Consider the following 461,373-nt stretch of genomic DNA (forward strand, 5'->3'; position numbering starts at 1 on the left):
GAGATGAGGCGCGAACTGTTGAATAAATTCGTACATGAAACCACGCAGGAAAATACCCTTGCGGAACCCAATTTTGGTCACACTGGATTCGAACAGCTCACTTGCATCCAGGGCCACCAGATCGCTGTCTTCTTCTTCCACCGCCGCCATATCGGCGACGATGCCAATGCCGAGCCCCAGACGCACATAGGTTTTGATGACGTCTGAATCCGATGCGGTGAATACGACCTTGGGCGAAAGCCCCTTTTCCAGAAATGCCTCATCGAGCTTGGAGCGCCCGGTAAAACCGAACACATAGGTGACGATGGGGTATTTGGCGACGTCTTCCAGGGTTAACTTGGAGACCTGACACAATTCGTGCCCCTTCGGCACCAGCACACAGCGGTTCCACCGGTACACCGGCATCATCACCAGGTCACTGAATAACTCCAGTGCCTCGGTGGCGATGGCAAAGTCGGCAGTACCATCCGCGGCCATTTCGGAAATCTGCATTGGAGTGCCCTGGTGCATATGCAGGGACACTTCAGGATAGCGGGCGATAAAAGACTTGATCACGGCGGGCAGCGCATAGCGTGCCTGGGTATGGGTGGTGGCGATGGCGAGGCTGCCGCGCCTGTCATTACTGAACTCCTGCGCGACCTGCTTGATGTTTTCCACCTTGCGCATGATCTCGCCGGCGGTTTTGAGGATGGCTTCGCCGGCCGGGGTCACACGCGTAAGGTGTTTGCCGCTGCGGGCGAAAATCTCCACGCCCAGCTCGTCCTCCAGCAGCCGGATCTGTTTACTGATCCCCGGCTGCGAGGTAAACAGGCTCTGTGCGGTGGCAGAAACATTGAGATCGTGGTGTGCCACCTCCCAGATATAACGCAACTGCTGAAGCTTCATCGCCTCTCCCTGTCAACCACGCGGCGCGAGCCTGCACGCGTCGTGCAGCGCTCAAATTTACGCCAGCTATTGGTTATAAAAACTAAGCAAGTATATGCGGGAAAAGCATAGCAGCGAATACGCTAGCGAGCCAATAGCACACATTCCAAAGAGGTCAAAAAACGAGGAAAAGGTCACCGAATGTGGCGACCTTTGGAGAGAAACACGCAAGGGGACCAGAAATTACAGGAAATTATTCCGCAGTAATCCGCTACAACCCACAGATCTGATTGCGCGCTAGCTATCCAGGTTGGCAATGCCGTGGGGAACATGGCCGGTAGCTACGTGGGCGCCGGCAGAGGCGCAGTGGTTGGGCTGATCATCAAAGAATACATCGGCACCAAAGGCCCGCAGGAACTCCCCTTTGGGCAAACCGCCAAGGAAGATGGATTCGTCGATACGGATATTCCAGGCCCTCAGGGTACGGATAACCCGCTCGTGCGCCGGTGCGGAGCGCGCGGTGACCAGGGCCGTACGGATCGGGCAGGATTCCGGATTGAATTCTGCCTGCAAGTGCTGCAATGCCTCGAGAAAACCCTTGAAGGGCCCTCCCTGCAGTGGCTGCCTGGCGGAAGCACGCTCGGCTGAGGTGAAGGCGGCGAGACCCTCGCGCTTGAAGATCTGCTCGGCCTCGTCGGAAAAAATTACCGCATCGCCATCAAAGGCAAAGCGCAATGTGTCGTCGCCTCGCTGGCGCGCACCGCCGGGAATCAACGTGGCAGCGGCCACTCCCTGCTCCAGTGCGCGGCGCACGTCGCCGCCATCGGTAGAGAGGAAAAGATGGCAGCCAAAAGGCGCGATGTAGCGATACGGGCTTCCGCCATTGCAGAACGCAGCGCGGCTGATCTGGAGCCCGTAGTGTTCGATGGAATTGAACACCCGCAGTCCGGTATCGGCACTGTTACGCGACAGCAGGATGACCTCAACCCTGGGCTCCCCATCGAGGCGCTCGTTGATCTGCAGGAATTTCTCCACCAGGGAAAACGCCTCGCCCTTTGGCAACACGTCGTTTTCCCGCTCGATCTGATACGAAGAAAACGCATCCACTCCCTGCTCCTCGTAGATCTGGTGGCTTTCGCGCAGATCAAACAGGGCCCGGGAAGAGATGGCGATGGTGAGCTTATTACCCCTGGGGGATTTCGGTGCGTTGCTCATGGTCACTCAGCGCTCACGGCGCCTCCACATCATCAAGCCCGGAGGGCTTTAATTCGTCGCGGTGCGGCTCCAGCAACACCATCAACATATTGAGCAGGTCCTCTCGGGTGCGCCGCGAGCGCTCGCCCTGCTGGTTTACGATAACCAGCAGCATGGCATGACATGTCTCCAGCGTGGCGCGGGCGAGACGGTTGGTCTCGTTGGGGGGACAACGAAAGCCCAGGCGCCGGAACATATCCACCAGATGGTTGATGACCATTTCATCGTGCCGCTCATCCAGCTGATGCAGTTCCGGGATACCCCACATCGCCTGCACCAGGGGCAGCAGTCCGCGCTGCTCGCGGTAGACGGAGAGCCAGCGGCTCAACAGGTCATCGAGAAAAGAGCGCAGGTCCAGATTCTCCAGCTCGCCCGCGGCCATATCGTCGAGGCGCTCGCTGAGGCTCGCCAACCACTGCTCGCCCATGGCGTAGAGGATCGCGTGCTTGTTCGGGAAGTAGTGATACACGGAGCCGACGGACACACCGAGCTCCTTGGCAATCAGGATGGTGGTGAGGTCGTTCAGCCCGACCTGCTCCAGCAGGCGGCCGGTGGTATCCAGTATCTGACGGGCGCGCTCGCGGGCGCGGGCCTGAACCGGCTCCCGTCGCGGCGACAACTGATTTCTGCGGCGATTCTGTTCTGCGGTCGACACTTCGTGATCCTTTCTACTGAAGTGCCATTTTTAACACAAATGAGGGACCTGATTAACAAAAAAGCCGGCAATGGTTGCCGGCCTTTTTGCTCATCCTGCGAGATGAAGGGAGAAACGGAAGGTGGGGATCAGAAACGGTAGTCGAGGCTGATTCCCGCCACACGTCCGCGAGACGGGTCGGTCTGGGTGGCCGGCAGGTTGTAATCTGCTGCCGCGTAGCCCCAGTGGTAATACTCCTCACCGGTCAGGTTTTCCACGTAAACACCGGCGGTCCAGTTTTCGCTGGGCGCGGTGAGCGAAGCACGCAGATTAACCAGTCCGCGGCTCGCCAGCTTCACCTCTTCGGTGTTTTCCAGGTCGGCGAACTGCTCACCGGTATAGGTGTACTCACCGGAAAGGGCCAGGCTGCCGAAGCCCACATCGGTGGTGTAGGTCAGCACGGTTGCCGAGGAAAACTCCGGAGAGAATGCCATCTGGTTGCCGTCGCACTCCTCGCACAACTCTTCCGGCGCACCGGTGAACTCGGTATCGAGCCAGGCGAGCCCCATGTACAGATCCAGATTGTCGGTAATCAGCCAGCGGGCATCCACTTCTAGACCCTGCCCTTCACTTTCACCCACGTTGCGGGTTACCGCCGCGGCGCCAATGAAGAAGGCCTGCTGCAGGTCGTCGTAGGTGTACTGGAATGCGGCCGCGTTGATGTGCAGGCGGTTGTCCAGCAGACGGGCCTTCACACCCAGCTCATAGGACAGAACCTGCTCTTCATCAAAGCTGTTGGGCTCACCGGTGGAGCTGTCGACGGTCCACTCATACTCTTCCAGCCAGGCATCCGGATCTTCGGCATAGGCCGCATCATTGATGCGGTAGGTCAGGTAATCGAAACCGCCGGACTTGTAACCGGTAGCCACACTGGCGTAAGCGGTAACGGAATCGGAGAAATCGTGGTTCAGCGTGGCGCGACCGGAAATGTTGCTCCAGGTCTTGTCGCCGGTAATCGGACCATCGGTAAACATGGCCTGGTAGTTCCAGCCCGCGGTCCAGGTGTCCGGCCACGGGGAGTCCACGGTGTATTTCTTCTGGTCTTCGGTATAGCGCACACCGAGGCCGAGGCTGGTGGACTCGGTCAGGTCAAAGGTGGTGTTCGCAAATACGCCCCAGCCGCTGAATTCACCGCGGGTGTATGCCTCCTCTACAGACATGCCGTCGGGCACTACCACGCCACCGGGAATGGCCATGCCCGCAGTGGGCGCGTATTCCCAGGTTTCGCCACCGGTCCAGAAGGCATCATCCATCTCATCGGGGAATACTATGGCGAGCTCGTCACAGGTCATGGACGAGTTCACGCCGAGCTCGTAGTCCACTTCCATGGCACCGGCGCAGATGAAGTCCTCGGAGTCGACACCGGCAAAGTATGCGTCCAGATCTTCCTGGTAGTAGCTGGCACCCAGCACCCAGTTGAACGGGCCGGAATTGTTGGAGGTCAGGCGGAATTCCTGGCTGAAGAACTCCCCGGACTGATCCCGCACAAAGGTGTCGATGGACTGCCCAGTGCCGTCGAAATCTTCTACATAGGTGTAATTATGGGTCTTGTAACCGGTGATCGAGCTGAAGGTCACATCACCCATCTCGCGCTCGATGTTGAGAATCGCATCGGCGATTTCAGCTTGGTCGGTACCCTGCTGATCGTTGTAGACCTGATCGTAATCGCCCTCGGTGCCGAGAGCGCGGTAGATGGTACCGTCGCTGATGCGGTCTTCGTACTGTGCCAACAGGGTGATAGTGGTGCCTTCAATACCCTCGTACACACCGGTAAAGCGCATGGCATCTGCCTCGCTGGCACCCAGGTTGCGACCGCCAGCGAGGTTTTTCACATGACCGTCTTCTTCCTGGTGAATACCAGAAATACGCACTGCAAAATCTTCGCTTACCGGCATATCCACCGCGCCTTCGACGTTCAGGCGGCCGTATTCACCGGCATTTACCGAGATCTCGCTGCCAAATACATCCCCGGGCTTGCGGGAAGTCATGGAAATTGCACCGGAGGCGGTATTGCGGCCAAACAGGGTACCCTGCGGCCCTTTTACGATTTCCACACGATCCATGTCGAACATGGTCGGGGTGGCGCCAGTGCGGCTCTGGTAAACGCCATCGAGGAACACGCCCAGCGCCGGGTCACTGCCGGTACCGAAGCTGTTGTTGTTCACACCGCGTACGGACACGGAATCGAAGAAGGAATCCGTGGTATCGCCGGAAATACCGGGGGTGATCGCGAACAGGTCCTTGAAGTCGCTGAGGTTGGAATTTTTGAGGGTCTCGCCAGAAAAGGCACTGACGGACATCGGCACATCTTTCAGGGACTCGGCACGCATCTGCGCGGTGACGGTCACCTCTTCGATCTCCGGAGCAGCGATGGCGCCGCTCGTGATAGTAAATACAACGGCACCAATGGTAGAGGCCAGGATATGTTTTTTGCCTGCAAACGGTTGATCTGACTGCGTCATCGTTACTCCCCGTGGGTTATTTTTGTTCGGGTTTCTGCCCATTCATTACCACTTAGGACGGACCCGGAGATTGAACTGACCGGCCTGTTATCCCACAAACCGAACAAATATTCAATTTTTGGCCCCACTAAAAAACCTTCAGTCGAAGACGCAGCAGTTTCATAGCGGAAGCCACCAATTACCGGCCCAGCTTGTCCTTCAAGCTGTAATAGAGCATTCCCGCTACCAGCCCAGGCCAACGCAACAGTGTTCCACCGGGGAAGCTGGGCGTTGGAATGCGCGCCAATATATCAAACCTTTCCTCGGTGCCGGCAAGCACTTCTGCGAGTATTTTCCCGGCGAAGGTAGCCGTCGGAACGCCGTGCCCCGAATAGCCCTGGCTGTAGTACACATTCGGCTCAAGCCGGCCGATGCTGGGCATTCTGTTCAGGGTGATGGCGAGCGTGCCCCCCCAGCCAAAATCGATGCGGGTATCTGCGAGTTGCGGATAGATTTCCAGCATGTACTTGCGCACGAAAGCGCGAATGTCCTGAGGGAATCGGGAGGAGTAATTCTCTCCCCCACCGAAGACCAAGCGGTTGTCACCGGAGAGTTTCCAGTAATTGATGACAAACAGCGTGTCCTGGAGCGCGTAGTCGTTTGCGATCAGCTCCCGCGCAAGCTCCTGCGGAAGCGGCTCGGTCGCCAGCACAAAGTTATTGATAGGCATGATGCGCCCCGCCATCCTCGGTTCCAGGCCGCCGAGATAGCCATTACAGGCAAGCACTACATTGCGGGCGCGCACACTGCCCCTCGCGGTATTCACAATACAGGGATTGCCACCGTGATAGCTGGTGACCCGACTGTGTTCAAAAAACTGCACCCCGGCTTTTTCTGCCGCTGCGGCGAGCCCCAGCGCGTAATTGAGTGGATGCAGATGCAGAGACCCGCTATCCACCTGACCACCGTAAAATCGCTCGGAGCCCACCAGTGACCGCACCTCGTCGCGCTCGGCATAGCGCATTTTGTCGTAGCCGTAGCGCTGGTTCAGCACTTCCACTTCTTCCTTCAGCCAGGCGTCGTGACTGGGCTTTGCCGCCAGGTGCATGATGCCGCGCTTGAGATCGCACTGGATGTTGTGCTTGTGGATCAGATCCTCTACCAGCTGCACCGCTTCAAGCCCCATATCCCAAAGGACTTTGGCGGTATCGACGCCGAGCATTTTCTCCAGGTCTTCCTGGCCTTTGCGCTGGCCCACGCCAACGTGGCCGCCGTTGCGGCCAGAAGCGCCCCAGGCGATGCGCTCAGCCTCAAGCACTACCACCTTGAAACCGCGCTCGGCGAGATGCAGCGCGGTCGAGAGCCCGGTATAACCCGCACCAATAACGCACACGTCAGCCTCAACCACTCCCTCGAGTGCGTCGTATGCCGGCGTATCATTGGCGCTTGCGGCGTAATAGGAATCGGTGTGGCCGAGCAGCTTGGTAACAGTTCCACTGACTGGCATGTTTGAATCTCCGAAAACAGGCTGGTCCGCTCCGGTTTTGCATCCGGAATCTATAGAGCGCCCGAAACAAAACCGAATCATTATTCAAAATTTATTGAATGATAATTCGGTTTTTTGCCATAATCAAAGCCCACGTGCCGGAATACCGACAATCTTCACGAGCCGTGGCCCCGCCCTGCACCTGCCTGGGTCGCCGAGGCGGGATATATACTAATGAACCCCAATCGGGGAAAAGCCTTTCATCATCAAGGTGTAACATGGACAAGATTACCCAGTGGCTCGCAGAACACTCAATTTCCGAGGTCGAGTGCCTGGTACCGGACATGGCCGGAAACGCGCGGGGTAAATTTACCCCCACCTCCAAATTTCTCACCCAGGACAGCCGACTGCCGGAGAGTATCCTGGTGCAGACTGTTACCGGCGACTACGTCGACGAACACAATGAACTGGTGGACCCGGCAGATACCGACATGCTGCTGGAACCAGACCCCGGAACCATCCGGCTGAACCCTTGGGCCAACGAGCCCACTGCGCAGATCATTCACGACTGCTACACCCGCGACGGCAAGCTCCACCCTATTGCCACCCGCAATATTCTCAGGTTCGTACTCGACAAATACGCCGAACAGGGCTGGCAACCGGTGGTTGCCCCGGAAGTGGAGTTCTACCTGGTCAAACGCAATCTCGACCCGGATGAAAAACTTTCCGCTCCGGTCGGCCGCTCCGGGCGCACCGAGAAAACCCGGCAGTCCTACAGCATCGACGCCGCCAACGAGTACGAGGCGATCATCGAGGACATGTACGATTTCTGTGAAGCCCAGGGGCTCGATGTGGACACCCTGATTCATGAATCCGGCACCGCGCAGATGGAAATCAACTTCCTGCACGGGGATCCCCTGAATCTCGCCGACCAGGTGTTTACCTTCAAGCGCACCGTGCGCGAAACCGCGCTGCGCCACGGCATTTACGCCACCTTTATGGCAAAGCCGATGGAAGACGAACCCGGTAGCGCACTGCACCTGCACCAGAGCGTTCTGGACATCAAAACCGGCAAGAATATCTTTGTCGATGACGATGGCAATGAGACCGAACTGTTCAAGCACTTTATCGGCGGCACACAGGAATTTACCCCGGGCTTTATCACCTTTTTCGCCCCCAACGTGAATTCCTATCGTCGATTCACCCCGGAGATGGCGGCACCGACCAGCCTGCACTGGGGCTACGAGAATCGCACCACCGGCCTGCGCGTTCCCGACAGTGCCCCCCAGGCAAAACGTCTGGAAAACCGCTTCCCCGGTGCCGACTGCAACCCGTATCTGGCGATTGCCGCATCCCTCGCCTGCGGTTTTCTCGGCATGATGAAAAAGGTCAAACCGAGCGAACCCTACCAGGGCAGCTGCGCGTCCGAACCCATCACCCTGCCCCGCACCCAGGAACACGCACTGAACCTGCTGGCCGAGTGCCCCGAGGCGGCGGAAATGTTTGGCGAAAAGTTCGTGCGCGCCTGGGCGGCGATCAAACGCGACGAGTACGAAGAGTTCAACCGTGTAATCAGCTCATGGGAGCGGGAATATTTGCTGCTGAACGTATAAGTACCACCAAGTAATAAAAAACCCGGCATTGCCGGGTTTTTTATTGGGTTCAATTCCGCGGATTACTTGTGGCTGGGATCTTTCCAGTAATCCTTCACGGTCTCTTTCATTTCTCTTGCCAGCACCGAGATACCGAACAGGTTCGGCAGTGTCATGAGCACGATCGCCACCGCCGACAGGTTCCAGATGATGGTAGTGTCTTCAATGGCAGCCCAGAAAAAGGCCACGACATACACCAACCGATACGGCATTACCGATTTCGGGCCGAACAGGTAAATCATCGAGCGGTCGCCGTAGTAAGACCAGGCGATCGCGGTGGAAAAGGCGAACAGCAAAATACCCAAAGTAACGATGTAACTGCCGTACTCGCCGAAGAAACCCTTCTGGAAGGCCCGGTTGGTCAGCGCCACGGAGTGCAGCAGGGAGTTACCCCAGACTTCCACATTCGGGTTCACCAGACGACCACCATTCACGTTCAGCACACCAGAGAAGTTGTCGTTACCTACCCGGAACTCTACATCTTCCGCCACAGAGCGGGAGTTGATCACGGTGTATTCACTGCTGTTCAGTGGGCGGCCATCAGCAACCACGATGGTACCGGTATAGGGGCGAACCTCACTGCTGCGGCCACTCAGGAATCCGAACAACTCCTTAACGTGCGCCTCTTCCTTATCCGAGTAAGTGCCAGCAACCACCATCATGTCCGCGCGCTCGAAGCGATTCATGAACTTCTCGGTCCACACACCGGAAGACAGGATCACAAGACCGGTGAGAGTACAGATAATCAGCGTGTCGATGAAAGGCTCGAGCAGGGAAACCATGCCCTCGGAAACCGGCTCATCCGCGCGCGCCGCGGCGTGCGCAATCGGGGCGGAGCCCTGCCCTGCTTCGTTGGAGAACAGGCCGCGGTTTACCCCGCGGTTGAACGCGTAGGCGAAACTTGCACCGAGGAAGCCGCCCATTGCTGCGCTGCCATTAAACGCGCCGGAAAACACCTCAACAAAGGATGGAATGATGTTCTCGTAGTTGTAGAGGATAACCCCCAGTGCGCCGACGATGTACAGCACCGCCATTACCGGCACAATGGTAGAAGTTACCTTGGCGATACGGGTAATACCGCCAATGATCACCAGGCCGAGAAGAATGGCGAGTACACCACCGGTCAGCATTTTGCTGAGGCCAAAGGTGTCGTACATGGCCTGGGCGATATTGTTCACCTGCGGGAGGCTACCGGTACCGAACGAACTGATGACCGTGGCAATGGCAAAGATTACCGCCAGCCACTTCATGTTCAGGCGGCGCTCCATGTAAAACATCGGGCCACCAGCATAGAAGCCATCGGCAGCCTTGATGCGGTATTTATGCGAGAGAGTTACCTCGACGAACTTGGTCGTCATACCCAGGAATGCAGTCACCCACATCCAAAAGAGTGCGGCCGGACCGCCGAGGAAAATAGCGAGACCAACGCCGCCGATGTTACCGGTACCTACAGTACCGGAAAGCGCGGTGGCAAGTGCCTGGAAGTGGGAAGTATCACCAGGGTCACCTGGCTTGTCGTATTTACCACGCACAATCTTGATGGCGTGGCCGAAATAGCGGATCTGCGGAAACCCTAGGTAAAGGGTAAAGAAGAAGCCGACCGCCAACAATACATAAGGGAACCAGAACGCCGAACCCAGAAAGCCATCCAGCGTTAACAACAATTGATTGAACGATTCCAAACCAACCCCCACAACCTAATTATTTTGATTGATTTACCAACAAAACGGCAAAAAAACAGGCAATCCCACTTAACAAAAAAAACGGACGCCTCTCAAGTGCCGGGCAGAGTAGCAGTTTCGTCCGCGCGAGAACAGTAATCCGCCAATCAACAGCAGCATAGTCGTTGTTTCTGCCAAAAATTCAACAAATCGCTAATTTTCTCACCAATATCGACAATTCTGTCGTATATCCCTACCACCTGCCGATGGTGCAAATACCCGCAGATAAGGTCAGCGGCGCAAGCCGCTCACCCATCCGCCCAGCAGGCACTGAAACCCGCCCGCTGGGGAAAAACCCCAAATTGCCCACCGGTATGGACAAATACAATGTGCCTGCAACCGGCGTAATGCCCCTGCTCGATATCCTTCAGCAACCCGTGAAACGCTTTCCCCGTATACACCGGATCCAGCAAGATTCCTTCCAATTGCGCAGCAAGCGCGATGGTCTGGTATATCTCTTCGGTGGCGATGCCGTAACCGGGGCCGATATACTTGTCGTTCACATGAATACGCCGCGAGTCGAATGGAAATTCCTGAGCATAGGCCTCAGCCCACTGCCGCACATCCTCCTGTATCTTGTCGATGAAATAGGCTTCATTGTCAGACACGGCATAACCGGTAACCCCTGTGTCCGCGCCTAACATCTGGCAACCCAGCGTCAATCCCGCCTGAGTGCCGCCGCTGCCGCTGGCACACACCAGCCGGTCGGGCTGAAACCCCACTCGCCGACAGTCTTCGAGCAACTCTTCTGCACACTGCAAATAACCCCAGATTCCAAGCCCGTCGCTACCTCCAGTGGGGATACACAGCGCACGATTTCCCTGATTCTGGTAAAAGCTCGCCCATTCCTCAAACAGCTCAGGCAATCGACTCACGTATTCCCTCAGTGGATAGACGGAAACACGGGCGCCGGCGAGATAGTCCACCAGCAGGTTGCCGTCGGGTATATTCCCGCTAGTCAGTTCGGCCGCACCACGAAGAATCAAGTGAGCTTTCATTCCGCACTTGGCCGCGGCAAGCGCCGTGGCCCGGCAATGATTCGACTGCTCACCACCACAGGTAATCAGGGTATTGCACCCCCGCACCTTTGCCTCGGCAATAATGTATTCGAGCTTGCGCACCTTGTTGCCGGACATGGCACTCTCGGTGAGGTCATCCCGCTTGATCCAGACCTGAGGTCCACCGAATGGTGTTGAATAAAGCTCGGTGATCTTGTGTAGCGGTTGCAATGGCGTCGGCAGGTTCGCCAGGTGTTCGCGGGCGGGATATTGGATGCTCACGGTCTACTTCCTCTCCTAAGCAATCGGTCCATATTCTGGGCACAAAAAAACCCGGTGGGAAACCGGGTTTTTACTTTTCGCTCTAAATTCCCCAGCAAGTCACTGATACATGACATGGACGGGATCGGGCGATCAGATATTTTTGATGGTGCCTTTCGGCAGTACCGCGTGTACCGCAACTTTCTGGAACTTCAGCTTCATATTGTCAGCCACTTCCAGAATCAGGTAATCGTCGTCTACTTTTTCAACGCGACCCAGCATACCGCTGGTCATTACCACTTCATCGCCCTTCTTGAGCGCGCCGACCAGTTCCTGGTGTTCTTTCTGACGCTTGCGCTGCGGACGAATAATAAACAACCACATGAACACAAACAGACCAGCAAACATCAGCAGGGTTACCAGTGGGTTACCCTGAGGAGCCGGTGCGGCCTCTTGCGCCATAGCGGCAGGAATAAAGAAATCCATGTTCCAAACCTCGATAGAGTCAGTCTTAAATTCTGGGGGCCAACTCTAACGGCTTTGTCAAAATGAGGCAATCCAGAGCACCGGCGACAAACCGGAGCACTGGATTACGTGATGCGAGGTTTCTGTAGAAATTTCTCAGAATCTTTGACGAACCTGACGGCGATACCCCGTGGGGGACATCCCGGTCCAGCGCTTGAAAGCACTGGTAAAACTGGTTCTGTCGGAGAAATCGAGAATGCGCGAAATACCATCCACGCTCAGTGCGGTATCCTTCAGGAAGTGCACCGCATGACGGAAACGCACGTGATCACGCAGAGAGGCGAAACTCAGGTTATGCTCCTGCAAACGACGTTGCAGGGTCCGGGTAGACATACTGAGGTCAGAAGCTACGGGTCGAATTGCCAGAGATGCCTTTCCAATCCGTTGTTCAAGCACGTCGATTACTCGGGCGGCGATACCGAAGCTGGTAGCTTCCGGCGGCGCCAGCAACTGGTCAAGAATGTTCGGGTCACCGGACAGTCTTGCCTGCTGCAAGGGTTTGTCTTCTGAGAGCGAAGCTTGGTCTGGCTGAATATGGTTCATTGAGCTGCTCCTTGTTGGGTTCCTTGAGCCGCGGTTATTGTTCTAAGCCCGCTTCCTGCGAGTCCCTATTTACCACTGCCAGCAATATGAATACCGCCACTGCTGACTACTACCTGGGTGCGGGGGCGCACCTGAAAACAAGCATCGAAGCCTACCCAGAGTGAGTGTTTTTTGTACTACTTCCTCGCACCACACCCAATCGCTCTGGGCCAGACGGTTGAGCGGCGCTCCTTTACACAAGCCAGTATAGACCATTTGATGAGAATGCAAGGGACGACAGTGATTTTTTTTTAATTGGCGCACAAAACCTTGCTTCTGCCGGCCCCTGTAACCAGACGCCTGAGCCTCAAAAGACTCAGGCGAGGTTTTCGTCAATCCACTGCAGTACATCGTCGTGGTGCGTCTTGGTTTTCACCTTGTCGATGACATGCCGCAGGCGACCGTCCTTGTCGATGATGAAGGTGGTGCGCAGCAGCCCCATATATTCACGGCCCATGAATTTCTTCAGGCCCCAGCAGCCGTACTTGTCGGCAACCTGGTGATCCTCGTCGGCAAGCAGGTCAAAGTTGAGCGCATATTTTTCGATAAACTTCTGCAGTTTGGCTTCCGGGTCGGGGCTCAAGCCAAAGACCACCGTATCTCTGCTCAAAAATTCTCCAGCGCTGTCCCGAATACCACAGGCTTGGGTCGTACAGCCAGGGGTCAGCGCTTTCGGGTAAAAGTACAGCACCACATTTTTTTTACCCTTGAAATCTTTCAGGGAAACCTTGTTGCCGTTTTGATTATTCAGCGTGAATGCCGGCGCCAGATTGCCGACTTTGGGAAATGCCATATCCCCTCCCCTACGGTACATGTATCGGATAATTGAATGACGCACGTTTCGCGTCGTGAAACGCGCGGATTATATCCAATAGACACCCGGGCTGCAGACAGCGGCTCTTAGCTTCAAAAGTCCTGCAGGCGGAAACACTGTTCGCGGCGCGCGCGCAGCCCACAACTGCCCAGTTTTTCCACAAGCGCTGCCTTTTCCGCATCGGTGAGAAACTCACCCACTTCCAGGCAACCTTCCGGACCGGTAAAGGTCACCGCCGCGGGCTCCGCCGGCGTGGTGCCCATACGTACCAGTACCGCCAGGCTGTTGCGGTCAAATTCGGTGTGGTAAACCGGGCGCTTGAGGCTGCCGCGGCTGGTATCCAGTATCACACGATCATCACTGATGCGAATCACTTCGCGCCGTGTACCCTCTATATATACGTACCCGAACAGCACCGCCAGCAACAGGATTTCCAGTCCTGCGAAGGGAATGACCATCCAGGCCCCCGCCAGCGCAAACGCGATGCTGATACCCAGAGATACGGCCACCAGCGAGATAAACACCCAGAGATTACCTTCCAGCGACAGGGATTGATTGGGCGCGAGGAGAATGCAGGTCCGGCGCCCGCGCGCGCCACCGACTTCTTTGACCATGGGTACTGCTTCCATCTCTGTGACGATTTCAGTGTAGGACAGCGGTTTTTCGAACCAAGGGTCACGACACGCAGCCAGGCCCAGACACGCACCCTGCCCACGTCCTCGACTGAACTACACTCTCCCGGAGTTGCGTACCAGCAAGTCAGTTTATCTGCCGTGTGCTGCCACATTGCTCCGGGGCTGGATTTTCGCGCGGTCAGGGGGCAAGATGCCGGCGTCATTCGCCTGCGCGACCACAAGCCGCGCATATAAAGCCGCGTCATTGCCCTCCGCGGGCATGCCCATCAGCAAACGCGAACAACAAGAGCACCATCATGCAAGTTGAATCCATTGATAAGCTTCTAAAATCCAGCCAGCGCGAAGGCCAGACCGTGCGCATTCAGGGCTGGATTCGCACCCGCCGCGATTCCAAGGCCGGCCTGTCCTTTCTCGCCGTGCACGACGGCAGCTGCTTCGACCCGATTCAGGTGGTCGTAGAGTCCAGCATCAACAACTACCAGTCCGAAGTTCTGCGCCTGACCACTGGCTGTGCGGTAGATATTGAGGGCACGATCAAGCCTTCCGAGGGTCAGGGCCAGGCAATCGAGCTGCTGGCGACCAGCGTTACCGTGGTGGGCTGGGTAGAAAACCCGGACACCTACCCCATGTCTCCCAAGCGTCACACCATGGAACACCTGCGCGAGCACGCCCATCTGCGCCCGCGCACCAATGTGAGCGGCGCGGTGGCGCGGGTGCGCAACTGCATTGCCCAGGCAATTCACCGCTTCTTCCACGAGCGCGGCTTCAACTACGTACACACGCCCATCATTACCGCCTCCGACTGCGAAGGTGCCGGTGAGATGTTCCGTGTGAGCACCCTGGACCAGAACAACCTGCCCCTGACCGACAAGGGCGAAGTGGACTATTCCCAGGACTTTTTCGGCGAGGAAACCTTCCTTACCGTATCCGGCCAGCTGAACGTGGAGAGCTACTGCCTGGCGCTGTCCAAGGTGTACACCTTCGGCCCCACCTTCCGCGCGGAAAATTCCAACACCACCCGCCACCTGGCGGAGTTCTGGATGGTGGAACCGGAAATTGCCTTCGCCGATCTGGCGGACTGCGCGAATCTCGCAGAAGAGATGCTGAAATACGTGTTCAAGGCGGTGCTGTCAGAGCGCCCCGATGATATGGCGTTCTTCGCCGAGCGCATCGACAAGGAAGCCATCAGCCGCCTTGAGAACATCATCGACAACGACTTCGCCCGCATCAATTACTGCGAAGCCATCGAGATTCTCGAGAAGTGTGGCGAGAAATTCGAGTTCCCGGTTTCCTGGGGCATCGATCTCGCTTCTGAACACGAGCGCTACCTCGCAGAGAAGCATTTCGGCAAGCCGGTCATCGTGCTGAATTATCCGAAGGACATCAAAGCCTTCTATATGCGCATGAACGACGACGGCAAAACCGTGGCGGCGATGGATATTCTCGCTCCCGGCATTGGCGAAATTATCGGCGGCTCCCAGCGTGAAGAACGCCTGGACAAGCTGGACGCGCGCATGGATGAAATGGACATTCCCAAGGATCACCTGGACTGGTACCGCGACCTGCGCCGCTACGGCACGGTGCCCCACGGCGGTTTCGGCCTCGGCTTCGATCGTATCGTTTCCTACGTGACCGGCATGGGCAACATCCGCGATGTGATCCCGTTCCCGCGCACCCCGCGCAATGTGAAATTCTGATCCGGTTTTTCACGAGCATAAAAAAACCCGCACATTGTGCGGGTTTTTTGTTTTCACAAATCGGGATTCGTGAAATTAGGGCAGCAGGTGCGCAACTGCGTCACGCTCTTCAGCCAGCTCTTGCTCGGTCGCAGTCATCTTCTCGCGAGAGAATTCGTTGATGTCCACGCCCTGAACGATTTCCCAGTCACCGTTTTTACAAGTTACCGGGAAGGAGTAGATCAGGCCTTCCTGGATACCGTAGGAACCGTCGCTGTACACAGCCATGCTGGTCCAGTCGCCCTCTGCGGTGCCCAGTGCCCAATCGCGCATGTGGTCGATCGCAGCGTTGGCCGCGGAAGCCGCGGAAGAAGCGCCACGCGCCTTGATGATGGCGGCACCGCGCTGCTGCACAGTCGGGATGAAGTCAGTCTCGTACCACTCCTGCTCCACTTTACCCATGGCGTCTTCGCCTTTTACCTTGGCCTGGTGCAGGTCAGGGTACTGGGTCGCAGAGTGGTTGCCCCAGATGGTCATGTGGGTGATGTCGTTCACGGTGGAACCGGTCTTGTTCGCCAGCTGGCTCAGGGCACGGTTGTGATCCAGGCGAGTCATGGCGGTGAAGTTGCGCGGATCCAGGTCCGGCGCGTTGCGCTGGGCGATCAGGGCGTTGGTGTTGGCGGGGTTGCCCACTACCAGCACTTTTACGTTGCGCGCAGCGACTTCGTTCAGAGCTTTGCCCTGAGCGGAGAAGATGGCAGCGTTGGCTTCCAGCAGGTCCTTGCGCTCCATACCCGGGCCGCGCGGACGAGCACCAACCAGCAGTGCGTATTCAATGTCTTTGAAGGCAACGGTAGCGTCGTCGGACTGTACGATACCAGCCAGCAGCGGGAACGCGCAGTCTTCCAGCTCCATAGCTACGCCTTTCAGGGCTTCCAGTGCAGGAGTAATTTCCAGCAGCTGAAGAATGACCGGTTGATCCTTACCGAGCATCTCACCGGAAGCGATGCGAAACAGCAGCGAGTAGCTGATCTGACCGGCGGCGCCGGTAACTGCGACACGAACAGGTGCTTTCACGATTAATCTCCGTTGTTTTCAGGCGCCCGCATTATAGGGCCTCGTCAATAAATTTCATTAGCCTTTGGTCGGAACCAGGCCAAATTTGTCAGGCCAAATCCTTCGCAGAGCCGGGATAGCGCGCTTTTAATGCTGTGTACAGCTGATTGCTGAAATCTTCCGCTGAAGCGTCTAAAGATTGTGCAACGTCCGCCAGATGCTCGTTGTCTTCTCGCCCGGCCCAGAGTTTCAGATAAGAACCGTCTTTGTAACCGTGGTCCTGGCGGAAACGGTTCAGGACATTTTTTCCCACATAGCGGCGATAGAGATCATCAAACGCAAGCTCGACATCGGCCATCATTTGCGCAAAGCCCACAAGGTCGAACTGTTTGGTGGTCAGGGTTTTCAGGGTGAAGGCCTCGAGATTCTCGCGGAAATCACCGGCATTGGGAGCCTCTTCAGAAAGTTGCTGCTGCATTTTTTCTGCGACCTGCTCAGGCGTGCCCTGCTGCAACTCCAGGCTCAGGCCGAAGTGCCAGATATCCACCAGCTCAAGTTTCACCTGCTCCATTTCAGGCTGTTGTTTTTTCCACCACTTCCAGCCGTAGTGATCCAGCAGCTCGGCGCTTTCCACCCAGATGGCGCGGTACCAGGCAAAATTTTGTGCACGCCAGTTTTCGTTCACCAGTGTGTTGATGTCGTCCTGCAGTGCCAGCATGGTCTGCAATTGCTGTTGCAACATAAGCAATTCCCGATAATTGAGTGGTCGCGCTCAGGCGGCGCGAAGAAAAAGTCGATGGAAGTTTTCTGTAGTGGCTTCGGCCAGCGCCTCATAGCGGATACCGCGCTGTTCCGCGATAAACTCGGCTACCTCGCGCACGTACGCCGGAATGTTTGGCTTGCCGCGATACGGCACCGGCGCCAGATAGGGTGAATCGGTTTCCACCAGCAGCCGGTCCAGCGGTACCTGCCTGGCAACGTCGCGCAACTCTTCCGCATTCTTGAAGGTGACGATGCCGGACAGGGAAATGTAATAGTTAAGATCCAGCGCGGCCTTCGCCATGTCCCAGCTCTCGGTAAAACAGTGCAGCACACCGGCGTGCTCACGACTGCCGTGGGCGCGAATCAGCTCGATGGTATCTTCACGCGCGTCGCGTGTATGGACGATGACTGGCAGCCCCACCTCGCCTGCGGCCTGCAGATGGGCGATAAAACTCTGCTGCTGCACCTCTTTGGTTTCGGTGCTGTAGTAATAGTCGAGGCCGGTTTCCCCCAGCGCCACCACCTTGGGCTGCGCCGCGAGCGCCTTCAACTTTTCCACGCACGCGAGTCCGGAGTCCACGTCCAGCGGGTGCACACCCACAGAGCAGACGACGTCTTCGTAGCGATTGGCGATACTCACCACATCGTCCACATTGTCGAGACTGATACCCACACACAAGAATTTGCCGACACCGCGACTGCGTGCCAGCGCCAGCACCGCGTCGAGGTCGCCGTCGAACTTGTCCAATTTGAGCCTGTCGAGATGACAGTGCGAATCTACCAGCATGGAACCTGTCCCGTTGGTTACTGACCGCCCGCGACGGGGCGATTGTAATGAAGAAAGCCAGGAATTATACAGATTGGCGCCCCGGCGCGCTCGTCATGGCGCCGGGGATATTCGCTGAAAAGATGAATTTAGAGCGTGTGGGTAGGGCGACTGGATTCGAGGGATCCGGCCAGCAGTGTTTCAATCTTGCTCTGTGCAGTGTGTTCCTTATCGCTGAACTGGATGCCGATGCCCGGCGTACGATTGCCTTGAGCGCCGTTAGGAGTAATCCATACCACCTTTCCCGCAACCGGCAGCTTTTCCGGCTCATCCATCAGGCTGAGAAGCAGGAAAACTTCATCACCAAGGTTGTAGCTCTTATCGGTATTGATGAACAGGCCACCATTTTTTACAAATGGCATATAGGCCGCATACAGCACGGATTTGTCCTGAATCTTCAGCGACAGGATGCCGTTGCGGGCACCGCCCCCCATACCTTTCATACTCAACCCCACTCCGTTGGCCGCATAGCCTCTGCGCCCTGAAACTTTCGTGTTTAGCTCTTTTTATTCCCGCGATCCCGCTGCGGGCATTCACTGTAACTTACCCCGCGCGGGCGCACCGTGTCTACAGGCCCAGCGCATCGCATCCGGGCACTCAGCGGAATAGTGCCGCCCAGCGGATCATGAGCTCTTCCAGTAACAGGCGCTTGTTCGGGTTGCTGTTCCCGCTGAGCAATCCGCGCGCCTTCAGCAACTGGTCGTAAAAGCCGAACAGCCGCCGCATACCCTCCGGCCCACCGCCGGGCAATCGCTGCAAAAGCGCCATGATGGTGCGCTCACCGGCACTATCAGTGCTGCGCGCGCGCAGCATCTGCCCCACCCAGCTCTGCCAGCATTGCAGCAGCAGGCTGAGGTCGCCCCCTTCCCCTGGTGACTCCCAGCGCCCGGCCAGCGTGACCGGACTTTCATCCCCGCGGGTCAGCGCAGTGATATCCGCCAGAAACTGCTCCCGCAGCTCGCGGGATTCCGGCTCCATCAAACTGACCGCCAGTAACGGCGCGCCGCCGGCGAGCGCCAGTGCGCCGATGGCAACCTCGCCCTCCACCCCGCTGTCATTCAGCCAGCGCAGCGCAGACTGTTGCGGCGGCACCGGGAAGGCAATGGTCTGGCAGCGGCTGCGGATAGTCGGCAGCAGACCGGAGGGATTGTCGCTAATCAAAAGAAAGACGACCGAACCAGAGGGCTCCTCCAGATTCTTGAGTAGTGCGTTGGCTGCGTTGATGTTCATAGACTCCGCCGGCGCCAGCCACACTACGCGGGCGCCCCCGCGGGCACTGGTGCGACCGACAAACTCACCGAGCTGCCGTATCTGTTCGACTTTCAGCGGACCCTGCGCTTTTTCTGGCACCACGCGGATAAGGTCCGGGTGAGAACCGGCAATACGCAGCTGGCAGCCACGGCACTCACCGCAGGCGAGTCCGTGCCGGGGCTGATCACACAGCAGCAGCGCGGCGAAGGCATCGGCAAACCGCCGCTTGCCGAGACCCGGCTGGCCACTGATGAGCAGCGCGTGGGGACAACGGCCCGCCGCCCACTGGGCGCCGAGGCGCTGCCACTGAGCCGCCTGCCAGGGCAAGGGGGACGGGATGGCGGGCTGCCTTTCAACGATTATGTCTTCGCTCACGGAATCACTTTTCATGGACATTTCATCCGTGAGCAGCGGCAATGGCTTCTAGCACCTGCGCCAGTTGCTGCTGCACTTCCGGCAGTGACTTGGCGGCGTCGATGACGGCATAGCGAGAAGGTGCCGCCTCTGCACGCTCGCGGTATGCCGCACGCACTTTCTCGAAAAACACCTGCTGCTCACTTTCAAAGCGGTCCGCTTCCCCGGTAGACGCCGCCCGTTGCAGCCCGATTACCGGGTCGAGATCCAGTAGCAATACTCGGTCGGGACGCAGGTCACCCTGTACCGTCTGTTCGAGCTCACCGATCAGGGCGCGATCCAGCCCGCGACCACCACCCTGATAGGCGTAGGTCGCATCGGTAAAGCGATCACACACCACCCACTTACCTGCCGCCAGCGCGGGCAGAATAACGCGACTAAGATGCTGTGCTCGCGCGGCGAACACCATCAGTAGCTCCGCAGTGGGATCGACCGCTTCATCGCGCTTTTCCAGCAACAGCGTACGCAGCTGTTCTGCCAGCGGCGTGCCACCGGGTTCACGGGTCTGCACAAAGTCGATGCCGCGCGCATCGAGCCACTGGGTAATAAACCGAAGGTTGGTGGACTTGCCTACGCCCTCCCCGCCTTCCAGCGTGATGAATTTGCCTCTGGGTAAATCTGTCATGAATTCGCTAGTGAGCCTGTTGTGCATATGCACGGCATTGTTTTGTTGTTGAAATTGTTAACGCGTATAGATCATTCGCGGTTTTTCGCTTCCACCGGTGCAGAACGGTAATCGGAACGGCGCTTCAGCTGGAATTCCTGCACTGCACGATTGTGTTCCGAAAGCGTCGCGGAAAAATGGTGCGAGCCGTCACCCTTGGCGACAAAATAAAGCGATTCGCCGGCCTTGGGGTGCATTGCCGCACGTATCGCCTCCCGCCCGGGTAACGCGATTGGAGTCGGCGGCATACCGCTGATCACATAGGTGTTGTAAGGGGTGGCTGCGCGCAGATGCGAGCGTCGCAGATTGCCATCGTAGCTATCACCAAGACCATAAATCACAGTGGGATCGGTCTGTAGACGCATGCCCTTGCCCAGTCGACGTACAAATACGCCGGCGATTTCATCCCGCTCCCAGGGAACACCAGTTTCCTTTTCGACGATGGATGCCATGATGAGCGCTTCGTAGGGATTGTTATAGGGCAGACCCTCCGCACGCTGCTGCCACTCTTCCGCCAGCACATTTTCCATGCGCTCGTGCGCCTGACGCAGAAGGTCCAGATCCGAAGAGCCGGAGCGGTACACATAGGTATCGGGGAAAATGCGGCCTTCAGGGTTGCCATCAATACCGAGCGCCGCTGCGGCGCTCGCCACTGTTTCACCGTCCTGCGTGGACTTGATCCGCTTGGCGTTGCGAATCTGCGCCAGCGCCTGCTGGAATGTCCAGCCTTCCACCAGGGTGACACGGTAGCGGGTAACATCGCCGCGATGAAGTCGCGCCACAAGGTCCATGGCATTGCTACCTGCAGGAATCATATATTCACCCGGGTGAATACTGCCCTGCTCTTTTACCCGGGCGTACACCCGCACCCACAATGGTGAGCGAACCACACCCTGCTCCTGCAGCCGGGTGAGAACCCGGGAGAGATTACTGCCGGGCTCCACATCCATGCGCAACCCGTTCAGCGGCAGTGACAACGGTTTCACCAGCGCATGCTGCGCGGACCAGAACGTGGCTGCAGCACCTGCAACTGCGAGAAAAAACAACAGCAGAAATCCGCGCAGCCAAGAATTCAATCCGCGCCCGCCCGCGCCACTGGCCTTCGCTTTCGGTGTTTTTTTCTTTTTCGCTACCACTTTGCCTCTACCATAATTTTTCAGCGACCAGCTGCTGCAGTGCGCTTGTCGCGGGACCAGCGGGCATGGGCCGCGACCGCTCGATCGCCGGGCACTGAATGCCCACCACCGGTACCACACCGCGCACACCGTTGCACACCGCCAGCTCGTCCGCGTTCAACACATCGTCAAGGTTCAGGTGATGTTCGCCGATTTCCGCATGACCTGCCAGCCACTCGAGCATCACCCCCCTGACCCCGCAGCGGGAGAGATCCGGCGTCAACCAGCGGCCGCCCTTGCGCAGCAGAAGATTGCAGCGCAGCGCCTCAATAACGTAACCCTGGCTATCGAACAGCAAGCCCTCGGCAAGCGTCCCCGCGTGAGAACCTTGTGACAATTCCGCCGCGGCACGCTCATACAGGCTGCGCTGCAGTAATTTACAACCAGCAGCCGACACTGGCGCGCAACCACTTCTCGTTTCTGTCGCCAATGAAGATGCAAACGGCGAAATGGCGGCTTCAGGCTCGAGCACGGTTTCGCAGCAGATCAGGTTAACCCCGAGATCCCAGGGTGACTCCGATTCGAGCGGCACAGCGGCAAAATCCCAGTAGGCTTCCCCCTGCCGAAAGCCGTAGCGGAAACGCACTCTCCCACCGTAACGCCAGCAGGCGGTATTGCGACCAATACTTTCTGCCGCAGCTTGGACCTGCGAAAGTAAAAAAGAATCCGCATGTGCGCAGCGCGCAAATCGAGCGAGGTGCAGAAATAGCAGAGGAATAGCGCCATTTACAGCGCGCATGGTCTCCAGCAGGCCGCTGGAGAACTCGCCATCGTCGGGAAGGGATTGCTGACTGCCCGAGGAGGAATAGAACTGCGGGGCTGACTGCGTCACAAAGAAAGGACAGCTGAGCGGATGCGACCCGAATTAGTCGCATCCGCCGCTTTTAACAATGTCAGGTCAGACATCAGACCCGCTGAAAAATCAGCGAGCCATTGGTACCGCCGAACCCGAAGGAGTTGGACAGCACCGCATCGATTTTCATTTCCTGCGCGGTGTGAGGCACCAGGTTTACACCCATGCAGTTCTCATCCACGTTGTCCAGGTTGATGGTGGGCGGAGCCACCTGATCCTGCAGCGCCATCACCGAAAAAATTGCCTCAATGGCACCGGCGGCCCCCAGCAGGTGACCGGTCATGGATTTGGTGGAGCTGACCGCGAGCTGGTCCAGACAACCTTCAAACACCGAGCGCACTGCGGCAATCTCCGCCTTGTCACCCAGGGGGGTGGAAGTGCCGTGGGCGTTGATGTACTGAATCGCTGAGGCATCGAGGCCGGCATCTTTCAGTGCATTGGCCATCGACAGTGCAGCACCGGCACCATCTTCGGGCGGAGATGTCATGTGGTGCGCATCGCCGCTCATGCCGAAGCCGCTCAGCTCTGCATATATTTTCGCACCGCGAGCCTTTGCATGTTCGTACTCTTCGAGTACCAGCACACCAGCACCCTCGCCCAACACGAAACCATCGCGATCCCTATCCCAGGGGCGACTGGCCGCCTGCGGATTGTCATTGCGGGTGGACAGCGCGCGCGCCGCACAGAAGCCGCCGAGACCAACCGGAGTGGTCACCATCTCGGCACCGCCGCACACCATCACGTCGGCATCGCCGTATTGAATAGTGCGCAAACCGAGACCGATGGCATGGGTGCCGGTGGTACAGGCAGTGGTGGTCGAAAGGTTCGGACCTTTCATACCGTATTTAATCGACAGGTTACCGGACACCATGTTGATGATGGCCCCGGGAACAAAGAACGGAGAAACCCGGCGCGGGCCCTTCTCCGCAATCAGCATGGCATTGTTTTCAATAGCCGCAATACCACCCATACCGGAACCGATACAGGCACCTACGCGCGGAGCGTTGGCTTCGGTTACTTGCAGACCGGAATCTTCAACGGCCTGCACCGCGGCGCTCAGGCCAAACTGCAGAAACAAATCCATTTTGCGCGCTTCTTTCAGCGCGACGTGAGGCTCGGGGTTAAAGTCTTTTACCATCGCGGCAAACTGGGTGCTGAACGCTGATACATCAAAGGTATCAATCGGCACTGCGCCGCTGGTACCAGCCAGCAAGGCGGACCAGGTATCTTCAAGGGTATTTCCCAGCGGGCTTACTGCGCCCATTCCGGTGATAACAACTCTTCTACGCGACACTTGCGCCTCCCCCGAAATCAATCAAACAAACCGGAAACTTAAATACTAAATCCGGTCGCTTTTTTACAAGGTTCAAATAGACGGAGAGCCGCGCTATGCAACATAGAACGGCTCTCACAATACTTCAGTAACGGGTAGGACTACCCTTTACTTGAGCTATCCAGCTGGAATCAACCGAGGTTCTGGTTGATGTAATCGATGGCCAGCTGAACAGTGGTGATTTTTTCTGCTTCTTCGTCAGGAATCTCAGTTTCGAATTCCTCTTCCAAAGCCATTACCAGCTCAACTGTGTCGAGGGAGTCAGCGCCCAGATCTTCAACAAAGGATGCTTCAGGTTTTACATCTTCTTCCTTCACGCCCAGTTGTTCAGCAACGATCTTTTTTACGCGCTCTTCAATGCTGCTCATGATTCAATTTAACTCCTAGTGGATAAAAATCTGATTTGGTCGCTGTTTAAAAGTTGCCCACATCATGTGGTTATTCAGCAACCGGCTAACACAGCTTATGGTTAATGCGAGGCGGCATTGTACCCTGATTTTTTCGGGATGTAATGCACCGCCTCCCAGCAACCCTTGAATGATAAATATTTCTTTATCAATCAATCACTTATGGCGATTTTCTCAAGAGAAAATCAGCCCATATACATGCCGCCATTCACGTGAATGGTCTCTCCGGTCACATAACCACCAGCATCGCTGGCCAAAAATGCGACAACGGATGCAATCTCTTCCGGTGCACCAAGTCGGCCCAGGGGAATTTTACTCATTAGCACTTCGCGCTGAGCTTCCGGCAGCACCTTGGTCATATCGGTATCAATAAAACCCGGTGCAACAGTATTAACGGTAATTCCGCGAGAGCCCACTTCCGCCGCCAGTGCGCGCGCGAAGCCCGCTACACCGGCCTTGGTAGCAGCGTAGTTGCTCTGGCCCGGATTGCCCATGCTACCGACAACGGAACTGATATTGATGATGCGACCCCAGCGCGCCTTGGTCATATCCCGCAGGCAGCTTTTGGTCACGCGGTAAACCGCAGTGAGGTTGGTATTCAGTACGGAATCCCACTCGTTGTCTTTCATGCGCATCAACAGGTTGTCTTGAGTAATGCCAGCGTTGTTAACGAGAATCGTGGGCGCACCGAATTCAGCTTTTACTGAATCCAGAACAGAACTAACGCTTTCCGGGTTGGTTACATCCAGCTCTTTACCGGCGCCTTTTACACCTTTCTCTGCAAAGCGCGCAGAGATTTTTTCAGCACCGGCAGCGCTGGTAGCAGTACCAATCACGATTGCACCCTGCGCACCTAGCAGGTCCGCAATTGCAGCGCCAATACCGCGGCTGGCACCAGTTACCAGAGCCACCTTGCCTTCGAGCGAAGTTGAAAAAGTCATAATTTTTCCCGTTTGCCAGAGTGCAGCACCCGCCGTCTTGCGGCAGCGGTGCAAGCAATCGGCTTTGTTTATCTTATTGTGCGGTGGATTTTACGGCTTCCGACAACTGTGCCGGCGTTTCGATATTGTGTGCGACGAGATTGCGATCGATTCGTTTCGCCAGTCCTGCAAGAACCTTGCCCGGACCACACTCAACCAGCTGCCCAATACCTGCAGCAGCCATTGCCTCTACACACGCGGTCCAGCGCACCGGGCTGTAAATCTGCTCCACCATCAGCGACTTGATCGCGGATGGGTCAGATTCCGTTTTTGCATGCACATTGTGGATGACCGGTGTTTGCGGTGCGAGGAATGTGGTCGCCTCGATCTGCGGTGCAAGCCTGTCTGCCGCCGGACGCATCAACTCGGTATGGAAAGGTGCGCTGACCGGCAGTGGCATGGCGCGCTTGGCGCCGGCAGCCTTGCACGCCTCAATAGCGCGCTCAACCGCTGCAGAGCTGCCGGCAATTACCACCTGACCCGGAGAGTTATAGTTCACCGCGGCCACTATCGCCCCCTGGGCAGCGTCCGCACAGGCGTTTTCTACCGCCTGATCATCAAGACCGATAACCGCGGCCATAGCGCCCTCGCCAGGAGGCACCGCCTCCTGCATGAGGCGGCCGCGCTCGCGCACCAGACGCACCGCGTCCTCAAAGGCCAGCACACCGGCACAGACCAGTGCAGACCACTCGCCGAGGCTGTGACCTGCCATCAATGCGGGTCTTGCGCCGCCCTGTGACAGCCACGCACGGTAGAGTGCCACACTCGCGGTGAGCAGAAGCGGCTGGGTGCGTTCAGTGAGATTGATGTCTTCCTGAGATCCGTTCTGGCACAGATCCCACAGATCGTAGCCGAGAACAGAGGAAGCTTCGGAAAAGGTTGCGTTGATTTCAGGGAAGGCCGCGGCCGCTTCCGCCAGCATACCGATCTGCTGGGAACCCTGACCGGGAAATACAAACGCCAAAACTGGATTGGTCATGGAACATCCTTCAACCAAATAAGTGGAGCCTTAACTGGGAGGGTCCGGAAGCGACACCACTGACCAGAGGTACGAATCAATCACACCCGGTGTGGCGCTGGTTCTGCAGAGCCATAGCTCTACCCAATTGTTGCGCCAGATCCGACTCAGCGCACTCTTTCGCCGTAAGCATGGCGCGGTAAAACGCCTCACTACTGGCACCGCCATGACTTTTAATGACGTTGCCTTCCAGCCCCAAAAAGCTGGCGCCATTATAGCGACCGGGTTCTAGCTGTGCGCGCCATTTTCGCAACAAATTTATGGCTAATTGGCCAAAAAACCGCTTGATCGGCGCTTTTTTGTCAATGGTAAACGTCTTTTGACCAATTAGTCGTATGACGCCCTCGGCAGCTTTCATGGCCACATTACCCATGAGGCCATTGCACACCACCACATCGACAATACCGGTAAAAATATCGTGGCCTTCGACAAATCCCACATAGTTGATATCGGGAGCCGCCTGGAGCAGCTGTCCCGCCCGGCGAATCTCCTCGGTACCCTTGTGCTCTTCGGCACCGATATTCAGCAGCGCAACAGTAAGGTCAGACTTCCCCGAAAACACCCGCTGAGCCTCCAAACCCATGCGCGCGAACTGCACCAGGTCCTCGGCACTGCAGTCGATATTGGCACCGAGATCGAGCAGAAAGCAGGTGCCATCTTCTGTGGGCAGGGATTTGCCAAGCGCCGGGCGGCGCACACCCTCTACCGTGCCGACAATGCTGCGTCCGAGCGCCAACAATGCCCCGGTATTTCCGGCGGTCACCATGGCACCGCAATCGCCACCCGCCACTGCTTCCAGCGCCTTGGCCATCGAGGATTCACGCTTGTGCCGCAGAGCCTGCACCGGATTGCAACCCTGAGTAATCACCTGGGCGCAGTCAATTACCTCGAGGCGTTCGCGCACCGAGGGGGGCTCTTTAATAAGGAGGGTTTGCAGCTGGGAACGGGGGCCGAACAGTTTCAGTTCCGCCTGGGGGAAGCGAATGAGGAATCTTGAGCAGGCCGGAACGACAGAGCGGGGACCTAAGTCCCCGCCCATCGCATCCACGGCCAATCGCAATTGGCTGGACAAAGCTTACTCTTCTTCGGAAGAGCCGCCGACGTCGATCACTTTGCGACCACGGTAGAAACCGTCTTTGGTCACGTGGTGACGGTGATGCTTTTCACCGGTAGTCGGATCTACGGACAGAGTCGGTCCGCTCAGCGCATCGTGAGAACGACGCATGCCGCGACGGGAACGGGTTTTTTTGTTCTGCTGAACAGCCATTTGGTGCTCCTTAACATAACTAACAGTTAACACCGGAACCGGGGCGCCTACCGGCGAGCCCAAACCCTTCAAACAACTCTCAAGACTTGTTTGACGAACCCTTCAACTGTTCCAGTACTTTAAAGGGGTTTTCTTGTTGCCCTACCGCTTCCGGCGCCTTGCCACCACTGTGGAACCCATCCCGTGGGACGCACTCCTCGTCGTGATAGGCAACCATCGGCAGGTTGAGCAAAATTTCATCTTCCAATGCCTGATACAGATCCAGCTCATCACCTTCCTGTATCACCGGGTCCAGAGATCGGGGCAGATTTTTGCCCTGCTCTTCAGACCACACAAAGCCCCAAGCGATATCTGCTTCAATCTGCTCCCGAACCGGCTGCAAGCAGCGCTGACAGGTCAGCTCCACTTGCAACTCGACATGCCCGGTAGCAACCTGATTACGCTGCAGATCCCTGGCAAAGCTCAGGGTGACCGCAACGTCGCCAACAACAGCTTCCGTCGAGGAAACCAGCCGTAGCAATGCATCGCACGGTACAATGCCGTCCAGATGCTGCTCGCGCTGCACCAGTTTTCGGGCATCTATGCGGCGCGGAAGCGCAGTTTTCTGGGGGGGTATCGACATAAGCGCGCAATTCTATGGACTCACCTGAGCCTTGTCAAAACAAATCAACCACCGCATGATCAGCGCCCGAAACCTAGCGGCAACCCGACCACACGCCGGGCTTTCGCACCACAAACGAATCGGCAACTAAATTCATGCGCCAACTGATTTTAGCCTCAAGCTCCCCCTATCGCCGCGCCCTGCTCGAAAAGCTGGGCATCCCCTTCGAGTGCCACGCTCCCTATATAAAGGAAGAAGCATTTGAAGGAGAGTCGGCAGACGAGCTTGCCAGCCGCCTGGCAACGGAAAAGGCACTAGCACTGGCCAGCCAGTTTCCCGATGCCCTGATCATCGGCTCAGACCAGGTCGCGGAATGCCGCGGGCGCCTGCTAGGCAAACCCGGCAACACCGAAAACGCCGTGGAACAGCTGCAGTTCTGCTCCGGCCACCCGGTCAATTTCCACACCGGCCTATGCCTCGCGGATACAAAGATGGGCAGCCACACCACGCTATGCGAAACATTCACCGTGCATTTTCGCAATCTCAGCCCAGTTGAAATCCAGCGCTATGTTGAGCGCGATCAACCGCTCGATTGCGCAGGCTCCTTCAAAGCCGAAGGGTTGGGCATCTCTCTATTCGAAAAAATGGAAGGAAATGACCCAAATACCCTGATCGGACTCCCACTAATTCGACTGATTGACCTACTCAAGCTGTATCAGCTGGACCCTCTCGGCCACCCGGGCAGCTGAGCAGGCCGCCACTCAAGCCACCAGAGGCGGCCAATGCAACAGCTCCGCGAAGTGGTCGATGATCCAGCGGGGCGCACACGCATTGAGCCGCTCCCGACTATGCACCCCATAACTCACACCGATGGCAGCCATATTGATGGCCGACGCCATCCTGAGGTCGTACTCCGTATCTCCCACCATAACCGCCTCATGCACCTCCCGCGCCGTCTCCTGCAGAATCTCCCGCAGCATAAGCGGGTCCGGCTTTGATGCAGTTTCATCGGCACAGCGACTGGCAACAAACAGATGTCCGATACCGTGCTCTTCGAATTCACGACTGAGCCCTCTGCGACTCTTCCCAGTGGCCACCGCCAGCTGATGTCCCGCTTCCAGCAACCCCTCCAGGGTTGCCCACACACCATCGAAAAGCGGGAGAGGCTCACCGCGCGCAGCCAACCATTCCTCGGCGTAGTATTCACGCAAACCGTTGCACTGTTCCTGACCCGCAGCGGGAAACAGGATACCAATGGCCTCCGGCAACCCGAGACCGATGATATTGCCGATCACCTCCGGTGCCAGCACCGGCAGCCCTGCCCTACCTGACGCGCGCTGCATACAGGCAACAATGCGCGCCTCGGAATTGCACACGGTGCCATCCCAATCAAGAATCACCAGCATCAGGCCCTTCCCCCACGCAAAACCATCAATACCGACACCGACATGACCGAATCATCAGTCCCGGCGCAGATTCGCAAGCACCGCCTCCAGCTCTGGCGGCAGCGGCGCTTTAACATCCACTTTACGACCATCCGGTAAAGTGCACCGCACACCCGCGGAGTGCAGGAAAAGCCGCTTCAACCCCTGGTCACGGAAGGCGCTATTGATTTCGTCCGGCGTGTACTTGGCATCCCCGGCCAGCGGGCAACCCACAAACTGAGCGTGCACACGGATCTGATGGGTGCGCCCGGTGACCGGCTCGGCAGACATCAGGGTTGCACCATTGAATCGCTCCTCCACCTGAAAGCGGGTCGTAGACGGCTTGCCTTCGCCATCCACCACCACCATGCGCTCACCACTCTTCAGGGTGTTTTTCTTCAGTGGCGCTTCGACAATCTTGCGCCCGCGCGGCCACTTGCCGGCCGCCAGCGCCAGATAGGACTTGCCGAGCTTGCCCGCGCGCAGTTCAGACTGGATATGCAGCAAAACCGCGCGCTTGCGCGCCACCAGAATGGCGCCACTGGTATCCCTATCAAGGCGGTGCACCAGCTCCATGAACGGGCTCTCCGGATACATTTGCCGCAGGGCCTCAATCAACCCCAGGCGCACACCGCTCCCACCGTGAACAGCCAGTCCTGCGGGCTTGTTCACCACCAGCAGACCGCCTTCGTCATACAGGATCGCGGATTCCAGCGCCTTGCGCAGGGAATCACCAGCCACCGCCGGGGCTGACTCCTCAGCCATGCGGATTGGCGGCACCCTAACCAGGTCACCACCCTGCAAGCGATACTCGGCTTTAACCCTTCCTTTATTTACCCGCACCTCGCCCTTGCGAAGAATCCGGTAAATCCGCGAACGCGGCACCCCTTTGAGACGGGCCAGCAGGAAGTTGTCGATGCGCTGCCCCGCCAACTCTTCGGGAACGGTAAAAAATTGCACGCCGGAGCCCTGGGGCGATGGCGACTGATCAGTACTCATGGAGAAATGCACGACCTGGGAAGTGAATACGGGAGGGTTACTGCTTACCGCGCGCATGATAGCCCCATGCCCTGCCCATTTAAAGCGCCGCAATTGATGCTAAAAATATGCCGTGGTATATTCGACCGGCCTGTATTGGGGCTGGTTTTCGGCGGTGCACGGTTTTTCTGCTATACAAAAACTCAGGTGCCGTTCTTGAGAAAATACCGCCAGTCGGGCCGGTGCGCGGAAAACCGCGTTATCAACAAAACTCTGTCGGTAAGACACTTCGAGAGCGCGTCGAAAGGCATATCGAAAGATAGCGCCCTAGGGAACCAGGCTAGAGTAGCCACTCCCGAAGCTCTCGCCGACCTGACCCCGTAGAAACGGGATTTTTGCGAAGGTAAGACGGGCTGACGCCCGCAGCGCTTGGAACAAACTCGATTCGTTACATCTCGCTCCGAGAACGATCCGCCAGCGACCGAACTGGCCCCCGGCCCCAACAGCGATGCCCAATGCCATCCCTGCGCCGCCGGTAAAAACTAGACAAGACTGCAAAGGGCCCAGCCACGAGCCGGCCCCGGAGCCAGAAGCGATGTAACCCATGCCTGCCCTACCCGGCAGGCAGCCAGGACCCGCCCGAGAACTATGCGAGGCCGGCCTGGCAGGAAACGGATGCCACACGAGAACAGGTATCCGGAGTTAACAAGGTATGACGCCCGCAGGCGCCCTTTGAGGCGGCCAGGTCCGGAGCGCATACACACTGCCGTGAACCGCGGGGTTTCCCCCTTTTCACCGCCGTAACCACCAATGCCTGCGAGCTTCAGCGGTGTTTTCCCTTCGCGCAACGCAAGGAAAATACGAACGCATGAAGAGAATGCTGATCAACGCAACCCAGCCGGAAGAGCTGCGCGTTGCTCTGGTCGACGGCCAGTGGCTGTACGACCTGGATATCGAAAACCGCACCCGCGAACAGAAAAAAGCCAATATCTACAAGGGTAAAATTACCCGCGTTGAGCCCTCCCTCGAAGCCGCCTTCGTCGACTACGGTGCCGAGCGCCACGGCTTCCTGCCGCTGAAAGAAATCTCCCGCGAATACTTCAACAAACAGCCCAAAGAAATCGAGGGCCGCATCAAGATCAAGGATGTGGTCAAAGAGGGCATGGAAGTTATTGTCCAGGTGGACAAGGAAGAGCGCGGTAACAAGGGCGCAGCCCTGACCACTTTCATCAGTCTCGCCGGTCGCTATCTGGTGCTGATGCCCAACAACCCGCGTGCCGGCGGCATCTCCCGCCGTATCGAAGGCGAAGAGCGCAGCGACCTGCGCGACGCGCTCTCCGATGTTGAAGTGCCCTCCGGTATGGGCATTATCGTGCGCACCGCCGGCGTTGGCCGCAGCGGCGAGGAACTGCAGTGGGACCTCAACTACCTGCTGCAGCTGTGGACCGCGATCAAGAAAGAAGCCGACGACTCCAAGGCGCCCCACTTCCTGTTCCAGGAAAGCAACGTCATCATCCGCGCCATCCGTGATTACATGCGTGACGATATCGGCGAAGTTATCGTCGACGAAGAAGGTGCCTACCAGCTGGCTGCAGAGTTCGCCCGTCAGGTGATGCCGAACTACGCCAACAAGGTGAAGTACTACGAAGACAATATCCCGCTGTTCAATCGCTACCAGATTGAAAGCCAGATCGAGACTGCGTTTGAGCGCGAAGTGAAACTGCCTTCCGGCGGCTCTATCGTTATCGACGTCACCGAAGCCCTGGTCTCTATCGACATCAACTCCTCCCGCGCTACCAAAGGTGGCGACATCGAGGAAACCGCGCGCACCATCAACCTGGAAGCCGCGGACGAGATCGCCCGCCAGCTGCGTCTGCGCGACATGGGTGGTTTGGTGGTCATCGACTTCATCGACATGCAGAACAAGTCGAACCAGCGCGAAGTTGAAAAGCGTATGGAAAAGGCCCTGGGCATGGACCGCGCCCGGGTACAGGTAGGCCGCATCTCCCGTTTCGGCCTGCTGGAAATGTCCCGCCAGCGCCTGCGTCCGTCCCTGGGTGAAACCACCTTCCGCGTCTGCCCCCGCTGTAGCGGCCAGGGCACTATTCGCGGCACCAAGTCCCTCGCCCTCTCCATCCTGCGACTGGTGGAAGAGGAAGCCAAGAAAGAGCGCAGCGCAGAGATTCGCGCGATCACCCCGGTGAACGTGGCGACCTACCTGCTCAACGAGAAGCGCAAGACCATTTCCAATATCGAAGCGCGCAACCGCACCCGCGTAGTGGTGGTGCCTAACGCCGATCTGGAAACCCCGCACTTCGAAGTGCTGCGCCTGCGTGATGACGACTCCGCTACCGTCGAGACCTCCTACAAGATCTCCGGCACCATTGAGGAAACCGTCAACAAGAACCGGGAAGAAGAGCCGCTGCGCGCACCGACTGCGGCTCAGCCCGCGGTACAGCAGATCGCGCACACCGCCCCGGCACCGACCCCGGTGGCCAAACCAAAGCCGAAAAACGAAGCTGTTTCGAAGCCCGGACTGTTCAGCCGCCTGATCGGCGCCATCGCCGCCCTGTTCACTGGCGGCGAAGAGGAGAAATCCGAAGGCAAGCACAAGAAAACCAAAGGTCGTGGCAAAGACTACCAGCAGCAGCGCAACCGCAATAACCAGCGTGGCGGTCGTGGACGTGGTCGTGGCAATCGCGGCGGCCGCCGCGACGAGCAGGCCGGTGATGAGCGTGAAGAACGCAAGGCCGACAGCCGCTCTCGCCGCGGTGAGCGAAGCCGCGACGACAGAAGCCGTGACGAAAACGCTCCCGCCGAGCGCCGTCAGGAGAGCGCGGAAACTGCGCGCGACAGCAGCCAGGAAGGCCGCGAAGGTCAGCGCGACGGTCAGCGTCGCAACCGCAGACGCCGCGGCGGTGAACGTGGCGATCGCCGCGAGCAACAGCCCACTGCAGTGGAAGTCGAAAGCACTAACCTCGATAGCGAAGCACAGGCCGTTGAGTCCGATGACGACCAGCAGCGCCCCGCGCGCCGCCCGAGCAATGTGCGCGGACGCCCGCAGCCCCGCCGTCGCGGCCGCCGCGGTGAAACTGGTGACGCCAGCGACACTGCGGATAGCGAACAGCAAGAGCTGAACCGTGAAGTTAATGAAGCCATTGACTCCGCGGAACGCGAAACTGCCGCCAAGCCGGTACGCGCGGAACAGCCTGCGGCCGACCGCCCTGCAGCGGACAAAGAACCACAGCGCAAACGCGACCCGTGGGCTGATAGCAAACCGCAGGTAGCCGCACCGGCTGCAGCGGAAGTGCCTGCAGCAAAAACCTCTGAAGAGAAATCCGAAGAGAAGCCCGCGGTGAAACCGGTCGAGCGCCCTGCAAAAGTCGAAGCTGCGGCCCCCGCTGCAGAGACCCCTGAAGTTACTGCAGCGCAAGAGCCTGTCGCCGCTGAAGAAGCCACTCCGAAAGCGATTGCGCCGGAAGCTGCACCTGTAGCTGATACCTCTTCCGAGGTTGAACAGCCAGCAGTAACCGCGGGCATCGAAGCTGCTGAAGAAGTGGTCAAGACTGAGGGCGTGGTTGCTAGCGAGGAAGTGTTTGAAGAAGTGGCCGAGAAAGCTGCTGCAGAGACCACTGCCGAAGTCGCGCAGGTTGAAATCAAGACCGAAGCTGCTGAAGAAGTTAAAGCAGAAGCGGTTGCAGAACAGCCCAAAGCCGTGGAAACCGCCAGTGCACCGGCTGCGGTCGAACGCCAGCCTGGCCGCGCTGGCAACGACCCGCGCATCAACCCCAAACCGCTGGTTGATTTCACCGTGGTTACCGCGCGTCCGGAAATTGGCGAACTGCGCCCGCTGGACACCGCCCAGCCGGCAAACATCGCCCACAACCCGCGCCCACTGCAGCGCCCCGCCAATGACCCTCGTGTCAAACGCGATGCGGCAGAGGAAACTGGTTCCGACTCTGCGGAAGCCGGCTGAAGGGTATAACGGGAAATCCGGTGGGTTAGCTGATTAAAAATGCAGCTAACCCATTGAACTTCCTAAAAAAAATTGTCCGCGTACTTGTACCGCAATAACAGCTCGGTATAATGCGCCAACAGTTTGGAGGGGTGGCTGAGTGGCCTAAAGCACCGGTCTTGAAAACCGGCGAGTGTAACAGCTCCGTGGGTTCAAATCCCACCCCCTCCGCCATATTGAAAAGCCCGGCAATCGCCGGGCTTTTTTTTTGCGCTCATTTCACCGCCGCACCCAATTTCAAAATCTCTGCACACTTATAGCGATTTGAAATATTTTCCTGTCATTCCAACACCACAGCCCCCTTTTCCCCAGCCTCTTGCCTACCTGACGCCTGCCGATTGGCTAGTCTAAAGTGAGGCGCCAAAACTCTTTGGCACGCTCAGACAATTGTGGATAGGAACCGCGTGAAATTTTCCCCTATCTGGCTGCTCCTTATCAGTGTCACGACGGTCGCTGTGGTGCTGGCAATCCTGCATTACTTTGATCTGGATGACCGCCTGATCGAGCTGATGCAGTGGATGGATTCCCTCGGCTGGCAGGCGAGTATCTGGTTCATACTGGTCATCGCCATCGCCATCATATTCCTGTTCCCGGGGGTAATTTTCACCATGGGCGCGGGTTTCGTGTTTGGCGTGATCAAGGGGACTATTTACGTGGTACTCGGAACAACGCTAGGCGCGGCGATTGCGTTCCTGATCGCCCGCTACCTGTTCGGAAAACGCACTTCAGCCTGGGTGATGTCGAAAATCAAACCGGACAACCTCGGTGAGATCGTGCGTGATGAAGGCTGGCGCATGATCATGCTCACACGCATGGTGCCGCTTTTTCCGTTCAAGCTGACGAACTATTTCTTCGGACTGACACCGTTGAAATTCCGCGACTTCGTCATCGGTACCTTTATCGGCGTGATACCCATCACCGTAAACAATGTATATGTGGGTTCCATCGCCGCAGATCTCGCGAGCATAGGCAGCGAGCGCGCAGAGCGTACACCGATGGAGTGGACCCTGTACGGACTCGGCTTTGTATTCGCGGTTATCGCAATCGTCGGTCTTACCCGCATGGCGCGCCGTGCCCTTAAGAAAAAAATTGACCAAGGAGAGCTCTGATGCCCTGGATGAAATGGCTTCCCTGGCGGTTCTTCGTACGCAAGTTCGCCACTGCCCACGGTTTTCTCGACCCCCTCGCGGTAATGGCCCGGCTGCAACGCTTTGCCGAGCCCTCTGAAGTCAGCGAGCCCATCGAACTGCTGCGTGCCGGGGTGATATTCCACGCGCGCGCGCTGATGAACAGTAAAGTGATCCAGCACAACCTCGACTGGGTGTGGCCCTACTGGATCGAGCGGCAGTTCGACCCGGCGGATGTGTCGTTCATTCCCCGCGCCTTTTCCATTACCCACTGCAATCTGAGCCACCGCAACTGGACCGCGGTGGGTGTTCCGGGCAGCGAAGAGATGCCCATCGTCGATCCCCGGGGGCTGCTCACGCCCCACTACGACGGTTGGTCCATCGACAGCTGGATCATCGGCGATAACGGCGACGACCTGTTTCCTTCCCAGCACAAGCAGGTTACCCAGGAACTGGACCTGACAGGCGGCGTGGCGGTGGTGACCGAAGCGCAATCGGACGATGCCACGCTCACCAGCCGCGTGTGGGCCGAACTAGATGAGAGCAACAACAATTGCCTGCTGCGATTGCAGGCGCAGCACAACACCGGCGGCTGGCTGGTAGTGGCACTCAGGCCCTGCAATCCGGAAGGCGTTGCTTTTATTAACAAGGTCACACTCGCCAACGATCGTCACCACTGGCTGATAGATGGCAAGGACCGAATCTATTTCGACCGCCCGGTGGAGCGCCACCACGCATCCGACTACCGCAAGGGCGACATCGCCCTCTACCTGCGCGGCGAGGGCAACGAAAATCACGCGGAATGTGACGTGGGCATGGCCACCGCCGCCGCACTGTTCCGGCTGGAACCGGGTATACCTGTCGATACCCAGGTAAAAATCCCCCAGCACTGCAAACTCACCGCAAAAAATGCACCCGCGGGCTGGGCGCAAAACCTTGAAGAGCACTGCGCCATGTCGGTTCCGGACCCGCAGATGCAGTTTCTGTATGACGCCGCGGTGCGCACCCTGATCCTCCACTCCCCCTACGACGTCTATCCGGGCCCCTATACCTACAAGCGTTTCTGGTTCCGTGATGCGGCGTTCATGATCCAGTCGCTACTGCACGCGGGACTTCTGGATCGGGCCGAACGCGCACTGGAGCGCTTCCCCTCTCGGCAGAAGCGCGATGGCTACTTCCACTCCCAGGACGGCGAGTGGGATTCCAACGGCGAAGCGCTGTGGATCATTGACCAGTACTGCCGCATCACCAACAGCAAACTGAAGCCGGAGTGGACGGATCCGGTACTGCGCGGCGCCCAGTGGATTCACAACAAGCGTATGGAGAAAGACGGGAGTCTCACCGGTGGCCTGTTGCCCGCGGGCTTCAGCGCCGAGCACCTGGGCCCCAACGACTGTTATTTCTGGGACGATTTCTGGGGTATCGGTGGACAGCTTTCGGCAGTGGCCATCTGTCAGCGCGAAGGGCACGTTGTGGATGCAGACAGATTCCAGCATCACGCGGACGATTTTATGCTCACGGTGGATGACGCGCTGCAGAAATGTGCCGAGCGCCTGAAGCGGCCGGCGATGCCCGCCTCCCCGAAGCGGCGGCTCGACGCCGGTGCCATCGGCTCCATTGCCGCAGGCTATCCGCTCAAGCTTTATCCGGAAAACGACCCGCGCCTGCTGGATCTCGCCGAGTTCCTGCAGGAAAAATGTTTTGTATCCGGCGGCTTCTTCCAGGACATGATCCACTCCGGTATCAATGCCTATCTCACCATTCATGTGGCACAGGTGCTGCTGCGCGCCGGCGATCCGCGTTGTATCGAACTGATGCGCAATGTCGCCAACCTCGCCTCGCCCACCGGGCAGTGGCCGGAAGCCATTCACCCGCATTCCTTCGGCGGCTGTATGGGCGACGGCCAACACGCCTGGGCCGCCGCCGAGTGGGTTACCATGCAGCGTAACTGTTTTGTGCGCGAGGAAGGCGACAGCCTGATACTCGCCTCCGGGTTGCCACCGGAGTGGCTTGGCGATCAGAATGCCGAGAGGCCAATTCGTTTCGGACCGGCGCCCACCCATTTCGGGACTGTCTGGCTGGAGATCATCCCGGGAGACAGGCCGAAAATTTCCTGGCGAGGAAAATGGCACGACAAGTCGCCGCGCATTGAAGTGCGCGCATTTGGTTATCAGTGGGAAGTTGCCGAATCGCGTGTGAAAACGATGGAGCTGCAGCCCAATTGAACATCGTCATGCTCACCAATACCTACCTGCCCCATGTTGGCGGTGTGGCGCGTTCGGTCGATGCGTTCTGCCGGGAGTATCGCAAACTCGGCCATAAGGTTCTGGTGGTGGCGCCGGAGTTTGCGGAAAAAATAGACCATGAACTCGATGTGGTGCGTATCCCCGCCATCCAGAATTTCAATGGCAGTGATTTTTCCGTCGCCCTGCCCCTTTCCGGCGAGCTGACGGAAAGGCTCGATTTTTTCGAGCCGGACCTGGTGCACTCCCATCACCCGTTTCTGCTTGGCATGACGGCGCTGCGCATCGCGCGCAGTCGCGAGCTGCCACTGATTTTTACCCACCACACCCTCTACGAGCGCTACACCCACTATGTGCCCGCAGACTCGGAAACCCTGAAGCGCTTCGTGATCGAACTCGCGACCCGCTACGGTAATCTTGCGAGTATGGTGTTTGCCCCCAGCGCGAGTGTCGCAGATCTGTTGCGCGAACGCGGGGTAAAGAAGCCTGTCGTTGTGGTTCCCACCGGCGTACAGTTGGAAAACTACTGCAACGGTGATGGTGCCGCGGCACGCCGCCAGTACGGCATTCCGGAATCCGCGTTTGTGGTCGGCCATCTGGGGCGCCTGGCGGAAGAGAAGAATCTGGAATTTTTGTCCGAGGCGGTGCTTGAGTTGATGCTCCGCAATGAAGACATCCACTTCCTGGTGGTGGGCTCCGGCCCCTTGCAGCAGCGGATTCAAAATCTGTTCGATGCACAAAATCTGTCGGCGCGACTGCACCTTACCGGAACATTGCAGGGCGAGGCACAGCGCGATGCGTACAGCGCGATGAATATATTTGGGTTTTCCTCCACCAGTGAAACCCAGGGCATGGTGCTCACTGAAGCCATGGCCGCGGGCGTGCCGGTGGTGGCACTGGATGCCTGCGGATGCAGGGAAGTTGTGGATGATCACATTAACGGCCGGCTGGTGCTCAAGCACTGCTCGAGGGAATTCATCGCCGCACTGCAATGGGTACACGATCTCGACCCAGAGGAATACCAGCGCCTGCACCGCGCCGCGCTGCTAACCGCAGAGCGTTTCTCCATGGAAAACTGTGCGGCAACCGCACTGCACCACTATCAGTCGCTGGTACACCAGCACTGGCCGCTGGACGATTCCCTCTACGCGCAGTGGATGCGCCTACGCAATACCATTGGCGCCCAGTGGGAGATTCTCGAAGGAGTTACCAGCGCCGCCACCGCGGCACTGGACCCGGATCACGCGCTGAAAAAGTAACGGATAAACAACGCCGGTAGGCGGAGACATACACACAGCCCCATGATAACCAACATCGAGGCCACCCTGCGCCGCTGGCGCCGCCGGATCAGCCGCAGCGAGTGGCTGGCGCGGATGCTGAAGCTACAGATCAATGAGCGCGACCCCGACGCGCCAGCGCTGGTGTTGATCCAGATCGACGGCCTCGCTCGCCCACAGTTCGACCGCGCGCTGGCGGAAGGCAAGATGCCTTTCCTGAAGCGCCTGATCAAGCGGGAGCACTACCATCTGGACCATATGTACTCCGGCGTGCCTGCTACCACTCCGGCGGTCCAGGCGGAAATTTTTTACGGCGTAAAAGCGGCGGTGCCTGCATTCGGCTTCATGTCCACCGACTCCCAGGAAATGCTGCGGATGTACGAATCCAACGCAGCCACCAAGGTGGAAAAAAAGCTGGCGGATACCGGCCACGAACCGCTGCTACAGCATGGCAGCTGTTACGTCAGCGTATTCCGCGCCGGTGCGGACAACGACGAGGCACATTTTTGCCCAGCCGCGCAGGGCTGGGGTCCGACACTCAAGAAAGCCGGCCCGCTGGCACTGCTGGTATTGCTGCTGACCAATATCTGGAGTCTGATTCGCACCGGTGCCCTGCTGTTGCTGGAACTGGTGCTTTCAATAGGGGATTTTCTCCGCGGCCTCACCGACGGCCAGGACTTCCTGCGCGAATTGATGTTCATCCCAACGCGCATCGGCATCACTATCCTGCTGCGCGAGCTTTCCACCGTGGGTGTGAAGATCGACATCGCCCGCGGCCTGCCGGTGATCTACATCAACTTCCTCGGTTACGACGAACAGGCCCATCGCCGCGGCCCCAGCTCCAAATTCGCGCACTGGACCCTGAAAGGTATCGACGACGCCATCGGCCGTATCTGGCGCGCGGCGCATCGCTCCTCCCGTCGCCATTACGATGTGTGGATCTACTCCGACCACGGTCAGGAAGACAGCACCCCCTACGAAACCCTGCACGGGCGAAGCCTTGCCGACGCCGTGAGCGAGGCGCTGTCAGAGTTACCGCAAAAGCCCAGCGGCCATCTCGCCAATGGCGATCACGGCATACAATTGCAGCGAATCCGGCTGTTTGGCGGCCAATGGGTGCAGAAACTTATTCCGGTCAACGCCCGGGAAAGTCACCGCGAAGGCGAAGCGCCCATGGCGCTCTCTGCCATGGGGCCGATCGCACTGCTCTACAACATCCACTGCAAGGACACTCCCCCGCAAGAAATCGCCCGCCTGATCGTGGAGAAGACAAAAGCGCCGATGGTACTCTATGAAGATGTCTCCAGCACGGAAACAGGCCCTGACGGCGAAGTGTTAACCAAGGTCCGCGGCTGGTGGCGCGACGGCGCGTTCTCCTTACCGGAAGACGGCCATCTTGTATTTGGCGACGAGCACCGGTTTGCGGATGAGGCCATCGAGGACCTGGCCAACCTGTGCCGCCATCCGGACGCCGGCGACTTTGTCATCAGTGGCTGGTGTGCGGGGCACGAGAGCATCTCCTTTGCGATCGAATGCGGCAGCCACGGTGGCGCAGGCCCCAACGAGACCCACGCGTTTGCATTGATGCCCGGCGACATTCCATCCCCGGCCAGCGGCAAGGGGCACTGGCGCCCGAAAGATATCCGCGATGCCGCGCTGCAATTCCTAAACGCGCAACCGGCGCGCAAACTGAAATCCCCGCCGGCAGTAACGGTCGTGCCTGCCGCGGGCGACAAACACTCCCGGCTGGATCAAAATTTGGCGATGGAAGCGGCTGGTTCCCAGGAGGGCAGCAGCAACACCAAGACCCTGCGGGTAATGACCTACAACGTGCATATCTGCAAGGGCACCGACGACAAGCTGTCGCCGGAGCGCATTGCCCGGGTAATCGCGCGCTATGCCCCCGATATCGTCGCCCTGCAGGAAGTGGATGTGCGGCGCCAGCGCACCGGAGGTATCGACCAGGCTCACCAGATTTCCAGGTTGCTGGCCATGGACTGCCACTTCCAGCCGGCCATGCATCTCGAAGACGAGAAGTACGGCGACGCCATCATGTCCCGCTACCCGGTGCGCCTCATCAAAAAAGGCATTCTTCCCGGCCCGCCAAAGATTTCGCGGCTTCCCGGGTTCGCCGAGCCGCGCGGCGCGCTGTGGATCGAAGTGGACTTCCACGGTACCAGGGTGCAGGTGTTCAACACCCACCTAGGGCTCAGCAAGGCGGAACGCCTGCGCCAGATAGAAGCACTGACAGGCGAGGAATGGATGGGCAGCACACAGTGCCCGCGGCCGCGGATACTGGTGGGAGACTTCAATGCCCTTCCCGGCTCACAGGAAGTTAAGCGAGTGATGGAAGTACTCGACGACACCCAGCTGAAACTGCCCGGCCACAAGCCCAAGGGGACATTTTTCAGCCGGCTGCCCAAGGCGCGCATTGATTATGTCTTTGTCGACCACGAGCTGGAGGTAAACGACATTCATGTGCCCCGCAGCGAGCTCACCCGCCAGGCTTCTGATCACCTGCCGTTGATTGTCGACCTAAGAATCCCCGTTCCGGCGCGAGATGGCGGCGACGACCAGGATCAAGAGCAGCAGGCCGGCTGATCCTGCGCGGTAAACAGCGCCCGCACCTGTTCCTCACGGGAGGCGCGCATACCCGCGGTACGCCCCTCATCAATGGCGATCTCCAGGGGAATACCCTTTTTCGCGCGGTAGATGGCCCACGCCGTGCCCACCCGGTTGCCAGACGCACAATGGAGCAGCACCGGGCCGGCGGAGGCGTCCTCCAGGATCGCCCCCAGCTCCGCAATCAGCGCATCAGAGGGCACACCGCCTGAAACCGGCAGATTCACATAGCGCATTCCCGCCGCTTCCACCGCGGCCTTCTCTTCCGCAGTACCCTCTTCCGGCGTTCGCAGGTCCACGATGGTACGGAATCCCTTTTCTTTCAGCGACGCGACCTGGCTGAGATCTATACTGCCCCCGGTGGCCAACTGCGGGCGCAGGCGATTGTAATTCGCGACTTCCGCCCCCATCTTGTCACCGAAGGGTACTTCAGCGCCCTGAGCCGCAGACTCTGCGGCCACAGCGGTGGTTGTAAGCAAAGTGAAAGCACAGAGAAGCCATACTGGCAGTCGTTTCGAAAATTTCATTTCCAGCCCTCGATGTTTCGCGCTATTTTGCCCCAAGCTTTATAAGATCGTCGAACCAGCCGTCCACTTGAAGGTCCAATAGGCTGGTTATATGATCCCGACAGATTTTACGTTCACTAGCAGGAGACGCTAATGCAGCCGCAAGTTTATTCACAGTCCGGAGCACTGGAACGCTCGGAAGCCGCCAAGGTATTGCGTAACACCTACGCACTACTGGCAATGACTGTCCTCTTCAGCGCAGTCACTGCCGGTGTATCCATGGCCATCGGCATGGGTCGTGGCATGAGCCTGGTCTGCTCCCTGGGCGCACTGGCCCTGATCTGGTTCGTACTGCCCCGCACCGCCAACTCCGCCTCCGGCGTGGGCGTGGTGTTTGCCTTCACCGGCCTGCTGGGCGCCTCTCTCGGCCCGATGCTGAACCACTACCTGGGTCTCGCTGGCGGCGGCCAGATCGTCATGCAGGCGCTGGGCACCACTGCGCTGATCTTCTTCGCGCTGTCCGCCTACGTGCTAACTACCCGTAAAGACTTCAGCTTCATGGGCGGTTTCCTGTTTGTCGGCCTGATTGCGGTACTGGTTTGCGCCATCGGCATGATGATCGCAGGCTTCTTCGGCGTGCACATGCCGCTGGCCAGCGTTGCCCTGAGCGGTGTGATCGCCCTGCTGATGTCCGGTTTCATCCTGTTCGATACCAGCCGTATCGTGAACGGTGGTGAGACCAACTACATCATGGCGACCACCTCCATGTACCTGAACATCCTGAACCTGTTCACCAGCCTGCTGCACATCTTCGGATTCGCTTCCGACGACTGATCGGCACGCATTGCAGGATCACACAGTGCCCCGCTCTGCGGGGCATTTTTTTATTTAGCAGAAGAAACTTCCACGCCATGCAATTCACCCTCGTCGTTTACGGCGCGCCCCACGCCAGTGAAGGTGCCGCGACCGCACTGCGCTTCGCCCGTGCGGTACTGCAGGCCGGTCACGGTATCTACCGGGTGTTTTTCTATGGCGATGGCATCCACAACGGCAGCGCCCTGGCCGCGCCACCGCAGGATGAACAGGACCTGCTGGCCCAGTGGCAGGAACTACAGCAGGCCCACAACTTCGACCTCACCCTGTGCATCGCCGCCGCCCAGCGCCGCGGCGTGCTGAGCGGCAGTGAGGCCAAACGCCTGGAGAAACCTGGCTCAAATATGGCTGCCGGGTTTGAACTGGCGGGCCTCGGACAGCTGGCGGAAGCCGCGGCGCTCAGCGACCGCGTCGTGACTTTTGGAGGCTGACCGTATGTCCCAAAATAAATCGATTCTCGCCATCTGCCGCCATGCACCCTACGGCAACAGCCTCGCCCGCGAAGGGCTGGAGGCGGTACTCGCCTGCGCGGCCATGGACCAGATTCCCGAAGTACTGTTGATCAACGACGGCGTATTCCTGCTGCTGGAGCAGGATGCCCAACAGATCGGCGAAAAGAACCTGCGCAGAAACCTGACCGCACTGCCCATGTTCGGTGTGGAAACCCTGCACCTGTGCGAGCGCAGCCTGCAGCAGCGCGGCATAGACCCGGCGCAGCTGAGCCTCCCCGGCGCGGAACTGAAACTGTTGCAGAACACCGGCGCGTTTATTGCCGGGTTCGACCAGGTACTGAGTTTTTGAAATGACCCTGCATATCGTCAACCAGTCCCCGTTCGCTGGCAGCGCCCTGAGTGATTGCCTGAATGCCTTCAATCCCGGCGACGCACTGCTGCTGATCGAAGACGGCATCTATGGCGCCAATGACCAGCGCCTGGTAAATCTCCCCGCTGGTACCGCGTATTGCCTGGCTGCCGATGCACTAGCGCGCGGTATAAACACACCGGCAACGGTCACCAGCATTGATGATGCACGCTGGGTGGCGCTTTGTACCGAGCACAACCCCATCGTCAGCTGGGTCAGGTAAGGCGCAATGGAAAATCTGGTGATCGACGGACGCGAAATCCCGTTGGATAAAGAAGGTTTCCTCCGTAACCTGGACGACTGGAGCCCGCAAGTGGCAGAGGCATTGGCCGCGCAGGAAAATATCGCACTGACCGAAGATCATTGGGATGTGATCCGCCTGCTGCAGGATTTTTACCGGGAGTTTGAACTCTCCCCGGCAATGCGCCCGCTGGTCAAATATGTGGGCCAGCACCTGGGCACGGACAAAGGTCGCAGCATTTTCCTGATGCAGCTGTTTCCGCCGAGCCCGGCCAAAATCGGCAGCAAGATTGCGGGCCTGCCCAAGCCCACCAATTGCCTGTAACTCCCCGGTAACCGGTCGATCAGCTGCTCACATGGGCGATCACCCGGCGCTTGCCGCGGTGGTGACGGTGTTCCCACAGGTAGATGCCCTGCCATGTCCCCAGCATCAACTGCCCGCCTTTGACCGGGATGGAAAGGCTGCTGGCAGTAAGCGCGGCCTTGATGTGCGCGGGCATATCGTCCGCCCCTTCCATGGTGTGTGTGTACAGCGGGTCATTCTCAGGAACCAGTCGGTTCAACCAGTTCTCAAGATCCACCCGTGCGCTGGGATCCGCGTTTTCCTGAATCAGCAGGCTGGCGGAAGTGTGCTGGATAAACAGCGTGCACAGACCGTCGCCGGAAAAAATCTGACCCCGCAGCCAGTGTTCCACTGCATCGGTAAACTCGTGCAGTCCCTGGCCCTGCACTACAATTTCCAGCTGCCCGATCGCCATAAATCCACTCCTTTCTCACCTTAAGGGATTGCTTCCGCTATAATCCGCGCCCCGATTTACTTGGCTTAATGTACGGTTTCGAATATGGCACTCCACCGCGTAAACACCGATGACTACCAGCAACAACTGGACCAGAAGGTGGCCCGTCTGCGGGAGGCGTACGCCTCGTACACCAATCTGGAACCGGAAGTTTTCCCCTCCCCGCCCAGCCACTACCGCCTGCGCGCGGAATTCAAGATGTGGCAGGAAGGCGGACGCGTGGACTACGCCATGTACAAACAGGGCGAGTACAAAAAACCATTCGTGATCGAAGAGTTTACCGTCGGTTCCGAACGGATCAACGAACTGATGCCGCTGTTGTTGGAAGCCATCAATAACAGCGAAATCCTGCGCAAGCGCCTGTTCTGCACCGAATTTCTCACCACCCTCGGCGGCGATGCACTGATCACACTGATCTACCACAAGCAGCTGGATGAAATTTGGGAAGCGGAAGCCCGCGCACTGCAGGAGCAACTCGGTGTCCCCGTACTCGGCCGCTCGCGCAAACAGAAGATCGTACTCGACCGCGACTACGTGATTGAAAAACTGGACATCGACGGCCGTACATATGAGTACAAACAGGTGGAAGGTAGCTTCACCCAGCCCAACGGCGAAATCTGCCGCTCCATGATTCAGTGGGCCAGAAGCTGTTGCGAAGGCAGCAAGGAAACTGATCTGCTGGAGCTCTACTGCGGTAACGGCAACTTCACCATCCCGCTGGCGGAGAAATTCCGCAACGTACTGGCCACAGAAATTTCCAAGGTTTCGGTGAATGCCGCACAGGAAAATATCGCCGCGAATGGCGTGGAGAACTTGCATATCCTGCGTCTGTCCGCCGAGGAATTCACCCAGGCCATCGACAAGGTCCGCCCCTTCCGCCGCCTGAAAGACTTCGATCTAGACAGCTACGACTTCTCAACCATACTGGTAGACCCGCCCCGGGCCGGCCTAGATACCGACACCTGCGCAATGATCGCGCGCTTCCCGCGCATCCTGTACATCTCCTGCAACCCGGAGACCCAGCTGGAAAATCTCGCCGAGCTGACCAAGACCCACAAGGTCGAACGCTTTGCGATCTTCGACCAGTTCCCATACACCGACCATACTGAGTCCGGTGTACTGCTGGTTAAGAAATAACTCGCATTAAACTTTAGAATTTGCGGCCAAGAATCCGCTTGGCCGCATCCAGCGCAAAATCGCGGTACTCCGCTTCCACCCGCACCATCTCCTTCTCGAACGCAAACTTCTCCTTGCGGGAGAGCTTCTTCCAGTCCTGCAGAATTGGAATATGGCTGGTCTGGTCGGCGACCTTGTAGAAGGCCACAAACTCCTCCTTCACGGAATTCTCTACCTGCAGCGAATCCAGCAGCACGCGAATCCGCAGCGAAGCTTCGGTCAGGCCGACGCCCTCATCCAGCAGTGTCTTGGCAATAATCTGGATACTGGTATTCACCCGATCCCGCTGCGCATCCGCCGCTGCTTCAAGTTCTGCCTGCTGTAGTGCCTGACGCTTGCGTGCCTTGCGCAATTCCAGGCAGTAGTAAGTCGCAATGGCAGACAAGGTAAAAATAATCAGTCCGGCAATAACCAGGATCCAAACCGGCACTTCGGTCATGAGAGAGTCACCTTCAACAGCGCCAGCCCCAGGCTGGCAGTAACAATGGATAACAGGGTGCTGATCGCAATGATGTTGGCCGCCAGCTGGCTGTTGCCACCGAGCGCGCGGGCCATGATGAACGACGCCGACGCCGTTGGGGACGCGGCCAGCAGAAACAGAATCGCCATCGCCTGCCCGTCCAGCTGGAACAGGAAACCAAACGCGAGCAACACCAGCGGCACGATCAACAGCTTGAAGCCGCTCGCGGCAAAGGCCCCAAAGGAGCTGCGCTTCAGCATACTCAGGTCGAGACTGGCCCCGATACACAGCAGCGCCAGCGGCAGCGTCACCGACGCCAGATAATCTCCCGTCTGCACCAGCATCGCCGGCAGCTTGAGGCCGATGGCCTTGGCAATCAGCGCGGCCACAATCGCGAGGATCAGCGGATTGCGCGCGATGTCCTTGCCGAGTTTGACCCAGCTGAATTTCGCTTTCTGGCTGTACACCGCGAACAGCGCCACCGCGGCGATGTTGTAGAAAATGGTGATCACCGCCATCAGCATCGCCGCCTGCGCGAGACCGTGCGGGCCGTAGGCATTGGCCGCCCAGGCGAGGCCGATAATACCCAGGTTGCCGCGGAAGGCACCCTGGATAAACGCACTGCGATCACCGAATTCAAACGGACGCGCGGCGAGCCACGCGAGCGGCACCGTGAGTACGGTGCCGATCAGGCCCGCCAGCAACAGTGGCCACTCATCACCGAGGCGCGCGTCCGAGCCGAAAATATTGAAAAACAGCAGCGCAGGCAGCGTAACCAGAAACACCAGTTTCGAAGCATCATCGACAAAGCTTTCGCTCAGCAGGCCCACGCGGGCGAGCCCGTACCCGATCAGCAGGGTCAGGAAAATCGGCGCAGTGACCGAGAGCGCAAAGGAAAAGGTTTCCAGAAAAGGTTCCAAGATTTATTCCGTATCGAGTTCGCTGATCAATTCTTCGTCGAGTTGATCGTCTTCCGTGGATGCGTGCTCCAGTGCCGGCAGCTTGTGCGCGTCCTCCGCTTTTTCCCGCAGGTCGGCAGCGATCTGCTTGCGAGTTTTCGCCCCCAGCTTGCGCAGGCTGTCGATACGTTTCACCGCATTGCCGCGACCGGTGGCCAGGCGCTTGTAGGTTTCCTGATAGGCCTCGTCCGCCTGACGAATGCGGCTGCCGAGAATATCCAGGGATTCCAGCACCAGGGCAAACTGGTCGTGCAGTTTGCCCGCTTCAGCGGCAATTTTCTCCGCATTCTTGTTCTGTTTTTCGTAGCGCCAGATATTTTCCACCGTGCGCAGGGTTGCCATCAGACTCGTGGGACTTACCAGTACGATCTGCTTTTCATAGGCAAAGCGGAACAGCTCCGGGTCCGCCTGCATCGCCAGCATGTACGCCGCTTCGATGGGTACGAAAATGAATACGAAATCCAGGGTGCGCACGCCTTCCAGCTGCTCGTAGGCCTTTTTATTCAGGCCAGTGATGTGTGCGCGCAGGGAGTTCACGTGCTGCTTCAGCGCCTGGGTGCGCTCCTCGTCGGTTTCCGCCGAGGTATAGCGCTCGTAGTCCACCAGCGAGACCTTGGAATCGATAATGAGGTCCTTGCCTTCCGGCAGGCGCACGATCACGTCCGGCTGGCGGCGGCGCCCCTCCTCGTTGCTGTCTTTGAGGGTAACCTGGGTTTCGTACTCGCGGCCCTTCTGCAGGCCGGACTCCTCCAGCAACCGCTCCAGCACTACCTCACCCCAGTTGCCCTGGATCTTGCGGTCGCCCTTGAGCGCTGAGGTGAGGTTCAGGGCCTCGTCGCTGATACGCTGGGTCTGCTCCCTGAGCGCCTTGATCTGGCCAAGCAGGCTGTTGCGCTCCGCGTTCTCGCGGTCGTAGACGTGCTCCACCCGCTTGCGGAAGTCACCCAGCTGACGCTCCAACGGGTCGAGGCTCTTGCGAAGGCTGTCTTCACTGCGACGCACAAAGGCCTGCTGCTTCTCTTCAAAAATACGGTTGGCAAGGTTTTCGAACTGCTGGGTCATGGAAACGCGGGTCTGCTCCAGCTGCTGCTTCTGCTCCGCCAGCGCCGCCTCACCTTTCTCCACCAGCACCTGGAATCGGGCCACCTGCTGGGACTTGCTGGACAGTTCCGCCCGCAGTTGCTGGATCTCTACATCCATCCGGGTCTCGCGCTCAAGAGCGGTCGTCAGTTGCGCGGCGCTGATCTGGCGCTCCGCCTCCAGTGACTGCACCTGGCGAGCCAGACGCGCCCTGCCCGCCCACGCCGCCAGCACCATGACAATCAGCACTGCCACGGCGGCCAGAATGGCCTGTTCCAGGGATACTTGGACGGGAAACCAGGTCATAAAAATTCACTTAAACTTATTACAAAACGCAGGCTGAGTTATCCTTGCGCCCGCACTCATCCGTTACGGGAGACAGGTTTTCATATGCCAACAGGAAGCGGCCATTCTACCAAGGCCCCCAGTGCATTGATATTCGATTCCGGCGTCGGAGCCATCAGTATTGCCCGCGAGGTGCGCCGGCAGATCCCGGGGCTCACCTTGCACTTCGGCATCGACAACGGCTTCTATCCTTACGGTACCAAGTCCGAAGACGTGCTGCGCCCGCGCATTGTGGATATAGCCTCCAGCATGATGGCCGCCTGCGGTGCCGATATTCTCGTGGTCGGTTGCAATACCGCCAGTACCCTGGCCCTGCCCCAGCTGCGGGAAGTGCTGCCCCAGCCGGTGGTCGGCGTGGTGCCTGCGATCAAACCCGCCGCGGCTGCCAGTGCCACCGGCACCATTGCCCTGATCGCTACCGAGGGCACGGTCAACCGCCGCTACACCCGTGAGCTGATCGAACAATTTGCCCACGGCATCCAGGTAATCAACGTGCCGGCTCCAGAACTGGTGAGCCTCGCGGAAGCAAAGTTGCGCGGGGAAACCGTCACCAGCGCAGACCTGGTGCCGGTAATCGAGCGGATTTTTTCTGTGCCCAACGGCAACTTGGTGGATACCGCGGTCCTCGCCTGCACCCATTTCCCACTGCTGAAAGAAGAGCTGGCGAAGGCCGCGCCGCGCCCGGTGAACTGGCTCGACTCCGGCGACGCCATCGCCCGACGCGTGCGCTGGTTGCTCGATGAGTTGAAACTGGAGCTGCCGAAAGCCCCGGGCACCAGCCTGCTGCTCACCAGCAGCGACGATAACCGCGAGCAGATCGAGCGCGCCTTCGCCGAGTTTTCCCCCAGCTACCTCGGCGCCAGCATCCCAATCAAAGCCTGAGCCGGTTAGACTGTATCCCGCTTTGCCGCGCCGCCCGCAGACCCGGGCCGCACGGCCACCTCACGGATAAATACAACTAGAGTTCCTACAGAACCCATGCTGCAACCCGCATTTCCGTTCAAGCAGATCCTCGACCAGCTCCCCGAGGGCGGCCTGCTGTTGACCCCCACCAACCGCCTGCGCAACCGCTGCCAGCAGGCGTACGGCACCTGGCAACAGGCCAGTAAAAACTGGGCACCGCCCGCGGTGGAATCCCTGCAGGGATGGCTCGACAAACTCTGGTTCCAGTTGCAGCAACAACAGTGGCAACCGGCCATGCGACGGATTCTTAACCGGGAACAGCGCCAGCTGCTGTGGCAGCGCTGTGTGGAAGAGAGCCTGGACAAGGGACTGATCAACACCCAGCAGCTCGCCGCCAACTGCGATACCGCGCTGTCACAGCTGATCCAGTGGCGCTTGCTGGAAAACCTGGACGAGGCTGAAAGTGCCCTCGCCCACCACTGGGAAAAAACCGGCCTGCAGCCGTCGGACTATCCGCTGTTCGCAATCCTGCCGAAATTCCACCAGCAACTGCGCGCACACAACGCCATCACCCAGGACCAGCGCGACCTGCTGATCGCGCGCGCGTTTGCCGAGGGCGTGCTGCCGAAAATGCCGCAATTGTCCCTCGCCGGCTTCGTACAGAATTCACCGCTGATCGAACATATTTTCGCCTGCGCTGCAGAGTCGATTGAATACTTCGCAGTACCGGACAAAGCGCACAGCGCATTACAAATCGCCCGCTGCCACAACCTGGAAGACGAGCTCACCCAGGCCGCGCGCTGGGCCGCGGAAAAGCTGCAGCAGAATCCCGACACCAGTATCGGCATCGTGGTGAACAACCTCGGCCAGTGCCGCCCGCAGGTGGAGCAGATATTCGCCCGTGTGCTGGAACCGCAGTGGCTCGATCCCGCACAGGCCGCCTACACATTGCCGTTCAACTTCTCCGCCGGTACGCCGCTGGCGAAAACTGCTGTAGGTTCCGCCACCCTGCAATTGCTGGAGATGCTGCGGGACAAGTTCGATTACAGCCAGCTGCGCAACGTGCTGTTCTCGCCGTTCTGGGGCGACAGCAGTGCGCAGGAGCAACACCTGCGCAGCGCCCTGTTCCGCCGCCTGCAAAAACTCGAACTACAGGAAATTCCCGGCAATATCGTGCGCAACTGGGCCGAAAAGCTCGCGCAGGAACTCGCACCGGAGAGCCCGCTGCCCGCGCAACTGAATCAACTGGGAGACTGGGCACGCCGCTGGCAGCGCGCGCCCGCGGAAAAATGGGCGGAGCGTTTTTCCGAACTACTGAACAAACTCGACTGGCCCGGCCAGCGCAACCCGGACAGCCAGGAATACCAGCAGCTAATGCTGTGGGAACAGGCCCTGGAAAATTTTGCCGGTCTCAGCGAGTTCACCGGCGCGCAGCCGCTCAACAAGGCGCTGCAACAGCTGCGACAGATCGCCAGCCGCACCCCGTTCCAGGCGGAAACCCGCGATGGCCCGCTGCAGATCCTCGGTGTACTGGAAGCCGGCGGTATCGCCTTCGAGCATATCCGCCTGGTGGGCTTCGGCCAGCAACAGTGGCCCACGCCACCGTCGCCCAACCCCATGCTGCCGGTGCTGTGGCAGAAAGAATGGAAGATGCCGCGCGCCAGTGCCGAGCGCGAACTGGAACTGGCCCGCCAGCTCACCCGCGACCTGCTGAATGCCAGTGACGATATCGTGGTCAGCTATACCTGCGAGGAAGACGGTGTGGGCCAGCTGCTGAGTGCGCTGTTTGTCAGCGACTTAGACGCGCAAACAAAGGACGGCGACGCGCTCTCCAACCTATACCAGACCCTCACCGACGCCCCAGAACTGGAGCGTATCAGCGACGCAATCGTGCCACCACTCAGCCCCGAGGACTGCGCCAAGGTGCGCGGCGGTGCCGGTGTGCTCAAGGCCCAGGCCCTGTGCCCGCAGAACGCCCAGCTGCGCTATCGACTGGGTGCCGAGACCTTTGCCGAGCCCGCCCTCGGCCTCAGCGCCGCCGAGCGCGGCAACCTGATCCACGAAATGCTCGCCGCCTTCTGGCAGCAGTGCACAAGCTCAGACCAGCTCGCCGCAATGGCAACCGAGCATCTCGACCTGCAAATCCGCTCCGCAATCGACACCGCCATCGCCAAGCTCAAGCGCAAACACCCGGAACTGCCGGAAGCCTTCTGGCAGCTGGAACAGATCCGCCTGCGCGACATATTCGAACAGTGGCTGCCACTGGAACAGGATCGCCCCGCGTTTACCGTCTCCCAGGTGGAATCCGAGCTCACGGTCACTCTGCAGGGCCTCACCTTCACCCTGCGCCTCGACCGCATGGATACCCTGGCGGAGGGCGAGGAACTGGTGATTGACTACAAAACCGGGCAGACCTCGGTGGCCGACTGGCTGCAGCAGCGCGTGCGCGAACCACAATTGCCGCTCTACGCCCTGTTCCTGCCCCAGACCAAAGCCATCGCCTTCGGCGCGGTCAAAAATGGCGACTGCAAATACCAGGGCTGCGGTGAACTGAGCCAGCCGATCAACGGCATCAAAACAGTGGCTGACAGCCAGAAGGACAAAGAGCCTGAAATCATCCAGTGGGACCAGCTGAAGCAACACTGGCAACAGGCACTGGAAGGACTCGCGGAAGAATACAAAACCGGCCACGCCGCCTTAGCGTTCGATCGCCCGGCGGACAATGAAAACCAGAAAGCGCTCTGGCCCCTGAACCGCTGGCCGGAGAGGCAGTAACACCATGACCACGCATATCCCCGTAGACGCCAGCGAACGCGAACAGGCGCTGGATATCCAACAGAGCTTCGCGGTTTCCGCCCCCGCCGGTTCCGGTAAAACCGGCCTGCTCACCCAGCGCCTGCTGAAGCTGCTGGCGGCGTGCCAGCAGCCGGAAGAAGTGCTCGCGATTACCTTCACCCGCAAGGCCGCCGGTGAAATGCGCGAGCGCCTGCTGCACGCGCTGCTCGATGCCCGCGACAATCCCGAGCCGGAAAACCCCCACGCAAAAATTACCTGGCAGCTGGCCAGCAACCTGCTCGCCCACGACGAAAAGCACCAGTGGCACCTGCTGCAGAGCCCGCAGCGTTTGCGCATCCAGACCATCGACGGCCTGTGCCGCAATATCGCCAGCCAGTTGCCCATCGACAGCGGCCTCGGCGCGCCCGGTGAACCGCTGGAGCAGCCCGCCATCGCCTACCAGATGGCGATCGCCAACCTGCTGAAGAAACTGGAAAAGGAACAACCGGACCAGGACCTGAGCCTCCTGCTACTGCACCTGGACAACAACCTGCCGGAAGTCACGGACCTGCTGCAGACCCTGCTGGAAAAACGCGAGCAGTGGCTGGAGCCGCTGCTGTCGGTACACCGCGAGGAAGCGGAAGACTATTTCACCTTCGTGATCCGCGAGCTGATCGAGCAACAGCTCGGCGAATTCAAAAAAGCGCTCGGCACCTTTGCCGGTGAACTGCTGGACCTGGCGGACTACGCTGGCACCAACCTGCAGCAAGAAAACCCCGGCCACCTCATCAGCAGCCTCGCCGGTATCGAAGCACTGCCATCCTGCAGCGACCAGGGCCTGCCCCAGTGGCTGGCGCTGGCGGACCTGCTGGTGACGGGCACCGGCACCTGGCGCAAGTCCGTTACCAAAACCACCGGCTTCCCCGCCGCGGATAAAAAATCCCCGGACCCGGAGCGCGCCAAGGCACAGAAGGAGCGCATCACCGCACTGCTGGAAGCGCTGGCAGACAACGACGAACTGCTGAACATCATTGCAGAAGTGCGCACCCTGCCCGCGGGCATTGACGAGAACCAGTGGCGGATTCTGCGGGCGATGGCGCGCGTGCTGCCGCTGCTGGTGGCGGAACTGAAACTGGTGTTCCAGCAGCTGGGCAGCACCGACTTTACCGAAGTGGCCCAGGCCGCACTGGTGGCACTGGGAGACAGCGACTCCCCCACGGATGTAGCACTGAAACTGGACGTGCAGATCCGCCACATTCTCGTCGACGAATTCCAGGATACCTCGCAGCTGCAGCTGGAACTGCTGCAGAAACTCACCGCCGGCTGGGAGCCTGAAGACGGCCGCAGCCTGTTTATCGTCGGCGACGGCATGCAGTCCTGTTACGGATTCCGCAACGCCAACGTGGGTATTTTCCTCGACGCCCGCGACGAGGGCATTGGCGAACTGCCGCTCACGCCACTCAACCTGCAGGTGAACTTCCGCTCCAGCAATGCGGTGGTGGATTGGGTCAACCGCACCTTCGTCAAAGCCTTCCCGCCCCGCGACAACATCAGCCGCGGCGCCGTGCGCTATCTGGATTCCGTCGCGTTCAAACCGCAACAATGGGAAGGCGCACCGGTGTCGTTTTACGGCTGCGTGGACGACGAGGAGCGCTTGAATGAAGCCGAGCAGTGCGTGGAGATTATCCAGCAACTGCAGGCGAAGGCGCCGGAAGACAACATCGCGATCCTGGTGCGCAACAAGAAGCACCTGCAGCAGGTACTGCCCGCCCTCACCCGCGCCGGCATCGCCTACCAGGCCCAGGACCTGGCGCCGCTCGCCAGCAAAATGGTGGTGCTGGATCTGCTCAGCCTCACCCGCGCACTGCAGGACCCGAGCGACCGTATCAGCTGGCTCGCGGCACTGCGCGCGCCCTGGTGCGGGCTGACGCTGCCGGACCTCTATGCGGTGGCCAACCACAATCCCGGCGAACACGGCCCGCGCGATCCACGTGTGCCGCCGATCCTGAATACCCTCGAAGCGCTGGATGACATCGCCGGCCTCAGCGACGACGGTCGTAGCCGACTGCAAAGTACCGCCGCGCTGATCCTGCAGAGCTGGCAACAGCGCGGCCGCAAACCGCTGCGGGTATGGGTCGAAGGCCTGTGGCTTGCGCTCGGCGGCCCCGCCACCGTGGCGGACAAACGGGAACTCAGCAACGCCGCGGACTTTTTCCAGCTGCTGGAAAAATACGACGGCGGCGGCAGCATCACCGACTGGCCGGCGTTCGAGCTGGCGCTGCAGCAGCTGTTCGCCCGCCCAGCCCAGGAAGCGCGCGTACAGGTGATGACCATCCACAAATCCAAGGGCCTGGAATTCGAGCATGTGCTGATCCCCGGGCTGGATAAATCCGGCGGCGCCGGCGGCAGCGACCAGCTGCTGCGCTGGTGCACCTGGCTCAACAGCGATGTGGAAACCCGCTTCCTGCTCGCGCCGAAAAGCCCGCGCAGCGGCAAGGACCCGCTCTACGCCTACGTGAAACACGACAACAGCGAACGCGAGCGCCTCGAAGGCACGCGCCTGCTGTATGTGGGCTGCACCCGCGCCATCCACAGCCTGCACCTGCTGGCCTGCGTGAAGTCATCGGACAAAAAGAACGAGGACCACAAGGCCCCGGCCAGCGCCTCGCTGCTCGCGAGCATCTGGCCGGCGCTCTCAACCGATGCGGATTGGTGCCACTGGCTCAGCGCCGAAGAAACCCTGCGCAAGTCCGAATACACCGACCAGAGCTATCTGTTGCGCACCCCGGAAGCCTGGCAGGCTCCAGCGCTGCCGCGCGAGGACTATCTCGCCCGCTATCGCATGGGAGATTTCGAGCGCAAGGCGGAAGAGGAAATCAACCTGCCGGAATTGGGCCTGGTTACCCAGCGCTGGTTCCGCCACGCCGGTACCGTCGCCCACGAAACGCTAGCCACCCTCACCGAAAACCCCGAGCGCCTGACCACCACGCCCGAGCAGCTGATCGAAGAACTGCGCCCGCTGTGGCAACTGCGCCTCGCCCAGTCCGGCCTCAACGGCAGCAGCCTAGAAAAGGCACAGGAAAAGGTGGAACAGGCAGTGCTGCGCACCCTGCACTGCCAAACCGGCCGCTGGCTGCTGGACGCCAGCCATCGAGATTCCGCCGCGGAACTGGAACTGCACAGCGGCGGGCGCGAACTGCGGCGCAACATCGTCGACCGCACGTTTATCGATAGCGACGGCAGCCGCTGGATCATCGACTACAAAACCGCGGAACCTGCTAGTGGTGAAACCGCGGAAGTGTTTATCGACAGCCAGCTGGAGAAATACCGCAAGCAGCTCGACGGCTACCGCCGCCTGTTCTACCAGCGCGGCGAACGCAACGTGCGCTGCGCGCTGTATTTCCCCCTGCTCCAGCAGCTCGCCGAACTGCCGGCGGAGTAACAAACCCGTCGCAATCCGGGATGGGGCGCCGCGTGCGCCTCATCCTATAGATCACCCCGCAGTCCTATCACCAAGCAAAAGTATCCGCCCATCCCACAAAAACGCCGGACACCCGTCACGCCAACAGTCGCCGAAAGTGACAGTTAAAACTGTTTCAAATGAAACCCTAGCCCCGCCACCGGTGTCTGGTTAGGATGACAGCCCGCGGTGCGCATGCCGCGGCAAGGAAGACGATCAAATTCAGCAAGTAGTGACAGAAATACCATGACCACGCAGCAGTTCGACGACTTAAATGTCCTCTCCCAAGAAGTCCTCATCACCCCGCAGGCACTGAAAGCGGAACTGCCCGTCAGCGATGCCGCCGAAACCACGGTAGCCGCCGGCCGCGCCGCAGTACGCAATATTCTCGACCGCAAAGACCACCGCTTGATGGTCGTTATCGGTCCCTGCTCCGTTCACGATGTCGACGCCGCCATGGATTATGCTCACCGCCTGAAGGCGGTAGCAGACCAGGTTTCCGACACCCTGCTGATCGTCATGCGCGTGTATTTTGAAAAGCCCCGCACTACCGTGGGCTGGAAAGGCCTGATCAACGACCCGCACCTGGACGACTCGTTCAAGATCGAGGAAGGTCTGCACATCGGCCGCAAACTGCTGCTGGATATCTCCGAACTGGGCCTGCCAACCTCCACCGAGGCGCTGGACCCCATTTCTCCGCAGTACCTGCAGGACCTGATCTCCTGGTCCGCCATCGGTGCGCGCACCACCGAATCCCAGACCCACCGCGAAATGGCCAGCGGCCTCTCCTCCGCCGTGGGCTTTAAGAACGGCACCGACGGCAGCCTGGAAGTGGCCATCAACGCCCTCCAGTCTACCGCCAACCCGCACCGCTTCCTCGGTATCAACAAGGAAGGCCAGGTGGCCATCATCCACACTGCCGGCAACAAGTACGGCCACGTGGTACTGCGCGGCGGCAACGACAAGCCGAACTACGACTCCGTCAGCGTTGCGGTGTGTGAAAAAGAACTGGAGAAAGCCGGCCTCGTCCCCAACATCATGGTTGACTGCAGCCACGCCAACTCCAACAAAAACCACGAGCTGCAGCCGCTGGTCGTCGACAACGTCACCCACCAGATCCTGGATGGCAACAAGTCCATCATCGGCATTATGGTCGAGAGCAACATCAAGGCCGGCAACCAGAAGATCAATGCCGACCGCAGCAAGATGGAATACGGCGTGTCCGTAACCGATAAATGCATCGATTGGGAAACTACCGAATCCCTGCTGCTGAACATGGCCGAGCAACTGCGCAGAACTTTGAAAACGCGCAACGGCTGACACCAGCCCTGCCAGTCCCATTGAAAAAGCCGGCATCGCCGGCTTTTTTGTAGGTAAAATTCGCGCTTCAACTGCGGTTAAAGCAGACGAGCACAACGAGGTAATGCCCATGGACAACAACGCAACATTCACCCGAGTCGAAGACAGCGGCAACGTGTGGCTGGCTCAAACCACCGCGCAAGACTTTGAGCTGACCGATCACGGTATCACCCCAACCGTACTCGACAGCGAGGCGGAAGTCGGCCAGGCCATGTTGAACGAACTGTTCGAAACCGCCAAAGCGAAAGACGGCGATATCAATATCGCCCTGCTCGGTGGCCGCGGGGCCCAGGCCCTGCACCGGCTGCTGGGAGAACTGGCAAAATCCTCGGACCACGATGCACTGCTCGGCCGCCTGAACGTATTCACCCAGGACGCCCTCGCACCCATGGGTATGGGCAACTGCTTTAGCTTCGTGCGGGATTTCGAGCGCATCCTGGGCCCGGATTTTTTCCTAAAGATCAAAAGCTTTACCCCAATGCAGACGGATACCGCCGACCTGGAAGCCGGGCTGATCGCGTACCTGAACAAGCTGGAAGCGCTGGGCGGCCTGGATATCTTCTTCATCGGCCACGGCCCGGAAGCCAACCAGGCCTCCCACCTCGCCTACATCAAGCCCTTCTCCGGTGCCAAGAGCAACCATGTGGCCGGGGTAATCCCGATTTCCAGCAGCATCCTCGAGCACCATATCAGCAAGTTCAAAGCAGGCGGCAGCGCGGTCAATGAACAGGATGAAGCCGAATGCTGCGCAGCCCAGTCCATCCTCACCTTGGGTCCTGCGGCGATATTGCAGGCCAAAAAAGTTGTGCAATCCGTAGTCGATGCCGATACCGCACCGGCCAAGGTGCAGACCTATGCGAACGTGCTGAACACGCGCTTGAGCTCAATCAGAGAGGAAGCCTTGCAGCAATTGAATGCGAACCCGGGGTTGTGGATCAGGCTGCACCCTAATACCAAGTCTTTTGTGCTGCCGAATTTGGGACTGTGAAAATTACGGAATGTGGTATTTATTCCACATAAGGGCTAATTGAAATTTGAGCAAACTCATCAAATTTCACACAAATTAAAAGGGTCGGCATTGCCGGCCCTTTTTTATTTCCCATTAAACAGAATAAACGCACTTACAAGCTGACACCGAATACCAAACGAGGCTATAAATACAGCGGAAAACCGATCCCCCTGACCACGATCTCGCGCGAATCTAATGGGAAGGGAAATTTTGACGGAAAAACAATCAGTCATGCCAAACGCAAACTGGGGAGATATAAGGCATGGCGACCACTTTGCAGAGCAAACGCAAGTGGCGCAGGTCCATGATCGCCCGACCGCTATGGGCTTAAGCCAAATTCGACCAGTGTTCTACAGAATGATAGTGATCGTGAGAAGTTCAATCAAAAACAGCACTATGTAGCTTTTATATTTTAATCAACCCTAGGAGTAGATAAATGAAGAAAACAATAAATATTGTAGCGGTGTTGTGTGTTTCTATTCTAACTGGCTGTGCTGGTACGAACTTCAAAAGGCTGACAAATGATCAATTAAGCTATGGAATTGATACCAGTGAGATTATCAGGCAAAAGCTTGGCAAGCCTTACAGCGAAGGTGTCATTACTAAAAACGATAAACAATTTAAAACAATGTCATATGCATATGCAAGCGCGGGCGGCGACGCAGCTCAAGAGGGTGTGACAGCAGCGAGAAGCCAAGGTTTATATTTTTATGAAAATAAACTGGTCGGTGATGAATTTACTAGCTCTTGGGCAGTGGATTCAACGGATTTTGATGAATCAAAAATATCTCAGATAAAAAAAGGTAGCACAACCATCAGTGAGGTGGAATCACTATTAGGAGCTCCTAGCGGGCAATATTTATACCCACTCGTAACTAACGAAAATGAAAAAGCAAAAATCTATATGTACAGTCAAACTAAGGGTTCTGCATTTAATCTTAAATTTTACCAAAAGCTATTAGTTTTAAGTTATGACGCGTCGGGTGTTGTTACAAATATTGAGTACACCGAACAGGGAAGCAAGGAAAAAATATAATTAGGCCGGGAAGTTTACTCCAGACCTTCGACCCTCCGCGGGACACTTAACCTTGAGCGCGTTTTTTTGCAGGTCGATACACTCCCAATTTCGCGCAAAACGCGCACAAGGTAAGCTGCCCCTGCCGGCAGCGTTAAGCTAATAAGGAGAATTCAGTGAGACTTTTTCTTTTAATAATTTTCTTATTAAGTGCTGTGCCGACCGCAATGGCTGGCGATGCTCTACCTGAGTCTATTCTGAAAGAAAAGACTGAAGCATTCATGCGGGCAAAAAACGCGAGGCAACAGCCCGGTACAACAGAGAAAGATATTGACCATTTTATTTCATTTTTGGCTGACCAATTCGTAGATGAACATGTGAAGTTTGAGGTCACTGTTACAGATAACGACGAACTCCGGAAAGGCATGACCCTCAAATTGAAAGACAAAGTATTCTTTTCAAATATCAAAATTGAGGAAATGATGTTTGGGAAAAACGTCGTTTTTGTAAAATATACTGAGCATGCGAAGGTCAAGCCCAGTCATATGGACAAGGTGGTTGAATATACTAGCACCAATATCATGTCGCTGGAGTTTAATAAAGACGGGCTCATTAAACACATTCGAAGGCATCACGGCTAGATTCGGGCTTAACCAGGCGAAGCATTTCGCTCCGGCCTTACGCAACTCTACCGGACAGCTTGCCTTTTCGCCCACCGGAAGTTCTAGAAGCGGCGCTCCGTGGGCATAGAACCATAAAATAGGATGTTTTGAAATGAAAAGACGATATTTACTATTTTTCACACTACTAACGCTTAGTGTTCACATCAACGCAAAGGAGCTTGATGGTTCACAACCGCCATCACTAGAAGACTATAAGATTGGTGAGAAATGGGTATGGAAATACAAGGGTGTAACAACCTCAGGTGAGGTGCGAGCTGAAGGCAAGGACACGAAAAAAATAGTGAGCCACAATGGCGTGCTCAGCATGGCAACTCAGCATGCGGTAATTCCCGTAGCAGATATTGTCAAACCAGTGGAAAGTAAAACCGCTCGGTACAATTGGCCATTGCAGGTCGGCAAAAAATGGAAATTTGAGGAAAGATGGACGAGCGAGGACGGGACTAAAGGAGCAACCATACAAGATGCTGAAGTCTTATCCTTCAAGGAAGAAACTGTTGAGGCTGGTACATTCATGGCTTACACCATTAGGTATAACGGTACGATATCAAACTCAAGAGGATATAGCGCTGACACTGAAGATATTCGCGTATATGCCGCCAGATTAAAGACGTTTATTAAACTTACACAGTTACAAGGTGACTATTCATACACAGAAGAACTCATTGAATATGCACCCGAATAGAGTCTAAAAAATTTTCAAAATGACATTTTTTACATAGACGTTATTTATCATCAGAAATAGGAAATAATGAGTGTCTGCCATAGAAATTCGACAAGCAACCATTGAAGATTCGGCCCTGATTCTCAGGTTTGTCACAGAACTTGCTATCTATGAGAAAGCAGAACATGAAGTGTTGGCTACAGAACCTGATATTAGAGAATCGCTATTCGGACCTGATTCGACTACCTATGCGGTTATTTGCAATATAGATAACAAACCGGTTGGTTTTGCCGTTTACTTTTTTAACTACTCTACTTGGCTCGGCAAGCATGGTCTCTACCTGGAGGATTTATATGTTTCCCCAGAATACAGAGGCGCTGGTGCAGGCAAGGCTCTTTTGAAACACTTGGCAAAAATAGCTGTATCCAGGAACTGCGGTCGCTTCGAATGGAGTGTTCTTGACTGGAATGAACCCGCAATACGATTCTATCAATCCATTGGCGCAAAATCTCAGGACGAATGGGTAGGTTACCGCTTAGCTGGAAACGCCCTGGAAGAGTTTGCAAATTGCTAGAAACATATAACAAAGCCGCCAACTAACAGCCCAGCTATGCTGGGTTTGTGCCCTTCTCCCACCTTGGGTCTTGTGCACAGCGAATACCTTCAGCCTAAATCTGTCTCGCGGAAGGAATCCCCGCAAAAATACTATCCGATATCCAACTCTGGATATTGCGCGTGAGCGCTGATGGCCCCACCAGTTTCATGCGGTTGTCCGCGATGGCCTCGCGGTAGCTCTCATCCCCCATCCAGCAATTCACCATGGTGCGCAGGTCTGTGGTCAGGTACACATCGACTTCCTGCCCGGGGTCTTCCAGGCAGATATCCACGTTGCTGCCTTTCACCATCAGCCACCAGCTGTTGAGCTTGTCCAGATCAGTGAAGCGGAACTGGATGACGGACTGATCACCCGGCAACATGTCGGTCTTGATGCTGCGCTGCAGGTACAGCATCAGCAGTTCTACATCCAGATCGCTATCGCGGATGTCGCCGCGGGCCCAGCGCATGCCCCACTCCCCCACCAGCTGCAGCATCGGCAGCGTTTCCTTGCCGGCCTGGGTCAGGAAGTATTCATTGCCCCGCTGCCCGGGGATTTTTTTGCGCAGGATAAGCTCTGCGTCGGCGAGTTCTTTGAGGCGCTTGGTGAGGATGGTGGGGGAAATTAGCGGCAGGCCGCGCTGCATTTCGCTGAATCGCGTGCCGCCCATATGCAGTTCACGCAGGATCAGCATTGTCCAGCGCTCCCCAAGCAGATCCATCGCTTTGGCTATTGGGCAGAATTGACCGTATTCCATGGTTCTCTCCGTTGCAGCAGGCTTTGTACAAAGTAGTTGGTAATTTGTAGTTGGTTACTACGGAAAACGTAGTTGGATGCTACATCCCGCAAAGCATCCCAAACAGGCCGGCCTCAGTAATCTACTCCCATCAGAGCACGGTGTTCTGATTACTTATCAAACACGGATTTAGGAGAACTATCATGCCGTTGATTACTGTAAACCTGATCGAAAACGTCTTCAGCCAGGAAGAGAAAGCCGAAATCATCACCCGCCTGACCGACACCATGGTCGCCATCGAGGGCGAGCACATGCGTTCGGTCACCTGGGTAAAGATTGAAGAAGTGCCGGAAGGCCTGTGGGGTATCGGGGGTATGGCACTGACCGCCCCGATGGTGCACAAGCTGCAACGGGATGGCGCACTGTAAGCCATTCTGGCCACAGGAACGCCGGCCCCCGCCGGCTTTCCTGACTCCGTACCAACCACCCTCCTCTTCCCTGCTCGCCCGCCCTGTACGTCTTGCGATAAACCGAACGCCAAACTGCGAACCACCCGACATTTCAGGCGCCGTTCTACAACCTTGGTCTAGTGGCCGTCATCTGGCCCGCGCATAAGCTGAGAGGGCAAACGTCGTCTGCGCGATTTGCTTGCTGCCTAGCGCTTATATCGTTTGTGCAGTCAAACATAATTCAAATAATGAAGGTACTAGCGATGAACGATAAACGACCGCCCCACAAGGGCGTGCTTAGCCTATTCCTGTTATTTCTATCCGGGCTGTTTGCCACTGCTGCAAGCGCGGGCAGCTGGCAGCAGAGCCAGTCCATCGGCGGTTTCAGCTCCGTGCATGTGTATACCCCGGACTCGGTATCACCCATCGGCAGCGGCAAGGCGCTGATGATCGTGTTGCACGGCTGCTCCCAGCCCACCAGCAATTACCTCACCGCCAATCTGGAAGATGCGGCGGAGCAGTACGGCATGGTGATCGCGGTGCCGGATGCCATGAACAAGGCCGGCTATAGCTGCTGGTCCTACTGGCAGGGCACCAAGTCGCGTACCGCCGGCGACTACAAGAACCTGATTACCCTGGCCAACACCATGAGCGGCGACGCCAGCCGCAATATCGACCCGGACCAGGTGTATATCGCCGGCCTGTCTTCCGGTGCGGCCTTTGCCAACACCACCGCCTGCCTGGCACCGGACGTGTTTGCGGGTATGGGTGTGGCCGCTGGCCCCAGCATCGGCACCAGTTCCAACGGTGCCCTCGGTCCGTGTGAATCCGCGGATGTGGCCACGCGCTGCAACACCTATGCGGGCAGCTACAAAAGCCACTTCGCCACCCAGATCGCGTCCATCGCCCAGGGTGATGCGGATACCACGGTGAACCAGTGCTACAACGCACAGAACTCCGACGGTATGGCCGGGGTTTACGGCGTAACCAAGCTCTCCGGCACCAACACCATTAGCGAGGGCAGCACCCGCACCGCGGACGAAACCCTGTGGCAGGACGGCCGCGTTTCCATGCTGTGGCTGAACGATGTGCCCCACGCCTGGTCCGGCGGTGAAGGCGCCTCCGGCAGTTACATTTCCGCGAAGAGCATCAACTACGCCTCCTACCTCGGCCAGTACTTCGCCGCCAACAACAAGCGCGTCGACCGCAACAGCGGGCCGGCTATCTCCAATCTTGCCGCCAGCGAAAGCAGCAGCCTGCTGACCATCAGCGGCAATGCGGTGGATGCCGAGGGCAGCGTGGCCGCTGTAGCCATCACCATCAGCAATATCGACAGCGGCACTCCGGTAGTGGTGGAAACCCTGAACCTGGCCTCGGTGGATTCCACGGGCTTCTTCAGCGCGACCAGTTCGACTCTTGCCGATGGTCTGTATCAGGTGAGCGCGGTGGCCACCGACAATGAAGGCGCGGAAGGCGATGCAGCCAGCGTCACCACCCGCGTTGGCCCGGAGCCGGCGGCGACCGCGCCGGTACTGAGCGATACCGCGGCCAGTGTCAGTGGCCAGTGCGCCACCGTGACTGGCACCGTGGTGGATGCGAACCAGAACCTGGCATCCGTGGTGGTGGGGTTTGCCAGCGGCAATGTAACCGCAAGCATTGCCGGTAACGGCTACTCCGCCCAGGGCTGCAATCTACCGGGTGGAGAAAACACCGCAACCATTACCGCCACCGACGACACCCAGCTCGCGAGCCAGGCCAGCGTCACCTTCACTATCGATGCCGGCCAGACCGGTGATTACAACTTCCATATCAGCGCCGGCCATATCACCTGGGGCGTGGGCTACTCGGCCTGCTACCTGGCATTCGGCACCAGCCAGTTCACCATGCGCGAGTATCCGTCTGGCAGCGACTGCAAGTGGATTGCCGATGGCGACAGCAGCTGTGCCGGCCCGGTTCAGGCCTGCGCCACCAGCAGTGGCGGCGGCGAGCAGCCCACCGACACCGATGGCGACGGCGCGGAAGACGCGCTGGATAACTGCCCGAATACGGCCAATGCGAGCCAGGCAGACAACGATGGCGACGGTATCGGCAATGCGTGCGACAGCACCCCGGACGGTGAGCCGGTGGACAGCGATAGCGACGGCGTGAACGACAGCGTCGACAACTGCCCTAATACCGCCAACGCGGGTCAGGAAGACAACGATGGCGATGGCATCGGCAACGCCTGTGACAGCACCCCAGACGGTGATGTGACTTGTACCGAGTACACCGCCAACAACTACAGCCACGTGCAGGCCGGCCGCGCCACCACCAACGGCAGCTACGCCTACGCCGTCGGCTCCGGTGATAACCTGGGTCTGTACAACCTGTTCGTGACCAGCACACTGGCGGAAACTGCCGCTGGTTACTATGTGAAGGGCAATTGTCCCTGATCCGATTGCAATCGCCCTGTTTAAAAGGGCAGTAAAACGGAAAAGGAACTAGGCAGTTGGCCGCCCAACTCCTCGCGTTATGCGGGGGGTTCGGCGGCCAATTTCATGAATGGATAACCCAAAATACGGGAAAGTAATGCGCTCTATTGTCGAGCACTGCGGGCTAACAGACGTTCCCCCCACAATTTTTCAGGCTCCTTCCTCGACTGGCCGAGAAACAGCAAGCGCAACAGATTGAAGCCGCCCAGAACCATTTCTACGACGATCGGCCCTGCGATCCCCATCACCATGGAAGTCACGAATACGATATTGGTATCCTCAACGCCCAGTTGGTAAAGCAGGATGCGCGTGGCAGCGGTAAAAAACACGTGGAACAGGTAAATCGAGTAAGAGTAACCGCCGATGGTCGCCGAGACGTTTACTCTCAAACTGGAGTAATACAGCGCAAGGCATGAAATAGCCCCAAGCAGCAGTCCCATATCGGTGCGACCCGCACCATCCAACTTTCCAGAAATATGTAACGCGGTAAATGCCCCTAGCGCCATCAGGCACAGCACTGCACTTAACACCTTTGCCTGGGCAGCGCCCCATTTAAAGCGACTCACGCCCATCCCTAAAAGGAAGAAGGGAAATAAATAAATGGCTCCAGAAATGGAAAAATACTGGGTATCAATATCTGAAAAATACAGCAGGATCGCGCCGGACAGGACGACAAAAAAACGACCAGCCCGGTCAAATGCGCCCAGTTTTTCCAGCGGAACCATAACCATAAAAATCAGGAATTGCGCGCTGAGAAACCAGTAGTGAGCCACCGGAATAATATGCAGGGTAAACCAGTTCCCTATATCCCCATTTGCCCCGGGGGTTAAGGATTTCAGGATGGCAAAGAGGGTTCCCACCACGAGCATCGGAATGAGCAGCCGCCGGGACTTGCCCTGCAGGAAGTTGATAAATCCCTCGCGGAAGGGACGGTACGCATAAACGACCCCAGACAGGAAGGTAAACAAGGGCATGCGGACATAAGCCAGCAGATCACTCAGCTCACGATAGATGCCGCTGTCTATCCCGAGGCCATTGGTGGCGCCCGTCCCTACCACATGGTAGGCGACCAGAAAAACGCAGGCCAAGCCCCGCAAGGTATCGATATGGCTATCACGCTGCATCGCATTAACTTCCTTGTTGATGCCAAAAACTGAGCCTAACCCAGCCGTCATGCCTTTATTCCGAGCGTATTGCCGCCACGCGATCCCCCTCTCCCAAGGAGATTGACTGAGGCAAACATGGCCATAGAACAAGCAAAATGATCGCTAATTGATCAAGATCAATTCATGTTAGCGGCTTTTCGGACGAGCGCCATTTTACGGACGGCTCCGGTGACAACTTTGGCCTGTACGCGGGCATGGAAGGCATGAAAAGATGGCAACAATGCAAAAAAAGCTAATTTCGTACCATCAATGCTGCCGGCAAGGACACCCGATGCTCAAATTTCTGCTCTGGCTCATTCTTTTCGTATTCTGCTGGCCGCTCGCACTGCTGGCGCTGCTGATCTGGCCTCTCGTGTGGCTGCTGTCGCTGCCGTTTCGTCTTATTGGCATCACCTTCGAGGCGCTGTTTGCCTTCCTGCGTGCGGTACTTATGCTGCCAGCGCGCTTACTGGGCCATAACCCAGCAGCGTGAAATGCCTCTCGTGAACCTGGCCGGTGCAAACCGGTATCCTCGCAAGATTTTCTTGCAGGTCACAGGGCTCATAAAAAATTAAGGCGACATTCGACGAAATTTTAAGCCGTGTCTGATTTCGGCAATATCAATAAACCCACTTTTTGGGAGAATTCTTGTGCGATTGATATCAATACTCATTGGCCTGGCAATCATCGCGTTTATGGTCAATAAGCAGCTGAACACAACCTCGGTCCCAACAGATACCGAAGTCGATGTCGGTGGTGGAAACAATGACACCCCGAAAGTACCGACGTCCCCTGAAGGGGTGAAGCAGTTTGAAGCTGATATGGACAAGTTTATGCAGGACACCGAGGCGCAAAGAAACAAGAAGCTCGAAGAGACTTTGAGCGAATAGCGGACGTGTAGCCGGCATTATCGCAACCCCAATTCACGCCGTGGCTCAATAAAGCACTGCGACTTGGATGCAGAGAAAATACCAATGAAACCATTCGGCAGTTGCCACTGCGGAAACATCCGCCTGGAGGTCGCCACACTCCCCACGGAAGCCACCAGCTGCAACTGCTCCCTGTGCCGGCGGTATATGGGGTTGTGGGCCTACTACGAACCCGGTGAAGTCGCCATCCACTACCAGAACCGCATCAAGAGCTTCTACATCTGGGGCGACCGGGATATCGAACATCACCGCTGCCACAATTGCGGTTGCGTGACGCACTACATCACCACGGAAAAATGCCCGGTGAAACGCGTTGCGGTGAATGCGCGCATGGCGAACCCGGAGCTGCTGGCGAGGTTGAAAATCCGGCATGTGGATGGCGCATCGTTCTAGGCTGGTTCAAAATTCCAGCCAGCATGAATAAGGAGATAATTTGATGTCCGACGCACAACTCACCCAGATCGTCTGCCCCTCCTGCACGACCCCGAACCGTGTTCCGCAACAGCGACTGGGCGATCGCCCCCTGTGCGGCAAGTGTCGCGCGCCACTGATCGGCGGCCACCCGATCAACGGCACCGAAGCTAATTTCCGCCGCTTTATCGACAAGAGCGACCTGCCGGTGGTGGTGGATTTCTGGGCCACCTGGTGCGGTCCCTGCCAGCAGTTCGCTCCGGTGTTCAGCCAGGTTGCCGGTGAAATGGCGACCCAGGCGGTGTTTGTGAAACTGGATACAGAGGCCAACCAGCAGACGTCCGGCGCCTTCCAGATTCGCTCTATTCCTACCCTGATGATTTTCCATCGTGGCCGCGAAATTGCGCGCATGTCGGGCGCCCTGCCCAAGCCGCAGTTTGTGCAGTGGGTAAGCCAGCAGCTGGCATCCATTCCGGGCTGACGCAGGGCGGTTGAGCGCGACGGGATGGATTTGAGGCCGCATTCGAAACGCCCGTTTGCGATTCGCGTTCTCGCCTCTTAGACTTTTGGTGTATCGCTCGACGCGGTACACCAAGTATCAACAGACAGCCAGCATCGACTGGTTTCACTTTGTACGATTATCTTGCCAGCCTGCTCGAGGATCTCGACGGCATCCAGCAACACCCCAAGTACCACCCGGAGGGTGACGCCCTCTTCCATTCACTCCAGGTTTTCCAGCTCGCGCGCCAGGCCACCGACGATCCGGTGATATGGGCCGCGGCACTGTTTCACGATGTGGGTAAAGCCGTCGATAGTCCGCGCCACGCGGAACTCGGGGCGGAGATGCTCACCGGTGTGCTTAACCCGCGTATTGTGTGGCTGGTGGAACACCACCTGGACCTGATGCAGTTCCCGCATCGTACACGCAATAAATACGCCGGGCAGAATCGGCTGCAGCAGCTGCAACTGTTGCGCCGCGTGGATGTGGGCGGCCGCGACCCCATGGCGAGTGTCATGGATTTACAGGACGCCATCCAGCTGTTGAAACCCCACCACGCACTGATCGCGGCCTGAAGCCGCCCAGTCCTTATGAATAAACAGGAAAGAATCCGTCACCTGATCACCCGGGAGGCCGCACGTTTGATGTACGAGGAAGGCGTCGGCCAGTATTTCGATGCCAAACGCATGGCGGCGAAGCGCCTCATCGGCAAGCAGTACCGGTTCCACCCAAAGTACCTGCCCTCCAATGGCGAAATCTCGGACGCCCTGTACGAACTCAGCCAACTCAAAGATCCCGCCACCCATGAGGAGCGCCTGTACCACATGCGCTGTCGTGCGCTGGAAGTAATGGAACAGTTGGCGCCCTTCTCCCCGAGACTGATTGGCTCGGTGAGCACCGGACGCATCCGCGAGGGCAGCGATATCGACCTGCACGTGTTCACCGATGAAATCGAGGAACTGGAGCACTACCTCGATACCCTAGGCTGGCGCCACGAACGCAAGACCACCACCATCAACGTGAACGGGCGCTTTGTGGAGCACCAGCACATTTACCTGAATTTCGATTATCCGGTGGAGCTTTCGGTGTACCCGCTGCGCGAACTGCGTGTGGTCGGGCGCTCCAGTACCGATCACAAACCGATCCGGCGCCTCTCCGCCGCCAAACTTCAGCAATTGATCACCGATGAGCACTGGTCGCTGCATATCAAATCCGGTTAGGGGTTGAGGGTCTCGCCCCTCGCCAATCCGGCCTTGTTCCGTTACATTGCGCCGCTCTGGTTGCCACGCAGCATCCGAACCCTCATGCAGTAAGGAATCCCGATGCACCCACCCTCTTCCACCACCGCGGTTGCCGCGGCAGGTGCGCCCACGCATTCCCGGCTCGCAGAATTTGCCCTGGCCCTGGGTGGCTTTGGTATCGGGACCGGCGAGTTCGTGATCATGGGGCTGATGAACCGGGTGGCGACCGACCTTGGGGTCAGCGCACCGGAGGTGGGTTACGCCATCAGCAGCTATGCCCTCGGCGTGGTGGTGGGAGCCCCGATCATTGCCCTGCTGGCGGCGCGGGCGCCGCGGCGGGCGATGCTGATTACGCTGATGCTGGTGTTTGCCGTGGGCAATATTGCCAGTGCCGTCGCGCCGGGCTTCTGGTCGTTCATCGGCCTGCGCTTTATGGCCGGCCTGCCCCACGGTGCCTATTTCGGTGTGGCCTCACTGGTGGCTGCCGCGGCGGTGCCACCCAACCAAAGGGCGCGCGCGGTGGCGCGAGTGATGTCGGGACTCACGGTGGCAATTCTGGTCGGTGCGCCACTGGCCACCTGGGCCGGCAATTTGTTCGGCTGGCAAATAGCGTTTGCGGGCGTGGGTGTCGTTGCCCTGCTTACGGCGCTGATGGTATGGCGCTGTGTACCTGTGCAGCCAGAAGACCCGGACGCGAGCCCGGCGCGGGAGCTGTCTGCGCTGGTCAAACACCGGGTGCTGTTTACGCTGGGAATCGCCGCCATCGGCTTTGGCGGTATGTTCTCGGTGTTCAGCTATGTGATGCCGACGCTGACCCTGCAGGCGGGCATGGCCGAATCTCTCGGGCCGGTTGTACTGGTGCTATTCGGTCTCGGTGCCATCGCCGGCAACCTGCTCGGCGCACGGGTGGCAGACTGGAATGTACTGCGTGCTTTCCCGCTGATTCTGGGCTGGTGTGCCCTGGTGCAGGCGGGATTCTATTTCGCGGCAAATTACGTGTGGCCGGGCATTATTTTTGTCGGCCTGGTCGGCACCGCCATGGCGCTGGGACCTGCCATCCAGACTCGCCTGATGGACGTGGCCGAGGGCGGCCAGACGATGGCGGCTTCACTCAATCACGCGGCGTTCAACCTGGCCAATGCCCTCGGCGCCTGGCTCGCGGGGATAGCGATCAACGCGGGATTTGGCTGGTCGATCACCGGCCCGGTAGGTGCGGTGCTGGCCGTTAGCGGAATACTGGTATTTTATGCCGGGCGCTTGCTGGAGAAGCGCGGTGCCTCAGGGGAAGCCATGCCGAGCCCCGTATGACTGGGGACGGATTGCTGAGCTTGGCGAGCATCACTACGCTTTTCCCAAAGGCTCAGTAAATCAGACACCCAAGGATCCGGGTATGAAAGCGCCGGAGAAGAAAGACAGCGACAGCAAGTGGTCCCAGCGGGTCACCGAAACCAGCGATGCCCTGGACCTGGAAGGTGGTGTATTCACGCTTCATGACCCCAGAGAAATTGCGCTGTCCCTGAAAAAATCGGCGGAACAGAGCCACAGGCGCAAGGCAGAGCCTTTCCGGTCAGCGATGTCGATGCTCACCTTCTACATCAACCGTGCGGGGGACAACCTTCCCGAGGAAAGAAAAAAGGTTCTGGAACAGGCGAAGGATGAATTGCGGGTTTTATTCGGCCGCCCCAGAAAACCCAGCCCCCAGCAAAAATAACCCACCAGAAATAACCCACCCGCATCTCCACTACTGCAGGCTCCGGTTAGCGGCCCTTTTGCGCATGCGCCTTGATCATTTGGGTAATCTGCTTTGCCAGGTCGTTCGGTATCGGGAAATGTAAATTGTACTGGGCGATTTTCCACTCCCCGTTTTCCCTGACCAGCACACCGCTGCCGCGGCACTCGCCGTAAGCTTCGTTATCCAGCAGTTCATCAAACCATGCCACATCGCCGTGAACCACGATCGTGCGATCTCTCGGCACATAGGTCCAACCCTTGCCCTGGCTGAAATAGGGTTTCACAAATTCCTTGAAGGTATCGACGGTCCAGCGCTCGCTGGCGTCGGTGCCAATAAACACGCCGTCTTTGCTGAAGAGATCGAAGTACGCGTCGAAATCCGCATTGGCGGCGGCCTTGTGGAAGTCGTCCAGTTGCGTGGCTATAGCGGCCTCCTGGTTCCCGGTCGGATATTTGGCTTGCAGGAAACCCTGCGGCCGGTCGCTATGGCCACTGTAGCCCTCGCCATGCGCCGAAGTTACGTCGGACGACGACCGCTCCGGCTTGCCGCTGGAATCCGCCATACAAGTGGCGGCGAGCAGCCAGCTAAATATCAGATACAAGCAGCGGGACGCTGAATTGACTGGGGTATTTATCACGATATATCCCTCTGTTTATTGGTATTGGAGATTAGGGGCTTAGTGTGCCACGGCTGGGGGACAAATTTTGGATTAAGCACCTTATCGCGCAAATTTTCCTAGCCCATTTGCCATATCACACATCGATAAACGGATTTTCTGTCGGGTCAATTATTTCCACCAAAGTCTAATCGATGAATTCCGGGCACTGGGTTAGAGTCGGCAGCAACCGGCAGAATAAATGGAAAGACTCCCCATGCACCGTGATCCCCGGCAGCCGGAAATCCTGGCAGTGGCCGATTTTCTAGAAGCCTGCGTGCCGTTCAATCTGCTACCCGAAGATACCCTCCAGGCGGCAGCCCGGCAGATCGAAGTGGCTTATTTGCGCCGGGGCAGCCGGATCACTGCCGAGGACGACTATGCCCTGCGCATCCTGCGCAGCGGCGCGGTGGAAATCCGCAGCAGCCAGGGCCAGTTGCTGGACAAGCTGGAACAGGGAGACAGCTTCAATATTCACGGCCTGGACGTCGGCGATGAAGGCGTCAGCGCATTGGTGATCGAAGACGGCCTGCTCTACCAGTTGCCTCGGGTCCACTACGAGGCGTTGCGGGACCAGTTCCGGAACTTTGACCGCCATTTCCATTCCCAGCGCAGCCGGCGCCTGCGTCGCGCCGCCCGCTATCAACCCGACACCAACATAATGATGCTGCCGATCGCCTCCCTGATCAGCCGCAATCCGCTGGCACTAGCGCCTACCGCCACCCTGCAGCACACTGCCCAGGCCATGTCGGAACTGCGGGTGTCGTCGGTGCTGATCATGGAGGGGGAACGCCTTCTGGGCATCGTCACCGACCGCGACCTGCGCACCCGGGCGCTGGCGCAGGGTCTGGCGAGCGACACGCCCATTGGCGACATCATGACCCCGGACCCGCTGCCAATCGACCACGGAGCCACCCTCTTCGACGCCATTCTGCAGATGACCCAAAGCGGTGTGCACCACCTGCCGGTACTGCACAACCAGAGAGTGGTTGGCATCATCACCTCGTCGGATCTGATGCTCGCCCGGCGCGACGACCCGGTGTATCTGGTGCAGCATATTTCCCGCCAGCAGGATACCGCGGGTATGAAGGCCATCCTGGATGCCCTGCCCGTGCTGCTCGCGGAAGTGGTGAAGGGCGGCATGCGCGCCCACCAGGTGAGCCATGTGCTCACTGCCATTAGTGACGCGGTCACCCATCGCCTGATTCAACTCGCCATCGCCGAGATTGGCCCGCCGCCGGTGCCCTTCTGCTGGCTGGGTTTCGGTTCCCAGGCCCGCGACGAACAGTTGCTGGGTGCCGACCAGGACAATGGCCTGCTGATCGACGACCGCGCCAGTGACGAGGATATGGCCTGGTTTGCGCAACTGGCTGAGCGGGTATGTGATGGTCTCAATGCCTGCGGCTACGTGTATTGTCCCGGCAAGGTGATGGCGACCACCCGCGAGTGGCGGCAGCGCCTGCGGGACTGGCGCAATGCCGTGGACAACTGGACCCGCACACCGACACCACACGCCGTTTTGCGGGTGAGTATTTTCTTCGATCTGCGTGCCGTGTACGGTGATGCATCGCTGTGTGAGCAATTGCAGCGACACATGTTGCAACGCACGCAAACCGACACGATTTTTCTGGCGGCCCTGGCGGCCAACGTGCTGGAACAGACGCCACCGCTGGGTATCTTTCGCCGCTTTCTGGTGGAGCGGAATGGCGAACACCGGGACGAATTCAACCTGAAAAAACGCGGCGTCATGCCGATTGTGGAGCTGGTGCGTATCAAAGCCCTGGCCCACGGCATCCGTGCGGTGAACACCCGCGATCGCATCGGACAGTTACTGGCGGAAAAAATCGTCACCACCAGCGACGGCCGAAATCTGCTGGATGCCTTCGATTACATCCAGCAATTGCGTATCCAGAATCACAGCCAGCAGATTGCCCGGGGTGAACAGCCGAGCAACTACTGCAACCCGAAAGATCTGCCGGATCTGGCGCGCAAGCATCTGCGCGATGCCTTCACCGTGGTGCACGATTCCCAGGAAGCCCTGCAGCAAACCTATCGACGCGGATTGTGAGCGATGCTGTGGCTGCGTCTCAAACGTTGGTTTTGGCGGCGCAAGGCCAGTGAACCCCTGCTGCAGGCATTGCTGCGGCAATCACTGGCCTTCACCCGCCTGCCGTTTGCGCGCCAGCGTTTTCTGGTACTTGACCTGGAGACCACCGCGCTCAATCCGCGCCAGGGGGAAATCGTCAGCATCGGCTGGGTGGTGATTGAAAGCGGCCGAATTCTCCTGAATCAGTCGCGTTTGTTTCACCTCACGCCAGAGCATGGCGTGGGTCAGAGTGCCATATTCCATCAGCTTACCGACAGCGAGCTGCAAGCCGGTGAACATTTTGCAGCGGTGGCGCCCCATCTACTGGCGGCGGCCATCAACAGCACACTGGTATTCCACAACGCCACTCTGGATATGGGGTTTCTCAACCACTATCTGCGCCGCCAGTATGGTGCGCCGCTGTTGGCTCCGGTGCAGGACACGCTGCAACTGGAATACCGGCGCCAACTTAGGCGAAAACACGCCTTGCAACCCGGTGAACTGAGACTGGGCGCCTGCCGCGAGCGATATGGGCTGCCGGAACTGGCGGCCCACGATGCGCTCACCGACGCGCTGGCTACCGCGGAACTGTTTCTGGCGATCAATAGCGCGTGATTTTCCAGAAAATTCGATCACGCAGTTACTTGGGCATATATTCTTATTTCGACCTTCAACCCACATAAATATTGCAGAGCTTGGACATGGATAAGAGTCAGGGAAAGATGGGTGGCAAGTGCCCCGTTATGCACGGCGGCGCCACCACCACCGGCATGTCAAATATGGAATGGTGGCCAGAGGCGCTGAACCTCGACATTTTGAGCCAGCACGACAGCAAGACCAATCCACTGGGCGCGGAGTTCAACTATCGCGAAGAACTCAAGAAGCTGGATGTGGATGCACTAAAGAATGACTTACACGCATTAATGACCGATAGCCAGAAGTGGTGGCCAGCGGACTGGGGTCACTATGGCGGCCTGATGATCCGCTTGTCCTGGCATGCCGCGGGCAGCTACCGCATCGCCGACGGCCGCGGCGGCGGTGGCACCGGCAACCAGCGCTTCGCACCGCTCAATTCCTGGCCCGACAACGTCAGCCTCGACAAGGCGCGCCGCCTGCTGTGGCCGATCAAGAAAAAGTACGGCAACAAGATCAGCTGGGCGGACCTGATTGTGCTCGCCGGCACCATCGCCTATGAATCCCTGGGCCTGAAAACCTTTGGCTTCGGCTTTGGGCGCGAGGATATCTGGGGCCCGGAAAAAGACACCTACTGGGGCTCGGAAAAGGAATGGCTGGCGCCAACTGACAACCCGAACAGCCGCTACTCCGGCGAGCGCGACCTGGAAAACCCGCTGGCGGCGGTGATGATGGGGCTGATCTACGTGAACCCGGAAGGTGTCGACGGCAAGCCCGACCCGCTCAAGACCGCCAAGGATGTGCGCGTGACCTTCGCACGCATGGCGATGAATGACGAGGAAACCGTCGCGCTGACCGCCGGCGGCCACACCATCGGCAAATGCCACGGCAATGGCGACGCGGCGCTGCTGGGCCCCGATCCCGAAGGCGCCGATGTGGAAGAGCAAGGCATGGGCTGGCGCAACCCAACGCGCACCGGTTGTGGCCCCGACGCTATCACCAGTGGTATCGAGGGCGCCTGGACGACCCATCCCACCCAGTGGGACAACGGCTATTTCGAGATGCTGTTCAACCACGAGTGGGAATCGAGAAAGAGCCCCGCCGGTGCCTCCCAGTGGGAGCCGGTGAGCATCAAGGAAGAGGACAAGCCCGTCGATGTGGCAAACCCCTCAATCCGTTACAACCCGATCATGACCGACGCCGACATGGCGATGATCAAGGATCCGATCTATCGCCAGATCTCCGAGCGCTTCCACAAGGATCACGCGCTGCTCTCAGAAACCTTCGCGCGCGCCTGGTTCAAGTTGACCCACCGCGACATGGGACCAAAGGCGCGCTATTTCGGCCCCGACGTACCGAACGAAGACCTGATCTGGCAGGACCCGGTACCTGCAGGCGCCAACGGTTACGACGTCGATGCGGTGAAGGCGAAAATAAAACGTAGCGGACTCAGCAATAGCGAAATGATCACCACCGCCTGGGACAGCGCGCGCACGTTCCGCGGCTCCGATATGCGCGGCGGGGCCAATGGTGCGCGCATTCGCCTGGCGCCACAGAAGGACTGGCCGGGCAATGAACCGGAGCGGCTCGCCAAGGTGCTCAAGGTGCTGGAAGGCATTGCCGCCGAGACTGGTGCCAGCGTGGCCGATGTGATCGTGCTTGCGGGCAATGTCGGTGTCGAGGCCGCCGCCAAGGCCGCGGGCTTCGATATCTCCGTCCCCTTTACCCCTGGGCGCGGCGATGCCACCCAGGAAATGACAGATGTCGATTCCTTCGAACCGCTGGAACCCCTGCACGACGGCTATCGCAACTGGCTCAAGAAAGACTATGCGGTAAAACCCGAAGAGTTGATGCTCGATCGCACCCAGTTGATGGGACTCACCGCCCCCGAAATGACAGCCCTTGTGGGCGGCATGCGGGTGCTGGGCACCAACCATGGCGGCAGCAAACACGGTGTATTTACCAATCGCGAAGGTGCGCTGACCAATGACTTCTTCGTGAATCTGACCGATATGGCCAATGTGTGGAAGCCCGCGGGCGACGGCCTCTATGAAGTGCGCGACCGCAACACCGACGCACTCAAGTGGACCGCGACGAGGCTGGACCTAGTGTTCGGATCGAACTCTATCTTGCGCGCCTACGCCGAGGTCTACGCCCAGGATGACAGCAAGGAGAAGTTCGCCAGGGACTTTGTTGCCGCCTGGACAAAGGTGATGAATGCCGATCGCTTTGACGTGACTTCCGCGTAAAAAAACCGTGTGTGGCACCCGCTAGCGGGTGCCGCGATTTATTCTGCGCGCTCTACCAACCAGACCTTTTCCAGGGCCTCGCAGCGGCCCTTCAATCCCCCCGGCACCTCAACGGCATCAATCAACGTCAGTCGGTAATTGTCGCCGTACAGCTGCGCGACTTCGTCATCGCTCACACAGAAAGGCGGGCCGGGCAACTGCGTCTGATCGTAATCAAACGTGATCAGTAATTGCGGTGCATTGCCGGTCAGATGCTGCAGGTGCTGCGCATATTCCCGGCGCATCGATTCCGGCAGTGCCACCAGCGCGGCCCGGTCATAAATGCCATCGACCTCACTGAGCAGTTCCCGCTGCAGCTGAAAAATATCCCCTGCATAAATATCGATATCCTGGGCGCGGTATCGCTTCAGTTCACCGTGTTCGCTGATTTCCGGCGCAACACTCAGCTGCTCGAACAACTGCTCCACCGCCATTTCAGAAAGCTCGGCGCCGACAACGCGGTACCCCTGCCCCAGCAGCCAGCCGATATCCAGGGTCTTGCCACACAGTGGCAGGAACAGGCGCGCACCCGGCTCTAACCCGAGCTTGGGAAAGTGTTTAACCAGCAGCGGATGCGCCTGCGGATTGTGAAAGCCGATTTCATTGCGCTGCCATTTGTCCAGCCAGAATGATTTTTCCATATCGTCTTACTTGCCTATTAACTGTACCGAATGCGCCCTTAATAACGTGATTGGGCGATAACCATGACGCACCGGCGGGCGAACGCCGGCATAGGTTCCCCAAAATATACCGGCTCCCACTGCCTCTCAGCCACCCTCCCTAGCCGCATGGTTACCGCTATAATCGCCGCCATGTCAGATTTACCCATTTATGAGGTGCTGCCGGCCCTGCTGGACACGCTCAACACCCACAACAATGCCGTACTGCAGGCGCCTCCCGGCGCCGGCAAGACCACCGCCGTGCCATTGGCGCTGCTCCAATCCCCCTGGCTTGAGGGGCGCAAGATCATCATGCTGGAACCCCGTCGTCTGGCCGCCCGCTCGGCAGCGGCGCGCATGGCGGAACTGCTGGGGGAGCCGGTGGGTAAGACCATCGGCTATCAGATCCGCGCGGAGCGCAAATCCAGCGGGGATACCCGGGTTCTTGTAGTGACAGAGGGCATCCTCACCCGCCTGCTGCAATCTGACCCGGAGCTTACCGATACCGCACTGGTCATCTTCGATGAATTCCATGAGCGCAACCTGCAAGGCGACCTGGCGCTGGCGCTGTGCCTGCAGTCGCAGGAGGTGTTGCGGGACGACCTGAAGCTGCTGGTGATGTCCGCCACCCTGGATGCGGAAGCGGTGTCTGGCCTCCTGGGCGATGCACCGGTGATTACCAGTGAGGGGCGTGCCTATCCGGTGGATGTGGAGTATCTCCCGCACCAGCAGGTGCCGGATGACCCGCGCCAGCTGCCCGCGCTGATGGGACGCAAAATCCGCGACCTGATCGAACAGCAGGAAGGCAGCCTGCTGGCCTTTCTTCCCGGCGTGGGTGAGATCCGCCAGGTGGAAAGCGATCTGCGCGACGCGCTCGGCCAACGCCGTGATGTGTTAATCGCCCCGCTCTATGGCGACCTGAAAAAAGAACAGCAGGACGCGGCCATTACCCCCTGCCCCGAGGGCCGGCGCAAAATCGTGCTGGCCACCAATGTTGCGGAAACCTCGCTCACCATCGAGGGCATACGCCTGGTGGTGGATTCCGGACTGATGCGGGAATCCCGCTTCGATCCCAATACCGGCATGAACCGGCTGGTGACCACGCAGATCTCCCAGGCGTCCGCGACCCAGCGCACCGGCCGCGCCGGGCGCCTGAGTGCGGGCCACTGCCTGCGCCTGTGGAGTGAATCCACCCAGCGGGGAATGGCGAAGAAAACCTCCGCGGAAATTCTGCTGAGTGATCTGGCACCGGTCATGCTGGAACTGGCGCAGTGGGGTGTAAGCGATGTGCGTGAACTGCGCTGGCTGGACCTGCCACCGCCCGGGCCAACAGCCCAGGCCCAGGAACTGCTGATAGAACTTGGGGCACTGGACCGCGAACTGCGGATTACCGAGCACGGTAAGAAGATGCTCAGCCTCGGCACCCACCCGCGCCTCGCGCATATGATGCTGAAAAGTGCCGAATTCGGTCTCGAGGAGCAGGCTTGCTTACTTGCGGCGCTGCTCTCCGAGCGGGATATCTTCCGCGGTGAACAGCGCTGGAACCGGGACATTCACAAACGCATGGAGGTGCTGAGCGGCACTTCCAAAAACAACAGCGCGGATTTCGCGGCCATTCAACGTATTCGCCAGCAGGCAAAAATCTGGCGCGCGCAGTTAACCGGCAGCCCGCAACCGAAAACTCAGGCTCCGGACCAGTTTGATACCACCGGTGTGCTGCTGGGCTTTGCCTATCCAGACCGGATCGCGAAAAGCCGCCACGACCGCGAGCGTCGTTTCCTACTGTCCGGCGGACGCGGTGCCCATTTTTCCCACGACGACGAACTGGCGCTGCAGGATTACATCGTCATCGCCGATCTCGACGGACACGGGCGCGACGCGCGCATCCAACTGGCCGCCCGTATCAGCCGCGAAGCGCTCGATGAATATTTTTCCGATCTGATCGAGACCGAAGAATCGGTACGCTGGGACAGCAGCGCCGGACGTGCGATTGCCAGTATTCAGACAAGGCTTGGCAAGCTGGTGCTGGAAGATAAGCCGGCGCAGGATGTTTCCCCGGAACTGTTGAGCCGCGCCCTGCTGGATGCAATCCGCCAAAGTGGCCTGCGTGTACTGCCGTGGAGTACAGAATCCGAAAACCTGCTGGAGCGCGTACGTTTTTTACAGAGCCAACGTGAGAATTTCAGCGATCTACTGGACAGCCTGGCGCTACCCGACTGGACTGAAGCTGCCCTGTTGGAATCGATGGATGACTGGCTTCTGCCGCACCTGAGCGGCTTCAGTAAACTGGATCACCTGAAGCAGCTGGACCTTAAAAATATCCTGCTGACGCAACTGGAGTGGTCTAGCCAGCAACGCCTGGACGAACTGGCCCCCAGCCATATCCAGGTGCCCAGCGGCTCACGCATTGCCATCCAGTACGGCGAAACACCGCCGGTGCTCGCGGTACGCCTACAGGAAATGTTCGGACTCGAACAAACCCCGACCATTCTCAATGGCCGCTACCCCCTGATGATCCACCTGCTCTCCCCCGCACAACGCCCGGTCCAGGTCACGCGGGATCTGACGAGTTTCTGGAAAAATACCTATCAGGAAGTAAAAAAAGAACTTCGGATCAAATACCAGAAACACTTCTGGCCGGATGACCCCACTACCGCGCAGGCGACGAACAAAACAAAAAAGCGGATGTAGTACAGTGGCGTGGCCTTCATAGCGAGAACCACTATTTCTTGACGAGATACCCCATGGCGCACCGGCGCCATAGGGTATGTGAGATTGGTGGGAATCAGTGTTTGGTGAGTTTATCCAGATAGCCCATCAGGAAGGCGGAAAGCACAAAGGTCAGATGTATGATCACGTACCACATTAGCTTGGTATCGTCCGTTCTTTCCACCGCCATGAAGATTTTCAGCAGATGAATCGATGAAATGGCCACGATGCTGGCGGCAATTTTTGCCTTCAGCGACGAGGAATCCATTTTGCCGAGCCAGTTCAGCTTTTCCTCGTCGTCACCAATGTCCAACTGGGACACAAAATTTTCATAGCCACTCATCATCACCATGACCAACAGGCCGCCCACCATGGCGATGTCAATCAGGCTCAGCACCACCAACACCATATCGGCTTCTTTGATGGTGAAAATATGCGCGAGCAGGTGAAAGGTTTCCTTAAAAAACATTATGGCCAGTGCCACCACAGCCAGGCTCAACCCAAGATAGATGGGGGCCAGCAGCCAGCGGGAGCGGTACATGGTTTGTTCGATCAGCTTTTCCAAATTTACCTCAGAGCTGTTTTTTCATTCGCGTTGATAAGGGATTAGTAACAAAAAAATCGCGGCCTGGCCGCGATTTTTTTTATAACTCAGTAATTTTTTAACTCAGTAATACGCCTGAGACTTGTCCGTGTGATCGGTGATGTCTTTCACCCCCGCCAGCTCCGGGATCTTCTCTTTCAGGGTTTTTTCGACGCCCTCTTTCAGGGTCATGTCCACCATCCCGCAGCCCTGGCAGCCACCGCCGAATTTCAATACCGCGTACATATCTTCAGTAACTTCCACCAGGCTCACCTGGCCGCCGTGGGAGGCCAGGCCCGGGTTTACGTCGCTGTAGAGGACGTAGTTGATACGGTCTTCGATGGGGCTGTCGTCGGTCACCTTCGGCATGCGCGAATTGGGCGCACGGATGGTGAGCTGGCCACCCATTTTGTCGGAGGAGTAATCCACCCGGGCTTCGTCCAAGTAGGGAATGCTGCGCCCTTCAAAATAGGCTTTGAGACCGTCCAGCTCCATGGCCACATCACCTTCCTTCTCCTCGCCGGGACGGCAGTAGGCAATACAGGTTTCCGCGTTAGGGGTACCCGGATTGGATACGAACATGCGGATGGCGATACCTTCACAGTCCTGCTTGGCGAGCAGGTCGCGCAGGTACTCCTGAGCGGAATCGGTGATCGTGACGTTCAATTCTGACGGCTGTTCTGACATAGACCTTCTCAAATTACCGGACTTCCTGAAACCGAACCGAACGGGAATAACCAAGCTCGGCGGTCGGGTATTCTACGCCCATCCGCGCCGGAGTGAAACCGGGCCACAGATCCTGCCGGATCAAGCTATGGGGAACGGGTTACCCCGCCTGGGACAGGGTCCACAGAAGAGCGCGCGCGGTGCCCTCAGACGACGCCGGATTCTGCCCGGTTACCAACAGGCCGTCGATACAGACATGGCTCTGCCAGTCCTCAGCCTTGGAATAGTTCGACCCACGCTCCTTGAGCATGTCCTCCACCAGGAAAGGCACCACGTCGGTCAGACCTACGCCATCTTCTTCACTGTTGCTGAAGCCGGTCATTTTTTTGCCGCGGACAAGCGGTTCACCTTGCTCGTCCACGGTGTGACGAAATACCGCCGGCGCATGGCAAACCGCGCCCACCGGTTTGCCCGCGCGGTAGAAGCCGTGAATGATGACCACCGAACGCTGGTCTTCCGCCAGGTCCCACAGTGGGCCGTGGCCGCCGGGGTAAAACAGCGCATCAAAATCGTCAGTATCCACTTCATCCAGTTTTGCGGTGTGCGCCAGGGCCTGTTGAGCGGCTGGATCGTCACGAAAGCGCCGGGTGGCGGGCGTCTGGGCATCCGGGGCGTCACTTTTGGGGTCCAGCGGCGGTTGCCCGCCCTTGGGAGATGCGAGGGTCACATCGGCTCCCGCATCCACGAACACGTAGTAAGGCGCAGCAAATTCCTCCAGCCAGAAGCCGGTTTTCTTGCCGGTATCCCCCAACTCGTCGTGAGACGTAAGCACCATCAGGATTTTCATGGCTTCCTCCCCTGTCGTCAGTCCACCGAGTGTAGTGTGAGGATCGGTTAAATCGCGGCTAGAACCGTTGGTTACAAGGTTATGAATACTCGGTCTTGATACCTGGCTACGGCGCCGAAGAACCCGGCCAACTGTGCTAAGATTGCCGCCCTTTTTGATACCTTGGTTTAAGGAAGTTTCCATGTCCCAGCAGTCCCGCGATCAACGCCTGAAACAGCTGTACGCCGCCCTGGGCGAGCGCATCCTGATTCTGGACGGCGCCATGGGAACCATGATCCAGCGGGAGAAGCTGGGAGAGGCAGATTACCGCGGTGCCCGATTTGCGGACTATCCCTCCGACATCAAGGGCAACAACGACCTGCTGGTGCTTACCCAGCCGGACCTGATCGAGCGGATTCACCGGGACTATCTCGAAGCCGGTGCCGACATCATCGAGACCAACACCTTCAACGCCACCCGCCTTTCCCAGTCTGACTACAACATGGAAGACCTGGTACCGGAGCTTAACCGGGTGGCCGCAGAAGTGGCTCGCCGCGCCGCGGATGCCCTCTCCACCTCGGAAAAGCCCCGCTTCGTGGCCGGGGTGCTGGGCCCAACCTCGCGTACCGCGAGTATTTCCCCGGACGTAAATGACCCCGGTGCGCGCAATGTGACCTTCGAAAAGCTGGTGGAAAACTACATCGAATCCACCCATGCGCTGATCGACGGCGGCTCTGACATCATCCTGATCGAGACCATCTTCGACACCCTGAATGCCAAGGCGGCGATCTATGCGGTACAGGAGGTGTTTGAGCAGCGCGGCTTCGAGCTGCCGATCATGATTTCCGGCACCATCACCGATGCCTCCGGCCGCACCCTATCCGGGCAGACTACCGAGGCCTTCTACTACTCCGTTGCCCACGCCAAGCCGTTGTCCGTAGGCCTGAACTGTGCCCTCGGCGCCACCGAGCTGCGCCCCTATATTGAGGCGCTTTCCGGCGTGTGTGCGGAACATGTCTCCGCTCACCCCAATGCGGGCCTGCCGAATGAGTTCGGTGAATACGATGAGACGCCGCAGGAAACCGCAGCGATTGTGGCGGAATTCGCCCAGAGTGGCTTCATTAATATTCTCGGCGGTTGCTGCGGTACCACGCCGGAACATATCCGCGCGATTGCCGAAGCGGTGGTGGACATCGCTCCCCGCAAGCGCCCGAAAATCAAACCGGCCCTGCGCCTGTCCGGCCTTGAGCCCTACGTGGCCGATGAAACTGCCCTGTTCGTGAACGTGGGTGAGCGCTGCAACGTGACCGGTTCAGCCGCGTTCAAGCGCATGATCATGAACGAGGACTATGACACCGCGTTGCAGGTGGCTGCTGCACAGGTGGAAGACGGGGCCCAGGTCATCGACTTCAACATGGACGAGGCGATGCTGGATTCTGTCGCCGCCATGCGCCGCTTCCTCAACCTGTGCGCCACTGAGCCGGACATCGCCAAGGTGCCGTTCATGGTGGACTCGTCCAAGTGGGAGGTGATCGAGGCGGGCCTGCAGTGCATCCAGGGCAAACCCATCGTCAACTCCATCAGCCTGAAAGAAGGCGAAGAAGAATTTGTCGAAAAGGCCCGCCTGTGCCTGCGCTACGGCGCGGCCGTGGTGGTGATGGCATTTGACGAAACCGGTCAGGCGGATACCTTCCAGCGCAAGATTGAAATCTGCAAGCGCAGCTACGACATCCTCGTGGACAAGGTAGGCTTCAACCCGTCCGATATCATCTTCGACCCGAATATTTTTGCGGTGGCCACCGGTATCGAGGAACACAATAACTACGCGGTGGACTTTATCGAGGCCACCCGCTGGATTCGCAAAAACTTGCCGGGAGCGAATGTCTCCGGTGGCGTTTCCAATGTGTCGTTCTCCTTCCGCGGCAACAACCCGGTGCGCGAGGCGATCCACTCCGTATTCCTCTACCACGCCATCAAGGCGGGTTTGAATATGGGTATCGTCAATGCCGGCATGCTCGAGGTCTACGACGAGCTTCCTGCGGAACTGCGTGACAAAGTCGAAGATGTAATCCTGAACCGCAATGACGATGCCACCGAAGCGCTGCTGGACATTGCGGAAAAATACCGTGGCGACGGTGCGACCGCCGAGCGCAAGGAAGATCTCGCCTGGCGCCAGTGGCCGGTGAAAAAACGCCTGGAACACGCGTTGGTCAAGGGCATCAACAACTACATCGAACAGGACACCGAGGAAGCCCGCCAGCAATCCAGCCGCCCGCTGGATGTGATCGAAGGCCCCCTGATGGACGGCATGAATGTGGTCGGCGACCTGTTCGGCGAAGGCAAGATGTTCCTGCCACAGGTAGTGAAGTCCGCACGCGTAATGAAACAGGCGGTGGCCTACCTGCAGCCCTATATCGAGGAGGAAAAGACCGAGGACAGCAAACCCAACGGCCGTATTCTGATGGCCACCGTAAAGGGTGATGTGCACGATATCGGCAAGAACATCGTCGGCGTGGTACTGGCATGTAACAACTTCGAGGTCATCGACCTCGGCGTGATGGTGCCGGCGGAAACCATTCTGCAGACCGCAAAAGAAAAGCAATGTGACATCATCGGCCTCTCCGGCCTGATCACCCCGTCTCTTGACGAGATGGTGCATGTGGCCGCAGAAATGGAACGCCAGGGCTTTGATCTTCCGCTGTTGATCGGCGGCGCCACCACGTCCAAGGCGCATACCGCAGTGAAAATCGAGCCCCAGTTCAAACGCAACCAGGTGGTGTATGTGGCAGACGCCTCGCGCGCCGTGGGGGTTGCCAGCAGCCTGCTCTCCGACGAGCTGCGCCCGAACTTCGTCAAAGGTGTGCAGGAAGAGTACGTGAAGGTGCGCGAGCGCACCGCGAACCGCAAGCGCAACGATCCGCGCCTGAGCTATGCAGACGCACTGAAAGCCGGCCCGCAGTTCGATTGGGCCAAGTTCAAGCCAGCAGTGCCGAACAAACCGGGTCTGACGGTACTGGACGACTTCCCTCTGGAAAAGCTGGTCGACACCATCGACTGGACACCTTTCTTCATTTCCTGGGATCTCGCCGGAAAATTCCCGGCGATCCTGAACGACGAAGTGGTGGGCGAAGCGGCCACCGATCTGTTCAAGAACGCCCAGATCATGCTCGCCGACATCATCGACAACAAGCGCCTGAAAGCCCGTGCGGTGTTCGGCTTGTGGCCGGCGAATTCTGACGGTGACGACATCGTGGTCTACACCGACGAGAGCCGCAGCGAAGAGCGCGCACGCCTCCACCAGATGCGCCAGCAGGTGCAGAAACGCGGCGGTGACGGCTACTGCCGCTCCCTGGCAGACTTCATCGCACCGGTCGGCTCGGGCGTGGCAGATTACGTGGGCGGTTTTGCGGTGACTACCGGCATCGGCGCCGACGCGCTGGCCGCGGAATACGAGGCCAGGCACGACGATTACAGTGCAATCATGGTCAAAGCGCTGGCAGACCGCCTGGCGGAGTCCCTTGCGGAATACCTGCACCGCGAAGTGCGCAAGCATTACTGGGGTTACCAGGCCGAGGAGACACTCAGCAATGAGGAGCTGATCAAGGAGTCCTACTCCGGTATCCGCCCAGCCCCCGGCTACCCCGCCTGCCCGGACCACACCGAAAAGGCCACCCTGTTCAGGCTGCTGAATGCGGAGGAAAATGCCGGTATCGAACTGACTTCGAGCTTCGCCATGATGCCCGCTGCCGCTGTCAGCGGCTGGTACTTCGCCCACCCGGAGTCAAAGTACTTCAACGTGGGCAAGATCGCACGGGACCAGCTGGAAAGCCTGGCCGAACGCAAAGGTATGAGCGTGGATGAACTGGAGCGCTGGGTGCGACCGAATCTGGAGGACTGATTCGGTCGGAACACTGCAACGTAAAATAATGCGCGGGAAGGAGACCTACATGACAGACAACAATAAAGACCAGAAACCGTCCTTCGGCCAGGTGGTGCTCAGCACCCTGGCCGCCGCCATCGGCGTACAGTCCAACAAAAATAGGGAAAGGGATTTCAAGGGCGGCAGTATCAAGGCCTACATTGCCGCAGGAGTAATCTTCACCACACTCTTCGTGATCGCACTGATCCTGGTGGTGAAGACGGTTTTAAGCAATATGGGATAAGCCCCCAGAACCAACGCCGGGAGCCAGATCCACGGCGTGAAACTCTATCCTTGGGATGCCACCCAAAAGATACAAGTTCCTACAAAGATGGCGACTAACGCGACCGCCGCAAGGGCGTCTACCAGGTTATCGCTATCGTCGGATACAACTACTACTTCTCGGGCTGCTTGATCGCTCATCGCAATACTCCGTCACTCAAGAACTCATTATTGTTTTTAAAGGTAGCAGTACCGCGGAAAAACGGCGGTTGTCCAAGTAGACCAAATCCCCGCAGGACGTGCAACCGCGCGGTTTTACCGCATTTTCGCCAGGACCTGTTGCTTATAACCATCAGTTACTAATTTAGCGGAAAATATTGTTATTTTTTGTATAAGGCGGCTGGTATGTTAACCGCCATCTCAGGGTGGCTGATAGCCTCAAGAAGTCCCGTTGGGAATTGGCTGGGCAGAGACCTGGCACTGCGAGTTGGCGCAAAAAAGCAATGGAATCAAGCTCTTATGTATCAATACGACGAACAGGACCACAAGCTGATCCGGGAACGCGTGGCCCAGTTTCGCGGCCAGACCGAGCGCTATCTCGCCGGTGAGCTGAGTGAGGAACAATTTCTGCCCCTGCGCCTGCAGAATGGCCTGTATATCCAGCGACTGGCGCCGATGCTCCGCATCGCGGTGCCCTACGGCCTCCTTAACAGCACCCAGGTGCGCCGCCTCGCACATATCACCCGCAAATACGACAAGGGGTACGCGCACTTCACCACCCGCCAGAATGTTCAGCTCAATTGGCCGAACCTGGAGGATGTCCCGGATATCCTCGCGGAACTCGCCGAAGTGGAAATGCATGCGGTGCAAACCAGCGGTAACTGTATCCGCAACACCACCACCGACCAGTTCGCCGGCGTTGCCCGCGACGAATTGGTAGACCCCCGCCCCTACTGCGAGCTGATTCGCCAGTGGTCCACCTTTCACCCGGAGTTCGCGTTCCTGCCGCGCAAATTCAAGATCGCCGTATGTGGTGCGGCGGAAGACCGCGCGGCCATACGCGCCCATGATATCGGCGTGCAAATCGTGCAGAACCGTCAGGGTGAAACCGGCTTCCAGGTGTTTGTCGGCGGCGGTCTCGGCCGCACCCCGATCATCGGCGTCGCCATCCGCGATTTCCTGCCGGAGGTGCACCTGCTCTCTTACCTCGAAGCCATTGTGCGCGTGTACAACCAGCTGGGCCGCCGCGACAACAAGTTCAAGGCGCGCATCAAGATTCTGGTGAAAGCGCTCGGCGCGGAAGAGTTTGCCCGCCGCGTGGAAGCGGAGTGGGAACAGATCAAGGACGGCGCCGATGAACTGCCGCCGGAGGCTATCGAATGGTCCAAGCGTTTCTTCCCGCAGCCTGCATATAAATCCGTCAACGGCGGCCATGCCGAGGCAGTCCTGCGCGACCAGGCGGGGTCCGACAAGGCGTTCTCCCGCTGGCTGGAGCGCAACACCTTCCCGCACCGGATCCCCGGTTACCAGGCGGTGACCCTCAGCACCAAGCCCACTGGCATTCCCCCGGGCGACGTTACCGATCGCCAGCTGGAAGCCATTGCCTATCTCGCCGACGAATTCAGCTTCGGCGAAGTGCGGGTTACCCACGAACAGAACGTGGTACTGGCAGATGTGGAACAGGAACGCCTGTATGAACTTTGGCAAGCCGCGCGCAAACACGGCTTCGCCACCCCGAACATCGGCACTCTGACCGACATGATCTGCTGCCCCGGCGGCGACTACTGTTCGCTGGCCAATGCCAAGTCTATCCCGGTGGCGGAAGCGATCCAGCGCAAGTTCGACGACCTGGATTATCTCTACGACCTAGGCGACCTGCACCTGAATATCTCCGGCTGCATGAATGCGTGTGGCCACCACCACATTGGTCACATCGGCATCCTCGGCGTGGACAAGAAGGGCGAGGAGTTTTACCAGATACAACTCGGCGGCAGCGCCAACGAGAAAGCGAGCCTCGGCACCGTGCTGGGCCCCAGCTTCTCCCGCGACCAGATGCCGGACACCATCGGCAAGATCCTCGACGTGTTCGTGGAAAACCGTCAGCCAGAAGAGCTGTTTATTGACACCTACAACCGTATCGGGCTGCAGCCATTCAAGGAGCGTGTGTATGCCAAAGCCAGCTAAGAAACCTGTAGGTGCGCAACCGGAAAACCCGGCACGCCTGATCGTCGACGGTGCCGTGGTGGCAAATCAGTGGAACCTGTTGTCGCTGGACGAGGAAGCCGAAATTTCCGCAGCGAGCCTGGCCCCGGGCAAGGTCATTCTGCCACTCAGTGTCTGGCTAGAACTGCGCAACGAACTGCAAGCACGTAGAGGCGAAATCGGCGTGTGGCTGGACAGTGATGAGACTGCAGACCTGATCGGCGACTACGCCGGCGAGCTGCCGTTGATCGCCGCGCATTTCCCACTGTTTACCGATGGCCGCGCCTTCACCGCCGGCCGCCTGCTGCGTAGCCGCTACGGATTTACCGGCGAGTTGCGGGCGGTTGGCAGCTTCATGCGCGACCAGCTGACCTACCTGAAACGCTGCGGATTCAATGCCTTTGCCTACCAGGGTGAACAGGGCCTGGAAGGCCTGCTGGATTCTCTGCAGGACTTTACCGACAGTTATCAATCTGCAGTAGATCAACCACTGCCGATCTACCGCCGCCGGTCCCTGGCCGGCTGACATCCTCAGGCAGCCGGCACTTACGGGGCCGGCTGCAGCATCCCGCCGCGTGCGTCATGTCCCTACGCACTCACAACATCAGATTTCAGGTTCACGTTCCAGGTTCAGGCCCAGTGAAGCGCCGCAAACCGCGCATCTGCGCTATGATTCGGTCTCGTACGCTCATGGAATTTGGCCTGTATGAATACTTCCCTGCCGGCAACATCAGTGGCCACCCCGGCCGACTGGTGGCCACAACAATTACAACCGGCCAGCGCACTGTTTGCGGAACACCCGCTGCTGGGCGCCATTGCCATATTCGCCGGTGCACTGGTAGTCGCCGTGCTTTGTCGCATGGTGGTATTTAACCAGCTGAAACGCTGGCTCCCCCAAGATGCTTTAGGCCCCGGCTCGCGGCTGCTTGCGCAACTGCAGCGACCGGTGTTCACCACGATTATCTGTGTCGGGCTGATTATTGCGTGCCGTCTGGCGATACCGGACAACAGCCGCATTTTAACCAGCCTGTTAACCACCGTCGTACTGGCGAGCTGGGTTCGCACCTTGTTCCTCCACTGCGGCACATTACTGGAGGTAATCAGTTCCCAGTCGGCACGACTTGCACTGATCGACCAGCGCGCCATCCCCCTCCTCGACCTGACCTGCAAGATGCTGGTCATTCTGTTCGGCAGTTATCTCCTGCTGCTCGTTTGGGGGATCAACCCATTGGGATGGCTTGCGTCCGCCGGTGTGATCGGCATTGCGGTGGGTTTTGCGGCAAAGGACACGTTGGCTAACCTTTTTTCGGGCTTTTTTATTCTCGTCGACGCGCCTTACAAGGTGGGAGATTTTGTGAATCTCGACAGTGGCGAGCGCGGCCGTGTTACCCAAATAGGCCTGCGCAGCACCCGGATACTGACGCGTGGCGACGTGGAAATCACACTGCCCAATTCATTGATCGCGAGCGGCAAGATTGTGAATGAGAGTGGCGGCCCCAGCCCATCCATTCGCGTCACCATCCCCGTGGGCGTGGCCTATGGGTCGGACGCCGAGCAGGTCTGCAAGATTTTGCTGGATGTTGCACTGCAACACCCCGATCTCGCCACCACGCCCGAACCGCGGGTGCGCATGCGACAATTTGGCGCATCCAGTCTCGACTTCGATCTACTCGTCTGGATTTCACTGCCGGAAGAGCGCGGACGCATCCGCCACGAGCTGCTGATAGGCATTTACAAGGCCTTGACGGTACATAAGGTAGAAATTCCGTACACCAAATCGGATATCTACATCAAAGAGTGGCCGCGGGCAGCCGGTGCAGCACCGCAACAGGCAGAGATGGCAGTTCGCACTCACGCATCCGGCCAATTGGCAGAGAACACCTCTGAACCCAACTGAGTAATTATTGGCAACAAGTAAGCCGCTCCAAACACTAGAGCGGCTGATCTGCCACAGCTGCCGATTGCGCGACAACCTCTTTCGCCAGCCAGTCGAGCCCTGCCCGGCCCTGCAACGTTCGCCCGGTCATCAGCAACTGCAACTGTGGCAGGTGCGCGAATTCTGCAGTTACTTTCGCCAGCACTTGCTGCTGCAGCGCCCATGCGCCCCGCAGAAACTCCACCTCTTCCGCCTCCTCAGGCAACAATCGGTTTAATACCAGCCCGGCAATCGGGATGTTCGCCTCACTGAGTGCTGCTGCCGCACGCAGGGTTTCTTCCAGGGGAAGGGATTCTGCCGTCATTACAAACAGAAAGCCGGTGGCACCCGGGTCGCACAATACCTGCGCGGATTCGCGAAAGCGCTGCTGGCGCTCAAGCAATGGTGCGAGAACTGGCGGTAAATTGTTGCGGGGTTTCTCCCGTTCTGGCGAAGACGTGCGCGGGATGCGGAGAGAGCCAATCACATCACGAAAGCGCTCAGCGCGTTTTTTCTGCGACACCAGCCCATCCACCCAGGTGCACATCACCGCAGGTAGCGACAACAAGCGCAAAGTGTGCCCGGTGGGGGCGGTATCGAAAATAATCAGGTCGTACTCGTGCCGACGCTGGATCACGCGGGTAATTTCATCCAGCAGTGCAGCTTCTTCCGCACCCGGGGAGTGGCGCGTGAGTTGCAGTTGCTTTTCTAGCTGGGGGCGCAAGTTGATGGCTACATGGGGCAACATCTGGCTGCGCACCGATTCCAGATACGCATCCAGCGCCGCGTGTGGGTTCAACTCCTGAGCAAACAAACCACTACCCGCCCAGGGGATCTGCTGGGGGCCCTTGGTTCCGAGAATACATTCGAACAAGTCACTGAGATTGTGTGCGGGGTCGGTGGATATCAGCAGGGTTTTGCGACCGCGGTTTGCCGCAGCCACCGCGAGGCTCGCTGCCACCGTGCTTTTGCCTACGCCGCCCTTGCCGCCCACCATCAACAGCCGGCGCTGTAACAGCTGATCGAGATTGAGCGATGTTGCCGCAGGATTATCGGGCATCAGCAGCAGCGCAATTCGTCGAGGGGGGATCGCTCCATACCCATGCGCCGGTGCCATTCGTGAAAGCGCTCCAGCATCAGCGGCTGTAATTCCAGCGTATACAGGCTCACCGGATTGGGAATACCGAGGGACTCCGCATATACCAGCAGCATGAACAGGTCCTCTTCGTCCCTCTCGGCACGGGCCAGAGCACTGCGATAGGGGCCGTTGTAATAGGCCTCCAGTTGTTCGCCGATTCTGCGAAATACCAGCTTCAGATTCTTCGGCAATCCAGGTTTTTGCGGTGTATCCATCACCTCACCCTCTTCCGCTTGGAATTGAACGCTTTACGCAATCCTTATTTCATCAATCCAGATTCATTTACTTACTCAGGACTCGCCGCTGACGGAGTCCCGTGCAGGTCTTTTAAACGCAGACGCGCACTCCAGGGTCACCAGAATCGCCGCCACTAACACCACCACATCAAGCCCCAACAGAAACCAGTCTCTTTTCTGATAGAACTCGTTCAACTGGATCACCAGCGCCGCCAACGTCATCACCAGCAGGAACACCAGCGGGATCAAGGTGATCCACATGGGGCGCTTGAGCCGCACCAGCATCACCGTGACCACCAACAACGTGAGCCCGGCGAGCAACTGGTTGGTGGTACCGAACAGCGGCCAGATCAGCAGTCCACCGGAACCCTCAGCACCGCCAGCGCCAAACGCCAGCAGAATGCAGCAGCCCACCGCCATAAGCGTCGCCGGCAGCGGCCTGCCGAGCCAGTGAATGCGGTAGATCTCACCGAACTCCTGAAAAATATAGCGCTGCAGGCGCAATCCGGTATCCATGGTGGTGCCGGCAAACAGCGCGGCCATCACCGTCAGGATGGTGGCGGACACTTCCGTATCGATGCCCACCCCGTTATGCAGAATGGTGGCCCCGCCGTCTACAAACGCCTGCACCCCACCCTGGCCGAACGCGCTATACACCCCCTGCCATTCGCCGAGTGTCGCGAATCCCGCGGAGACAGCAATGATCGCCGCCAGCGCCAGTGCACCCTCACCCACCGAGCCGAAATAGCCCACGAAGCGAGCATCGGGCTCCTTGTCCAACTGCTTTGATGTGGTGCCCGAAGCCACCAGGCCATGGAAGCCGGAAATCGCCCCGCAGGCGATGGTCACAAACAACAGGGGAATCAACGGCGGTGCCCCCGCCGGCACATTGTGGTTGATCATCGGCGCCACGACCTCAGGGCTCGCGATCAGCACAGCACCGTACAGCAGGATCAACCCCACAAACAGTTGCAACCCGTTGATATAGTCCCGCGGCTGTAACAGCACCCACACCGGCAGCAGCGAGGCGATGGCCGCATAGGCGAACAGAATCAGAATCCACGCCGCACCATCGGACAAACCGAAAACCCGCTCCGGCAGTACAACAGGTATATCCGGACCGATATAGATCAGGGTGTACAGCGCAACGACGCCCAGCAGGGAAACCAGTGCGAGATTTAACTTGAACCGGTAAATCGCCTGACCAATCACCAGCGCCACCGCAATCGCACCCCAGATCGGCACTACCGAGGCGGGATTCTTGATCAGAAGGCCGGCGATCACTACGCCAAATACGGCGTTGACCATCAGCAACACCAGGAAAATCACGATCATGAAAATGGTACGGGCCCGCTTGCCCACCACCTGACCGGTGAGCGAGCCTACGGAAAGTGCGCGATTGCGCACACTGGCCCAGATGGCACCACTGTCGTGTACCCCGGCAAAAAAGATGGTGCCGAGCACCACCCACAGAAATGCGGGCAGCCAGCCCCAGATTACTGCGATCGCAGGCCCCACAATGGGCGCGGCACCGGCTACGGAAGTAAAGTGATGTCCCCACAGCACAAATTTATTGGTGGGCACAAAATCCACACCATCTTCATATTCGTGGGCAGGGGTGATGAAGTCCGGATCAAAACGATAAATGCGATCGGCAATAAAGCGAGAATAAAAGAGGTAGCCCGCGGCCATGCCGCCAAGCCCAAGCAACATCAGCAAAATTGCGCTCATGCAAACTATCCCTGTTGTGCATTATTTTCCGCGCAGAGCCTCTCACGGCCTCGCTGCCATCACGATTTCACTGACTCGTGAATTCACTGAATAGTAGCGCAGTCGCCGTTTACCACACGACTATTGGCGCCTAATTGCCTTTATTTGGCGCCTGAAAAGACAATTGCACGCTCAGCGTTCCACCTTGCAATACATCTCCGGTGCGCCGTAGCCCCACACGATGGTGGCTTCCCCCTGGTGCTCCCAGATGCTTTCGTTACGCCCGACATAGTGGCTGCCACTGCCACTGCGCGTAACGCGCATAATCGACTCACCCCCTTTGTAGCGGGCGAGCAGCGCGGGCGGCTCTGTCGCGAAGTAGGTGACGGTTACCACGAGGCCGTCACAAAGATAGGTGGCAGACCCCGTGGTGGGGACCAGCCTGTATTGAATTTGCAGCTCAGATATACGCTGCTGGTAACTGGCGGCCACGCACTGATGCTTGTCCTCCGCCTTCCAGCAATCGTTGCGCCCTTTGATCCAACCCCGCTGGCTGGCTTTGAAATATTTATCCTGCTGCGCTGTCTGCGTATTGCTGGCTGCCGCGAAAACCTCTGCCATTTGACGGTCGAGTGCGGCGAGAGTTTTATCACTGCAGATCAGCTCTTCGATGGAGCTGTCCAGCTGTGCGCTGCAATCGTAGGAGGGTTTGGCATCCCTTGGCACCGGGGCTTTGGCAAAGTTGTCTTCCGCGGCCTGTACCGCCAGTGAGAATTCCCCCCCACTGGGTGCCGCCTCCAAACTTATTGGCGCGTTCCGCTCACAGGCGGCCAATGTCGCTACCGCGACCAGCCCCAGGAAAATCGCAATCCCGCCTTTTCGTCCTGAAAATGAATACGGCATACGCCCTCCTCTCTGCCATCACCGGCAGGAGCCTCTAGATCACGCCCTGCTCACGCAGGTGTCCAATTTCCTCATCCTTCATGGACAACAGAGAATGTAAAAGTTCTTCCGTATGCTGCCCGAGTACCGGTGGCGCCTGCTCGTATTGCAGGGGTGAAGCGGAAAATCCGAGCGGATTGCGCACAGTTTTGACCTTGCCGGCTACCGGATGGTGCTGCTCGACCACCATGCCCCGCGCCAGTACCTGGGGATCTGCAAACACCTGCGCCAGATTATTAATAGGCCCACAGGGCACATGGGCGTCGCTCAGCTTTTCCAGCCACCAAGCCGCGGGCCGTTGACGGGTCGCCTGCTCGATCACGGGTACCAGTTCAGCGCGCGCCTGCACCCGTGCGGTATTACTGGCATACGCGGGGTTTTGCGCGATCTCATCCAGCTCGGCAATGGCACAGAACTTCTGGAACTGGGCATCATTGCCCACCGCCAACATGAAATAGCCATCACTCGCCGGCACCGCCTGATAGGGAACGATATTAGGGTGTGCCGTACCCTGCCGTTCGGGGCTTTTACCGGTAGTGAGATAATTCTGGGCCTGGTTGGCAAGCCAGGCCACCTGGGTATCCAGCAGTGCCAGGTCAATCTGCTGACCCTCCCCGGTTCTGTCGCGGTGAATTACCGCGGCGAGAATTCCTGAAACCGCATACATACCGGTCATCAGGTCCGCCACCGCAACCCCCACTTTTTGCGGGCCAGCGCCGGGCTGTCCCTCGGGCACACCGGTCAGGCTCATCAGCCCCCCCATGCCCTGGATCATGGCGTCGTAGCCGGCGCGATTGGCATAGGGGCCAGTCTGGCCGAAGCCGGTAATCGAGCAGTAGATGATCTTGGGGTTTACCGCGCGGACGGCGTCGTAATCGAGCCCGTACTTTTCAAGGCCGCCCACCTTGTAGTTTTCCAGCAATACATCGCACTGCTTCGCCAGTGCGAGAATCAGCTGCTGCCCCTCGGCACTGGTGATGTCGACGGTGATGGATTTCTTGCCGCGGTTGGCGCACAGGTAGTAGGCCGCCTCATTGGTATCCTCACCGGCCACATTCTTCAGATAGGGAGGTCCCCAATGTCGGGTGTCGTCGCCCTTATGCGGACGCTCGACCTTGATGACTTCTGCCCCGAAATCCGCCAGTACCTGGCCGGCCCAGGGGCCCGCCAGAATACGACTGAGATCGAGAACCTTGAGATGCGCCAGCGGACCGGCCATAACTACCGCCTCATTCTAAAAAGTGATCACAAATACAGATGCGTACAGTACCAGCACCGCGGCAATAAAACAGGTACCAATTGGTCTAAAACTGGAACGGCCGTACACTCACGGCAACGCAAACCGCAAAACGAATCCCAAATAATCGATAACAGGATAGCGAGATGGTCGAGACCGCAATGAACAAGCAGCAACAGCCGCGCGCTGGAAAAGCACCTGAATTTCGCAGTTTTCGCGACTTCTACCCCTACTACCTGAAAGAACACAGCAACCTGACCTGTCGCCGGTTGCACTTCGTCGGCACCAGTCTGGTGATCGCCCTGCTGGCGACGGCGCTGATCACCGGCCAGTGGTGGTATTTCGCGGCGCTGCCCTTTGCCGGATATGGCTTTGCCTGGATCGGGCATTTCTTTTTCGAACACAACCGCCCCGCTACCTTCAAGCATCCGCTCTACTCCCTGTGGGGTGATTTCGTGATGTACAAGGATATGTGGCTGGGCAATATCGAGCGCTAAGACAGCTAGGAAAGTCCGTATTTACGCAACTTATTGGCGACGGCGGTGTGGGAAATACCCAGCCGTCGTGCCAGCTCCCGGCTGGAATGCTGTGCGGGCGGTGTTTCCGCCAGCAACTCCGCAAGGATTGCGCGCTCCACCTTTTCCATCTGTTCCGTCAAGCTCAATCCCCGCCCCCAGTCTCGCCAAGGTAATTGCTCCACCGCCGGTTCATCGGGAAAGTCCTCTGGGGCCAGCACACTGCCGCCCCGCCCCCGCAAGTGAGCAAAAGCTGCCTGCAGATATTGAGAGAGTTCGGTCAGGTTGATCGGCCAGTCTCGCAGTTTGAGCATGTGTACAACATCATCCGCCAACGGGCCATCGACCTCGCCAAGCTCCTGCAGAATCAGGGAAGAAAGGCGTCCGATCACCGGCCGCATTACGCGTAGCGGTGGCAGATTAATCTGGTTCGCGGCGAACAATTGCTGCAGGGGACGCTGCAGGCTGTCGAGAGATCGGGCCGAAGCAATCAGCCGTGGGCGAAATCGGCCGTGAAGGATCATTTCCGCGAGACCGAGCTGCACCGCCTCCGGTGCAAGATCCAGATCATCCACCAACGCAATTGCGGTCTCCGCCTGCACTGCGGCGGCCGCCAGCGCCGAAGACGTAAAGGTCGCGCCCCGAAATTGCTGTAGTTGCCCGTATTCCGCCAGCGGACTGAGATAGTAGGCCGCATCGAGAAAGGTACTTTTGCCAGTGCCACGCTCGCCGCTGAGTAGCAGCGCTTCCCGCAATGGTGCGAGCTGTTGCAGGCGCAAACAGCACTCGCGGCGCTTATCGAGATCCCACAATACCCGCGGTGTGGGCGGCTCCATGGAGGCATCCTTGTCCCGCGCGTGTTCCTGCACCTGAAGAGTCAACACCGCACCTGCCAGTGAAGTGACTTGCCCCGGATCATCCGCCAGCGCAATGGGCGACCAGTCCAGCAGGTAATCGCGGCCGCGCACCGTTACCGGAAAACCGTATCGCGGCGCAGTGATCCCCCGCAGCAGCTCTTCCAGCTGCAAACGGGGCATGAAGCGCTGCAAATGCATACCGGGCACCTGACCCAGGCTCACGCCGAAGGCACGCGCCGCCGCGAGATTGGCGGCGACAATCTGCCCCTCCCGGTCGACGGAAAGTACCGGGAAGCCCACGTGGCGCAGCAGGGTATCCAGTTCGAAGTGCCGGCGCTCGGAGGGAATCAGGGCAATGCGGCGCACTTTCTGCACCCCGGGGACCCGCTGCAGCGCCCTTTCGATGGATTGAAATTGGGCGACCAGCAGTCCGGGGGCAGACAGGTAGACCTTGTCACCACTGTCACCGCCGATCTCACCGGTACGCACGTTGACCCGGAAATCGGCAAAGATCGCCATAATTTCCTGAAGGATACCTACGCGATCACTACAGGTTATTTCAATTCTCACGGCACACCTGTAAACAATTATTTACAGGAAGTGTAGCCAGTTGCTGACTGTAGCTTCAAGTTCACTCCGGCAACCCCTGCCGAACCCGCGTCCGGGTGTCTAAAAATAGAGAGTACGAATAACAACAGATGAGGCGGCACACCCTGACCGCCCACAGAGGTAACAGCCCATGAGCGCTACGAAAAAACCCAGCAAATATGTCGCGCGCGAGCCCGACGCCAGCGGCTTCATCGAATACACCGAACTCGAACACCAGACCTGGCAGCAGCTGATCGAGCGCCAGCTACAGGTCATACCCGGTCGCGCCTGCGACGAATACCTGCACGGCCTTGAACTACTCGACCTGCCCCGCGACCGCATCCCGCAACTGGAAGAGGTAAGCGCCGTGTTGCGCCGCGAAACCGGCTGGGAGTGCGCGCGTGTACCTGCGCTGATCGGTTTCGAAACCTTTTTCCGACTGTTGTCTGAGCGCAAATTCCCGGTGGCAACGTTTATCCGCACCCCGGAAGAATTCGACTACCTGCAGGAACCGGACATCTTTCACGAGATCTTTGGCCACTGCGCCATGCTCACCAACCCGGCCTTTGCCAATTTCACGCAGAATTACGGCGAGCTGGGGCTGAACGCCTCCCCCAAAGAGCGCGCCTATCTTGCACGCCTCTACTGGTTCACCGTGGAGTTCGGCCTATTGAACACCAAAGATGGGCTGCGCATTTACGGCGGCGGCATTCTGTCCTCACCGAAAGAAACGCTATATGCACTCAGTGATGAGCCGGTACGCGCAGAGTTTGACGTGGTGGACGCGCTGCGAACTCCCTACCGCATCGACATAGTGCAACCCATCTATTACGTCCTCCGCGACCTCGAGAACCTGCAGCAGCTCACCGAGATCGACCTGATGGCACGCGTGCGCGAAGCCATGGCCGCAGGCCTGTACGAACCGATGTTCCCACCGAAGGAAGCCGCCTGATTCCTCAGGACAATTTTCCAACATCTCCCTGTTGACTGGCCGGGCATCGCCCGGCCTTTTTTGTTGCCGGCATAGCGCAGAGAAAATTCCACTACTGACACCCCGGAACTGAGATTATCGTTACCAGCAAGACACGGGGCACAGCAAAGGATTCTTCCGAGGCTCACCAAAGTCGGATCTCGCTGCGCCCTCCAAAATTACTGGGGTATTTTGTTGCTAGGGATAGCGAATTGGATACGCTTTATGGAACCGATCCCCGCGTTTTCGGGAGATATGTAGAACTATGTCCTCACTCGACGCGATTGATCGACAACTTCTTGCCATCCTCCAATCTGATGTTAGTCTCTCCATCGAAGAGCTGGCCGAGCGCGTGGGTCTTACCAAAACCCCCTGCTGGCGCCGGATACAGAAATTGGAGAAAAGCGGCATCATTCGCCGCAAGGTCGCACTGCTGGACGCGGAAGTCCTGGGACTGCCGGTGTCGGTGTTTGCCCAGGTAAAAACCAACCAGCACAGCGCGGAATGGGCGGAGTCCTTTTCCAGTGCCATGGCCGATCTGCCAGAGGTAGTGGACTGCTACCGCATGGCGGGCGACTACGACTACATACTTCGCGTCGTGGTCAGCGACGTGGCCGCCTACGACCGCTTCTACAAAAGGTTGATCGCCCACTCGGGCATCTCCGATGTAGCGTCCAATTTCGCCATGGAGCAGATCAAAAGCACAACCGAACTGCCCATACCGCCGGGAGAATAACCCCAGCTCAAATACTGATAAATTTGCCCGCGGAAGATCCCCGCGGGCGCAGTCATTTGAGGTTGTCATGTCCGCAAACGGTTCACCAGAAATCAATAACAAAACCGAATCCTTGCTTCAGCGTATTCGCGACAATGTCATCGGCGAACGCATGCCGATGCAGACCCCGTTCGGGCAACGGCCGCTGATTTACGCCGATTACACCGCATCAGGCCGAGCACTGACCTTTATCGAGGATGCGATTCGCAACCGGGTACTCCCCTGGTACGCCAATACCCACACCGAGACCTCGGCCACCGGACGCCAGACCACGGCCTTCCGCGAACAGGCACGCGCGGCCATTCGCAAATCCGTGAATGCCAGTGATGAGCACGCAATTATTTTTTGTGGCGCCGGTGCCACTGCGGCAGTCAACCGCTTGGTGGACTCCCTCGGCCTGCGCGCGGACTGCTACAGCAGATTCGGCGGCAGCGCCGGACAGATTCCGGAGAACAAACGCCCGGTGGTTTTCATCGGTCCCTACGAACACCACTCCAACGATCTGCCCTGGCGCGAGTCCATCGCCGACGTCGTCACCATCCCGCTGAACGCAGCTGGCGGTGTCGACCTCGAAGCCCTGCAAAACGCCCTCGACCAGTACGCCGAGCGCCCGCTGAAGATTGGCAGCTTCTCCGCCGCCTCCAACGTCACCGGCATCCGCACCGACGTCGATGCCGTTACCCGCTTGCTGCACAAAAACGGCGCCCTCTCTTTCTGGGACTATGCCGCCGCCGCACCTTACGTGGGCATTGATGTTAAAGGCGAAGACGAACTCAGCAGCAAGGACGCCCTGTTCATCTCCCCGCATAAATTCGTCGGCGGCCCAGGCACCCCCGGCCTGCTGATCGTGCGCCGCTCACTGCTGCCGCAAAGCCAGCCCTCCGTCACCGGCGGCGGCACCGTGTCCTGGGTGAGCCCCGGTCGACACACCTACCTGCCCGCCGGCGAACGCCGTGAAGAAGCCGGCACCCCGGCCATCGTGGAATCCGTGCGCGCCGGTATGGCATTTGCTCTGAAAGACCAGGTCGGCGCCGATGTCATCGAAGCCCGCGAAGCCCACTGGCTCGCCCGCGCCTTCGCGCGCTGGAGCGGCAAAGAGAACATCCAGATCCTAGGTGGCACCGAAGCCGAGCGCGTCAGCATCGTCTCCCTGCACCTGCTGCACGACGGCAAACCTCTGCATCACGGATTCGTCGTCGCCCTGCTGAACGACCTGTTCGGTATCCAGGTCCGCGGCGGCTGCTCCTGCGCCGGCCCCTACGGCCACCACCTGTTGCACCTCACCGACGAACAGAGCACCGCCATCGAACAACTGGTGAGCGAAGGCGAGAGCATTCTCAAGCCGGGCTGGGTGCGACTGAACTTCAACTATTTCCTCGATGAAGAGACCGTTGACTACCTGATCGACGCCATCGAACTCATCGCCGAATTTGGCCACCGCATGCTGCCCTACTACCAGTACGACACTGCACACGGGGTATGGCGCTACCAGGGCGAGAAGGCGAGCGATCCGTTCGCACTCGAATTTGCAACCGACATTTCGGCGCCGACCAAGGTCGACACCCCGCTGGCGCAATTTATTCAGCAGGCGCGTCCGATTCTGGAAAACCCACCGGGGGAAATTTGTGAGCAGCCAATTCTGTCTGAGAAAGGAGAGAGCTTGCGCTGGTTCAAGCTTTGAAAATTTTCAAATGCTAACGAAGAGCCAAAACACGAATTGAAGGACGAGTGCCGGGTATCTGTTTTCAAAAGCGTCGGCAACAGGGATGTATTGAAGGGGGGCGCCTAGCCCGGTTTTGAAAACAGATACCCGATGCTCGGCCGCCACAAAACTGGACCAAAGCACCCAAACAAACAATCGCACCATTGAAAACCGACACAATCCCCACCCATAATGCCTGAACAACGAATTTCTCCAGTCTGCTACAAGGATGCGCAGTGCCCGAGACCTCCCTGTTCCAGTCGTTTTTCCTGATCTTCACCGGCGCCGCCATCGTCGCCTCGCTCGCCCTATGGGGCCGCCAACCCCTGCTTGTCGCCTATATCGCCCTCGGCGTACTGCTCGGCCCCTCCGCTCTTGGCATCATCGACAACGTCGAACTCATGGCCGAAATGTCCAACATCGGCATTATCTTCCTGCTGTTCCTGCTCGGCCTCGACATGCAGCCCAAGGCACTCATTTCCGTGCTGCGCAAAGCCACCTTCGTCGGCCTGATAAGCTCCGCTATATTCCTCGGCCTGGGCTACGCCATCGGCAGATTGTTCGGTTTCACCAGTACCGAATCCTGGGTAATCGGCATGGCCATGATGTTCTCCAGCACCATCATCGGCATCAAACTCCTGCCCACCACCGTACTGCACCACAAACACCTGGGTGAAATGATGGTCGGCCTGCTGCTGTTCCAGGATTTCGTCGCCATCACCTGCCTGATGATTTTATTGAGCGGCAGCACCGGCTCCGTGGATTTCACCCGTCTCGGTATCTCCTTCGCGGCGCTGCCCCTGCTAATCGCCCTGGCCTGGGGCGCCGTGCGCTATGTGTTGCAGCCGCTGCTGGCAAAATTCGACCGCTTCCACGAATACGTGTTTCTGCTGGCGCTGGGCTGGTGTATGGGACTTGCGGAACTGGCGGAAATCATGGGTCTGTCGCGGGAAATCGGCGCCTTTATCGCCGGCATCACCCTCGCCACCAGCCCAATTTCCCAGTACATCGCACTCAGCCTTAAGCCTTTGCGCGACTTCTTCCTGATCCTGTTCTTCTTCAGCCTCGGCGCGCAGTTCCATCTGGAAATGGTCCCCCAAATCGCCCTGCCCGCGCTGGTGACGGCCATCGCTGTACTGGTGATAAAACCGGTGGTATTCCGCTACCTCCTTGGGCAACAGAGTGAGCGGACCATACTCGCGTGGGATATCGGCTTCCGCCTCGGGCAGATCAGCGAGTTCTCACTGTTGATTGCGTACCTGGCCATGAGCCAGCAATTGATAGGCAGCGCCGCTTCACACCTGATTCAGGCAACGGCGATTCTTACCTTCCTAGTTTCTTCTTATATTGTGGTTTTGAACTTCCCCAATCCTATTGCGATCAAGGACCATTTGCGCAGGGATTAGAGATTTTTTATTGGTGGTCTTAAAGCTTGCGCGGTGGCGGCGGATCACTGGATGGCTGCTTTCAGGACCGAGCTAGGCGCCCCCCTTCAATACATCCCTGTTTGCGACAGTCCTGAAAGCAGCCACCCAGCGCCCCACCTTCAATTCAAACTCCTGCAATCCAAAAGAATATGCGCTTACGAAGTCATTAACTTTGAATTGAAGGGAAAGTGCTGGGGATGGGTTTTCGAAAGCGTCGGCGACATGGACGTCGCCGACGCAGCGTACAGGGATGTATTCACAGCGGTTTCGAAAACCCATCCCCAGTGCTTTGCCGCTACCGCACCACCCTCAAAGCACGGAGGGATATGGCGCGATCGTATTAAAGCCCGCACTAAGACGAAGAATTCGCAAGAGCCCGGCCTTTCAAAAGGCCAAACAACACCGGAATATCACGGGAAAACATCAGATACAGGCACGGCACCAGCAACAGGGAAATGGTGGTAGCCGCAAGGATTCCGTAACCCAGGGAAATCGCCATCGGAATCATGAATTTCGCCTGTACCGAAGTTTCAAAAATCATCGGCATCAGACCACAGAAAGTAGTAACCGTGGTCAGGATAATCGGACGGAATCGGCGGGAAGCCGCGGCCTTGATGGCGTCGGTGATTGGCATGCCTTCCGCCCGCAACCGGTTACCGTACTCGATCATCACCAGCGTATCGTTGATAACAACCCCCGCCAGCGCCACCATCCCCAGAATACTCACCATACTGAGCCCGTAGCCCATCACCAGATGGCCCAGCAGAGCACCGATCACCCCGAATGGAATTGCCACCATCACCGTGAGCGGCTGGATGTAGCTCTTCAGAGGGATTGCCAGCAGGAAATACAAGATCGCCAGCGTCAGAGAAAACGTCACCGCCAGCGAAGAAAGCCCCTCCCGCTCTTGCGCCTGGCGCCCCTCATAGGAAATCGACAAGCCCGGATACTGCGCCCGCAACTGTGGCATCACACTCAGGTTTAACTCGTTGATCACCAGTGCCGCCTGATCTGCGGGGTCCACGTTGGCGGTTACCGTCATCACCCGCCGTCCCTCACGACGATTGATGGTCGCATAGGCGCGCCCCTGTTCGATCTGCACCAGATCCGGCAGTGGCAACCACAGGCCGTTGCCGGCACGGATCATGATGTTGTTGACATCATCCAGCGTCACCCGCTCCGCTTCCGGCAAGCGCACCATCACCTTCACCTGGTCCCGCCCGCGCTGCTGGCGGAAGGCTTCGGCCCCATACAGCGATGCGCGCAGCTGACGACCGATGTCCTCGGCGGTGAGGCCAAGGCTCTTGGCGGTGTCGGTGAGAGTGAGGTCCAGCTGGCGCTTGCCCTGGGAAACACCCGCATCGATATCCCCCACTGACGGGAAGCCTTTCAGGGCTTCCGCCAGCTGCGTTGCCGCCTGCTCGAGCAGATCCGTATCTGTATGCCGCAGCTCCACCGTCAACGCCGGCCCGGCACCGGGGCCGCCGCGATCACTGGCAAAGCTGGAGCTGAGAGACCCCGGCACCGGCCCCACCGCGCGGCGCCAGCGCATGACGAATTCGCCGGTAGAAATGGTGCGCTGATCACCCGGGGTGAGATAGACATCCACCTGTACCGAGTCGTTGCGAATCAATCCGCGCATGCCGATAAACACACCTTCGCGACCAGTTTCCTCCAGAATCTGGTCCGCCGCACTCATGATCTGCTTGCGCGCACGATCCAACTGGACCTCCGCGGTACCCGGCGGAAAGGTAACCTCCACACGACCGGAATCCCGCTCCACCTTCGGCATCAGGGTAAAGCCCATGCGCCCACTGGCTGCGTATCCCGTCATTACAATCAGGATTGCAATGGATATCGCGATCGTGATGTATCGGTGCCGCACGCACAGGTCCAGTGTCGGCTTGAAGCGTTTTTCCACAAAACGATCGAGGCTGCGCGCAATCATTTTCTGGCGAGCGGCGAAGCGACGCGCTGCACGGCTCTTGTGGCCGCGCTTCGAGTACGCCAGGTGCGCCGGCAGGATAAACAAGGCTTCCACCCAGGAGATCGCAAACACCGTCCCCACCACAAACGGGATCACACCGAAAATCTTGCCCATAAAACCGGGCAATTCGGTGAGCGGCAGAAACGCAACGATATTGGTGAGGATGGCAAACGTCAGCGGTACCGCTACCTGCCTTGCTCCGGCGATTGCGGCTTCGAAGTTGTTGTAGCCCTGCTGGCGCCACTCGTGAATGTTTTCACCTGCGATGATCGCATCATCCACCACGATACCGAGGGCGATGATGAATGCGAACATGCTCACCATATTGATGGAAATATCCATCGCCGGCAGGAACAGCAGCGCGCCCAGGAAACTGGTTGGAATACCCAGGGTTACCCAGAATGCGAGTCGCAATTCAAGAAATGCGCCGAGCACCACGAACACCAGCAACAGCCCGAGGAACCCGTTTTTCAGCAGCAGCGCCAGGCGCTCCTTGAAAATCTCCGAGTCGTCGTCGCGCACACTGACATGAATGCCCGGCGGCAGGTTTTCGCGCAGTTCCGCCAGTACCTCATGGGTGGCATCACTGACGCTCATCGGTGTCTGGTCGCCGATGCGGAACACATTGATGCCCGCTGCCGGCTCGCCGTTGAACACCATGTTGCGCGGTTCGTCCACCAGCGCGTCGCGAATGGTGGCAACGTCCCGCAGGCGTACGGTACCGCCACCTTCACTGCGGGCCACGGCGATATCGCCGAACTGGCGCGCCCAGTCCTTGCGCTCGGTCACCCGCACCAGGATCTCACCCGATTCGGATTTCACCCCGCCTGCCGGCACATCCACCGCGGCATTGCGCACCAGCTGCGCGATATCCGGCAGCGACAGGTTATAGCGGCGCAGGTCGTCGCGGTCGACCTCGATCGCAATTTCGTAATCCTTGACCCCGTAAGCCTCGACCTGGGTGATGTCGGGATGAGCTTCCAGCTTGTCATACACCTGCATGACGAATTCCCGCAGGGTACGCTCGTCCATGTTGCCGTAGATGACCACATCGAGCACATCCCGCTTACGCTCCGCCAGGCTGACCTGTGGGCGCTCGATATCAGACGGGAAAGTACTTACCCGATCGATCGCGGCCTGAACATCCTGGAACACCTTGTTGCCATCGGCATCTTCATCGAGTTCCAGGGTAAGACTTGCACTGCCCTCACCCGCGCTGCCGCGCAGCTCCTTGACACCTTCAAGCCCGGTGATTGCCTGCTCTGCGGGCACCAGCACACCGCGCTCCACCTCTTCCGGGCTGGCGCCGGGATAGGAAATATTCACCGTCACCATATCGAGGCTGAATTCGGGGAAGACCTCCTTCTTGATGGCAAAGGAGAAAAACAAGCCGCCGATCAGCAGCACCAGCATCAACAGGTTGGCGGTGACATGGTTGTGCGTCATCCACGCGATCGGGCCGTGTTTGGTATCCACGGGAGGGCGATGGCGCTTATCGCTGAATTGATGGTTACTGCTCATCCGCGTTCACCGTCAGTGCCCGCCCTGCGGCTTTTTTCACCCGGTTCCGGCAATTCCGGTGGGGGGCTATTTTTGCCCGGGCCAGCGGGTGCTGGTTTTGTCGCCTCAGGGCGCGACGGTCGCGCGTCCCCGGAACTGCGTGCCTCATCCACGGTGCGAACCGGCATGCTTTCGGTCACACTGGTGAGACGTGTGGTCACCAGCGTTTCCCCACCGTTCAGGCCACTGGCGAGAATCGCAGACTCGTTGTCGAAGTGGGAAACCGCTACCGGCTGGATATGAATTTTCCCGTCCTGCACCACCCACACCTGATTGCCATCCTGCAACGCGGTCAGCGGAATACGGACCTGCTGACCTTCGGCGCGACCGGTGATTTCCACCCGCGCAAGATCGTTCAGCAGAAGCTGCGGATTGGCTGGGTTTTCAATGCCCAGCGGATCGTCGAGTTCCACCAGCACGCGCGCCAACCGGCCCTGCTCTTCCAACACCGGGATCACCCGCACAAAACGCCCCTCGCGGTATACACCCTGCGGCCACTGGCTGCCGCGAATGCGCACCATAGCCTTCGGCGTATTCAATTGCGGCAGCTGGCTCGCCGGCACCTCCACCTCAATCTGGAAACGGTCCGCGCCCGCCAGGGTGTACATCACCGTGCCGGGGGCGACACGATCGCCGATATCCACACTGCGGGAGACCAGTAACGCATTGAACGGTGCGGCAAGGCTGGTGAGCCGCAAATCGCGCTCCGCCAGTTTGAGCTGGGCCTGCGCGGAATCGACGCGGGCGCGTGCGGCGGCCAGCTGCGGTTCGCGCAGCACCAGCGACCGGTCTGCGTCCGGCAGCGTGTCGCCCAACAAGTCAAACTCTTCCTGCGCGACCTGGCGCTGGCCCTGCTCCTGCTGCAGTTCCGCGCGGCGCTCGGCCAGGGTACTGCGTGCGGTCTGCAGTGCGAGCTGGTAGGGCTCCTGCTCGATGCGCAGCAGGACTTCACCTTTATTCAGGGTGGAACCGGGGCCGAGATCGTAATTCAGCCATTCCACCCGACCATCCACCTGCGGCTGCAATTCCACCAGCTCCCGCGCCGTCACTTTTCCAAGCGCGCGGATAGTGAGCGGGAATTGCCCGTACTCGGCGCTGGCGACATCGACCGTCAGTGGCGGTGCCTTGCGCTCGCCCCGCTGCATGGTCGGTTTCTCCCGCAGCAGCCAGTTGGACATCAGCGATGCCAGCACGATCAGCAGCACCGGAACGGCAATACTCCAGTTGATCTTTTTCAGTAACGCATGCTGTGCCATTAATTATTCTCCACCCGGTAAACTTCCAGCTCTACCGCCGAGGGCTCAGGCAGATCGACTGCCGGCAGTCCCCCAGAAAGCGCACGGTACAGTGTTACCCGGTTCTCCAGCAGTTCGCGGCGCGCCGTCAGCAGCTGCCGCTCAAGTGATTGTTGATTGTTGGTCGCCGACAGCACGTTGAGAAAATCCACTGTGCCACGGCCATAGGCCCGCCGCTGGCGCACAGTAATCTGGTCCGCCAGTTGCGATCGTGTTTCGAGATGCTGCAGACGCTCGCGAATGGCCTGTTCATTGATCAGCGCCTGCTCCACTTCCGACAGCGACTGCATTACCACGGTGCGAAACGCCGCCCAGCGCTCCTGTTCCACCGCTCGCTGTTGGCGCTCCGCAGCGGCGAGGTTGCCACCGTCGAAGATCACCCCGTCTAGCGCGGCGCTGAAATTCAGCAGCCAGTCCTCGGTGATATCCGCAAGCGAGCGGCCGCCGCCACTGAAAAACAGGCTGAGAGTCAGTGCCGGCAGGCGCTCTGCCCAGGCTTGATCCGCCAGATAGTGCCCCTGCAGCAGTTCGCGCTGAGCGCGGCGCACATCCGGCCGGCGCAACAGCAGTTCCGAAGGCAAGCCGGTAGCGGGCAGTACCGGCAGGGCCGGCAACGATTCACCCCGCTGCACAAAAGCCGGCAGTCCTTCACTGCTGGTGCCGAGAAGCGCCGCCAGCTGAGTCAGAAGAATCTGCGTATCCGCACGGCTTTGATCCAGTTCCTGCAGCGACTGCTGCACCAGTTGCCGCTGCTGCAAAACGTCCGCGGCGGCACCCACACCGCCGCCAAAGCGCAGCTCCAGTGCGCGCAGGGTTTTGCGGTTGATCTCCAGCTGCTGCTCCAGCAACTGCTGCTGCCCCCTCGATTCCTGTAGTTGCAGCCACAGGCCACTCACTTCCGCCACCAGGGTGAGCGCCGCGATCTGCAGGTTATCTTCCTGAGCCAGGCGTCCGGCCTCCGCCGCACGCGCGCCACTGCGCACCCGCCCCCAGAGATCGACCTCATAGCCGGCGGCGAGACTCCCGCTCCAGCTATTGCCCTCGTTCTCGCCACCGGAAAAATCAAAGCCGTCGGCAGAAGAGCGCCGCTGTTCGGTGTTGTCCAGGGATCCGGTGAGCCGCGGCCAGAATCCGCTGCGAGCCTGCGCGGCCACCGCATCCGCCTGCTGCAGGCGCCAGTAGGTAGCCTGCAGATCGGGGTTGGCGGCAAGGGCAATGCTCACCAGCTGGTCGAGTTCGCTGTCGCCAAAGCTCTGCCACCAGCGCTGATCCTGGGCAAGTGAGCCGGATGCGGTAAACTGCCCCGGCAGTCCAAGGGTCTGTTGCGGCAGGTCTGGTGGCAGCGACTGCGTGCTGCATCCCGCCAGGGACAGTGCGCACGCAATCCCCCCGCATACGGCCAATTTCGGCAAAATGCCCATAGTTTTAATTCGATATAACTGCATTTTTCTCATTATCGAAATTTCACCGGGAGCGCCAACACGTTTTACGTTTGTTTACCTGCCGGCCGAAAAGTACCCACCGCTGAAAAAGCGGTGATTCGCACCCACAAAAAAGTGATCACATTCTCGATGTCGTCGACCATGTCGGTTATGATGACCCGGTATTCAAGCGGCTTCGATGTCCCCACCCACGGGACGGTGGCAGTTTGCCACCGCGCAAGGTGAGGAGTCGCCGGCCATTTGCCTAAGATTGCAAGAAGAGAGATGGGCTGCCGGAAATTCACGGTGAACGCCCGAAATCCGAAAACAACCAAACCGCACGGACCCGAACCATGAGTAAGAATCAGCCTTTGGCGCACTGGGACGACATTCTCCTGCTGGATCGACAGCTGAGCGATGAAGAACGCATGATCCGCGACACCGCCCGCGAATACTGCCAGTCAAAACTGATGCCGCGGGTGCTTGAAGCCAACCGCCACGAGATTTTCCACCGCGAAATCATGAATGAGATGGGTGAACTGGGCCTGCTGGGCTCCACCATCGAGGGTTACGGCTGTGCCGGCCTCAACTATGTGTCTTACGGCCTGGTGGCTCGGGAGGTTGAGCGCGTGGACTCCGGCTACCGCTCCGCCATGAGCGTGCAGTCGAGCCTCGTCATGCACCCCATTTATGCCTACGGTAGCGAGGCCCAGAAAGAAAAATACCTGCCCAAGCTTGCCACCGGCGAGTGGGTTGGCTGCTTTGGCCTCACCGAACCGGATGCCGGTTCCGACCCCGCCGGCATGAAGACCCGCGCGAAAAAGGTCGATGGCGGCTATCGCCTCACTGGCGCCAAGATGTGGATCACCAACAGCCCCATCGCCGATGTCTTTGTGGTGTGGGCGAAGGACGACGAAGGCGATATCCGCGGCTTCGTGCTGGAGAAAGGCATGGAAGGCCTGAGCGCGCCGAAAATCGAAGGCAAGTTCTCCCTGCGCGCCTCCATCACCGGTGAAATCGTGATGGATAACGTCTTCGTCCCCGAAGACAACCGTTTCCCGGACATCAAGGGCCTGGGTGGCCCCTTCGGCTGCCTGAACCGCGCCCGCTACGGCATTTCCTGGGGTGCCCTGGGGGCTGCCGAATTCTGCTGGCATGCCGCGCGCCAGTATGGCCTCGACCGCAAGCAGTTCGACAAGCCGCTGGCCCAGACTCAGCTGTTCCAGAAAAAGCTCGCGGATATGCAGACCGAAATTGCTCTGGGCCTGCAGGGCTCACTGCGCGTCGGCCGTTTGATGGACGAACAGAAATCCAGCTTTGACCCGACGATGATTTCCCTGGTGAAACGCAACAACTGCGGCAAGGCCCTGGACATCGCCCGCGTCGCCCGCGACATGCACGGCGGCAACGGTATCTCCGACGAATTCCACGTGATCCGCCACGCGATGAACCTGGAAGCGGTGAATACCTACGAGGGAACCCACGATGTGCACGCCTTGATTCTTGGGCGAGCGCAGACCGGGCTGCAGGCGTTTTTCTGAGAACCTGTACCGAAGACCTCTACGACTCCATAATCCTCTGTTAGAGGTGGCAGCTCACAAATTGTACCCGGTGGCGGAGGCGCTACCGGGTACAGCCTTGTGAGACACGCCGTGAACCCATCCATGGGGGCTCTTCCGCGAGGTGGCCCGGCCGCTGCATGTATTCGCGGCGCCTTCGGCCCCTCTCGCGGAAGGTCTCACAAGGCTGTACCCGGCATCACCTCCTTCTCCCCCTAATTCCGCTGCCAATAACAGCGAATTTAGAACCTAGAATTTCTTTGCGGGCCGGAGTCCATGGAACAACTGCTTTACTGGTGCGACCTGATCGGCATCGTCGTTTTCGCCTTTACCGGCGTACTGGCCGCCGGCCATAAGCAGATGGACCTGTTCGGCGCGGTGGTGCTCGCCTGTGTGACCGCCGTCGGTGGCGGCACCACCCGCGACATGATCCTGAACGTGCCGGTATTCTGGCTCGCCGACAGCTACTACCTGTGGATTGCCGTCGCCACCGGTGTCATCAGCTTCTACCTCATCCGCTACCTGCAGGTCCCCATGCGCCTGTTGATGATCGCCGACGCCGCCGGACTGGCCGTGTTTGTGGTAATCGGTACCCAGAAAGTACTCGACCTCGGCCACTCCCCCGCCATCGCCATCGTTATGGGCGTGATAACCGGCACCTTTGGCGGTCTGATCCGGGACATACTGTGCGGTGACATCCCCCTGCTGCTGCGACGTGAAATTTATGCCACCGCGGCCTTGAGTGGCGCCACCGCTCTGGTGATACTGGACGACATCGAAGTGCTGCCCGGCAAGGCCGTGGTGGCGATTGCGGTGCTGGTTACCCTGTGCATCCGCCTTGCGGCGCTGCGCTGGAACCTGTCAGCACCCATTGCCCGTATCGGTCCGAAACCCGGCGTTTAGGCCCAGACACCCTGTAGTCAGGGAATAATCCGCCCGCGTAACCCCGGCACTGCCTGACCGGCGATCCATCAATCCAGATTTTCCAGATTATGTCCGCACGTTTCTCCCCCGCCACCCTGCTTCTCTCTTTGACCCTGCTGCTTGCGGCCGGCTGTGCGCCGGAAGAACAGGCGCAGGTGGCAAACCCAAACCGGCTGATTCCCAAACCCTGCTGGTTTGAGACCGAGAACAACTGGCCGACCACCCAGTGCTACATGATGGAAGTACCGGAGAACCATGCCAAACCCGCGGGACGCAAGATCCAGTTCCCGGTGGTGCGTTTCTTCGCCACTATCACCGATCCGGACAAGGAACCACTGCTCCACCTGGGGGCCGGCGGCCCGGGCGCCAGCATGGGGCTTGAGCCGGAAAACGCCAGCGACTGGCTGTGGGTCAACTATGCCGGCATGAGCATAGAAGACGGCCGCGACCTGATCGTTATCGACCCCCGCGGTACCGGCATGGCCACACCAAAACTCGCCTGCGACGAATTCGTCAAGGATGCCGACCTCGCCTTCACCCGCAACCTGAGCACCGATGAAGAGTCCCGGGTATTCACCTACAGCATGGAGCGCTGCTACAGCCGCCTGAGTGAAATAGCCGACCTCGCCCAGTACAACAGCGCCGCCGTCGCCAGGGATGTGGAGGCGCTGCGCCAGGCACTGGGGGTCCCCAAGCTGAATCTTTACGGTGTCTCTTACGCCAGCCGCTATGCCCTCACTTTCGCGCGGGATTTTCCCGACTCTGTGCGCGCGATGGTGCTGAACAGCGCCGTCTTCCCCAACATCATTTACACCCAGCAACTGCCGCAGGATGTCATCGCCGCCTATCAGCGCGGCATCGACTACTGCGGCAAAAATGCCGAGTGCAACAAGCGCTACCCGGACCTCAAACGCCGCCTGGAGGCACTGGTACAGCAGCTGGATGAATCACCGCTCACCGTGGACACCAGCAACATTCACCCCGGCAAACAATATCCCTTTGTGCTCAGCGGTCAGCGGCTGCTGCGGGTGCTGTTCCAAGCGCTGTACAACGAAAATTTCTATAAGGAATTGCCGGCGATCATTGAAGAACTGGAAGCCGAACAGGCAGAGCTGTTAAAGCCATCCATTGCCAGTTTTATGGGGCTGGTACTCGACCCCAACTTTGGCGACGCCGCCGGCATCAGCCACTTCTGTTACGAGGAGGCGCCGTTCGTGGACTTTGAGCTGGCCCGCCAGTCCGCCGCCACCAGCGGTATCCTCGGCGGCTCGGTGCGCTCGGACATCGACATGTTGCAGATCCAGTGCCGTATCTGGGCCATCCCCTCCGCCCCGCTAATGGAATCCCGTGCCATCAAAACTGAAATCCCGGCCTTGGTAATGCACGGTGCGCTGGACCCGGTGCTCTCCGCGGATGACGCCAATACCGCGCGCAAAAAACTCCCGAATCACCAGTGGCTACTGTTTCCCCAGCTGGCCCATGACGTGATCTCCGCGAGCGATTGCGCAGAACAGGCCGCAGCCTCCTTCCTCGATGCCCCCGATCAGTCGGTGGTGGAAACCGCAGCCAGCTGCCGCAGTGACGAGCTCGCGCGCCAGGCGGAGCTGGAACAAAAAATCGCCGAAATGGAAGCCGAGCGCGCGCGGGAGGAATCCCAGCCTGCTACCAAGGAAGGCGACCAATCGGCAAAGACAGATTCCGGGGTTTTGCCTGCAGAAAAAGAGCAGACAGAAAGCGAACCGCTCCGCCATCAGTCGCCGACAGGCAGCCGATATTCAGAAGCACACTGAGGCTGGACAAATTCATTGCTGCGGCTTAATTTGGCCCCACAACGACGATAAAAAGCAGTAGCTATGAACTATCAGGGTGTCATTGACGTTTCCGAACTGGTCGAATGCATTCGCCAGCAGAACCGGAATCCGGAGCAACCAAGCGGCGGCCAGCTGGTTATTCTCGACTGTCGCTACGATCTGGCGGATACCAGCGCCGGAGAAAACGCTTTCCTCGAAGGACATATTCCGGGTGCACGCTATGCCAGCCTGCACCGGGATCTGTCTGCACCCTGTGCCCGCTACGGCGGCCGCCACCCCTTCCCCCACGCCCACCAGTTTGCCGAATTCGCGCGCGCTGTTGGCATTTCCAGCGATACCCAGGTAGTGGTGTACGACGACCAGCGCTTCGCCTTTGCCGCGCGCGCCTGGTGGCTGCTGAAGCACTTCGGCCATCAGCGGGTTGCGATGCTAAACGGCGGCTTCCGCGCGTGGAAAAATGCGGGACAGGAAATAGTAGAAGGGGCTGCGGACACACCGAAAAGCGGCGATTTCACGGCCGCGGCAAACGCTGGCGAACTGCTGCACTACGAAGACATCTATTCACACCTGGACAATCTGCCCTGGCAATTAGTGGATGCCCGGGACTACAAGCGTTTCCAGGGGGTAGAAGAGCCGATCGATCCCATCGCCGGGCATATTCCAGGCGCCGTCAACAAGCCCTGGCAGGCCATTACCAACGACGAAGGTTTTCTCAGGCCCCTGGCGGAATTACGCGAACACTGGCAGAGCATCCCCGCGGACGATGAAATCGTGTGTTACTGCGGCTCGGGGGTGACGGCCTGTGTGAATCTCTTTTCCCTCAACCTGATCGGTCGCGAGGCCCGGCTCTACCCGGGCAGCTGGAGTGACTGGTGCGCGCATATCCTGTACCCGCGCACCGAATCGGCGAATGCCTGATCAGCGCAGCAGGCAGGCGCCGGTGCCGGCGAGACCACAGTAACCATCGGGGTTTTTCGCCAGATACTGTTGGTGGTCTTCTTCCGCGTAGAAAAATTCCGGCGCGGGGCAAATCTCGGTGGTAATGGCGCCAAAGTCTTTTTCCGCCAGCGCCTGCTGGAACACCGCTTCTGATTCGCGGGCCAAGGCCAGCTGCTCATCACCATAGGTGTAGATACAGGAGCGGTACTGGGTGCCCAGATCATTACCCTGGCGCATCCCCTGGGTCGGATCATGTTCTTCCCAGAAGTGGCGCAGCAGCTCCTCGTAACTCACCTTGGCAGGATCAAACACCACCAGCACGACTTCCGCATGGCCGGTGCCGCCGCTGCACACTTCGCGGTAATTCGGATTCGGGGTATGCCCGCCCGCATAACCAACGGCAGTGACGTAAACGCCGTCCACTTCCCAGAACAACCGCTCCACGCCCCAGAAGCAGCCCATACCGAAAACCGCCTGCTGCAAACCCTGCGGAAACGGAGGCTTCATCGGGTGGCCGGAAACAAAATGCACGCCGCTAATAGGCATGGCATCCGCACGCCCAGGCAGGGCTTCGGCGGCGGCCGGAATACTGGTTTTGTCGTAATGCATCGCGAACCTCAAAAATACTGTTGTGGGGACCACTGAAAAACGTAGCGAGCGAGCGGCTGGCGCTCCAGCACCGCCGGACGCCGCCAGGCGCTTGCGCAGTAGTTTTTCGGTAGTACCTTAGGCGCAGGCGTGCAGGATACAGCCCTTGGCTTTGATCGGGCGCTGAGTCTGCCACTCGAAATAACCGGCGTCGAGCTTTTCCACCGCCCGCTCGGCCAGCTGCCGGAAAGGTGGCCGCCCGGGATCAACCAGAACTATGCGGTCAACACCCGCACGCAGTGCGCGGCGTGTCAGATTGAAAAGCGGCGCTTCTAGCTTGTCCCAGAAGCAGATATCGGTTCCGATGACCGCGTCAAACTCCCTCAGGGCTTCCTCTGTCACTTTTTCATAGCGGCATTGCCAGGTCTGGATCTCCACACCGTTGAGTTCAGCGTGATACTGCGCAAACGGAAACACCGACGGGTCCGCGTCCAGTGAGGTCACCCTGGCATCAAAGGCCTTGGCACAGAAAATCCCACCCAGTCCCCAGCCACACCCGAGGTCCAGAACCCGCGCACCTTTAATCAATGGATTCTTCGTCAGGTAGTCCATGGTCAGGCAGGAGCTTTTCCAGAATTTATTGCCGTGCAGGCTCGCGTCCCCCGCTTCCCGCCGCAACCGGCGCATATCCGGGTGCGCGTTTTTACGCACGGTCAGGCCGAACATCTGTCGACTGAGAGAATTGTTGTCTGCCAACGCAGTCGCCTCCTCGGCGTCATCGATTTATAACTGTTAATTTGGCGCATCATAACGACATTTCAAGCCAACGCACCGGCGAATCTTGAATTCACTTCATCCGCGGAATATTCGACCAAAAAAATGCACTCACTGCCAATTATGTGCAGTGCATCGTTTTCCTCACCACCTGGCTACCCGTTGTTCTATTTTTGCAAGTGAAGAAAATTCTGTGCAGCAACGCTGCCCGACTTAATGCGACGCACGCAAGCAAGAGACCAGGGCATGAATAAAAATACCCGCCGGCAACTTCTGGCAGCGGCAATATTTGCGGCTACTTCCTCGGCCCATGCGGTACCCATTTACCAATCCAATCAGGTCACCCTGTATATGGAGGGGTATTTTACTGCACATATGGTAAACAGCTTTGGCGATACCCAGATGCAGGACGGCGCCTCACGCATTCGCATTGGCCTGCATGTGCCAGCCTACGATGAGTGGGATACCGGCTTCAACGTCGAATGGGGTATCAGGGCCATCAACTCCGGGCGCAATGTGGTGATCCAGGGTGACCAGCAGGTGGCGCCCGGCGACGAGAGGCAGTCACTCTACCTGCGCCAGGGACACGGATTTTTCAAACACCCCAAATGGGGTGAATTCTCCCTGGGCAAGCAGTGGGGTGTGTATTACGAAGTGACCTATATCACCGACTGGTACAACGTCTCCGGTGGTCTCGCCAGCGGCACCTATTCACTGGGGACGGACGGCGGTGTCACCGGTTCCGGTCGCGCCGACAGTGCAATCGCCTGGCGCAAGACCTGGGATTTTGAATCGGGCGAGTTCAAGATCGGCATGCAGTACGCCGCCCACGTGGCCGACCTGGAAATCAGCGTCGATGATATCGCAGGGCCCGACACTGTGCTGGAATGCCCACTGGGCGATTGTGAATACGGTATCAGCCACGGCATTGCCGCCATTTACCGGGCCAATGTCGGCAAGGGATTGTTTTTCGGCGCAGCCTATAACCGGGTCAAACTGGATATCGCCAGCCAGAACGGGCTCATCTTCGACACCTCCAGCGGCGAGCCAGTGCTGATCGACGACAGTTATGCCTTCAACGCCAGCAGCAACACCTGGACCACCGCGCTCGGCATCTACTACGGCGGAGAGGCGTATTCCAAGGGCTTTTACGGCGCGGTTGTACTACAGCGCTCGCAAAACAATGAACTCGCACCACAGGGCTCGGTGGAAGGGATAACCAACTTTTTCGATGCCAAGGGTGTGGAAACGTTCTTCAGTTACACCTGGGGTGCGGATAACTGTTACACAGCCTATGGCGGCAACAACTACCTGGTTTCCGATGATCCGGAATTCGATGCCGCCCTGGTGGTGGGTAATAAATACAAACTGTCCCAGCTCTATTTCGGTTTCCAGTACCGCTGGAATGAGCGGGTGCGGCTCTACTTCGAAAACGCCATCGATGGCAGCAATCAGGTAGCAGCACCGGTTAGCAGTAATTTCAGTGCCATCGGTTTTCGCGTCGACATCTGATACGCTTGCGGCCTGACGATTCAACTCTACCGGGGAGCAGCACACCTTGGGCCGCATGATCCTGCTGATTGCCGTCGGCATTTTTGCCTGGCTGGCAATCCAGAAGTTCAAATACAGTCCGCCGGAGCAGCGGCGCAAACTAATTTTCCAGTGGGTGCTGATTGCCCTGGCCCTGGGCGCGGTATTACTGGCGGTTACCGGCCGCCTGCACTGGGTGGGCGCCGCAATTGCCGTGGTACTGCCACTGCTCAACCGGTTGTGGCGTACGTTCGGGCGGCACCTGCCATGGATAGCCCCGCTGATCGCCAAGCATGCGCAGGCAAGAGCTGAGAAACAGAAAGCGGCCAATGGCGAGTCGCAAAAGGAAAGCGAATCGCGCGGAGGTCACGGTGCAGCCAATGGCCGCGAGCCCGAACTTACCGTGGAAGAAGCCCGCAAGATTCTCGCTGTATCTGCCCACGCGAGTCGCGAGGAAATCATCGGCGCGCACCGCAAGCTGATCCAGAAATTTCACCCGGATCGCGGCGGCAATGACTACCTCGCCTCCCGTATCAATGCGGCAAAAACTTTGCTGCTAAAGCAACTGGACCGCTGATCCAGGTTCACCGAACCCTGTCAGGTTCGCCGGCAAAGTAAGTGAACATAGCGAGCCAGCTGCCTATAGGGATCGATACGGGAATAGAGCAGTTCCTTTTCCACAATGGCCGCCGGCGGCAACTTGTCGCGCATTTCCGGTGTCATGAAATCGTGGAAACAGCGGATACCGCTGTGCGCCACCAGCGCCAACCCCGCCTGCTCCACCCAGTCCATCACCATTTCCGGCAACAGCGGATTCTTGGGAGTGAGACTGCCGGGATGTCCACCCCAGTCACCACTTTCGCGGTTGCGGTCCAGCTGACGCAGACTGCCGCGTTGCAACAGACGGAATTCCAGTGCGCGACGGTTATAAAACGTGAGCGACAGGTAGCCACCGGGTTTCAGGCATTCCGCCAGCTGCACCAGTGCCGGCTGTGGCTGTTCCAGCCACTCCAGTACCGCATGACACAACAGCAGGTCCACATCGGGAATACGCTCGTCACCGCTTAATGCCTGCAGCGGCAGCTGCAAGGTCTGCACTCGCGCCGCCAGATCCCTTGCGACAACCTGCTCCCGCGCCAGCGCCAGCATCTCGCTGGAGATATCAGTGATCCATACGCGGTGCCCGCGCGCAGCCAGATCCAGTGCAAACTGTCCCTGGCCACCACCGGCATCCACAATGCTCAGCTCTGTCGCCGCCTGAGCGGAGGATGACTCGCCGAGCAGTGCTGCCAGATCTCGGTACAGCACCGCGAGGCGAATATCGCCCTTGAGCCCGCCATAAATTCGTTTTTTGAACCGTTGGGCGAGGTCGTCGAAATTGCGGTCACTCACGGTGCTGCAATCCGCGTCAAAGATTGGCTGTGCATTATTTATCCCGCTGCTGGTCCAGGGCGCGCCCCTCGGCGGCGAGAATCGCCTGCAGGGTTCTGGAGTGGAATTCGCGCATGTACAGTACCCACACCACCGTCACGAAGCCGGCGATAAACAGCACCGGATGCACAAACCATCCCATCACCGCCATCGAGAAGTAGTAACAGCGCAGCCCGTAGTTGTAGCTGTGCCCCGCCTGGTCAATCACCTTGGCGGCACTGATGGCGTAGCGGCGACGCTCCTCACGGGTGACTTCGCCCTCCTCAGCCAGCGGTGCCGCCCCGAGCAGAACGTTGGCAAACGAGTACTGGCGCAGGGACCAGGTGAAATTGAAGAAGGCGAAGATGTAGATCATGATCAGCACCAGCACTTTCAGCTCAAACTGCTGCACCGTGGTGGTCTGGGCGAACGGCAGGCTACTGAGCACCTCCACCGCAGCGCTGTTGGCGGACAAGGCGGTCACCAGACCGGCGAGGATCAGAATACTGGTGGAGGCGAAGAAACCGATGACCCGCTCCAGGTTGCCGAGAATGGCTGCGTCAGGCATGCGCATGTCGCGCTCCAGCATGCGCAGCATCCACTCGACGCGATACCACTGCATGGACGACGCCAGGCACCAGGCGGTTTTTGCCTTTTTACGGGCAAATAAGGTGTAGCCTGCCCACGTCAGGCAGAACCCCGCCAGGCTTGCATAGTCCATCCAGTTCAACGCGCTTCCCCCTATCAACTACATTTATGGCGTCATTGCGGTAGCGGTGAAATCTGAAGCGTGACAGTTTCACCACTACCTGAATATTAAAGCCGGAAGTTTCGCACCGGCGGCGCAGGAGTCAACTCCCTCCTGTCAACCCTGTCATTTCGCCGCCCCGGAGCGCTAAAATGGCCGCCGTTTTTGCCAGCGCCGGTTCTCCCGGTGCCACCGGCAACCGCAATTTACCCAATGGAGCCGTCATTTGAGCAACGTACACCCCGCATTCGAGCCGATTACCAGTGCCGAGATCGAATCCCTCGGTGTCCGCGTGGAAGAGTACCGTCACCGCCGCACCGGCGCCCAGCACCTGCACATTGCCGCGGACAACCCGGAAAACGTGTTCCTGGTGGCGCTGCGCACGGTACCGGAAGATTCCACCGGCGTCGCGCATATTCTCGAGCACACGGCACTGTGCGGCAGTGACAAGTACCCGGTGCGCGATCCGTTCTTCATGATGATACGGCGCTCCCTGAACACCTTTATGAACGCCTTCACCAGTTCCGACTGGACGGCGTACCCGTTTGCCAGCCAGAACCGCAAGGATTTCGACAACCTGCTGGATGTGTACCTGGACGCGGTGTTCTTCGCGCGCCTGGACCCGCTGGACTTCGCCCAGGAAGGTCACCGCCTGGAGTTCGCAGAAACCGAAAACCCCGACAGCGATCTGGTGTTCAAGGGTGTGGTGTTCAATGAAATGAAGGGCGCCATGAGCTCGGTGACCTCCCAGCTGTGGCAGAAGCTGAGCAAGTACCTCTTTCCCACCACCACCTACCACTTCAATTCCGGTGGCGAGCCTGCGGACATCCCGGACCTCAGCTATGAAGAGCTGGTGAACTTCTATCGCACCCACTACCACCCGAGCAACGCCATCTTCATGACCTTCGGCAATATTGAGGCAGCGGAACACCAGGCGGTATTTGAAGAAAAAGCCCTGCATAAATTCGACCAACTCCACAAAACCATCGAAGTGGGCCGGGAGAAGCTGTACATGGCACCGGTGCGGGTGGAAGAAAAATTCCCGCTTTCCGGCGAGGAAGGCCTCGAAGAAAAAACCCACATCGTGCTCGGCTGGCTGCTCGGTGATGTGACCGATCTGGAAGAGGCGCTGACCGCGCACCTGCTTGCGGGGGTGCTGCTGGACAACAGCGCCTCGCCACTGATGCACCTGCTGGAAACCACCGAACTCGGCCAGGCGCCCTCCCCCCTCTGCGGCCTCGACGACTCCCAGCGCGAACTGGTATTCGTGTGCGGCATCGAGGGCAGCGAGCGCGAGCGCGCCGACGAGCTGGAGCAGCAGGTACTCAAGGTGCTCGAAGATGTGGCGGAAAACGGCGTGCCCTACGAGCAGGTCGCCGCGGCCCTGCATCAGCTCGAGCTGCAACAGCGCGAGATCGGCGGCGACGGCTACCCCTACGGCCTGCAGCTGATTCTCACCGCGCTGACCGGTGCCACCCACCGCGGCGACGCCATCGGCCTACTCAATATCGACGCGACCCTGGAAAAACTGCGCGAGCAGATCAAGGATCCAAAATTCATCGCCGATGCCGCGCGCAAGCTGCTGCTGGAAAACCAGCACCGGGTGCGCCTGGTGCTGTCGCCGGATCCGGACATGGCGGGCCGCGCCGAACTGGCCGAAAAAGCCCGCCTGGCGCAGATCAAGGCCGGCCTCGACGACGGTGAAAAACAGCAGATCATCCAGACCGCCAAGGCGCTGGCCGAGCGCCAGCAGCGCAAGGACGATGAATCCATCCTGCCCAAGGTAGGCGTGGAAGATATCCCGCCGGAGCTGCCGAAGGTCGAGGGCGAAGAGCTGCAGCTGAATGGCGCCAAGGTCAGCCGCTACAGTGCCGGCACCAATGGCCTGGTGTACCAGCAGCTGGTTGCCACCCTGCCGGAATTCACCGACGAGGAGCGCATCCTGCTGCCCTATTACTGCCAGGCCCTGAGTGAGCTGGGACTCGGCGACAAGAGCTACCTCGAGGTACAGCAGTGGCAGGCCGCCGTGGCGGGCTCCCTGCACGGTTTCACCAGCCACCGCACCGCCCTCGACAATCTCGACAGTCAGTCCGGCCACTTCATTCTGTCCGGCAAGGCGCTGGCGGCGAACCAGGCCGCACTCACCGAACTGATGCAGGCCACCATCGAGCAGGTGCGTTTCGACGAGCTGCCGCGCATCAAGGAACTGCTGCTGCAGACCCTCGCCCGTCGCGAGCAGTCTGTGGTGGGCAATGGCCACGCCCTCGCCATGGCGGCCGCCAGTGCCGGTTTCAACCGCGCTGCGGCGGACGGCCACGAGTCTGGTGGCCTGCTCGGTCTGCGCCAGCTCAAGGCGCTGGTGAAATCCCTGGACTCCAGCGCAGGACTGGAAACCCTGGCTGGCAAATTCAGCGCAATTCACCAGAAGATCGCCGGCGCCAAGCGCCAGTTTCTGTTGATTGGCGAGGATGACAAGCTCGCAGGCTTTACCGACGCCCTAAGCCCGCTGGCAAACAGCGGCACCGACAACGGTGCCGAAGAGAATGCGCCGTTCAGCCCGCACAAGGTCCAAGAAGTCTGGGTTGCCAACAGCCAGGTAAACTTCTGTGCCAAGGCCTACCCCACCGTGCCCATGTCCCACGCAGACGCCCCGGCTCTGGCAGTGCTGGGCGGTTTCCTGCGCAATGGTTACCTGCACCGCACCATCCGCGAACAGGGCGGTGCCTACGGCGGCGGCGCCAGCCACGATGTAAACATCGGCGCCTTCCGTTTCTACTCCTACCGCGATCCGCGCATGGCGGAAACCCTGAAGGACTTCGATGCGTCGGTCGATTGGCTGCTGAATGAATCCCACGAAGATTCACAAGTCGAAGAAGCCATCCTCGGAGTGGTGGGCGGCATGGACAAACCCGGCTCCCCTGCCGGTGAAGCCAAGAAGGCGTTCCACTCCAACCTGTATGGCCGCACCCACGCCGTGCGCCAGGCGTTCCGTCGCAAGGTTACCGAGGTCACTCTGCAAGACCTGCAGCGGGTCGGCAGAACCTACCTGCAACCGGAGAAAGCCAGCACTGCGGTGGTAACCGGCAGCCAGGGCCGCGAAGCGGGGCTGGCGCTGGATCTGCACGAAGAGAAGCTTTGATCGAGTTCATGAGCGTTACCCTGTGAGCAAGAAAGACGATATTTTTGCGAAACCTCTGGGGCAGGTCGCCGGTTTCAGTTTCGACCAGTCCGTGGTGGAAGTTTTTCCGGACATGATCCAGCGTTCGGTGCCGGGCTACACCACCATCGTGGCCATGATCGGCACCCTCGCCGAGCGCTACGCCCAGGCCGGCAGCCGCTGTTACGACCTTGGCAGTTCCCTGTGCGCGGCCACTCTCGCCATGCGCCACCGGATTCCGGCGGCGGATTGCGAAATCATCGCGGTGGACAATTCCCCCGCGATGATCGAGCGCGCGCGCACGGTACTGGCGGCGGACAGCGGCCAGATCCCGGTGCAGCTGGTGTGCGACGACCTGCAGAATGTGGCCATCGAAAACGCCTCGGTGGTGGTACTGAACTTCACCCTGCAGTTCATTCCCACCAGTGAGCGCGAGGCGATCCTGCAAAAAATCTACGACGGCCTGCGCCCGGGCGGCGTGCTGATCCTGTCGGAAAAAGTCGCCTTCTCCGATGCCGATCACCACGAGCTGATGATTGACCTTCACCACTCGTTCAAGGCTGCCAACGGCTACAGTGCGCTGGAAATCGCGCAGAAACGCAGCGCCCTGGAAAACGTGCTGATCCCGGAAACCCTGTACGACCACCGCACCCGCCTGAAAAATGTCGGGTTCAACAGCGTCGACGTATGGTTCCAGTGTTTCAACTTCGCCTCGCTGATTGCCATCAAGCAACGCGACGGCTGACGGTTTTTCAGTTTCATGATCGACTACACCCAGCTCTACGCCGGCCTGCAGCATATTCCCGCCCTGCGCCCCTGGCTTGCCACCCTGCCGCAACAGATCGCCGAGGGCTTGAGCCCCGCGCGCTGGGGCGATCTGCCGGACTGGCAGGCGGTGCTACAGGCACTGCCGGACATTGCGCCCTCCTCCCTGGAAATTGCCTCCGAGGTACGTATCGGCAGTGGCGCCGATGCCACCGGCGAGCAGCGGCTGCAACTGGAAGCCCAGCTGCGCAAACTGCACCCCTGGCGCAAGGGCCCCTGGACCCTGTTTGATATTTTTATCGACACCGAGTGGCGTTCGGACTGGAAGTGGGACCGCGTCGCCCCACATCTCGACGACCTGAACGATCGCCTGGTGCTGGATGTGGGCTGCGGCAGCGGTTACCACTGCTGGCGGCAGTATGGCGCCGGCGCGCGGCGGGTCATCGGCATCGACCCCTCCGCCAAATTCGTCGCGCAGTTTTACGCGCTGAAAAAATATCTGGGGCTGGACAAGCCGGTGGACGTGTTGCCCGTCGGTATCGAAGCCCTGCCCGCAAACCTGCAGGCCTTCGACACCACCCTGTCCATGGGGGTGCTGTACCACCGCCGCTCGCCACTCGACCATTTGCGCGAACTCAGGGAAACCCTGCGCCCGGGGGGACAGCTGCTGCTGGAAACTCTGGTGATTGAAGGGAAGCTTGGCGACTGCCTGGTGCCGGAAGATCGCTACGCAAAAATGCGCAATGTGTTTTTCTTCCCCAGTACTGCGACGCTGGAAAGCTGGTTGCGCAAAACCGGTTTTGTGGATGTGCGCACCGTCGATCTGGATCGCACCAGCCTCGAGGAGCAGCGCAGTACCGACTGGATGCGTTTCGAATCCCTGGCCGATTTCCTCGATCCCGGGGATCACCGCAGGACCGTCGAGGGGCATCCCGCACCGCTGCGGGCGACACTCACTGCAACGGCTCCCTGATCTGCACCACTAGACCAACTTTCCCGCCATATTCACAAAATTCCATGCGGCTGCGTGCGACAAATTAGCCATTTGTTGCACGCCCTCCCCCCGCCGGCCAAATAAAGTATTGAATTCCTCACCCCGTATTGCGCCGTGCCGGGGCTTCAGCGAACGTGTACGCCGTTTGCCATAGGCCTACCGGCCCGATAACTACACTTACATATTCGCCGGCGCATATTTCCGGCACGCGACGAGAGACACCCCGAACACATGAGTATCAGTGTTTTTGAACTGTTCAAAATTGGCGTGGGCCCTTCCAGCTCCCACACCGTCGGCCCCATGGTGGCGGCAAAGCAGTTTGTCTGCGATCTGGAAGCGCGCAATGAGCTGGTAAAAACCGAGCGCGTCGAAGTACATCTGTACGGCTCCCTGGCATTGACCGGCATCGGCCACGGCACGGACATGGCCGTACTGATGGGACTCGAAGGCGAAGCCCCCGACACCATCGATGTGGACCGCATCGACGCCCGCTTGGCGGCCATCGACGAACATCAGCAGCTGATCCTGAACGGTACCCGCGCGATTCACTTTGAAAAGGCGCGCGACCTGCAATTCCACAAGGAAGTCTTCCTGCCCCAGCACTCCAACGGTATGACCTGCAAGGCGTTCGCCGGCGGTGAGTTGCTGTTCCAGCGCAGCTATTTTTCCATCGGCGGCGGCTTTGTACTGTCGGAAGAGGATTTCCAGCACAAGGACCAGATTGCCACCCTGCTGCCCTACGACTTCAGCTCCGCTCACGAAATGATGGAGATCTGTGAACGCCACGGCTGGAGCATTGCCGAGCTGGCGATGGAAAACGAGAAGGCGTTCCGCAGCGAGCAGGAAGTGAAGGACGGCCTGTGGCGCATCTGGGAAGTGATGGATGCCTCCATCCAGCGCGGCTGCCACCAGAAAGGCATATTGCCCGGCGGCCTCGGCGTGCGCCGGCGTGCGGCGGAACACTATCGCGAACTGTCCAAACAGACCGACGAAGAACGCCGTCAGGGACTTTCCATCCTCGACTGGGTGAGCCTGTTCGCACTCGCCGTGAACGAGGAAAACGCAGCGCGCGGTCGTATTGTCACCGCCCCCACCAACGGCGCCGCCGGTGTGATTCCGGCGACCATTGCGTATTACGTGCAGTTTGTGCACGAACCGGAAAAACACGGGGACCTGAAAGATCAGGTGGTGGAGTTCATGCTCACCGCAGGTGCGGTCGGCATGCTGTTCAAGAAAAACGCCTCCATTTCCGCGGCGGAAGTAGGCTGCCAGGGTGAAATCGGTGTCGCCTGCTCGATGGCCTCCGCCGGCCTCGCGTCCGTCCAGGGCGGCACCAATCAGCAGATCGAAAATGCCGCGGAGATCGGCATGGAGCACAACCTGGGCCTGACCTGCGATCCTATCGGCGGACTGGTACAGGTACCCTGTATCGAGCGCAACACCATGGGCGCCGTAAAGGCGATCAACGCCGCACGTCTCGCCCTGCGCGGCGACGGCGCGCACATCGTGCCGCTCGACAGCGTGATCGAAACCATGCGCCAGACCGGCATCGACATGCAGAGCAAGTACAAGGAAACCTCGCTCGGCGGCCTCGCGGTAAACGAGGTCAACTGTTAAAAGACCTCCTCTGCCATTACCTCAACCCGGCACCCCGTGCCGGGTATAGAGGTCAAAACGGCCAGACTTCCCCTCAAACCGCAGATTCGGCTTTTCGCCGTTCAGATCCGGCGCGAGCCGCGGCCGTTTCACCACGGTGCGGTAATAACAGGCGGCGTAGGCCGGCGCCAACAGTGCATCCGCATCTTCGTCGCAACCCACGATTTCGTGAAACGCGGCCATGTCCTTTTTCACCTTGGCACTTTTCTCACGGCTGGGAAACATCGGGTCGAGGTAAACCACCGGAATGGACTCCGCAGGCTGCGCCTGCAGCCAGGCCGCTGCACTCTCCACCCGGGGTTCCAGCAGCATGCGCTCGGCAATGGGCGCCAGCTCCAGATCCCGCTCTGCCGCCTCGCGCAGCCGCCTGACGCCGTCGGCCAACAGGGCATGTACCACCGGGTTGCGCTCGAGCATTCGCACCTCGCACCCCACAGAGGCCAACACAAATGCATCGCGGCCGAGACCCGCGGTGGCATCCACCACCTGCGGATAAAACCCGCTGCGCACCCCGACCGCCTTGGCAATCTGTTGCCCCTTGCCACCACCGAATTTGCGCCGGTGTGCGGCGGCGCCGCTGACAAAGTCGACCGCAATCGGACCCGGCGCCTTGCGACCGGTAGCGCACAGCTGCAGGCTGTCTCCACAACTCAGCACGAAAGGCCGGTCTTCAATGGTCTTTTCATCCACCTGCCCGAGAAACGGCAGCTGTAACTGCGCCGCCAGTGCCTCGGCCTGTTCAAGATAAAGCTGCTCCGCGGCGGTGATAGCCAACTGCATGATATGGGCTCTTCCTTCGCTCAAAGCGGGGAATTTAACCGGGATGGAGCAGCCATTCCAGCGCGAATTCGCTGTCTTTTGCGGGAAACGGACGCACTTCTGCGGCGACAAAATGGTTCAGGATCTGCGGCATAAAACCGAGCAGAGTGCTGTCGGAGAGCACCGCGATGCGGTGCAGGTGGCGATGCTGGTTGCGGGTAAAAACGCAGTGTGAAACCAGTGCAGCGAAATTCTGCCAGCCGTGAACGTGGCGCGCGTCGATCAGCATGCCCTGCAGGTAACCGTGCTGGCAGATAACCGGATCCACCTGCGCAGCAAGTGCACGAAACTCGGCGGGTTTCAATTCCGCGACCGGTCGTATTTCCAGAATATCGTGGTCGTGATGCCAGCTGTGCTCGATCATCGGCGCTCAGGATTTCGTTACTACTCCCTCAAGCCTAGAAAAGAATGGCGGGCGCGGAAAGAAAAAGGCCGCGAGCAAATCGCGGCCTTTTCGATTTTCAGCAGTGGTTGCGGCCCGCTACACATTTATCGCGCCGGCCACGGAGAGGATTTCGCGTTTACTGCTGGGGCTCCTCCTCGGTTTTGTCTTCACCGCGGAGCTTGTCCATGGCGTCTTCGGCGGCGTCTTTGGTCGCTTCACCAGCATCCTTGATCGCTTCACCGGCATCCTCGGCGGCACCCTTGATGACGTCACCGGTATCTTCCGCAGCATCTTTGATTACTTCTCCCGCTTTCTCGGCTTCGTTTCTCAAACTGTCGGAAGTCTGCGGTTCGTCGGTGATGGGCGCCACATCGTCATCATCCTGTGGCATGGTGGGCTCGGTATCCATTGTCGGCGGCGTTGAGGAGTCCGGCATCGGTGTGGTGCTTTCAGCCGGGGGCTTTTCCAGTTTGTCGTAGTCGCCGTCTACGGTGTGGTCCGATTTCTTCGCCATGAAATAGCCGATGATCAGCAGCAGAATAATCAGTGGTAGCAGTAGTCTTTTCATATACCCAATGACCCCTGGTCGGTTGTGCAGGATTCAGAACGAGTTGGGCAAACACATACCCTTTGCGTCGAATAACGCGATACCACTTTGCCCTGTCGTTACCGATCGGCGCCACAACGGAATTCGCAGAATACGCGATAGCGGAAGAAGTCGACGCCAATACTGGTAAGAATAATCTTCAATTGCTGCACTTCAAGGAACATTGTTCCCGGAAATAAGTATTAATTGCTATTAAGCGCTATGGGGTTATTTGGGACTGATCTATCCGAAACCGGGATCCCTTGTGCGGGCTGTGGGCTGGGCCGCGCAGATTGCAGCATTACCCCTGCCCGTAGCGATCCAGCTGCACCAGCAAATTGCCCGCCTCGGCACCGGCAACCGCCGCCTCACAGCTCGCCAGTTGCAAGCGCCCCTCGGCATCGGTTTGCGCAAAAATCAGGTACTGCTCACCCTGGTGGAGCTTTTCATCACAGGCATCCAGGGTCAGCCGGAACGCCAGCAGCCTGGCGGACTCCCCCTTCCACACTTTTTCCGCCACGCCGGAATAGACATAGCCGAGTATCGCCATCATCCCCGGCTCTGACAGAGCATGGTCGATCATCCGGTGCACACCGGTGATGCGGACTTTCGCCACCAGCTCGGCCTCGGCAATTCGCAGGGACAGGGCTTCATCCAGCGCCAGGGTGTCGCCGCTGTCCTGCGGTGCTTCGATCGCGGCGGCGCGGACTTCGGGATTGCCCGTTTGCAGCGCGGCGTCGGAAATACGCTCGCCGACACAGCCGGTGGCGATCATCGCAACCGCCAGAAAGGTGGACCCGCGCGCTGCGCAGGTGAGTGAATTTCTGACTGGATCGTTCAACGCGCGTCCCTCTTCTCGATCTCTTTCGTCTTCCCTGACGCAAAAATCAACAATAAAAAAGGGCGCCGAAGCGCCCTCTTTTGTCTCTGTTACTGCAGCGGGAGCAGTTCCAGTTCCACGCGACGGTTGGCCTGGCGGCCAGCGTCGTTGTCGTTGCTCGCGATCGGGTAGCGCTCGCCATAGCCAACGGCCTGCACGCGACCGGCGGCGACACCGCGGGTGCTGAAGAAGTTGGCAACGGACTGGGCGCGACGCTCGCTCAGGGTCTGGTTGGTTACGTCAGAACCAGTGCTGTCGGTGTGGCCACTGACGCGGATTGCGGTCTTGTCGAACTCGTTCAGTACCAGAACCACGGAATCCAGAGTGTCGTAGAAATCGGTGCGGATGTCGTAGCCACTGGTCGGGAAGGTGATGTTACCCGGCATGATCAGGCGGATATTGTCGCCTTCACGCTGAACACGTACACCAGTGCCTTCCAGCTTCTGGCGCAGTGCCATTTCCTGGCGATCCATGTAGTAACCGACACCGCCGCCGATGGCTGCGCCACCGAGGGCACCGGTGATAGCGCCTTTCTTGCGATCGCTCTTGCTGGCAGTGGCTGCACCAATGATGGCACCGGCTACCGCACCAGCACCTGCGCCTTTGGCGGCATTGCTGGTTTTACTTTCCTGAGTGTAAGGATCCAGAGTGGTACAACCTACCAGTGAACCCAGGGCAAGAATTGCTACCCATTTTTTCATTTAAGCTTCTCCTAACGCTTTTACTGATCTCGGGTGAGAATACGGCTGTTGGATGCAGTATCGCTTCGGTTATCTGACTGGAAGCTGAACCACATTCGCCTTGGGCACGAAGACTATGCGCAAAGTCCCTTTAGGTCTACTGCACAGATCTCAAATTTGACGTCTTCGAGATTCCATTCCGCCCCGTCGCTCACAAACATGGTTTTCGTTTCCCCGGGAAACAATCGGCGGCGGTTAATCCGGTCGGCCGGTAATTTTCGTGTAATTTCGCGTAATGGGTTCTTCCACAGGATCTGTGGATAACTCTGTGCATGAAGCGGCAAAAGTAGACCCTGACCGGCGCCGTCTCTCGCCCCCAGCGATTTGCGCACTTTTTGGCCCCACGCTTTTACCCCTTAAAAATCAGTACTTTACGATAGATTCGACTTTTTCCGTACCAACTTGGCAGCTGGATACACGGCTACCCACAGGCTGTACCCACATGTGGAAAAAAACTTGTCAAGGCTTGACTGGGAGATAAGAACGTGAATTTTGAGAATTTCCAGAAACTCACGTGGAAAAACGCGCTGCGTGGCAAGGATACCCACCCGGGGTGACAATCTGGTGATGGCGGGCGTAATGGTGACCGGCAATCTGCCCGCCACCTTTGGGTGAAATGGCGGATAACGGTGGGGAGAGGTACAAGCCACTGCTCAATAATGAGGCGGTTTTTCCTCGCCCGGCTTCAGTCCCTTTTGCATCTCATAGCTGAGGTCCTGGTACTTTTCAGCCATATCCGAAAACCGCCCCACCAGCGCGCGCAGCTGCGCATCCTGTGCGGCGATCACATCATTGAGCTGGGTCAGGGTATCCTCCTGGAATGCCAGCCGGGTTTCCAGTTCGTCCACCCTCGCATTGAGGCGCGCTATTTCTTCGCTCATGCTCGCTATCTCTTTCCGATCATTCGGCATTTACAGCAAACGGTAGAGGCATTGCATCAGCCCCACCGCACGCTGGTCCATAAACAGGCTCTGCCCCATACGCGACGTGACATAACCGAAACCCAACTCCTGCTGCGGATCGGCAAATCCGATGCTGCCGCCGGCACCGGGGTGCCCGAAACCTGCGGGGCTGCCGAAGTACAGATCCTGCGCCTCGGCAGATTTGATAAAGCCACAGGCAAAGGCCACCTCGGCCTGCAGGATCGCGTCCTGACCGCGGCTCTGCTCCGCGGTAGAGGCCCGCAGCACGTCTGCCGGCAGCAGCGTCGGCTCCTCGCTCGCCAGGTCGCCATAGATAGTCGCCAGGTCCCGCGCGCTGAAGTGCCCGTTGGCGGCCGGGATTAGCGCACCGCGCCACTGATCACCGTTAGTGCCCATCATCAGGGTGACGGGATTGGTAAATGCCGTGGCCACCGGGCCCTGGCGGTCCTCCTTAATGGAGCGGCCGATGGCGTTGTCACGCAGTTCAGGTAGCGGCTTTTTCAGCGGGCCCACATCGGCAATGCTCGCGGAGCGGTGGCCCACCGCTCCGAAGCCGCCGTCCAGTGCCAGCGGTTGCGCCACACCCTGGCGGTACAGTGACATGAGCGACTGGCCGCTGGCCTTTTCGATCAGGCCACCCAGGGTCCAGCCGTACAGGAACGGTGCATAGCCCTGGCGCGATCCCGGTGTCCACCAGGGCTCGGTGACCGCCACCTGCTGCAATGCGGCATCCCAATCGTAGATCAGGTTGTCGGCGACCCTTTCCCGAAACGCGATCAGCCCGGAACGGTGGCACAGCAGCTGGCGGCCGGTAATTTCGCCCTTGCCCGCTGCGGCAAATTCCGGCCAATAGTGGGCCACCGGCAGGTCGAGGTCGAGCTTGCCCGCGGCAACCTGTTGCAGGGCTACCAGGGCGAGCACACCTTTAGAGCAGGAAAAAACGTTGGCGAGGGTGTCCTCCTCGAACGCCCGCGTACCATCGCGGTCCGCACTGCCGGCCCACAGGGAGGCAATAATCTCGCCCCGCTGTACCGCACAGAACGACGCCCCCACATCCCCGTGCTCGAGAAAGTTGCTGGCAAAGGCGTCGTACAGGGCTTCGAAGCCCGGTGCGCAGTATCCCTGAATATCCATAGGGCTAGGTCCGGTATCTGAGAGGTGGAGGCACACCGGGGGTAGCGCCCGCGGTGCTGCCGGTAAAACGGGGCGCAAGGATAGCGGATCACCGGGGGGCTGTTAAGGAACGTTTTTTGGCGGCCAGGTACAGGTGTAGCCAGCCAGGCGCGGGCAGTCAGTCGCCGTGGGTGGGTTCAAAATCCTCGAGTTTGTAGCCACAGTGCTTGCAGTACTCCGAGTCCGCATCATGACCGGCGCGGCCACAGTTGTGGCAGCGGGCCAGCTGCTTCTCCCGCCCCAGTTCATGGGCCAGCTCCGCAGTGACTATCCCGGTAGGCACGGCAATGATGGAGTAACCGATCAGCATGGTCATGGAGGCGATGGTCTGCCCCCACGCCGTATGTGGGGTGATATCGCCAAAGCCCACCGTGGTGATGGTGACAATGGTCCAGTAGATACTTTTGGGAATACTGGTGAAGCCGTTTTTGGGTCCCTCGACAACAAACATCACGCTGCCAAAGATGATACACAGCACCAGTACACTGGCGTAGAACACCAGAATCCGCCGCCGCGCCTGCCACAGGGAACGCACCAGCAGGTTGGCATCGCTCAGGTAACGCACCAGTTTCAGGATCCGGAAGATGCGCAGCACCCGCAGCAACCGGATCACCATCAGGTAACTGGCGCCGGTGTAAATCAGCGCAAGGTAGCTCGGCAGGATCGCCAGCAGGTCGACAATGCCGTAAAAACTGAATATGTAGGAACGCCGATCCTGCGCGCAGTAAATGCGCGTCAGATACTCCACGGTAAACAGCGCGGTAAAAAACCATTCGAGGGCGAAGAAGATATCGCCGTAACGCACCCACCAGCTCTGCACCGATGCCAGCAGCACCAGGGCGACACTGAGCAGGATTGTCCAGATCAGCACAACGTCAAAATATTTACCCGCGGGGGTATCGGTTCCGAAGATGACTTCGTTCAGCCACTTGCGGGTTCCTGTCAGCGCCATTCCCTCGTTTCCTTATTGGCGGTAGCAAACGATGACATTCTAGCCGAACCAGCCCCTACTCTCTCAACCTTGTATACATGGGCCCTCTTTATCCAGCTCCCCCGCTTCGCTATCCTTGCCCGCCAATTATCGAAGTACGACCAACCCCCATGAACGACAAAAACCGACTTGTCTATTCCACCGATCGCGGCCGCATCAAAGAGGAGCCGCAGGCTGAGACGCGCCATCAGGGCGACGGCATTGTGCGCGTGCAGCGGGAAACCAAGGGCCGCAAGGGTAAAGGGGTGACCTGCGTGCGGGGCGTGGACGGTACCGACAGTGAACTCAAGCTACTGCTGGCAGAACTGAAGAAGCGCTGTGGCTGTGGCGGTGCGCTGAAGGATGGCGTGATCGAAATCCAGGGGGACAAGCGCGACGAGATCAAGGCGCTGCTTGAAGCCAAAAACTACAAGGTCAAACTGGCCGGGGGCTGAACCCCGGCCACAATAAAACTCAGATAACCGCGGCGAGGCGCAGCGGTTTGATCTGCTGGCGCTTTTCTTGTGCCAGGCACAAGCTCAACAGGCGTGCCAGCTCCAGCTGATAACCCTCGTGCACCACCGCGCTCGCGTGCTTGCAACGCAGTTCAAGCGCCTGCAGCTGACTGATGAGTTCACCGGAGCGGTTGTTCGCGGCAATGGCCACTTCTCCTTCCCCGCACGCGGCCAGCTTCTCCAGTAGATCATCGGCCAGCAGGCCGGCTTTGCCCGCGGCAACCTGGTGCACCTGGCGGATTTGCTGCACCGCCAGCTGCGGATACTTCTGCAAAAGCGCCATCGGCAGCTCGCCGCTTGAGAGCTGTTCGATCATTTCACAGGCCAGGTCGCCGGAACGCTCCAGCCCGTTGAGCGGCTCGCGCAATTGCTCGTACTCGGCGAGCCGGGACAACAGCGCCAGAGCCGCGGAACGCTCGGAAGCATCCATTCCCGCGACGGTTTTGCGGATACGCTGGAAGAACATCGCGTGCATCTGCCGGCGCTGTTGCTGGCACTCCTGGATACGTACCCGGTTGTCCTTGCGGGATTCCTCCGCCGCAGAAGGCGTGGTGCCGACCAGGTGGTAACGGCGCGGGTCGATGCGTACATTGGCCCGCACCAGTGCCACACCCAACTGGATACGGGCGCCGCGCAACTGCAGCTGCGCGAGGCGCTGCTCCAGATCCTGTAGATCCACCAGGCGGTTACGCAGCCAGTCGATGGTCTGCTGCAAATCCAACTCCGCCAGCTCCACATTGGCCGGTTCGATATTTGGCAGGAACTCCCGTGGAATCACCCGGTTGAAATACTCCGTCAGAGTCAGCTGGGCCTCCTCTGTCTCGCGGCTGGCGGTGAGCAGCAGGTGATTTTCCACCGCTCGGCAGCTGTCGTCGATACCCAGGCGGCTGGCGCTGATACACAGAGCATCGAAATCCACGAACAGTTTCTGCAAGGAAAAGTCCCCGCGCTGCAACAGCGGGTTGAGAGTGCGGCCCTCGATCGCGGCAATCCGCTCGTGCCCGGCCGGTTCCGATGGATTCCAGCAGTCAGTCACCTCTCCCATCGCCATATCAATACTGGTGCGGGTTTGCTCATCCAGATTATTGCGCAGCCAGCGCACTGCCTGCGGCACGTTGGCGAGCCTTTTGCCAACCAGCTGCGCTTCACGATTGATCTCACCGCACACCAGATCCGCGTGCACCAACTGGTTCCAGCGCTCGGCAAAAGCGGCGAACACCTCGCTGCCAACAATCTGAGCGGCGGCGCGATCTGCGCGGGCCTCCAACTGCCTGGCAAGTGGCGCACTGGCGGCACGGTGTAATCTGAGTAAACGCTCGGCGACTGGCGCCAGTGCCAACCCGCACATGGCCAGCAGCCGGTGCAGGGGCTGCAACATTTTTGCCGGCTCACCACTGGCACTGACCAGGGTCACTTCCTGCTCCATGGCGTCCTGCATCTGCTGTAGTCGCTGCGCGGGCGTCAGCGCCAGCGCGGTGGCCAGTTTGAGCCAGCGCCCCTGAAAGCCCGACATGGCTCTGGCGATCAGCGCCAGCACATCGCCGCCGTTCAGGCTGGCCACTGCAGCGAGCCCCAGAGACAGCTTCAGCTGTCCGGTTCCGCCTTTTTGCACCAGCACTTCGGCACCCGGTACCACTTCCACCAGCGTCCCGGTGCTGGCACTGGCCGCGGACAGGTTGCGTGGGCCCGCCAGCTTGGCGGCGATCCCCAGGCCCGTTTTTTGCTGCAGCACCTCGAGTAACAGAAACAGTCCCGGAGCATCCTGCTTGCGCAGGCGCTCGCCAGCGACCCCGCCAATTACCGAAGATTTTTGCGGAAAGAAATAGGGAACGAGCACCAACGCGGCAACGATGCCGAGTATCGACAGCTTAACCAGCATGCCAACAACGGTGGAGATACCAAAAGTCCCCGCGATAAAGGCTGCAGGCAGCGCCCACAGTGCCAATCCCGCCTGATACAAAAAGAACAGCAGCAACAGGCTAAAAAGTGCTGGCACCAGCGCACCGCTGAGCATAACCGGCAGCATGGCCAGGCGACCAAAGGCACCGTCGAACGCCGGCTTTTCCCCCGGATGAAACAGCGCCTCCAGTTGGGCGCGTGCACCAGATGCCGCATTCACTTCCCGGGACTGTGCCGATTCGTTGTGACTTTTCTTGTGAGAATTTTCCTGGTGGCGATTGTCAGGCAGGTCTTGTGCAGTGAAGCTGGCCTTCGTAGTTTGCCGGTCCGGTGTTGTGGCTACCGTCGGCTTCGGTTGCGGGCTTCTTGTCTGTTGACCTTTTGTTGCTAGACCTGTGGTTTGCGCGGCAGCAACTTGCGGGGTCGCCGCCGCTGCAGGATTCATCTTCGCCTTGCGCTGACGGGCGAACTGAATCCGCGCGAGGATGGCGCGGTTATCGAATTTGCCGGCGGGATGGACTTCAACCTTCAGCCCGATCTGCTGCAACTGGGTGCGGTACTGCACTACTTGCCCAGGCGATAACTGGTCCTTGATCACCCAGCCTTTCACGAACAGCTTTCGCGCCTGTTCGGCGGGAATGGAAAACGCTCTGGCGATAGCTACAAGCACTTCACCCGGCTTTTTCGCCTGTAGGACTTTGCCTGCCGACACAATCTGAAACTTATCCTGCCCCGCCACGTCTGCTCTCTCCCCAATAAAACACCGGCACAATGCCAGCCTGACTCCCTGTACTGACCCAGTTGGCACATTGCGCCTGTTCTTCTAGTGGATAGCGCAAACGGGGCGTTCAAGCCCGGGCCACATTGGGAGTTCACAGAATTTGCGAGAGAGTAAAAGAATCCTTGCCGGTTAATTGCGCACTAGTTCTCAGGCGATCGTGCAGGTAATCACACCTTCCGCAAACGCGACCGGATTCACACTGCGCGCCAGTACCGCATCGCAAACCCTCAGTGATGGGAGTTTGGCCAGACAGTCAGAAGTGCCTGCTCTGCAAGCATTTTCATCGTCAGGCCACGGCCGCGTGGCTTGAACCAGCTGTGGGTGTGGGAAAGCGCGCCCAGCAGCAGCCTCCGGGCCAGCTGGGGGTCCGCAACACCACAGTCGGGCGGTCGCTGCCCCAACTCCTGCAGCCAGATGGATTCATACTGCTCCCGCTCGGCCAAAACTTTCGCCTGGTTCTCCGCAGAAAGGCATCGCCACTCGGTCACCAGTATCGGGAAACCCGGTACCGCCAGGCCATGGATAGCCTCCAGCTCACAAGTGATACACGCGAGCAGGCGATCTCGTGGATGCGTCTGCTGTTCAATCGCTGCGGTCATCCGCGCCTTCGCCAGACGGGTTACCTCCAGCATGATGGCGCACAGGAGCTCCTCCTTGTTTTTGACGTGATGAAAAATACTGCCGGATAAAATACCCACCTCGGCGGCAATATCACGCACGGTGGTAAGGGCAAACCCCTTGTCCTGAAACAGCCGGGCGGCCGCGCCGATCAAGCGCCCCCTCGGGCTACTGGGATCACTGATGCTCCCGGAGGAAACCAGCTCGCGGACCAATCTGGCCTCATCCGCGGATTTTAACTGCCCAACACCAACCATGCCGCGGACCACCCTTCCCTTCTGCTGCTGTTTACTGTTATTCACACCAGTATCTTTCTCTTCAATTGCATCCGCATTCACCGGATGATCACCCGATTCCAGCTATCGATGCATAGCGACTTGCGGACACTCCCCCGAGAGCGTTTCTTGTAAGTACCTCGCGATAGTGCCACGACACATCGTTCGCGCGCCACCCATTGATAACCAAGCGCTTGCTTGGTAACGTTGAATGCACCAAGCAAGTGGCGTGAAGCGAGTAAAGCGAGAAAGACGCGACCGCTTCCGGCCCTAATTGCATCAGCATCGACAACTCCAGCATCGAGGCCCTTTCCGTGCAGCCCATTTGCTCAGAAATCAACGCAAAGACGGAAGAATTTGACAACAACCGACGTGCCATGGAGCTCGCGTTCGCGGCCTACCGGACTGCGCAACAACGTATCGTTGATACGGAAAGCAGCAAAGCCGAACGCTACCACCAGCGGGGCTTGCTCATGCCTCGGGAACGCCTCAGCCATCTCCTGGACCCGGGAGCGCCGTTCATCGAGCTTTGTGCGCTGGCGGGCTACAAACTCTACGACGACAGTGACGGAACCGGCGCCGGTGGCGGTGCGATCTGTGGAATCGGCACGGTAAGCGGAAGGCGCTGCCTGGTGCGCGTGGATAATTACGCGGTAAAAGGTGGAACGATTTCGCCGGCGGGTATGGATAAGGCACTGCGTGTACAGCAGATCGCACTGGAAAACAGGTTACCGCTCATCACCCTGGCACAAAGCGGTGGCGCCAACCTGATGTACGCCAATGAAACCTTCGCTCCCGGCGGCCGCGGCTTTGCCAATCAGGCCCGCCTCTCCGCAGCGGGTATCCCCCAGATCACGGTCGTTCACGGCAATGCCACCGCGGGAGGTGCGTACCAGCCCGGGCTTTCCGATTACGTGATCATGGTGCGCAATCAGTCCGGCATGTTTCTCGCCGGCCCGCCGCTGCTCAAGGCCGCGACCGGGGAAGTCGCCACCGAAGAGGAGCTGGGCGGTGCGGAACTGCATTGCAATGTGGCGGGCACCGGGGATTACCTGGCGGAAGATGACCGCGACGGCATCCGGGTTGCGCGGGAAATAGTGGCGGCACTGCCGCAAACCCAAGCTGTAAAACCGTCGCCCCATTGGCGCGAGCCCCGCTATCCAGCCGAGGAGCTGATGGGGGTAGTACCCGCAGACAGTCGCAAACCCTATCGGGTGGAGGAAATCCTCGCGCGGATTGCGGACGACTCCGCGGCGCTGGCGTTCAAACCGGAATTTGATCAGCAGACCTACTGCGGCCATATTCGAATCCTGGGCCACGCTGTTGGGGTCATTGGCAACAATGGACCCATCACCCCGAATGGCGCCAACAAGGCCGCTCAATTTATCCAGCTGTGCGAACAGAGCGGTACTCCATTATTGTTTTTGCATAACACTACCGGCTTTATGGTCGGCACCAGAGTGGAGCAGAACGGCATCATCAAGCACGGTGCGAAAATGATTCAGGCTGTGGCCAATGCCCAGGTGCCCAAACTGAGCATCGTGATTGGCGGTTCCTACGGTGCCGGTAACTACGCGATGTGCGGACGGGGTTTCGACCCGCGCTTTATTTTCGCCTGGCCGAATTCCCGCACCGCGGTCATGGGTGCCGCCCAGGCCGGCAAAGTGATGCGAATTGTCACCGAACAAAAGATGCGCCAATCCAATCGGCTGGACGAAGTTACGCTCGACAAGATCGAACGGGATACCGCCCAGTTTATGGAGGCGGGCTCCGACGCGCTGTCCTGCACCGCGCGACTGTGGGACGACGGCATCATCGATCCGCGCGATACCCGCACCCTGCTCGGACAGCTGCTCGACATCTGTGTCGAAGCGGATCAGATAACACTGCGGCGCAATAGCTTTGGCGTAGCCAGGTTCTAGCACCACAACCCTCAGGAAGACGGCCATGATACTGACTGACCAGCACCGCGAGTTGCAGCGCACCGTACGCAACTTCGTCGAGCAGGAACTTAATCCCTACGTCGAAGAATGGGAAGCCGCCGGAAGTTTCCCGATCAAGGACGTTTTCCGACGTCTCGGAGAACTCGGTCTACTGGGGATCAGCAAACCCGAATCGCTGGGCGGAATGGGGCTGGACTTCAGCTACGAAGCCATATTCCTGGAAGAGCTGGGCGCGGCCCACTGTGGCGGTGTGCCCCTTTCCATCTCGGTACAGACATCCATGGCAACACCGGCGCTGGCCCGCTTTGCGGACAAGGTGCTGCAGGAGGAATTTCTCAGTGCAGCCATCCGCGGCGACGCCATTGCCTCGATCGCGGTATCCGAACCGGGGGCCGGCTCTGATGTTTCGGCGATCACCACCACGGCAGTAGCCGACGGTGACGACTACATCGTCAATGGCAGCAAGATGTGGATCACCAACGCCCCCCGCGCGGATTTTTTCTGCACCCTGGTAAACACCGGCGGGGAAAAGGCCCACAGCAACAAGTCGCTACTGATTATTCCGGCCAATTCACCCGGCGTTCGCGTCGGCAGCGCCCTGCACAAGATGGGGATGCGCGCCTCGGAAACCGCACCGGTATTTTTCGACAGCGTGCGGGTTCCCAAACGCTACCGTATTGGCGAGGAAGGCAGCGGCTTCCTGTTGCAGATGCTGCAATTTCAGGAAGAGCGTTTGGCAGGTGCGGCGCTCACCCTGAAAGGCCTGGAAAACTGCGTTTCCTCGACGATTGACTATGTGCGCGAACGCCAGGCATTCGGGGCGCCGCTGCTCAACAACCAGAGCGTACATTTTGCCCTGGCAGAAATGCAGACCGAAGTGGAGTGCCTGCGCTCATTGACGTATCGCGCCGTCGAAGCCTATGTCAATGGCGAAGACGTCACCACCCTCGCCTCCATGGCCAAACTCAAGTCTGGTCGCCTGACCCGCACCATCCCCGACCAGTGCCTGCAATACTGGGGCGGCATGGGGTACATGGAAGAAACCGCGATAAATCGCGCATACCGAGATCTGCGCCTGACCGCCATCGGTGGCGGCGCCGATGAAGTGATGCTCGGCATCATCTGCAAGTTGATGGGAATTCTGCCCTCGCGAAAAAAACAATAAGCAATAAGAGCCCGAGGAAAAACAAATGCCCACGCTCCTGGTCGCCAACCGCGGCGAAATAGCCCTGCGAATCATGCGTACCGCCAGACAGGAGGGGTACTGCACGGTAGCCATTTACAGCGATGCGGACCGAGATGCGGCCCATGTAGTGGCAGCGGACCTCGCAGTGCCGATTGGCGGTAACACGCCGCAGGAATCCTATCTGGATATCGGCAAGATACTGGACGCCGCCCAACGCACCGGAGCCGACTGCATCCACCCAGGCTATGGATTTCTTTCCGAGAACGCGCAGTTTGCACGGGCATGCGAGGAGGCCGGACTGAGTTTTATCGGCCCCTCTGCCGATGTGATCGAGCTGATGGGTAACAAGCGCCAGGCAAAAACCTTTGCCCTTGCCGCCGGCGTTCCCTGTATTCCAGGGTATGAGGGCGCACAGGACCTCGCCGAACTACAGCGCCAGGCTGCGCGGATCGGCTATCCGGTAATGCTGAAAGCGGCCGCCGGCGGCGGCGGGCGCGGAATGCGCGTGGTGCAGGACGAAAGCGACTTTAGCGCGCAATTAATGTCGGCCCGAAAAGAAGCCCTGTCCGCATTCGGCAACGACGAAATCATCCTGGAAAAAGCCCTGTCCGAAGTCCGCCATATCGAAATCCAAATTTTTGCGGACACGCAGGGAAACTGTATACATCTTGGCGAAAGAGACTGCTCCATCCAGCGCAGACACCAGAAGGTCGTCGAAGAGGCGCCCTCTCCGATCCTCACTCCCGCACTGCGACAAACCATGGGCAAGGCCGCTACCGCCCTCGCGCAGGCCTGCGGATACACCAATGCCGGAACCGTGGAGTTTCTGTTAGACAGTGACGGGCAATTTTATTTTCTGGAAATGAACACCCGCCTTCAGGTCGAACACGGCGTAACCGAACTCATCACCGGGACAGATTTGGTAGCCTGGCAGCTCGCGATAGCGCGCGGAGAATCATTACCAATCTGCCAAGATGATGTTGCTCTTCACGGCCACGCCATCGAAGTGCGCCTGTACGCCGAGGATCCGGAGCGCGACTTCCTGCCCCAGAGTGGAAAAATACTCTACTGGCAGCACAGTTTTGCAGAAGATCAAGTGGTGGGAAGTACATCACCCGCGATCCGATTCGATCACGCCCTTGCCACAGGGATAACGATTTCCCCTTATTACGACCCTATGCTGGGCAAGTTGATGGCCTGGGGCAAGGACCGCAACGAGGCGCGCCGGCGACTGTCGCACGCCCTGCAGGCGTTAAAGCTGTTGGGACCGCAAAACAATCGTGCCTACTTAAAGCAAATTATCGACCATCCGGTTTTCGCTGCAGGCAGTGCCCACACCGGCTTTCTGGAGCAACAATTCTCTCCCGCTGTCGCAGGCAGCGAATCTGTAAGCCGGGCCCACGCCCTCGCCTGTGCGCTGCTCCACCACGCGCGGATCCCTGCGATGCATTTCACTAGCGGTGCTGCCAACTGGCAGTCAGGGCACCTTCCGTTAAGCAGGGAATACCGGCTGAGCGATGGCATCCACTCCTTTGCCGTGACCCTCTGTGCAACGTCAACACATCACTACACGGTGACGTTGACAGCGGAAATACGCCACACCATTACACTTACTTCGATCGCGAATGCCATCTCCTCCTCCGGCGAGCTCGCCGTCAGTATTGATGACGTAATCCACCCTGTGCTTTTCCACATCGGCGACAAGCAGCTGTCGATGCTGTTCGAGCAAAGGTTGTGGTCATTTACCGATGAGACCTATATGCCGGTTCAACCGGTGAGTCATTCCGGCACCGGCCTTATCCTGGCGCCTATGGACGGATGTATCACCCAGATCTGCATCGAGCCGGGCGCCACCGTGGAAAGCGGTTCCCTATTGGCAACGATGGAAGCCATGAAAATGGAACACGCGCTGCGCGCCGATGGTGGCGGCATTGTGACCCGGGTAAATGCGTATGCCGGTGATCAGGTGCACAGCGGACAACTGATCATCGAAATCGAACAGGCGGGCTGAGACGCTCACCGGCGTTTCCGGGAGACCACCTGATCGGCATGCTCCCCTGGGGTGTGGGGGCCGCCGCTCCACACTTCGGGTTCGATACCGGGGATATGGAGCCGGCGCGAATCAAATACCGGCTCCCTGATTCCCTGCCGAAGTTGTTCCTCGTAATCCGCGAACACCCGCAGGGCCACCCCGGAAAGCAACAGAATGGCTAGCAGGTTGGCAGACGCCATAAAGCCCATGGACATATCCGCCATATCCCAAAGTAACTTGAAGTGGTCCTCACTGCCGCTCGACGCCACCCAGGCACCGAACAGAATAAACACGATATACAGGGCTCTGTAGCAAAAAATGGAAAGGCGGGTATGCCACAGATAGAAGATATTGGTTTCCGCGTAGTAGTAGTTGGCAATGATTGAGGTAAAGGCAAAGAACAGCAGCGCCAGTGCCACAAAACTGTTTCCCCAGCTACCCACCTGGCTGGAAAGCGCGGATTGCGTCAGCGTTACCCCCTCCACCATGCCGCTCAGTTCCACATCGCTGAGTAATATGATGGCGGCGGTCGCGGTGCAGATCATCATGGTATCGAGAAACACCGACGCCATCTGCACGTACCCCTGCACCACAGGATGCTTTACATCCGCGGCGGCGCCGACGTTCGGGGAAGATCCCATACCCGCTTCATTGGAAAACAGGCCGCGCTTGATACCGTTGGCGACCACTGCCCCAAAGGCACCCGCGCCCGCCTCCTGCACCCCAAATGCGCTGTTGAAAATCAGCCCAAATACCTCCGGCAGCTTCGCTATATTGGCGAAGATCACAAACAGTGCGATTGCGATATAGCCGAGCGCCATAATCGGCACAACAATTCCGGCGAATCGACCAATTGACTTGATACCGCCAAACACAATGACCGCGGCCAATACGGAAATCAGCACACCGATCAACAGCGGATTGAATCCCCAGGCCGCATGTATGGCCTCCGCCATCGCATTGGCCTGCACGGCGTTAAAGAAAAACCCAAAACAGATAATCAGGAATACGGAAAACACCACGGAAAGCCACTTCCAGTTTTTTCCCAACCCCTTGTTGATGTAGTAGGCCGGCCCGCCGCGGAAGGTGCCCGGGACTTCACCCTGCTCCTTGAACACCTGCGCCAGGGTGTTTTCGATCAGGCTGGTCGCCATCCCCAGAACCGCAACCACCCACATCCAGAACACCGCCCCCGGGCCACCGGCGGTGATGGCCACGGCGACACCGGCAATATTCCCGGTGCCCACCCGTGCCGCGGCACTGGTGGCGAATGCCTGGAACGAGGAGACCGAGTCAGCGTGTTCCTTGTGGAAGCTGTGAAACATGACACGCAACATCTGGCGGAAGCCGCGAACCTGCACAAAACGGGTGCGCACGGTGAAGTAGACGCCCGCGGGTAGCAAGGCGGCAATAAGAATACCCATCCACCAGATACCGCCGATGCCGCCCCAGGTCAGATTGTTCCCCCAGGCGATCACTGACCCAAGGACATCCAGGATTGCTTCCATGGGCAACTCCACTAGCGCGTATCTGGAAGAAAGTTTTCAGATTTGGCATTTCAATAGACGCATAACCCAAGACTAGCAGCCCACGGGAAATTTGCCGCCAATGTCCCAGGTCCCCCCGACAACTGAAAACTAACCCGTTACCTAAAGGAAGATTTCTCGCGCGCGCTGCGGCGACACCACCTTGCGGCCCGCCTCCTCGGCAACCTGTACCAGCGCCTCGATCAGCTGCCCGTTCCCCGAGGTCCGGGTGCCATCGGCGAGATAAAAAGTGTCTTCCATCCCGGTGCGCAAGTGGCCGCCCAGTTCCGCGGTTTTGCGGTGGACCGGCCAGATTTCCTCACGGCCAATCACGGTGGTTTGCCACAGGGCTCCGGGTTTCATATAGCGCGGCAGAATCCCCAGCAGATCACAGTCCGCCGGCATACCGGAAGCCACACCCATCACCAGGTTGTAATTGGGCTCTGCCACCATGCCCACTTCCGAAAACATGCCGACGGAACGCAAGATACCCACATCAAAACATTCAAACTCCGGGCGGATCCCCAGCTCGCGGCATACCGCCAGCAGTTCTTCAACCTTTTCCACGGTATTTTCAAACAGCATGGGTGGCCAGGCCCACTCACCATTCGAGCGCACCTTGAGGTAATTCAGGCTTCCCGCATTACACGCTGCAATCTCCGGCCGGCCGGCACGCAAGCAATCGAGCGCGCCCTGCTGATCGCGGCCGATGGTACCGGTGGTGAAATTGAGAATGACGCCGGGACAGGACTGGCGGATAGCTTCCGCTATGGACAGTGCCACCTGCGGATCCCAACTCGGCAAATGCCCCCTGCCCTCACCCTGAGAACGGAAGTGAACATGCATCACCGAAGCCCCGGCGTCGTACGCTTCCCGGGCCGATGCCGCCATCTGCTCAGGCGTGACCGGCACCGGATGCTGTAGTGGATTGGTCAGCACCCCGGTCAACGCACAGGTAATCAAAACTTCATCGGAAACTGGCACATTCGCAGACACTGGACTCTCCCGGAAAAGTTTAATTTTTATAGCTATTTTAAATTGTTGGTGCTTAGCCGATTACAACGGATACCGCTTCGGCTGTGCGCACCCAACCAAGCAATTGCTTGGTTTTGAACACACCCACGAGCCTATGGCTTAACCGACCTAAATGCAATTTTTCGCGGCGCAAACAAGCAAGAAATGCGCATTGGTAACGCCGCTTGTACCAGATCGGCACCGTCGTACAATGCCCCACTCGCCATTCGTCTGTCAGCTACCAGGAGAAACGCTCGCTCATGCCACAAGTAACCCCGCCGAAAACTATCGCCCCATTTGGCAGCTGGGCATCAAAAATCAAAGCGGAGTTACTCACTAGCGGCAATGTACGCCTCAGCGAAGCGCGCCTGTTCGACGGCAAAGCCTACTGGCTGGAATCGCGCCCGGCGGAAAAAGGGCGCTCGGTATTGATGGAGTGTGATCTGGGCGATGATCGCCCCGCCCGCCGCGACCTGATTCCCGCACCACTGAGTGTGCGCTCCAAGGCGCACGAATATGGCGGCGGTGTGTATACGGTTGGCAGTGGCTACGTTTACTTTGTACTCGCTGCCGACCAGCGCATCTACCGCATCGCCCAGGGCGGCGCGGTTCCTGAACCGGTTACCCCGGAGGGGCCCTGGCATTATGCCGACCTGCAACTGGATATCCGCAGAAACCGGCTGATTTGCGTGCAGGAGGACGAGAGCGATAGCGAACGCGAAGCCGTTGCCCGACTTGTCGCCATAGACCTGAACCCGGGGAGCAACTTTGGAAATGTCACCGCGCTTGTCGAAGGTGCAGATTTCTATTCCAACCCGGCCGTGAGTCCGGATGGAAAACAACTGAGTTTCCTGCAGTGGCATCATCCGGATATGCCGTGGGACGCCACCGAATTGATGCTGGCTGAACTGGATGAAACCGGTGAGGTTACGCAAGTCCGGCGTGTTGCGGGGGGCAACCGGGAATCCATTTTTCAACCACAATGGTCACCATCCGGCCGGTTGTACTATGTCTCTGACAAAAACAACTGGTGGAATATCTATCGCGCGGGAAGCAACAAGCCACTGTGGGAAGTGGAAGCGGAATTCGCCACTCCGCAATGGGTATTCGGCATGTCCACTTACGGCTTTCTGGGTGAAGAGCGCATCTTCTGCACTTTCACCAGAGATGGCCGCTGGCAGCTGGCGCTACTGGATCTCAACACCGGCAAACCGCAACTGCTGCAGCACCGTGGCTGCGACTTTGAAAGCATTAGTTGTGCCGGCAACCTGGCGGTGTTCATCACAAGTGGTCCCGCAGATTTTCCCATGGTAGCCATGTACCAGGCCGACACCGGCGGTTTCACGACCATCGCCAGCAGCAGTGCGGCCCCGGTCGACTCTGCCTGGTTCTCCCGCGCACAACCCGTTTCCTTCCGGGAAAGCGATCGCGTGGTACACGCGTTCTACTACCCGCCGTGCAACCCGCGATACACAGCGCCCGCGGGAGAAAAGCCTCCGCTGATCGTGTTCGGTCACGGTGGACCAACAGGGTCCACCTCAGCCGGTCTCAACCTGAAGGTGCAGTACTGGACCAGCCGCGGCTTCGCCATCCTTGACGTGAATTACTCCGGCAGCACCGGTTACGGGCGCGAATACCGCGACCGCCTGCAGGACAACTGGGGCATTCTCGATGTGGAAGACGTGTGCGCGGGCGCCGAATATCTGGTGCAGCAGGGTCTCGCCGACCCCGAGCGTTTATTGATCAAGGGCGGCAGCGCGGGCGGCTATACCGTGCTGGCAGCGCTGACCTTCCACGATACCTTTTCCGCTGGTGCCAGCCACTATGGTATCGGTGACCTTACTACCCTCGCCCGCGATACCCACAAATTCGAGTCCCGCTACCTGGACAAACTGGTCGGCCCCTGGCCCGAAGCGGCGGAGGTGTATCAGGAACGCTCGCCGATCAATCACATCGAGCAGCTGGATTGTCCGGTGATTTTCTTTCAGGGACTGGAAGACAGGGTGGTGCCGCCAAACCAGGCGGAAACCATGGTGGCGGCCCTGCGCGAGCGCGGCATTCCGGTGGCTTACATTACGTTTGAGGACGAGGGACACGGCTTCCGCACGGCAAGCAGTATTCGCATGGCGCTGGAAGGCGAACTGGAGTTTTACAGTCGCATTTTCGAATTTTCCCTACCCGAGCCGGGCCCGGGTATTCACATCGACAATTTACCGTAAAACCCAGGCACATTGCCGTGCCGCCCGCGACGGGTTTTCCCGATTAATCTGGCAAGCGATAAAGCCCTTTGGCGTAGGCGAGGTTACTCCACAGGGCGTTGCCACGGGCATGTACTATTTCTTCGGAATAGCCCCCGGCATCCAGTTCGCTCAGCAGATGGCTGCCGTCATGGGTGTACACCTTGGGCGGCAGTTGCGGCCGTAAAATGACCGCGTGATCCACACCCAACCACGAAAAGTTTTCACCGTACTGCAACATCGCCCTTTGTTTATTCGCGGCGACCTCCTTGGTCAGGTCAAATCCAATCAGTGGATGTTTTCCGCTAACCCCGGCAAGCGACAGTATTGTGGTAGGAAAATCAATCTGCGAAACCAGGCGGTTATCGGTTTTCGCTTCAATACCGCCACCCAGGATAAGCGCGGGAATCCGGAAGCGATCGATTGGCACGAGATTGGAGCCTGTCACGCGGGAATCGTGATCGGCAATGATCAAGAAAACCGTGTCTTTCCAGTAATCCGATTTTTCCGCTTTGCGGATAAACTCCCCCAGCGCGCAGTCGGCGTAGCGCACGGCATTTTCGCGACTCGCCCGGTCGCCGGTGAAACTCGCGGGGCAGCTATCCGGAAATTCCCAGGGGCTGTGGTTGGAGGTGGAAAATACCAGGCTGAAAAAAGGCTGCGAACGTTTGTTCAGTGCCAGAAACTGTTTATGAGCCTCCTCGTACAGATCCTGGTCAGATGCCCCCCAGGAGCCCACAAACTTGGGATTGGTAAACTTGGTCAGGTCCTGGATATCCTCAACCCCATTCCCGAGAAAAAAACTCTTCATATTGTCAAAGTGACTTTCTCCGCCGTAAATAAACTGCGTGGAATAGTCATGCTTTTCCAGGAAGGAAGCGAGCGTAAAGAAGTCCGACTGGCTTTTGTCCAGCTTTACCACGGAACGCGACGGCCCCGGGGAAAAGCCGGTAAATACGGCCTCGATACCGCGCACAGACCGGGTTCCGGTCGCATAGGCGTTGGTGAACCGCCACCCTTTTTCCATTAAGGCATCCAGATTCGGGGTCAGATTTTCACCACCCAGGCTGCCGACGTAGCGCGCACCGAGGCTTTCCTGCAACAGGATGACAATATTTTTCGCCTTGCCCTGATACGACGCCTGGTGTGTACGCAAGGTGGGTATTTCATCGGATTCAAAAGGCACACCCGATTGATCCGCACCGTCTCTTACACTGGCGATCACCGCGTCATCGCGCATCCGGCCATAGAGATCAGACGCCTGCGCCTCCGAAGAGGTGTTATAGGCGGCGTACAGCACGGAATAGCCGGAATTCAGTACAAATGAATTCACAAGGTTGTCATTGCTGAAATACACCATCGATGGGTTGAACGGACGGTGCTGTAAGCTGGATCTGGTCACCAGTGCACAGACCAGAATCATCAAAATCGTGAACCCGACCTTTGTTCCGGTCGCACCAGCATTGGAAGACAGCACGCCGCCAGACAGCAGTTTTTTTGCCAGGAAAGATGCCAGGGCAATGCCACAAGCCGCACACAAAATAGCAAGCTTGTACCCCTGCCATAACATACTGAAGACTTCTTGGGGATAGATAAGGTAATCAATAAACAGGCGGTTGGGGCGGGTGTCATACTCCAGAATGAACTCCGGAGTGACCACTTCCATATAGACCACCAGGACCAGCGCCAGCACCAGCCAGGCCATCAATATCCGACTGAAAAACCGCGAGAATTTTCCATTGGAAATCCAGATACCCACGAGCAGCGGCACAGTATACAGATACCCGATCAGCACCAGGTCGACGCGAATGCCTTTGAGAAGAATGTTAACGACATCTGCGAATGAACCAATCCGGTCGAAATAGGTTATGCAGAGATACAACCGGGATGCCGCTAGAACCAGAAGGGTACAAATGATGAATCTGGCTACAACCGTAAGGGCCCTGTAACGATACATAAATGGAACTTCGCCGTTAACAAATTGACTTCACTGTCAGGAATCTAACAGTCCAACTGTCAAAAAATTGTCAACGAAACGGCGGGGCTCGCTCAGGGAGATTGGAGCGTATTTGCAACAGTTCCAGCCGGCAACCGGCCGTACAGGCGAAAAACAGCCATGGCGACCAGTACCGATACAATCCATGCGAGGCACATGGTCACCAGGGTGTGACTCAAAAAATGGTCGCCGATGGCCATTTTGTAGACACCCAGGGTCCACCCAAGTGCCATGCCAATACCAAAGCCTATCCAGCGGTTCTTCCGGCTGCGAAACAGGAACGCCAGGGATAGCAATGCAAATCCGCCACTCGCATGCCCGGCGGGAAAACAGCGGGCCCGCGCCGCTTGCTCGGGAGATAAGAGATGCGCCCAGAAAGTACTGTACGGATAACTTCCATCATACAGAGTCAATTGACTCGGACACGGCACATGGGTCGCCCCTTTTAGAAGCCCCACAAGGGTCACCGTCACCACCGTGGATAGCAAAACGATCAACATTCCCTGTTTACGGTTGTGAACCCAGGGGATTTTCCTGGAAAAAATCACTGCCACCAGGGCCAGCCCGGCCAGTATCTTCAGCGCGGCTTTGGGGCCGGTGTAGAAAAATACCCGCAAAAGCTCATCGTGCTTACCAATAACCCAGCCCGCAGCGCCGGAGATATAGAATTTGTCCTGGACCCACAAATCAATCCTGCTCAGCTCACACAGCAGAAGCGTTACTCCCAGCAGGAAAAATCCCGCGGCGAGCTGAACGAGCAGGCTGCGATTGGTCATGACGAAAATATGTCCATGGCCGGCTGGTAAACACTGGTCTTCACATCCATAAGCCCCAGCAGTGTATGGAACAGATTGTCCTGGCTGAATTCACGATGGCTAAAGCCCTGCTCGTTCAGTTTGTGTTGTGCCTGCGCAAACTCCTGCCCCGACCAGAAAATCATCGGCACATGCTTCTGCGACTCCGGAGCCAGCGCGTAGGGAAAGCCATGCAGGAAAATACCTTTCTCACCCAGGGATTCCCCGTGATCGCTGATATACAACATCGCTGGAGAGAAGTCGGAAGACACAGACCGCAGGTAGTCAATTACCTGCCCCAGGAAGAAATCCGTATACAGAATCGAGTTGTCGTACGCGTTGTCAATTTCTTCCTGGCTACATTGTTCCAGCAAGTTACTGGAACAACTTGGCTTGAATTTTTCAAAGGATTTCGGGTAGCGCTTGGCATATTCCGGGCCATGGCTGCCCATCTGGTGCAGTACCACCAGAATGTCGCCAGACGGGGTGCTGGAAACAAGTTTCTGGACACCCTCGAGCATACCGATATCCCGACACTCGTCGTCACATTGTTTATTGATTTCTGGGTTGCGGTAATTGGTATAGGGAACTCTCAGTGCCACACCTTTGGAATCTGAGTTGTTATCCATCCAGGCGACGGTAATGCCCGCACGCTGCGCAATATCCAGCACATTGTCGGTGGCCTTGGCCTGCTTCTCGCTGTAGTGATCCCGATCCAGAATTGAGAACATACAGGGAACAGAAACCGCCGTAGCAGTACCGCAGGAGGATACATGGTCAAAACTGACCACATTGCGTTTTGCCAGCGCGGGGTTCGTGGCTTTCCCATACCCGTTCAGCGAGAAATGATCCCAGCGAGCGGTTTCTCCCACCACCAGCACGATCAGTCGTCGTTTGCCTTGCGCCGGCTGCTGCTTGGCATCGAGACCAATTTTTTGGTACGCGATACTCTCAGCGACATCCAGTTTCTGTTTGACGTATTTAATCGCGGTATATATCGGCGTTTCCGGATTTGTATAGAAACGAACGGATTTATGTTCGCGAAAGAAGGATGCATAGCTACTGTTGAATAGCAAAAGCATGGCGACAATGGCGACTGAGGAGATGGCCATCAATTTCCCGCGGGACAACAAACTGCGCAATACACCCTGTTTTTTGACGGGCAAAACCCACACCAGCAAGCCTGGAAGTACACCGCCAAATACCAGATACATAAACAGCCGGGCGTTTAGCAAACCCAGTGATTCAGAAGCATCGGTTTGCAGTGCACTTTCCAGCACTTCACTGCTGATAATGACGTTATACGCATCCATAAAGTATGCGGATGCCGCCGAAATCAGCAGAATCGACACAAGAAAAGGTTTAAACAACCGCCCAACGGCAAAGGGCGACACCAGGATATTGGTCACCGCAACCAGCAACACTGCCAGGGAGCCGATGAAACCTATGTTCCCCCAGGAAACTGGATATATGTCGAGCAAATTGGAAAAAAATGAATAGTTGCCGGCAAGCGTCACCCAAAGCGATATAGCGACGATTACCAGAAGTGCGGGAATTTGACGTTGTTTCAGCACAGACACCTCAAACCTAGCCTTTCGCGGGTGGACTCACCGGCAGACTAGGCTTGAGGAGGTCAATAGCGCGTTAACGCGATGTCAAAATTTTGTCAAAAGAAGGCGCGATGACATGAAAATCAGGTCTCTTGGGGAAATGTGAGCCACTAGTCAGTCTTTAGTTTCACACAGAACACGCAACCCTGAGGCTGTAACTGGCTGACACTGACGGTCCACCCCTGATATTCACAGATGCGCTTCACCAGCGACAGGCCGAGACCAAGCCCCTCCCCCCGGGCGTGAGCACCGCGCTGGAATGGCTCGAACAGGCGGGATTGCTGCTCTGGCGCAATGCCAGGACCGGTATCCTCTACGCGGAACCCGCCCTCGAACAACTGCAACTCAACCTTGCCCCGTTCCGTGTAGTGGAGGGCATTGCGCAACAAGTTGGACATCACCGTCCGCAGAAAAATTGCCTGGTACTGGCCGTGATCCGGCTCTTCGACGGTACAGAGATAATCGATACCACGCGCGGCAAACTGCGCGCCCCAGGTTTCCCCCTGCTCTTTAGCCGCCTCACTGAGGGAAACCAAACTCGCACTTTGGGTCATTGCTCCCTTTTCCCGCGCGAGCAGCAACAGGGTTTCCACCAATTCAAGCATTTCCGCACTGGCACGGTGGATACGGTCGACCTGTTTGATCTGCTTCTCGCTAAGTCCTGTCGAATGGGATAACAGTTCGCACGAGGTACCAATGACCATCAGCGGGGTGCGCAGCTCGTGGCTCACATCACTGGTGAAAAGTTTCTCCCGCTCCAATGAGCGCCGCAACTGCTCGAAGGTTTTATCAAATACCTCCGCCAGCCGTCCCACCTCATCATCTGCGTAGTTTTTCGCAAGCAGCTCACTGCCTCTGAAGCGTGCGCCCGAACGGACGTCGCTGGCGAGCTGGGCAACTGGCTGCAACACTCGATTCGCCAGCAGAGACCCCAATCCCCAGGCAATCAGCAAGCTGACCAGAAAACAGGCCAGCACCGCCTGGTAGATCAGTCGTTCACGCGCTTCAAATTCCTGCTGGTCCTGCACCAGGATGTAAACATCTTCGTCGCGCTGCAGCTTGAAGGCATAATAGGCCTGCTCACCGGCGACTACTTCAGAAAACCCCGGTTTCAGGGAGAGAAATGCAGGTGGCGGGTAAAACTGCTGCGCGGCGGTGGTGTAAAGCTTTTCGCTCTTGTCCAGCTGAACTGCCCGTCCGGTGCCGAGGGCATCCATGGCCACTTCGAGATCCGAGCGCATTCCCGTGGATACCAGGCGCTCTTCGACATGGTGGACAATTTCGACAATCCCGAATGAGAAGGCGCCACTGGTCAACAGCGTCATCAACACGAACGCCAATACAATCCGCTGTTTAAGCGGCTGCCGTGCATTCACGATTCTGTCTCTGCCAGGCGATAGCCAACGCCATGCACCGTATGAATGAGTGGTTTAGCGAAAGGTTTATCGACAACCTGGCGCAGCTGATGGATGTGGCTGCGCAAACTGTCGCGGTCGGGGATATCCTCACCCCAGATTTCCATTTCCATTACTTCGCGCTTCACCACGGCCGGACTCTTGCGCATGAGCAGCACCAGCAGCTTGACACCCATGGGATTCAGTTTCAGAGGCTGCCCGGCCCGGGTTGCGAGGTGGGTCGACTGATCGAACACCAGATCGGCTACCCGCAGCTCGGTCATACCGACACCCCTGCTGCGCCGCGTAATCGCTTCGATCCTCGCCACCAGCTCGGCAAGTGAAAAAGGTTTGATCAGATAATCGTCGGCGCCTGCCCGCAATCCTTTCAACCGATCCTCCAGGGCATCCCGGGCGGTCAGCATAAGAATCGGGGTATCCCTGCGGGCATCCTCCCGCAGCCGCTGGCAAAACTGGTAGCCGTCGAGACCCGGAAGCATGATATCGAGCACGATCAGGTCGTAATGATTCGTCGCGGCGAGATGCAGCCCACTGAGACCATCCTGCGCGCAATCGACACTGAAACCCTGTAGTTCCAGGTAATCCAGTACATTGGCGAGAATATCGACATTATCCTCCACCACCAGTATCCGCATAGCCCCACTCCAGTTGCAGCCGCTTGGGGGTAAAATTTTGGGTGCTTGCCCAGTGACTAGCAAGGCAATTTTGCAATTTAATGCACAGGCTGCCGGCCAGATCGTACATTGGACCAATGCCCATCCACACAGGTTGATGTGGAAGCGATGCATCTGGTTTCTGGCCACTTACTTTCCATATATGATGCCGTCCCGCTGATTGCCCCAGCCGCTCGGCACCGGCCATCTTTGACGCACAGGAAATTTTCGAATGGGACGCTGGAGACCACCCCGCCCACGGGGTTCGCGCTACATTACTCCGGAAGGCGCACGCCGCATGCGCGCGGAAGTGAAACAACTCTGGGAAATCGAACGCCCCCGGGTGACGCAGGCAGTGAGCGACGCCGCCAAGCTCGGCGACCGCAGTGAGAACGCGGATTACATCTACGGCAAGAAGCGGTTGCGGGAAATTGACAGCCGAGTGCGCTTTCTCACCAAGCGACTGGAAGAAATTACCGTGGTAGACAGGGTTCCGGACGAGCGCGATAAAATTTTCTTCGGTGCCTGGGTAACGCTGGAAGACGAAAGCGGCAAGGAAGTGAGATACCGTATCGTCGGGCCGGACGAATTCAATGTGAAGGAAGGCCTGATTTCCATGGACTCCCCTGTCGCCCGCGCCCTGCTGGGTAAACGGCTCGATGACGAGGTGGAAATCCAGCAGATGGAGCGATGGGTCACCTACTACATCTGTGAAATCGAATACTCGGAAATATCCGCAGAAGATTAACAGGCCGCGACAGCGACAGGTTGTCGCGGCCCTCCCCTACCTCAGCGCACGCCTTCCAGCAGGTGGCGCGCGATAATCAGACGCTGGATCTCGCTGGTACCTTCGTAGATGGTGGTGATGCGTACATCCCGCGCCATACGCTCCAGCGGGAACTCTTTGGTATAACCCACACCACCGTGCATCTGCAACGCAACGTAGCAGGCTTCATTGGCTTTCTCGGAGGCATAGAGCTTGGCCATCGACGCAGCGGGACCAAATGGCTGGCCGGCATCTTTCTGCCACGCGGCCTGCAGCAACAACAGACGCGCAGCCTCCATCTCTGTGTACTTGTCCGCAAGCTGCCACTGCAAGCCCTGGAATTGTGCCAGTGGCTTGCCAAACTGCTCGCGCTCCTGCAGATAGGTGCGCGCGCAATCCAGCGCCTCCAGGCCAATACCCAGCGCCAGTGAACCGATGCCAATGCGACCGCCCGCCAGCTCGCCGGCAGCGATGCGGAAACCGCGATTCTCCTCCCCCAGCATGTTGGTGGCGGGAATGCGGCAATTCTCGAAGGCCACTTCGTTGGTAACAGAAGCCTTCTGCCCCATTTTTTCTTCCGCCTTGCCGATCACCAGACCAGGGGTGCCCGCTTCCACCAGGAAGCAGGATATGCCCTTGCCCTTTTCTGCGGACGCATCGGTAACCGCCCACACCACAAATACACCGGCAAACTCGGCGCTACTGATAAACAGCTTGCTGCCGTTCAGCACATAGTCATCGCCGTCTTTCAACGCACGGGTGCGCATCGCGGCGGCATCGGAGCCGGAACTCGGCTCCGTCAGACAGAAGGAACCCGCGGCGTATTCACCGCTGCAGATTTTCGGCAGGAAGTAATTTTTCTGCTCGTCGGTGCCCATCGCCTGAATAACTTCCGCGACCATGTTGGTTACCGAAGTCGTCGTCGCGGTAGAGGCGCAGCCGCGGGCGATTTCCGTGATGGCAAGACTGAAGGCGATGGTGGCGGCGCCGGTGCCGCCGTATTCGGGGTCAATATTGATGCCCATAAATCCGAGTTCCGCCAGCTGCTTCAGCTTTTCCAGAAACAGCGGGCGATTGCCGGTCTTGTCCAGGTCCGCGGCGATAGGCTTCAGCTCGCTTTCGGCAAACTGGCGCGCGGCTTCCTGGATCATCTGTTGTTCTTCGGACAGTGAAAAATTCATGGAGTGTTCTCGCTCAATTTCGCTCGCTGCACTAGGCAATACGCTGTGCAGCCTGGTTATTGTTGTCTCTGTTTATTGTTGTCTCAATACGATCGATTTCGTAAAAGAAATCGCCGCAGCGCGCCCTGCTGGATGGCCACACCCAGAAGAATCAACCCAAGGCCTGCGATGGTCGCCATGTGTATTTGCTCACCTACAAGCAGTGCAATCAGCAGCAGCGATAGCGGCGGCGACAGATAGATAAAGTTGCTGATGCGCGCGGTATTGTCACAACTCATGAGCGCACCTTGCCACAGCAGAAACGCGATGCCCATTTCAAACAGCCCCACATAGACGGCACCCAGCCAGCCGGCCAGCGGTGGCCACTGCCAACCGCCCTGCCACCATATCGCCAGCATCAACCACGGCAGCCCACAGCAGAATGTCAGTAGCAGGTTCACCGCGGCATTGCCGCCGATGCGGGTATTCAACAGCCAATAGCAGGACCAGATCACTGTACTGAGCAGCGCCAGAGCAACGCCGACTGGTTGATCAAACTGAAGAGAGAAAACATCCCCCCGGGTCGCAATCACCAGTACACCGGTGTAACACACGAGGCCCGCCAGCAGATCCTGGCGACGCAATTTCTGCTTCAGCAACGGCACGGACAACAGTGCCAGCACCACACCCCAGGTATAGTTCAGGGGTTGCGCCTGCTGCGCGGGCAACAGGGCGTAGGCGTTGAACAGGATCAGGTAATAGAGGAACGGATTGCAGAACCCTAGGGCGAGATACCACTTGTAGTTGGCTCGCCAGCTGGTGGCAAGCTCGGGCAGCCGGCGCTGCCAGCAGATCGCACCAAACATGAATATCGCCGATACCACCGAGGCGATGGTCACCAATTGCAGGGGCGAGAGATATTGCAACGACAACTTGAACGCACTGGCCACGGTGGACCAGCAGAGCACTGCCGCCAACACCAGCACCGTCGCACGACGATTGCCCTGTATCACGGAAACTGATTGTTCAGTCATTTTTTTGACACCGACTGACAGAACCGATGAGTCATACGGTTTTATTTATTCGACTAAAAATTTTTTATCGCTACAAACAAAGATGGCAGGCGCCAGGCGCCTGCCATCTTTACCGGACGCTAGCGAATCAGCGCTTGCCGCTTTTGGGCTCTGGATCGGGAACCGCAACCGAAGTATCGGTTTTCACTTCCTCTATAACCACATAGGTGTGGGTTTCGCGTACACCGGGTACGGAAGCCAGCTTTTCGCCAAGGAATTGGCGGTAACCGAGCATATCCTTGATGCGGATTTTTACCAGGTAGTCGAAACCACCGGCAACCATATGACATTCCTGAACCTCGTCGAGGCCGGACACATGTTTATTGAAGGCTTCCAGTGCTTCGGTCGCGGTATCCGTCAGGGATACCTGGATATAGACGACCAGGCCCGCATGTACCTTCAGCGGATCGAGCAGCGCCACATAGTCCTTGATGAACCCCTCGCGCTCGAGCCGCTTCACCCGCTCAAGGCAGGGTGTGGGGCTCAAATTGACGCGACGGGCCAGCTCCACATTGGGAAGGCGGCCTGCACGCTGCAGAATCCGCAGAATCTGACGGTCAATACGATCCAGATCTTCCAACTTACGAGACATGACAAAATACCCTACTGGTGATCAAGCTAATACGCCCTATATTTAACCACACTCTTTTCTAAAATGGCGATTAATTCTGGGACACTTACCACATAATCCGGGTTTTTATCCTGCACCCATTTGTACCAGGGAGTTTCGAGGGAAAATCTATGCCAACACACTTCGCCGGGGATCTGAAGAACGCGCGCCAGAAGGCCCGTGAATACCTGCATGCCGACGAAAACCAGTGCGTCAGCGAACTGCTGGCCGCCCCGCGCCCGGGCGAGGCCCTGCGCGAGAAGATCCTCGCCACTGCCAGCCAGCTGGTGGTGAAATCCCGCGAGCAGCGCAGCAAGCGCGGCACGCTGGACGCCTTCCTGCAGCAATTTGGCCTTTCCAATAAGGAAGGTGTAGCCCTGATGTGTCTGGCGGAGTCCCTGTTGCGGGTACCGGATGCCGATACTGCAGACAAGCTGATTGCGGAAAAGGTTCACTCCGGGGACTGGTCCAGCCACCGCGGCCAGTCTGATTCCCTGTTCGTGAATGCCTCCACCTGGGGCCTGATGCTCACCGGCAGCATCGTCGAGCTGGATCCGGATATTACCGAAAAACCGTCCACCTGGATGAAGAGACTCGTCAGTCGCATGGGCGAGCCCATGGTCCGCACCTCCATGATGCAGGCCATGAAGATCATGGGTGGCCAGTACGTCCTCGGTCGCACCATCAAGGAAGCCCTGAAGCGCGGCCCGGCGGAGAACAAGCCCGGCACCCGCTTCTCTTTCGACATGCTGGGCGAAGGCGCCCGCACCATGGCAGACGCCAAGCGCTACTTCGACTCCTACATGATGGCCATCGAAGCCATCGGTGCCGACAACACCAAGCGCGATGTAGTGGAAGCCAACGGCATCTCCATCAAGCTCTCCGCCCTGCACCCGCGCTACAGCGAACTGCAGCGCGAGCGCGTAATGACCGAGCTCCTGCCGCAGGTAAAAGCCCTGTGTGCCGCCGCCGCCAAATACCAGATGGGCCTCAACATCGACGCCGAGGAAGCGGACCGCCTGGATATCTCCCTGGATATTTTCGAAGCCCTGGCCCGCGATCCGGAACTGAGCGACTGGCAGGGTCTCGGCTTTGTACTGCAGGCCTACCAGAAGCGCGCGCCCCACGTGGCGGACTGGCTGATCGCGCTGGGCCGCGACAGCGGCCGCAAGCTGATGGTGCGACTGGTAAAAGGTGCCTACTGGGACAGCGAGATCAAACACGCCCAGCAGATGGGCCTGAGCGACTACCCGGTATACACCCGCAAATGCCACACCGACCTCTCCTACCAGGTGTGTGCGCGCAAACTGCTGGATGCCAACGATGCGATCTACCCGCAGTTTGCCACCCACAACGCCTACACCGTGGGCCTGATCCTGGAAATGGCCGGCAACCGCAGCGACTTTGAATTCCAGCGCCTGCACGGTATGGGCCACCTGCTGTACGACCAGATCGAAGCGGTACACGGCAAGCGCGTGCCGGTACGCGTTTACGCCCCGGTGGGCGCACACCGCGACCTGCTGCCCTACCTGGTGCGCCGCCTGCTGGAAAACGGGGCCAACAGCTCGTTCGTAAACCGTTTTATGGATGAGAACACCCCGGTCAACGTACTGGTGCAGGACACCCTGAAACTGAGCGAAGCCTGCAACCCCTACCGCCACCCGGAAATTCCGGTGCCGGGCGATATCTATATCGGCCACGAGGTTCTGCCGCGGAAAAATTCCCATGGCTTCGAGCTCACCGACCCCATCGCTTTTGCTCCCCTGAAGCAGGCCGTGGAAGCCTCTGCAGGCAAGACCTGGACCGGTGGCCCGATTGTCGACGGTATTGCCGGCAAAGCCGATCTGGCGGTAGTCAACCCCGCTACCGGTGAAGTGGTTGGCCACACCGCCAATACCGACGCAGCGCTGATCGACCAGGCATTTACTTCTGCCGCCGAACACCAGCGCGCGTGGAACCGTATTGGCGGTGAAGCCCGTGCAAATATTCTCGACAAGGTTGCCGATCTGTACGAGCAGCATATCGACGAACTGGTGGCGATGATCTGCCGCGAAGCCGGCCGCACCCTGAACGACGGCATCAGTGAAGTGCGTGAGGCAGTGGACTTCTGCCGCTACTACGCCAACGGCGCGCGCCAGCACTTCAGCAAGCCTACCGTTCTGCCCGGGCCCACCGGCGAGAGCAACGAGCTGAGCCTGTGTGGACGCGGTGTGTTCGTGTGTATCAGCCCGTGGAACTTCCCACTGGCGATCTTCACCGGTCAGGTGGTTGCGGCGCTGGCCGCAGGTAACGCGGTAATGGCGAAGCCTGCGGAACAGACCCCGCTGATCGCTGCCCGCGCCGTGCAGCTGATGCATGAAGCCGGCATCCCGAAGAAGATTCTGCACCTGATCACCGGCACCGGCGCCGCCATCGGCAAACCGCTACTGGATCACCCGCGCGTTGCCGGCGTGGCCTTTACCGGCTCCACCGAAACCGCCAAGCACATCAACATGCAACTGGCGGCCAAAGACGGTCCCATCGTGCCGTTGATCGCCGAAACCGGCGGCCAGAACGTGATGATCGTGGATTCCACCGCACTGCCCGAGCAGGTAGTGGACGACGTCATCAACTCCGCATTCCTGAGTGCCGGTCAGCGCTGTTCTGCACTGCGCATCCTGTGTGTACAGGACGTGATCGCAGACAACCTGCTGAACATGCTGAAAGGTGCGTGTGAGGAGCTGGTACTGGGCGATCCATCCAAACTGGAAACCGATATCGGCCCGGTGATCGACGAGAAAGCCCTCGGCATGCTGGAAAGACACCGCGAACTGATGAATGTGGAAGGCAAAACCCTGTTTGCGTTTGACGAAAGCAAGCGCCCGCAGAGCGGCACCTTCTTCGGTCCGCAGGTGGTAGAGATCAAGGACATCAATCTGCTGAAACGCGAAGTCTTCGGTCCCTTCCTGCACGTAGTGCGCTTCAAGGCCGAGGAACTGGAAGAGGTGATCCGTCGTATCAATGCCACCGGCTACGGCCTGACCTTTGGCCTGCACTCCCGCATCGAAGGCCGCGCCGGCGCCATCTTCAAGCGCATTGACGCGGGCAACTGCTACATCAACCGCGACATGGTTGGTGCGGTTGTGGGCGTGAACCCCTTCGGCGGCATGGGCCTCTCCGGCACCGGCCCCAAAGCGGGCGGCCCACACTACCTGTTCCGCTTTGCCAACGAGAAGACCAAGACGGTCAACACCGTGGCGACTGGTGGCAACACACAGCTGTTCACCCTCGGTCAGTAATTTTTCAAAGTTACAAACCGATAGTTACAGACCACAAAGCCCGCATGGAAACATGCGGGCTTTTTTGTTTACGAAAAAAAAGGCCGGAGGAATCCTCCGGCCAAGCCAAGTCCTGTGAGTTGCCGAATAGTACTTGGAGTAAATCCAGTGCCCGTCTAGTTCAATACGCGATAACCGCGACCGCGCAGGCAGTTGCGGGTGATGTAATTCGCCTCTACGTTCGAACTGCCGACACCACTGACACCGCCGAGCAGCGCACCGGCGCCGGCACCGGCCGCTGCGGCGCTACTGGTATCGCCGATAATTGCCCCGAGGGCGCCTCCAAGAAGCGCCCCGCCAACGGCTCTCGTAACACCACGACGTCCAGCGTCATTGCGTGCAGCCGTGGACAGGCCCCTGCAGTCCGCCAGGTCGAGCTGGTACTGGCGCATGTTGACGCCGTAGGTGTCGATCACGATATTGCCGGCACCGGGTACCTGCTCCTGTTGGTAGGCGCATCCCAAAAGAGTTGCTGCGCTAAGGCCCACAGCGGCCAAGATCTTGATCTTCATTGGCGCTCCTCACCACACTTGTCGCCTGTTTCTTCTGTAGGTTTAGACGACATTGCGACGGTGTGCCAGCAACCAGAGAAATTTAGCGGTGGGAAAGCAAGACGGTGACCATTGATCCGGAATTGTGCCAACCGACGAAAGGGCTAACGGTAGAAATAGCGGATAGAAAGCTTCTGGGCCTTCCCCCGCTCGTCATGCAGATTAACGATCCCTCGAAAATACTGAAGACGTCGATCTCGCGAGGAGTAAGTTAGGAGCAGGTCACCGGCGAGCCAGCGCAACCAGGGTTGGGCGAGATCTACGTTTAGACAAACATGGTCTGATGCCGTCATGCTGCCATCGCAGACAACCGCTCTAGCGCGCAGACGGACCGACTGACCGTGCACTGGTGAAACAAAATCAAACTCCACCGTCTCGCCAGATGTGAGCCGCCCCCAGTGCTCTCGAACGAAAGCATCGAAACCCGCATCGACCACATCCACATTGACATCGGGCACCACAGAATCCTGCCAGCGGCCCTGGGCGCTATTGCGGTAACGGATTCGCCAATTATCGCCCTCTCGACTCACCTCGCGGATTTCACCGCGGCGAAAATCCTCCTGAATGACTTCGGGGCGCACCTCTCCCGCCATCGAATTCGATGAACTATCTTGCGGCAATGACAATCGCTTTTCGGCAATTTTTTGCCCCACAGGGTCGTAATAAAGCACCCGAACATTCCCGCTGTCATCGACCAGGAAGTATTCGCAGTAGCGCAGTTCGCCGCTGCTGCCGCTCGTAGAGTGCGTAGTTTGGGCCACCCCTGTGACTACCGCCGTCGTTACAACCTCTTCCGGTGCCGAGCAACTGGAAATTGAGATGGCTGCCGCCGCGATCCAGGACATCATGTTCAGTATCTGAAACTGGATTGCCGCGCCAACTTCATGGCACCGGCAAGGAAAACGGCCCACAGTAACGACAACAGTAACAAGGTTGCCCAAAGTGGCTCAGACAGTGCCACCGATCCGCCAATGGCGGCACCGAAAAAATAGCTGAGCGGCCCACCAACGCCACCAAACAAGGCGGCAATGATAAGATTCCGCTGCAGAAAGACAAACGCAAAACGCAGCGCGAGCGCAAAGTTCACCCACAGGCATGCTAGCCACAACGGCACCAGAACAAAACGCTCGCTTTCAGGCGTTGGGAAAAAAATGCCAGCCTTGAATAGCAGCGAATCCATACAGATACCGGTGATCGCAATCAGCCCGACCCAGGCACAGCATCGAACAAGTGGACCAGGGTAATCCCTGCGACGCTTTTGGTCATCGCCGTCAGCGGGCAAACGACAGAACAGGAAAAAATGCAGTGCAACATTGGCTGCGGTAATACCTACAACGAAGGCATTACCGGGATTTACCACACACAGCAACCAGACGAACTCAAAGGTAACGCCAGCGATCAGCAAGTGAACCATCGGTGGTGGGGTTCCACCGGCTTTGCTGATATTCACTTCACTGACCGCCCCGACAGGGCCTCTCGCTTTCAAGGAATCGTTACCTACCCATCAAGCCAAGCGAGGTAAATGCCGGCAGCGGGGCTTGGCAAATGTGAACTGAGCGGTGCTGATGGCGCGCTCCAGGAAACCGCCCTCGCAATAGCAGAAATAGAAATCCCACATATTGATAAAACGTTGGTCAAAGCCCTGATTGCGGATTTCTTCAATGTTTGCAAAGAAAGCATCCCGCCACGCCGCCAGAGTTTTCGCGTAATCGAAGGTAATATCATCCAGTCCCACGATCTGCATATCCGTATCCTCGGAGATATGCTTGGCAATAATCTGGTTGGATGGCAGGCAACCGCCGGGAAAGATATAGCGCTGGATAAAATCGACACTATTTTTGTAGCTGTCAAAGCGCTGGTCCTGAATCGTGATCGCCTGCATGACCATAATGCCGTCCGGCTTCAACAGGCGACTGCAACGGGAGAAAAACTCGCGGTAGTACTCGTGCCCTACGGCTTCGATCATCTCGATGGAGACCAGCTTGTCAAAATGACCTTCAAATTGACCATCCAGCTCACGATAATCCCGTAACAACAGAGTAATACGGTCTTCGAGACCCTCGCGTTTTACCCACGCTTGCGCATGTTCAAACTGCTCTTTGGATATGGTGATGCTGGTGACCCGGCAACCGTGATGCTTGGCGGCATAGATCGCCATTCCGCCCCAGCCGGTACCGATTTCCAGCAGATGATCGGAAGGCTGCAGGCGCAACTTGCGGCAGATGCGCGCCAGTTTGAACTGCGAGGCCTCTGCAAGGTTTGCGTTAGTATTGGGAAACACCGCAGAGGAATACAGCATGCTCTTGTCGAGAAACAGCTGGAAAAAATCATTACCCAAATCGTAATGGGCGGAAATGTTTTTGCGCGAGCCGTTAATGGAGTTCGCGTTCAGGCGATGCAGACCCCTCAGGAGTAGCTTGGAAACAAAACTCCAACGCGAATCCAATTGTTCCAGCACCGCCATATTGGCCACAAACAAACGGATTACCTGCACCAGGTCCGGTGAATGCCAGGCGCCATCCATATATGCCTCGCCGGAACCGATGGATCCGCTCAGTAAAACCTGGGTATAGGTGGATAGATCGCTTATGTAAATATGCGCTTCGATCTCCGAGCTCCCCGGCGCCTGCCCGAACTGATACATCACCGGATCAGGCTCGGCCTGCTCGCCCTGCCCTGGCACCAGATTTTCATGCACGAACAGGGTACCAACAGATATGTCCGCCATGCGCTGCAATACCAGCTTGCGCGCCAATCGGTCAAACCAATTCGCCGTAGCCTTGCCCCCCAGTGAGTTCGGTACTTTTGTCACTACAGGTTGCAAATTCACGGCATCCATTGATGCGGACTGGGAAGCGGTCATAGAGACCTGAACTGCAGACTTCATATCCTGTTGACTCCGTCTTCTGATTGCTTTTTATGCGAGCGGTTTGGTTGTTCGGATACCGCCCTGCCCGGATGGGTAAACAGCGGTACGCGTTTAACAAGCAGTTTCAGTGCCTGCCAATAGATAGCACCGATGACTTTTACGGTATACAGGGGAAACTGGATCAGTTTCTTGCGCAGTACCGCCGGCGATATCTCCTCCCGCACGAGACTCATGCAGGCATCGAATACGCATTCACCCGCGTCCAGCGAGCGAATACTGACGGTCAGGCGATCACCCGGGGTGGTGCTGCGCCATTGGTACACTTGGTCCAGAGGCATGAAAGGCGATACATGCAGGGTCTTTTGAAAACAGGCCTTGTGAACGCGACCGCGCTTCCTTTCCGCGCCTTCCGTATCACGCTGCTCGCCCACAGCATCCGCAATGGACAAGACATATCCATGTCGCTCGTTCCATGGGGTATTGTGAACATCGAGCAGTAGTGCCTGCACTTCCGTAGCGGAAGAATCAAAACAGTAATAGACGCTGATCGGATTCATGTTGTAACCGAAATAGCGCCAGTTGGCGAGGAAGGCGATGGGGCCCTGCGGACGATAGCCGCACTCCGCTTCCACCCGATCACGCACCGCCTGATCCAGTGGCACCGCCGGGTCGCCGTAAAAATCCTCGCGGCGATATTGTGCCGGCGCCCAGCCGCCCACCGACCAGAGTGGCGTTTGTGCAAGGATTTCCGGCAGCTCATCCAGAAACGCATACACCATAAAGCCGCGGTAGCGGAAGCTGTGGTCCCGCGGCTGGTAACGTCTGTGCTGAATCCAGCCAGTATAAATACCACTGCGCACTAGAATTCGACCCCAAGGCCGCGCGCCACACGTATTGCGCTTACCACCCCATCTTCATGAAAGCCATTGGCCCAGTAAGCACCGCAATACCAGGTCCTGTTTACGCCATTGACTTCGCCCCAGCGTCCCTGTGCCTTGTTGCCCTCCGCGGAGAATTGCGGGTGGTCGTACTCAAAGCGTTGCAGGATCTTCTGCGGGTCGATGGCACTGTCGGCATTCAGGGTGACGCAATAGGTGTGCTGACTGTTGAGGCGCTGCAAGATATTCATGTTGTAAGTCAGCACCGGCAGGCTGTCATGGGCGCCCTGCAGCCGGTAATTCCAACTCGCCCAGGCGCTCTTGCGCTGGGGCAACAGGCTGGTATCGGTGTGCAATACCACCGAATTTTTCTCGTAGGGTATCTGGCCGAGGATTTCCGCCTCCGCCTCACTGGGGTCCTGCAGCATCTTCAACGCCTGGTCGGAATGGCAGCCCAGCACCACTTCATCAAAGGTTTCCGTGCCCTCGTTACCCTCCGCATCCCGAAAGGTCAGCTCCACGCCCTGCTCCAGACGCCGAACCCCTGTCACCGGGGTGGAGAGTCGGATTTGATCGCGAAATCCTTCCGTCAATGGGCCGATATAGCTGCGGGAGCCGCCCTTGATCACCCGCCACTGGGGTCGGTTGAACAGGTTGAGCAGTCCGTGGTTGTAGAAGAAGCGGATAAAAAAGTGCACGGAAAAATCCAGCATCCGCGTCATGCTCGCGGACCAGATCGCCGACCCCATGGGCACCAGATAGCGGTAGGCAAATTCACTGGAATATTGATTGCTGGTCAGGTAGCTCCCCAGTGTCATCTCCTCATCCAGTACTCCCCCCTTCCAGTCCGCCACCGCATCCCGGTTGAATCGCACAATATCCTTGAGCATACGCCAGTGGCCGCCATCCAGAAGATTGCGACGCTGCGCAAACAGTGAATTGACACTGTTGCCCGCGTACTCAAAGTTATCCTGCGGCGAGGTAACGCTGAAGCCCATATCGGTGGGCTGCGACGGGACACCAAGGCGCCCCATCAGCTTGATGAAATTGGGGTATGTCCAGTCGTTGAACACGATAAACCCCGTATCGACCGCCAGCTTGTCGTTCCCATGCTCCACGTCAACCGTGGCGGTGTGCCCACCGAGCCTTTCCCCCGCTTCAAACAGGGTGATCTCATGTTTTTGCTGCAGCAGATAGGCGGTGGTGAGGCCGGAAATCCCGCTTCCGACAATGGCGATACGCATCAGTTATTCCTCAACTTTCTAATTCTTGTTATGCGCGGCGCGCACAATTTGTGCCAGACCGGCCGCAGCACCGCGAGCATTCGCAGTGACCAGCTCAGGCGGCGTGGAAAATCGATGATAGAGCGGCTTCCGGAAAGGCCGCGCAGAATGCGATGTGCCGCCTGCTCTGGGCTCATCATCAGCGGCATGGCAAAGTCATTGCCCTTTGTCAGCGGCGTATCGATAAACCCGGGGCGAATAAGCACCGTGCGCAGACGGACCCGCGATGTATCTGCACGCACCGATTCCATGAAATAACTGACAGCAGCCTTGGAGGCTCCGTAGGCCTCAGCCCTCGGGAAGCCCACGATGGAAGACAGGCTACCTACTGCGGCAAATACAGGCGAACGGCTGTTCGCCAGCAGCGGGAGCGCCTGGTGCAGGGTATTCACCACACCAAAGAAATTGGCATCGAAGACCCGCCGATAGCGCTTCACGTCCAGTTCCAGATTGTCTTCATACTCACAAACACCCGCGCAGGCGATCACCAGATCAAGCTGGTCGGTAATCTCCGCAAGTGCACGGCCAGCTTCCGCCATGGATGCATCATCGCCAACATCACAGGCGAGCACCTTGATGAGCTTCGGCGAAGGTTGCTGGATTTTTAGTAGTGTGTCTCGGTTGCGACCGCTGACAATCACAAAATGCCCCTCGGCGACGAGCTTGCGCACCAGTGCCGCCCCGATTCCCGAGCTAGCACCGGTAATCCAGACTATCTTTTTGCCGGAGCACTCACCATCACCCGGGTGCTTGTCGCGAGCCGCTTGCCAGTTCATCCCGGCTCCCCTACATGCGCGGCACCAGCGTGACTCTTCTGGTGGTTCCCCTGTGCCAGCTTGGACTTGACGATTTTCACGACCGAGCCAAGAACCGGTATCTGCTCATACACCATGGCCCCCAGATCGTAGATATCCTCGTGCACCGTTACTCTGTCCGCTCCAGGATCGATTTCGAGCAGTGACGCACCGCGAAGTGTCAGCGGCTTGCCGCCAGCGAGCTTCGGGTGGCGATAGTGCATGGTCCACCACAGGCTGATCCGGTCGCCATCTATCAACGACTGGTCAAATTCAAAGCGACATTCGCGCAGGTTCTCCGCCATACCGGAAAAATACCCCAGCACCGCGGGCAAGCCACGCAACTCATGCACCGGGTCGCGAAAAATTACACTTTGAGCGTAAACGTCGCCGATCATTCGTGGATCAGCAGCCAAAAAATCCGCATAGAGATGCTCAAGCCGCTGTAGTAATGGCACCATTTCAGGCTCCCTCCTATATAACTTGCCAACTAAGTCGCAAACATCACAAACGCTGTTACGCCCCTTGCTACGCTGATGTCCGGGCATTGGATTACACGACAAGTCACTCTTGTACAGGACGCGCCGCCCCGGTCACGGATTTAAATTTGCGCCGTACAGGTGATCCAAATTCCTGACAGCAGCGTAAAGCAGGCCAGGAAACGCGAGACTGGGCGAAAACAGGGACGAAATCGTATTACCATGGCGGCAATGGAACCCTTAAAAGGTGGCTTGAAGGCAATGCAGTCTTCCCCGCAGACAAGAGACGACGAGTGGAGCACCCTTCTGGTCAAGGTGGGTGCGTCTCAGGATCGCATGGCGTTTGAACGACTCTTTGGCCACTTCGCACCGCTGATAAAGGGATTTCACCTCAGTCGCGGCGGGCAAAGCTCCGCGCCCGAAGCCGCCGATGAACTGGTACAGGAGGTGATGCTCAAGGTCTGGCGCAAGGCGCCGAGCTTCGACCCGAGCAAGTCCTCCGCCAGTACCTGGGTGTTCACCATCATGCGTAACTGTCGTATTGACGCGCTGCGCCGCAGCAGCAGGCAGCCGGATACCGACGACACCCTGGAGGTTGAAGATATCTGGGATGAAAGCTTCGACAACCAGCCCCTGGTCTATCTGCAGCAGTCCCGCAGCCAGTCCACGGTGGAGGCAGGCCTCAGCAGCCTGCCCCCGGAACAGAGCCACGTCATTGAAAAAGCATTTCTGGAGGGAAAATCTCACAGTGAGATCTCTGAAGAGTTGGGCCTGCCCCTGGGAACCGTCAAATCCCGGGTGCGCCTGGCATTGAAAAAATTACAGAGCACACTTGTCCGGTAGGTAATCATGATTAAACACCATCCCGACAATAACATGCTGCTGGAGCACGCCAGCGGCAGCCTGAACTGGGCCCACAGTCTGGCCGTATCCGCCCATCTGCAGCTATGCCCCAAGTGCGCAGCACAGATGAAGTTGCTCAATCGCATTGGCGGCGCCTTGCTGGAATCGGTGGAACCGGTATCGACAAACGCCCCTACTGATGACGCCGACCAGGCGTTTGCGCGCCTGATGGGCAGAATCGATACAGATGCAGATCAGGCGGAGGAAACAGCCGGCGAGAAAGTCATAGCCACGGTTGAAAAGCCGTTCATATCGCGGGACCCTGTCTTTGCAAACTTGCCGCCAGTGGTGGAGAAGTTGATGCACGGCAACCCGGCACTGAAATGGCGCCGATTATCCAAAGGGCTGCGGGAGGCACGGCTGAAGACGGGGCAAACCCAACACGAGGTGGCTTTCCACCGCATCGCTGCCGGCAACAAAGTGGCTGAGCACGATCACCGCGGCAAGGAAATCACCATGGTGCTGTACGGCAGCTTTTCAGATGCTGACGGCATCTATTCGCGGGGCGATTTCCTGGTCAGAGAGCCCGGTGAGGTCCACCGCCCAACAGCCACCCAGGATCAGGAGTGTCTGTGTTTTTCTGTGGTGGAGGCGCCGGTGGCACTTACAGGATTCGTGGGCAAACTGGTGAACCCGTTTCTGTCCATCAAGCCACAATAACTGCCGCCCAACCATCGAAAGATATATTGTGCGCATAGCAAAAAGCCCGGAAATTTCCGGGCTTTTTGTATTTTCTTACTTTGCTTTCGGGCGAGGAATCAGCGTGCCGTGGCGATAATATCCCCACCGACATAGGGTGTGCCGCCACGGGTAAAGCGATTTTTGAGCGCCTCCCAGCGATCCCCGATTGCCGCCATCTTTTTTGACCGCACATGGCCGTAACCGCGAACCTGCTGCGGCAACGCGAGCAATTCTTCTGCCTGCTCGATATTGGCAACGCTCAGGTTTTTCGCAACCAGACTTACCGCGTCACGGACTTCACGTGCCCAGCGCCGCTCCTCGCGACGCTCCGCGGTATAGCCGAACACATCAAAGATGCTTCCGCGCAAAATTTTGCCCTTGGCCAGAAACGGTAGCGCTTTCGCCAGCCAGGGTCCCAGCGAAATCTTGCGGATCCTGCCACTGGCATCCGGACGGGCAAGCAGCGGCGGTGCCATCAGGAAGCGGATCTTGTAATCACCGGCGAATGTGTCGCGCAACTGCTGTTTAAACGATTCCCCGCTATACAGACGTGCCACCTCGTATTCGTCCTTGTAGGCCATGGCTTTGAACAGGCTTCTCGCCGCCACACGGGTGAGATTGCCACGGCTTTCCGGCAGGCGATCTTCCGCCTGCTGAAGCTCCGCCATTGCCGCGGTAAATTGACGCGCGTAACCCGCCCCCTGGTATTCGGTTAGCTCTTTGGCCAGCCGGGCGACCATTTGCTCGGTGGTTTCCAGCGGCTGCACCACATGCACCGCCTGTGCCGGGTTCACCAGCTGATCGACGGCCCGCGGATCGACCGCGAGCAGGCGCCCTGCGCGGAAAGCCCGCAGGTTGTTTTCTACCGCAACCCCGTTTAATTCCACCGCGCGCTCAACCGCACTCTGGGAGACGGGCAGCAGCCCCTTCTGGCAGGCGTAACCCAGCATCATCAGGTTTGCAGCGACGGAATCACCAAACAGTGCTTCCGCGTAGCGATTGGCATCAAAGGCAAAGTAGCCACCGGCCACAGATTGGATGCTTTCCGCCGTCGCATCCGCAGGGAACGCAAGATCGTTATTGCGCACAAAGGCCGCCACCGGCACTTCCGCGGTATTCACCAGCGCCTGCATTTTCCCAGCGGCAAACTTGTTGCGCTGGCCGGCGGCCGTCACCATATCGCAGCCCAGCAAAAGATCCGCAGAACCATCGCGGATACGCGCGGTGGTTATGTCTTCCGGCGTGTTGCCCACTTTCACGTGGGCCACAACGGCGCCATTTTTTTGGGACAGGCCGGTGAAATACAGGGTGGTACTGCCCTTGTCCTCGAGGTGTGCCGCCATACCGAGTAACGCGGCAACGGTCAGTACGCCGCTGCCACCAATACCGGCCACTAGAATATTCAGCGGCTGCTGCAGTTGCGGCTTGGGCGCATCCTGCAGGTTTTTGCTGGCGTGGTCGATGGCCTGGGCCAGCGTGCTCAGCTCCGGCTTTTTCAGCTCACCGCCTTCCACACTGACAAAGCTCGGACAGAAACCATCCGCACAGCGCATGTCCTTGTTACAGCTCGACTGGTTAATCTGGCGTTTGCGGCCGAAGCCCGTTTCCAGGGGTTCCACCGCAATACAGCTCGACTGCACGCTGCAGTCGCCACAGCCCTCACACACCCGGTGATTGATCAACAGGCGCTTTGCCGGATCGGCCATCTGCCCCTTCTTACGGCGGCGACGTTTTTCCGCAGCGCAGACCTGCTCGTAAATAATCGCAGTAACGCCGGCAGTATCGCGCAACTGACGCTGGACCTGATCCAGTTCATCGCGGTGGAAAATTTGCAGGTCTGCAGGCAGCAGATGGCGGTGCTCCCGCCAGTGATCCGGATTTTCGCTGACCAGACACACCTGCCCTACCCCTTCCGCCAGCAACTGCCGGGACAGGGTCGGCACCGTTACCTCACCGTCTGCGGGCTGGCCGCCGGTCATGGCCACGGCATCGTTCAGCAGGATTTTGTAGGTGATGTTGATTTTGCTCGCCACCGCCTGGCGAATGGCCAGCAGGCCGGAATGATTGTAAGTGCCGTCGCCCATATTCTGGAAAATATGCTTGTCGCTGGAGAAGCGATGCAGCCCCACCCAGTGCGCACCCTCGCCACCCATATGGGAATAGGTGTCGGTGCGCAGCCCTTTGCCGAGCGCCATGATGTGACAGCCGATACCGGCACTGCCGGTACTGCCCTCGGGCAATTTGGTGGAGCTGTTGTGGGGACAACCGGCGCAGAAAATCGGCTCCCGCGCGAGCAGTCCACTGGCCTTTTGCGGCACGCCCTGGCCCAGCCGTTCGGCCAGCGGCACCAGTCGCACGGCGAGCTCGGTATCCGCCAGCCAGCGCGCGATCGCCTTCGCCACCTGATCCGGGCCAAAGCCCCAGATGGCGGGTAGCAGGTCGTTGCCGTCGAGGTCTTTTTTGCCCACCACTTTCGGGCGCTGCTGGTCCGGCCAGCCGTAGAACAGATTCTTCATCTGGTCTTCTACCAGCGGGCGCTTCTCCTCTACCACCAGAATCCGCTCCATACCGCGGGCAAACTCGCTCATGCCGCGGGGTTCCAGCGGCCAGCTCATGGCGACCTTGTGGATGGAGATACCGTATTCGAGAAGATCCTGCTCCGTCAGCTCCAGCAGCTTGAGCGCCTCCAGCAGGTCGCCATGAGCCTTGCCGACGGTGACAATGCCGAAACGTTTTTGCGGCGCGTCGACGATGGTGCGGTCGAGCTTGTTGGCATAGGCAAAGGCCTGCGCCGCCGGCAGTCTCTCCTCCAGCATCCGGCGCTCGTATTCGAGACGTTCGGCAGGCCAGTTCAGGTGCGGATCATAATTGAGACCGTGGGCCGGGATCGGGAAAGACTCGGGGATCACAAAACGCGGCAGCTCCGGCACCAGTATGGAAGCACCGGATTCTACGGTTTCGGTAATTGTCTTGAAGCCGACCCACAGGCCGGAGAAACGGGAAAGCGCGATCCCCGCCAGGCCCAGGGTGAGGTATTCGTCGATGGTGGCCGGGAACAGCAGCGGCATCATCACCGATTCGAAAATCTGGTCGGTGTTGTGGGAGAACATGGAGGACTCCGCGGTGTGGTCGTCACCGCACAGCGCCAGCACGCCGCCGAGCTTGGAGGTACCCTGGATATTCGCCTGGCGGAACACGTCCGCGCTGCGATCCACTCCGTGACCCTTGCCGTACCAGATGGAGAAAACGCCATCGCGGGTAGCCTGCTGGCGGTAATGGTCCAGCAACTGGGTACCCCAGATATTGGTAGCCCCCAGATCCTCGTTGATGCCCGGCTCGAAATGAATGTCCCGCTCGGCCAGCAGTTTCTTGTGGCGCCACAGGGCCTGGTCGTAACCGCCCAGGGGGGAGCCGCGATAACCAGAGATGAAACCGGCGGTATTCAGGCCGGCCAGTTCGTCCAGTTGCTTCTGCATAATCGGCAGACGCACCAGGGCGTCAATGCCAGTGAGGAATACACGGCCGGAATCCCGGGTAAACGCCGCCTTGAGGGAATACTCCCGGTCAAAGCCCAGTTCCTGATCAGTTTCGACCATCGCCATGGTGGGGACCTTCTCGCAATGTTGCACCCGGCAGGCTGCCCAGTGGCAACGGACCTGCACGGTTTGATGTTATTTTGATGTGGCCCGTAAGCTATCACCGGCCAGTCGGGCAGGTCATACCAAATTCACCTTAAAACGCGAGGGACAAGGAAAGAATTCGCCACTTGAAGCACCTTTTCTGCAATAATCAATAAGCAAACGCGATGAGTTGAGAATCTTTATCAAATCCTGCCCGCCCGTATAGCGACGGGAACTCACAGGACTGAGGTTGTGGCAGAAATCAGGCTGAACCAATGAGAGAATCCGGTCACAAGAGCAATGCCGGCGGCCCAGAGACCCCGGGTAAAGCAGTGCCCCGGTAACCCAGGCCGATTCATCGCCCTAGCCATCCAATTGGCACTCCGAATACAACAAGCAGAAACACCAGGTAACCCTATGGCCTATATGCTGGACGCCATCGACAAGCACATTCTGGAAATTCTTCAGCAGGACGCGACCATTCCCAATATCGAGCTGGCGGAAAAAGTCTGCCTGTCTCCCTCTCCCTGCTCGCGCCGGGTGAAAAACCTGCACGAACAGGGGTTTATCAAGAGGGCGGTGACCCTGCTGGAACCGGATATGGTTGGCCTGCCGGTCAGCGTGTTCATTCAGGTAACCCTGAACCACCAGGTAAAAAAAGAGCTGCAGCACTTCGAATCCACCATCGCACAGTGGCCGGAGGTGATGGAGTGCTATTTGATGACCGGGGATTTTGACTATCTGCTGCGGGTGGTGGTGCCGAATCTGCACGCCTATCAGGAGTTTCTCGACAAGAAACTGACGGAGCTGCCGGGCATCGACCATATCAAGAGCAGCTTTTCACTCAAGCAGGTGCGCTACCGCACCGAGCTGCCGCTGGACCAGCTGCTGGAAAAATAACTCAGCGACGGAAAAAACTCAGGATGACGCTCAGCACCACGCTGAGGATGACCATGGATGTGATCGGAAAATAGACCTTGCTGCGCTCGGATTCGATACGGATATCGCCGGGCAATCGACCAAACCAGTTAAACAGCCATGGCGCGAAGTGCATCGCCACGCCCACCAGGGTCAGGATCACTCCCACAAGTATCAACCAGCGCGCCATAGCCTCTACCCTCTCGCAATCTACACATTTCGCCCACATGCGGCCCTCTCTTTCCAGTGTAAGTCCTGGCTGAGGGAAAGTTACGGCACCGCTTCATTGGCAGTCACTTTATGCGCTGATACCATCGAAGTGACTCTCCGACAGACGCTATAACAAGGCTAACAATTATGCGCCTCATTCATATCCTCGTTGGTTTGTGCGCCGTACTCGCATCGTGGAATCTTCAGGCAGCGACGCTGGTACACAATTTCTCTGGATACCAGGCAACCGAACAAAACCTGCAACAGTTCAATACGCTGGTATTCGACCAGGGCAAGGTACTGGCCACCGGCGATTACGCCACCCTCAGCCAAAGCTACCCCAAAGCAACGAAAATCGACGCCGGTGGCAAGACGCTGCTGCCAGGGCTGATCGACGCCCACGGCCATGTCCTTGGCCTCGGCAGGTTGCAGCAACAGCTGGATCTGCGTGATCTCGATTTACCACAGACACTGAAGGCCATCGAACAGTTTTCCCAGAAGGTGCCTGCGGGCGACTGGCTGATCGGGCGCGGCTGGAACCAGGTTCTGTGGGCCGGCAAGGAATTCCCAACGCGACAGCAACTGGACGCACTGGATATCGATCAGCCGATTTGGCTGCGCCGTATCGATGGACACGCCGGATGGGCCAACAGTGCAGCCATGAAACTCGCCGGAATCACCCGCGAAACTCGCGCACCGGCCGGGGGTGAAATCATTCGCGACCGCAGTGGCGAACCGAGCGGCGTCCTCGTGGACAACGCAATGGCACTACTGGAAAGCGTGATCCCACAGCCCACCCTGCAGGAGGAGAAAGCGGCACTCAAGACGGCCTTTGACCTGGCGCTCTCTCTGGGTCTCACCGGTCTGCACGACGCCGGCATCTCGGGACAGACATTGGAGGCCTATCGCCAACTGGCATCGGAGAAGGTCATACCGCTGCATGCCTACCCGATGATCTCGATCGATGACAAGAATCTGCCGCAACTACTCGCTGCTGGTTATGTCGGCGCCCCGGATGAAAGGCTCTATGTACGCAGCGTCAAGGTGTATGTCGACGGCGCCCTCGGCAGCCGCGGTGCCGCCCTGCTGGAGCCCTACCACGACCGCCCCGGTGAAAAGGGGCTGCTCATCGCCACCGAGAGCGAATTGTTACAGCAGATAAAACTGGCTACGGACAACAAGTTCCAGGTAAACACCCACGCAATTGGTGACCGTGCGAACCACATCGTGCTGGACATATTGCAATCGCTAAACAAGGACCACGACCAGAAACCATCCCGCCATCGGATCGAACACGCCCAGGTCCTGACGATCGATGATATCGAGCGCTTTCCGTCACTGAACCTGATCGCCTCGATGCAGCCGGTACACGCCACCAGCGACAAGAACATGGCCGGCGACCGCCTCGGCGAAAAACGACTTGCACGCGCTTACGCGTGGCGAAAATTCCTCGAGCAAGGCACCAGAATAGCGTCCGGTTCCGACTTCCCGGTAGAGCCAGTCAATCCGTTATTCGGCATTCACGCAGCGGTCACCCGCCGCGACCGGCAAGGAGACCCGGAACAGGGATGGCACATGGAAGAAGCAATGAACATGGAAGAGGCGCTGCGCTCTTTCACCCTGGACGCCGCCTATGCCAGCCACCAGGAACAGGTCATCGGCAGCCTGGAGCCGGGCAAGTTCGCGGACTTTATCCTGCTCGACCGCAATATTTTCACCACTGATCCGCAGGAAATCTGGCAGGCAAAAGTCTTGGAAACCTGGGTGGAAGGAGAAAAAGTTTACACACGCAGTGAATAACGGCTAAGTAGAATCCACAACACTACCGCTCAGTATAAAAAAAGCCGCAACAATATCTGTTGCGGCTTTTTTATGTTTATCAAGATTGAATGTGGCGGACCGAGCGGCCCGCCGGAATAATTCAGTTCTTGACGGCAACCGTGGTCGCTTTTTCACCTGCCTCCCCAGGAACCGGGAATCCGCGATCACGCATCAGCGGCTCGATGCCCGCATCGCGGCCACGGAACAGACGGTAGGCCTCTGCCGGATCGATGGCGTTGCGCGGAGCGAACAGGTATTTCACCAGCTTGGCTGCCACTTCCTTATCGTAGAAGCCATCTTTCGCCTCGGCGAAGGCCTCAGAGGCGTCAGAGGTCAGCACATCCGCCCACATGTAACCGTAGTAACCAGCGGAATAACCCTCGCCAGAGAAGATGTGGCCGAACTGCGGCGTGCGGTGGCGCATAACCAGCTCGCTGGGCATACCCAGCGCATCCAGGGTTTCACGTTCGAACTTGTCGGGGTCAATCCCCTCCGGATCGGTCGTGTGCAGCTTCATGTCAACCAGCGCGGATGCCAGGTACTCGGTGGTGGAGAAGCCTTGGTTGAAGTTGGCCGCCTTCTTGATCTTGGCTACCAACTCCGCAGGAATCGGCTCACCGGTTTTGTAGTGAACCAGGAACTGATCGATTACCGGATCAGTGCTCAACCAGCGCTCCAGCAACTGAGACTGGAACTCTGTGTAATCGCGCACACCGCTGTTCAATGTCGGGTAAGCGACGTTGGACGCGAGGAAGTGCAGCGCGTGGCCAAATTCGTGGAAGAAGGTGGTCGCATCGTCCCAGCTCACCAGTACAGGTTCGCCCGGCGCACCTTTGATGAAGTTGGAGTTATTGGAAGCGAGTACGGTCTTCTTGCCATCAAAAGTGCTGTGATCGCGGTACATGCTGGCCCAGGCACCGGAGCGTTTGCCAGCGCGCGCGAACGGATCCAGGTACCACAGACCGATGTGCGCACCGGAAGTCTTGTCTTTGACTTCCCACACTTTTACGTCTTCGTGGTAGACAGGCACACTGCCAGCCTTAACCGGCGTGAAGCTGAAATTGAACAGTTCACCGGCAACGTAGAACATGCCTTCACGCAGATTGTCCAGCTGCAGATACTGTTTCACTTCGTCGGAATTCAGATCGTATTTTGCCGCGCGCACTTTTTCCGCGTAGAAGCGGTAATCCCAGGGCTCGATCTTGATGCCGGCTTTTTCTGCATCGGCAACCGCCTGCATATCCGCCACTTCTTCGTGTACCCGGGCAACGGCCGCCGGCCACACCGCTTCCATCAGTTCGATAGCATTTTCCGGAGTTTTCGCCATGCGGTTCTGCAGCCGCCACTGGGCGTAGTTGTCAAAGCCCAGCAGGCCTACACGCTCATCGCGCAACTGCAGAATCTCGGCGATGATCGCGTTGTTGTCGTGCTCGCCGCCGTTGTCACCACGGCTGTAGTAGTTGCGCCAAACCTGCTCGCGCAGCGCACGATCTTCTGAATAGGTCAGGAACGGATCCATGGAAGAGCGCGTATTGGTGATCGCGTAATTGCCCTTCTGCCCTTTTTCCTCCGCCAGCGCGGCCGCCGCCTTGACGAAGGATTCCGGCAGGCCCTTCAGCTGATCGCTGCGCAGGAAGATATCGTAGCCCTCTTCGTCCGCCAGTACGTTGTTGGCGAATTTGGTGTGCAGCTCCGCAAGGCGCTCGTTGATTTCCGCATAGCGCGACTTGGCTTCACCGGTCAGGGTGGCGCCATTGGTGGCAAACTGGTCGTAGGTCAGTTCCACAACGCGCTTTTGTTCCGCTGTCAGATCCGAATCATTGCGCGCATCAAACACCGCTTTTACACGCTGAAACAGCTTGTCATTCTGGATGATCTTGGTGTTGAACGCAGCGAGCTGAGGAGCCATCTCTGCCTGCACGGCACGGAATTCTGGAGATGACATATTGCCGCTCCAGATGCCCCAGTATGTAAATACCTGATTCAGCGCCTTGCCGCTGCGCTCCATCTGTTCAATGGTATTGGCGAACGTGGGCGCTTCAGGGTTGTTGGCAATACGATCGATCTCGATCAGATTCTGCGCCATGCCGAACTCAAGGGCCGGCTTCACGTCTTCAACCTTCATTTTGTCAAACGCGGGCACACCGCCATAGGGACCGGTCCACTCGGCCAGCAGTGGGTTGGTACTGGCAACGTCTGCCACAATCGCCGCGGACGCGACGGCCTGTTCGGCGGGCTTGGCGACCTGTGCCTGTTCGGAATCTTTACCGCATCCACCCAGGGTTGCGAGGGCTGCAGCAATGGACATCGCGATCAATGTTTGACGCATCGACTCGATCCTCTTGTATCTATGTTTATATGAGTGATTCTATGATTATTAAAATCCTGACCGCCCGGAGTGTACCCCGGGTCGATGGATGTAGCCATGACGCGCCGACCAGCCCACAATTTTATACGGCGAAGTGCCTTTCTGGCCGAACACCCCTCTTCCCGTGGCTAACTTTGCGGAGGAAAGTCTGTGCGATAGATAGGGAACGCCATTTGATAACGGCGTATTAAGTGGGTTAATTTTAGGCTAGCAAAAATAGCCGGGGCCACCCCCGGCATCTCACAAATACCGGGTCAGCCCCGGCGATCTTCCACAATGGTTCCGAACATCTCGAGTTCCGCATCGTGAGCGCTCTCGCGCCAAACCTCACGCAGCGCATCGGCAATCCAGTCCTGCATGCCCGGCAACGCCAGAATCCGCTCGCAATAGCCCATGGCCTCTTCGCCAAGCGAAAGCTGGTATCCGCGCAGGCGAATGGTTACCGGTGCAAAGAACGCGTCCACTGCGGTAAATGCTGATCCCGCAAGATAAGGGCCGCCGAAGCGCTTAAGCCCCTGCAGCCACAACTCCTCAACCCGGTCGAGATCCTTCTGCAGCGCCGCATCGACCTCACGCAATGCCACGGTGACGCCACAGTTCATACTGCACTGGTTGCGCAGCGCAAAAAAGCCCGAGTGCATTTCCGCCGCGGCGCTACGCGCCCACGCCCTCGCCTGCCGATCCTGCGGCCACACCGATGGGAAGGATTCGTAGAGATATTCAGCAATGGCAAGGGAATCCCATACGGTGGTCTCCCCGTCGACCAGGCAAGGCACCAGACCTGTGGGAGAAAACTTGCGGAATATATTCCAGCTGCCACCCTCGTCAAACGGTACGAGCTGCTCTTCGAAGGGAATATTCAGCTGCGTGGCCAGTAGCCAGGGGCGCAGAGACCACGAGGAATAATTTTTATTGCCGATAAATAACTGATACATCGCGATCTCCCTCGCTAATGGATTTGTCTGCTTTGGCGTCTGGGGTTGCCGTATCAGGCGCCGCCGTTGCGGCCCTCGCGCAGCAATTCCGAAATGCAGAATGCGAGTTCGAGCACCTGATCTGCATTCAGGCGAGGGTCGCACTGGGTGCGATAACAGCTGGCGAGATCCGCATCGGAAATTTTCCAGGCTCCCCCGGTACACTCGGTCACATGCTGCCCGGTCATCTCCAGATGGATGCCACCCGGGTGGCTGCCCTCGGCACGGTGAACCGCAAAGAAATCGCGAATTTCCCGCAGGATATTGTCGAAGTTCCGCGTCTTGTAACCGCTTGAGGCCTTCTCAGTGTTGCCGTGCATGGGGTCGGTACTCCACACCACCGAACGCCCTTCCCTCTCCACCGCCCGCACCAGCGCCGGCAACTTCTCGCCCAGGGTATCCGCCCCCATGCGGGTGATCAGTGTCAGGCGCCCCGGCTCGTTGTTCGGGTTCAGGCGATCGATCAGTCGGATCAGCTCATCGGTGGCCATACCCGGCCCGACTTTCACACCGATGGGGTTCCACACACCTGCAAGGAATTCCACATGGGCAGCGTCCAGCTGGCGGGTGCGCTCGCCAATCCACAGCATATGTGCCGAACAGTCATACCATTTACCGGTGAGACTATCGGTGCGAGTCAGCGCTTGCTCGTAATTCAGCAACAGCGCCTCGTGCGATGTGTACAAGGTAGTTTCGCGAATAGCCGGCGTATTGCTGGAGTTAACCCCACACACCGCCATAAATTCCAGCGCATCCTGCAGACGCTCCGCCAATTGCAGGTAGCGATCACGCTGCGGATTATTTTCCAGGTAACTCAGGTTCCAAGCATGCACCTGGTGCAGGTCGGCGAGACCGCCCTGGGCAAAGGCGCGTAGCAGGTTCAGCGTGGCCGCGGACTGGTTATAGGCCGTCAGCATCCGCCGGGGATCCGGTACCCGCGCCTCCGCGGTGAAGTCAATGCCGTTGATAATGTCGCCGCGATAGCTGGGCAGTTCCACACCGCCGATATTCTCCATATCCGCGGAACGGGGCTTGGCATACTGCCCTGCCATACGCGCTACCTTTACCACCGGCAGGTTGCCGGCAAAGGTCAGTACCACCGCCATCTGCAGCAGGACCTTGAACGTATCGCGAATACGGTTGGCATTGAAATCGGCAAACGATTCGGCGCAATCGCCGCCCTGCAACAGAAACGCCTTGCCCTGCGCAACATCCGCCAGCTGCCTGCGCAGCTCGCGTGCCTCGGCGGCAAAAACCAGCGGCGGATAGCCAGCGAGCTCACGCTCGACCGCTTCCACATCGGAAATTGACTGGTATTTGGGCTGCTGGTGGGCCGTGAGCTTGCGCCAGCTCGCCGGATCCCAGGGTTTGACTAAAGGCTCGGACACGGGGGTATCTACCTCAACTTCCATTTTCGGTTTCACTGCAGATAACTACAGACGGCGCGCCGCCAAATTGCCGCACGCCAGCCTGTCAGGGAGAGCAGGAATATTCAGGCCGCGCCCAGTGCGCGACCTATGCCCTGCATCAGGATTCCAGAACTTCAGCCACGGACTGGCAGAAGTAGGCCATGTTGCTCTCACTCAGACCGGCGATGCTGATACGGCTGGAATCTACCATATAAATGGAATAGTCCCGCTGCAGTTTATGAACCTGCTCCGGGGTAATGCCGAGGAATGAGAACATTCCCTTCTGTCTTTCGATAAAGCTGAAGTCACCAGCAGCACCCGCGATCTTAAGGCTTTCCACCAGACCGGAACGCAAGCCGTTGATGCGCTCACGCATTTCGGTGAGTTCCGCTTCCCAGTTTGCGCGCAATCCGGCATCGGTCAGAATGGACTCAACGATGGCCCCGCCATGGCTGGGCGGCATCGAGTAGTTGCCGCGCACCACGTTCAGCAGCTGGCTCTGTCCGCGATCCGCCGCCGCGGCATCGCTGTAAATCACCATAGCCAAGCCGACGCGCTCGCGGTAGAGACCAAAGTTTTTCGAACAAGAAGCGGCCACCAGCATTTCCGGCACAGATTCCGCCATCAGGCGCAGGCCATAGGCATCGGCATCGAGGCTTTCGCCGAAGCCCTGATAGGCCATATCCACAAACGGGGTAAAGCCCTGCTTCTGGGCCATTTCCGCCAACACCTTCCACTGCTCGCGAGACAAATCCGCACCGCAGGGGTTGTGGCAGCAGGCATGGAACAGCACCAGGTCGCCCTCACCCACCTGCTTCAGCGCTTCCACCATGGCATCAAATTGCAGGCTGCTGGTGGCGCGGTCGTAATAGGGGTAACTCTTGATCTGCAGACCGGCGTTGCCGAGCAGCGGAACGTGGTTGGCCCAGGTCGGATCGCTGACCCAGATGGTAGCGCCGGCTTTGGCACGGTTGGTAAATTCGGCGAGCACGCGCAGCGCACCACAACCGCCCGGGGTCTGCGCAGAGCGCACCCGATTACCCACCAGTGCCGGATGCCCCGCACCCAACACCAGTTCCTGCATGGCGCTGTTGAACCCGGGGGTACCTGCAGGACCGATATAGGATTTAGTTTCTTCACTCTGCAGCAGGCGGGTTTCCGCCTCTTTCACGGCCTGCAAAACTGGCGTGTGGCCCGCCTCGTCTTTATAAACACCCACCCCCAAGTCGATCTTGCTGGGGTTTTCGTCGGTGCGGTAGGTGGCCAGCAGGCCGAGGATCGGGTCAGCCGGAAGGCTTTTCAGGTGGTCGAACATGGTAACTCCTGATGATTCATGCCCGCGCACTCGCGGGGTGCGCAGGCTGGTGATTTTGGCATGTATCTAGCGCGGTCAAATGCCCAGGTTTCAGTCGATGAGGCCGCGGTTGGCCCAATCCTGCGCGCGAGCCATGAGTTTTTCGATAATGCTGTCGAGCTGACGGCGCTCGTCGGTGGAGAGTGAACCCATCAGGTCATTCTCGTACTGTTGCGCCAGAGGTACGATGCGCTCGTACACGTCGCGGCCTAGCTCCGACAGATTCAGTACCTGGCGACGGCGGTCGGCGAGGTCTTCACTACGGGTGATGTAGTCATTCTTGATAAGGATCGACACGGCGCGACTGATCGCCACCTTATCCATCGCCGTCTGCTCTACCAGATCCGCGGCGGAGAGATTGGGGAAGCGGCCGAGAATCGCCATGACGCGCCAAGCCGGAATAGTGAGGTCAAAGCGCGCGCTGTAGGCATCCGCAATGGCATTACTCACACGGTTGGAGAGTACCGACAGCCGATACGGCAGAAACTTCTCCAAACGCAGGTCGTCGGGGCGCACCGCTTCACTGGGGCTTGCCAGATCCGAGGTTTCGCTTCGTGTGTTATCTGTTGTCATTGCGGTTCATTCACCTGCTGAGGATCGGGTTGTACCAGGTTTCAAATGTAACTAAGATTGGTTTCAATTGTAACCACTGCCGCAGGAATTTTTGCCCGTGACAGATTGCCGGCAGCCGCCGACTAGGCCGTTTTGAACGCAAGCACTCGATCCGAGAACCCGGAAAGTGGGGAATCCAGAGCAACGGACCCTGACGAATATTTCGACGCTCGGGCACGCCAGTACAGCATCTGAAGAAATCGGCCGCGCATTATACGGGCTTTGACGCCATTTTTGTCAGCCAACTCCTTGTTTCGCGCAAACTATTTGCGCGGGCGTGCAACGGCGGCAATTCTCCACGGAACATTATTCAAGGCCAGGCGCGTACCACCCGCAACCACCAATAACCATTCGCCATACAGACAGGAACGCCAACTATGGAACTGCACGGCTACTTTCGCTCTTCCGCCAGCTACCGGGTGCGCATTGCCCTCAACCTCAAGGGACTCGAATACGATTACCATCCGGTAAACCTGTTGAAAGGAGAACAACGAGAGCCCTCCTATCGCAGCCTCAACCCACAGGGGCTGGTGCCGGCCCTGATCGACGCAGGTCATGTGTTTACCCAGTCTCTTGCCATTCTCGAATGGCTGGATGAGCAGCACCCGGAGCCGGCGCTGCTGCCACAAGATCCCCTGGCCCGCGCCAGAGTGCGTGCGCTCGCGTATAACATCGCCTGCGATATTCAGCCCCTGCAAAATCTTCGGGTGCTCAAGTACCTGCAGGCGGAACTGGGCGTGGAAGAAGAGCAGAAAATTGCGTGGATTCGCCACTGGATTGATGACGGTTTCAAGGCACTGGAAAGCCAGCTGAACACCGGGGCGGAGCAATTTGTTGGCGGCGACAAGCCGGGGCTATTTGAATGCTGCCTCATGCCACAAATCTACAATGCGGAGCGTTTCGGCATGGACATGACGCACTACCCGCACATTTCCCGAATCGCCAACGCCTGCGCCACCCTGCCCGCCTTCGACAAGGCGAGACCGGAAAACCAGCCAGACAGCACCCTGTAATAGGCCATCATCGGGCCGAGGATTATTACTGTGCCGCTCCGCCATCGGAGGCTTGATCACCCCGCAGCGCGAGCGGCTGGCTAAAGGTAAGGGAGCGATAGGGAAATGGAATTTCCATGCCCGCCTTATCCAGCGCCCTTTTGACTGCGCTGACCACCTCTCCCTGGGACTTACGCTCATCCAGTGGCGTGGAGCCCGCCCACCAGGTGACCTCAATTTCGATACTGCTATCGGCAAATGCGTGCGGAAAAATCTGGATCGGCTCATCGTCGCGCACAGACTTGCAGGAGGCCACCGCCTGCTCGATGACCTTCACCGCCTCGAGCAGATCCACGCCGTAGCCAACGCCGACAATGATGGTAAAACGACGTTTATTGCGGTTTGTCAGAATTTCCACGGGATTTTTGAACAGGAACAGATTCGGCACGATCACCAGTTCCCCGGTGGTACGACGGATGGCCGTATTCCGCACGTCTACTCGCTCTACCCGCCCCTGTACATTCTCGCACTTGATCACGTCGCCGGCTTCAAAGGGGAAATTCCACAGAATCAGAATGCCGGCAAAAAAATTCTCAAATACATCTTTGAAGGCCAGCCCCACCGCCACGGAGAGCAACCCCAGACCACCGAGCGCCTTGGCAGGCGTCAGCCCCGGGAACAACACCATGGCACTAAACGTTACCCCGATTACCCAAATGACAATCTTGGCGAGGCGTACCAGAAGATGTTGTAAGGAGGGGCGTCGCCCGGTTCTTTTGGCGAAGCGGAACACAAAGCGTCCGATTACTTTCGCCATCAACCAGGTCACAACCAGTATCAACAGGCTGGCGACAAAAAACGGGATATGACCGAGGAACCCCTCCCAGATATTGAGAATGGAGGCGGTCACCGCATCCAGAATTTCGGGAAATGACGACGGTGCTGCCTTGGCGAGCTCCAGCGATTCAGCGAGTTCCTCTGCATTGCCTACCCCCGGGGGACTAGTTTGCGCCTGCCCCATCACTCGCTCCAACCGGCGAACTCACCAAGCCGCAGCCACTTGCTGGCGATCCACTTTTCTCCTTGCAACACCGGGCTGCCACCGTGCAACGTCAGGTAATCCAGATCGCCTTCATCGTTGGCGTATGAGAAAAACAGGCCACAGCCCTTTTTCGGCAGAATATCCAGCCCCAACTTCGGGAAAATCGTCGAGCCCCCGGCATCCACATCATTCAGATACATGATCATGGTACCCACACGCTGGCCGCCCATGGCCAGCACCTCACGATTACCGGGGCGCTCAGGGTCAAAAAAATCGTAATGGGGTCGATATTCCGCACCGGCCTGATAGTTAAGAATCTGCAGAGGCTCGCCTCGCTCTTCAGGCACGCCCAGCAATTGGGCGATACGGGACTCTACGGCGGCAATCAGCGGTGTTTCCCGCTTGCGGAAATGGGTTCCAGAGCTGGTGCGTACGTCTTCCAGATCAAAGGTGCCAATTTCAGAATTGACGACACGGGACCGCGCCATATGCGGGCGCGACATTTCAATGAGGGCATCGCACTCCCAGTGCGACAACAGATTGCCGAACAAAATGACGTTGGGTTGCCGCATCGCCAGCAGCACATCCACCTGTCGGTCACCCAGTGCAACCTGATTTGAAGATGCTTCAAAAATGCGAAAGCGAGCACCGTCGTCGGGCATATGCCCGCCCGGATTCCCACATTCCGGATTGCGAACCCGCTGCTGCTGATCCGGCTGAAGTTCCGTAAACTCCACGAGACACTCCTTTGTCCTCTGCCAAAACGGCACCTGTCTGTTCAGCACCGTATTGCGGATAGAGTATAGCCCCGCCAACTGCCTCCCATGCAACCCCCTGCGCCCCAGGCAAGGCGGCCAGCTACGGTGACGCTGAACCCTGCGCGGCGGATAATGTCCTAGGTGATATTTACCGATCCTGTAGGGGGAACCATGAACAAGCACGGACCAACATTTAGCGCGCTGCACAGGACCGCAAGCAGAGTCGTTCTGCTGGCGCTGGTAGTGCCATTGATGATCTTGCAGGGCTGCGCCACCCTGTCGCCCGATTTCGAAACCCCAGAAGTGCAGGTAACCGCGCTAGAGCCGCTGCCAAACAACCAAAGTGGCGACCTACGCTTTCGCATCCATCTTCGGGTCTTCAACCCCAACGACACAGACCTGGCGCTTTCCGGTCTTTACTACACGCTCAAGCTGGCGGGTCACAAGGTAATCACAGGCACCTCCAGCAACCTGCCGGTGATACCGGCTTACGGGCAGAATGCGATTGTCGTGGACGCCTCGGCCAACCTGATGGGGTCATTTATGGCAGCCGCGCAACTACTGCAGATGCAGGGCAATACCGTGCCCTATGAGCTGGAGGCCAAACTCGGGCTTCAGCGCTCCATCCTGCCCGCTATCCGGGTGACCAAACGGGGAGACATTCCCCTGGGCCAGTACCAACGCTGAGCCTCAGGACTTCCACTTTGGCTTTGGAGAGAAAGGAAGATTCGAAGGGGATATGAGGAAGGAAGGCCGGAGGAGTACACCTCCGGCCAGATCGGATCCGGGCGCGAGTAAAATCAGCGCCGCGCCGCGAGAATACCGCCAGTCATGGCAGCCATGGAGCTGAGAATCCCCAACCCGACCAGGCTGTACAGACTGATGCTCTGTTCCGCCAGGGACGCCAGCACCTGATCCAGGGGAAACTGCCAGCAGACGATGGCTGAAGCGGCCACTACCGCGGCGTACTGGTAACGGGTCGCACGACGCTCGGCGCGTTTTGCCGGCACCGCTGGCAACTCTGCCATTACGCGCTCGCAAAAACCGTCGTCGTCCACATGGGGCTCGCTAAATTGCAGCTGTTGCGACAGCCAGGTGTCGAAATCCGGCTCGCTGCCTTGCGCAAACTGAGCGGACTGAACCACACCGTCTCTGATCACCATACCTGTAGAACCACCTGTCGTGTTCTCAAATTCATTCTTGAGTTCCGTAGACTGCTGTTTGAAATCAGCCACTGACTACCTCCTCTCGCCAGGCCTGCAGTAATGTCTGCAATTTGGCCCGCGCGCGATTGACATGGGATTTTACCGTGCCCAGCGGCAACTTCATAATACTCGCGGCTTCTTCGTGTGAAAAACCGCGCTGCATACACAGATGTACTGCCTGACGCTGGACGTCACTCAATTCCCCCATGGCCGAGTTCAGATCTCTGGCCATCCCCAGTTGCAGCGCTTCTTCGACGCTCTCATTGGCCTGGGCTCGATCAACCGCATCCTGGTCCACGTCCGGCGCATTCTTGCGCTTATAGCTCATGACCAGATTGTAGGCAATGCGATACAGCCAGGTGCTGAATCTTGCATCCCCACGGAAAGCAGGCAGCGCCTTGTAGGCCTTGATAAAGGCCTCCTGCGCCATGTCGTCGGCAAGAGCCTGGTCGCCATCGCACAGCTGACGGAGCGAGAATCGCAGCTGTGACTGATAGCGACGAACCAGCTGGGCATAGGCCCGCTGGTCCCCGTCTTCGACGACGCGCCTTATCAGATCCTCATCATCGAGGCTCATGGATGGCCGTCCTTAACCTACTTGCTGCTGTTGATCGAGTTTCCAGTTGATAAAGCGGGCCACACCGATAAACAGCGGGATCAGGCCCAGACTGCCGGCACCCAGACCACCGGCCGCGGTCAGCCAGATGAAGATCGCTGCGCCCACGGCAATCAGGGTGAAGCCCCGATCCTTGACGTTGGCACTCCTCTCCCCTTCCATCGCATCCAGCAGCTCCGGCGGAATATCGCGGCCTTCCGACACCATACGGTTGATGTTTTCCATCAACAGCTGCTTCTTGCGGTAGCTATTGCGGGTCACCAGCCACACGATCAGAATCGGCGTGCCGAACACCGCCAGTATGGCAATGATGCCGATCAGCCACTCCATATCCCGTGGGCGGTACTGTTCGATTTCGTGCACGTGCATATCGCGTTCCGCACGCTCGCGAGCACTTTCCATGCGGTCCCGCGCACTTTCCACCCGTTCCCGGGCGCGTTCAGCCCGCTCCCGCGCACGCTCCGCGCGCTCCATCTCGGCCTTGATACCGATTTCGATATTGCGCGGCACAGATTCCAGTGCCTCATCCACCACCAGGCCCCTGTCGTCGAGAATGCCCTTCTCTTCGAGCTTCTCGTAGATTCGGCGGGTTACCGCTCCACCGAATTCCTCACCAAGGTTGATTTCCACATTGGCGCTTTCACCGTTTTCATCGCGGGCGTGGATGCGCAGGGTGCCGTCTTCCTGGCGCACAATCCGCACCTGTTTGGTGACCTTTTCCTCCGGCGCCGGCGCAACCCTGGGCACTGGCGGCACTGGTGGCACGGGCGGTACCGGTGCCACCGCCTCTCCGGACTCCTGGGCTACCAGGGCTCCTGACATCCCCATGGCCAGGGACGCAGCTACCGCAAAAGCCCAGACCGGTGACCGGCGCTGTACGTTTGAATGACTCGCTCTCATTGGTGTTTTCTCGCTCTTGCTCAAATTGGCCCCGGAATCAGACCCGGCTACAGACACCCGGGACACGGTTCCTCTGGGGAAGGCGCCCCTCTGGCGCCAGATTGTACCTTTATTGACCACCCCGTATCAGTGGCAATCGTCATCAATTCGCAATCCGGCCTTCTGGCCGGCTGCCGGGGTCGGTTCAGCCTTACCCGTTCAGCAGATGGACGCGGGAGAATTCCCGTTTGGATGCATCAAGCGCGAAAATTTCTGCTGATGCCTATCTGGCGAAAATCCGACCAGCAGGCAGAGATCGGTCTAAATCACAGTTGACACTGGATACCCATACAGTTACCTTGCTGGCGTACAAGTCAATAACAACTCGGCTAAATGTCCGGGAAAGGGTTTGTCCGGGAAGAGCTGCCCGGAACACAGTCGATAACAGCGACTGCGCTTATCAACAATTAGCCAAGACAACAGGAGGCCCTTATGGCGGTAGTAGCAGTTTGGAAATGCGATAGAGACGGAGCCATGTTCGACAACAAGAAAGACGCCGAAGAACACGACAAGATGCTGGAACTGGCCGCAAACATCACCGCGCTGATCGAGCGCCATGTTGCGGGCGTTTCCGAGGAGGCGAGCGAAGAGATCGGCCTGATGCTGGCGAAGCGTCGCGAGGTCCTGGCCAGAGCCTGTAAGGGCAAGCCGGAAGATCTGCTCACCGAAGATGAAGAATTCACCGCCACCCAGAGTGAGAACGTGACGCCGCTCGCGGCCAACCTGTAAATCGCGCTGTTCGGCCGGTCCTGCGACCAGCCGAGCAACGCAGGGACATCCCTTACCCCTTCCGGGAAAGTGGAAATCCCCCCTTTTTCCATCCCTGTACTGTGCCCGGCCCCCGCCGGGCTTTTTTGTGCCCGGCGGTAAGCGCCTGGATTGCTACAACCTGTCGATCAGAACACGCCAGCAATATCAATCAACGCCAGCGCAATGATCACCAGCCAGGTCAACGCAGTGCCGAAAAAGCGCCCGGGATGGTAACCACCCTTGCCGCCGACGAGGCCAAAGGCGTGTAGCAGCCTGGCAAACACCAGCGTACCGCCAAGACAATGCAGCCACAGCGGCGCCAGGCCATTGATCTCGGCGATCAACATCAGGATCAGCGCCAGCGGGATATATTCCACCGCATTGGCATGGGTCCTGATGCGGATCTCGCCATCTCTGTCACCCCCAGTTCCCAGCCCAACCTGACGGCCACGCCGGAAACTGACCACTCTGAACGCCAGCGCCATCACCAGCAGCGCACACAAGCCCGCGTAGAGCGAGGTAATTTCTACATTCTGCATTCTGTGTCCTTACGTCTTATTGTGAATCTGGAGGTGCGATTACTGCCGGTAAGCATGTCCGGTACCCGCCTGCGGGTGCAGATAGCGGTCCCGCAAGCGCGTTGAGCGATTGACCAGCGACTGCGGCTTGCCATCGATCAACACGAATTCCGCGAAGCTCGTAACCTCCAGGGGATCACCACTCCACAACACCAGGTCCGCCTGGCTACCGGGGGCGAGCACACCGCCTTCCAGGCCAAAAATAGCGGCGACATTGGCGGTGATGGCCTTTACCCCCTCTTCCAACGGCAGGCCGTAGGCCACCGCGTTGCCTGCGCCCTGGCGCGAAAGGTAGCTATTGTGAGACCCGGCATAACCCGGGCCACTGATCGCCACGACAACACCGGCCTTCTGCATCAATGCCGCATTGTCCAGGCGTGCCCCCAGTTTCTCGAAGGCATCCGGAGAATTTCCCATGGCGTCGATAACCACCGGCACCCGGGCAGCGGCCAGCTGGTCCGCCACCATCCAGCCTTCCGCGGCGCCCTGGATAATCGTCTTCAGCTTGAACCTCTTGCTCAGCGCCAGCACCTGCAGGATATCGCTGGCGCGGTTGGCACTGATGAGAAGAGACTGCTCGCCATTAATCAGCGGCTGCAGTGCCTCGAGATCGGCGACGGAGAAATCCAGTTCCCGCCACTCGCCCCTGCGAATGGCATCGCGGTTACCCGCGTATTCCACCGCCTGCTGCAGGGCACTCTCAATCTGCTGGTAGGCCCGCGCGCGACTGCCGCCCGCCAGTTGCGCGCCGTACTCGCCAAAGTACACTTTTTGCACCAGCCCGGATTTGGTAACGCTGTCGAAGTCTCCGGTGAGCTTGATGGCAAACCCCTGCCCGGCGAAGATTTTTTCCTCACTACTCGGCACCACCACTGCCCGGGTGAGCCCGCCAGCGCGGTTGAATGGAATCAGGGTGGAATGCGGATTGAAGGCTACCGATGGATCAAAGCCGGCACCTATGGAGGTATCCGTTACGGCACTGTCGTTGGTGGAGGCCGCGGCACCGATCTCGGTCAATCCGAGTTCGCTGCTCGGGGCAATCAAGCCCGGGGTTACCACCTTGCCGCGGCCGTCGATCACCAGATCCGCCGCCAGGTCTCCCAAGTCCTGCGCTACCTGCTCGACACGCCCGTCACGCACCAGCAGATCGCCCTGTTCCAGGGTGCCCTGATCACCAAGAGTGATGATCTTTGCATCCTTAATCAGCACGGTCTGTGCCTGCGCTGCCCATGTCATCCCGGCGAAAACCACCAGGGCGATCCGTGTGGCAGCCTGGAATATTTTGTTGGGAGAGAAATTATTAACGCACATCATTTTCCGCCCTCCGGGGATTTGTGGCCGCTCTGTGGCAGGCGCGCACCTTCCGCATCCAGAATACCCAGCTCAAAGTCACTGCGGGGTTGACGCTCGGGATCATTGCGGTCGTACATCAGGTTGCCGTCGATAAAAACCTTTTCCGCCTTGCTATAAACACTGAACGGATTGCCTGACCACACTACCAGGTCTGCCATCTTGCCTTTTTCCAGGCTGCCGGTGACCTTGTCGATTCCCAGGGCCTTGGCGGGGTTCAGAGTCATCCAGGTCACAGCATGGCGCGGCTCGATGTGAAAGCCAGCGCGCTGGCCCGCCACCATGGCCTTGGCGGTTTCCTCGTTCAGGTGCTGGATACCGATTTCCGAATCCGAGTGGATCATGCCGCAGGCCTTGGCCTGGTCAATGATCGCGAGATTGGCCTCGGTCATGTCGAAGGCCTCGTGCTTGAACCCCCACCAGTCCGCCCACACCGCGGCACACACGTTGTTCTCTGCCAGCAGATCCGCCACCTTGTAGGCTTCCACCGCGTGGTGGAAGGTGGAAATCTGGAAGCCGAACTCCTTGGCGATATCCATCATGATCGCCATTTCCTCGCCGCGGTAGCAGTGGTTGTGCACCAGGATTTCGCCGTTCAGTACACCGGCCAGGGTTTCCAGCTGCAGATCCCGCTCCGGTGCATCGCCACCGTTTTTCTCGTAGTTATCCCACTTGTCGCGGTAGGCTGCGGCATCGATCCAGGCCTGGCGATAACCTGCCACATTGCCCATCCGCGTGGACGGCAGGCTGCCCTTGCCGCCGTAAACCCGTTTCGGGTTTTCGCCGCAGGCCATTTTCAGACCGTAGGGGGCACCGGGGAATTTCATGTCCTGCACGCTGCGCCCGGGTACGTTTTTCAGGGTTACCCCGCGACCGCCAAACAGGTTGGCGGAACCCGGCAGGATCTGCAGCGTGGTGACACCACCGGCCAGTGCCAGCGCAAATTGGGGGTCCTGGGTCCAGACCGAGTGCTCCGCCCACACCTGTGAGGTATTGGGCGAGGTCATTTCGTTGCCGTCCTGGGAGGATTCAATGGCTGGTGCGGGGTAATCACCAAGGTGGGAATGGACATCGATAATCCCGGGAGTGACCCACTTGCCCGCACCCTCGACCACCAGGCCTTTTTTCGGGGCCTTAAGCCCCTCGCCGATGGCCGCGATCTTGCCCTCTTTCAGCAGGATATCGGTATTGGGCAGTTGCTCGCCGGTGCCGGTCAGTACCGTCGCCCCGCGAATCAGGACCGGTGCCGCTTCATCGGCCTTATAGCTTGAGGGAAAAGCGCCCTGACGCGCAAAATCAGGCCCCTTGCCCTTCTCTTGTTTGTCGCCGCCACAGGACACCAGCGCTGTTGCCAGTATTGCACCGCACGCTACCGCCAACAGGCGTCGCGCAGCCGTGTTCGAGTTCAGAGTGAACCGCATCCCCCCTCCTATTTTTTATGGATCAGGTTTTAATGTATCTGGATTCCCTTATACGGGAACACTTTTATCGGGAACACCCGCTTATGGAAAAACGTATGCTAACAGCATTCCGGGAATGCGCCAGATACCGCAGCCCTCGGTTGAGCGTGCCATTTCTGACAAAGGCTCGGTGAAGAGAAAAGGGATTTAGCGGGCCGGTTTCCGCACAGCCTCTCCGCCGTGATAGTCGCCGCAGGGACCCGCGTGAGAAATCCGGGGCCGGAAGGTAAATACGGGAGCTAGTAATGCAGGATTTTGACAATCCGTTCGCCGTTATCGCACTCCCCCACCACTTCCGGCTCGGAGAGTAACGAACCCACCTGAACCACCTTGTTGGATGGATAGGACACAAAGCAGGCAAAGTTGAAATTTACCGCCCAGTTGCAGCGGAGCAGCCCGTCATCCTTTTCCAGGAATCGCTCCTGACAGAACGCCAGACTGGGACTCTGACCGCCCTGCAATTGCTGGCCACTTTCCACCGTCTGCGATACCGCGGCACCGGACATCAGGTAGCCGATCACCGCACAAGCAGCTACACAAACGGAAGTCGATCCCAAGCAGAGGGTCCAACGCTTCATATCCCCTGTACCCGCGCAATCAGTTGCCACTTCCTGAAGCCTAGCAGCTGTGGCGCACGTTTCCCCGGAATAATTGACCTGCCAGTCCGTTACGCCGCTGCTATCATGCCGCCAACTTTGCGAATATCGGCCAACGAACCCGAACAGACGTTTCCATGCTCCAGCTCTGCCCCTGCTGCTCCGGCAAACCCTTTGCCCAGTGTTGCAACCTCTATCTCTCCGGCCAGGCCTACCCCAACACCGCGGAAGCACTGATGCGCAGCCGCTTCTCCGCCTACGCGACCGGCAACCTGCCCTACCTGCGCAAAAGCTGGCATCCAGACACCTGCCCTGAGCTGGACGCAGACGACCTCACCACCCAGTGGAGCCGGCTGGAAGTCATCAAAAGCAAACAGGGGCTGAAAAAATCCATCGTCGAGTTCAAGGCCTGGTACCGCGAAGGCGACGGCGAGTCCGCACTGCACGAGATCTCGCTGTTCAAGCTGTACAAGAAACGCTGGGTATATGTGGGGCCACTCAGTGACTGGCCCTGACACCATAAATTCCCCGGAGTCACCGGAGCTGATCTTTGAGGACGAGCACCTCATCGCGGCCTACAAGCCCGAGGGCTGGCTGGTGCATCGCTCGGACATCGATCGCCACGAAACCCGCATCCTGCTCCAGTACCTGCGGGACCTGACCGGTTGCCACCTCTTTCCGGTACACCGGCTGGACAAACCCACCTCCGGTGTCATCGTCTTTGCCAAAAGCAGTGAAGTGGCCGCCGCATTACAGGCACAGCTGGACAGCGAAACCTCCACCAAACAGTACCTCGCCGTGTGCCGCGGTTACTGTCCGGAACAGGGCGTCATTGATCACCCGCTGCCTCCGGTGGCGGACTTCAAGCACCAGCGCAAGCGCCCCAAGAGCGAACTGCCCCGCCAGGACGCCATTACCCGTTTCCGCCGCCTGGCAACGGTGGAACTGCCGTTCGAGGTCGACCGCTATCCATGTAGTCGCTACTCCCTGGTGGAAGTGGAGCTCATCACCGGCCGTCGCCACCAGATACGTCGGCATTTCAAGCACATCCACCACCCGCTGATCGGCTGCCCCAAATACGGCAAGTCCAGTCACAACCGTTTCTTCGCGGAACAGCTGCAGTGTGCGAGACTACTGCTTCACGCCTACCGGCTGCGAATACAGCACCCGGTCACCACCGCACCGCTCGATCTGCGGGCCAATCCCCGGGGCTGCTTCCACACGCTGATGCAAGAATTCGGATGGTCGCTGCCCGATTAGGCAACGCCCGAACAGAACAAGTCCCATTCCATCGACACTCCATAACCATCAGCCAGACATATGGCACAGCAACGGAATCGTTACGGCATGACAGTCACCAGATCCGCCCAGCACAACCCATCCCACTGCGGGAAAACCGCCGGCAAGCGGTTGCGTGCGGCGGTATTCCTTGCGCTCAACGCACTTGCACTCTCCACAAGCGCCACCACCACCGACAAAGAGGCCGGGCTTACCGCGCCACTGCCGCCGCTGCTGCCGTGGAAAGGCCAGTCGGAATCCCTCATCGTCACCCAGGGGGAATGGGTAACGCCGGCGGAGGCTGCGAATTTCTCCACCACCCCGGATTACGAAACCACCCGCGGCTTCGCCAAGAAGCTGGCCGCTGCCAGTAAAGACATTCAGGTGCAGGACATCGGCAATGCTGCCAGTGGCCGCGCCATTCAGCTGATCACCCTCAGCGCCGACGGCAGCGACCCGCGGTCAAACGGCAAGCCGACGCTGCTGGCCCAGGCCGGCATTCACTCCGGCGAAATCGACGGCAAGGACGCGAGCTTTATGCTGCTGCGCGACTACGTGACCGGAAACGCGGAACTGCACGCACTGATTCAGAAGGTCAACCTGCTGGTCATCCCCATCCTGAACGTGGACGGCCACGAACGTGCAGGTCTCTATTCCCGTATGAACCAGCGCGGCCCAAGCAATGCCGGCTGGCGCACCAACGGCAACAACTTCAACCTGAACCGCGACTACGCCAAACTGGATACGCCGGAACTGCGCGCGGTGATGGACGTCATCAACGACTATCAGCCGGAACTGTACCTGGACATCCACGTCACCGATGGCGAGGACTACCAGTACGACATCACCTACGGCTACAACGGTGAATTCGCCAGTGACTCCCCCGCCACCGCGCGCTGGCTTGCACAGCAGTTCCAGGGCGACGTGGATGCCGCACTGAGCACTGCCGGACATATCCCGGGACCACTGGTATTCGGCATCAACAGCGGCGAGTTTGCCGATGGCGTCAGCCACTGGACCGCGAGCCCGCGCTTCTCCAACGGCCTCGGCGACCTGCGTCATACCCCTACGGTACTGATCGAAAACCACTCCCTGAAACCGTTCCGCCAGCGGGTACTCGGCACCTACGTATTTATCAAGGCCGCGCTGAACACTCTCGCGGAAAAAGGCGAGACTCTCACCGCTGCCATCGGCAGCGACCAGAAGCGTCGCCCGCAGACCCAGGTGCTCGCATGGCGCGCCAGTGAAACCCCGGACCTCAATGTCTATGCCGAAAAGCCGTTCAAGGGTATGGCCTACGAGAAAAAGATGAATCCCATTAGTGGCCGGGAAGAAGTGGTGTGGCTTGGCAAAGCCAAGGACTACCTGAACCTGCCGGTTTACCGCGACGATGTGAAAGCCATCGAAGTGAGAATTCCGAAAGCCTTCTATATCCCGCGTCACGAGGACCTGGTGATTTCCCGGCTCAAGTCACACGGCATTGAGATCAGCGAATCAGGCAATAACACCGCCCCGCTGACCCAGTTCACCGTGCAGGCCCACGAGTTTTCCAAAGCGCCGCTCGAAGGACACTTCCGAGTCGAGGGGCAGTTCACTGAAAAACCCATCGAGGCGCAGCTGGGCAACTACGTGAAGGTCAGCACCGATCAGCCCCTCGGACAACTGGCCACCACCCTGCTCGACCCGCGCGGCCCGGACTCGTTTTTCCAGTGGGGGTTTTTCAATCAGATTTTCCAGCGCACGGAATACGCAGAACCCTATGCGCTGGTACCACTTGCGGAAAAGGTGCTGGCCTTCGATTCGAAACTGAAGGAAGAGTTTGAAAAGCGGCTGCAGGACAAGGCCTTTGCCGATGACCCGGCGGCACGCATGAATTTCTTTTACCTGCGCAGCCCATATTATGACCAGCAGTATTTGAAGTACCCCGTGTTGCTGGAGTATTGATTAAGTTGCTGGAGTACTGATTTATCCACGCCTGCGGAGGCGCTCGCGCAACCGCAGGCAAAATTATCGGAAATCAATTCGATGGCCGATAATTATTCGGGCCTCGGCGATTCCCCTGAAAAAATTTCGAAATCGCTTGACTCATTCCGGAACAATCTCTATTGTTCGCGACCTCGACGCACTCGTAGCTCAGCTGGATAGAGTACTCGGCTACGAACCGAGCGGTCGGAGGTTCGAATCCTCCCGAGTGCGCCATACAAAAAAGAAAGGCCCGATCCGCAAGGATCGGGCCTTTCTTTTTTGTATGGCAAATTCGGGCGGTGGACAAACCTCCCGGTTCGATCAACTCGCAACGCGAGTTGATACCGAGCGCAGCGAGCCCGCAGGGTCAAAAAACACCAACGTGTTTTTTGAGTCCATCCTCCTCCTTGCCACCCCACATAAACTCTATTCGCATTTCACCTAACACCAACACCCACTTAATCCGCCACCACCGGCGACAAATACTGCTCATCACTTACTTTCTCCAGCCACTCAACCACCGAGCCATCCAAGGCCTCCTGAACCGCAATATGACTCATCCCGGTTGCGTCAGTAGCACCGTGCCAATGCTTTTTCCCACAATTACAGAAGACCACATCACCCGCCCGAATCTCCTTTTTCGGTCCACCCCAGCACTGGGTCCACCCAACCCCGGCCGTGACAATTAAATGCTGCCCCAATGGATGCGTATGCCACGCCGACCTGGCACCCGGCTCGAATGTCACCAACGCCGCCGAGGTGCGAGCCGGCTCCGTGGGATTGAACAGGGGATCGATGCGAACACGGCCGGTAAACCACTCGTCGGGCCCTTCCATCGAAGGCCGAGAACCGACCCGATAAATTTGCATATCCATCGTTAATCCTCTGCGTTCAATAAAATCCTCGCGAGCAAGCCTTTCAGGCAACCCAGTTCGTCTGGCTGCGCAATCTCTCTATATCCCGTTTGGGAGGCGCGCCAAATAGACGGCTGTATTCACGACTGAATTGCGAGGGACTCTCGTACCCAACCTGAAAAGCCGCACTTGCCGCATCCAGGTGCTCATTCAACATCAGGCGCTTTGCCTCATTCAATCGCAGCCACTTCTGATATTGCAGCGGACTCATGGACGTGAGCTGGCGAAAATGGTGGTGAAACGTCGGCGAGCTCATCTGTACGAGGGCAGCCAACTCCTCCACCCTAAGTGATGAAGCAAAATGCAATTTCAGCCAATCGATCGCTTTTGCCACCCGGTAGCCGTGACTGTCCACCGAGGCTATCTGTCGCACCAGTGCCGCCTGATCACTCAAGAGTAGTCGAAAATGAATTTCACGCTCGATCAATGGCGCGAGCACATCGATCGCCTGCGGCTCTTCCATCAGCTTCAGCAGACGATGAAACGGCTCGAGAATTTCGGCGGTCACCGTGCCCAGACCAATGCTACTGGTAGCGGTCCGCATTTGCGGTGCCGGCACGTTACCTTGCGCAACCAGCTCCGCCAGCATGCGCAAATCGAGTTTCAGGGCAAAGCCCAGACACGGCTTGTCCGGGCTCGCGGAGATGACCTGGGAAGTCGCGGGAAGATCCAGCGACGTGATCAGAAAGTGCGACGTATCGTAGGGGTATTCCTCGCTGCCAATTGCGATCTTTTTCTCGCCCTGAACTAGCAGCACCACGCTGGGCTCAATCAAGCAGAAGTCCGGTTGCGAGGGCGCATCACGCCGGAAGAAATTGAGGTTGGGGATAGGCGTTGCAAAGTCAGATTCCTCTGTCACCCATTGCGAGATTACGCGCACCATCGACCGGTAGAGCGTATTGATATCCGCACCTTGCGCGCCTTTTTTGTGGTCTCGATTTGCCATTTTTGCCTCAGCCCTCCTCACGGTTTCCACTTTACTCCGCCCCCTTTCCCGCCACCACCATTCCTCACAAGACTCATAGGATTAGGCAAGAAAACAAGATCAATGCCCTACTGACTCTCGGCCCCACTCATGAAAATAGGCACCCAAGCACATTGCTATCCATGTCAAACCGAAACCGGAGGGTGAAATGATGACAGAGAATATCCAGGGCAAAGTCGTAGTAATCACCGGCGCCAGCAGTGGCCTGGGCGAGGCCACCGCAAGGCTGCTTGCGCTACAAGGCGCAAAACTGGTTCTGGGCGCCCGCCGCCTCGACCGTCTGCAGTCACTGGCCAGAGAACTCAATCTTGCAGACCAGGCAGTCGTGCAGACCGATGTCACTGACAGACATCAGGTACAGCAATTGGTGGATCGCGCCGTGGATTTACATGGCCGTGTCGACGTGATGCTCAACAATGCGGGGGTAATGCCCAGCGCCATGCTGGAACGCCTGCATGTGGACGAATGGGATCGCATGATCGACGTCAACATCAAGGGAGTTATGTACGGCATTGCCGCCGCACTCCCGGTAATGCAAAAGCAGAAAAGTGGCCAATTTATCAATGTGGCATCCGTAGCCGGTCACAAGGTCGGCCCAGGCGGCACCGTGTATGCAGCCACGAAGCATGCAGTGCGCGTGATCTCCGAGGGGCTGCGACAAGAAGTGAAACCCTACAACATCCGTACCACGATCGTTTCCCCCGGCGCAGTGGCGACAGAATTAACCGACACCATTACCGATCCAGATGTGGCCGCAGGGATGCGCCAGGTGTATGAGCAGGCAATCTCCGCTGACTCTTTCGCCCGCGTGGTTTCCTTTGCAATGAGCCAGCCGGAGGATGTAGACATTAACGAAGTACTCTTCCGTCCAACCAGCCAGGCATATTAAGTCGTCGCTGACGGGATAACTGGCCAACTGGGCACTGGCGACTGAGCATCCTGCAGAGGCCCAGTTGATTTAGCAGCCGCCGTTTAGCTGGCCGGAAAAAATAGCGGGTGCGATCCCAGCTTGCATGCATGGGAAAAGCACCCTGCTAATCCCGGTACTTTCGACCGAAAAACAGCACCCCGAGCAGCTTGATATAAGTCAAAAACCGGCACCTATATCAAAAATATTTGATATTCAAAGCTTCTTCTCTGGGATAAGGTTTCCGTAAATAACATAAACACAAAGCGGGAGCCGTTATGAGCAAAGCATATAATGAGATGTCCTACGTTGAGGTCGCCGCGATCTACAACGACATTAATAACATCCCCCTGGATGCAGCAGAAGCGCTGGGTAATGCCACAGCCGAACTCATCGGCAAAGGTGCCCGCATCATGGATTTTGGTGGTGGTGCCGGGCGTATTTCCGTCCCGATTGCCGCGCACACCGACATGATCGCGATGGATATTGAGCACCACATGCTCAAGGCGTCCAAAAAATTGGCCGAGGATAGAAATATTTCCGCACGCCAGGCCGTCGGCACGGTTCTCCAGACCCCGTTCGCAACCAACACCTTTGATGCGGTAATCACCACCAACGTTCTTCACCAGATCGAATTCTGGAGAGACGCGCTTAGAGAAGCCGCCCGCGTGCTCAAGCCGGAAGGCCTGTTCATCATCGGCCGCGATGTGCTGGACGAAGAATCCAACGCGAGTGCACTGCGCTCCCAATCTCGTATGTTTACCGTGGATATCGCCCCAGAAATGCAACCCACCGATGCGGCTGGCCCGTCCCTGTTCCAGGAAATCCAGAAGCTGGGTGGACAGATGACCCGCCCGGTGGTTGCCTGTACCTGGATAGAAAAAGTCTCCATTGCCGAAATTCTGGATCGCATGGAAAACGGCGTACACAACGAGACCTGGAGCCTGAAAAAGGAGCAGATTGCTGCATTGATGGCCAAGGTACGTCCCTGGGCAGAATCGCACTTTGACGACATCCATACAGTTGAAGACGTTAAGTGGGAATTCCACCTCTACCCGATCGCCGGTATTGGTAAATAATAGATCTGGCGGGGGCCAAAGGCCCCCGTATGCGTTAGCAAAAGATTCTAATAAAAATAACCATCCCGAGAGCACTTTATGGACAAGTTCCTGCTGATCTTACGGGCATTTCAGTTGACATTGCCGCGAGCGGCAGCCGGCTGGCTGTTTGCGTTACTGACCAGTAATTTCAACCGCATCGCGATCTACGAACTCGGCATTGCCGCGGTCGTGATCACCAGCCTGCTCGGCCTCTACCACTTCCTCTCACCGTTTCAGGTGATCTACGGTCGCATTGCTGACCGGGTACCGATATTTGGCCTGCACCGTGCACCCTATGTATTGATCGGGATGGTCATTTCCGCGGTCGCGGTGGCAGCGCTGCCGTATATCGTGGTTCCCATGTCACAGAACCCGCACGAGTTGTTTGGGCTGGGTATTCCCTACATTACCTACGCCGCCGCATTCCTGGTACTGATTGTGTTTGGGATCGGGTTTGCCATGGCGGGCGCCAATCACCTGGCACTGGTTGCGGAGGTGATTCCCGAGCGCAGTCGCGGCCTGGTCACGGCCCTGATCTGGACCATGCTGATCATTGGCATGATCGTGTCGCTGCAGTTCATCCGCACCTATATGCCGGATTACGACGAACAAACCATGCGTTCGCTATACCTGCTGTCGATCCCGGTAGTGGCAATTACCACGCTGCTCGGCGTGATCGGTGTCGACAAGCCGCGTACACAGAATCACCAGGTAACGGGCGGCGGCAAACTGGAAGTGGACGAGCACGGCAGCCTGAAAGAGTTCGCCGCAGATGTCGTCCGTAACCCAACGGTGCGCAACTTTTTCCTGTTTATCTTTCTGTTCATGTTCGGCTACAGCCTGCAAGACAACATCCTGGAAGTCTTCGGGGCAGAGGTCCTGCAAATGACAGTGGGCGAGACCGGACGCTTCCAGCAGATATGGGGCAGCGGTGCAATTGTCGGGATGTTCCTGATGGGCGCGCTGGTATTTCGCGGCGGCATTTCCAAGATCAACGCCATCACGTTCGGTATCAGCGGCATTGGACTTTCCATGTTCGCGCTTGCCGTCGGCGCATACCTGGCGGCGGCACCGGTGGTCAATTGCTCGCTGGTCGCCATGGGCTTTTTCAACGGATTCGCATTGGTGGGCACCCTCACCAGCATGATGGAGTTCACCACGGATAAGGAACGCGGAGCCTATATCGGCCTGTGGGGGCTGGCGATCGCGTTCGCGAACGGCCTCGCGTCGATCGCCGGAGGGCAACTGGTGACATCGCTGATTGAAAGCGGCCTGCTGTCCGCCGCCAATGGTTTTGCGATCATTTTCTTCATCGAGGGACTCGTCAGCCTCTACAGCCTGTACTTCCTGTGGAAGATCAATCTCGAAGGCTTCCGTCAGCGTATCAGCAAAGACGGCCTCAGCAGCGCCATGGCCGCGGATATGGGCTAAGGCAAGTCAATTTATTCAAATGGTGAATTGAAATGAAAGTAAGTGAAGGTCAGGCAAAATTACAGTTTACCCTGCAGAAAATCGCCATCGCCTGGAGCTTCTGCATGGTGGTGACCAGCTTCAACCGCATTGCCATCATCGAAATGGGCCTGCCCGCCGCGATAATTTCGCTGCTGATCGGGGTCTACACACTGTTCGGACCGATCCAGCCAATTATTGGCCGCATGTGTGAGCGCTGGCCAATTTTCGGCTATCGCCGCACCCCCTACATGTTGCTCGGAACCTTGCTCGGCAGCTGTGCATTTCCGCTGATGCCCGGTGTACTCGTCGACATGCAGGCTGGTAGCGGTCTCGCCTATGTTTACTGCCTGCTGCTGTTCTGCGCCTTTGGTATTTGTATTGCCATGCAGGCGAACGTATTTCTCGACCTGCTGAATGAGGTCACCACCAAGGAGAGCCGCTCCAGGGTTGTGACCCTTACCTGGACTGTGCAGGCGCTGGCCATGGCCGGCTGGGCCTGGGTATTTGGTGCCTTAATGCCGGTATACAGTCTGGAAGCCATGCAGGATCTCTACAACCTGACACCGCTGGTCATGATCAGCATCACGATCCTCGGCCTGATAAAACTCGAGACTCGACTCAGCCCGGAACAGCTTGAAGCGATAAAAACCAATCCGCCAAAGCCGGTAAAACTGCTGGAGCCGATGAAAGAATCCATGGCCGTACTGGCCTACAACCGCCAGGCGCTGCTGTTCTTTGTCTTCATCATCTTTTCCCTGCTGTCGGTGTTCCTGCAGGACATGCTGCAGGAACTGTGGGCGGATGATCTTTTCGGCCTGCCCGCCGGTGAAGCCACCATCTACCAGCGGTTCTACAACGGCATCCAGACCCTCGGCATGGCGGCCTGTGGCATCTTTGTCGGTGTTACCGCCAAGAAGCGCTTGCAAGCCAAAAAGGCTGCAGGTCTTTCCGTCGACAACGAGAAAACCCTGCCAATGGAGTTTGGCAAACGACTGATGGCGATCGGCGCTTCGCTGTCCATTCTCGGCTTTGTGCTGCTCGCCTGGGCTGCCTGGCTGCAAAACCTGACACTGTTCAACATCTTCTACTGCTACAGCGCCTTTGCCCTCGGCCTACTGGTGTTCCCATCCATCAGTTTCATGGCGGACATGACCGTAGAAGGCCAGGAGAGCCGCTATCTCGGGCTGTGGAGCCTGGCACAAGTCATTGGGCTGTTTCTTTCATTCACCGCCAGCGGGTCCCTCTACTCGCTGCTGGTGGAGAGTGAAGTTCTGACCGCGAACCTGGCGTTTGCACTCATTTTTGTCCTGCAGGCACTGATGGTGATCTTCAGTTTCCTGGTGGTGCGCAATGTCACCATAGAGGGCCTGCAGGCCGCCGCGGAGTTTGAACCAGATACCCAGGTTGCCGCCCAGGCGTAACCACGATCAAAGCAATATCCAAACGGGAGAAATACCATGAACACAAAAAATTACATCGATATCCTCCGCTGCCCGCACTGTACCCGTGAAGACAAGGGTGTATTGGCCGAGGTGAAGAGCGAGTGGCTCGGCTGCAGCGATTGCGGCCGCCAGTACCCGATCGTGGAAGGCATCCCGGTGATGCTTCCGGAGGAAGGCGACAAATGGCTTGGAGTGGCCACCGATGACCTGCCGAAGATTGAGGAGCACGATCGCTTCGTCAGTGCGGCCAGCTGATCCTTAATTAATAGATAGCCGAACTATGTACGCCCTGCCTTCCTGTTCGCCACAGCGCTTGCAGACGGTGCCGGGCGCAGTACTCTCAATTACAGAATAATGACCGCACAACGGTCAGGCTTGAGCGAGGCATTCACATATGTGGAAAACAGACCTGTTTCCGACACAGCTGGTGGGCAGCTACGTCAAACCCCGATGGCTGGCTGACCATGAAAAGGTTTACCAGAAGGAAGGTACCTGGTGGAAAGTGGAGCGGGAGCTGCTGCCTGCAGCGATCGACGACGCCGCGCGCCTTGCAATCTACGAACAGAATATCGCCGGCATGACGTTCGCTACCGATGGTGAAGTACGCCGGCAGACATTCAGCGGGCACTTCTACGGTCTGCAAGGTATAGATCAGGAAAATCCGGCGGAGTTTACCAACTTCCACAACGACATTACCGAATACCTGAAAATGAAGCAGAAGGCGACCAACGTGGGTGCAGATCTGCAAAAAGACAGCGCCCACAAGGTTACCCACAAGGTTATGTTCCCCGCAGTGCGGGAAAAAATCCGCTGGCCGGGCCCGATGGTGGTGAGCGACATCCCCTTCCTGAAACGCTACGCGGCAAACCGCAGCAAAATAACCGTAATAGGCCCGGTAACCCTGTCTTACCGGCTGGTGGATACCGGTATTTATCCGGACCAGGCATCGCTCTGTTTCGCCATCGCCGATGCACTGAATCAGGAACTGAAAGCGCTGGCCGCGGCAGGTGTCGATCTGATCCAGATTGACGAGCCGGAGGTACACTTCCGCTACAGCCAGTGTCAGGATTTCGCGGTGGAAGCTATTAACCGCATGGTAAAAGATGTGGACTGCCTGACCTCGGTACACGTTTGTTACGGCTATTCCAAGAATATCGCGCTGAAAGAACCCAGCCCGATTTACCCGAAAGCGGTATCCCTGATCGCAGAATCCGATATCGACGCGATTCACACGGAGTACGCCCAGCCCGGTCACACCCCAGACTTCCTGCAGTCCGTCGGCAACAAACTGGTTGCCATCGGCGTGCTGAACCTGGATCCGCAAGGGGAAGTCGAGGAAATTGAAGCCATCCGCAAGCTGGTGATTGACGCGATGCAGGTTGTACCCAAGGAACGCATCAGTCTTGCGCCGGATTGTGGCATGTGGTTCCTGGAGCGAGATTTTGCCTTCCGTAAAATCAAGTCCATGTGTCTCGCCGCAGATTCACTGAGAAACCAGTTCGGCTAAACAGGAGGTACTCGTGCACGTTTATGATCCTTTAAAGGCCCAGATCCGGTGGTTGCAGTTACACCTCAACCCTGCGGTACCGCTCAGTCCCAGCCAGATTCAGGTGCACGTTTATCGCGACCAGGTGGATACTGCTGCACTCGACAGGCTCAACGCCTGTTTCCAGCAGCAGCTTCCCCTGCCCGCGCACACACCGGAAAGCTATACCGCGTTTATCCTGTGCAAGCCGTTTCTCGCTGAAGACAGGCTGGACGTACACGCCCTTGAATGCCTCGGCGACGATGGCAAACCAAACGGCGAGCTGTGGGTGAAACTTAAATCGGGTGCAGCCCTCGCGGTCGCGTTCGGTGTACCCGGCGGCGAGCAGGAGCTGCCGCTACAGGCGTTGCAGCAGTATCTTCTCGGTGAAATCACATTGCCGGGACTGGAAGCTCGCACGTTGCAGGACGGCCCCTCGTGGCTGTGCACTGCTCTGGAAACCAGCGGCGATGCCTGGCAGCTTCCAGTGCTGGAAACGCCACTGGATGTCCCTGAACGCTTTGCCGGCCACTGCTACATGAAACTGGTAACAAAGCACCATCCCGCTTGTCGGAAACCCACACTGGCGACGGAAGAAAACAATCAATGAGCAAATATCATATCTACGGCCTGGGCGCCGCCCTGGTAGATACGGAAATCGAAGTCTCCGATCAGGACCTTAAATTACTGCAGGTAGACAAAGGCCTGATGACGCTGGCAGATAGCGCGCGCCAGCAGCAGCTGCTGTCGCAGCTTGAGGGCCACATGGTGGCCGCCAAGCGTGCCAGCGGCGGCTCCGCGGCAAATACCATCATTGCTGCCAGTTATTTTGGAGCCAATACCTTCTATAGCTGCAAGGTGGCTGCCGACGAGAACGGTGACTTTTACCTCAACGATCTCGAAAAAGCCGGTGTCGAATACCATCGGTCACTGACTCGGCAGACCGGGGACACCGGCAAATGCCTGGTCATGATTACCCCGGATGCCGAACGCAGCATGGTTACCTATCTCGGTATCAGTGAAACGCTGTCGACGGCGGAACTCCACGTAGAAGCAATTGCAGAGGCCGACTATCTCTATCTGGAAGGATACCTGGTGACCTCGCCAACGGGTCGTGCAGCCGCCATTGAAGCTGCGCGGATTGCCCGAGCCAACAATACCCTGGTGGCCATCAGCCTGTCCGATCCGGGTATGGTGCAGTTCTTCCGCGACGGCTTGCTGGAAATGATTGGCGAGCGCGTCGACCTGCTATTCTGCAATCGGGACGAAGCCATCGGCTTTACCGGAGCACAAACGATCGAGGAAGCCGCCGAGCGGCTCAAGCAAAATGCACGTTGTTTCGCCATCACTCTCGGCGCTGAGGGCGCGCTCGTATTCGATGGCAATGATACGGTCAGGGTGCCATCCTCAGCGGTCAAAGCGGTAGATACTAACGGCGCTGGTGATATGTTCGCTGGCGCTTTCCTGTATGCCATTACCCAGGGGCACGATTTCGAGCAGGCCGCGCAACTCGCCAACCTGGCCGCAGGAAAAGTGGTTTCCCAGTTCGGACCGCGACTCAGGGCAGAACAGCACCAGGAAATATTGAGCGCGCCTGCACCTGCCTGATCAGCCCGCCTGATCATTACTTTCCGAAAAATATTAAGGGGGCCTAGCGCCCCCTTTTTATTCAAGCTTCCGCAGCGGAAATAAAAATGCCCGCCGAAGCGGGCAATATCACACTCTACATCTCGGACAACTCGTTAGAACCGATATCCGACATTCAGGCTGGTCATGCGACCCATGCGATTGATGATCGCGGGGATCTGCTCCTGGGTCCAGATATAAGGGCGATAAGCACTGGTCGGGGTGTCATCGTCCAGCAGGTTCTTGACGGTGAGCTTGGTGTACCAGTTATCACCCTCAACACCTGCCACCAGATTTGTATCCCAGTGGTCATCAATCCACAGGGTATTGACGGTATTGAGATAGCGCTTGTCTTTCCACACTGAACTCAGGTCGGTATAGAACTCCGCACCGTTCCACAGGTCCTGGCTATAGCGGAAACCGGCACTAAAGGTATTGCGGTAATTATTCACCATTTCCTTGCCGGAAAGGTCACCGTCCGATACCTGCGGCCCGTTGCTTGGGACCAGACAACTTTTGCTGCCTACTGCAGTGCGGTCGTATACATCAACACAGTAAGAATAACCGGTCGAATCCAGGCCCATCGCCTCGTAATCCACGAAACCAAACGTTGCGCTCTGTGAGCCTTTGACCACTTCGGCATCGTTGAAGGTATACGCGGAGTGGAAGGCCCAGCTGTCACTGATCTGGAATGCGGTCTCAACTTCCACACCACGGATTTCCACCTCACCCAGGTTGGTTACGATCGCAGCCGGAATTGTGTTGCCAGTGGAGTACTGGGAGAACTGGCGGATCTGCTGGTCATCCCAATTGATCTGGTACAGGGCGATATTCATGTAACCGCGACCATCAAGAACAGTACGCTTGGCACCTAGCTCGTAGGTCACGTTTTTTTCCGGTTCGTAGGTGATCTCTGATTCCAGTGGCGTGCCGCCGTTGATACCACCAGACTTGGAACCTTCGGCAATATTCAGGTAGAAAGTGGTGTATTCATCGTAAATATAGGTAGCAATCAAGCGAGGAGACACCCAGTCCCAGCTTCCTTCTTGTGACCCCTGGGCGCCGGTAAAATGCAGCACATTGTCGGCAACCTTGTCTTCCTTGGTATAGCGCGCCTCCACACCCACATTCAGCTTGTCGGTCACGTCATAGGCCAGTGCAGCGAATGCCGAGTACATTTCAGTGGAATGATTTGTCTGGGTAATCTTCTGCGGATTACCGTTTTCATCCACTGCCAGGAGAGAGGCAGCAATCGATGCACTGTTGACGGCATCGCCGTATGGACTGCCGCTGGCTGCCAGCGCGCTGGATGTCAGCCACTGATCCAGGTCGGTTTCGGAATACAGCAAGCCCGCGCTCCACTGCAAGGCAGCAGAGTCATTGGACTGGATACGGAATTCCTGACTAATTACCTGGCGGTCATCGTTGGGCTGGCCACCATAGTTGTAGGCATTCACATTAAGCAGGTAGGCGGTTGTGCCCCCCAGAGAAAAATCACCGACATAGTTGGGCATATCTTCGGTCGCGGTGACAGGGCCTGACCCGGTATCGACCGCAATAACCGGTGCAAACACAATGGTGGGTGACATATAGGCGTTTGCATAACCGAGCAGGGAGCGGGTCTCTGTATCGGATGCGGCAGTAATGGAAGTGAGGGTCACATTGCCCACATCCCAGTTGACACGCATGCTGTATAGATCGGATTTATTGGTTACACCGAACGGGTTACCGGCAAAGCCATCGGGATCCGCCGCCTTGGCCTCACCGTAGTAGGCGGTGGGCGAACCGGTTAACAGCGCAATCGCCTCGGGCGTGAGGGTATTGGTGTCCGTATGGTACTCGCCAGCTATTGGCACAAACGGCCCAAACGGACCAGTTACGCCATCCGGACCAAACGGCCACAAAAATGGCGGATGTGTGGGGTCGGTTATCTCACCAAACGGTATCTCGGCGTTTCTCTCGATCTCGTAACCGGCATTGTGATGCTCCTGCATATCGACATGCGCGGCAGAGAAATCAAACTCGAGAGTGTCTGTAGGGTTGAACAGTACACGCAGACGCTGGGCTTCGTTGTCGATCGCACCCAGATATTCGTCGTTGTACTTGAAGGTGGAACCGGACTCGGAGTTAACAACATCCAGGCTAAATGCCAGCATGTCTCCTATTGGAGCCGCCACCCGGCCACTGATTCCGGCCTGCCCCTCGGCACCACCGGTAACCTCGAACTTGCCCTCAAATTCTTCACCGGGCTTTGCGGTGATGTAGTTCATGGCACCGGAGAAGGCATTGCGGCCATAAATCGCCGACTGCGGCCCGCGGACCACTTCGATACGCTCAAGCCCCATCATTGGCAAAAAGGTAGAGGCACGGCCCGAAACATATACGCCGTCGACAAACATTGCCACGTTGGTGTCGTCACCGATCAGGCCCGGCTGGCTCATGCCGCGGATACTGATGGCGCCGGTAGCGATGGTGCCTGAAGAATCGTAAACCAGGCCCGGGGAGCTACGCACCACATCCCGAAGATCCTGCATGGCGGACCGTTCGATATCCTTGGCCGAGAATGCGTTGATCGCGACCGGAATCTCCTGCAGGCTTTCCGTCCGGTTACGCGCCGTTACCGTTACCTCTTCCAGCACCGGCTGCCCTCGTGTGGACGCGCCGGCCTGGCTTACACTGTCATCAGGGGCTGCAATAGCTGTTGATGCGAGACTACCTGCCACGACCGCGATATAGAGCGGCTGCCGCTTGAACTTGGACATCTATCCCTCCAGGGCTCAATTTTGCTTTTATTAACGCCTGAGTGGTCTGCAACAACATTAAGGGCAAATGCATGGATAGGAAAGATCCAATTTCCCTTTGCCGACGTAACCCGTAGTTGGCTTTTTTAACATCACCGTCACAGTAGCAAGAGGCAAATGACCTATCAATATATCTTTTAAAGTGAACATACAGGAAAATTGAGAAAAATCAATTTTTGGCTGTGCGTCGAATTGATTTCCAACTGACCAATTTTTGCACTGCACAATAAGCTGGCACCTTTTCCCTGATATCAGCCTTTTCGCACTGAATCTGGGCTCATTCACTACACGAAGTAGGACATGCGAAAAACCGGCCCGCAAAAACAAGAAAACCCCTACCGTGCTTGGCACAGAGGGGTGTCTGTTATCGTAAAGGCGCCGGACTAAGGCTTAATACTTGTAGCTTTCCTGCTTGTAGGGGCCATCTACGCTTACGTGGATGTACTCAGCCTGGGCCGGCGTCAAACGGGTTATCACACCGCCAAAACCTTCGACCATATCTTTCGCCACTTCCTCATCCAGCTTCTTCGGCAGGACCTTCACGTAGAGCCGGCCGGGCTTTGCCACTGGCGGTAGATCGGCAAACTTGCGCTCCCACAAATACATTTGGGCCAGCACCTGATTGGCGAAAGAACCATCCATGATGCGCGAGGGGTGCCCTGTGGCATTACCCAGGTTGACCAGGCGTCCTTCCGACAGCAGGATCAAGTGGTCATTTTTTGCGCGATTCCGATACACCTTGTGCACCTGTGGCTTGATCTCCTCCCACTGGTAGTGTTCACGCATAAACGCCGTATCGATCTCGTTGTCAAAATGGCCGATGTTGCACACCACCGCGCCGTTTTTCAGGCTCTGCAGCATGGCTGCATCACAGACATTTATATTGCCTGTGGTGGTGACAAGCAGGTCCGTTGTGCCCAACAGCACCTTGTCGATATCAGCAAGCTCTCCGGTATTGATCCCGCCCTTGTAGGCCGAAACCACTTCGAAACCGTCCATACAGGCCTGCATGGCACAGATAGGATCGATTTCCGTGACCTTGACGATCATGCCTTCCTGACGTAGCGACGCCGCGGAACCCTTGCCTACATCCCCGTAGCCAATGACTAGCGCTTTCTTACCGGACAGAAGATGATCCGTACCGCGCTTGATGGCATCACTGAGAGAGTGCCGGCAGCCGTACTTGTTATCGTTCTTCGACTTGGTCACCGCGTCGTTCACATTGATGGCCGGTACTTTCAACTCGCCCTTTTCCAGCATTTCCAGCAAGCGGTGAACACCGGTCGTGGTTTCCTCACTGATGCCGTGAATCTTGTCGAGCAGCGCCGGGTATTTTTCATGGCAGAGCTGGGTCAGATCGCCGCCGTCATCCAGGATCATATTTGCATCCCACGGGGTCTCTCCGTCCTTTTCCGCGAGGATCGTCTGCTCAATACACCACCAGAATTCGGTTTCTGTCTCGCCCTTCCAGGCAAACACCGGAATACCCGCAGCGGCGATGGCGGCGGCGGCATGATCCTGCGTGGAAAAAATATTGCACGATGACCAGCGCACTTCTGCACCCAATGCCACCAGTGTCTCGATCAGCACCGCGGTCTGGATGGTCATGTGGATGCACCCCATGATCTTCGCACCGGCAAGAGGCTGGGACTCCTGGTATTTTCGGCGCAGCGCCATCAGTGCCGGCATTTCACCTTCGGCAATGGCGATTTCCTTGCGTCCCCAGTCCGCCAGCGCGATGTCCGCAACCTTGTAGTCGTTGAAATTACTCATATTCATATCCATTTGCGCGCAATTCGCGATGCTCGATGCAATGCCCGAGTATCGCTCTCTGCGCCGGTTATTCGTCAGTTCGCTTGGTCCAGGTAACGCCCGACACTCTCAGTGCCGGGCCATCCATTCAAATACCGAGAGCTTGCTTCAGGGCGTCAACCTTGTCGGTTTTCTCCCAGGTAAACGCGGTGAAGGTTGCGTGCTTCTCTTCCCCACCCTCTTTCCAGGTGTAGGTGTGCTCGAAAGGCTCGCGGCCAAAGTGACCGTAAGAGGCCGTGAGCTGGTACATGGGATGCTGGAGATTGAGCACACGGGTAATCGCGTAGGGACGCAGGTCGAAGACTTCGCGAATCGCCTGGATCAATTGCTTGTCGCTCACCTTTCCAGTACCAAACGTATTCACGGAAACCGAAGTGGGTTCTGCCACGCCGATGGCATAGGAAACCTGAACCTCACAGCGGTCGGCGAGCCCCGCCGCCACCACGTTCTTCGCCACATAGCGCCCGGCGTAAGCGGCGGAGCGATCCACCTTGGAGGGATCCTTGCCCGAAAAAGCGCCGCCGCCGTGCCGCGCCATACCACCGTAGGTATCTACGATGATCTTGCGGCCGGTGACACCGGCATCCCCTACCGGGCCACCAATGACAAAGTTGCCGGTGGGATTGATGTGGTAGCGGGTGTCTTTATGCAGGAGATCGGCTGGCAACACTTCGAGGATGATGTTCTCCATCACCGCCGCTTTCAGGTCTTCCTGGGAAATATCCGGCGCGTGCTGGGTAGAGAGCACGACGGCATCGATCGCTTCCGGTTTGCCATCTTCACCGTAACGGAAGGTCACCTGACTTTTCGCATCCGGGCGCAGCCACGGCAGTATATTTTTCTTGCGCAGGTACGCCTGCCGCTCAACCAGGCGGTGCGCGTAGTAAATCGGCGCCGGCATCAGGGTTGGTGTTTCGTTGGTGGCGTAGCCGAACATCAGTCCCTGGTCGCCAGCGCCCTGGTCTTCCGGCTTAGCGCGATCAACACCCTGGTTGATATCCACCGATTGCTTGCCAATCGCATTCAGAACGGCGCAGGTGGAACCGTCATAGCCCACTTCGGAGCTGTTGTATCCAATGTTGGTAATGACGTCGCGTACCACGTCTTCCAGGTCCACATAACAACTGGTAGTGACCTCACCAGCCAACATTGCAAGCCCGGTTTTGACGACAGTTTCGACGGCCACACGGGCGTGAGGATCGCGCGCAATGATCGCATCCAATACGGCATCGGAAATCTGATCGGCCATTTTGTCCGGGTGACCTTCGGAAACGGATTCCGAAGTAAAAACGGTATATTCAGACATGGGGGGGGTTTTCCTTTTTATTGACTCATTCAAGGGCGTGAGAAACACCTCCTCACGACTCCATGTACCCAGTCTACCCACAAGAACCTGCATCAAAATATTTTGATATAGATGTTTTTTGATATTTCGCAAAATCGTGTGGAAACGAAATTTCGCCTACTGTGAATACATAAGAAAATTGCGCTATCAATAAAAACAACGGGATACCGCATGGACATTATGGTCGCGCTCTATACGCTAATTGCTTACAAGGCAGTACTGCTGCTGATTGGCTTCTGGTCCCAACAACGAACCAAGAACACCACCGATTATTTTCTCGGTGGCCGCAACCTGGGCCCAATCGTGGCGGCCATCAGCTACGGCGCCAGCAGCGCTTCTGCCTGGACGCTCCTGGGAATGAGCGGTGCGGCTTTTGTATTGGGTATTTCCGCAATCTGGATTGTGGCGGGAGCCATTGCCGGTTGCGCCACAGCCTGGTTGTGGATTGCACCCCGGCTTATGCGGCATACCCGCGCCAGGGATCAAATCACGCTTACCGCGTTTCTCGCCGATGACCCGGCGCCCGCAAACCACGATGCAAACCGCAAGATCAAATTGCTTGCCTCCATCGTGATTCTGCTGTCGTTTGTGTTCTATATCGCCGCGCAATTTCAGGGCGCCGCCACCACCTTTTCCACCGCCTTCGCCAGACCATTGATCGAAAGCCTGATTCTCGGTGCCGCCGTTATCACCATTTACACCTTCCTGGGGGGCTTTTGGGCCGCGAGCATCACGGACACATTGCAGGGTGGGCTTATGCTGGTGGCAGCGATACTGCTACCGGTAGTGGCGTTTCACCATATCGGTGGCTGGGAGGAAATTCGACAAGCCGGCGTTTTCACCCCGCAATCACTGTCGCTCAGCGGAGCAAATACCGGGCTCGCTGCACTCGGCTTCGCGCTTGGCAATCTTGCCATCGGCATCGGCACACTGGGGCAACCGCACCTGCTCAATCGCTTTATGGCATTGAGAAACGAGCGTGCGCTCAAGCAGGCACAAATATTATCCATCGGCTGGTTATCTATTATATTTTTCAGCATGTATAGCCTGGGACTGATGGGCAGGATACTTGTACCAGATCTGCAGGACCCGGAATCGCTGTTTTTTCAATTAGCGACCCAGCTATTGCCTCCGTTTGGGGCCGCGGTTCTGCTGGCGGCAGTGCTGTCAGCCATTATGTCGACGGCCGATAGCATGCTGCTGGTGGTGGCCTCAACCATTTCCTATGACCTGAAACTGCAGCGCCTGATGCCGCATAGGGAACTGCTGTTATCCCGCCTGTCCATGCTGGGCGTATCGATTCTGGCAGTATTGATCGCACTGTACCTGCCCGCCACCATCTTCGAACGCGTATTGTTTGCATGGATCGCGATTGGATCTGCCTTTGCGCCGACCATACTGGCGCGGCTCGCGAGTGCGGAACTGTCACCGGCGGCGGTATTGCGCTCCATCGCGACCGGTTTTGTACTCGCCGTAATACTGTCACTGTTGCCGAACACCACTGGCGACTGGGCCGAACGCCTGATCCCGTTCAGCACAGCGTTACTGGTACTGTTTCTCCCCTCGCTGAAAATGGCAGCGTCTACAAGGTCCAAGCAAAAGGCAGCAACAAGGACCGTCAATTAACCACACTACCGGCATATCACTGTGCTTCCCAATTGATCGGAATAAAAAGGTCAGGGGCATAAAAAAAGCCGCGCTTATGCGCGGCTTTTGCTGTAGATATACAACCTCCCTTATTTACGCTTTATTTACGCTTTCAGGCCGGCTCCGCTGCCGATGAGTCTTCAGCCTGGGTCGCCGCGCTGCGACGGGTCGGGGGTACCAACGGCACCGTATCCAATGCCCACTTGAAATGCGGATTGGTACGACGTGACGGCGAGGGAATGGTGAACACCTTTTCGCCCTCAAACGGCTTCATCGCCTTGGTGTCGATTTTCCAGCCTTTCTCTTCGATATGCTTGCGGCGAATCATTCGCCAGGCACTCATGAACTTGTCCTGCTCAACGGATACTTCGTGTTCGAGGGACTCGGGCAGGTAGTTGGGTGACAGCTCCGCCACGATATCGCCATCTTCGCCAAATACCTTGCGCGTGCGTTTTTTCGCCCCGTTGTCGAACATTGGCCATTTGAAGAAATTGCGCACCTGCACCGCAAACGAGCGCGTGGTAGTTTCATCAACCGGCGTATTGGCATCGAATATGATCATTTCCATCCAGGAATTGACCTTGATGTGCAGGCGCACGCAATGCCCCGGAAGATAAAATGCCGGGCTCACATAAGTGGCCGCCTTGTCGGCACGGAACAGTTTCATCAGACCGAAATTGCCTTCCAGCTGCGGCGGGTAAAGCACGTTGTCGGATGACCCCCAGTATTCGCCGCGATCCACTTTGAGGATTTCATTCTTGTCGGCCATTTCCTGGTAGCCGAAACCGGGGTGCACAAAGGATGTATGCGCAATGTCGATACCGTTCTCGACCACGCGATCCACGGAACCGGTCCAGCTGTACTCGACATCCACCGCACGCCAGTTGGCCTTGTCCTCATACTCCGGGAATTCCGGGATGGGATAGCGTTCCTCTTCGGGCAGGTCACCGAGGAACACCCAGATCATGCCGTAGCGCTCCTCCGTGGGGTAGGCGTCGATGCGCGCACGCTCGGGAATGGGTGCACCCTCCCCACGCGAAGGAATGAACTGCACCTTGCCTTCAGCATCGAATTCCCAGCCGTGGTAGGGGCAGGCCACGCAATCGCGCTTGGTGGTAAAGCCCTTGGACAGTGAACCACCGCGGTGAATACACACATCACTCAGGCAGTTGACCTTACCACTCTTGTCACGAAACAGGACAAAGTTCTGCCCCAGCAGTTTGGCCCTTACGGGTTTGTCTTTAACCGCTTTGGACCACTCAGCCACATACCAAAGGTTCGTCAGCATGATTACCACCTCAGTGTGTTATTGATCTGCCTGTGTACGCGCCTTCGCGCCAGTGAGATCACTCGTTTTATATTTATGTGTAATTTTTTCCGTCAGATTGCCTGCGCCAAAGGCAACAGACTCTGATTGTGCTCGCCCAGTTTCGGCAGCTGGGTGTTCACGCTGGCGGGCTCGTGCAGGAATTTGATCGGTACCCCCAGATGACGGTTGCCTTCGCCGTCTTCAAATACCATCTGCCGCTGCCACAGGTGCTCCTCCGCCAATGCCTCGTGCAACAGGCGAACAGGTGACCAGCAGACATCGAGGCCGTCAAACCACAGGCTCCATTCCGCCAGGGTACGCGTGGAAAATTCCCGCTGCAGAAACTCGATCGCCTCTTGCTGCTCGCCGGGGGAACGCTCGCAGATTTCTGCCAGCTCCGGTTTTCCCAGTTTTTGGAACAGGTTTTCCGCGAATTTGAGTTCACTTCCGCCCAGGGTCAGATGGCGACCGTCTGCCGTGCGATAGATTCGGTACATGGCATTGCCGCCCCAGGAGCGCTCCTGTTTGACGACCGGCGAGCGATTCTCCGCAAACACCGGGCCAAGGGCATTGGGCAACCAGGCCACCAGGCTGTCCTGCATGGAAATATCCAGATAGTCCCCTCGCCCGGTATCTTTCCGTCGCAGCAGCGCCATGAGTATGCCGGAAAGCGCCATCAGTGACGCCGTCATATCCGCCACCGGCATCGCGGGGGAACAGGGTTCGCCATCGGCACCCTCATTGAGGAAAACTGTTCCGGAATCAGCCTGGATACTGAGATCGTGCGCCGGCTTCTGGCTCTTGGTTCCAGTCTGGCCAAACGCGGAAATGGAGCAGTAGACGAGACTGGGATTGCGCGCACTGAGGGTGGCGTAGTCCAGACCCAGGCGGGCCACTGCGCCTGGACGGAAGCCCTCGACAAACACATCGGCGCTGTCAATCAGCGCCAGCAATTGCGCTTTTTGCGCCTCGTCCTTGAGATTGAGGCACAAACTTTTCTTGCCCCGGTGGGTGTTGCGAAACCACACCGATTCGCCATTTTTACGCAGCCCGATATGACGCGTCGGCTCACCAGAGGGCGGCTCCACCTTGATCACTTCGGCCCCGTGATCCGCCATCATCATGGTCAGGTGCGGCCCCGGCAAAAAGAGCGAAAGGTCGACAACACGTATGCCTTGCAGCTTCATTGGGCGATTTGCCTCCGGTCAGCACAGTGGTACGCCCAGCTCAGATAACCTGCCCGTTTTTCCAGACTGCAATTTCTTCAGCGGAATAACCGAGCCCGAGCAGCAGGTTCTCGCTGTCTGCACCAAGTGCGGAACAGCCGGTTCCTGAGGGCCTGTTTCCGTCAAATTTTAACGGGCTTGCCAGTACTCTGAATTGACTATTGTCAACATGGGGCAGCGACTGCAGCATGCCGGTCTGGGCCAGCCAGGGATTGTCCATGGCCTGGGCAAAACTGTTTACCGGCGCCAGCGGCAGACGACCCGCAAAAACTCTCATCCAGTGGGCGTTCTGCGCGCGCATGAATTCGCCATCGAGAATTTCTGTGAGAATCTCCCGATGCTTACGGCGCGCCGCCACCGTGGCAAAGCGCTCGTCAGCCAACAGATCTGCGCGGTCCAGTCCCTCCACCAGGATCTGCCAGAATTTTTCCGTCATCGCCATGACAAACACCCAACCATCGGCACTGCGGTAGATCTGGCAGGGTACGGTCGACGGGTGGCCGGAGCGCGGCACGCGCGCGGTTTCATGGCCGCGATTGAGATACCAGGTAGCGGGATAGGTCAGCTGGGTGGCCGCCACATCAAACAGGTTTACATCCACATCGCGCCCGGCGCCGCCGCGCAAAACACCGACCAGTGCACCGAGCATCCCCATGGCGAGGATTACTCCGCTCATGAAGTCCACCATCGACAGCCCGAAGCGCGCAGGTGGTGTTCCCGGCTCCCCGGTCAGGTCCATAAAGCCCGCCTCTGCCTGCATCAGGTAGTCGTAACCGGGCCAGCCCGCGCGATCGTTGTCGCGACCATAGGCAGAGAGATGACCGCAGATAATTTCCCGCTTTACCGCACCGAGGCTGTCGTAATCCAGCCCCAGTTTTGCCGGCTGGTCACCGCGCAGGTTGTTCATCACGATATCGGCGCTCTGCACCAGGCGTTCGAAAATCTTCCGCCCTTCCGCACTCTTCAGATCCAGCGTTAAGCTCTTCTTGTTGCGATTGAAGGTCTGGAAAAAATCGCTGTCGTTATCCCCCAGAAAATAGGGTCCGGACTGGCGGGCGACGTCGCCGCCGGTGGTGGGGTTTTCGATCTTGATGACCTCGGCCCCCATGTCCGCCAGCTGCATGGAGCCGAAGGGACCGGCTCCATACTGCTCCACGGCAATGACGCGGATGCCCGCCAGTGGCTTCGTCTGCATTACAGCGCCGCCTCGCGCGCCGCCAACTGCTTGGCGATGATGATACGCTGCATTTCGTTGGTGCCCTCGCCCACACACATCAGCATGGCATCGCGGTAGTAGCGCTCGATCTCATACTCGGTGGAAAAACCGTAGCCGCCGAAGATACGCATGGCTTCCTGGGCACAGAAGACGCCGGCCTCACTGGCAAAATACTTGGCCATACCCGCTTCCATGTCACAGCGCTGGCCGCTGTCGTACATGCGCGCCGCCTGTTCCACCAGCAGCTTTGCTGCCTCGACCTTCGCCGCCATTTCACCCAGCTTCAGCTGGATGGCCTGGTGCTGGATGATCGGTTTGCCAAAGGTTTCCCGCTCGGTGGCATAGCGCACCGCCAGCTTCAGCGCACCCTGGGCGATACCGGCACCGCGCGCGGCCACGTTGATACGGCCGAGTTCCAGACCACCCACCGCCATATGGAAACCGCGCCCCTCTTCACCGCCGACCAGATCCTCAACGGACACGCGAAAATCCTCGAACACCACTTCCGCGGTATCGATGGCGCGGTAGCAGGTCTTCTTGATTTTGTTGACGGTAATCCCCGGCAGCAGATTTCCAGCATCGTCCTTAGTGCGAATGGCAAACAGCGACATACCGCGATGGCGGGGCTCCGCATTGGGATCGGTTTTCACCAGCAGGCCCAGGCAGTTGCCGTTCATGGCGTTGGTGATCCACATCTTGCTGCCGTTGATCACGTATTCGTCACCATCGCGTCTGGCCACACAGCGGATTGCCTGCAGGTCCGAACCGGCATTGGGCTCCGTCAGCGCGATACCGCCGCGCAGGGTGCCTTCGGCCATCAGAGGCAGGAAGCGCTGCTTCTGCTCTTCGGTACCAAAGCGCTCGATGGCGGCGGCCATGATCAGGTGGGAATTGAAAATGCCGCCGGGTGCCATCCACACCGCGGAAATTTTCTGCACGATACGCGCATAGGTGGCGGCGGACAGCGCCAGGCCCCCGTAGTTTTCACCGATGGTGGCACCGAACAGTCCCAGGGATTTCATGGTTTCCACCAGCTCGTGTGGATACTCATCGGCGAGATCTTTTTCCCGCGCAATCGGTGCAACTTCGTTGGCCACGAAGCGGTCTATGGTATCGAGAATCGCGGCCTCATCTTCTGCGGTCCAGCTCATTGCTGCCTCCTGTTACTGCTCGCCCGGATCAATAATTAACCTTGTCTTCCATTTCCGCTCCGCGCTTCCACACCAGCACTTTGCGCACGAAGGAACACACCTCGGTACCGTCCTGTTTGGTGCCGCGGGTGCGCACGGTGACGATGCCCTGGTTCGGGCGCGATTTGGATTCGCGTTTTTCCAGCACTTCCGACTCCGCATAAAGCGTATCGCCCACAAACAATGGCGCGGTCATACGGATATCGTCCCAGCCCAGGTTGGCGATCGCCTTCTGGCTGATATCGGTAACACTCATCCCCACCATCAGCGCTACGGTGAACGGGCTGCACACCAGCGGCTTACCAAATTCCGTACCCGCCGCATATACCTTGTCGAAATGCGCAGGATGCGTATTCATGGTCAGCAGCGTGAACCAGGTATTGTCGGTTTCGGTAATGGTGCGCCCCGGGCGATGCTCGTAGATATCACCCACTTTGAAATCGTCAAAGAAACGCCCAAAGGTCTCACGGTAGCGGTTTTCACCGACCTGCTTTACTTCTCCAGCCATAGCTAAGATTCCACTGCGGTTTACACAAATTCTTTTTCGGTGCGCACACGCGCGATCAGCTTGCGTGCGCTGTCGACGATGGGCTGATCCACCATGCGCCCCTCTACCACGACTGCGCCACCCTGTGCCTGCTCGAATGCACGCACGATTTTCTGTGCCTGGTTCAGGGCATCGGCAGTCGGCGCAAAGCCGCGATGGATTCCCTCGATCTGCGAAGGGTGAATCGCCGCCTTGGCGGAAAAGCCCAGGGCAGACACGCGGCGGGTTTCAGCCTCAAGTCCCTGCACGTCGCGCACATCCAGAAACGGCACATCGATCACCGGCAGGCGATAGGCTGCGGCAATCACCGCCATTTGCGAACGCGCCCACAGCAGGGGCTCCCACGCAAACTCTGCGCCCACCTGCGCCGCAAAGTCACCACCGCCAAACATCACCGCATCCAGCGAGCAATCCCTACAGATGCGTTCCATACCCAGCAGGCCGGAGGCGCTCTCGATCAATGCGATCCAGCGCACCGGCTGCCCCAGCAGGCTCGACGCTTCCGCGATCTCCTCGGCATTTTCGGTTTTCGCCAGCATCAACCGCGCGGGCAAGCGCGCATGCAAAAGCGCGTAGAGATCCGCCCTGCCCTCATCGCTGCTTGCGGCACTGACGCGAACCACAATTCGCTCGAGCAATGCAGGCTCACAGCGCTCCAGAAACCCACACACCGCGGTGCGGGCATCCCCCTTTTGAGCCAAAGGCACCGCATCTTCCAGATCGATGCACACCAGGTCGGCACCACTATCCAGCGCCTTCTCAAAGCGGTCCGGGCGATGTCCTGGCACAAATAACAGGCTGCGCGCGGTAAACATCAGAAGTGCTCCCAGCCGCGCAGGGGTTCACGCACCTGCGATGGTGGAACCTCTGCGGCAAACGCATCGGCGATCGCCGCGCGGGTGGTAAACCAGACACCGTCTTGGGCCTTGGCGTAGCGCAGGAACTCTTCCAGTGCGCCAATACGCCCCGGGCGGCCGATAATGCGCAGATGCAGGCCGAGGGACATCATGCGCGTGCGCTCGGCACCCTCCGCCAGCAGGGTATCCAGCGTACGACAGGCGTAATCGAGCCACGCCTGTGGCGTCAGCGACGGCGCGGTCCAGAATTTCATATCGTTGGAGTCGATGGCGTACGGCAAGACCAGCATGGGTTTGTCCGACCCTTGCACCGGCGCCCAGAAAGGCTCGTCGGCACTGTAGTCGTCCATGTGGTAATCGAAGCCCTCCTCCTGCAGTAGGCGCCGGGTGTTGTCGGTGTGCAGATAGCGGCTCAGCCAGCCACGGGGGCGCTGCCCTGTGGTTTTGCTAATCGACGCAATGGCATCGCGAATGAATTTGCGCTCGGTGTCTTCATCCATACCGAACTGGTGCTGCCAGCGATAGCCGTGGCTGCACACTTCGTGTTCGCCCTCGGCAATAAACCGTGCGATCTGTGGTGCCCGCTCCAGGGCTACCGCTGCCGCGCAGAAAGTAGCCGGCACCTGGTAACGCTCCAGCAGCGCCTGAATACGCGGCCAGCCCTCGCGGACGCCGTACTCGTAATTGCTTTCGTTGGCGTGCGCGCGGATCGGTTTGCGCGGCGCCACCCCCAGTTCGTCGACGGGTTCAGGGCCACGGTCGCCGTCCAGCAGCGTACTCTCGGAGCCCTCCTCCACATTCACCACAATCGACAGTGCGAGCCGGGCATCCCCCGGCCACAAAACCTTTTTGCTCATGCCCGACACACTCTCGTTACTGACTCAGTGATATTCCTCACCGCCGGAGACGTTCATCGCCTCGCCGGTGATGTAGGACGCTTCATCGGAGCAGAGGAAGGCACAGGCCTTGGCGATATCCTCCTGCAGTCCGGGGCGGCCCAGTGGTATGCGCGCGCGCATATCGTCCATATAGCGGTCGTAGCCCTTGCCGGTCACTTCGGAAAAATGCGCGTTCTGCCAGGCACCCAGACCGGTGGTCACGTGGTTCGGGCAGATGGTATTCACGGTAATGCCAGCCGGCCCCAACTCCTGTGCCGCCGAGCGCGTCAGCCCCACCATGCCGTGTTTGGACGCGGTATAGGCGGATGCGTGGGCAAAGCCGGACTTGGACGCCTGGCTGCCGATATTGATAATCCGGCCTCCGCGCCCCTGGCGCAGCATGATCTCCGCCGCGTACTTGATACCGAGGAAGGTCCCCCGCAGGTTGACCCCCAGCACCGCATCCCATTTGTCCACGGCCATATCCACGATCGGTTCCATCAGGTAACCGATACCGGCGTTGTTGACCCAGATATCCAGGCTGCCGAAATGCCCCAGGGCAAACTCCGCTGCGGCTTGGACTTCCTGGGGCTCGAGAACATTGCAGGCATAGGTGGCCACCTCGCCACCGGCCACGCGGATTTCCGCCGCGATCTGTTCCATCTCCGCGCTGGTGCCCACCGCCTGCTCCGGCATGTTTTCACCGGCGGCGTGGCCGATATCCGTCAGCACCACTTTCACGCCTTCCGCTGCCAGGCGTTTCGCCATGGCTTCACCGAGCCCCTTGCGGCGGCCGGCACCGGTGATCACCGCCACCTTGCCTGCCAGTTCCGGGTACTTACCCTGCACTTCTGTCATGGTGCGTCTCCTCGGGAATGTCTCTGTAAAGACGGGTTCTGGTCAGACGATTTCGGTCAGCATGAACTGCGGGTTATCCGCAAACTGCTGGAACTCCGCGGCAACCTTCTGCATGGTTTCGCTGGATACATCCGCACCCAGCTGCTGCATATCCTTCACCACCAGCAGTTCCACATACTGATACGGCGCCGGTACTTCCGAGCCCAGCAGGCCGGTGGTACGCAACACGGAAAACTGATCGATGGAGTTGAGATTGCGCACGGTGGGAAGGTCGGTCGTCCTCGCCCACTGCTCGTAATCGGAGGGGCTGACGCCCGGCTTGAGGTTGAACAGCACAACGATAGTGGTAGTCACGGTAGCGCCTCCGCTTGATGATCATTATGGTCTGACCATCGTATTCTTGAGCTAATGTTATGTCAATATAACATTTGATAGCGCGCGCCACTTCAGAATGCTGCGAAAACGCCCACACTTCGGCACAACAGGACAGTTACAAAGAAGAGATGAGTGGCGGTGTCGCCACCGGGTGCGGTCTTGCGAGACACGAGCTAGGCGCTCCCCCTCAACCCATCCATGGGGGCTCTTCCGCGAGGTGGCCCGGCCGCTCCATGTATTCGCGGCGCCTTCGGCCCCTCTCGCGGAAGGTCTCGCAAGACCGCACCCGGCAGCGACACCTTCTCCCGCAATTAAGTTAAGTGAACAGCAGTAGATAAGCAGCAGGGCCTAAGCCTTGGCGGCAAGACCTTCGATAAAGGCGTGGTAGGCAACGCGCACCTCTTCCAGCACCTCGCGCACCGGAGCAAAACTGTTGACCCACTTCCACCAGCCCGCGAAACGGGGAAATTCCGCCAGCGGATCGGCAATGCCCACCAGCGGCGCCAGTTCGTGCAGGTACAGCATGGTGGGCGCCAGTGCGATATCCCCCAGGTGCAGCGGCCGCTCCGCATCACCGAAGCTGGCCAGCAGGCGCTCGCCTTTAGCCAGCTCTGCGCGCAGGTTCTGCGCAATCCCGGCAGTATCACCCGCAGTGCCCATGGCCGCCCGGAACAGCGGGAACAGCGCATTTACCGCAAGATGCAGATCCGCATAGCGCCCGAGCATGCGCATCTGCGCCCGCACCAGGGCATCCCCGGGGAGCAGCGCACTGCCACCCTCAGCATTGACCTCCGCCAGGTACTCCATTATTGCCCAGCTTTCGGCAATGGTTTCACCACCGTCGAGCTCCAGCACCGGTACCTTGCCCAGCGGGAAACGTTCCATAAACGCTTCTGTACGCAGGGGCACCGGCGGTGGCGCCACCTCAACCGGCAGATTCTGCAGGCGAATCTGGATTCGCACCCGTGCGGCATAGGGGGAATGAGGCAGGTTGTACAGTTTCACAGCAGATCTCCCGCAATCAGTAAATCAGGTGCAGGCCGTAGGCGGCATTTGCCAGCAACCCCACCCAGATGGTGTAAACAAACGGCCGACAGGAGGCAATGGAACCGCGAATGGTCCCGTTCACCGAATCGCTGTCGTCACCGGACATCAACTTACCCCAGGCTGCACCAAACGATTTCAGGCGCACCCGGATCATCAGCCCGCACAGCACCAGCAGCGCAAAGATCCCCAGCTTGATGGCAAGCCAGTTTGACGCGAGGATCACGTTGGTGACCAGCGCATAGACGGCCAGTGACAGCAGCGCAACGATGATCACCACCCGCAGATAGAAGTCGAACCGGGTCAGCGCCGGCACAAACGCCTTGCCGTGGGCAAAGTGCAAGGTGGCCACCAATAGCAGCCAGCCCAGACAGAAGGCCCACGCCAGCCACAGCCATACGCTCGCCACCGGCATCTGGCCACTCATATGCGCGAGCTGCAATCCCAGGGGCAGGATCAGCGGCATACAAAAGCGCGGCCCTTGGTCACATCCCATCATGATGGTGAGCGCGGTAGTCCGCGCCTGTGGCGACAAGTCGGAACGGGTCACATAGCGGCTCGCATAAAAGGTGCCGAGATCCCCCCCAAGCCAGTAAACAAAGCACAGGTTGTGCAACAGCTTTACAAACAGGTACGCGCTCATGCTGGTTAATTCTTTTTAGTTGAGGTAACAATATCGCCAGAACGATAACGGCAGGCAACCCTTGCGTCTGGGGTCCTCAGAGGACAACCGGCTCCAGTGCGCATTGCCGTATTAGATATATTGATATACCTTTATATCAACAATTACAATTAAAACAACAAATTCAATCCAGCCACTGCTCAGGGGTAGCCAATGGAAACAACAACCAAAACGGCCAAAGAACTCTACCTGGAAGTCAAAGCCAACCCGGCGCGCAAGCGCTTCGGATTCGGGCGCAAGGCAGTACTGGTCAATATCGACCCGCAGAAGGCCTACACCCGCACCGATCTGTTCAAGACGGCCTACGAAACCGATCCGAACCAGCTCCACTACATTAACGAACTGGCGAAGAGCTTCCGCAGCAAGGGTTGGCCGGTGGTATGGACCCACGTGGCCTACATGGATTCCGGGGAAGACGCCGGCATCTGGGGCACACGCACCGACACCCCCGACTCCCTGCAGAACATCAAGTTCGATTCCACCCGCAGCGAGTTCGATGACCGCCTGGAAATTGACCGCAAGCGCGATGTCATTTACTGCAAAAAAATGCCCAGCGCCTTTTTTGAGACCCAGCTGCAGTCCCTGCTGGTATGGCACCAGGTAGACACGATCATCCTGACCGGTGGCTCCACTTCCGGTTGCATCCGCGCCACCGCGATAGACAGCCTCTCCCGCGGCTACCGTACCATTGTTCCCGAGGAGTGCGTGGCGGATAAACACGAGAGTTACCACTACGCCAACCTGACCGATCTCTCACTGAAATATGCCGACGTGGTGGATGTGGCCGAAGTCTTCCAGTGGCTGGAACGAGGTGAGTAATGGCGAACGAAAAAGCCGATCCCGGTTTCTATGACTACTGGCCCTATCAACAGAGGCCCAAAATCACCTGGCCGAACGGCGCCAGGGTGGCCTTCTGGGTCGCTCCCAATATTGAGTTTTACGAACTGAATCCGCCGGCAAACCCACACCGCAAAGCCTGGCCACAGCCGAGCCCGGCAGTGCCCGGCTACAGCATTCGCGATTACGGCAACCGTGTCGGACATATGCGCCAGATGGCGGTGCTCGACAAGTACGGAGTCCGCGGCTCCATTTCCCTGTCTACAGCGCTGTGCGATCACCACCCGGAAATCATCGAGTTGTGCCGCGAACGCCAGTGGGAGTTTTTCAGTCACGGGATTTACAACACCCGCTACACCTACGGCATGTCCATCGAGCAGGAACGCGACATGATCCGAGACTCGATGGAAAGCATTTATCGACATACCGGGCAGAAGTGCGCGGGCTACCTGGCGCCGGCCCTGTCCCACTCGGAAGACACCCTGGATCTGTTTGCGGAAGTCGGTACGGAAATGTTCGGGGATGAGGCCGGGTTTTATACCTGCGACCTGTTCCACGATGACCAGCCTACTCCCATCAACCTGCGCAGCGGCAAGCGCTTTGTCTCGGTGCCCTACTCGCTGGAAATGAACGACACCATCGCCTATGTGGTGAACAAGGTCGAACCGCGCCGCTACGGCAAGATGCTGAAAGAAAATTTCGACCGCCTGTATCAGGAAGGCACCGACAGCGGCACCGTCATGTGTATCCCCACCCACAACTACCAGGTGAGCTGCCCTCACCGGTTGCGCGCGTTCGAGGAAGCCCTCGAATACATTACCGGCCACTCCGATGTGTGGGTGACCACCGGCCGCGAAATTGCGGAATATTACCTGCAGCATTACTACGAAGCGGCGCGCGCGGACATCCAGACCAAAGGCACACCGGCCCAGAGCACTCTGGCCAGCGAAGAGGTAACCTGCCCATGAGCAACCAGAAAGGCCTTGGGCCAGAACACCTCCAGTATCCCGAACGCCACTACGGCATGGACCACGCTTACTACGACTGGCAGATGCTCACCGACCGCCCACCTGTGCAGTGGGCCGAGGGCAAGCTCGCGCTGTGGGTGAATGTCAGCCTGCAGTTTTTCCCGCTCAACCAGCGCGGCATTCCCTTTCCACCACCCGGCGGCATGACCATGTCCTACCCGGACCTGCGGCATTTTTCCCTGCGGGACTACGGCAACCGCGTGGGTATTTTCCGTGTACTGCGCGCACTTGACCGCTACGGCGTGCGCCCGACCTTCGCGATCAACGGCGAGCTGGCGGAGCGCACCCCCTACCTGATGCACATGCTGCGGGAACGGGGCGATGAGATTATCGCCCACGGCTGGAATATGGATTGCCCCCACTATGGCGGTCAACCACGCGATGAAGAACAACTGCTGATCCGCAAAACCCTCGAAACCCTGCGCGAAGCGAGTGGACAGGCGGTAACCGGCTGGCTGAGCCCGGGCAAGATCCACAGCGAAAACACCCCGGCACTGCTGGCCGAGCACGGGATTAAATATTTCTGTGACTGGGTCAACGACGATATGCCCTATCGCTTCCGTACCGGCAGCGGCGATCTGTGGGCCATGCCGCTATCAACCGAACTGGAAGACCAGTTTATCCTGCGCATGAACCAGCACTCGGAAACCTCCTACGCGGAGCAGGTCGAAGATGCCTGCCGCTTCCTGCTCAGCGAGGCGCGCAATCAGGGAGGCCGCATCCTCGCCCTCAACATCCACCCGTGGATGCTGGGGCAGCCGCACCGTATCGCTTACCTGGAGCGCATTCTGGAATTTGTCACCGCCCAGCACGGCGTGTTCAGCGCGTCTGCAAGTAGCCTGCTGCAACAGTGTTCGCAGCCCGAACTGGAGCCCGCCTGAGGCGCGGCTGGCATTTGACATAGAATGTTATATCATTATGCGCTTTCGCCCGGGTCAAGGATGCACACTATGGAAGCCGTAAACACACTGTTCAGCAAACAGCAGCTGGAATCTTTGAAAGAAGAGTCGCACGCGCCACTCTACTACCAGCTGTATGCGCTGCTGAAAAATGCCATTCTGAACGGCACCCTGGAGCGCGGTGACCAGATGCCGACGGAATTGCAGCTGGCAGAGGCATTCGGTGTTTCCCGCATTACCGCCAAGCGCGCCATGGATGAATTGGCCGGAGAAAGCCTGGTGGAGCGGCGCCGCGGCAAGGGCACCCACGTCACCTACGAATACAAGCAACAGCCGGTAAAAGCACCGCTGGTAGGTATGCTGCAGGAAATTGAAAGTATGGCCCGTCACTCCGACGTGGACGTACGCAGCTGTGAAATGCTGCAGCCGCCGGCGGAAATTCGCGAGGAACTCGGTCTCGGCACTGGCGAAACCGCACTGCTGCTGGAACGTACCCGCTCCCGCGATGGCGCGCCCTTCGGTTATTACGTCAGCTGGACAGCGGGACTGTCACGCAAGGTAAACGCCAAGCAATTTGCCAAGACACCGCGACTGGAAATCTTCCGCAAGCAGGGACTGGAAATCACCCATGTAACCCAGACCCTGAGCGCCGAGGCAGCCACCAGTGAAAGCGCCCGTGAACTGGCCACCACCGTGGGCGCCCCACTGCTCAGCCTCACTCGCCGCTCTTTCACCAAGGTAAACGGCAAGGAGCAGCTGGTGGACCTGATGCACGTGCTGTATCACCCGGACCGCTTCAAATACCAGATGGACCTGAAGACAGACGAACTCTGAGTAGGCTCAGGTCTCTAGTCTGTCGACAGGCGTAGCGGGAGCAATGGCGTGAGGCCATAGCTCCTCGCCCGGCCAGCTCCCCTGCAGATTTTTAAGCCGTACCGTCCAATGACTTTGGCCCTGTTGCCAGTGGTATTCCTGCAACAGCCCGTCAGCCAGATCGTAAACCGCCCCGCCGTCGTACTGACCGCCCGAATATTCAAAGCTGTCCCATGTGCGGCCCGACACCCCCGCGTCCACGGATTGCAGAAAACGCACGCGGCGCAGGGAAATTTCCGGCTCAAACAGTTTTGCGGCCTGCGCTGGATCGTGAATCCAGGGCACCAGAACCCGCGCCTCCGCCTGATCCTGTGCCGCCAGCGCACCGAGCAGCTGCCCCGCGAAAATACGCAGCAGCGGAAAATATAACGCCCCCTCGGCAGAAACGCTTCGGGTCTCGATACCGGCACCGCGAACGCGATATACGCCGCCATTGATGCCTTTGCCCAATGCTCGATAACTGGACGCGGCAATACTTTTCTGCCGTCCCATATCACACCAGCGCAGCAGGCAGCGCAGAATCTCCCCCCCTGCCACCTGTGCACGCGCCGAAATCAAAACCGACAACGCGGGGATCTCGCGCGCGCTATGCAAAACAAATTTTTCGCCCAATCGGAATAGTGACCAGTGCTCAAAAACCGGCACCGGGTTTCCATCACACAGATATTCGTATTCTCCCTGTGCGATGGGAGCAGTCTTGCCACCGCCCGCCATCAAACCACCTCTTCAGCGGTTAGCAGCAATCGTTTTGTCGATGTATGCGCGCGGCTGCGCAGGAGGTGCGTGTTGGCAGAGATCATTTTGTTGGCCGCGGCACACGGGTGCAGCGTGGCGATGGTGACTTCGCCACCCTGGGGGGTAACCAGAGGATGATTGATATTGCCGTCGAAGCGGCGCTCCTGCCACGGCTCCATCAGGGTAAATTCCCGCTCCAGGGTCGCCAGCACGCCGCCTTCCGCGCCGTGAGCGGCAGCGGCAACACACACTCGGTTTTCCGCAGCTCGTGCAGAAAACAGCAGGGAAAGATTGCGTTTTTTGTTACCCATGCCCGCCGTTTCCGCGCCCAGCGGCATCAGCAGGCAGTGCACACCATCAAGCGCAGCCATGCGCGCAAGCTCCGGGTGCAGGCCGTCGTCTCCCACCAGAATCGCAACACGCCCCCAGGGCAAATCCACCGTGTGCAGTTCGCGACCCCGCGGGGCCAAGCCCAGCGGACAGCGATGCAATTGCGGCTGGGCCATACGGCGACCAGTACCATCCAGCAAAACCCCGAGATGCTGCCAGCTGTTTTCACCTTCTTGGATCACGCTGGTACAGACCTGAAGCCCCTTGTCTCGACAGACTTCCACCAGCCGCGCCTCCGCCTCACGGCAAAGCGCCGCGGTCCGCGACCAGTTTTTCGCGGCATCGCGCTGCGGGAAAATCGCCGGCAGCAGCACCAGCTCGATATTGCCAGGTAACTCGCGCACCAGGTCCGCGGCGCGCTCGATGGCCGCAAGCCCCACACCTTGCGGGTCAACCAGGGCTACACCTATCTGCTCTGCGGCAACGGAAGTCGGGTCCTCAGCGGATTTTTCAAGGGGCTGGTAAATGAGGGGCCGGCGCCTCGCCAGCGCGCCCAGGCTCAACTGCAACCGCTCACCGCGCTCGGGAATATCTGCAAAAATCACCTCCTCCTTCCCGCGCAGGCCAGCGACAACCGGGCGACCATCCGGCCCAACCACCTGGCTCTCGCCGGCACCGTAAAGCAATGCCTCGGGAATCGCAGTCATCGCGCTGACCATTTGCAAATCCGAAACCGGCACCAGAGGCCCGACCTTGTTTGCAGCCACCATAAACAGGCGGTTTTCCGCCGCCCTCGCCCGCACGTGCAGGCTGGCCTCATCGAAGGCAAAGGAATTCAGGGAATTACACAATATGTCAGCACCGGCCAGAGCCAAGCGTCTTGAAGGTTCAAAGCTGATACCGTCGCGGCAGGCGATAAAACCGATTTTGCCAAGTTCGGTTTCCACCAGACCGCCGGCCCGGGTGGCCGGCACAAAAAAATCGTTTTCGTGCCCCATCAGGCTCTGCTTGTCCGCTTCGCCGAGCAGGGTTCCCTCGGGACCATACAGCAGCGATGTCACCGTGATTACCGGTGATTTACGTCGCAGTGAGACATTGATCAGTATGTAACTGCGGTAGTGGCGCGCACGCTCGGCAATCGCGCCGAGGAAGGAGCCGTCCAGATCCAGGGCACACTTCCAGGCCCGCTCCCTGTCCCGGTACCAGGAAATGTGATTGCAGAATTCCGGCAGCACCATCAGCTGCGCACCACCCGCGGCGGCACTATCGATCATGCGCAGACAAGTGTTGAGGTTTTCCGGGATATCCGTACCCGTGGCGAACTGCAAGGCGGCGACCTTTGGCATAGCTGCTTCCATCCGATGACAGAGTGAAGTACCCCGCTGGTGTCCCATGGGGAAAGACGATCAATCACCCAATTGTACTATTGATATATCTTTATTACACTAACTCCCACAACCTATCCTCATTGCACCATTGCACCGGGAACTCGCAGCATGGCAAACATCGTCATCACCGGCAGTACCAAGGGTATCGGCTTCGGTCTAGCCAAGGCATTTATCAAATGCGGTCACAAGGTGATCATCAGCGGTCGCAGTAACGAAAGCGTCCGCGAAGCCCTGGATCGCCTGCAGACACCGGCCTGCAAATGCCAGGGTTTCGTCTGTGACACCAGCGATCGTCAGCAGGTGGAAGCCTTGTGGCAATACGCACAGGTGTCCCTCGGTAGCGTCGACATCTGGATCAACAACGCCGGCCTGGCCCGCACTGGCTGGTCAATCCTGGATATTCCCCAGGAAGAAATCGAGGCGATGGTGCACACCAACCTAATGGGCACCATCAACGGATGCCGCGTCGCAGCCGCCGGTATGCAACTGCAGGGCCAGGGCAAGATTTTCAATATGCTCGGTGGCGGCAGCGACGGCGAGTATTTCCCGGGAATGGGCATCTATGGCAGCACCAAACGGGGGCTGGATTACTTTACCGATGCGCTGGGCAAGGAACTGAAACCAAGCGGTATTCTGGTGGGCAAGATCCGTCCCGGCATGGTGGTCACAGACGCAGTGATTCGCGAAGCCCGGTCCAATCCGGACCGCTTCGCCCGCTCGCGCAAGTTCATGAACAATCTGGTGGACCAGGTCGATACCGTCGCGGAATTTTTGGTCCAGAAAATACTGAACTGCAATAAAAGCGGCGAAAAAATCCGCTGGCTGACCGGCGGCAAGATGGCCACACGCATGCTTGTGGGCATGGTCAGAAAGCGGGAAGACCAGTTCGCGCGGCACGGGCTCTGAACACCGCCCTGTAACGATTCAGAACAACAAACAATTCAGAACAATAAACGGCCCCAAAATAAACGGCCCAAAACAATAAACCGAAAGTATCCCCACTGGCGAGGCTATCGACCATGGCGCAACCACACTGGCTTGGCATACAACTAGCCCCGGGTATATCCCGCGGCAACTTCAGCACTTATCTGTTTGCGGTGTTTATTTCTTCCGGATATGCCGGTGCCCTTTCGGTGCTTCAGCCGGGGCTATTGCATGTCATGGGGATCGCCGCCGATACCCAGGCCATGCTTACGGGTTTCCTCAGCGCGCTGCAGGAGCTGGTGTTTATCCTTCTCCTTGGCGCTGCCGGCGCCTTGTCCGATCGCCTTGGCCGCCGCCCGGTCTACGTATTCGGGCTTGCGCTCACCGGCATTGGTTTTGCACTTTACGCCCACGCCGGATCTATAACGCAACTGGTGGCGTTCCGCCTGCTGGTGGCCGTTGGCAGTGCGGCCATGATCGGCATGATGGTGACGGTAGTCGCAGATTACGCGACCGGCGAATCCCGCGGACGCGCCAATGGCGTACAGGCACTGATGGCGACCCTCGGCGCTTTCGTTCCGCCGATACTGGCGAGCCTGCCCAAGGTGTTCAGCGGCCGCGGATTTGACGAGCTGGCCGCGCAACAGTGGACCTTCGCCATCGGCGGTGCCCTAGGCCTCGTTGCTGCGGTCATTGCGCTGGTGGGACTGGCTACTAAGATGCAGCAGACCGCCTCTGTCGCCAGGGAGTCTTTCAAAGCCACGTTGGTTGGGGGATTAAGGGCCGCGCGCGATCCACAGACGGCACTCTCCTACGGAGCCGCATTCATCTCCCGCGGCGATCTCGCGGTAACCGGCGCTTTCATTTCACTCTGGCTGGTGCAGTACGGCACCCGCGAACTCGGACTCAGTGCCAGCGAGGCCCTGTTCCAACTGGCGGTTCCCCGGGTGCTGGCAACCGTCGCCGGCGCCCTGCTCGGCTCCATGATCATGGGATTCATTGCCGACCGCGCATCCCGTGTGACCGCCGTGGCCCTGGCTTCGGGACTGGCCGCCGCCGTATACGGTGCCGTTTTCCTCGTTTCCGACCCCACTGCCGACTGGGTCATCGGCCTGCTGTTCGTAATGGGCATTGCCGAGATCAGTGCCTTTGTCAGCAGCCAGGCTTTGGTAGGCCAGCAGGCGCCGGAAGCCTACCGCGGCGCTACCATCGGCTTCTTCGGGGTCGCCGGTGCCTGCGGCATCCTGATTGGCACCTCTGGCGGCGGCGTGTTATTCGCAAAAATTTCACCGAGTGCCCCATTTGTACTATTCGGCGCACTCAATTTTGCGGTATTCCTGTGGAGCATGTGGCTTCGCAAACAACTGAACCAAAAGAATGGGGAACCTGCTCAGGTTTCCGCCCCTGAAATTTCAACCAGCCAAGTGTGAGTTATTGATATGGAAAACGCACAAAACCTGACCAAAGAATTTGCCGCGCACCTGAACACAGGCACTCATATCGATACCAGTGAAATCTTTAACGCGGTCCTGGCGACCCGCGACGCCATCTGGGAAATGATCCAGGGCAGCCTTTCACTGAAGGAAGACCTGCGCTGTGAGGACCTGCGCTCCTTTGACGATCTGAACGGCGAACATGTGGGCCGCATGCGTACCTTTACCGGTGACGCGTCACCGGTGGACTGGATCATCCACTCCAACATCGGCACACCGCAGAAAACCTTCACCAATATTCACCTGACCATCTACATGGACGACAGCGTGGACATTCCCCACCTGGGAATGGCATTCGGCACCCTGCCCGATGCGTTTTTCTATATCGACCCGATGCCGCGCTATGAACCGGTCGCCTACCCTGATTACCTGCAAAAATACCTGGCGCCGCTGAACAGCATCTACATGGAACTGCAGAACGACCTGTTTGAAGCCGGCGTGAAGCCGTTCAATGCCGCGATGCCGTTTATCCGCTCCTCCCTGTCCCCGGTAGCGCTGGCCGGTGTGGTACCGCTGGAGTTTTACCGCGCCAAGGTCGAGCCCAAGATTTTTGCCTATGTGGATCACTGGCTGAGCCTGGTGCACGCGGCAAAGCCGGTCGAATCCGCGGATGTACGCGTGCAATTGAAACAGCGCGACCAGCTTGTGCGCCGCAATATCGTGCACCTGGACCCGGCCAACCCGATTGCCGAGCGTCTCGTCGGCAAGCCCATGGCCGATCGCCTGGTGCGCATCCTGTGCGCCGAAGAACGCTCTTGATGCGTGCTACGAAACCAGACTGAGGCCCGCACCATGCCTGCACCACTGAAGCAATTACTGGCGAGAGGCACGGTGCTGTCAGTGCCGGGCATCTACGACGGCCTCAGCGCCCGCCTGGTAGAGCTGGCGGGCTTCGAGGCCGCCTTCCTGTCCGGTGCCTGCCTGTCTTTTGCGCGCTTCGGTCGCCCGGATATGGGGCTGGTGAGCGCGGCCGAGGTGGCGGAATCGGTGGCGGTGATCCGTGAGCGCACCGAGCTGCCACTGATCGTGGATATGGATACCGGCTTCGGCAACGCCCTCAATGTGAAGCGCACCGTCGCCACCTTCGAACGCGCCGGTGCCTCGGCGCTGCAGATGGAAGACCAGCTGATGCCGAAGCGCTGTGGCCATATGCAGGGCAAGCAGGTGATCAGCAGCGGTGAAATGGTCGGCAAAATCCATGCAGCGCTGGATGCGCGGCACAGCAGCGACACGCTGATCTTTGCCCGCACCGATGCCCTCGGAGTCCACGGTTTCGAAGACGCCCTGGAGCGCGCCGAGCGCTACCTCGAGGCCGGTGCCGATGCGATTTTTATCGAGGCACCGAAAACCGTGGAACAGATGCAGATCATCGGCGCACAGTTCGGCCGTCGCACACCGCTCATCCACAATCTGGTGGAGGGTGGAAACACGCCGGTGCAGACGCTGGAAGAACTGCAAGCCCTGGATTACCGAATCGCCCTCTACCCCGCTTCCCTGCTACATCTGTTCATCCCCGCCGCCCAGAAAATGCTGGCGGAGCTGCGCCACAGTGGCCACTTGCAATCTATGCGCGACCAGATGATCGACCTGACCGCGGTGAACAGCCTGCTCGGCGCCGACGAACTGTTGGCGGCGAGCGAAGAATACCAATACGAATAATCGGTACCGTTTTATGAGCCGTGATGATCAACTTCCGGAACTCACCAATTACATCGGCGGCGCCTTTTCTGCTCCCGCCATCAGCCGCGGCCAGTATCTCTGCGATGCCAACACCGGTGAACCCCTGCAGGAGCGCCGCAACAGCGATATGCAGCAGGTGTCGGCCGCGCTTGAGGTGGCAGACCATACCCATAGCGATGGAACCTGGGAGGAAACTCCGGCCCAGGAACGCGCCGTGCTGCTGGAGAAAATGGCCGAAGAGCTCGCGGGTGAGGAGTACGCGGAGACCATCACTGTTGCCGACAGCCTTACCTCCGGTGCCGTGATCCGCACCACCCGCAAGATGGCGAAAATTTTGCCACTGGTGTTTCGCGGCGCTGCCGCCTATCTGCGCCAGGGACATCTGGATCGCAAGGTACCCGGCCCCTGCGGGGAGGTGGAATACCTGCAACGCCCCTGGGGACCGGCGCTGTTGATCGCCCCCTGGAACGGCCCCACCGCCATCGGTTCCCACAAGGTGGCGAGCGCCCTGGCTGCCGGTGCTCCCTGTATTCTCAAGCCATCGGAATTCACCCCGCACTCCGCCATCATGATGGCGCGCGCTGCACATCGCGCAGGCCTGCCCGAGGGCGCATTCCAGCTGACGCTGGGGGATCGCAATGTCGGGGGAAAAATGGTGGAAGACCCGCGCATCAAGGCGGTCTCCTTCACCGGCGGCTTGGCCGGCGGTCGCGCCATTGCGCGCGCCTGTGCCGCCGACTTTATCCCCACCCAACTGGAACTCGGCGGCAATAACCAGCTGGTAGTTTTCGAGGACGCCGACCTGGACAAGGCTGCCACCGGTATCGTCTACGGCCTCACCAACCTGAATGGCCAGTGGTGTCGCGCGCTCGGGCGCCTGCTGGTGCATGAATCCGTGAAAGACGTGTTGCTCGACAAGGTGTTGAGCCTGCTGTCCGGCTTCCGCCTCGGCCACTCCCTCGACGAAGCGAGTGATATGGGGCCGCTGGTACACCGCGGACATTTCGAGCAGATTCTGGCGGATATTGAACGCCTGCAGGCACACGGTGGACACTTGCTTTCTTCAACCCCACTGCCGGACCTGCAAGGCAACTTTGTTGCGCCGACGCTGGTGGACGGTTGCCAGCCGGAAGACACCCGCGAGGAAATTTTCGGGCCGGTGGCGGCGGTACACAGTTTCCGCAATGACGATGAGGCACTGGCACTGGCCAACGGCACCGATCTCGGACTTGCAGGTTATGTGTACAGTGAAAACATTGAGCGGGCCTTCGCGTTTGCCCGGCGCATGCGCACCGGTGGGGTGAAGATCAACGGCTACAGCCTGCTCAGCATCGGTGAGGGAACGCCGCGCAGCGCCTGGGGCCTGTCCGGCCTGGGTGAGGAAGGCCACGCCCAGTCCATCGAATTCTTTACCGGGGCGCGGGTGATCGGCGTTTCGCCACAGGATCTGCTCGGGGGGCGATAGCCCCCTTCTTTGTTTGCTGGTTTAGCTAAATACCCAGCTCAATCGATCAGCGCTATAGCTTCAACCTGTTCCGGCTGCGCTATCTCGATCAACGCCTTGGAGAATTTTGGCGGACCAAAACGGGGAACATGACCATTGGACAGTCCCACCGGCTCCTTCGGGATACCGACGAAATTACGATCCATTTTGCCATTGGCATTGTTGTCGTGGTGCACGGTGATGGCGTATTTACCGTAGGGCAGGCTCAGATCCACTTCGAGCTTTCCATCCTTGAGATTCTCGAGCCCCACCTCTTCTGCATAAAACTTGGTATCGCCGAGAAAGGTGTCTTTTGAGTCGTACACCGATATGTACAACTTCCCTACCTGGGAATGGACATTCGATACCATCAGCCGGACGTTCGCGGTCTCCGCGCTGGCAAACCCCACGCCACAGGTGAAAAACAGCAGCGCACCCCGACAGAGACGAAGTATTGGATGGTTCATCGGCCAGCTCTCCTTGTCGTTAAAAAAAGCAGTAAAAAATGCGGTAAAACGATACCGTTGTCGTGTTACGTACTGTACGCGAAATCAGATGATCGGCACCTGCTTTTCCAGCTGCAAACGACGCCAGGCATAGGCCCTACCGCCGGCAGCGATACCCAGCATATCACCGACCAGTTGGCCCGCGGCCATCAGCGCCGGCAGATCAATCCCGGTATCGAAACCCATCTGCTCCAGCAACATCACCACATCTTCACTTGCCACATTGCCCGTGGCCCCCGGCGCAAACGGGCAACCGCCAATACCACCAATTGCACTGTCGAACTTGCGGATTCCCGCTTCGACCGCGGCATAGACATTCGCAACCCCGAAAGCACGGGTGTCGTGGAAATGACAGGCCAACCTATCGGCACTGTACTCCCGCGCCAGCTCTCCCATCAACCGCGCTACCGCCATGGGGTTGGCCGCGCCGATGGTATCGGCAATGTTCACGTCATCGGCCCCCATGGCAAACAAGCGCCCGGCAAGATCCAGCACCCTGACCGGATCCGTCGCACCCTCGAAAGGACAGCGCCAGGCCACGGCGATGCAGGCCACCACACGCACGCCATCGACCCGTGCGGCCGCACAGATTTCCCTCGCCTGCACCAGCGATTCGTCGACCGACATACGCACATTGCGCTGGTTCATGGTCTCGCTGGCACACACCACCAGCACCACGGTGTTGGCACCCGAGCTGCGCGCCAGCTGATAGCCTTTCAGGTTCGGGATAAGGACCTGGAAATCTGCCCCCGTATCCGCAGGCAAGCCGGCGAGAACCTCATCAGTTCCGGCCATGGCGGGCACCGCTTTCGGCGAGACAAAGGCCCCCGCCTCCACCGACCGCACGCCCGCATTGAGCAGAGCCTGAATCAGTTGCACCCGCTGTGCCACGGTCAGTACCCGGGACTGGTTCTGCAATCCGTCCCTGGGCCCCACATCGTTGATCAGTATTTTTTCGCGCATACGGTCATCTCCCGAAATCAGCCCGCGTCACCACTTTCCCTCAGCGCTTCGATATCCGCCTGGGTATAGCCACACAGTTGGCTCAGGATCTGGTCGGTGTGCTGACCGATATGCGGTGCTGGTGAAAAGGAATCTTCGTGAGTGCGCGACAGTTTGATCGGGTTGCCCGGCGCCTTGGTGGTCTTGCCGTTGGGATGGGCGATATCCACCACCATATTGCGGTGCAGCACCTGCGGATCGCTAAGGGCCCCCTCGAGGTTGTTGATCGGCGCGCAGGGAATGCGCTGCTCCTCCAGCTGTGCCAACCAGTTGTCGGTGGTATCGGTGGCGAAGATCTCCGCCAGTTTCGCGTCGATAAAATCCTTGTCCGCAAAGCGACCGGGCTGACCGTCGTACTTGGGATCATCAAATTCCGGCACCTTCACCACCGGCTTCAGGTTCTGCCAGAAATTGTCGGTGATCACCGCGATGATGACAAAGCCGTCGCTAGTGGCGTAGCTGTTGTAGGGAACATGCACAAAATGCGCGTTGCCGATGGGATAAGGGTTCTTGCCACTGAGGAAGAACATGGTGGCCATATAGTTCAGCATGGAAATCTGGCAATCCACCATGGAAATATCCACGTGCTGACCGCGACCGCTGGTTGCGCGCTCCGCCACCGCCGCGAGAATACCCATCACCGCAAACATGCCGCCGCCAAGGTCGCCGATGGGAATGCCCGCACGCACCGGGTTGTTCGGATCATCACCGGTAATCGACATGCCGCCGCCGTAGGCCTGGGCTACCTGGTCGAACGCCGGGCGCCTTGCGCCGGGGCCGTCGGAGCCGAAACCGGAGACACAGCAGGTAATGATGCGCGGGTTGATTTCACTCAAGGTTTCATAATCAATCCCGAGTCGCTCTGGTACGCCGGGGCCGAAATTGCTGATGACCACATCCGCCTGCTTTACCAGGTCATAGAACGCCTGGCGCCCGCGCTCGCTTTTCAGGTTCAGCGCCACGCTGCGTTTGTTGCGGTTCAGAGTCAGGTAATAGGCACCGAAACCGTCGATGGAATTTTCTGGATCATTGGCGAGCAATTTGCGTGTGCCCTCTCCCGCCAGAGGCTCCACCTTGATCATATCTGCACCCAGGTCGGCGAGAATCATCGCGCCGTAGGGGCCAGACAACATATGCGTCAAATCAAGGATTCGGATACCTTTCAATGCCTTATTCATCCACAACTCTCCACGTGTTCACTTAAATCAAGCTGCACCGTTGCCATCTGTACCATTTACTCAGAATTCTTCCAGCAAACGGCCTTTACCGGTGATCCGGTCTTCAATGCCGCAGGCCCGCAATGCGTGCCAGACGGTGGCGATGTTGATTGGAATCAGGGGTTTCTGCAGCCAGTGTTCGAGGGTTGGGAAAATATCCATGGTGGAGAGGTTGGTGCCGCACTGGATGATCGCGTCGACATCGTCACCATCCACTTCCCTCACTGCTTGTATGACGTCCTGGATCGAGGTTTCTGCAATGGCGGTAGCCGATGGTCTGTTCATTCCCTTGACGTTCACCACTTCAAAACCGATATCGGAGAAGAAGCGCCGCACGTTGTCATCGCCCACCGGTGGATAAGGAGTAATCACCGAAATGCGCTTAGCCCCAAAGCAGTTCAGTGCATCTTTGGTCGCTCCTGCACCGGTTGTGAGCCCAAGATCACCAATCTGGTCGCGAATCTCGCGTTCAAAGGCGATATTTCCTTCGAGCCCACCCCAGAACGTTTCCGCGGACATACCCAACATGATGTGGGAAACCTTGGCGGAAAGGATGTTACGAATTGATACAGGAATCTCTCCGCGCATGATTTCAAGGAAGCGCTCAAACACGGTGTTTTCGTCGTCACCACTGCGGGACATTTCGTCGGACCAGTTGCGCAATTCGATCCAAAAGCGGGAGGGATGCCAGGTAACGCCGTCGATGCGTATCTGCTGCAGGTCGTATTCGACCCCGGTATTGGTGGAGGGAATGATGACGCCGATCTGCGCGCGGCGGGCGATTTGATAATTATCCATAGAAACTCCCAGATGTTCTTCCGGAAGTTATACCGGCCGCCCGCGGCGGCCGGCATGACAATTATCAAGAATTTCAGGTGGCTGCTTCGGAAGCGACCGGCGCCGTAGTCTCAACGCGCGGGGCTCTCAACATCAGCGCAATGATCAACAGCAGGCCCATCAGGGTGGCGCCGAGATAATACGGGGCATGCACACCGATACCGGCAAACGCCGAACCCGTCAGCGCCGTCCCCATCCCCCGGCCGAGCGTGCCCAGGGCATTGTAAATACCCATCACGGCGCCGCGATTGCCCGCCACCGTCTCTTTGGACGTGAGCGACTGCATGGAGGTCAGTACGAAGGCCGCGCCCACCGCCTGCGACATCAACGCCGCTGCCACTGCCGGCACGCTGGCGATTGAGCCGGCCAGGGTTACCAGGATCACTGATATCCCGAATATCACCGCACCGGCGCGCATCAATCGGCGCTCCCCGAAAGCGCGCGTCAGCGGGCCGATCAATCCGCCCTGTACGATCACCATGGCGATCCCGGCGGCCAGCAGTACCGGTACCAGGTCTTTGGGGCCGTGTGCGATATTGGTGGCGTCCGCCCAGATCGGGAATACGGATTCTACAAACCCGGCCGCGAGGTTATAGACCAGTACCCCTGCCAGCAGCAGACAGAGGCTGCGCCGGCCACCAATCCAGGAAATAACCTCCCGGGAGGACACTGTCACTCGCGGATTGTCCGCACCCCCGGGCAGGCTCTCCTTCAGGAAGAAAACCACCACCAGTAACGCCGACAGGGACAACAATCCGGAAACCATGGCCGGCAGCTGCAGGTTGGCATCGGCGAAACTGTCACCGGCGAGGTAGCCACCGAGCGCAGGCCCGACGATAAAGCTGATACCGAATGCCGCACCCAGCATACCCATCGCCTTGGCCCGATCCTGCTCGGTGGTCACGTCGGCCACGTAGGCCTGGGCCACCGACAGGTTGCCGGCCATAAGGCCACTGAACAGGCGGGAGACAGCCACCATCCACACCGCGGAGGCAAAACCCAGAACCACATAACCGAGCACTGCCCCCGCGAGGCTTATCATCAGGATCGGCTTGCGCCCGAAGCGGTCACTGAGACGCCCCCATATCGGGGTCGAGAAAAACATGCCGATGACGTAAAGCGCCATACAGAAGGTCGCCATGCCGGGGCTGGCCCCCAATTGCAGCGCGTAATAGGCCAGGATCGGCAACATGATTGCAAAGCCGATCATGTCCAGCAGAACAATAAATACCGCGATCATCATGGTCGCTTCGCCTCCTGGCGATGGTTAATACGCGGACCTGGCTCAGTGCTCTTCCAGCAGCCAACCCATATTGTCGAAACGGTCTTGTATGCCGCAGCTGCGCAGTGCGTGCCAGCAGGTCGCCACGTTGATCGGCAATACCGGTTTCTGCAGCATTTTTTCCATGGCCGGGAATACGCCGAGGGTGGACAGATTGGTACCCACCTGCACGATCGCATCCACGTCGTCACCGTCGATCTCGCGCACGATATCCAGAATCTGCGGCTCCGGCACCAGCGCGATGGCATCGTGGGCGTTGGCACAGCGCAGGCCTACGAGATGCTTGATACGGTAGCCGGCATCCTCGAAAAACAGCCGCACGTTCTTGTCACCCACCGGCTGATAGGGCGTGAGGATGGACAAGGTCTTGCCCGACTGCTCCGGCACACCCAACGCCTCCAGCGCGGAAATAACCGCGTTGGCGCCGGTGGTAAGCCCGGTGCCCTCGCCCACCAACTCCTGGATGCGGTCGACAAAGCCGTCGTTGCCCTTGATACCGCCCCAGAAAGTCTCCGCGGACATCCCCATCATCACGTGGTCGGGTTTGCAGGTCATCAGGCTCTCGATGGAGTCGCCGATGGTTTCCCGCAACCGCTCGAGAAAGCGCATAAAGTTGGCGTCGTCGCTCAGGTCCGGGTGGTCGATCATGAAGCGCGTCGTGTGCCAGGTGACGCCGCGCGGCAGCAGGCGCTGGCAGTCGTATTCCACCGAGGTATTGGTGGACGGGATCACCACGCCGATCTTGGCGCGGTGACCGATATAGTTATCCCGGTGGCCATTGGTCAGCTGCGACCGCTCGCGGGTTTTCGACAGATCGATCTGGGTTGGAAATGCCATGTTGTTTTCTCTCCGGGCCGATGGCCAAAAGCAGACTGTTCTATTCGAACAGGAATTACTGGACTGCGAGACTCTCGCGCACGCAATTGATCATCGAACGTTCCAGCAGGAAGGCTCGCGCGCGCTCGAGGTCGGCGGCGGTTTCCATCAGCATCTGCTGGCGTTTGCGCTGTACATCCGGGTCGCGGGCTTCCATCAGTTTCTTGTTCTCGATGGTGTGACGCTGCACAAACTGCACGGCGAGACCACGGCGCTGGCGGTCGTATACGGCAAAGGCCGTTTCCGGGTCCGCGTTTTGCAATAGCACCTGACTCAGCTTGTCCGCCAGGTTGAACGCGTCGTGCAGGCCGCCATTCATGCCCATGCCGCCCAGCGGGTTGTTGATATGGCAGGCATCACCGACCAACAAGGCACGGCCCTGGACGTAGGTTTCCGCCACACGCTGGTTTACCGCATAGATACTGCGGTGGTGAATGTCGTAGTCGCTACCGCGATCGTGCAGGCGTTTAAGGCGCGACTGCACAAATTCGTCGGACAGGTAATAGGCTTCCTCTTCCTCGCTGGCAGGGAACACCGGCACCAGCACGCGCCAGAGCTTGTCGGTACGCAGGATCACGCACCACTCTTCCGGGTCCGATACATAGTTCACCCAGGAGAAATCCTCAAACACCTGTTCGAACGGGAAACTGGTGCTGACCACAAGGAATTTTTCGTCGTAGGTAAAGCCCATAAAACCGATGCCGGATTTTTTGCGCACCACACTGCGTGCGCCCTCGGCACCGACCAGGTAGCTGCCGGAGAGTCGCTCTTCCCCATTGCCGGTGCGCACAATTGCGGTAACGCCACCGGCCTCCTGTTCGTAATCGATCAGCTCACAACCGAAGCGCACTTCTGCACAGGAATAATCCTGCAATACCTCGCAAACGAACTGGGTCAGCTCGTACTGTTCCAGCTGCAGGCGAAACGGAAAGCGGGTTTCATCGGCGATCAGGGACATATCGAAGGTCGCCACCTCGCCGGTGCTGCGATCCCGGTACTGGTAGCGATCGGCCTTGAGCCCCCGCGCCAGCATTTTTTCGATGATGCCGTCGCCGAGGTCTGCAATCATTTCCAGCGACGGCGGGTGAAAGGTGGATGCCCGCAAATCGATAGGTAGACGCTCGCACTTTTCCAGCAGCCGCACAGGAATACCCTGCTTGGCCAGCGACAGGGCCAGCACACAGCCACTGGGACCGGCACCGGCGATGATCACGGGTTGCTGTGTAGACATAACCACTCGCCAATTATTGTTTTAAGTTTTCGGATACCGGTTACGCGCGGCTCAAGCCGTCTCCGCCCGGGTTTCAGGTAATTGTGCAAGTACTTCGGACAGTGCCATCACGTCGGCATACTTTGCGTGCATATCAAACAGGTTGGCCGTGTGCGCTTCCGGGTTGCGATCGCCCACCGCCTCGCGCGGCACCACTACCGGGTAGTCGTACTGCAGGCCATCCACCACCGTCGCGCGCACACAGCCGCTGGTGGTAAGCCCGGTCACCACCAGCGAATCCGCGCCCTGCTCCCGCAGCCAGCTGTCCAGGCTCGTGCGATGGAAACTGCTCGCCCACTGCTTGCTGATCACGGGCTCGTTTTCGCGCGGTGCCAGCCGCGGATCGATCTGCACCCACTCCGAGTCGGGCGTCAGCAAGTTGAGATGCTTGATGCGATCGCGAAACACCCGCGCTTCGCCGTCGTGGTGATAGACCACGGTGGTAAACACCACCGGCAGCCCCAGGGCGCGGAAGCGCTCCAGCAAAACGCGGTTGGCTTCCACCACATCGGGGCAATCGGTACCCAGCGGGCAACGGCTGCTGGTAAATCCCACCACCATGTCCACCAGCAACAACGCCGGTCGCTTACCAAGACCGAGACTTTTTCGTTCCAGATCCATGTTTGACCTGCACCTTGTCCAGCTAGCTATGGTTTTTTGAAAGGCCTGCGAGAACTTCAACCGGCCCTGACGATTTCGAGAAAAAATGGTTGTAACAATTCGGCGACCGCAGCGGGCTGGCGATCACAGACGTAGGTGCCGGCATCTTCCGGCAGCTCTGCCGCCCTGCCCTTAGGCAGCAGCTGCACCGTCGGCTCCACTGCGGCACGCAACAGGTCGCGACCACCGGCAAATACCAGCGTCGGGCACTGGATAGCCGCCAGCTGCGGAACCACATCCTGCTCCACCACCGCGCGGTAGGACGCTTCGTAATAATCACCACAGGTAAACGCCAGCAGGGCTTCACGCTGGCTGAGGGAGAGTTCCGCCTGTGGATCTTTTGCCCGCAAGCGCTGCCACATCCGCTGCCAGTGCGCACCTTCCGCATCCGCGGCAATTGTCTGCGCCGCCAGTGGCAACGCGGCCTTTTGTTCGTCGGTCAGCAGTGTGGGGCCGCTAAGGGCCAGAGCGCGCACAAATGCGGGCTGGTCAAACGCCAGCTGCACCGCAATGGCGGCACCGGTGTGGTGCCCGAACACCAGTGCAGGGCGATCGAATTTCGAACTCACTGCGCGATAGATGGCATCGGCGAAGCCGGCGATGGAGATTCCACCGGGAAAAGTTGCTGGAAGCGGATCGCTGTTGCCGAATCCTGGGGTATCGATCGCCAGAACAAAAAAATCCCTGGCCAGCAACGGCATCAGATTCTGGTACATCGCCGAAGAGCTGGGGGTCTGGTGCAACAACAGCACCAGCGGCGCCTCTTCGCGACCACAGCTGCGGAAGTGCAGTTGTGCAAATTCGCCACACAGCTCCGCATCGAGATAGCCGCGTCGAATAGTGCTCGGGAACGGCTCGATCACCGCGGCAGGCTCCCAACGTCGGCGCTGATCCACTTAACTTCGGTAAATTCCTCGGTACTGTAATGGCCACCGCTGCGGCCAACACCGGACAGGCCTACGCCGCCAATGGGTGCCAAGGCATTGCTCTGAAACGCGTGCATGCCGATGTGCACCGCACCGGACGCGATGCGCCGTGCCGCGTGCAGCCCCCACTGCAAGTTGTGGGTCAGCACTGCGGCGGAAAGCCCATAGTCGCTGTCGTTGGCAAATTCGATGGCCTGTTCGAGATCGTCCGCCGCCACCACACTGGTGACAGGGCCGAAGCTTTCCTCGCGCCAGGCACTGCAATTGCGCGGCGGTTCAAGCAGCACGGTCGGCTTCACCACCAGGCCGTGCATAACCTCGCCACCGGTGAGCAGTTCCGCCCCGCCAGCAACCGCCTCGCGCACATGTTCCAGTACTTTCTCCACCGCGCGCCCATTAATGAGCGGCCCGTAAACCGTGCGCTCATCGCGCAGATCACCCAGGTACAGGGATTCCGCTTCCGCTTTCAGCGCGGCGATAAACGGCTGGTAAATTTCCCGTTCAACCACGATGCGCGAGTTCGCCATGCAGATCTGGCCGGCGTGGGTAAAAATACCCTGGGCCGCGATTTTCGCCGCCTGTTGCGGGTCGGCGTCGCGCAAGACCAGCAGCGCGCTCTTGCCACCGAGTTCCAGCTGCATACGGCGCATACGCCCCAATGCGGACTGCCCCACGGCAATGCCGGTATTGGTGGAGCCGGTGAGCGCAATACAGCGCACACCCGGATGATTGATCAACTCGGCACCGCACTCGGCACCGAAGCCGGTGACAACACTCACCGCCGCCGGAGGCACACCGGCATCCAGCAGCAAGCGGCCGAACGCCAGCGCCGTCAGCGGGGTTTCTTCGGAGGGTTTAATCACAAGGCTGTTGCCCGCTGCCAATGGAAAGGCACACATTTTTGTGAGCAGTGACAGCGGCGCATTGTAGGGAGACACGACCGCAACCACGCCGAGCGGTTCGCGGATCACCATGGAGATACGACGGGGATCGTCGTTGGGAAACGTCTCACCATACAGCCGGCGCGCTTCGCCAGCCGCAGTGCGCAGGAGATCCACGGTATAGGCGATTTCGCCCCGCGCCTTGGTAATGGTGGAGCCGCTTTCGTCGATCAGCGTATCCAGAAATCGTGCATGGCCTTCCCGGGCCACCAGGTCTGCCGCGCGCAACAGCGCCGCTTCCCGCTCTGCCGGGCGCAGGCGATACCAGTCATCGAAGCCACGGGCTGCCGCCCTTACTGCGCGGTCCACATCGGTGGCGCCGGCGCGCGGCACCTGCCCAACTATACTTCCGGTCGCCGGAGCAATGACGTCGAAGGTGGCATCGCTCGCCGCAGATACCGCCTCACCCCCGATCAGCATCTTTGTGGTTTCCATGTCGGCTCAGCCTGGCTCTTTTTCTGCAGCTTTATCTGCAACACCAAACAGGTTCTGCTCAGCGCCCTCCACTTCCATCTGCGCCGCCATCAAACGGCCGCGTTCAGCGGGAAACGCCTGCACTATGCCCATGGTCAGTTCACGCAGGAAACGGGCGGGATCACCCATGGTGCCGGAGGTACCGCTGGCCTTGAGCGCGTTGGCGGCAATGCTGAAACCGCACTCCGCCACCACACCCTTGCACAGGCGCCACTGCTTGATCACTTCATTTTTGGGCGCAATCGGCGGCTCGCTGGTTTCCAGCTGCAACTGGCGGCGCAGCCACAGGATGGAGGTTTGCAGATCAACCATCATCTTGCCGATCAGCTCCTGCTGATAGGGCGCGGTGCCGATGGGCTTGCCGGTGTCGGCGAATTTTTTCTCGGTCAGATGATGCAGCACATTCTGGTAGGCCGTGTGTGCGGCACCGGCATAACCGCACACCGCCGCCATCTGGTTGCCGACAAAACTGCCGCGGCTCATCTGCATGCAGCGGGTAAAGGCACCGGGAATGGCCAGCGCCAGTTCATCCGGCACAAAATAATTTTCCAGCACGATGCCGCCAGAACTGGTACCGCGCATGCCGATCGCATCCCAGGGTGCACGCGGGCGCACGCCCTCGCCATCGCGATCCACAAAAAAAGTACAGAGCCCTTCCGCGGTGTCGTAACCGGCGAGACTCGCGGTTACCAGGTATTTGTCCGCAACACCGGTGCCGGTGCCGAAGGATTTCACCCCGTTCAGCAGGTAACCGCCATCGACCTTGCGCGCCTCGGTACTGATGGTGACTGCGGCCTTTTCCGACTTCACCGACTCACTGGCGAAATTCGCAAACCAGAAACCGTCACGCCCCATGCCGTAAAGCACGCTCTCGGCGAAGCGGCGCACCACCGGTGCTTCTTCGTCGTTGAACAATCCGGCTTCCAGTGCTTCCATTGCCAGCAGGCCACGGGATGCGGCGCTGCAATGGAAGAAGAACGCCAGCGCCGTTGACGGGCAGGCAGAACCGAGGGCAAAGCAGGCCGCCGCGAGATCGCGCAAGCCGCCGCCAAGACCGCCGTATTCGGTGGGGATAATCAGGCCGAGCAAGCCCGCTTCACTGAAGTGGCGCACGTGCGGCATATGAAACTGGGCGTTGGCATCCACCTCGCGTGCGACTGCCCGCACGGCCGACAATACCGACTCCACCACTTCCGCGCGGGCGCGTTCCGCCTCGCTCATATCCTCGAGCAGTACTTCACCGGTCAGTTTCATAATTATCCCCTACCCGTTTTATCCTGTGCGCTCAGTACGACACCGGAGCGATCACTCCAGATACGATTTTCTACTCAACTCTTTCGAACAACATTCAGGCGTTGTTTTTCAGCAGCGCCCGCAGCGCTTCGCTGCTGTCACGGCCAATCAAGCCACTGATCTGATTCCAGACTTTATCCACCTGCGGATCGAAAACGATTTCGCGGTTGCGACGATCCCGCTCCGCCAGCGCGGCGCTGTCAACGGCTTCCAGCGCCTTTTCGCTCACGCCTTTTTCCAGCAGCGCGAACCAGTGATCCAGGTAGGCACTCACGGTGTCGTCGATCTTCGCGAACGCTTCCGGCGTGGCGCGGTGAACCAGCATCCATGGCGACATCACCGCCAGCTGGCGGATATCCAGCTGCGCGGTACTCAAACCTTCCATCGCGCGCGCGGCCTTGCAGGTCTCGGTCAGCGGGGTATACACCTCATCCATGTAGGCGAGGTTCGCACCGAGATCGAGGCGCGGCACCAGGTCGAGGTGAAAAGCGCAGTAGGGGCCACCGCTCACGGAATCCAGGGTGAAATGCGGTACCGCACTTTCACCCGGGGTAAACGCAAACAGCATGTGGGAGTCGAGACCGATCTGCGGTACTACCAATGCACAGGTGATCATCTGCTGCAGTCCGCCGCCGGAGTAGACCCGCACCTCACCTACCTTCCCCTGCGCCATCGGCGCGTGGCTTTCGAGTGTCATGTAAGGGCCGCCGTCTTCACCGGGGATCTCGGTAAGGCCGAGTTTTTCGATGAGCTGGTCGCGGGTTTTCTGTGCCAGTGCCTGGGGCAGTGAAGCTGCACTCATAACGGACTCCGGACGTATTTATTATGTTGGGATGTTGTGTTGAGACTGATTGTCGGCAAGTCGCGGCGGCGCCACATTGATAATTCTCAATAAGGCGCCAACCAACAACGCACCAGGAAACCTAGGGTAAATTTACGCTCGCCCCGCGCTTAAACCGCGGTAATCGGGCCGCACAATTTCCACGGGCGATTGGTCACCAGATCGGTATTGCGGGAGACTTCCTTGTTTTCCGCCGCTGCCGGGTACAGCGTTACCGCCAGCAGTTTCTCGCCGGCCGGCAGCACATGGAGTTCCGGCTGGCTCAGCAGGCCATCAAAGGGACGCTCCTTCCACTCTGTCAATACGGTGAAGTCCCGCTGCAGTGCAGTAGCAAACCCCTGCCCCAACGGCGAGCCGATGGCCGCGGCGAGCAGGTTGATGCGGTTCTCCGCCGAGCGCTCCAGCAAACCGGTGCGCAATTCCCAGGCCTCCATGGGCTCCAGTGGCACCACCGCGGTATCCACGCCGGCCATCGCCAGCAGGCGGAAGCTCTCCGGATAAATACTGTCGTCGGAGGTCATCACCGCAATGCGGCCGAATGGCAGCTCCAGGGTTTTGAATTCATCCACCGGTGCCGACCACGCAAAGCGCACGCTGCGGTGCACCTGTGCCTGGGCGAGCAACACGCCCTCGGCACCGATCACCAGCGCGCAGTAACGGGGTTCTCCATCCTCACCGCGCAGCGGCAGTGACGTGGAAACAAAGCTTCCACCCTCACAACACTGGCGCAGGGTTTCGACCACCTCGCCGGCGAAATCCAGTGCGGCCGGCAAGTCTGCGGCAATGGTGTCCGCATCTAGCAGCGGCGGTACCGCCACAAGCCTGGCGCCGCCGGCGATGGCCTGCGGCACCAGGGACGCGGCTTCGCGCAAACCTTCACGACCAACCGCCATCGGATCGACTACCGCGGCGGCGAGCTCCGCAGCACCCTTCCACTGGGGATAGGGCTGGTTCGCCGGGTCCTGGGAAATCGCCTGGTACAGTTCCGGACGCCGGCTGGCGATCACGTCGGTACCGTCGGCACGACGCTTGTAATCCGCCTGCGACGGGTCGATATCCGCAAAAACCACTTCCTCACGGTCCATGGACGCGCAGGCCAAAACCGTGCCGTCTGGCGCAACGATCTGGCTCTCGCCCGCACCACTCAGAAACTTCAGCGGAATACCGGTGGCTTCACTGACCGGCACCAGGATCGGTTCTGGCACCAGCGGCCCAACCTTGTTGGCCGCGACGATAAATACACGACTCTCCGGTGCACGTACTGGTACGTGCAGCGAGCCTTCATCGCTGGCAAAGGAGTTCAGGCTGTTACATAAAATTTGCGCGCCACGCAGCGCCAGGGTACGGGGCGGCTCGTTGATCACGCCATCCATGCAGGCGTAGAGACCGAGTCGCCCCAGCGGTGTCTCCACCACCGGCCCGGGCGCATGCGCAGACTCAAGGAAATCGTTTTCATGGCCGATGTAGATCTGCTTGGTGTTGTCGCCAATCAACTGCCCCTGCGGAGAATACAGCAGGCTGGAGCCGGTCACCGTGCCGTTATCGCGCACCACGGTGCAATTAACCACCACATGCACACTGAGCTCCCGCGCCTTTTTGGCCACCGCCGCCAGGAAGGGGCCGTCCAGGGTCACCGATACCGCGGCGCAGTGTTCCTGGCTGTCATACCACGACAGGTGATTGCAGAATTCCGGCAGTACGACCAGGTCCGGCTTGCCCTCAGCCGCCTTGTCCAGCATGCGCAGTACCGTAGCCAGGTTGGCATCCACATCGGTACCCACATGGAATTGCGCCGCCGCCACGCGAATGGTGTTGTTGCTCATTTTGCGATCTACCTCCAAGACGGCCTCACCCTCCGTATGTGGGAAGCCTTTCTGATTGTTATCGGGTCATTTGTTATAAACTACTATCATTATATCTTTTCAACAAGAATCCAAATAAGATCCGGTGACGTAATAACGACACAAAGTTCGCGCCAGACAAGAAAAACGCATTTACGGATCATCAGGGAGACACTGCCATGACCACTCAACAGGAACGCTGGTTCCGCGCGGAAAACGTGACTGTTCCGAATGTGCTGACATTCTACTTCGCCTGCCTCACCGCCATCATGTTCGCCTCCTTCATTCCCCAGAGCCAGCCATTCCTGCTGACAGAATTCCTCAATATCCCGCAGGAACGCCACGGCATGGTGAGCGGGCTGCTGAACTTCTGGGCCGAGATTGCCATCATCATTGCCGTCGCGATCTTTGGCCCGCTCTCCGACCGTTTCGGCCGTCGCCCGATTACCGGTATCGGTTTCCTACTGATGTCCGCAGGAATCGCGCTCTACCCCCACGCGAGCAATTTGGGCGAACTACTCATCATCCGCCTGATTTATGCGGTCGGACTGGCGGCGGTTACCACCACCATTGTCGCCCTGGTTGCGGACTATGTGCGGGACGAAAGTCGGGGCCTCGCCACCGGCTTGCAAGGTGTGATGAACGGCGTCGGTGCCATGATTTGCGTGTTCCTGCTGCTGCAACTCCCGGCCATACTCCAGCGCGGCGGCGCCACCGCCCATGAAGCGGGCATCCAGACCTACAGCATTGTGGCCGCGATATCCTTTATCACCGGGATTCTGATGCTGATCGGCCTCAAGCCCGGCAGCAGTCGCGCCCCCAGTGAGCACAGCGAAAGCCTGCTGAGCATCGCCCGCAACGGCCTGCGCGCCGCAAAGGACCCGCAAATCGCCCTCGCCTACGGCGCCTCATTTGTGGCGCGCGGCAACCTGATGATCGTGGGCACCTTCTTTTCCCTGTGGGTCACCAACTACGGCACCGCCGAGATGGGTATGAGCCCTGCGGACGCACTGGCCCGCGCGGGCATGTTTATCGCTATCGCCCAGGGATGCGCAACGCTCGCCGCACCCGTGTTCGGCATCATGGCCGACAAAATTACCCGCGTGCGCGCACTGATCATCGCACTGCTGATCTCCGCCATCGGCTACGGCTCCACCATTTTCATCCACGACCCGTTCACCCCGGGGATGATCGTATGCGCCGTACTGATCGGCCTCGGGGAAATCGGCTGCATCATCACCAGTGGCGTACTCGTGGCCCAGCAGGCCCCGGAATCCCACCGCGGCGCGGTCATCGGATTCTTCACCCTGTCCGGTGCCGTGGGTATTCTGGCGGCGAGCGTCGTGGGCGGTTACCTGTTTGATACTTGGCGCGCTTCGGGGCCGTTTGTGTTTTTCAGTGTGGTGGCAACGCTGGTGCTGGTGTGGGCGATTGTTCTGGAACGGCGCTCTGCGAGTGGTGAAGCGCGGACGCAATTGGTCGGTGAAACTGCGTAACCATCGCCGTTTTTACCAAGCACAAAAAAGCCCGCTGCTGCGGGCTTTTTTATTGGTGGCACTCTTTGAATGTGTCGAGCAATGGGATCAGGAAGTGACGAGCACGCAATAGCAGTGTCAGAAAACGATTATCAGGGAGATACTGGAATTTACTGTATCGCAGCGCTTACTGGACCCAAGCGACAGGTATCGCCGGACTGCGTCAATACATACAAGGTGGCGCACAGACTAAACACAAATACCAGCTCCGCCATGTTGCCAACGCAAAAGCCCCAATCACGCCCGGCAGCCACGCCATTCAGCAGGAAAATCTGCAGCGCACCCGCAAATAGCCAGGGCCACTTCCCAGTGCGCCACAACCAGATCCCGGCAATCACTACCAACAAGTTGACCGCGATGGTGGCAAATGGCGGCTGGGCAACACTGGCCACAAGGCGCGGGTAATAGTCTGCGCGGACCAGCTCAAGGGATGCGAGATCAAAGACATATCCCGCGATAACGGCTACAGCGGCAAGCAGGCAGGCAATCGGCGGCAGCCAGTAGCGCACGCGCGCACTTTTTACCCTGCCCTGCAAAACACAGGCAACAAACACCAATAGCCAGGGCAACACCAGGGCATGCACCCAGAAGCGCAGCGTGCTTAACAAGAGGTAGCTCGGCGATTCGACTAGTATTGGGCCTAGCGCGATCACCAGGTTGTCGAATGTCAGCGCCAATAATAGACAGCGCAGGAACCAGCTCGGGAAACCCACGGCTGGCTGCCGCCAACTCCACACAAACAGACTAAGGTGCGACAAAGCGAGTGCGACAAACAAAAAGCTGAGCATGGGCTCCCCTATTTCCAGACATAAACACGCCGGCCCTTGCGAACCGGCGTGGCACTACACAGACTTCAAATTTAATTCAGAAGTGTGGCGATTTCCTGCTCGACAATGGCCTGCTGAGCGTCCCGGCTGATCAGCGCGGGATTGTCGTCACTCTGCAGGGTATCTGAGTAATAGAACTGGGTATGGTTGCCACCCTCGATACGTACATATTTTGTATGGGCCGGCAGCCTGGCCTTGCTGTCCTCGATATCCTGCTCGGTGGTCAGACCATCGACAGCCCCCCATATCGAGGTAATGGGGATATCTAGCGTCGCCAGATTGGCAAGATCCTGGGGGTAGGCCGCAAGCAGGAAAAGAGCATCAACCAGATCCCAGGAAGCGCGGTGGATATTCACATAGTCAGCAGCAACGACACCACCCAATGAGTGGCCACCGATCACCCAGCCGTTGACATCACCCTTCCAGTACAACTTTACATAGTCCGCATAATTACTTCCAAGCAGCCCCAGGTTAAAGGGCGGAGTTACCACTGCAGCGCGATAACCGAGGTCAGCAAAGTGGCGAGCGAGTGGCGCATAAGCGCGGGGGTCTACGAAAGCGCCCGGATAAATAATTAACCCTTTAGAAGAGACCGGCTGGGCGGGCTGGAAACCGAAAAACAGGGAGACACCGACCCAGTCGCGTTTCTGGAATACTTTCACCAATGGCGATGACGTCATGGCCGCGTCTACCTCAGCCTGGGCATCCGCATTGGCGGTAGCGTGGTACATAAATGTTGCGGCAATCAATGCCGCCATCTTCACAAGTCTGATTAGCCTCATGGCTTTCTCCCGAATGGTTGTAGTGGATCAGGGTTCTGGCCAGCCGATGCCCAACCGCACGGACGCCCTCCCCCGGGCGCACCAACGCAGGACCACAAAGCAACAACCTTCGGCGACGTCTGCCAGACAGCAACGCCATTTTAAAAGCATAAACACATAACGTTATATTAATATATCTTTATGCGTTTTCTTTATAGTGTGCAACTGCAAGTGACTGCAATAGCGAATTGCAGTCATTGGAAAAACAATGGCGGAATTTTCACCACCGGAGAATCATTCTGTGAAGCAGTCTGCTTACCGCCTGCCGGGGAGCAGACGGCGGGGAGAGTTGATGGGGAATGGCGTCAGGCGGGATGGGAATCGTAAACGGCAAACAGGTCGCGCTTGTTAAAGCCGGCGGTGAGAAAACGCCAGAAAGCCTTGCGAGTCGTCAACCAGGCTACGCGACTGCCGCTTTTCTGCGCTTTCAGTACACCCTGCACCAGATAGGGTGTGACTGTCTCGACGGTATCGCCGAGAATATTGAGAATCTTGCGGGTTTTCTGCCACTCACTGGAAGTGAAGTCATAATCGCCGACTAGCAGATCCGTCACAACAATACCGGGGCTCAGGGTATTGACCTGCACCGCCGTGCCCTTCACTTCTTTCTGCAGCGAAGTAGTGACGTAATTGAGTGCGCGCTTGGTGGCCCCATAGGCGGCCATGCCGGTATTGGTCTGTCCCGTGCTGCCGAACCCTTCCATATTCCAGATCTGGCCGAAGCCCTGTTTCTGCATGCCCGCCAGAGCAATCTTGCAGGCTAGCAACAGGCCGGTGAGGTTGGTATCGACAATCCTTCGCAGATCATCCGCCGACTGTTCGGCGAGCGGCTTGCGCACAATGCTCATGCCGGCGTTGTTGATCCAGTAATCCACCGGACCTTTTTCACTGGCGAATGTCCACAGCTCGGCCAATTCCTGCTCAGATGTGATTTCGCAGCGCAACCCCGCCACCGCTTCAATGCCGTACACGGCCTGCAACTCGCTGACGGCTTCATCCACTTTACTCTGGGAGCGGGCACTCACGATCACCCGACAGCCGCTGGCGAGGAAGTTTTCTGCCAGGCCACGGCCGATACCACGGGTGCTACCTGTAATTACTACCGTTTTCATAAATTTCCCTCGTTAATAGGCAAGTCGGATTGAAGGCAGCCCGTGCCGAGATACTGGTTGCAGGCGTTATTTTGAGTTATTGTTATATCATTAACACCTTTAATGCAAGACGATAGCAAAATGTCCGAAATTTCTGCCGACAAACCTGCAACTTCTACCAGCTACCCCACCTTCCCCATTGGCTCCGTGGGTTACAACCTCATGCTTATGCGCGGCACCTGGCACGACCAGGTGGAGCTTTTTCACCTCGACGGCCGTCCGCTGGAAGACGATACCACCGCGGGCAGCGGCACACCGGGACCCAGCCCGTTCGACAATCTGGTTTACCTGGATTTCGATGGGCAGCGACTGCAACTGACCAACGTGCACTTTCGCGGCCGTAATCCCACTGCGAAAACCTTTACCGGCCAGCTGCGCGACAACCTGCTGGTATTCGATCCGCTCGGCCCCGGCGCCTATGAAAATGTCGGGGTGTCCGGCGGTGTCGGCATTCTGACTTTCAATGCACTGCGTCTTGGCCAGGCCTGCGATGTTTATATGGAGCCGGACTTCATTATGCTCACCGCGCCCGGCCAGCGGGTTCGCCACACGGTACTGTATCGGGACGGCGTTGCCACCCGCACCCTGACCGCACGCGGTGTTCGCCTGTCGCCGACCTGTGACCGCCGCCATGCGCTGGACCCTCGCGGCAGCGAAGGCCCAGTGCACGAAACCCCCTTCCGCTCTTCCATCTGGCAACACCTGGTGGAATCTACCCCGGCCTGATTCCCGATTTGACCCAGGGCGTGTTGCCGGGCTTGATAATTGTCATCCACCCGGGCAACACACCTTTTTATGCTGTGCTCATCGTCCGCAGACGTTCGCTGCGGCATACCGACAACAAAGTAATAATGATCGGGAAGTAGCACATGCAGGAGTATCGAATTTGGGAGTGCCTGGTTTGCGGCTGGGTTTACGATGAATCCAAGGGCGCGCCGGAAGATGGCATCCCACCAGGCACCCGCTGGGAAGACGTGCCTAAAGACTGGCAGTGCCCGGAGTGCGGCGTCGGTAAAGACGATTTCGAAATGGTCGAGGTGCGCCGCATTGCGCTGACCACAGAAGCCCCGGCCACCGAGGATAAGCCTGCACCCCCTGCTCCGGTGCAGGTGGCCGCATCGTCACAAGTTGACTTCAACCTGGAACCGATCGTTATCGTCGGTACCGGACTCGCCGGTTACCACCTGGCCAAAGAACTGCGCAAACTCGATCAGAAAACCCCGCTGGTCATGATTTCCGCGGACGATGGCGCACACTATTCGAAACCGCAGCTCAGTACCGCGTTTCACAAACAGCGCACACCGGAGCAGCTGGTGAGCAACACCGCGCGGGAAATGGCGGAAAGCCATGATGCCCGAATTCTCACCTTTACCCATGTCACCGCCCTGGATACCGCATCCAGGGTTTTGACCCTGCGCGCGGGCTCCCACGACCAGCGGATGCACTACGGCAAACTGGTACTGGCCCTGGGCTCCGATCCGATAGAAGTACCGATGGCCGGCAGCGCAGCGGGCTCTGCGTACAGCATCAACGATCTGCAGGATTTCCAGCGATTCTTCACCGCCGTACCCGGCGCAATGTCCGTGCTGGTAATCGGTGCCGGACTGATTGGCTGTGAATACGCCAATGACCTTATTCAGTCAGGATATGCAGTGCATGTGGTCGAGCCTCAGGCCAATGTACTCGGCAACCTTATTCCCGCTACCGCAGGCAGCCTGGTACAAAATACTCTGGAAAACGCCGGTGTGCGCTTTCATCTGGGCACCACCGTCAAGGCATTGGAATATTCGGTGGGAGGCACCCGTGCCGAACTGGCGGACGGTACCCAGCTGCAGGTTGACCGGGTGATCAGCGCCATTGGCGTGCGCCCGCGGGTGGAACTGGCAGAGCGCAGCGGCATCCACACCGCCCGCGGCATTGTCACCGACCGCTATCTGGCCACCAGTGCGGAACACGTCTATGCCCTGGGCGATTGCGCGGAAGTAGACGGCCACAATCTCTGCTATATCGCGCCATTACTGGCGGGTGCCCGCGCGCTGGCGCAGACCCTGGCGGGTAGCCCGACCCCAGTGCATTACGGCAATATGCCGGTCAGTATCAAGACCACCCTGTGTCCGGTGACCGTGTCACCTCCGCCGCGCAATGCCGCTGGCGACTGGCGTTTTGAGCGCAGCGATGCCCGCGGCATTGTCGCGCACTTTATCGCCAGCAACGGGCAATTGCAGGGCTTTGCGCTGGTGGGCGATGCGTGCAAACACGCCTCCGCCCTCAGCGAACTGACCACACCAATAATGCAGAATTGATAATTGGCAAGGCAGACAGGCATCCGCAGGTTAGGATGGCAGCTGATATCGAATAACGTCATGCGTAACCCAATTACGCAGAACCGGTAGAACATGTATGAGCAACGATAAAACACCCAGCAACTGGCAAAAGGCGATCGAAGGCGAATGGCACGGCCTGCCCTCACTGTTCGAGGCGGACGGTACCCACGTCGGTTACAACAAAGTCAGCCGCGCCAGTGAATTCGAAAACGGGCGCACCACCTACTGGATGAACACCCGATTCGACGCTACCGGCCCACTGAACGACCGCTTTGAAATCGGTTCCCCGTTCCGCTTTGGCGTTATCGATTCCGACCAGGACCGTATCTACACCGGCCCGGACTTTTTCGGCAGCGGCCGCCCTTACGGACTGCTGGTGGACTCCAATTACTTTTCCCCGGGCTGGAACGTGAATCTGCGCACCATGAACCATGTGGTGCCGGAACTGGGCATCCAGGTGTACTCATCCCAGCTGTTCGAGGCGGACACCCTGGTAGGCGTGTTCAATGGTCTGTACGTCGTCACCCAGGACCACCAGACCAACCCGGCAACCCAGAAGCGCGTGACCGCATTTCTGGACAAGGAAAAGAGCGATGGCAAACGCCCGTTCAACCTGCCGGTCAAACACGCGGGCAAGTTTTCCGGCCGTTTCGAGGTCTACAACGACAAGCAGGAGCTGGTGGGCCACAACGATGTGGTGATCCATCACAAGCCACTGAACCTGCTGCACTCGGAGCAGACTATCGAAATCAGCGGCGTGGTGAATGCCAAGTGGACCGCCATGCGCACCCGCACCGGCAACCACCACCAGTACCACGGCCCGGATATGTTCGGTAACGGTATGTCCTACGGCCGCTACCTCTACTCGGTGCGCCATGTATTTGGCCAGGCCTTCAAGCTCTGGTCGCGGGAAACCCAGGTGGATGAAGATTACACCCTGGTGTGCGCCTGGCAGTTCATGCAGTCGCAGAAAGAAAAATACACCACCTTCGGCGTGCTGCGCTGGGAACAGGGTGACCTGATACTGGGAGCAAACCATGTCGATTGAAGCGGAGCTGCTGAGACCGATCAGCACGGAAATCCTCACCCAGAAGCACACCGTTGAACCGCTGCAGCTGCGCCAGGTGTTCGGCCAGTTCGCAACCGGTGTCACCATCATCACCACCAGCAATGAAGCCGGTGAACCGGTGGGCATGACCGCGAGCAGTTTCAATACGGTTTCCCTGGACCCGGCACTGATTCTCTGGTGTATCGGCAAGAACACCGGCTGCTTCGATGCGTTCAATCGCTGTGAACATTTTGCGATTCACGTATTGAATGAGGAGCAGGAATCACTCTCTTCCCTGTTCGCCCGCCGCGGTGTCGACCGCTTCGCCGGACTGGATTACGAGATCAATGAACAGGGCGTTCCCCTGCTGAATGAATTCTGTGCGCGCCTGCAGTGCTCCGTCGCGGCCCGCTACGAAGGTGGTGACCACCTCATCATGGTTGGCCGAGTCGAGGCCATGCACACCCAGGATCACGAACCCCTGCTGTTTCATCGCGGACACTACGCCCGCATTGCCTGATTTCTCCTTGATCTCTTGATGGTCGTGTTGACCGGCAGTTCCGCTGCCGGTTTTTTTATGTCCCCGGGAAAATAAAAAGCCGCGCGAGTGGAGATAAATTTAATCCCCGCTACTGCGCGGCAACAGGCAACGATATTTCAGATAGAAAGAAGCTCAGATCTCGTCAGGCGAATTCCACCTGCGCAATTCCCGCACGCCGAAAGCCTTTCGGCAGGCCAGCATCCGGCAGAAACCCGTACAGTGGCTCTTCCGGTAGCGCTGCGGCGAGTATTTCACGCGCCCCCATCAATTTCTCAAAGTCCACCCCGGTGCGATAGCCCATGGCCTCCAGCAGGAATACCAGGTCTTCGGTGACGATATTGCCACTGGCGCCGGGCGCAAACGGACAGCCGCCGATGCCACCCATGGAAGCATCCACAGTGGTAATCCCCTCCTCGATGGCCGCCAGCACATTCGCCAGCCCCTGACCACGGGTGTTGTGCAGATGGATGCCGTGCAGCGCGTCGCGCCCCAGGTTCTCCCATATACGGCGAATCATCCTGCGCACCTGCACCGGGTTGCCATAGCCGGTGGTATCCGAAAGTCCCACTTCGTCACAACCGGCTTCCATCAGCGCTTCGGCCAGGCGCAACACCGCATCTTCGGCAACCGCGCCCTCCAGGGTGCAACCAAAACAGGTGGACAGGCTACCCTCGAAGCTCGGCCGCTGTTCCGCTGGCAGGCCGTTTAGCAAAGCGCGAATCCCCCGCACCTCTTCCAGTACCTGATCATGCGTGCGGCGCAGGTTTTTCAGGCTATGGGTTTCACTCACCGATAGCGGAATGGTCAGTTTGTGCGCGCCGGCGGCAACGGCACCCTGCGCACCGCGCAGATTGGGTACCAGCACCGCCACCGTGAGGCCGGGAATGGTCCGCGCGAACTGTACGATCTCCGCGGTATCTGCCAGCTGCGGCAACACTTTTGCCGGCACAAAGGAGCCGACTTCAATTTCCCGCAAACCGGCGGCCGCAAGTGCGGTAATCCAGCGTTTTTTGTCAGCTGTCGCCATGATGCTGCTGATGCTCTGCAGACCATCGCGCGGCCCTACTTCGCTGATCTCGATATCAATGTCACCCACTCGCACTTCCCTCGTCTGTTTGCTCTGGCAATTCAAGCTTGTCTCTCGGGCCTGTCGACACCGGCCGCTTGATCTATTGTTATATTATTATATCATATTGACCAGTACCTGCATGGAACATTCCATTTCGGGCATTTCATTGGAGAGCCGTTGATGGCACATCAGGAAGTTTTACCGCTCGCCGGCATCAAGGTGGTCGAGTTTACCCATATGGTGATGGGCCCCGCCGCAGGCTGCATTCTTGCGGACCTGGGCGCTGAGGTCACCAAGGTCGAGCCCTACGAGGGAGATAACACCCGGCGGCTTCAGGGTTCGGGTGCGGGCTACTTTGCCATGTACAACCGCAACAAGCGCAGCCTGGCGCTGGACCTGAAATCCCCGGAGGGCCGCGACGTCGCGCTGCGTCTTGTGGACGAGGCCGATGTGGTCATCGAGAACTTTCGCCACGGTGCCATGGATCGTCTCGGCTTTGGCTATGCGGCGCTCAGCGAGCGGAACCCGGGGTTGATTTACTGCTCGCTGAAAGGTTTCCTCAGCGGCCCTTACGAACACCGCACCGCGCTGGATGAAGTCACCCAGATGATGGGCGGGCTCGCCTATATGACCGGCCTGCCCGACCGCCCGCTGCGCGCCGGCACTTCGGTTATCGACATTACCGGCGGCATGTTCGGGGTCATCGCCATCCTGTCCGCGTTGCAGCAGCGCCACGCCACCGGGCGCGGCCAGCATGTGACCAGTTCCCTGTTCGAGACCACCGCCTTCCTGGTGGGTCAGCATATGGCGCAACAGGCAGTGACCGGCGAGGAGCCACCGCCCATGTCAGTGCGCCGCAGCGCCTGGTCCATTTACGACATATTCCACAGCGCCGAGGGCGATCGCGTTTTCGTCGGCGTGGTCAGTGACACCCTGTGGCGGGCCTTCTGCAGCGAATTCAAGCTGACCGATCTCGCCGAGGATTCTACCCTCGCCAGCAACGCCGGACGGGTTACCGCACGGGAGCGCCTGCTGCCGCGCATCAGCGCACTGTTTGCGAGCCTGCCTAAATCGGAGCTGATGGCGCGGCTGGATCGCGCCGGCATCCCATTCGCGCCGATCAACAAGCCTACCGACCTGTTCGAGGACCCGCATCTGAACGCCGCCGGTGGATTGGTGGAACTCACCCTGGACAACGGCCAGCGCACGCTCCTCCCGGCACTGCCGGTGGAGTTCGGCGGCCGCCGCCCAGGCCTGCGTCGCGACATTCCGAAAGTGGGCGAACAAAGCATCGAGGTCGCGCGTGCTGTGGGCCTGAGTGAATCCCAGATCGAGGCTCTGATCAAGCACGGGGTGCTGCAGGCCAGTCACCGCGAGGAGATGGCAGTATGACCTCCCCCGACGTAGACAGCAGGCAGCTTTGATAGACAGCAGGCGCCTTTGATAGACAGCAGGCGCCTTTGCGATTAGTCTGCGGAGAAGCTTTTTGAGGACAGGTCACCGTGAACAGCCCAGCGCTGAAACCTCTGGAAACGTTTTTCCATTCCAAATTGTTTCGCGGCCTTGGCAATGAGGAACTGACGGAGCTGACCGCCATTTGTCAGCGCCGCCGGATCTCCGCTGGCGAACAATTGATCAAGCAACACAGCACTGCGCAAAATGTGTACGTCGTTGTGTCCGGCACCCTTATGATCGAACGCCTGTCCCGCTCCGGTCGCCGTCAGGTCATTGCCTTCGCCTATTCCGGCGACTACATCGGATTTACCAATACCGACGACTATGAATACAGTGTGGTCGCGCTTCGCGAGACCGAACTGCAGTCTTTCGTCCGCCGGGAATTTCTCGCCCTGGTGGATCGATTCACCACCCTCAAGACCAATGCCCGCCAGATCGGCGGCAACGTTTTGGCTCAGACCCTGGACCAGCTGTTCGCACTGGGGCAAAAAAAGGCCCACGAGCGGCTGTGCTTCCTGCTCGCCCAGATCGGTCGCCGCCAGTGCGGTACGCAGAATGCCGATATCGAACTGATCATGAGCCGCCAGGACATCGCCGACTATCTCGGCCTCACCATCGAAACCGTCAGCCGTGCCTTCGCACGCCTGAAGGCCATGCAACTGATCGAAATCGTGAGCGCCCATCGCATCCGCATACTCGATCGCAGCGTGCTGGAAGAACTGGCCAGCGTGCACTGAAGCACGCTGCTCGCCCTTCTCCAAGACCTACCCTGCCCACCTGCGACCTATCCCCTTTCTCCGCCCTTGTGTGTGCGCCAGCACAGGTGCCGCACAAGTTGACTTTTATCATGGGCAGCATTTCGTGCGCCGCTAGACTAGCGAAAATCCTCGCAAACTGCGGAGTTGTCCATGGCAAATACAGATCGGCAGGTACCCCCCGCCTGGAATGCGGTCGGGCGCCACGGTGTATTTCCCGAAGCCAATCACGATGAAATTGCCCGCTTCAACTTTCTCACCAACCTGAACATGCACCTGGCCTCCCGGATACTTCCCGGTGTGCGCAAGGCCTATGACAGTCGCACAGAGGGCAAGGCCGCGCCGACAAACCGGCGTGAAGTCGGTGAATTACTCAAGCGCGAATCCCTGTATCAGCTGTGGAGCAGCCTGCGCCGCAACACCATGGAAATGCGCCAGCAAAACAGCCGCGCCATGGTGTTCCGCCAGCTGCCGGAGCTTGTTGAAAAGGCGCGGGAATTGAATCAGGACAGCAATGCCCTGCTACTTGATCGGTCGGTGGAAATTCCGCGCTATGTCAGTGCGGTGGATACCCACTGCATGCCCGGGAGCTACCATACCGAATACGTCGACGACGATATCGCCGCGGGCGCCAACTACGACTCTGGAATTTTTGTCACCACCGCTGGCATGCTCGGCCGCTACAGTGATGGTGGCGGCCAGGCGCTGGTGGAATGGTTGAAGGAAGAAGCGAAGTCCGGTTACAAGCCCAAGCGCATTCTCGATATCGGCTGTACCGTCGGCCACAACATCGTGCCGCTGGCGCAGGCATTCCCGGAAAGCGAAATTCTCGCCATTGATGTTTCCGCCCCGGTACTACGCTACGCCCACGCGCGGGCCCGCTCCCTCGGCGTCGACAACATCACCTTCCGCCAGGAAAACGCCGAGGCCATTGCCGCGGAAGATGGCAGCTTCGACCTGATCATCACGTGTATGTTCCTGCACGAAACCTCGAGCCGCGCACTACCGCGCATTCTTGCAGAAACCCATCGCCTGCTCGCCGATGGCGGCAAGGTGGTGCATATCGAACAGCCGCAGTTCACTCCGGAAATGCCGCCCTACGAGCAGTTCATGCGCGACTGGGACACCCGCAATAACAACGAGCCGTTCTGGGGCACGCTGCACGACCTGGATCTGTTCGAGGCGATGGAACAGGCCGGATTTGCACGAGAAAACATCACCACCCACGGCCTGTTCGCGGTGGTGGATGAAACCCTGTTTCCCAGTGCCGCCAAGGCGGCGGCAGACAGCGAAGACTACGGGCGCAAGCCGGCTTGGCATACCTATATCGCCAGCAAGTGATACGCAACGACGACCCAAGGAATGATGCGGAGTAAGGCCATGACCATTGACCCGATCGACATGGCGGGCACCAAGGCCCGGGGCAAGCGCCCGGTGTTTTTCAAGGACGCGGATACCGATCGACTGCTATCGATGCTGATGGCGCTCGCCGGAGAACTCGCGGTCGCCCGCGAGCGGATCGATACGCTTGAACGCCTGCTGCAAGCCCGCGAGCTGCTGCAACGTACCGATATTGAAAACTACGAGCCCGACACCGCGGCCGCCCGCGAACGCGGCCTCTGGCACCAGGAATTTATCGCGCGAATTCTGCGGGTGATCCAGCAGGAAATCGAACAGTTCGACGAAGACCGCGAAGCCCGGCAGCAGGCGCGCAAGGAAAATGTCAGTGCGACCACGGAGCTCGAGGAACTTATCGAAGAGCTGGCAAGTAATTGAGACCTGATCACTTCCGCAAAAACCAAAAAGCCCTGCAAATTTGCAGGGCTTTTTTCATGCCTACCGTTCAGGCAGTAATTGGTTACTTCTCCGGCCAGCGAAATTGCGCGCGGCGCCGTTCGAGAAAAGCGGCACTGCCCTCGCGGAAATCACCGCCGGAAAACGCGTCGTCAAACGCTTGTCGCAATGTTGCTTCATCGATTTCAGATTCACCGCCATGCCCAGTGAGATAATCCAGCGTGGCCTTGGTCCAGCGCAGGGAATACTGGGAGTTTTCCAGCAGGCTCCGCACCAGCTCGCCCTCTTTGCTTTCCAACGTGGGAGCTTCTGCCAGGTGCTGCACCAGCCCGATCTGCTGCGCCCGCGCAGCGGAAACCGGCAACCCCGTCAGCAACATATCCCGCGCATTGGCCGCACCGACAACATTCACCAGTCGCCGGGTGTCCAGCAGGCTGTAGAGAACGCCCAGCTTCGCCGGCGTGATGGCAAACGTCGCCGCGCTATCAGCCAGGCGAATATCGCAGGCCAGCGCCAAACCACAACCGCCGCCATAACAGGCACCGCGGATGACCGCCAGTGTTGGGCGCGGCAGCTGCTCAAGCTTAAGCTGCACGTTGCGGATCAGTGCATTCTGCCGGCGCATTTCGGACGGGTTTTCCATGGCGGCGGTCAGTTCATCGATATTGGCACCGGCACAAAAGGCCCGCTTTCCGGCGCCGGTGACTAACACCGCGCGAATGCCATTATCTTCGGTCACGCGATCGAGTAGATCGGACAACTGTTGCCACATGGCCACCGTCATCGCATTGCGCTGGGCAGGGTTGTCGATGGTGATCCGCGCCAGGCCGCCTTCGATGGCAAAGCCAATTTTTGCGGTCGAAACCTGAGGTGCTTCCGTTGTCATCCTTCCCTCTCCCCCGCCTGACTTCACGCCATCTCGTTATAGGTACTGGACTTGCTGTGCAGCCACTGCTCCAACGCAACGCAGGTATCCAGCAATGCAGTTTCCGCACCCGCACGGGCAATAATCTGTACACCGAATGGCAAGCCGTCACCGGACACACCCAACGGAATACTCGCCGCCGCCAGCCCCGCCATATTTACACACGCGGTGAGATTGGCCTGATTCACCGGTGCGACCTGGCTAAATGGAAACGCGGTCTGCAATGTGGTCGGCGTCAGCAGGAAATCTACATCCTGCAATTGCCCGCGCAGCCAGTTTCCCGCCGTTTCAACCACGTCCTGAGCGCGGACCAGGTCCGGTGCGCTGCGCGCAGCGCCCCACTGCAACAAGCGCTGCAACTCATCGGAAAACAGCGCGGGCATCTGTGACAATTCATCTGCGAAGGTGACATTGGCCTCAGCCTCGCACATCAACAGGCCTGCACGCCGAAACGCCGAGAAATCGGTCTCTGCGAATTTCCTACGACGCTGAACGGCGCCCGGCAATGCGTCCGCAAATCGCCGAAACGCCGCAGAAATATCTGCGGCCACACCCAACTGTTCAAAGTCGCCTACAAGCGCCCAGTGTGTGGACGCCAGATCGGCGCGACCGAAAGCATCTTCTCCACCTGCGTCCTGTAAAAATGGCCAGAGTGCACGCAGGTCCCGGCTCGAACGCGCCAGGGGGCCAACGGTATCGAGCTGCCGGCACAGTCGGGTGACACCATTGGTACTCACCGAATCCCGCCCCGGCTTGAGTCCACTGACACCACAGTAACTGGCGGGAATACGCACCGAGCCCATGGTGTCGGTTCCCAAGGCGAAGGCGCAGAGCCCTGCCGCTACCGCTGCAGCGGAGCCACCACTGGAGCCTCCGGGGGTAAAACCCGCGCGCAACGGATTCTCACAGCGCCCCCAGTGGGGGTTGTCGTTGGTGGCGCCGAGGGCAATTTCGTGCATGTTCAACTTGCCCAGCACAATCAGCCCAGCCGCACGCAAGCGCGCGACGACCGCAGCATCCTCCCTCGCGATAGGTGCTACACCGCGGTAGCCAAGGCCATTGGCTGTCGGCATGCCGGCCACGTCGATGTTGTCTTTCACCGCAACGGTCAACCCATCGAACGGGGATAAGGTTTGCCCCATCCTCCGCCGTACATCGGCTGCCCGCGCCGCATTCATTGCACCTTCGCGGTCCAGGTAAACATACGCGTTGATGCTGTCCTTACTGCGTGTAATTGCAGCGAGGGTGCGCGCGGTCAGCGCCTGAATACTGAACTCGCCCCGTTGCAGGCATGCCGCCAGCTCCGTCGCATCCTTGCTCAGCAAGTCATCACAAATGCCACTTTGAAACATAGGCTTTTTCCGAAGAAGAAAACGCATAGATTCAGTCAAACCGCCGGTCGATCAACCGCAACGGTTTCTGCCTGCGGTCGATCTCGGTCCACTGTGCAGTACCGCCGGCGGCCACCGGTTCCACTCCCACTTCGATACCCAGCTTGCGTTTGAGTAGTTCCGCGCAGTGTACGGCAATTGCCGAATGCTGCTCCGTCGCCACACCCAGCTCCACCAACACCGTCAGGGTCTCGCGGCCGCTGTCGTCCCGCTCGGCAATACACACATATTCGCCGGTAAAACCCTCCAGCTCCGCCAGCATGCCGCCGATGCCGTGGGGATACACATTGATACCGCGCAGCTTGACCATATTGTCGGAGCGGCCGAGAAAACCGCGTATGCGCCTGAACGGCAGCTGGAACGGGTTTTCTCCGGGAATCTCCGAAGAGATATCACAGGTATTGAAGCGGATCACCGGGTAAATATCGTCCTTGTACAGGCAGGTGACCACCATATTACCGGTGTCCCCGGCGGCCACGGGTCGCCCGCTTTCTACATCGAGCAGCTCCAGGTAGTGGGCATCTTCCCACACGTACAGACCGTTCTGGTCCGGGCCTTCTGCGGCGATACAGCCGGTATCCGCCACCCCGTACCAGTCGTAAAGCTTGGCGCCGCCCCAGGCTTCGCTCAATGCCGCGCGGGTTTCCTGACCGAGGTGGCCAATGATCATGTCGATGCGCAGGTCTTCGCCCGGCGTCAGGCCCATTTCTTCCGCGACACTGGCGAGCTTCTTGATGTAGTCCGCAAAGCCCACCAGCACATTCACACCAAAATCCCGCATCAATTGCACTTGCTGCGCAGAGCGGGTTTCCAGGCCGGTACCGGCGGACAGAAACAGCGCATTGGTATAGCGTGTTACCGCCTCGCGGATATAGTGCCCGCCATTGATCATGCCGTGGCCGTAGGTGGACTGCACCGTCGCCGCGGGCTTCAGCCCCATAAAGCGGTAGGCCCGCGCCACCAGCATGGCCTGAATCTCGCGACCGCGCGGGCCAAAAATGATCGGCTGCGGCCGACCTGTGGTACCACTGGTGGTATGGAACACAATCGGCGGCCGCTTCTCCGGCGCCAACCCTTCCAGCCCGCTGAAATCGCCGATGGGCGGGAACTGCTCCACGCTGTGCATGATGTCGGATTTGGAAAAGACCGGCAGTTTTTCGATGTCATCGAGACTGCGGATATCACCGGGTTCTACGCCGGTCTCGCCCCACAAACGCTGGTAAAACGGAATCTGCCAGCCGCGCGCCACCAGTTTCAGAAAGCGCTGGTTCTGCAGTTCCCGCAGCGCGTCCCGCGACATACCGGCGTAGGTTTCCAGAAAGGCGTCACCCAGCGGATAGTCCGCCAGCGCCTGCTGCACATCAAAACTCTCGAAATAACTTGGGTAAGGCATGAAAAACCCGCGCTCGCTTCCAGTGGTTATCTTTAAATGGCCATCGAATCAGATCATTGCTTCGACCGGTTGCCGTATGGCCGCCAGCAACCCGGTTAATTCCGCAACAGATTCCAGTGAATCCAGCCGATCTATCCGGGCAATGATCGCGTGTGCGTTCTCGCTATCGAACGGCGTACGCGCCGAGACCAGGCAGCGCTGGAATTTGTCTAGCTGTCGCGCCCGGTCCAGAGGGTTTTCCGGATGACCGAGGATTGCCGCCATTTCCAGGCAATACTCGGTGCCGCCCTTGAGTTGCACGGTCACAGTCTGCGGCGCCAGTGCATTGGGGTCGTTACTGGCGGAAGGCACCATCATGACGCGCGCCGCCAATGCCCGGCGCTGCGGGTCGGACAGTGCCGCGGAATCAAAATCTTCCACCCCCACGTCGCCATACAGTAACAGCGTTGCTGCCACATAACCGATACACAGCCGCGCATAGTTCACGCTCATTCCGGGCTGCATCGGGCGGTCCACCAGGCGGCGTACCAACGGCGGCGCCTCGATACGCACAGCTTCGATATCCGTTGCGGAAAAACCGTGGGCCGCACGCAACTGCATCAGTGCATCAAGGGTGCCGTGTGCCGCGCGCCCGGTGGGAAACGGTTTGTGGCTGACGCGGCAGATCTGCCACTCGCGACCGAGCCGTGAAAAAGCATCCGCGGCGTTACCGTCGGATTCCATGATCGAGAAGTAGCCAAAATCGCCGCTCAGAAAGCGACGCGGGCCTACCAGACCGAACCCCGCCATATCTGCTGCGGTGACTGCATTGCGCGCATTGAAGGCCACCTGCATCGGCAGTACCGCCACGCCTTCAGTGTGCGCCTGCATGGTACCGCCGGTCTGGCTGTAAGCGATGGACATGGCCTGCAGGATTTTCTCGCGGTCGTAGCCGCGCAATTTGGCAATGCCCGCAGCGGCGCCAATACAGCCCGCCGTTCCGGGTCGGAAGAAGCGCATGGGTTTGCTGGCACTCATTCCCAGCACCGTGGCCACATCCACCGCCAGCGCCACGGCCAGCAGCAGAGAGCGGCCATCCACCTTTCGCGCCTCGGCATCCGCCAGTAGCGACGACAGGATCACTGCCATCGGATGCACCACCGCGTGCTCGTGCACGCAATCGAATTCCTGATTGTGGATCTGGAAGGCATTCACCATCGCCGCATGGGCAACCGGCAGGCGCGCGCCTGTACCCCAAACGGTGGCCATGCTCTCTTTTTCAGTGCTGCCCCACCCTTCTGCAGCCCGCAGAAGTTCGGCCGCCAATTCAAGGCGCGAACCGCTGATGCCAACACCGATCGAATCGAGAATAAATGTCTTGCACGCGCCTAATGCTGCTGGGTCCAGGTGATGAAATTCTGCCCCGGCAACATGCTCGACCAGCTGCTGTTCGTACTCAGGCACAATTCGCTCCCAGTGCGCGCAGCGCGGCAAACAAGTTGCCGAGTTCCTTTTGCTTGACCAGGTTCAAGCCGATTTCAATCACGTCCTCCGCGCACTCTTTACTGACCGCAGCCGCGCTAAACAGCATACGCGCCTTGGTGACGATGTCCTCTTGTGTCATCGGCCACTCGGGATCGCCCCAGGCATCCCGCAAAATAATGTTCAGCACCGTATCGTCATTCAGCGTCACCAGTGCCGTCGCGCCAAAATGGCCCGGGTAAGCGCGATCGTGTTCCTCATCCAGCACTACGGATACTATCTCCCGCAGCGCAACCACTTCCGACCGCTGCAGATAATCGCTTTCGAAGTGGGCAATGGTCGGCTTCCCGTGCAGCAGCGTAATGGCGGCACAGTGCTGCAGGCTGAAACGCGCCTCCGCCGGAGTCTTTGGCTGGGGCCGATCGCAGAACTGCAGTGCATCGGAATACGTGCTTATCTGCAGCGAGCGGATGTCTGTATGGGAAATTTCACCCAGTGCACGCACCGCATCGATCGCCGGATGGGTGTGGCGACAAGCGGGCCAGGGTTTGAAACTGCACTGGAAAATCAGCCAGTTATCGACTCCGTTGTCGACCACGGCGAGTGGCATGGCCTGGGGGGAGGTCGCGGCAAAAAAGCCCTGGGTACCCTCCAACAGACTCGCCGGCCCGCGCAGGTTGCTTGCAGCCAGTAGTGCCGCCTGCACGCCGGCCTGCGCAGCACCGGCGTTGTGCAGCGGTTTGGTGTCCACCGCTTCGTGGCGCATCTGCCAGAAACCGCCGGTGCGGCTGCCGGCATTGGCGAGCGCCCACACGGTCTGCTCCGGATCGAGATTCAGTAATTTTGCCGCGGCCGCGGCAGCACCAAAGGAGCCACACGTAGAGGTGTTGTGATACAGCGCGTAATGATCTCGGCCGAGCGCGCGGCCGATGCGGATCATCGCCTCGTAGCCCACCACAATGGCTTCCAGTAATGCCTTCGGTGTTGCTCGTACCATCTCTGCGACAACCAGCGCGGCGGGCACGATGACCGGACCCGGGTGCAGGGTAGAAGTCCGGTGCACGTCGTCCATCTCGGCGATGCTGCCGAGTGTGCCGTGGTATTGCAGCGCATCCTGCCAGCTGCTGTCGAGTCCGCCGAGATTCCAGTATTCGCCTTTTGCGCCCCACTGGATCAGGTAATTTCGCAGCTTTGTCGCCACTTCACTGCGCGCGCCGTAGGCGGCACAGCCGAGCCAGTCGAGCAGGTGCTGTTGCGCCCGCTCCAGCGTCGCGCCGTCGATGTCACGTGCGAGCAGACTTACCAGCTGCTGCAGTAGCGTTGGGGGAAACTTCACAACAGCACTCCTTCCACACAATCTTCCATCGGTGCATAGGCCCAGGCGCGCGCTTTGCGCCGCGCCTGTTCAAAAACATCGATCTCCTTGCGCTGCCGCAGGGTCAGCGCAATCGGGTCCAGGCCATTTAACAGCAGGTATCGCGCGCTTTCTTCCAACGAAAACGGCCACAGCAAATCACCGCACCGCACCAGGCAGCACTGCAGGTCGATGGTGACCTGATTGTTTTGCGGGTCCTGCTGTACCCGTTCCGCCAGCGCCTCAATACTGTGCTCATCGAGACGGACCGGCAAAATCCCGTTGCGAATACAGTTGGTGTGAAATATGGCCCCGAAGCCGCTGGCGACCACTGCGCGAATACCATATTCCGCCAGTGCCCAAACCGCGTGCTCGCGGGAAGACCCGCAGCCAAAATTGTCTAGGGCAACAAGAATTGATGTCCCGGTGTACTCGGGCTGGTTGAGGACAAACGCCGGATTACGTTCACGACCGCCGGGCAAGGTGTAGCGCCAGCCGGCAAACAGCCCCTCGCCGAGACCGCGCTTGGATACCCGTTTCATCTCCCGCGATGGAATGATCGCATCCGTGTCGATGTTGCGTCGCAGCAGAGGCGCGGCAATGCCGGTGTGGGTTACGAACGGCTTCATGCAATCAGTGCCTCGCTGTTGACCAGTGCCTCGGCGGAGGTGATATAGCCGGTAATCGCCGAGGCAGCCACGGTGGTGGGGCTGGCCAGATGCGTACGGGTATTCGGCCCCTGGCGCCCCTCAAAATTGCGGTTGGTGCTGGATATCACACGCTGGTGTTCCCCAAAGGTCTCCCCGCCGGCGTAAAAGCACATGGAGCAGCCGGAATCTCGCCACTCAAAACCGGCTTCGACAAAAATTCGGTCCAGCCCTTCCCTTTCCGCTTCGCGTTTTACCCGGCGCGAGCCCGGCACCACCACGCCCCGCACGCCGGGTGCGATGTGTCGCCCATGCACCACCGCTGCGGCGGCACGCAGGTCGCTGATACGGCTGTTAGTGCAGGAACCGATAAACGCGGCATTGATGGGAATGTCGGCAATCGCCTGCCCGGGTTGCAGCGCCTGGTAATCAAGCGCGCGCTGGGCGGCTTCCCGGCGATGCAACTCCTCAAAATTTTCAGGATCGGGAATATGCTCGTGTAATCCGGCCACCTGTTCAGGGCTGGTGCCCCAGGTCACCATGGGCTTGATCAGGCTGCCATCGATACGCAGCTCGCGATCGAACGCCGCGTCGTCATCGCTGCGCAACGTACGCCAGTAACTGCAGGCATCTTCCCAGTGCTCGCCCTTGGGCGCGAAATCGCGGCCGGCAAAATAAGCTTCCACTTTCTCGTCCGGCGCGATGATGGCGGTAAACGCAGAAAACTCCACTGCCATGTTGCACAGGGTGAAGCGAGCCTCCACCGGCAACTGGCGGATCGCAGAACCAGAGAACTCCACCGCATAACCCGCACCGCCGTTGGTGCCGAACTGGGCGATCAGATACAGCACCAGATCCTTGGCGGTAACGCCGGAGCGCAGCTCGCCATCGACAATCACACGCATGTTTTTTGGCTTGCGCACCCGCAATGTGCCGGTGGCCAGCGCATGCTCTGCTTCGCTCGAGCCAATGCCCCAGGCCAGCGCACCGATACCACCCTGGGTACAGGTATGGCTGTCCGGGCAGACCAGGGTGAGGCCCGGCAACAACAGTCCCTGCTCAGGACTGATCACATGCACGATGCCCTGATCAGCATCATTGACGTCAAACAGGCGAATATTGGCCGCGCGGGTTTCACTGCGGGTGGCCAGGATAAAGTCCGAGCCGGAGGGCATCAGGGTTTTGTCGCCGCGCCCGGGAAAGGTGTCGACGATATGGTCCATGGTACAGAACACCCGGCGCGCATCCCGCACCTCGTAGCCTGCCGAGTGCAAACTCTGCAACGCGATGGAACCCGTCCTCTCGTGCAGGAAGACGCGGTCGAGATATAACAGGGTTTCGCCGCTGTCGAGATCACAGACGGTGTGATCCGACCACAGTTTGTCGAACAATGTGCTTGCGCCGGATATCGCCATATTTACTACCCTCCTGTACCCTGCAGTCAGGCCAGATCTTTTATCTCATCATTTGATATATTATTATAACATTAGATCTTTGAGAACAGCGATTTGCCATCAATGAGCATTACAGAGCAAAAACCCCAACTCGGCCCCTGCACCATTGCAACCCTGGCAAGCCCGGAGGCCGCACGACTGGTAGACGACTACTGCAGCCACCTGCAGTGCCAGGTACTCGCCAGTGAAAACCTGACCCCCGGGGTTGCCGAACAATGGGGATGCCAAAGCCTTGAATACGCACGCTGCTGGCTGCTCGGCAACAGGCTCGGGCAACCCTGGCTGCGCCTTATTGAAGACGCCGCTGCCCAGCCCATCGCCCCCCTCTCCCGCGCCGGCTGGATGTCCCTTGAGATATTGGTAGAAGACCCGGATGTACTGGCAACAGCGCTCGCGTCTTCACCATTCAAGGTACTGCGCCCCGCCGCCAACCTGGAGCTCAGCGACAAGATACGCGCGGTTCAAGTGCAGGGTCCCTGCGGTGAACTGCTGTACCTCACCCGGATTGCCGGCGAGGTGCCGCCGTTCCAGCTGCCGCAAGCACGCTGTGCCGTCGACCACCTGTTTATTCCAGTGCTGGCGAGCCGCGATCGCTCCGCCTCGTTGGCCAATTACGAATCCCTGGCGCAGCACCGCGGCCTCAGTTTTGATACCAAGGTTACGGTGATCAACCAGCTGCGCGGGCTGCCGCTGGAGCAGACACACCCGCTGGCCACACTCCAGCTGGCCGACAGCACCCTGATAGAGATCGACCAACTGGAAGACCTGGCGGAGGTGCCCGCGCAAACCGATAGCCTCGGCGGCGGTATTGCCATGATGACGTTTATGATCAATCGCCTGCCCGCCGGTGCCGTGACCTATCGCCACCGGGAAGCCCCTTATGACGGTCGACGCAGCTGTACGGTATACGGCCACGACGGTGAGCGGATCGAACTGATTGAGCGATAAGCCGCAACGAGTACGAGAAAAAACACTAACCGAACAATAAAGACAGCCAAAGACGAGAAGACCATGCCCTACCGCACCATTCGCGGACATATCCGCTACACCAGCCGCAAACCCGATCGCCTGGGCCACGAACGCGGCCGGGAATTTTTCAGCATTACCCAGCAGGCGGACGGCATCGATGTACTGCAGGCTCACTGTGAAATCGACGACACCCCCAGTGTCACCCGCGACATAGTGCAGGCACTGCGACATTCCGATTCGGCGCCGCTGGACTGCTCGGTACGCCTGACCGTCGGCGACCGCTTCGAGGGCACCGGCTGGTTCCGTTTTACCGACAAACAGGCGGAGTGCGAAACCTTCAACCACCGGGATGGCCGTATCAGCCAGCGCATCGAACTCACCGCACCGGTGCAGTGGATGCAGTGCCACCCGATTGCCGGCGATGCGCTGTTGATGCGCCTGTACGACCCCTCCCAGGGCCCCGGCAAGCAGCACTTCCCGCATATGATGCTGTCGTCACCGGACCACCGCGGTGCCACCGGGCCACTGCTGTTCAAGATGGGGTTTTCCCTGGTGTATGTGGGCGAGACGGAAATCACCGTGGAGGCTGGCACTTTCCGTGCACGCCACTTCCAGGTTACAGACACCGCAGCCGACCTTCCGGAGGAGCACCCGCCCTACAACGTCTGGTGCACCGCGGACGACGACTACCTGTTCTTGCGTGCAGAAGTGGAGGGATACATGCAGACCCGCTACGAGCTGGCGGAAGTGCAGTATTTTGAATCCCGCGGCGGCGTCACCAGCGCGCAGCACCCGGCTGTCGAACCGGCGATCTGACACCTTACCCCCTGGCCGGAATTGACAATGGTCAATGCGGCCCATCCCCCCTCGCCTAGTATCTGAGCGGATTAATACCCTCAATGGCGGGAGACAATAATGAGAATACTGATACTGGGCATGGGGCACGTGGGCAAGGCCCTGAGCCAACGCCTCCGCGACAACGGCCACGAGGTCATCGGTTCCACAACCACACCGGAAAAAGTCGACGCGCTCAAGCCGTTCGCGGACGAAGTCGTGGTACTGAAGGGCCACGAGTCCGACAAGGTCGCCGCGGCGGCCGCGGGGGTCGACCTGATCGTGGTCACCGTCGCTCCCAATGTGAGAAATACCCGCACTCCGGAAGAGCGCCACCAGCATTATAAGCAGACCCTGGTGGATACCTGTACCAGCGCCGCCGCCAGTTGCGAGCGGATGATTTTCCTGTCGTCTTTCTCCGTATACGGCGACGGCGGCGAAGGCAGCACCCCCATTACCGAAGACACCCCCACCAGCAACCACGAGGAACCCTCCTCCCTGTATTACCAGCAGGCGGAGCAGCACATCCTTTCCCGCAGCGGCGGTTGCGTGTTGCGTTTCCCGGACATGTACGGCGCGCCGGGCGACCTGAGCTTCCCCGAGCGGGTAAAACTGGCGCACTCCTATTTCGGCGGCAAGGCACTGTTCGGCGCCGATGCCCTGCTCTACGCGATTCACTTTGAGGATGTGGTCGGTGCGGTGGCCCACGCGATCGACCACCAGCTCAGCGGCATTTTTAATGTGTGCGACAACGAACGCATTCCGGCCACCAATGCCCGCGTATTTGACGCCATCTGCGATGCCGAGGGACTTACACGGCTGGAATTCCTGAACCAGATCAAGGCGCCTAACCGCCGGATTTCAGCGGAAAAAATCTACGGCACCGGCTACCGCGTCGCCCACGGTGATCCCAATGCGGCCTATTTGCAGGAAAGCGAAACGGTCTGAGAGAAAGGCCAAAAACAATAACTGTCCATCACCTGTGTGATCCATGAGGCGAGCCATGAGTTCCGATACCAAAACTATTGACCAGTTCCTGTCAGAAAACCCTAATGTGGACGTGAGCAAAGCGTGGGAGCGCTGCTGGGGCATTCTCACCGACGTGAAACAGACCATCGCCAGCCGCTTTAGCGGGTTGGAGCTGGAGCCGGCCTGTCACGGCCGCGAATATTACACCTCTCCCAACGGGGAATTCGAGGGTTCTTTCCAGGCCTGGAGCGGCGGTGACTGCGAGTGGCTGGTGAACTCCTGGCTGGGCAACCGCAAGGCCAGCATCCTCGATATGAACGCCACCGCCTATTTGGGGCAGAAGACCGACGTACCGCATTTCGTGATGGTCTTCGGCACCATCCCCAAGCTGTTTTTCTATTTTGATTTCATGCCCCGCCGCAACCTGCTGGTGGACAGTGCATACCTCGACAAGTACTACGCCCCGATCAATGACGAATACCTGGCACTGCGCGGCAACCCGAATTTCCAGTGGTCTGTGAGCCACGGCCCCTACATGCGCGCACTGATCAACCCGTCCACCCAGAGCCTGATGGCCGACCTGAACGACGAAAACATCGATATCCTCGAGGATTACGCCCGCCGCATGCTGGCCCACTGGCTGCGCTGGTACGACGAAGCCGAGCCGCTGGCAGCAAGCGAGCGCGAAGCACTGCGCCGCGACGACCACCAGCTGCGCCGCCTGTGCTACGAGCGCGACCCGATGAACAAACTGGCCACCAAGGTATTCGGTGAAGAAGGTGTTCAGCAGATGCTGACCCTGCGGATGGGCGCGGAGCAGATGCGCCGCGCGGTAGAGGTATAAGTCCTAAAAAATCCGGCTTAATCCTGCAGTGGCGGAGCGTCCGCTTCGCCCTGCAGAAGCTTGGCCAGGTACTCCGGCGTGATCATGGTGCAGTAATGGGTACCCATAAAACTGTCGGGCACCGGCATGAAACGGCGATACTCCACATGCAGTACCTTGGTACGCAATTTCAGCGTATCGCCCTCACTGTAGGCCACCTGATACAACTCCGGGCGCAGCCACAACGGGCCGATAAACACACTGTCCTCCTCCGCGAGTGCAACACGATCGCGGGATAAAAGGTCAACTTTGCCCTGAGCCTCCAGTTCCCCGTAGACATCATCCAGCATCAGCGCCTGCCACTTCTGGCACTCGCGATCCTCATCCGCGATGCGGATTTCGCTCATGCCCGCGTTGGCGATACGGATACGTTCGGCGGTTTTCATCTTGCAGGCCACGGTGACTGGATAATCCGCGCGTTCGCCGTCGGCGAATTGATAGCGAACATACTGGTGGGTGGTCAGTGGCTGCGCCAGCGGTTTGGACTTCTTGAACCCGGTCCAGTAGCTGTCTTCCTCGTACAGTATATTTTCCACCGGCATATCCGTGCCGGCGATAAACTGCTGCATACGCGCACAGAAGGCCTCGTCCGTTGTCAGTGGATCGGCACCCGTCGTCGCCGACTGCGCCTGTGAGGCGATCCCAAGCAGGATCGAAATGAATCCGAAGGTACGAAATACGTTCACTCAATCTACCTCGCAGGCAGGGAATTAAAATGGTCTTGCGCACAGGTTACGCCGGGATGGGAATTACGGATCATGGATACCGCAACTCCCGGCGACATGAATTGACAATTATCAATCCGCGACAGCAGGCAGCTCGATAATCTCGAATCAGGAAACCCCAAGCAATATTTCCAGGCCGTTCTTTATGTACATGACTCGCAGTATTTTCGATGCCTTCAAAGTAGATTCCCTGCAGCCCCCCTACGATACGGGCATTGCCAGAATTTACTACCCCGGCCAATTCGGGGACACCATCGAAGAGCGCAGAACCGGTGTTGTCCCGGTGGACGAAACCATGGCTCCCTGCCCGGTGATGATCCTGTTCCAGGGAATGAATACCGACCCCTCAGGCTACCGCTGGCTGGCAGAAGCCCTGGCACCTTCCGGTATCGTGACCGTGACCTACCAGCTGGTGGCCGAGGAAATGCCCGGCCACGTGACGGCCACTCCGGGGATGGACATACTGGCTCTTACCCCGGGCGATTTTGGCAAACGGCCATCCGCCATCGCCCTGCCCGCCATCCTCACCATGCTTGAGCGGTTGAACCGCAACGGGGTACTTGCCGGCAAACTGGACCTGAACCGTATTGCCCTCGGCGGCCACAGTGCCGGCGGCATGCTGGCACTGCTGAATGCGCGCCCGTGCTGGTTTCCCGCAGTGCGCGCGGTGTTCGCCTATGGTGCCCATACCGGCGCGGCCACCGCGTTGGGTTGGCCCGATGAAACCCTGCTGCCAATCAGTGCAGATATTCCCGTGCTTTTGATTGGCGGCGACAAGGATGGCTGTATTGCCCAAAGTGCCGCCGGTTATGGCTCGTCAAACGCAAGCGCCACAGACCGCGTCGAGCAAACCTTTAACAAAGCCGTGGCGGAGAATGGTGGCAAAAACACACTGCTGCTACTCCGAGGTGCCAACCATTTTTCTATCTGTACACCACCTGATGAGACATGCGGCCGGGGTTACATCGACTTTCCCGCCGACTCAGACACTGGTCGCCTTGCGGCAGGTCGCGCTATCGCCCTTTTTCTGCGGTGCCATCTTTGCGGAGATACGGAGGCGCAGGCCAAGTATCTGGAACTGTGCGACGTCGACCACCAATCGATACTCAAACTCTTACACAAATGAGTTAACCCAAGTGCTTGCACCTGTCCGGCGTCAATCACCAGCCCAGTAAATAGGTTCCTCCATCGGCAGACAGTTGCAGTGCCGCTGACAGAGATCGACATTCGCGGTTCAGGCAGGCCCACAGCCATTCGCGATCTACGGTGGAGGCATCTTGCAGGCGGAACCGCCGCATCTCATACGGAATCAGTTCAAATCGGCGCAGCGCACCGTTCTCACGCGCCAGGTCAACGCAGTACAGGAGCCGGAGGTCGGAGCGGTATTCTTCATGGCCGCCGATACCTTCATAGTCATTGATGAGATCCCCGCAGCCATAGAGGATTGCACGCTCCCGATACACCTCGATACCAATGGGATGGTGAGAGGAGTGGCCGAACACCAAGTCCGCGCCAGAGTCGATCAGCCGGTGGGCAAACTCTCTCTTCTGCCGATCGATGCGGTAGCCCCAGTTTCCTCCCCAGTGAATGGAAATAATGACCAGATCGCCAGGCTGCCGATCATCACTCCATTGCCGGGAGAGATTCACAGCGGTTGCTTCGGAAAGATCGCCAATAAAATTCACTCCGGCTTTATTCTCCGTCGCCGCCCATTCATCGGGAACTCCACTGCCGGGATGACCGCAGGCAAACACCCGCAGGCGATTGCGCCCGAACGACATTATTGCCGGCTGCTCCGCCGCACACCTGTTTTCACCGGCTCCGACGGTTTGCATCCCCGCGCGTTGCAGACTGCTGATGGTTTCGGCGAGGCCGGCGTACCCCCAGTCCAGCACGTGATTGTTCGCGAGACTGCAGATGTCGACCCGGGCGGCCGTCAGCACCGGGATATTACCCGGGTGCATCCGGTAGTTGATCCCCTTGTAGGGCCAGGCCTCATCGCTGCGAGTGACCGCAGTTTCCAGATTGATCAGCCTGCAGTCCGGCTGCCGCGCCGCCATGGCCGCGAGTGCGTCCCCCCATATGTAGTCGAACGCTACGGGCGCGGGAATGTCACCACTGCGCGCCTCCGCCAGCGCCACGTAGCCGTCGGCGGAACGGATATACGACTCATAAATTTTCGGGTCCCCGGCGTAAGGCAACACCTGGTCGATACCCCGCCCGGTCATGACATCACCGGCAAGCATGACGCGAACAAATGCTTCGTGGTTCATAGCCCTTGCAAGTGGCAACGGAAATTATTCATGCGCTTCAGCCTTTGATACAGACCCGTGGCTCCATCCGCGCCACCTTGTGGGCGAGACCGGCCTTCTCCGCCGCATCTACCACCGCGCGCACATTCTTGTAGGCACCGGGCGCTTCTTCGGCCACCCCGCGCATTGACGGGCTGCGGATAAGGATTCCGCGATCCGCCAATTCATCGACCAGCGCACGTCCCCGCCAGCGTTTTGTGGCCTGGTGGCGACTCATGGCGCGACCGGCGCCGTGGCAGGCGGAATTGAAGGACAGCCCCGCGCCCTCGACGGAACCCGCAAGAATATGGGACTCGGTACCCATGGAACCGCCGATCAGGACCGGCTGCCCCGCTGCCCGCAGCGTCTCCGGAATTTCCCGGTTACCTGGACCAAAGGCGCGCGTGGCCCCCTTGCGATGGACGTACAGTTTGCGCTGCCGGCCTTCCACAAGATGCTCTTCCACCTTGCAGGTATTGTGGGAGACGTCGAACAACAGGGTCAGATCCGCCATGGGAACGACCTCGGCGAATACCTCGCGGGTGAGATGGGTGATGATCTGCCGGTTCGCCAGCGCGCAGTTGATGCCGGCGCGCATCGCGCCGAGGTACGACTGCCCCAGCTCGGAATTGATCGGTGCACAGGCCAGCTCGCGGTCCGGCAGGTCTATGCCGTGCTTGCCGGCGGCCAGCACCATGTATTTCAGGAATTCGGTGCCAATCTGGTGCCCGAGACCGCGCGAGCCACAATGGATAAACACCACCGCATCGTTTTCCTTCAGCCCGAAGGCGGTGGCGATACGCTGATCATAAATCTCGGCCACCCGCTGAACTTCCAGGTAGTGGTTACCGGAGCCCAGCGTGCCCATCTCATCCTGCTGGCGAGTGCGCGCCCGCTCCGACACTTCCTCGGGCACTGCACCGCGCATACAGCCCCGCTCCTCGATATGTTCAAGGTCCGCCGGATCACCAAAACCCTGCTCCACCGCCCACTGCGCGCCACCGCGCAGCATCGCCTGCATCCCCTTGTCGTTCAGGTGAATGCGCCCGGTGCTGCCCACCCCCACCGGCACATGCCTGAACAGTGCATCCGCCAGCTGCTTCTTGACCGGTTCTATTTCATCGATCGAGACACCGGTGCGCAATGCACGCACACCGCAGGAGATATCGAAGCCGACACCGCCGGCGGAAACAATACCGCCCTCATCCGGGTCAAACGCCGCGACGCCGCCGATAGGAAAGCCGTATCCCCAGTGTGCATCGGGCATGGCGTAAGCGGCCTGCACTATGCCCGGCAGACTCGCCACATTGCACAGCTGCTCGAAGACCTTGTCGTCCATTTCCCGGATCAGTGTCTCGTCGGCGTAGATGATCGCGGGCACGCGCATTTTGCCGGAGGGATCGATTCGCCAGCTGTATTCCGATTCATGTATGAGCGGGTAACGCGTACTCATTGCAACCACCTCAGATATCTACGACACACTGGGCAACCCAGTCGCCATTTTCCCGCTGGGCGACGTTCAGTGCCGTATACGTTGCGCCCTTCACTTCCACCGCCGGGGCGTGCTTGTGCCGGTCTACCTTCTCGCCCCAGGCAGTTGCGCTGAGCCGCCCTCCCCTGATCGTAATTTCAAACCGGGAAAACAACATATGGCGAGTCGCCATCTCGTAGACCAGTGCATTCAGCCAATCCACCAGCAACAGCTCGGGATCTGAACAGTCACATTCAATCGCCACCGCCAGCTGCGGAGCCACGGTTTCCAGCTCGGTCACCGTGGCAGTGAGCGCCAGTGCCGCCTGCTCAAAGGCCTGCGCCAGGGTTGCCCCGGTACCGCGCAGCCCCATGTCCGCCTGGTGGCTGAAATGTGCCCAGTGGGCCCGCATGAATCACCTGTAGAGGTCTACCAGAATCAAGAGAAGATCGACGTTTCGAGAACACCACCGGAATCTAGTCCAACACCCGAATATGTAAAGCGACCGCCAAACGTATCGGCAATCCCCGGGTTCACGTGCTGTCCCAACAAACGCTATATTGCCGGTTATCGAGAACCAACCAACGACGCGCCAAAGCAACCCAAATGTCATCCCTTGCCTCTCCCCCCATTTTTCGCTGGTCCTTATTCGACCAACTCACCATCAATGAGCTGTACGAGATCCTGCGCGCCCGTCAGGAGGTTTTCGCCGTGGAGCAGGACTGTGTTTACCAGGACGCCGATGGCAAGGACCAATACGCATGGCACCTGGCATGCTGGGACGGCGCGTCTGATTCCCCATCACTGCTGGCCTACCTGCGGGTGGTATTCCCCGGTAAAAAATACGCGGAGCCTTCGATTGGCAGGGTGCTCACCGTGGAGGCCGCAAGGGGTACCGGCCTTGGCCGGGAACTGATGCAGTGCGCCATCGAACATACGCAGCGGGCGTTCCCGCAGGAGCCGATCCGCATCTCCGCACAGCTATATCTGAAGAAATTCTACGAAGAATTCGGCTTTGCACAGATTGCAGAGCCCTACGAGGAAGACGGCATTCCACATATCGAAATGTTGCGGCCATTTGCCTGATTAGCAGGAACGCGGTGGAGCAGCCCCACCTGTCTGCAGAGTCAGCCTTTGACCGAATACGGCATGGGTAGAGCATCCGGCAGATTTATTAGGAGTTTGGCGGTCTCTTACCTACAATTCGCCGTTTTCTCTGCAGCCGAGCTTCCTTGCCCCATGTCCAGTACCCCCCTGTCCAGTAACAACGCCCCACGCGACTTCCAGACGTTGCCGTTACAACCGTCTCTCCTGCAGAACCTGCAGGACCTCGGCTTCAAGCAGCTCACCGAAATTCAGGCGGCAGCGCTACCTGCGATTGTGGAAGGACGGGATGTTATCGGGCAGGCCAAGACCGGCTCGGGCAAGACCGTCGCCTTTGGTCTCGGCGTGCTGCACAAACTGCAGCCGGAGCGCTTCCGCGTGCAGGCACTGGTGTTGTGCCCTACCCGCGAACTGGCGGACCAGGTCGCGCGCGAGTTGCGCAAGCTGGCGCGGGCCATTCACAACATCAAGATCCTGACCCTGTGTGGCGGCATGCCGTTCGGCCCGCAAATCGGCTCGCTCAAGCACGGCGCACATATCGTGGTGGGCACCCCGGGCCGCATTGAAGACCATATCCGCAAGGGCAACCTCGACCTGGGCGAAGTGCAAACCCTGGTGCTCGACGAAGCGGACCGCATGCTCGACATGGGTTTCCAGGCGGTGCTGGACCAGATCCTCGCCGAGCTGCCGAAGGAGCGTCAGACACTGCTGTTCTCCGCCACCTACCCCAAGACCATTGATGCCCTGGCAACACGGGTACTGCAAAACCCGGTGAAAGTGGAGGTGACGGCGACTCACACCCAGAGCACCATCGAACAGAAGTACTACCGGGTCGAAAACAACGAGGAGCGGCCCGCCGCACTGTATCAGCTGCTGGCCAACTACAGCCCCTCCTCCGCCGTGGTTTTCTGCAACACCAAGAAGGAAACCGACGAGGCCGCACAGTCGCTGAAAAGTGCCGGTTTCGCAGCGCTGGCACTGCACGGTGATATGGAGCAGAAAGACCGCGACCGCACCCTGGCGCTGTTCGCCAACGGCAGCGCCTCGATTCTGGTTGCCACCGACGTCGCCGCGCGCGGACTGGATATTGAAGAACTGCCGATGGTAGTGAACTACCACCTGTCCCGCGATCCGGAAGTACACACCCACAGAGTCGGCCGTACCGGGCGCGCGGGCCAGAAAGGCATTGCCCTGACGCTGGTGAGTAAAAAGGAAATCTACAAGGTCGAGCGGCTGGAAGAAATGATGCAGCAGCCGATTACGCTGCAGGAAGTCCCTGCGCCACCCAAAGGATTCGCGCCATCCCGCCCGACCATGTCGACCCTGCAGATCGACGGCGGCAAGAAACAGAAAGTGCGCGCCGGTGATGTGGTGGGCGCGCTGACCGGCGAAGGCGGAATTGAAGGCACACAGATCGGCAAGATCCAGATTTTTGATTTTTCCACCTTTGTTGCAGTGGAGAGACCCGTGGCCAAGAAGGCGCTGAACAAGCTTGGCTCGGGAAAAATCAAGGGCCGCAATTTCCGCGCGCGGATTGTCGGTGTGTGATTTTACGGTCGAGTTCTCGACTCACTAACGACGCATAAATTTAGCGCCGACATCTACCTTCCCTTTGCCTACACCGCAGCAGTTAACACGGATGTACTAGCTGCGGGTGGCTTTATGTGCCAAATCCCCCTAGTACAAACGTACAAACTGACCAAATCAGGCGGGATAGTCAGCCCGTTTTTGAGACTAATTGCTCAATACAATTCAAAAAACTCATAGCAAGCAGTATCGTCATCATCACTTAATTGTAAATGTGAGTACACGGGGTACTATCCGGCCGGTTCGGGAACCCCGAACAGCTCCGGTTTGAGAAAGTAGAGTGCACCTCCGATTCAGCCAGATTCAACTGGCTGAATCCTCGCCGCGCTGGCGAGCGCCCTGCACTCCTGTTGGTCTTCTGCAGTCTTACCTTCCATGTTTTCGAAATCGAGTGGCAGTGCGCACGCGCTTGCCGTGCATTTGTATTGTGCGCACTGCAGAGGCGATCCCTCAGGAATTCGATGTTCGAAAGGCAAACCAAAAAAAATAAGGAACAATTTGCAATGACGCGTTTTCTAGGAATTACTTGCACACTGGCGCTCGCCATCAGTGCCCATGCTGCGGACCGCGTTCCGGCGACCCCGGATATGCTTTCCCCGCAAGCACTGGCCGCCACCAGTGGCACTGACATCGCACTTGAGGAAATCCGTTCACGGACCCTGCCAAACGGCAAAGTCATCACCCGCTACCGACAGACACATCAGGGAATTCCGGTATGGGGGCAAACCATCACCAGCTCTGGCCAGGGGGTATCGGCGCAGGTGAAAGGTGACGTGCTCATGGGCCTGACTCTGGATGTACCTTCTACCAAGGCATCCATTGCGGCCTCCAATGCAATCCAGCGGGCAATGAGCCACAAGATTGATCAGCGCGCACAACAGGGCCTGATCAACGGTGCGCTGTCCATGCCCGCGCTGAAGCTCGCAGCAAAGAACCAGAAGCAACATCTGTACATTCACGTGGACAGCCAGAACCAGGCGCGACTCGCGTATCTGGTGAGCTGGGTGGAATACGGTGATGAACCCTCGCGGCCCTTCTACTTTATCGATGCACTGACCGGTGAAGTGATTGAACATTGGGATGGGCTTGCACATCAGGATGCAACCGGCCCAGGCGGTAACCTGAAAACCGGGCGCTACGAATACGGTACCGATTACCCGGCGATGCAGGTAGACAGCAGCTGCCGCATGGATACGACCAACGTCGAAACCGTCAACATGAACAACGCCTCCAGCGGCGGCAGCATCTTCTCGTTTACCTGTCCGTACAATGACTACAAAACGATTAACGGCGCCTATTCGCCGCTGAACGATGCACACTACTTTGGCGGTGTGGTTTTCGGCCTGTACAACGACTGGTACAACACGGCGCCACTGACGCAAAAATTGCGTATGCGCGTGCACTACAGCAACAACTACGAAAACGCATTCTGGGACGGCAGCCAGATGACCTTCGGGGATGGTGGCAGTACCTTCCATCCGCTCGTCAGCCTCGATGTGTCTGCCCACGAAGTGAGCCACGGCTTTACCGAGCAGAACTCGGGGCTGCAGTACTCGGGACAATCCGGCGGCATCAACGAGGCCTTTTCCGATATGGCCGGTGAAGCTGCGGAATTCTATATGCGCGGCAGCAACGACTGGCTGGTAGGTGCCGATATCATCAAGGCCAATGGTGCTCTGCGGTATATGCAGGACCCCACCCTTGACGGCAGCTCTATCGGCCACGCCTCCAATTACTATTCCGGTATGGATGTTCACTACAGTTCGGGGGTGTTCAACCGTGCCTTCTACCTGATTGCGAATACCAGCGGCTGGGATACCCGCAAGGCGTTCGATATCTTCGTACTGGCGAACCAGATGTACTGGAACTCCACTTCGGATTACATCAATGCCGCCTGCGGTGTGATGTCGGCGACAGAAGACCTGGCTTACGATTTAGTCGCCGTGTCTTCTGCATTTAGTACCGTCGGCGTTTCTACCTCCAGTTGCGGTGGCGGTGGCGGTAACTCTGGTGGCGGTGAACTGGAAAATGGCGTGGCACAGACCAACCTTTCCGCCAGCACCGGGGGCGATATCCAATACACCCTGGAAGTACCGGCTGGCGCCACTAACCTGAGCTTCCAGATTTCCGGCGGCAGCGGCGATGCAGACCTGTACGTACGCTACGGCTCCGCGCCCACGACGTCCAGTTACGACTGCCGTCCGTACCTCAACGGCAACAGTGAAACCTGCAATATTTCCAACGTGCAGGCAGGAACCTATTACGTCATGGTCCGCGCCTACAGCAGCTTCTCAGGTGTAAGCCTGATCGGCAGCTTCGACGAAGGCAATGGCGGTGGCGGCAATGGCGATGGCTGGGTCGAAACCAACCTCTCCGGTAGCCGCAGCTCCTGGCAGCACTTTACACTGGACGTACCCTCCGGCATGTCCGCGCTGAATGTGCAGATGTCTGGTGGTAGTGGCGACGCTGACCTGTATGTCCGCTACGGCGCCCAGCCGACCACCAGCAGTTATAACTGCCGCCCGTATGTTTCCGGCAATAGCGAAAACTGCAGCTTCAGCAACCCTCAGTCCGGCACCTGGTATATCAGTATTCGGGGCTATACCGCCTATTCCGGCGTAACCCTAGAGGCCCAGGCCACACCCTAACCACCACCGGTTAAAGAAAATGGCGGCCAATGGCCGCCATTTTCTTGTGTAAGGTGCACCACAGTCGCAAGATGCCCGGAAAATCCGCACCTGCAAATTGATCTAGACTTCCATCGACCGAAATCCGTACCGATCCGACCGGCGGAGAACCGCTCGATGAGCTTCAGCATAGAGAACCGGGCAAAATTAGCCTTTGCGATCATGGTGCTTTTCGGCCTTGTGGCAGGGGCGATTTGGTACCATCTGGCAGCCGGTCGCTTCACCACCTACGAGATCCTCACCCAGGATTCCGTATCCGGCCTGATGGTCGGGGCGCCGGTGGAGTTCCATGGTGTGGATGTGGGAACGGTCAGCCAGGTCGACCTCACCGGTCCCCGCAGCGTCCGTATCCTGCTGAAGGTAAAGAAGGATGCGCCTGTCACCAGAGCGACGGTTGCCACCATCACCGCCAGAGGACTCGCCACCCGCGGATTCACTGGCTATGTCTACATCCTGCTGGAAGACACCGGCACAGACCAAAGCCCGCTAACGCAAGCTCCTGGCAGCACCTATCCGCGGTTGCCCAGTGCACCATCACGCTCGGTGAATCTGGACACGGCTATCAGCCAGGTCAATCACAACGTGCAAATCCTGACAGAGCTCGTACGCGCCCTGCTGGATGGCGAGACCATCACGTCGCTAAAGCATACTGCGCAGAATTTACAAAAGGTCAGCCAGGTACTCGCGGAGAATCAGGAGCGGCTCGCGTCGATCATCGCAAATACCGAACAAGCCAGTGGCCAACTCGGCCCCTTGCTGGCATCGAGCAACGACACCATGACCGCACTGCGACAGACCAGCCGTATGCTGGCCGAGAATCAAGAACGGCTCAGCGCAATCATCGTCAATACCGAACAGGCAAGCGGACAACTCGGGCCACTACTGGCGTCCAGTAACGACACCATCAATGCACTCCAGATCCAAGTTCTTCCCGAGGCATACCGGTCAATCGCCAACCTGAATAAGCTGGCGAACTCTATGGAACGTCTGACAGTAAAACTGAACCGCGATCCTTCCATTCTCGTGCGCGGCACCACCCCACCACCACTCGGCCCGGGCGAAACCCGATGACAGAAAACGGCTACCTTACACTAGCCAAATTCCTTCTGGCCGCATGTCTCACAACAATGCTATCGGGCTGCTCACTATTTTCCCGGGTAGATAATGAAACTCAGGTAGCACTGATCAACAAACTGCCAGCAGAAATACCCCAACGGGAGACCCACGCAGAAACCCTGCTGGTACTGGCACCAGCAACCAACCCGGTTTACGACACCACGCGAATGGTCTACCGGGTAGAGCCGTACCAGATAGACTACTTCAGCAAACACGAATGGGGTGCTACACCTGCACAGATGCTACATCCTCTGTTGACGCTCTCGCTGGAGAACACTCACTACTTCAGTACAGTCGTCAGTCCGCCCTACTTTGGGCCATACACTTATGCACTACACACGGAGATTCTCGAACTCACGCAGGATTTCTCTTCCGATCCAGCAACCCTACACCTTTCCCTGCGCGTGCAACTCAGCGACGGCACCTCGAAACGGATCATGTCCAGCTGGGTGATTTCGCTGCAAGAGCAACTACAGGAAAACACACCATACGCCGGCGTAGCAGCAGCTAACGAAGCCACGGCGAAAGCCCTGCAAGAGGTAACAGTGTTTGTACTCGAGGCGGTGCGATGAGCGCCGTTTAGTCACGCATGCCGGGCAGCATTTTTTTCAGGGTATCGTCCCGGCTAAGAAAGTGATGCCTCAATGCCGCAGTGGCATGGATCAGGATGAGGCCAATCAGCGTATAGCCAAGCCACTTGTGAACTTCAATGAGCATCTGGAACAGGTTCTCATTTTTTGCAATGAAATCCGGCAGCCTGAATCCGAAAAAAAACACAGGGATACCCGCAGCAGAAGACATGAGCCAACCGCTGACCGGCAGTGCGAACATCAGTGCGTAAAACGAAAGGTGGACAAACCGGGCGGCTATCTTTTGCCAGTCCGGAAGCCCCTCGGCCAGTGCCGGCAGCGCATTACCAATGCGCCATGCCAGCCTCAGCGTGACAAACCCCAGCGCGAGAATTCCGTATTCCTTGTGATAGAAAATCAGTAGGAGCTTTTGCTTGTTGAAGCCGACATCCGGCAAACCGCTCATATAAAGGCCAAGTGCAATAAGCGCAATGAGCAATACCGCCATCAGCCAATGAAGTACTATGGCGACGAGACCATAACGCTGATATGTGTTCGTAAGCGCGATCATCAAATGTACTGATTGATTGGATGCCAACCTCGCATCGGAAAGTACCGACTAAGTAATAATAACGTATATAAACAATACTCGGGGCAAGTGGGCAGATTGGGCGCGAGTTGGCATGCGTCCTGAAGGGGGACCATACGAGTAATATTCGGCTCATCAGCCGCGGCACACAAAAGGTTAGCGAATCAGGCACCAACTTGGTGCCAGAGTCCTCCGGGATGGAAGATCTATAATGATTGGATATCCGACCAAACAGGCCTCCATCACCCGACATCTCCCCCCGGAAAAATTCACCATGCGCACTTCGACTTTCCTGTCCGAATTTCTAATTCTTCTTTCAATGCTTCTAGTGCCATTGGCGCACGCTGAAACGCCGCCAAAATAAAATAAAGTGACGGTTCTTGTCGAAGGCTATGTCAGCCCTATTGAAGGAAGGGAATTTGTGCCGGGTAAATCCGCGGATGGTGCGCGGAAAGTTGCGGGCACCGTGGCTCTGGTCCAAGGAAAGGACATTACCCTGGTGGCCGATCCCGGCATGGTGAGCGGAGGAGGCTGATTCTAGATGCACTGAAAAGGCAGGGTGTTTTCCCGGAACAGGTCACCCACGTCTTTGTCAGCCATCATCACCCCGATCACACCGTCAATATTGCCCTGTTTCCCAACGCAGAGGTGATCGACTTCTGGGGACGGTACCGCGGAGACACCTGGCACGACCATCCTGATAGCTATGAACTGGCACCCGGCATCAAGGTGATACACACGCCCGGCCATACCGACGAAGATGCATCACTTGTGGTAAATACCCGGGACGGTACCTACGTATTGACACATCTGTGGTGGTTTCCTGACATGACACCAGCTCAGGACCCACTGGCATCCAGCCAAAGTGACCTCGATAAAAACCGCAAGAAAATTCAGGAAATTGCCGACTGGATTATTCCGGGACACGGGAAAATGTTTAAGAATCCGAGTAGACAGTAAGAGATATAGACAGCACCGCGGGAGCGTTCCCACTCCCGCGCTGCCTTTTTGGTTTTTTGCTTGCTGGAAAAACGCTCAGCGGACTTTGCCCGGACGTGGGCACCGCCTTTGCGTAACAGCGGATTCTGTGCAACCGGATTGCCCGGGGCACGCCGTTCTTCTGCGGAAACAGTAATGGCTATTTTCCGCTCGGCTTTTTTCTTCAATAACCTCTCCTTATTAGCTTGCTTAGCCCTTGATACAGATCACCTGTTTCAGGGTATGTACCACATCCACCAGATCACGCTGATTCTCCATGACCTGATCGATATCCTTGTAGGCGGCTGGGATCTCGTCGATCACGCCCTTGTCCTTCCGACACTGCACACCCTGGGTCTGGGCTTCCAGATCGTCGCGGGTGAAACGCTTGCGTGCGGCAGTACGACTCATTCGCCGGCCTGCGCCGTGGGCACAGGAGCAGAATGACTCCGCATTCCCCAGGCCGCGCACGATATAGGAGCGGGCGCCCATGGAACCGGGAATAATGCCGAGCTGGTCCAGCTGCGCACTGATCGCGCCCTTGCGGGTCACAAAGACATCGCGCCCGAAGTGCTGTTCCCGCACCACGTAATTGTGGTGGCAGTTAATTGCCTCAGACTCCAGCGTAAACGGCGGAAGATGTTGCTGCAGCACACTCACAACCAGCTTCATCATTTCCTGCCGGTTAACCCGAGCATATTCCTGGGCCCAATGCACCGCTTCGATATAGTCATCGAAGTGTCCATTACCCTCACTGAAATATGCCAGGTCGCGATCCGGAAGATTGTGCACATGCCCTTCCATATCCCGCTTAGCCAACTGGATGAAATGCTGCCCAATGGCATTGCCGATTCCCCGGCTGCCGGAGTGGAGCATGATCCAAACCCGGTTGTTTTCATCGAGACAGATCTCGATAAAGTGATTGCCGCCCCCTAGAGTGCCCAGCTGCGTCACCCATGTTTCGCGGGGATCGCGCAGTTTTTTCAGCAATTGCGGGTGTTTGGCAAACAACAGGTCCGCACCGGCAGCCAGATTCTTGGCCGCCGCCTCCCGCGCGCTGATCCGCTTGTGGCGGGCGAAACCCACGGGCACACGCCGCTCGATCGCCTCACGCAGCGGCTTCAGGTTATCGGGCAATTGGTTGGCATGCAGGGAAGTACACACTGCGTTCATCCCGCAACCGATATCCACACCCACGGCCGCGGGAATAATCGCACCGACCGTCGGGATAACTGATCCAACTGTAGCCCCAATCCCCATATGTACATCCGGCATTGCCGCCACATGGGAATGGATAATGGGCAGTTGCGCGATATTTTTAAGTTGTTGCAATGCAGAATTTTCCACATCTTCCGTGTAAATTTTCACCGGTACCGTACCGGAAGGCGCATTGCTGTTGAGTACCATTTTTACTGGCATAAATTTTCCCTGATTAATCTGAATTCAATAAACGGCGCTATGGCCAGTAATTGTAGGGACGCAACCCTAATTACCGTGCGTCCTGCCTTGACCCTAATGTCACCTTCCTTCTTGCCAATTCCGCCTGTTGCTCAGCCCTACCTGTAAATACTCCATCTGGTCAGACAGGATCTGGTGAGCCTGGAGAAGAATCGCTTCATAAGGATTGGGCAGAAACGGCACTGCGAGAAGTGGCATACCCGCCTCATCCGGTGTCATGGCACCTTTGCGGTTGTTGCAACCCTTACAAGCAGCAACCACATTTTCCCAACAATCGGTTCCGCCACGGGACGTCGGCATTACGTGATCTCTCGTCAGCTCAGAACTGCGAAAACTCTCACCACAGTAAAGGCATAGGTGCTGATCGCGGGCGAACAGACTCATGTTGGTAAGAGCAGGACGATGCCTTGAACGAATACGGTCAGCTTTTCGTCCTGCAATTACCGGCGCAATCGCGAGTATTGAACGATGGCCACAGTTCCGATACCCGCCGCGCAGAATCGTCTTGAATGTTCCAATTTCCCACAACACCTGATCTTTTGCATACAAATATGCCGCGCGCTGTAGATCGATCCAACGGATAGGTCTACCTCCCGCGTCTAAATACAATACTCGAGCCATTGTTCTTCCCTTCGAGCAAAAAACCTGGCCGCTTTTTTCTGGCACGCCCGGGGGGAGTCGAACCCCCAACCAAGACCTTAGAAGGATCCTGCTCTGCCAATTGAGCTACGGGCGTCTTAGAGTTTCATAAATGTCACACGATCCGCAGTGCGATACCCTCGCGCCATTAGGTAATGCATGGCCAGTCGGCGGTCCTCAGTAGACACCTGGTTTAGCACTACACGTAGAGGTAGACAGTGCCGGCCATTGCACCACGACAGGAAAGTAATCAGGCTTTCCCGGCTTGGCTGCGGCTGGACGATCTGTAAGATCGACACGGGGTATTCACGCATAATGCGCTTGGCACTGACATAGTTCGTCGTAGCCAGGCCCGCGCCGTGATCGCCGGCCCCAATGATGAGACGTATGATATGACCTCGCATGATTGGCGATCCCGACCGGACTCGAACCGGCAACCGTAGGCTTCGGAAACCTGTGCTCTGGTCCAATTGAGCTACGGGATCGATGAGTTGGAATGGTGCCCACGGAACGGATTCGAACCTTCGTCCTATCGCTTACAAGGCGATTGCTCTAGCCAACTGAGCTACGTGGGCGTGTGCTGCTGAGAAGGATGCGCCGGTACAGCTGACTACCGCTGTAAGTTCAGGATGGCGTGGTCCCCCATATGAGTGGGATGGGTCGGGTACCTGTGATCCAGGTTGATGCCAAGCACACTCTCCTTAGTAGGGTTCAAAGCTCTATCATTGCCCAGCAGGAAATTCTGGAGCGGCCTGTGGGACTCGAACCCACCTTTCCGGCTTGGAAGACCGGTACCTAACCTCTCGGTCAAGGCCGCATTCAGCTTTGGCGATTCACATAGACATATTCTGAACAACCTATCGCGCCTACGTATTCCAACACCGGCACGTCATTTCGTGTATTTGGCAGAGCCTGTGAGATTCGAACTCACGCACCCCTTCCGGGACCCTCGATTAGCAATCGAGCGCAATAAACCGCTCTGCCAAGGCTCCTTTGCAACGGTGTAAAAGTAGAATCGAACCACCAGAGCTCTCGCGACCAGTCTCGAGCCCGACAAACTCAATACCTGCTCTACTTCTACAGAAATATTTTCACCGCCCCGCCAACGCGATGAACACGACTGTCCGCTGACAGCCCCCCAGTGCAACGATTCGGGAGAAGGATTTGACCGCTGCATATGGCACACCCGGCAGGATTCGAACCTGCAATCTCTGGATTCGTAATCCAGTGCCTTGAGTCCAATTTGGCCACGGGTGCTCTAAAAAATTTGGGGCGGCAGGCCGGATTTGAACCGGCGTATACATGAGCCACATTCATGCGCATAACCACTCTGCCACAGCCGCCACAATTCAACGGGCAAACTCATTGCCATTCCCGCGCTTCAGAGCCGCGGCCCTGTTACTGGCTGAGGAGGCGGGATTCGAACCCGCGCTCTCCCGGTTAACAGCCGGGTGCATTACCGCTTTGCTACTCCTCAAAACCTGGTGCATATTGGGAGAGTTGAACTTGGGCGACTTTTGAACTCCCGACTTATGGTGTGCAAAGCCGTTGCTCTCCCCCTGAGCTACCAATAAGAAATCTGGAGTCCCCTGGCGGAATCCAACCGCCGTGTGCGGTGTTGCAGACCGCTGCCTAAAGCACTCGGCCAAGGGGACAGAAAGAAAAAATGTTGTGCTGCCGAAGCAACGTAGTTGGCAGGCGGACCCGGGCTCGAACCGGGGACTCAATCTTCAGAGGCTTGCGAGTTTCCAGCTACTCACATCCGCCAATTGTTTAATGAAAACTATTGCCGAGCGGATCGGGAAAAACGCTGGACAATACTTCAGGTGGTACGCCGGGCGAGACTCGAACTCGCAACAGTAAGCAGGGTTTAAAGCTGCCGCGTCTACCCATTCCGCCACCGGCGCAGAGTGAGGGGAGTGATTTGGAGGTGGAATAGAGATTCGAACTCTAGGGGCAGTTCATACCACCCTTCTGTTTTCAAGACAGATGCCATAAACCACTCGGCCATTCCACCGTAGTAGATCCCTCTCCCAACCCAAATGTTGCCGGGAGAGTGGCGGGCCACGCGGGACTCGAACCCGCAACGTCCGGTTTTGGAGACCGGAGCTCTACCAATTGAGCTAATGACCCAACAGAATTCATGTTTGGCGCAGCGGGATTTGAACCCGCGTGTGCCGGCTTAAAAGGCCGGTGTATAACCGCTCTACCACGCGCCAAAGATGAACTCTGTAAATGGCATCCCCAACGGGGCTCGAACCCGTATTTGCTGCGTGAAAGGCAACTGTACTACTCCGGTTCGACGATGGGGACACAACTAATCGTGGCTCGAAGATTCGAACTTCGGACCGCACCCTTATCAAGAATGTGCTCTACCCCTGAGCTAAGCCACGACAAAAAAAAGCGACCAGTTTGTTAACGAACGTGCTGGGTGTCAGTGCCAGCGCACTTTCAACCCGCCATAAAAAAACCCGGATGGCGGGAGTCGCCAACCGGGCTTTTCACACGTTGTGTTCCAAAGTCCGGCCGGCGCGCAGCCGACCGGACAGGTCGAACTACGCTTTCAAGCGATCTCCAAAATAAATCTCTGCTCCTTTCGACGAATTTATTGTTGGCCAACGCATGAAACTTCTGGGCAATGCACTACTACACAGGTTCCGCCCCAAATCTTGGGACCTCCCGCGGGTGGTTTTATGGCATTGCAGATTTAACATTTCAGCTACCAGCTCTTATGCCGCGACGCGGCGAAATTTTTTTCATCGGAACGCCGTTTGTCCCGAGTTCTTTTTAAAGCTATCACGAAAAAAATGGTTTTCAAGCTTATTTTTGAATTTTTCCATATTTTTCAATAACTTACGATTATTCAAAACGAGGCATGACCTACCGAATTTTCGGCATAAATAAATGGGCTTTGGAGCCGGTGAGAGCGTGGCATACGCTCAGCTATTCCCTGTTTTCAGTCGTAATTTCTGCTTCATATTTCCCAATTTTTGCTAAATCGCTCTCTATTGACTGCTCCACCAATCGAGCGGATTGGAATTCCATCTACGTTTTTTCAATGATGAAAATTTTGGTAGGCCGTGGCGGACTCGAACCGCCTCCTATCCCTTATGAAGAGATTGCTCTTACCGGATGAGCTACCGGCCCAAAAACAAAAAAACCCCGGAGGCGAACCTGCGGGGGTTTTGATACCGTGTCCGGAAGGCTCGCGCCTCCCGGGAACAGGAGGCAGTTATCTCAGATTTTTCTCCACACAAATACTCCACACCCGCGTCCCTTGTGGGGCGGTGCGCGGTATGGAATTGTGAAAGCTCGATAACCTGATCACGGTGTTCTCCTGATTGATACGGGAATTCTAGGGCGTTAACGGAGCTTTGCAACAGTCAATTCGCGCAAGCGAAAAACATGGCGCACAATTCATTGCCGAGAAATATGCCGCACTGCAGTTTTTACCCCTGTGCGCCCCACCTTTTCCCTTCTCCCCGCAGCCCCCTTTGCAGACATAACAGACAAAACCGGAACGCCGTACTTGCCATTATCCGAAGTCGTGACAAGATAGAGAGCATTCACTCTCTATGTGAGACTTTCACATGCACTACGACATCATCATCCGCGGCGGCCGGGTTTTTGACGGCTGTGGTAACCCTGCGATCTTTGCAGACGTCGGCATTACTGGTGGCCATGTGGCCGCCATCAGTGAGAGCGGCCTAGGCGACGCCACCGCAGAGCGCGACATCAACGCAAACGGTCACTGGGTGACACCCGGATTCATCGACCTGCACACCCACTACGACGCAGAGATGATCGTTTCACCTTCGCTGTCGGAGTCGGTGCGACACGGCGTCACCACCTGCTTTGTGGGCAGCTGCTCCATCAGCATGATTTTTTCCCCACCGGAAGATGCCTCCGATATCTTCACCCGAGTGGAATCGATCCCGCGCGAGTATGTGCTGCCCATACTCCACCAGCACAAGACCTGGAGTGACGCCAAAGGCTATGTGGAATTCCTGCAGCAACAGCCCCTGGGCCCCAATATCGCTAGCTATATGGGTCACAGCGATCTGCGCACCGCCGTCATGGGGCTTGAGCGGGCGGTATCCCCGAAGGTCACGCCCAGCGAAGAAGAAATGCAACGCATGGAAACACTGCTCAACGAGGGGCTGGACCAGGGGCTGCTCGGCCTGTCCAGCATGACCAACCCCTGGGACAAGGTAGACGGGGACCGTCACCGCTCCAGTGCCCTGCCCTCTGTCTATGCGCGTTGGAAGGAATATCGCCGCCTGCACAAACTGCTGCGACAGAAAGATGCCATTCTGCAATCCGCGCCCAATCTCACCACCAAGATCAACGCGGTCTTTTTCCTCTTCACCTCGGCCAGCCTGTGGTTCCGCCGCAAACTGCGCACAACCCTGATCACCCTGATGGATCCCAAAGCCGACCCCTGGTTGTCCAGCCTCACGGCCATGGGCGCGAACTTTTTCAATCGCTGGCTGGGCGCCAACTTCCGCTGGCAGGCACTGCCCAGCCCCTTCGAGGTCTATGCCGACGGTATCGACTTCATCGTGTTCGAGGAATTTCCATCCGGTGAAATTGCCCTGCACCTGCAACAGGACCTGCAGCGCAACGAGCTGTTCAAGACACCCAGCTACCGGGAGCAATTCAAGAACGATTACCGAAAACGCTTCGGCGGGCGGGTCTGGCACCGGGATTTCGGTGATGCCTGGATCGTGGATTGCCCGGATGAAACCGTGGTCGGCAAGTCCGTGGCCGATGTGGCAAAAGAGCGCAACGATCACGAGGTCGACACCTTCCTGGATCTGATCATTGACCACGGCCGCAAGCTCCGCTGGCGCACCGTCATCGCCAATCACCGCGAGCACGTGGTCAAACGCAACATCACCCAGCCCTGCGCACTGATCGGCTTTTCAGATGCCGGGGCCCATCTGCGCAACATGGCCTTCTACAACTTCCCACTGCATGTACTCAAATTTTCCCTGCAGGAAAACCCGGCACTGACGCCCGAGAAGGCGGTATGGCGATGCAGCGGCGAAATCGCGGACTGGTACAACATCGATGCGGGAAAACTGCGCGTTGGAGACCGGGCAGATATCGCCATCATTGACCCCGTGGCGCTGGCGAATGCCGATCTGCAACGCTACGCGGAAGCCCCATTCGAGGAGCTCGGCGGCCTTATGCGCATCGTCAATCGCAATGACGAGGTGGTCCGCACCGTGATCATCAATGGTCGGCAAGTATGGGATGGCCAGGGATTTGATCCCGCGCTCGGGCGCGAGCAGGGGGTTGGCCAGTTCCTGCCACGCAAAAACCAGCAACAGGGATAACGCGATGGCGAGCAAGCCTAACCCCACACGACGTACCCAGGCCGAGCGACGCGAAGATAGCATTGCACGTCTTGTGCAGGCTTGTATCGATTGCCTGGTTGAGAAAGGCTACCACCAGACATCCACGCTGGCTGTTGCACGCAGCGCGGGGTTGTCTCAGGGCGCGCTGTTTCGCCACTTTGACAGTCGCCTCACCCTGCTGGAACTTACCGCAATAACGCTTTCACGGCGCTTTATCGACAACTACCGGGCCCAGGTAGATCATCTGCTGGGTAACGGCAATGAAGACGTCGCCGTGGCCATCCACGCGCTCCACCAGATCACCCGCAGCCCGGAACAGCTCGCCTGGTTCGAGCTCCAGCAAGCCGCCCGCACAGATACGGAACTGCGGGATGTTTTTCGTCCGGTCTTCCTTGAAAACCGGCGTGAAAATATCGCGCTCGCCAAACAGCTAATACCCGATATCGCGAGCCGAATGCCGATGATGGGGGAACTGGTGCAGACCCTGATTCAGATTTTTCACGGCCAAACCCTCGATGCGCATCTTGAGCAGAACCCCGAAAAAGATGAGCAAATACTCGCGCTCACCATCAACCTTGCGCAGCTTGCGACCTCTTCATTGGCGAAAAAGAGCTGATATACAATCCAGAGCGTGGTCCGCAACCGCGCTTGGGCATCCACCAGGAAGATCCGGCAGTTTCAGCAAATTGGTGCCCCAAGTGTCACCGCCTGGAGGGAGTCCCGTAGGCTTGCGCACAGTAAGTAATTGGAGGGCGTACTGGACTCAATTGATTGTGAGCTATTGAAAGGACTCATCGTGGCTGCGGACAAAGGGGACAGGGAAACCTTTACGGAGCTATCTGGTGGCCCCTCGCCAGAACGAGCAAGCCTACCGCTGCGCCCCCTGCACGTCATAAAAGATGGGCAAACGCCCCTCCCTTGGAGCACTGTCAATAACTGTACGGAGCACTGCGACATAAAGCTGCTTGATGCATTTAGAAAAATAGCGACTGGAATTACTCTCAACTACTCCTTTATAAATTGGATATTTACTTCCAGGGAGTGGCCAGCCCCCTTTTAAACAGCTGCCTCCATATAATTCAGAAAAACAACGCGAAGTGTTTGATTTACGCGGAATTCAAATTTAATCGGCAGTGAAATTTCAAATATTCCCAAAACTTCGATTGCTCACATTTTCAGCCGTCACGATGTCCGGATTGCACCAAAAGATTGAAAAAGTAACGTTTTAGCAGTTTCACGGAGGCCTACCTCCGAATTAAAAAGAGACCTAATTATACAGCGGGCGCTCTTAAACAAACTGTTAGGCATTAGGCGTCATCGAAAGGTTTTTCGTTGAGCATCGGCTTTCGACCCACTCCGGACATCCATCAGAAGATCGATCCAACCGCAAGCCGGCGCAAATGTTGTGGCTGATTGCGACGTTCAATGCTCGGGGCTTTCCATCTTTTCAGAATCCGAAATTGAATCCGGCCAGTGGGGCGTAGCATTCCCCCGGCAGCGCATGCGGTCGACCATCGCGCTGACGAGGGTCTAAGATAACGGGACGAGTAGCTGACTAAATAGTGTCGCCCTGCCCCACAAACTATTTTTTTTAGCTCGTCTTGGGCGGACCCGGATATCAGACACTTTCTCCAGGTACCAAACAGCGTCACTGCTTTACTGAGCTCAGGGAGGAGCATCTTCATGGCACTGGTTACGCCGCGTGTTTTGGCTGCATCGATCGGGATTCTGGTCGCGAGTATCGAACTTCCTTCGGTAGCGTTCGCCACTGAATACGATCTTGTCATTAACGGTGGCCGGGTGATGGACCCAGAAACGATGTACGACGACATCGCCAATGTCGGCATCAGCGATGGCAGGATTGTCACCATCACCAAAGACAGGATCACCGGCAAGGAAACCATCAACGCCAAGGGATTGGTCGTCGCTCCAGGCTTCATCGACACGCACTTCCACTCGATCGACCCGTTTGCGACCAAGATGGTCGTGGCAGACGGAGTTACCACGGGTATGGACCTGGAGGCGGGCTCGACGCGCGTCGGTGAGTGGTACGCCATCAAGGAGAAGGCGGGCTGGCAGGTCAACTTCGGCACGACGACGAGCCTTAACCAGACCCGGTTGCTCGTGCACGATCCCGAGGTGAGGGTCGATGAACCGATCGACGCGACGAACGCCGGAGGCTACATCGACGAGGCGGCCAAAGACGGCGTGCCCGGTTGGTCCGTTACCCGCAGCAGCATCGAGCAGATGAACCAGATCATGCGATTGCTCGATGAAGACCTGCGCCAAGGGGCTTTGGGGCTCGGCGCCGCGCCGGCCTATTCTGCGCGCGGGGTGAGCAGCTACGAGTTGTTCGAGGCGCAACGCACCACTGCACGATACGGGCGCCTAACGTCCGTCCACACGCGCTATCACCTCAATACTCAGACACCTACCGAGGCGCCAATCGCGCTCGATGAGGTGCTGGCAAACGCCATGGTGCTACGGGCGCCCCTGCTCCTGGCGCACGACAACGACTACGGCTGGTGGGAGAACGAGGAGAAGCTCAAACTCGCGCGCGCCCAGGGCTATAACGTCTGGGCCGAGTACTATCCCTTCGCCGCCGGCTCGACCATCATCAGCGCCGACTTCCTGCGCCCCGATGTCTGGGAGAAGGTGAACGGCTACAAGTACGAGGAAACCATCTATGACCCGGGTGCGGACAAGTTCCTGACCAAGGACGAGTACCTGAAGGCCGTAAAGGAGCGGCCCGGCTACTTCATTGTCGTGCACATTCCGCCGCGTAAGAAGTGGATGAAGTACTGGCTGACAATCCCGGAAATGGTCGTGGCATCGGACGCGATGCAGGGTGTGGACAAGGACGGAAAGCTCCTGCCCTGGGATGCGGACGTCAGCCACTATGCCGGCCACCCGCGCACGGCGTCATCCTACTCGACGACGCTGCAGCTCGGTAGAGAGAATGGCGTGCCACTGATGTTCACGCTCGCACAGCTGAGCTACTGGAACGCGAAGCACCTGGGCGACACGGGGCTGGAAGCGATGAAGGAACGGGGTCGTGTGCAGGTGGGCAAGATCGCAGATCTGACCCTGTTCGATCCCAAGACGGTGAAAGCAAACGCGACCTACAAGGCTGGCGAAAACGGGTTGCCACCTACGGGCATTCCGTACGTGATCGTCCACGGCACCATCGTCGTGAACAAAGGCAATGTCCTGCCAGTTCGGCCAGGTCAGCCCATTCGCTTCCCGGTCGAAGAAAAGGGCCGATTCGAACCGGTTTCCATCAATAAGTGGCTCGGTGAATTTTCCATCAATGTGCCGGACATGCAGCGGCTAGACGACACCGGCGCAGCGCAGGTGACGCAAACGAAGTGAGGGGTGCGGAGGGCTACTTGAAGAGACGCGGCCTTTCGCTTCACCAAAACATCGCCCCTAAAGTCATGAAGTGACTTTTTATCACCCTTCGGCTAAGCCCCCCTAAACATCTCCCCTTGTTAACGGGCCAACTGCTTTCCCTGACAGCAATGGAGGCCAAGTATCCAAGTGGACTTAAATTACAGACACAAAAAAGCCCGCTCAAGGCGGGCTTTTGAGTCGTTGATTGCTCAACATGAATAATGGTCGGAGTAGCCTCGTAGAGCCTTGGCGCTAAAACCATTGATAAACCTCAATCAGATGGAAGCTGTGCAACTAAGTGCCGTCAAAAGTGCCGCTATAAATAAGATGGTTAACCCATTTAAATCGGCATTATTTAAAAAATAGAAAAAAATCTGGCAAATGCAACGTCGAATTCTCCGTGCCAAATCGTTTCACTGGGTAGGCGAGAAGACTTGAACGAATTATAACCAAAAAACGTGTACCGTTTGCCCCGTTCTACATAGCGTAAAGTCTTATTTACGCCATATAGAATTGGTTGCTATTTAACCAAATCAAGCCAATACCTGCTAACTATAGTTAAATAAACAATCACGCGAAATGGACACCTTAGCCACTAGCCAACTACTTCCGAGAACACACAATTCTCGAAACTAACTAATGATACAAAAGATACATGTTTCATTGAAAAAAACTATTAGCTATCGCCCCCTAAACTGCTTCCGAGAACCTGCAATTCTCGGAACTAAACTCTCTCTGATATAACCTGATCGCTTTATTACCAAGTTCCGCGAAGCCTTCTGCTCCATTTAGGCAGCGAACAACTTCAGAGCACGCTGGTTAAAACTTTAAGTCAAAAGACACTAGTAAGATCTGAAGCCTCCACTGCCTCATTTGCGACCACCGCATCACTCAGATCAATCTTGTTTCCTAGTAGTCCATCAAGCTGTAAGTCAAATGACTTAATTTCAGGGTGGAGGGCCATCGGAAGATAAACCTTTACATCTTTCTTCTGACCAATTCTGTAAACTCTATCAGTAGCCTGGGCTTCCTTTGCGGGATTCCAATGACGCTCAAGGTGTATAACATTGTTTGCACCTGTCACTGTTAAGCCGACACCCGCTGCTACTGGCGACATAATGATCACACCAAAACCAGGCCCTGTCTGGAAAGCATCTATGATCGACTTTCTCGTCTGGTCAGATTGTCGATTAGAAACTGCCTTGGTCTCGCCATTGATGATATCGACCTTTATTTTATAGAGAGAAGAGACCAAGACGCTGACGAAGCGTTGAATTGACTTTGTTGTCGCAAAAATGATGACCTTTTCTTTGTCCTTGCGAATCTCATCAAGTACCGCCAGCATGGATTCGATCTTTACTGAAGACCGTGCAAAGTCTAAAAGCCCTTTGAGATCCGATGGAATAGCCTCTTGAGCTAATAGACCATGGTGGATAGAGCTCACTTTCAGCTTGAGCAAGCTGGGCAGAACAACCCCTCGCCGGTCCTGTTCAGATGAATTTTTGACCGTAAAGAGAACATCTTCGTAGGCAGCCAGTTGACTCCCCTTCATAACTCCAGCGAGCACTGGCAGGTAATGAGATTTAACCGCAGTTTGGTTGCCAGTAAAAATCAACTTCTGAGGAAGGCCTTCTAAACGTTCCTCTTTGGTCCGGCGCAACATGTAGGCACCAACCTTATCCCTAAGCTGCTTGCCAACTCTTATCTTCACATCACGCTTATCTTCATCGGAAGCATCCAAAATCGGGGAGATGTATGCTTCCCGGAATGATTGCCAGGCACCCAAAAGGCCCGGAACTGCTGTATCCATGAGACACCAGAAATCCTTCAGTGAGTTCTCAACAGGAGTTCCACTCGCCAGCAACTTGAAATCAGACTTCAATGCTTTTGCCGCACGAGTCGCCAATGCGTTTGGATTCTTGATATTCTGGGCTTCGTCAAATGCGACCACACTCCAGTCAACACGGCTCAGTGAGAACTGATAGTCCCTGAGGGTTTGGTAGGTTGTTAACACCAGTCGTCCAGGAAGATCGAGTCGATCCGTCCCATATAACTTGCCAACCTTCAACGAGTAGCGAATCGACCCTAGATCCTCAATCCTTTCAGCCCCTTCAAACTCTTGAGACGTTTCTCTACCCGCGCCGGCAACCCTGAATTTCTTCAGATCTGCCCCGGTCTGTAGAGTCACAATATCCTCAAAAGGGGAACGGTGGAATGTTTCAAAGACTTCCGACTGCCAGTTTTCCAGCAGACTAAGGGGAGCCACAATCAGCACTGGCTTGCTCTGCTTACCTGCCTGCTGTATTCGCCTGAGAAACTCTGAGGTCGCTACGAGGGTCATATAGGTCTTACCTAGACCCATATCATCGGCCAATAACGCACCCGAGTCCTTGCTACTGGATAGCGCTGATTCCATATGCGCCAAGAGCCATCGAATACCCTCGTCCTGATGAGAGTAAGCGGTCCGTTTCAAATTACTCTTATCGTAATTCTGTCGCTCAGTATCGAAATTGCTAAGCTCTGTTTCTTTACAGAAATCCTCTTCCTCATCATTACTGCCAATTGCAATAACGACTTGATCAGAAGTCGCCCTCTGCAAACCTGGTGACAGAGAAGTCTCGTTGTCGAGAAAATCCTCTGTGGCAGAAAGCGCCTGAACGGACCGCTCCAATACCTGCTTAACGGCCTCTTCATCAGCAATATCAAACTTCCTGCCGTCGATCTCAACAACGCCAGCGCTATGCTTTTTAGCATCAGTCACACGCTGGAGAATTTCATCCAAAAGCTCTCGGCTTTTGGCTATTGCCGCTAGATTACCGGTTGGCTCGATAAGTTTACTTTCCGCATCGAACCAATTAGTTCCAGATTTCTCTACATCTCCAAAATATTTGTGCTCAAAGCGTTCAGCACCGAGGACTCGCAGCGAAAAGCCTGTATCAAGATCAATCATCGCTGCATTGAGATAGGCCGTGGGAGACTCGAAAAAAGACTTCACTTGGGACTTCGGAATGACCCGGTTGGTCAGTATCTCCTCTACTGCCTCAAGCCTCTCAGAATCTAATAGCACAAAGCGATTGTTAACCCGTAAAATCCCGCTTTCTTCACTGGGCTTTAGCTGCCCCAAGCGCCGTTTGATCTGTTCCAGATCAATACCGGGCCCAAAAGTTGGGGTTAGTACAAGATCTCCACTATCAAGTTCTTCAACTCCCACACCAACTGACTCAGGATTGACAAGATCGATCTGATTAAAATGGGCAAGGTCAAGGTCGACACCCGCTTTTTTTGCGGTTTGGAGCTTGAATATCAGCCAGTTGTTCTCATATTCGTTTCTCTCGGAAGGAGAAAGCTTGTCATGCTTTTCAAGGGCTTCGAGAGCAGACCATTGGGCCGGCGTGAGCCGATACTGCTCAGTTTCCCCCAAGAATAGGAATGGACCATGTAGTTTGAAGTAAGTTAGCTCCTCGCCACCTGGCATGAGAAGCGTTGTGGTAACACGGAATGATGACTTCGCCGAGCTTTCAGGGATAGCACACTTGAAAGCCCCGTTGAACTTCTTCGGCAGTCTGAACAAGGTTGAAAAATCATCATCTAAATCGCAGACTGTCGACGATGCCAGGGTAAATCCGTTGGCGTTTCGACAAGCCAATCCCTGCTCATGGAGACTCTTCAGATATGTGTACTTCATCCCAAAGATAGGGTTTTCTAACGAATATCCTTCAGGATCAGCCAGGCCGCGTTCTGTGAAAATAAAATCAAGTCCCTCAACCGGATCGACCCGCCAGATAAGTGACTCTTCTTCGTGACGGCCAGAAAATCGCTTGAGAAATTGCGCAATCCCCATCAGATCACCCCTACCTTCTGCTTAAATGCTCGATATTGATCCGGATGAATCAACTTCGCAGGTTCTGCCTTCACACCCTTATACTTTAGGTAAGCTATTGCTTTTCGTTGCCAGTTAAAATGGACATCGTGAGTCAACTCTAATACCTCTTCACTAGCACCATATTCACGGTGATAGTCGAACATCAACTGGCTACGAAGGTAGCTATCATCGATTGTACGGATATCGTAATTTCTAACTTTCTGGTTGCTCGGTAGCTTATCCAGCAGCTTCAGGCGGAAGCTATGGCTGCCTTCAATCATGTGAACTGAACCTGCTAAATTGAGGTAAATCATAGAGGTCTGGCGGGAGTGTACTCTCGTATAGGCAGGCAGCTCTTCTCTTTTGTACTGCCTCTTCAGGTAATGCTCAGCATAGTCGCCTAAAAATAGACGAGACTCAGAAACAACTCCGGATTCGAGCAGGCCTTCCATGAAGGCTTTCCGCGGCTTGAACATTCTCTCCATATCATCGATCTTGCCGTCACGCGCACTTTGCTCGAGCACATCGAGGAAGAGCTTCAAATCGAAGCGACTGAGCCAGCCCCTGACCTTGGAGACTCGCTCATCGCCAAGTAGTGACCACCACTTCTGGTAGCTAGGATTTGATCGGGGAACACGCGGATCACCTGCGATGGAAAGAATTGCATTCTGCCAAGCTTGACTAACCTCGCCCTGTGGGCTTCTGTCAATGAGGATTTCAAGAACCTCCAGGCCCAACAGTTTCCCAGGAATGTAATTCGAATTGCAGACCGAGGGCTTGACCACTTCCTGTAGCACCGGATCATTCTCACCAACAGGGATATTACGAATGGTTTCCAAGTAGTAGATGTTTTGGCATCGGCTCAGGAAAACGCCACCGGAAAAGGTGCCAAGGTGGTACCGCCTAATTAAACCGTCAAAGTCTATCTGTTGTTTCCGCGCAGCCTTTACCAGGCGATATGGCGCAAAAGGTGAAAATAGTTCGCCCCGGTGTTCAGCATAGACTGCCAAATCGGTCTGCCCTCCCCTTCGAGCCTGTGGGGCCAGTTGTTCTTGTATGAAGTCAGACCAAGCAGATAGCTCTTCTTCATTTGAAATACTATCAAAGTGATTAAAGTATGCCCGCACCAGCTGGAGGAGTGATAACTTGGTCATCGGCTCCCTTACCGCACGCATTCGACTCAAGCAGCCCGCTCCAACCCCCACACATCTAGCAAATTGTTCATCGCTGTAGAGTAGAAATGTGTACGCCCTGACGTGAAGCGTGTCACTGATTGCCCGGTGAATCGCGTCAATTTCCCGTACAGATGCTAACTTCCTCAATAATTCGCAGGCACGACGGAACCGGGGGGAGCTCTCGCCAGAGCCAGACCCGATTTCCTTCATCTTTTTTTCGGCTTTCCTAAGAGGAGCAAAGTCGTTCTCCGTCCACTCAGGCAGGTCAAATGCAAGTATTGGCAGCATGCTAGTTCAACTGAGCTTTGATTCTCTCAAAATCGGCCAAAGATGGCCTTTTGATTGTGAAACGGATGTCAATACGACGATTCTTCTTCAATGATTCCGGATTATCCGGATCCTCAACTGTATCCATTCGAGGCCGCGTCTCCGCGTAACCACTGACGGAAAACAACTTCTTATCGTCATGGTTGTAAATATCCTCAAGCCGTTGCCCCTCTGGAAGCATCTCATTCCAGAAACGCCAGACTGAGATCGCCCTGAAAGTAGAGAGCCCCCAATTCTCCTGAATGGCAGCATTTCGATATGGGACTTTATCGGTGTGTCCTTCTACAAATACTGTGTCCAGATACTTTCGCCGATCGTCTTTCGTAATCGCAATAAACAGTACCCTGCCGATCTCCAATGTCACTTGCTGGGAACGATCATCCTGCGGAACCTGATACTTACCGGAGCGAAAGGCAAGTACGTCCTCAGGGATCCGCAGCACGGTGTCATTCTCACTAATGGACACCGGTATGCCCTTATCGTTTAACTCCCTCTCGATTTCACGCAGCAAGTTCTCGCGAACCTGCTCAGCCTTTGCGATTTCCTGAATGGCCTCATCCCAGTCTTGGCGCTTTTGCATTAACTCGAGCACTAACGCAACTACCGCCAAAACAAAGATGACAAGGAGACCGGCCATGATGTCGGAGAAAGACATCCAGTATGGATTTTCCTCGTCCGCTGAGGATCTATGATGGCTCCCGTTAGCTAATCGCATGACCTACTTTACCCCTCACGCTAAGCTTTCCGTCAATTTCATCGACAAGCTCATTAATGGTGCTTACCGCATTGGTCATTGAAGATATGTAGTTATTTGTTTGTTCATTCCACGCAGACATACGATTCGATGTCTGTACTTGTACGGCGTCGGCATAGTCCTTAAGCGCGCGATTCATCCTCTCTTGCAGCTCAGAAACATGCTGCTTCATACTTTGCCCCAACGTATCAAAGCTCTCCTGAACTTTGCCTAGACCTGACTCAGCCATTTCCGCTGCAGACATCAAGTTATCGGTCGCACCACTCATAGTGACAGTGACCTGTTCCATTTTGTTTGACAGCGCCTCATAAGCTTTCAACACCGCCTCGTTTTGACTACTTATCCGTTCAAACTGATCAGCCGAAGTTTCCAGATGCTCTTCTAGGCTGTCGCTTGCCTGGCGTAGATTGGTCGACAACATGCCGAGCTGATTGGATGAGCCCTTCATGTCACTGGCTGCCTGCTGCATGGACTGAGTTGCTGCAACATGACTCTCAGCCAAACTCTTGAACCTTTCAACGAGATCATTTAGCTCTGCACTGATCGATTCATGCTGAGCTTGCTGAGTGTCCAGGGTTTTCTGTATACCCTCTGTCAGGCCATCTTGCGCACTGATAAAGCGGTTGAACTGAGCATCCGCGGCCTTCTGTGCCTGCTCTTCCCGCTCATGCTGCTTGGCCAAGTGGGCAGACATTGCCTCTTGTATTTCCCGAATAGCAGTCGCGTTGCGCTCGGTGAAGGTACCCATCTCCCCTTTTAGCTGCGAGGTGAATTCATTCAACCCAGAGACCATCTGTTCTGATGCCTGCCCCATGTCAGTAGCTGCACCTTTGAGCATCTGTTCCTGTGCTTTACCTGCATCGCCCACACCCTTGAGGAAACGCTCCAGCAGCGATTCCAGAGCCTTCTCCGAACCCGAATGTGCGTTCTGTACTAGCTGCTGAATCGCAGGCCCCAAGATGTTATTCAGACTTTGCTCCATACCGTCCCGAATCACCACAGAAGCTTTTTGCATCGCCTCCTGCATCTTGTGACCGATTTTTTCGTCAAGTTCTGCGAGCTTTTCCATGCTCTGACGAGAGAAATCTTCAATGTTAGACAAGCTTTGTTCCGCGGTTATGCGGGGGAATAGGTTATCAATCCGCGCTTGGAAACGGCTGATACGGGCCCGGATATTACGCTCAAGCAGCTTTTCATAAAGGTTAAATACCACACTAGTAAACACCCCCCACACCGAGGTCATAAAGGCGATCTTAGCGCCTCCGATCATTCCAAAAATGCCGTCACGAAGCTTATCCACATCGGTGGAAGATGTGTCTATATTGAGCGCACCTAGGCCCATGGTAAGGCCTGCGAAGGTACCGATAACACCGATGGCCGTCAGGAAACCTGGCACTGCCGCCAGTAGCCTGTTCTCTGTGAGGCTACGAGCAAGCGTATGTGTATTGAAAAAGTGCGCGGCATCAAGGGTATTGCAGAGCCGCTGCTTTTGGGGAACAGGCACGAGCGATTCATCGAACTCCCGCCAAAGATCACCGTAGCGAGCGCTTTGCATGGCTCTATTGGTAAGATCGCGACGTTGCTCTAGTAGGCTTTCTGGCTTTACTCCAGCCACAAGTGACTCGTAAAAAGCGAGCGCCTTTCGAGCAGACTGAAGCCTATTTAGTGCCCATCCACCGAAAATGACCGTAGCCAAAATGAGAAAAGTCACAAAGACCGCGCTAAGCCCCTCCGGGCTTGAGAGCCGCCCATCAAAAATGGAGCCAAATTGAGGCCACAAATTTCCGAGACTATATGTTGACTGCTCCATAATAAGGTACTACCTAGCCTTCTTTTTAACTTCGATTTACTCAGTTCTTAACCCAATCTATCGCACTTACGATACCCCAGTTCCCGGCGCTATTTGGTCGGCGCCATTTTGCCTTGGGCATGTCGCGCAGATATTTCAATGCTGCTTCGTAATCGGAAAATTGCTTCTCATCGCCCTTATCTCCGACGGTGTAGTGTCCTTTCCCATTACAAACTTCCGGTAAAAACCGGGAACCATCGCGGGCAATAGGTACGTAGGAAATACCCAGACCTACCCCATTAACTTTGCGACGCTCTGCGCCGCCATCGGGTGATGAAGAATTCTGATGATTGGTAGTCTTCATCAATATGCCGGCAGTACCTTCCCATCCTGCCGACCGATCGCTGACACTTTCCTTTTCGAACTCAACACGAGTAGCACCAATAGCGTTAACCGGCTTTTCCTGCGAGGTTTCAGGGTGCTCCCAGCTGATAGCCAGCTCACCGCAGGCAAGCTTTAGAAGGACCTGAGCTTCCGGATTCAATGTTACCCATGTCACTGCTCCACTTTTGTGGTGATAGGAGACCGGTTGATTCAGTGCCCGTATGTCTTCCAGCTTCCAGGCGAAGCGCCACTTGTAGTCGGCTCGCTTATAGACTTCAGGTCCTACCTGATGCTTATCCAAGCTCCGCTCCAGTTCTGCATCATTCAGATATTCACTAACCCCGGTAAGCCGAGCGATTCCGACGACTTGCCCAGAGCCCTTCTTTATCAGACCGAGCCAACCGCGATATTGCGTCTTGCGACTGCGAAGCTCCCAGGCTTTCTTACCCTGCAGTAGGTACGTAATCCAAGGCTCGTCGACGATCAGTGCTTTACTGATTTCCGGCATCGCTTAGCTCCCTCCCCGGTTGACCATTTATCGCTTACTACGTGAGACCAAAGGCCCCTCCCGATCCTCAGGTACTACTGGCAGCTCAGTACAGGACTCCGATTCCCTTATCGGTGACCGCAAAAGACCATCTGCGAGCGGAAATAACTTGATGCAGTGAGGACAACACACATCTTCCGCAAACCGAACCACAATCTTTTCAGACATAAACACACTCCTTCTTTGTCGATCTCAAGATCTATAACAATGAATGTGCCAACTCTGAAATTAACGTAACCCTTTGTTTTAGCGACATTTTTTGCGGGAGACTCATCAATAGAGCAGTCCGCAAATAAAGAATTAAGCAACGAAATAAAAAAATTTATGTACGCTGAACACGCGGACCGTATCGCTCTCATAGGGAAGACGGTGCAAGGCGCCAATCGTACAAAATATGTTCAGGCGCTAAGAATCAACTAACGAGAGGACATGAGAATCCCCCCGTAAAAGAAAGGGGGCAGGCAGCACAGAAGATGAGCCCATAATCGCTAAGGCTGGTGGGGACCTTTCAGGCCTATATCGCATCCTGACAATTGAGCGATCACATTTTGACCACATATCGCCTGATGCTTGCCTACAGAGGGGCTTTCACTCCCCTTTTCTTATTCTCAACGAAGGCCTTCTTTCGACCCTCAAAGACGATTCATGCGCCATTAATGTGAATTTAACATGTCGAATCATGTGATGGAATCGACATTCAGGCTGACCTGCCTACTTATGGGCAAAGAGGGGAAAAACAGTGGGATACAGGTTATTTATCAGCCGAAATGGACACAAAACGATCACCCGCTAAACTTAGGGAAAGTCTCCCCTGGTAAACTTGTCGGTTGAAACCATCCGGGGCTGGTGTCGTCCGCCCCGGTATCCATCCATCCAGACCACGTATCGACTATTGTCCGGACCAACACTGACATGGAAGGGGCGATGAGCTGAATAGAAATACAGACGGTCAAAGGGGGTGTTCGCCACAATCCAGCGCGCCACCTCTAGAGAGCTAACCCCAGCAACGAAACAGTCAACCGCTATACCTCGACGATCGCAGACGAGGCTACCCGTTCTGTTCAACTCCGAACCCGCGTGTTGGTCCCCGGATGGGGTGACATTTGGATATGGATTCTTCTTCACCTCCGCTAACAGGGCGGAAGAGCTAAACCCATAGGTCAGGTGAACCTTCCCGAATACCTCCGAGACCGGGTCTAGAACGTCCCTACAAATCTGCCGGATGGCATCGTAGGTTTCCAATTGCTCGGGGATATTGTGTACCCCAGAGCGCTTCCAAGAATCGCTGCATTCAAAGAAGTCGCGGTAGACGAAGAATTCACCGCAACGATCATCTGGATGGGGAAGTTGACCAGTTGTATCCATGTTTTCTCTCAAATATTTATTAGATACCTATAAATCGTGACGGCATCCACCAGCCAAAAAATGCCGAAAATAATAATCCAATTATCCCCAGGAACTTAAGCAAGTGAAGAGCTCAATATTGACTCCTGGTCCTTTTTGCTCACCCGCTTGTTCCGTTTCTTATCCTTTACGAAAAACTCGGTACCGCTCTCCGCCCGGCACTCAAACAGGTCAATCGCCTTGAACAACTCACTTAATTTCTCAAAGCCATAGTTTCTGTGGTCGAATGAAGCCTGGTTGTTGATATGACTGCCCACCTGCGCGAGGCTAGCCCATCCCTCATCATCCTCCACAGCCTCAATTGCCTGGCGCAGGAGGTTGATCAGCTTGGTATCTGACTTCAACTGAATACGTCGAACCGTATCGCAGATCTCTTCTTCAGAGTCCTTATCATCTAAAAACAAAAACTTAGAGCAGCAATTAACAAAGGCCTTAGGAGCCTTTCTCTCACCGAAACCGAGCACAGTCTTCCCTTCCGAAAGGGCCCGGTAAACCAACGGCGTAAAGTCACAGTCTGAGGACACCAAGCAAATCACGTCAATATCTTTCGTGTACAGGACATCCATGACATCAATAACCAAAGCGATATCTGTGGCATTTTTTCCCTTGGTCAAATCAAATTGCTGCATTGGCTGGATAGCATGTTCATGCAGAATTTCTGTCCAAGGTTTTAAATTAGAACTGACCCAGTTGCCATAGGCCTTTCGAACAATTACTACACCGTATTTCGCCAACTCCGATAAAATCTTGTCAAACTTGGATGCAGGTGCGTTGTCGGCATCAATGAAAACCGCAATTTTTTCCTTGTTCTTCAAATCTATATCCCTTATTTAAAAACAATCAGCCGAAACCCCAACAAATGTCTCGGTTACTCAATTGACCAATTATTGGCCATTGATGCGAAACCGCAATCAATCATGCGCACATTAAGCAGCTTCGAGAATCAACACTGGATCATTAAGGTTCGATTTCGCTGATCGTATGTATTCCGCGCCGTTAATTTTGCGCAGCGTCAGTGTTTGGATCAGCTCAGGAATCGAAGCCAAGCAGTCTTGGCTATCTCTTACTGATTGCACCAGCAATCTGGTACCTTCCAGATTCTTGCGCAGATCTTGCTCAGCACATGCTGAATTCGTCCAAGGTAGCTTTTTTGCCAATGCAATTGGACTCACAGGATCTAGAACAATGTTGAAATCATGAGACATTTTCTGGGCTGCGCCCATTGCCAAGTCCAGTCGTCCCATATGGAAGAACGCTTGCAACCTAGCCTTGAACGCAAGACAAGATAGCTCAAGAAACTGCTCGAATGACTCTTGTTCAAACTCATTACGAGACAAAAGATATTTTACTTCGCCAAGGTAGTACTGCGTCTCCCGCCCCAGGGTCTGACTTACACTATGCCACTCTAGCTCACCACCACCATTCGCCTCGAGCAGTGCGCCCTCCTCTACCGCAAAATTGACTTGCGCCAAATGCTCTCGAACCTGGCTGGCACGCATCTCGCCGATCGCATACAGGATGGACTCAGCCACGCCTTCAAGACTTTCCTGCAATTTCCTGATTCTGTTATTCAGGACGGCAAATCCTGCACAACTTATACCCAGCCCGGCGACCGTCGCCCCTAGATTGGCAAACTGCAATACCTGAAGCCCCTCAACCATCGACTTAAGTTGAGCTAGCTGTATATTGCTTCCAACCGAACTAACGGCTGTCAATGGCGACAATGCGCTACACAAGCCGGAATGTGCAAGATTACCTAGCACCCCAGTTTCCTGGACATGTGCCACTATCTGGCCACTTGATGAGTCTTTGATCAATGCACCAATACGAGTTAGGTTGCCCTGCTCAAGGCCGGCAATATATTTGGCGGGAACGTCAAAAGGGATAGGCATACTCACAACCTTCCTAAAGCATCGTTGGCGACATCATGAATATATTTTTGGAGATTCTCCACCAGCGAAGAACCAGCTCCATCGCCTAGAAATTGTAGGGTCAACTGCTGCCCGACACGATTACGAATCTTTTCTCGCAACTTGTCTTTTAGCTTTGCGCCTTTGATTACTCCGGTGGAGACCAGGACAGTACTGATGGCAAGACCGGAGAGCAATATCGGCCAGCTGATGGTCGTAACTCCGAAAACACCAAGCAATCCACCCGCCGATACCACTGAGGCAGCCCCAACCGACGGCACAGCCGCAACGCCGATACCCGTAGCGGCGGTAGGCAGCAATAGGTTCAAGATGCCACTTGACGAATCATCGAAAGCAGCCACTTCTTGACTAGAAAACCTCAACTGAGTAACCAGCGTGCTCTTCTGGCCTTTTTCTGCACGCAGAAGAAATCGCTTCACCTCCCTCTCCTGCCACTCTAGATAAAGCGGTTCAAGATGAGCCTTCGCGAATTTCTTGTTCAGCAACTCTCGGATACTTGCCTCATTCATGACAGTATCGAAAGTATTCAATAGCTGAGAAAATTCACTACGAAACTGCAATTCTGCGTCTTCCGTGAATTGATCACGCCAGTCCAATATGGCACGCCGAACATCGATACTAGTTTTTCTTTCGGAATTGGATTGATGCGAAGACGGAAGAATTTTTCGCTCGGCACCGGACGGCGCATCGCTGGAAAGAATTCTTTTGAAAAAATCCAACATGCTCAATGCTCTGTTGCAAGAAGTTATTATTTTATGGATCTATCTGTAGGGCGTTGCTATAGAAACTAGACTCTTCGATATTCCCCTGTGTCAATATTAACAATCAACCGGAGCAATTTTGTCGGGTGCTTGAATACTGCTTCATTGCCGTTAACCGCAATCAACTTCCAGGCTTTTGCTGCTTTCTCAATCACTTCAGCAGCTTTGCATTTCAGCAAGTTTTTCAGCTCCGCTTCCGGATCAAACCCGTTAGCTATTGCGACATCCACGCCAGCTGCCAGCAATGCAAACCACTCGTCGGCCTGCTGCTCGAAGGAAGTGATCGGGTAGACCTTCTCCTCGAAGCGCTTGATCGTCCACTTTTCTGCCGTCGGATCGACGGGCTCGAGCAATATGACATAGCCCGGCTTTCCGGATCTAATGGACTCGATATGCTGGATGCGTTCTCCATAACCAGGGCTGCCATAGTCGTCCCGGTCGCCCAGAACATAGACGCGGCGGCCGTCATACTCGGGGATCCAGCTGCGCAGAAAAACCGCGTGATCGTTCTCGGCACCCCATGACCACTGGATATTCTTCAGTGGAGCCTGGAGCACTCGTGCAAAATAGTCGCTGATATTCATTCTTTTTCTCTCGACAAAAATACACTAACTGCGAATTTGTACTTTATTCATGCAGCATGATTGCACTGTTCACATCTTGCTTCCAATCAACCAAGAACTTTCACTCTTCGCTCTCAGCATCAGAAGCAACTTCATCTGCGGTTTCCTCCGTCGATTTGCCACTCCGCGCTTTTGCTACCTTCGCGCTTTCCAAGCGTTTCTGCAACGAACAGTGGAGTTCCTCGAGCGCTTTGGCGCTATTGGTCCACCAATCTGTGGACCATACCCGGAAAAGGGTCCATCCGAGACCTTCGAGGACTGCCTGACGAATTTTGTCCCGCTCTCTCGCGTATGCTGAGCTGTGATACATCGCGCCATCGCACTCGACACCCGCGAGATAGAGGCCAGGTTCATCCGGGTGCACAATGCCCAGATCGATTCGGTAAGCGGACACGCCGATCTGTGGATGCACAATCCAGCCTTTGTCCTGCAGCCCTCTGGCCACGGCCACTTCGAACGGCGACTCAAAATCGCCCTTGGAGCCGTGTACCGCGGCGGCCAGCGCAGCAGGACCGCGCTCGGCGTATTCCAGAAAGTGCTTCAGGTCGGCAACCGCACGGGCCTTGGTGCGAGAGAGATCAATGCGCTCCGGCGCCATGGTGGCAAACACGACCATTTCCGAACGCGCGCGCGTCATCGCTACGTTCAGTCGACGCTCGCCGCCCGTGCGGTTAAGGGGACCAAAGTTCATGGTGATATGGTCCGTTTCATCGGGGCCGTAAGTGATACTGAACAGGATTACATCCCGCTCATCCCCCTGCACCGTCTCCAAGTTCTTGACGAATACCGGCTCCAGTGTTGCCTCCTCAGAGAAGGCCCATTCGATACTCGGATCTTCTGCACGGGCCTTGTCCAGCAGGTCCTCGATCAGCGTCTGCTGTTCCGTATTAAACGTCACCACGCCGATGGACTGGTTGCGCACCATGACGTTCGGCGAGGTGAGGCGCCGCACTATCTCGGCAACAATGGCCTTGGCCTCTCCCTGGTTGTGGCGGGCCTTGCCGCGCGCATAGAAGCCCTCCGGACGGACCAGTGAGACACCCTTATCGGGGTGTACCGGTGCCGGGAAAGTTACCAGCGAGCTGTCGTAATAGCGGTTATTCGAGAAGGCAATCAAACTCTCGCGGCGCGAGCGGTAATGTAGATTGAGTACACGCTGGGGAATGCTGGCTCCAATTAGTTCATCCAGAATACTTTCCAGATCACCTTCGGAGTCCTCTTCGCCATCGGGATCGTCGTCCGCTCGGGAGAAGAAATTGGTGGGAGGCATCTGCTTCGGGTCGCCGGCGATAATCACCTGTTTACCACGTGCCAAGGACCCTACCGCATCCCAGACCGTGATCTGAGACGCTTCGTCAAAGATCACCACGTCAAACAGCGCCTGTCCTGCGGATAAGTACTGGCTAATAGAAAGCGGCGACATCATTAAACACGGTGCCAGGGAGGTAATCACATCCGGAATTTCCTCCATCATCTGCCGCACCGGCTTGTGCCGCATTTTTTTCTGCAGCTCGTGGCGCAGGACGCCCCAAGAAGAACTGCGTTTGACGTCATCCGGATTGGGGATCTGCCCACCCAGCTTGGCGGCAATATATTGGGCGGTAAGCTTGCTGAACTGAGAGTCCAGTACTCTGAAGTTCTGGATCGCCGATTCGTGTTCCGGCGACGAGAAGGTGCGCAACACCTCATCCTCACCGATCACCGCTGATGACCACCAGGCGCAATAGGCGGCCTCGAAAACCTCCGGTACTTCAGCGGGAGTCACATTGCCGCTTTCGATTGCAGATACCAGTGGCCCCAGCTGGCAGTCGAGAGCTTCGGAGCGCCGACGCACCCACGCACACCAGTCTTTAAGTGAGGCGTGATGATCCGTAATTTGCTGGCAAAGGGCATCAAGGGCCGGGAGTGTCAGTGCATTACCAGGCGTAGCGGTATCCAGACCAGCGCCGATCAGAGCTTCGAATTTCTCCCTGATCGCATCGAAGCGCTTCAGAGTCTCGAGGAACTGCGTCACCGCTCGACCGACGGACGCCTCCGGTGCCAGCAGGTCATTGGCATCGTACATGAGCTTGCGAACGGCAGCGCGCAGAGTCCCGAGGGCCTCCGCATCCTCCGCCAATTTACCCACGGCGGTACGGGCGCGGGTGCCTAACAGCTTTAAGGATGCGATATCGCTCGGGTTCGAATCGTAGGAATTCCATTCGCGCAGCCCCTTTAACACGCTGTCGAGGCGGTCGATCTTGCCACCGGTGTCGCGCAACTGCTTGAGGACCGGAATATCGTTATCCGGATCTGGCTCCCCCAGAGCACCACTTGCGCGCATCAGCTTCAGTACCTTGCGCTTGGCAAAGAAGCTATTCGGCCACCAGGTCTCGTTGGCTGCACCCCACGCCTGCTCCAACGCATCGGCATCGAGCTTCTTCCAGGCGAGATCTTCGTAGCGGCAGCTCAGTTGGGACTGCTGCGCGATATAGGACTTCAATTGGGTGACGGCTTCTTCCAGTGCATCCAGGCGATCTGCCGCATCCGGTTCCAGCGCAAAGGCTGCCTGCTTACGGTAGGCGTCGAGTAGTACCTGTCCTAGCTCCGCTACTGCGGTAAGTCCGGACAGATCTAGCTCACGGAGCCTCAGGCCGGTAGCCTTCTCCAGGGCCGCCAGACTGGTAGCAACCTGCTGCGCGCTGGCCTTGAGCAGGCCCGCGGCTTTCACCACGGTTTCCTGCCATTGCGGGCGCCAGTCGTGGTTGGCAATGATCTTGAGGGGGTGATCTGCGAGGTTACCTACCGCTCTGGCCTGTACACCCAGCAGTTCGGCCATTTCCCGTAGCTTCTGCAAATGCGCTTGGTCGTGGTAGTCCGCTATACGCCAGCTCAGTTTTACTTTCGCCGCCAACGCTTCATCGCGCACCTTAACGCCGATGGCGTAGTGCGCGGTTAAGCCATTGCGCCGCGGTTTATGCAACGCATTGACGACCTGGTTCAGGCGGTCGCGCAGAGTTTTCAGGCGCTCCGCTTCCACCTGCCAGTTTTGCACGCCCGATTGGGAAAAGCTGTCCCAGGAGCTTCGCAGCTGCTCCAGTACGTCCGCTTTCTTGGCTTTATTGGAATGCAACTCCAGGCAGAACTGGCCCAGGCCGATATCTTTCAGGCGGCGGTGTACCACCTCCAGCGCCGCGGTTTTCTCGGAAACAAACAGCACCCTTTTTCCGGTGCCGAGCATGTGCGCAATCAGGTTACTGATGGTCTGGCTCTTGCCGGTTCCCGGAGGGCCTATAATAACGAAATCTTTGCCGCGATCTGCGGTGGCAATGGCGGACATTTGCGAGGAATCCGCCGGCAGTGGTGTGAGCAGGTCTGCGGGTGTGTATTCGCGATCGATATCGCCCGGATCAACAAAGCGGATATCGCTCTCGTAAGGCTCCCGAGGTGTATCGATCAGATGTTTCACCACCCGATTTTCCTTCAGGGCATCCGCCCGATCCACCAGGTCCTTCCACATCAAATACTTGGCAAAGGAGAAATGGCCGAGGGCGACCTCCTCGACCACTTCAAATCCCGGCACATCCTTGATGGCAAGGCGAACCCGATGCCAGATTCCCGCCACATCAATACCACTGTGATCCTGTGGCAAGGCGCCATGCAACCCTTTGATATCAATGCCGAAATCTTTCTTCAGCAACTCCAGCAGCGTGGTATTGAACCTGGGCTCATCCTCGCTGGCGGTCATCTTGACGCCGCTACGTACGGACTTGCGCTCTAGCGATACCGGTAACAAGATCAGCGGCGCACGGTAGCGGCTGTCGCCCTTATCCTGTGGCTTCCATAACAGAAAACCGATAGCAAGGAACAGTGTGTTGGAGCCACCCTCCTTCAGAGAAGTTTGAGCTTTGCGGTAGATTTCTACCGCGCGCTTTTCCAGTTCTTCACGGGTCAACTCGACCAGCAGCTGCTTCTTGGCAAGCGCGTCCCGAGCATACTCCTGCTTCAGCTCGTGGCCAGTGCGCTGGCGAAAGAGGTCCTCATCCTGATCCTCGGCCTGCAGTTTCGGAAAGGGTGCTACCGAAATGCGCGCACCGGTAGCCAGCACGTCCTCTAACGCACCCGGGTCATCGCACACAAACGTCAGGCTCGTTTTGCCCGGTTTGTGATTGAGTAGAGGATTGCGCGCAGAGAGATCCAGCAGCTTGCGCTGCCAGCGCTCAAGACGACCACCTGGGGAATTATCAGCAACGTCCGCAGTTTCCACAGACGTATAACTCGGCAGCGCCGGCGCGTCCTCCAGCCCCGGCTCGATAATCTCAATTGCGCCTTCAACTACGACGGTACTGGGCGGTGCCTTGAGACTAATGGGGTTGATGCAGTGGGCCCTTGCACGGCGAATATCCACCGCCGCGATAAACTCGCGCTCCTTCTCCAGCGCCACAGCGTCAGCCCCCTGCTGTACCGCTTTGGAAAAAGGTACCGCCGGATGTGAGGTTACGGTCGTGGTTTCAATCAGAATTAGCTCTTTAAGTGGAAGGCGCTGGCGCAGTACTTCCCCCTCTGTCACCACGACACTGGACAGATTGTCGGGCTCCAACCAAAGCCCGACCAGCGCGTGCCCTTCGGTTATTACCACCAGCGGGTTGAGACCTGCCTGCTCGAACGCTGCGGCGAACAGCAACGTGGAATCCAGACAGGTGGCGAGCTTTCCAGCTTCAATCAGCCCGGGAAGCCGAATCTTCTGACCATTGCGCTCAAAACTGGAAGGCGGCAACGCGTAGCCCAACTGCAACTTGACGATGGATGAGTAAATGGCGGATGCCATCAGCCAGACCCGCTCACGGTTCCCGGCTTCGTAGCCGTTGATGGCATCAGGCTTGCCGGCTTTTCTCAATATCTGGCTCGCCTGCCCCAGCACGCGGTCTACCGCCGGATCATTCGGCGTACTGAATGCTGCCAGCAACTCCGGCATAAATTCAGCGCCGCCCCACTCGTTACAGGCGAGCAACTCTACCGTAGTACCCTGCTCTGCCAACACGTGTCCGCCCTGGCAGACCCGAACGCTCACCTTACCCCGCATGGATTCCGTCAGTCCGAACAGGAAGCCGCCATCAAGCTCCAGATCGCGGTCTTTGATCACCAGCTCACCACCAGCTGAAAGTCGGTCCACGGTCCAAGTCTTCGGCTTCAGGAAGGCAGGAGAGGCTTCCAGCGTAACCGACAGATCCGACAGATCCAGTTCATTGTCCAGATTCTCGATCTTAAGCCCGCGCAGTACCGCGAATGCGCTTTGGTGGCAGGCGAAATTGATTTTTTTGACAAAATCGAATTGAAGTTTCGCTGGCGCCGGTTGCTCAACTGGCATAATTTGCCTTCCTTTATTTTTTCTAAGCGATATATAACGCGTTTGCCACAAATACAGCGCCTTCAATCGCAAAATTTAGTCTGTGCTTAAGTCGTGACTATCGAGATCCCTAAGTTCACAAGCGGAATATCAGCTTGAAAATAGCATGCAGGACATTCAGTGGAACGCGAATAATACTCAACAAGAAGTCCCACACATAAGGAAGCCGCTGCAGAAAAACCTCTAGAGTAGTTTCCGCTCCGGTTACTACCGCCTCGAACCAAGAATCCAAGTGATAGGTTAAGTCATCTGTCGCTTTCGGATTGTTTTGCTCCAAAACCTGCCCCATTCGCACCAAGCCATGCATTACGGGAATAAAACCAATGGTTCCTGCCGCAATGGACACTCCGGTCTCAAGGGCGTCAGCTACATCCAAAATATCCCCACCCAATGCACTCTCGGTGGTTTCATCCAAATGTTCATTAGAGATCCCTGAATCTATGGTGTCAGTCTGAGCGGCCACCTCATGGGTGGAAATTACCGGAATATCTGGGTTCACGGAATCGACATAGTCAGCGCTATCGGTTGCCTTGAGCTGGTATTCAATACCGTCAATGGTGATATCGGTTTCCGGGTGATTAAAATCGGCATGCAATACACCGCCGCTTTCCTGTGCAACCAGCTGCTCGAAATAGGCCCCCTTAACCAGATTGACCATACCCGTCATCGCAGCGGGATCAGACAGTCCGAGCATGACCATATCCCACCAAATCTCAGTATCTGACTCATTCACATACGCCGGGTTGACTCTGCGAAAGGCGTCATAGACACCACCAGCCTGATACGCATTGACCGCGGCCTGCACACCAAATCCCATCAGGAAGGCAAGCAGCGAAAATCTGGCCAGCTTTTTTCCTTCCACCTCGATTTCGAGTTCGCGTCGGATCTCCCGTGAGTAGCAGATGACTTCCTTGTCAAGTAATCCCCGCCTTTTGGATACCATCATCTTTTTTTGTTGGAGCCGCTCAACAAAACCCCCAATATCCTTGATTCCGGTGACCGCCTGCAGTGCAGATTTCAGTTTCTTGAGTTCGGCTACGCGTTTCTGCAGCACGCTTTCATCTTGAGCCCTGAAGAACAGGTAAAGCATATTGCCAAGCTTTTCCCCTTTCCGAAGCTCTTCTAGCCTTCTGAGCCGTCTATCCAAGGTAGTTTCTGCCTCTTCCAGACTGGCATTTACACGCACCAGTTGCCGAATACGTTTAGACTCGAGTAATGCATCAATGCGCTGCAATGACTCTTGCGCCAATTCCTTGTTTATCTGTTTCAGGCCGTCTCTTTTGAAAAGCACCCCTTCCCCTCCCGACCTGCCTCGTTTTAGAGGCCTTTTATATGCTTTATAAGCTATGAAACAGTCTTTAGCTGAAACCCTAAATTCATGAATAGTTTCCCGGTGCGATACACCACATGAAGGACTGAATATCAATCATGTCACGCGGCTCAAGCGCCTCAAGGTTTGAAGCGAGATACCGGGAGAAATTCAATATGGACTTGTAGGTCAGCCAGTTCAGCTCGGGTTTATAGTTGATCTCAAATGCCGACAACTCCGAAGCGTGCTTGGCAATAGTGGGCTTGACGAACATATGTGTGTCCGGGTGCGCGAAGAACAGGAAATAGGTCATCGTGGTCCACTTCGCCGCATTGAGATGTTCGAGTACACGTGCAAATGCAGTAAACCGTGGCTCCAGCTCGCCTTCGCCGTACAGCAAGTCGTAAAGTCCCAAGCTGAAACGCTTCTGGTTGTCGGACTCCAGCAGGCCACCTTTCAGGGCCATTTTCTCGTTGGGAAAGATCAGGTTGGTGGCATTGCATAGCCGGAGCGCACGCCGACTGATCTCATCGAAGCGCTCCTCGGCCAAGAGCTGTCCGAAAACGTCCTTACCGAGCTCCTCAACAAATAGCCGATGGGCTTTGTCCTTGTAGTCCCGCTCATGCGCACGGTACTTATCGCCATAGAAGCCCTCAGGAAATTCAGCTTTGAAGAACTCCACTGACTCCTCCAGGCTATGATATTTGATCACCTCCCCTGCCTTGGGGAGCTTCAGGTTATCGAGCACCATGTGCGCGGCTTCTAGGCCAGTGACTTTCTCCAATCCCACATGGTTGAGTGAAATCAGCTTCTCGCCGGCGCCTACGAAAAATACGCGCACCCGATCGCCGCCTGCTGTATCTTCCAACACTTCACCGACACCCCATCCAAGCATCTTTGGGTTGCGAACCCGATCACCCTTATTGAATTCCATTCCTCTACCCTTCTTCGACTAGGGAGGCCAAGCCCACGACTAGTCCATTGTCATGCTATTGACCGAACACCAAAATATAACCAACAACTTATGCTTCTGGCGGCCACTCATTTATCAAAATTTCAAGTTTCAACCGGCCACATTTAAGCGCTGGACAAGCTCAACTCGTTCATAGACCCGATTCAATAGCCTTCCAGATTCCCACGGATCCTCTCTAGCTGCAATTTCACGCATCCATTCAAGTGAATCATATCGACTATCGCTTTTGTCGAATTTATCTCTCTTATCACACCAAAACTGAAATATTTCAGACCTATCTTCTTTTCGGGTTAAAGAACCCAGCGTTACACCGGCTATAACGGGCAACGCATCTGGAACATCTCGCTTGCGAATATTTTCATCAATTAGAAAATTGATCACTTCATTAATTCGCAATGGTTCGTGGACAAGTAGAGAAAAGTGTTCCGAACTATACTCTCGCAAGAAGAGCATGACTGTTAAGATTTGAGGATCTAAAGATTCATCTGTTTGAATTGCGCGCAGTATCAACCGAAAACGCAGAATTAACTGATTAACATCTCGCAACTGACAATTAAACCGCTCAGAAAGCCAGCAAAATCCCTTTACGACCCAATCAAATTCTTGCTTTGCAGATTCGCTGTTCCTGGTTCGCCCAAGAATATCTTCTTGCTCAAACCTAGACGTTATGTATGCCCCCATATCGGGAATTTTTAGTGCATAGTCAAGATCTATAAACCGCTTTAGGTAACTTTCACCATCAAATTTCGGACCATATACACCCTGTAAACTACTACCCAGTTGAGCTCTATTTATTGCAAGCACAAAAACCACTCGCTCTACATCAAATAGGTGCTTGATCCGCTCCAACACCTCGAGTGCATAGCTCGGACGACAACGGTCCAGCTCGTCAACAAAAATGAGTAAGTTATTCTGCCCTGTAGGCAGCGCATTCAGGGCTGAAGCAAGTAGCTCTTTAAATTTAGCGAGGGTGTTTTTTTTGCTTTTGAAAGAATCAACAATATTGCCAGTCGCCTCGCCTGCAGCAGATGCAAAGGCTCCTTCAACACTCTTCTCGAGGTCCAGAACACCAAATGTCCCGGCTTTAACTGCAGCCACCGCTCCCGCTTTAAGCAATCCCGGTGCAAGGGTTTTTACCTTTTCCCAAGCCTCAGCCACAGGACCCTCACCCCTTAACTCTGAGAGCCAATCATCCAGCACTGAGAGAAGTGGTAACAGTGGGTCCTCGCAAAAATCGCTCTCCCAGGCATTGAGGTTCAGAGAGACGTAGCCTTGGGATTTCAGGTACTCACCCCATAGCTCAATGAACGTTGTTTTTCCGGCGCCCCACGGAGCCTCGATTCCAAACGCCAACGGTGCTTTCGCATTCAATAAAACAGGAGTGAGGTTCTCAATCTCGTTTTTTCGACCTAGCTTGTCATTAGGGCTAGGTCAAACACCCTCTTCCACGGTAAAGCTCGGCAACCGCAATTCAATTTCTTGACGAGGTACCGTATTGGCTTCCACTTCTTGTGACATACGACCCCTTTATAGCTGACCCGAGAAAGCTCTTTGACTTATTGCTGAGGTCAAATCTGTATCATCGCTTTCATTTCTAATAGTAAACATTCTACGTATATTCTTAAGCACCGAAACGAAGCGCCTTTGAAGATCAAGAGGTGGAACCGGAACCGCTGCCTGATTCAATGAACCTACGTTGAGATGTTGCTGTATCTGCCCTCTCCCTTCTGCCATAACCAACCGTTTTCCAGCTCCAGAGTTTAAAAAATAGGCAAAGTAGTCTGGATCAATGAAGCTTCCATCAGGTCTAAGTATCAAAACATCAATTGCATTCACACCATCCAAATCTTGCGGCACAACAGCTGCCTTTCCTGGCTGACCTGAACGTACTATCACAATATCTCCGGCGAAAACCCTCGATTTCGCGAGGCGTTGTTCGTTATCTTCTTTGGAAAAAAAGACAAAATTATTTTTATCGATTCCTGAACTTTTAATATTCAGTGATCTAATTGCAGGAATCCCATGCTCCACATAATAGGAAGCTGGCTTGATTACCAATCCCACGGTTATCTGCCGGCTGATTTCAGAGCATTGCTTTTTCCTCCACCCCTTCGGATTCGTCACCGGATCACCAAACATATCCAGAAACACCGCACGCAGGAATTCGTCGGCGAGGGCGATGGCTTGTTGGCGTTTGCGGCGGATGGCGTCGGCCTTGTCGAGGATGGCGGCGATGCGTTGTTGTTCTTTTAGGGGGGGCAGTGGAACCGTTACCTTAGTGAGTCCCTGACCAGTAATCTGAGGCTGTGCAGACCCAGAGATTACGTCATTAAATCCACGCTTTTTGAAGAAGTAGTAAAGATACTTGATATCTACCCTTGATAAATCCAAGTCATCCAGAGCCATGGCGTTACCATTGATGTATGACTTAGGCTCTGAAATATGTACATTGCCGCAGGTTGCACCGCGGCAAGTAATCATTAATGTTGGGCTTTCGTGAGTAAACTCTGAAAAAAACCCGATTTTTCCGTTAGCACCATAGACTGGATAGCCGTCTTCGAGCAGCGCCGACGCCGCGATTGTCTTCCACTGCTTAGGTCGACAAATTTCGTTCAATTTGACTATAGGATGATTCACAGCATCCCCTCCAGCGCCTTCAGCTCGCTAACAATCTCATCCTCCAGCTTCAGCAGCCGTGCAAGAATCTCCTTGGGCGGATCGTACTGCTCCTCCTCGTAGACCACCTCTTTGTAGCGGTTGATGGAGAGGTCGTATTTGTTGGCAGCGATATCGGCGACATCCACCGTAAACGCCTTGCGGGACTTATCGCCAAACTGTTTTTTGATTTCTTTGGCGCTAGCATTGGCCAACACCAGCTGGCGGTAGGCCTGCCATTTTTCAAGGGCATCCGGCAGGTCGTTGTCCTTGATGGGGCTGCGCTTGTCGTCCAGCGAGTAGCCGTCCGCCTGCAGGTCGTAGAACCAGACCCGTTCGGTGGTGCCGCCCTTGGTAAACAGCAGCACGGCGGTAGAGACGCCGGCGTAGGGTTTGAACACGCCGGATGGCAGGCTGACGATGCCCTCCAGCTGGTTGTGCTCCAGTAGTTCCTGGCGCAGTTGCTGGTGCGCCTTGGAGGAACCGAACAGTACGCCGTCGGGCACGATCACCGCGGCGAAGCCGCCGGGCTTGAGCGCGCGCAGGATATGGGCGACGAACAGCAGCTCGGTCTTCTTGGTCTTGACCATGCCGAGCACGTCCGGGTTGACGTTACTCTCGTCCAAGCTGCCCTTGAACGGCGGGTTGGCGAGGATCACATCGAAGAAATTTTCCTCCTGGCGGGGGAAGTTCTCGCGGATGGATTTGTTCAGGCTGTCCTGGTAGTGGATATTGGCCCCGGCCACCCCGTGCAGCAGCATGTTCATGCTGGAGACACGCAGCATGGTGGTGTCGAAGTCGAAGCCCCAGAACATGTCGCGGTTGATGTGTTCGCGGTAGGGCTCCAGCAGGTCGCCGGTGTAATGGGGGTTGCCATCTTCGTCCTTGAAGGTGCCCGCTTCGCTGGAGTACTTGCGGTTCAGGTATTCCATGGTGCGGGCGAGGAAACCGGCGGTGCCACACGCGGGGTCGCAGATGACCGCATCCGGCTGTGGGTCGGCCATGGCGATCATGGTGTCGATGATATGGCGCGGGGTGCGAAACTGGCCATTGATGCCGGCGGTGGTGAGCTTGCTCAGCAGGTACTCGTAGATATCCCCTTTCACGTCGGACTGGGTCAGCGGCAGCTGGTCGATCATCTCGACCGCGGCGACCAGTACGGACTCGTTCTTGATCTCGATATCCGCGTCCTGCATGTATTCGCCGATGCCGGCGAGGGCGTGCACGGTGCTGCCGTCTTCGCCGATGTCCTTATGACCGAGGTTGGCAAAGAAGGGAAATACTTCCTTCTTGAGGTGCTTGAGCATCTCCTTGCCGGCCATGTTCTTGAAGTTCTTCCAGCGCAGCAGCTGGCCTGCGGGCGTCTGTGGGAACAGGTGCGGGAAGTCCTTACCGGTGCGCGCGGCCTTGCGCTCGGCCACCTCTTCCTGCATATCGAGCATGCGCGCGAACATGAGGTAAGAGATCTGCTCGATCACAGTGAGGGGGTTGGCGATACCGCCGGTCCAGAATTTCTCCCAGAGTTTGTCGATATCGTTGCGGATTTGTCCGGTCAGCATTTAATTCGTCTCTTCTACTTCTGTGTTCGTTACTTCTTCGCCGGCACTGTCAGCCGGTACATGCTCGAGCTGTGGCGGCGCGGGCTCCTCGTCAATCGCCTCGACGACGAAGGAAAGGCGCTCGGTTTCGAAATCGAGGGTGGCGGCTTCCATTTTCGGCATGGACTTGGTGACCTTGCTGGAGATCTGGGCGAAGCGCTCAACCTTGCCGTGCAGCCCCTGCTGGCCTACCAGTGCCTTCACCGTATTGTTGTAGTGACCACTGACGGTGTTCAGGGTGCCGCCCAGTTTTTGCAGGCGCTCGGCCACCAGGCACACCTGGTTGTAGATCTCGCCCGCCTTGGCGCTGATTTCACGGGCCTCGGCATTGCTGCGCTCCATCATCCACAGGTTGGCGACGGTGCGCAGAATGGGAATCAGCGTGGTATGGGAGACCAGCACGATGCCCTTCTCATAGCCATAGCTGAACAGGTCCTTGTTACTCTTCAGCGCGTCGATATAGGCGGGCTCGATCGGCATAAACATCAGCACAAAATTTGGGCTGCGCACGCCAACCAGGTTGGTGTAGTCCTTGGATGCCAGATCGTCGATGTGCCTTTTCACCGCTTTGACATGCTCGACCATGGCGAGCTGGAACTCTTCCGGGGACTCCGCGGAAACGGCCTTGTCGTAAGCCACCAGCGACACCTTGCTGTCGATGATGATGTGCTTGTTGTCCGGCAGCTTGATCAGGTAGTCGGTCTGCTTGCGCTTACCCTCGGTATCTTCAAACGAGCTCTGGGTTTCGTAGTGCGCATCCTCGATCAGGCCACTCATCTCGAGTGTGCGCTTCAGCTGCGCCTCACCCCAGGCACCGCGCTGCTGGGAATCGCCCTTGAGCGCGGAGGTCAGGTTATTGGCCTCGGCGCTCATTTTGAGGCCGATTTCCAGCACCTTGTGGATCTCTGCATTCAGGGCCGTATTCCCTTTCAGGGAGGCATCGTGTACTTCGTTAATGCGGCTCTGGAAGCCCTGAATTTGCTCGCGGAATGGCTTGAGCAGCTGGTCGATGCTGCTCTTGCTGGTATCGGTGAAGGTTCTGCCCTTCTCTTCGAAGATCTTATTCGCCAGATTCTCAAACTCTTTGGTCAATGCCTGTTTGGCATCGGTGAGCTGAGCCATCTGCTGGGAGAAATGCTCCTCCTTCTGCTCGAGCGTTGTTTTCAATTCGGTAAATTCCGCAGACAGTCGCTGATGGCTCTCCTGCAGGTTGTCATGTTTCTGCTGGAGCCTGTCGCGTTCGGACTTCAGGTCCTGGTACTTCGACTCAGTCTCCTGGGCTTTTACCTCCGCGCCGCGCGCCTGCTTTGCCAAGCGCTCAGCCTCTTCTCGCACCGAATCCAGTTTGCGGCGTGACTCTGCGAGCTCACCATTCAGCTCTTGGAGCCTTTCCTTGTGGGACGCCACCAGGTCTTCATTCTTCCCGATCAGCCCTGCGAGCTTTTCTTGCAGTTTGCCCTGCTGCACTTCTTGCGCGTGATTTAGCCCCTCGACCCGCTTCACCTCGTCAACAGCCTCACTAAGCTGGCCGTTAATCTCACCGATCTCCTTGTTCTTGCGCATTGTCGCAATGACATAGCCAGCGATGGCCAGAAAGATGGCGACACCGCCTGCCAGCGCCCAATACTCGATGGGTAATTGCTGAAATGTCATGATGTTCAATATCCCTTCAGTTGATCAGAGTGCGCCAGCCTGGCTGCTTTCTTTCAGAAATGGCTTCAGCACAGCTACAAGCTCACTAACGTGCTCCGCCTGAAACACGCCATCCACGCCTTCGTGGGACACAGAGGTGAACGGTGCCTCGTAGAGTTTTTCCACGGTGATGGTGCCGTGCTCGGCGATATGGTTCTTGAGCAGGTTCATAAAGCGCACCTGAGCGTGAGTGAGCTGCGGATGCGCGTGCAGGAAGCCTGTGAAGTGGGCTTCGACTGCCTGCGGGTCCATGCCCACCAGCTCCTGTAGGGTGAGCTGAAGCTCGCTGGCGGTGCGGCCATAGAATTCGTTCAAGGCCTCGAGGCTCACGCCCGGGTGCTGGGTGAGGATGCTGGAGGCGAGACTGTTGAGTTCTTCCTCTCTGACCGGCTCGCCGTGGCGCACCTTCTGCAGGATGGGGTTGCGCTCAAGCATCTGGTCGAGGATGGCCTTGACGCGGCGGCGATAGAGCATGGCCTCGTTGGCGCCGGCGATGGTGACCTTGCGCTCGGTCTCCTCAATGCCCTGGTCGGTGGTGCGGGTGCTCGGCGTGCCATAGAGGCCGCCACCCCCAGCCTGGCGGTATTTCATAATGCCGCGCAGTTCTCCACGCGCACGTTCCAAACGCTCGACACTGGCGTTGTGCCAGAAGTCGGCGCTGCGTACCTCGTCGATCACCTTGTCTTTCTGGCGCACGGCCTGGATGTTCACCGCCAGCTTGTCGAGCTCCTGCAGCAGCAGATCCTTGCCATCGTCAAAGCAGCTGGCCTTCTCCACCAGGCAGCGCTGGATGGTGGCGACAAGGCGGTCGAGACCGATGGCGAACTTGTCCGGTAGTACCCGCGCGCCCATCAATGGCGCGATGGTGCTTTGCAGAATGTGCTGGGTATTGCCGTCCATGCGTTGCAGGGCATCGGTCTGCTGCAGCTGGTGCACGGTGCGCAGTTCACGCTTTACCGCGATGCTGCTCTCTGGCAGGTCGTTGATGTCTGCCTTGAGCAGTTCCAGCGCGGTATCGAAGCCCTCGCGGTGGTTGACCTTGAGGCTGGCGAGCGCCAGTTCGAGGCGCGCTTCGAACAGGGTCTGCAGCAGGGATTTGCTGCCGGTGTCTTCAGCTTCCTGATACTCCTCGTCAAAGAAACTGAAGTTGCCGTAGTGGTCGAAGATCAGGAACTCGGATTTGTGCTTGCCGGGGCCGAACAGGTTTTCGCACAGGCGCGTGCCGCGGCCGATCATCTGCCAGAACTTCACCCAGGATTTCACCGGACGGGCAAACACCAGGTTGACTACCTGGGGCACGTCGATGCCGGTGTCCATCATGTCCACCGAGATGGCGATGCGGAAGTCGGTGCCGGCTTTCTTGAACTCGCCGATCAGGCTCTCGGCCTTGGGTACGGCGTTGTGGATCACCTTGCACACGCGGGTGCCGTACTGCGGGTAGAGCTTGCAGAACAGCTTTTCCAGGTGCTCGGCGTGCTTCTGGTTCTGGGCGAAGATGATGCTCTTGCCCACCAGCGACTCGGTTTCGTCCTTGATGCCGTTGTTCACCAGATTCTCGAGGATGATGCGATCGGTATCCTCGCTGAAGATCTTGCGGCCAATATCCTTACCGGCAAACTTGGCCTTCTGCGCCTCTTCCTCGCCGAGATCCTCTTCCAGCTGCGCGCGCTGCTCGTCGCTCAGGTCCTGGTAGTGGATGCCCTCGCGCAAGAATTCGGTGGTGAGGTCCTTGACCCGAAACGGCACCAGATACGGCGGTTCATTGTTGATGGCGGCATCGAGACCAAACTCGAAGGTGGGATCGGTGCTCTCGCAGCCGAACATATCGAAGGTGTTGCGGCTGATGAACTTGACCGGGGTGGCGGTAAGACCCAGTTGCAGCGCATCGAAGTAGTCGAACAGATCGCGGTACTTGTTGTAGATACTGCGGTGGGATTCATCGGCGATGATCAGGTCGAAGAAGCCCACATCCAGCTGTGCGAACCGATTCATCATTCCGGGATAGGTGGCGATGTAGATGCGCGCGGACTGGTCGATCTTGTTGCTCTGGCCGATGACGCAGCGCGGCTCACTCGGCAGCAGCTCCTTGAAGGCGGTATCGGCCTGGGTGCGCAGCTCCTTGCGGTCACACAGGAACAGCACGCGCTTGCCCCAGTTGGTGCGCAGCAACAGTTCGCTGATGGCGATCGCCACCCGCGTTTTGCCGGTGCCGGTGGCCTGCACGATCAGCGCGCTGCGGCGCTGCTCCTGAAAGCGATTGGCGACGGCCTTGATGGCTTCAATCTGGTAGGGGCGACCGGCGATATCGGTTTTCGGATTGAACTGCTCCGGGTGCGGCTCGCGGTACTGGCGCTGGAAAATCAGGTACTCAAGGCTTTCGCGGCTATAAAAGCCATACACCGGGCGATAGGTGTTGTACTGGGCATCATCCCAGATGAAGGTCTCGTAGCCGTTGGTGTAGAAGAGCACCGGGCGGCGGTAACCCATTTTCTCCAGGGAGTCCGCATACAGGCGAGCCTGCTCCCTACCCGCCTGCAGGTTCACTTCGCCGGATTTCTTGGCCTCGATCACGGCCAGCGGCTGGCCGTCTTCGCCCCACAGTACATAGTCGGCATAGCCCTTGCCGCTCGGCGTCGGCTGATGGGTGACCTCGAATTCCAAGGAAACCTGCTCCTTGTTGTTCAGATCCCAGCCGGCCTGGGCCAGCATGGTGTCGATCAGCAACTGGCGGGTCTTGGCTTCGCTCCACTGCAGGGAGTCCGCGACCTGATGACTCCGGGCCTGCTTGGCCGCGGCGTCCTGCTTGTGCGGCGGTTCGATATTGGCGCTGTTGCGGGTGCGCTCTTTCTCCAGTTCCTCGATAACCCGCTCCAGCTGCGCGCCCTGCTGCTCCAGCTCCCTTTCATATTTGCTGACGGACTTCTGTAATTGGCTCAGCCGCGCCGTGGGGTCTTCGACATCCCGGTACGGAGGAATATCCGACTTGGTTTTGCGGTAGTACTTGAGGGCCATGTACATGGCCAGCTGGTGCGCGGTGCCCAGTGCCATCTGTGCATTGCGCAGATTGCCTTCGGCGCCGTGGGCGGTTTCATTGCCCTGTACCCGCAGAAAATTGATCTGGTGAATCAGCGAGCGGTCCACACAGCTTTCAAACACAGAATTCCTGACCAGCTCGTAGAAGTTCGCCTGCGGCATGCGCGGCAGATACTCCTCCTTGTAGATGCTCTTGGTCACTTCCTCGGCAAAGCCGCGTAGGCGCGTCAGCGCACTGCCCGGATCAACATGCAACACCGCCTCGGCGAGACCGCCGAGGTTGGCGAGGGTCTCGTTTGCCGGCCGAAGGAATTCGAAGTTCTGCGATTTCATATAAAAAATTCTATCCATGCCCGCCTGATTGCGAAGAGCGTGCCAGCTTTCATTTCAGGTCGAGTTTGTCCATCAAATTGGTCAACGTCTGGTAGTTATTCAGGCCGAGCAGCGCCGCCGCACGGGTCTTCTTGCCCTGTGCGGCGTCCATGGCACGAGGGATGTAGTGGCGCCACACTTCATCACAAAGTTCTTGAATATCAATACCTTGGGAGACATCCCGATCCAGTACACCCTGCTGCCGCTCCGGCATCTGTAACAGCGCCTCTCGGAGGTCCTCTGCTTCGATGGTCGACGTGGCACTCCAGAGCGCGGCCCGCAACAGAGTCGAGTGCAGCTCGCGCATGTTGCCGCGCCAGGGGTGTCGAAGGATAAGATTTTTAGCTGAAACAGAAAATTTTTTATCTTTCAGATGGGCATCCTGATGGCCCAGGCCATCGAGAACGCGCTCGGCGAGCAGCCCCAGGTCCCCCTGCCGTTCCCGCAGCGGCGGCAGGTGCAATACCCCTACGGCGACACGGTAGAAAAGGTCTTCGCGGAAGATGCCCTCGGTCACCGCTTGCATCAGATCGCGATTGGTCGCAGCCACAATACGGACATCGACCCTAACCTCTTGCCGGCCCCCGACCGGGGTGAAGGTACCGTCCTGCAGCACACGCAACAGGCGCACCTGTACTGCCGGATCCAGCTCACCGAATTCGTCCAGAAACAGCGTGCCGCCGTCGGCCTGCTGGAATACCCCCTCCTGATCTGCGGACGCACCAGTGAAGGCACCCTTCTTGTGACCGAAGAGAATGGAATCAATCAGCTCGGACGGGAAAGCGCCGCAGTTGACCGCAACGAAAGGACGGGCACTTCGACTGCTGGTATTGTGTATCGCACGGGCAAACAGCTCTTTGCCAGTGCCGGATTCACCGTAGACCAGCACCGGCACTTCCCGCACCGCCAGGATGGCGGCCTGCGCCTTGAGGCGCTCCATCTGGGGGTTCTGAGTGATGATATCGGCAAAGGCCGCATTGGCAGGCGCTGTAACCGTAGATAGCTCACTGATCGCACGCGAACCGACGCTGCCCGCTATGGGGAGATATTCTGCGGCGATCTCAAAGGGTATCTCGACCCGCTGCACCCCCTCCTCCAAAGAGGACTGCCAGAAAGTAGCCGGGAAGCGCGTCTTGCCCAGTAAAATCCAGACCGCCTGCATTGCTGGAGTACCTGGACTCAACAGGATATTTAGCTTCGCTGCTGGATTGGTCCTGACCAGGCGAGAAAGAACCGCTTCCGCTGCCAGATAGATCTCTCCAAAATTGACTGGAGATGAAAGGGCACTGCGTACAGTAAAGAGCGGAGTTTCGGTGCGTGGCTTTAGCCACTCCAGATACCCGGCCATCTGGGCCTCGGAGTAGTTATACAGGAGCTCAATTCGGTCGAACTGCTGATTGGCGAGCACCTGCGCCACGGGTCCCGGCTGCTGCGCGCCCCCCACTCCCGCAGCGAGATCTTTTCCACCAACCCAGCTTACTAAAATTTGTTCAACTGCCACCACACAACCCTATAACGATGGGCTCTGGTCAATTGACCTCGGAGCGGATTTTGTTTTTTGTATCGCCCAAATAATCCTGTGATCTTAATCACAATTCGCCCTCGATTGAACCATTGCGTTAACCAATACATTCACAACACGCCACTTCGATCGCAGATTAAACAGAGCGATTAGATTTCAAACACTCTATCGACGCCCCCCATCAACAGCCCCAAATGAATCCAGACCCGAAAGGAAACAAGATGAACTTCTCACTGCTGTAAAAAGGTCGTGAGCGCCACCCTGTGGCCGGTCGCTCGCGAACATCCAGCTTGTTTTCGCCCGGCAAACTATCCCGTACGCGCCCCCTTACTAACCGCCGTATGAGGAAAACGAGTAATGTTGACCGATATCCAGATCCGAAAGGCCAAGGCTAAAGAAAAGTCGTACAAACTGGCTGATAGCCATGGGCTGTATGTGATGGTGCTACATAGCGGCGGGAAATCATTTCGCATGGACTACCGCTTCGCCGGCAAGCGTAAAACAATGACATTGGGGCTCTTTCCCCGGGTGACTCTGGCAGACGCGCGTCGCCTGACCACGGAAGCCCGCGCCAAACTGGCCCAAGGGATTAACCCCACCATCGAGCGCAAGGTTCTCAAGGTCACCGCCTATCTCAACAGCAACGAGACCTTCGAGGCAGTGGCGCGCGAGTGGGCAGAGATGCACCTGGCGGACAAGTCCGTTTCTCACAAAACACGCTCGAAAGCCCTGCTGGAGAAGGATCTCATTCCGGTGCTCGGCGGTATCCCTATGCGGGATCTCAATGCCGTGCTGTTACTGGGCGCACTCCGCAAAGTCGAAGGCCGCAGTGTCGATATGGCCAATCGAGCAAGGAGCATGGCCGGGCAGGTACTGCGCTATGCCGTCGCTACTGGACGCGCCGAGCGCGATTTCACACCGGATCTCCGCGGCGCACTAAAAACCCACCGAAAAGCGCACTATGCCGCCATTACCGAACCCACCGGGTTTGCTGGCATGATGCTAGCGATAGACCATTACGATGGGACCATGACCGTCCGTAACGCTTTGAGAATTGCTCCGCTGCTGATGTTGCGGCCGAGTGAGCTTCGCCTGATGACCTGGGAACACGTCAACTGGGAGAAGGAGCAGTTGGAATTTCCGGTCGGCTATATGAAAGATAAGCTCCGACCGCACATTGTTCCGCTATGCCGACAGGCCCTGGCCATACTGCAGGAGCAGCATCGTTACGGCGGGAATTTCGGCCCAGTTTTCCCCTCCCCTCACGGCCGCCGCAAACCCATGGGACCCACGGCAATGCAGCGGGCCTTAAAGGCACTCGGGTTTTCAGGCGTTCAAACCGTCCATGGGTTTCGGGCATCGGCACGGACTATTATGGAAGAAGTTCTAGAGATCCCGCCGCACCAGCTCGAGCATCAGCTGCACCATCTGGTCAAGGATAGGAATGGACGTGCATACAACCGCACCAGTCATTTGGAGGCCCGTCGAAAAGCGCTGCAGCGCTGGGCAAACTGGATCGACCAACAAAAGGGTGAAAAACGCAGCAGTTCACAGCGATCCTCTGCTCAAGCAGAACCTGCAACCCCACCAGCGCACCATGCACACGGGCAACTCGAGATCCGCTTTGAAGAATGCTGAGCTGAATTCGTTGGATTAATTCAAACCCAGCCTTCTCCGCAGGCCATGCAAGCGGGCAGCACAAGCTGCCCGCCCCCACGCCACTATTCTTCCAGCGTCGGCTCTTCCTCCTCAACAGCAATATAGTCCGCTGGGGCCTCCAAAAATGCCATGATATCCCGATACCGCCAAGCGGACCCGCCCGTGAAAAATTTCACGGGGCGCGGCGCCTTTCCGGCAATGATCCAGCGATGCCAGGTCGATCGGGAAACACCGACCAGACGAAGCACTTCCGGTAGCCGCACCAAGCGCTCGGGATGCTGCAGGAAAAATGCATCCACGGGACTCTCGTTATTTTTTTCCCCTTTTTCATCTTCACCGTTATCCATATCAAACCCCTTGGGTTATTGATCGAGCAATGAGCATACATCGGATAATTTGCCGCCCTGACTGCGAGCGCCGGTGCTGGACCCGTCGCTCGCAACATTTTCACGCTAGCGCGTGCGATCAACCACGATGGATAGCGCCGAGATGGCGCGCAGAAAAAGATCCCGCTCATCCTGAAGCTGCGAATGCACCTGCTTCAGCTCTGCGAGTTTTCGGTCGCTTTCAAAAAATGCAGGGGAAGCCAACCGGAGCAATTCGGGATCAATGGACTCCAGCTCCTCACGACGCATTTGCTCATGACCACTGGATCTACGGAAACTGTCCCAGCGCGTCCAAATTCTGTGTTTAAGATCATGCAGCAGCCTAATGTTGTAGATTCGCTGGGGCCCCAGGTTTGGACTGCCACAATGAAAAGACTTGATCACAAAAAAGGGGATCTTTTCCAAAGGCTCTCCCTTATTCGGACCGGACTCATAGATTAACTCCTCGTCCTTGTGGGTCAGGTTGAGTCGCCCCTGGAAAGGAGCAATCCACAATTCATAGGGGCCCGCCTTTGGGTCGACCTGGCGCAGCAGATAATCCAGCTCGTCTACACCAGGAAAGTCCCCCATCTTGAGGTATAAATTGTCATCCATTGCATATTCCTTCGATGTCCATGCCAATTGAAAATCGGGCGTAGTATGAATACGCCCTACCGATCACACGCCACCACTCGCCAAATCAGTTAGTCACTCACATTCAGATTACGTTTTGACTCATCAATCCAGTCCGCCCAGCGCTGCAGCATTTCCCGGCGCGCTTCCAGATGGCTGGTACGGTTGTAGGCCCGTCCCGTGCTGTCGCGAACCATGTGGTGCAGTTGAGCCTCGAGCAGATCGGGTCGTTCACCCAACACCTCGTCCATAATGGTCCGCGCGGAAGCGCGAAACCCATGCACGGTTTGCACCGAGTTCGCATAGCCCATATTGCGCAGTGCCGCGCGCACACCGTTCTCGCTCAGAAAGGATCGCCGGCCGTGCCCGGAGGGGAACACCGGTGGAAACCGCCCGTTGAAGCGCTGCTGCTCCCGCAAAATCGCCAGTGCCTGGCGAGACAACGGCACGATGTGCGGCGCATCTTTGCGCTTCATGTAACCGACCGGAAACTCCAGCTGCGCCTTTTCCCAATTGACATGCTCCCAGGTCATATGCCGAAGCTCGCCCGGTCGCAACATCAGTAGCGGAGCAATTTTCAGCGCATTGCGCACCGTCATGGTGCCGTTGTAATAGTCGATGGCGAGCATCAACTTCGCGAATTCCTTCGGGTCGGTGATCGCCGGGTAATGGGATTTGCGGCGGGAGCGCAAGGCACCGCGCAGGTCGGGGGTAAAATCGCGCTCCGCCCTGCCCGTCGCCACGGCGTAACGCAGGATTTGGCCCGCCAGCGCCCTGGCGCGGTGGGCCATATCGATACTGCGGGATTCGACCTTGCGCAGGGCCCCGAGCAGCAGCACGGCATTGAGATCCCGCATCGGGATGCCGCCCAGTACCGGAATGAGATCATTCTCCAGCAGGGCTTTGGAGCGTGTTTTGTGGGAAGCGGACTTGTCCGCGAGGTGCATCTCGGCCCACTCGCGCGCCACCGCCTCGAAGGTCTCATTGCTATTGAGATAGGCGGTGGCCTTGAGGACCTTGCGCTCGATGGCGGGGTCAACCCCCTGCGCGAGTTTGGAATGGGCTTCAATGACAAGGTGACGCGCGTCGGCCAGACTCACCCGGGGAAAGCGTCCCAGGGTCAGCGTTTTGCGCTTGCCGCCGTAGCGGTAATCCAGACGCCAGCTACGCCCACCGGAAGACAGCACATACAGATAAAGCCCGGCACCATCGGCGAGCTTGTAGTCCCGGTCACGCGGCTTGGCTTTTTGCACGGCGGTGACGGTTAATTTGCCCATGCTCGCACCCCCGCATAACACAGGGTGACGGTATGCAAACGGAGAATGGGGCAAATACCGCTAGAAATACCGTAAAAGCGCTGGGCTTCGGTGGGTTTGGATGGGACGGGATGGGAGAGATACCGCGAACTGATTGTAAGAAAATCAATCAGTTCGCGACAGAATGCCCCGAAATGGGACTGAATAATGGTCGGAGTAGCCAGATTTGAACTGACGACCCCCACACCCCCAGTGTGGTGCGCTACCAGGCTGCGCTATACTCCGACAGGTCTAAACCAAGCTGCGTGAAAATCACCTAAGTGCTTGATTTATAAGGGGACATCGCTTGGCGATGAGGCGCAAATCATACCGAAGTACCGAGGGATTGCAAGTCCGATTTTCGCCTTTTTTGAATCATGCGTCAGCCGCCAACAATTCAAGCACACCCTCCAGCTCGGCGATCATCTGCGGGATGACCTGCTGCAGGTGTACGGTCTGCACTTTCTCGGAATTCCCGGTTTCCATCTGCAAACGGGCGCCACCAATGGTGTAGCCCTCTTCGTAGAGGAGTGCGCGGATCTGCCGGATCAGGATGACGTCCTGATGCTGATAATACCGACGGTTGCCGCGGCGCTTTACCGGGCTGAGTTGCGGGAATTCCTGCTCCCAGTAGCGCAGTACATGCGGTTTGACGGCGCACAGCTCGCTGACCTCACCAATGGTGAAATAGCGTTTCCCCGGGATGACGGGGAGTTCGCTGTTATGACTCGCTTCCAGCATCTTCTTCTACTCTTGCCTTGAGTTTTTGGCCGGGCTTGAAGGTAACCACCCTTCTTGCGGATATGGGAATTTCTTCGCCAGTTTTGGGGTTACGCCCCGGGCGCTGGCTTTTATCGCGCAGGTCAAAATTGCCAAACCCTGACAGTTTGACCTGCTCGTTATTTTCAAGGGCGTTGCGGATTTCCTCGAAGAAAAACTCGACGATCTCTTTGGCTTCGCGCTTGTTGAAACCCAGCTCTTCGTACAACTTCTCGGCGAGCCCGGCTTTGGTCAGTGCCTCTGTCATTGGTATCTACCCAACAGATTCAGAGGCGTCGACTCCCGGTTTTTAAGCCTGGTACCGCATTGGCTTGTAACCCAGAGGCAGACGCTCTCGGGATACGCTCGTCAGCTTGCGTATCCCGGAGCGTTGACCGGTTTAGCGCAGACTGGCGTTGTATTTATTTTCCAGTTGACGGACGACCGCTTCGACAGCGGCATTGATTTCTTCGTCGTTAAGGGTGCGCGAGGGATGCTGAAAGGTCAAGCCCATGGCGACACTTTTTCTATTAAAATCAATGCCTTTGCCCTGATAGACGTCAAAAATGTTGAAGTCCGTCAAATATTCGCCGGCCGCTTCAACCGCGGTTTGGGCAAGTTCGCCCACCGGGGTTTCCGCATCCGCCAGTACCGCCAGATCGCGGCGCACTTCCGGGAACTTGGACAGCGGGGAGAAAGACGGGATCTTGGCCTCCCCCATTCCATCCAGGCTGAGCTCGAACAGGTAGGCGGACTTGGGCAGATCGTAGGCCTGCTGCAGCTGCGGATGCAGTGCACCAATGATGCCAACCGGTACGCCCTTGCGCAGTACCTGCGCGCACTGGCCGGGGTGCAGGGCGGGATGCTTCGCAGGGGTGAAGCTGAACTCGGCACCGGCGTCGTAGTGCGCCAGCAGCGCTTCCACATCGGCCTTGATGTCAAAGAAGTCCACCAGATCCTTGCCACCGGTCCAGCCTTCCGGCTGACGGGTGCCATAGATTAGGCCGGCGATCATGCGCTCCTGCTTCAGCTCCTGAACGGACTGGCCGGGCACAAAGCGCAGGCCGGTTTCAAACAGGCGCAGGCGATCCTGCTGGCGGTTGAGGTTGTACTGCAGGGTTTTGACCAAGCCCGCCATCAGCGTGGTACGCATGACGGAGAGTTCGGCGCTGATCGGGTTCTGCAGGGCGACCGGGGCCACTTCCGGATCGAAGCGCGCGGAGGTGTCGCGATCGATAAAGCTGAAGGTGATGGCTTCCTGGTAACCGCGCGCCAGCAGGGTCTGCTCCAGGCGGGACTGGGCCACGGCGGCTTCGGCGCGCGGCACGATATCCAGCGCGGCGTTGAAGCTCACGCTGGGAATGCGGTTGTAACCGTACACCCGCGCCAGCTCTTCCAGCAGGTCGGCTTCGATGGAAATGTCGAAGCGGAAGCTCGGCACCAGGAAGCTCCAGCCCTCTTCGCCCTCGGAGAGCTTTTCCAGGCCCAGGCGTGTGAGGATGTCGACGATCTCGCTATCCGCCAGGTCAATGCCTAGGCCGGTTTTCACACGCGCACGGCGCAGGGTGATACGGCGCTCCGCGGGCATGGATTCGGTCACTTCGCGCAGGTGCACCGGACCCGGCTCACCGCCGACGATATCCAGCAGCAACTGGGTTGCGCGCTCGATGGCTTTTTCCTGCAGACGGTAATCCACACCGCGTTCGAAACGGTGAGAGGAATCGGTGTGCAGGCCATAGGAGCGGGCCTTGCCGGCGATGGCCAGCGGGCTGAAGAACGCGCTCTCGAGGAAGATATCCTTGGTGCTTTCGGTCACGGAGGAATCGAGGCCACCCATGATACCGGCGATGGCCAGCGGGCCCTTCTCGTCGGCAATCAGCAGGGTGTCGGCTTTCAGTTCCACCTCCTGCTCATCCAGCAGAGTGAGCTTTTCGCCCTGCTCTGCCATGCGCACCTTGATGCCGCCACTCAGTTTGGCGAGGTCGAAGGCGTGCATGGGCTGGCCCAGTTCCAGCAGGACGTAGTTGGTGACGTCCACAACCGGGTCGATGGAACGCACGCCACTGCGGCGCAGGCGCTCCTGCATCCACAGCGGAGTAGCGGTGGAAATGTTGATATTGCGGATAATACGACCCACATAACGGGGGCAGGCATCTTCCGCCAGCAGGGAAACCGGGAAACTGTCGTCGACAGTAGCAGCTACCGGCTCGATGGCGGGCGCGGTGACCGCACAGCGGTTGAGCACACCCACTTCGCGCGCGATGCCGGCAACGCCGAGGCAGTCGGAGCGGTTGGGGGTCAGGTCCACCTCGATGGCGCTGTCGTTCAGCAGCAGGTATTCGCGCAGATCGGCGCCGGTGGGCGCATCCGCCGGCAACTCCCAGATACCATCGTTATCAGTACCCAGCTCGAGCTCGGTCTGCGAACACAGCATGCCGAAGCTCTCGACGCCGCGCAGCTTGGCTTTCTTGATTTTGAAATCGCCGGGCAGTGCCGCACCAACCAGTGCAAACGGGATCTTGATGCCGACGCGCGCGTTGGGCGCACCGCAGACCACCTGCATTTCCCCTTCCGGGTGGCCTTTTACTTTACAGACACGCAGCTTGTCGGCGTCCGGGTGCTGTTCACAGGCGACGATCTCGCCCACTACCACACCGGAAAAATTGCCAGCGACCGGCTCCACGGCGTCCACTTCCAGACCTGCCATGGTGATCTGGTCGGCCAGCTGTTGTGCTGTGAGGTCCGGGTTTACCCACTCCCGCAACCATGCATTGCTGAATTTCATAATCGTTCTCTAATTCTGAATTCTGTTTTGCGCTGTTTGTTGTTCGCCTGCGAGCAGGCTCTTACAGGTGTGCTTCGTTAGAACTGCTTCAGGAATCGCAGGTCGTTGTCGAAGAACAGGCGCAGGTCGTTAACGCCATAGCGCAGCATTGCCATGCGCTCTACGCCGAGACCAAAGGCAAAACCGGAGTATTTTTCGCTGTCGATGTCGCAGGACGCCAACACGTTCGGGTGCACCATGCCACAGCCGAGGATTTCCAGCCAGCCGGTACCGGAGCAAACGCGACAGCCTTCGCCGCCACAGTTGGTGCACTGGATGTCGGCCTCCGCGGAGGGCTCGGTGAACGGGAAATAGGACGGGCGGAAACGCACCGGCACATCGGCCTCAAAGAAGGCTTTCAGGAACTGGTCAATACAGCCTTTCAGGTGCGCGAAGCTCACGCCCTCATCAATCACCAGACCTTCCACCTGGTGGAACATCGGCGAGTGGGTAACGTCGGAGTCGCAACGGTACACACGGCCCGGGCAGATGATGCGCAGGGGCGGATTGGTCTTCTCCATGGTGCGGATCTGCACGGACGAAGTGTGCGTGCGCAGCACCGTGGAGGGATCGATATAGAAGGTATCGTGCATGGCGCGCGCCGGGTGGTGCGCGGGAATATTCAGGGCTTCGAAGTTGTAGTAGTCCCCTTCCACTTCCGGGCCCTGCTCCACGGAAAATCCGAGGCGCTGGAAAATTTCTTCGATGCGGCGCAGGGTGCGGGTGATCGGGTGCATGCTGCCCTGATGCTCACCGCGACCGGGCAAGGAGACGTCGATGGTTTCCTTGGCCAGCTTCTCTTCGATGGCCGCTTTTCCCATCGCCTCGCGACGCACATTGATGGCGTCCTGTACCTGCTGCTTGGCTTCGTTAATTTTGGCACCCGCCGCTGGACGCTCCTCGGCAGACAGTTTGCCGAGACCTTTCAGCTGCTCGGTGATCTGGCCTTTTTTACCCAGGTAATCTACCCGCACCTGATCCAGGGCCGCCAGGTCTCCGGCCTCGGCTACCAGTGCCAGCGCCTGCTCGGTGAGGGACTGCAACTCTTGCATTGAAATCTTCTCGTTGTGATCAATGAGTGACAAGTACTGTTTTCCGCACCCGATGTTAATCGCCGGATACGTTTCGAATTCTTTCTATTTTTTAATGGGCAACTTTCTTCAAAAAGCAGCCATAAAAAAAATAGGGAAGAGCTGGACAGCCCTTCCCTATTTTTAAAGCATAAATCCGCCCTCGCGGGCCGATTCATTCTGTAGGCGCTAATTAAGCTGCCAGGGCTGCCTTGGCTTTTTCAACTACGGCAGCAAAAGCGGCTTTATCGTATACCGCCAGATCAGCCAGAACACGGCGATCCAGAGCGATATCCGCCTTTTTCAGGCCAGCAATCAGTCGGCTGTAGCTCATGCCTTCAGCGCGGGACTGAGCGTTGATACGCGTGATCCACAGAGCGCGGAAGTTACGCTTCTTAACGCGACGGTCGCGGTAAGCGTACTGACCAGCTTTGATGACTGCCTGCTTGGCTACGCGGAATACACGCGAACGTGCACCGTAGTAACCTTTAGCCTGCTTCAGAATTTTCTTGTGACTACGACGCGCCACTACACCACGTTTTACACGGGCCATACTTCTATCCTCTTAAACCTTTGCGAATGGTGCCAGTTATCTGGCGCGCAGCATGCGATCGACCAGGGTGGCATCAGACTTGTTCATAGTCGAGGTGCCGCGCAGCTGACGCTTACGCTTGGTGGTCATCTTGGTGAGGATGTGGCTCTTGTTAGCGTGCTTGTGCTTGTAGCCCGCAGCAGTCTTTTTGAAGCGCTTGGCAGCGCCACTGTGTACTTTTGCTTTCGGCATTTTGTACTCCAAATTGAATATTGACCCACGAATGGGTTTTGTTAACTGGCCACAGGCCGAGGCCTGCGACTAAACGGGAGTGAGAAGGCAGCCGTCGCCCGATCACTTCCCGAAAAGTAGACCCAAGGTTACCCTTGAGGCTTACTTTTTCTTTTTACCGGGAGCGATGACCATGATCATCTGGCGACCTTCCATTTTCGGCCGCTGCTCCACGATACCCAGCTCCTCGAGATCTTTCTCGATGCGCTGCATCATTTCCATCCCCAGCTCCTGGTGGGCCATTTCACGGCCGCGGAAACGCAGGGATACTTTCGCCTTGTCGCCGTCTTCGAGGAAGCGGGTCAGGGCGCGCAGCTTGATGTTGTAGTCCCCGATATCGGTACCGGGGCGGAATTTCATTTCCTTGATCTGCTGCTGCTTTTGTTTCTTCTTGGCAGCATTCTTGGCTTTCTTGGCCTCGAATACATGCTTCCCGTAGTCCATGACTTTACAGACTATGGGATCTGAGTCCGGAGCAATTTCAACGAGATCCAGGCTGGCCTTCTGCGCTACTTCCAGCGCCTCTTCCAGAGAAACAACACCTACCTGTTCACCATCCGCACCGATCAGACGTACCTGTGATGCTTCGATCTGATCATTGATACGGGCCTTTTTGGACCGTCCTTTCATTTCTCGGTTAATAACTCTCGTCTCCGGTTACCCAACAAAAAAGTCTTAGGGGCGCTTATTCTTGTGCGCCCGCAATAGACGAACGGCCGCGGCGAGCGACATCCTCACGCAGGAGGCCAAGGAACGACTCATAAGTCATGGTTCCAAGGTCTTCCCCGCTGCGGGTACGCACGGCGACCGTCTGGTTTTCCACTTCCTTATCGCCGATCACCAGCAGATAAGGTACACGCTGGAGCGTGTGCTCGCGGATTTTAAAGCCGATCTTCTCGTTTCTCAAGTCGGCGGCGGCGCGGAAACCTTCCTCACCTAATTTTGACTCGAGACCGCGACAGTATTCGGACTGGCGATCGGTGATATTCAGCACCGCCACCTGCTGGGGCGCCAGCCAGGTCGGGAAGGCACCCTCGTAGTTTTCGATCAGAATGCCGATAAAGCGCTCGAATGACCCAAGAGTCGCGCGATGCAGCATCACCGGTGCCTGGCGTGAACCATCTTCCGCCACATACTGGGCGCCGAGGCGACCGGGCATGGAGAAATCCACCTGAATCGTACCGCACTGCCACACACGACCGAGGCAGTCCTTGAGGGAGAACTCGATCTTGGGCCCGTAGAAGGCGCCCTCGCCCGGCAGCTCTTCCCACGGCAGGCCTGCGGCATTCAGTGCGTCTGCCAGTGCCTTTTCCGCCTTGTCCCAGCTTTCGTCAGAACCGACGCGCTGTTCAGGACGGGTAGATAAACGATAGATCACTTCGTCGAAGCCGAAGTCGTTGTACACCGCGTGCAGCAGGTCCATGAACTCGGACACTTCGGACTGGATCTGGTCTTCGGTACAGAAAATGTGGCCATCGTCCTGCACAAAGCCGCGCACGCGCATCAAACCGTGCAGGGAGCCGGAGGGCTCACTGCGGTGACAGGAACCGAATTCCGCCAGACGCAGCGGCAGGTCGCGGTAGCTGCGCAGGCCCTGATTGAACACCTGCACGTGGCAGGGACAGTTCATGGGCTTGATCGCAAACTGACGCTCTTCACTGGTCAGGGTGAACATGCCGTCGGCAAACTTTTCCGCATGGCCGGATTTCTGCCACAGGGAGATATCCACCAGCTGCGGGGTCTTGATCTCTTTATAGCCGCGCTCGCGCTGGCGGCTGCGCATGTACTGCTCGATGGTGCTGTACACGGTCCAGCCGTTCGGGTGCCAGAACACCATACCCGGCGCCTCTTCCTGAATATGGAACAGGTCGAACTTCTTGGCCAGCTTGCGGTGGTCGCGCTTTTCCGCTTCCGCAATGCGGTGCAGGTAGGCATTCAGGTCTTTCTTGTTCGCCCACGCAGTACCGTAAACACGGGTCAGCATTTCGTTCTTCGCATCACCGCGCCAGTAGGCACCGGCCACCTTGGTGAGCTTGAACGCTTTCAGCTTACCGGTAGACGGCACGTGCGGACCGCGACAGAGGTCTTCGAAGTCGCCCTGGCGATACAGGGAGATATCTTCATTGGTGGGAATGCTGGCGATGATCTCCGCCTTGTACTCCTCACCCATCTCGCGGAAATAAGTTACCGCCTCATCGCGCGGCAGCAGACGACGACTGACCGGAATATCTTCCTTGGCCAGTTCTTCCATGCGCGCTTCGATCTTCTCGAGATCTTCGGGGGTAAATTGACGCTCGTAGGCAAAATCGTAATAGAAACCGTCTTCAATAACCGGGCCAATAGTGACCTGGGCACCGGGATACAGCTGCTTGACCGCCTGGGCCAGCAGGTGGGCGGTGGAGTGACGGATAACTTCCAGCCCTTCCGGCTGGCGATCGGTCACGATGGCGAGATTCGCGTCGTGATCGATAACAAAACTGGTATCCACTTCCTTACCGTCGACAACACCGGCGAGTGCGGCTTTGGCCAGACCGGGACCGATATCATTGGCAACGTCGAATACGGAAACAGGAGCGGAAAATTCGCGACGGGAACCGTCAGGGAGGGTGACAACAGGCATTGCACTTCCTTATTTCTATCAGTGGCGATCCCTACGAAAGACCGCGTGATTCACACTGGTGGTGGCGGGCATGGCGCCCGGAGCGAGCAAGATCAAACTTAAAGAAAAAACTCGCGGGAAAATGGTAGACCCAAGCAGACTCGAACTGCTGACCTTTGCCATGTCAAGGCAACGCTCTAACCAACTGAGCTATGGGTCTGAAGAGTAGCAGGCCAGGGTAGCCCCCTGCTGCAGAGGACGCGAACTTTAGCACCGGTTTTTAGGCAAATCAACAACTTAGGACTGACTTTTTCATATTGCCACTGGCGGCGCACCGCGAGGTGAAGTGAGGGCGCTGGCACGGTGCTTGCTAATTGAAACCAGAGCAACAATAAATGGATACACGGATGACAGAGATCCAGCCCCCCTCCCCCGGGCAGTACGATGAGACGCTTACCGGCGAACACCCAAGAGAGCACTACCAGGCCTACGTAGACTGGCTGCGAGCAACCCCAAGCCTCACCCTGGAACAGAAGCGCAACGAAGCCGACACCCTGTTTCGCCGCTTCGGCATCACCTTCAATGTGTATGGCGAGGAAGAAGGCACCGAACGCCTGATTCCCTTCGACCTTATCCCCCGCATCATCCCCGCCACGGAATGGCAATATCTGGAACTCGGATTGCGCCAGCGGGTTGCCGCCCTCAACCGCTTCCTGCACGACATCTATCACGACCAGGACATCCTTAATGCCGGCATCATCCCGGCAGAACAGGTGCTCACCAACCAGCAATTCCAGGTGGCGATGCTGGGTGTGGACCTGCCCGGGGAGACCTATGCCCACATCACCGGTGTCGATCTAATTCGCGCAAGCGATGGCGAGTACTACGTACTGGAGGACAACCTGCGCACCCCCTCCGGCGTGTCGTACATGCTCGAAAACCGCAAAATGATGATGCGCCTGTTTCCGGAGCTCTTTCTGGCCCAAAGTGTGGCTCCGGTTGAGCACTACCCCAACCTGCTCCTCGACACCCTGCAGTGCGCGAGCGAGGCGGACAGCCCCTGCGTGGTGGTGGTGACACCGGGGCGCTACAACAGCGCGTTTTTCGAGCACGCCTTCCTTGCGCAGCAGATGGGCGTACCCCTGGTGGAAGGTGCCGACCTGTTCGTGCGCAATGGCTGCGTGTTCATGCGCACCACGGCAGGCCCGCGCCGGGTACATGTCATCTACCGGCGAATCGATGATGCGTTCCTCGACCCGCTGGCATTCAACCCCGACTCCATGCTCGGCGTGCCCGGACTGCTCTCCGCCTATCGCGACGGCAACGTGGTGATCACCAATGCTCTCGGCACCGGGGTGGCGGACGACAAATCCATTTACCCGTATGTGCCGGACATGATCCGCTTTTATCTGGACGAAACGCCAATCCTGAACAACGTCCCCACCTGGCAGTGCCGCAAGCAGGAGGACCTGGATTACGTACTGGAAAACCTCGATCAACTGGTGGTCAAGGAAGTCCACGGCGCCGGCGGTTACGGGATGCTGATCGGCCCCAAGGCCAGCGGCGACGAAATCGAGCGGTTCCGGCAGCTGCTGCGTAACAACCCCGCCAACTACATCGCGCAACCCACCCTGTGCCTTTCCACCTGCCCCACCATGGTGGAAGAAGGCATTGCGCCCCGGCATATCGACCTGCGCCCATTTGTACTGACCGGGCGCGAGGTCAGGATCGTGCCCGGCGGCCTCACCCGAGTAGCCCTGCGCAAGGGCTCACTGGTGGTCAACTCATCCCAGGGCGGGGGCACCAAGGACACCTGGGTTCTGGAGGGAAGCGCATGCTGAGTCGTACCGCGAGCAACATTTACTGGATGGCGCGCAGCCTGGAGCGAGCGGAAAACATCACCCGCCTGCTGGACGTCACTCACAACATGGCATTGATGCCAAATTCAAAGGGTGGGCAACAGGAATTACTGGCGCCGCTGACAATCACCGGCCGCCTGGACCAGTTTCGCGAACGCCACCAACAGGTGAGCGCCGAAGCCCTGCTGGATTTCTTCCTGTTTGATGAGCAGAACGACGGCTCAATCTTCAGCTGTATTCAGCAGGCGCGCGCCAATGCCCACAGCGTGCGCGATCGACTGTCCTCCGAGGCGTGGGAAAGCATTAACGCAACCTGGCTCGAACTGCGCCATCGGCGCCAGCGAGGCATCCACCACGAAGGCGTGAAGGGACTGCTCGACTGGATCAAGCAGCGCTCACATGAATTTCGCGGTGCCGCTTACGGCACCATGCTGCACAACCTGGCATTCCACTTCATGCGCCTGGGGACTTTCATCGAACGCGCCGACAACACGGCGCGTATCCTCAGTGCCAAACTCGAAGCCATGGCCAACCAGCACGACAGTAACCAGGCCATCGATTTTTACCAGTGGAACTCCCTGCTCCAGAGCCTTGGTGCCTACGAGGCCTATCACTACAGCTATACCGGCGGTCTTTCGGTGCGCAATGTCACCGAGCTGCTGATTCTCTCCGCCGAGCTGCCTCGTTCGCTGCGCTATTGCGTAGGTTCCATCATGCAGCTGCTGGTGGTCATCAACGGCGACCAGGGGCTCGCGGCCAAACGCCTGTGCGCAGAACTACAGGCCCGCCTGGAATACGGGGAGGTAGATTTCATTCTCGAATTCGGCCTGCACAAATACCTCAAGGATCTGCTGCGGCGCATCCACACCATCGGCGATGAAATTCACCTCAGTTACTGGGAGGGCGCATGAAACTCAGCATCGATCACGTAACGGATTTTTCCTATGACACCGAGGTGGCCCACAGCATCCAGTACCTGCGACTGACACCCCGCCAATTGCCCGGCCAAAAGGTTCTGCAGTGGCAACTCGACACCCCCGGATCGGTGCAGGCGACCACCGACGCCTACGGCAACAAACTCCACGTCTGTACCGTCGACCAGCCGCACCGCGGCATCACTATTCGCGCGCGCGGCACTGCGGAAATCAGTGAAACCGAAATACCAGAAACCGAAAACCGGGTGCCACCACAGGTATTCCTGCGAACATCTGAACTCACGGAAATGAGCGAGTCCATGCGCGAATTTACCCGCGGTTTCAGTACCGAGAAAGGCCAGCCGGAACGCCATCAGTTGATCGAACTGATGACCGCGCTGCTGGAACGCATCCCCTATCGCCCCGGGATCACCCATGTACAGAGCAGTGCCGCCGATGCCTTCGCCCAGGGTTTCGGCGTGTGCCAGGACCACAGCCATATTTTTATTGCCTGCTGCCGCTGGCTGGGAATCCCGGCGCGCTACGTCAGCGGTTATCTGCACGCGGGAGACGACCAGCACATTGCCAGCCACGCCTGGGCCGAAGCCTGGGTAAACGACGCCTGGTACAGTTTTGATATCAGCAACGGTCTCGCCACCAACAATCGCCACCTCAAGCTGGCGCACGGCATCGACTATCTGGACGCCTCACCAGTTAGAGGGGTTCGCTGGGGCGGTGGTAACGAGTCCATGCGCGCCTATGCGCTGGTGGACCAAATTGACCGACGCCAGTCGGAAGAGCAGGCCCAGCAGTAGCGGGCCGCGTCATGACAAGCTCCGAACGCCGTGCTATGTTGCATTCGCACATTATGTGAACAGGAATTCCATGACGTACTGCATTGCCATGCGGCTGAAAGGTGGGCTGATCTTTGCCGCAGATACACGCACCAATGCCGGTGTCGACCAGATTGCCAGCTTCCGCAAAATGCATCTGTTTCAGCAGCCAGGAAAATGCAGCTTCGCCCTGCTGACCTCCGGCAACCTGGCCACCTCCCAGAGCCTTGTCAGCCGCCTGAAAATTCAGGCCACAGACGACAAACAGGCCAGCCTATTAACCGCACACAGCATGTTTCAGGCAGCGGAAATTATCGGCGAGCAGGTCAAATCCATTATTGCCGCAAACGCCAAGGGCCAGCAGCACGCCGGTGTGGATTTTGGGTGCCACGTTCTGTTCGGCGGCCAGATCCAAGGAGAGGCACCGAGCCTGTTCCATATTTATCCGGAAGGCAATTTTATTGAGAGCACCGAAGACACGCCCTATCTGCAGATCGGCGAAAGCAAATACGGAAAGCCGATCCTGGATCGCATCATTCGCCATGACACCGGTCTCGAGCAGGCCATGAAGTGCGCGCTAATTTCTTTCGACTCCACCATGCACTCCAACCTCTCGGTGGGCATGCCGCTGGACACAGCGATTTATCGCAACAATACACTGGAACTGTCCATTGAGCGGATCGCGGAAGGCGACGACTACTTCAACCGGCTGCGCCGGGCATGGAGCAGCGGCATCAAGCAGTTGTTTGATGGCATGCCGTAACGCGGGAAATACCTTTGACGGACAGACATCTACAGTACAGAGTGCGCCCACGCCGGAACCACCGCCAAACGTGAAACAACCGAACCAGACAAGTTAGATGTCGCCAGGCTCCTTGAGCCTGGAAATCTCGTCACGCAATTTGGCCGCTGCTTCGAATTCTAGGTTCTTGGCGTGGTTATACATCTGCTCTTCCAGCTCTTCGATTCGGGCCCAGCGCTGCTGTTCGGTGAGCGGTTTCTGGTCGGCCTTGTAGGTACCACCTTTCTCAGCCACCTTGCGACGCCCGCGAGCAGGCACACCGGGTGCGATCGCCCCCTCCAAGATATCCGCAACGCTTTTGCGAATCCCCTTCGGGGTGATCCCGTGCTCGGCGTTGTGCTGTAACTGCTTTTCGCGACGGCGCTCGGTTTCATCCAAGGCCCGCTGCATCGAGTCGGTGATGCGGTCTGCATACAGAATTGCCCTGCCCTCCAGATTACGCGCAGCGCGACCGATGGTCTGGATCAGTGAGCGATCGGAGCGCAGGAAACCCTCCTTGTCCGCATCGAAAATCGCCACCAGGGATACTTCCGGCATATCCAAACCTTCCCGCAGCAGGTTGATTCCCACCAGTACATCGAATTCGCCAATACGCAGATCACGGATGATCTCGACCCGCTCCACCGTGTCGATATCCGAGTGCAGATAACGCACCCGCACATTGTTGTCCTGGAGATACTCGGTCAGGTCTTCCGCCATGCGCTTGGTCAACACGGTGATCAGCACACGCTGGTCAGCGGCAACGCAACGATGGATTTCCGACAGGGTGTCATCCACCTGGGTAGCGGCGGGACGCACCTCCACCACCGGGTCCACAAGCCCCGTGGGGCGGACCACCTGCTCCACCACAGCGCCGGCATGCTCGCCCTCGTACTTGCCCGGTGTGGCCGAGACAAAAATGGTCTGCGGGGAGAGCTGCTCCCACTCTTCGAATTTCAGCGGGCGGTTATCCAGCGCCGATGGTAACCGGAAGCCGTACTCCACCAGCGTCTCCTTGCGCGAACGGTCGCCTCGGTACATACCGCCGATCTGCGGCACAGTGACGTGACTCTCATCGATAAACAACAGGGAATCGTGCGGCAGATAGTCGAACAGCGTGGGCGGCGGCTGCCCGGCGTCGCGACCGGACAGATAGCGAGAGTAGTTCTCCACACCGTTGCAGTATCCAAGTTCCTGCATCATTTCCAGGTCGTAACGGGTGCGCTGCTCCAGGCGCTGCGCTTCCAGCAGCTTGTTGTTTTCACGCAACTGTTCCAGGCGGTCCTTCAGCTCCTCCTTGATCCGATCTATCGCTTCGAGAATCGTCTCGCGCGGCGTCACATAGTGGGACTTGGGAAAGATGGTGATGCGCGGCACTTTCTGCAGCACCTCACCGGTCAAGGGGTCGAACAGGGTGATTTCTTCGATTTCCTCATCGAAAAGTGACAGGCGTACCGCTTCCAGGTCAGAATCTGCCGGGTAGATATCGATGATATCGCCGCGCACGCGATAGGTGGCGCGACGAAAGTCGGCGTCATTGCGGGTGTACTGTAACTCTGCGAGACGGCGCAGAATGGTTCGCTGGTCAACGATATCGCCCCGATCCAGGTGAAGCACCATTTTCAGGTACTTGTCCGGGTCACCCAAGCCGTAGATGGCAGAAACGGTGGCGACGACAATCACATCCTTGCGCTCAATCAATGCCTTGGTGGCGGACAGGCGCATTTGCTCGATGTGCTCGTTAACGGAAGCGTCCTTCTCGATAAAAGTATCGGACGAAGGCACATAGGCCTCAGGCTGATAGTAGTCGTAATAGGACACGAAATACTCCACCGCATTGCGCGGGAAGAAATCCCGCAACTCCCCGTAGAGCTGTGCCGCCAGCGTTTTGTTGTGCGCCATCACGATGGCAGGCCGCTGCAACCGCTCGATGACGTTCGCCATTGTGAACGTTTTCCCTGAGCCGGTCACACCCAGCAGTGTCTGATGCGCCAGACCATCATTGATGCCTTCTACCAGCGCCTCGATAGCCGCCGGCTGATCGCCGGCGGGCGCATACTTACTGGCAACCTGAAACGGTCTGGATTCCATAGTATTCACCTAAACTGTCCATGCCCGGAGCGGGCATATGCAAGCGGGAAATTGTAGGCGCTATGCCCCGGGTGGGACAAACCAGGCAGAACCGCGCCCCACCGAGCAGAATATAATCACTGTAAAATCAATGAGTTATTTTTGAATAAAGAGGGTTGACCTGCCCTGAGGTGCTCTATAAGATACGCGCCATCTGAACGAGACCTTAAATCGAGACCGATCAGACACTATTCCGCCTTAGCTCAGTTGGTAGAGCAAATGACTGTTAATCATTGGGTCGCTGGTTCGAGCCCAGCAGGCGGAGCCAAACAAAGAAACCTCGCAGCCGGTAACAACTGCGAGGTTTTTCTTTAGAGCGGATGAAAGGCCGTTCAACCATACAGTTCCGCCTTAGCTCAGTTGGTAGAGCAAATGACTGTTAATCATTGGGTCGCTGGTTCGAGCCCAGCAGGCGGAGCCAAATAAAGAAACCCCGCACCTGAAAAGGTCGCGGGGTTTTTCTTTTCTACCCTGGAAAAATTCACCTTCTACGCCAAAAGCCCCGCGAGACCCTCAGGGCTTTGCCAACACCACCTCGACGCAAATTAAACCTCAGGTATTTCCCCGGTAATACGCTGCGTATTTCCCAGAGTTACCACCGGCAAGCGCTTAACCTCCGCACGCGCAGCAGGTAGCGGCAAACCACTAACCTCTTCTTCCAAAGCCTGGGCCCATACCGTATCAATCAACTGCTGCTTGGGCGCATAGTCTTTTACTGACTCAACCAGCAAACGGTGAACGGTGAACGGCCTCGACGTCCTGACGGGCGCTAGCCTCTTTCAGCTCGCCAAGGAACATCTGCAGTTGTTCACTGGCGAGACGCTCCTCTTCCGCACGCATAATCGAGAAATAAGAAAACTATATAACTCTAACCACCTCTGATCGCCCATCACATATAGATAAATTGCCACCGTTAGAACAATTTCGGCCCAGATGCAAAATCGGGCCCTACTCACAAAAAGACAGCGCCCTGAGGCGCCGTCTTGGTATTTCTGTTACAACTGAATTCGACTCTTGTTCTTCTCCAGTGTTGCAACACCGATTCCTTTTACCTCGAGCAACTGCTCGATGCTTGAGAATTTCCCGTTCTGATCCCGGTATTGAACGATAAGCTCCGCTTTTGCAGGCCCTACTCCTTCAAGCGCCGCAGACAACTCTTCGGCTGTTGCAGTATTCAGGTTAACCAGTATCTGCTCCTGTACAACAGGCTCTTCAGCACTCGCTTGCTGGACATTAACCAGCATCAGAGAAATCGCGAAAAGTGCTGCCAGCGGGATACGGAAAAATTTCATGGTAAATTCCTTTTAGTCTGTTTATTGGTCGTCATTCCATGGGACCACATACCTCCCCAAGCGGAAGTGACTTTACCAACAAATTTCTCGCATTTTGACCCTTTGGCGATTACACGCCATTACACGTGATTACAGCCGGGCACTAAATGGGACCTTGGTACAACCAACAGCCCCACTTGCCGATCCATCAAACCTCGCTGTTGCGGATATCCTCGACAATCGCCTGCAGTGCGGCAGCGGGATTTTCTGCACCGGTGATCGGACGTCCAATTACCAGATAGTCGGAGCCATTTTTCAGAGCATCTACCGGCGTTACGATTCTGCGCTGATCATCCGCAGCGGAACCCGCAGGACGGATACCCGGGGTAACCAGGGAGAACGCACTGCCACAAGTTTGCTTGAGGGATTCCGCTTCCTGCGCCGAACAAACCACGCCGTCGAGCCCGCTGCTTTTGGCCAGCTGAGCCAACGCGACCACCTGCTCTTTCAGCGGCCGGATTACACCAACCGGTGCCAGCTCGTCTTCCGCAGTACTGGTCAACACCGTGACACCAATCAGCAGAGGGCGCTTTGCGCCCAGAGGCGCCAGTGCACCCGCGGCGGCACGCATCATCCGCTCTCCGCCACTGGCGTGGACATTGACCATCCACACGCCCAGGCTGGCAGCCGCCCGCACCGCCGCGGCAACGGTATTGGGAATATCGTGAAATTTCAGATCGAGGAATACATCAAAGCCCTTCCCCACCAATTCCCGCACCAGATCCGGCCCGGCGATAGTGAACAACTCCTTGCCCACCTTCACACGGCAAATCGCCGGGTCCAATTGTGCGGCCATCGCTAGCGCGGCTTCCGCATTGTCATAATCCAGCGCCACGATTACTGGGGATGCAACAGAATCAGTCAATGAACACCTCTATCTTCAAAATGGATTTGCGGCGAGCACAGCCGCGCGGGCGCTACTCGCCCTCGATACCTTTTACCGAGCGCACACTGCCCCAGTGTTTGCAGCTCGGGCACAGCCAATGCAACTGGTTACCGGAAAAGCCACAGTTATTGCAGCGGTAGTGGGGGCGACTGGCGATAAGCTGGTCAATCAGATTTTTGAGCAGGAACAGGTTTTCCTGCGAGCGCCCCTCGGTACCGTCAATATGCAGATTAAGGAAATAGCCAAGCCCCCGCAGTGATGGGCGCAGGGCCAGCTGCTTGCCCATAAAAGCCGCGGCCTCCGCTTCACTTCGCGCTTGGTGAATACGTTCGGTGAGCGCAATCAGCACACTGTTCGAGGGATGCTCCTTGAGCAGCACCTCCAGATACTGAACCAATCCCTGCTCATCGCCCACGGCGTCATAGCAGGTAATCAACAGGTCGAGAATTTCAGGAATATAGTCCGGGTTCTGCTTTGGCACCCTCTCGAGCACCTTGATGGCCTCTTGCGGGCGCCCAAGCAGATACTCAAGCCGCCCCAACAGCAGGTTGGCACGCACCGAGTGCCGATCGTAGCCGAGCGCCGCATCAATGTGCTTGCGCGCACTCAGGTAATCCTTGCTATTAATCGCCTCTTCCGCCAGTTCACAGCAGAAGTGCGCCTGTACCGGTGCCCACTCTCCCGGCAAACGTTTGAAGCGACGTCCGTGCAGCAGGTTTACTGCGTGGATCGCCTTGGCCCATTCGCGCTCATCCCGGTAAACCTCAACCAGATATTCGAGACTGGTATTGCGCAGCTCCGAAGAAGTTTCCACCAGCTCCTGCAGTAGCCGCTCCGCCCTGTCGAGCCAGCCCGCGGCAATGTAATCCCGCGCGAGTTCCAGCTGTGCTTTCTGTTGGCTGATCCGGTTAAGACTGGGACGCGCCAGCAGATTCTGGTGCACGCGAATGGCCTGGTCGTGCTCACCGCGCTTACGCAGCAGGTTACCGAGGGCTAGATGGGTTTCAAAGGTGGCGCTACTCACTTCAAGCGCATCAATGAATTTTTCGATTGCGTCGTTGTGACGCTCACTCAGCAGATAATTGAGCCCCTGCGCATAGGATTGCGCCAGAGCATGGTGCTGATTGTTTTTTGCACCTTTCTTTTTGCCACTCTTGCGACCGAGATACCACCCGATGGCGATGGACGCAAAAATGAAGATGAAAAACGTCAGGTCGCTCAACTCATTCTCCGGCAACCTGGCGGCGCACCGTCTGCAACTCGCGCTCAGTGCGCAACAATTGGCGCTCCAAGCCTTTTACCCGGCGCCTTTCGGTCCAGTAGGGTAACAGGCTGGCGAGAAACCCCAGCAAGGCACCAATCAGCAGAAATCCGATCAACCAGAATCCGACACTGCCCGCAAACAGCGGGTAGCCGGCAAATCGCGGGGTGATACTTTCAGGATTATCGACCGCGAAATACACGCCCAAAGCTATACAGGCCAGGGCGAGCACCCCGAACAGCAGACGCGATATCCAGCGCAGAAATGACAAGAGAACCTCCGGCTCCCGAGGGAGTGAAAAACGATAAGTCCGTTACAGTGTTAGCCCACTGCAATCAGCTCGGCAATCACGCACTTTCAAGCGCATCGTGGCTCAGCTGCTGATTGACCCTGTCCCTGAGTTCTTTCCCCGGTTTGAAGTGTGGTACGTATTTACCTGCCAGTTCGACCGAGTCACCGGTTTTGGGGTTGCGCCCGGTTCTCGGCGCCCGATAGTGCAGGGAAAAACTGCCGAATCCGCGGATTTCGATCCGCTCCCCTTCAGCCAGGACACCCGACATGGTGTCCAACATGACTTTAACCGCCAGCTCTACATCCTTCACCGGCAGCTGATCCAACCTCAGAGCAATCTTCTCGATCAGTTCAGACTTGGTCATGCTGTCCGCAATCCTTTCTAAGTCATTGATTATTCTGGAATAGCGGCAATCATCTAATAGAAAGCCGGACTGGGCAACCCCAGTCCGGCTTCCGGATAGCTTCAGCTCATGGAGCTGGAGCCTTGAATAGCAAGGACCTATTAGTCTTTGTTATTCATTTGCGCCTTGATCAGGTCACCGATAGTAGCCGGCTGAACCTGTTCAGCCTGCTTCTTGCTGTGATCCTTGATCGCTTGCTTCTCGTCGTCCTGATCTTTGGCCTTGATGGAGAGGCTGATCACGCGGTTCTTGCGATCCACACTGGTGATCTTGGTCTCTACTTCATCGCCTTCTTTCAGGGCGTTACGGGCGTCTTCAACCTTGTCGCGGCTGATTTCGGAAGCGCGCAGAACACCTTCCACTTCGCCGGCCAGGGTGATGATCGCCTGCTTGGCGTCAACTTCTTTCACGGTACCCATTACGATGCTGCCGCGATCGTTGGTGGCAACGTAATCAGAGAACGGATCGGATTCCAGCTGCTTGATACCCAGGGAGATACGCTCGCGGTCGGAGTCGATACCCAGGATAACGGTTTCCAGCTCGTCACCTTTCTTGAACTTGCGCACGGCTTCTTCGCCAGCTTCGTTCCAGGAGATGTCGGACAGGTGAACCAGACCGTCGATACTGCCGTCCAGACCGATGAAGATACCGAAGTCGGTGATGGACTTGATCTTACCGGAGATCTTGTCGCCCTTGGCAAACTTACGCGCGAACGCGTCCCAGGGGTTTTCCTGGCACTGCTTGATACCCAGGGAGATACGACGACGCTCTTCGTCGATATCCAGGATCATTACCTCGACCTCGTCGCCAACATTGACAACTTTGGACGGGTGAATGTTCTTGTTGGTCCAATCCATTTCGGAAACGTGTACCAGACCTTCCACACCTTCTTCCAGCTCGGCGAAGCAGCCGTAGTCGGTCAGATTGGTTACAACCGCCTTCACGCGGCTGTTTTCCGGGTAACGCTGCTTGATGGATACCCACGGATCTTCGCCCAGTTGCTTCAGACCCAGGGATACACGGCTGCGATCGCGGTCGAACTTCAGAACCTTGACTTCGATCTCGTCGCCAACGTTCACGATCTCGCTCGGGTGCTTGATACGCTTCCAGGCCATGTCGGTGATGTGCAGCAGGCCGTCGATACCGCCGAGATCTACGAACGCGCCGTAGTCGGTCAGGTTCTTCACGATACCCTTAACTGCCATACCTTCTTGCAGGCTGGCCAGCAGAGCTTCGCGCTCTTCGCTGTTGGCTGCTTCCATCACGGCGCGACGGGAAACAACAACGTTGTTGCGCTTGGCGTCCAGCTTGATGACTTTGAAGTCGAGCTCTTTGCCTTCCAGGTGCGCGGTATCGCGAACCGGACGAACGTCTACCAGAGAACCCGGCAGGAACGCGCGGATGTTGGCAACGTCAACAGTAAAGCCGCCTTTAACCTTGCCGCTGATAACACCTTTAACCACTTCGTCTGCAGCGTGTGCAGCGTCGAGGATTTTCCAGGCTTCAGCGCGCTTGGCTTTTTCACGGGACAGACGGGTTTCACCGAAACCATCTTCAACCGCTTCCAGGGCAACCTGTACTTCGTCGCCCACCTGCAGCAGCAGTTCGCCTTTTTCGTTCTTGAACTGTTCCGCAGGAATAACGCCTTCAGACTTCAGGCCCGCGTGTACGGTAACCCAGTCTTTGTCCACGTCGATTACAACACCGGTAACAATCGCACCCGGTGCCATTTCGACGCTTTTCAGGCTCTCTTCAAATAGTTCAGCAAAGCTCTCGCTCATTACATTACCTATATATATGGGCTCTACCGATGACAACTGTTAAGTTTAGTCAGCCGCCAGTAGGAACCCCACCGCGCTGCCAGTACGCGGGTCGGATGACAACGGCGGCCGGGCAATTCTGGCTGATCCCGGCCACTGCTGTTAAAAATCTGTTTGTAGGAACCGGTTTCAAAATAAGCATCAACCGATGCGCTGATGAACCAATTCAAGCACTTTTTGCAGAACACCGTTTATGTCGATGCTCGTGCTGTCCAGCACCAGGGCGTCTTCCGCCGGTGCCAGCGGGGAGGCTGCGCGATTCATATCCCGGTCGTCCCGGGCGCGGATGTCCTCCAGCAGGTCGCGGAGGCTAACAGAAACCCCCCTACCCTGCAACTGATCGTAGCGCCGCCGGGCGCGCTCTTCCGCACTGGCGGTAAGGAAAATCTTGACCGGCGCGTCGGGGAAGACCGTGGTGCCCATATCACGGCCATCCGCCACCAGGCCCGGCAATGCGCGAAAGTCCCGCTGACGCTGCAACAGGGCATCCCGCACCGCAGGAATGGCAGCCACTTTTGAGGCCGCCATGCTCACCCGCTCCATACGAATATCGCGACTGACATCTTTACCGCCCAACAGCGCACTCACTTCATTGTTCGCAACGGCAAACTGGATATCCAGGTTGCCGGCGATATCCGCGAGCCGGGCCTCATCCGCAAGGTCCACGTCTGCGTTCAATGCCGCCAGCGCGGTCAGGCGGTAGAGCGCGCCGGAATCCAGTAACGCAAACCCGAGCTTATCCGCCAACAGCTTGGCAATGGTGCCCTTGCCAGAACCGCTCGGTCCGTCGATGGTGATTACAGGCGCTTTTGTGATCGCTTCAGTCATAACTAATTTGGTACTGCTTTAGTTTGCTTTTTGCCGGTACAGGATGAAGGTGCGCTCAGCGCATCCTTGAGTTTTCCAGAGGTGCGCTCAGCGCACCTCCAGATCCATTCCCGCACCCTGCGCCAGCTCGGCAAAGTTGGGGAAAGACGTGGCCACATTGGCGCAGTGCAAGATACGGATGTCCGCACTCGCGCGCAACGCCGCTACCGCAAACGACATGGCAATCCGGTGATCACCGAGACTGTCCACCTCGCCACCGCCGAATACCGCGACTTCACCGTTGCCGCCCTTACCCTGAATCACAATGCCATCCGGCGTAGGCTCGGCATTGATACCGAGAATCTTGAGCCCGTCCGCCATGGCCTGGATGCGATCACTTTCCTTCACCCGCAGCTCTTCCGCGCCGGTAAGTACGGTTTCCCCTTCCGCACAGGAGGCGGCGACAAAAATTGCCGGGAACTCGTCGATGGCGAGCGGCACCTGATCTTCCGGGATCTGGATACCCTTGAGCGGCGCGTAGCGCACGCGAATATCCGCCACCGGCTCACCGCCCACCTCGCGGCGATTCTCAAGGGTAATGTCCGCGCCCATGGCCCGCAGGATGTTTATTGCCCCATCGCGGGTGGGGTTGATACCCACATGCCGCAGCAGCACATCGGATCCCGGAGCGATGGAGGCCGCCACCATAAAGAAGGTGGCAGATGAGATATCTGCAGGCACATCAATATGACAGGCGGTCAGCTTGCCGCCGCCACGCACACTGGCGCGGGGACCATCGCGGTTAACGTCATAGCCGAACCCGGCCAGCATACGCTCGGTGTGGTCGCGGGTGGGCGCAGGCTCGGTGGTACGCGTATCACCTTCTGCATAGAGACCCGCCAGCAGCACACAGGATTTCACCTGGGCGCTGGCCATGGGCAGGGTGTAATCAATAGCCCTCAGGGACTGGCCGCCATTGATCTTCACCGGCGGACGACCGTCCTCTGCGGTCTCCACCGCAGCCCCCATCTCCCGCAGTGGATTGGCCACGCGATTCATCGGGCGCTTGGACAGGGATTCATCACCGGTCAACACAGAGTCAAATGCCTGCCCCGCCAGCAGGCCCGCAAGCAGTCGCATGGAGGTTCCGGAATTGCCCACATACAGCGGCCCGGGTGGCGCCTGCAATCCGTGCATACCCACGCCGTGAATGGTGACACGACCATTGACCGGCCCCTCGATCACCACACCCATATCGCGGAAAGCCTGCAGGGTCGCCAGTGCGTCCTCCCCCTCAAGAAATCCCTCTACCTCGGTGACACCTTCAGCCAGAGAGCCCAGCATGATGGAGCGGTGCGACATGGACTTGTCGCCCGGCACCCGCAGATCGCCGTTCACTGCGCCGCCCGGACGGGCGACAAACGTTACTTCCTTCGCTTCCATAATTTCCGTGTACGCTTTTTTGGCCAGCATTTTGGTGAAGTGATCCCGCGCCGCCTTGGCCCGGGTAAAAACCCCCATCAGGTGTTCGCTGTCGCCGCTGGCAATGGCACTGCGCAGGGATTCCAGATTGGAGGTGTATAGGTCGATAGCTTTGAGAATCGCATCCCGGTTGGCGAGCATGATGTCCCGCCACATCACCGGGTCGCTGGAGGCAATACGGGTAAAATCGCGAAAGCCACCGGCGGCATAGCGGAAAATATTCTCGTTTTCCGCGTCGTGGGCCAGGGTATCCACCAGCCCGAAGGCAATCACATGGGGAAGGTGGCTGGTGGCCGCAAGCACATCATCGTGCTCCACCACCGGCATGGTCAGCACTTCCGCACCGACTGCTTCCCACATGGTGTGAATCCGCTGCACATGCACCGCAGCAGTGTTTTCCAGCGGCGTCAGAATGATGCGATGGGCAATGTAGAGGTCATCGCGCGCGGCGGTTACACCACTCTGCTCCGAACCGGCGATCGGGTGGCCCGGCACCAGGAAATCCGGCACCTGCCCCCAGACATTTTTTGCCGCCGCAACCACACTGCCCTTGACGCTGGCACCGTCGGTAACGGTCACCCCGGCGGGCAAAGAATCCTTCAACTGCGTGAATACCGCTTCCACGGCAAGCGTCGGCACCGCGACAAAAATTACATCACCCACCTCCAGCTCCGGCAGGATTTCACCGAGATCGGTAACCGCGCGATCCACCACGCCAAGCGCAACCGCCTGCTCGCAGGTCTGTGCCCGGCGCGCCACGCCGATAACCTCGCGGCAACCGCTGGCAGCCTTCAGCCCCAGCGCAAGACTGCCGCCGATCAGGCCAATGCCGACCACCACCAGGCGGCCGACATCGACCCCAAAGGCTTCCTGCCCATTGCGCTCGCCTGCCACCGCCATTTACAGCACTCCGCGGGGGTAGGAGCCCAGCACTTTCATATCTGAAGCGCAGGCGCCTACCTCTTTCAGTGCCGCTGCCACATTTTCGCGCTCGCGGTGTCCGACGAAATCGATAAAGAACACATAGGTCCAGTTGCCACTCTGGGCCGGGCGTGTTTCCACCCGGGTCAGATCGATTTTGTGGTGCTGGAACGGTGCCAGTAAGTCGTGCAGCGCACCCGGCGCGTTGCGCATGGATACCATCAGCGACGTTTTATCGTCGCCACTGGGCGGTACCGCTTGCGAACCGATGATCAGAAAGCGGGTAGAGTTGTCAGGGCGATCTTCGATCTTCTCATTGAGGATCTTGAGACCGTACAGCTCCGCCGCCATATCGCCGGCGATGGCCGCCGCATTCCACTCACCCTTCACACGCCTGGCCGCCTCGGCATTACTCGCGACCGCGACTCGCTCCACATTGGGATAGTAGGAGTCCAACCACTTGCGGCACTGCGCCAGGCTCTGTGCATGGGAGTAGATGCGGGTAATGGATTCCTTGCGGGTGATGTCGGAAATCATCAGGTGCTGGTGAATCCGCAATTCCACTTCGCCGCAGATTTTCAGGTTGGACGTCATGAAATTGTCCAGAGTGTGGTTTACCACACCCTCGGTGGAATTCTCCACCGGCACCACGCCGTAGTTGACCGCACCCGCCTCCACTTCGCGGAACACCTCGTCGATAGCCGCCAGCGGCTTGGAAACCGCGGAATGCCCGAAGTGCTTAAGCGCCGCCTGCTGGGTAAAGGTACCTTCAGGCCCGAGGTAAGCCACCTTGATCGGCTCCTCGAGCGCCAGACAGGCAGACATGATCTCGCGAAACAGACGCGCCATCTCTTCATTGGTAAGTGGGCCGGGGTTGCGCTCCATTGCCCGGCGCAGCACCTGGGCTTCACGCTCGGGGCGGTAGTAGAGCGCATCTTCGCCATTGCTCTTTTTTACTTCCGCGACTTCCAGCGCGCAGTTGGCGCGCTCGGAAATCAGCCGCGCAATTTCGCTGTCGATAGTGTCGATGCGATTGCGCAGTTCGAGCAGGCGCTCGTCCTGCTTCGGCTTATTTTCAGACATAACTCTCGCCTAAATACTTAACTTGTCGTTAACGCTATATCAACCGTGACGCTGCTCGAAGTCAGCCATAAAGGCCACCAGAGCCTCCACCGCCTCCAGCGGAACCGCGTTGTACAGCGACGCGCGCATACCACCAACGGAACGGTGGCCTTTCAGGTTCAACAGCCCTGCCGCTTCCGACTCTTGCAAGAACAGCTTGTCCAGCTTGTCGTCCGCCAACACAAACGGCACATTCATGCGCGAGCGACTATCCTTCGCCACCGGACAGGAGAAAAATGCGCTACGGTCGAGGAAGCCGTACAGCAGACCGGACTTCTTCAGGCTGAGCTCTGCCATCGCGTCGACACCACCCTGAGCCTTGAGCCACTTGAACACCAGCCCGGAGAGATACCACGCAAACGTCGGCGGCGTGTTATCCATGGACTGGCCTTCCGCAGCGATCTTCCAGCTCAGGCTGCGCGGAATTTCCGGAAGCGCGCGATCCAGCAGGTCATCGCGCACGATTCCCACAGCAATGCCGGACGGGCCGATATTTTTCTGCGCACCCGCGTAGATAAAGCCAAATTTCTCCACCGGAATCGGCTGCGACAGGATGTTCGAAGACATGTCCGCAACCAGCGGGCTCTTCACCTCCGGAATATACGGAAACTCCACGCCACCGATGGTCTCATTGGGCGTGTAGTGGAAATAGGCCGCGTCCGCGCTTTCCTGCCAGCTATCTGCCGCAGGGGCGTAGGAGAAGTTGCGATCCTCCGCCGAAGCAACGATGTTGACTTCACCGTAACGCTCCGCTTCCTTGATGGCCTTTTCTGCCCACTGGCCAGTGTGGATGTAATCCGCCTTTCTGCTGTCGGCACCAAACAGGTTCCACGGAACCGCACTGAACTGGGCGGTAGCCCCGCCCTGCAGAAACAGCACTTTGTAGTTGTCGGGAATTTGCAGAAGGTCGCGCAGATCCTGCTCGGACTGCTCCGCCACCGCGACAAATTCCGGCGAGCGGTGGCTGACCTCCATCACCGAGCAACCGATACCCTGCCAGTCCAGCAACTCTTCCTGCGCCTGGCGCAACACCGGTTCCGGCAGCGCCGCAGGACCCGCACAGAAATTAAACTTCCTCATTGATTCCACTTCCCAGAAGAAAAACAGATCTGAAGGGCACCTCTAAAAATCGTCGCGAGCGGGTGGCTGGTGGCGGCCGCCGGAGCACAGGAAGCGCAGTGTATAGGTGATACATGAGCATTCCGAGCACCGCCGGACGTCGCCAGGCGCACGCGCAGTAGATTTTTAGAGGTGCCTCGAATTAAATCTTTGCCAATTCCGGCCATCACTAAACTGGCGATCACGGAATTTTCCCAGCTCGGTTACAGGGCTTTCGCCACCGCGCAGGTTCGGGCCGCCAAAGTCAAAAAAGGCCGCGAATCATCGCAGCCTTTCTCGGGGTTCACGGGGTGCAGCCATCACTCGTCGGCGGCGCCATCATCGACAGCACCACCCTCTTCGCTGCTGGCATCATCAGTTTCCTGAATCCGCGCCAGCCCCACCAGCTGCTCGCCCTCTTTCAGGCGAATTACCCGCACGCCCTGGGTGTTACGACCCAGCACGGAAACCTCATCCACCCGCGTGCGCACCATGGTGCCCTGGTCGGAAATCAACATGATTTCTTCACCCGGGTGTACCTGGCAGGCACCGATCAATGCACCATTGCGCTCGCTCTCAGCGATAGCAATAACACCCTGGGTACCACGCCCCTTGGTGGGGAAGTCCGCAGTGGCAGTGCGCTTGCCGTAACCGTTCTCGGTCACCATCATCACCGAGCCACCCTCTTCCGGAATCACCATGGCAATCACGGAGACACCATCCGCCATACGGATACCGCGCACACCGCGGGACACACGTCCCATGGAGCGCACATTTTCCTCGGCAAAACGGGCGGCCTTACCGGCACTGGTCAACAGCAGTACATCGCGGCTGCCATCGGTAATCGCGGTGGCCACGAGACGATCATCCTCATCCAGGTCAATCGCCCGCAGACCAACGCTGCGCGGACGCGAGAAGGACGTCAGCGGCGTTTTCTTCACCGTGCCGTTGGCGGTAGCGAAGAAGATAAAGTGGTTTTCATCGTATTCGGACACCGGCATCAGGCTGCTGATGCGCTCACCCTCTTCCAGCGGCAGCATGTTCACCATCGGGCGACCGCGAGACGCGCGACCGGCGGTCGGCACTTCGTAAACTTTCAGCCAGTACACCTTGCCGTGGTTGGAGAAGCACAGAATGGTGTCATGGGAGTTGGCGATCAGCAGGTGCTCAACGAAGTCTTCGTCTTTCACCTGGGTGGCCGACTTGCCCATGCCACCACGGCGCTGGGCCTGGTAGTCCGCCAGCGGCTGGCTCTTGGCGTAGCCGCCGTGGGAGATGGTCACCACCTTGTCTTCCGGGGTAATCAGGTCTTCTACCGACAGGTCCTGACGGGAAGCAACAATGTCGGTGCGGCGGGCATCGCCGTACTCTTTTTCCAGCAGTTCCAGCTCTTCGCGGATCACCTGCATCAGACGCTCGGGGCTGCCGAGAATCTCCAGGTATTCGGCGATCTGCTCCAGGCGCTCACTGTACTCCGCCAGCAGCTTGTCGTGTTCCATACCGGTGAGGCGGTGCAGGCGCAGCTCAAGGATTGCCTGGGCCTGAGCCGGGGACAGGTAGTAGGCACCATCGCGCATGCCAAATTCTTTCGGCAGCTCGTCCGGGCGACAGGCATCGGCACCGGCGCGTTCCAGGAACTGCTGCACGTCACCCACCGGCCAACCCTTGGCCAGCAGCGCTTCGCGGGCATCCGCCGGGGTGGCGGAGGCCTTGATCAGCTCGATCACCGGGTCGATATTGGCAATGGCGATCGCCAGACCTTCGAGGATGTGCCCGCGCTCGCGCGCCTTGCGCAGCAGATATACGGTGCGGCGGGTAACCACCTCCTGGCGGTGGCGAATGAAGTATTCCAGCAGCTCTTTCAGGTTCAGCAGTTTGGGCTGACCGTCGACCAGCGCCACCATATTGATACCGAACACGCTTTCCAGCTGGGTCTGGGAATAGAGGTTGTTCAACACCACATCCCCAAGCTCGCCGCGCTTGAGCTCGATCACCACACGCAGGCCGTCTTTGTCGGACTCGTCGCGCAGCTCGGAAATACCTTCGATCTTCTTCTCTTTTACCAGCTCGGCAATGCGCTCGATCAGGCGCGCCTTGTTCAGCTGGTAGGGAATCTCGTGAATGATGATGGTTTCACGACTGGTTTTTTCGTCGCGCACCACCTCTGCCTTGGCGCGCACGTAGATACGGCCGCGGCCGGTACGGTACGCCAGGAGAATGCCGGCACGGCCATTGATGGTGGCTCCGGTGGGAAAGTCCGGGCCCGGGATATATTCCATCAGGTCGTCGACAGTGAGTTCGCTGTTGTCGATCAGTGCCAGACAGCCGCGCACCACTTCGCTCAGGTTGTGCGGCGGAATATTGGTGGCCATACCCACCGCAATACCGGAGGAGCCATTCACCAGTAGGTTCGGCACCCGCGACGGCAGCACTTCCGGCATCTGCTCGGAACCGTCGTAGTTGTCGATGAAGTTGACGGTCTCTTTATCCAGGTCCGACAGCAGCTCGTGGGCGAGCTTGTCCATACGGATCTCGGTGTAACGCATCGCCGCTGCGCTGTCACCATCGATGGAACCGAAGTTACCCTGACCGTCTACCAGCATGTAGCGCAGGGAGAACGGCTGCGCCATACGCACGATGGTGTCATACACCGCACTGTCTCCGTGCGGGTGGTATTTACCGATCACGTCACCCACCACACGGGCTGACTTCTTGTAGGGTTTGTTCCAGTCGTTCTTGAGTTCGTTCATGGCGAAGAGCACCCGGCGGTGCACCGGCTTCAGACCGTCGCGCACATCCGGCAGCGCACGGCCCACAATCACGCTCATCGCATAGTCGAGGTAGGATTGCTTCAGCTCTTCTTCGATATTGATCGGAGAAATTTCTTTGGCTAATTCGCCCATATTTTCAGGCATTCCTTATCGTTAACGCCGCCCGCGGGGCAGGCCCCGGCTCCACCCACCGCCGCCACCCTCTCCGGGTAAACACAGCAACAGGCTGGGAAACTGGTGGGGCCAGCTGGTCACAGACCCCGATCAAGCGGGCGATTCTACCACAAGTGGCGCGCGGTAGGACGACTTGTAGAGACTTGTTCACGCTCGCCAGCGCCGCTAAAGTCTGCGGCTTTGCCCCGGGACAAAAAACACACAATGGCCACAGCAAATAACAGCGATTTCACAGAAAAATCGAACAATAAACAGGCAGTCGATGCCCTGATTCACGCCCGCTGGATCATCCCCGTGGTGCCGGAAAGACGGCTGTATGAAAACTGCTCGCTGGCCATCAAGGGCGGACTCATCGCCGCCATCCTCCCCACCGCAGAGGCGCGCAACCGCTTCCGTGCGCGAGAGGAACACCAGCTCGACAACCAGATCCTGATCCCCGGCCTGATCAACACCCACAACCATGCCGCCATGAGCCTGCTGAGGGGCTTTGCCGATGACCAACCGCTGATGACCTGGTTGCAGAAGCACATCTGGCCGGCGGAACAGCAGTGGGTCAGCCCCGAATTCGTCGCCGACGGCACCCGCCTCGCGATGGCCGAAATGCTCCGCAGCGGCACCACCACCTTCTCCGACCAGTATTTCTTCCCGGAAGCCACCGCTGCTGCGGCACGGGAGGCCGGCATGCGCGTACAGATTGCCTTCCCGATCATCGACTTCCCCAATGCATGGTCCAGAAACGGTGACGACGCTATCGAAAAAGGCCTGGCACTCCGCGACGACTACCGCTCCCACAGCCGCATCGGCCTCGCCTTCGCCCCCCATGCTCCTTACACCGTGGGCGATGAAACCCTTAAAAAAATCGCCATCTATGCCAACGAACTGCAGATGCCGGTGCAGATGCACCTGCACGAAACGGCGGGTGAGGTCGCAAAGGCCTTTGCCGACACCGGCCAGCGCCCAATACAGCGCCTGCACAGCCTGGGCCTGCTGTCGCCGCAGATGCTCTGCGTCCACATGACCGCAGTCGATGACTCCGACATCGCGCTGCTGCAGAAGACCGGTGCGCACATTGCCCACTGCCCCCGCTCCAACCTGAAACTCGCCTCCGGCTTTACCCCCATTGCAAAACTGCTGGACGCCGGCATCAATGTCGCCATCGGCACCGACGGCGCCGCCAGCAACAACGGCCTCGACATACTGCTGGAAACCAACACCGCCGCGCTGCTCGCCAAAGCCATCTCCGGTGATGCCTCCGCTCTTCCCGCCCACCAGGCCCTGGCGATGGCAACCCTCAACGGCGCCCGCGCCCTGGGGATCGACGACGCAACCGGCAGCATCGAAGTGGGCAAAGCCGCAGACCTGTGCGCCATTGACCTGAGCGAACTGGAACAACAGCCGCTGCACGACCCCCTCTCGCAGCTGATTTACACCGCCAACGGGCACCATGTGCGCAATGTGTGGGTGGCGGGGAAACTATTACTGCAAGATCGCAGACTAATGACGCTGAACGAGGAAGAAGTGCGGCAACGGGCCGGGGTATGGCGTGATAGAATCGCCGGTCGCACACAATAGGCAGGGTAACGGTGGGAAGAACCACCTGCCAAGAGACAAGATAAAGAGCAAGATGATCAACGTAGATCCGGCGGAAATCGCCAAATTTGAACAACTGGCCAGCCGCTGGTGGGACATGCAGGGCGAATTCAAGCCCCTGCACGAGATCAACCCACTGCGCGCCAACTACATCGACCAGCGCGCCCCCGTCGCCGGCAAAAAGGTCCTCGACGTCGGTTGCGGCGGCGGCATCCTTACCGAAGCCATGGCACAGCGCGGCGCCGACGTCACCGGCATCGACATGGGCGAAGCTCCGCTGAACGTCGCCAGACTCCATGCCCTGGAAAGCGGCGTCAACATCAACTACCGCCGCCTCCCCGTCGAAGAGCTCGCCGAAGCCGAGCCCGCCAGTTACGACATCGTCACCTGTTTGGAGATGCTCGAACACGTGCCCGACCCGGCATCCGTCATCCGTGCCTGCGCCAAACTGGTCAAGCCCGGCGGCCACATTTTCTTCTCCACCATCAACCGCACCCCCAAGGGCTGGCTGTTTGCGGTGGTCGGTGCCGAATACGTGCTACGCATGCTTCCCAAGGGCACCCACGAATACGGCAAATTCATCCGCCCGTCGGAACTCGGGCGCTGCGCGCGCGAAGCAGGCCTGCAAACCCGCGACATCACCGGCATGACCTACAATCCCCTCACCAAGCAGTACAAACTCAACCCGAGGGACGTAGACGTCAATTACCTGATGCACACCATTCGCCCAGCAGAATAAAACCAGAAGTACCCGGATATGAAAGCTGTACTCTTCGACCTCGACGGCACCCTGTTCGACACCGCCCCGGACTTTGTGGTGGTGCTCAACCAGCTGCGCCAGCAGGAACATCTGCCGCCACTGGCAGATGCCACCATCCGCGAAGTGGTTTCCAATGGCGCCCGCGCCATGGTGCGCCTGGGCTTCGGCGTCGACGAGGGCGAAATGGGATTCAGTGACCTGCGCCAGCGCCTGCTGGACCTGTACCTGATGCACCTGGCCAAGCACACCGTCCCCTTCCCCGGCATAGAACGACTGCTGAACCAACTGGCGGAATACGGTATCGTCTGGGGTGTGGTTACCAACAAGCCTTCGGCCTACACCATTCCGCTGCTGCAGGCATTTGCGCACCTCCCCACTCCCGGCGCGATCATCTGCCCCGATGACGTCGCCAACCGCAAGCCGGACCCGGAGCCTATTCTGCTCGCCTGTAGCCGCATCGGCTGCCACCCGTCAGAGGCGGTTTATGTGGGCGACCACGAGCGCGACATCATGGCCGGACGCGCCGCCGGCATGCCCACTATCGCCTGCAGCTACGGCTATATCGACAGCGGCGATGATCCCGAAAACTGGAAGGCCGACCACCTGATTCACAACGCCAGTGAAATCTGGCCCCTGCTCCAGCAGCACTACCTGAACAAATAATCGGCGCGACATACAAAATCACCGCGCGCGATAGAAACCTCATCAACGAGCCCGATTCCCGATGTCTGAGACCATCACCGACTACCAAGCTCCTGCGGACCTGCTGAAGGACAAAATCATCCTCGTCACCGGCGCCGGCGACGGCATCGGCCGCGTGGCCGCCAAAACCTATGCCGCCCACGGCGCTACGGTCATCCTGCTGGGGCGCACCGTACCCAAGCTGGAGGCGGTGTACGACGAAATCGAAGCCGCCGGCGGTGCCAAACCCGCCATTTTGCCGGTCGATCTCGCGGGCGTCCGCTGGGAAGAACTGGAATTTCTGGCGCAGGGCGTGGAACAGGAATTCGGCCGCCTCGACGGCCTACTGCACAACGCCAGCCTGCTGGGGCAGCGCACCCCGATGGCGAACTACCACTACTCGGTGTGGCAGCAGGTGATGCAGGTCAATGTGAACGCGGCCTTCGGCCTCACCAAGGCCATGCTGCCGCTGCTGGAAGAGTCCAGGTCGGCCTCGGTGATCTTCACCGGTTCCGGCGTGGGCCTCAAAGGCCGCGCCTACTGGGGCGCTTATGCAGTGTCAAAGTTCGCCACCGAGGGCATGATGCAGGTGCTGGCAGATGAAGTGGATGGCGTGTCCAATATTCGTGTCAACAGCATCAACCCCGGCGCCACCCGCACCAACATGCGTGCGGCCGCCTACCCGGCGGAAGACCCGAAAACCGTCGCCACCCCGGAAGACATCATGCCCACCTATCTCTACCTGATGGGCGATGACAGCATCGGTATCAACGGCAAACAATTCAACGCGCAGAAATAATTGCGCTACTCCGAGATCTCAACCCGCCACGGCGGGTTGAGTCGATTCTCCCCGGCCCAGTAAAATTTGAGCTTGTTGCCGCTGGGGTCATACAGTACCGCCTCGCGCCACAGCCAGCGCATATCCTCCGGCATCTGCGCAAATTCAACGCCTTTTTCTCGCAGCGCCGCCACCCGCGCGTCCAGATCCTCACACTCGAAATAAATCACTGCGCCGTTGCGGAAATCTCCCTCTTCCAGTGCCAGCGAAAAACTGCTCTCACCCCGCGGGCATTCAAAACGCGCGTAGTGCGGCGTATCCACAATCTGTAAAAAACCGAGACGGCGGTAAAACGCTGTGGCCTGAGGCATGTCACGCACCGGCAACGTGATCTGATTCAGATTCATTAATTTCTATCCGATATTTTTTTATTCCCGCAAAGCATAACTCTTCCTGTAACCGACATACATCCGATCAATTACCCGCAGCCCGGTGGTACCAATTAGCAGGCCTGATTACACTTCAGCCATGCGCAGACATCACCCGCCAGATTCACCCAGTCATGACCGTGGCATCCAGCGACCGCGTCGTCCGGATTTGGCCGCAAAAATTCCCTTAACGATAAAGGTACGCCCATCCGGCGAGGGGGATATGAAAAAAACGCTCGCGAGAGAACTCGGATCCCTTGCCAGTGAGTCGCGCAATCCGGACACACTGGACATCGACCTGCTGCCGACGCTGGGCATCCTGGAAAAAATCAATGATGCCGACAGCAGCGTGCCCGGTGTCGTCCGCCAGGTACTGCCGGAAGTGGCTCTGGTGGTGGATGCGGTGGTGGAAGCCTTTCGCTCCGGCGGGCGCCTGATCTATATGGGCGCCGGTACCAGTGGGCGCATTGGCCTGTTGGATGCCGTGGAGTGCCCGCCTACCTACGGAGTGCCAGAGGGTATGGTTATCCCCCTGATCGCCGGGGGGGAAGCGGCCGTGCACCGCGCGCAGGAAGGAGCAGAAGACAACCCCGAACTGGGCGCTCAGGATCTCAAATCCATTCACCTGACCCCGAGAGATGTAGTTATCGGTATCGCCGCCAGCGGTCGTACGCCCTATGTCACCGGCGGGCTGCGCTACGCTCGCAGCCTCGGATGCACCACCGTCGCCCTCGCGTGTAACAAGTCCGCCGCCATTGCGAACGAAGCGGATATCGCAATTCTCCCGGAAGTGGGCCCGGAAGTGCTCACCGGCTCCACGCGCATGAAAGCCGGTACGGCGCAAAAGCTGGTACTGAACATGATCACCACCGCCAGCATGATCCGAACCGGCAAGAGCTTTTACAACCTGATGGTGGATGTAAAGGCAACGAACCAGAAGCTGGTGGACCGCACACGACGGATTGTGGTGGAGGCCACCGGCGCTCCCTACGAGGAAGCCGACCGGGTACTGAATCAGTGCGACCACAACGCCAAACTGGCAATCATGATGATCCTGAGTGGTCTCGAGCGTGCGCCGGCAGAGGACGCACTGAAAAACGCCGATGGTTTCCTGCGGCTGGCGCTGCAGAATCTGCAACAAGGGAAATAGTCAGGCCAACCCATTTCCGCTCGCCGCTCGCTTCGGGCAAAAAAATACCCGGTTAGTCCCGGGTATTTTTTTGCCCGGTCAGACGCCGGAGACTTGCGCCGATCACTCGTGCGCGTGATCTACACTTTCCCCGGAATCTTCCACCGCGTTCACAGCTTCCTCGACGGACTCGGAGGCCTCATCGAGGACGTGGTCCATGGCTTCTGGCACGTCCGCGAACACATCCCCATCTGCAGCGGCCATCACCTCTTCACCGGCCGGCTTAATGCCGGCACCGGCAGCCTCTGCTTCGACCATTGCAGCGTTCACATCTTCTACGATGGCCTCTTCCGCAGTTACCACCTGCGGTGCCGGAGCGTCCAAATTGATGTAGTAGAGATAGCCGCCGATAGCGGCGATAGCGAGCGCGGGAAGTAACAATTTTTTCATTTCCAACCCCTGAGTGTGTCGACTTGTGGTTATTCTTGCTTGAGCCTCCATTGTTCCATGCCCTTACGGGAGGAAACGTGACAGGTGGCTCAGTTTGAATTGCCCTCTGCCCAGGGAATGTGCAGATCCTTCTGAACTCAACGATCGGAACTGACAATATGGAAAAAATAATGCAGCCCCGTTCCCGAACCACCGTACTGTTTCCAGTCCTGTTACTGGCGTCATTCACGCTGCCCGCAGCCGGGAACGAGCCCCTCCGCGAGCAGTGGCTGCAGTGCAGCCAGTTCAGCGATGACAGCAAGCGCCTGGCCTGTTTCGATCGGATCACTGGCAATCTGCACGAACAGGCCGAGCAGAAATTCGGCCGGGAACAGGAGCAGGCAATCAAAGAGGCCCCGGAATCCATTACCGCCACCATAACCAGCGCGAAAGAAGGCGCTTTCGGCAAATACATTTTCACGCTGGATAACGGGCAGGTTTGGCAACAGGTGGAGAGCAGCGACCGCGCCATCTGGCGGGGCGGCGAACGCGTTGCCGTGGAGCGCGGGGCCTTCGGCTCATTCATCATGCACAAGGTAACCGGTGTGCGCTCCCTGCGCGTCAGGCGAATCCAGTAAGCCACCGCAAGCACCGCTACCACCCTTCTCGTTCGCCCCCGGTTTTGGCTTCACACAACGAGGGAACAGCAGTGCTTTTTACAATATTTTGTTATTAAAACCGCCCCATTCCTTACCCCGTCACAAATAGAACCCACTGGTCGGTCTTTCTCCGGCGCACCATTCAACCGTCATCTATATTCAATATGTTCGCATGGCGATTTGTGCGCCATACCGCAATCCTGCGAAAGGATAACGCCGGTGGTTTTACGGCAGGCAGATCGGTCGAGAAGGCTGCACCGCACTGCCCCAGCATAAGGTTCAGACTTTTGTCCCGAGTAAATATCAACTCAAGGGATGATGAATGGCTGAAGGAAAATGGCACCAATCTGACCGGGGATGACTTCCAGCAGGAAGACCCCGAACAATCCATGCAGACGTCCCAGAACGCGATCGAGGATGAGTCCGCATCCGATGATTCCCTGGGCGACAATGTCGGCACACCGATGCAGAACTACCTCAAGCATCTGTATCGGCTTGACTTGCTGACTCCGGAAGAGGAGCACACCACAACCTGCCTGCTGCGGGAGCTGGAAGACAAAATCATTGCCCTGCTGCAGAAACGCGGCACCGACCTGGTGGACCTGCGCAGTGAAGGCGTGGAACAGCGCGGCAGCACCGGCGCCTACGATCACGGGCTCATCATCGCCAGGGCAGAGGCAGTGCTCGACGGCGAAAAGATATCCCAGCGCGACCGCAGTGCACTGCAAAACCTGATGAAGCGCTTCAAGGAGCAGCGCAAGAAACTGATCCAGTGCAATCTGCGGCTGGTGATCGCCATCGCCAAGCGCTTCCGCAATCCATCGGTTCCCTTTATCGACCTGATCCAGGAGGGCAACGTCGGCTTGATGAAGGCGATCGAGCGCTTCAAACCGCAGATGGGTTACCGCTTCTCCACCTACGCCTACTGGTGGATACAACAGGAAATCCAGCTGACCCTGCGGCGCAATGACGACCTGGTGCGCCAACCCGCCAACGTGCAGGACGATCTGCGCAATATCTACCGGGCTATCAACCAGGTGCGATCGGAGGGTTTGCCGGCATCGGATGAAAACATCGCCAAACAGACCGGGCTGGATCTGGAGCGGGTACAGAGCCTGCTGAAACTGCCCGGCCCCACCAGCTCCCTAGACGACCCCATCTCTGACGACCAGAGCAGTACCCGACTCGACTACGCACCGGCCAACGAGATGTTCAATACCGACGAGCTGGTTTCGAACCAGGAACTGGCACAGCGATTGCGGGATGCGGTCGCCAAGCTGCCGCCGCGACAACGCACCGTATTGAGCCTGCGTTATGGCCTGATCTCGGATCGCGACTGCTCCTTCCGGGTCATCGGCGAACAACTGGGACTCAGCCAGGAGCGCGCACGCCAGTTGCACTCGGACGCGCTGCGACAACTCAAACGGCAGTGGCGCTGACGCTTATCTATCGCTCACCCCTAACCCACAGAGCATCCCGGCACTCCGGGATGCTCTGCTTGCCATCGCCCTGATAGCGGCTAACCTTGCAAAAGGCCGGCAAGCTTCAAAAGCCCGGAATTTAGAGCAATAACTGGCGAGTCAACTGGCGATAGCATCATGCCCCGTCCCCGATCTGGCGATTCCGCAATATACCGCGCCTACCCGATTTTTATCCTGTGCGGCACCGCGCTGCTGACACTTCCCGTCCATGCCCAGACCAACAGCGGCGGGATAGAGGGGGCACAGGAATTCATCATCAGCGGCGGCAAGGGATTGGGGAATGCATTGATCCAGCAGAAGTCCATCGCCGGCTCGAATATGGTGGGCGCCAACTGGGCATATCAGTTTTACGATTACCCGGGAAATCACCACTTTCAGTGGTGGGCCCAGGTGAGCTACAGCTATATGTGGCACGACTATCGCGGACGGGAACAGAAGCAGCAGATCTGGGAACTGAAGCCGGTTGTGCGCTGGTATCCGCGCCGGGAGTCTCAGGGGCTTTTCGGTGAATTCGGTATCGGTGCGGCCTACCTTGACGAGCGCAGCTTTGGCCAGATCGAACTCACCACCCATCTGAATTTCGCCCTGCACTTTGCCGCGGGCTACACCCTGCAAGGTGGCGACACCCTGTCAGTGCGCTACAGCCACTTCTCCAACGGCTATACCAACACCCCCAATCCCGGGTTCGATTTCGCCTCGCTGAACTGGCACAAGAAATTTTGATGTCCTTATTGAGTCCATTGCGCAACAAAATAGTAATAATTAAATCAAAATCCTGTCACACCAACGGGAGACAATTGCGCTTTCAAGGACAGCCGGATCTGGCTGACTACCTGGCGCCGTAGCCACACCGGAATTTTCCGGCGACCTGCCCAACCGCAATAACAATAACGCGGCGCTCCAGAGATATTGGACTTCTAGCCGCATGATTCAGACCATCTGCCATCTGATTGCCAGCCGGGAACACGGCGGGCTTGAAAAACACGTTGCCGACCTGTCGCGCTGGCAGGTGCACAATACCGGCGCCCGGGTTGCCGTGATTGCCCACCCCAGGTATCTGACCACACTGGACGAACGCATCCAGTTCATTCCACTCAATACCGATCGCAGCCGCCACCACCCGAACCTGGTCTGGCGCCTCGCCAGCGTGATCCGCAAGGGCGGCTACCAGATAGTGCACGGGCACGGTTCAAAATCCGCGCAGCTGTTGGCCGCGGTACAGCCCTTCACGGAAACCCGACAGGTAATCACCCGCCACAATGTTCGGCATCCGCGCGACAAGCTCGCCAGCGCCTTCGATGCGCGCATTGCCATCAGCCACAACACCGTCGCCAATTCAAAGCTGGAGTGGACCATCATCCCCAATGGAGTGGAACTGTCGGCCCCGGCGACCAGCGCGCCAGTACCGGAACTGGACGCTACCGGTGGGCCGACACTGCTGGTTGCAAGCCGACTGATAAAGGCGCGCTGTGTCGATCAGCTGATCGCCGCGCTGCCGCTACTGCCGGATGCACGCCTGGTGGTGCTGGGAGATGGACCGGAAAAGGAGGCACTGCAGCAGCAGGCCAGCAATCTGCAACTGGACGCGCGGGTAGTTTTTTTTGCAGGGAACAATGCGGTGGCAAATTTCATGCAGGCTGCCGATCTGGTCATCATACCGGCAGTGGCCGAAGGCACGCCCTATACCCTGCTGGAGGCGCTGCTGCACCGCACCCCGGTCATCGCCAATGGCAGTGGAAATGTCATCGATTACCTGCCGCAAAAATATCTGCTGAGCGAAATCGCACCTGCGCATATCGCGGAAAAAATACGCGCGACATTGCAGAGCACAACACTGGAAAAGGATTTTGCACCGCTGTTTGCCCGCGCGCAGTCGGAGTTCACTCTGGACTCCATGGCGCGGGCCACATGGCAGGTTTACGCGGGATTGATGGCCTGAAAAATCAGACTTTCATGCAATGCGGGAATCAGCCCATCCCTGTGGCGGAATGCCGGGATGCGACTCTATCTCCACACAGGGACTGGAACCAGCTCACCGCCTGGGCCGTGGTCTCCGCCAGGCTGAAACCGGAGAAATTCACATTGAGCGGGTTGCCGAGTATGGATTCGCAAGCATCCGCGAGTTGCGCCGCCACCGCAGCATCACTTTTGCCGGACAGGTCTGGCAACACCCCCTGCGGGAAGCATTGCTGCAGCATCTCAATCCCGGTACCGGCTATCGCCACCGCGGGGCAGCCCATGGCCAGCGACTCGGTGACAACCCTGCCGCTGGCGGCCCGGTCGTCGGCAAGATCCAGCGTGACTCGCGCACTCGCATAGAACTCACGCATATCCCTACGGGCGCCGAGAAACAGCACGTGTTCCGCAAGCCCCATGGTCTCGGCGCGTCGCTCCAGATTGCGGGCAAACTTTTCCTGTCCCGGCTCAACTGCGCCGACAACCAGGCCAAAAACATCCGGACGAGTCTGTTTCAGTGTCGCCAGCAACTCTAGAAAGCGCTCCTGCCCCTTGCCTGGCGCAATGGGTGCGGGCAGCAGAAGCCAGTTGCGCCCCTCCAGCTGCGGAAACTGGTTCAGCAGTTTCTGGTGCCAGTGGCCGGAAACCGGCGCCCGCCGGTCCAGCTCACGGATATTCACCCCACGATAATGCACCCGCAATCCGGGGTACTCTTCAAATTCCCCTCCGCTCAAAACCGCTGGCGTCTGCTTGAGAATTGCTGCGTGACGCCGCTGCAACTCACTGGCCAGTGTCCTGGAAGCGGCTAACACCAGCTCCCCACGAGCTAGCGCGCCGTTGATGCGTCCGCGGAGAGATCCGCCGGGCGGCAGGGAATGCAACAGGGTTACCAGGCGCGGGCGCCCTGTCTCCGGCAGGGATTGCCAGACTTTCCAAGCGTGCCAGCTGCACAGTGCATCGCGCGCCAGAAGTATGTCTGCCTGCAGGGATTCCAGCAGGTGGCGCAGCTTGCTGTGCACACGGGCATTGAAAAGCCGCTTCTGGTCAACGGGCAGTTCGTGGTGCTGGCAGCTGTGCAGGGTCAGGCGCGAGACCAACGTACCACCCGCAGAAATCACTACGGATTCATGCCCCTGTCTGGCGAGCTCCTGGGCGAACTCCAGCGTCTCTTGCGCCAGTTCTCCACCTTCCAAAGAGGGCACCAGTTGTACAATCCGCATAGCCGAGCAAACTCCATTCCACGATTTAATCGCCACTCTTATCACCCGCCTGACAGGCAGCACAACAGGCCGCACAAGATTATTTTTTGGTAACGGATTCCGAACCGGAAGCGAGCGCACGCCAGGATTACCTGACTCTGTATCCGGGCTTTAGTGACTTAGTGATTGTACAGCTGATTTCTGCGCCAGGGCGCACAATTTTCGTAACGGCGACATAAATCACAAGCTGGGCGGAATCCGGTAGAATTTTCCGACCAGAAACTCACGGAACACGATATGGAACTCTGCCAATCAGCCGCCCGTCCCCGACATCACATGTGCAAAACGTCCGCCGCCAACTGGCTGCTCGTTTTATTTTTTGCGCTGTTCACGATGCAGGCACTCGCCGCCAACGACCGCGGCCTGCTGTTTGAGGCAACGAAGGGGGAAAACACGGTATACCTGCTCGGTTCCATCCATCTCGCCGACCAGAGCTTTTACCCCCTGCGGGACACCATCGCCGATGCCTACAAAAGCAGCGACGTACTGGTGGTAGAAGCCGATGTGATCGCCATGGAGTCCGACCCGCAACTGCAGCAACAAGTGATGCGGGAATCCTTTTACCCACCGGGCGACCAACTGAAAAACCACGTATCTCCCGCGGTGTATGGGCAGCTACAGGCGTGGCTGCAAAAGCGCCAGATTCCGGAAATCCATTTCAGCCGTATGCGCCCCGCCATCGCCATGATTACCCTGAGCCTGTTGGAAATGCAGGCCCGCGGACTGGACCCGAACGCGGGCATCGACCGTCACTTTCTCCTGCAGGCACACCAGCAGAACAAACCCACCCTGGAGCTGGAAAGCGTCATGCAACAGCTGGCACTCCTGAACGGTCTGGAAAAACCTGATCTCTTTTTACAGCAGACCCTGGAGCAACTGGAGGAAATGGACAAGTTCGTACCGCGCATGACCGGGGCCTGGAAGACCGGTGATCAGGGCGCCCTTTATGACCTGATTTTCCGCGAAGGCATTGAGGACCACCCAGAGTTTGAGCAATTACACGAGCGCCTCTTCTACGCGCGCAACCGGGAAATGGCGAAGAAGATCCAGTCTTTCAGCCAGCAGTATGAAACGCTGTTCGTAGTAGTCGGTGCCGGCCATCTTGTCGGAGGGAAGTCTGTCACCGACTACCTGAAAACCGCCGGATTTAGCGTCAAGCAGATCTGATTCAGCATCTTTTCCCATCACAGGCGAGTGGCCGGGTAAGGCCGCGACCACGAATGGAAGGCGCTGCCAAATCCGCCAGTAATTCGGTTAAAAACTCCTACAAAAGGGAAGACGGCACCCACAACCTCGGCTATATTCTCCCCTCCTTCAGACTGAAAGCTCGATGTAAGGTAGGCAGCGCCATTTTGTGGGCCGACCTTTACGCAATTACCAAAGTACGTCATATGCTGAATTTAGACCTCGGCGAAGACAGAAATACCGATGTAATTGCCTGACCGCTGGCGCCGCATCTACAAACTCTCCAAAATCGACAAACACCCCTCCGCCGATATCACATCTTTATTGCAGTAATGTTACGGAAACAAGAATCTATTTTTATGGATTCAAATTGTTTCAGAAATGTTTCCAATTTTTTACAGAAGGAATCGGCTGTTAGCATTCGCCGCCAATAACACAGCCATAAGTACGGGATATACGACATGACACGCCTCCACAAGAGCCTGATGGCCGCCACCATGACCACCCTGCTCTCGGGCACTGCCGCCGCGGATGAAGCAACAACCAAGGGTAATCTGGAAATCAAGTCCGATGACGGCAACTATTCCGCCTCCCTTGGCGGGCGGATTCATTTCGATACCTATCTGTTTGACAGTGATCTCGAAGACCCCATCAGCACCACAGATTTCCGCCGCGCGCGTATCACCCTGAAAGGCAATATCTACGACTGGAGCTATGTGCTGGAACAGGATTTCACCGGCGGCGATACCCTGAGCGGATACCGCGATGTGTATCTGGCGCATGAGTTTCTCAACGGTGAAATCCGTATCGGCCAGTTCAAACCGTTTCGCTCCATGGCGGAGATGACCAGCTCCAACGAGCTGACCATGCTGGAACGCCCGTTCTCCAGCTCCACCGGTCTCTACGATGGCCATCAGTTCCAGCAGGGCATCGGCTGGACCGGCGTGCAGGACTGTTACACCCTTGGTTTCATGGCCTTTAACCTGCGCGATGCGGGTACCCCGCGCAACGAGGGTGTGGGCGCAGCGGGCCGTCTCGCCTGGGCACCGGTCAATACCGATGACCTGACCCTGCACCTGGGCACCTCGGTCAGCTTCGAAAACAACAATCGAAATTCCAGCGATCTGGTTGCCGAGGCCGATTATGCCGGCCGCCGTGGTCCTTCCCAGTTAATGGCGCTTACTCCGGGCAATCTGGGTGGTGATGCCACCACCGCGGCACTGGAGCTCGCTGGCAGTTACGGCCCGGTTTACCTGCAGGCGGAGTACACCGTCGGCGATTTTGAGGGCAATTACTATCTCTCGGAAGAGGATTTCGAAGATGAATTCGGTGCACCGGCGCCCTTTTACTGCGATCCGGATCTCGGCTGCTTTATCGACAACCAGACCGTTCGCACCTGGTACATTCAGGGAAGCTGGATGCTGACGGGAGAACACAAGGCGTACAGCAAAAAGCGCGGCGCGTTTAGCTCCGCGAAGCCTAGCGGCGATGGCCTGTGGGGCGGCGCCTGGGAACTGACCTTCCGCTACGACACCATGGAAAATGCGAACATCTCGGACTTAGAGGCCAGCAGCGTCACCTTCGGCCTCAACTTCTACGCCAATCGCAATGTGCGTTTTATGCTTAACTACATCATCGGTGACGACGACTTCACCGGCGACGGCACCGATCAGCTGGGGCTGCGCGCGCAAATCGGCTGGTAACGCCACGGCGAATTACCTACAAAAAAATGGCGAGCTTTGAGCTCGCCATTTTTTTAATACAGCATGGGAACTACCCCATGGCTGTGTTTCAACCCAGCTGCCGGGTTTTATCCCACTTGCTGCGCCTTGGCCGGATCAAACACTTCCACCTGCACAGCTGAATCCTGCACACCCGCTTTCGGGTTGTAGAAATTTTGCAGCGACACCACTTTTACCTGATTCGCCTTCTCTACATTTCCATCCTTGATCAGACCGTAGCCGCGAATCAGATCCGGGTAACCCAGCAGTTCAATGGCCGCCGCATGGTTTTCCGCATTGAGTTTGCCAATGACTTCATTGACCAGGTTTTCGTACTCCGCAATCAGCGCGCGCTCCATTTTACGCTCGGCAGTGTAGCCAAAAATATCCAGCGCGGAACCGCGCAGGAAGCGCAGCTTTGCCAACACACCGAATGCACGGTGCATCCAGCCGCCGAACTTCATCTTGCGCGGGCGCCCAAGATCTTTGTCGAAGCGGCTCAACAGCGGCGGCGCCAGATTGAACTCCAGTTCGAAATCACCGGCGAAATTTTCTCGCAGGGAATCCATAAAGCGGCCATCGCTATACAAGCGCGCCACCTCGTATTCGTCCTTGTAGGCCAGCAGCTTGGCATAATTGTGTGCAACCACTTCCGCCAACGCCTCACTGCCCGGCACTTTCAGAATTTCCGCTGCTTGCACCCGGTCCACCAGCGCGCGGTAACGGCGCGCCAGCGCGACATTCTGGTAGCCAGTGAGGTGCGCAACCCGGTGCGCCACAATATCTTCGAGCCCCTGCGGCAGCGTTTTTTCTTCGCCCTTCACCAGCAGCCGATCCAGGGCGGGCCTGTCGGTCGCTGCGAGGCGGCCGGCGGCAAAACCCTGGAGGTTGGCCTGCACGGCCACACCATTCAGTTCGATTGCCTGCTGAATGGACGAGAGCCCTAAGGGAATCAGGCCTTTCTGCCAGGCGAATCCCAGCATGAAAATATTCGCCGCCAGGGTGTCGCCAAGGGCGGCCTTGGTGAGGGTGTGCCCCTCGACCACATCAAGCTCCCGCACGGCATCCTTGATTGTATCGAGCACCGCCTGCGGTGAGTGGATGTCCTCACGCCCCAGCACCGAGGCCGCCGTCGGGCTCAGGTGGGTATTTACCACCGCACGACTGAGGGTTTCATCCAGCTTGGCAAGGCTCGCAGACAGGTTGCCAGCAGCGATCAGGTCGCAGGCCATCAGTGCATCGGCGCGACCATCGGAAATGCGCACCGCCTGCAAGTCTTCAGGGCGCTTGGCAAAGCGCACATGGGAGTACACCGCACCGCCTTTCTGCGCGAGCCCGGTCTGGTCCAGAGTGCTGCAGGCACGACCTTCAATGTGCGCCGCCATCGCCAGCAGTGCACCGATGGTCACGACACCGGTACCACCGACGCCGGTCACCAACAGATTGAATGGCTCCGTCAGATCCGGCATCTGCGGCGCGGCGAGCTTGTCCGCCGCCTGACACAGGGCGTCGCCGACACCGGCACGCTTGCTCAGTTTGCCGCCTTTTACGGTAACGAATGACGGACAAAAGCCGTTCACACAGGACATATCCTGGTTGCAGGCGGTCTGGTTGATCCGGCGCTTGTCACCGAGGGCGGTCGGCACCTTTTCCACCGCGATACAGCTGGACTGGGTGACGCAATCACCGCATCCCTCGCACACCAGTTCGTTAATGAAGGGACGACCTTCCGCTTTCGGCAGCAATCCGCGCTTACGTTTGCGGCGCAGCTCCGTGGCGCAGGTCTGGTCGTAGACGATGACGGTGCAACCGGGCTCTTCCCGCAACTCCTTCATTACGGTCGGCATATGGTCGCGGTGACGGATTTCCACCTCACCGGGGAAGCTCAACGCTCCCTTGTACTTGTTGGTGTCATCCATCACCAGTACGACCTTCTTCACCCCTTCCCCCAGCACCTGGCGACAGATCATGTCCGGGCGCAGCTCGCCGTCGTGCGGCTGACCACCGGTCATGGCGACGGCGTCGTTGTACAGAATCTTGTAGGTGATATTCACCCTGGCGGCCACAGAGGCGCGAATGGCGAGAATACCGGAGTGGAAATAGGTTCCATCACCCAGGTTTACAAACACATGAGGTTCACTGGTGAAGGCCGCCTGGCCAATCCAGTTAACACCCTCTGCCCCCATCTGGGTAAAGGTGTAGGTTTCGCGATCCAGCCACTGGGCCATGTAGTGACAGCCGATACCCGCCAGCGCGCGACTGCCCTCCGGTACGCGGGTGGAGCGGTTGTGAGGGCAGCCGGCACAGAACATCGGCAGACGCGCAACACTGGAACCCGCCTGCGCGGAAATACGCTCCGCCAGCGCGTCCAGGCGCATCAGGCGATGGCGGGCACGCTCGTGCAATTTATCTTCACCGAGCAGGTAACCCAGCACCTGCGCCACTACCGCCGGTGAGAGCTCACCGTATACCGGCAGCAACGGGTTATCGTGCTCATCAACCTTGCCGAGAATGCGCGGGAAGTGCGGATCGCGCACGTGGACGTTGTACAGCTCTTCTTTCAGCTGCACTTCCATCAGGCTGCGTTTTTCTTCCAGCACCAGCAGACGGTCGAGACCACGGGCAAATTCCTGGATACCGGGAACGTCCAGCGGGTAGGTCATGCCCACCTTGAGAATGCGGATGCCCAGTGCGCGGGCACGATCTTCGTCGATGCCCATATCCTCGAACGCCTGCATCAGGTCCAGATGGGCCTTGCCGGCGGTGACGATACCGAGGGTGGCACCCGGGTTATCGAGCACCAGCCGGTTCAGCTGGTTGGCGCGAGCGAAGGCCAGTGCCGCCGGGCGCTTGTAGCGCCACAGGCGCTCCTCCTGTTCGAGCGGGTTGTCCTGCTTGCGGATATTGAGTCCGCCCGGCGGGCGCTCAATCTCGGGATACACAAAGGAAACACTGTCCGGATCGACCTCGACGGTAGAGGCGCTGTCCATATTTTCGGCGAGGGTGATCATCGCCACCCAGCATCCGCTGAAGCGGGACAGCTCGAGGCCGTAGAGACCGTAATCCAGTACTTCCTGCACCGTGGCGGGGTTCAGCACCGGAATATGCATGTCCACAAAGGCGAATTCAGACTGCCCGGGATAGGAGGACGACTTACAGCCATGGTCGTCGCCGGCGATGATCAGCGCACCGCCCTTGGGAGAGGAACCGGCTGCATTGGCGTGGCGGAAGGCGTCACAGGAGCGGTCTACACCGGGCGTCTTGCCGTACCAGATACCGCAAACGCCATCCACCTCCGCGCCTTCGAACAGCCCCACTTGCTGGGAACCCCATACCGACGTAGCCGCCAGCTCTTCGTTCACACCGGGCACAAAGCGGATGTTGTACTCGCTCAGAAGTTTCTTGGCGCGACTCAACTGCTGGTCGTAACCACCGAGGGGGGAGCCGCGATATCCCGAGATAAAGGTCGCGGTGTTGAGACCGCGTGCACGGTCGATGCGCATTTTGTCGATGGGAAGCCGCACCAGGGCCTGGATACCCGAAAGCAGTACTCGCCCCTTGAGAGTGGTAAACCGGTCATCGAGGGATACCGATCTCGCGGCTACAGCCTGAGACTCGGTGTTCACATTGTGCTCACTCATACGCCTACTTCTTTTCCTCTGGTGGACACCCACTACTTAAGCAGACATCCGGTAATTATTGTGATTAGAGGCGCGCGTCGCCGATTTCGGCGCCGATTTAGACGACTTGTTGATACAGCGTCCGGAAATTGCGACGGCGTGGTCAAGCCATACTAGTGCCTTCGGCACATGGAAACATTGCTTTATTTACGGGTTTGCACGTAAAATTATGACAGCCATCTCGAGCAAGACTGAAACTGTAGGACAGGAGTTTATATGAAGCGCTCAACAGACCTGGATGATTTCGACCGCAAGATTCTGCGGGCGCTGCAGGAAAACGCCGATTATTCCATGGCTGAGCTTGGAGACAAAGTTGGCCTTTCCCATACACCTTGCTGGCGCCGGATCAAGCGCCTTGAAGCCGAGGGTATCATCCGTGGTCGCGTCACTCTCCTTGATCCGCGCAAACTTGACTTAGGGGTCACAGTATACTGCTATGTGACGATTCAAAACCACGACGAGGATTCACTGAACAACTTTGAATCCGCGGTGCAGGATGTTCAGGAAGTTGTGGAATGCTACTCCACCAGTGGCGACAAAGACTATGTTCTGCGGGTAGTGGTGGACAGCGTTGAGCATTACGAGCAGCTGCTGAAGCGCTCTCTCGTTCACTTGCCCAATGTGGCTTCTGTGAATTCTACCTTTGCATTGAAGCAGGTTAAGTACACCACTCAGCTTCCGCTCTGATTTTTTTGCTTCGAGCTCCGATTTTTTTTACGGAGCTCTGTTTTTAGCTTTGTGGCGGCCAAGTACCGGGGATTTGTTTTTGAAACCGCCATGAATACGTCCCTGTAGGCTGCGTCGGAAACATCCCTGTTTCCGACGCTTTCAAAAACAAATCCCCGGCACTTGCCCTTCAATTCGAACTATCAGCGCTGCAATTAGTATCCGGTGGCGGCAACGCAACATAACTAGCTACGAAGCTTTAGCCGTTTAGCGATCTGCAAGCCTACTGACCACCTCGGCCAGAACCCGCTCCAGATCACTTCCGTCGCAATCCACAACAATATCCGCGTAACGGCGATAAAGAGCCTGGCGCTCTTCAAACAGTTCATCAAAACTCTGCCCCGGCGCCTTCGCAATACCGCGGCTTTCATAATTGTGAATCCTCCGGCGCAATTCATCTGCCGTGCAGTTGAGAAACACCGCGGGGCCGAATTTCAGCAGGTTGTGCATACCTTCTTCGCTATACACCGCACTGCCACCGGTAGCGATGACATGATTGGGCAGTACCGCCTCGGCAATCACCTCCCCTTCAATACGACGCAGGTTCAGATAATCGCTTTCATTCATGATTTCCTGCAGGGTTTTGTCTTCCCGCAGCTGGATCAGCACATCCGTATCCACGAAATCCTTCGCCAGCTCCTTCGCCAGCAACACCCCAAGCGTACTCTTGCCGGCACCCGGCATTCCTATCAGTACCACACTGCCCTGTTTACTCATTGTTATCCGACTTCCAAATTGACGATCAAACGACAGGTCCGACGACTCAGTCTCCACGCCGCGGCAAAATAACAGACCGCAGCCACCCCAGCAGACTGTTGCCGGTGAGCAGCATTTTATCCAATTCATCCAGGTTGTGCGCCTGCCGGAAACTGTCGGCAAACAGTGCTTCGCGGGTGATCATCCGCCGGCGGGAATTGATCTGCTTGATCTCGCGTGCCGGATTGCCAGCAACCACGGTATTTGCGGGGACGTCGCGGGTCACGATACTACCCGCCCCCACCACCGCGTTATCGCCGATGGAAACGCCCTTGCAGATGATCGCGCTGTCACCAATCCAGACATTGTTGCCAATGGTCACAGGTGCGGTGCAGCGAAAAGGACGGGTGCGATTGTAAAGGCCATGCCAGTCGGAATCGGAGATATAGGCATTGGCGGCAAGCATGCAGGAATCGCCAATTGTTATGGATTGCCCGGCGGAGATGCGTACGCCCGGGGAAATCAACACATAGTCACCAATGGTGATATGGGCATCGCCGCCGCGGTGGCCCATGGCGGTAAAGCGGATACAGTTATCCGGGGTGGAGATCAGGTGCGGGAAGTTGCCCAGACGAATGTTGTTGCCGAATACCTTTACCGATGCAGGATGCATCACTTCCGGTTCGCGGCCGATGGCATCAAACTGAGGCAGCAGAAAATGTCGGCAGCGCCAGTTGCGATACTGCAACATCAGGCGCTTGAGCCAGTAAGGTCTATGATCCTTTCGCATATTTATTTTCGTATCGTCAGCGGAAATTATCGACTGAATTATTTTCAGATTTTTAAATGCGGCTATTATTTGCCAACAGATTTGCACCCTGAGTGCATTGCAAACCTGGTAATCCACCGCTACTGTCCTGTGCAATAAACAAAGCCAAAGAATGACTATGGAAATCTCACACTCACCCGAACAACCTCTCGAACTGCCCCTGGATATCGACAGCATCAAAGGCTTTCTCGACCCACAGGAAGGCGCCGCGCTCTATCGTCTCGCGGCAGAGGCTAGCGATCTCGGCCCATGCCTGGAAGTGGGCAGTTATTGCGGAAAATCTACCGTTTACCTGGGCAGCGCCTGCAAGCTGATGGGCAACACCCTGTTCGCAGTAGATCACCACCGCGGCTCTGAAGAACACCAGCCCGGTGAGGAATACCACGACCGCGATCTATTTGACGAGCGCAGTCAGCTGATGGACAGTTTCCACAATTTCCGCAGCAATATGCGTGCGGCAGACCTGGAAGAATGCGTGGTACCGGTAGTGGCATCCTCCGCGATCGCAGCGCGCCATTGGAACACGCCCCTGGGCCTGGTATTTATCGACGGCGGTCACTCGCTCGAAGCGGCGATGACCGATTACCGCTGCTGGTCCCGGCATGTCGTGCCCGGCGGATATCTGGCCATTCACGACATTTTTCCCAATCCCGCGGATGGCGGTCAGGCGCCTTTCGAGATCTACAGGCTGGCGTTAGCTTCCGCTCAATTCGAGCTGGTGGAGATGGTCAAGACGCTCGGTATCCTGCGGCGTATCCAGTAACGCCACCCGGGTAAACAGTGTGCTGGCGGGGGTAAGGCCTGCCAGCGCATCTGCGGCGAGCAGCATGGCGCCTACCGTCCAGGTAGTTTTTTCCTCGGGCCAGATTGCGTTGTCGCGAAAGACATAGCCGGTCCAGTAACCGCCATCCCGGTCCTGCCAGCGGTGCAGGCCGCGATAGAGCTCTTCCGCCCTGTGCACTTCGCCCGCGGCGACCAGCGCCATGGTGAGCTCACAGGATTCCGCGACGGTAACCCACGGCTCATCGCTCACACAGCGACAACCGAGCCCGGCCACCACAAATTCATCCCATTTCTGACGTAAACGCGCCCGCGCATCACCGTCTTCAAATACTCCGGTGAGCACCGGGTAAAACCAGTCCATGGAAAAGCGTGCCTTGCTCTCCCAGGTACGATCAAAGCGCTCCGGCATTTCCCGCAGCGCATACCCCAGCTTTGACCGTGCAACTTTCCAGCTCGACGTCGATTTACCCAGCACTTCCGCGATCTGGATACCGCACTCGAAACTTTTGTAGATCGATGAGCAGCCGGTAACCAGCGCATCCCACATGGGCTCGCCCTGTGCGTCCACCGCCCACTGAATATCGCCATGCTCCGACTGCAGCGCCAGGACAAAATCCAGAGCTTTCTCCACCATTGGCCAGAAGCGCGACAAAAAGTCGCGGTCGCCGGTAATCAGAAAATGATGCCAGATTCCCGTGGCAGCATAGGCGACAAAATTGCTTTCACGGCGCTCGCGATTGTCTACCTCACCATCTTTGTACGCCGCCCACCAGCTGCCATCCGCGAGCTGCTCCGCAGCCAGCCAGGCGTAGGCTTTTTCCGCAGCATCATATTCACCGGCAATACTGAGCCCCATCGCCGCTTCCACGTGATCCCAGGGATCCGCGTGATGGCCACCAAACCAGGGGATGCAGCCGCATTCCAGCTGCTGGGAAAGAATATACTCGGCACACTGGCGAATAAAATTCTTGGGAAATAGAGGCAGCTCTGTACCCGGCGAAATAGCTGCAGCCACTGTACGGCTCATGCAGCCACCTCGCTATGGGGTTCCCGGCCAGTTGCGTGCCGCAACATCTCAGGGGAAGATTCATGGACCTGATCCCGGCTCGCCGGTTTTACAAAATACAGCGCGATACTTTTACCCAACACGGGATTGAGGAATTTTTCCAGCCAGCGTGTCAGCCGGGGTTTCTGCATCAGGTCCCATACCAGCAGGCGGTGATATGCGCTTACCAGAGGCTGGTCTTCGCGCCCCCAGAACAGACACTTCAACCACCAGTAAGGCGCGTGTAGTGCGTGTGCCTTGTGGCGGGCGAAATACTGGTGCCCATACCGCTCGACACTATGCCGCAACTGCTTTTCACGAAAAATCCGGATATGCCCGCCTTCCACCTGGTGATAGGCATCGGACAGTTTCCAGCAAACCCACTCGGGGAAATACGCAGGAACCGTCGCCGCAAAAATTCCTGCAGGCTTCAGCACACGGGTAATTTCTGCCAGCACACCCTCATAATCTTCAATATGTTCGAGCACTTCGGAGCAGATCACTGCATCAAAAAAATTGTCCGCAAACGGCAGCTGCAGCGCATCACTCACGCTAAACAGCAGGCGACCGGATGACTGATTGCCGGCGATAAATGGCTCCGCACGTGCACAAGCGGTGGCTATATCCCGCTGACTCAGATCCACTGCGAAAATATCCACGGCATCAGTGAGCATAAGATGAATGGCGTGGCGTCCTTCGCCACAGCCGAGGTCGAGAACCCGCTGTCCAGGCCTGAGGCTCAACAAATCAGGATTGACGGTAATCATCAGGCCGCCTCCCCCCGATTGCCGACGCCACTGGGAAAAGCAGTGCGGGAAATCCGCGAGCTGCCAGGATTTTTTTGAGCCTGTAGGTCTTCGCCATTGCCCGCGACGTCAGTATTCATTCCAGGCTCTGCGGAAATTCCGATGATTGCCCGGTAAAACGACACCAGGTGTTTAGCGGCCACCTGCCAGGAAAACTGCTGTTCAATTCTTCTGCGCCCAGCCGCACCCATTTCTGCACGCAGCGACGGATCTGACAACAGGCGCTCTATGGCGCGGGCGAGCGCACCGCTGTCTCCCGCGGGCACCACGATACCCGCATCGCCCACCACTTCCGGCAGCGCCCCGCCGTCACTGGAAATCACCGGCACACCACAGGCCATGGCCTCTCCCGCAGGCAGGCCGAATCCTTCGTACAACGAGGGACAAACCACCATCCCGGACGACGCGTAGTGCTCGACCAATTCCTGATTGGAAATGCCGGAGACAAAGCGCACACAGTCGTGCAGTTTCAGTTCTTGTAACAGTTTTTCAGTGGCACCGCCCTTTTTCAGCTTGCCAACCACCAACAAGGTTAGTTGCGGGTATCGACCGCGCAGCAGTGCCACCGCCTGCAACAGAAAGCGCAAGCCCTTGAGCGGCTGATCCGCGGAAGCCGTTGTCATGATCTGGAAAGGGTTGGCCACAACCTGAGGTTGGGGGGCAAAAATGTCCGTATCGATACCGTTGTAAATCAGCTTCAATTGCGACGGCGCAACGCCAAATTGCTCGACGATATCGTCAAAGGATTGTTTCGAAACAGTGACGATATGCTTCAGGCGTCGGGACACCTTGATCTGCATATTCAGAAAACTGTGCCAACGGCGAACCAGCAGCCGATAGAACCAGTCCGGCGCTGCATCCAAAGCCAGCTGACGATCGCGGGTAATCGGATGATGAATGGTTGCAACTACTGGAATCCCTGTTTTTTCAATGTCCAGCAGTCCGTAACACAGCGATTGGTTATCGTGCACCACGTCATAGTGATTCCCGTGATGGCGCAGATAACGGGCGACTCTGCGCCCGAAGGTATACGGTTCGGCGAATGCGCCGGTCAACTTGCCAAACCACTCGTAAAAATCTGCCCAACTGAGTAAATGCCGGGGCTTTAGTGCACGGGTTGGATTTTCGTGTTCGTACAGATTGAGCCCTGGCATCTTGATCAGACGCACGCGGGGATCAAGTTCGGGATAGGGCTGACCGGAAATGACATCGACCTTGTGACCGGCATCCACCAGAGCCTTGCTAAGGTAGTGGAGATATATTCCCTGGCCACCACAGTGGGGATGGCTGCGATAGCCGAGTAAACAGATATTCAGTGGCCGGTTACTGGCCGTCGGACCGTCTGTACGAGTTCCCAAGGCGGTCATAGATTCCCCAGATTTATTGTTTTGGCGGACGCACAAAAAACAGGCGTCTGAAGAAGCGAAGAATACACCGGCAAGGAAGTGACTGCCAGACCGAATCCGTCCACACCAGAGGCGAGACCAATCAGTCTAAAGAATTGCAGATTCCGCGATCAATACTCGAAACACAAACACCCCGGGACCCATGTCCCGGGGCAAAAAGTCTGGAGCATTCGTCAACGATCAGAAGCTGAACTTGTAGCCAACACCCAAATTAAAGATCCAGGAGTCGTACTCCATATCTTCATTTACGCGAACACTGACCCCATCCCCATTCACCGGCTCGAATGCGTCAAAACCGATTTCCACGCGGGGATCAGCATCGATGTACTTGGCGGATGCATTGAACAACCAATTGGCATTGCGGCCAAATTCTATATCCACACCAACTTGAGCTGCCCAGCTAAATGAGCTGCCGAAATTCACTAGACCGCCGGGGTCTCTGACCACCTCACCATCTGGCCCAACAAACGAAAGGTCAACCGTTCTCAGGTAATCCTGATCTATATCGGTGTAGTTAACGCCAATACCGACATATGGCTGCACCCAGGATTCAACACACACCGGATACCAGTTCACAAACAGCGTGGAGACATTGGTATCGAAGCTGCCAATACTGCCTGCCGCAGACCACTGGCCATAGTCTGGAGCAGAAATGCTGGTGACCACATTGGTATCGAGGTCCGCCCCATCCATATACCCAAGTTCAACGGCCCAGTGATCAGCCACAAACAAGGTGCCGTTGATAAACCAGGTTGTGTCATCGTCGAGGTCCAGGAAAGTGTCGACGGTGACCGGAATCAAGGGAGCATCAGGATCAATCGGATCCTCTACAAAAAACGTGTCACCCCTGCTAAGCGCATCGTCAGTAAGATCCATATAGGCAGCGCCGACACGGACGATAAAATCTCCGCCTTTGAAATCGGCAAGCGCAGGTGTCGCCGCACTCGCGGCGGCAATCGCCAGTGGTACAAGAAGGGACTTGGTTCGCATGGGTAACTCCTTTTAACTCTGAAATGCTCCATGGCCGCCGGGGCCATTGCACAAAAAATGACCCGCGCGTACGGTTAGTTTCAGTATAGGTGGAGTTTTCGAGAAAACCGCAAGTACTGCCTAAGCATTAGCTGACATATGGGAAGAAATTTCTGCAAGATCGTATTCATCAAAAAAAATGCCCGCCATAAGGCGGGCCAGTTTTCTCGAACACACTTTCAGGAGGAGAGTTTGCGACGCGCTGTGTACGCGTGTGCACAGCCGCCTCTCATTAGGTATAGCAGAGCAATTTCCACTGCCTACCCCCCTGTCATCAAAGCCGTTGATTACTGGTCGCAATCCACGCCTGAAAATTCACGGTCAGCACGTCAGACGCGCTGCAGGTAGCTCTCGTATTCCACGTCCGTTACCCTGGCTGCGATTTCATGTAGCTCCTGGCGTTTCAACATCACAAACAGATCGACGAATTCAGGATCGAAATATTCCTTCCAAAGCTTGCTTTCTTCGAACTGGTCGATCGCATCACTCCAGGTGTTCACCAATTGATGTTCGCTTTCAAGTTGATAGGCATCGCCTTCAACCGGCTCCGGCGGTTGCAGGCGATTTTCCAGACCATGGCATACGCCGGCCAGGATAGCCGCCAGTACCAGATAGGGGTTCACATCGGCACCGGCAATGCGGTGCTCGATACGCCGGGCATGGCAGTCGCCGGCGGGAATGCGGAAGGTTACGGTGCGGTTGTCATAACCCCAGCACAGGTTCAGCGGCGCGTAAGTGCTCTCCTGGAAACGCCGGTAGGAATTGCTGTGGGGCGCGAAAATCGCCATGGAATCATTGGCCGTCGCCATCATGCCGGCGACCGCCTGTCGCAGCAGGTCGGTACCCTCTTCGCTGCCATCGTCAAACACGTTATTGCCGTCCTTGTCTTCCAGACTCAGATGCACGTGCATGCCATTACCGGAGAGATCTCCAAACAGCTTGGCCATGGTGCTGACACGCAGGCCGTGACTGCGGGCCACACCCTTCAACAGCCGTTTGAACAGCAGGGTCTGATCCGCCACTTTTACTGGATCATTACAGTGCAGCAGGTTGATTTCAAACTGGCCGGGAGAATACTCGGAAATGATCGAATCAGCGGGGATATCCTGGGCTTCACAGGCAGCGCGCACGTCGGCAAAAAAATGCCGCTGGGAATCGAGTTCAGACAGGTCGTAAACATCGGTGGATGGAACAAGGTCGGAGTCATTGTCACTGACCGGCCGGGGATGCCCCAATTCATCGGCTCCTTCCTGCAGGAGGTAGAACTCAAGCTCGGTGGCACATACTGCCTTATAGCCGAGACGCTCTAGTCGCGCGACAACCTTCTGCAGCTGAGAACGGGGATCGGCGAACAATACGGTGCCATCCGCTTCGAACAGCTGCATATGCAATTGTGCAGTCTGCTCCCTATGCCAGGGCGCCATATGGATGGACGACACCGGCATGCAGATGCCATCGCTGTCGCCACTGGCAAAGACCAGCGGATTGTCTTCTATGTCGCGACCCCAAATATCCAGGCTAACGGCACTGCGCGGCATCTGCAGTCCGCCGCCGAGTAATTTGTGTGCAGAATCCGAAGGCAGCCATTTGCCCCGGGGTACACCATTGATATCGAAAACGAAGCCCTCAATCCATTTCAGTTTCGGGTGCGCGTCAAGAAAAGCTTCAGACGCTGCAAGCAATTCCTCGGACGGCTCATATTTTTCTTGTGCTGCCATAACCAATTCACTTCTGGGGGGTATTTTTTCCCCCGCCCGCGCGAAACATCACACGAGCGGGTTCCTTGAGACGCAGTTTACGCCATAGCCATGGCAGTATCATCCAGCGCACGACGAGCCTTTTCGACCAGCTCGTCGATCTGCCCGGTGGTTAGGATCAGCGGAGGAGCAATGATCATGGTGTCGCCGGTGGCGCGCATTACCAGACCGTTCTTGATACTCATATTGCGGCATACGGCACCCGCGGTGCACTTGTCATCAAAGCGCGCGCGGCTGGACTTGTCTTTAACCAGTTCCAGAGCGCCGACGAGGCCCAGTGAACGCGCCTCTCCAACAATAGGGTGGTCCGCCAGCTCCGCCCAGCGCTTGGCCAGATACGGCGCGGTGTTGTCGCGTACGTTTTCGATGATTTTTTCTTCCCGCAGGATGTTGAGCGTAGCCAGTCCCGCCATACAGGCGGCCGGGTGTGCGGAATAGGTATAACCGTGGGTGAACTCACCGCCCTTGGACTTGATCACATCGGCCACCCGGTCACTCACCATGGTACCGCCGAGCGGGAAGTAGCCATTGGTCACCGCCTTGGCAAAGGTCATCAGGTCCGGTTTCACACCGTAGTAGTCTGAACCAAACCACTCCCCGGTACGGCCAAAACCAAAGATCACCTCGTCCATCACCAGCAGGATGTCGTACTGATCCAGTACCTTTTTCACTTCCGGCCAGTAGGTTTCCGGCGGGATGATCACGCCACCGGCGCCCTGGATCGGCTCGGCGATAAAGGCCGCCACCTTGTCCGGCCCAAGCTCCTGGATTTTCTCGTCCAGACAGCGGGCGGCATAAATACCGAACTCTTCCGGGGACATGTCGCCGCCCTCACCGAACCAGTAGGGCTGCTGGATATGCTCGATATAGTCCAGGCTCTGGAACTGTTTATGCATTCCACTCATGCCGCCAAGGCTGGCGCCACCAATGGTAGAACCGTGGTAGGCGTTATTGCGCGAGATGATGATGCGTTTTTCCGGCAGGTCTTTCAGATCCCAGTAGCGGCGGATAATGCGCAGGTTGGTGTCATTGGCCTCGCTACCGGAGCCAGTGAAAAACACGTTATTCATGTGCGCGGGCGTCACTTCCGCGAGCAGGTCCGCAAGCTCGATGGACGGCACCGTGGTGCACTGGAAAAAGCTGTTATAAAACGGCAGCCGGTTCAGCTGCTCGTAAATGGCCTCGCTAATCTCCCGGCGACTGTAGCCGAGGTTGCAGCACCACAGACCGGACATACCGTCGAGCATTTTGTGACCGTCGATATCGGTGATGTAGACACCTTCAGCACTGGTAATCAGACGGGTGCCCTGTTGGCCCAGGTCGTGAAAATCGGTGAAGGGATGCAGCAGGTGCTCGCGGTCATGCTGTTGTAGTTGGCTCTTGTTCATGAACTCACTCCTGTTTCCTACCATGCGCCTGCAATCTGGATAACGGCGGGCGCCCTAAAATGTGATCACATTCTAGAGTGACCCGACATGAGAGTGCAACCACCTCCCGCAGAGTGCTCCTATTACTCCACCACGGACTTGCGACCGGCATAACTGAATTCGCAAGTTTCCGGCCACGGGCAGCCAGCCTACCCCGGCCAAACGTCCAGAAACAATATAGTCAGCGGTACCGCCATCACCGCCCGAGCGCGGTGATGGGAAATTTCAGCAAGGTATGCAGAGAGGGACTTCGGATCAGATTGCGCAGTCGACAGCATCCAGCAGCATATGGGTAATCAGGCCGATACCCAGCCAGCGCACCGGTTTCCAGGGCAGGAACATCATGGCGCCGTAAAACGAGATGGGGAACATTGTGTGCAGCGGGTGGAAATTGATACTGCAGCGACCCGGATCGTATACCGGGTTAGCCAGCAGGTGATCCAGGTCCACCAGGTTGGCGGTCAGCATAAACAATGCGGCTTTCTTCCACTCGCTGCGGAAGAAAAACCAGGCAATTGCCACTGGAACAACGACATGTAAAACGATATGGAGGTAACTGAACATCAAATCGGCAACAACTCTTCTGCAGAAATAGAACCCAGGCCTTCTTCGATATCCTGGCGAATGGCGGTACGCACCCGCTGCTCATCTTTTTGTGCGATGGCTTCAATCAGATCCTGGTGGCGATCCGGCAACTCCTGTACACCGAAGCGTTGAAACACCAGGTGCTGGAGTGGCGCTGTCTGCAGCCACAGGCTTTCGATCAGCGACAGGATGATATGCGGGCGACCGAGGCGATACAGGGTGAAGTGGAAGTCCAGGTTGCCGGTGACGTATTCCTGGATGTCATTTTTCTTCAGCGCCGCGGTGACCCGGTCATCCAGCGCCCGCAGGGTCGCAAGCTCCCCCTCTGTGACAAATGGCAGCGCCTGGGCCGCCGCCTGGCATTCCAGCGCCACGCGGGCCGCACAGATTTCATCCAGCCGTTCCCGGGTCATGCTGGGCACGGTAACCCGACGGGTATCGGAGAGCTCCAGTGCGCGTTCGGAGGTGAGGCGGCGCAGCGCCTCGCGCACCGGCATCGGGCTGCAGTTCAACTGCTCGGCCAGCCCGCGGATGGTGATGGCCTTGCCGGGCAGAAACTGGCCCCGCAGTAAGGCGTCGCGCACCTGGTAGTACACGCGCTCCTGGGTAGTACGAAAATCTTCCTGCGGCTCGATAAATTCGGCGTCCATCACTTGCGGTCCCGCGTCAAAGGATTCAGTTAAAGGAAACCCGCCAGGAAACGCTAGGCCGTTCAGGCGGACATCGCCAGCGCCAGCTTGTGCGGCGCCTGATCACCACCGACTTCGATGAGTTCGTCGGCAATGGCGCCAGTTTGCCACAATTCGTAGAAATCCTCCGCAACCTGTTTACCGGCCTCGGTCACCGCATTCCAGTAGCGCAGACGCTCCTCGGTGGTGAGCTTCACAAAGTCATCCCGATCCGGGATCTTGCCGTAAGGCAGCTTTGCCACCCAGGCGGGCGACGGCGCCACCAGAATGACATTTTGCATCGCACCGCCGCGCACCCAGCGCCAGCGGAAGCTTTTGTCGAACCAGCCGGGCACCATATAGGGGAAGAAATGCGGGTAAAGCACCAGCCCATCCGGATGCTCGAAACCCAGGTCGAAGTGGTAGTCGGTAATGCCGCCGTCGCGGTAATTGCCCGCCGGCGCTCCCGCCGGGGTGGGTACGCCGGCCATAACCAGCGGGATCGAACCGGAGGCCAGTACTGCCGGACAGACGTTTTCCGGATTCAGCGGTGTATTGACGGTGGACAGGTTGCGGAAAGTGATACTGGGGCTATCGCCCGTATGGAATACCACCCGATCCCAGAAGGCGCGCAGGCTGCGGCGACTGACCGCATTGGCCAGCGCCGACGCCAGCAGCGCCGGAGCCAGCACGGCCTTCTTTTCGCTCGCCAGTGGCCCGCGCCCACGAACGGTGACGAAATGGCTGCGCCACACCGGGTTACTCGCCACCTCTTCGGCCCCGGCGCTGCCAAGAACGTCGAGCAGTATCCGCTCCCCGGCAGCGGTAATTTCTGCTGGTGTCGGACGCGCACTGTCATAGGTCTGGTTGATATACCCGTACTCCAGCGTTTCCAGCGCCGCCATGGGGTTGGAATTGGCGTAGCACATGTTGCGGAAGCTGCCGATGGACGAGCCGAGGGTCGCGATAGGTGCACTGCGATCGCGAAAAAATTCACCGATCAGCACCCGGTCCAGTTGACTGATCACCAGCCATTTGGGCCCGCCGGACGCCCCTACCTGCGTAGAGATCATATCCGGGCGCAAGCCCTCTTCCCTGATCCGGCCAGCAGCATTACTGCCCGCCAGGATCACACAACTTCTCGCTTTACTCACGCTCACCCCTTCAACTACGTATATCTGCTTGTCCGCCAGGCCTGATTACCATTCCCCGGTATTTGGCATGGAGGCCCATGGCTCCTGCGGCCCGAGTGGTTCGCCTTTCTGCAACAACTCGATGGAAATATTGTCCGGCGAGCGCACAAAGGCCATGTAGCCATCCCGCGGTGGGCGATTGATGGTCACACCCATGTCCATCAGGCGCTGGCAGGTTTCGTAGATATTGTCGACGCGATAGGCCAGGTGACCGAAGTTGCGTCCGCCGCTGTAGGTTTCCGGATCCCAGTTATAGGTCAGTTCCAGACAGGGGCGCTTGTCGCCATTGGCGGATTCGGCATCGCCCGGCGCGGCAAGAAATATCAGAGAAAAGCGGCCTTTCTCGTAATCATTGCGGCTAACCTCATACAGACCCAGCTTGTCGCAATAAAATTCCAGAGATTTTTCGAGATCGGTGACTCGCACCATTGTGTGCAAATATTCCACTGCAACGCCTCCTTTGTGGGATTACAATCCCGATACATCAACAAGGTGACTACTTTAGTCACCAGACAAAAAGTTACCAGCGCGAAATGTACCAAAAATACTATCGACATTTTTTACAGGCCGCCCAAAAAGCAGCCTCCGACGCTTGCGACCTGCCAGTTCTGCACATGGCATGCCACTCTCACCACTACTGGCCAGACGTCACCCTGGACGCCGTCAACGCCTACTGGCAGGACGCCGCACAGATGGCCGACAGCAAGTGGGAGAAAATTTTCGGTGAAAAGATACCCGCCTTCCAGCGCGGCATCGCCAGTGCCCTGAATCACCCGGCACCGCAACAGATTGCGCTCGCCCCCAACACCCACGAGCTGGTGTACCGGCTGATCAGCGCCTTTGATCTGAACCAGCCTCTGCGTATTCTCACCACCGATGGCGAATTTTACAGCTTCGCCCGCCAGCTGCTGCGCCTGGAAGAGCTCCCCAATGTGGAAGTGGTGCGCGTGGCCACACAGCCATTCGCCACCCTGCCCCAGCGCTTCGAGCAGGAACTGCAGAGCGGTCGTTACCATCTGGCTTACGCCAGCCAGGTCTTTTTTGATTCCGGCGTGGCCTTCCCGGGCCTGCTGGAATTGGCCGCGCGCAAGCCCGACACCACCCAGATGGTGATCGACGGCTACCACGCGTTCTTCGCGCGTCCCACAGATCTCTCCGCCATCGCCGACAAGGTCTTCTACACCGCGGGTTCCTACAAATACCTGGGTGCCGGCGAAGGCATGTGTTTTATGACCATTCCGCGCAATTGCGAGCTGCGCCCGCTCAACACCGGCTGGTTTGCGGAAATGGCGGAGCTGGAAAACCGCGCGGAAGGTGTAGGGTTTGGCAACGACTGGCTGCGCTTTGCCGGCGCCACCATGGACTACTCCCCGCTGTACAAGGCCCTGGCGGTTCTCGACCTGTACGAAAGTGAAGGTATTTCAGTAACCAGCATCCACAATTATGTACTGGGCAATCAGCAGCGCTTTCTCGCGGCCATGGACGACGCACAACATCCGCTGCTGAACCACGACAATCTCATCGCCCACGATCTGGAAAATGGCCACGGACATTTCTTCACCTTCCGCTGCGGCAGCGCGGAAAATGCAGAAAAATTGCAGGAAGAACTGCGGCAAAAAAATGTTCTGTGTGATCGCCGCCAGCAATTATTGAGGCTGGGTTTTGCGCTCTACCATCCGCAAGAGGAAACCTTCGCGCGCCTGTTCACCTGATATTCATCTTTCCGGCGCAACAATGAGCACCGTCAATGATGTTTTACTGGCAATAAAAGGATTCGCCATGCAAAAGACTCTGAAACTGTTTTCCGCCGGCCTGCTTGCAGGCCTCGTTGTATTCGCTAGCGGCTGCGGCAGTGATTCCGACAAGCGCCCGTCCGGTACGCTGATTTCCATCTCCTCCCAGGGTGAAGCCAGCCAGGCCCCGGACATCGCCAATATTTCCGCCGGTGTTGTCACCGAAGCGAGCGAAAGCAGCGCGGCCATGCAGGCCAACGCTGAGCAGATGGACAAACTGATGAAAGCCATTAAAAAGGCCGGCATCGCAGACAAAGACGTACAAACCAGCGGCATTAACCTGATGCCCCGTTACGACTACCAACCCAACCGCGAACGCCAGCTACTCGGTTACCAGGCGCACAACACCGTCAGTATTACCGTGCGCAAGCTGGATGAACTGAGCAAGGTGATCGATCTGCTCACCGCCGCAGGCGCCAACCAGATCCATGGTCCCAGCTTCTCCATCGGCGAGCCGGAACCACTGCTGGCCGAAGCCCGTGAAAAAGCTCTGAAGCAGGCCCAGGCCCGCGCGAAATCCTATGCGGATGCCCTCGGCACCAAGGTACTCAGAATCGTGAGTATTTCTGAAGGCAGCCATGGCGGCATGCCACGGCCGATGATGCGCGCAGAAATGGCTTCCGCCAAAGACAGTGCCAGCACGCCGATTGCAGTGGGAGAGACTTCGGTTTCAGTGAATATGGAACTGGTATTCGAACTGGCGAAATAAATCGAAGCTAAGTCTTCAGACCACTAAACGTGGACGAGAAGGTGGCGATACCGGGTACAGGGTTGTGAGACCTTCCGCGAGAGGGACCTCGCGGAAGAGCCCCCAGGGATGGGTTCACGGCGCGTCTCACAACCCTGTACCCGGTAGCGCCACCGCCACCGATCTAAAATGCAGCGCTATTCAGGCTGTTTGAAAACTTCCCCACCTTTCATCACAAACCGCACCCGCTCCAACGCGGTAATGTCTTCCAGTGGATTGCCAACCACCGCGATCATATCCGCCCACTTACCCGCGGCAATACTGCCCAGTTGATCTTCCACTTTCAAAAGTTGCGCGGCATTCAAGGTGGCTGAACGAATGGCGTCGGCGGGGCTCATACCGCCCTGCACCATCAGGGAAAATTCTTTCGCATTGTCGCCGTGGCGGCTGACCCCGGTATCGGTACCGAAGGCAATTTTCACCCCCTTCCGGTGGGCACGGTAAAACGTATCCTGGATAAGAGGGCCAATTTTCGCCGCCTTGGTGCGCACCATGTCCGGAAAAAACCCCTCCACCGCAGCCTTCTGGGTGACCCAGTCCCCCGCCATCAGCGTGGGCACATACCAGGTGCCGTGCTCCCGCATCAGCGCCATGGTTTCCTCATCCATATAAGTGCCGTGTTCGACGGAATCCACCCCGGCGCGGATCGCCCGCTCCATACCTTCCTTGCCGTGGGCGTGGACTGCCACGGTAAACCCATAGTCCTTCGCGGTTGCAACAATCGCCTCCAGCTCATCCTGCATGAATTGCGGATTCTGGCCGCTCTTGGCAACACTCAACACACCGCCGGTGGCGGTGATCTTGATCAGGTCCGCGCCGTCTTTGTAGCGCTGGCGCACCGCCTCGCGGGCGCTGGCCACGCCGTTTACCACACCATCGGCCGGCCCCGAGCTGCCCATCAGGTCCTGGCGATAGCCATTGGTGGGATCGGCATGGCCGCCGGTGGTGGCAATGGATTTACCGGCGGTGTACACCCGCGGGCCGACAATGTCGCCGCGATTGATGGCATTGCGCAGGCTCAAGGTGACATTTTCCTTGTCTCCCAGATCCCGCACGGTGGTAAACCCGGCCATCAGGGTACGCTCGGCGGTATTGACTGCGCGCAAGGTGTAATCGGCCGGGTTCCAGGTAAAGGTTTCAACATAGGTACGCGGGCCGTATTCAAAGGCGAGATGGGTATGCATATCCATCAAGCCCGGCAGCACGGTAAACGCACTCAGGTCGATCACGCGCTCGCCGTCGCGCCTGGTAAACCCGCGTTCAACGGATTCCACCCGGTCATCGACGATATGTACGGTGCGCTTTTCGTGCAGACGGCCGCGTTCGCTATCGAACAGCCAGCCCGCGTGTACCGCGATATTTTCCGCGCTTGAAGCCGACGACCAGGCGAGAACGACGCTTGCCAACAGACGGCTGAAACCGCGCGTTACAAAATACGATTTTGCTAGATGAGTAGTCATTGGGCCCCCGGATCTTAGTGGGCCGCGATTTCAGCCGCCCATTTTTATACTGTTTTTTTACTTATTGATCATGACTTCACTGTCGGTCACAAAAAAGGCGCGATCAATGTAGCGCATTTCCGCGATATAAAAAAAGCCCGGTGCTATCGCAACCGGGCTTTCGACAAGCCCCGCTAAGGCTATTCAGTGGTGGGAATGACTTCCACCTGCCCGATACCAAGTGCCTCGATGTCTTTCTGGATCTTGCTCAGGTCGCCAACCACCATCCAGGTAAACTGCTCCGGCGCCAGGTATTCCTTCGCCGCCGCCGCCACCTGTTCCTTGGTCAGGGCACTGACCCGCTGGGGGTAGTCCGCGATATATTCCGGCGGCAACCCTTTTTCTACCTGCCAGGCGATGCTTGAAAGCAACTGCCCTTTGGTCTGGAAGAGCGCACTCTGCTTCAGCACTTCATCGTCCTGGTAGTCCTTGAGCTCCACTTCCTCGATCGGCCGCGTACTCAGATAGGCTTTGTACTCTTTCAGTAATTCCTGCATGGCCTGCGCGGTCTTGTCGGTCTGCACGGGCGCAAACACGATGTACGGGCGCTGTGCCTCCGTATCCAGGGAAACCGCACGCGCACCGTAGGACCAGTGCTTCTCCTCGCGCAAGTTCATGTTGATACGCGAAGTGAATTTTCCGGCGATGGCGGATGCCATCGCATCGAAGGCCTCGGCTTTTTCCGGTGTCCACTCCGGCATCACCAATCCCGCCATGATGAAGCTCTGTTGCGCGCCCGGGCGGTCGAGCAGGTAGATACGCGGTTTTTCCGGTCGTGCAACCTGCGGGATATTCAGTTTCGGCACCGGATCTTTTGGTGCGCGCCAGTCGCCCAGGGTATGGTTCAACAGTTTCTGGAGTTCATCCTTGGTGATATCGCCCACCACGGTGAGCTGGGCGTTGTCCGGGCGCAACCAGGTCTCGTGGAATTTCAACAGGTCGTCGCGGGTAATCGATTCGATCGCCTCCGGTGTTCCCGAGCCTGTCAGCGGCGCACCGTAGGGGTGATCCTTGCCAAACAGCAACGGAGGCAGCTTTCGCATCGCCAGCCCCTGGGGCTGCGCCTCTTCCTGTCGAATGGAGTCCAGCCAGTTGGATTTGACCCTGGCCAGGTCCTCTTCCGGAAATAGCGGACTGGAAATAACATCGCGGAACAGTTCCAGAGAGGATTCCAACTGGGATTTAAGCGCACTGAAACTCAAGGTGTTGTAATCGAGGCCGCTGCCGGCGCCGATACTCGCGCCCAATTCCTCCTGACGGGCACTGAACGCCAAACTGTCGTATTTGCCCGCGCCCTCACTCAGCATTCGCGCCACCACGGATGCAAGGCCAGGCTTGTCGCCATCGGCGGAAGCACCACTGCGATACTGCAGGCTCATGAGAACAACGGGGGTATCGTGACGCTCCGCCAGCACTACCTTGAGCCCATTGTCCAGGGTGAAGGACTGCTGTTGTGGAAGCTCGAGCTCCACGGTTTTGTCTACCACCGGCAGTTTGCTGCGATCCACATCTTCGCCGGCAACCGCGTATTTATCCTTCGGTTGTATCACCAGCGTGAAGTGCTGCGGCTTCAGCCACTTCTGTGCCACGTTTTGCACATCGTTGACGGACACCCTGGCGTAATCATCAAGTCCCGTCACCAGCGCGTTGGGGTCTTCGTAATAGAACTCCGAGCTGGCGAGAATATCGGTCTTGCCGCCGAAGCCACCGATTTTTTCCAGCCCCTTCACCAGACTGGCGAACTCGCTCTGCTTGATACGCTTCAACTCTTCCACACTAACACCGGTGCGGGCGAACTCTCGCAATTCCTTATCGAGTAACTTCTCGACCTTTTCCACCGACACCCCGGGTTTCACGTCCACCATCAATATCAGCTGCCCGGCCAACTGGCGGCCGTAATAAAAGGCGCTGACGCTGGTGGCGACCTTTTCATCCCGCACCAGGCGGCGGTACAGCAGGGAATTTTTTCGATTCGCCAGCAGGGATGTGAGAAGATCCAGGGCGTTTTCTTCGTCACTGCCAATGGCCGGCACATTCCATACTTTGTAAATTCGCGCCTGGGGCACCTGGTCGGTGACCTCGAGACGCTTGTTGACCTGGTTTGGAAGCTCCCAGTTCTTCAGCTCCTGCGGCACCGAGGTACTGGGAATGCCGCCGAAATACTGGCGGGCTTTCTTCATGGCCTCCTCGACCGTGATATCGCCGGCGATGGCCAGAATTGCATTGGCGGGCTGGTAGTAATCGGAAAACCACTGCTTGACGTCGTCGAGACTGGCGTTGTCCAGGTCTTCCATGGAGCCGATCGTGGTCCACGAATACGGATGGTCTGAGGGGAAAGTATTGGTGGCAATCAAGTCAAACGCCTGGCCGTAAGGCGCATTTTCACCCTGACGTTTTTCGTTCTTGACCACGCCGCGCTGCTCGTCGAGCTTTTCCTGGCTGATGGCGCCCTTGAAATGCCCCATACGGTCCGATTCCATCCACAGCGCCATATCCAGCGCGCCCTTGGGGACGGTTTCAAAATAATTCGTGCGATCGTTATTGGTGGTGCCGTTCATATCGGTGGCGCCGGAGCGCTGGAACGGTTCGAAGTACTCGCCGGGGAAGTTTTCCGAGCCGTTGAACATCAGGTGCTCAAACAGGTGGGCAAACCCGGTTTTGCCGCGGGTCTCATCCTTGGAGCCCACCTTGTACCAGATATTGATCGCCACCACCGGTGCTTTGGGGTCTTCGTGAACGATGACGGTGAGGCCGTTGTCGAGAACTTCCTTGTGGTATGGCAGCACGATTTTTGGCGGCTCCACAAATGCGTCATTACCACTGGCGGCTGCCTTGCTGCTGGCCGCGGCTTCCTTGTCGACGCTGAGTGCCTTGTGCACCTTATGGTCCGCACCGGTTGCCTCCTGCTGGCGGTCGCAACCAGCCACGCTGCCCAGAAGAAACACGGCTAACAGGCCAGCGGGCCACAGGGCAGTTCGCATATCCATTGTCATCTATCCTGATTTTTCGGTTGCTCTCGGCAAAATTGCACACGGCCGGGCAGAGTCTGCAAAGACAGCTCTCAGACTGAAGGATAGTCGGGAGAAATTCCCCAGGTCAGAAGCACCGGCAAATGGGGCAAGCGGGTAAAAGTGTAGGCGAAAAAACGGGCGCCGTAGCGCCCGAAAAATACTTCACAGAGAGACGATTTGTCGTCAGGGATTGCGGATCACGCACAGGTTTCCTGTGCGGATCGGCTTAAGCAGCGGCGGAATCCGCCTTGTTCAGTGCATCCTTGTGCCCAAAGCGCTCTTCGGCAATACGGTCGGCCACGTGTGCGGTGGTTTCACCGGTTTCATCGGCGCGCTGGAAAACTTCCTGCATGGTGGTGCCGATGGTTTCGATGTGCGCCTTCACTTGCTCGGCGTTGTATTCGCCCTGCTCCTGGCCGACCTTCTGGTAATAGACATCAATGATGCCACCAGCGTTGATGACATAGTCCGGCGCATACAGGATGCCTTTCTCTTTCAGCACCTGAGCGTGGCGCTCTTCCGCCAGCTGGTTGTTGGCGGCGCCGGCGATGGCACCCACTTTCAGACGGCTGATGGTGTTGTCGTTGAGGATGGCGCCCAGCGCACAGGGGGCGAACAGGTCCACATCCAGATCGAAAATTTCGTCGGCGCCCACCGCAGTCGCACCCAGCTCGTTGACGGCGCGATCGATGTTGTCCTGGAAAATATCGGTAACATACAGCTCCGCACCGGCGTCCTTCAGCAGCTTGGCGAGGCGGAAGCCCACATTGCCCACGCCCTGGATAGAAACCTTGAGACCGTTCAGATCGGTGCGACCCCAGCGGTGTGCAACCGCAGCCTTGAGGCCCACAAATACACCGTATGCGGTAGACGGAGACGGGTCACCACCATGTTCCTGGCCTGGAATCACACCGGAAACGAACTGGCTGCGCTCGCCGATGATTTTCATATCCGCCACGCTGGTGCCGGAATCTTCGGCCGTGATGTATTTGCCACCCAGGGTATTGAGGAAGTCACCCATGGCACGCAGCAGTTCCGGAGTCTTCTGCTTGCGCGGATCGCCGATGATCACGGACTTGCCACCGCCCAGCTTCAGGCCGGCCATCGCGGATTTGTAGGTCATGCCGCGGGACAGACGCAGTACGTCTTTCAGGGCCTCGGAATCATCCGCATAAGGCCACATACGGCAGCCGCCGAGGGCGGGGCCGAGATTGGTGTTGTGGACGGCAATAATGGCCTTCAAACCGCTTTTGGCGTCGTGGTAAAAGGCCACTTCTTCGTGATTATCGTATGCGGGGTGGGAAAATATGCTCATTTCTATCCTCTCCGGAGGCCGGTTTTACAACGGCGCCAGACTCGGCCGATTTTGTCAGCTCCATCCGCAACCGCGCTTTATTCTAGGCCCCTAAGAATATAGCCTCCAGCACCGTACGGGCATTGCGTTCTTTGCGCCAACAGACCCATCGGTATAAACCACATCCCACATATCGATTTTTATTAGGATGAAACAACTCCAGGTAATCATCACCGCCAAATGGTCACCAAACATACAGCAATGTATCCCCCGCCTAACTGGTCTGTAATCCTCCGTCTGGTAGAATCCGCGCCCAAACAGAACTTCCTCCACGCAGAGAAGCCAACCGAGAAACCACCAGAGAAGCCTCCATGCTGAATGCCGACGCCCTCAAGCAGCTGACCCAGTTGAAAACCGAAATCCGCTCTTCCAAGGAATTTGCCGAGGGGCGTGTGCGCGGCAGCAGCGGCAAGTTCGGGTTTGTGGTGCTGGACGACGGCCGCGAGGCATTCCTGCCGCCGGCGGAAATGGACCGGGTATTCCCCGGCGACCGGGTGCGTATAAGCCTGACCGAAGAGGAACAGGGAAAGCTCACCGCCGAGCTGGACCAGCTGATCGAATCCAGCCTTACCTACCTGGTGGGGCAATATATCCAGCGGGGCCAGGGCCACTTTATCCAGCCCAGTGAGCCGGGCCTGTCGCGCTGGATCTTCCTGCCACCCAAAGCGCGCGGCAAGGCGCAGCCTGGTGAGTTCATCGCCTGCTCCATCAATCGCCACCCGTTCAAGGACGGCAAGTCCCAGGCGAAAGTGGAATGCGTAATCGGCAAGCCGGACATGGCCGGTATCGAACACGCGTTTATCGTTGCCCAGCACCGACTGCCGAACCAGTTCAGCTTGGCCGCCCTCGAGCAGGCGGAGGCCATCCCGGCGAAACTGGAAGCGCTGTGCGCCGAGCGCAAGGATCTGTCCGATCTGGGCTTTGTCACCATCGACGCCGAGACCACCCGGGATATGGACGACGCCCTTGCCGTCACCGCCGCGGACAACGGCTGGAACCTGCACATCGCCGTGGCCGACCCTTCCAGCCTTATCGAACCGGGTTCGCCCCTCGACAAGGAAGCGCGCCAGCGCGCCAACAGTGTCTATCTCACCGGTGAAACCCTGCCGATGCTGCCGGCAAACCTGTGCGAAAACAGCTTCTCGCTGCTGGCGGGCGAGCTGCGCCCGGCGCTGGTGCTGCATATTGCCATTGGCAGCGACGGCGCCCTCAATGGCTGCGAATACGAATTCGCCGCGATCCGCTCCCAGCACAAACTGAGTTACAACCAGGTGGCGCGCTTTATCGAAGGCGACGACAGCGCGGTGCCCGCGGACCAGCAGCAGAGCCTGCGCCTGCTCGACGCCCTGAGCAAAGCCCGCACCAGCTACCGCGCCGGTCACTCGCTAATGATGGAAGACCGCCCGGACTACGAGCTGATCCTGAATGACCAGCGCAAGATTGAGCGCATTGAAAAGCAGGAGCGCACCGCGGCCCAGCGCATGGTGGAAGAAGCCATGCTCGCCACCAACATCTGCGCCGGCGAAAAGCTCGCGGAACTCGGTGCCGGTTGCTTCTCCATTCACCTGGGCTTCCGCGACGAACGCATGGCGGAAATTCGTGCGCTGCTGAAAGACGCACTGCCCGAATACGCGGAGCAGGATCTGCACCAGCTGGACGTCTATCTGAAACTGGTCAAACACCTCGAAGGCCACGCAGACGCGGAAATGAAAAACGTGCTGGCGGTGCTGAAGCGCATGTTGCGCCCGGGCGAGTTATCCAACAAGGCCGCCCCGCACCTGGGACTCGGCCTCGCGCACTACGCCACCGTCACCTCCCCTATCCGCAAGTTCAATGATCTGCACAACCACCGCGCCCTGCGTGCCGCCCAAGCTGGCAGCGAGCTTCCGTCACTCAACGACGAACAGGGCGAAGCCCTGCAGCAGAGCGTGGCCACCGGCCGTCAGGCGGACCGCGCGCTGCAGCAGTGGCTGTATTGCCAATACCTGGAAGGCAAAGTGGGCGAAACGTTCACCGGCAAGATCACCCTGGTAAACGGCGCCGGCATCGGCGTGCGTCTCGAGGAAAACGGCATCAACGGCTTCGTGCGCTTCAACGGCAAAAAGAATCCGTTCGAGTTTGACGGCAAGCGCCTGCGGATCACCCGTGGCGATGAGCGCTTCCAGCTGGACCAGGAGGTACAGGTGAAGGTGGGTGCGGTGGATACCGACAAGCGCCGCATCGCCCTTGAACTGGTGACGGATACGCCGGACCAAAGCCAGGTGGATGCAGCACCCGAGCAGGCCGACCACACTGCCGAGTAATTCCGTCACTACAATTTCAAAAGCGCAATTTCACACACAGTTCCAGCCGCGGCGCCAAAAGCACCGCGGCTTTTTTCGGCCCAACCCGGATCGCGGTCATAACCCCCGGGCCCAAATATAAGGAAATCCAATGTCGACCATCGCTAACCTCACCCCCGCGCCCCTGTGGAAACACTTCGCCAAACTGTGCGAGATCCCGCGCCCGTCCAAACACGAAGACAAGGTTGTGGCGTATATCGTCGATTTTGCCAAGAACCGCAGCCTCGACGTCAAGCTGGACCAGATCGGCAACGTCATCATCAAGAAGCCGGCCACCCCGGGTATGGAAGACCGCAAAACCCTGGCGATGCAGAGCCATGTGGACATGGTGCCGCAGAAAAATGCCGATACCGAACACGACTTTCTCACCGATTCCATCAAGCCCTATATCGATGGCGAGTGGGTGACCGCCGAAGGCACCACCCTCGGTGCCGACAATGGCATCGGCGTGGCCGCGATCCTCGCACTGATGGAATCCACGGATATCCCCCACCCGGCCCTGGAAGCCCTGCTGACCATCGACGAAGAAGCGGGCATGACCGGTGCCAAGAACCTGCAGCCCGGCCACTTCGAGGCCGACCTGCTGCTGAACCTCGACACCGAGGACGAGGGTGAACTCTATGTGGGCTGTGCCGGCGGCGTGGACGTGAATGCTTCCCTGCCCTACACCGCGGAGCCGGTTCCCGCCGGGCATCAGGCGTTCAAACTGAGCGTGCGCGGCCTGCGTGGCGGCCACTCCGGTCTGGATATCGACAAGGGCCGCGGCAACGCCAACAAGATCGCCAACCGTATCATCGACGCCGCGCTGCAACAGATTCCCGAATTGCGCATCGCCAGCCTCGATGGCGGCAGCCTGCGCAACGCCATTCCGCGCGAGTCATTCAGTGTTATCACCGTGCCCGCCGCTAACACCGCCCAGCTGCTGGACATCGCGCAGCAAGCAATTGCGGTGATCAAAACGGAGCTGGATAACGAAGCCAAACTGGATATCGCATTGGACGCTACCGATGCGCCCGCATCCGTTATGGACGCAGACGCCCAGCTGAAACTGATCCGTATCATCCGCTGCTGCCCCAACGGCGTGGAGCGTATGAGCACCGCGCTCGAGGGCATCGCCGATACTTCCAACAATCTGGCTCGCGTCGTCACCGAAAACGAGAACGGCAACAGCCGCGTGCGTATCCAGTGCCTGGTGCGCAGCCTCTCCGATACTGCCCGCGATGAGCACGGCCTCAATGTGGCCGCCGCGTTCCAGCTCGCCGGTGCGCAGGCGAGCCTGGACAATGCTTACCCGGGCTGGACACCTAATATGCAGTCGCCACTGCTGGCACTGATGAAAGACGTCTACCAAGAAATGGAAGGCAAAGAGCCCGAAGTAAAAGTGATCCACGCCGGCCTCGAATGCGGCCTGCTGGCCAAACCCTACCCCAACTGGGACATGGTCTCCTTCGGCCCCACCATCCGCCGCGCGCACTCGCCGGAAGAGCGGGTGCATATCCAGAGCGTGGCGAACTTCTGGGATTATTTCCTGAAAGTCGTTGCGGCGATTCCAACGGCCGGGTAACTTCAATTCAAGAAGCGAATTAGCCGCGCGTGATTATCCCGGCAGCTTTGCTAGCCGGGATAATCGTTGCAGAAATCCAGTTATCTCCAATCAATAGATACATTAAAACGGGAGAGATTCCATGTTCAGTCATATCATGATCGGCGCAAATGACGTCGAAGCTTCCAAGGCCTTCTACGATGCCATTCTCGGTGCCATGGGCCATAAGCCCGGCGTAATGGATGCAAAAGGCCGCTGTTTCTACTTTACTCCCTCCGGTGTTTTTGCGATTACCAAGCCGCTGAACAATGAGCCTGCCTCCCACGGTAATGGCTCCACCATTGGCTTTACTGCGGACAGTCCCGCCGCAGCCGATGCCTGGCATGTCGCTGGACTGGCCAACGGCGGCACCGAGTGTGAAGATCCACCCGGCGTGCGCGAGACCCCTAACGGCAATCTGTATCTCGCCTACCTGCGCGATCCCTCCGGCAACAAAATCTGCGCACTGCACCGTATGGGCTAAGCCCAAATATCCGGTAAGCCAGTACGAGACTGGCTCACCGGACATTTCCGCTGCGAATCATTGCGATCAACATCACGTGATCAAACCTGCAAGGAATGCATCATGACTCCCGCGATCAACAGCGCCACCAAAGCGAAAATTTCCTATCAGATCCACGAATACAGTCACGATCCCGCTGCGGAATCCTACGGCCTTGAGGCCGCGGAAAAGCTCGGGCTGGACCCAAAGCAGGTATTCAAAACGCTTGTAGTGTCGCTGGATGGAAAATCTCTCGCCGTCGCCATCCTGCCGGTGGAAACACAGCTCAATATGAAACTGATCGCCAAGGCGGCTGGTGCAAAAAAAGCAGCAATGGCGGACAAGAACGATGTGATGCGCTCTTCCGGCTACGTACTCGGTGGCGTGAGCCCGCTGGGACAGAAAAAACTCCTGCCCACCTTCCTGCACCATTCCGCGGAAGCCCAGCCCACTATCTTCGTCAGCGCCGGCCGTCGCGGGCTGGAAATTGAACTGGCTCCCCAGGATCTGCTGCAACTGACGCGGGGAAAGTTTGCGGAACTGGTTATCTGAAAAACCTTCCAAGGAATTGAAAGACGCACTGCATGACCCACTACGAATGGCTGCTATTTGACCTGGACGGCACACTGAGCGACCCAGCCGAGGGCTTCATCAATTGCATGAACCACGCGCTGGAATTTCACGATTTCGCCCCCCGCCCAGCCGACGAACTCACGCCACACATAGGTCCGCCGCTTGAGCAGACCATGGCGCAATTGTCCGGAAGCAGCGACGAGGTCCTCATCCGTTCCATGGTAAATAAATACCGCGAGCGCTACGGCGAGACCGGCTATGTGGAAAATACACTCTACCCCGGCGTCGCCGAGATGCTGGAGAACCTCTGTAGCAATGACAGTGTCCGCCTCGGGGTCTGTACCTCCAAGCGTGCAGACTTTGCCGGAAGGATTCTCGAGCAGTTCAACCTGCGCCACTACTTTGAATTCGTCAGCGGCGGCGATGTGGGCATTGCCAAGTGGCAGCAACTGGAAAAATTGCTCGCAGAAGAGTGTATTAGCACACAAGCGTTGATGATCGGCGACCGCCACTTTGACCTGACTGCCGCGCATAAAAACCATCTGCACTCTGCCGGTGTACTGTGGGGATACGGTTCACCCCAGGAACTGCAAGAACACCACCCCACCTACCTTTTCTCCAGTCCTGCGGAGATTTGCCAGCAGTTTTGAGGCAGCCCCCACAGATGTGACCTCGTGTTCCCGATTGGCCGGCCCCGCTGCTGGCCCTGCCACCGCGGTTGCCGCATAATGCACGGCCGCTTTGACGATTCCGATAACTCCGACAACAAACGGCCTGCTGTATGTGGTTTAAAAACCTGCGCGTCTACCGCCTTACCCGTGAATTCACCCTCTCCGCTGAACAGCTGAACGAGCTGCTCGAACCTGATACCTTCACCCCCTGCGGTAGCCAGGACATGGCCCGCTACGGCTGGGTAGCGCCGCTCGGGCGCCACGGCAGCGAGCTGGTGCACGCCGCCAATGGCTACCTGATGGTGTGTGCGAAAAAGCAGGAAAAGGTCATCCCCGCGGCGGTGGTGAACGAAAAGGTCGAGGAGATGGCTCAGGCCATTGCCGACAAGGAAGCCCGCAGCGTCGGTCGCAAGGAGCGGCAGAACCTGAAGGACGAAGTGCTGCTGGAAATGCGCCCCAAGGCGTTCGCCCGCTCGCGCCTGCAGTTTGCCTACATCGACCCCAAAGATGGCTGGATTGTGGTGAATGCATCCTCCGCCAAGGCCGCGGAAGAACTGCTGGAAAACCTGCGCGAGGCGATCAGCAGCCTGTCGGTGGTACCGCTCACCGCCAAGAACATCCCCCAGCAGTCCATGACCCACTGGCTCTCCGCGCCGGAAGCACCGGTGAATTTCGAGTTCGGCAACGAGTGCGAGCTGCGCGACCCGCAGGAAGCCGGCAGCGTGATCCGCTGCAAAAACCAGGACCTGTGCGCGGAGGAAATCCACAACCATCTGGTTGCCGGCATGCAGGTGCACAAGCTGGGACTTATCTGGCGCGACGGTGTGGAGCTGATGGTAGACGACCAGCTCGCGATCAAACGCCTAAAATTTAGTGATGCCGTTACCGAGAAGGCCGACAACGTGGACGCGGATAGTGCCGCGCAGCGTTTTGATGTCGAGTTCTCGGTAATGACCCTGGAAATTTCCGCATTGCTGAAAGACCTGTTGCAGGCCTTCGGCGGACTGAATACCGACACCGCCAGCGTCGATGAAATCGTCGCCCGCGCAACCCGTGAGGATCGCGAACAGACATTGGCTGCGGAAGTGGAAGAAGTCTGATTGAAAAATCCGGGCAATCGATTTCCACGATAACGAAGAAGGCCGCAATTTTGCGGCCTTCTTCGTTCTGGATTGCTTACACTTTTTTGACCGGTCGCCCGGCTTCGCTCCAGAGCACGTGATACTTTTCCTGCTCGGGTCGATCCACCCGAGAGAAGGTATGCGCACCGAAGAAATCCCTTTGCGCTTGCAACAAATTGGCCGGCAGGGATTCACGACGGAAGGCGTCGTAGTAGCTGAGTGCCGAGGACAGTGCCGGTACCGGAATACCACCGATGGTGGCATCTGCCACCGCGCGGCGCCAGTTACCCTGGTGGCTGGCAATCTGCTCGACAAAAAAGTCGTCCAGCAGCAGGTTAGAGAGCTTTACATCGCGCTCATAGGCGTCACTGATGGACTGCAGGAATACCGCACGGATGATACAACCGGCACGCCAGATACGCGCGATTTCTGCAAAATTCAGCTCCCATCCCTGCTCGCGGGCGGCGAGCTTCATCAGGTCGAAGCCCTGCGCGTACACACAGATTTTTGCGCAATAGAGTGCATCGTGCAGTTGCGCGATGATTTCGTCGCGCTTGTCCTTCGCCACTGGCGCCACGTCCGGGCCGGCCAGTTTCTTGGCCGCGCGGGTGCGCAATACCTTGCGTGTCGACAGGGCCCGGGCAAACACGGCCTCTGCGATACTCGGTGCCGGGCAGCCCAGTTTCAGGGCGTCCACCGCGGTCCACAGGCCTGTGCCTTTCTGGCCGGCGCGGTCGAGGATCATATCCACCAGCGGCTTGCCGGTGATGGAGTCCGGGGTGTCCAGGACTTGTGCACTGATGTCGATCAGGTAACTGTGGAGTACCCCCTTGTTCCACTCGCGCAAAATCTCCGCGATTTCCTGCGGCGTCATTTCCAGGGCGCTGCGCATCACGTCGTACACTTCGCAGATCATCTGCATATCCGCGTACTCGATGCCGTTGTGCACCATTTTCACGAAATGGCCGGAACCGATTGGGCCGATATACGCGGCACAGGGCTCGCCTTCGGTGACGGGATTGCCGGGTTCAAAACGCTCGATGGGCTGACCGCTGGCGGGATCCACCTTGGCGGCAATGGCATGCCACACAGGCTCGATACGTGCCCAGGCATAGCGGTCACCACTGGGCATCAGCGATGGTCCAAAACGGGCACCCAACTCACCGCCGGATACTGCGGTGGTGAAGAAAATCAGCTTGCCCTCGTAACGCCTGGCGCGCTTTACCGAGTCGGTCCACAGGCTGTTGCCGGTGTCGATCACGATATCGTCCGCGCGCAGTCCCGCATCGAGCAGCTTGTTGCACACGTCGTCCACCGGCGCACCCGCGGGTACCGAGAGAATCACCAGATGTGGCGCCTTCACCCGCGCGAGCAACTCGGTGTAGGAGTTGCACACTTCCACCCGCGGCGGCTGGTCGCCGCGTTCCTTGGCATCCTGGGCCAGCAGTGCATCCAGGCGACCGTGATCCAGGTCAAACGCACACACGCGGTATCCGTTGTCGACGAGATTGAGAATGAGGTTTTTCCCCATGACGCCCGCGCCAATAAAACCGATATCGCAGCGTGAATCCGACATGTATTTCTCCAGAATTTGGGTACAGCTTGAAGCGGGCGGAGTATAGCAATCAGGGGCGGCCGCCGGGAGCAGAAAGGCCAAATTAGTGAGCCCGCTGGAGCCACGCTAGTATCCCGCAAGGCCCCGCGCATATTGAATTTGGAGGTGGCATGACGTCCAGTCAAAGTGGGCACCCAAATATCCCCGACGAACCCTGCCGGGGTGCTATCGCTGACCTGCGAGTCCTGCAACAGCCCGGGCAGGATACCTTCCGAAAGTTCGCCCACGGTGAACTCCCCGCACCTCCGGTCTGGCGCCTTACCGGCATCCAGGCTACCGAGGTCGGGTTGGGCACGGCGACATTCTCCATGCCGGTCACACCCTGGCTTGAAGATTTTGTCGGTATCTACTGGGGAGGACTGTATGCGCTGTTTGCCGACTCGCCCCTGGCGGCCGCCATCTGGACCACCCTGCCAAAAGGGAAAATCCTCTCCACCTCGGAATTGAATCTCTGCTACGTGAGGCCGATGAGCCGCGAAACCCCGAACCTGATCGGACGGGCAAAAACGGTGCATTCCGGCAGCCAGGTAGGCCTGTCCACCGTGGAAATTACCGATCACCAGGGAAGGATGCTGGCGTTTGGCAGTTCACGCTGCCTGATCGCCGACTTTCCCATCGATGAACAAGAACACTATCCGGAGCCTGATCTGGGGCCATCCGATGGACCCGACCCTTACCGGCGCCCGCCGCCGGAAGTTAGCCTGGATGATATGGCGGGTTTCGGCGATGTCGTTCCCATCGCATGCCAACAGGCGACCATCTCTCAGGGGCGCACGCACCCGGTCTGGCATTTCACCGGTTACCGTGTTCGCGATATCAAAGACGGCTATTGTGAATCCCGGCTGCCTTCCTCCCCCTGGTTTTCCAACGGCAACGTGGTCATTTATGGAGGAATGCTCGCCTGGGCCGCGGATTTCACCATGGGCGCAGCGGTCTACTCGACTCTTCCCGCGGGTGATCTTTTTGCAACGCTCGATATCCACATTCGTTTCATGCGTCCCGCCGCGATCAATGACGGTGACATCACACTCACCAGCCGCGTACACCACCGCGGCAGGCAATTGAGAGTAGCCTCCTGTGATATCGTCAACGCCGCAGGAAAACGCCTGGCGATGGCCACGGCATCCGCGCTGGTGATACCGGGCGGAGCAAGACAACTCAGTCAGGGACTGCCTCCCGAAGCCATCATTGCCCGTGCGACGAACGCCTTTGCACAGCAGTAGAGCCCGCATTTCCTGGAATGGCCGGTGTTAGATTAAAATTCCCCGATGCCAACCTGTGCACCTACAACCACCAAACCAGCAGCCACCGCACCAACAACCATCACACCAATCCAGTATGCCCAGTTCACCAAATATCGCTCGCGCCATTGAATTCAGCGCGCCCTGGAGCCGCCAGCTGACCTTCATTACGCTGCTGACCAGCGTCATCCTGTTGGGTATCAGCACCATTCTCTGGCTGAAGGCACCGGAAAATCCACCGCTTATGTATCAGTTAAGCATATGGATGTGCCCGGGGGTTCTGCTGTTGTCTGCGCTGTTTGCGGTGCGCGGCTATCGTGTGCAGGGCCGCAATTTGTGGGTGCTGCGCCCGGGCTGGAAAACCCGCATTGTGCTGAATGGGCTGAAGTCCGTCAGTTTCGAACCGGACGCCACCAAAGGCTCCATCCGCCTGTTCGGAAACGGTGGTTTTTTTGCGTTCAGCGGCCTGTTTCGCAATCAGAAACTGGGGCGTTACCGCGCCTTTGCCACGGATATGTCCCATACCGTGGTCATCCAGTTGCCAGCGCGAACTATTGTGGTCACCCCGGATAAACCGGAACAGTTCCAGGAAGCTTTGTCAGGGCTCACGGAAAGCAAGACTGGGTGAATCCCTAGGGGCCGTCACGTTATCGCCCTGCAGCGAGCCTCTGGACTACACTGAATTTTGGCAAATTAAATTCGCGCCATTTCATATTGGAGGAATTCCGATGAAGTTTGTTGCGACGATCGGAATATTACTGCTATTGGGGCTCACTTCCGCAGTCTGCGCTGAAGAAGCGCGAACCGAAATCCTCCAGTTCGCCAAAAGCGCCACGGGCACTTCCGTGACCGGCAGTATCTCCGGTTACGAAACGATGAATTACAAGGTGACTGCAAAAGCCGGGCAACAAATGGAGGTGGCGCTTGCCACCAGTCATACCGCCACGTATTTCAATGTGTTCGCACCGGGCACTGGCCCGGGGGATGCGGCGATATTTATCGGTTCAACCAGCGGTGACCGATTCGCTACCGAACTGCCGGCGAGTGGCACCTACACTATTCAGGTGTATATGATTCGCAGTGCCGCGCGCCGCAACGAATCTGCCGACTTCAAATTACGTGTCGATATCGACGGCAACCACAGCAGCCACCCCCGCTCCCGCGGCGGCGATCGCGGCCAGACCTGGGCCTACGATGCCAGAGGAATCCTGCCCTGCTCCGCCGGAGAGCCCAGCTTCCGCCGCGATTGTCCCTTCCAGGTCAAACGCAAGTCCGGAGGAGCGGAGATTCGCACCACCAAGCCACTGCCAGAACAGGGGCAACGCGTACTCTACTTCGACAATGACCGCTTCAGCACCGACGACAACAGCCCCCTCAACTGGCAGCGCCAGGGCGACAATTGGTGGCTTGCTGCCGGGCAGCAGGAGTATTACCTGATTCCCGATGCGGTGATTTGGGGCGGTTGATGTGATGAAATCATTGCATCAACCCAGCAACCGCTAGCGAGTGAACTTATGCCCGAAAGACTTTTTCTGACAGCATCCCCATGCCCTGCTCATGCGCGCGTGGCACTGTTCACTGCGGTACTTTCCCTCTCTGGCCTCCCCCATCTTGCCGTTGCAGCGCCGCTACCCACTGAGCCTGAGACAACACCTGCAGAATCACAGGACTGCGTGATTCTGTTGCACGGCCTGGCCAAGTCCGACCGCTCAATGGAAAGGCTCGCGCAGGCGGTGGCCGAGGCTGGATTCCATACGGTGAATGTGGATTACCCGTCGACCGACCTTCCGATTGAAAAACTCGCCGGTCCCGCCATTGCCCCGGCACTGGACCGCTGTGCGCAATGGGCCGAAACAGAGACCACCGATGCCCCGCGGGTGCATTTCGTTACCCACTCTATGGGCGGCATTCTGGTGCGCCAGTATCTGAGCCGGGTAAAGCCCGAGAATCTAGGTCGTGTGGTTATGCTCGGCCCGCCCAATCAGGGCAGCGAGGTGGTGGACACGCTCGGGAGTTTCCCCGGCTTTCACTTTATGTTTGGTGATGCGGGAATGCAGCTGAGCACCGGCAAAATGAGTGTGCCGAATCAGTTGGGCGCGGCGAATTTCGATGTGGGTATTATTGCGGGCACCAAAAGTATCAACCCGATTCTCTCCACCCTTCTGCCAAACGCGGACGACGGCAAAGTCTCCGTCGCGCGCACGCGCCTCAAGGGCATGCACGATCACCTGGAAATGCCGGTCACGCATGTATTTATGATGAAAAACAACGACGTTATCGCGCAGGTCATTCACTATCTGCGCCACGGCCGTTTTCAGCGGGAACCGGAAGAAAGTGAAGACCTGAGTGTGCCGGCCTCGGTCACCCAGCAGGAAAAGATTCAGTTTCCGGATACCGCTACAGGCACAGGCGATGACGACAGCTCCGCGCCATCGGGAGAGCAACACCAGAGCACCAGTGTGCGCGCCACCATCAACGGCTACGAGGCCATCGAATACCTGATCAATGCCAAAACCGGCCAGTCCCTGGCAGTGGGCCTGCGCAGTAACAATGCCCAGGCCGCCTACCGGATCACTGCACCGGCGGCGCCCCGTGCACTGCATTCCGGGCACGGACAGCAGTCGAGCTATTCCTTCACGCTACCCCGCGACGGGACTTATCGTCTGATGATTTATCTTTTGGAAGGCGCCGCCAGTGCCGGGGAAAGTGCGGAGTTTTTGCTGGATATCCAGCTGCGCAATCCCGGCTGAGTCCACCCAGCCAGGATTATTGAAGCGCAATAAATTACGGTGAGCTCTAGCCTATCTTGCGGATGCCTACCGCTTCGCGGAGCTTCTCCAGGAACGGTCGGGAATATTCGCGGGCTTTGTGCGCACCTTTTTCCAGTTCCACTTCGATTTGCGCCGGGTTCGCCAGCAGCTCATTGTAGCGCTCGCGGGCTTCACCGATCTGGCCGTTGATCAGCTCGAACAACTGCTTCTTGGATTCACCCCAGGCGATGCCCTCTTCAAACGCCTTGCGCATTTCCGCGGTCTGCTCCGGCGTGGCAAATGCCTGCCATATCTGGAATACGGTAGAGGTATCCGGATCTTTCGGCTCACCGGGTTCGAGCAGGTTGGTCAAGATCTTGTTGATGTGCTTCTTCAGCTGTTTTTCCGGCAGGAACAGCGGAATGGTATTGCCGTAGCTCTTGCTCATCTTGCGGCCGTCCAGGCCCTGCAGCACCGATACATTTTCATCTACCACTGCTTCCGGCAGCACAAAGTGCTCACCGTAGTGATGGTTGAAACGGGCACCGATATCGCGCGCCATTTCGATATGCTGTATCTGGTCCTTGCCCACCGGTACCTTGTTGGCATTGAACATCAGGATGTCCGCCGCCATCAGGATCGGGTAGCTGTACAGGCCCATGGTGATGCCGAAATCGGAGTCCTGGCCGTCGTCGCGGTTGCTGTCCACCGCGGCCTTGTAGGCGTGGGCGCGGTTCATCAGGCCCTTGGCGGTCTGGCAGGTGAGCAGCCAGGTCAGTTCCGGGATCTCGGTGATATCCGACTGGCGGTAAAACACCGCATTATCCGTGTTCAGTCCCAGCGCCAGCCAGGTGGCGGCAATCTCGAGGGTGGACTGGTGCACCAGCTTCGGGTCCTGGCATTTGATCAGCGCGTGGTAGTCCGCCAGGAAATAGAAGGACTGGTTGTTCTCATCCTGACTGGCGGCAATGGCCGGGCGAATGGCGCCCACATAGTTGCCGAGGTGGGGAGTACCGGTGGTCGTGATGCCGGTGAGTACGCGCTGCTTGCTCATAAATCCTTGCTGTTCCGTTCTGCGATGAATGACTGCGTTTTACGATTCAGGGCCGCATGATACCCGTTTCACGCCGGTGGTTGTACGCTCAGTCCGCGCCACCCGCACACTGCTCCAGCAACTGCCGGTATGACATCGATAACGCTTCCCAGCTCATACCGGAGACATCCGGGACAGGCCGGGCCGCCCCCTGCTGAATATCCAGCGCACACCGCTGCATAAACGCAGCCAGATTCGCCGCACTCGACGCCACGTCCTCGGAATAGTGCCAGCCACCGGTACCGAACCACTCGGGGTACGCGAGGTTGTCCGGCACCAGAGGTTCGCACCCGGCGGCCACCGCTTCCAGTACCGCAAGCCCCTGAAAATCGTGACGCGCCGTGGAAATCACGGCATGACTTTGGCGGAGCAGCTGGCGATAGCCGGCGAGGCTCTCCTGATACCCCCAGGCCCCCAGCGCTCCTAACTTTTCCAGCAGCTGTCGAAGCTCGGCGAATTCCGCCGGTTGCCGGCGAAACTGCTGTCCGACCACATGCAGGGTGAAAGGAATCTGCGCAGCGCCGAAGCGACGTAGTGCCGCCAGAAGAATGTCGGGCCCCTTGTCGTACTCCCAGCGGTGGTTCCACACAAAGGTTGGGCGCCCAGACTTGTCGCACGGCGCCAGGTATGCCTCACTCTCAAGTGGCACCGGCAACACACGGGACTTGCCCGCAATTTCTTCACAGATACCTTTGGGCACATGGTCCGGCAGTTTCTGTAACAGCGCCGCAGCGCCATCCAGCAGGGTCCTGCGGTTGTATTCGGAATTGAACAGCAGCAGGTCGCCGCACAGTGCGGTGTAGATATTCAGAAGCTGCGGTTCCACACTCGCTACCGCATCCTTGCTGCGCGGATAGTCGAACTGGTTTTCGTGGAAATAGACGGCCGTGGGCACACCGGCAAGGGATGGCACCAGCCCGCGCAATGAGGCGAGATCCGTCATCGAGGTGGTGACAATCAGATCCCAGGGTTGCCTCAGCAGCGCCAGTGACTCGCCCCTGCCCCAGCTGAGGCTGTTGCCCCTAACCCGCCAGCTGAAGTAGCGCGGCGGCAGGCTCAAGGTAGTCCACTGCCAGTCGGGCACGGCGGCCACCAGACCGCGCCGCCAGCGCTTGTGGCTGTCGGCGTCGTAGGCGGAAAGCAGGAGCACGTTCACCGATGCATGCCCGAATGGTGGGTAGGAGCCAGTGGTTAGCTGAAATCGCGAATATTCGTCAGCCGCGCAAACAGGCTAGAGGTATCCCAGCGGCTGCCACCGAGGGCCTGTACCTCGCTGTAGAACTGGTCCACCAGCGCTGTGACCGGCAACAGTGCGCCATTGCGCTTGGCCTCATCGAGCACGATGCCGAGGTCCTTGCGCATCCAGTCCACCGCGAAGCCGTGGTCGTATTTTCCCGCGAGCATGGTTTTGTAGCGATTTTCCATCTGCCAGCTCTGGGCCGCGCCCTTGGAGATCACCTCTACCACCTGCTCGGCGTCGAGCCCCGCAGCGCGGGCAAAATGCAGCCCTTCCGAGAGCCCCTGTACGATACCGGCGATACAGATCTGATTGACCATCTTGCACAGCTGGCCGCTGCCCACCGGACCCAAAAGATTCACCGCGCGGGCGTAGCAGTCGAGCAGTGGCTTGGCGCGCTGGTAGGCGTCGTTGTCGCCGCCGACCATGATGGTGAGCGCGCCGTTCTCGGCACCCGCCTGGCCACCGGATACCGGCGCGTCCAGAAAGCCGATGCCCTTGGCCGCTGCCGCATCGGCGAGCTCTCGGGCCACATTGGCCGACGCGGTGGTGTGATCCACAAACAGACTGCCCTGGTCCATGCCGGCAAAGGCACCATCCGGACCTATGGTGACTTGGCGCAGATCCTCGTCATTACCTACGCAGGCAAATACAAACTCCGCGCCGCGCGCCGCTTCCGCGGGAGTGGCAAAGGCGTCGCCCTGGTATTTTTCCAGCCATTCACTGGCGCGGCTGGCGGTGCGGTTGTAAACCCGAACCTGATAACCCGCGCGGGAGAGATAGCCAGCCATGGGAAACCCCATAACCCCGAGTCCGATAAATGCGACCTTGGTTGTCATAGAAATACCTCAATGTGTGCGGGTCATTGCGTGAGTATCAGCCAGATCAATGCACCGCCCAACAACAGGCGATATATGGCAAACGGGGCCATGCCGGTACGACTGATAAATTGCATAAAGTAATGGATACAGAGATAGGCGCTGATACCGGAAAGGACCACACCGAGAAAAATACTGTCCCAAGGCACCGATTCGGTATCCAGCAGTTCGAAGGTCAGCAGCAGTGCGCTGAGCGCAATCACGGGAATGGACATCAGAAAGGAAAAACGTGCGGCCGCCTCGCGTTTCATCCCCAGCATCAGACCCGCGGTCATAGTGATCCCCGAGCGCGAGGTACCGGGAATCAGTGCCACAGCCTGCGCGACACCAATCATCAGTGCCTTTTTCCAGTCCAGTTTGCCAATATCGTCCCTGCGTTTACCGTACACATCTGACCACCACAGCAGCAAACCAAACACGATGGTGGTGGTAGCAATAACGGCTGAAGAGCGCAAATGGGTTTCGATAAAATCCTTGAAGACGAGACCGGCCAGTCCAGCGGGAATGGTCGCCAGCACGATCAGCCATGCCAGACGGCCCTCGTCGGTAAACTGCCCGGTTTTGAACCCGCCCAACCCATCACAGATTAACTGCCAGACTTCCTTGCGAAAATACAGCAATACTGCCATTAGAGAGCCGAAGTGTACGGCCACATCGAATGCCAGGCCCTGATCGGGCCACCCCAGCACCTGATTGGGAAGAATCAGGTGTGCCGAACTGGAGATAGGCAGGAATTCGGTTACGCCCTGAATTAGGGCCAGGATGACGGTATGAATGTGATCCATAATTTTTCTACTACTTATAGGTCCGCGATCCACGGACGCCCTGTTATCGGTGGACTATTTTTTATCGAAGATTCTCGGTGGCAGGATTAACGCTGCCGGATGCGCTCGCGTTTTTTCCAGGTCACCTCATTGCGCAGATAGGCGGGCTCCAGGTCCTCGGGGCTGACCTGAATTCCCTGCTGCCAAAGTTGCGCCGCCAGCACCGCGATATCCTGCGCATGAATGGCCGACTCGAGCGAAACCTCCAAAGGGTTCAACGCCGCCAGTTCCGGATATTCCCAACCGGGTCCGGCACCGTAGAAAGAACGCTCAGCAGTAACGCTATCGGCATGATGATAACCGGCGGCAGCAAGTGCAGAAACAACCTGCTCCGGGGCGGACACGGCATCGGCGAGCAGCGCATTGGTAATGTCGCCCGATGGATAGAGCCCCCAGTAAACCTCCTGCATTCGCGCATCCAGTGCGGCGAGTACCGGAGCTTCGCCCCACTCCGGATGTGAGCGCCGCGCACCAAGCGCAAGCGCGGCCAGACTGGAAACCGGCACAACCGGCCTATTCGCTGAGAACGCGAGCCCCTGGACACAACTGATGGCAATACGCAGGCCGGTGAAGGACCCAGGCCCCTGACTCACGGCCAGTGCATCCACCTGCCCCAGGCTGCTCTGCCCTTCCGCCAGTACCGCCTCCACCATGGGCAACAAACGGCGGGTGTGGTCCCGCTCGGCCCGGAAGAACTGCTCCGAGACCTGCCCATCGGTGTAGAGGGCGACAGAACAGGCACCGGAAGTGGTATCAATGGCCAGGATTTTCAAGAAAAGCGCCCCGTACTGGTATCAAACAGACAAATCTGGCCCCGGGGATGGGCGCCAGTAATTTTGGGGACGAATTGTGGCATGACCAGCGACAAACGCAAACCGGGCCAGGAGAAGCCCAATTCTATCGCGTGAGGAGCTGAGAGGGGTGGACTGGGGCAAACAGCAAAACCCCGGCACAGGGCCGGGGTTGACGGATCGGGAATGGGATCAGGCCGTCTTTGGCGGGCGACCGCGGCGACCAGCCGCCTTCTTGACCGCAGCCTTCTTGGCTGGGCGCCCGCGACTGGCGGACTTCTTCGGAGCCGCTTTCACCGATTTGGCGGCTGCTTTTTTGGCAGCTGGCTTCTTGGCCGGGGCCTTTTTCACCGCCGTTTTTTTGGCTGCGGATTTTCTCACCGCCTTTTTCTTGGTTGCGGCCTTGGCCGCCTTTTTGGCTTCCGCTTTGGCCTTGACCGCCGCCTTTTTCTCCAACACTTTGGCTTTCGCCGCCGCTTTCTTCGCTGTCGACTTCACTTTGGCGGTGGCTTTCTTCTCCGCCGTCTTTACTTTTTTGGCATCGACCTTGGCCCGCGCCTTTTTCCAGCGGCTGGCAAAAGCTTTCACCGCCTTCTCAAGTTCTTTATCCGCCTTTGCGGAGAGCTTGTCGGCCATGTCTGCGACTTTTTTCTTGACCGACTCTTCAGCCTGGCGCACGGCATCCATGGCACTGGCCTTTGCCAGCCCCAGCTTGGCCTCTGCGAGTTTTGCCCGCTGCTCTCTCAACTTGGCATTGGCCGCGGTCAGCGACTGCTTGGCGGCAGCGGAATTACTTTTTTGCGCACGCGCACGGGCTTTACCCACCCGATCCAACTGACTATCCAGCGCCTTGGCTGCGGCATCTACCGCCTTTTGGGCCTTGGTAACTATTGGAGTGGTGGTTGCCGATGAAGTGGTCACCTTGGCCTTGGCAGCCGGCTTTGCTTTCGCAACGCGCTTTGCTTTGGCAGCTTTCTTTGCGACTCGTGCCATCCCTTGTCTCCTCTTCCTCTGTAAAAGAAGTCACTCTGAACACAGATATGTACCGGCCAGCCACAAAAAAATGACACGGCTGTATCAAAGTTAATAAAAAAAGGGGCGTTTGCAAGAAATAAAGTTAAAAAACAACCAAAAACATTAAGAAATTTTCAGTTTTTTATTCCCCAGTGACGTTCCGCGGGTAAATTTCACAGGGTAAAAGATAAAAACCCCAAAATATTACCCGCAAATTCCCGCAGGCATTTTCTCCCGGACAATCGCCTCAATGGCCGCAAGGTGGTCAATACGCGCATTCAATGCGGGGATATACCGGTATTCGCGACCGCCGGCATCAATAAAATTAGCGCGATTCTCCACCGCGATTTCTTCCAGGGTTTCCAGGCAGTCCGCGGCAAATGCCGGGCAGATCACATCCACACTACCCACGCCAGACTGGCCCCACTCGACCAGGGTTTTATCTGTATAGGGTTGCAGCCATTCCGCCTTGCCAAAACGGGACTGGAAAGTTATTTCCCATTTATCCCGCGGCAGCTCCAGGGCCGCGGCAAGACGCTCCGCGGTACCACAGCACTGTTGGTAATAGGGATCACCTTTGCGGGTATTCGCCTTGGGAATACCGTGAAACGACATCAACAGTTTTTCTGCGGCGCCATTCCGTTCGCGGTGTTCACGCACGGAATTTGCCAGGGCTTCAATGTAGAGCGGGTGCTGCCAGTAATCATGCACTACGGAAATATCCGGCACATTGCGCGAGGCGCGAATGATTTTCGCCACCTGATCGTAAATGGCGCCAGTCGTTGTGGCGGAATATTGCGGATATAGCGGCAGGACGGTGAAGCCGCTAACACCGTCTTGTTGCAAACGGGCGACTGTATCCGCCAGGTTGGGAGCGCCGTAGGTCATGGCGTGTGCCACGATAATTTCCTGTTTTTCCTTTTTCTGCACATCTCCACTCACAGATGCGCGCTGCCCGGCGTCGTTGAAGCGCTGCTGCAGGAGAGCAACCTGACGCTGGGTGTAATAGGTGATGGGGGAGCCAGTTACCGCCTCGCCATCGAGACCGTGATTCCAGATTTCTTGGTAGGCAGGCGCTATTCGCGCAGGCCGCAGAGGCAGAACAAACAGGTTGAGAATCAACTTCCAGACGGGACGGGGAATTTCCACTACCCGGGGATCGGACAGGAATTCCCGCAGGAACTGCCGCACCGCACTGGGTGTGGGCTCGGCCGGGGTGCCGAGGTTCATCAGAATGATCGCGTGAGCCATGGTCGTTTGCACTCCAATGGGTTCAGGAGGCGATCCCGGTTCTGCCGAGGTGACTGGCTGCCACCTTGCGCCGGGAATCCGTGTCGATATGGGGCGGCAGTATTCCAGAGTCTGCTGTAAAAGTATTTAGCGACGTTGCAAACGGCCCGATAGAGAAGCCCAATTAAGACTAGACCGGGGCAATGACAAGGTCTGTCTGGAAAATAAAAAGGCTCCCGAAGGAGCCTTTTTACATCTAGAGCCGACGACTTCAGCTCAGCGCGGAGATCACTTTTTCACGGATCTGATCCATGGAGCCGACGCCCTCAACCTTGCTGTACTTCGGCGCAGTCTCTGGGGCGCGCTGGGCCAGCTCGCGGTAGAAACCCACCAGCGGCTCGGTCTGCTCGTGATATACATTAAGACGGTTGCGCACGGTGTCTTCACTGTCGTCGGTGCGCTGAACCAGCGCTTCGCCGGTCACATCGTCCACACCTTCGCTCTTGGGCGGGTTATACACCAGGTGATACACGCGGCCGGAACCTTCGTGTACCCGGCGACCGGAAAGGCGCTTGACGATTTCCTCGTCATCCACAGCAATTTCCAGCACGTGATCGATGGCCACATCCGCATCCAGCAGGGCCTGGGCCTGGGGAATCGTACGCGGGAAACCATCGAACAGAAAACCGTTGGCGCAGTCCGCCTGGGCGATGCGCTCTTTCACCAGGGCAATGATCAGGTCGTCGCTCACCAGCTTGCCCGCCGCCATGACGTCTTTTGCCTGAAGACCGAGCGGGGTACCCGCCTTGACGGCCGCACGCAGCATGTCTCCGGTAGAAATCTGAGGAATTCCAAACTTCTCGGTAATGAACTGGGCCTGTGTACCCTTTCCGGCGCCCGGCGCGCCCAGAAGTATGATTCGCATAATCAGATAATCTCCAGATCATACCCGGGGCAACTTTGCCCCAGCGATAAAAAGAGCGCTACCTTACACTTTGCCCCAAGGCAGAACAAGTCCGTAAGTGGTCAGGCCGAATTCGGTAATTTTTCTACAAAAAAACAGTTATTTTTAGCCAATCCTTGCTGGGCGCCATCCGCCCGCGACAAGCACATCGCAGCGGACATCAGGAATCCGCGGAGCTTTTCGCCGCTTCCCAGAGCCGGTCGAGTTCTTCCAGGGTGACATCAGAGGGCTGCAGATTGCGCTCGCCGAGCGCGGCTTCCACCGCACCGAAACGCTGTTCAAACTTGCGATTGCACTGGCGCAACGCGGCTTCCGGATCAACTTTGAGGTGCCGCGCCACATTGACGCAGGAAAACAGCAGATCGCCCAACTCTTCGCGGGCGTGTGCGCTATCCCCGGAGGCAATGGCTTCGCGAAGTTCCCGCAACTCCTCCTCCACCTTTTCCAGCACACCGTCGATTGCCGGCCAGTCAAACCCCACCTGGGCCGCACGTTTTTGCAGTTTGGCGGCACGGGTTAGTGCCGGCAGGCCCGCAGCCACCCCGCCCAAGGTACCAGACTCACCCTTGGATTCCCTCTCAGCCGCTTTGGTCGCTTCCCAGTTGGCTTTGATCTGCTCTTCGTCGATATCGACGCTGTGGTTATCGCCGTATAGCTCGCCGGAGGGGAATACGTGAGGATGGCGGCGCACCAGTTTCCGCACCAGGGTGTCGACGATACCGGAAAAGTCGAAATGCTGCTGCTCACGTCCCAGCTGCGCATAAAAGATCACCTGGAACAGCAGGTCTCCAAGTTCTTCCCGCAGGTGGACAAAATCTTCCCGCTCGATCGCTTCCGCCACCTCGTAGGCCTCTTCGATGGTGGAGGGCACGATAGTGGCGAAGGTTTGCTTCAGGTCCCAGGGGCAACCGCTATCGGGGTCGCGCAGCCGCGACATCAAGTATTGCAGGTCTTCTACGCTGAAGTGCTGTTTCATCGGTTTCACCTGTTCGCTGTCATTGGGCGTGCTGCTTTCACCGGGTTACCGGCTGTTAGCGGGTTCAATGCAGAATCCGCCGTTTTGCGGAGGCCACGTTCGGCAGCTGATTGATGCGGTGCAGTACCTGGCTCAGTTCCTCGAAATTGTGGATTTCCGCGGTGATCACCATATCCACTGTGTGCTTGTGCTTGTTCGAATGGGTCTGCATGGCCGTGATATTGATCCGCTGACTGTCCAGCATGGTAGTGACATCCCGCAACAGGCCGTGGCGATCGTAGGCCTCCACCATGATTTCCACCGAGTAGACTTCGGTGGGCTTTTCCGACCAGCCGACCTGCAGGATACGCTCGGGCTCTTCCGACTGCATCCGCAGCATATTCGCGCAGTCCTTGCGGTGGATCGACACCCCGCGCCCGAGGGTGATGTAGCCCATGATGTCGTCACCCGGTACCGGGTTGCAGCAGCGGGCGATATGGGTCAGCAGGTTACCCACCCCGTCGATGTACACATCGGTCTGCCCTTCCCGGGCCACCGGCGCAGTGAGGGACAGCACCGGCTCGCTCGGCCCCACTTTCACCATGCGTTGGGCCGTATTCAGCACCTGCCCCACGCCGATATCACCGGCACCGACCGCCGCGTACAGGTCGTCCAGCGAATGCATATTGAGCTTCTTCGCCAGTTTTTCGAAATCGAAATCCGCCAGCGCCAGCTGCTTGAATTCGCTGTCGAGAATGGTGCGACCCTCGGCCACATTCTGGTCGCGCGCCTGCATCTTGAACCAGTGGATGACCTTGGCGCGCGCACGCGAGGTATTGATGTATCCCATACTGCGGGAAATCCAGTCGCGGCTCGGTGCTTCCCGTTTGCCGGTGAGGATTTCCACCTGGTTCGCGGTCTGCAGCACGTGATTCAAGGGCACGATGCGGCCGTCCACCTTGGCGCCGCGGCAGCGGTGGCCGATTTCCGTGTGGATTTTGTAAGCGAAGTCCAGCGGCGTCGCGCCCTTTGGCAGATCCACCACATGGCCATCGGGCGTGAATACGTAGATGCGGGTATCCACATCGCTGGCCTGCAGGTCTTCCTGCAGCGGGTTACCGCCCACCTCTTCGTGCCAGTCGAGCACCTGGCGCAGCCAGGCAATTTTCTGTTCGTAACCGTCCTGCCCTTCGAGCTGGCCGGATTTTTTGTCCGTGCCCTTGTAGCGCCAGTGGGCGCACACACCGTATTCGGCCTCTTCGTGCATGGCGAAGGTGCGGATCTGCACTTCGAGCACCTTGCGGTCGGGACCGATCACCGCCGTGTGCAGCGATCGGTAGCCGTTGTCTTTGGGCGAGGCGATGTAATCGTCGAATTCGTTCGGAATGTTGCGCCACAGGTTGTGCACGATACCCAGTACCGCATAACAATCCCGCACCGTGGGCACCAGAATTCGCACCGCGCGGATGTCATACACCTGCGAGAAGCCGATATTCTTGCGCCGCATCTTTCGCCAGATGCTGTAGATGTGCTTGGCCCGACCGAACACCTCCCCTTCGATATCCGCTTTCGCCAGTTCGCTGCGCAACAGCTGCAGCACATTGTCGATATAGTCCTGCCGCGCCAGACGCTTTTCGTCCAGCAGACGGGCGATCTGCATATAGTCGTCGGGTTCGAGGTAGCGAAAGGAAAGGTCTTCAAGCTCCCATTTGATATGGCCGATACCCAGGCGGTGCGCCAGCGGTGCGTAGACATCCGCCACTTCCCTCGCCACCCGTCGGCGCTTGGCTTCGGGTGCATTTTTGGAAGCGCGAATGGCACAGGTGCGCTCCGCCAGCTTGATCAGAGCCACGCGAACATCGTCCACCAATGCCACCAGCATGCGGCGGATATTTTCCGAGTGTTCCTCGACTGCACCACTCTGATTTTCGACGCCGGTATCGGCGCTGCGACTGCGGATGACCGCCATTTGCAGCACGCCGCGAATCAGTTTGGCGATGGTCTCCCCCATCTCCTCTTCGACGTACTTGAGCGACAGGCGCTTTTCACGCACCGCGCGGTAGAGCATGGCGGCGCACAGCGCTTCGCCATCAATCTGCAGGTCCGCGAGGATTTCCACCATTTCCAGGCCTGTGAGAAAACTGCTGGCACCTTCGGCCCAGATATTTTCCACTTCGATGGCCTTCTGCTCCGCCTGTTCGCTCATTTCCAGCGCTTTGCGGAGTGTTACCAGGCTGCCGCCATCCAGTTTTGCCATGGCCTGAATGTGGCGCAGCCATGTCTCCCGATCCAGGGTGCCGTCGGCCAATCGGGGATAGTTTTTTCTGACTTGTACCAATGTCTTAACTCGCGGTCAGAATAAAAGAAAATTTTTTTTGTTATCTTGCCGGGGTGAGTCAGCGATGATCTGCGCTGAACAACCCCGAGGACAGGTAGCGGTCGCCGCGATCGCAAATGATGGCAACGATGGTGGCATTCTCCACCTCGGCGGAAATCCTCAGCGCGCCGGCAACGGCGCCGCCGGAAGAAACACCACAGAAAATCCCCTCCTCCCGCGCCAGCCGCCGGGTCATGTTCTCGGCCTCCTGCTGACTGATATCCATAACCCGGTCCACTTCCTCCGGCACGAAGATTTTCGGCAGGTAGGCCTGGGGCCAGCGGCGGATACCGGGAATGGCCGAGCCCTCAGTGGGCTGCAGGCCGATGATCTGAACTTCCGGCTTCTGCTGCTTCAGGTAGCGACCACAGCCCATGATGGTGCCGGTGGTGCCCATGGACGAGACAAAATGGGTGATCGCCCCTCCGGTCTGCCGCCAGATTTCCGGCCCCGTCGTTTCAATGTGGGCGGTAGGGTTGTCGATATTGGAAAACTGGTCCAACACCAGTCCTTTGCCTTCTGCCTGCATTTGCAATGCCAGATCCCGCGCACCTTCCATCCCCTGCTCCGCGGTGACCAGAATCAGCTCCGCGCCGTAGGCGGTCATTGAGGCCTTGCGCTCCTCGGTGGCGCTTGCGGGCATGATCAGGATCAGGCGATAGCCCTTGATCGCGGCAGCCATGGCCAGCGCGATGCCGGTGTTGCCACTGGTGGCTTCGATCAGGGTGTCCCCCGGGCGGATCTGGCCGCGGGCTTCCGCGCGGCTGATCATCGACAATGCGGGGCGATCCTTCACTGAACCCGCCGGATTATTACCCTCCAGCTTCAGCAGAATGGTGTTGGAGGTATCACCCTGCAGTCGCTGCAAACGCACCAGGGGCGTATTGCCTACGCAATCGGCAATCGTCGGATATTCCATAGTCAACTCCTGATCCATCGGCATGTGCAGGCGCACATTCTACCCCCGAGCCGGCGCCGCTGCGAATGCGCCCTGCCGGCCACCAGCACAATCGCCACGCGAGCCGGCGAAATTGGGGTGGCTTCTGCGGCCAGCAGGGGTAGAATCGGACAAAAATAACACAGCAGCTTCTTGCCATGGCCCAAGCCAATCAGCCACAGCCTATGCCAGCGCCGGTCGCCAGTTCCGGACAAACACTGGAACAGAGCCCGCACCCCAGGCGCAAGCACAACCGCGCCCGACCCCACCGCACCTACGGCCGGCGTTACTCCCTGCGCGCCATCCTGTTCCGCTACACCATGGCTCCGGCACTGATCCTGTCGCTGCTGCTGGCCCTGCTGTTTACCCTGCAGCAGATGCACGACCGCCGCGACCTGCTTTTGAGTCACGGTCGCGCCAGTGCCGAGCAGCTGGTGGAACTGATTCACCTGAGCGAGGGCCACTCTTTTGAAGAGCGCATTCACTGGCTCGACAAAAGCCTGATGGCACTGATGCTGGAGCGCGACATGATCCGCTCGGTGCAGCTGTACCGCGCCGACCGCAACGAGGCGGGAGAGGAAGAGTTCAGATTGATTTCAAGCGTGGGCCCGCGCCCCCGCACCACCTTTAGTGCGGAAGAACTGCGCGGTAAGCCGGCCCACGTGCACGAGGATTTGGACAGCCTGCAGATACTGCACCCGCTGCTCGGCGAGGGCACCAATTGCTGGCTAGCCATTGAGCTGCACCGCCCCTACTTTTTGGTAGGCACTTATCAGGTGGCGCTGGTAGGCCTTATCGGATTGATCGTCTGCACCCTGATTGCCCTGGTGTGGGCTGTAGTGCTGTCGGAGCGCGCGGCCAGAAGCCTCGAGCGCATCAAGGAGGCGCTGCGCGCTGTCGGTCAGGGCAAGTTCGCCGCCCGCGCGGTCAGCTCGCGCAACCTGGAACTGGCGCAGCTGGCAGAAGAGATCAACCTGATGGCCGGCAACCTGGCGGAATACCAACGGGATTACCAGGAGGGGCTGCACCAGTCCATGGAAGACCTGCGCCAGTCGCTGGACGCAATGGAAGAACAGAACATCGAGCTTGAACTCGCGCGCAAGAAAGCCGTGGAAAACAGCCGGGGGAAATCCAACTTCCTGGCCAACACCAGTCACGAAATCCGCACCCCGCTGAACGGCATCATCGGTTTTACCAACCTGCTGCTGAAGACCGAAGTGGACCAGTTGCAGCAGGACTATTTACAGACGATTTTGCGCTCCTCCGAGAGCCTGCTCACCACCATCAACGACATTCTGGATTTCTCCCGCATCGAATCCGGCAACCTGGTGCTGGATCACAGTCCCATGAATCTGGGGCAGGTTCTGGAGGAGACCCTGCAGATCCTCGCCCCCTACGGATACGAGCACAATCTGGAACTGGTGCCATTTGTCGACCCGCAACTGCCGCCGTCACAGATCGGCGACCCGCTGCGCATCAAGCAGATTCTCACCAACCTGGTAAGCACCGCCATTCGCTGCTCCGAAAATGGCAGTATTCCGGTACGCATAGCCGTGCAGAGCGGCAAGGAATCCGAGCTGATGGTGCATATCAGCATCGTCGACAACGGGGCCCGATGCGACGAGCAGGGGCGCCGCGAACTGCGACAGCTACTCAACAGCAGCCCGCAGCAACAGCAGACGAACAACAACGGCATGGGGCTCAGCATTGCCCGCAGCCTGGTGCAATCCATGGGCGGCGAACTGGGGATGGAGAGCAACGAACAGGGCGGCTCCAGCTACTGGATACAGCTACCGCTGACCATTGACCGCAACCGCACAGCAATCACCCGTGAGCAGTTCCCCGGCTGCAGGGTACTGCTGGTGGACCCCAACCCCATGACCCGCCAGCAGATCTTCCAACAACTCAGCCACTGGCAGGTGGAAGCGCTGGAGCACTGTGACGGCCAGAACCTGGTGCCCGCGATCGAACAGATGTGGCGGCACGACGCCTTGCCCGATGCCCTGATCATCGATGCCGGCATCGCCGACGGCAACTTCGATACCTTCATCGCTACCGTGCAACAACTGGTGGATACCTATCAGTGCCGTGTGGTGGTTCAGGGCTCACCGGTGGACCTGCGCCGCTGTTACGACGCACTGCGCACCCGGGTTCTCGCATTCCTGGGCAAACCGGTAAGTCGTGACGGCCTTCTGCGGGCTCTCAAACGGGTGGTGCCACAGCAGGCCCAGTCGCGTCCCCAGACGGGTACCTTCCCGGTACTGCCGTGGCCGGCAAAACCGCGGGTACTGGTGGTGGACGACCACGAAGCCAATCGCCTGCTAATGAACGAGCTGCTGCGCGCGCAGAATATCGAGGCGGTGGTGGCGGCGAGCGGCGCCGAGGCGCTGGAGCTGTGGCGGGACCAGTACTTCGACATGATTTTTATGGATATCCAGATGCCGGATATGGACGGCATTGCCACCACACGCAAGATCCGCGAGGAGGAGTCCGGTCGCCGCACACCGGTCATTGCCCTGACCGCCCATGTCGGCACCGAGGAAAAGTCGCGACTGCTGAGCGCCGGCCTCGACGACTACCTCAGCAAACCGGTGAGTGAAATCCAGCTGACCCATACGGTGAAGCGCTGGATGGAGGTGAACGGAGCCGAGGAGGAGGCCGTCTTGCCCCCAGTGGTAGCACCGCGCCTGGTCGACATCGGCGAGAGCCTGAATCTCGCCAACCAGGATCCGGGACTCGCACGCGACCTGTTGAGGATGCTGCTGAAGGGACTCCATGAAGACGAGCAGGAACTGGCTCGGCTGTTTGCGGATAAAGACCACAAGGGGCTGTTTGAGCGGGTACACCGTCTTCACGGGGGGTGCTGCTATTGCGGCGTATTGCGACTGCGGTCGGCCACCGGGCAACTGCAGGAACTGCTGCGCCCGCTACAGGATCAGGCGCAGGTGGACCCGGGCGATTTTGCAGATGCCTACGAGCAGGTGCGCAAGGAAATCCGCGCCCTGTGGGACTGGTCCGTGGAACAGGACCTGGACACATTGTTCGGGCTGGAACAGATCGGAGAAGTGGGTGCCGACGGCATAGAAATTAGCGAGGAACAAAGCGCCTACTAACAGACACAGAAAGAAAGCCTACTGGTAACAAACACAGGAAGAAGGCCTACTGGGTGCCGTACACCTGGCGGAACAGTTCGCGACTCTTTAGCGGGCGGTTACCCAACAGTGGCGACAGTATCTGCCGGCACAGGCGCTTGGCCGCCGCCAGCACTTCAGCCCCACAGCTCTCCCCGCTACCGCTCTCGACAAAAGTTTCCTCGATCGCCAGGGTCAGCGACTTCACCGCCAGCAGGTGAGCACCGGAAAAGTCGCCTGCACGCATCGCTGCGCCTGCTGGCAGATGCACCGGCATAAACCCCTCTTCCGCGGTCAGGCGATAAAACCCATCCGCGCGTATCGGTTCGTTGCCCAGCGGGCTGAAATCGAGCTCGGGGCAACTTCCCAGCGCCTGCAATAGCTGCAACTCGAAACGGCGCAGGGGCAATTCCAGTACCGCGCCCCCGATACCCTGCTCTTCCCCGGTTAGCGCCGCCAGCTGTGCCAGCAGCTGCTGGTAGGCCGCAAACACCGACAATTGCGCATCCCCTTCCGGCAGCAAGCGCACCAGCAGCTCGTTGGCGTAGAGGCCGGCATACACCGCGCGCCCTTTCAGCCACAACGACTGCCCGGCACTTTCAACAGGACCGAGGGTTTTCAGGTCGTGGCGCCCCATAAGGGTCACCAGCAACGGGGCAAATGGCTGCAGAGCGCGCTGCCGCCGCTGCTTGTCGCGGCGCGCGCCCTTGGCGATACAGGCGATGCGCCCGTAGTCCGGTGTCAGCAACTCCAGGATCAGGCTGGTATCCCGGAATGGCCGCGAGTGCAAGATATAGGCCGGTTGCGGGGGCAGCTGCTGCACGGTGAAAAGGCGGATTACTGCTTGTCGATATAGCCGAGGCTGCGCAGCGCGCGCTCGTCATCGGACCAGCCGGACTTCACCTTCACCCACAGGTTCAGCATCACCTTGCTGTCGAACAGCTTTTCCATATCCAGCCGCGCGGCCTGTCCGATCTGTTTGATGCGCTCGCCTTTGGTGCCGATCAGGATGCGCTTCTGGCCGTCGCGCTCCACCAGGATGGCGGCGCTGATATGCAGGATTTTTTCCTGCTGCTCGAACTCCTCCACTTCCACCGTCACCGCGTAGGGGATTTCCGCACCCAGCTGACGCATCACTTTTTCGCGCACGATTTCAGCAGCGAGGAAGCGCGAGCTGCGGTCGGTGATCTGGTCCTCCTCGAAGAAGTGCATTCCCTCAGGCAGACGCTCGACGATGACTTTTTCCAGGGATTCCAGGTTGGTAGAGCGCAGCGCCGACAGCGGCACAATCTCCGCATGGGGGAAGCGTTCCGACAGCGCCTGCAACTGAGGCAACAGATCGCCCTTGTCTTCCAGCTGGTCCACCTTGTTGACGGCAATGATCAGCGGGCATTTGAGCCCCTGCAGCTTCTGCGCCACCAGCTCATCGCCCTCGGTCCAGCGCGCGCGCTCCACCACGAACACCACCACATCCACATCGCGGGTGGAACTGATGGCCGCGCGGTTCATATAGCGGTTGATGGCCTTTTCCTCCCCCGCATGCAGACCGGGGGTATCCACAAAGATGATCTGGTTCGGGCCCTCGGTCTTGATGCCGAGCATATTGTGGCGAGTCGTCTGCGGCTTGCGGGAAGTAATGCAGATCTTCTGCCCCAGAATATGGTTCAGGAGGGTCGACTTGCCCACATTGGGGCGGCCGACGATGGCCACGTATCCACAGCGGGTTGCAGGCGAATTGGTTGGCGGGATGGTTGTTTCGCTCAAGGATGGTCTCCGGGGCTGCAGGCAGCCACACAATGGCGCCGGCAAAGCAATAAAATTGGGCGTTGGCGATTGACGTGGATTATAGAGTCAGCCCTGCCCGGTCAGTCGAGCGTAGGCTTCGGTGGCCGCGACTTTTTCCGCCGCGCGTCGGTTGCTGGCCTTACCGCGCACCGGCGCGTTGAGCCCGGCCACCCGGCATTCCACCACAAATTCCTGGGAATGCTCTTCACCCCCGACTTCCACGACCGTGTATTCCGGCAGCGGCTTCTGGCGCGCCTGCAGCCACTCCTGCAGGCGGGTTTTGGGGTCCTTGACGGTTTCCAGGGACAGGTTTTCCAGCCGTGGGCCAAACCAGGCCAGCACGCGCGCGCGCGCCGCCTCGAGCCCGGCGTCCAGGTAAATCGCGCCGATAATGGCTTCCACCGCATCGGCGAGAATCGAGGCGCGACGGTGGCCGCCGCTTTTCATTTCCCCTTCGCCCAGACGCAGGCACTGGCCGAGCTCCAGCTCCTGGGCCAGCTTGGCCAGGGTTTCCCCACTGACCAGCTGCGCGCGCAGACGGCTCATCTGCCCTTCGCGGCCATCGGGGAATTTTTCAAACAGCGCCGCGCTGATGGTAAACCCGAGAATGGAATCGCCGAGGAATTCCAGTCGCTCGTTGTTGCGGCTGCCGTGGGAGCGATGGGTAAGCGCGAGGGAGAGCAGCTCCGCCCTGGCAAATTCATGGCCGAGGCGGCTGCAGAGTCGTTGAAGTAAAAGGTCTGTCACCGTAAGTCTGTCGTCTTTCGCTGTGAGCGCCCGCCGTTCGCTGAGAGCGCCTGGGGCGCTCAGTCTTCGCGGCGGCGGAACTGCTCGATGTCTACCAATGGTTCACAGCACAATTCCGGCTTCGCGGTATTGAGCTGCTTGTCGAACTTCATCACCACATCCACATTGTGAAACAGTGGCTGACGCAGTTCGTAGTTGATGCTGACCAGGGTACTGTCGGCACCGCGAATAATCTTCACCGCCTTGGTGGGCTCACCGCGCACATTGTTGATGGTGAAGAACCTGTCCAACTCGCGCTTGATCTCGGTATTGCTCATTTCGCGGATGTTGCCGTTCTCCGACAGGGATTGCAGCCCCTCTTCCACGAAATGCGCATCGATGTAGCCAGGCCCCAGTTTGGACACCACGGTGAGGCCAAAGCCAAACACCGCAATCACAAACAGCCAGCCCCAGTAACTCATACCACGCTGCGCCCGCAATAGACGCGCCCCTGAAAGGTGTCGTAATGCCATCTTCTGTTACCGTTTTATCGTTCTAATCTGGCGGTCATCCCTGGTTTCAGCGCTTGGCTGTGCTCACCGAGTCCTATTCGATGCCACCTACTCTATTCCACCCACCCGGTCAAAGCTGGGCAGGCTCATTAGTTTGTCCCAATGCATCCAGATTGCAAAGGCCTTGCCGACAATGTCTTTCTCCGGCACGAAACCCCACTCACGGCTGTCGAGACTGTTGTCGCGGTTGTCACCCATCATGAAATAGTGCCCTTCCGGCACGGTAATGGTACGGGTATTACTGTAGCGTGTGGGGACCGCATGCTTCGCCATCAGGTGGCGCTGGCCATCCAGGGATTCCCACAACAGCTCTCGCCCCGGAATGCGCATGTCGGAACGGATAAACTCCTGTGGTACCGGCTCGCCGTTGATATACAGCTGGTTATTCACCACCCGGATTTCATCGCCCGGCAGGCCGATCACCCGCTTGATGTAGTAGGTGTCGTTCATGTGCGGGGGGAAAAATACCATCACATCGCCGCGCTTGGGCTCACCAATGTCCAGCACCTTGGTACGCGACACCGGCAGGCGCAGGCCGTAGGCAAATTTGTTCACCAGAATGAAGTCACCCACTTCCAGGGTCGGGTCCATGGACGCAGACGGGATCTGGAAAGGCTCCACCAGGAAAGAGCGCAGCACGAATACGATCGCCAGTACCGGGAAGAACGACTTGGAGTACTCCACCAGCACCGGCTCGGGCTGGCTCTGGCCTTTGGCGGCCGACGCCTTGCGCCCGCGCGCCAGAAACAATGCATCAAACAGCCAGATTGCCCCTGTCACTACCACCAGCAACAGCAAAATAAGGGGGAAATTGATATCCATTCAAATGTCTCTTTCTGACTGGTTTTTGTTGTTAGCGATGCCCGGCAATCCCCGGGCATACGTCAGCTGTCGACCTTCAGTACCGCGAGGAACGCGTCCTGGGGTACTTCCACCCGACCGATCTGCTTCATGCGGCGCTTACCGGCCTTCTGCTTCTCCAGCAGCTTCTTTTTACGGGTCACGTCACCACCATAACATTTGGCGGTTACGTTCTTGCGCAGCGCCTTGACCGTGGTGCGTGCAATGACAGAGCCGCCAATGGCAGCCTGGATAGCCACGTCGAACATCTGACGCGGAATCAAGTCTTTCATCTTTTCCGCAATGGCGCGACCGCGGCTCTGCGCATTGTCGCGGTGCAGAATGACGGCCAGCGCATCCACCCGATCTCCGTTGATCAGAAGATCAAGGCGCACGAGTTTTGCCGGCTCAAAGCGCACAAAGCTGTAATCCAGTGATGCGAAGCCGCGACTCACGGATTTGAGGCGGTCGAAGAAGTCCATCACCACTTCGCTCATAGGCAGCTCGTAGCGCAAGGATACCTGGCCGCCCACATACAGCATGTCTTTCTGGACCCCGCGTTTTTCAATACACAGGGTGATCACGTTGCCCAGGTATTCCTGGGGCACCAGGATATTGGCCTCGGCGATGGGCTCACGCATTTCCTCGATGGAGCCGAGATCCGGCAGTCGCGACGGGTTGTCCACGTACACGATGGAGCCATCGTTCATCAGCACTTCGTACACTACCGTGGGCGCGGTAGTGATGAGGTCGAGGTCGTATTCCCGCTCCAGTCGCTCCTGGATGATCTCCATGTGCAGCATGCCGAGGAAGCCGCAGCGGAAACCGAATCCGAGGGCATCGGAGGACTCGGGCTCGTAGAACAGGGAGGCGTCGTTCAGTGACAGCTTGTCCAGCGCATCGCGGAAGCCCTCGTAGTCGTCGGAGCTAACCGGAAACAGGCCCGCGTAAACCTGCGGCTTTACCTTTTTGAACCCGGGCAGCATCGCTACGTCTTCCGCACCCTTGGCATGGGTGAGGGTATCGCCCACGGGCGCGCCGTGAATGTCCTTGATACCGGCCACCACAAAGCCCACTTCACCGGCGCGAAGTACACCGGTTTCCTTGCGCTTGGGCGTGAATACACCGACGTTATCCACCACGTGCTGGCGACCGAGGGATTTCGCTACGATCTTGTCTTTGGCTCTAAGGGTACCCTGCTTGACCCGTACCAGCGATACCACGCCGAGGTAGGAGTCAAACCAGGAATCGATGATCAGCGCCTGCAGCGGTGCATCCACATCGCCCTCCGGCGGCGGCACCAGGCGCACCAGGTCCTCCAGTACATCCTCGATACCGAGGCCGGATTTGGCGCTGCAGCGGGTGGCATTGGTAGCGTCGATGCCGATGATGTCTTCGATCTCGGTGGCTACACGCTCGGGTTCTGCCTGCGGCAGGTCCATCTTGTTCAGTACCGGGATCACTTCCAGGCCCTGTTCGATGGCGGTGTAGCAGTTGGCCACGGACTGGGCCTCTACGCCCTGGGCCGCGTCCACCACCAGCAGCGCACCTTCACAGGCCGCCAGTGAGCGGGACACTTCATAGGAGAAATCCACGTGTCCGGGAGTATCGATGAAGTTCAACTGGTAGGTTTTGCCGTCGCGGGCAGTGTAGTCCAGAGTCACGCTCTGGGCCTTGATGGTAATACCGCGCTCGCGCTCGATATCCATGCTGTCGAGTACCTGGGCGGCCATCTCACGGTCGCTCAGGCCACCACATACCTGGATAAAACGGTCTGCCAGGGTGGATTTACCGTGGTCGATGTGAGCGATGATGGAGAAATTGCGTATATGGGAGAGATCAGTGGCCACTGCGAGGACAAAACCTTTTAAAAATCAGTGAGTTAAGGGGCGGACCGGGCCGCGCTGTGGGCGCAAGTCTAACAGGTTGCAGGAAAAGTGCATCCAGTCAGCGCGGAGCCACTGGCACTGGGGGCTCCGGGCCAGCGGCAGGTCCCCGGCGGCGTGGCGACCGCCGGAGCCCACCGGATTTCAACTCAATCTCAATCCTCGTCGATCTGGATGGTGCGGAAGGTGGGCTGACCGCCGCGGAAGAAGCGGATCGGCAGCAGTTCGCCCTTCGGCAGTTTCTTGACGATTTTCTGGTAGTCGAGCAGCGACTCGACCTGATCGAATCCAAGTTGCGCAATGATATCGCCGCTGCGCAGGCCGGCATTGGCGCCGGGCTTACCGGGCACTACCTGCTTCACCAGCACACCGGATTCCACACCCAGGCGCTGCTTGAGGCTGTCGGGGATATCGTCCACTGCCAGGCCGAGGCGTCCGCCCACATCGGTGGTAGCGGGTACATTGCTGGCCTGAACTTCTGCGTCGTCATCCCCTGGCAGCGCGCCCACGCGCACCTTGAGTTTGCGCTCCTTGCCTTCGCGCATCAGCACCACCGGCACCTCGGCACCCGGGCGTGTCTGGCCAACCACATGGGGCAGATCGCCGGGCATCAGAATCTTCTGGCCATCAAAGTGCATGATGATGTCACCCACCTGGATGCCCGCCTGGGCCGCCGGAGAATCGGCTTCGAGCTGGCCAACCAGCGCGCCGGCAGGCTTGTTAAGGCCCATGGCAATCGCCAGTTTGCGGTCAACATCCTGGATGCCCACGCCGAGCCAGCCGCGATCCACACGCCCTTTCTCTCTCAGTTGCGCCACGACATCCTGGGCGAGGCTCGCGGGAATGGCAAAGGAAAGGCCGATGGAGCCACCACTGCGGGTATAAATCTGGGAGTTGATCCCCACCACTTCACCGTTCAGGTTGAACAGCGGGCCGCCGGAGTTACCCGGGTTAATGGCCACGTCGGTCTGGATAAACGGCACGTAGTTTTCGCGGCTCTCGTTGGGAATACTGCGCCCCATGGCACTCACGATACCGGCGCTGGCAGAGTAGTCGAGACCGAACGGGGAGCCGATAGCCACCACCCACTCACCTACTTTCATCCTGTCAGAGTCGCCCCAGCGAACCGTTGGCAGGTCATTTGCATCGACCTTGATCAGAGCCAGGTCCGAGCGCGGGTCAGTGCCGATTACCTTGGCTTCAAATTCCCGGCGATCGGTCAGGGTAACCCGTACCTCGTCGGCACCATCTACCACATGGTTATTGGTGACTATATAGCCATCATTACTGATGATGAATCCGGAACCCATACTGGCCACCGGACGCTGCTGGCGCTCGCGCGGTTCTAACAGATGGCGAAAAATATCCGGAATTTCCTGTTGATACTGCGGAGGAACGGAATTGCGCGACACCCGCGTATTTTCCATCGTGTTGATTTTCACTACGGCCGGAGAGTTCTGCTCGATAAGATCGGTCAGCTCCGGGAATCCGCGCGCGCTAACCGCCGCGGAAAAAAGGAGACAAAGTGCCAGCAAAAACTGCGTACTGCGTGCAAACATGTTTGCTACCCCTGATAAGCCTTTCTACTAATATGCAAAAAAGTACGTTCCAAAATCGGATGAGCGCAATTATCAATGAGTGTTTTCATTGTTAGCGGGCGCCCTACCGACCGAGAATTTTCGGCGCCGACCCAGCTCACCGGGTGGTCCCGGTCGGCCAGCGACACAGGGTTAGTCGAAAATTTTGCAGAAAAGTTCTCAAAACCCAATGTAAAACAGTGTTAAGGACTTCATGAGCCAACCTCAGCAGCCCCGTCCCCACAACAAACCCGTGACACAATTGCGCCCGCGCGCCGAACGGGGTCTGTTTCAGCACCAGCGACTGCAATATGGCCAGTCGGTACTGGGGGCACCGCTGCTCTATTTCCCGGCGGAGGTCCGCGACGAGCACACGGGCATGATTCTCGCCGGCACCCACGGCGACGAAGTGGCTGCGGTGGTTACCCTCTCTTGTGCACTGCGCTCACTGCGAGCCGGACAGCTTCGCCACCACGTGATCCTGGCGGTGAACCCGGATGGTTGCCAGCTCGGCACTCGCTCCAATGCCCACGGGGTGGACCTTAACCGGAATTTTGCCACCAGCAACTGGAAGGCCGATGGCACCGTCTACCGCTGGAACAGCGCCGCCGACGAACGCGATGTCCACCTGTCTACCGGTGACTCCGCAGGCTCGGAGCCTGAATCAGCGGCCCTGTGCCGTTTGATCGGCGAGTTGCAGCCGGCTTGGCTGGTCTCGATCCACGAGCCATTGGCCTGCGTGGACGACCCGCTGCAGAGCCCACTGGGACACTGGCTGGCGGAACGCATCGAACTGCCGCTGGTCGCCGACCTCGGCTACTCGACACCGGGCTCGTTTGGCACCTGGTGTGCAGAGCAGGGATACCCCTGCATCACCCTCGAATACCCGCCCATTTCTGCCGATGTGGCGAGTGAGGAATATCTGGAGGCGATGATCGAGCTTCTCTGCTACACCCCCTGAAGCGCCCACAAACCGGGGCTTACAGACAGCCATCCCAGCTCTCTGCCTCAGGTCCAGTAGACACGACCACCCTCAAAGCGCAATGGATCGGCATCTTTTGCCAGCCATGTCGGCCCATCCAGGTCCACAAAACGCGCGAATTGCCCCAGCGGCCAGGCCGCCCGAATCGCGCGGGAAGTGCACAGCATGCACCCCAGCATCAGCTCAAAACCCTGCGCTTTTGCGGTTTCCGCCAGCGCCAGCGCCTCCCGGATGCCACCGGTCTTATCCAGCTTGATATTCAACATGTCGTACCGCCCCGCAAGACGTGGCAGGTCGGCGCGGGTATGACAGCTCTCATCCGCACATATCGGCAGCGGATGAGGGAAACTCGCCAGTGGCTCGTCCTCGCCGGCGGGCAGCGGCTGCTCCAGCATGGCCACCCCCTGCTCCGCCAGCGCTTCGCACAGGGCTGGAAGCCCCTCCCACGCCCAGGCCTCATTGGCATCGATGACCAACTGGCATTCGGGTGCCGCGGCGCGCACCGCCGCGACACGCTCCAGTACCTGCTGGCGGTCCAGTTTCAGTTTGAGCACCGTCACCCCGCGATCAGCCGCAGCGCGCGCGGCCTCCCCCATAGCATCGGGGTCGGCAATCACCAGGGTCTGCACCGTCGGCAGCCATTCCGGCCCGGAATCGGCAATGCCGGACTGGCGCCGCTCCCAGTCCGCCAGCGCGCAGTCGACCGCATTGCGGGCGGCACCGGCGGGAAGTGCATGCTGTAGCTGCTCGCGCGTCAGCCCCTCGCGCAGGGCCGGCAACACCGACGAAATCTCCGCGATTACCGACTCCACACTCTCACCATAACGGGGATAGGGTGTGCACTCACCGATGCCGGTGAATCCCGCCGCGGAGACCTCCACCACTACCACACGGGCCTCGGTGCGTGCCCCACGGGATATCACAAAGGCAGTCCGCAGTGGCCAACTCTCCGCATAACAGCGCGCTTCGAAATTGGCATGCGCCTCGAAACTGGGACGCGCTTCGGACATTCGAGCTCTCCGTAACTTGAAATCTTTCTACCGCACAGGCGAACGGCAACACCGCCCAGCATTTAGTGTAGGAAGATAATCCGCGGTGAACGGGAGAAAAGGAGAGGTACTCAGCGGGCTTCGGTAGTGGGGATGGTGGTGCAGGCGTATTCGCGCTCCAGGCGCAAAAACTGTGGCGTGAGCGCGGGATTAGCGCGATTGAGGTGGCTGTATAGACGGATCGCCAGAGCACCCAGCGCCAGCCCAACCAGAGCGCCAAGAATGGCCCAGGCTTCGGTACCCATGGACTGCCCGATAACAGCACCCAGCACCAGGGTGACTAGCGGCAGCAGATAGACGATAAGTGCGCTGCTGGCCAGTGTATTTTCGGCAATCCCGATCACCACCGTATCGTGTAGGCGGACAGTATCGAGCGCCGGTGGCGCGACCGCCACTCGCACCTGGGACGCGCGGCTCCAGAAATCACCGAGCAAACCTGTGCCACACCCGGATTTGGCTGCACAGCCGTTGCAGCTGCTGCGCTGTACCGTTTCCACCCAGATTCCGGAATCGTCCAGGGCCACGACCCTGCCGCGCTCTTCAATCATTACCTGAAAACCGTCATTACAAACCATTCACTAGTGAGCTTTGACCGACTTGGCCACCAACACTGCCGTGTTGTCGGGGATCTCCCCCACCACGGTCACGGTGTAATGTTCGTTGTTGACTTCTAAATGGTCCATATAGGCCACGGTGGCACCGCGTACTGCACGCCCCCGATAATTCATGTTCGGCCCAAGCTTCTGCACGAACACGGTAAACGCACTCAAACCATCGCTAAAAACCTGCATTTCCCCGTCCACCAGCTCCCGCGCCGCTACCGCCTTGAACCCGTTCGGCACCCAGCTCAGCTGCCAGCGACTCACCAGGCTCCCGCAGTGGCCGGCGCCTTCGCTTTCCCGCGCGGCGTCGGAATGCGGCTGCAGATCACTGTCGACAATGGGGGCCAGATCCAACTCAACGAATTGGAAACGCTCCAGCAGCCGGCCCGAGGGGGCGACCAGCAGGGACTTCAGTGGCAGGCCGGTCTCGCGGTCGACACTGACCACCATGCCGAAGCGGTGCACATCGCGCGGACGCGCTTCCAGTACTACGGCGTCGCGATCGGCGATACGCTCTTCACCGCGCAACACAAATTGATAATTCCCCTGCACGTTCTGCAGACCCACGTTGCTCCACAGGCCGGCGCGGGACAGCGGACTGCCGTCGCGGCGGCACTGGGCATCCTGTCCGCGGCTCACCATTTCCCGGGGCGCGCCCGTCAAAAAACGGATACGCTCCACTGGCTCGCCGCTGCGAATGCCGTGCACCACTTCGACGCTCTCCATGACACCCGCGTGCTCGAAGGTGGCGAATCCGCGGTATTCCAGACTGGTCACCGCATTCGCGAGCTTGCTCAGCAGTTTCTGGATTTCGACATCGTCGGCCTGTGGATTGATTGCCGGTTCGGCAGGAGGCGTTTGCGCCGAATTTTGCGAAGCGGGCCCATTTTCAGTATCCGGCGGGGCCGGCATTTCGGCGCGCGGAGCATCCACTTCCTGGGCATTCGCCACAGGCAGCACAGGACCTGCAAACAGCAAAAAAGCCAACAGAGGACTGTTGGCTTTCAGGGCAGGGAAAGGAAAAATTTTTGCCATGATCATTCTTTATTCAAAGTAGACGTACGCTGGCAACACAACCGGCCCACGGGGCGGGCGGCAACCGCCCGCATCCACCACCGCTATCACATCGCCGTTATTCCGGCGGGCGCTCGCCGTAAGTAGCGCGGGCAAAGGGAACCATTCCCTGGCTGCTCATACGGGCCGCCTGCTCGGAGTGTTCCATCATCACCCGGTTGAGGTGACGCATCAGTTCGGGAGACGGAACCACCTGCACTTGCGGGGAGGAGCCCATGCCAATTCGCTGCTCGGGAACCAGCTGAGGGTTAGTACTCACCGAACGGGTATTCAACGTCGGCACCAGGAAGCCGCTGGGCTGGGGCACGGACTGCACCGGCTGCTGTGCCGGGCGCTCCACCTCGGCCACCAGCTCACCACCGGTCTGCGGTGCCTGCAGCTGTTGCACACCCAGCACCGCGGCAAACGCTACCGTGGCCGCCACCGCTCCGCGCGACAGCTGGCGCCACCAGCGGCTGCGAGTCCCGCTGGAATCGTTGGCAGCTTCCGGCTCCGCGGTGGCTACCAGGTCAGGCTCATCGGCGATGGCCGCGGAAATACTGGCCGCAAGGCCGAGATTTACCGGCGCGACCTTTTCACCGCGCATCACACTGGCGGCCAGCTGGTAACGGGACCAGCGCTGGCTGAGATCGCCGCCGGCGACATCGCTCTCCTTGAGTAGACGTTGAACTTCCAGTTCACTGGCTTCACCGTCCATCAACGCGGATAGCGATTCATTCAAACGCTGCTGATGATTCCCGTGAGACATACGGGGCAACCCTCTTTCAGTGCAATCCAATTCCAATAGGTGCTGTAACCGCACCCTGTCTGTTGGTATCTGAGACCGGCGTCTACCGGAAAAGTTTTACTGGCAGGCAAATTTTGTGTGAATTCATCAAAAAAATTGCCTGTCGTTCCGGTCAACGCTGTTGTTTAGACTGAGAACCTCTCGTCCACGCCCCAGATAAAACAAATCTGACTAACTGACCGGCCAAATAATCGCCAGAAGTCGGGGCAGAATTACCCGCGACCGCCCACTGGTTCCGGCTCGCCGGCCATGGCCGCCTGAACCGCACGGTCAATGGACTCGCGCGCGCGAAAGATGCGCGAACGCACAGTACCCACCGGGCAGCCCATCACCTCGGCGATCTCTTCGTAACTCAACCCTTCCAGCTCCCGCAGCGTCACCGCCGAGCGCAGATCTTCCGGCAGCTCGCGGATGGCCCGGTGCACCGTGGCCTCAAGCTGGTCGCGGAACAGCTGGTTTTCCGGGGTATCGTTATCCCGCAGCATCTCTGAGCCGGAGTAGAATTCGGCGTCTTCGAGATCCACATCGTAAGATGGCGGACGGCGGCTGCGGGAAACCAGATAGTTCTTGGCGGTATTGATGGCGATGCGGTACATCCAAGTGTAGAAGGCACTCTCGCCACGGAAATTGGCCAGTGCCCGGTAGGCCTTGATAAAGGCCTCCTGTACCACGTCATTCACTTCGGCGTGGTCATTGATATAGCGGCTGACTACCGCTGCAATCTTGTGCTGGTATTTGAGCACGAGCAGATCAAAGGCGCGCTTGTCGCCGTTCTGAACCCGCTCCACCAGCTGTTGATCACTCGGCGAAGCCTGATGACCTGTCATCCCCTACTCCCAACCGCGGCCCCGGCGCACAACTGCCCGGAGCACAGGATTATTCTGTTGTGTCGAAGACAACCCGTTTCGGTCATAAGTTCCTGACAAATCGGTAATTTTTGAAGATGGCGTATACTACGCGCCCTCCGACACGAATAAAACTCTACCAGTAAAGAGGCAAAGCTACCCTTGAACAACTACGACGTTCTCGTTATCGGCAGTGGCGCCGCAGGTCTCACCCTGGCCCTGCACCTTGCCGCCCGCCACCGCGTGGCGCTGCTGTCCAAGCAGCGCCTGCAGGATGGCTCCACCTGGTTTGCCCAGGGCGGCATCGCCGGCGTGCTGGACGAGACCGACTCGGTGGAGGCACACATAGCCGATACCTTAGATGCCGGGGCCGGACTCTGCCACCCCGACGCCGTGCGTTTCACGGTGGAGAACAGCCGCGACGCCATTCAATGGCTGATTAACCAGGGAGTGGACTTCACCCGCGAAGAGGACGGAGACTACCACCTCACCAAGGAAGGCGGACACAGCCATCGCCGTATCATCCACAGTGCCGATGCCACCGGCCGGGCGGTACACAGTACCCTGATCGAGCGGGTCAGAAACACGCCGAATATCGACTGTTTTGAGCAGCATATCGCCCTCGACCTGATCCGTCAGCCCGATGCCGCCACCGGCCGCTTCCGCTGCGCCGGTTGTTACGTCTACAACAAGGACACCGAAGAGGTGGAGGTCTTCCAGGGGCGCGCGGTGGTATTGGCCACCGGCGGTGCCGCCAAGGCCTACCTCTATACCAGCAACCCGGACGGCGCCAGCGGCGACGGCATCGCCATGGCCTGGCGCGCCGGCTGCCGGGTGGCCAACATGGAGTTCAACCAGTTCCACCCCACCTGCCTCTACCACCCCAAAGCCAAGTCCATGCTGATTACCGAGGCGCTGCGCGGTGAAGGCGCACAGCTCAAGCTGCCGAACGGCGAGCGTTTTATGCAGCGCTTCGACAAGCGCGGCGAGCTGGCACCGCGGGATATTGTCGCTCGTGCCATCGACCACGAGATGAAGCGCCTGGGTGCGGACTGCGTCTATCTGGACATTTCCCACAAAGATGAAAAGTTCGTACGCGAGCACTTCCCGACGGTGTACAAGAATTGCCTGCAATACGGAATCGATATCACCAAGGAACCCATCCCGGTGGTGCCCGCGGCCCACTATACCTGTGGCGGTGTGATGGTGGACCAGCACGGTTGCACCGACCTGGACCAGCTGTACGCCATCGGCGAAACCACGTTTACCGGCCTGCACGGCGCTAACCGCCTGGCCAGCAACTCGCTGCTGGAGTGTGTGGTCTACGCCCGCTCCGCCGCCAAGCATATCGACAGCACCCTGGACAAGATCGCCCCGCCGCGCCCGGCACTGGCGTGGGACGCATCCAGAGTGACGGATTCCGATGAAGACGTGGTGATTTCGCACAACTGGGACGAGCTGCGCCGGTTTATGTGGGACTATGTGGGCATCGTGCGCACCCGCAAGCGCCTGCTGCGGGCAGAACACCGGGTGGGTCTGCTGCAACAGGAGATTCTGGAGTTCTACGCCAACTACAGGATCACCAGCGACCTGATTGAGCTGCGCAACCTGGCGAAGGTTTCGGAACTAATCATCCGCTCCGCGCTGGATCGCCGCGAGAGCCGCGGCCTGCACTACTCCCTCGACTACCCCGGGCTGCGGGAGCTGGCGATGGACACCATCCTGGTGCCGGAAAACTTTGCCAACCAGCGGCATTTTATCGGCGCGAACTGAAGCGGGCGATATCCGCGCACCCATCGGTTCAGCGTCAACTCACCGGTCATTTGTCGGTTTTTTATCGCTCTCCTATCGGGAAAAACGCAATGCCACCAGCAGCCGGCGCCAGTCGTCGGCGCCGGTGGCATCGCTGCTTAGCACCAGCCGCAGCCTGCGCCCCTCGAGGTCGCGACCGTTGATCACAATCAGCCAGCGCCACAGCGTCAACTCACCGCAAAAACGGAACTCCCGCCTGGCCCCGCCCTTCACCTGCCAGTACCAGCGCTTCTCCGCCGTCGACAGGCGCCCCACCGACCGGTCAAGGCGCTGCCACTCCAGCCAAGCGATGGTAAACACAAGCAACGAAGCCACCCCCACCGCTACCCATGGCAGGCGAGAAAAAGCGAGCAGCAACAGGGATTGGACAGCCAGCAGCCACAGCAGGCGCTGCAGCCGGCGGGAGGGAGAGAAATCACAGGCGAGCCGGGCACTGCGCTCGGTACCAACACCCGTGTGGCCCGCGAAAGCCCTGCCCGGCCGGGCGGGCGCCTCGCGGGCGGAAGTGTCAGTCCTGCAGGCCGGTGTTGTCACGGATGATCTGCACAATTTTCAGCAGCTCTGGATCTTCCGGGTCTTCGCGGCGCAGGAACCACGCAAACAGGTCCTGATCCTGCTCGTCCAGCAGGCGGATATAACGCTGCTTGTCTTCCTCGGAAAGCGTTTCGTAGACATTGTCCAGAAACGGCAGCAGTACCAGGTCCAGCTCCAACATGCCGCGACGGCTGGCCCAAAACAGGCGGTTGCGATCCATACTTCTTTTCTCAATAGCCGGGTTGCAAAGTGCGCGCAGTATAGCGGTAGTTGAAATCCCGCCGCAAAACCCCAGATACTGCACCACTTCAATAAGCGGTCGAAGAAGGCGAATTCAGCATGGATCAACAGCAGTGGCAGGAATTTCTCTGTGGCCAGGGCGCCCTGTGGAATGAAGGCGCGGCGGACTTTCCCGCGGGAGAAAACAGCAACTCCGGCGCCGAACTGCAACTGATCGACCTGAGCCCCATGGGCGCCATTTCCATTAACGGACCCGACAGCCAGAAATTCCTGCAGGGCCAGCTCACCTGCGACCTGGTGAAACTGCCGGACGAACACCTCACCCTCGGCAGCCACTGCAACCCCAAGGGCCGCATGATCAGCGCCTTTTTTGCGCTAAAAATCTCGCAGACGGAATTCGTCCTGCTACTGCCGCGGGATCTGGTGGCCACGGCGCTCGCAGCGCTGAAGAAATATGCGGTGTTTTTCAAAACCCAGTTGGAAGATGTCAGCGACAGCCAACACTGGTTCGGCCTCTGCGGGCGCGATGCCGGCGCTGCCGCCAGCCATCTCCTGAGCCTGTCCCACGGCAGCAGTTCCGATCTGGTGACGGGCCAGCTGCGCAGTTTCGACCACAATGGTCACCGCGCGCTGGCCGCATGCCTGAGCGAGCGCAATGTGGTGATTCAGTTACCACTGGAGCAGGCCGCGGACCTGTGGCAGAAGCTCGCCGGCAGTGGCCCCGTTGCCAGTGGCTACAGCCAGTGGCAACGGCAGCTTATCGAAGCGGGATTGCCGCAGGTTCACCAGAGCAGCAGCGAAATGTTTATCCCGCAGATGGTGAACCTGCACCTGTTGGGCGGTGTGAGCTTCAAGAAAGGCTGTTACACCGGGCAGGAAGTCGTCGCGCGTATGCAGTACCTGGGTGCCGCCAAGCGCCGCATGTACCGCGCGCGCATCGACGGCGGCGAGCTGCCGCAGGCCGGCGCGGAAATATTTACCCCCAATGGTGGCTCGAGTGTCGGCAACACTGTGCAGGCTTGCCACGTGGGCGATGAAATCGAGTTGCTGGCAGTACTCACCAAGAGCAAGGTGGCCGATGGCGAGAGCCTGCAGCTAGCCGACGGCCGCGTACTGGAATTGCTGGAACTCCCCTACGACGCCGACGCCGACCCACTCGCCTGATTCCTATTTCCGCGGTTCAGGTTTTCACAACTCAGATTTCTACCGCAACTCTGCGCAAGGCATCCGCGGCAGGCAGCGCCCAGTTGATGGGCGTCTCGCCGCGCTGCTGCAGATAGGCATTCGCCTGTGAAAACGGCCGGGTGCCGAAAAATCCCCGGTGCGCCGACAGCGGCGACGGGTGTGGACCGCTCAGCACCAGGTGCTTGCGGCGGTCGATAAAATTTCCTTTCTTCTGCGCGTAGCTGCCCCACAGCACAAACACCAGCCCTTCCCGCTGCTCTGCCAGCGCGTGCACGGCGGCATCGGTGAATTGCTCCCAGCCGCGCCCCTGATGGGCCCCCGCCTTGCTTTCCTCAACCGTCAGTGTCGCGTTCAGCAGCAACACACCCTGCTCTGCCCAGGGCTGCAGGCAGCCGTGATTGGGTGGCGCAATGCCGAGGTCGGACTGGAGCTCCTTGTAGATATTCTGCAGTGACGGAGGAATCCGCACACCCGGCATCACAGAAAAACACAAGCCGTGGGCCTGCCCCGCACCATGGTAGGGATCCTGCCCGAGGATCACCACTTTGACCCGATCAAAGGGGGTGGAATTGAATGCGTTGAAGATCTGGCCGCCGGGGGGAAAGATTTTCTTGCCCGCCTGTTTTTCCTGCTGCAGAAACTGCCGCAGTTCGCCCATATAGTGTTTACTGAATTCCGGCTCGAGTACCGAGAGCCAGCTGGGGTGGATTTTTACCTTGTCGGAAACCTGCATCGTCTCTTTCTTGTTTAAATCTATAAAATTTTCTGCACCTGCGCCCTGAGTGCCGGCACCACTTCCTCATCAAACCAGGGGCGGCGTTTCAGCCACAGGGTGTTTCTGGGGCTGGGGTGCGGCAACGGAAAAAACCCGTGGGGAAGTGCATCGATGTAGTGGTGAACATTCTTGCTAATGCTCCCATACCAGTGGGGCAGATAGTAGCGCTGGGCGTACTGACCGATCAGCAGTGTCAGCTGGATATCCGGCAGTTCCGCCAGCAGGCGCGCGTGCCATGTCGGCGCGCACTCCGGCCTGGGCGGCAGGTCGCCCCCCTTGCCGCGCCCGGGATAGCAAAACCCCATGGGCACGATGGCGATCCGGGACGTATCGTAGAAGGTATCGCGATCGACCTGCAGCCACTCGCGCAGGCGATCGCCGGAGGGATCATTCCAGGGAATCCCGGTTGCATGTACCTTGGTACCGGGCGCCTGACCGACGATCAATAATCGGGCGGTGCGCGCCGCGCTCAGAACCGGATGCGGCCCCAGCGGCAGATTCGGTTCGCACAGGCGGCAGGCGCGCACCTCTTTTAACAGCAGATCCAGCTTGGTCGCTGCCAAAACCGCTTACCGTTCTTCCGAAGTCATTTCGGGAAATGCGAAATGCAACAGCAGTCCGCGGGAATCATCGGGAGCCACGGCGCGCCCAACACCATTGTTGTCCAGCACCACAAATATTCCCTGCTCATTCACTGCGAGCCCCTCGCCCTTGCCGAAACGAGTCTCGCGGTAGACATAGGTGGGCCCCTCTTCGATATCCCGGTAGTGAATACACCACTCGGCCTGGAGGTTGTCGAGGTTGCGTCGGCAAACCGCAAAGGCATTGCGCTCCAGGGTATACAGCGCACCGCCGTATGCAGCAAGCCCCGCCAGATCTTCCGTGCGACCGTGAAAATCAAGACCGCTGACTGCCGGCAACGCGCGAAAATCACGCCCGACCTCATCGCCCGCGCTCAATTTAAGCAGCCCCCTTGGGTCCCGTTCCAGCGCCACCCAGAAATCCTCACCGACCCGGACCACACCTTCACTTTCCCCATTGAAGTGCCGCAGGAAGCCGCGTGCTTTCGCCGCTTCCGACCAGCGTACCGGCAGCCACTCGGCCCCTTGTTGCTCAGGGTTGAGTCGGGCAATGCGATTGTGTCGCTCACTCAGCAAATAAATTCCGCGTTCATCACAGGTGATGCCCTCAAAATCCATACTGAGTGGCACGCTGGCGTAGTGCAGCGCACGGGCTTTCAGCAGTACAGGCTGATCGTCCGGCAACGGCGGGCGGGCAAAATCCGCCTTGGCGGCAAGCGCGACGGAATCGCGGCCGGGCTCGGGAGATAAGCGATATATATGCTCCGAAACCTTGTCGGCCACCGCCAGCAACTCTCCAGCGCAAAAACTCAGGCCGGAAATATCCAGCCCCTCGCTGCCGTCAATCCACCAGGCATCAATCAGTTTTGCGGGCAGCACCGGCGCCGGCACGCCCGCGACCGGTGCGGCCACCCCAGAAAGGCTCAACAGCACCGCCGCGGCAATGCGCAATATCGGCTTGGGTAAATGCTTCAAAGGTCTGTCCCGTAATAAAGGGATCACCTCAATCGCGGAAGTTCTCGAACTGCAGCGGCTGCTCCAGCTCCTTGCTCCGCAACATGGCGATCACCTGCTGCAGGTCGTCGCGTTTCTTACCGGTAACGCGCACGGCATCGCCCTGAATCGCCGCCTGCACCTTGAGTTTTTCATCCTTGATGATCTTGACGATCTTTTTTGATAGCTCTTTGTCGAGACCGTTTTTCAGTTTGATCTCCTGCTTTACCTGCTTGCCGGACTGCACCGGCTCGCCCACATCCATCACCAGCGGGTCGATGCTGTACTTGATCAGGGCCTGGCGCACCAGATCCTCCATCTGGCTGATTTGCATATCGGAATCGGCGCGCAGCGTCAGCACAAACTCGCTGCGTTCCACTTCCGCATCCACACCCTTGAAGTCATAGCGGGTAGTGATGGTGCGATTGACCTGATCCACCGCATTGGTCAGCTGGTGCTTATCCACTTCGGAAACGATATCGAAAGACGGCATAGTAAGACTCCTTTAATCTCCCCCGCGCACCGCGGGCCGTAAAAATTTTATTTCCAGCGCTCTGGCAGGACTTCAATGTTGTTATCGCTACTTGCGAACCACAGGTGCCCGTCCTGGATGGTGACGGACAGATCCATGGTGCGCTCCGCCATCGCTGCCAGTTGCGCGCAACTGTCGGCGGGCAGATAAAAAATATCCAGGTTGTCGAAGCGCGCACTGGCGGATTCCATTTTCTGCCACCACACGGAGGCGGAGCGCTGACCATAGGCGTATACCAGCACCTTGCGCGCGCGTCCGCAGGCCTTGCGGATGCGATCTTCCGCCGGCAAGCCTACCTCAATCCAGGTTTCAATCTCGCCGCTCAGGGTGTGTTGCCAAAGATCGGCCTCCTCGTCACTGGAGAGACCGCGGGTAAATTCCAGCTGCTCGCTTGCATTGTGGGCGAAGGCCAGCAGCCGGATCATCATGCGCTCATCGGTCTCCGACGGATGGCGCGCCAGCGTCAGCAGATGCTCCGCGTAATAATCCCGGTCCATATCCGCGATCTGTACGCGGGCTTTGAATATCGTCGCTTTTAATGCCATTACTGCTCTCTGAAACGGTAGCCTACCGGAACTTGCCGGATACAGGCCTTTGGGAGTCTATTATTGTCTTGTTCGGAACCAATATGGATGAACGGAATGATCACAGCACTCACAGGCAAACTGAATTTCCCGCAACGTCGTTTCTGGCAAACCCTGTTGCTGTCACTGCTGGCGTTTGGCCTGACTGGCTGCGGTATCAACGCCATCCCCACCTACGACGAGAATGTGAAGGCCACCTGGGCCCAGGTACAGAACCAGTACCAGCGCCGCGCGGATCTGATCCCCAATCTGGTAAAAACCGTCAAGGCCTACGCCGCCCACGAGCAGGAAACCCTGCAGGCTGTCACCGAGGCGCGCGCCAAGGTCAATTCCATGCAAGTGGACTCCGGCATCATCAACGATCCTGAAAAGCTGAAGCAGTTCGAAGCGGCCCAGGCCCAGCTCAGCAGCGCCCTCTCCCGCCTAATGGTGGTGGTAGAGCGCTACCCGGACCTGAAGGCCAACCAGAATTTCCTCGCCCTGCAGTCCCAGCTGGAAGGCACCGAAAACCGCATCAGCGTGGCCCGGCGGGATTATATCGCTGCGGTCGAGCGCTACAACCGCGAGATTCGCACCTTCCCCGGTCGTATCTGGCACACCATCATGTACAGCGACATGCCCATTCGCGACACCTTTGAGGCCACCTCGGAAAATGCCGACAAGGCACCTGAAGTCGACTTCCAGTAGCGGCAATTCTCTGTACATGTGTCAGCGGAGCCCTGAATGACGATCCGGAGGATCGCCCTACTGCTTCTCCTGTGCCCTGCCCTGTTGTGGGCCGGGCTCGCCGCCGCTGAGGTGAAATTCCCGACCCTCAGTGGTCGGGTGGTGGATAACGCCAACCTGCTGCATCAGGCCACCCGCTACCAGCTCACGGAACTTTTACAACGCCACGAGAAGGAAGGCAGCAACCAGATCGTGGTGGTCACGCTCCCGGACCTGCAGGGGCTCACCATCGAAGAGTATGGGTACCAGCTGGGCAGGCACTGGCAGATCGGCCAAAAAGGCAAGGACAACGGCATACTGTTGATCGTGGCCCCCAATGAACGCGAAGTGCGCATCGAGGTGGGTTACGGCCTCGAAGGCGCCATGACCGATGCGCTTTCCTCCAACATCATCCACACCAAGATCCTGCCCTACTTCCGCGCGGGTAACTTCGACGCCGGCGTCATGTCCGGCGTAGAGTCCATCATTGCCGTGATCAAAAACGAATATGTGCCCGAGCCGACCGAGTCCAAGGGCGACCGCCAGCTGGCACTGCTGGTAGGTATTTTCCTGCTGTTTATCATGCTGCAGATCTTCGGCTCCTCGGTGCTCGGCTCGCCCGCCAACAATGGCAACTATCGCCGAGGCCGCTACGGCGGCTACTACGGCGGCGGTGGCTTCGGTGGTGGCGGATTCGGTGGCGGAGGCTTTGGCGGTGGCTTCGGGGGCGGGGGCGGCGGTTTCGGGGGCGGCGGCGCCTCTGGTGGCTGGTAAAGGGGGGCTGGTTGTCAGGCGGCAAACATGGAAAACAACATGCTGAACGCGAGTGAAAGACGCAAAGTCGCCGAAACTATCAAGGCGGTGGAATCCGGTACCGATGCCGAACTGGTGACGGTGCTGGCGCGCCGCTCCGACAACTACCTCTACATCTCCACCCTGTGGGCAGCGTTTCTCGCCCTGCTGCTGGCTCCGCTGATGCAGTTCCTGCCCTGGTGGATTGAATACCAGCAGGCATTCACCCTGCAGTGGATACTGTTCATCGTCCTCGCGGTGCTGTTCCGCTGGCGTCCGCTGACCATGCTGCTGATCCCCAAGTCCGTAAAATACTGGCGCGCATCCAATCTCGCCCGCCGCCAGTTCCTGGAACAGGAACTGCACCACACCAAGGACCGGCTGGGCCTGCTGATCTTTGTCTCCCAGGCAGAGCACTATGTGGAAATACTTGCCGACCGCGGTCTCGCGGAACACATCACCAATGAGCGCTGGCAGGAAATCGTGGAGAACTTTATCCGCGAGGTAAAGAAAGGGAAAACGGCCGCGGCCTTTGTGCACTGCGTGGAAAAATGTGGCGAATTGCTGGAAGAGGCGGCACCCGCCACCGTTGTCAAGAACGAACTGCCCAATCACCTGGTGCTTCTATAATTGGCTGATACCGCCTTTTGAAGTGAGAAGTGAATTGGTGACTCCATGAAACTGCCCAGACGCGCCATTCCAGTGGCGGTTTCCCTGCTTCTTGTCGGCGCCGCGGTGGCTCACTGGGCCGGCTCGGAAAACCCCACATCATCTGCCCTCCAGCAATCTTTGTTTTCCAATAACACAGATGCACCATTATCTCCCGGCGATTTGACGGCGCGGGTACAGCAGCTGGAAGAATCCCTGGAACAGACCCTTAAAATCCAGGGCCAGTTGCTGGAACTGGTAAACGATCTCAGTGAGCATCTCGATCCGGAGTCCACATATGGCGACGTCCGCCAGGCCTCACTGGAATCCCCGGTGGAGCAGGAGCAAGCCAACCGTCGCCGGCGTGCGCGGGACCACGCGAGTGGCAACCGTTTTGAGCGCATTAGGGAAAACCAGATCAGGCAGTTTACGGATGCGGGCCTCAGCTACGAGCGGGCTGCGTATATTGTCGACAGGCAGGAACGAATTCCGTATGAGCAGATGCAGTTCAGCTACGAATACCAGCATCTGCAAGACAAACGCTCCAAGCGCGCCAAGGAATTGCAGGAAAAGCTGCAGACCTACAGCAATCCACACCGGGTATTCGAGCAGGAACTGAATCGCGAAGAATATGACCAGTACCTTGACGCCACTGGCGGGCGGACGGAGTTCCAGATAGGGGGACTGCTGGAATCCGCACCGGCCTATGAAGCCGGCCTGCGCAGCGGAGACAAGATCATTCGCTACAACAACCAGCGGGTATTCCATATGGGAGACCTGCGCACCCAGGTCTACCAGGTGCCACCGGGCACCTCGGTGCCAGTGGAAATCCAGCGCCAGGGCAGCTCCTCCACGGAAACCATTTATTTACCGGCGGGGCCGCTGGGAATTCGCCACTGAGACAAGTCACCCCTCACCCGTTATTCCACACCTTACTTGGCTATCGAAAGCTTTTCCCGCCTTCTTGTGCGCGCGCTGAGAACTTACTACCTCTGTGGTATTCCAACACGCTGACTGATTGAAGTTCACCAATTTGATCGGGCTCCCGCGGCACTCGGATAACAATAGCCATGACCTCCATTGACCAGCCCAGACTCGCCACTCTTTGCTTCCTGCTGTTTGCCACGGCCAGCGGCGGTCAAATAGCCGCTCAGCTGATATCGCCCAGCGGCCAGGTATTCGATACCCCTACGGCAACGGCCTCCGCCTTGGGCAACAGCCCTGCCGACTGGGAAGCTATCTGGCAAGCCGATAGGCAAACCGAGCTGGATAGCAGGATTACGCACCTCGAATCCACCCTTGCTGACAGTTTGGAATTTCAGAACCGCCTGCTGGAGCTTGTGGAGGAACTCACCCACCAACAGTCAGATACCCGCGCTGACCGTTCTGCAAAGCAGACCATCAACAGTCCCGCTGCTGTTGAACTTCCCACCCCCCCCCCGTCAGCGCAACCCGAAAGGTCGCAGCTTTAACAACTCGATTCTCAGCAACCTGCTAAACGCAGGATTCAACGCAGCCCAAGTGGAATTCATACTCAAACATGAAAAGCGACTTTCGAGGCCAATCACCGCATCAACAAATGGCGAATTCGCTGACCCATTGCTCGCACAGTACGATTTTTTCAAATCCGAGCTGTCCAGTGACGAACTGAACCGTTACCTCGAGGCCACACACAAAAGAAAGGTAATTCTAATCGTTGGCATATACTCGGGAAGCACGGCGGCCAATATCGGCCTGCAGCCAGGGGATCGCATTCTGAGTGTAAATGGTGAGCCAATTTTCAGCCCGCAATACACGATGTCACAAATAAATACGGTTCCCCCAGGCGTCGTAATACCGATAGAAATTCGCCGCCCTGGCAGCACCAGCAGCGAAACCCTGTATATACCGGGCGGAAGACTGGGAATAGAGGCGCAACTTCAATCCTGGCAGTAAATTCTGCGAGGGCAACGCTATCGTTTACTCACATAACTTGTAGGTCGTACTCCAGCGCGCGCCTGTCGAAAGATCAACCGTGTACGCTTTGCCATCTTCCCGATTTACCCCCGCCTTCCTGAAATTATGCCATTCGACACTTACTAATTAAGCCGCCGGCAGTTTAAATTGCGCCACAGGACATAGGAAATCTGTACAACAGCGCAATCACCGCAATACTTGGAAATCCCACACCGGTAATCTCATTACGGAGGATGAGACGTTGGGTCGGATATCTGTTTTGTGCGGGCTACTCGCTTTCACCAATCTCTTGCTTACGGGCTGCGACACAGGCAACAGCCGGACACCCCCGAAAAAAAACGAATCCGTTCTTGACGCTGCGTTGGCTTCAGAAATCCAGCAGCACGGTCTTACCGGTATCCCCGAGCCCAGCCACGAACCTCCGGATATCCAGGCGCCGCTGGCACAGCTCGGTATGCAGCTGTTCTTCACCAAAGCCCTGAGCGGCAATATGGATACTGCCTGCGCCTCATGCCATCACCCGTCCCTTGCCGGCGGCGACGCCCTTTCGCTGTCGGTGGGCGTGGAAGCCGATATCCCCGACCTGCTGGGACCCGGCCGCACCCACTCCAGTGGCGGTACCAATTTCGATGGTGGCCCCACGGTACCGCGCAACGCCCCCAGCACCTTCAATATTGTCTTCTACCGACACTCCATTTTTCTCGACGGTCGTATTGAACTGCTCGCGGATGGCACCTACCGTACACCGGACAGCGCCTTAGGTACGGAAGATCCCAATGCCGGAGACAGTCTCAGCGCCGCCCAGGCACGCTTCCCGGTCACCTCCCGGGAGGAGATGCGCGGATTCAGTTTCGAATCCGATGGCAACAATTCGACGGCGCGGGAACAACTGGCCCTGCGCCTGCGGGGTGAGCGCCCCGAGTTGCCCGGAAGCCATTGGCTGGCGGCTTTCCAGCAAGGATTTGAATCGCCCCTGGGCACCGCTGAGGAGCTGATCACTTACGACAATATTGCCGCCGCCCTTGCCGCCTATCAGGACTCCCAGCTTTTGGTCGACAATTCCTGGCTGGCATATCTGGATGGCGACCTCGGTGCAATCAGCGACGAAGCAAAACAGGGCGCACTGCTCTTCCTGCGCAGCCCCGCAAATGGCGGCGCCGGTTGTGCCAGCTGCCACAGTGGCGATTTTTTCAGTGACGAGCAATTCCATGTACTCGCGATGCCTCAGGTCGGCCGCGGCAAAGGCAATGACAATGGCGAAACCACCAGCGACGACTTCGGCCGCTTTCGCGAAACCGGAATGGAGACCGATCGCTATGCCTTCCGCACCCCGACCCTGCTAAATGTGGCGACCACTGGTCCCTGGGGCCACGACGGAGCCTATACCACGCTGGAGGCGGTCATCCGCCATCACCTTGATCCGCAAACCGCCGTCGATCAATACGACCTCAACCAGCTGGAAGCCAGTGTCCAGATTGGCGACTGGTTCGCCAATACCCGGCTGGCACTGGCACAACTCCAAGCCCTCAGGGCCGCAGGCGCTTCTGCTCTGCCCAGGGTCGAGCTTGCGGACACCCAGATTGCACAGCTGCAAGCATTCCTAAATACCCTTACCGACCCCTGCACCAGCAACCGGGACTGCACCGGAATCTGGGTACCGGGCGAATCACTCAGCGACCCGGACGGCCTGCGCCTGAGCGCGGTGGATATCAATGGTGATCCGCTGTAACTCGACCCAGGGACAGACTGCCAAAAAAAAGGCGATAACCTCAGAGGTTATCGCCTTTTTTGTATCGGTCCCGGTTACTAACCGGAATCCCGAATTACTCGACGGAAGCTTCCGGACGCATATGCGGGAACAGCAGTACGTCACGGATGGACGGCGAGTTGGTAAACAGCATTACCAGACGGTCGATGCCGATACCTTCACCGGCGGTGGGCGGCAGGCCGTATTCCAGCGCGCGCACGTAGTCGGCGTCGTAGTGCATGGCTTCGTCGTCACCGGCGTCCTTCTCGGCCACCTGTGCCATGAAGCGCTCTGCCTGGTCTTCGGCATCATTCAGCTCGGAGAAGCCGTTGGCAATCTCGCGGCCGCCAATGAAAAACTCGAAGCGGTCGGTAACGAACGGGTTGTCGTCGTTGCGGCGTGCCAGCGGTGACACTTCGGTGGGGTACTCGGTGATGAAGGTCGGCTGGTCGAGCAGGTGCTCAACGGTCGCTTCGAAGATTTCGATCTGTACCTTGCCGAGGCCCCAGGTTTCCTTGACCTGAATATTCAGTTTTTCCGCTACCTTGCGCGCGCCTTCCATGTTGTCGATATCTGACGCGCTCAGTTCCGGGTTGTACTTCAGGATCGAGTCGAACACGCTGATGCGCGCAAACGGCTGGGCGAAGTCGTAGTTCTTGCCCTGATACTCGACGGTGGTGCTCCCGAGTACGTCGGTGCAGATACCGCGCAGCATGGCTTCGGTGTGATCCATCATGTCGCGGTAGTCCGCGTACGCCTGGTAGAACTCGAGCATGGTGAACTCGGGATTGTGGCGGGTGGACAGACCTTCGTTGCGGAAGTTGCGGTTGATTTCGTACACGCGCTCAAAGCCACCTACCACAAGACGCTTGAGGTAGAGTTCCGGCGCGATGCGCAGGTACATGTCGATGTCGAGCGCGTTGTGGTGGGTAACGAACGGGCGCGCGGCGGCACCGCCGGGGATGACCTGCAGCATGGGGGTTTCCACTTCCATGAAGTGGTTGTTGTTCAGGTACTGGCGGATGTAGTTGATGATCTTGACGCGCAGCTGGAATACCTTGCGGGATTCCGGGGTGGCGATCAGGTCGACATAGCGCTGGCGGTAGCGCATTTCCTGGTCGGCGATGCCGTGGAATTTTTCCGGCAGCGGGCGCAGGGCTTTGGTCAGCAGGCTGTACTCTTCGCAGTTGACGTAGAGGTCGCCTTTGCCGGACTTGTGCAGTGCGCCTTTGACGCCGACGATGTCGCCGATATCCCAGGTACCCCAGCGCTCTTTGATGTCTGCCTGGGCTTCTTTATCGGCGTACAGCTGGATGCGATCGGAGGCGTCCTGGATCACCAGGAACGGGCCGCGCTTGGCAACTACACGGCCGGCCACGCAGGCGTTGTTGCCTTCGGCTTCCAGCTCTTCCTTGGTCTTTTCACCAAACTCTTTTTGCAGGTCGGCGGCGAGGTGATCGCGGCGAAAGCTGTTCGGGAAGGCATTGCCCTTCTCGCGCATGGCGCTGAGTTTGGCGCGGCGCTCGGCGATCAGTTTGTTTTCGTCTTGCTGAGTTGGTGTATTGCTCATGATCTGTCACATGTCGATTTGGGTGTGTTGCGGACTTCGTAGCTTGTATAGAGCTCTGTTGGAGCACCGTGGCGGCTTGAGCGCCGGGTATCCCTTTTCGAAACCGCTGTGAATACATCCCTGTACGCTGCGTCGGCAACATCCATGTTGCCGACGCTTTCGAAAAGGGATACCAGGCACTCTGCCTTCAATTCAAAGTAATTTGCTTCGTTGGCCGAATACGATCACTTCTTCTGAATTAGAGGCCGGCCTTCAGGCTCGCTTCAATAAACTGATCCAGGTCTCCATCCAGCACTGCCTGGCAGTTGCTGGTCTGGACGCTGGTGCGCAGGTCTTTGATGCGCTGGTCGTCCAGTACGTAGGAGCGGATCTGGCTGCCCCAGCCGATGTCGGATTTGCTTTCTTCCAGCGCCTGCTTTTCCGCATTGCGCTTCTGCATTTCCTGTTCGTAGAGTCGTGCCCGCAGCATTTTCCAGGCCTTGTCGCGGTTCTGGTGCTGGGAGCGTTCGCTCTGGCACGCCACCACAATACCGGTGGCGATGTGGGTCAGACGTACGGCGGAGTCCGTCTTGTTCACGTGCTGACCACCGGCGCCGGAGGCGCGGTAGGTGTCTTCACGCACCTGGGACTTGTCCACTTCGATCTCGATGTTGTCGTCAATCTCCGGGGAGACAAACACGGAGGAGAAAGACGTGTGACGGCGGTTGCCGGAGTCGAATGGGGATTTCCGCACCAGGCGGTGTACGCCGGTTTCGGTACGCAGCCAGCCGTAGGCGTATTCGCCCTGGAAGTGGATGGTGGCACTTTTGATCCCGGCAACGTCGCCCGCGGAAGCTTCTTCCAGGGTGGTTTTGAAGCCGTGGGCTTCGCCCCAGCGCAGGTACATACGCAGCAGGATTTCCGCCCAGTCCTGGGCTTCGGTACCACCGGAGCCGGCCTGGATGTCCAGGTAAGCGTTGTTGGGGTCGGTTTCGCCGGAGAACATGCGGCGGAACTCAAGGGTCTCGAGCTGCTGCTCGAGGTTGCCGAGTTCGCTGGCCACTTCGGCTACGGAGTCTTCGTCGCCCTCTTCCACTGCCATTTCCAGCAGTTCGCGGCAGTCACTCAGTCCGCTGTCGAGGTCTTCGATGGTTTTTACTACGGCTTCCAGGGAGGAGCGCTCGCGGCCCAGTTCCTGGGCGCGGTCGGGGTCATCCCAGACGCTGGGTTCGGCCAGTTCGAGTTCGACTTCGGTCAGGCGTTCTTTCTTGCCAGCGTAGTCAAAGATACCCCCTGAGAACGTCGGTGCGCTCTGCGAGGTCTTTCATCTGGTTGAGAAGCGGATTGATTTCCATAGAGCTGTCGGCTTTGGTCGGTTAAAGCGGGCGCGCATTCTACCTCAGGAAGTCCAGCAAAATAAGGGTCTCGGGGGGATGGATGGGCGGATTTGACCTCGATTTCAGGTGTAGGGGCACGCGCGCGGCGGGTTGAGCCCCTTGAGGGGCGGGCGCTAGAATGGCCTGACCAATAAAAATCACGATCTGACCAATATCTAGACGGAGCTGTAAACATGGTGATATTCACGGCGATGCGCGCAATGGGAGTGGGACTGCGCGCTGCACTCTCAATGAAGACCGGCCTGTGGCTGCTGACCCTGCTTTTGGTCACTTCCTGTGCCCAGACCGGCGATCCGCGCAAATATGACGCCGTGGTCGGCACCGCTTCCGCCGGGTTCGGCAATGCCCTGGCCTTCCTAACCATCGCCGAAGCACTGGCGGCGGCGCCCGAGAACAGTGCCACGCCGTTCGTGATCTACCTGCCGGAGGGCACCTACCGGGAGAAGCTGCTGGTCAGCAAGCCCAATATCCACCTGGTCGGCGCCGGGCGTGACAAGTCCATCATCACCTATGGAGATTATGCGGGGATGCCCGCCGTGGGCGCGGAGCCAGGCTCCGGTGCCAAAATGGGGACCTTCGATACCGCAACCCTGACGGTTGAGGCGAGCGACTTCCGCGCCGAGAACCTCACCATCGAGAACAGCTTTGATTTCCTCGCCACCGATGCCCTGCCCAGTGACCACACCGACAAGATCAATGGCACCCAGGCGGTGGCACTGGAAACAGGTCTAAGCAGTGACCGCACAGCGTTTCGCAATGTTCGCCTTCTGGGTTACCAGGACACCCTGTTCGTGCAGGCCGGCCGCAGCTATTTTGTGGACAGTGTGATCGAGGGCAATGTGGATTTCATTTTTGGTGCCGGTCAGGCGCTGTTTGAAAACACCGATATCGTCACCCGCCCCCGCGGCGCCGAGCGCGAAACGGTCGGCTATGTCACCGCGCCCAGCACCAATATCGGCAATGAATTCGGGCTGGTATTTCTCAACTGTCGCCTGCTGAAGGCAGAGGGTGTACCGGCCAACTCGACCCCGCTGGGCCGCCCCTGGCATCCCACCACCGACTTTGCCGATGGCCGTTACGCGGACCCGGACGCGATTGGCGCAACGGTGTATATCAACGCATTTATGGACGACCACATCACCACCGCTGGCTGGGACTCGATGCGCGGCACCAGCCGCGACGGCACCAAGTCCACGGTGTTTATGCCGGAAGACACACGCTTCTTTGAATTCCAAAGCCATGGCCCGGGCGCCGCAGTCAGCGGCAAACGCCGCCAGCTGACCAAAGAACAGGCCGCGGCCTACACCCGCGAGCGGATTCTCGCCGGCTGGGAGCCGCACTTCTGAGCGCCCTAATCCCGATTGGCCAATTGCGAGAGGATCGCACATTCCGGTGAGTCATCGCCGGCGCAGCTGTCTGCCAGCTCACGCAGTGTCACCTTCATGGCTTTCAGCGCCTGCAGCTGCAGCTCGATCTGCTGCAGCTTCTCTTCCACCAACTGTTTCGCGTCGTGACTTTGCCGCGCCGGGTCCCGATGCAGCGCGAGCAACTGGCGCACTTCGTCCACGGAAAATCCGCAGGCCCGCGCCCGCTGGATAAACTGCAGGGTTTCCACATCAGCACGAGAGTATTCCCGGTAACCGTTGGGGCCGCGCGCGGGTTGCAGCAGGTCAATGGATTCGTAGTAGCGCAAAGTCTTGGTAGAAAGCCCCGATCGCTGTGCTGCCTGTGAAATATTCATAACTCGCCTCCCGTTGCTCCCGTCTCGGTCATGGTGGTAGAGCCTCGAGGTTACCGCAAGGGGAAGGTCAACCCCACTAAACCGGTCGGCACGGCGCCATTTTTGCCTTCGCAAATATTTTTTTGAACCGCTGCATCCAGAAAGCCCTCCCATCCAGTCCATCTACCATACAGCCCGGACGTTCGCCGCCAATTCTGCTCGTCCCGGCTTCTGACCAATAGCTATCAAATGGACTTCGTGATCCCATGGAAACTGCAAATCTGGCAGTCCCCATTGGCGAACTCGCAAACAGGCAAAACAAGACACATGAACAATAAACTCCTGAAAGCCGCCGCACCTGTACTGGTACTGGCTGTGGGCTTTGGTACGGTGCAATGGATGTCCGCTGCAAAACCGCAGCCGGAAAAGAAAGAGGAAGAACAGCGACTGGTTTCCCTGGTGTACTCCGAGGCCCGCGAAGAGTCCGTGGCCCTCAGCGTCACCACCCAGGGGGAAGTGCGCCCGCATACCGAGATCGACCTCACCCCGCAGATTTCCGGACGCATTGTTGCCATCGCCGACAGCTTCGCCGAGGGCGCCGGATTTGAAGCGGGCGAAACATTGATTCAGCTCGACGACGCGGATTACCAGCTGCAGGTCGCACAGGCCAAGGCCCGCGTGGCACAGGCGGAGGTTCTGCTGCTGCAGGCCGAGGCTGCCGCCACCATCAAGCGCCAGCAGTGGCTTAACCTGAACCCGAACAAGGAGCCGACGCCGCTGCAGGTCAACAAGCCGCAGGTGATCGAAGCGCAAGCCAACCTGCGCGCAGCCCAGGCGGAGCTCACGGACGCCGAACTGAATCTCTCCCGCACCAAGATCCGCCTGCCCTATCGCGGCCGCGTGGTTAGCCGTGAAGTGGGTGTCGGTCAGTACGTCACCGCCAGCACATCCCTCGGTCGCATCTTTGCCACTGATAAGGTGGAAGTACGCCTGCCGCTGACTGACAGCCAGCTGCTGGAGCTGGGACTGCCTA

Annotated in this window: 400 protein-coding genes and 22 tRNA genes (2 of these 422 cut by a window edge); 163 read left to right on the forward strand and 259 right to left on the reverse strand. The window is 58.1% G+C overall.

Features of this window, described 5'->3' with window-relative positions:
- The 5 genes from cysB to R5R33_RS00695 form a co-directional block, all read right to left on the reverse strand.
- Positions 1 to 885, reverse strand: partial view of an HTH-type transcriptional regulator CysB gene (gene cysB, locus R5R33_RS00675; RefSeq protein ID WP_318954161.1) — the 5' portion only. Its footprint begins 90 nt before the window's first position; 885 of the gene's 975 nt are visible here — the first part of the coding sequence; the start codon lies at positions 883 to 885; its stop codon lies beyond the left edge, outside the window.
- Positions 886 to 1,161: 276 nt separating this feature from the next.
- Entirely contained in the window at positions 1,162 to 2,079 is a 918-nt protein-coding gene (locus tag R5R33_RS00680; RefSeq protein ID WP_318954162.1) for a 5'-nucleotidase, read from the reverse strand.
- 13 nt (positions 2,080 to 2,092) lie between these two features.
- Entirely contained in the window at positions 2,093 to 2,773 is a 681-nt protein-coding gene (locus tag R5R33_RS00685; RefSeq protein ID WP_318954163.1) for a TetR/AcrR family transcriptional regulator, read from the reverse strand.
- Positions 2,774 to 2,901: 128 nt separating this feature from the next.
- Positions 2,902 to 5,274, reverse strand: coding sequence for a TonB-dependent receptor (locus tag R5R33_RS00690; protein WP_318954164.1), 2,373 nt, complete (start codon positions 5,272 to 5,274; stop codon positions 2,902 to 2,904).
- Between the two features lie 178 nt (positions 5,275 to 5,452).
- On the reverse strand, positions 5,453 to 6,760 hold the full coding sequence (locus tag R5R33_RS00695; protein WP_318954165.1) for an NAD(P)/FAD-dependent oxidoreductase: 1,308 nt from the start codon (positions 6,758 to 6,760) through the stop codon (positions 5,453 to 5,455).
- A 257-nt stretch (positions 6,761 to 7,017) separates the two neighbouring features.
- Here R5R33_RS00695 and R5R33_RS00700 point away from each other — a divergent pair, with 257 nt between their 5' ends.
- Entirely contained in the window at positions 7,018 to 8,352 is a 1,335-nt protein-coding gene (locus R5R33_RS00700) for a glutamine synthetase family protein (protein ID WP_318954166.1), read from the forward strand.
- Between the two features lie 62 nt (positions 8,353 to 8,414).
- Here R5R33_RS00700 and R5R33_RS00705 read toward each other — a convergent pair whose 3' ends face one another.
- From R5R33_RS00705 to R5R33_RS00730, 6 genes are all read right to left on the reverse strand, one after another.
- Positions 8,415 to 10,073 (reverse strand): alanine/glycine:cation symporter family protein, encoded by a 1,659-nt coding sequence (locus R5R33_RS00705; protein ID WP_318954167.1) that lies wholly within the window; start codon positions 10,071 to 10,073, stop codon positions 8,415 to 8,417.
- Positions 10,074 to 10,360: 287 nt separating this feature from the next.
- Entirely contained in the window at positions 10,361 to 11,392 is a 1,032-nt protein-coding gene (locus R5R33_RS00710; RefSeq protein ID WP_318954168.1) for a D-cysteine desulfhydrase family protein, read from the reverse strand.
- Between the two features lie 132 nt (positions 11,393 to 11,524).
- Positions 11,525 to 11,857 carry a preprotein translocase subunit YajC gene (gene yajC, locus R5R33_RS00715; RefSeq protein WP_318954169.1) on the reverse strand — a complete coding sequence of 111 codons (333 nt, stop codon included), beginning with the start codon at positions 11,855 to 11,857 and terminating at the stop codon, positions 11,525 to 11,527.
- 135 nt (positions 11,858 to 11,992) lie between these two features.
- On the reverse strand, positions 11,993 to 12,439 hold the full coding sequence (locus R5R33_RS00720) for a helix-turn-helix domain-containing protein (protein WP_043316188.1): 447 nt from the start codon (positions 12,437 to 12,439) through the stop codon (positions 11,993 to 11,995).
- Between the two features lie 355 nt (positions 12,440 to 12,794).
- Positions 12,795 to 13,271, reverse strand: coding sequence for a thioredoxin-dependent thiol peroxidase (bcp, locus tag R5R33_RS00725; RefSeq protein ID WP_318954170.1), 477 nt, complete (start codon positions 13,269 to 13,271; stop codon positions 12,795 to 12,797).
- Positions 13,272 to 13,384: 113 nt separating this feature from the next.
- Positions 13,385 to 13,906, reverse strand: a complete 522-nt coding sequence (locus tag R5R33_RS00730) for a DUF2244 domain-containing protein (RefSeq protein ID WP_318954171.1) — start codon at positions 13,904 to 13,906, stop codon at positions 13,385 to 13,387.
- A 317-nt stretch (positions 13,907 to 14,223) separates the two neighbouring features.
- Between R5R33_RS00730 and asnS the strand changes: the two genes are divergently transcribed.
- A complete protein-coding gene (gene asnS, locus R5R33_RS00735) occupies positions 14,224 to 15,624 on the forward strand; it encodes an asparagine--tRNA ligase (protein WP_318954172.1) in 1,401 nt (466 codons plus the stop codon).
- A gap of 75 nt (positions 15,625 to 15,699) precedes the next feature.
- Here asnS and R5R33_RS00740 read toward each other — a convergent pair whose 3' ends face one another.
- From R5R33_RS00740 to R5R33_RS00810, 15 genes are all read right to left on the reverse strand, one after another.
- A complete protein-coding gene (locus tag R5R33_RS00740; RefSeq protein WP_318954173.1) occupies positions 15,700 to 16,680 on the reverse strand; it encodes a malate dehydrogenase in 981 nt (326 codons plus the stop codon).
- Positions 16,681 to 16,768: 88 nt separating this feature from the next.
- Complete coding sequence (locus R5R33_RS00745; RefSeq protein WP_318954174.1) at positions 16,769 to 17,401, reverse strand: dUTP diphosphatase; 633 nt, start codon at positions 17,399 to 17,401, stop codon at positions 16,769 to 16,771.
- Between the two features lie 30 nt (positions 17,402 to 17,431).
- Entirely contained in the window at positions 17,432 to 18,208 is a 777-nt protein-coding gene (locus R5R33_RS00750) for a TatD family hydrolase (protein ID WP_318954175.1), read from the reverse strand.
- Positions 18,209 to 18,336: 128 nt separating this feature from the next.
- Complete coding sequence (locus R5R33_RS00755; RefSeq protein ID WP_318954176.1) at positions 18,337 to 18,690, reverse strand: PilZ domain-containing protein; 354 nt, start codon at positions 18,688 to 18,690, stop codon at positions 18,337 to 18,339.
- A gap of 154 nt (positions 18,691 to 18,844) precedes the next feature.
- On the reverse strand, positions 18,845 to 19,888 hold the full coding sequence (locus R5R33_RS00760; protein WP_318954177.1) for a DNA polymerase III subunit delta': 1,044 nt from the start codon (positions 19,886 to 19,888) through the stop codon (positions 18,845 to 18,847).
- 7 nt (positions 19,889 to 19,895) lie between these two features.
- The gene (gene tmk, locus R5R33_RS00765) at positions 19,896 to 20,537 is read right to left on the reverse strand and encodes a dTMP kinase (RefSeq protein WP_318954178.1); all 642 of its coding nucleotides are present in this window, start codon (positions 20,535 to 20,537) and stop codon (positions 19,896 to 19,898) included.
- A 71-nt stretch (positions 20,538 to 20,608) separates the two neighbouring features.
- Positions 20,609 to 21,652, reverse strand: a complete 1,044-nt coding sequence (gene mltG, locus R5R33_RS00770; RefSeq protein ID WP_318954179.1) for an endolytic transglycosylase MltG — start codon at positions 21,650 to 21,652, stop codon at positions 20,609 to 20,611.
- Between the two features lie 67 nt (positions 21,653 to 21,719).
- On the reverse strand, positions 21,720 to 22,583 hold the full coding sequence (locus tag R5R33_RS00775) for an aminotransferase class IV (protein ID WP_318954180.1): 864 nt from the start codon (positions 22,581 to 22,583) through the stop codon (positions 21,720 to 21,722).
- Positions 22,584 to 22,656: 73 nt separating this feature from the next.
- Positions 22,657 to 23,898 carry a beta-ketoacyl-ACP synthase II gene (gene fabF / locus R5R33_RS00780; protein ID WP_318954181.1) on the reverse strand — a complete coding sequence of 414 codons (1,242 nt, stop codon included), beginning with the start codon at positions 23,896 to 23,898 and terminating at the stop codon, positions 22,657 to 22,659.
- A 170-nt stretch (positions 23,899 to 24,068) separates the two neighbouring features.
- A complete protein-coding gene (gene acpP, locus R5R33_RS00785; protein ID WP_010130751.1) occupies positions 24,069 to 24,305 on the reverse strand; it encodes an acyl carrier protein in 237 nt (78 codons plus the stop codon).
- A gap of 224 nt (positions 24,306 to 24,529) precedes the next feature.
- Positions 24,530 to 25,285 (reverse strand): 3-oxoacyl-ACP reductase FabG, encoded by a 756-nt coding sequence (gene fabG, locus R5R33_RS00790; protein WP_318954182.1) that lies wholly within the window; start codon positions 25,283 to 25,285, stop codon positions 24,530 to 24,532.
- Positions 25,286 to 25,358: 73 nt separating this feature from the next.
- Complete coding sequence (gene fabD, locus R5R33_RS00795; protein ID WP_318954183.1) at positions 25,359 to 26,303, reverse strand: ACP S-malonyltransferase; 945 nt, start codon at positions 26,301 to 26,303, stop codon at positions 25,359 to 25,361.
- 76 nt (positions 26,304 to 26,379) lie between these two features.
- The gene (gene plsX, locus R5R33_RS00800; RefSeq protein ID WP_318955759.1) at positions 26,380 to 27,390 is read right to left on the reverse strand and encodes a phosphate acyltransferase PlsX; all 1,011 of its coding nucleotides are present in this window, start codon (positions 27,388 to 27,390) and stop codon (positions 26,380 to 26,382) included.
- A gap of 27 nt (positions 27,391 to 27,417) precedes the next feature.
- Complete coding sequence (rpmF, locus tag R5R33_RS00805; protein ID WP_043316110.1) at positions 27,418 to 27,609, reverse strand: 50S ribosomal protein L32; 192 nt, start codon at positions 27,607 to 27,609, stop codon at positions 27,418 to 27,420.
- A gap of 79 nt (positions 27,610 to 27,688) precedes the next feature.
- A complete protein-coding gene (locus tag R5R33_RS00810; RefSeq protein ID WP_318954184.1) occupies positions 27,689 to 28,174 on the reverse strand; it encodes a YceD family protein in 486 nt (161 codons plus the stop codon).
- 191 nt (positions 28,175 to 28,365) lie between these two features.
- Here R5R33_RS00810 and R5R33_RS00815 point away from each other — a divergent pair, with 191 nt between their 5' ends.
- The gene (locus tag R5R33_RS00815) at positions 28,366 to 28,959 is read left to right on the forward strand and encodes a Maf family protein (protein ID WP_318954185.1); all 594 of its coding nucleotides are present in this window, start codon (positions 28,366 to 28,368) and stop codon (positions 28,957 to 28,959) included.
- A 12-nt stretch (positions 28,960 to 28,971) separates the two neighbouring features.
- On the opposite strand, the gene R5R33_RS00820 is transcribed toward R5R33_RS00815, so the two are convergent.
- On the reverse strand, positions 28,972 to 29,616 hold the full coding sequence (locus tag R5R33_RS00820) for an HAD-IA family hydrolase (RefSeq protein ID WP_318954186.1): 645 nt from the start codon (positions 29,614 to 29,616) through the stop codon (positions 28,972 to 28,974).
- Between the two features lie 54 nt (positions 29,617 to 29,670).
- A complete protein-coding gene (gene rluC, locus R5R33_RS00825) occupies positions 29,671 to 30,633 on the reverse strand; it encodes a 23S rRNA pseudouridine(955/2504/2580) synthase RluC (protein ID WP_318954187.1) in 963 nt (320 codons plus the stop codon).
- 847 nt (positions 30,634 to 31,480) lie between these two features.
- Between rluC and rne the strand changes: the two genes are divergently transcribed.
- From rne to R5R33_RS00855, 6 genes are all read left to right on the forward strand, one after another.
- Positions 31,481 to 34,588, forward strand: coding sequence for a ribonuclease E (rne, locus tag R5R33_RS00830; protein WP_318954188.1), 3,108 nt, complete (start codon positions 31,481 to 31,483; stop codon positions 34,586 to 34,588).
- A gap of 125 nt (positions 34,589 to 34,713) precedes the next feature.
- Positions 34,714 to 34,801, forward strand: a tRNA-Ser gene (locus R5R33_RS00835).
- Between the two features lie 230 nt (positions 34,802 to 35,031).
- Positions 35,032 to 35,736: a TVP38/TMEM64 family protein gene (locus tag R5R33_RS00840; RefSeq protein ID WP_318954189.1), complete on the forward strand. Its 705-nt coding sequence runs from the start codon at positions 35,032 to 35,034 to the stop codon at positions 35,734 to 35,736.
- On the forward strand, positions 35,736 to 37,979 hold the full coding sequence (locus R5R33_RS00845) for a hypothetical protein (RefSeq protein ID WP_318954190.1): 2,244 nt from the start codon (positions 35,736 to 35,738) through the stop codon (positions 37,977 to 37,979). The genes R5R33_RS00840 and R5R33_RS00845 overlap by 1 nt, the downstream gene beginning before the upstream one ends.
- Complete coding sequence (locus R5R33_RS00850; RefSeq protein WP_318954191.1) at positions 37,976 to 39,256, forward strand: glycosyltransferase; 1,281 nt, start codon at positions 37,976 to 37,978, stop codon at positions 39,254 to 39,256. The genes R5R33_RS00845 and R5R33_RS00850 overlap by 4 nt, the downstream gene beginning before the upstream one ends.
- A gap of 42 nt (positions 39,257 to 39,298) precedes the next feature.
- The gene (locus tag R5R33_RS00855; protein WP_318954192.1) at positions 39,299 to 41,875 is read left to right on the forward strand and encodes an endonuclease/exonuclease/phosphatase family protein; all 2,577 of its coding nucleotides are present in this window, start codon (positions 39,299 to 39,301) and stop codon (positions 41,873 to 41,875) included.
- On the opposite strand, the gene R5R33_RS00860 is transcribed toward R5R33_RS00855, so the two are convergent.
- Positions 41,854 to 42,375: a beta-lactamase hydrolase domain-containing protein gene (locus R5R33_RS00860; protein WP_318954193.1), complete on the reverse strand. Its 522-nt coding sequence runs from the start codon at positions 42,373 to 42,375 to the stop codon at positions 41,854 to 41,856. The two genes, R5R33_RS00855 and R5R33_RS00860, sit on opposite strands and share 22 nt — an antisense overlap.
- Positions 42,376 to 42,555: 180 nt before the next feature.
- Between R5R33_RS00860 and R5R33_RS00865 the strand changes: the two genes are divergently transcribed.
- The 5 genes from R5R33_RS00865 (at position 42,556) to R5R33_RS00885 (ending at position 44,701) form a co-directional block, all read left to right on the forward strand.
- Positions 42,556 to 43,236, forward strand: coding sequence for a Bax inhibitor-1/YccA family protein (locus tag R5R33_RS00865; protein WP_318954194.1), 681 nt, complete (start codon positions 42,556 to 42,558; stop codon positions 43,234 to 43,236).
- Between the two features lie 77 nt (positions 43,237 to 43,313).
- Entirely contained in the window at positions 43,314 to 43,706 is a 393-nt protein-coding gene (gene tusD / locus R5R33_RS00870; RefSeq protein WP_318954195.1) for a sulfurtransferase complex subunit TusD, read from the forward strand.
- A 4-nt stretch (positions 43,707 to 43,710) separates the two neighbouring features.
- Complete coding sequence (tusC, locus tag R5R33_RS00875; RefSeq protein WP_318954196.1) at positions 43,711 to 44,076, forward strand: sulfurtransferase complex subunit TusC; 366 nt, start codon at positions 43,711 to 43,713, stop codon at positions 44,074 to 44,076.
- 1 nt (position 44,077) lies between these two features.
- On the forward strand, positions 44,078 to 44,359 hold the full coding sequence (gene tusB / locus R5R33_RS00880; RefSeq protein WP_318954197.1) for a sulfurtransferase complex subunit TusB: 282 nt from the start codon (positions 44,078 to 44,080) through the stop codon (positions 44,357 to 44,359).
- A 6-nt stretch (positions 44,360 to 44,365) separates the two neighbouring features.
- A complete protein-coding gene (locus R5R33_RS00885; RefSeq protein ID WP_318954198.1) occupies positions 44,366 to 44,701 on the forward strand; it encodes a TusE/DsrC/DsvC family sulfur relay protein in 336 nt (111 codons plus the stop codon).
- A gap of 19 nt (positions 44,702 to 44,720) precedes the next feature.
- On the opposite strand, the gene R5R33_RS00890 is transcribed toward R5R33_RS00885, so the two are convergent.
- Positions 44,721 to 45,134, reverse strand: a complete 414-nt coding sequence (locus tag R5R33_RS00890) for a secondary thiamine-phosphate synthase enzyme YjbQ (protein ID WP_318954199.1) — start codon at positions 45,132 to 45,134, stop codon at positions 44,721 to 44,723.
- Positions 45,135 to 45,218: 84 nt separating this feature from the next.
- Here R5R33_RS00890 and trmA point away from each other — a divergent pair, with 84 nt between their 5' ends.
- The gene (trmA, locus tag R5R33_RS00895) at positions 45,219 to 46,310 is read left to right on the forward strand and encodes a tRNA (uridine(54)-C5)-methyltransferase TrmA (RefSeq protein WP_318954200.1); all 1,092 of its coding nucleotides are present in this window, start codon (positions 45,219 to 45,221) and stop codon (positions 46,308 to 46,310) included.
- Positions 46,311 to 46,323: 13 nt separating this feature from the next.
- Here trmA and R5R33_RS00900 read toward each other — a convergent pair whose 3' ends face one another.
- From R5R33_RS00900 to rmuC (R5R33_RS00910), 3 genes are read right to left on the reverse strand one after another with little or no spacing between them, the layout of a single operon-like run.
- Positions 46,324 to 46,788 carry a DUF2489 domain-containing protein gene (locus tag R5R33_RS00900; protein ID WP_318954201.1) on the reverse strand — a complete coding sequence of 155 codons (465 nt, stop codon included), beginning with the start codon at positions 46,786 to 46,788 and terminating at the stop codon, positions 46,324 to 46,326.
- Complete coding sequence (locus tag R5R33_RS00905) at positions 46,785 to 47,729, reverse strand: AEC family transporter (protein WP_318954202.1); 945 nt, start codon at positions 47,727 to 47,729, stop codon at positions 46,785 to 46,787. Before R5R33_RS00905 ends, R5R33_RS00900 begins: the two co-directional genes overlap by 4 nt.
- A 3-nt stretch (positions 47,730 to 47,732) precedes the next feature.
- Positions 47,733 to 49,154 carry a DNA recombination protein RmuC gene (rmuC, locus tag R5R33_RS00910; RefSeq protein ID WP_318954203.1) on the reverse strand — a complete coding sequence of 474 codons (1,422 nt, stop codon included), beginning with the start codon at positions 49,152 to 49,154 and terminating at the stop codon, positions 47,733 to 47,735.
- 84 nt (positions 49,155 to 49,238) lie between these two features.
- On the opposite strand from rmuC (R5R33_RS00910), the gene murI reads away from it, so the two are divergent.
- The 9 genes from murI to R5R33_RS00955 all read left to right on the forward strand — a co-directional run bounded on the left by murI (position 49,239) and on the right by R5R33_RS00955 (position 61,632).
- Positions 49,239 to 50,075, forward strand: coding sequence for a glutamate racemase (murI, locus tag R5R33_RS00915; protein ID WP_318954204.1), 837 nt, complete (start codon positions 49,239 to 49,241; stop codon positions 50,073 to 50,075).
- Between the two features lie 96 nt (positions 50,076 to 50,171).
- On the forward strand, positions 50,172 to 52,871 hold the full coding sequence (locus R5R33_RS00920) for a PD-(D/E)XK nuclease family protein (RefSeq protein ID WP_318954205.1): 2,700 nt from the start codon (positions 50,172 to 50,174) through the stop codon (positions 52,869 to 52,871).
- A gap of 4 nt (positions 52,872 to 52,875) precedes the next feature.
- Positions 52,876 to 56,313, forward strand: a complete 3,438-nt coding sequence (locus tag R5R33_RS00925) for a UvrD-helicase domain-containing protein (RefSeq protein WP_318954206.1) — start codon at positions 52,876 to 52,878, stop codon at positions 56,311 to 56,313.
- A 264-nt stretch (positions 56,314 to 56,577) separates the two neighbouring features.
- Complete coding sequence (locus R5R33_RS00930; RefSeq protein WP_318954207.1) at positions 56,578 to 57,651, forward strand: 3-deoxy-7-phosphoheptulonate synthase; 1,074 nt, start codon at positions 56,578 to 56,580, stop codon at positions 57,649 to 57,651.
- Between the two features lie 109 nt (positions 57,652 to 57,760).
- The gene (locus tag R5R33_RS00935) at positions 57,761 to 58,678 is read left to right on the forward strand and encodes a hypothetical protein (protein ID WP_318954208.1); all 918 of its coding nucleotides are present in this window, start codon (positions 57,761 to 57,763) and stop codon (positions 58,676 to 58,678) included.
- 457 nt (positions 58,679 to 59,135) lie between these two features.
- Positions 59,136 to 59,735 carry an outer membrane protein assembly factor BamE domain-containing protein gene (gene bamE, locus R5R33_RS00940; RefSeq protein WP_318954209.1) on the forward strand — a complete coding sequence of 200 codons (600 nt, stop codon included), beginning with the start codon at positions 59,136 to 59,138 and terminating at the stop codon, positions 59,733 to 59,735.
- A 155-nt stretch (positions 59,736 to 59,890) separates the two neighbouring features.
- Positions 59,891 to 60,355 carry a hypothetical protein gene (locus R5R33_RS00945; RefSeq protein ID WP_318954210.1) on the forward strand — a complete coding sequence of 155 codons (465 nt, stop codon included), beginning with the start codon at positions 59,891 to 59,893 and terminating at the stop codon, positions 60,353 to 60,355.
- A gap of 133 nt (positions 60,356 to 60,488) precedes the next feature.
- Complete coding sequence (locus tag R5R33_RS00950; RefSeq protein WP_318954211.1) at positions 60,489 to 61,079, forward strand: hypothetical protein; 591 nt, start codon at positions 60,489 to 60,491, stop codon at positions 61,077 to 61,079.
- 70 nt (positions 61,080 to 61,149) lie between these two features.
- Positions 61,150 to 61,632, forward strand: coding sequence for a GNAT family N-acetyltransferase (locus R5R33_RS00955; protein WP_318954212.1), 483 nt, complete (start codon positions 61,150 to 61,152; stop codon positions 61,630 to 61,632).
- 94 nt (positions 61,633 to 61,726) lie between these two features.
- On the opposite strand, the gene R5R33_RS00960 is transcribed toward R5R33_RS00955, so the two are convergent.
- Complete coding sequence (locus R5R33_RS00960) at positions 61,727 to 62,410, reverse strand: winged helix-turn-helix transcriptional regulator (protein WP_318954213.1); 684 nt, start codon at positions 62,408 to 62,410, stop codon at positions 61,727 to 61,729.
- A gap of 182 nt (positions 62,411 to 62,592) precedes the next feature.
- Here R5R33_RS00960 and R5R33_RS00965 point away from each other — a divergent pair, with 182 nt between their 5' ends.
- Both R5R33_RS00965 and R5R33_RS00970 read left to right on the forward strand, forming a co-directional pair.
- Positions 62,593 to 62,817, forward strand: a complete 225-nt coding sequence (locus R5R33_RS00965; RefSeq protein ID WP_280320786.1) for a tautomerase family protein — start codon at positions 62,593 to 62,595, stop codon at positions 62,815 to 62,817.
- A 284-nt stretch (positions 62,818 to 63,101) separates the two neighbouring features.
- The gene (locus tag R5R33_RS00970; RefSeq protein WP_318954214.1) at positions 63,102 to 65,270 is read left to right on the forward strand and encodes an extracellular catalytic domain type 1 short-chain-length polyhydroxyalkanoate depolymerase; all 2,169 of its coding nucleotides are present in this window, start codon (positions 63,102 to 63,104) and stop codon (positions 65,268 to 65,270) included.
- Between the two features lie 143 nt (positions 65,271 to 65,413).
- On the opposite strand, the gene R5R33_RS00975 is transcribed toward R5R33_RS00970, so the two are convergent.
- A complete protein-coding gene (locus R5R33_RS00975) occupies positions 65,414 to 66,484 on the reverse strand; it encodes an acyltransferase family protein (protein WP_318954215.1) in 1,071 nt (356 codons plus the stop codon).
- 262 nt (positions 66,485 to 66,746) lie between these two features.
- Here R5R33_RS00975 and R5R33_RS00980 point away from each other — a divergent pair, with 262 nt between their 5' ends.
- From R5R33_RS00980 to R5R33_RS01015, 8 genes are all read left to right on the forward strand, one after another.
- Complete coding sequence (locus tag R5R33_RS00980) at positions 66,747 to 66,947, forward strand: hypothetical protein (protein WP_318954216.1); 201 nt, start codon at positions 66,747 to 66,749, stop codon at positions 66,945 to 66,947.
- A gap of 157 nt (positions 66,948 to 67,104) precedes the next feature.
- Positions 67,105 to 67,344 (forward strand): hypothetical protein, encoded by a 240-nt coding sequence (locus R5R33_RS00985; RefSeq protein WP_318954217.1) that lies wholly within the window; start codon positions 67,105 to 67,107, stop codon positions 67,342 to 67,344.
- 84 nt (positions 67,345 to 67,428) lie between these two features.
- Positions 67,429 to 67,776 (forward strand): GFA family protein, encoded by a 348-nt coding sequence (locus R5R33_RS00990; RefSeq protein WP_318954218.1) that lies wholly within the window; start codon positions 67,429 to 67,431, stop codon positions 67,774 to 67,776.
- A gap of 43 nt (positions 67,777 to 67,819) precedes the next feature.
- A complete protein-coding gene (gene trxC, locus R5R33_RS00995; RefSeq protein WP_318954219.1) occupies positions 67,820 to 68,275 on the forward strand; it encodes a thioredoxin TrxC in 456 nt (151 codons plus the stop codon).
- 149 nt (positions 68,276 to 68,424) lie between these two features.
- Positions 68,425 to 68,868, forward strand: a complete 444-nt coding sequence (locus tag R5R33_RS01000) for an HD domain-containing protein (RefSeq protein ID WP_318954220.1) — start codon at positions 68,425 to 68,427, stop codon at positions 68,866 to 68,868.
- A gap of 15 nt (positions 68,869 to 68,883) precedes the next feature.
- On the forward strand, positions 68,884 to 69,513 hold the full coding sequence (locus R5R33_RS01005) for a nucleotidyltransferase domain-containing protein (protein ID WP_318954221.1): 630 nt from the start codon (positions 68,884 to 68,886) through the stop codon (positions 69,511 to 69,513).
- 102 nt (positions 69,514 to 69,615) lie between these two features.
- Positions 69,616 to 70,842: an MFS transporter gene (locus R5R33_RS01010; RefSeq protein WP_318954222.1), complete on the forward strand. Its 1,227-nt coding sequence runs from the start codon at positions 69,616 to 69,618 to the stop codon at positions 70,840 to 70,842.
- Positions 70,843 to 70,924: 82 nt separating this feature from the next.
- Positions 70,925 to 71,245: a DUF3175 domain-containing protein gene (locus R5R33_RS01015; RefSeq protein WP_318954223.1), complete on the forward strand. Its 321-nt coding sequence runs from the start codon at positions 70,925 to 70,927 to the stop codon at positions 71,243 to 71,245.
- Positions 71,246 to 71,291: 46 nt separating this feature from the next.
- On the opposite strand, the gene R5R33_RS01020 is transcribed toward R5R33_RS01015, so the two are convergent.
- Complete coding sequence (locus R5R33_RS01020; RefSeq protein WP_318954224.1) at positions 71,292 to 71,867, reverse strand: nuclear transport factor 2 family protein; 576 nt, start codon at positions 71,865 to 71,867, stop codon at positions 71,292 to 71,294.
- A 256-nt stretch (positions 71,868 to 72,123) separates the two neighbouring features.
- Here R5R33_RS01020 and R5R33_RS01025 point away from each other — a divergent pair, with 256 nt between their 5' ends.
- The 3 genes from R5R33_RS01025 to katG all read left to right on the forward strand — a co-directional run bounded on the left by R5R33_RS01025 (position 72,124) and on the right by katG (position 76,889).
- On the forward strand, positions 72,124 to 73,989 hold the full coding sequence (locus tag R5R33_RS01025; RefSeq protein ID WP_318954225.1) for a DUF294 nucleotidyltransferase-like domain-containing protein: 1,866 nt from the start codon (positions 72,124 to 72,126) through the stop codon (positions 73,987 to 73,989).
- Positions 73,990 to 73,992: 3 nt separating this feature from the next.
- Positions 73,993 to 74,622 carry a 3'-5' exonuclease gene (locus tag R5R33_RS01030; RefSeq protein WP_318954226.1) on the forward strand — a complete coding sequence of 210 codons (630 nt, stop codon included), beginning with the start codon at positions 73,993 to 73,995 and terminating at the stop codon, positions 74,620 to 74,622.
- An 86-nt stretch (positions 74,623 to 74,708) separates the two neighbouring features.
- On the forward strand, positions 74,709 to 76,889 hold the full coding sequence (gene katG / locus R5R33_RS01035) for a catalase/peroxidase HPI (protein ID WP_318954227.1): 2,181 nt from the start codon (positions 74,709 to 74,711) through the stop codon (positions 76,887 to 76,889).
- 38 nt (positions 76,890 to 76,927) lie between these two features.
- Here katG and tmpT read toward each other — a convergent pair whose 3' ends face one another.
- Positions 76,928 to 77,569 carry a thiopurine S-methyltransferase gene (gene tmpT / locus R5R33_RS01040; protein ID WP_318954228.1) on the reverse strand — a complete coding sequence of 214 codons (642 nt, stop codon included), beginning with the start codon at positions 77,567 to 77,569 and terminating at the stop codon, positions 76,928 to 76,930.
- A 171-nt stretch (positions 77,570 to 77,740) separates the two neighbouring features.
- On the opposite strand from tmpT, the gene hrpB reads away from it, so the two are divergent.
- On the forward strand, positions 77,741 to 80,278 hold the full coding sequence (gene hrpB, locus R5R33_RS01045; RefSeq protein ID WP_318954229.1) for an ATP-dependent helicase HrpB: 2,538 nt from the start codon (positions 77,741 to 77,743) through the stop codon (positions 80,276 to 80,278).
- Between the two features lie 94 nt (positions 80,279 to 80,372).
- Here hrpB and R5R33_RS01050 read toward each other — a convergent pair whose 3' ends face one another.
- The 3 genes from R5R33_RS01050 to R5R33_RS01060 all read right to left on the reverse strand — a co-directional run bounded on the left by R5R33_RS01050 (position 80,373) and on the right by R5R33_RS01060 (position 82,392).
- A complete protein-coding gene (locus R5R33_RS01050; RefSeq protein WP_280320770.1) occupies positions 80,373 to 80,861 on the reverse strand; it encodes a TIGR00645 family protein in 489 nt (162 codons plus the stop codon).
- Positions 80,862 to 80,963: 102 nt separating this feature from the next.
- The gene (gene nfuA / locus R5R33_RS01055) at positions 80,964 to 81,566 is read right to left on the reverse strand and encodes a Fe-S biogenesis protein NfuA (RefSeq protein WP_318954230.1); all 603 of its coding nucleotides are present in this window, start codon (positions 81,564 to 81,566) and stop codon (positions 80,964 to 80,966) included.
- A 139-nt stretch (positions 81,567 to 81,705) separates the two neighbouring features.
- Positions 81,706 to 82,392: a type 1 glutamine amidotransferase domain-containing protein gene (locus R5R33_RS01060; protein ID WP_318954231.1), complete on the reverse strand. Its 687-nt coding sequence runs from the start codon at positions 82,390 to 82,392 to the stop codon at positions 81,706 to 81,708.
- 181 nt (positions 82,393 to 82,573) lie between these two features.
- Between R5R33_RS01060 and metH the strand changes: the two genes are divergently transcribed.
- The 5 genes from metH to R5R33_RS01085 all read left to right on the forward strand — a co-directional run bounded on the left by metH (position 82,574) and on the right by R5R33_RS01085 (position 90,611).
- Entirely contained in the window at positions 82,574 to 86,269 is a 3,696-nt protein-coding gene (gene metH, locus R5R33_RS01065; protein ID WP_318954232.1) for a methionine synthase, read from the forward strand.
- Between the two features lie 49 nt (positions 86,270 to 86,318).
- Entirely contained in the window at positions 86,319 to 86,534 is a 216-nt protein-coding gene (locus R5R33_RS01070; protein WP_318954233.1) for a DUF2970 domain-containing protein, read from the forward strand.
- Positions 86,535 to 87,031: 497 nt separating this feature from the next.
- Positions 87,032 to 88,696, forward strand: a complete 1,665-nt coding sequence (locus R5R33_RS01075) for a nitrite/sulfite reductase (protein ID WP_318954234.1) — start codon at positions 87,032 to 87,034, stop codon at positions 88,694 to 88,696.
- Entirely contained in the window at positions 88,680 to 89,240 is a 561-nt protein-coding gene (locus R5R33_RS01080) for a DUF934 domain-containing protein (protein WP_318954235.1), read from the forward strand. Before R5R33_RS01075 ends, R5R33_RS01080 begins: the two co-directional genes overlap by 17 nt.
- 180 nt (positions 89,241 to 89,420) lie before the next feature.
- The gene (locus R5R33_RS01085) at positions 89,421 to 90,611 is read left to right on the forward strand and encodes a mechanosensitive ion channel family protein (RefSeq protein WP_318954236.1); all 1,191 of its coding nucleotides are present in this window, start codon (positions 89,421 to 89,423) and stop codon (positions 90,609 to 90,611) included.
- A gap of 34 nt (positions 90,612 to 90,645) precedes the next feature.
- On the opposite strand, the gene R5R33_RS01090 is transcribed toward R5R33_RS01085, so the two are convergent.
- The 5 genes from R5R33_RS01090 to R5R33_RS01110 form a co-directional block, all read right to left on the reverse strand.
- Positions 90,646 to 91,689 carry an ArsA family ATPase gene (locus R5R33_RS01090; RefSeq protein WP_318954237.1) on the reverse strand — a complete coding sequence of 348 codons (1,044 nt, stop codon included), beginning with the start codon at positions 91,687 to 91,689 and terminating at the stop codon, positions 90,646 to 90,648.
- Positions 91,689 to 91,982, reverse strand: coding sequence for a cory-CC-star protein (locus R5R33_RS01095; protein ID WP_318954238.1), 294 nt, complete (start codon positions 91,980 to 91,982; stop codon positions 91,689 to 91,691). Before R5R33_RS01095 ends, R5R33_RS01090 begins: the two co-directional genes overlap by 1 nt.
- 75 nt (positions 91,983 to 92,057) lie before the next feature.
- Positions 92,058 to 93,734 carry a carbon starvation CstA family protein gene (locus tag R5R33_RS01100; RefSeq protein WP_318954239.1) on the reverse strand — a complete coding sequence of 559 codons (1,677 nt, stop codon included), beginning with the start codon at positions 93,732 to 93,734 and terminating at the stop codon, positions 92,058 to 92,060.
- Positions 93,735 to 93,905: 171 nt separating this feature from the next.
- Positions 93,906 to 94,616 carry an MliC family protein gene (locus R5R33_RS01105; protein WP_318954240.1) on the reverse strand — a complete coding sequence of 237 codons (711 nt, stop codon included), beginning with the start codon at positions 94,614 to 94,616 and terminating at the stop codon, positions 93,906 to 93,908.
- 34 nt (positions 94,617 to 94,650) lie between these two features.
- The gene (locus tag R5R33_RS01110; RefSeq protein WP_318954241.1) at positions 94,651 to 95,874 is read right to left on the reverse strand and encodes a CaiB/BaiF CoA transferase family protein; all 1,224 of its coding nucleotides are present in this window, start codon (positions 95,872 to 95,874) and stop codon (positions 94,651 to 94,653) included.
- A 164-nt stretch (positions 95,875 to 96,038) separates the two neighbouring features.
- Here R5R33_RS01110 and R5R33_RS01115 point away from each other — a divergent pair, with 164 nt between their 5' ends.
- Positions 96,039 to 96,389, forward strand: a complete 351-nt coding sequence (locus tag R5R33_RS01115) for a DUF962 domain-containing protein (RefSeq protein WP_318954242.1) — start codon at positions 96,039 to 96,041, stop codon at positions 96,387 to 96,389.
- A 5-nt stretch (positions 96,390 to 96,394) separates the two neighbouring features.
- On the opposite strand, the gene R5R33_RS01120 is transcribed toward R5R33_RS01115, so the two are convergent.
- Complete coding sequence (locus R5R33_RS01120; protein WP_318954243.1) at positions 96,395 to 97,834, reverse strand: TyrR/PhhR family helix-turn-helix DNA-binding protein; 1,440 nt, start codon at positions 97,832 to 97,834, stop codon at positions 96,395 to 96,397.
- Between the two features lie 169 nt (positions 97,835 to 98,003).
- Here R5R33_RS01120 and phhA point away from each other — a divergent pair, with 169 nt between their 5' ends.
- The 4 genes from phhA (at position 98,004) to R5R33_RS01140 (ending at position 102,705) form a co-directional block, all read left to right on the forward strand.
- Entirely contained in the window at positions 98,004 to 98,804 is an 801-nt protein-coding gene (gene phhA / locus R5R33_RS01125; protein ID WP_318954244.1) for a phenylalanine 4-monooxygenase, read from the forward strand.
- Positions 98,805 to 99,087: 283 nt separating this feature from the next.
- The gene (locus tag R5R33_RS01130) at positions 99,088 to 99,558 is read left to right on the forward strand and encodes an Lrp/AsnC family transcriptional regulator (RefSeq protein WP_318954245.1); all 471 of its coding nucleotides are present in this window, start codon (positions 99,088 to 99,090) and stop codon (positions 99,556 to 99,558) included.
- 67 nt (positions 99,559 to 99,625) lie between these two features.
- Positions 99,626 to 101,278 (forward strand): aminotransferase class V-fold PLP-dependent enzyme, encoded by a 1,653-nt coding sequence (locus R5R33_RS01135; RefSeq protein WP_318954246.1) that lies wholly within the window; start codon positions 99,626 to 99,628, stop codon positions 101,276 to 101,278.
- A 257-nt stretch (positions 101,279 to 101,535) separates the two neighbouring features.
- A complete protein-coding gene (locus tag R5R33_RS01140; RefSeq protein WP_318954247.1) occupies positions 101,536 to 102,705 on the forward strand; it encodes a cation:proton antiporter in 1,170 nt (389 codons plus the stop codon).
- A gap of 373 nt (positions 102,706 to 103,078) precedes the next feature.
- Here R5R33_RS01140 and R5R33_RS01145 read toward each other — a convergent pair whose 3' ends face one another.
- The 3 genes from R5R33_RS01145 to R5R33_RS01155 are packed head-to-tail and all read right to left on the reverse strand — an operon-like array spanning position 103,079 to position 108,989.
- On the reverse strand, positions 103,079 to 106,234 hold the full coding sequence (locus R5R33_RS01145) for an efflux RND transporter permease subunit (RefSeq protein WP_318954248.1): 3,156 nt from the start codon (positions 106,232 to 106,234) through the stop codon (positions 103,079 to 103,081).
- Positions 106,231 to 107,529 carry an efflux RND transporter periplasmic adaptor subunit gene (locus R5R33_RS01150; protein WP_318954249.1) on the reverse strand — a complete coding sequence of 433 codons (1,299 nt, stop codon included), beginning with the start codon at positions 107,527 to 107,529 and terminating at the stop codon, positions 106,231 to 106,233. Before R5R33_RS01150 ends, R5R33_RS01145 begins: the two co-directional genes overlap by 4 nt.
- On the reverse strand, positions 107,529 to 108,989 hold the full coding sequence (locus R5R33_RS01155; protein WP_318954250.1) for a TolC family protein: 1,461 nt from the start codon (positions 108,987 to 108,989) through the stop codon (positions 107,529 to 107,531). Before R5R33_RS01155 ends, R5R33_RS01150 begins: the two co-directional genes overlap by 1 nt.
- 353 nt (positions 108,990 to 109,342) lie before the next feature.
- On the opposite strand from R5R33_RS01155, the gene R5R33_RS01160 reads away from it, so the two are divergent.
- From R5R33_RS01160 to R5R33_RS01175, 4 genes are all read left to right on the forward strand, one after another.
- Positions 109,343 to 110,530 carry an acyl-CoA dehydrogenase gene (locus R5R33_RS01160; protein ID WP_318954251.1) on the forward strand — a complete coding sequence of 396 codons (1,188 nt, stop codon included), beginning with the start codon at positions 109,343 to 109,345 and terminating at the stop codon, positions 110,528 to 110,530.
- Between the two features lie 294 nt (positions 110,531 to 110,824).
- Positions 110,825 to 111,451 (forward strand): trimeric intracellular cation channel family protein, encoded by a 627-nt coding sequence (locus R5R33_RS01165; protein WP_318954252.1) that lies wholly within the window; start codon positions 110,825 to 110,827, stop codon positions 111,449 to 111,451.
- 89 nt (positions 111,452 to 111,540) lie between these two features.
- A complete protein-coding gene (locus tag R5R33_RS01170) occupies positions 111,541 to 113,262 on the forward strand; it encodes an alpha/beta hydrolase (RefSeq protein ID WP_318954253.1) in 1,722 nt (573 codons plus the stop codon).
- 63 nt (positions 113,263 to 113,325) lie between these two features.
- Entirely contained in the window at positions 113,326 to 114,201 is an 876-nt protein-coding gene (locus tag R5R33_RS01175; RefSeq protein ID WP_318954254.1) for a sulfurtransferase, read from the forward strand.
- Here the strand turns inward: R5R33_RS01175 and msrA are convergent, their stop codons facing one another.
- Together msrA and R5R33_RS01185 are read right to left on the reverse strand one after the other, a co-directional pair.
- Complete coding sequence (gene msrA, locus R5R33_RS01180) at positions 114,202 to 114,831, reverse strand: peptide-methionine (S)-S-oxide reductase MsrA (RefSeq protein WP_318954255.1); 630 nt, start codon at positions 114,829 to 114,831, stop codon at positions 114,202 to 114,204.
- Between the two features lie 117 nt (positions 114,832 to 114,948).
- Complete coding sequence (locus R5R33_RS01185) at positions 114,949 to 115,566, reverse strand: class I SAM-dependent methyltransferase (protein WP_318954256.1); 618 nt, start codon at positions 115,564 to 115,566, stop codon at positions 114,949 to 114,951.
- A 264-nt stretch (positions 115,567 to 115,830) separates the two neighbouring features.
- Between R5R33_RS01185 and R5R33_RS01190 the strand changes: the two genes are divergently transcribed.
- Positions 115,831 to 117,096: a porin gene (locus R5R33_RS01190; protein ID WP_318954257.1), complete on the forward strand. Its 1,266-nt coding sequence runs from the start codon at positions 115,831 to 115,833 to the stop codon at positions 117,094 to 117,096.
- Between the two features lie 55 nt (positions 117,097 to 117,151).
- Positions 117,152 to 117,691: a J domain-containing protein gene (locus R5R33_RS01195; protein ID WP_318955760.1), complete on the forward strand. Its 540-nt coding sequence runs from the start codon at positions 117,152 to 117,154 to the stop codon at positions 117,689 to 117,691.
- Positions 117,692 to 117,711: 20 nt separating this feature from the next.
- Here the strand turns inward: R5R33_RS01195 and R5R33_RS01200 are convergent, their stop codons facing one another.
- Both R5R33_RS01200 and R5R33_RS01205 read right to left on the reverse strand, forming a co-directional pair.
- On the reverse strand, positions 117,712 to 118,506 hold the full coding sequence (locus tag R5R33_RS01200; protein ID WP_318954258.1) for a methyltransferase domain-containing protein: 795 nt from the start codon (positions 118,504 to 118,506) through the stop codon (positions 117,712 to 117,714).
- Positions 118,507 to 118,540: 34 nt separating this feature from the next.
- Complete coding sequence (locus tag R5R33_RS01205; protein ID WP_318955761.1) at positions 118,541 to 119,245, reverse strand: DUF599 domain-containing protein; 705 nt, start codon at positions 119,243 to 119,245, stop codon at positions 118,541 to 118,543.
- 253 nt (positions 119,246 to 119,498) lie between these two features.
- Here R5R33_RS01205 and R5R33_RS01210 point away from each other — a divergent pair, with 253 nt between their 5' ends.
- The 4 genes from R5R33_RS01210 (at position 119,499) to R5R33_RS01225 (ending at position 125,805) form a co-directional block, all read left to right on the forward strand.
- A complete protein-coding gene (locus R5R33_RS01210; protein ID WP_318954259.1) occupies positions 119,499 to 122,411 on the forward strand; it encodes an insulinase family protein in 2,913 nt (970 codons plus the stop codon).
- Positions 122,412 to 122,433: 22 nt separating this feature from the next.
- Positions 122,434 to 123,174: a carboxy-S-adenosyl-L-methionine synthase CmoA gene (cmoA, locus tag R5R33_RS01215; RefSeq protein ID WP_318954260.1), complete on the forward strand. Its 741-nt coding sequence runs from the start codon at positions 122,434 to 122,436 to the stop codon at positions 123,172 to 123,174.
- Between the two features lie 15 nt (positions 123,175 to 123,189).
- The gene (gene cmoB, locus R5R33_RS01220; RefSeq protein ID WP_318954261.1) at positions 123,190 to 124,167 is read left to right on the forward strand and encodes a tRNA 5-methoxyuridine(34)/uridine 5-oxyacetic acid(34) synthase CmoB; all 978 of its coding nucleotides are present in this window, start codon (positions 123,190 to 123,192) and stop codon (positions 124,165 to 124,167) included.
- 252 nt (positions 124,168 to 124,419) lie between these two features.
- Entirely contained in the window at positions 124,420 to 125,805 is a 1,386-nt protein-coding gene (locus R5R33_RS01225) for an L-serine ammonia-lyase (protein ID WP_318954262.1), read from the forward strand.
- Between the two features lie 21 nt (positions 125,806 to 125,826).
- Here the strand turns inward: R5R33_RS01225 and R5R33_RS01230 are convergent, their stop codons facing one another.
- The 8 genes from R5R33_RS01230 to R5R33_RS01265 all read right to left on the reverse strand — a co-directional run bounded on the left by R5R33_RS01230 (position 125,827) and on the right by R5R33_RS01265 (position 132,302).
- Entirely contained in the window at positions 125,827 to 126,624 is a 798-nt protein-coding gene (locus R5R33_RS01230) for a class I SAM-dependent methyltransferase (RefSeq protein WP_318954263.1), read from the reverse strand.
- Between the two features lie 34 nt (positions 126,625 to 126,658).
- A complete protein-coding gene (locus R5R33_RS01235; protein ID WP_318954264.1) occupies positions 126,659 to 127,027 on the reverse strand; it encodes a SpoIIAA family protein in 369 nt (122 codons plus the stop codon).
- A gap of 157 nt (positions 127,028 to 127,184) precedes the next feature.
- The gene (locus R5R33_RS01240; protein ID WP_318954265.1) at positions 127,185 to 127,616 is read right to left on the reverse strand and encodes a hypothetical protein; all 432 of its coding nucleotides are present in this window, start codon (positions 127,614 to 127,616) and stop codon (positions 127,185 to 127,187) included.
- Positions 127,617 to 127,935: 319 nt separating this feature from the next.
- Entirely contained in the window at positions 127,936 to 128,475 is a 540-nt protein-coding gene (locus R5R33_RS01245) for a hypothetical protein (RefSeq protein WP_318954266.1), read from the reverse strand.
- An 89-nt stretch (positions 128,476 to 128,564) separates the two neighbouring features.
- Positions 128,565 to 129,215, reverse strand: coding sequence for an OmpA family protein (locus R5R33_RS01250; RefSeq protein WP_318954267.1), 651 nt, complete (start codon positions 129,213 to 129,215; stop codon positions 128,565 to 128,567).
- Between the two features lie 692 nt (positions 129,216 to 129,907).
- The gene (locus tag R5R33_RS01255; protein WP_318954268.1) at positions 129,908 to 130,135 is read right to left on the reverse strand and encodes a SlyX family protein; all 228 of its coding nucleotides are present in this window, start codon (positions 130,133 to 130,135) and stop codon (positions 129,908 to 129,910) included.
- Positions 130,136 to 130,165: 30 nt separating this feature from the next.
- A complete protein-coding gene (locus R5R33_RS01260) occupies positions 130,166 to 131,311 on the reverse strand; it encodes a serine hydrolase domain-containing protein (protein WP_318954269.1) in 1,146 nt (381 codons plus the stop codon).
- 157 nt (positions 131,312 to 131,468) lie between these two features.
- Positions 131,469 to 132,302, reverse strand: a complete 834-nt coding sequence (locus R5R33_RS01265; protein WP_318954270.1) for an ion transporter — start codon at positions 132,300 to 132,302, stop codon at positions 131,469 to 131,471.
- A 149-nt stretch (positions 132,303 to 132,451) separates the two neighbouring features.
- Here R5R33_RS01265 and yciH point away from each other — a divergent pair, with 149 nt between their 5' ends.
- On the forward strand, positions 132,452 to 132,775 hold the full coding sequence (gene yciH / locus R5R33_RS01270) for a stress response translation initiation inhibitor YciH (RefSeq protein ID WP_318954271.1): 324 nt from the start codon (positions 132,452 to 132,454) through the stop codon (positions 132,773 to 132,775).
- 19 nt (positions 132,776 to 132,794) lie between these two features.
- Here the strand turns inward: yciH and R5R33_RS01275 are convergent, their stop codons facing one another.
- Both R5R33_RS01275 and R5R33_RS01280 read right to left on the reverse strand, forming a co-directional pair.
- A complete protein-coding gene (locus R5R33_RS01275) occupies positions 132,795 to 135,473 on the reverse strand; it encodes a hypothetical protein (RefSeq protein ID WP_318954272.1) in 2,679 nt (892 codons plus the stop codon).
- A 269-nt stretch (positions 135,474 to 135,742) separates the two neighbouring features.
- Positions 135,743 to 136,435 carry a TetR/AcrR family transcriptional regulator gene (locus tag R5R33_RS01280; protein WP_318954273.1) on the reverse strand — a complete coding sequence of 231 codons (693 nt, stop codon included), beginning with the start codon at positions 136,433 to 136,435 and terminating at the stop codon, positions 135,743 to 135,745.
- A gap of 287 nt (positions 136,436 to 136,722) precedes the next feature.
- On the opposite strand from R5R33_RS01280, the gene R5R33_RS01285 reads away from it, so the two are divergent.
- Genes R5R33_RS01285 through R5R33_RS01295 form a run of 3 tightly spaced genes read left to right on the forward strand, consistent with a single transcriptional unit; the run spans position 136,723 to position 141,548 of the window.
- A complete protein-coding gene (locus R5R33_RS01285) occupies positions 136,723 to 138,330 on the forward strand; it encodes an acyl-CoA carboxylase subunit beta (RefSeq protein ID WP_318954274.1) in 1,608 nt (535 codons plus the stop codon).
- A 25-nt stretch (positions 138,331 to 138,355) separates the two neighbouring features.
- Complete coding sequence (locus tag R5R33_RS01290) at positions 138,356 to 139,516, forward strand: acyl-CoA dehydrogenase family protein (protein WP_318954275.1); 1,161 nt, start codon at positions 138,356 to 138,358, stop codon at positions 139,514 to 139,516.
- A gap of 25 nt (positions 139,517 to 139,541) precedes the next feature.
- Positions 139,542 to 141,548 (forward strand): acetyl/propionyl/methylcrotonyl-CoA carboxylase subunit alpha, encoded by a 2,007-nt coding sequence (locus R5R33_RS01295; RefSeq protein WP_318954276.1) that lies wholly within the window; start codon positions 139,542 to 139,544, stop codon positions 141,546 to 141,548.
- A gap of 5 nt (positions 141,549 to 141,553) precedes the next feature.
- Here the strand turns inward: R5R33_RS01295 and R5R33_RS01300 are convergent, their stop codons facing one another.
- On the reverse strand, positions 141,554 to 143,077 hold the full coding sequence (locus R5R33_RS01300) for an alanine/glycine:cation symporter family protein (protein WP_318954277.1): 1,524 nt from the start codon (positions 143,075 to 143,077) through the stop codon (positions 141,554 to 141,556).
- A 141-nt stretch (positions 143,078 to 143,218) separates the two neighbouring features.
- Positions 143,219 to 144,091 (reverse strand): BKACE family enzyme, encoded by an 873-nt coding sequence (locus R5R33_RS01305; protein ID WP_318954278.1) that lies wholly within the window; start codon positions 144,089 to 144,091, stop codon positions 143,219 to 143,221.
- A gap of 278 nt (positions 144,092 to 144,369) precedes the next feature.
- On the opposite strand from R5R33_RS01305, the gene R5R33_RS01310 reads away from it, so the two are divergent.
- Positions 144,370 to 146,328 (forward strand): S9 family peptidase, encoded by a 1,959-nt coding sequence (locus R5R33_RS01310; protein WP_318954279.1) that lies wholly within the window; start codon positions 144,370 to 144,372, stop codon positions 146,326 to 146,328.
- Between the two features lie 43 nt (positions 146,329 to 146,371).
- Here R5R33_RS01310 and R5R33_RS01315 read toward each other — a convergent pair whose 3' ends face one another.
- The 5 genes from R5R33_RS01315 to R5R33_RS01335 all read right to left on the reverse strand — a co-directional run bounded on the left by R5R33_RS01315 (position 146,372) and on the right by R5R33_RS01335 (position 152,796).
- Entirely contained in the window at positions 146,372 to 148,228 is a 1,857-nt protein-coding gene (locus R5R33_RS01315; RefSeq protein ID WP_318954280.1) for an LTA synthase family protein, read from the reverse strand.
- 167 nt (positions 148,229 to 148,395) lie between these two features.
- On the reverse strand, positions 148,396 to 149,118 hold the full coding sequence (locus R5R33_RS01320) for a phosphatase PAP2 family protein (protein WP_318954281.1): 723 nt from the start codon (positions 149,116 to 149,118) through the stop codon (positions 148,396 to 148,398).
- A complete protein-coding gene (locus R5R33_RS01325; protein WP_318954282.1) occupies positions 149,115 to 150,710 on the reverse strand; it encodes a phosphoethanolamine transferase in 1,596 nt (531 codons plus the stop codon). The genes R5R33_RS01320 and R5R33_RS01325 overlap by 4 nt, the downstream gene beginning before the upstream one ends.
- A gap of 146 nt (positions 150,711 to 150,856) precedes the next feature.
- Positions 150,857 to 152,122, reverse strand: a complete 1,266-nt coding sequence (locus R5R33_RS01330) for a sensor histidine kinase (protein WP_318954283.1) — start codon at positions 152,120 to 152,122, stop codon at positions 150,857 to 150,859.
- The gene (locus R5R33_RS01335; protein ID WP_318954284.1) at positions 152,119 to 152,796 is read right to left on the reverse strand and encodes a response regulator transcription factor; all 678 of its coding nucleotides are present in this window, start codon (positions 152,794 to 152,796) and stop codon (positions 152,119 to 152,121) included. Before R5R33_RS01335 ends, R5R33_RS01330 begins: the two co-directional genes overlap by 4 nt.
- A gap of 250 nt (positions 152,797 to 153,046) precedes the next feature.
- Here R5R33_RS01335 and greB point away from each other — a divergent pair, with 250 nt between their 5' ends.
- Positions 153,047 to 153,562 (forward strand): transcription elongation factor GreB, encoded by a 516-nt coding sequence (gene greB, locus R5R33_RS01340; protein ID WP_318954285.1) that lies wholly within the window; start codon positions 153,047 to 153,049, stop codon positions 153,560 to 153,562.
- A 41-nt stretch (positions 153,563 to 153,603) separates the two neighbouring features.
- On the opposite strand, the gene R5R33_RS01345 is transcribed toward greB, so the two are convergent.
- From R5R33_RS01345 to R5R33_RS01355, 3 genes are all read right to left on the reverse strand, one after another.
- A complete protein-coding gene (locus tag R5R33_RS01345; protein ID WP_318954286.1) occupies positions 153,604 to 154,761 on the reverse strand; it encodes an acyl-CoA dehydrogenase family protein in 1,158 nt (385 codons plus the stop codon).
- 83 nt (positions 154,762 to 154,844) lie between these two features.
- On the reverse strand, positions 154,845 to 155,774 hold the full coding sequence (locus R5R33_RS01350) for a DMT family transporter (protein ID WP_318954287.1): 930 nt from the start codon (positions 155,772 to 155,774) through the stop codon (positions 154,845 to 154,847).
- Between the two features lie 127 nt (positions 155,775 to 155,901).
- Positions 155,902 to 156,405, reverse strand: coding sequence for an Lrp/AsnC ligand binding domain-containing protein (locus R5R33_RS01355; protein ID WP_318954288.1), 504 nt, complete (start codon positions 156,403 to 156,405; stop codon positions 155,902 to 155,904).
- Positions 156,406 to 156,554: 149 nt separating this feature from the next.
- Between R5R33_RS01355 and putA the strand changes: the two genes are divergently transcribed.
- Entirely contained in the window at positions 156,555 to 159,701 is a 3,147-nt protein-coding gene (gene putA, locus R5R33_RS01360) for a bifunctional proline dehydrogenase/L-glutamate gamma-semialdehyde dehydrogenase PutA (RefSeq protein ID WP_318954289.1), read from the forward strand.
- Positions 159,702 to 159,856: 155 nt separating this feature from the next.
- On the opposite strand, the gene R5R33_RS01365 is transcribed toward putA, so the two are convergent.
- From R5R33_RS01365 to R5R33_RS01400, 8 genes are all read right to left on the reverse strand, one after another.
- Positions 159,857 to 160,252: a glycine zipper family protein gene (locus R5R33_RS01365; protein WP_318954290.1), complete on the reverse strand. Its 396-nt coding sequence runs from the start codon at positions 160,250 to 160,252 to the stop codon at positions 159,857 to 159,859.
- A 143-nt stretch (positions 160,253 to 160,395) separates the two neighbouring features.
- Positions 160,396 to 161,139: a hypothetical protein gene (locus tag R5R33_RS01370; RefSeq protein WP_318954291.1), complete on the reverse strand. Its 744-nt coding sequence runs from the start codon at positions 161,137 to 161,139 to the stop codon at positions 160,396 to 160,398.
- Positions 161,140 to 161,141: 2 nt separating this feature from the next.
- Complete coding sequence (locus R5R33_RS01375) at positions 161,142 to 161,741, reverse strand: DUF2878 domain-containing protein (protein WP_318954292.1); 600 nt, start codon at positions 161,739 to 161,741, stop codon at positions 161,142 to 161,144.
- Positions 161,742 to 161,795: 54 nt separating this feature from the next.
- Entirely contained in the window at positions 161,796 to 163,178 is a 1,383-nt protein-coding gene (locus R5R33_RS01380) for a cyclopropane-fatty-acyl-phospholipid synthase family protein (protein ID WP_318954293.1), read from the reverse strand.
- A complete protein-coding gene (locus tag R5R33_RS01385) occupies positions 163,175 to 164,020 on the reverse strand; it encodes a DUF1365 domain-containing protein (protein WP_318954294.1) in 846 nt (281 codons plus the stop codon). The genes R5R33_RS01380 and R5R33_RS01385 overlap by 4 nt, the downstream gene beginning before the upstream one ends.
- Positions 164,020 to 165,282, reverse strand: a complete 1,263-nt coding sequence (locus R5R33_RS01390; RefSeq protein WP_318954295.1) for an NAD(P)/FAD-dependent oxidoreductase — start codon at positions 165,280 to 165,282, stop codon at positions 164,020 to 164,022. The genes R5R33_RS01385 and R5R33_RS01390 overlap by 1 nt, the downstream gene beginning before the upstream one ends.
- Positions 165,282 to 166,097 (reverse strand): SDR family NAD(P)-dependent oxidoreductase, encoded by an 816-nt coding sequence (locus R5R33_RS01395; RefSeq protein WP_318954296.1) that lies wholly within the window; start codon positions 166,095 to 166,097, stop codon positions 165,282 to 165,284. Before R5R33_RS01395 ends, R5R33_RS01390 begins: the two co-directional genes overlap by 1 nt.
- Positions 166,094 to 166,576, reverse strand: a complete 483-nt coding sequence (locus R5R33_RS01400) for a nuclear transport factor 2 family protein (RefSeq protein WP_318954297.1) — start codon at positions 166,574 to 166,576, stop codon at positions 166,094 to 166,096. The genes R5R33_RS01395 and R5R33_RS01400 overlap by 4 nt, the downstream gene beginning before the upstream one ends.
- 279 nt (positions 166,577 to 166,855) lie before the next feature.
- On the opposite strand from R5R33_RS01400, the gene R5R33_RS01405 reads away from it, so the two are divergent.
- Together R5R33_RS01405 and R5R33_RS01410 are read left to right on the forward strand one after the other, a co-directional pair.
- A complete protein-coding gene (locus tag R5R33_RS01405; protein ID WP_318954298.1) occupies positions 166,856 to 167,437 on the forward strand; it encodes a sigma-70 family RNA polymerase sigma factor in 582 nt (193 codons plus the stop codon).
- A 6-nt stretch (positions 167,438 to 167,443) separates the two neighbouring features.
- A complete protein-coding gene (locus R5R33_RS01410; RefSeq protein WP_318954299.1) occupies positions 167,444 to 168,157 on the forward strand; it encodes a ChrR family anti-sigma-E factor in 714 nt (237 codons plus the stop codon).
- Between the two features lie 98 nt (positions 168,158 to 168,255).
- On the opposite strand, the gene R5R33_RS01415 is transcribed toward R5R33_RS01410, so the two are convergent.
- Positions 168,256 to 171,780, reverse strand: a complete 3,525-nt coding sequence (locus R5R33_RS01415) for an indolepyruvate ferredoxin oxidoreductase family protein (protein WP_318954300.1) — start codon at positions 171,778 to 171,780, stop codon at positions 168,256 to 168,258.
- 435 nt (positions 171,781 to 172,215) lie between these two features.
- On the opposite strand from R5R33_RS01415, the gene R5R33_RS01420 reads away from it, so the two are divergent.
- Positions 172,216 to 172,698: an Lrp/AsnC family transcriptional regulator gene (locus tag R5R33_RS01420; RefSeq protein WP_138235407.1), complete on the forward strand. Its 483-nt coding sequence runs from the start codon at positions 172,216 to 172,218 to the stop codon at positions 172,696 to 172,698.
- 1 nt (position 172,699) lies between these two features.
- On the opposite strand, the gene R5R33_RS01425 is transcribed toward R5R33_RS01420, so the two are convergent.
- Positions 172,700 to 172,906 (reverse strand): DUF2905 domain-containing protein, encoded by a 207-nt coding sequence (locus R5R33_RS01425; RefSeq protein ID WP_318954301.1) that lies wholly within the window; start codon positions 172,904 to 172,906, stop codon positions 172,700 to 172,702.
- A 167-nt stretch (positions 172,907 to 173,073) separates the two neighbouring features.
- Here R5R33_RS01425 and R5R33_RS01430 point away from each other — a divergent pair, with 167 nt between their 5' ends.
- Positions 173,074 to 174,726, forward strand: coding sequence for an amidohydrolase (locus tag R5R33_RS01430; protein ID WP_318954302.1), 1,653 nt, complete (start codon positions 173,074 to 173,076; stop codon positions 174,724 to 174,726).
- 121 nt (positions 174,727 to 174,847) lie between these two features.
- Here R5R33_RS01430 and R5R33_RS01435 read toward each other — a convergent pair whose 3' ends face one another.
- The 5 genes from R5R33_RS01435 to R5R33_RS01455 all read right to left on the reverse strand — a co-directional run bounded on the left by R5R33_RS01435 (position 174,848) and on the right by R5R33_RS01455 (position 181,425).
- Positions 174,848 to 177,076: a M3 family metallopeptidase gene (locus R5R33_RS01435; RefSeq protein ID WP_318954303.1), complete on the reverse strand. Its 2,229-nt coding sequence runs from the start codon at positions 177,074 to 177,076 to the stop codon at positions 174,848 to 174,850.
- A 293-nt stretch (positions 177,077 to 177,369) separates the two neighbouring features.
- On the reverse strand, positions 177,370 to 178,050 hold the full coding sequence (locus R5R33_RS01440) for a glutathione S-transferase family protein (protein ID WP_318954304.1): 681 nt from the start codon (positions 178,048 to 178,050) through the stop codon (positions 177,370 to 177,372).
- 53 nt (positions 178,051 to 178,103) lie between these two features.
- Entirely contained in the window at positions 178,104 to 179,501 is a 1,398-nt protein-coding gene (locus tag R5R33_RS01445; protein WP_318954305.1) for a class II 3-deoxy-7-phosphoheptulonate synthase, read from the reverse strand.
- Positions 179,502 to 179,616: 115 nt separating this feature from the next.
- Positions 179,617 to 180,813 (reverse strand): amino acid aminotransferase, encoded by a 1,197-nt coding sequence (locus tag R5R33_RS01450; protein WP_318954306.1) that lies wholly within the window; start codon positions 180,811 to 180,813, stop codon positions 179,617 to 179,619.
- A 90-nt stretch (positions 180,814 to 180,903) separates the two neighbouring features.
- Positions 180,904 to 181,425, reverse strand: a complete 522-nt coding sequence (locus R5R33_RS01455) for a MarR family winged helix-turn-helix transcriptional regulator (protein ID WP_318954307.1) — start codon at positions 181,423 to 181,425, stop codon at positions 180,904 to 180,906.
- A 416-nt stretch (positions 181,426 to 181,841) separates the two neighbouring features.
- Here R5R33_RS01455 and maiA point away from each other — a divergent pair, with 416 nt between their 5' ends.
- Complete coding sequence (maiA, locus tag R5R33_RS01460; RefSeq protein WP_318954308.1) at positions 181,842 to 182,477, forward strand: maleylacetoacetate isomerase; 636 nt, start codon at positions 181,842 to 181,844, stop codon at positions 182,475 to 182,477.
- Between the two features lie 25 nt (positions 182,478 to 182,502).
- Here maiA and R5R33_RS01465 read toward each other — a convergent pair whose 3' ends face one another.
- Both R5R33_RS01465 and R5R33_RS01470 read right to left on the reverse strand, forming a co-directional pair.
- Positions 182,503 to 183,477 (reverse strand): mechanosensitive ion channel family protein, encoded by a 975-nt coding sequence (locus R5R33_RS01465; protein WP_318954309.1) that lies wholly within the window; start codon positions 183,475 to 183,477, stop codon positions 182,503 to 182,505.
- Positions 183,477 to 184,235: a 2OG-Fe(II) oxygenase gene (locus R5R33_RS01470; RefSeq protein WP_318954310.1), complete on the reverse strand. Its 759-nt coding sequence runs from the start codon at positions 184,233 to 184,235 to the stop codon at positions 183,477 to 183,479. Before R5R33_RS01470 ends, R5R33_RS01465 begins: the two co-directional genes overlap by 1 nt.
- A 192-nt stretch (positions 184,236 to 184,427) precedes the next feature.
- Here R5R33_RS01470 and R5R33_RS01475 point away from each other — a divergent pair, with 192 nt between their 5' ends.
- Positions 184,428 to 184,943 carry an LEA type 2 family protein gene (locus R5R33_RS01475; protein ID WP_318954311.1) on the forward strand — a complete coding sequence of 172 codons (516 nt, stop codon included), beginning with the start codon at positions 184,428 to 184,430 and terminating at the stop codon, positions 184,941 to 184,943.
- 113 nt (positions 184,944 to 185,056) lie between these two features.
- Here the strand turns inward: R5R33_RS01475 and R5R33_RS01480 are convergent, their stop codons facing one another.
- The 3 genes from R5R33_RS01480 to R5R33_RS01490 are packed head-to-tail and all read right to left on the reverse strand — an operon-like array spanning position 185,057 to position 186,977.
- Positions 185,057 to 185,491, reverse strand: a complete 435-nt coding sequence (locus tag R5R33_RS01480) for a hypothetical protein (protein WP_318954312.1) — start codon at positions 185,489 to 185,491, stop codon at positions 185,057 to 185,059.
- The gene (locus R5R33_RS01485) at positions 185,484 to 186,038 is read right to left on the reverse strand and encodes an RNA polymerase sigma factor (RefSeq protein WP_318954313.1); all 555 of its coding nucleotides are present in this window, start codon (positions 186,036 to 186,038) and stop codon (positions 185,484 to 185,486) included. Before R5R33_RS01485 ends, R5R33_RS01480 begins: the two co-directional genes overlap by 8 nt.
- 12 nt (positions 186,039 to 186,050) lie before the next feature.
- Positions 186,051 to 186,977 carry a DUF6249 domain-containing protein gene (locus R5R33_RS01490; RefSeq protein WP_318954314.1) on the reverse strand — a complete coding sequence of 309 codons (927 nt, stop codon included), beginning with the start codon at positions 186,975 to 186,977 and terminating at the stop codon, positions 186,051 to 186,053.
- A 471-nt stretch (positions 186,978 to 187,448) separates the two neighbouring features.
- On the opposite strand from R5R33_RS01490, the gene R5R33_RS01495 reads away from it, so the two are divergent.
- Entirely contained in the window at positions 187,449 to 187,745 is a 297-nt protein-coding gene (locus R5R33_RS01495) for a YebG family protein (RefSeq protein ID WP_318954315.1), read from the forward strand.
- Between the two features lie 167 nt (positions 187,746 to 187,912).
- Here R5R33_RS01495 and R5R33_RS01500 read toward each other — a convergent pair whose 3' ends face one another.
- The 4 genes from R5R33_RS01500 to R5R33_RS01515 all read right to left on the reverse strand — a co-directional run bounded on the left by R5R33_RS01500 (position 187,913) and on the right by R5R33_RS01515 (position 191,732).
- A complete protein-coding gene (locus tag R5R33_RS01500; protein WP_318954316.1) occupies positions 187,913 to 188,305 on the reverse strand; it encodes an MAPEG family protein in 393 nt (130 codons plus the stop codon).
- Between the two features lie 39 nt (positions 188,306 to 188,344).
- On the reverse strand, positions 188,345 to 189,658 hold the full coding sequence (locus tag R5R33_RS01505) for an amidohydrolase family protein (RefSeq protein WP_318954317.1): 1,314 nt from the start codon (positions 189,656 to 189,658) through the stop codon (positions 188,345 to 188,347).
- Positions 189,655 to 191,115, reverse strand: a complete 1,461-nt coding sequence (locus R5R33_RS01510; RefSeq protein ID WP_318954318.1) for an amidohydrolase — start codon at positions 191,113 to 191,115, stop codon at positions 189,655 to 189,657. The genes R5R33_RS01505 and R5R33_RS01510 overlap by 4 nt, the downstream gene beginning before the upstream one ends.
- Positions 191,116 to 191,393: 278 nt before the next feature.
- Positions 191,394 to 191,732, reverse strand: coding sequence for a hypothetical protein (locus R5R33_RS01515; RefSeq protein WP_318954319.1), 339 nt, complete (start codon positions 191,730 to 191,732; stop codon positions 191,394 to 191,396).
- Between the two features lie 155 nt (positions 191,733 to 191,887).
- Between R5R33_RS01515 and R5R33_RS01520 the strand changes: the two genes are divergently transcribed.
- The 4 genes from R5R33_RS01520 (at position 191,888) to R5R33_RS01535 (ending at position 195,227) form a co-directional block, all read left to right on the forward strand.
- Complete coding sequence (locus R5R33_RS01520; RefSeq protein WP_318954320.1) at positions 191,888 to 192,265, forward strand: YchJ family protein; 378 nt, start codon at positions 191,888 to 191,890, stop codon at positions 192,263 to 192,265.
- Positions 192,252 to 193,010: a pseudouridine synthase gene (locus R5R33_RS01525; RefSeq protein WP_318954321.1), complete on the forward strand. Its 759-nt coding sequence runs from the start codon at positions 192,252 to 192,254 to the stop codon at positions 193,008 to 193,010. Before R5R33_RS01520 ends, R5R33_RS01525 begins: the two co-directional genes overlap by 14 nt.
- 87 nt (positions 193,011 to 193,097) lie before the next feature.
- On the forward strand, positions 193,098 to 194,972 hold the full coding sequence (locus R5R33_RS01530; protein WP_318954322.1) for a M14 family metallopeptidase: 1,875 nt from the start codon (positions 193,098 to 193,100) through the stop codon (positions 194,970 to 194,972).
- A gap of 178 nt (positions 194,973 to 195,150) precedes the next feature.
- Positions 195,151 to 195,227 (forward strand) — tRNA-Arg (locus R5R33_RS01535).
- 224 nt (positions 195,228 to 195,451) lie between these two features.
- On the opposite strand, the gene R5R33_RS01540 is transcribed toward R5R33_RS01535, so the two are convergent.
- The gene (locus R5R33_RS01540; RefSeq protein WP_318954323.1) at positions 195,452 to 195,868 is read right to left on the reverse strand and encodes a (R)-mandelonitrile lyase; all 417 of its coding nucleotides are present in this window, start codon (positions 195,866 to 195,868) and stop codon (positions 195,452 to 195,454) included.
- A gap of 43 nt (positions 195,869 to 195,911) precedes the next feature.
- Positions 195,912 to 196,853 carry an AraC family transcriptional regulator gene (locus tag R5R33_RS01545; RefSeq protein WP_318954324.1) on the reverse strand — a complete coding sequence of 314 codons (942 nt, stop codon included), beginning with the start codon at positions 196,851 to 196,853 and terminating at the stop codon, positions 195,912 to 195,914.
- Positions 196,854 to 197,040: 187 nt separating this feature from the next.
- Here R5R33_RS01545 and R5R33_RS01550 point away from each other — a divergent pair, with 187 nt between their 5' ends.
- From R5R33_RS01550 to R5R33_RS01585, 8 genes are all read left to right on the forward strand, one after another.
- Entirely contained in the window at positions 197,041 to 197,781 is a 741-nt protein-coding gene (locus R5R33_RS01550; RefSeq protein ID WP_449843688.1) for an SDR family oxidoreductase, read from the forward strand.
- Positions 197,782 to 198,077: 296 nt separating this feature from the next.
- Positions 198,078 to 198,878 (forward strand): class I SAM-dependent methyltransferase, encoded by an 801-nt coding sequence (locus R5R33_RS01555; RefSeq protein ID WP_318954325.1) that lies wholly within the window; start codon positions 198,078 to 198,080, stop codon positions 198,876 to 198,878.
- Positions 198,879 to 198,956: 78 nt separating this feature from the next.
- Positions 198,957 to 200,330 (forward strand): BCD family MFS transporter, encoded by a 1,374-nt coding sequence (locus R5R33_RS01560; protein ID WP_318954326.1) that lies wholly within the window; start codon positions 198,957 to 198,959, stop codon positions 200,328 to 200,330.
- 32 nt (positions 200,331 to 200,362) lie between these two features.
- Positions 200,363 to 201,772, forward strand: coding sequence for a BCD family MFS transporter (locus tag R5R33_RS01565; protein ID WP_318954327.1), 1,410 nt, complete (start codon positions 200,363 to 200,365; stop codon positions 201,770 to 201,772).
- Positions 201,773 to 201,808: 36 nt separating this feature from the next.
- Complete coding sequence (locus R5R33_RS01570) at positions 201,809 to 202,048, forward strand: Trm112 family protein (protein WP_318954328.1); 240 nt, start codon at positions 201,809 to 201,811, stop codon at positions 202,046 to 202,048.
- Positions 202,049 to 202,187: 139 nt separating this feature from the next.
- Entirely contained in the window at positions 202,188 to 203,300 is a 1,113-nt protein-coding gene (locus R5R33_RS01575; protein WP_318954329.1) for a cobalamin-independent methionine synthase II family protein, read from the forward strand.
- Between the two features lie 13 nt (positions 203,301 to 203,313).
- On the forward strand, positions 203,314 to 203,928 hold the full coding sequence (locus tag R5R33_RS01580; protein ID WP_318954330.1) for a hypothetical protein: 615 nt from the start codon (positions 203,314 to 203,316) through the stop codon (positions 203,926 to 203,928).
- On the forward strand, positions 203,925 to 204,926 hold the full coding sequence (locus R5R33_RS01585; protein WP_318954331.1) for an adenosine kinase: 1,002 nt from the start codon (positions 203,925 to 203,927) through the stop codon (positions 204,924 to 204,926). Before R5R33_RS01580 ends, R5R33_RS01585 begins: the two co-directional genes overlap by 4 nt.
- Positions 204,927 to 205,060: 134 nt before the next feature.
- On the opposite strand, the gene R5R33_RS01590 is transcribed toward R5R33_RS01585, so the two are convergent.
- From R5R33_RS01590 to metK, 3 genes are all read right to left on the reverse strand, one after another.
- Complete coding sequence (locus R5R33_RS01590; protein WP_318954332.1) at positions 205,061 to 207,706, reverse strand: TonB-dependent receptor; 2,646 nt, start codon at positions 207,704 to 207,706, stop codon at positions 205,061 to 205,063.
- A gap of 429 nt (positions 207,707 to 208,135) precedes the next feature.
- On the reverse strand, positions 208,136 to 209,518 hold the full coding sequence (gene ahcY, locus R5R33_RS01595; protein ID WP_318954333.1) for an adenosylhomocysteinase: 1,383 nt from the start codon (positions 209,516 to 209,518) through the stop codon (positions 208,136 to 208,138).
- 127 nt (positions 209,519 to 209,645) lie between these two features.
- A complete protein-coding gene (gene metK / locus R5R33_RS01600) occupies positions 209,646 to 210,863 on the reverse strand; it encodes a methionine adenosyltransferase (RefSeq protein WP_318954334.1) in 1,218 nt (405 codons plus the stop codon).
- 210 nt (positions 210,864 to 211,073) lie between these two features.
- Between metK and R5R33_RS01605 the strand changes: the two genes are divergently transcribed.
- Positions 211,074 to 212,528, forward strand: a complete 1,455-nt coding sequence (locus R5R33_RS01605; RefSeq protein ID WP_318954335.1) for a sodium/proline symporter — start codon at positions 211,074 to 211,076, stop codon at positions 212,526 to 212,528.
- A 133-nt stretch (positions 212,529 to 212,661) separates the two neighbouring features.
- On the opposite strand, the gene R5R33_RS01610 is transcribed toward R5R33_RS01605, so the two are convergent.
- The 11 genes from R5R33_RS01610 to R5R33_RS01660 form a co-directional block, all read right to left on the reverse strand.
- Positions 212,662 to 213,837, reverse strand: a complete 1,176-nt coding sequence (locus R5R33_RS01610) for an aromatic ring-hydroxylating dioxygenase subunit alpha (protein ID WP_318954336.1) — start codon at positions 213,835 to 213,837, stop codon at positions 212,662 to 212,664.
- 92 nt (positions 213,838 to 213,929) lie between these two features.
- Positions 213,930 to 215,045, reverse strand: coding sequence for a CaiB/BaiF CoA transferase family protein (locus R5R33_RS01615; protein WP_318954337.1), 1,116 nt, complete (start codon positions 215,043 to 215,045; stop codon positions 213,930 to 213,932).
- A 40-nt stretch (positions 215,046 to 215,085) separates the two neighbouring features.
- The gene (locus tag R5R33_RS01620; protein WP_318954338.1) at positions 215,086 to 216,279 is read right to left on the reverse strand and encodes a CaiB/BaiF CoA transferase family protein; all 1,194 of its coding nucleotides are present in this window, start codon (positions 216,277 to 216,279) and stop codon (positions 215,086 to 215,088) included.
- Entirely contained in the window at positions 216,279 to 217,451 is a 1,173-nt protein-coding gene (locus R5R33_RS01625) for an acyl-CoA dehydrogenase family protein (protein WP_318954339.1), read from the reverse strand. The genes R5R33_RS01620 and R5R33_RS01625 overlap by 1 nt, the downstream gene beginning before the upstream one ends.
- Before the next feature lie 28 nt (positions 217,452 to 217,479).
- Complete coding sequence (locus R5R33_RS01630) at positions 217,480 to 217,998, reverse strand: MaoC family dehydratase (RefSeq protein WP_318954340.1); 519 nt, start codon at positions 217,996 to 217,998, stop codon at positions 217,480 to 217,482.
- A 20-nt stretch (positions 217,999 to 218,018) separates the two neighbouring features.
- Positions 218,019 to 218,852: an HpcH/HpaI aldolase/citrate lyase family protein gene (locus tag R5R33_RS01635; RefSeq protein WP_318954341.1), complete on the reverse strand. Its 834-nt coding sequence runs from the start codon at positions 218,850 to 218,852 to the stop codon at positions 218,019 to 218,021.
- The gene (locus tag R5R33_RS01640; RefSeq protein WP_318954342.1) at positions 218,852 to 219,751 is read right to left on the reverse strand and encodes a polysaccharide deacetylase family protein; all 900 of its coding nucleotides are present in this window, start codon (positions 219,749 to 219,751) and stop codon (positions 218,852 to 218,854) included. The genes R5R33_RS01635 and R5R33_RS01640 overlap by 1 nt, the downstream gene beginning before the upstream one ends.
- Before the next feature lie 24 nt (positions 219,752 to 219,775).
- Positions 219,776 to 220,630, reverse strand: coding sequence for an SDR family NAD(P)-dependent oxidoreductase (locus R5R33_RS01645; protein WP_318954343.1), 855 nt, complete (start codon positions 220,628 to 220,630; stop codon positions 219,776 to 219,778).
- A gap of 42 nt (positions 220,631 to 220,672) precedes the next feature.
- On the reverse strand, positions 220,673 to 220,984 hold the full coding sequence (locus R5R33_RS01650) for an REDY-like protein HapK (protein WP_318954344.1): 312 nt from the start codon (positions 220,982 to 220,984) through the stop codon (positions 220,673 to 220,675).
- Between the two features lie 369 nt (positions 220,985 to 221,353).
- On the reverse strand, positions 221,354 to 222,010 hold the full coding sequence (locus tag R5R33_RS01655; protein WP_318954345.1) for a glutathione S-transferase family protein: 657 nt from the start codon (positions 222,008 to 222,010) through the stop codon (positions 221,354 to 221,356).
- 16 nt (positions 222,011 to 222,026) lie between these two features.
- Complete coding sequence (locus R5R33_RS01660; RefSeq protein WP_318954346.1) at positions 222,027 to 222,692, reverse strand: hypothetical protein; 666 nt, start codon at positions 222,690 to 222,692, stop codon at positions 222,027 to 222,029.
- Between the two features lie 192 nt (positions 222,693 to 222,884).
- Between R5R33_RS01660 and R5R33_RS01665 the strand changes: the two genes are divergently transcribed.
- The 4 genes from R5R33_RS01665 to R5R33_RS01680 all read left to right on the forward strand — a co-directional run bounded on the left by R5R33_RS01665 (position 222,885) and on the right by R5R33_RS01680 (position 226,329).
- On the forward strand, positions 222,885 to 223,550 hold the full coding sequence (locus tag R5R33_RS01665) for an isochorismatase family protein (protein ID WP_318954347.1): 666 nt from the start codon (positions 222,885 to 222,887) through the stop codon (positions 223,548 to 223,550).
- Positions 223,550 to 224,536, forward strand: coding sequence for a polysaccharide deacetylase family protein (locus tag R5R33_RS01670; RefSeq protein ID WP_318954348.1), 987 nt, complete (start codon positions 223,550 to 223,552; stop codon positions 224,534 to 224,536). Before R5R33_RS01665 ends, R5R33_RS01670 begins: the two co-directional genes overlap by 1 nt.
- On the forward strand, positions 224,533 to 225,477 hold the full coding sequence (locus tag R5R33_RS01675; protein WP_318954349.1) for a polysaccharide deacetylase family protein: 945 nt from the start codon (positions 224,533 to 224,535) through the stop codon (positions 225,475 to 225,477). The genes R5R33_RS01670 and R5R33_RS01675 overlap by 4 nt, the downstream gene beginning before the upstream one ends.
- Positions 225,478 to 225,546: 69 nt before the next feature.
- Positions 225,547 to 226,329 carry a GntR family transcriptional regulator gene (locus R5R33_RS01680; protein WP_318954350.1) on the forward strand — a complete coding sequence of 261 codons (783 nt, stop codon included), beginning with the start codon at positions 225,547 to 225,549 and terminating at the stop codon, positions 226,327 to 226,329.
- 6 nt (positions 226,330 to 226,335) lie between these two features.
- Here the strand turns inward: R5R33_RS01680 and R5R33_RS01685 are convergent, their stop codons facing one another.
- Together R5R33_RS01685 and R5R33_RS01690 are read right to left on the reverse strand one after the other, a co-directional pair.
- Positions 226,336 to 227,082 carry a hypothetical protein gene (locus tag R5R33_RS01685; RefSeq protein WP_318954351.1) on the reverse strand — a complete coding sequence of 249 codons (747 nt, stop codon included), beginning with the start codon at positions 227,080 to 227,082 and terminating at the stop codon, positions 226,336 to 226,338.
- Positions 227,082 to 228,779 carry a nitrilase-related carbon-nitrogen hydrolase gene (locus tag R5R33_RS01690; RefSeq protein ID WP_318954352.1) on the reverse strand — a complete coding sequence of 566 codons (1,698 nt, stop codon included), beginning with the start codon at positions 228,777 to 228,779 and terminating at the stop codon, positions 227,082 to 227,084. Before R5R33_RS01690 ends, R5R33_RS01685 begins: the two co-directional genes overlap by 1 nt.
- A gap of 150 nt (positions 228,780 to 228,929) precedes the next feature.
- Here R5R33_RS01690 and R5R33_RS01695 point away from each other — a divergent pair, with 150 nt between their 5' ends.
- The 5 genes from R5R33_RS01695 to R5R33_RS01715 all read left to right on the forward strand — a co-directional run bounded on the left by R5R33_RS01695 (position 228,930) and on the right by R5R33_RS01715 (position 234,383).
- Positions 228,930 to 229,727: an SDR family NAD(P)-dependent oxidoreductase gene (locus R5R33_RS01695; protein ID WP_318954353.1), complete on the forward strand. Its 798-nt coding sequence runs from the start codon at positions 228,930 to 228,932 to the stop codon at positions 229,725 to 229,727.
- Positions 229,728 to 229,840: 113 nt separating this feature from the next.
- Entirely contained in the window at positions 229,841 to 231,175 is a 1,335-nt protein-coding gene (locus R5R33_RS01700) for an MFS transporter (protein ID WP_318954354.1), read from the forward strand.
- A gap of 9 nt (positions 231,176 to 231,184) precedes the next feature.
- Positions 231,185 to 231,997, forward strand: coding sequence for a hypothetical protein (locus tag R5R33_RS01705; protein ID WP_318954355.1), 813 nt, complete (start codon positions 231,185 to 231,187; stop codon positions 231,995 to 231,997).
- A 33-nt stretch (positions 231,998 to 232,030) separates the two neighbouring features.
- Positions 232,031 to 232,897: an isocitrate lyase/PEP mutase family protein gene (locus R5R33_RS01710; RefSeq protein ID WP_318954356.1), complete on the forward strand. Its 867-nt coding sequence runs from the start codon at positions 232,031 to 232,033 to the stop codon at positions 232,895 to 232,897.
- Positions 232,898 to 232,910: 13 nt separating this feature from the next.
- Positions 232,911 to 234,383, forward strand: coding sequence for an aldehyde dehydrogenase family protein (locus tag R5R33_RS01715; protein WP_318954357.1), 1,473 nt, complete (start codon positions 232,911 to 232,913; stop codon positions 234,381 to 234,383).
- Between the two features lie 38 nt (positions 234,384 to 234,421).
- Here the strand turns inward: R5R33_RS01715 and R5R33_RS01720 are convergent, their stop codons facing one another.
- The 13 genes from R5R33_RS01720 to R5R33_RS01780 all read right to left on the reverse strand — a co-directional run bounded on the left by R5R33_RS01720 (position 234,422) and on the right by R5R33_RS01780 (position 248,349).
- Positions 234,422 to 234,868 carry a DUF2141 domain-containing protein gene (locus R5R33_RS01720; protein ID WP_318954358.1) on the reverse strand — a complete coding sequence of 149 codons (447 nt, stop codon included), beginning with the start codon at positions 234,866 to 234,868 and terminating at the stop codon, positions 234,422 to 234,424.
- An 84-nt stretch (positions 234,869 to 234,952) separates the two neighbouring features.
- Entirely contained in the window at positions 234,953 to 235,870 is a 918-nt protein-coding gene (locus R5R33_RS01725) for a hydroxymethylglutaryl-CoA lyase (RefSeq protein WP_318954359.1), read from the reverse strand.
- A 17-nt stretch (positions 235,871 to 235,887) separates the two neighbouring features.
- A complete protein-coding gene (locus R5R33_RS01730; RefSeq protein WP_318954360.1) occupies positions 235,888 to 237,087 on the reverse strand; it encodes a CaiB/BaiF CoA transferase family protein in 1,200 nt (399 codons plus the stop codon).
- 60 nt (positions 237,088 to 237,147) lie between these two features.
- Entirely contained in the window at positions 237,148 to 237,924 is a 777-nt protein-coding gene (locus R5R33_RS01735; RefSeq protein ID WP_318954361.1) for a maleate cis-trans isomerase family protein, read from the reverse strand.
- A 73-nt stretch (positions 237,925 to 237,997) separates the two neighbouring features.
- A complete protein-coding gene (locus R5R33_RS01740) occupies positions 237,998 to 239,206 on the reverse strand; it encodes an MFS transporter (RefSeq protein ID WP_318954362.1) in 1,209 nt (402 codons plus the stop codon).
- A 42-nt stretch (positions 239,207 to 239,248) separates the two neighbouring features.
- Entirely contained in the window at positions 239,249 to 240,082 is an 834-nt protein-coding gene (locus R5R33_RS01745; RefSeq protein WP_318954363.1) for a maleate cis-trans isomerase family protein, read from the reverse strand.
- A gap of 55 nt (positions 240,083 to 240,137) precedes the next feature.
- Complete coding sequence (locus R5R33_RS01750) at positions 240,138 to 241,352, reverse strand: FAD-dependent oxidoreductase (protein ID WP_318954364.1); 1,215 nt, start codon at positions 241,350 to 241,352, stop codon at positions 240,138 to 240,140.
- Between the two features lie 51 nt (positions 241,353 to 241,403).
- Positions 241,404 to 242,012: an isochorismatase family protein gene (locus tag R5R33_RS01755; protein WP_318954365.1), complete on the reverse strand. Its 609-nt coding sequence runs from the start codon at positions 242,010 to 242,012 to the stop codon at positions 241,404 to 241,406.
- 56 nt (positions 242,013 to 242,068) lie between these two features.
- Entirely contained in the window at positions 242,069 to 242,947 is an 879-nt protein-coding gene (locus tag R5R33_RS01760; protein WP_318954366.1) for an alpha/beta fold hydrolase, read from the reverse strand.
- Positions 242,911 to 244,353 (reverse strand): aldehyde dehydrogenase family protein, encoded by a 1,443-nt coding sequence (locus R5R33_RS01765; RefSeq protein WP_318954367.1) that lies wholly within the window; start codon positions 244,351 to 244,353, stop codon positions 242,911 to 242,913. The genes R5R33_RS01760 and R5R33_RS01765 overlap by 37 nt, the downstream gene beginning before the upstream one ends.
- A gap of 6 nt (positions 244,354 to 244,359) precedes the next feature.
- Positions 244,360 to 245,646: an acyl-CoA dehydrogenase family protein gene (locus R5R33_RS01770; RefSeq protein WP_318954368.1), complete on the reverse strand. Its 1,287-nt coding sequence runs from the start codon at positions 245,644 to 245,646 to the stop codon at positions 244,360 to 244,362.
- A 94-nt stretch (positions 245,647 to 245,740) separates the two neighbouring features.
- Positions 245,741 to 246,487 carry a hypothetical protein gene (locus R5R33_RS01775; RefSeq protein WP_318954369.1) on the reverse strand — a complete coding sequence of 249 codons (747 nt, stop codon included), beginning with the start codon at positions 246,485 to 246,487 and terminating at the stop codon, positions 245,741 to 245,743.
- A gap of 149 nt (positions 246,488 to 246,636) precedes the next feature.
- Entirely contained in the window at positions 246,637 to 248,349 is a 1,713-nt protein-coding gene (locus tag R5R33_RS01780; protein ID WP_318954370.1) for a carbon-nitrogen hydrolase family protein, read from the reverse strand.
- A gap of 197 nt (positions 248,350 to 248,546) precedes the next feature.
- Between R5R33_RS01780 and R5R33_RS01785 the strand changes: the two genes are divergently transcribed.
- Positions 248,547 to 249,863, forward strand: a complete 1,317-nt coding sequence (locus R5R33_RS01785; RefSeq protein WP_318954371.1) for an MFS transporter — start codon at positions 248,547 to 248,549, stop codon at positions 249,861 to 249,863.
- A 149-nt stretch (positions 249,864 to 250,012) separates the two neighbouring features.
- On the opposite strand, the gene R5R33_RS01790 is transcribed toward R5R33_RS01785, so the two are convergent.
- The 3 genes from R5R33_RS01790 to R5R33_RS01800 form a co-directional block, all read right to left on the reverse strand.
- Entirely contained in the window at positions 250,013 to 250,690 is a 678-nt protein-coding gene (locus R5R33_RS01790; protein ID WP_318954372.1) for a hypothetical protein, read from the reverse strand.
- Positions 250,691 to 250,761: 71 nt separating this feature from the next.
- Positions 250,762 to 251,511 (reverse strand): alpha/beta hydrolase, encoded by a 750-nt coding sequence (locus R5R33_RS01795; protein ID WP_318954373.1) that lies wholly within the window; start codon positions 251,509 to 251,511, stop codon positions 250,762 to 250,764.
- A gap of 344 nt (positions 251,512 to 251,855) precedes the next feature.
- Positions 251,856 to 252,662 carry an SDR family NAD(P)-dependent oxidoreductase gene (locus R5R33_RS01800; RefSeq protein WP_318954374.1) on the reverse strand — a complete coding sequence of 269 codons (807 nt, stop codon included), beginning with the start codon at positions 252,660 to 252,662 and terminating at the stop codon, positions 251,856 to 251,858.
- Positions 252,663 to 252,782: 120 nt separating this feature from the next.
- Between R5R33_RS01800 and R5R33_RS01805 the strand changes: the two genes are divergently transcribed.
- From R5R33_RS01805 to R5R33_RS01820, 4 genes are all read left to right on the forward strand, one after another.
- Positions 252,783 to 253,427: a hypothetical protein gene (locus R5R33_RS01805; RefSeq protein ID WP_318954375.1), complete on the forward strand. Its 645-nt coding sequence runs from the start codon at positions 252,783 to 252,785 to the stop codon at positions 253,425 to 253,427.
- A 143-nt stretch (positions 253,428 to 253,570) separates the two neighbouring features.
- The gene (locus R5R33_RS01810; protein WP_318954376.1) at positions 253,571 to 255,004 is read left to right on the forward strand and encodes an FAD-dependent oxidoreductase; all 1,434 of its coding nucleotides are present in this window, start codon (positions 253,571 to 253,573) and stop codon (positions 255,002 to 255,004) included.
- Positions 255,005 to 255,101: 97 nt separating this feature from the next.
- Positions 255,102 to 256,073, forward strand: a complete 972-nt coding sequence (locus R5R33_RS01815; RefSeq protein WP_318954377.1) for a hypothetical protein — start codon at positions 255,102 to 255,104, stop codon at positions 256,071 to 256,073.
- The gene (locus R5R33_RS01820) at positions 256,063 to 256,593 is read left to right on the forward strand and encodes a flavin reductase family protein (RefSeq protein WP_318954378.1); all 531 of its coding nucleotides are present in this window, start codon (positions 256,063 to 256,065) and stop codon (positions 256,591 to 256,593) included. The genes R5R33_RS01815 and R5R33_RS01820 overlap by 11 nt, the downstream gene beginning before the upstream one ends.
- A gap of 163 nt (positions 256,594 to 256,756) precedes the next feature.
- On the opposite strand, the gene R5R33_RS01825 is transcribed toward R5R33_RS01820, so the two are convergent.
- Positions 256,757 to 257,710 (reverse strand): hydroxymethylglutaryl-CoA lyase, encoded by a 954-nt coding sequence (locus R5R33_RS01825; RefSeq protein WP_318954379.1) that lies wholly within the window; start codon positions 257,708 to 257,710, stop codon positions 256,757 to 256,759.
- Positions 257,711 to 257,863: 153 nt separating this feature from the next.
- Between R5R33_RS01825 and R5R33_RS01830 the strand changes: the two genes are divergently transcribed.
- The 4 genes from R5R33_RS01830 (at position 257,864) to R5R33_RS01845 (ending at position 261,669) form a co-directional block, all read left to right on the forward strand.
- The gene (locus tag R5R33_RS01830; RefSeq protein ID WP_318954380.1) at positions 257,864 to 259,075 is read left to right on the forward strand and encodes a CaiB/BaiF CoA transferase family protein; all 1,212 of its coding nucleotides are present in this window, start codon (positions 257,864 to 257,866) and stop codon (positions 259,073 to 259,075) included.
- 110 nt (positions 259,076 to 259,185) lie between these two features.
- Positions 259,186 to 259,875, forward strand: coding sequence for a Crp/Fnr family transcriptional regulator (locus R5R33_RS01835; RefSeq protein ID WP_318954381.1), 690 nt, complete (start codon positions 259,186 to 259,188; stop codon positions 259,873 to 259,875).
- A gap of 171 nt (positions 259,876 to 260,046) precedes the next feature.
- Positions 260,047 to 261,234, forward strand: coding sequence for a class I SAM-dependent methyltransferase (locus R5R33_RS01840; RefSeq protein ID WP_318954382.1), 1,188 nt, complete (start codon positions 260,047 to 260,049; stop codon positions 261,232 to 261,234).
- A 39-nt stretch (positions 261,235 to 261,273) separates the two neighbouring features.
- On the forward strand, positions 261,274 to 261,669 hold the full coding sequence (locus R5R33_RS01845; protein ID WP_318954383.1) for a hypothetical protein: 396 nt from the start codon (positions 261,274 to 261,276) through the stop codon (positions 261,667 to 261,669).
- An 82-nt stretch (positions 261,670 to 261,751) separates the two neighbouring features.
- Here R5R33_RS01845 and R5R33_RS01850 read toward each other — a convergent pair whose 3' ends face one another.
- Genes R5R33_RS01850 through R5R33_RS01880 form a run of 7 tightly spaced genes read right to left on the reverse strand, consistent with a single transcriptional unit; the run spans position 261,752 to position 270,273 of the window.
- Positions 261,752 to 262,573, reverse strand: a complete 822-nt coding sequence (locus tag R5R33_RS01850; RefSeq protein ID WP_318954384.1) for an enoyl-CoA hydratase/isomerase family protein — start codon at positions 262,571 to 262,573, stop codon at positions 261,752 to 261,754.
- Positions 262,574 to 262,596: 23 nt separating this feature from the next.
- Positions 262,597 to 263,964: an amidase gene (locus R5R33_RS01855; RefSeq protein WP_318954385.1), complete on the reverse strand. Its 1,368-nt coding sequence runs from the start codon at positions 263,962 to 263,964 to the stop codon at positions 262,597 to 262,599.
- Between the two features lie 31 nt (positions 263,965 to 263,995).
- Positions 263,996 to 265,396, reverse strand: a complete 1,401-nt coding sequence (locus R5R33_RS01860) for a phenylacetate--CoA ligase family protein (RefSeq protein ID WP_318954386.1) — start codon at positions 265,394 to 265,396, stop codon at positions 263,996 to 263,998.
- 48 nt (positions 265,397 to 265,444) lie between these two features.
- Entirely contained in the window at positions 265,445 to 266,839 is a 1,395-nt protein-coding gene (locus tag R5R33_RS01865) for an MmgE/PrpD family protein (protein ID WP_318954387.1), read from the reverse strand.
- The gene (locus R5R33_RS01870; protein WP_318954388.1) at positions 266,832 to 268,193 is read right to left on the reverse strand and encodes an MmgE/PrpD family protein; all 1,362 of its coding nucleotides are present in this window, start codon (positions 268,191 to 268,193) and stop codon (positions 266,832 to 266,834) included. Before R5R33_RS01870 ends, R5R33_RS01865 begins: the two co-directional genes overlap by 8 nt.
- Entirely contained in the window at positions 268,190 to 268,840 is a 651-nt protein-coding gene (gene leuD, locus R5R33_RS01875; protein WP_318954389.1) for a 3-isopropylmalate dehydratase small subunit, read from the reverse strand. The genes R5R33_RS01870 and leuD overlap by 4 nt, the downstream gene beginning before the upstream one ends.
- On the reverse strand, positions 268,837 to 270,273 hold the full coding sequence (locus R5R33_RS01880) for a 3-isopropylmalate dehydratase large subunit (protein ID WP_318954390.1): 1,437 nt from the start codon (positions 270,271 to 270,273) through the stop codon (positions 268,837 to 268,839). Before R5R33_RS01880 ends, leuD begins: the two co-directional genes overlap by 4 nt.
- A 102-nt stretch (positions 270,274 to 270,375) precedes the next feature.
- Between R5R33_RS01880 and R5R33_RS01885 the strand changes: the two genes are divergently transcribed.
- The 4 genes from R5R33_RS01885 (at position 270,376) to R5R33_RS01900 (ending at position 273,928) form a co-directional block, all read left to right on the forward strand.
- Positions 270,376 to 271,260 carry a hypothetical protein gene (locus tag R5R33_RS01885; protein WP_318954391.1) on the forward strand — a complete coding sequence of 295 codons (885 nt, stop codon included), beginning with the start codon at positions 270,376 to 270,378 and terminating at the stop codon, positions 271,258 to 271,260.
- 63 nt (positions 271,261 to 271,323) lie between these two features.
- Positions 271,324 to 272,097 (forward strand): hypothetical protein, encoded by a 774-nt coding sequence (locus tag R5R33_RS01890; RefSeq protein ID WP_318954392.1) that lies wholly within the window; start codon positions 271,324 to 271,326, stop codon positions 272,095 to 272,097.
- Positions 272,098 to 272,196: 99 nt separating this feature from the next.
- Positions 272,197 to 273,063 carry an NAD-dependent epimerase/dehydratase family protein gene (locus tag R5R33_RS01895; RefSeq protein WP_318954393.1) on the forward strand — a complete coding sequence of 289 codons (867 nt, stop codon included), beginning with the start codon at positions 272,197 to 272,199 and terminating at the stop codon, positions 273,061 to 273,063.
- Between the two features lie 55 nt (positions 273,064 to 273,118).
- Positions 273,119 to 273,928 carry a hypothetical protein gene (locus R5R33_RS01900; RefSeq protein WP_318954394.1) on the forward strand — a complete coding sequence of 270 codons (810 nt, stop codon included), beginning with the start codon at positions 273,119 to 273,121 and terminating at the stop codon, positions 273,926 to 273,928.
- A 17-nt stretch (positions 273,929 to 273,945) separates the two neighbouring features.
- Here R5R33_RS01900 and R5R33_RS01905 read toward each other — a convergent pair whose 3' ends face one another.
- Complete coding sequence (locus R5R33_RS01905; RefSeq protein WP_318954395.1) at positions 273,946 to 274,653, reverse strand: hypothetical protein; 708 nt, start codon at positions 274,651 to 274,653, stop codon at positions 273,946 to 273,948.
- A 184-nt stretch (positions 274,654 to 274,837) separates the two neighbouring features.
- Here R5R33_RS01905 and R5R33_RS01910 point away from each other — a divergent pair, with 184 nt between their 5' ends.
- Positions 274,838 to 275,818 carry an alpha/beta hydrolase family protein gene (locus R5R33_RS01910; RefSeq protein ID WP_318954396.1) on the forward strand — a complete coding sequence of 327 codons (981 nt, stop codon included), beginning with the start codon at positions 274,838 to 274,840 and terminating at the stop codon, positions 275,816 to 275,818.
- Between the two features lie 34 nt (positions 275,819 to 275,852).
- Here R5R33_RS01910 and R5R33_RS01915 read toward each other — a convergent pair whose 3' ends face one another.
- The 3 genes from R5R33_RS01915 to R5R33_RS01925 are packed head-to-tail and all read right to left on the reverse strand — an operon-like array spanning position 275,853 to position 278,866.
- A complete protein-coding gene (locus tag R5R33_RS01915; RefSeq protein ID WP_318954397.1) occupies positions 275,853 to 276,965 on the reverse strand; it encodes a CapA family protein in 1,113 nt (370 codons plus the stop codon).
- A 37-nt stretch (positions 276,966 to 277,002) separates the two neighbouring features.
- Entirely contained in the window at positions 277,003 to 278,436 is a 1,434-nt protein-coding gene (locus tag R5R33_RS01920; RefSeq protein WP_318954398.1) for an RtcB family protein, read from the reverse strand.
- Between the two features lie 10 nt (positions 278,437 to 278,446).
- The gene (locus R5R33_RS01925) at positions 278,447 to 278,866 is read right to left on the reverse strand and encodes an archease (RefSeq protein WP_318954399.1); all 420 of its coding nucleotides are present in this window, start codon (positions 278,864 to 278,866) and stop codon (positions 278,447 to 278,449) included.
- A 194-nt stretch (positions 278,867 to 279,060) separates the two neighbouring features.
- Here R5R33_RS01925 and R5R33_RS01930 point away from each other — a divergent pair, with 194 nt between their 5' ends.
- The 5 genes from R5R33_RS01930 to R5R33_RS01950 all read left to right on the forward strand — a co-directional run bounded on the left by R5R33_RS01930 (position 279,061) and on the right by R5R33_RS01950 (position 285,520).
- On the forward strand, positions 279,061 to 279,540 hold the full coding sequence (locus R5R33_RS01930) for a GNAT family N-acetyltransferase (RefSeq protein WP_318954400.1): 480 nt from the start codon (positions 279,061 to 279,063) through the stop codon (positions 279,538 to 279,540).
- Positions 279,541 to 279,693: 153 nt separating this feature from the next.
- Positions 279,694 to 281,106, forward strand: coding sequence for an ATP-dependent RNA helicase DbpA (gene dbpA, locus R5R33_RS01935; RefSeq protein ID WP_318954401.1), 1,413 nt, complete (start codon positions 279,694 to 279,696; stop codon positions 281,104 to 281,106).
- A 542-nt stretch (positions 281,107 to 281,648) separates the two neighbouring features.
- Positions 281,649 to 283,793: a M4 family metallopeptidase gene (locus R5R33_RS01940; protein ID WP_318954402.1), complete on the forward strand. Its 2,145-nt coding sequence runs from the start codon at positions 281,649 to 281,651 to the stop codon at positions 283,791 to 283,793.
- Between the two features lie 156 nt (positions 283,794 to 283,949).
- Positions 283,950 to 284,903: an MlaD family protein gene (locus R5R33_RS01945; RefSeq protein WP_318954403.1), complete on the forward strand. Its 954-nt coding sequence runs from the start codon at positions 283,950 to 283,952 to the stop codon at positions 284,901 to 284,903.
- Positions 284,900 to 285,520, forward strand: a complete 621-nt coding sequence (locus tag R5R33_RS01950; protein WP_318954404.1) for an ABC-type transport auxiliary lipoprotein family protein — start codon at positions 284,900 to 284,902, stop codon at positions 285,518 to 285,520. Before R5R33_RS01945 ends, R5R33_RS01950 begins: the two co-directional genes overlap by 4 nt.
- A 7-nt stretch (positions 285,521 to 285,527) precedes the next feature.
- Here R5R33_RS01950 and R5R33_RS01955 read toward each other — a convergent pair whose 3' ends face one another.
- Positions 285,528 to 286,088 carry a cytochrome b gene (locus R5R33_RS01955; protein ID WP_318954405.1) on the reverse strand — a complete coding sequence of 187 codons (561 nt, stop codon included), beginning with the start codon at positions 286,086 to 286,088 and terminating at the stop codon, positions 285,528 to 285,530.
- Positions 286,089 to 286,476: 388 nt separating this feature from the next.
- Here R5R33_RS01955 and R5R33_RS01960 point away from each other — a divergent pair, with 388 nt between their 5' ends.
- Entirely contained in the window at positions 286,477 to 286,641 is a 165-nt protein-coding gene (locus tag R5R33_RS01960) for a hypothetical protein (RefSeq protein ID WP_318954406.1), read from the forward strand.
- Between the two features lie 11 nt (positions 286,642 to 286,652).
- A complete protein-coding gene (locus R5R33_RS17765) occupies positions 286,653 to 287,066 on the forward strand; it encodes an MBL fold metallo-hydrolase (RefSeq protein WP_404810404.1) in 414 nt (137 codons plus the stop codon).
- On the opposite strand, the gene R5R33_RS01970 is transcribed toward R5R33_RS17765, so the two are convergent.
- From R5R33_RS01970 to R5R33_RS02060, 19 genes are all read right to left on the reverse strand, one after another.
- Positions 287,000 to 287,272 (reverse strand): hypothetical protein, encoded by a 273-nt coding sequence (locus R5R33_RS01970; RefSeq protein ID WP_318954408.1) that lies wholly within the window; start codon positions 287,270 to 287,272, stop codon positions 287,000 to 287,002. The genes R5R33_RS17765 and R5R33_RS01970 overlap by 67 nt on opposite strands.
- 22 nt (positions 287,273 to 287,294) lie before the next feature.
- Positions 287,295 to 288,503, reverse strand: coding sequence for an RtcB family protein (locus R5R33_RS01975; protein WP_318954409.1), 1,209 nt, complete (start codon positions 288,501 to 288,503; stop codon positions 287,295 to 287,297).
- Between the two features lie 99 nt (positions 288,504 to 288,602).
- The gene (locus R5R33_RS01980) at positions 288,603 to 289,163 is read right to left on the reverse strand and encodes an HNH endonuclease (RefSeq protein WP_318954410.1); all 561 of its coding nucleotides are present in this window, start codon (positions 289,161 to 289,163) and stop codon (positions 288,603 to 288,605) included.
- 39 nt (positions 289,164 to 289,202) lie between these two features.
- Positions 289,203 to 289,278: transfer RNA gene (locus tag R5R33_RS01985), tRNA-Arg, on the reverse strand.
- A 310-nt stretch (positions 289,279 to 289,588) separates the two neighbouring features.
- A tRNA-Arg gene (locus tag R5R33_RS01990) sits at positions 289,589 to 289,666 on the reverse strand.
- A 12-nt stretch (positions 289,667 to 289,678) separates the two neighbouring features.
- Positions 289,679 to 289,756, reverse strand: a tRNA-Thr gene (locus tag R5R33_RS01995).
- 168 nt (positions 289,757 to 289,924) lie between these two features.
- Positions 289,925 to 289,998 (reverse strand) — tRNA-Gly (locus R5R33_RS02000).
- 86 nt (positions 289,999 to 290,084) lie between these two features.
- A tRNA-Ser gene (locus R5R33_RS02005) sits at positions 290,085 to 290,173 on the reverse strand.
- Positions 290,174 to 290,359: 186 nt separating this feature from the next.
- Positions 290,360 to 290,438: transfer RNA gene (locus R5R33_RS02010), tRNA-Arg, on the reverse strand.
- 11 nt (positions 290,439 to 290,449) lie between these two features.
- Positions 290,450 to 290,524, reverse strand: a tRNA-His gene (locus R5R33_RS02015).
- A 59-nt stretch (positions 290,525 to 290,583) separates the two neighbouring features.
- A tRNA-Asn gene (locus R5R33_RS02020) sits at positions 290,584 to 290,658 on the reverse strand.
- Between the two features lie 103 nt (positions 290,659 to 290,761).
- A tRNA-Cys gene (locus tag R5R33_RS02025) sits at positions 290,762 to 290,836 on the reverse strand.
- A gap of 172 nt (positions 290,837 to 291,008) precedes the next feature.
- A tRNA-Leu gene (locus R5R33_RS02030) sits at positions 291,009 to 291,088 on the reverse strand.
- An 18-nt stretch (positions 291,089 to 291,106) separates the two neighbouring features.
- A tRNA-Ser gene (locus R5R33_RS02035) sits at positions 291,107 to 291,198 on the reverse strand.
- 40 nt (positions 291,199 to 291,238) lie between these two features.
- Positions 291,239 to 291,314: transfer RNA gene (locus tag R5R33_RS02040), tRNA-Trp, on the reverse strand.
- Positions 291,315 to 291,328: 14 nt separating this feature from the next.
- A tRNA-Lys gene (locus tag R5R33_RS02045) sits at positions 291,329 to 291,400 on the reverse strand.
- A 17-nt stretch (positions 291,401 to 291,417) separates the two neighbouring features.
- Positions 291,418 to 291,494 (reverse strand) — tRNA-Glu (locus tag R5R33_RS02050).
- An 8-nt stretch (positions 291,495 to 291,502) separates the two neighbouring features.
- Positions 291,503 to 291,574, reverse strand: a tRNA-Ile gene (locus R5R33_RS02055).
- A gap of 678 nt (positions 291,575 to 292,252) precedes the next feature.
- Positions 292,253 to 292,328, reverse strand: a tRNA-Met gene (locus R5R33_RS02060).
- Positions 292,329 to 292,771: 443 nt separating this feature from the next.
- Here R5R33_RS02060 and R5R33_RS02065 point away from each other — a divergent pair.
- From R5R33_RS02065 to R5R33_RS02075, 3 genes are all read left to right on the forward strand, one after another.
- Positions 292,772 to 294,523, forward strand: a complete 1,752-nt coding sequence (locus R5R33_RS02065) for an N-acyl-D-amino-acid deacylase family protein (RefSeq protein WP_318954411.1) — start codon at positions 292,772 to 292,774, stop codon at positions 294,521 to 294,523.
- A 4-nt stretch (positions 294,524 to 294,527) separates the two neighbouring features.
- Positions 294,528 to 295,160, forward strand: coding sequence for a TetR/AcrR family transcriptional regulator (locus tag R5R33_RS02070; protein WP_318954412.1), 633 nt, complete (start codon positions 294,528 to 294,530; stop codon positions 295,158 to 295,160).
- 1,067 nt (positions 295,161 to 296,227) lie between these two features.
- A complete protein-coding gene (locus R5R33_RS02075) occupies positions 296,228 to 297,916 on the forward strand; it encodes an amidohydrolase family protein (protein ID WP_318954413.1) in 1,689 nt (562 codons plus the stop codon).
- Positions 297,917 to 298,769: 853 nt separating this feature from the next.
- On the opposite strand, the gene R5R33_RS02080 is transcribed toward R5R33_RS02075, so the two are convergent.
- From R5R33_RS02080 to R5R33_RS02165, 18 genes are all read right to left on the reverse strand, one after another.
- Positions 298,770 to 301,778, reverse strand: coding sequence for a DEAD/DEAH box helicase (locus R5R33_RS02080; protein WP_318954414.1), 3,009 nt, complete (start codon positions 301,776 to 301,778; stop codon positions 298,770 to 298,772).
- A complete protein-coding gene (locus R5R33_RS02085; protein WP_318954415.1) occupies positions 301,778 to 303,262 on the reverse strand; it encodes an EH signature domain-containing protein in 1,485 nt (494 codons plus the stop codon). Before R5R33_RS02085 ends, R5R33_RS02080 begins: the two co-directional genes overlap by 1 nt.
- 1 nt (position 303,263) lies before the next feature.
- Positions 303,264 to 303,956 (reverse strand): OmpA/MotB family protein, encoded by a 693-nt coding sequence (locus R5R33_RS02090; RefSeq protein ID WP_318954416.1) that lies wholly within the window; start codon positions 303,954 to 303,956, stop codon positions 303,264 to 303,266.
- A 46-nt stretch (positions 303,957 to 304,002) separates the two neighbouring features.
- Positions 304,003 to 305,865 (reverse strand): anti-phage ZorAB system protein ZorA, encoded by a 1,863-nt coding sequence (zorA, locus tag R5R33_RS02095; RefSeq protein WP_318954417.1) that lies wholly within the window; start codon positions 305,863 to 305,865, stop codon positions 304,003 to 304,005.
- 40 nt (positions 305,866 to 305,905) lie between these two features.
- The gene (locus R5R33_RS02100) at positions 305,906 to 306,736 is read right to left on the reverse strand and encodes an ASCH domain-containing protein (protein ID WP_318954418.1); all 831 of its coding nucleotides are present in this window, start codon (positions 306,734 to 306,736) and stop codon (positions 305,906 to 305,908) included.
- A gap of 1,499 nt (positions 306,737 to 308,235) precedes the next feature.
- Complete coding sequence (locus tag R5R33_RS02105) at positions 308,236 to 308,994, reverse strand: NYN domain-containing protein (RefSeq protein WP_318954419.1); 759 nt, start codon at positions 308,992 to 308,994, stop codon at positions 308,236 to 308,238.
- 111 nt (positions 308,995 to 309,105) lie between these two features.
- On the reverse strand, positions 309,106 to 310,071 hold the full coding sequence (locus R5R33_RS02110) for a hypothetical protein (protein ID WP_318954420.1): 966 nt from the start codon (positions 310,069 to 310,071) through the stop codon (positions 309,106 to 309,108).
- 2 nt (positions 310,072 to 310,073) lie between these two features.
- Positions 310,074 to 310,832, reverse strand: coding sequence for a hypothetical protein (locus R5R33_RS02115; protein ID WP_318954421.1), 759 nt, complete (start codon positions 310,830 to 310,832; stop codon positions 310,074 to 310,076).
- 65 nt (positions 310,833 to 310,897) lie between these two features.
- On the reverse strand, positions 310,898 to 311,455 hold the full coding sequence (locus R5R33_RS02120; protein ID WP_318954422.1) for a hypothetical protein: 558 nt from the start codon (positions 311,453 to 311,455) through the stop codon (positions 310,898 to 310,900).
- A gap of 100 nt (positions 311,456 to 311,555) precedes the next feature.
- On the reverse strand, positions 311,556 to 316,841 hold the full coding sequence (locus R5R33_RS02125) for a DUF4011 domain-containing protein (protein WP_318954423.1): 5,286 nt from the start codon (positions 316,839 to 316,841) through the stop codon (positions 311,556 to 311,558).
- Positions 316,842 to 316,956: 115 nt separating this feature from the next.
- Complete coding sequence (locus R5R33_RS02130) at positions 316,957 to 318,171, reverse strand: hypothetical protein (protein WP_318954424.1); 1,215 nt, start codon at positions 318,169 to 318,171, stop codon at positions 316,957 to 316,959.
- Between the two features lie 85 nt (positions 318,172 to 318,256).
- Positions 318,257 to 319,123: a DUF3553 domain-containing protein gene (locus R5R33_RS02135; RefSeq protein ID WP_318954425.1), complete on the reverse strand. Its 867-nt coding sequence runs from the start codon at positions 319,121 to 319,123 to the stop codon at positions 318,257 to 318,259.
- A 129-nt stretch (positions 319,124 to 319,252) separates the two neighbouring features.
- Positions 319,253 to 320,557: a KAP family P-loop NTPase fold protein gene (locus R5R33_RS02140; RefSeq protein WP_318955763.1), complete on the reverse strand. Its 1,305-nt coding sequence runs from the start codon at positions 320,555 to 320,557 to the stop codon at positions 319,253 to 319,255.
- Between the two features lie 132 nt (positions 320,558 to 320,689).
- Positions 320,690 to 321,799, reverse strand: a complete 1,110-nt coding sequence (locus R5R33_RS02145) for a restriction endonuclease subunit S (RefSeq protein WP_318954426.1) — start codon at positions 321,797 to 321,799, stop codon at positions 320,690 to 320,692.
- Positions 321,796 to 323,376, reverse strand: a complete 1,581-nt coding sequence (locus tag R5R33_RS02150; protein WP_318954427.1) for a type I restriction-modification system subunit M — start codon at positions 323,374 to 323,376, stop codon at positions 321,796 to 321,798. Before R5R33_RS02150 ends, R5R33_RS02145 begins: the two co-directional genes overlap by 4 nt.
- Positions 323,377 to 325,068 (reverse strand): DNA recombination protein RmuC, encoded by a 1,692-nt coding sequence (rmuC, locus tag R5R33_RS02155; RefSeq protein WP_318954428.1) that lies wholly within the window; start codon positions 325,066 to 325,068, stop codon positions 323,377 to 323,379.
- A 24-nt stretch (positions 325,069 to 325,092) separates the two neighbouring features.
- Positions 325,093 to 328,473, reverse strand: coding sequence for a type I restriction endonuclease subunit R (locus R5R33_RS02160; protein WP_318954429.1), 3,381 nt, complete (start codon positions 328,471 to 328,473; stop codon positions 325,093 to 325,095).
- Between the two features lie 49 nt (positions 328,474 to 328,522).
- The gene (locus tag R5R33_RS02165) at positions 328,523 to 330,013 is read right to left on the reverse strand and encodes a sigma-54 interaction domain-containing protein (RefSeq protein ID WP_318954430.1); all 1,491 of its coding nucleotides are present in this window, start codon (positions 330,011 to 330,013) and stop codon (positions 328,523 to 328,525) included.
- A gap of 378 nt (positions 330,014 to 330,391) precedes the next feature.
- Between R5R33_RS02165 and R5R33_RS02170 the strand changes: the two genes are divergently transcribed.
- Complete coding sequence (locus R5R33_RS02170) at positions 330,392 to 331,672, forward strand: tyrosine-type recombinase/integrase (RefSeq protein ID WP_318954431.1); 1,281 nt, start codon at positions 330,392 to 330,394, stop codon at positions 331,670 to 331,672.
- 83 nt (positions 331,673 to 331,755) lie between these two features.
- Here the strand turns inward: R5R33_RS02170 and R5R33_RS02175 are convergent, their stop codons facing one another.
- From R5R33_RS02175 to R5R33_RS02235, 13 genes are all read right to left on the reverse strand, one after another.
- Positions 331,756 to 332,040 (reverse strand): helix-turn-helix transcriptional regulator, encoded by a 285-nt coding sequence (locus R5R33_RS02175; protein WP_318954432.1) that lies wholly within the window; start codon positions 332,038 to 332,040, stop codon positions 331,756 to 331,758.
- A gap of 105 nt (positions 332,041 to 332,145) precedes the next feature.
- Positions 332,146 to 332,673 (reverse strand): hypothetical protein, encoded by a 528-nt coding sequence (locus R5R33_RS02180; protein WP_318954433.1) that lies wholly within the window; start codon positions 332,671 to 332,673, stop codon positions 332,146 to 332,148.
- A gap of 89 nt (positions 332,674 to 332,762) precedes the next feature.
- The gene (locus tag R5R33_RS02185; RefSeq protein ID WP_318954434.1) at positions 332,763 to 333,968 is read right to left on the reverse strand and encodes a tyrosine-type recombinase/integrase; all 1,206 of its coding nucleotides are present in this window, start codon (positions 333,966 to 333,968) and stop codon (positions 332,763 to 332,765) included.
- A gap of 187 nt (positions 333,969 to 334,155) precedes the next feature.
- Positions 334,156 to 334,232 (reverse strand) — tRNA-Pro (locus tag R5R33_RS02190).
- A gap of 129 nt (positions 334,233 to 334,361) precedes the next feature.
- Positions 334,362 to 334,727, reverse strand: coding sequence for a MerR family transcriptional regulator (locus R5R33_RS02195; RefSeq protein ID WP_318954435.1), 366 nt, complete (start codon positions 334,725 to 334,727; stop codon positions 334,362 to 334,364).
- Positions 334,708 to 335,013 (reverse strand): integration host factor subunit alpha, encoded by a 306-nt coding sequence (gene ihfA / locus R5R33_RS02200; RefSeq protein WP_010131375.1) that lies wholly within the window; start codon positions 335,011 to 335,013, stop codon positions 334,708 to 334,710. The genes R5R33_RS02195 and ihfA overlap by 20 nt, the downstream gene beginning before the upstream one ends.
- 132 nt (positions 335,014 to 335,145) lie before the next feature.
- A complete protein-coding gene (gene pheT / locus R5R33_RS02205) occupies positions 335,146 to 337,530 on the reverse strand; it encodes a phenylalanine--tRNA ligase subunit beta (protein WP_318954436.1) in 2,385 nt (794 codons plus the stop codon).
- A gap of 77 nt (positions 337,531 to 337,607) precedes the next feature.
- Positions 337,608 to 338,621 (reverse strand): phenylalanine--tRNA ligase subunit alpha, encoded by a 1,014-nt coding sequence (gene pheS, locus R5R33_RS02210; RefSeq protein ID WP_318954437.1) that lies wholly within the window; start codon positions 338,619 to 338,621, stop codon positions 337,608 to 337,610.
- A 211-nt stretch (positions 338,622 to 338,832) separates the two neighbouring features.
- Complete coding sequence (gene rplT, locus R5R33_RS02215) at positions 338,833 to 339,192, reverse strand: 50S ribosomal protein L20 (RefSeq protein ID WP_280320616.1); 360 nt, start codon at positions 339,190 to 339,192, stop codon at positions 338,833 to 338,835.
- Between the two features lie 36 nt (positions 339,193 to 339,228).
- Entirely contained in the window at positions 339,229 to 339,423 is a 195-nt protein-coding gene (gene rpmI, locus R5R33_RS02220) for a 50S ribosomal protein L35 (protein WP_318954438.1), read from the reverse strand.
- Positions 339,424 to 339,564: 141 nt separating this feature from the next.
- The gene (gene infC / locus R5R33_RS02225; protein WP_318954439.1) at positions 339,565 to 340,092 is read right to left on the reverse strand and encodes a translation initiation factor IF-3; all 528 of its coding nucleotides are present in this window, start codon (positions 340,090 to 340,092) and stop codon (positions 339,565 to 339,567) included.
- A 55-nt stretch (positions 340,093 to 340,147) separates the two neighbouring features.
- Complete coding sequence (gene thrS / locus R5R33_RS02230) at positions 340,148 to 342,082, reverse strand: threonine--tRNA ligase (RefSeq protein ID WP_318954440.1); 1,935 nt, start codon at positions 342,080 to 342,082, stop codon at positions 340,148 to 340,150.
- A gap of 122 nt (positions 342,083 to 342,204) precedes the next feature.
- A tRNA-Val gene (locus tag R5R33_RS02235) sits at positions 342,205 to 342,281 on the reverse strand.
- Positions 342,282 to 342,468: 187 nt separating this feature from the next.
- On the opposite strand from R5R33_RS02235, the gene R5R33_RS02240 reads away from it, so the two are divergent.
- From R5R33_RS02240 to R5R33_RS02255, 4 genes are all read left to right on the forward strand, one after another.
- Complete coding sequence (locus tag R5R33_RS02240) at positions 342,469 to 343,902, forward strand: circularly permuted type 2 ATP-grasp protein (protein ID WP_318954441.1); 1,434 nt, start codon at positions 342,469 to 342,471, stop codon at positions 343,900 to 343,902.
- Positions 343,896 to 344,831: an alpha-E domain-containing protein gene (locus R5R33_RS02245; protein ID WP_318954442.1), complete on the forward strand. Its 936-nt coding sequence runs from the start codon at positions 343,896 to 343,898 to the stop codon at positions 344,829 to 344,831. The genes R5R33_RS02240 and R5R33_RS02245 overlap by 7 nt, the downstream gene beginning before the upstream one ends.
- The gene (locus R5R33_RS02250; RefSeq protein WP_318954443.1) at positions 344,828 to 345,649 is read left to right on the forward strand and encodes a transglutaminase family protein; all 822 of its coding nucleotides are present in this window, start codon (positions 344,828 to 344,830) and stop codon (positions 345,647 to 345,649) included. Before R5R33_RS02245 ends, R5R33_RS02250 begins: the two co-directional genes overlap by 4 nt.
- A 70-nt stretch (positions 345,650 to 345,719) precedes the next feature.
- Complete coding sequence (locus R5R33_RS02255) at positions 345,720 to 346,430, forward strand: peptidase (RefSeq protein ID WP_318954444.1); 711 nt, start codon at positions 345,720 to 345,722, stop codon at positions 346,428 to 346,430.
- A gap of 93 nt (positions 346,431 to 346,523) precedes the next feature.
- Here the strand turns inward: R5R33_RS02255 and uvrB are convergent, their stop codons facing one another.
- Positions 346,524 to 348,539, reverse strand: coding sequence for an excinuclease ABC subunit UvrB (gene uvrB, locus R5R33_RS02260; RefSeq protein ID WP_318954445.1), 2,016 nt, complete (start codon positions 348,537 to 348,539; stop codon positions 346,524 to 346,526).
- Positions 348,540 to 348,770: 231 nt separating this feature from the next.
- On the opposite strand from uvrB, the gene R5R33_RS02265 reads away from it, so the two are divergent.
- Positions 348,771 to 348,846, forward strand: a tRNA-Asn gene (locus R5R33_RS02265).
- A gap of 77 nt (positions 348,847 to 348,923) precedes the next feature.
- Positions 348,924 to 348,999: transfer RNA gene (locus R5R33_RS02270), tRNA-Asn, on the forward strand.
- A 574-nt stretch (positions 349,000 to 349,573) separates the two neighbouring features.
- Here the strand turns inward: R5R33_RS02270 and R5R33_RS02275 are convergent.
- From R5R33_RS02275 to gyrA, 11 genes are all read right to left on the reverse strand, one after another.
- Positions 349,574 to 349,870, reverse strand: coding sequence for a ComEA family DNA-binding protein (locus R5R33_RS02275; RefSeq protein ID WP_318954446.1), 297 nt, complete (start codon positions 349,868 to 349,870; stop codon positions 349,574 to 349,576).
- 187 nt (positions 349,871 to 350,057) lie between these two features.
- On the reverse strand, positions 350,058 to 350,774 hold the full coding sequence (gene pyrF, locus R5R33_RS02280; protein WP_318954447.1) for an orotidine-5'-phosphate decarboxylase: 717 nt from the start codon (positions 350,772 to 350,774) through the stop codon (positions 350,058 to 350,060).
- Between the two features lie 52 nt (positions 350,775 to 350,826).
- Entirely contained in the window at positions 350,827 to 352,017 is a 1,191-nt protein-coding gene (gene lapB / locus R5R33_RS02285) for a lipopolysaccharide assembly protein LapB (RefSeq protein WP_318954448.1), read from the reverse strand.
- A gap of 1 nt (position 352,018) precedes the next feature.
- Positions 352,019 to 352,327 carry a lipopolysaccharide assembly protein LapA domain-containing protein gene (locus R5R33_RS02290; RefSeq protein ID WP_246068517.1) on the reverse strand — a complete coding sequence of 103 codons (309 nt, stop codon included), beginning with the start codon at positions 352,325 to 352,327 and terminating at the stop codon, positions 352,019 to 352,021.
- Positions 352,328 to 352,403: 76 nt separating this feature from the next.
- Positions 352,404 to 352,712, reverse strand: a complete 309-nt coding sequence (gene ihfB / locus R5R33_RS02295; protein ID WP_318954449.1) for an integration host factor subunit beta — start codon at positions 352,710 to 352,712, stop codon at positions 352,404 to 352,406.
- Positions 352,713 to 352,852: 140 nt separating this feature from the next.
- The gene (gene rpsA / locus R5R33_RS02300) at positions 352,853 to 354,532 is read right to left on the reverse strand and encodes a 30S ribosomal protein S1 (RefSeq protein ID WP_318954450.1); all 1,680 of its coding nucleotides are present in this window, start codon (positions 354,530 to 354,532) and stop codon (positions 352,853 to 352,855) included.
- A gap of 180 nt (positions 354,533 to 354,712) precedes the next feature.
- Complete coding sequence (gene cmk, locus R5R33_RS02305; protein ID WP_318954451.1) at positions 354,713 to 355,399, reverse strand: (d)CMP kinase; 687 nt, start codon at positions 355,397 to 355,399, stop codon at positions 354,713 to 354,715.
- A gap of 87 nt (positions 355,400 to 355,486) precedes the next feature.
- Positions 355,487 to 357,760: a bifunctional prephenate dehydrogenase/3-phosphoshikimate 1-carboxyvinyltransferase gene (locus R5R33_RS02310; RefSeq protein WP_318954452.1), complete on the reverse strand. Its 2,274-nt coding sequence runs from the start codon at positions 357,758 to 357,760 to the stop codon at positions 355,487 to 355,489.
- Complete coding sequence (pheA, locus tag R5R33_RS02315; RefSeq protein WP_318954453.1) at positions 357,761 to 358,864, reverse strand: prephenate dehydratase; 1,104 nt, start codon at positions 358,862 to 358,864, stop codon at positions 357,761 to 357,763.
- Between the two features lie 39 nt (positions 358,865 to 358,903).
- Positions 358,904 to 359,983, reverse strand: coding sequence for a 3-phosphoserine/phosphohydroxythreonine transaminase (gene serC / locus R5R33_RS02320; protein ID WP_318954454.1), 1,080 nt, complete (start codon positions 359,981 to 359,983; stop codon positions 358,904 to 358,906).
- Positions 359,984 to 360,321: 338 nt separating this feature from the next.
- The gene (gyrA, locus tag R5R33_RS02325; RefSeq protein WP_318954455.1) at positions 360,322 to 362,904 is read right to left on the reverse strand and encodes a DNA gyrase subunit A; all 2,583 of its coding nucleotides are present in this window, start codon (positions 362,902 to 362,904) and stop codon (positions 360,322 to 360,324) included.
- Positions 362,905 to 363,150: 246 nt separating this feature from the next.
- Between gyrA and R5R33_RS02330 the strand changes: the two genes are divergently transcribed.
- The 4 genes from R5R33_RS02330 (at position 363,151) to R5R33_RS02345 (ending at position 366,776) form a co-directional block, all read left to right on the forward strand.
- Positions 363,151 to 364,518: a TRZ/ATZ family hydrolase gene (locus tag R5R33_RS02330; RefSeq protein WP_318954456.1), complete on the forward strand. Its 1,368-nt coding sequence runs from the start codon at positions 363,151 to 363,153 to the stop codon at positions 364,516 to 364,518.
- Between the two features lie 52 nt (positions 364,519 to 364,570).
- Positions 364,571 to 365,275, forward strand: a complete 705-nt coding sequence (gene ubiG / locus R5R33_RS02335; protein WP_318954457.1) for a bifunctional 2-polyprenyl-6-hydroxyphenol methylase/3-demethylubiquinol 3-O-methyltransferase UbiG — start codon at positions 364,571 to 364,573, stop codon at positions 365,273 to 365,275.
- An 18-nt stretch (positions 365,276 to 365,293) separates the two neighbouring features.
- A complete protein-coding gene (locus R5R33_RS02340) occupies positions 365,294 to 365,959 on the forward strand; it encodes an HAD family hydrolase (RefSeq protein ID WP_318954458.1) in 666 nt (221 codons plus the stop codon).
- A gap of 61 nt (positions 365,960 to 366,020) precedes the next feature.
- Positions 366,021 to 366,776 (forward strand): YciK family oxidoreductase, encoded by a 756-nt coding sequence (locus R5R33_RS02345; protein ID WP_449843689.1) that lies wholly within the window; start codon positions 366,021 to 366,023, stop codon positions 366,774 to 366,776.
- Between the two features lie 5 nt (positions 366,777 to 366,781).
- On the opposite strand, the gene R5R33_RS02350 is transcribed toward R5R33_RS02345, so the two are convergent.
- Positions 366,782 to 367,162: a VOC family protein gene (locus R5R33_RS02350; protein WP_318954459.1), complete on the reverse strand. Its 381-nt coding sequence runs from the start codon at positions 367,160 to 367,162 to the stop codon at positions 366,782 to 366,784.
- 244 nt (positions 367,163 to 367,406) lie between these two features.
- Between R5R33_RS02350 and murQ the strand changes: the two genes are divergently transcribed.
- A complete protein-coding gene (gene murQ / locus R5R33_RS02355; RefSeq protein WP_318954460.1) occupies positions 367,407 to 368,333 on the forward strand; it encodes an N-acetylmuramic acid 6-phosphate etherase in 927 nt (308 codons plus the stop codon).
- A 102-nt stretch (positions 368,334 to 368,435) separates the two neighbouring features.
- Here the strand turns inward: murQ and R5R33_RS02360 are convergent, their stop codons facing one another.
- Positions 368,436 to 368,762 carry a hypothetical protein gene (locus tag R5R33_RS02360; protein WP_318954461.1) on the reverse strand — a complete coding sequence of 109 codons (327 nt, stop codon included), beginning with the start codon at positions 368,760 to 368,762 and terminating at the stop codon, positions 368,436 to 368,438.
- A 170-nt stretch (positions 368,763 to 368,932) separates the two neighbouring features.
- Here R5R33_RS02360 and R5R33_RS02365 point away from each other — a divergent pair, with 170 nt between their 5' ends.
- The 4 genes from R5R33_RS02365 to R5R33_RS02380 all read left to right on the forward strand — a co-directional run bounded on the left by R5R33_RS02365 (position 368,933) and on the right by R5R33_RS02380 (position 372,820).
- Positions 368,933 to 369,379, forward strand: coding sequence for a hypothetical protein (locus R5R33_RS02365; RefSeq protein ID WP_318954462.1), 447 nt, complete (start codon positions 368,933 to 368,935; stop codon positions 369,377 to 369,379).
- 308 nt (positions 369,380 to 369,687) lie between these two features.
- On the forward strand, positions 369,688 to 370,839 hold the full coding sequence (locus R5R33_RS02370; protein WP_318954463.1) for a sigma-70 family RNA polymerase sigma factor: 1,152 nt from the start codon (positions 369,688 to 369,690) through the stop codon (positions 370,837 to 370,839).
- A gap of 159 nt (positions 370,840 to 370,998) precedes the next feature.
- Positions 370,999 to 371,604 (forward strand): acyloxyacyl hydrolase, encoded by a 606-nt coding sequence (locus tag R5R33_RS02375; protein WP_318954464.1) that lies wholly within the window; start codon positions 370,999 to 371,001, stop codon positions 371,602 to 371,604.
- A 202-nt stretch (positions 371,605 to 371,806) separates the two neighbouring features.
- A complete protein-coding gene (locus tag R5R33_RS02380) occupies positions 371,807 to 372,820 on the forward strand; it encodes a glycosyltransferase family 4 protein (protein ID WP_318954465.1) in 1,014 nt (337 codons plus the stop codon).
- Positions 372,821 to 372,848: 28 nt separating this feature from the next.
- On the opposite strand, the gene R5R33_RS02385 is transcribed toward R5R33_RS02380, so the two are convergent.
- Positions 372,849 to 374,057: a glycosyltransferase gene (locus R5R33_RS02385; protein WP_318954466.1), complete on the reverse strand. Its 1,209-nt coding sequence runs from the start codon at positions 374,055 to 374,057 to the stop codon at positions 372,849 to 372,851.
- 315 nt (positions 374,058 to 374,372) lie between these two features.
- On the opposite strand from R5R33_RS02385, the gene R5R33_RS02390 reads away from it, so the two are divergent.
- Both R5R33_RS02390 and R5R33_RS02395 read left to right on the forward strand, forming a co-directional pair.
- Positions 374,373 to 375,263: a TraB/GumN family protein gene (locus tag R5R33_RS02390; protein ID WP_318954467.1), complete on the forward strand. Its 891-nt coding sequence runs from the start codon at positions 374,373 to 374,375 to the stop codon at positions 375,261 to 375,263.
- A gap of 479 nt (positions 375,264 to 375,742) precedes the next feature.
- Positions 375,743 to 376,984, forward strand: coding sequence for an OprO/OprP family phosphate-selective porin (locus tag R5R33_RS02395; protein ID WP_318954468.1), 1,242 nt, complete (start codon positions 375,743 to 375,745; stop codon positions 376,982 to 376,984).
- A 107-nt stretch (positions 376,985 to 377,091) separates the two neighbouring features.
- Here R5R33_RS02395 and R5R33_RS02400 read toward each other — a convergent pair whose 3' ends face one another.
- Positions 377,092 to 380,643: an indolepyruvate ferredoxin oxidoreductase family protein gene (locus tag R5R33_RS02400; protein WP_318954469.1), complete on the reverse strand. Its 3,552-nt coding sequence runs from the start codon at positions 380,641 to 380,643 to the stop codon at positions 377,092 to 377,094.
- A 255-nt stretch (positions 380,644 to 380,898) separates the two neighbouring features.
- Here R5R33_RS02400 and R5R33_RS02405 point away from each other — a divergent pair, with 255 nt between their 5' ends.
- Complete coding sequence (locus R5R33_RS02405; RefSeq protein ID WP_318954470.1) at positions 380,899 to 381,369, forward strand: Lrp/AsnC family transcriptional regulator; 471 nt, start codon at positions 380,899 to 380,901, stop codon at positions 381,367 to 381,369.
- Between the two features lie 246 nt (positions 381,370 to 381,615).
- Here the strand turns inward: R5R33_RS02405 and R5R33_RS02410 are convergent, their stop codons facing one another.
- Positions 381,616 to 382,125, reverse strand: coding sequence for a shikimate kinase (locus tag R5R33_RS02410; protein WP_318954471.1), 510 nt, complete (start codon positions 382,123 to 382,125; stop codon positions 381,616 to 381,618).
- A gap of 46 nt (positions 382,126 to 382,171) precedes the next feature.
- Positions 382,172 to 382,894 carry an acyltransferase gene (locus tag R5R33_RS02415; protein WP_318954472.1) on the reverse strand — a complete coding sequence of 241 codons (723 nt, stop codon included), beginning with the start codon at positions 382,892 to 382,894 and terminating at the stop codon, positions 382,172 to 382,174.
- Positions 382,895 to 383,051: 157 nt separating this feature from the next.
- Between R5R33_RS02415 and R5R33_RS02420 the strand changes: the two genes are divergently transcribed.
- Positions 383,052 to 383,696, forward strand: a complete 645-nt coding sequence (locus R5R33_RS02420; protein ID WP_318954473.1) for a class I SAM-dependent methyltransferase — start codon at positions 383,052 to 383,054, stop codon at positions 383,694 to 383,696.
- On the opposite strand, the gene R5R33_RS02425 is transcribed toward R5R33_RS02420, so the two are convergent.
- From R5R33_RS02425 to R5R33_RS02470, 10 genes are all read right to left on the reverse strand, one after another.
- Entirely contained in the window at positions 383,628 to 384,743 is a 1,116-nt protein-coding gene (locus R5R33_RS02425; RefSeq protein WP_318954474.1) for a prenyltransferase/squalene oxidase repeat-containing protein, read from the reverse strand. The two genes, R5R33_RS02420 and R5R33_RS02425, sit on opposite strands and share 69 nt — an antisense overlap.
- On the reverse strand, positions 384,740 to 385,528 hold the full coding sequence (locus R5R33_RS02430) for a class I SAM-dependent methyltransferase (RefSeq protein WP_318954475.1): 789 nt from the start codon (positions 385,526 to 385,528) through the stop codon (positions 384,740 to 384,742). The genes R5R33_RS02425 and R5R33_RS02430 overlap by 4 nt, the downstream gene beginning before the upstream one ends.
- Positions 385,528 to 386,934: a glycosyltransferase family 4 protein gene (locus R5R33_RS02435; protein WP_318954476.1), complete on the reverse strand. Its 1,407-nt coding sequence runs from the start codon at positions 386,932 to 386,934 to the stop codon at positions 385,528 to 385,530. Before R5R33_RS02435 ends, R5R33_RS02430 begins: the two co-directional genes overlap by 1 nt.
- A 219-nt stretch (positions 386,935 to 387,153) precedes the next feature.
- On the reverse strand, positions 387,154 to 387,963 hold the full coding sequence (locus R5R33_RS02440; protein WP_318954477.1) for an OmpW/AlkL family protein: 810 nt from the start codon (positions 387,961 to 387,963) through the stop codon (positions 387,154 to 387,156).
- Between the two features lie 368 nt (positions 387,964 to 388,331).
- Positions 388,332 to 389,720 (reverse strand): glutamine synthetase family protein, encoded by a 1,389-nt coding sequence (locus R5R33_RS02445; RefSeq protein ID WP_318954478.1) that lies wholly within the window; start codon positions 389,718 to 389,720, stop codon positions 388,332 to 388,334.
- Positions 389,721 to 389,797: 77 nt separating this feature from the next.
- Positions 389,798 to 391,147, reverse strand: a complete 1,350-nt coding sequence (locus tag R5R33_RS02450; protein WP_318954479.1) for an aspartate aminotransferase family protein — start codon at positions 391,145 to 391,147, stop codon at positions 389,798 to 389,800.
- 294 nt (positions 391,148 to 391,441) lie between these two features.
- Positions 391,442 to 391,750 carry a DUF6122 family protein gene (locus R5R33_RS02455; protein ID WP_318954480.1) on the reverse strand — a complete coding sequence of 103 codons (309 nt, stop codon included), beginning with the start codon at positions 391,748 to 391,750 and terminating at the stop codon, positions 391,442 to 391,444.
- Positions 391,750 to 392,421 carry a GntR family transcriptional regulator gene (locus R5R33_RS02460; RefSeq protein WP_318954481.1) on the reverse strand — a complete coding sequence of 224 codons (672 nt, stop codon included), beginning with the start codon at positions 392,419 to 392,421 and terminating at the stop codon, positions 391,750 to 391,752. The genes R5R33_RS02455 and R5R33_RS02460 overlap by 1 nt, the downstream gene beginning before the upstream one ends.
- A gap of 62 nt (positions 392,422 to 392,483) precedes the next feature.
- Positions 392,484 to 393,593: a hypothetical protein gene (locus R5R33_RS02465; RefSeq protein WP_318954482.1), complete on the reverse strand. Its 1,110-nt coding sequence runs from the start codon at positions 393,591 to 393,593 to the stop codon at positions 392,484 to 392,486.
- Between the two features lie 45 nt (positions 393,594 to 393,638).
- On the reverse strand, positions 393,639 to 394,079 hold the full coding sequence (locus tag R5R33_RS02470) for a VOC family protein (RefSeq protein WP_318954483.1): 441 nt from the start codon (positions 394,077 to 394,079) through the stop codon (positions 393,639 to 393,641).
- A gap of 167 nt (positions 394,080 to 394,246) precedes the next feature.
- On the opposite strand from R5R33_RS02470, the gene R5R33_RS02475 reads away from it, so the two are divergent.
- Entirely contained in the window at positions 394,247 to 395,344 is a 1,098-nt protein-coding gene (locus tag R5R33_RS02475; protein WP_318954484.1) for a hypothetical protein, read from the forward strand.
- A 67-nt stretch (positions 395,345 to 395,411) separates the two neighbouring features.
- On the forward strand, positions 395,412 to 396,134 hold the full coding sequence (locus R5R33_RS02480; protein WP_318954485.1) for an SIMPL domain-containing protein: 723 nt from the start codon (positions 395,412 to 395,414) through the stop codon (positions 396,132 to 396,134).
- Positions 396,135 to 396,310: 176 nt separating this feature from the next.
- On the opposite strand, the gene R5R33_RS02485 is transcribed toward R5R33_RS02480, so the two are convergent.
- From R5R33_RS02485 to R5R33_RS02495, 3 genes are all read right to left on the reverse strand, one after another.
- Positions 396,311 to 397,633 carry a metal-dependent hydrolase family protein gene (locus R5R33_RS02485; RefSeq protein WP_318954486.1) on the reverse strand — a complete coding sequence of 441 codons (1,323 nt, stop codon included), beginning with the start codon at positions 397,631 to 397,633 and terminating at the stop codon, positions 396,311 to 396,313.
- A gap of 179 nt (positions 397,634 to 397,812) precedes the next feature.
- Positions 397,813 to 400,659: a M16 family metallopeptidase gene (locus tag R5R33_RS02490; RefSeq protein ID WP_318954487.1), complete on the reverse strand. Its 2,847-nt coding sequence runs from the start codon at positions 400,657 to 400,659 to the stop codon at positions 397,813 to 397,815.
- Positions 400,660 to 400,909: 250 nt separating this feature from the next.
- Positions 400,910 to 401,998 (reverse strand): Glu/Leu/Phe/Val dehydrogenase dimerization domain-containing protein, encoded by a 1,089-nt coding sequence (locus R5R33_RS02495; protein WP_318954488.1) that lies wholly within the window; start codon positions 401,996 to 401,998, stop codon positions 400,910 to 400,912.
- A gap of 350 nt (positions 401,999 to 402,348) precedes the next feature.
- On the opposite strand from R5R33_RS02495, the gene R5R33_RS02500 reads away from it, so the two are divergent.
- The 6 genes from R5R33_RS02500 (at position 402,349) to rdgC (ending at position 408,807) form a co-directional block, all read left to right on the forward strand.
- Complete coding sequence (locus R5R33_RS02500; protein WP_318954489.1) at positions 402,349 to 404,340, forward strand: VacB/RNase II family 3'-5' exoribonuclease; 1,992 nt, start codon at positions 402,349 to 402,351, stop codon at positions 404,338 to 404,340.
- 130 nt (positions 404,341 to 404,470) lie between these two features.
- Positions 404,471 to 405,943 carry an aminoacyl-histidine dipeptidase gene (locus tag R5R33_RS02505; RefSeq protein ID WP_318954490.1) on the forward strand — a complete coding sequence of 491 codons (1,473 nt, stop codon included), beginning with the start codon at positions 404,471 to 404,473 and terminating at the stop codon, positions 405,941 to 405,943.
- A gap of 121 nt (positions 405,944 to 406,064) precedes the next feature.
- Positions 406,065 to 406,445, forward strand: coding sequence for a VOC family protein (locus R5R33_RS02510; protein ID WP_318954491.1), 381 nt, complete (start codon positions 406,065 to 406,067; stop codon positions 406,443 to 406,445).
- Positions 406,446 to 406,547: 102 nt separating this feature from the next.
- Positions 406,548 to 407,015, forward strand: coding sequence for a Cys-tRNA(Pro) deacylase (gene ybaK, locus R5R33_RS02515; RefSeq protein ID WP_318954492.1), 468 nt, complete (start codon positions 406,548 to 406,550; stop codon positions 407,013 to 407,015).
- A 32-nt stretch (positions 407,016 to 407,047) separates the two neighbouring features.
- The gene (locus tag R5R33_RS02520; protein WP_318954493.1) at positions 407,048 to 407,686 is read left to right on the forward strand and encodes an HAD family hydrolase; all 639 of its coding nucleotides are present in this window, start codon (positions 407,048 to 407,050) and stop codon (positions 407,684 to 407,686) included.
- Between the two features lie 131 nt (positions 407,687 to 407,817).
- Positions 407,818 to 408,807: a recombination-associated protein RdgC gene (gene rdgC / locus R5R33_RS02525; protein WP_318954494.1), complete on the forward strand. Its 990-nt coding sequence runs from the start codon at positions 407,818 to 407,820 to the stop codon at positions 408,805 to 408,807.
- A gap of 76 nt (positions 408,808 to 408,883) precedes the next feature.
- Here rdgC and gndA read toward each other — a convergent pair whose 3' ends face one another.
- A complete protein-coding gene (gene gndA, locus R5R33_RS02530; protein ID WP_318954495.1) occupies positions 408,884 to 410,404 on the reverse strand; it encodes an NADP-dependent phosphogluconate dehydrogenase in 1,521 nt (506 codons plus the stop codon).
- A gap of 149 nt (positions 410,405 to 410,553) precedes the next feature.
- Here gndA and R5R33_RS02535 point away from each other — a divergent pair, with 149 nt between their 5' ends.
- The 4 genes from R5R33_RS02535 to R5R33_RS02550 all read left to right on the forward strand — a co-directional run bounded on the left by R5R33_RS02535 (position 410,554) and on the right by R5R33_RS02550 (position 414,434).
- On the forward strand, positions 410,554 to 411,666 hold the full coding sequence (locus tag R5R33_RS02535) for a PaaI family thioesterase (protein WP_318954496.1): 1,113 nt from the start codon (positions 410,554 to 410,556) through the stop codon (positions 411,664 to 411,666).
- Positions 411,667 to 411,781: 115 nt separating this feature from the next.
- Positions 411,782 to 412,312 carry a PH domain-containing protein gene (locus R5R33_RS02540; RefSeq protein WP_318954497.1) on the forward strand — a complete coding sequence of 177 codons (531 nt, stop codon included), beginning with the start codon at positions 411,782 to 411,784 and terminating at the stop codon, positions 412,310 to 412,312.
- Between the two features lie 100 nt (positions 412,313 to 412,412).
- A complete protein-coding gene (locus R5R33_RS02545) occupies positions 412,413 to 413,150 on the forward strand; it encodes a hypothetical protein (protein WP_318954498.1) in 738 nt (245 codons plus the stop codon).
- Positions 413,151 to 413,357: 207 nt separating this feature from the next.
- Positions 413,358 to 414,434: an esterase/lipase family protein gene (locus R5R33_RS02550; RefSeq protein WP_318954499.1), complete on the forward strand. Its 1,077-nt coding sequence runs from the start codon at positions 413,358 to 413,360 to the stop codon at positions 414,432 to 414,434.
- Between the two features lie 46 nt (positions 414,435 to 414,480).
- Here R5R33_RS02550 and R5R33_RS02555 read toward each other — a convergent pair whose 3' ends face one another.
- The 11 genes from R5R33_RS02555 to cysM all read right to left on the reverse strand — a co-directional run bounded on the left by R5R33_RS02555 (position 414,481) and on the right by cysM (position 426,716).
- Positions 414,481 to 415,488: a tryptophan--tRNA ligase gene (locus R5R33_RS02555; RefSeq protein WP_318954500.1), complete on the reverse strand. Its 1,008-nt coding sequence runs from the start codon at positions 415,486 to 415,488 to the stop codon at positions 414,481 to 414,483.
- Between the two features lie 88 nt (positions 415,489 to 415,576).
- Positions 415,577 to 416,683 (reverse strand): tRNA-queuosine alpha-mannosyltransferase domain-containing protein, encoded by a 1,107-nt coding sequence (locus R5R33_RS02560; RefSeq protein ID WP_318954501.1) that lies wholly within the window; start codon positions 416,681 to 416,683, stop codon positions 415,577 to 415,579.
- A 35-nt stretch (positions 416,684 to 416,718) separates the two neighbouring features.
- Positions 416,719 to 417,603 (reverse strand): NAD(P)-dependent oxidoreductase, encoded by an 885-nt coding sequence (locus R5R33_RS02565; RefSeq protein WP_318954502.1) that lies wholly within the window; start codon positions 417,601 to 417,603, stop codon positions 416,719 to 416,721.
- A gap of 23 nt (positions 417,604 to 417,626) precedes the next feature.
- Positions 417,627 to 418,427 (reverse strand): undecaprenyl-diphosphate phosphatase, encoded by an 801-nt coding sequence (locus tag R5R33_RS02570; RefSeq protein WP_318954503.1) that lies wholly within the window; start codon positions 418,425 to 418,427, stop codon positions 417,627 to 417,629.
- Positions 418,428 to 418,513: 86 nt separating this feature from the next.
- Positions 418,514 to 419,239 (reverse strand): tRNA (adenosine(37)-N6)-threonylcarbamoyltransferase complex dimerization subunit type 1 TsaB, encoded by a 726-nt coding sequence (gene tsaB, locus R5R33_RS02575; protein WP_318954504.1) that lies wholly within the window; start codon positions 419,237 to 419,239, stop codon positions 418,514 to 418,516.
- Positions 419,240 to 419,449: 210 nt separating this feature from the next.
- Positions 419,450 to 420,250 carry a hypothetical protein gene (locus R5R33_RS02580; protein WP_318954505.1) on the reverse strand — a complete coding sequence of 267 codons (801 nt, stop codon included), beginning with the start codon at positions 420,248 to 420,250 and terminating at the stop codon, positions 419,450 to 419,452.
- Between the two features lie 225 nt (positions 420,251 to 420,475).
- Positions 420,476 to 421,522, reverse strand: a complete 1,047-nt coding sequence (gene hemH, locus R5R33_RS02585; protein ID WP_318954506.1) for a ferrochelatase — start codon at positions 421,520 to 421,522, stop codon at positions 420,476 to 420,478.
- 250 nt (positions 421,523 to 421,772) lie between these two features.
- Positions 421,773 to 422,426, reverse strand: coding sequence for an adenylate kinase (gene adk / locus R5R33_RS02590; protein WP_318954507.1), 654 nt, complete (start codon positions 422,424 to 422,426; stop codon positions 421,773 to 421,775).
- Positions 422,427 to 422,625: 199 nt separating this feature from the next.
- Entirely contained in the window at positions 422,626 to 423,441 is an 816-nt protein-coding gene (mazG, locus tag R5R33_RS02595) for a nucleoside triphosphate pyrophosphohydrolase (protein ID WP_318954508.1), read from the reverse strand.
- A gap of 64 nt (positions 423,442 to 423,505) precedes the next feature.
- A complete protein-coding gene (gene relA / locus R5R33_RS02600) occupies positions 423,506 to 425,758 on the reverse strand; it encodes a GTP diphosphokinase (RefSeq protein ID WP_318954509.1) in 2,253 nt (750 codons plus the stop codon).
- 58 nt (positions 425,759 to 425,816) lie between these two features.
- Positions 425,817 to 426,716 (reverse strand): cysteine synthase CysM, encoded by a 900-nt coding sequence (gene cysM / locus R5R33_RS02605; RefSeq protein WP_449843690.1) that lies wholly within the window; start codon positions 426,714 to 426,716, stop codon positions 425,817 to 425,819.
- A gap of 176 nt (positions 426,717 to 426,892) precedes the next feature.
- Here cysM and R5R33_RS02610 point away from each other — a divergent pair, with 176 nt between their 5' ends.
- The gene (locus R5R33_RS02610) at positions 426,893 to 429,847 is read left to right on the forward strand and encodes a response regulator (protein ID WP_318954510.1); all 2,955 of its coding nucleotides are present in this window, start codon (positions 426,893 to 426,895) and stop codon (positions 429,845 to 429,847) included.
- Between the two features lie 46 nt (positions 429,848 to 429,893).
- Here the strand turns inward: R5R33_RS02610 and recO are convergent, their stop codons facing one another.
- The 7 genes from recO to R5R33_RS02645 all read right to left on the reverse strand — a co-directional run bounded on the left by recO (position 429,894) and on the right by R5R33_RS02645 (position 437,233).
- Entirely contained in the window at positions 429,894 to 430,688 is a 795-nt protein-coding gene (recO, locus tag R5R33_RS02615) for a DNA repair protein RecO (protein WP_318954511.1), read from the reverse strand.
- Positions 430,689 to 430,702: 14 nt separating this feature from the next.
- Positions 430,703 to 431,629, reverse strand: a complete 927-nt coding sequence (gene era, locus R5R33_RS02620) for a GTPase Era (protein WP_404810376.1) — start codon at positions 431,627 to 431,629, stop codon at positions 430,703 to 430,705.
- A gap of 87 nt (positions 431,630 to 431,716) precedes the next feature.
- Positions 431,717 to 432,397: a ribonuclease III gene (gene rnc / locus R5R33_RS02625; protein ID WP_318954512.1), complete on the reverse strand. Its 681-nt coding sequence runs from the start codon at positions 432,395 to 432,397 to the stop codon at positions 431,717 to 431,719.
- A 59-nt stretch (positions 432,398 to 432,456) separates the two neighbouring features.
- Positions 432,457 to 432,858 (reverse strand): DUF4845 domain-containing protein, encoded by a 402-nt coding sequence (locus tag R5R33_RS02630; protein ID WP_318954513.1) that lies wholly within the window; start codon positions 432,856 to 432,858, stop codon positions 432,457 to 432,459.
- A gap of 138 nt (positions 432,859 to 432,996) precedes the next feature.
- Entirely contained in the window at positions 432,997 to 433,770 is a 774-nt protein-coding gene (gene lepB / locus R5R33_RS02635; RefSeq protein WP_318954514.1) for a signal peptidase I, read from the reverse strand.
- Positions 433,771 to 433,832: 62 nt separating this feature from the next.
- Positions 433,833 to 435,638, reverse strand: a complete 1,806-nt coding sequence (lepA, locus tag R5R33_RS02640; protein ID WP_318954515.1) for a translation elongation factor 4 — start codon at positions 435,636 to 435,638, stop codon at positions 433,833 to 433,835.
- A gap of 191 nt (positions 435,639 to 435,829) precedes the next feature.
- Positions 435,830 to 437,233, reverse strand: a complete 1,404-nt coding sequence (locus R5R33_RS02645) for a DegQ family serine endoprotease (protein ID WP_318954516.1) — start codon at positions 437,231 to 437,233, stop codon at positions 435,830 to 435,832.
- A 232-nt stretch (positions 437,234 to 437,465) separates the two neighbouring features.
- Between R5R33_RS02645 and mpaA the strand changes: the two genes are divergently transcribed.
- Positions 437,466 to 438,212, forward strand: coding sequence for a murein tripeptide amidase MpaA (mpaA, locus tag R5R33_RS02650; RefSeq protein WP_318954517.1), 747 nt, complete (start codon positions 437,466 to 437,468; stop codon positions 438,210 to 438,212).
- Positions 438,213 to 438,259: 47 nt separating this feature from the next.
- Here the strand turns inward: mpaA and ycjG are convergent, their stop codons facing one another.
- The 5 genes from ycjG to rpoE all read right to left on the reverse strand — a co-directional run bounded on the left by ycjG (position 438,260) and on the right by rpoE (position 442,572).
- Positions 438,260 to 439,243, reverse strand: a complete 984-nt coding sequence (gene ycjG / locus R5R33_RS02655) for an L-Ala-D/L-Glu epimerase (protein WP_318954518.1) — start codon at positions 439,241 to 439,243, stop codon at positions 438,260 to 438,262.
- A 110-nt stretch (positions 439,244 to 439,353) separates the two neighbouring features.
- Complete coding sequence (locus R5R33_RS02660) at positions 439,354 to 439,830, reverse strand: SoxR reducing system RseC family protein (RefSeq protein WP_318954519.1); 477 nt, start codon at positions 439,828 to 439,830, stop codon at positions 439,354 to 439,356.
- Positions 439,831 to 439,860: 30 nt separating this feature from the next.
- Complete coding sequence (locus R5R33_RS02665; protein ID WP_318954520.1) at positions 439,861 to 440,919, reverse strand: MucB/RseB C-terminal domain-containing protein; 1,059 nt, start codon at positions 440,917 to 440,919, stop codon at positions 439,861 to 439,863.
- A 97-nt stretch (positions 440,920 to 441,016) separates the two neighbouring features.
- Positions 441,017 to 441,706, reverse strand: a complete 690-nt coding sequence (locus R5R33_RS02670) for a sigma-E factor negative regulatory protein (protein WP_318954521.1) — start codon at positions 441,704 to 441,706, stop codon at positions 441,017 to 441,019.
- 251 nt (positions 441,707 to 441,957) lie between these two features.
- A complete protein-coding gene (gene rpoE, locus R5R33_RS02675; protein ID WP_318954522.1) occupies positions 441,958 to 442,572 on the reverse strand; it encodes an RNA polymerase sigma factor RpoE in 615 nt (204 codons plus the stop codon).
- Between the two features lie 180 nt (positions 442,573 to 442,752).
- Between rpoE and nadB the strand changes: the two genes are divergently transcribed.
- Positions 442,753 to 444,363, forward strand: a complete 1,611-nt coding sequence (gene nadB / locus R5R33_RS02680; RefSeq protein ID WP_318954523.1) for an L-aspartate oxidase — start codon at positions 442,753 to 442,755, stop codon at positions 444,361 to 444,363.
- 72 nt (positions 444,364 to 444,435) lie between these two features.
- Here nadB and R5R33_RS02685 read toward each other — a convergent pair whose 3' ends face one another.
- The gene (locus tag R5R33_RS02685) at positions 444,436 to 444,951 is read right to left on the reverse strand and encodes a protein YgfX (RefSeq protein ID WP_318954524.1); all 516 of its coding nucleotides are present in this window, start codon (positions 444,949 to 444,951) and stop codon (positions 444,436 to 444,438) included.
- Positions 444,911 to 445,156, reverse strand: a complete 246-nt coding sequence (locus R5R33_RS02690) for an FAD assembly factor SdhE (RefSeq protein ID WP_318954525.1) — start codon at positions 445,154 to 445,156, stop codon at positions 444,911 to 444,913. Before R5R33_RS02690 ends, R5R33_RS02685 begins: the two co-directional genes overlap by 41 nt.
- A gap of 119 nt (positions 445,157 to 445,275) precedes the next feature.
- Here R5R33_RS02690 and ygfZ point away from each other — a divergent pair, with 119 nt between their 5' ends.
- Positions 445,276 to 446,340, forward strand: a complete 1,065-nt coding sequence (gene ygfZ / locus R5R33_RS02695; RefSeq protein WP_318954526.1) for a CAF17-like 4Fe-4S cluster assembly/insertion protein YgfZ — start codon at positions 445,276 to 445,278, stop codon at positions 446,338 to 446,340.
- Positions 446,341 to 446,371: 31 nt separating this feature from the next.
- Here the strand turns inward: ygfZ and ung are convergent, their stop codons facing one another.
- The 5 genes from ung to R5R33_RS02720 are packed head-to-tail and all read right to left on the reverse strand — an operon-like array spanning position 446,372 to position 449,787.
- Positions 446,372 to 447,094 carry a uracil-DNA glycosylase gene (gene ung, locus R5R33_RS02700; RefSeq protein WP_318954527.1) on the reverse strand — a complete coding sequence of 241 codons (723 nt, stop codon included), beginning with the start codon at positions 447,092 to 447,094 and terminating at the stop codon, positions 446,372 to 446,374.
- Positions 447,095 to 447,114: 20 nt separating this feature from the next.
- Positions 447,115 to 447,699 (reverse strand): uracil-DNA glycosylase family protein, encoded by a 585-nt coding sequence (locus R5R33_RS02705; RefSeq protein ID WP_318954528.1) that lies wholly within the window; start codon positions 447,697 to 447,699, stop codon positions 447,115 to 447,117.
- Positions 447,700 to 447,705: 6 nt separating this feature from the next.
- Positions 447,706 to 448,692, reverse strand: coding sequence for a hypothetical protein (locus R5R33_RS02710; protein ID WP_318954529.1), 987 nt, complete (start codon positions 448,690 to 448,692; stop codon positions 447,706 to 447,708).
- A 28-nt stretch (positions 448,693 to 448,720) separates the two neighbouring features.
- Positions 448,721 to 449,203 (reverse strand): YajQ family cyclic di-GMP-binding protein, encoded by a 483-nt coding sequence (locus R5R33_RS02715; RefSeq protein WP_318954530.1) that lies wholly within the window; start codon positions 449,201 to 449,203, stop codon positions 448,721 to 448,723.
- Between the two features lie 47 nt (positions 449,204 to 449,250).
- Complete coding sequence (locus R5R33_RS02720) at positions 449,251 to 449,787, reverse strand: YaeQ family protein (RefSeq protein ID WP_318954531.1); 537 nt, start codon at positions 449,785 to 449,787, stop codon at positions 449,251 to 449,253.
- A gap of 96 nt (positions 449,788 to 449,883) precedes the next feature.
- Between R5R33_RS02720 and R5R33_RS02725 the strand changes: the two genes are divergently transcribed.
- From R5R33_RS02725 to R5R33_RS02755, 7 genes are all read left to right on the forward strand, one after another.
- Positions 449,884 to 450,513, forward strand: coding sequence for a LemA family protein (locus R5R33_RS02725; RefSeq protein WP_318954532.1), 630 nt, complete (start codon positions 449,884 to 449,886; stop codon positions 450,511 to 450,513).
- A gap of 36 nt (positions 450,514 to 450,549) precedes the next feature.
- Positions 450,550 to 451,305, forward strand: a complete 756-nt coding sequence (locus R5R33_RS02730; protein ID WP_318954533.1) for a TPM domain-containing protein — start codon at positions 450,550 to 450,552, stop codon at positions 451,303 to 451,305.
- A 27-nt stretch (positions 451,306 to 451,332) separates the two neighbouring features.
- Complete coding sequence (locus tag R5R33_RS02735) at positions 451,333 to 451,953, forward strand: TPM domain-containing protein (RefSeq protein WP_318954534.1); 621 nt, start codon at positions 451,333 to 451,335, stop codon at positions 451,951 to 451,953.
- 45 nt (positions 451,954 to 451,998) lie between these two features.
- On the forward strand, positions 451,999 to 452,871 hold the full coding sequence (locus R5R33_RS02740) for a PDZ domain-containing protein (RefSeq protein WP_318954535.1): 873 nt from the start codon (positions 451,999 to 452,001) through the stop codon (positions 452,869 to 452,871).
- 170 nt (positions 452,872 to 453,041) lie between these two features.
- Positions 453,042 to 453,443: a hypothetical protein gene (locus tag R5R33_RS02745; protein WP_318954536.1), complete on the forward strand. Its 402-nt coding sequence runs from the start codon at positions 453,042 to 453,044 to the stop codon at positions 453,441 to 453,443.
- 49 nt (positions 453,444 to 453,492) lie between these two features.
- Positions 453,493 to 453,906, forward strand: a complete 414-nt coding sequence (locus R5R33_RS02750; protein ID WP_318954537.1) for a PDZ domain-containing protein — start codon at positions 453,493 to 453,495, stop codon at positions 453,904 to 453,906.
- Between the two features lie 382 nt (positions 453,907 to 454,288).
- Positions 454,289 to 455,656, forward strand: coding sequence for a cytochrome-c peroxidase (locus R5R33_RS02755; protein ID WP_318954538.1), 1,368 nt, complete (start codon positions 454,289 to 454,291; stop codon positions 455,654 to 455,656).
- A gap of 94 nt (positions 455,657 to 455,750) precedes the next feature.
- Here the strand turns inward: R5R33_RS02755 and lysS are convergent, their stop codons facing one another.
- Together lysS and prfB are read right to left on the reverse strand one after the other, a co-directional pair.
- Positions 455,751 to 457,244, reverse strand: a complete 1,494-nt coding sequence (gene lysS / locus R5R33_RS02760; protein WP_318954539.1) for a lysine--tRNA ligase — start codon at positions 457,242 to 457,244, stop codon at positions 455,751 to 455,753.
- 238 nt (positions 457,245 to 457,482) lie between these two features.
- Positions 457,483 to 458,578, reverse strand: a protein-coding gene (prfB, locus tag R5R33_RS02765) for a peptide chain release factor 2 (protein WP_318954540.1) whose coding sequence is annotated in 2 segments (ribosomal slippage) — positions 457,483 to 458,505 and positions 458,507 to 458,578 — 1,095 coding nt in all. Because the reading frame shifts where the segments join, the coding sequence is not laid out codon by codon here.
- A 215-nt stretch (positions 458,579 to 458,793) separates the two neighbouring features.
- On the opposite strand from prfB, the gene R5R33_RS02770 reads away from it, so the two are divergent.
- Positions 458,794 to 459,966 (forward strand): pectinesterase family protein, encoded by a 1,173-nt coding sequence (locus R5R33_RS02770; protein WP_318954541.1) that lies wholly within the window; start codon positions 458,794 to 458,796, stop codon positions 459,964 to 459,966.
- A 5-nt stretch (positions 459,967 to 459,971) separates the two neighbouring features.
- Here the strand turns inward: R5R33_RS02770 and R5R33_RS02775 are convergent, their stop codons facing one another.
- A complete protein-coding gene (locus R5R33_RS02775; protein WP_318954542.1) occupies positions 459,972 to 460,361 on the reverse strand; it encodes a MerR family transcriptional regulator in 390 nt (129 codons plus the stop codon).
- A gap of 306 nt (positions 460,362 to 460,667) precedes the next feature.
- Between R5R33_RS02775 and R5R33_RS02780 the strand changes: the two genes are divergently transcribed.
- Positions 460,668 to 461,373: the 5' portion of an efflux RND transporter periplasmic adaptor subunit gene (locus R5R33_RS02780; protein ID WP_318954543.1), read on the forward strand. It continues 470 nt past the right edge of the window; the window shows 706 of its 1,176 coding nt (coding positions 1-706); the start codon lies at positions 460,668 to 460,670; its stop codon lies off the right edge, out of view.

Origin of the sequence: Microbulbifer pacificus (assembly GCF_033723955.1) — a bacterium.
Taxonomy (GTDB): domain Bacteria; phylum Pseudomonadota; class Gammaproteobacteria; order Pseudomonadales; family Cellvibrionaceae; genus Microbulbifer; species Microbulbifer pacificus.

Excerpts from the sequence above, each read along its gene's own strand:
- R5R33_RS00680 (WP_318954162.1), bottom strand. The coding sequence starts at position 2,079 with ATGAGCAACGCACCGAAATCCCCCAGGGGTAATAAGCTCACCATCGCC.
- R5R33_RS00690 (WP_318954164.1), bottom strand. The coding sequence starts at position 5,274 with ATGACGCAGTCAGATCAACCGTTTGCAGGCAAAAAACATATCCTGGCC.
- R5R33_RS00695 (WP_318954165.1), bottom strand. The coding sequence starts at position 6,760 with ATGCCAGTCAGTGGAACTGTTACCAAGCTGCTCGGCCACACCGATTCC.
- R5R33_RS00700 (WP_318954166.1), top strand. The coding sequence starts at position 7,018 with ATGGACAAGATTACCCAGTGGCTCGCAGAACACTCAATTTCCGAGGTC.
- yajC (WP_318954169.1), bottom strand. The coding sequence starts at position 11,857 with ATGGATTTCTTTATTCCTGCCGCTATGGCGCAAGAGGCCGCACCGGCT.
- R5R33_RS00720 (WP_043316188.1), bottom strand. The coding sequence starts at position 12,439 with ATGAACCATATTCAGCCAGACCAAGCTTCGCTCTCAGAAGACAAACCC.
- bcp (WP_318954170.1), bottom strand. The coding sequence starts at position 13,271 with ATGGCATTTCCCAAAGTCGGCAATCTGGCGCCGGCATTCACGCTGAAT.
- R5R33_RS00730 (WP_318954171.1), bottom strand. The coding sequence starts at position 13,906 with ATGGTCAAAGAAGTCGGTGGCGCGCGCGGGCGCCGGACCTGCATTCTC.
- asnS (WP_318954172.1), top strand. The coding sequence starts at position 14,224 with ATGCAAGTTGAATCCATTGATAAGCTTCTAAAATCCAGCCAGCGCGAA.
- R5R33_RS00745 (WP_318954174.1), bottom strand. The coding sequence starts at position 17,401 with ATGTTGCAACAGCAATTGCAGACCATGCTGGCACTGCAGGACGACATC.
- R5R33_RS00750 (WP_318954175.1), bottom strand. The coding sequence starts at position 18,208 with ATGCTGGTAGATTCGCACTGTCATCTCGACAGGCTCAAATTGGACAAG.
- R5R33_RS00755 (WP_318954176.1), bottom strand. The coding sequence starts at position 18,690 with ATGAAAGGTATGGGGGGCGGTGCCCGCAACGGCATCCTGTCGCTGAAG.
- R5R33_RS00760 (WP_318954177.1), bottom strand. The coding sequence starts at position 19,888 with ATGAAAAGTGATTCCGTGAGCGAAGACATAATCGTTGAAAGGCAGCCC.
- tmk (WP_318954178.1), bottom strand. The coding sequence starts at position 20,537 with ATGACAGATTTACCCAGAGGCAAATTCATCACGCTGGAAGGCGGGGAG.
- acpP (WP_010130751.1), bottom strand. The coding sequence starts at position 24,305 with ATGAGCAGCATTGAAGAGCGCGTAAAAAAGATCGTTGCTGAACAACTG.
- fabG (WP_318954182.1), bottom strand. The coding sequence starts at position 25,285 with ATGACTTTTTCAACTTCGCTCGAAGGCAAGGTGGCTCTGGTAACTGGT.
- fabD (WP_318954183.1), bottom strand. The coding sequence starts at position 26,303 with ATGACCAATCCAGTTTTGGCGTTTGTATTTCCCGGTCAGGGTTCCCAG.
- rpmF (WP_043316110.1), bottom strand. The coding sequence starts at position 27,609 with ATGGCTGTTCAGCAGAACAAAAAAACCCGTTCCCGTCGCGGCATGCGT.
- R5R33_RS00815 (WP_318954185.1), top strand. The coding sequence starts at position 28,366 with ATGCGCCAACTGATTTTAGCCTCAAGCTCCCCCTATCGCCGCGCCCTG.
- R5R33_RS00820 (WP_318954186.1), bottom strand. The coding sequence starts at position 29,616 with ATGCTGGTGATTCTTGATTGGGATGGCACCGTGTGCAATTCCGAGGCG.
- rluC (WP_318954187.1), bottom strand. The coding sequence starts at position 30,633 with ATGAGTACTGATCAGTCGCCATCGCCCCAGGGCTCCGGCGTGCAATTT.
- rne (WP_318954188.1), top strand. The coding sequence starts at position 31,481 with ATGAAGAGAATGCTGATCAACGCAACCCAGCCGGAAGAGCTGCGCGTT.
- R5R33_RS00845 (WP_318954190.1), top strand. The coding sequence starts at position 35,736 with ATGCCCTGGATGAAATGGCTTCCCTGGCGGTTCTTCGTACGCAAGTTC.
- R5R33_RS00855 (WP_318954192.1), top strand. The coding sequence starts at position 39,299 with ATGATAACCAACATCGAGGCCACCCTGCGCCGCTGGCGCCGCCGGATC.
- R5R33_RS00865 (WP_318954194.1), top strand. The coding sequence starts at position 42,556 with ATGCAGCCGCAAGTTTATTCACAGTCCGGAGCACTGGAACGCTCGGAA.
- tusD (WP_318954195.1), top strand. The coding sequence starts at position 43,314 with ATGCAATTCACCCTCGTCGTTTACGGCGCGCCCCACGCCAGTGAAGGT.
- tusC (WP_318954196.1), top strand. The coding sequence starts at position 43,711 with ATGTCCCAAAATAAATCGATTCTCGCCATCTGCCGCCATGCACCCTAC.
- tusB (WP_318954197.1), top strand. The coding sequence starts at position 44,078 with ATGACCCTGCATATCGTCAACCAGTCCCCGTTCGCTGGCAGCGCCCTG.
- R5R33_RS00885 (WP_318954198.1), top strand. The coding sequence starts at position 44,366 with ATGGAAAATCTGGTGATCGACGGACGCGAAATCCCGTTGGATAAAGAA.
- R5R33_RS00890 (WP_318954199.1), bottom strand. The coding sequence starts at position 45,134 with ATGGCGATCGGGCAGCTGGAAATTGTAGTGCAGGGCCAGGGACTGCAC.
- trmA (WP_318954200.1), top strand. The coding sequence starts at position 45,219 with ATGGCACTCCACCGCGTAAACACCGATGACTACCAGCAACAACTGGAC.
- R5R33_RS00900 (WP_318954201.1), bottom strand. The coding sequence starts at position 46,788 with ATGACCGAAGTGCCGGTTTGGATCCTGGTTATTGCCGGACTGATTATT.
- rmuC (WP_318954203.1), bottom strand. The coding sequence starts at position 49,154 with ATGACCTGGTTTCCCGTCCAAGTATCCCTGGAACAGGCCATTCTGGCC.
- murI (WP_318954204.1), top strand. The coding sequence starts at position 49,239 with ATGCCAACAGGAAGCGGCCATTCTACCAAGGCCCCCAGTGCATTGATA.
- R5R33_RS00920 (WP_318954205.1), top strand. The coding sequence starts at position 50,172 with ATGCTGCAACCCGCATTTCCGTTCAAGCAGATCCTCGACCAGCTCCCC.
- R5R33_RS00925 (WP_318954206.1), top strand. The coding sequence starts at position 52,876 with ATGACCACGCATATCCCCGTAGACGCCAGCGAACGCGAACAGGCGCTG.
- R5R33_RS00930 (WP_318954207.1), top strand. The coding sequence starts at position 56,578 with ATGACCACGCAGCAGTTCGACGACTTAAATGTCCTCTCCCAAGAAGTC.
- R5R33_RS00935 (WP_318954208.1), top strand. The coding sequence starts at position 57,761 with ATGGACAACAACGCAACATTCACCCGAGTCGAAGACAGCGGCAACGTG.
- bamE (WP_318954209.1), top strand. The coding sequence starts at position 59,136 with ATGAAGAAAACAATAAATATTGTAGCGGTGTTGTGTGTTTCTATTCTA.
- R5R33_RS00950 (WP_318954211.1), top strand. The coding sequence starts at position 60,489 with ATGAAAAGACGATATTTACTATTTTTCACACTACTAACGCTTAGTGTT.
- R5R33_RS00960 (WP_318954213.1), bottom strand. The coding sequence starts at position 62,410 with ATGGAATACGGTCAATTCTGCCCAATAGCCAAAGCGATGGATCTGCTT.
- R5R33_RS00965 (WP_280320786.1), top strand. The coding sequence starts at position 62,593 with ATGCCGTTGATTACTGTAAACCTGATCGAAAACGTCTTCAGCCAGGAA.
- R5R33_RS00970 (WP_318954214.1), top strand. The coding sequence starts at position 63,102 with ATGAACGATAAACGACCGCCCCACAAGGGCGTGCTTAGCCTATTCCTG.
- R5R33_RS00975 (WP_318954215.1), bottom strand. The coding sequence starts at position 66,484 with ATGACGGCTGGGTTAGGCTCAGTTTTTGGCATCAACAAGGAAGTTAAT.
- R5R33_RS00980 (WP_318954216.1), top strand. The coding sequence starts at position 66,747 with ATGCTCAAATTTCTGCTCTGGCTCATTCTTTTCGTATTCTGCTGGCCG.
- R5R33_RS00990 (WP_318954218.1), top strand. The coding sequence starts at position 67,429 with ATGAAACCATTCGGCAGTTGCCACTGCGGAAACATCCGCCTGGAGGTC.
- trxC (WP_318954219.1), top strand. The coding sequence starts at position 67,820 with ATGTCCGACGCACAACTCACCCAGATCGTCTGCCCCTCCTGCACGACC.
- R5R33_RS01005 (WP_318954221.1), top strand. The coding sequence starts at position 68,884 with ATGAATAAACAGGAAAGAATCCGTCACCTGATCACCCGGGAGGCCGCA.
- R5R33_RS01010 (WP_318954222.1), top strand. The coding sequence starts at position 69,616 with ATGCACCCACCCTCTTCCACCACCGCGGTTGCCGCGGCAGGTGCGCCC.
- R5R33_RS01015 (WP_318954223.1), top strand. The coding sequence starts at position 70,925 with ATGAAAGCGCCGGAGAAGAAAGACAGCGACAGCAAGTGGTCCCAGCGG.
- R5R33_RS01025 (WP_318954225.1), top strand. The coding sequence starts at position 72,124 with ATGGAAAGACTCCCCATGCACCGTGATCCCCGGCAGCCGGAAATCCTG.
- R5R33_RS01030 (WP_318954226.1), top strand. The coding sequence starts at position 73,993 with ATGCTGTGGCTGCGTCTCAAACGTTGGTTTTGGCGGCGCAAGGCCAGT.
- katG (WP_318954227.1), top strand. The coding sequence starts at position 74,709 with ATGGATAAGAGTCAGGGAAAGATGGGTGGCAAGTGCCCCGTTATGCAC.
- tmpT (WP_318954228.1), bottom strand. The coding sequence starts at position 77,569 with ATGGAAAAATCATTCTGGCTGGACAAATGGCAGCGCAATGAAATCGGC.
- hrpB (WP_318954229.1), top strand. The coding sequence starts at position 77,741 with ATGTCAGATTTACCCATTTATGAGGTGCTGCCGGCCCTGCTGGACACG.
- nfuA (WP_318954230.1), bottom strand. The coding sequence starts at position 81,566 with ATGTCAGAACAGCCGTCAGAATTGAACGTCACGATCACCGATTCCGCT.
- R5R33_RS01060 (WP_318954231.1), bottom strand. The coding sequence starts at position 82,392 with ATGAAAATCCTGATGGTGCTTACGTCTCACGACGAGTTGGGGGATACC.
- metH (WP_318954232.1), top strand. The coding sequence starts at position 82,574 with ATGTCCCAGCAGTCCCGCGATCAACGCCTGAAACAGCTGTACGCCGCC.
- R5R33_RS01070 (WP_318954233.1), top strand. The coding sequence starts at position 86,319 with ATGACAGACAACAATAAAGACCAGAAACCGTCCTTCGGCCAGGTGGTG.
- R5R33_RS01075 (WP_318954234.1), top strand. The coding sequence starts at position 87,032 with ATGTATCAATACGACGAACAGGACCACAAGCTGATCCGGGAACGCGTG.
- R5R33_RS01080 (WP_318954235.1), top strand. The coding sequence starts at position 88,680 with ATGCCAAAGCCAGCTAAGAAACCTGTAGGTGCGCAACCGGAAAACCCG.
- R5R33_RS01085 (WP_318954236.1), top strand. The coding sequence starts at position 89,421 with ATGAATACTTCCCTGCCGGCAACATCAGTGGCCACCCCGGCCGACTGG.
- R5R33_RS01090 (WP_318954237.1), bottom strand. The coding sequence starts at position 91,689 with ATGCCCGATAATCCTGCGGCAACATCGCTCAATCTCGATCAGCTGTTA.
- R5R33_RS01095 (WP_318954238.1), bottom strand. The coding sequence starts at position 91,982 with ATGGATACACCGCAAAAACCTGGATTGCCGAAGAATCTGAAGCTGGTA.
- R5R33_RS01100 (WP_318954239.1), bottom strand. The coding sequence starts at position 93,734 with ATGAGCGCAATTTTGCTGATGTTGCTTGGGCTTGGCGGCATGGCCGCG.
- R5R33_RS01105 (WP_318954240.1), bottom strand. The coding sequence starts at position 94,616 with ATGCCGTATTCATTTTCAGGACGAAAAGGCGGGATTGCGATTTTCCTG.
- R5R33_RS01110 (WP_318954241.1), bottom strand. The coding sequence starts at position 95,874 with ATGGCCGGTCCGCTGGCGCATCTCAAGGTTCTCGATCTCAGTCGTATT.
- R5R33_RS01115 (WP_318954242.1), top strand. The coding sequence starts at position 96,039 with ATGGTCGAGACCGCAATGAACAAGCAGCAACAGCCGCGCGCTGGAAAA.
- phhA (WP_318954244.1), top strand. The coding sequence starts at position 98,004 with ATGAGCGCTACGAAAAAACCCAGCAAATATGTCGCGCGCGAGCCCGAC.
- R5R33_RS01130 (WP_318954245.1), top strand. The coding sequence starts at position 99,088 with ATGTCCTCACTCGACGCGATTGATCGACAACTTCTTGCCATCCTCCAA.
- R5R33_RS01135 (WP_318954246.1), top strand. The coding sequence starts at position 99,626 with ATGTCCGCAAACGGTTCACCAGAAATCAATAACAAAACCGAATCCTTG.
- R5R33_RS01145 (WP_318954248.1), bottom strand. The coding sequence starts at position 106,234 with ATGAGCAGTAACCATCAATTCAGCGATAAGCGCCATCGCCCTCCCGTG.
- R5R33_RS01150 (WP_318954249.1), bottom strand. The coding sequence starts at position 107,529 with ATGGCACAGCATGCGTTACTGAAAAAGATCAACTGGAGTATTGCCGTT.
- R5R33_RS01155 (WP_318954250.1), bottom strand. The coding sequence starts at position 108,989 with ATGGGCATTTTGCCGAAATTGGCCGTATGCGGGGGGATTGCGTGCGCA.
- R5R33_RS01160 (WP_318954251.1), top strand. The coding sequence starts at position 109,343 with ATGAGTAAGAATCAGCCTTTGGCGCACTGGGACGACATTCTCCTGCTG.
- R5R33_RS01165 (WP_318954252.1), top strand. The coding sequence starts at position 110,825 with ATGGAACAACTGCTTTACTGGTGCGACCTGATCGGCATCGTCGTTTTC.
- R5R33_RS01170 (WP_318954253.1), top strand. The coding sequence starts at position 111,541 with ATGTCCGCACGTTTCTCCCCCGCCACCCTGCTTCTCTCTTTGACCCTG.
- R5R33_RS01175 (WP_318954254.1), top strand. The coding sequence starts at position 113,326 with ATGAACTATCAGGGTGTCATTGACGTTTCCGAACTGGTCGAATGCATT.
- msrA (WP_318954255.1), bottom strand. The coding sequence starts at position 114,831 with ATGCATTACGACAAAACCAGTATTCCGGCCGCCGCCGAAGCCCTGCCT.
- R5R33_RS01190 (WP_318954257.1), top strand. The coding sequence starts at position 115,831 with ATGAATAAAAATACCCGCCGGCAACTTCTGGCAGCGGCAATATTTGCG.
- R5R33_RS01195 (WP_318955760.1), top strand. The coding sequence starts at position 117,152 with ATGATCCTGCTGATTGCCGTCGGCATTTTTGCCTGGCTGGCAATCCAG.
- R5R33_RS01205 (WP_318955761.1), bottom strand. The coding sequence starts at position 119,245 with ATGGACTATGCAAGCCTGGCGGGGTTCTGCCTGACGTGGGCAGGCTAC.
- cmoB (WP_318954261.1), top strand. The coding sequence starts at position 123,190 with ATGATCGACTACACCCAGCTCTACGCCGGCCTGCAGCATATTCCCGCC.
- R5R33_RS01225 (WP_318954262.1), top strand. The coding sequence starts at position 124,420 with ATGAGTATCAGTGTTTTTGAACTGTTCAAAATTGGCGTGGGCCCTTCC.
- R5R33_RS01230 (WP_318954263.1), bottom strand. The coding sequence starts at position 126,624 with ATGCAGTTGGCTATCACCGCCGCGGAGCAGCTTTATCTTGAACAGGCC.
- R5R33_RS01235 (WP_318954264.1), bottom strand. The coding sequence starts at position 127,027 with ATGATCGAGCACAGCTGGCATCACGACCACGATATTCTGGAAATACGA.
- R5R33_RS01240 (WP_318954265.1), bottom strand. The coding sequence starts at position 127,616 with ATGAAAAGACTACTGCTACCACTGATTATTCTGCTGCTGATCATCGGC.
- R5R33_RS01250 (WP_318954267.1), bottom strand. The coding sequence starts at position 129,215 with ATGAAAAAATGGGTAGCAATTCTTGCCCTGGGTTCACTGGTAGGTTGT.
- R5R33_RS01255 (WP_318954268.1), bottom strand. The coding sequence starts at position 130,135 with ATGAGCGAAGAAATAGCGCGCCTCAATGCGAGGGTGGACGAACTGGAA.
- R5R33_RS01260 (WP_318954269.1), bottom strand. The coding sequence starts at position 131,311 with ATGGATATTCAGGGATACTGCGCACCGGGCTTCGAAGCCCTGTACGAC.
- R5R33_RS01265 (WP_318954270.1), bottom strand. The coding sequence starts at position 132,302 with ATGGCGCTGACAGGAACCCGCAAGTGGCTGAACGAAGTCATCTTCGGA.
- yciH (WP_318954271.1), top strand. The coding sequence starts at position 132,452 with ATGAACGACAAAAACCGACTTGTCTATTCCACCGATCGCGGCCGCATC.
- R5R33_RS01290 (WP_318954275.1), top strand. The coding sequence starts at position 138,356 with ATGATACTGACTGACCAGCACCGCGAGTTGCAGCGCACCGTACGCAAC.
- R5R33_RS01295 (WP_318954276.1), top strand. The coding sequence starts at position 139,542 with ATGCCCACGCTCCTGGTCGCCAACCGCGGCGAAATAGCCCTGCGAATC.
- R5R33_RS01300 (WP_318954277.1), bottom strand. The coding sequence starts at position 143,077 with ATGGAAGCAATCCTGGATGTCCTTGGGTCAGTGATCGCCTGGGGGAAC.
- R5R33_RS01310 (WP_318954279.1), top strand. The coding sequence starts at position 144,370 with ATGCCACAAGTAACCCCGCCGAAAACTATCGCCCCATTTGGCAGCTGG.
- R5R33_RS01320 (WP_318954281.1), bottom strand. The coding sequence starts at position 149,118 with ATGACCAATCGCAGCCTGCTCGTTCAGCTCGCCGCGGGATTTTTCCTG.
- R5R33_RS01335 (WP_318954284.1), bottom strand. The coding sequence starts at position 152,796 with ATGCGGATACTGGTGGTGGAGGATAATGTCGATATTCTCGCCAATGTA.
- greB (WP_318954285.1), top strand. The coding sequence starts at position 153,047 with ATGGGACGCTGGAGACCACCCCGCCCACGGGGTTCGCGCTACATTACT.
- R5R33_RS01345 (WP_318954286.1), bottom strand. The coding sequence starts at position 154,761 with ATGAATTTTTCACTGTCCGAAGAACAACAGATGATCCAGGAAGCCGCG.
- R5R33_RS01350 (WP_318954287.1), bottom strand. The coding sequence starts at position 155,774 with ATGACTGAACAATCAGTTTCCGTGATACAGGGCAATCGTCGTGCGACG.
- R5R33_RS01355 (WP_318954288.1), bottom strand. The coding sequence starts at position 156,405 with ATGTCTCGTAAGTTGGAAGATCTGGATCGTATTGACCGTCAGATTCTG.
- putA (WP_318954289.1), top strand. The coding sequence starts at position 156,555 with ATGCCAACACACTTCGCCGGGGATCTGAAGAACGCGCGCCAGAAGGCC.
- R5R33_RS01365 (WP_318954290.1), bottom strand. The coding sequence starts at position 160,252 with ATGAAGATCAAGATCTTGGCCGCTGTGGGCCTTAGCGCAGCAACTCTT.
- R5R33_RS01370 (WP_318954291.1), bottom strand. The coding sequence starts at position 161,139 with ATGATGTCCTGGATCGCGGCGGCAGCCATCTCAATTTCCAGTTGCTCG.
- R5R33_RS01380 (WP_318954293.1), bottom strand. The coding sequence starts at position 163,178 with ATGAAGTCTGCAGTTCAGGTCTCTATGACCGCTTCCCAGTCCGCATCA.
- R5R33_RS01390 (WP_318954295.1), bottom strand. The coding sequence starts at position 165,282 with ATGCGTATCGCCATTGTCGGAAGCGGGATTTCCGGCCTCACCACCGCC.
- R5R33_RS01395 (WP_318954296.1), bottom strand. The coding sequence starts at position 166,097 with ATGAACTGGCAAGCGGCTCGCGACAAGCACCCGGGTGATGGTGAGTGC.
- R5R33_RS01400 (WP_318954297.1), bottom strand. The coding sequence starts at position 166,576 with ATGGTGCCATTACTACAGCGGCTTGAGCATCTCTATGCGGATTTTTTG.
- R5R33_RS01405 (WP_318954298.1), top strand. The coding sequence starts at position 166,856 with ATGCAGTCTTCCCCGCAGACAAGAGACGACGAGTGGAGCACCCTTCTG.
- R5R33_RS01410 (WP_318954299.1), top strand. The coding sequence starts at position 167,444 with ATGATTAAACACCATCCCGACAATAACATGCTGCTGGAGCACGCCAGC.
- R5R33_RS01415 (WP_318954300.1), bottom strand. The coding sequence starts at position 171,780 with ATGGCGATGGTCGAAACTGATCAGGAACTGGGCTTTGACCGGGAGTAT.
- R5R33_RS01420 (WP_138235407.1), top strand. The coding sequence starts at position 172,216 with ATGGCCTATATGCTGGACGCCATCGACAAGCACATTCTGGAAATTCTT.
- R5R33_RS01425 (WP_318954301.1), bottom strand. The coding sequence starts at position 172,906 with ATGGCGCGCTGGTTGATACTTGTGGGAGTGATCCTGACCCTGGTGGGC.
- R5R33_RS01430 (WP_318954302.1), top strand. The coding sequence starts at position 173,074 with ATGCGCCTCATTCATATCCTCGTTGGTTTGTGCGCCGTACTCGCATCG.
- R5R33_RS01435 (WP_318954303.1), bottom strand. The coding sequence starts at position 177,076 with ATGCGTCAAACATTGATCGCGATGTCCATTGCTGCAGCCCTCGCAACC.
- R5R33_RS01440 (WP_318954304.1), bottom strand. The coding sequence starts at position 178,050 with ATGTATCAGTTATTTATCGGCAATAAAAATTATTCCTCGTGGTCTCTG.
- R5R33_RS01445 (WP_318954305.1), bottom strand. The coding sequence starts at position 179,501 with ATGGAAGTTGAGGTAGATACCCCCGTGTCCGAGCCTTTAGTCAAACCC.
- R5R33_RS01450 (WP_318954306.1), bottom strand. The coding sequence starts at position 180,813 with ATGTTCGACCACCTGAAAAGCCTTCCGGCTGACCCGATCCTCGGCCTG.
- R5R33_RS01455 (WP_318954307.1), bottom strand. The coding sequence starts at position 181,425 with ATGACAACAGATAACACACGAAGCGAAACCTCGGATCTGGCAAGCCCC.
- maiA (WP_318954308.1), top strand. The coding sequence starts at position 181,842 with ATGGAACTGCACGGCTACTTTCGCTCTTCCGCCAGCTACCGGGTGCGC.
- R5R33_RS01465 (WP_318954309.1), bottom strand. The coding sequence starts at position 183,477 with ATGGGGCAGGCGCAAACTAGTCCCCCGGGGGTAGGCAATGCAGAGGAA.
- R5R33_RS01475 (WP_318954311.1), top strand. The coding sequence starts at position 184,428 with ATGAACAAGCACGGACCAACATTTAGCGCGCTGCACAGGACCGCAAGC.
- R5R33_RS01485 (WP_318954313.1), bottom strand. The coding sequence starts at position 186,038 with ATGAGCCTCGATGATGAGGATCTGATAAGGCGCGTCGTCGAAGACGGG.
- R5R33_RS01490 (WP_318954314.1), bottom strand. The coding sequence starts at position 186,977 with ATGAGAGCGAGTCATTCAAACGTACAGCGCCGGTCACCGGTCTGGGCT.
- R5R33_RS01495 (WP_318954315.1), top strand. The coding sequence starts at position 187,449 with ATGGCGGTAGTAGCAGTTTGGAAATGCGATAGAGACGGAGCCATGTTC.
- R5R33_RS01500 (WP_318954316.1), bottom strand. The coding sequence starts at position 188,305 with ATGCAGAATGTAGAAATTACCTCGCTCTACGCGGGCTTGTGTGCGCTG.
- R5R33_RS01505 (WP_318954317.1), bottom strand. The coding sequence starts at position 189,658 with ATGATGTGCGTTAATAATTTCTCTCCCAACAAAATATTCCAGGCTGCC.
- R5R33_RS01510 (WP_318954318.1), bottom strand. The coding sequence starts at position 191,115 with ATGCGGTTCACTCTGAACTCGAACACGGCTGCGCGACGCCTGTTGGCG.
- R5R33_RS01515 (WP_318954319.1), bottom strand. The coding sequence starts at position 191,732 with ATGAAGCGTTGGACCCTCTGCTTGGGATCGACTTCCGTTTGTGTAGCT.
- R5R33_RS01520 (WP_318954320.1), top strand. The coding sequence starts at position 191,888 with ATGCTCCAGCTCTGCCCCTGCTGCTCCGGCAAACCCTTTGCCCAGTGT.
- R5R33_RS01530 (WP_318954322.1), top strand. The coding sequence starts at position 193,098 with ATGACAGTCACCAGATCCGCCCAGCACAACCCATCCCACTGCGGGAAA.
- R5R33_RS01540 (WP_318954323.1), bottom strand. The coding sequence starts at position 195,868 with ATGGATATGCAAATTTATCGGGTCGGTTCTCGGCCTTCGATGGAAGGG.
- R5R33_RS01545 (WP_318954324.1), bottom strand. The coding sequence starts at position 196,853 with ATGGCAAATCGAGACCACAAAAAAGGCGCGCAAGGTGCGGATATCAAT.
- R5R33_RS01550 (WP_449843688.1), top strand. The coding sequence starts at position 197,041 with ATGATGACAGAGAATATCCAGGGCAAAGTCGTAGTAATCACCGGCGCC.
- R5R33_RS01555 (WP_318954325.1), top strand. The coding sequence starts at position 198,078 with ATGAGCAAAGCATATAATGAGATGTCCTACGTTGAGGTCGCCGCGATC.
- R5R33_RS01560 (WP_318954326.1), top strand. The coding sequence starts at position 198,957 with ATGGACAAGTTCCTGCTGATCTTACGGGCATTTCAGTTGACATTGCCG.
- R5R33_RS01565 (WP_318954327.1), top strand. The coding sequence starts at position 200,363 with ATGAAAGTAAGTGAAGGTCAGGCAAAATTACAGTTTACCCTGCAGAAA.
- R5R33_RS01570 (WP_318954328.1), top strand. The coding sequence starts at position 201,809 with ATGAACACAAAAAATTACATCGATATCCTCCGCTGCCCGCACTGTACC.
- R5R33_RS01575 (WP_318954329.1), top strand. The coding sequence starts at position 202,188 with ATGTGGAAAACAGACCTGTTTCCGACACAGCTGGTGGGCAGCTACGTC.
- R5R33_RS01585 (WP_318954331.1), top strand. The coding sequence starts at position 203,925 with ATGAGCAAATATCATATCTACGGCCTGGGCGCCGCCCTGGTAGATACG.
- R5R33_RS01590 (WP_318954332.1), bottom strand. The coding sequence starts at position 207,706 with ATGTCCAAGTTCAAGCGGCAGCCGCTCTATATCGCGGTCGTGGCAGGT.
- ahcY (WP_318954333.1), bottom strand. The coding sequence starts at position 209,518 with ATGAGTAATTTCAACGACTACAAGGTTGCGGACATCGCGCTGGCGGAC.
- metK (WP_318954334.1), bottom strand. The coding sequence starts at position 210,863 with ATGTCTGAATATACCGTTTTTACTTCGGAATCCGTTTCCGAAGGTCAC.
- R5R33_RS01605 (WP_318954335.1), top strand. The coding sequence starts at position 211,074 with ATGGACATTATGGTCGCGCTCTATACGCTAATTGCTTACAAGGCAGTA.
- R5R33_RS01610 (WP_318954336.1), bottom strand. The coding sequence starts at position 213,837 with ATGCTGACGAACCTTTGGTATGTGGCTGAGTGGTCCAAAGCGGTTAAA.
- R5R33_RS01615 (WP_318954337.1), bottom strand. The coding sequence starts at position 215,045 with ATGAAGCTGCAAGGCATACGTGTTGTCGACCTTTCGCTCTTTTTGCCG.
- R5R33_RS01620 (WP_318954338.1), bottom strand. The coding sequence starts at position 216,279 with ATGCAGACGAAGCCACTGGCGGGCATCCGCGTCATTGCCGTGGAGCAG.
- R5R33_RS01625 (WP_318954339.1), bottom strand. The coding sequence starts at position 217,451 with ATGAGCTGGACCGCAGAAGATGAGGCCGCGATTCTCGATACCATAGAC.
- R5R33_RS01630 (WP_318954340.1), bottom strand. The coding sequence starts at position 217,998 with ATGGCTGGAGAAGTAAAGCAGGTCGGTGAAAACCGCTACCGTGAGACC.
- R5R33_RS01635 (WP_318954341.1), bottom strand. The coding sequence starts at position 218,852 with ATGTTTACCGCGCGCAGCCTGTTATTTGTGCCAGGACATCGCCCGGAC.
- R5R33_RS01640 (WP_318954342.1), bottom strand. The coding sequence starts at position 219,751 with ATGAGCAAAAAGGTTTTGTGGCCGGGGGATGCCCGGCTCGCACTGTCG.
- R5R33_RS01645 (WP_318954343.1), bottom strand. The coding sequence starts at position 220,630 with ATGACAGAAGTGCAGGGTAAGTACCCGGAACTGGCAGGCAAGGTGGCG.
- R5R33_RS01660 (WP_318954346.1), bottom strand. The coding sequence starts at position 222,692 with ATGAGCGCGTACCTGTTTGTAAAGCTGTTGCACAACCTGTGCTTTGTT.
- R5R33_RS01665 (WP_318954347.1), top strand. The coding sequence starts at position 222,885 with ATGGAAACAACAACCAAAACGGCCAAAGAACTCTACCTGGAAGTCAAA.
- R5R33_RS01670 (WP_318954348.1), top strand. The coding sequence starts at position 223,550 with ATGGCGAACGAAAAAGCCGATCCCGGTTTCTATGACTACTGGCCCTAT.
- R5R33_RS01675 (WP_318954349.1), top strand. The coding sequence starts at position 224,533 with ATGAGCAACCAGAAAGGCCTTGGGCCAGAACACCTCCAGTATCCCGAA.
- R5R33_RS01680 (WP_318954350.1), top strand. The coding sequence starts at position 225,547 with ATGGAAGCCGTAAACACACTGTTCAGCAAACAGCAGCTGGAATCTTTG.
- R5R33_RS01685 (WP_318954351.1), bottom strand. The coding sequence starts at position 227,082 with ATGGCGGGCGGTGGCAAGACTGCTCCCATCGCACAGGGAGAATACGAA.
- R5R33_RS01690 (WP_318954352.1), bottom strand. The coding sequence starts at position 228,779 with ATGCCAAAGGTCGCCGCCTTGCAGTTCGCCACGGGTACGGATATCCCG.
- R5R33_RS01695 (WP_318954353.1), top strand. The coding sequence starts at position 228,930 with ATGGCAAACATCGTCATCACCGGCAGTACCAAGGGTATCGGCTTCGGT.
- R5R33_RS01700 (WP_318954354.1), top strand. The coding sequence starts at position 229,841 with ATGGCGCAACCACACTGGCTTGGCATACAACTAGCCCCGGGTATATCC.
- R5R33_RS01705 (WP_318954355.1), top strand. The coding sequence starts at position 231,185 with ATGGAAAACGCACAAAACCTGACCAAAGAATTTGCCGCGCACCTGAAC.
- R5R33_RS01710 (WP_318954356.1), top strand. The coding sequence starts at position 232,031 with ATGCCTGCACCACTGAAGCAATTACTGGCGAGAGGCACGGTGCTGTCA.
- R5R33_RS01715 (WP_318954357.1), top strand. The coding sequence starts at position 232,911 with ATGAGCCGTGATGATCAACTTCCGGAACTCACCAATTACATCGGCGGC.
- R5R33_RS01720 (WP_318954358.1), bottom strand. The coding sequence starts at position 234,868 with ATGAACCATCCAATACTTCGTCTCTGTCGGGGTGCGCTGCTGTTTTTC.
- R5R33_RS01725 (WP_318954359.1), bottom strand. The coding sequence starts at position 235,870 with ATGCGCGAAAAAATACTGATCAACGATGTGGGGCCCAGGGACGGATTG.
- R5R33_RS01730 (WP_318954360.1), bottom strand. The coding sequence starts at position 237,087 with ATGAATAAGGCATTGAAAGGTATCCGAATCCTTGATTTGACGCATATG.
- R5R33_RS01735 (WP_318954361.1), bottom strand. The coding sequence starts at position 237,924 with ATGGATAATTATCAAATCGCCCGCCGCGCGCAGATCGGCGTCATCATT.
- R5R33_RS01740 (WP_318954362.1), bottom strand. The coding sequence starts at position 239,206 with ATGATGATCGCGGTATTTATTGTTCTGCTGGACATGATCGGCTTTGCA.
- R5R33_RS01745 (WP_318954363.1), bottom strand. The coding sequence starts at position 240,082 with ATGGCATTTCCAACCCAGATCGATCTGTCGAAAACCCGCGAGCGGTCG.
- R5R33_RS01750 (WP_318954364.1), bottom strand. The coding sequence starts at position 241,352 with ATGTCTACACAGCAACCCGTGATCATCGCCGGTGCCGGTCCCAGTGGC.
- R5R33_RS01755 (WP_318954365.1), bottom strand. The coding sequence starts at position 242,012 with ATGGATCTGGAACGAAAAAGTCTCGGTCTTGGTAAGCGACCGGCGTTG.
- R5R33_RS01765 (WP_318954367.1), bottom strand. The coding sequence starts at position 244,353 with ATGGAAACCACAAAGATGCTGATCGGGGGTGAGGCGGTATCTGCGGCG.
- R5R33_RS01770 (WP_318954368.1), bottom strand. The coding sequence starts at position 245,646 with ATGAAACTGACCGGTGAAGTACTGCTCGAGGATATGAGCGAGGCGGAA.
- R5R33_RS01775 (WP_318954369.1), bottom strand. The coding sequence starts at position 246,487 with ATGAGTGCAGCTTCACTGCCCCAGGCACTGGCACAGAAAACCCGCGAC.
- R5R33_RS01780 (WP_318954370.1), bottom strand. The coding sequence starts at position 248,349 with ATGAGCAACAACACCATTCGCGTGGCGGCGGCGCAATTCCATGTGGGT.
- R5R33_RS01785 (WP_318954371.1), top strand. The coding sequence starts at position 248,547 with ATGACCACTCAACAGGAACGCTGGTTCCGCGCGGAAAACGTGACTGTT.
- R5R33_RS01790 (WP_318954372.1), bottom strand. The coding sequence starts at position 250,690 with ATGCTCAGCTTTTTGTTTGTCGCACTCGCTTTGTCGCACCTTAGTCTG.
- R5R33_RS01795 (WP_318954373.1), bottom strand. The coding sequence starts at position 251,511 with ATGAGGCTAATCAGACTTGTGAAGATGGCGGCATTGATTGCCGCAACA.
- R5R33_RS01800 (WP_318954374.1), bottom strand. The coding sequence starts at position 252,662 with ATGAAAACGGTAGTAATTACAGGTAGCACCCGTGGTATCGGCCGTGGC.
- R5R33_RS01805 (WP_318954375.1), top strand. The coding sequence starts at position 252,783 with ATGTCCGAAATTTCTGCCGACAAACCTGCAACTTCTACCAGCTACCCC.
- R5R33_RS01810 (WP_318954376.1), top strand. The coding sequence starts at position 253,571 with ATGCAGGAGTATCGAATTTGGGAGTGCCTGGTTTGCGGCTGGGTTTAC.
- R5R33_RS01815 (WP_318954377.1), top strand. The coding sequence starts at position 255,102 with ATGAGCAACGATAAAACACCCAGCAACTGGCAAAAGGCGATCGAAGGC.
- R5R33_RS01820 (WP_318954378.1), top strand. The coding sequence starts at position 256,063 with ATGTCGATTGAAGCGGAGCTGCTGAGACCGATCAGCACGGAAATCCTC.
- R5R33_RS01830 (WP_318954380.1), top strand. The coding sequence starts at position 257,864 with ATGGCACATCAGGAAGTTTTACCGCTCGCCGGCATCAAGGTGGTCGAG.
- R5R33_RS01840 (WP_318954382.1), top strand. The coding sequence starts at position 260,047 with ATGGCAAATACAGATCGGCAGGTACCCCCCGCCTGGAATGCGGTCGGG.
- R5R33_RS01845 (WP_318954383.1), top strand. The coding sequence starts at position 261,274 with ATGACCATTGACCCGATCGACATGGCGGGCACCAAGGCCCGGGGCAAG.
- R5R33_RS01850 (WP_318954384.1), bottom strand. The coding sequence starts at position 262,573 with ATGACAACGGAAGCACCTCAGGTTTCGACCGCAAAAATTGGCTTTGCC.
- R5R33_RS01855 (WP_318954385.1), bottom strand. The coding sequence starts at position 263,964 with ATGTTTCAAAGTGGCATTTGTGATGACTTGCTGAGCAAGGATGCGACG.
- R5R33_RS01860 (WP_318954386.1), bottom strand. The coding sequence starts at position 265,396 with ATGCCTTACCCAAGTTATTTCGAGAGTTTTGATGTGCAGCAGGCGCTG.
- leuD (WP_318954389.1), bottom strand. The coding sequence starts at position 268,840 with ATGAAGCCGTTCGTAACCCACACCGGCATTGCCGCGCCTCTGCTGCGA.
- R5R33_RS01880 (WP_318954390.1), bottom strand. The coding sequence starts at position 270,273 with ATGGCGATATCCGGCGCAAGCACATTGTTCGACAAACTGTGGTCGGAT.
- R5R33_RS01885 (WP_318954391.1), top strand. The coding sequence starts at position 270,376 with ATGAGCATTACAGAGCAAAAACCCCAACTCGGCCCCTGCACCATTGCA.
- R5R33_RS01890 (WP_318954392.1), top strand. The coding sequence starts at position 271,324 with ATGCCCTACCGCACCATTCGCGGACATATCCGCTACACCAGCCGCAAA.
- R5R33_RS01895 (WP_318954393.1), top strand. The coding sequence starts at position 272,197 with ATGAGAATACTGATACTGGGCATGGGGCACGTGGGCAAGGCCCTGAGC.
- R5R33_RS01900 (WP_318954394.1), top strand. The coding sequence starts at position 273,119 with ATGAGTTCCGATACCAAAACTATTGACCAGTTCCTGTCAGAAAACCCT.
- R5R33_RS01910 (WP_318954396.1), top strand. The coding sequence starts at position 274,838 with ATGTACATGACTCGCAGTATTTTCGATGCCTTCAAAGTAGATTCCCTG.
- R5R33_RS01915 (WP_318954397.1), bottom strand. The coding sequence starts at position 276,965 with ATGAACCACGAAGCATTTGTTCGCGTCATGCTTGCCGGTGATGTCATG.
- R5R33_RS01920 (WP_318954398.1), bottom strand. The coding sequence starts at position 278,436 with ATGAGTACGCGTTACCCGCTCATACATGAATCGGAATACAGCTGGCGA.
- R5R33_RS01925 (WP_318954399.1), bottom strand. The coding sequence starts at position 278,866 with ATGCGGGCCCACTGGGCACATTTCAGCCACCAGGCGGACATGGGGCTG.
- R5R33_RS01930 (WP_318954400.1), top strand. The coding sequence starts at position 279,061 with ATGTCATCCCTTGCCTCTCCCCCCATTTTTCGCTGGTCCTTATTCGAC.
- dbpA (WP_318954401.1), top strand. The coding sequence starts at position 279,694 with ATGTCCAGTACCCCCCTGTCCAGTAACAACGCCCCACGCGACTTCCAG.
- R5R33_RS01940 (WP_318954402.1), top strand. The coding sequence starts at position 281,649 with ATGACGCGTTTTCTAGGAATTACTTGCACACTGGCGCTCGCCATCAGT.
- R5R33_RS01945 (WP_318954403.1), top strand. The coding sequence starts at position 283,950 with ATGAGCTTCAGCATAGAGAACCGGGCAAAATTAGCCTTTGCGATCATG.
- R5R33_RS01950 (WP_318954404.1), top strand. The coding sequence starts at position 284,900 with ATGACAGAAAACGGCTACCTTACACTAGCCAAATTCCTTCTGGCCGCA.
- R5R33_RS01955 (WP_318954405.1), bottom strand. The coding sequence starts at position 286,088 with ATGATCGCGCTTACGAACACATATCAGCGTTATGGTCTCGTCGCCATA.
- R5R33_RS01975 (WP_318954409.1), bottom strand. The coding sequence starts at position 288,503 with ATGCCAGTAAAAATGGTACTCAACAGCAATGCGCCTTCCGGTACGGTA.
- R5R33_RS01980 (WP_318954410.1), bottom strand. The coding sequence starts at position 289,163 with ATGGCTCGAGTATTGTATTTAGACGCGGGAGGTAGACCTATCCGTTGG.
- R5R33_RS02065 (WP_318954411.1), top strand. The coding sequence starts at position 292,772 with ATGCACTACGACATCATCATCCGCGGCGGCCGGGTTTTTGACGGCTGT.
- R5R33_RS02070 (WP_318954412.1), top strand. The coding sequence starts at position 294,528 with ATGGCGAGCAAGCCTAACCCCACACGACGTACCCAGGCCGAGCGACGC.
- R5R33_RS02075 (WP_318954413.1), top strand. The coding sequence starts at position 296,228 with ATGGCACTGGTTACGCCGCGTGTTTTGGCTGCATCGATCGGGATTCTG.
- R5R33_RS02080 (WP_318954414.1), bottom strand. The coding sequence starts at position 301,778 with ATGGGGATTGCGCAATTTCTCAAGCGATTTTCTGGCCGTCACGAAGAA.
- R5R33_RS02085 (WP_318954415.1), bottom strand. The coding sequence starts at position 303,262 with ATGCTGCCAATACTTGCATTTGACCTGCCTGAGTGGACGGAGAACGAC.
- R5R33_RS02090 (WP_318954416.1), bottom strand. The coding sequence starts at position 303,956 with ATGTCTTTCTCCGACATCATGGCCGGTCTCCTTGTCATCTTTGTTTTG.
- zorA (WP_318954417.1), bottom strand. The coding sequence starts at position 305,865 with ATGGAGCAGTCAACATATAGTCTCGGAAATTTGTGGCCTCAATTTGGC.
- R5R33_RS02100 (WP_318954418.1), bottom strand. The coding sequence starts at position 306,736 with ATGCCGGAAATCAGTAAAGCACTGATCGTCGACGAGCCTTGGATTACG.
- R5R33_RS02110 (WP_318954420.1), bottom strand. The coding sequence starts at position 310,071 with ATGCCTATCCCTTTTGACGTTCCCGCCAAATATATTGCCGGCCTTGAG.
- R5R33_RS02115 (WP_318954421.1), bottom strand. The coding sequence starts at position 310,832 with ATGTTGGATTTTTTCAAAAGAATTCTTTCCAGCGATGCGCCGTCCGGT.
- R5R33_RS02120 (WP_318954422.1), bottom strand. The coding sequence starts at position 311,455 with ATGAATATCAGCGACTATTTTGCACGAGTGCTCCAGGCTCCACTGAAG.
- R5R33_RS02125 (WP_318954423.1), bottom strand. The coding sequence starts at position 316,841 with ATGCCAGTTGAGCAACCGGCGCCAGCGAAACTTCAATTCGATTTTGTC.
- R5R33_RS02135 (WP_318954425.1), bottom strand. The coding sequence starts at position 319,123 with ATGGAATTCAATAAGGGTGATCGGGTTCGCAACCCAAAGATGCTTGGA.
- R5R33_RS02150 (WP_318954427.1), bottom strand. The coding sequence starts at position 323,376 with ATGCTGACCGGACAAATCCGCAACGATATCGACAAACTCTGGGAGAAA.
- rmuC (WP_318954428.1), bottom strand. The coding sequence starts at position 325,068 with ATGACATTTCAGCAATTACCCATCGAGTATTGGGCGCTGGCAGGCGGT.
- R5R33_RS02160 (WP_318954429.1), bottom strand. The coding sequence starts at position 328,473 with ATGAAATCGCAGAACTTCGAATTCCTTCGGCCGGCAAACGAGACCCTC.
- R5R33_RS02170 (WP_318954431.1), top strand. The coding sequence starts at position 330,392 with ATGTTGACCGATATCCAGATCCGAAAGGCCAAGGCTAAAGAAAAGTCG.
- R5R33_RS02175 (WP_318954432.1), bottom strand. The coding sequence starts at position 332,040 with ATGGATAACGGTGAAGATGAAAAAGGGGAAAAAAATAACGAGAGTCCC.
- R5R33_RS02180 (WP_318954433.1), bottom strand. The coding sequence starts at position 332,673 with ATGGATGACAATTTATACCTCAAGATGGGGGACTTTCCTGGTGTAGAC.
- R5R33_RS02185 (WP_318954434.1), bottom strand. The coding sequence starts at position 333,968 with ATGGGCAAATTAACCGTCACCGCCGTGCAAAAAGCCAAGCCGCGTGAC.
- R5R33_RS02195 (WP_318954435.1), bottom strand. The coding sequence starts at position 334,727 with ATGCTGGAAGCGAGTCATAACAGCGAACTCCCCGTCATCCCGGGGAAA.
- ihfA (WP_010131375.1), bottom strand. The coding sequence starts at position 335,013 with ATGACAGAGGCACTGACCAAAGCCGGGCTCGCCGAGAAGTTGTACGAA.
- pheT (WP_318954436.1), bottom strand. The coding sequence starts at position 337,530 with ATGAAATTCAGCAATGCATGGTTGCGGGAGTGGGTAAACCCGGACCTC.
- pheS (WP_318954437.1), bottom strand. The coding sequence starts at position 338,621 with ATGCAAGAGTTGCAGTCCCTCACCGAGCAGGCGCTGGCACTGGTAGCC.
- rplT (WP_280320616.1), bottom strand. The coding sequence starts at position 339,192 with ATGGCCCGTGTAAAACGTGGTGTAGTGGCGCGTCGTAGTCACAAGAAA.
- rpmI (WP_318954438.1), bottom strand. The coding sequence starts at position 339,423 with ATGCCGAAAGCAAAAGTACACAGTGGCGCTGCCAAGCGCTTCAAAAAG.
- infC (WP_318954439.1), bottom strand. The coding sequence starts at position 340,092 with ATGAAAGGACGGTCCAAAAAGGCCCGTATCAATGATCAGATCGAAGCA.
- thrS (WP_318954440.1), bottom strand. The coding sequence starts at position 342,082 with ATGCCTGTTGTCACCCTCCCTGACGGTTCCCGTCGCGAATTTTCCGCT.
- R5R33_RS02240 (WP_318954441.1), top strand. The coding sequence starts at position 342,469 with ATGACAGAGATCCAGCCCCCCTCCCCCGGGCAGTACGATGAGACGCTT.
- R5R33_RS02245 (WP_318954442.1), top strand. The coding sequence starts at position 343,896 with ATGCTGAGTCGTACCGCGAGCAACATTTACTGGATGGCGCGCAGCCTG.
- R5R33_RS02250 (WP_318954443.1), top strand. The coding sequence starts at position 344,828 with ATGAAACTCAGCATCGATCACGTAACGGATTTTTCCTATGACACCGAG.
- R5R33_RS02255 (WP_318954444.1), top strand. The coding sequence starts at position 345,720 with ATGACGTACTGCATTGCCATGCGGCTGAAAGGTGGGCTGATCTTTGCC.
- uvrB (WP_318954445.1), bottom strand. The coding sequence starts at position 348,539 with ATGGAATCCAGACCGTTTCAGGTTGCCAGTAAGTATGCGCCCGCCGGC.
- R5R33_RS02275 (WP_318954446.1), bottom strand. The coding sequence starts at position 349,870 with ATGAAATTTTTCCGTATCCCGCTGGCAGCACTTTTCGCGATTTCTCTG.
- ihfB (WP_318954449.1), bottom strand. The coding sequence starts at position 352,712 with ATGACCAAGTCTGAACTGATCGAGAAGATTGCTCTGAGGTTGGATCAG.
- rpsA (WP_318954450.1), bottom strand. The coding sequence starts at position 354,532 with ATGAGCGAGAGCTTTGCTGAACTATTTGAAGAGAGCCTGAAAAGCGTC.
- cmk (WP_318954451.1), bottom strand. The coding sequence starts at position 355,399 with ATGACTGAAGCGATCACAAAAGCGCCTGTAATCACCATCGACGGACCG.
- R5R33_RS02310 (WP_318954452.1), bottom strand. The coding sequence starts at position 357,760 with ATGGCGGTGGCAGGCGAGCGCAATGGGCAGGAAGCCTTTGGGGTCGAT.
- pheA (WP_318954453.1), bottom strand. The coding sequence starts at position 358,864 with ATGTCTGAAAATAAGCCGAAGCAGGACGAGCGCCTGCTCGAACTGCGC.
- serC (WP_318954454.1), bottom strand. The coding sequence starts at position 359,983 with ATGAGGAAGTTTAATTTCTGTGCGGGTCCTGCGGCGCTGCCGGAACCG.
- gyrA (WP_318954455.1), bottom strand. The coding sequence starts at position 362,904 with ATGGGCGAATTAGCCAAAGAAATTTCTCCGATCAATATCGAAGAAGAG.
- R5R33_RS02330 (WP_318954456.1), top strand. The coding sequence starts at position 363,151 with ATGGCCACAGCAAATAACAGCGATTTCACAGAAAAATCGAACAATAAA.
- ubiG (WP_318954457.1), top strand. The coding sequence starts at position 364,571 with ATGATCAACGTAGATCCGGCGGAAATCGCCAAATTTGAACAACTGGCC.
- R5R33_RS02340 (WP_318954458.1), top strand. The coding sequence starts at position 365,294 with ATGAAAGCTGTACTCTTCGACCTCGACGGCACCCTGTTCGACACCGCC.
- R5R33_RS02345 (WP_449843689.1), top strand. The coding sequence starts at position 366,021 with ATGTCTGAGACCATCACCGACTACCAAGCTCCTGCGGACCTGCTGAAG.
- R5R33_RS02350 (WP_318954459.1), bottom strand. The coding sequence starts at position 367,162 with ATGAATCTGAATCAGATCACGTTGCCGGTGCGTGACATGCCTCAGGCC.
- murQ (WP_318954460.1), top strand. The coding sequence starts at position 367,407 with ATGAAAAAAACGCTCGCGAGAGAACTCGGATCCCTTGCCAGTGAGTCG.
- R5R33_RS02360 (WP_318954461.1), bottom strand. The coding sequence starts at position 368,762 with ATGAAAAAATTGTTACTTCCCGCGCTCGCTATCGCCGCTATCGGCGGC.
- R5R33_RS02365 (WP_318954462.1), top strand. The coding sequence starts at position 368,933 with ATGCAGCCCCGTTCCCGAACCACCGTACTGTTTCCAGTCCTGTTACTG.
- R5R33_RS02375 (WP_318954464.1), top strand. The coding sequence starts at position 370,999 with ATGCCCCGTCCCCGATCTGGCGATTCCGCAATATACCGCGCCTACCCG.
- R5R33_RS02380 (WP_318954465.1), top strand. The coding sequence starts at position 371,807 with ATGATTCAGACCATCTGCCATCTGATTGCCAGCCGGGAACACGGCGGG.
- R5R33_RS02385 (WP_318954466.1), bottom strand. The coding sequence starts at position 374,057 with ATGCGGATTGTACAACTGGTGCCCTCTTTGGAAGGTGGAGAACTGGCG.
- R5R33_RS02390 (WP_318954467.1), top strand. The coding sequence starts at position 374,373 with ATGTGCAAAACGTCCGCCGCCAACTGGCTGCTCGTTTTATTTTTTGCG.
- R5R33_RS02395 (WP_318954468.1), top strand. The coding sequence starts at position 375,743 with ATGACACGCCTCCACAAGAGCCTGATGGCCGCCACCATGACCACCCTG.
- R5R33_RS02400 (WP_318954469.1), bottom strand. The coding sequence starts at position 380,643 with ATGAGTGAGCACAATGTGAACACCGAGTCTCAGGCTGTAGCCGCGAGA.
- R5R33_RS02405 (WP_318954470.1), top strand. The coding sequence starts at position 380,899 with ATGAAGCGCTCAACAGACCTGGATGATTTCGACCGCAAGATTCTGCGG.
- R5R33_RS02410 (WP_318954471.1), bottom strand. The coding sequence starts at position 382,125 with ATGAGTAAACAGGGCAGTGTGGTACTGATAGGAATGCCGGGTGCCGGC.
- R5R33_RS02415 (WP_318954472.1), bottom strand. The coding sequence starts at position 382,894 with ATGCGAAAGGATCATAGACCTTACTGGCTCAAGCGCCTGATGTTGCAG.
- R5R33_RS02420 (WP_318954473.1), top strand. The coding sequence starts at position 383,052 with ATGGAAATCTCACACTCACCCGAACAACCTCTCGAACTGCCCCTGGAT.
- R5R33_RS02425 (WP_318954474.1), bottom strand. The coding sequence starts at position 384,743 with ATGAGCCGTACAGTGGCTGCAGCTATTTCGCCGGGTACAGAGCTGCCT.
- R5R33_RS02430 (WP_318954475.1), bottom strand. The coding sequence starts at position 385,528 with ATGATTACCGTCAATCCTGATTTGTTGAGCCTCAGGCCTGGACAGCGG.
- R5R33_RS02435 (WP_318954476.1), bottom strand. The coding sequence starts at position 386,934 with ATGACCGCCTTGGGAACTCGTACAGACGGTCCGACGGCCAGTAACCGG.
- R5R33_RS02440 (WP_318954477.1), bottom strand. The coding sequence starts at position 387,963 with ATGCGAACCAAGTCCCTTCTTGTACCACTGGCGATTGCCGCCGCGAGT.
- R5R33_RS02445 (WP_318954478.1), bottom strand. The coding sequence starts at position 389,720 with ATGGCAGCACAAGAAAAATATGAGCCGTCCGAGGAATTGCTTGCAGCG.
- R5R33_RS02450 (WP_318954479.1), bottom strand. The coding sequence starts at position 391,147 with ATGAACAAGAGCCAACTACAACAGCATGACCGCGAGCACCTGCTGCAT.
- R5R33_RS02455 (WP_318954480.1), bottom strand. The coding sequence starts at position 391,750 with ATGTTCAGTTACCTCCATATCGTTTTACATGTCGTTGTTCCAGTGGCA.
- R5R33_RS02460 (WP_318954481.1), bottom strand. The coding sequence starts at position 392,421 with ATGGACGCCGAATTTATCGAGCCGCAGGAAGATTTTCGTACTACCCAG.
- R5R33_RS02475 (WP_318954484.1), top strand. The coding sequence starts at position 394,247 with ATGGCATGCCACTCTCACCACTACTGGCCAGACGTCACCCTGGACGCC.
- R5R33_RS02480 (WP_318954485.1), top strand. The coding sequence starts at position 395,412 with ATGCAAAAGACTCTGAAACTGTTTTCCGCCGGCCTGCTTGCAGGCCTC.
- R5R33_RS02485 (WP_318954486.1), bottom strand. The coding sequence starts at position 397,633 with ATGACTACTCATCTAGCAAAATCGTATTTTGTAACGCGCGGTTTCAGC.
- R5R33_RS02490 (WP_318954487.1), bottom strand. The coding sequence starts at position 400,659 with ATGGATATGCGAACTGCCCTGTGGCCCGCTGGCCTGTTAGCCGTGTTT.
- R5R33_RS02495 (WP_318954488.1), bottom strand. The coding sequence starts at position 401,998 with ATGAGCATATTTTCCCACCCCGCATACGATAATCACGAAGAAGTGGCC.
- R5R33_RS02500 (WP_318954489.1), top strand. The coding sequence starts at position 402,349 with ATGCTGAATGCCGACGCCCTCAAGCAGCTGACCCAGTTGAAAACCGAA.
- R5R33_RS02505 (WP_318954490.1), top strand. The coding sequence starts at position 404,471 with ATGTCGACCATCGCTAACCTCACCCCCGCGCCCCTGTGGAAACACTTC.
- R5R33_RS02510 (WP_318954491.1), top strand. The coding sequence starts at position 406,065 with ATGTTCAGTCATATCATGATCGGCGCAAATGACGTCGAAGCTTCCAAG.
- ybaK (WP_318954492.1), top strand. The coding sequence starts at position 406,548 with ATGACTCCCGCGATCAACAGCGCCACCAAAGCGAAAATTTCCTATCAG.
- R5R33_RS02520 (WP_318954493.1), top strand. The coding sequence starts at position 407,048 with ATGACCCACTACGAATGGCTGCTATTTGACCTGGACGGCACACTGAGC.
- rdgC (WP_318954494.1), top strand. The coding sequence starts at position 407,818 with ATGTGGTTTAAAAACCTGCGCGTCTACCGCCTTACCCGTGAATTCACC.
- gndA (WP_318954495.1), bottom strand. The coding sequence starts at position 410,404 with ATGTCGGATTCACGCTGCGATATCGGTTTTATTGGCGCGGGCGTCATG.
- R5R33_RS02535 (WP_318954496.1), top strand. The coding sequence starts at position 410,554 with ATGACGTCCAGTCAAAGTGGGCACCCAAATATCCCCGACGAACCCTGC.
- R5R33_RS02540 (WP_318954497.1), top strand. The coding sequence starts at position 411,782 with ATGCCCAGTTCACCAAATATCGCTCGCGCCATTGAATTCAGCGCGCCC.
- R5R33_RS02545 (WP_318954498.1), top strand. The coding sequence starts at position 412,413 with ATGAAGTTTGTTGCGACGATCGGAATATTACTGCTATTGGGGCTCACT.
- R5R33_RS02555 (WP_318954500.1), bottom strand. The coding sequence starts at position 415,488 with ATGAGCAAGCAGCGCGTACTCACCGGCATCACGACCACCGGTACTCCC.
- R5R33_RS02565 (WP_318954502.1), bottom strand. The coding sequence starts at position 417,603 with ATGACAACCAAGGTCGCATTTATCGGACTCGGGGTTATGGGGTTTCCC.
- R5R33_RS02570 (WP_318954503.1), bottom strand. The coding sequence starts at position 418,427 with ATGGATCACATTCATACCGTCATCCTGGCCCTAATTCAGGGCGTAACC.
- R5R33_RS02580 (WP_318954505.1), bottom strand. The coding sequence starts at position 420,250 with ATGGCACGAGTCGCAAAGAAAGCTGCCAAAGCAAAGCGCGTTGCGAAA.
- hemH (WP_318954506.1), bottom strand. The coding sequence starts at position 421,522 with ATGGCTCACGCGATCATTCTGATGAACCTCGGCACCCCGGCCGAGCCC.
- adk (WP_318954507.1), bottom strand. The coding sequence starts at position 422,426 with ATGCGAATCATACTTCTGGGCGCGCCGGGCGCCGGAAAGGGTACACAG.
- mazG (WP_318954508.1), bottom strand. The coding sequence starts at position 423,441 with ATGAAACAGCACTTCAGCGTAGAAGACCTGCAATACTTGATGTCGCGG.
- cysM (WP_449843690.1), bottom strand. The coding sequence starts at position 426,716 with ATGGAATATCCGACGATTGCCGATTGCGTAGGCAATACGCCCCTGGTG.
- R5R33_RS02610 (WP_318954510.1), top strand. The coding sequence starts at position 426,893 with ATGGCCCAAGCCAATCAGCCACAGCCTATGCCAGCGCCGGTCGCCAGT.
- R5R33_RS02630 (WP_318954513.1), bottom strand. The coding sequence starts at position 432,858 with ATGAGTTACTGGGGCTGGCTGTTTGTGATTGCGGTGTTTGGCTTTGGC.
- lepB (WP_318954514.1), bottom strand. The coding sequence starts at position 433,770 with ATGGATATCAATTTCCCCCTTATTTTGCTGTTGCTGGTGGTAGTGACA.
- R5R33_RS02645 (WP_318954516.1), bottom strand. The coding sequence starts at position 437,233 with ATGTTTGCACGCAGTACGCAGTTTTTGCTGGCACTTTGTCTCCTTTTT.
- mpaA (WP_318954517.1), top strand. The coding sequence starts at position 437,466 with ATGAGCCAACCTCAGCAGCCCCGTCCCCACAACAAACCCGTGACACAA.
- ycjG (WP_318954518.1), bottom strand. The coding sequence starts at position 439,243 with ATGTCCGAAGCGCGTCCCAGTTTCGAGGCGCATGCCAATTTCGAAGCG.
- R5R33_RS02660 (WP_318954519.1), bottom strand. The coding sequence starts at position 439,830 with ATGATTGAAGAGCGCGGCAGGGTCGTGGCCCTGGACGATTCCGGAATC.
- R5R33_RS02665 (WP_318954520.1), bottom strand. The coding sequence starts at position 440,919 with ATGGCAAAAATTTTTCCTTTCCCTGCCCTGAAAGCCAACAGTCCTCTG.
- R5R33_RS02670 (WP_318954521.1), bottom strand. The coding sequence starts at position 441,706 with ATGTCTCACGGGAATCATCAGCAGCGTTTGAATGAATCGCTATCCGCG.
- rpoE (WP_318954522.1), bottom strand. The coding sequence starts at position 442,572 with ATGACAGGTCATCAGGCTTCGCCGAGTGATCAACAGCTGGTGGAGCGG.
- R5R33_RS02690 (WP_318954525.1), bottom strand. The coding sequence starts at position 445,156 with ATGGATCGCAACCGCCTGTTTTGGGCCAGCCGTCGCGGCATGTTGGAG.
- ygfZ (WP_318954526.1), top strand. The coding sequence starts at position 445,276 with ATGGATCAACAGCAGTGGCAGGAATTTCTCTGTGGCCAGGGCGCCCTG.
- ung (WP_318954527.1), bottom strand. The coding sequence starts at position 447,094 with ATGCAGGTTTCCGACAAGGTAAAAATCCACCCCAGCTGGCTCTCGGTA.
- R5R33_RS02715 (WP_318954530.1), bottom strand. The coding sequence starts at position 449,203 with ATGCCGTCTTTCGATATCGTTTCCGAAGTGGATAAGCACCAGCTGACC.
- R5R33_RS02720 (WP_318954531.1), bottom strand. The coding sequence starts at position 449,787 with ATGGCATTAAAAGCGACGATATTCAAAGCCCGCGTACAGATCGCGGAT.
- R5R33_RS02725 (WP_318954532.1), top strand. The coding sequence starts at position 449,884 with ATGATCACAGCACTCACAGGCAAACTGAATTTCCCGCAACGTCGTTTC.
- R5R33_RS02730 (WP_318954533.1), top strand. The coding sequence starts at position 450,550 with ATGACGATCCGGAGGATCGCCCTACTGCTTCTCCTGTGCCCTGCCCTG.
- R5R33_RS02735 (WP_318954534.1), top strand. The coding sequence starts at position 451,333 with ATGGAAAACAACATGCTGAACGCGAGTGAAAGACGCAAAGTCGCCGAA.
- R5R33_RS02740 (WP_318954535.1), top strand. The coding sequence starts at position 451,999 with ATGAAACTGCCCAGACGCGCCATTCCAGTGGCGGTTTCCCTGCTTCTT.
- R5R33_RS02745 (WP_318954536.1), top strand. The coding sequence starts at position 453,042 with ATGACCTCCATTGACCAGCCCAGACTCGCCACTCTTTGCTTCCTGCTG.
- lysS (WP_318954539.1), bottom strand. The coding sequence starts at position 457,244 with ATGAGCAATACACCAACTCAGCAAGACGAAAACAAACTGATCGCCGAG.
- R5R33_RS02770 (WP_318954541.1), top strand. The coding sequence starts at position 458,794 with ATGGTGATATTCACGGCGATGCGCGCAATGGGAGTGGGACTGCGCGCT.
- R5R33_RS02775 (WP_318954542.1), bottom strand. The coding sequence starts at position 460,361 with ATGAATATTTCACAGGCAGCACAGCGATCGGGGCTTTCTACCAAGACT.